Origin of the sequence: Prevotella sp. E13-17 (assembly GCF_022024035.1) — a bacterium.
GTDB lineage: Bacteria > Bacteroidota > Bacteroidia > Bacteroidales > Bacteroidaceae > Prevotella.
On sequence record NZ_CP091787.1, the window covers coordinates 1095761 to 1557133 of the forward strand.

The 461373-nt window shown below is 47.2% G+C and carries 382 protein-coding genes, 8 tRNA genes and 4 pseudogenes (2 of these 394 only partly in view); 210 read left to right on the top strand and 184 right to left on the bottom strand.

Translation table 11 applies throughout. From position 1 onward, the window contains the following. The 3 genes in view from L6472_RS03965 to L6472_RS03975 are tightly spaced (at most 3 nt apart) and all read right to left on the bottom strand, a layout consistent with a single transcriptional unit that may run on beyond the window. A protein-coding gene (locus tag L6472_RS03965) for a restriction endonuclease subunit S (RefSeq protein ID WP_237807318.1) crosses the window boundary here: on the bottom strand, window positions 1-1023 show its 5' portion. 261 nt of this gene lie to the left of the window's left edge; only the first 1023 of its 1284 coding nucleotides appear in the window; the start codon lies at window positions 1021-1023; its stop codon lies beyond the left edge, outside the window. Between the two features lie 3 nt (window positions 1024-1026). Then, a complete protein-coding gene (locus L6472_RS03970) occupies window positions 1027-2112 on the bottom strand; it encodes a YhcG family protein (RefSeq protein WP_237807319.1) in 1086 nt (361 codons plus the stop codon). Between the two features lie 3 nt (window positions 2113-2115). Further along, window positions 2116-3828: a class I SAM-dependent DNA methyltransferase gene (locus L6472_RS03975; protein ID WP_237807320.1), complete on the bottom strand. Its 1713-nt coding sequence runs from the start codon at window positions 3826-3828 to the stop codon at window positions 2116-2118. A gap of 684 nt (window positions 3829-4512) precedes the next feature. Between L6472_RS03975 and sprA the strand changes: the two genes are divergently transcribed. The 4 genes from sprA to L6472_RS03995 all read left to right on the top strand — a co-directional run bounded on the left by sprA (window position 4513) and on the right by L6472_RS03995 (window position 15879). After that, a complete protein-coding gene (sprA, locus tag L6472_RS03980) occupies window positions 4513-12036 on the top strand; it encodes a cell surface protein SprA (protein WP_237807964.1) in 7524 nt (2507 codons plus the stop codon). Continuing rightward, on the top strand, window positions 12033-13049 hold the full coding sequence (gene mutY, locus L6472_RS03985; protein ID WP_237807321.1) for an A/G-specific adenine glycosylase: 1017 nt from the start codon (window positions 12033-12035) through the stop codon (window positions 13047-13049). Before sprA ends, mutY begins: the two co-directional genes overlap by 4 nt. A gap of 476 nt (window positions 13050-13525) precedes the next feature. Further along, window positions 13526-14920 (top strand): ATP-dependent RecD-like DNA helicase, encoded by a 1395-nt coding sequence (locus tag L6472_RS03990; RefSeq protein WP_237807322.1) that lies wholly within the window; start codon window positions 13526-13528, stop codon window positions 14918-14920. Then, entirely contained in the window at window positions 14917-15879 is a 963-nt protein-coding gene (locus L6472_RS03995) for a transporter (RefSeq protein ID WP_237807323.1), read from the top strand. Before L6472_RS03990 ends, L6472_RS03995 begins: the two co-directional genes overlap by 4 nt. Here the strand turns inward: L6472_RS03995 and lpxB are convergent. Both lpxB and surE read right to left on the bottom strand, forming a co-directional pair. Beyond that, entirely contained in the window at window positions 15827-16978 is a 1152-nt protein-coding gene (gene lpxB / locus L6472_RS04000; protein ID WP_237807324.1) for a lipid-A-disaccharide synthase, read from the bottom strand. The two genes, L6472_RS03995 and lpxB, sit on opposite strands and share 53 nt — an antisense overlap. A 13-nt stretch (window positions 16979-16991) precedes the next feature. Continuing rightward, window positions 16992-17759, bottom strand: coding sequence for a 5'/3'-nucleotidase SurE (gene surE, locus L6472_RS04005; protein ID WP_237807326.1), 768 nt, complete (start codon window positions 17757-17759; stop codon window positions 16992-16994). Window positions 17760-17924: 165 nt separating this feature from the next. On the opposite strand from surE, the gene L6472_RS04010 reads away from it, so the two are divergent. Genes L6472_RS04010 through L6472_RS04030 form a run of 5 tightly spaced genes read left to right on the top strand, consistent with a single transcriptional unit; the run spans window position 17925 to window position 24003 of the window. Further along, window positions 17925-18689, top strand: coding sequence for a ParA family protein (locus L6472_RS04010; RefSeq protein ID WP_237807327.1), 765 nt, complete (start codon window positions 17925-17927; stop codon window positions 18687-18689). Window positions 18690-18691: 2 nt separating this feature from the next. After that, entirely contained in the window at window positions 18692-19612 is a 921-nt protein-coding gene (locus L6472_RS04015; protein WP_237807328.1) for a ParB/RepB/Spo0J family partition protein, read from the top strand. 25 nt (window positions 19613-19637) lie between these two features. Beyond that, window positions 19638-20369 (top strand): DUF5683 domain-containing protein, encoded by a 732-nt coding sequence (locus tag L6472_RS04020; RefSeq protein WP_370640882.1) that lies wholly within the window; start codon window positions 19638-19640, stop codon window positions 20367-20369. Between the two features lie 10 nt (window positions 20370-20379). Continuing rightward, window positions 20380-21684 (top strand): lytic transglycosylase domain-containing protein, encoded by a 1305-nt coding sequence (locus tag L6472_RS04025; RefSeq protein WP_237807329.1) that lies wholly within the window; start codon window positions 20380-20382, stop codon window positions 21682-21684. A 45-nt stretch (window positions 21685-21729) separates the two neighbouring features. Next, window positions 21730-24003, top strand: coding sequence for a bifunctional (p)ppGpp synthetase/guanosine-3',5'-bis(diphosphate) 3'-pyrophosphohydrolase (locus L6472_RS04030; RefSeq protein ID WP_237807330.1), 2274 nt, complete (start codon window positions 21730-21732; stop codon window positions 24001-24003). 32 nt (window positions 24004-24035) lie between these two features. Here L6472_RS04030 and L6472_RS04035 read toward each other — a convergent pair whose 3' ends face one another. Next, entirely contained in the window at window positions 24036-24386 is a 351-nt protein-coding gene (locus tag L6472_RS04035; protein WP_237807331.1) for a MerR family transcriptional regulator, read from the bottom strand. Window positions 24387-24497: 111 nt separating this feature from the next. Between L6472_RS04035 and alaS the strand changes: the two genes are divergently transcribed. Next, window positions 24498-27161 carry an alanine--tRNA ligase gene (alaS, locus tag L6472_RS04040; RefSeq protein ID WP_237807332.1) on the top strand — a complete coding sequence of 888 codons (2664 nt, stop codon included), beginning with the start codon at window positions 24498-24500 and terminating at the stop codon, window positions 27159-27161. Window positions 27162-27327: 166 nt separating this feature from the next. After that, a complete protein-coding gene (locus L6472_RS04045) occupies window positions 27328-27810 on the top strand; it encodes a DKNYY domain-containing protein (RefSeq protein WP_052342060.1) in 483 nt (160 codons plus the stop codon). 121 nt (window positions 27811-27931) lie between these two features. On the opposite strand, the gene nadB is transcribed toward L6472_RS04045, so the two are convergent. Further along, entirely contained in the window at window positions 27932-29521 is a 1590-nt protein-coding gene (gene nadB / locus L6472_RS04050) for an L-aspartate oxidase (RefSeq protein ID WP_237807333.1), read from the bottom strand. A 312-nt stretch (window positions 29522-29833) separates the two neighbouring features. Between nadB and L6472_RS04055 the strand changes: the two genes are divergently transcribed. From L6472_RS04055 to L6472_RS04095, 9 genes are all read left to right on the top strand, one after another. Further along, window positions 29834-30760, top strand: a complete 927-nt coding sequence (locus L6472_RS04055; RefSeq protein WP_237807335.1) for a magnesium transporter CorA family protein — start codon at window positions 29834-29836, stop codon at window positions 30758-30760. Window positions 30761-30868: 108 nt separating this feature from the next. After that, a complete protein-coding gene (locus L6472_RS04060) occupies window positions 30869-32656 on the top strand; it encodes a DUF349 domain-containing protein (protein ID WP_237807336.1) in 1788 nt (595 codons plus the stop codon). 427 nt (window positions 32657-33083) lie between these two features. Next, window positions 33084-34325 (top strand): OmpA family protein, encoded by a 1242-nt coding sequence (locus L6472_RS04065; RefSeq protein ID WP_237807337.1) that lies wholly within the window; start codon window positions 33084-33086, stop codon window positions 34323-34325. A 257-nt stretch (window positions 34326-34582) separates the two neighbouring features. After that, a complete protein-coding gene (locus L6472_RS04070; protein ID WP_237807338.1) occupies window positions 34583-35305 on the top strand; it encodes a FimB/Mfa2 family fimbrial subunit in 723 nt (240 codons plus the stop codon). A 33-nt stretch (window positions 35306-35338) separates the two neighbouring features. Further along, entirely contained in the window at window positions 35339-36232 is an 894-nt protein-coding gene (locus L6472_RS04075; protein ID WP_237807339.1) for a fimbrillin family protein, read from the top strand. A 76-nt stretch (window positions 36233-36308) separates the two neighbouring features. Further along, the gene (locus tag L6472_RS04080) at window positions 36309-37331 is read left to right on the top strand and encodes a fimbrillin family protein (RefSeq protein ID WP_237807340.1); all 1023 of its coding nucleotides are present in this window, start codon (window positions 36309-36311) and stop codon (window positions 37329-37331) included. 48 nt (window positions 37332-37379) lie between these two features. After that, complete coding sequence (locus L6472_RS04085; RefSeq protein WP_237807342.1) at window positions 37380-38837, top strand: fimbrillin family protein; 1458 nt, start codon at window positions 37380-37382, stop codon at window positions 38835-38837. A 223-nt stretch (window positions 38838-39060) separates the two neighbouring features. Next, window positions 39061-39303 carry a hypothetical protein gene (locus tag L6472_RS04090; RefSeq protein ID WP_237807343.1) on the top strand — a complete coding sequence of 81 codons (243 nt, stop codon included), beginning with the start codon at window positions 39061-39063 and terminating at the stop codon, window positions 39301-39303. After that, complete coding sequence (locus tag L6472_RS04095; RefSeq protein ID WP_237807344.1) at window positions 39300-39611, top strand: type II toxin-antitoxin system RelE/ParE family toxin; 312 nt, start codon at window positions 39300-39302, stop codon at window positions 39609-39611. Before L6472_RS04090 ends, L6472_RS04095 begins: the two co-directional genes overlap by 4 nt. A 94-nt stretch (window positions 39612-39705) precedes the next feature. Here the strand turns inward: L6472_RS04095 and L6472_RS04100 are convergent, their stop codons facing one another. Both L6472_RS04100 and L6472_RS04105 read right to left on the bottom strand, forming a co-directional pair. Next, window positions 39706-40506: a transposase gene (locus tag L6472_RS04100; protein ID WP_237807345.1), complete on the bottom strand. Its 801-nt coding sequence runs from the start codon at window positions 40504-40506 to the stop codon at window positions 39706-39708. A gap of 486 nt (window positions 40507-40992) precedes the next feature. Next, a tRNA-Gln gene (locus tag L6472_RS04105) sits at window positions 40993-41066 on the bottom strand. Window positions 41067-41250: 184 nt separating this feature from the next. On the opposite strand from L6472_RS04105, the gene rsfS reads away from it, so the two are divergent. From rsfS to L6472_RS04125, 4 genes are all read left to right on the top strand, one after another. Then, entirely contained in the window at window positions 41251-41610 is a 360-nt protein-coding gene (gene rsfS / locus L6472_RS04110) for a ribosome silencing factor (RefSeq protein WP_237807346.1), read from the top strand. Window positions 41611-41616: 6 nt separating this feature from the next. Continuing rightward, window positions 41617-43653 (top strand): ATP-dependent zinc metalloprotease FtsH, encoded by a 2037-nt coding sequence (ftsH, locus tag L6472_RS04115; protein ID WP_237807347.1) that lies wholly within the window; start codon window positions 41617-41619, stop codon window positions 43651-43653. Between the two features lie 12 nt (window positions 43654-43665). Further along, the gene (locus L6472_RS04120) at window positions 43666-44511 is read left to right on the top strand and encodes a phosphatidate cytidylyltransferase (RefSeq protein ID WP_237807348.1); all 846 of its coding nucleotides are present in this window, start codon (window positions 43666-43668) and stop codon (window positions 44509-44511) included. A 91-nt stretch (window positions 44512-44602) separates the two neighbouring features. Then, a complete protein-coding gene (locus L6472_RS04125; protein WP_237807350.1) occupies window positions 44603-45202 on the top strand; it encodes an outer membrane beta-barrel protein in 600 nt (199 codons plus the stop codon). Between the two features lie 85 nt (window positions 45203-45287). Here the strand turns inward: L6472_RS04125 and dacB are convergent, their stop codons facing one another. From dacB to L6472_RS04145, 4 genes are all read right to left on the bottom strand, one after another. Then, window positions 45288-46514, bottom strand: a complete 1227-nt coding sequence (gene dacB / locus L6472_RS04130) for a D-alanyl-D-alanine carboxypeptidase/D-alanyl-D-alanine-endopeptidase (RefSeq protein WP_237807352.1) — start codon at window positions 46512-46514, stop codon at window positions 45288-45290. A gap of 9 nt (window positions 46515-46523) precedes the next feature. Next, window positions 46524-47984, bottom strand: coding sequence for an aminoacyl-histidine dipeptidase (locus tag L6472_RS04135; protein WP_237807353.1), 1461 nt, complete (start codon window positions 47982-47984; stop codon window positions 46524-46526). A 74-nt stretch (window positions 47985-48058) separates the two neighbouring features. Further along, a complete protein-coding gene (locus L6472_RS04140) occupies window positions 48059-48454 on the bottom strand; it encodes a four helix bundle protein (protein WP_044110564.1) in 396 nt (131 codons plus the stop codon). A 27-nt stretch (window positions 48455-48481) separates the two neighbouring features. Next, on the bottom strand, window positions 48482-49516 hold the full coding sequence (locus L6472_RS04145; RefSeq protein ID WP_237807354.1) for a lysylphosphatidylglycerol synthase transmembrane domain-containing protein: 1035 nt from the start codon (window positions 49514-49516) through the stop codon (window positions 48482-48484). 267 nt (window positions 49517-49783) lie between these two features. Between L6472_RS04145 and rsmA the strand changes: the two genes are divergently transcribed. Beyond that, the gene (rsmA, locus tag L6472_RS04150; RefSeq protein WP_237807355.1) at window positions 49784-50581 is read left to right on the top strand and encodes a 16S rRNA (adenine(1518)-N(6)/adenine(1519)-N(6))-dimethyltransferase RsmA; all 798 of its coding nucleotides are present in this window, start codon (window positions 49784-49786) and stop codon (window positions 50579-50581) included. 377 nt (window positions 50582-50958) lie between these two features. Here rsmA and L6472_RS04155 read toward each other — a convergent pair whose 3' ends face one another. Then, window positions 50959-52284, bottom strand: coding sequence for an MATE family efflux transporter (locus tag L6472_RS04155; protein WP_237807966.1), 1326 nt, complete (start codon window positions 52282-52284; stop codon window positions 50959-50961). A 65-nt stretch (window positions 52285-52349) separates the two neighbouring features. Next, the gene (rmuC, locus tag L6472_RS04160; RefSeq protein WP_237807356.1) at window positions 52350-53756 is read right to left on the bottom strand and encodes a DNA recombination protein RmuC; all 1407 of its coding nucleotides are present in this window, start codon (window positions 53754-53756) and stop codon (window positions 52350-52352) included. A 143-nt stretch (window positions 53757-53899) separates the two neighbouring features. Between rmuC and L6472_RS04165 the strand changes: the two genes are divergently transcribed. From L6472_RS04165 to L6472_RS04210, 10 genes and pseudogenes are all read left to right on the top strand, one after another. Then, window positions 53900-56833, top strand: coding sequence for a glycosyl hydrolase 115 family protein (locus L6472_RS04165; protein WP_237807967.1), 2934 nt, complete (start codon window positions 53900-53902; stop codon window positions 56831-56833). A gap of 234 nt (window positions 56834-57067) precedes the next feature. Next, window positions 57068-58375: an NCS2 family permease gene (locus tag L6472_RS04170; RefSeq protein WP_237807357.1), complete on the top strand. Its 1308-nt coding sequence runs from the start codon at window positions 57068-57070 to the stop codon at window positions 58373-58375. A 496-nt stretch (window positions 58376-58871) separates the two neighbouring features. Further along, complete coding sequence (locus L6472_RS04175; protein ID WP_094399623.1) at window positions 58872-59087, top strand: helix-turn-helix transcriptional regulator; 216 nt, start codon at window positions 58872-58874, stop codon at window positions 59085-59087. Between the two features lie 5 nt (window positions 59088-59092). Further along, window positions 59093-59371, top strand: a complete 279-nt coding sequence (locus L6472_RS04180; protein ID WP_237807358.1) for a helix-turn-helix domain-containing protein — start codon at window positions 59093-59095, stop codon at window positions 59369-59371. Window positions 59372-59618: 247 nt separating this feature from the next. Then, on the top strand, window positions 59619-64307 hold the full coding sequence (locus tag L6472_RS04185; RefSeq protein ID WP_237807359.1) for a RecQ family ATP-dependent DNA helicase: 4689 nt from the start codon (window positions 59619-59621) through the stop codon (window positions 64305-64307). A gap of 5 nt (window positions 64308-64312) precedes the next feature. Continuing rightward, entirely contained in the window at window positions 64313-67093 is a 2781-nt protein-coding gene (locus L6472_RS04190) for a DUF3427 domain-containing protein (RefSeq protein WP_237807361.1), read from the top strand. Window positions 67094-67103: 10 nt separating this feature from the next. After that, entirely contained in the window at window positions 67104-67667 is a 564-nt protein-coding gene (locus L6472_RS04195; protein ID WP_237807363.1) for a M48 family metallopeptidase, read from the top strand. A gap of 14 nt (window positions 67668-67681) precedes the next feature. Next, window positions 67682-68071 (top strand): (deoxy)nucleoside triphosphate pyrophosphohydrolase, encoded by a 390-nt coding sequence (locus tag L6472_RS04200; protein ID WP_237807365.1) that lies wholly within the window; start codon window positions 67682-67684, stop codon window positions 68069-68071. Window positions 68072-68095: 24 nt separating this feature from the next. Then, window positions 68096-69898: pseudogene (gene recQ, locus L6472_RS04205) on the top strand (DNA helicase RecQ); the annotation flags it as partial. Between the two features lie 564 nt (window positions 69899-70462). Continuing rightward, window positions 70463-70987 carry a helix-turn-helix domain-containing protein gene (locus L6472_RS04210; protein ID WP_237807969.1) on the top strand — a complete coding sequence of 175 codons (525 nt, stop codon included), beginning with the start codon at window positions 70463-70465 and terminating at the stop codon, window positions 70985-70987. Here the strand turns inward: L6472_RS04210 and L6472_RS04215 are convergent. From L6472_RS04215 to dnaK, 4 genes are all read right to left on the bottom strand, one after another. Then, window positions 70958-71416: a hypothetical protein gene (locus L6472_RS04215; RefSeq protein ID WP_237807367.1), complete on the bottom strand. Its 459-nt coding sequence runs from the start codon at window positions 71414-71416 to the stop codon at window positions 70958-70960. The genes L6472_RS04210 and L6472_RS04215 overlap by 30 nt on opposite strands. A 426-nt stretch (window positions 71417-71842) precedes the next feature. Further along, the gene (locus tag L6472_RS04220; protein ID WP_237807369.1) at window positions 71843-72661 is read right to left on the bottom strand and encodes a transposase; all 819 of its coding nucleotides are present in this window, start codon (window positions 72659-72661) and stop codon (window positions 71843-71845) included. 54 nt (window positions 72662-72715) lie between these two features. Further along, the gene (locus L6472_RS04225) at window positions 72716-72889 is read right to left on the bottom strand and encodes a hypothetical protein (RefSeq protein ID WP_237807370.1); all 174 of its coding nucleotides are present in this window, start codon (window positions 72887-72889) and stop codon (window positions 72716-72718) included. 275 nt (window positions 72890-73164) lie between these two features. Next, window positions 73165-75063 carry a molecular chaperone DnaK gene (gene dnaK, locus L6472_RS04230; protein ID WP_237807371.1) on the bottom strand — a complete coding sequence of 633 codons (1899 nt, stop codon included), beginning with the start codon at window positions 75061-75063 and terminating at the stop codon, window positions 73165-73167. Window positions 75064-75230: 167 nt separating this feature from the next. Here dnaK and L6472_RS04235 point away from each other — a divergent pair, with 167 nt between their 5' ends. Beyond that, window positions 75231-76553, top strand: coding sequence for a hypothetical protein (locus tag L6472_RS04235; protein ID WP_237807372.1), 1323 nt, complete (start codon window positions 75231-75233; stop codon window positions 76551-76553). Window positions 76554-76615: 62 nt separating this feature from the next. Here the strand turns inward: L6472_RS04235 and recA are convergent, their stop codons facing one another. The 3 genes from recA to L6472_RS04250 form a co-directional block, all read right to left on the bottom strand. After that, a complete protein-coding gene (gene recA / locus L6472_RS04240) occupies window positions 76616-77647 on the bottom strand; it encodes a recombinase RecA (RefSeq protein ID WP_305079864.1) in 1032 nt (343 codons plus the stop codon). Between the two features lie 140 nt (window positions 77648-77787). Beyond that, window positions 77788-79026: a saccharopine dehydrogenase family protein gene (locus tag L6472_RS04245; RefSeq protein WP_237807373.1), complete on the bottom strand. Its 1239-nt coding sequence runs from the start codon at window positions 79024-79026 to the stop codon at window positions 77788-77790. A gap of 31 nt (window positions 79027-79057) precedes the next feature. Next, the gene (locus L6472_RS04250; RefSeq protein ID WP_237807374.1) at window positions 79058-79642 is read right to left on the bottom strand and encodes a DUF6621 family protein; all 585 of its coding nucleotides are present in this window, start codon (window positions 79640-79642) and stop codon (window positions 79058-79060) included. Window positions 79643-79812: 170 nt separating this feature from the next. Between L6472_RS04250 and rhaD the strand changes: the two genes are divergently transcribed. Continuing rightward, the gene (gene rhaD / locus L6472_RS04255; protein ID WP_237807375.1) at window positions 79813-80622 is read left to right on the top strand and encodes a rhamnulose-1-phosphate aldolase; all 810 of its coding nucleotides are present in this window, start codon (window positions 79813-79815) and stop codon (window positions 80620-80622) included. A gap of 538 nt (window positions 80623-81160) precedes the next feature. Here the strand turns inward: rhaD and L6472_RS04260 are convergent. Beyond that, complete coding sequence (locus L6472_RS04260) at window positions 81161-82198, bottom strand: L-rhamnose/proton symporter RhaT (protein WP_237807376.1); 1038 nt, start codon at window positions 82196-82198, stop codon at window positions 81161-81163. A gap of 27 nt (window positions 82199-82225) precedes the next feature. Continuing rightward, window positions 82226-82846 (bottom strand): flavodoxin family protein, encoded by a 621-nt coding sequence (locus L6472_RS04265; RefSeq protein WP_237807378.1) that lies wholly within the window; start codon window positions 82844-82846, stop codon window positions 82226-82228. A gap of 145 nt (window positions 82847-82991) precedes the next feature. Here L6472_RS04265 and L6472_RS04270 point away from each other — a divergent pair, with 145 nt between their 5' ends. From L6472_RS04270 to L6472_RS04290, 5 genes are all read left to right on the top strand, one after another. Continuing rightward, window positions 82992-85211: a GH92 family glycosyl hydrolase gene (locus L6472_RS04270; RefSeq protein ID WP_237807379.1), complete on the top strand. Its 2220-nt coding sequence runs from the start codon at window positions 82992-82994 to the stop codon at window positions 85209-85211. 27 nt (window positions 85212-85238) lie between these two features. Continuing rightward, window positions 85239-85766: a hypothetical protein gene (locus tag L6472_RS04275; protein WP_237807380.1), complete on the top strand. Its 528-nt coding sequence runs from the start codon at window positions 85239-85241 to the stop codon at window positions 85764-85766. Between the two features lie 28 nt (window positions 85767-85794). After that, entirely contained in the window at window positions 85795-86181 is a 387-nt protein-coding gene (locus tag L6472_RS04280) for a C-GCAxxG-C-C family protein (protein WP_237807381.1), read from the top strand. Window positions 86182-86253: 72 nt separating this feature from the next. Beyond that, window positions 86254-86958, top strand: coding sequence for a 4Fe-4S binding protein (locus L6472_RS04285; RefSeq protein WP_237807382.1), 705 nt, complete (start codon window positions 86254-86256; stop codon window positions 86956-86958). Next, window positions 86951-87253, top strand: coding sequence for a TIGR04076 family protein (locus tag L6472_RS04290; protein ID WP_237807383.1), 303 nt, complete (start codon window positions 86951-86953; stop codon window positions 87251-87253). The genes L6472_RS04285 and L6472_RS04290 overlap by 8 nt, the downstream gene beginning before the upstream one ends. A gap of 14 nt (window positions 87254-87267) precedes the next feature. Here L6472_RS04290 and dinB read toward each other — a convergent pair whose 3' ends face one another. Then, on the bottom strand, window positions 87268-88440 hold the full coding sequence (dinB, locus tag L6472_RS04295; RefSeq protein ID WP_237807384.1) for a DNA polymerase IV: 1173 nt from the start codon (window positions 88438-88440) through the stop codon (window positions 87268-87270). Between the two features lie 408 nt (window positions 88441-88848). Here dinB and L6472_RS04300 point away from each other — a divergent pair, with 408 nt between their 5' ends. From L6472_RS04300 to L6472_RS04335, 8 genes are read left to right on the top strand one after another with little or no spacing between them, the layout of a single operon-like run. Further along, complete coding sequence (locus tag L6472_RS04300) at window positions 88849-91908, top strand: type I restriction endonuclease subunit R (protein WP_237807385.1); 3060 nt, start codon at window positions 88849-88851, stop codon at window positions 91906-91908. A gap of 26 nt (window positions 91909-91934) precedes the next feature. Continuing rightward, window positions 91935-92588 (top strand): restriction endonuclease subunit S, encoded by a 654-nt coding sequence (locus L6472_RS04305; protein WP_237807386.1) that lies wholly within the window; start codon window positions 91935-91937, stop codon window positions 92586-92588. Continuing rightward, the gene (locus L6472_RS04310; RefSeq protein WP_255777071.1) at window positions 92575-93213 is read left to right on the top strand and encodes a restriction endonuclease subunit S; all 639 of its coding nucleotides are present in this window, start codon (window positions 92575-92577) and stop codon (window positions 93211-93213) included. Before L6472_RS04305 ends, L6472_RS04310 begins: the two co-directional genes overlap by 14 nt. 6 nt (window positions 93214-93219) lie before the next feature. Then, window positions 93220-94389 carry an AAA family ATPase gene (locus L6472_RS04315; RefSeq protein ID WP_237807388.1) on the top strand — a complete coding sequence of 390 codons (1170 nt, stop codon included), beginning with the start codon at window positions 93220-93222 and terminating at the stop codon, window positions 94387-94389. Between the two features lie 3 nt (window positions 94390-94392). Continuing rightward, a complete protein-coding gene (locus tag L6472_RS04320; RefSeq protein ID WP_237807389.1) occupies window positions 94393-96021 on the top strand; it encodes a type I restriction-modification system subunit M in 1629 nt (542 codons plus the stop codon). A 4-nt stretch (window positions 96022-96025) separates the two neighbouring features. Continuing rightward, window positions 96026-96967 carry an AbiH family protein gene (locus tag L6472_RS04325; protein ID WP_237807390.1) on the top strand — a complete coding sequence of 314 codons (942 nt, stop codon included), beginning with the start codon at window positions 96026-96028 and terminating at the stop codon, window positions 96965-96967. Between the two features lie 14 nt (window positions 96968-96981). Further along, entirely contained in the window at window positions 96982-97809 is an 828-nt protein-coding gene (locus L6472_RS04330) for a GIY-YIG nuclease family protein (protein WP_237807391.1), read from the top strand. A gap of 24 nt (window positions 97810-97833) precedes the next feature. Continuing rightward, on the top strand, window positions 97834-99390 hold the full coding sequence (locus tag L6472_RS04335; protein ID WP_237807392.1) for an RNA-binding domain-containing protein: 1557 nt from the start codon (window positions 97834-97836) through the stop codon (window positions 99388-99390). Between the two features lie 263 nt (window positions 99391-99653). Here the strand turns inward: L6472_RS04335 and L6472_RS04340 are convergent. From L6472_RS04340 to rlmN, 7 genes and pseudogenes are all read right to left on the bottom strand, one after another. After that, window positions 99654-99727 (bottom strand) — tRNA-His (locus tag L6472_RS04340). Window positions 99728-99888: 161 nt separating this feature from the next. Beyond that, window positions 99889-100272, bottom strand: a complete 384-nt coding sequence (gene secG / locus L6472_RS04345) for a preprotein translocase subunit SecG (RefSeq protein ID WP_237807394.1) — start codon at window positions 100270-100272, stop codon at window positions 99889-99891. Window positions 100273-100277: 5 nt separating this feature from the next. Beyond that, window positions 100278-101054 (bottom strand): tetratricopeptide repeat protein, encoded by a 777-nt coding sequence (locus L6472_RS04350; RefSeq protein WP_237807396.1) that lies wholly within the window; start codon window positions 101052-101054, stop codon window positions 100278-100280. A 23-nt stretch (window positions 101055-101077) separates the two neighbouring features. Continuing rightward, window positions 101078-101566, bottom strand: a complete 489-nt coding sequence (gene lptE, locus L6472_RS04355; RefSeq protein WP_255777132.1) for an LptE family protein — start codon at window positions 101564-101566, stop codon at window positions 101078-101080. Continuing rightward, window positions 101564-102757, bottom strand: a pseudogene (locus L6472_RS04360) (sigma-54 interaction domain-containing protein); the annotation flags it as partial. The gene lptE and the pseudogene L6472_RS04360, both read right to left, overlap by 3 nt. Window positions 102758-102814: 57 nt before the next feature. Continuing rightward, window positions 102815-103909 carry a 4-hydroxythreonine-4-phosphate dehydrogenase PdxA gene (gene pdxA / locus L6472_RS04365; RefSeq protein WP_237807398.1) on the bottom strand — a complete coding sequence of 365 codons (1095 nt, stop codon included), beginning with the start codon at window positions 103907-103909 and terminating at the stop codon, window positions 102815-102817. A 21-nt stretch (window positions 103910-103930) separates the two neighbouring features. Beyond that, window positions 103931-105013: a 23S rRNA (adenine(2503)-C(2))-methyltransferase RlmN gene (rlmN, locus tag L6472_RS04370; protein WP_237807400.1), complete on the bottom strand. Its 1083-nt coding sequence runs from the start codon at window positions 105011-105013 to the stop codon at window positions 103931-103933. 82 nt (window positions 105014-105095) lie between these two features. On the opposite strand from rlmN, the gene L6472_RS04375 reads away from it, so the two are divergent. From L6472_RS04375 to L6472_RS04390, 4 genes are all read left to right on the top strand, one after another. Next, window positions 105096-108821 (top strand): DUF4922 domain-containing protein, encoded by a 3726-nt coding sequence (locus tag L6472_RS04375; protein ID WP_237807402.1) that lies wholly within the window; start codon window positions 105096-105098, stop codon window positions 108819-108821. Next, window positions 108821-110098, top strand: a complete 1278-nt coding sequence (locus tag L6472_RS04380; RefSeq protein ID WP_237807973.1) for an MFS transporter — start codon at window positions 108821-108823, stop codon at window positions 110096-110098. The genes L6472_RS04375 and L6472_RS04380 overlap by 1 nt, the downstream gene beginning before the upstream one ends. Window positions 110099-110104: 6 nt before the next feature. Then, on the top strand, window positions 110105-111292 hold the full coding sequence (locus L6472_RS04385; RefSeq protein ID WP_237807404.1) for a hypothetical protein: 1188 nt from the start codon (window positions 110105-110107) through the stop codon (window positions 111290-111292). Window positions 111293-111364: 72 nt separating this feature from the next. Further along, window positions 111365-111874 (top strand): hypothetical protein, encoded by a 510-nt coding sequence (locus L6472_RS04390; RefSeq protein ID WP_237807406.1) that lies wholly within the window; start codon window positions 111365-111367, stop codon window positions 111872-111874. A gap of 63 nt (window positions 111875-111937) precedes the next feature. On the opposite strand, the gene epsC is transcribed toward L6472_RS04390, so the two are convergent. The 11 genes from epsC to L6472_RS04445 form a co-directional block, all read right to left on the bottom strand. Further along, window positions 111938-112852 carry a serine O-acetyltransferase EpsC gene (gene epsC, locus L6472_RS04395; RefSeq protein ID WP_237807407.1) on the bottom strand — a complete coding sequence of 305 codons (915 nt, stop codon included), beginning with the start codon at window positions 112850-112852 and terminating at the stop codon, window positions 111938-111940. 166 nt (window positions 112853-113018) lie between these two features. Further along, a complete protein-coding gene (locus tag L6472_RS04400) occupies window positions 113019-115211 on the bottom strand; it encodes a glutamine synthetase III (protein ID WP_237807408.1) in 2193 nt (730 codons plus the stop codon). A 635-nt stretch (window positions 115212-115846) separates the two neighbouring features. After that, on the bottom strand, window positions 115847-116701 hold the full coding sequence (locus L6472_RS04405) for a carbon-nitrogen hydrolase (RefSeq protein ID WP_237807409.1): 855 nt from the start codon (window positions 116699-116701) through the stop codon (window positions 115847-115849). Window positions 116702-116714: 13 nt separating this feature from the next. Then, window positions 116715-117704 carry an agmatine deiminase family protein gene (locus tag L6472_RS04410; protein ID WP_237807410.1) on the bottom strand — a complete coding sequence of 330 codons (990 nt, stop codon included), beginning with the start codon at window positions 117702-117704 and terminating at the stop codon, window positions 116715-116717. A 206-nt stretch (window positions 117705-117910) separates the two neighbouring features. Beyond that, complete coding sequence (locus L6472_RS04415; RefSeq protein WP_155808454.1) at window positions 117911-118012, bottom strand: smalltalk protein; 102 nt, start codon at window positions 118010-118012, stop codon at window positions 117911-117913. A gap of 158 nt (window positions 118013-118170) precedes the next feature. Continuing rightward, window positions 118171-118602, bottom strand: coding sequence for an HU family DNA-binding protein (locus L6472_RS04420; RefSeq protein ID WP_237807411.1), 432 nt, complete (start codon window positions 118600-118602; stop codon window positions 118171-118173). An 803-nt stretch (window positions 118603-119405) separates the two neighbouring features. Further along, window positions 119406-120326 carry a CHC2 zinc finger domain-containing protein gene (locus L6472_RS04425; RefSeq protein WP_237807412.1) on the bottom strand — a complete coding sequence of 307 codons (921 nt, stop codon included), beginning with the start codon at window positions 120324-120326 and terminating at the stop codon, window positions 119406-119408. Window positions 120327-120418: 92 nt separating this feature from the next. Beyond that, window positions 120419-121729: a hypothetical protein gene (locus L6472_RS04430; protein WP_237807414.1), complete on the bottom strand. Its 1311-nt coding sequence runs from the start codon at window positions 121727-121729 to the stop codon at window positions 120419-120421. 198 nt (window positions 121730-121927) lie between these two features. Next, window positions 121928-122275 carry a hypothetical protein gene (locus L6472_RS04435; protein WP_237807416.1) on the bottom strand — a complete coding sequence of 116 codons (348 nt, stop codon included), beginning with the start codon at window positions 122273-122275 and terminating at the stop codon, window positions 121928-121930. Window positions 122276-122497: 222 nt separating this feature from the next. Further along, entirely contained in the window at window positions 122498-123307 is an 810-nt protein-coding gene (locus L6472_RS04440) for a hypothetical protein (protein WP_237807418.1), read from the bottom strand. Next, on the bottom strand, window positions 123264-124280 hold the full coding sequence (locus L6472_RS04445; protein ID WP_237807419.1) for a hypothetical protein: 1017 nt from the start codon (window positions 124278-124280) through the stop codon (window positions 123264-123266). Before L6472_RS04445 ends, L6472_RS04440 begins: the two co-directional genes overlap by 44 nt. 153 nt (window positions 124281-124433) lie before the next feature. On the opposite strand from L6472_RS04445, the gene L6472_RS04450 reads away from it, so the two are divergent. Next, entirely contained in the window at window positions 124434-125186 is a 753-nt protein-coding gene (locus L6472_RS04450) for a hypothetical protein (protein ID WP_237807420.1), read from the top strand. A gap of 9 nt (window positions 125187-125195) precedes the next feature. After that, complete coding sequence (locus L6472_RS04455) at window positions 125196-126335, top strand: HNH endonuclease signature motif containing protein (protein WP_237807421.1); 1140 nt, start codon at window positions 125196-125198, stop codon at window positions 126333-126335. Between the two features lie 330 nt (window positions 126336-126665). Here L6472_RS04455 and L6472_RS04460 read toward each other — a convergent pair whose 3' ends face one another. Continuing rightward, window positions 126666-126839, bottom strand: coding sequence for a hypothetical protein (locus L6472_RS04460; protein WP_237807422.1), 174 nt, complete (start codon window positions 126837-126839; stop codon window positions 126666-126668). Between the two features lie 61 nt (window positions 126840-126900). Next, a complete protein-coding gene (locus L6472_RS04465) occupies window positions 126901-127794 on the bottom strand; it encodes an Abi family protein (protein ID WP_237807423.1) in 894 nt (297 codons plus the stop codon). A gap of 701 nt (window positions 127795-128495) precedes the next feature. Here L6472_RS04465 and L6472_RS04470 point away from each other — a divergent pair. Both L6472_RS04470 and L6472_RS04475 read left to right on the top strand, forming a co-directional pair. Beyond that, window positions 128496-129053 carry an ABC transporter ATP-binding protein gene (locus L6472_RS04470; protein WP_237807424.1) on the top strand — a complete coding sequence of 186 codons (558 nt, stop codon included), beginning with the start codon at window positions 128496-128498 and terminating at the stop codon, window positions 129051-129053. A 31-nt stretch (window positions 129054-129084) separates the two neighbouring features. After that, the gene (locus tag L6472_RS04475; protein ID WP_237807426.1) at window positions 129085-129816 is read left to right on the top strand and encodes an ABC transporter permease; all 732 of its coding nucleotides are present in this window, start codon (window positions 129085-129087) and stop codon (window positions 129814-129816) included. On the opposite strand, the gene thrC is transcribed toward L6472_RS04475, so the two are convergent. Genes thrC through thrA form a run of 4 tightly spaced genes read right to left on the bottom strand, consistent with a single transcriptional unit; the run spans window position 129802 to window position 136048 of the window. Beyond that, the gene (thrC, locus tag L6472_RS04480) at window positions 129802-131133 is read right to left on the bottom strand and encodes a threonine synthase (protein ID WP_237807427.1); all 1332 of its coding nucleotides are present in this window, start codon (window positions 131131-131133) and stop codon (window positions 129802-129804) included. The genes L6472_RS04475 and thrC overlap by 15 nt on opposite strands. Before the next feature lie 11 nt (window positions 131134-131144). Then, entirely contained in the window at window positions 131145-132236 is a 1092-nt protein-coding gene (locus tag L6472_RS04485; protein WP_237807429.1) for an AI-2E family transporter, read from the bottom strand. Between the two features lie 24 nt (window positions 132237-132260). Continuing rightward, on the bottom strand, window positions 132261-133574 hold the full coding sequence (locus tag L6472_RS04490; protein ID WP_237807431.1) for a cofactor-independent phosphoglycerate mutase: 1314 nt from the start codon (window positions 133572-133574) through the stop codon (window positions 132261-132263). A 2-nt stretch (window positions 133575-133576) separates the two neighbouring features. Continuing rightward, complete coding sequence (thrA, locus tag L6472_RS04495) at window positions 133577-136048, bottom strand: bifunctional aspartate kinase/homoserine dehydrogenase I (RefSeq protein ID WP_237807432.1); 2472 nt, start codon at window positions 136046-136048, stop codon at window positions 133577-133579. A gap of 94 nt (window positions 136049-136142) precedes the next feature. Here thrA and L6472_RS04500 point away from each other — a divergent pair, with 94 nt between their 5' ends. The 12 genes from L6472_RS04500 (at window position 136143) to L6472_RS04560 (ending at window position 148114) form a co-directional block, all read left to right on the top strand. Further along, window positions 136143-137702, top strand: a complete 1560-nt coding sequence (locus L6472_RS04500; protein WP_237807433.1) for an NAD(P)/FAD-dependent oxidoreductase — start codon at window positions 136143-136145, stop codon at window positions 137700-137702. A 75-nt stretch (window positions 137703-137777) separates the two neighbouring features. Next, window positions 137778-138407 (top strand): AAA family ATPase, encoded by a 630-nt coding sequence (locus tag L6472_RS04505; protein WP_237807434.1) that lies wholly within the window; start codon window positions 137778-137780, stop codon window positions 138405-138407. 2 nt (window positions 138408-138409) lie between these two features. Further along, on the top strand, window positions 138410-139180 hold the full coding sequence (locus L6472_RS04510; RefSeq protein ID WP_237807435.1) for a DnaJ domain-containing protein: 771 nt from the start codon (window positions 138410-138412) through the stop codon (window positions 139178-139180). 31 nt (window positions 139181-139211) lie between these two features. After that, on the top strand, window positions 139212-140312 hold the full coding sequence (locus tag L6472_RS13615; protein WP_370640885.1) for a 5-formyltetrahydrofolate cyclo-ligase: 1101 nt from the start codon (window positions 139212-139214) through the stop codon (window positions 140310-140312). 73 nt (window positions 140313-140385) lie between these two features. Continuing rightward, window positions 140386-141741, top strand: coding sequence for a signal recognition particle protein (gene ffh, locus L6472_RS04525; RefSeq protein WP_237807436.1), 1356 nt, complete (start codon window positions 140386-140388; stop codon window positions 141739-141741). 59 nt (window positions 141742-141800) lie between these two features. Beyond that, complete coding sequence (gene folD / locus L6472_RS04530) at window positions 141801-142679, top strand: bifunctional methylenetetrahydrofolate dehydrogenase/methenyltetrahydrofolate cyclohydrolase FolD (protein WP_237807437.1); 879 nt, start codon at window positions 141801-141803, stop codon at window positions 142677-142679. A gap of 21 nt (window positions 142680-142700) precedes the next feature. Continuing rightward, window positions 142701-142904: a tetratricopeptide repeat protein gene (locus L6472_RS04535; protein WP_237807439.1), complete on the top strand. Its 204-nt coding sequence runs from the start codon at window positions 142701-142703 to the stop codon at window positions 142902-142904. 45 nt (window positions 142905-142949) lie between these two features. After that, entirely contained in the window at window positions 142950-145316 is a 2367-nt protein-coding gene (locus tag L6472_RS04540; RefSeq protein ID WP_237807441.1) for a C10 family peptidase, read from the top strand. Between the two features lie 132 nt (window positions 145317-145448). Then, window positions 145449-145679 (top strand): ferredoxin family protein, encoded by a 231-nt coding sequence (locus L6472_RS04545; protein WP_237807442.1) that lies wholly within the window; start codon window positions 145449-145451, stop codon window positions 145677-145679. A 2-nt stretch (window positions 145680-145681) separates the two neighbouring features. Then, window positions 145682-146764, top strand: a complete 1083-nt coding sequence (locus L6472_RS04550; RefSeq protein ID WP_237807444.1) for a 3-methyl-2-oxobutanoate dehydrogenase subunit VorB — start codon at window positions 145682-145684, stop codon at window positions 146762-146764. 3 nt (window positions 146765-146767) lie between these two features. Further along, a complete protein-coding gene (locus L6472_RS04555; RefSeq protein ID WP_237807446.1) occupies window positions 146768-147541 on the top strand; it encodes a thiamine pyrophosphate-dependent enzyme in 774 nt (257 codons plus the stop codon). A 27-nt stretch (window positions 147542-147568) separates the two neighbouring features. Further along, window positions 147569-148114, top strand: coding sequence for a 2-oxoacid:acceptor oxidoreductase family protein (locus L6472_RS04560; protein WP_237807448.1), 546 nt, complete (start codon window positions 147569-147571; stop codon window positions 148112-148114). Window positions 148115-148284: 170 nt separating this feature from the next. Here L6472_RS04560 and L6472_RS04565 read toward each other — a convergent pair whose 3' ends face one another. The 4 genes from L6472_RS04565 to L6472_RS04580 all read right to left on the bottom strand — a co-directional run bounded on the left by L6472_RS04565 (window position 148285) and on the right by L6472_RS04580 (window position 152939). Further along, window positions 148285-149571, bottom strand: a complete 1287-nt coding sequence (locus L6472_RS04565; RefSeq protein WP_237807450.1) for an O-acetylhomoserine aminocarboxypropyltransferase/cysteine synthase family protein — start codon at window positions 149569-149571, stop codon at window positions 148285-148287. A 68-nt stretch (window positions 149572-149639) separates the two neighbouring features. After that, a complete protein-coding gene (locus tag L6472_RS04570) occupies window positions 149640-150113 on the bottom strand; it encodes a tetratricopeptide repeat protein (RefSeq protein WP_237807452.1) in 474 nt (157 codons plus the stop codon). A gap of 6 nt (window positions 150114-150119) precedes the next feature. Beyond that, window positions 150120-151634 (bottom strand): alkaline phosphatase family protein, encoded by a 1515-nt coding sequence (locus L6472_RS04575; RefSeq protein WP_237807453.1) that lies wholly within the window; start codon window positions 151632-151634, stop codon window positions 150120-150122. 27 nt (window positions 151635-151661) lie between these two features. Beyond that, the gene (locus L6472_RS04580; RefSeq protein ID WP_237807454.1) at window positions 151662-152939 is read right to left on the bottom strand and encodes a histidine phosphatase family protein; all 1278 of its coding nucleotides are present in this window, start codon (window positions 152937-152939) and stop codon (window positions 151662-151664) included. A 200-nt stretch (window positions 152940-153139) separates the two neighbouring features. Here L6472_RS04580 and L6472_RS04585 point away from each other — a divergent pair, with 200 nt between their 5' ends. The 3 genes from L6472_RS04585 (at window position 153140) to L6472_RS04595 (ending at window position 155441) form a co-directional block, all read left to right on the top strand. Next, the gene (locus L6472_RS04585) at window positions 153140-153532 is read left to right on the top strand and encodes a hypothetical protein (protein ID WP_237807455.1); all 393 of its coding nucleotides are present in this window, start codon (window positions 153140-153142) and stop codon (window positions 153530-153532) included. A 210-nt stretch (window positions 153533-153742) separates the two neighbouring features. After that, entirely contained in the window at window positions 153743-154528 is a 786-nt protein-coding gene (locus L6472_RS04590) for a Nif3-like dinuclear metal center hexameric protein (protein WP_237807456.1), read from the top strand. A gap of 58 nt (window positions 154529-154586) precedes the next feature. Then, a complete protein-coding gene (locus L6472_RS04595; protein WP_237807457.1) occupies window positions 154587-155441 on the top strand; it encodes a zinc ribbon domain-containing protein in 855 nt (284 codons plus the stop codon). Window positions 155442-155460: 19 nt separating this feature from the next. Here the strand turns inward: L6472_RS04595 and L6472_RS04600 are convergent, their stop codons facing one another. Continuing rightward, on the bottom strand, window positions 155461-155913 hold the full coding sequence (locus L6472_RS04600) for a type I restriction enzyme HsdR N-terminal domain-containing protein (protein WP_237807458.1): 453 nt from the start codon (window positions 155911-155913) through the stop codon (window positions 155461-155463). A gap of 46 nt (window positions 155914-155959) precedes the next feature. On the opposite strand from L6472_RS04600, the gene holA reads away from it, so the two are divergent. Further along, the gene (holA, locus tag L6472_RS04605) at window positions 155960-156988 is read left to right on the top strand and encodes a DNA polymerase III subunit delta (protein ID WP_237807459.1); all 1029 of its coding nucleotides are present in this window, start codon (window positions 155960-155962) and stop codon (window positions 156986-156988) included. A 778-nt stretch (window positions 156989-157766) separates the two neighbouring features. After that, window positions 157767-158255 carry a helix-turn-helix domain-containing protein gene (locus tag L6472_RS04610; protein WP_237807460.1) on the top strand — a complete coding sequence of 163 codons (489 nt, stop codon included), beginning with the start codon at window positions 157767-157769 and terminating at the stop codon, window positions 158253-158255. A gap of 522 nt (window positions 158256-158777) precedes the next feature. Here the strand turns inward: L6472_RS04610 and L6472_RS04615 are convergent. Both L6472_RS04615 and L6472_RS04620 read right to left on the bottom strand, forming a co-directional pair. Then, window positions 158778-159248, bottom strand: a complete 471-nt coding sequence (locus L6472_RS04615; RefSeq protein WP_237807462.1) for a hypothetical protein — start codon at window positions 159246-159248, stop codon at window positions 158778-158780. Window positions 159249-159433: 185 nt separating this feature from the next. Beyond that, on the bottom strand, window positions 159434-159532 hold the full coding sequence (locus tag L6472_RS04620; protein ID WP_237807463.1) for a smalltalk protein: 99 nt from the start codon (window positions 159530-159532) through the stop codon (window positions 159434-159436). A 214-nt stretch (window positions 159533-159746) separates the two neighbouring features. Between L6472_RS04620 and L6472_RS04625 the strand changes: the two genes are divergently transcribed. Next, window positions 159747-160712, top strand: coding sequence for an IS110 family transposase (locus tag L6472_RS04625; RefSeq protein ID WP_237807464.1), 966 nt, complete (start codon window positions 159747-159749; stop codon window positions 160710-160712). 624 nt (window positions 160713-161336) lie between these two features. Here L6472_RS04625 and L6472_RS04630 read toward each other — a convergent pair. Then, the gene (locus L6472_RS04630) at window positions 161337-161438 is read right to left on the bottom strand and encodes a smalltalk protein (RefSeq protein WP_155808454.1); all 102 of its coding nucleotides are present in this window, start codon (window positions 161436-161438) and stop codon (window positions 161337-161339) included. Window positions 161439-161601: 163 nt separating this feature from the next. Continuing rightward, window positions 161602-162048: an HU family DNA-binding protein gene (locus tag L6472_RS04635; RefSeq protein WP_237807465.1), complete on the bottom strand. Its 447-nt coding sequence runs from the start codon at window positions 162046-162048 to the stop codon at window positions 161602-161604. Between the two features lie 551 nt (window positions 162049-162599). Here L6472_RS04635 and L6472_RS04640 point away from each other — a divergent pair. From L6472_RS04640 to L6472_RS04660, 5 genes are all read left to right on the top strand, one after another. Next, window positions 162600-163373, top strand: coding sequence for a dihydroorotate dehydrogenase electron transfer subunit (locus L6472_RS04640; RefSeq protein ID WP_237807466.1), 774 nt, complete (start codon window positions 162600-162602; stop codon window positions 163371-163373). Next, the gene (locus tag L6472_RS04645; protein ID WP_237807467.1) at window positions 163361-164269 is read left to right on the top strand and encodes a dihydroorotate dehydrogenase; all 909 of its coding nucleotides are present in this window, start codon (window positions 163361-163363) and stop codon (window positions 164267-164269) included. Before L6472_RS04640 ends, L6472_RS04645 begins: the two co-directional genes overlap by 13 nt. 380 nt (window positions 164270-164649) lie before the next feature. Next, window positions 164650-165162, top strand: coding sequence for a hypothetical protein (locus tag L6472_RS04650; protein ID WP_237807468.1), 513 nt, complete (start codon window positions 164650-164652; stop codon window positions 165160-165162). Beyond that, entirely contained in the window at window positions 165159-166754 is a 1596-nt protein-coding gene (locus L6472_RS04655; protein WP_237807470.1) for a hypothetical protein, read from the top strand. The genes L6472_RS04650 and L6472_RS04655 overlap by 4 nt, the downstream gene beginning before the upstream one ends. Before the next feature lie 29 nt (window positions 166755-166783). Continuing rightward, window positions 166784-168262 carry a hypothetical protein gene (locus L6472_RS04660; protein WP_237807472.1) on the top strand — a complete coding sequence of 493 codons (1479 nt, stop codon included), beginning with the start codon at window positions 166784-166786 and terminating at the stop codon, window positions 168260-168262. 33 nt (window positions 168263-168295) lie between these two features. Here the strand turns inward: L6472_RS04660 and L6472_RS04665 are convergent, their stop codons facing one another. Together L6472_RS04665 and L6472_RS04670 are read right to left on the bottom strand one after the other, a co-directional pair. Beyond that, window positions 168296-168688 (bottom strand): DUF1573 domain-containing protein, encoded by a 393-nt coding sequence (locus L6472_RS04665; protein WP_237807473.1) that lies wholly within the window; start codon window positions 168686-168688, stop codon window positions 168296-168298. Window positions 168689-168765: 77 nt separating this feature from the next. Continuing rightward, window positions 168766-169902, bottom strand: coding sequence for a glycoside hydrolase family 105 protein (locus L6472_RS04670; RefSeq protein WP_237807474.1), 1137 nt, complete (start codon window positions 169900-169902; stop codon window positions 168766-168768). A gap of 116 nt (window positions 169903-170018) precedes the next feature. Between L6472_RS04670 and aspS the strand changes: the two genes are divergently transcribed. From aspS to L6472_RS04685, 3 genes are all read left to right on the top strand, one after another. Beyond that, entirely contained in the window at window positions 170019-171782 is a 1764-nt protein-coding gene (aspS, locus tag L6472_RS04675) for an aspartate--tRNA ligase (RefSeq protein ID WP_237807475.1), read from the top strand. 195 nt (window positions 171783-171977) lie between these two features. Further along, window positions 171978-172283 (top strand): winged helix-turn-helix domain-containing protein, encoded by a 306-nt coding sequence (locus L6472_RS04680; RefSeq protein ID WP_237807476.1) that lies wholly within the window; start codon window positions 171978-171980, stop codon window positions 172281-172283. 75 nt (window positions 172284-172358) lie between these two features. Next, window positions 172359-172706, top strand: coding sequence for a hypothetical protein (locus L6472_RS04685; RefSeq protein ID WP_237807477.1), 348 nt, complete (start codon window positions 172359-172361; stop codon window positions 172704-172706). On the opposite strand, the gene L6472_RS04690 is transcribed toward L6472_RS04685, so the two are convergent. Genes L6472_RS04690 through L6472_RS04700 form a run of 3 tightly spaced genes read right to left on the bottom strand, consistent with a single transcriptional unit; the run spans window position 172673 to window position 175540 of the window. Beyond that, window positions 172673-173809 carry a glycosyltransferase family 1 protein gene (locus tag L6472_RS04690; protein WP_237807478.1) on the bottom strand — a complete coding sequence of 379 codons (1137 nt, stop codon included), beginning with the start codon at window positions 173807-173809 and terminating at the stop codon, window positions 172673-172675. The two genes, L6472_RS04685 and L6472_RS04690, sit on opposite strands and share 34 nt — an antisense overlap. Then, window positions 173806-174396 (bottom strand): DapH/DapD/GlmU-related protein, encoded by a 591-nt coding sequence (locus L6472_RS04695; RefSeq protein WP_237807479.1) that lies wholly within the window; start codon window positions 174394-174396, stop codon window positions 173806-173808. Before L6472_RS04695 ends, L6472_RS04690 begins: the two co-directional genes overlap by 4 nt. Window positions 174397-174400: 4 nt before the next feature. After that, window positions 174401-175540 (bottom strand): glycosyltransferase, encoded by a 1140-nt coding sequence (locus L6472_RS04700; RefSeq protein ID WP_237807480.1) that lies wholly within the window; start codon window positions 175538-175540, stop codon window positions 174401-174403. Window positions 175541-175620: 80 nt separating this feature from the next. Here L6472_RS04700 and L6472_RS04705 point away from each other — a divergent pair, with 80 nt between their 5' ends. After that, window positions 175621-176787: a glycosyltransferase family 4 protein gene (locus L6472_RS04705; protein WP_237807481.1), complete on the top strand. Its 1167-nt coding sequence runs from the start codon at window positions 175621-175623 to the stop codon at window positions 176785-176787. Here L6472_RS04705 and L6472_RS13620 read toward each other — a convergent pair. The 3 genes and pseudogenes from L6472_RS13620 to L6472_RS04720 all read right to left on the bottom strand — a co-directional run bounded on the left by L6472_RS13620 (window position 176750) and on the right by L6472_RS04720 (window position 180092). Further along, window positions 176750-177958 (bottom strand): glycosyltransferase family 4 protein, encoded by a 1209-nt coding sequence (locus L6472_RS13620; protein WP_370640908.1) that lies wholly within the window; start codon window positions 177956-177958, stop codon window positions 176750-176752. The genes L6472_RS04705 and L6472_RS13620 overlap by 38 nt on opposite strands. After that, window positions 177935-179038: pseudogene (locus L6472_RS04715) on the bottom strand (glycosyltransferase family 1 protein); the annotation flags it as partial. The gene L6472_RS13620 and the pseudogene L6472_RS04715, both read right to left, overlap by 24 nt. Before the next feature lies 1 nt (window position 179039). Next, on the bottom strand, window positions 179040-180092 hold the full coding sequence (locus tag L6472_RS04720; protein WP_237807482.1) for a glycosyltransferase family 2 protein: 1053 nt from the start codon (window positions 180090-180092) through the stop codon (window positions 179040-179042). A 172-nt stretch (window positions 180093-180264) separates the two neighbouring features. Between L6472_RS04720 and L6472_RS04725 the strand changes: the two genes are divergently transcribed. Next, entirely contained in the window at window positions 180265-181113 is an 849-nt protein-coding gene (locus L6472_RS04725) for a glycosyltransferase family 2 protein (protein WP_237807483.1), read from the top strand. 188 nt (window positions 181114-181301) lie between these two features. Here L6472_RS04725 and L6472_RS04730 read toward each other — a convergent pair whose 3' ends face one another. Beyond that, a complete protein-coding gene (locus L6472_RS04730) occupies window positions 181302-182525 on the bottom strand; it encodes a sialate O-acetylesterase (protein WP_237807484.1) in 1224 nt (407 codons plus the stop codon). Window positions 182526-182778: 253 nt separating this feature from the next. On the opposite strand from L6472_RS04730, the gene L6472_RS04735 reads away from it, so the two are divergent. Beyond that, window positions 182779-183864, top strand: a complete 1086-nt coding sequence (locus L6472_RS04735; protein ID WP_237807485.1) for a hypothetical protein — start codon at window positions 182779-182781, stop codon at window positions 183862-183864. Here L6472_RS04735 and L6472_RS04740 read toward each other — a convergent pair. Together L6472_RS04740 and L6472_RS04745 are read right to left on the bottom strand one after the other, a co-directional pair. Continuing rightward, a complete protein-coding gene (locus L6472_RS04740) occupies window positions 183832-184812 on the bottom strand; it encodes a glycosyltransferase (protein WP_237807487.1) in 981 nt (326 codons plus the stop codon). The two genes, L6472_RS04735 and L6472_RS04740, sit on opposite strands and share 33 nt — an antisense overlap. Window positions 184813-184822: 10 nt before the next feature. Next, entirely contained in the window at window positions 184823-185611 is a 789-nt protein-coding gene (locus L6472_RS04745; protein ID WP_237807488.1) for a glycosyltransferase family 2 protein, read from the bottom strand. A gap of 85 nt (window positions 185612-185696) precedes the next feature. On the opposite strand from L6472_RS04745, the gene L6472_RS04750 reads away from it, so the two are divergent. Then, a complete protein-coding gene (locus L6472_RS04750) occupies window positions 185697-186767 on the top strand; it encodes an acyltransferase family protein (RefSeq protein WP_237807489.1) in 1071 nt (356 codons plus the stop codon). Here the strand turns inward: L6472_RS04750 and L6472_RS04755 are convergent. From L6472_RS04755 to L6472_RS04815, 13 genes are all read right to left on the bottom strand, one after another. After that, window positions 186760-187551 carry a hypothetical protein gene (locus L6472_RS04755; protein ID WP_237807490.1) on the bottom strand — a complete coding sequence of 264 codons (792 nt, stop codon included), beginning with the start codon at window positions 187549-187551 and terminating at the stop codon, window positions 186760-186762. The genes L6472_RS04750 and L6472_RS04755 overlap by 8 nt on opposite strands. Then, a complete protein-coding gene (locus L6472_RS04760) occupies window positions 187551-188816 on the bottom strand; it encodes an ABC transporter ATP-binding protein (RefSeq protein WP_237807491.1) in 1266 nt (421 codons plus the stop codon). The genes L6472_RS04755 and L6472_RS04760 overlap by 1 nt, the downstream gene beginning before the upstream one ends. 12 nt (window positions 188817-188828) lie before the next feature. After that, window positions 188829-189680, bottom strand: a complete 852-nt coding sequence (locus tag L6472_RS04765) for an ABC transporter permease (protein ID WP_237807492.1) — start codon at window positions 189678-189680, stop codon at window positions 188829-188831. 107 nt (window positions 189681-189787) lie between these two features. Next, the gene (locus L6472_RS04770) at window positions 189788-190969 is read right to left on the bottom strand and encodes a glycosyltransferase family 2 protein (protein ID WP_237807493.1); all 1182 of its coding nucleotides are present in this window, start codon (window positions 190967-190969) and stop codon (window positions 189788-189790) included. Between the two features lie 3 nt (window positions 190970-190972). After that, window positions 190973-192166: a glycosyltransferase gene (locus L6472_RS04775; protein WP_237807494.1), complete on the bottom strand. Its 1194-nt coding sequence runs from the start codon at window positions 192164-192166 to the stop codon at window positions 190973-190975. Window positions 192167-192169: 3 nt separating this feature from the next. Next, complete coding sequence (locus tag L6472_RS04780; protein ID WP_237807495.1) at window positions 192170-193057, bottom strand: glycosyltransferase family 2 protein; 888 nt, start codon at window positions 193055-193057, stop codon at window positions 192170-192172. Beyond that, window positions 193054-194586 (bottom strand): hypothetical protein, encoded by a 1533-nt coding sequence (locus tag L6472_RS04785; RefSeq protein WP_237807496.1) that lies wholly within the window; start codon window positions 194584-194586, stop codon window positions 193054-193056. The genes L6472_RS04780 and L6472_RS04785 overlap by 4 nt, the downstream gene beginning before the upstream one ends. 11 nt (window positions 194587-194597) lie before the next feature. Continuing rightward, window positions 194598-196706 carry a hypothetical protein gene (locus tag L6472_RS04790; RefSeq protein ID WP_237807497.1) on the bottom strand — a complete coding sequence of 703 codons (2109 nt, stop codon included), beginning with the start codon at window positions 196704-196706 and terminating at the stop codon, window positions 194598-194600. Between the two features lie 94 nt (window positions 196707-196800). Then, window positions 196801-197760: a TolC family protein gene (locus L6472_RS04795; protein WP_237807498.1), complete on the bottom strand. Its 960-nt coding sequence runs from the start codon at window positions 197758-197760 to the stop codon at window positions 196801-196803. 26 nt (window positions 197761-197786) lie between these two features. Further along, window positions 197787-198986 carry a sugar transferase gene (locus L6472_RS04800; RefSeq protein WP_237807499.1) on the bottom strand — a complete coding sequence of 400 codons (1200 nt, stop codon included), beginning with the start codon at window positions 198984-198986 and terminating at the stop codon, window positions 197787-197789. Between the two features lie 9 nt (window positions 198987-198995). Further along, entirely contained in the window at window positions 198996-199364 is a 369-nt protein-coding gene (locus L6472_RS04805; RefSeq protein WP_237807501.1) for a response regulator transcription factor, read from the bottom strand. Between the two features lie 150 nt (window positions 199365-199514). After that, on the bottom strand, window positions 199515-200066 hold the full coding sequence (locus tag L6472_RS04810) for an FHA domain-containing protein (protein ID WP_237807503.1): 552 nt from the start codon (window positions 200064-200066) through the stop codon (window positions 199515-199517). 10 nt (window positions 200067-200076) lie between these two features. Further along, the gene (locus L6472_RS04815) at window positions 200077-201060 is read right to left on the bottom strand and encodes an SPOR domain-containing protein (protein ID WP_237807504.1); all 984 of its coding nucleotides are present in this window, start codon (window positions 201058-201060) and stop codon (window positions 200077-200079) included. A gap of 112 nt (window positions 201061-201172) precedes the next feature. On the opposite strand from L6472_RS04815, the gene rfbC reads away from it, so the two are divergent. Together rfbC and L6472_RS04825 are read left to right on the top strand one after the other, a co-directional pair. Next, a complete protein-coding gene (gene rfbC / locus L6472_RS04820) occupies window positions 201173-201721 on the top strand; it encodes a dTDP-4-dehydrorhamnose 3,5-epimerase (protein WP_237807505.1) in 549 nt (182 codons plus the stop codon). A gap of 27 nt (window positions 201722-201748) precedes the next feature. Continuing rightward, the gene (locus L6472_RS04825; protein WP_237807506.1) at window positions 201749-202543 is read left to right on the top strand and encodes a DUF4738 domain-containing protein; all 795 of its coding nucleotides are present in this window, start codon (window positions 201749-201751) and stop codon (window positions 202541-202543) included. On the opposite strand, the gene nudC is transcribed toward L6472_RS04825, so the two are convergent. The 4 genes from nudC to L6472_RS04845 all read right to left on the bottom strand — a co-directional run bounded on the left by nudC (window position 202521) and on the right by L6472_RS04845 (window position 206975). Beyond that, window positions 202521-203303 (bottom strand): NAD(+) diphosphatase, encoded by a 783-nt coding sequence (nudC, locus tag L6472_RS04830; protein ID WP_237807507.1) that lies wholly within the window; start codon window positions 203301-203303, stop codon window positions 202521-202523. The genes L6472_RS04825 and nudC overlap by 23 nt on opposite strands. A gap of 3 nt (window positions 203304-203306) precedes the next feature. After that, window positions 203307-205046, bottom strand: a complete 1740-nt coding sequence (locus L6472_RS04835; protein ID WP_237807508.1) for a bifunctional UDP-sugar hydrolase/5'-nucleotidase — start codon at window positions 205044-205046, stop codon at window positions 203307-203309. Window positions 205047-205290: 244 nt separating this feature from the next. Continuing rightward, the gene (aroC, locus tag L6472_RS04840; RefSeq protein ID WP_237807509.1) at window positions 205291-206364 is read right to left on the bottom strand and encodes a chorismate synthase; all 1074 of its coding nucleotides are present in this window, start codon (window positions 206362-206364) and stop codon (window positions 205291-205293) included. Between the two features lie 32 nt (window positions 206365-206396). After that, entirely contained in the window at window positions 206397-206975 is a 579-nt protein-coding gene (locus tag L6472_RS04845; protein ID WP_237807511.1) for a peptidylprolyl isomerase, read from the bottom strand. A gap of 354 nt (window positions 206976-207329) precedes the next feature. Between L6472_RS04845 and L6472_RS04850 the strand changes: the two genes are divergently transcribed. The 3 genes from L6472_RS04850 (at window position 207330) to L6472_RS04860 (ending at window position 210289) form a co-directional block, all read left to right on the top strand. Beyond that, the gene (locus tag L6472_RS04850) at window positions 207330-207689 is read left to right on the top strand and encodes a hypothetical protein (RefSeq protein WP_237807512.1); all 360 of its coding nucleotides are present in this window, start codon (window positions 207330-207332) and stop codon (window positions 207687-207689) included. Window positions 207690-207827: 138 nt separating this feature from the next. Then, on the top strand, window positions 207828-208697 hold the full coding sequence (locus L6472_RS04855) for a M48 family metallopeptidase (protein WP_237807513.1): 870 nt from the start codon (window positions 207828-207830) through the stop codon (window positions 208695-208697). Window positions 208698-208891: 194 nt separating this feature from the next. Beyond that, complete coding sequence (locus L6472_RS04860) at window positions 208892-210289, top strand: aminopeptidase C (RefSeq protein ID WP_237807514.1); 1398 nt, start codon at window positions 208892-208894, stop codon at window positions 210287-210289. Between the two features lie 124 nt (window positions 210290-210413). Here the strand turns inward: L6472_RS04860 and trpA are convergent, their stop codons facing one another. From trpA to L6472_RS04925, 13 genes are all read right to left on the bottom strand, one after another. Further along, complete coding sequence (trpA, locus tag L6472_RS04865; RefSeq protein ID WP_237807515.1) at window positions 210414-211193, bottom strand: tryptophan synthase subunit alpha; 780 nt, start codon at window positions 211191-211193, stop codon at window positions 210414-210416. Next, complete coding sequence (locus tag L6472_RS04870; RefSeq protein WP_237807516.1) at window positions 211190-211783, bottom strand: phosphoribosylanthranilate isomerase; 594 nt, start codon at window positions 211781-211783, stop codon at window positions 211190-211192. The genes trpA and L6472_RS04870 overlap by 4 nt, the downstream gene beginning before the upstream one ends. After that, entirely contained in the window at window positions 211780-212517 is a 738-nt protein-coding gene (trpC, locus tag L6472_RS04875) for an indole-3-glycerol phosphate synthase TrpC (protein ID WP_237807976.1), read from the bottom strand. Before trpC ends, L6472_RS04870 begins: the two co-directional genes overlap by 4 nt. A gap of 57 nt (window positions 212518-212574) precedes the next feature. Then, complete coding sequence (gene trpD / locus L6472_RS04880) at window positions 212575-213573, bottom strand: anthranilate phosphoribosyltransferase (RefSeq protein ID WP_237807977.1); 999 nt, start codon at window positions 213571-213573, stop codon at window positions 212575-212577. Window positions 213574-213603: 30 nt separating this feature from the next. Further along, window positions 213604-214167 (bottom strand): aminodeoxychorismate/anthranilate synthase component II, encoded by a 564-nt coding sequence (locus L6472_RS04885; RefSeq protein ID WP_027449441.1) that lies wholly within the window; start codon window positions 214165-214167, stop codon window positions 213604-213606. Then, on the bottom strand, window positions 214164-215558 hold the full coding sequence (locus tag L6472_RS04890; RefSeq protein WP_237807517.1) for an anthranilate synthase component I family protein: 1395 nt from the start codon (window positions 215556-215558) through the stop codon (window positions 214164-214166). The genes L6472_RS04885 and L6472_RS04890 overlap by 4 nt, the downstream gene beginning before the upstream one ends. Before the next feature lie 2 nt (window positions 215559-215560). Further along, on the bottom strand, window positions 215561-216751 hold the full coding sequence (gene trpB / locus L6472_RS04895) for a tryptophan synthase subunit beta (protein WP_237807518.1): 1191 nt from the start codon (window positions 216749-216751) through the stop codon (window positions 215561-215563). Window positions 216752-217032: 281 nt separating this feature from the next. Beyond that, window positions 217033-218262 carry a phosphoserine phosphatase SerB gene (gene serB / locus L6472_RS04900; RefSeq protein ID WP_237807520.1) on the bottom strand — a complete coding sequence of 410 codons (1230 nt, stop codon included), beginning with the start codon at window positions 218260-218262 and terminating at the stop codon, window positions 217033-217035. Window positions 218263-218329: 67 nt separating this feature from the next. Then, window positions 218330-219058 (bottom strand): YjjG family noncanonical pyrimidine nucleotidase, encoded by a 729-nt coding sequence (locus L6472_RS04905; RefSeq protein WP_237807522.1) that lies wholly within the window; start codon window positions 219056-219058, stop codon window positions 218330-218332. Next, complete coding sequence (nrdG, locus tag L6472_RS04910) at window positions 219055-219522, bottom strand: anaerobic ribonucleoside-triphosphate reductase activating protein (RefSeq protein WP_237807524.1); 468 nt, start codon at window positions 219520-219522, stop codon at window positions 219055-219057. The genes L6472_RS04905 and nrdG overlap by 4 nt, the downstream gene beginning before the upstream one ends. Before the next feature lie 6 nt (window positions 219523-219528). After that, window positions 219529-221631: an anaerobic ribonucleoside-triphosphate reductase gene (nrdD, locus tag L6472_RS04915; RefSeq protein WP_237807525.1), complete on the bottom strand. Its 2103-nt coding sequence runs from the start codon at window positions 221629-221631 to the stop codon at window positions 219529-219531. A 233-nt stretch (window positions 221632-221864) separates the two neighbouring features. Further along, a complete protein-coding gene (locus tag L6472_RS04920; RefSeq protein ID WP_237807526.1) occupies window positions 221865-223226 on the bottom strand; it encodes an aldo/keto reductase in 1362 nt (453 codons plus the stop codon). A 22-nt stretch (window positions 223227-223248) separates the two neighbouring features. Then, the gene (locus L6472_RS04925) at window positions 223249-224733 is read right to left on the bottom strand and encodes a 4Fe-4S binding protein (RefSeq protein WP_237807527.1); all 1485 of its coding nucleotides are present in this window, start codon (window positions 224731-224733) and stop codon (window positions 223249-223251) included. A gap of 893 nt (window positions 224734-225626) precedes the next feature. Between L6472_RS04925 and L6472_RS04930 the strand changes: the two genes are divergently transcribed. Together L6472_RS04930 and L6472_RS04935 are read left to right on the top strand one after the other, a co-directional pair. After that, window positions 225627-226073 carry an HU family DNA-binding protein gene (locus L6472_RS04930; RefSeq protein WP_237807528.1) on the top strand — a complete coding sequence of 149 codons (447 nt, stop codon included), beginning with the start codon at window positions 225627-225629 and terminating at the stop codon, window positions 226071-226073. 241 nt (window positions 226074-226314) lie between these two features. Then, a complete protein-coding gene (locus L6472_RS04935; RefSeq protein WP_155808313.1) occupies window positions 226315-226413 on the top strand; it encodes a smalltalk protein in 99 nt (32 codons plus the stop codon). Between the two features lie 280 nt (window positions 226414-226693). Here L6472_RS04935 and tatC read toward each other — a convergent pair whose 3' ends face one another. Next, window positions 226694-227455, bottom strand: coding sequence for a twin-arginine translocase subunit TatC (tatC, locus tag L6472_RS04940; protein ID WP_237807529.1), 762 nt, complete (start codon window positions 227453-227455; stop codon window positions 226694-226696). Continuing rightward, window positions 227445-227657, bottom strand: a complete 213-nt coding sequence (locus L6472_RS04945; protein WP_237807530.1) for a twin-arginine translocase TatA/TatE family subunit — start codon at window positions 227655-227657, stop codon at window positions 227445-227447. Before L6472_RS04945 ends, tatC begins: the two co-directional genes overlap by 11 nt. A gap of 90 nt (window positions 227658-227747) precedes the next feature. Between L6472_RS04945 and L6472_RS04950 the strand changes: the two genes are divergently transcribed. From L6472_RS04950 to L6472_RS04985, 8 genes are all read left to right on the top strand, one after another. After that, window positions 227748-228626 carry a lipopolysaccharide assembly protein LapB gene (locus L6472_RS04950; protein ID WP_237807532.1) on the top strand — a complete coding sequence of 293 codons (879 nt, stop codon included), beginning with the start codon at window positions 227748-227750 and terminating at the stop codon, window positions 228624-228626. A gap of 230 nt (window positions 228627-228856) precedes the next feature. Next, window positions 228857-229687 (top strand): prephenate dehydratase, encoded by an 831-nt coding sequence (locus tag L6472_RS04955; RefSeq protein WP_237807533.1) that lies wholly within the window; start codon window positions 228857-228859, stop codon window positions 229685-229687. Window positions 229688-229856: 169 nt separating this feature from the next. Then, window positions 229857-231017, top strand: a complete 1161-nt coding sequence (locus L6472_RS04960; RefSeq protein WP_237807978.1) for a pyridoxal phosphate-dependent aminotransferase — start codon at window positions 229857-229859, stop codon at window positions 231015-231017. Window positions 231018-231038: 21 nt separating this feature from the next. Further along, the gene (locus L6472_RS04965; RefSeq protein WP_237807980.1) at window positions 231039-231404 is read left to right on the top strand and encodes a four helix bundle protein; all 366 of its coding nucleotides are present in this window, start codon (window positions 231039-231041) and stop codon (window positions 231402-231404) included. Window positions 231405-231582: 178 nt separating this feature from the next. Next, window positions 231583-232647 (top strand): bifunctional 3-deoxy-7-phosphoheptulonate synthase/chorismate mutase type II, encoded by a 1065-nt coding sequence (locus L6472_RS04970; protein WP_237807534.1) that lies wholly within the window; start codon window positions 231583-231585, stop codon window positions 232645-232647. 137 nt (window positions 232648-232784) lie between these two features. Next, on the top strand, window positions 232785-233579 hold the full coding sequence (locus tag L6472_RS04975; RefSeq protein WP_237807535.1) for a prephenate dehydrogenase/arogenate dehydrogenase family protein: 795 nt from the start codon (window positions 232785-232787) through the stop codon (window positions 233577-233579). Between the two features lie 235 nt (window positions 233580-233814). Further along, the gene (gene pheT / locus L6472_RS04980; protein WP_237807536.1) at window positions 233815-236262 is read left to right on the top strand and encodes a phenylalanine--tRNA ligase subunit beta; all 2448 of its coding nucleotides are present in this window, start codon (window positions 233815-233817) and stop codon (window positions 236260-236262) included. A 37-nt stretch (window positions 236263-236299) separates the two neighbouring features. Continuing rightward, complete coding sequence (locus L6472_RS04985; RefSeq protein WP_237807537.1) at window positions 236300-237031, top strand: YebC/PmpR family DNA-binding transcriptional regulator; 732 nt, start codon at window positions 236300-236302, stop codon at window positions 237029-237031. 174 nt (window positions 237032-237205) lie between these two features. Here the strand turns inward: L6472_RS04985 and L6472_RS04990 are convergent, their stop codons facing one another. Then, the gene (locus L6472_RS04990; RefSeq protein WP_237807538.1) at window positions 237206-237586 is read right to left on the bottom strand and encodes a hypothetical protein; all 381 of its coding nucleotides are present in this window, start codon (window positions 237584-237586) and stop codon (window positions 237206-237208) included. Between the two features lie 112 nt (window positions 237587-237698). Here L6472_RS04990 and lepA point away from each other — a divergent pair, with 112 nt between their 5' ends. Together lepA and L6472_RS05000 are read left to right on the top strand one after the other, a co-directional pair. Next, window positions 237699-239480 carry a translation elongation factor 4 gene (lepA, locus tag L6472_RS04995; protein WP_237807539.1) on the top strand — a complete coding sequence of 594 codons (1782 nt, stop codon included), beginning with the start codon at window positions 237699-237701 and terminating at the stop codon, window positions 239478-239480. Between the two features lie 46 nt (window positions 239481-239526). Continuing rightward, window positions 239527-240129, top strand: coding sequence for a Crp/Fnr family transcriptional regulator (locus tag L6472_RS05000; RefSeq protein WP_237807540.1), 603 nt, complete (start codon window positions 239527-239529; stop codon window positions 240127-240129). A 149-nt stretch (window positions 240130-240278) separates the two neighbouring features. On the opposite strand, the gene L6472_RS05005 is transcribed toward L6472_RS05000, so the two are convergent. The 4 genes from L6472_RS05005 to L6472_RS05020 all read right to left on the bottom strand — a co-directional run bounded on the left by L6472_RS05005 (window position 240279) and on the right by L6472_RS05020 (window position 246195). Then, window positions 240279-241940, bottom strand: a complete 1662-nt coding sequence (locus tag L6472_RS05005) for an AMP-binding protein (RefSeq protein WP_237807541.1) — start codon at window positions 241938-241940, stop codon at window positions 240279-240281. 9 nt (window positions 241941-241949) lie between these two features. Beyond that, a complete protein-coding gene (locus tag L6472_RS05010) occupies window positions 241950-243605 on the bottom strand; it encodes an AMP-binding protein (protein WP_237807542.1) in 1656 nt (551 codons plus the stop codon). A 144-nt stretch (window positions 243606-243749) separates the two neighbouring features. Next, window positions 243750-245000, bottom strand: a complete 1251-nt coding sequence (locus L6472_RS05015; RefSeq protein WP_237807543.1) for an FtsX-like permease family protein — start codon at window positions 244998-245000, stop codon at window positions 243750-243752. Further along, window positions 244993-246195, bottom strand: a complete 1203-nt coding sequence (locus L6472_RS05020; protein WP_237807544.1) for a pyridoxal phosphate-dependent aminotransferase — start codon at window positions 246193-246195, stop codon at window positions 244993-244995. Before L6472_RS05020 ends, L6472_RS05015 begins: the two co-directional genes overlap by 8 nt. Before the next feature lie 405 nt (window positions 246196-246600). Here L6472_RS05020 and L6472_RS05025 point away from each other — a divergent pair, with 405 nt between their 5' ends. From L6472_RS05025 to L6472_RS05080, 12 genes are all read left to right on the top strand, one after another. Next, window positions 246601-247854 carry a hypothetical protein gene (locus L6472_RS05025; protein ID WP_237807545.1) on the top strand — a complete coding sequence of 418 codons (1254 nt, stop codon included), beginning with the start codon at window positions 246601-246603 and terminating at the stop codon, window positions 247852-247854. Window positions 247855-247886: 32 nt separating this feature from the next. After that, window positions 247887-248369: a DUF4494 domain-containing protein gene (locus L6472_RS05030; protein ID WP_237807546.1), complete on the top strand. Its 483-nt coding sequence runs from the start codon at window positions 247887-247889 to the stop codon at window positions 248367-248369. 10 nt (window positions 248370-248379) lie between these two features. Then, the gene (locus tag L6472_RS05035) at window positions 248380-249051 is read left to right on the top strand and encodes a YggS family pyridoxal phosphate-dependent enzyme (protein WP_237807548.1); all 672 of its coding nucleotides are present in this window, start codon (window positions 248380-248382) and stop codon (window positions 249049-249051) included. A gap of 9 nt (window positions 249052-249060) precedes the next feature. Further along, a complete protein-coding gene (gene nspC, locus L6472_RS05040; protein WP_237807549.1) occupies window positions 249061-250248 on the top strand; it encodes a carboxynorspermidine decarboxylase in 1188 nt (395 codons plus the stop codon). Between the two features lie 114 nt (window positions 250249-250362). Further along, a tRNA-Gly gene (locus L6472_RS05045) sits at window positions 250363-250435 on the top strand. 48 nt (window positions 250436-250483) lie between these two features. After that, window positions 250484-250565 (top strand) — tRNA-Leu (locus L6472_RS05050). A 29-nt stretch (window positions 250566-250594) separates the two neighbouring features. Further along, a tRNA-Leu gene (locus L6472_RS05055) sits at window positions 250595-250681 on the top strand. Between the two features lie 24 nt (window positions 250682-250705). Then, window positions 250706-250778 (top strand) — tRNA-Gly (locus L6472_RS05060). 33 nt (window positions 250779-250811) lie between these two features. Then, window positions 250812-251372: a hypothetical protein gene (locus L6472_RS05065; protein WP_237807550.1), complete on the top strand. Its 561-nt coding sequence runs from the start codon at window positions 250812-250814 to the stop codon at window positions 251370-251372. 22 nt (window positions 251373-251394) lie between these two features. Further along, window positions 251395-251853 carry a single-stranded DNA-binding protein gene (locus tag L6472_RS05070; protein ID WP_237807551.1) on the top strand — a complete coding sequence of 153 codons (459 nt, stop codon included), beginning with the start codon at window positions 251395-251397 and terminating at the stop codon, window positions 251851-251853. 9 nt (window positions 251854-251862) lie between these two features. Beyond that, window positions 251863-253185, top strand: a complete 1323-nt coding sequence (gene gldE, locus L6472_RS05075; RefSeq protein WP_237807552.1) for a gliding motility-associated protein GldE — start codon at window positions 251863-251865, stop codon at window positions 253183-253185. Continuing rightward, a complete protein-coding gene (locus tag L6472_RS05080) occupies window positions 253172-253705 on the top strand; it encodes a 4'-phosphopantetheinyl transferase superfamily protein (RefSeq protein WP_237807553.1) in 534 nt (177 codons plus the stop codon). Before gldE ends, L6472_RS05080 begins: the two co-directional genes overlap by 14 nt. Here L6472_RS05080 and L6472_RS05085 read toward each other — a convergent pair. Then, entirely contained in the window at window positions 253702-254949 is a 1248-nt protein-coding gene (locus L6472_RS05085; RefSeq protein ID WP_237807554.1) for a clostripain-related cysteine peptidase, read from the bottom strand. The two genes, L6472_RS05080 and L6472_RS05085, sit on opposite strands and share 4 nt — an antisense overlap. A 126-nt stretch (window positions 254950-255075) precedes the next feature. Between L6472_RS05085 and L6472_RS05090 the strand changes: the two genes are divergently transcribed. Beyond that, window positions 255076-255840, top strand: coding sequence for a glycoside hydrolase family 25 protein (locus tag L6472_RS05090; protein ID WP_237807555.1), 765 nt, complete (start codon window positions 255076-255078; stop codon window positions 255838-255840). Window positions 255841-255924: 84 nt separating this feature from the next. Here L6472_RS05090 and ilvC read toward each other — a convergent pair whose 3' ends face one another. Beyond that, window positions 255925-256974 carry a ketol-acid reductoisomerase gene (gene ilvC / locus L6472_RS05095; RefSeq protein WP_237807556.1) on the bottom strand — a complete coding sequence of 350 codons (1050 nt, stop codon included), beginning with the start codon at window positions 256972-256974 and terminating at the stop codon, window positions 255925-255927. Window positions 256975-257288: 314 nt separating this feature from the next. Here ilvC and L6472_RS05100 point away from each other — a divergent pair. Both L6472_RS05100 and L6472_RS05105 read left to right on the top strand, forming a co-directional pair. Continuing rightward, window positions 257289-257625 (top strand): annotated as a pseudogene (locus tag L6472_RS05100) (type II toxin-antitoxin system RelE/ParE family toxin). Continuing rightward, a complete protein-coding gene (locus tag L6472_RS05105; RefSeq protein ID WP_237807557.1) occupies window positions 257609-257917 on the top strand; it encodes a helix-turn-helix transcriptional regulator in 309 nt (102 codons plus the stop codon). The pseudogene L6472_RS05100 and the gene L6472_RS05105 overlap by 17 nt, the downstream one beginning before the upstream one ends. Before the next feature lie 188 nt (window positions 257918-258105). Here the strand turns inward: L6472_RS05105 and L6472_RS05110 are convergent, their stop codons facing one another. The 3 genes from L6472_RS05110 to L6472_RS05120 form a co-directional block, all read right to left on the bottom strand. Further along, complete coding sequence (locus L6472_RS05110; protein WP_237807558.1) at window positions 258106-258600, bottom strand: hypothetical protein; 495 nt, start codon at window positions 258598-258600, stop codon at window positions 258106-258108. A 565-nt stretch (window positions 258601-259165) separates the two neighbouring features. After that, the gene (locus L6472_RS05115; RefSeq protein ID WP_237807559.1) at window positions 259166-260116 is read right to left on the bottom strand and encodes a D-2-hydroxyacid dehydrogenase; all 951 of its coding nucleotides are present in this window, start codon (window positions 260114-260116) and stop codon (window positions 259166-259168) included. A gap of 22 nt (window positions 260117-260138) precedes the next feature. Beyond that, window positions 260139-260900, bottom strand: a complete 762-nt coding sequence (locus L6472_RS05120) for a DNA alkylation repair protein (RefSeq protein WP_237807561.1) — start codon at window positions 260898-260900, stop codon at window positions 260139-260141. A 697-nt stretch (window positions 260901-261597) separates the two neighbouring features. Here L6472_RS05120 and L6472_RS05125 point away from each other — a divergent pair. Then, complete coding sequence (locus tag L6472_RS05125) at window positions 261598-262422, top strand: hypothetical protein (protein ID WP_237807562.1); 825 nt, start codon at window positions 261598-261600, stop codon at window positions 262420-262422. A gap of 8 nt (window positions 262423-262430) precedes the next feature. Here the strand turns inward: L6472_RS05125 and L6472_RS05130 are convergent, their stop codons facing one another. The 5 genes from L6472_RS05130 to L6472_RS05150 form a co-directional block, all read right to left on the bottom strand. After that, on the bottom strand, window positions 262431-263597 hold the full coding sequence (locus tag L6472_RS05130) for a transposase (RefSeq protein ID WP_237807563.1): 1167 nt from the start codon (window positions 263595-263597) through the stop codon (window positions 262431-262433). A 477-nt stretch (window positions 263598-264074) separates the two neighbouring features. Next, window positions 264075-264314 (bottom strand): GlsB/YeaQ/YmgE family stress response membrane protein, encoded by a 240-nt coding sequence (locus tag L6472_RS05135; protein ID WP_237807564.1) that lies wholly within the window; start codon window positions 264312-264314, stop codon window positions 264075-264077. Window positions 264315-264552: 238 nt separating this feature from the next. Then, window positions 264553-266571, bottom strand: a complete 2019-nt coding sequence (locus L6472_RS05140; RefSeq protein WP_237807565.1) for a hypothetical protein — start codon at window positions 266569-266571, stop codon at window positions 264553-264555. Window positions 266572-266668: 97 nt separating this feature from the next. After that, the gene (locus tag L6472_RS05145; RefSeq protein ID WP_237807566.1) at window positions 266669-267334 is read right to left on the bottom strand and encodes a helix-turn-helix domain-containing protein; all 666 of its coding nucleotides are present in this window, start codon (window positions 267332-267334) and stop codon (window positions 266669-266671) included. A gap of 278 nt (window positions 267335-267612) precedes the next feature. After that, complete coding sequence (locus L6472_RS05150) at window positions 267613-267900, bottom strand: hypothetical protein (RefSeq protein WP_237807567.1); 288 nt, start codon at window positions 267898-267900, stop codon at window positions 267613-267615. 418 nt (window positions 267901-268318) lie between these two features. Here L6472_RS05150 and L6472_RS05155 point away from each other — a divergent pair, with 418 nt between their 5' ends. Together L6472_RS05155 and L6472_RS05160 are read left to right on the top strand one after the other, a co-directional pair. After that, window positions 268319-270964 (top strand): hypothetical protein, encoded by a 2646-nt coding sequence (locus L6472_RS05155; protein WP_237807568.1) that lies wholly within the window; start codon window positions 268319-268321, stop codon window positions 270962-270964. 38 nt (window positions 270965-271002) lie between these two features. Continuing rightward, entirely contained in the window at window positions 271003-271974 is a 972-nt protein-coding gene (locus L6472_RS05160; RefSeq protein WP_237807570.1) for a hypothetical protein, read from the top strand. 188 nt (window positions 271975-272162) lie between these two features. On the opposite strand, the gene nifJ is transcribed toward L6472_RS05160, so the two are convergent. The 4 genes from nifJ to L6472_RS05180 form a co-directional block, all read right to left on the bottom strand. Next, window positions 272163-275741: a pyruvate:ferredoxin (flavodoxin) oxidoreductase gene (gene nifJ / locus L6472_RS05165; RefSeq protein ID WP_237807571.1), complete on the bottom strand. Its 3579-nt coding sequence runs from the start codon at window positions 275739-275741 to the stop codon at window positions 272163-272165. Window positions 275742-275785: 44 nt separating this feature from the next. Then, the gene (locus tag L6472_RS05170) at window positions 275786-276973 is read right to left on the bottom strand and encodes an ATP-binding protein (RefSeq protein ID WP_237807572.1); all 1188 of its coding nucleotides are present in this window, start codon (window positions 276971-276973) and stop codon (window positions 275786-275788) included. Window positions 276974-277213: 240 nt separating this feature from the next. Next, entirely contained in the window at window positions 277214-277630 is a 417-nt protein-coding gene (locus tag L6472_RS05175) for a hypothetical protein (RefSeq protein WP_237807573.1), read from the bottom strand. 34 nt (window positions 277631-277664) lie between these two features. After that, window positions 277665-279848, bottom strand: coding sequence for a sodium-translocating pyrophosphatase (locus L6472_RS05180; RefSeq protein ID WP_370640886.1), 2184 nt, complete (start codon window positions 279846-279848; stop codon window positions 277665-277667). A gap of 123 nt (window positions 279849-279971) precedes the next feature. Here L6472_RS05180 and L6472_RS05185 point away from each other — a divergent pair, with 123 nt between their 5' ends. The 3 genes from L6472_RS05185 (at window position 279972) to scpA (ending at window position 285196) form a co-directional block, all read left to right on the top strand. Continuing rightward, window positions 279972-281054 carry a hypothetical protein gene (locus L6472_RS05185; protein ID WP_237807574.1) on the top strand — a complete coding sequence of 361 codons (1083 nt, stop codon included), beginning with the start codon at window positions 279972-279974 and terminating at the stop codon, window positions 281052-281054. A 91-nt stretch (window positions 281055-281145) separates the two neighbouring features. After that, window positions 281146-283011: a methylmalonyl-CoA mutase small subunit gene (gene mutA, locus L6472_RS05190; protein WP_237807575.1), complete on the top strand. Its 1866-nt coding sequence runs from the start codon at window positions 281146-281148 to the stop codon at window positions 283009-283011. A gap of 19 nt (window positions 283012-283030) precedes the next feature. Then, entirely contained in the window at window positions 283031-285196 is a 2166-nt protein-coding gene (gene scpA, locus L6472_RS05195) for a methylmalonyl-CoA mutase (protein ID WP_237807576.1), read from the top strand. Window positions 285197-285318: 122 nt separating this feature from the next. Here scpA and L6472_RS05200 read toward each other — a convergent pair whose 3' ends face one another. The 5 genes from L6472_RS05200 to htpG form a co-directional block, all read right to left on the bottom strand. Continuing rightward, the gene (locus L6472_RS05200; RefSeq protein WP_237807577.1) at window positions 285319-286941 is read right to left on the bottom strand and encodes an MFS transporter; all 1623 of its coding nucleotides are present in this window, start codon (window positions 286939-286941) and stop codon (window positions 285319-285321) included. 12 nt (window positions 286942-286953) lie between these two features. Further along, window positions 286954-289191 carry an alpha/beta fold hydrolase gene (locus tag L6472_RS05205; RefSeq protein WP_370640887.1) on the bottom strand — a complete coding sequence of 746 codons (2238 nt, stop codon included), beginning with the start codon at window positions 289189-289191 and terminating at the stop codon, window positions 286954-286956. Between the two features lie 36 nt (window positions 289192-289227). After that, on the bottom strand, window positions 289228-290691 hold the full coding sequence (locus L6472_RS05210; protein ID WP_237807578.1) for a DUF1846 domain-containing protein: 1464 nt from the start codon (window positions 290689-290691) through the stop codon (window positions 289228-289230). 26 nt (window positions 290692-290717) lie between these two features. Next, the gene (gene yidC, locus L6472_RS05215) at window positions 290718-292598 is read right to left on the bottom strand and encodes a membrane protein insertase YidC (protein WP_237807579.1); all 1881 of its coding nucleotides are present in this window, start codon (window positions 292596-292598) and stop codon (window positions 290718-290720) included. A 258-nt stretch (window positions 292599-292856) separates the two neighbouring features. Beyond that, window positions 292857-294911, bottom strand: coding sequence for a molecular chaperone HtpG (gene htpG / locus L6472_RS05220; RefSeq protein WP_237807580.1), 2055 nt, complete (start codon window positions 294909-294911; stop codon window positions 292857-292859). Window positions 294912-295082: 171 nt separating this feature from the next. On the opposite strand from htpG, the gene L6472_RS05225 reads away from it, so the two are divergent. Next, a complete protein-coding gene (locus tag L6472_RS05225; protein WP_237807581.1) occupies window positions 295083-295643 on the top strand; it encodes an NADH peroxidase in 561 nt (186 codons plus the stop codon). 39 nt (window positions 295644-295682) lie between these two features. Beyond that, window positions 295683-297029, top strand: a complete 1347-nt coding sequence (locus tag L6472_RS05230; protein ID WP_237807582.1) for a right-handed parallel beta-helix repeat-containing protein — start codon at window positions 295683-295685, stop codon at window positions 297027-297029. On the opposite strand, the gene L6472_RS05235 is transcribed toward L6472_RS05230, so the two are convergent. Further along, a complete protein-coding gene (locus L6472_RS05235) occupies window positions 297026-297628 on the bottom strand; it encodes a response regulator transcription factor (protein WP_237807584.1) in 603 nt (200 codons plus the stop codon). The genes L6472_RS05230 and L6472_RS05235 overlap by 4 nt on opposite strands. Window positions 297629-298367: 739 nt before the next feature. Further along, window positions 298368-302627, bottom strand: coding sequence for a translocation/assembly module TamB domain-containing protein (locus L6472_RS05240; protein ID WP_237807586.1), 4260 nt, complete (start codon window positions 302625-302627; stop codon window positions 298368-298370). Window positions 302628-302917: 290 nt separating this feature from the next. Between L6472_RS05240 and L6472_RS05245 the strand changes: the two genes are divergently transcribed. The 15 genes from L6472_RS05245 to L6472_RS05315 all read left to right on the top strand — a co-directional run bounded on the left by L6472_RS05245 (window position 302918) and on the right by L6472_RS05315 (window position 315053). Further along, the gene (locus L6472_RS05245; RefSeq protein WP_237807588.1) at window positions 302918-304282 is read left to right on the top strand and encodes a Na(+)-translocating NADH-quinone reductase subunit A; all 1365 of its coding nucleotides are present in this window, start codon (window positions 302918-302920) and stop codon (window positions 304280-304282) included. Between the two features lie 6 nt (window positions 304283-304288). After that, entirely contained in the window at window positions 304289-305431 is a 1143-nt protein-coding gene (locus L6472_RS05250) for an NADH:ubiquinone reductase (Na(+)-transporting) subunit B (protein WP_237807589.1), read from the top strand. Between the two features lie 2 nt (window positions 305432-305433). Further along, window positions 305434-306042 (top strand): FMN-binding protein, encoded by a 609-nt coding sequence (locus L6472_RS05255; RefSeq protein ID WP_237807983.1) that lies wholly within the window; start codon window positions 305434-305436, stop codon window positions 306040-306042. A gap of 4 nt (window positions 306043-306046) precedes the next feature. Further along, window positions 306047-306655 carry an NADH:ubiquinone reductase (Na(+)-transporting) subunit D gene (locus L6472_RS05260; RefSeq protein WP_237807590.1) on the top strand — a complete coding sequence of 203 codons (609 nt, stop codon included), beginning with the start codon at window positions 306047-306049 and terminating at the stop codon, window positions 306653-306655. 3 nt (window positions 306656-306658) lie between these two features. Further along, entirely contained in the window at window positions 306659-307282 is a 624-nt protein-coding gene (gene nqrE, locus L6472_RS05265) for an NADH:ubiquinone reductase (Na(+)-transporting) subunit E (protein ID WP_237807591.1), read from the top strand. 12 nt (window positions 307283-307294) lie between these two features. Further along, window positions 307295-308557, top strand: a complete 1263-nt coding sequence (nqrF, locus tag L6472_RS05270) for an NADH:ubiquinone reductase (Na(+)-transporting) subunit F (RefSeq protein ID WP_237807592.1) — start codon at window positions 307295-307297, stop codon at window positions 308555-308557. Window positions 308558-308706: 149 nt separating this feature from the next. Continuing rightward, window positions 308707-309201, top strand: coding sequence for a Fur family transcriptional regulator (locus L6472_RS05275; protein ID WP_237807593.1), 495 nt, complete (start codon window positions 308707-308709; stop codon window positions 309199-309201). Between the two features lie 19 nt (window positions 309202-309220). Further along, on the top strand, window positions 309221-310498 hold the full coding sequence (locus tag L6472_RS05280; RefSeq protein WP_237807594.1) for an adenylosuccinate synthase: 1278 nt from the start codon (window positions 309221-309223) through the stop codon (window positions 310496-310498). Beyond that, window positions 310488-311852: a histidine--tRNA ligase gene (gene hisS / locus L6472_RS05285; protein ID WP_237807595.1), complete on the top strand. Its 1365-nt coding sequence runs from the start codon at window positions 310488-310490 to the stop codon at window positions 311850-311852. The genes L6472_RS05280 and hisS overlap by 11 nt, the downstream gene beginning before the upstream one ends. A 12-nt stretch (window positions 311853-311864) precedes the next feature. After that, window positions 311865-312722 carry a type I methionyl aminopeptidase gene (gene map / locus L6472_RS05290; protein ID WP_370640888.1) on the top strand — a complete coding sequence of 286 codons (858 nt, stop codon included), beginning with the start codon at window positions 311865-311867 and terminating at the stop codon, window positions 312720-312722. Continuing rightward, on the top strand, window positions 312722-313753 hold the full coding sequence (tsaD, locus tag L6472_RS05295) for a tRNA (adenosine(37)-N6)-threonylcarbamoyltransferase complex transferase subunit TsaD (RefSeq protein ID WP_237807597.1): 1032 nt from the start codon (window positions 312722-312724) through the stop codon (window positions 313751-313753). The genes map and tsaD overlap by 1 nt, the downstream gene beginning before the upstream one ends. 34 nt (window positions 313754-313787) lie before the next feature. Then, complete coding sequence (locus L6472_RS05300; protein WP_237807599.1) at window positions 313788-314303, top strand: CinA family protein; 516 nt, start codon at window positions 313788-313790, stop codon at window positions 314301-314303. A gap of 117 nt (window positions 314304-314420) precedes the next feature. After that, window positions 314421-314684, top strand: coding sequence for a 50S ribosomal protein L28 (rpmB, locus tag L6472_RS05305; RefSeq protein ID WP_027449722.1), 264 nt, complete (start codon window positions 314421-314423; stop codon window positions 314682-314684). A 6-nt stretch (window positions 314685-314690) separates the two neighbouring features. Beyond that, window positions 314691-314882, top strand: coding sequence for a 50S ribosomal protein L33 (gene rpmG / locus L6472_RS05310; protein ID WP_027449723.1), 192 nt, complete (start codon window positions 314691-314693; stop codon window positions 314880-314882). A gap of 12 nt (window positions 314883-314894) precedes the next feature. Next, entirely contained in the window at window positions 314895-315053 is a 159-nt protein-coding gene (locus L6472_RS05315) for a DUF4295 domain-containing protein (RefSeq protein ID WP_237807601.1), read from the top strand. A 105-nt stretch (window positions 315054-315158) separates the two neighbouring features. Here the strand turns inward: L6472_RS05315 and L6472_RS05320 are convergent, their stop codons facing one another. From L6472_RS05320 to L6472_RS05330, 3 genes are read right to left on the bottom strand one after another with little or no spacing between them, the layout of a single operon-like run. Next, complete coding sequence (locus L6472_RS05320; RefSeq protein ID WP_237807602.1) at window positions 315159-316337, bottom strand: glycosyltransferase family 1 protein; 1179 nt, start codon at window positions 316335-316337, stop codon at window positions 315159-315161. A 40-nt stretch (window positions 316338-316377) separates the two neighbouring features. Next, entirely contained in the window at window positions 316378-317367 is a 990-nt protein-coding gene (locus tag L6472_RS05325) for a glycosyltransferase family A protein (protein ID WP_255777075.1), read from the bottom strand. Beyond that, a complete protein-coding gene (locus L6472_RS05330) occupies window positions 317319-318224 on the bottom strand; it encodes a glycosyltransferase family 2 protein (protein WP_237807604.1) in 906 nt (301 codons plus the stop codon). The genes L6472_RS05325 and L6472_RS05330 overlap by 49 nt, the downstream gene beginning before the upstream one ends. 83 nt (window positions 318225-318307) lie before the next feature. Between L6472_RS05330 and L6472_RS05335 the strand changes: the two genes are divergently transcribed. Genes L6472_RS05335 through L6472_RS05350 form a run of 4 tightly spaced genes read left to right on the top strand, consistent with a single transcriptional unit; the run spans window position 318308 to window position 323819 of the window. Next, on the top strand, window positions 318308-319807 hold the full coding sequence (locus L6472_RS05335; RefSeq protein ID WP_237807605.1) for an oligosaccharide flippase family protein: 1500 nt from the start codon (window positions 318308-318310) through the stop codon (window positions 319805-319807). Continuing rightward, the gene (locus tag L6472_RS05340) at window positions 319800-320786 is read left to right on the top strand and encodes a glycosyltransferase family 2 protein (RefSeq protein WP_237807606.1); all 987 of its coding nucleotides are present in this window, start codon (window positions 319800-319802) and stop codon (window positions 320784-320786) included. Before L6472_RS05335 ends, L6472_RS05340 begins: the two co-directional genes overlap by 8 nt. Before the next feature lie 57 nt (window positions 320787-320843). Further along, the gene (locus tag L6472_RS05345; protein WP_237807607.1) at window positions 320844-323207 is read left to right on the top strand and encodes an ATP-dependent helicase; all 2364 of its coding nucleotides are present in this window, start codon (window positions 320844-320846) and stop codon (window positions 323205-323207) included. Window positions 323208-323264: 57 nt separating this feature from the next. Next, complete coding sequence (locus tag L6472_RS05350; protein WP_237807608.1) at window positions 323265-323819, top strand: nitroreductase; 555 nt, start codon at window positions 323265-323267, stop codon at window positions 323817-323819. Window positions 323820-324541: 722 nt separating this feature from the next. Here the strand turns inward: L6472_RS05350 and L6472_RS05355 are convergent. From L6472_RS05355 to L6472_RS05370, 4 genes are all read right to left on the bottom strand, one after another. Further along, a complete protein-coding gene (locus L6472_RS05355) occupies window positions 324542-324640 on the bottom strand; it encodes a smalltalk protein (RefSeq protein WP_155808313.1) in 99 nt (32 codons plus the stop codon). Between the two features lie 404 nt (window positions 324641-325044). Then, complete coding sequence (locus L6472_RS05360; RefSeq protein WP_155808454.1) at window positions 325045-325146, bottom strand: smalltalk protein; 102 nt, start codon at window positions 325144-325146, stop codon at window positions 325045-325047. A gap of 157 nt (window positions 325147-325303) precedes the next feature. Beyond that, on the bottom strand, window positions 325304-325753 hold the full coding sequence (locus L6472_RS05365) for a hypothetical protein (RefSeq protein ID WP_237807609.1): 450 nt from the start codon (window positions 325751-325753) through the stop codon (window positions 325304-325306). 1023 nt (window positions 325754-326776) lie between these two features. After that, window positions 326777-327298: a hypothetical protein gene (locus L6472_RS05370; protein ID WP_237807610.1), complete on the bottom strand. Its 522-nt coding sequence runs from the start codon at window positions 327296-327298 to the stop codon at window positions 326777-326779. A 269-nt stretch (window positions 327299-327567) separates the two neighbouring features. Between L6472_RS05370 and L6472_RS05375 the strand changes: the two genes are divergently transcribed. The 6 genes from L6472_RS05375 to L6472_RS05400 all read left to right on the top strand — a co-directional run bounded on the left by L6472_RS05375 (window position 327568) and on the right by L6472_RS05400 (window position 333306). Next, a complete protein-coding gene (locus L6472_RS05375; RefSeq protein ID WP_237807611.1) occupies window positions 327568-329577 on the top strand; it encodes a DUF262 domain-containing protein in 2010 nt (669 codons plus the stop codon). Window positions 329578-329596: 19 nt separating this feature from the next. Continuing rightward, on the top strand, window positions 329597-330205 hold the full coding sequence (locus L6472_RS05380) for a hypothetical protein (RefSeq protein ID WP_237807612.1): 609 nt from the start codon (window positions 329597-329599) through the stop codon (window positions 330203-330205). A 72-nt stretch (window positions 330206-330277) separates the two neighbouring features. Next, window positions 330278-330838: a hypothetical protein gene (locus L6472_RS05385; protein ID WP_237807613.1), complete on the top strand. Its 561-nt coding sequence runs from the start codon at window positions 330278-330280 to the stop codon at window positions 330836-330838. Window positions 330839-331004: 166 nt separating this feature from the next. Then, window positions 331005-332561, top strand: coding sequence for a competence protein CoiA (locus L6472_RS05390; RefSeq protein ID WP_237807615.1), 1557 nt, complete (start codon window positions 331005-331007; stop codon window positions 332559-332561). 221 nt (window positions 332562-332782) lie between these two features. Continuing rightward, on the top strand, window positions 332783-333037 hold the full coding sequence (locus L6472_RS05395; RefSeq protein WP_237807617.1) for a toxin-antitoxin system protein: 255 nt from the start codon (window positions 332783-332785) through the stop codon (window positions 333035-333037). Further along, window positions 333034-333306, top strand: a complete 273-nt coding sequence (locus L6472_RS05400) for a type II toxin-antitoxin system YafQ family toxin (RefSeq protein ID WP_237807618.1) — start codon at window positions 333034-333036, stop codon at window positions 333304-333306. The genes L6472_RS05395 and L6472_RS05400 overlap by 4 nt, the downstream gene beginning before the upstream one ends. 238 nt (window positions 333307-333544) lie before the next feature. On the opposite strand, the gene L6472_RS05405 is transcribed toward L6472_RS05400, so the two are convergent. Further along, window positions 333545-334795, bottom strand: coding sequence for a leucine-rich repeat domain-containing protein (locus tag L6472_RS05405; protein WP_237807620.1), 1251 nt, complete (start codon window positions 334793-334795; stop codon window positions 333545-333547). A gap of 775 nt (window positions 334796-335570) precedes the next feature. Here L6472_RS05405 and L6472_RS05410 point away from each other — a divergent pair. From L6472_RS05410 to L6472_RS05440, 7 genes are all read left to right on the top strand, one after another. Continuing rightward, on the top strand, window positions 335571-336578 hold the full coding sequence (locus L6472_RS05410; protein ID WP_237807622.1) for a Fic family protein: 1008 nt from the start codon (window positions 335571-335573) through the stop codon (window positions 336576-336578). Window positions 336579-336733: 155 nt separating this feature from the next. Further along, window positions 336734-337582: a LexA family transcriptional regulator gene (locus L6472_RS05415; RefSeq protein ID WP_237807624.1), complete on the top strand. Its 849-nt coding sequence runs from the start codon at window positions 336734-336736 to the stop codon at window positions 337580-337582. 285 nt (window positions 337583-337867) lie between these two features. Next, on the top strand, window positions 337868-338242 hold the full coding sequence (locus L6472_RS05420) for a phage antirepressor KilAC domain-containing protein (RefSeq protein ID WP_237807626.1): 375 nt from the start codon (window positions 337868-337870) through the stop codon (window positions 338240-338242). A gap of 13 nt (window positions 338243-338255) precedes the next feature. Continuing rightward, window positions 338256-338543, top strand: coding sequence for a hypothetical protein (locus L6472_RS05425; RefSeq protein WP_027449630.1), 288 nt, complete (start codon window positions 338256-338258; stop codon window positions 338541-338543). A gap of 259 nt (window positions 338544-338802) precedes the next feature. Then, window positions 338803-339138, top strand: coding sequence for a hypothetical protein (locus L6472_RS05430; RefSeq protein ID WP_237807628.1), 336 nt, complete (start codon window positions 338803-338805; stop codon window positions 339136-339138). Between the two features lie 17 nt (window positions 339139-339155). Then, entirely contained in the window at window positions 339156-341684 is a 2529-nt protein-coding gene (locus tag L6472_RS05435; protein WP_237807630.1) for a BT4734/BF3469 family protein, read from the top strand. A gap of 37 nt (window positions 341685-341721) precedes the next feature. Next, on the top strand, window positions 341722-342141 hold the full coding sequence (locus L6472_RS05440) for a hypothetical protein (RefSeq protein ID WP_237807632.1): 420 nt from the start codon (window positions 341722-341724) through the stop codon (window positions 342139-342141). A 185-nt stretch (window positions 342142-342326) separates the two neighbouring features. On the opposite strand, the gene rpiB is transcribed toward L6472_RS05440, so the two are convergent. From rpiB to L6472_RS05480, 8 genes are all read right to left on the bottom strand, one after another. After that, a complete protein-coding gene (rpiB, locus tag L6472_RS05445) occupies window positions 342327-342767 on the bottom strand; it encodes a ribose 5-phosphate isomerase B (protein ID WP_237807633.1) in 441 nt (146 codons plus the stop codon). 95 nt (window positions 342768-342862) lie between these two features. After that, the gene (locus tag L6472_RS05450) at window positions 342863-344875 is read right to left on the bottom strand and encodes a transketolase (RefSeq protein ID WP_237807634.1); all 2013 of its coding nucleotides are present in this window, start codon (window positions 344873-344875) and stop codon (window positions 342863-342865) included. An 84-nt stretch (window positions 344876-344959) separates the two neighbouring features. Then, window positions 344960-346552, bottom strand: a complete 1593-nt coding sequence (locus tag L6472_RS05455) for a xylulokinase (RefSeq protein ID WP_237807635.1) — start codon at window positions 346550-346552, stop codon at window positions 344960-344962. 106 nt (window positions 346553-346658) lie between these two features. After that, entirely contained in the window at window positions 346659-348200 is a 1542-nt protein-coding gene (gene araA / locus L6472_RS05460) for an L-arabinose isomerase (RefSeq protein ID WP_237807636.1), read from the bottom strand. A 147-nt stretch (window positions 348201-348347) separates the two neighbouring features. Beyond that, a complete protein-coding gene (locus L6472_RS05465; protein WP_027456145.1) occupies window positions 348348-349058 on the bottom strand; it encodes an L-ribulose-5-phosphate 4-epimerase in 711 nt (236 codons plus the stop codon). A 37-nt stretch (window positions 349059-349095) separates the two neighbouring features. Then, window positions 349096-349770, bottom strand: coding sequence for an NUDIX domain-containing protein (locus L6472_RS05470; RefSeq protein ID WP_237807637.1), 675 nt, complete (start codon window positions 349768-349770; stop codon window positions 349096-349098). A 15-nt stretch (window positions 349771-349785) separates the two neighbouring features. After that, window positions 349786-351531: a sodium:solute symporter gene (locus L6472_RS05475; RefSeq protein ID WP_237807638.1), complete on the bottom strand. Its 1746-nt coding sequence runs from the start codon at window positions 351529-351531 to the stop codon at window positions 349786-349788. A 53-nt stretch (window positions 351532-351584) separates the two neighbouring features. Beyond that, a complete protein-coding gene (locus L6472_RS05480; protein ID WP_237807640.1) occupies window positions 351585-352766 on the bottom strand; it encodes an aldose epimerase family protein in 1182 nt (393 codons plus the stop codon). Between the two features lie 287 nt (window positions 352767-353053). Here L6472_RS05480 and L6472_RS05485 point away from each other — a divergent pair, with 287 nt between their 5' ends. From L6472_RS05485 to L6472_RS05505, 5 genes are read left to right on the top strand one after another with little or no spacing between them, the layout of a single operon-like run. Continuing rightward, window positions 353054-353560: a DMP19 family protein gene (locus tag L6472_RS05485; protein WP_237807642.1), complete on the top strand. Its 507-nt coding sequence runs from the start codon at window positions 353054-353056 to the stop codon at window positions 353558-353560. Next, window positions 353557-354039: an SsrA-binding protein SmpB gene (gene smpB, locus L6472_RS05490; protein WP_237807644.1), complete on the top strand. Its 483-nt coding sequence runs from the start codon at window positions 353557-353559 to the stop codon at window positions 354037-354039. The genes L6472_RS05485 and smpB overlap by 4 nt, the downstream gene beginning before the upstream one ends. Further along, window positions 354036-356744, top strand: a complete 2709-nt coding sequence (gene metH / locus L6472_RS05495) for a methionine synthase (RefSeq protein ID WP_237807645.1) — start codon at window positions 354036-354038, stop codon at window positions 356742-356744. The genes smpB and metH overlap by 4 nt, the downstream gene beginning before the upstream one ends. Then, window positions 356741-357361 carry an HAD family phosphatase gene (locus L6472_RS05500; RefSeq protein ID WP_237807646.1) on the top strand — a complete coding sequence of 207 codons (621 nt, stop codon included), beginning with the start codon at window positions 356741-356743 and terminating at the stop codon, window positions 357359-357361. The genes metH and L6472_RS05500 overlap by 4 nt, the downstream gene beginning before the upstream one ends. Further along, the gene (locus L6472_RS05505) at window positions 357358-358839 is read left to right on the top strand and encodes a glycoside hydrolase family 10 protein (protein WP_237807647.1); all 1482 of its coding nucleotides are present in this window, start codon (window positions 357358-357360) and stop codon (window positions 358837-358839) included. The genes L6472_RS05500 and L6472_RS05505 overlap by 4 nt, the downstream gene beginning before the upstream one ends. A gap of 112 nt (window positions 358840-358951) precedes the next feature. On the opposite strand, the gene rpmA is transcribed toward L6472_RS05505, so the two are convergent. From rpmA to prfA, 11 genes are all read right to left on the bottom strand, one after another. Further along, on the bottom strand, window positions 358952-359215 hold the full coding sequence (gene rpmA, locus L6472_RS05510) for a 50S ribosomal protein L27 (RefSeq protein ID WP_237807648.1): 264 nt from the start codon (window positions 359213-359215) through the stop codon (window positions 358952-358954). A 19-nt stretch (window positions 359216-359234) separates the two neighbouring features. Then, on the bottom strand, window positions 359235-359552 hold the full coding sequence (gene rplU, locus L6472_RS05515) for a 50S ribosomal protein L21 (RefSeq protein WP_237807649.1): 318 nt from the start codon (window positions 359550-359552) through the stop codon (window positions 359235-359237). A gap of 384 nt (window positions 359553-359936) precedes the next feature. Continuing rightward, the gene (locus L6472_RS05520; protein ID WP_237807650.1) at window positions 359937-361670 is read right to left on the bottom strand and encodes an ATP-dependent RecD-like DNA helicase; all 1734 of its coding nucleotides are present in this window, start codon (window positions 361668-361670) and stop codon (window positions 359937-359939) included. Window positions 361671-361679: 9 nt separating this feature from the next. Beyond that, window positions 361680-364100 (bottom strand): transglycosylase domain-containing protein, encoded by a 2421-nt coding sequence (locus tag L6472_RS05525; protein WP_237807651.1) that lies wholly within the window; start codon window positions 364098-364100, stop codon window positions 361680-361682. Continuing rightward, entirely contained in the window at window positions 364097-365017 is a 921-nt protein-coding gene (miaA, locus tag L6472_RS05530; RefSeq protein ID WP_237807653.1) for a tRNA (adenosine(37)-N6)-dimethylallyltransferase MiaA, read from the bottom strand. Before miaA ends, L6472_RS05525 begins: the two co-directional genes overlap by 4 nt. 7 nt (window positions 365018-365024) lie before the next feature. Then, window positions 365025-365798, bottom strand: coding sequence for an acyl-ACP--UDP-N-acetylglucosamine O-acyltransferase (gene lpxA, locus L6472_RS05535; protein ID WP_237807655.1), 774 nt, complete (start codon window positions 365796-365798; stop codon window positions 365025-365027). 41 nt (window positions 365799-365839) lie between these two features. After that, complete coding sequence (locus tag L6472_RS05540) at window positions 365840-367222, bottom strand: bifunctional UDP-3-O-[3-hydroxymyristoyl] N-acetylglucosamine deacetylase/3-hydroxyacyl-ACP dehydratase (RefSeq protein ID WP_237807656.1); 1383 nt, start codon at window positions 367220-367222, stop codon at window positions 365840-365842. A 3-nt stretch (window positions 367223-367225) separates the two neighbouring features. Next, entirely contained in the window at window positions 367226-368260 is a 1035-nt protein-coding gene (gene lpxD / locus L6472_RS05545; protein ID WP_237807657.1) for a UDP-3-O-(3-hydroxymyristoyl)glucosamine N-acyltransferase, read from the bottom strand. 44 nt (window positions 368261-368304) lie between these two features. Continuing rightward, a complete protein-coding gene (locus L6472_RS05550; RefSeq protein WP_237807658.1) occupies window positions 368305-369528 on the bottom strand; it encodes an HD domain-containing protein in 1224 nt (407 codons plus the stop codon). Window positions 369529-369539: 11 nt separating this feature from the next. Continuing rightward, entirely contained in the window at window positions 369540-370367 is an 828-nt protein-coding gene (gene pyrF / locus L6472_RS05555) for an orotidine-5'-phosphate decarboxylase (RefSeq protein WP_237807659.1), read from the bottom strand. Window positions 370368-370374: 7 nt separating this feature from the next. Then, entirely contained in the window at window positions 370375-371490 is a 1116-nt protein-coding gene (prfA, locus tag L6472_RS05560) for a peptide chain release factor 1 (protein WP_237807660.1), read from the bottom strand. 674 nt (window positions 371491-372164) lie between these two features. Between prfA and L6472_RS05565 the strand changes: the two genes are divergently transcribed. The 6 genes from L6472_RS05565 (at window position 372165) to L6472_RS05590 (ending at window position 379589) form a co-directional block, all read left to right on the top strand. Beyond that, window positions 372165-373277, top strand: a complete 1113-nt coding sequence (locus L6472_RS05565; protein WP_237807661.1) for a T9SS type A sorting domain-containing protein — start codon at window positions 372165-372167, stop codon at window positions 373275-373277. A 444-nt stretch (window positions 373278-373721) separates the two neighbouring features. Next, window positions 373722-374768: a helix-turn-helix transcriptional regulator gene (locus L6472_RS05570; protein ID WP_237807662.1), complete on the top strand. Its 1047-nt coding sequence runs from the start codon at window positions 373722-373724 to the stop codon at window positions 374766-374768. An 86-nt stretch (window positions 374769-374854) separates the two neighbouring features. Beyond that, window positions 374855-376828, top strand: a complete 1974-nt coding sequence (locus L6472_RS05575) for an McrB family protein (RefSeq protein WP_237807663.1) — start codon at window positions 374855-374857, stop codon at window positions 376826-376828. Then, window positions 376791-378140, top strand: a complete 1350-nt coding sequence (locus L6472_RS05580) for an McrC family protein (protein ID WP_237807664.1) — start codon at window positions 376791-376793, stop codon at window positions 378138-378140. Before L6472_RS05575 ends, L6472_RS05580 begins: the two co-directional genes overlap by 38 nt. A 92-nt stretch (window positions 378141-378232) precedes the next feature. After that, window positions 378233-379294 (top strand): restriction endonuclease, encoded by a 1062-nt coding sequence (locus L6472_RS05585; RefSeq protein WP_237807665.1) that lies wholly within the window; start codon window positions 378233-378235, stop codon window positions 379292-379294. Next, window positions 379275-379589: a hypothetical protein gene (locus L6472_RS05590; RefSeq protein WP_237807667.1), complete on the top strand. Its 315-nt coding sequence runs from the start codon at window positions 379275-379277 to the stop codon at window positions 379587-379589. The genes L6472_RS05585 and L6472_RS05590 overlap by 20 nt, the downstream gene beginning before the upstream one ends. A gap of 394 nt (window positions 379590-379983) precedes the next feature. Here the strand turns inward: L6472_RS05590 and L6472_RS05595 are convergent, their stop codons facing one another. Together L6472_RS05595 and L6472_RS05600 are read right to left on the bottom strand one after the other, a co-directional pair. Further along, a complete protein-coding gene (locus tag L6472_RS05595) occupies window positions 379984-380592 on the bottom strand; it encodes a zeta toxin family protein (protein ID WP_237807669.1) in 609 nt (202 codons plus the stop codon). Beyond that, entirely contained in the window at window positions 380592-380873 is a 282-nt protein-coding gene (locus tag L6472_RS05600) for a xenobiotic reductase B (RefSeq protein WP_237807671.1), read from the bottom strand. The genes L6472_RS05595 and L6472_RS05600 overlap by 1 nt, the downstream gene beginning before the upstream one ends. Before the next feature lie 140 nt (window positions 380874-381013). On the opposite strand from L6472_RS05600, the gene L6472_RS05605 reads away from it, so the two are divergent. Further along, entirely contained in the window at window positions 381014-381202 is a 189-nt protein-coding gene (locus L6472_RS05605; RefSeq protein WP_237807673.1) for a hypothetical protein, read from the top strand. A gap of 685 nt (window positions 381203-381887) precedes the next feature. Here L6472_RS05605 and L6472_RS05610 read toward each other — a convergent pair. The 7 genes from L6472_RS05610 to L6472_RS05640 all read right to left on the bottom strand — a co-directional run bounded on the left by L6472_RS05610 (window position 381888) and on the right by L6472_RS05640 (window position 388422). Beyond that, window positions 381888-383051, bottom strand: coding sequence for an AIR synthase-related protein (locus L6472_RS05610; protein ID WP_237807675.1), 1164 nt, complete (start codon window positions 383049-383051; stop codon window positions 381888-381890). An 18-nt stretch (window positions 383052-383069) separates the two neighbouring features. Further along, on the bottom strand, window positions 383070-383645 hold the full coding sequence (locus L6472_RS05615; RefSeq protein WP_237807677.1) for a LemA family protein: 576 nt from the start codon (window positions 383643-383645) through the stop codon (window positions 383070-383072). A 28-nt stretch (window positions 383646-383673) separates the two neighbouring features. Further along, entirely contained in the window at window positions 383674-384930 is a 1257-nt protein-coding gene (locus L6472_RS05620; protein WP_237807679.1) for a YgcG family protein, read from the bottom strand. Between the two features lie 11 nt (window positions 384931-384941). Next, window positions 384942-385691 carry a shikimate dehydrogenase gene (locus tag L6472_RS05625; RefSeq protein WP_237807681.1) on the bottom strand — a complete coding sequence of 250 codons (750 nt, stop codon included), beginning with the start codon at window positions 385689-385691 and terminating at the stop codon, window positions 384942-384944. Window positions 385692-385706: 15 nt separating this feature from the next. After that, window positions 385707-386438: a bifunctional demethylmenaquinone methyltransferase/2-methoxy-6-polyprenyl-1,4-benzoquinol methylase UbiE gene (ubiE, locus tag L6472_RS05630; RefSeq protein WP_237807683.1), complete on the bottom strand. Its 732-nt coding sequence runs from the start codon at window positions 386436-386438 to the stop codon at window positions 385707-385709. Continuing rightward, entirely contained in the window at window positions 386417-387373 is a 957-nt protein-coding gene (locus tag L6472_RS05635; RefSeq protein WP_237807684.1) for a phosphoribosylaminoimidazolesuccinocarboxamide synthase, read from the bottom strand. Before L6472_RS05635 ends, ubiE begins: the two co-directional genes overlap by 22 nt. Before the next feature lie 107 nt (window positions 387374-387480). Continuing rightward, window positions 387481-388422 carry a PhoH family protein gene (locus L6472_RS05640; protein WP_237807685.1) on the bottom strand — a complete coding sequence of 314 codons (942 nt, stop codon included), beginning with the start codon at window positions 388420-388422 and terminating at the stop codon, window positions 387481-387483. 153 nt (window positions 388423-388575) lie between these two features. Here L6472_RS05640 and L6472_RS05645 point away from each other — a divergent pair, with 153 nt between their 5' ends. From L6472_RS05645 to L6472_RS05690, 10 genes are all read left to right on the top strand, one after another. Then, window positions 388576-389403: a DUF5715 family protein gene (locus L6472_RS05645; protein ID WP_237807686.1), complete on the top strand. Its 828-nt coding sequence runs from the start codon at window positions 388576-388578 to the stop codon at window positions 389401-389403. A 201-nt stretch (window positions 389404-389604) separates the two neighbouring features. Further along, on the top strand, window positions 389605-392115 hold the full coding sequence (gyrA, locus tag L6472_RS05650; protein WP_370640909.1) for a DNA gyrase subunit A: 2511 nt from the start codon (window positions 389605-389607) through the stop codon (window positions 392113-392115). A gap of 28 nt (window positions 392116-392143) precedes the next feature. Continuing rightward, entirely contained in the window at window positions 392144-393382 is a 1239-nt protein-coding gene (locus L6472_RS05655; RefSeq protein WP_237807687.1) for a lipopolysaccharide assembly protein LapB, read from the top strand. Window positions 393383-393457: 75 nt separating this feature from the next. Beyond that, entirely contained in the window at window positions 393458-394576 is a 1119-nt protein-coding gene (locus tag L6472_RS05660; RefSeq protein ID WP_237807688.1) for a hypothetical protein, read from the top strand. A 23-nt stretch (window positions 394577-394599) separates the two neighbouring features. After that, window positions 394600-395658 carry a UDP-N-acetyl glucosamine 2-epimerase gene (locus L6472_RS05665; protein WP_237807690.1) on the top strand — a complete coding sequence of 353 codons (1059 nt, stop codon included), beginning with the start codon at window positions 394600-394602 and terminating at the stop codon, window positions 395656-395658. A gap of 214 nt (window positions 395659-395872) precedes the next feature. Beyond that, window positions 395873-398197 carry a ferrous iron transport protein B gene (gene feoB / locus L6472_RS05670; RefSeq protein WP_237807692.1) on the top strand — a complete coding sequence of 775 codons (2325 nt, stop codon included), beginning with the start codon at window positions 395873-395875 and terminating at the stop codon, window positions 398195-398197. 115 nt (window positions 398198-398312) lie between these two features. Next, complete coding sequence (locus L6472_RS05675) at window positions 398313-399950, top strand: diphosphate--fructose-6-phosphate 1-phosphotransferase (RefSeq protein WP_237807693.1); 1638 nt, start codon at window positions 398313-398315, stop codon at window positions 399948-399950. Next, window positions 399951-400829 (top strand): glycoside hydrolase family 25 protein, encoded by an 879-nt coding sequence (locus L6472_RS05680; protein WP_237807694.1) that lies wholly within the window; start codon window positions 399951-399953, stop codon window positions 400827-400829. A gap of 29 nt (window positions 400830-400858) precedes the next feature. Next, a complete protein-coding gene (locus L6472_RS05685) occupies window positions 400859-401446 on the top strand; it encodes a sigma-70 family RNA polymerase sigma factor (protein ID WP_237807695.1) in 588 nt (195 codons plus the stop codon). Further along, the gene (locus tag L6472_RS05690; RefSeq protein WP_237807696.1) at window positions 401443-402609 is read left to right on the top strand and encodes a DUF3078 domain-containing protein; all 1167 of its coding nucleotides are present in this window, start codon (window positions 401443-401445) and stop codon (window positions 402607-402609) included. The genes L6472_RS05685 and L6472_RS05690 overlap by 4 nt, the downstream gene beginning before the upstream one ends. Window positions 402610-403400: 791 nt before the next feature. On the opposite strand, the gene trmD is transcribed toward L6472_RS05690, so the two are convergent. Both trmD and L6472_RS05700 read right to left on the bottom strand, forming a co-directional pair. After that, entirely contained in the window at window positions 403401-404081 is a 681-nt protein-coding gene (gene trmD / locus L6472_RS05695) for a tRNA (guanosine(37)-N1)-methyltransferase TrmD (RefSeq protein WP_237807697.1), read from the bottom strand. A gap of 2 nt (window positions 404082-404083) precedes the next feature. After that, window positions 404084-404938, bottom strand: coding sequence for a patatin family protein (locus L6472_RS05700; RefSeq protein WP_237807698.1), 855 nt, complete (start codon window positions 404936-404938; stop codon window positions 404084-404086). Between the two features lie 328 nt (window positions 404939-405266). Here L6472_RS05700 and ligA point away from each other — a divergent pair, with 328 nt between their 5' ends. From ligA to L6472_RS05780, 16 genes are all read left to right on the top strand, one after another. Continuing rightward, complete coding sequence (gene ligA, locus L6472_RS05705) at window positions 405267-407264, top strand: NAD-dependent DNA ligase LigA (RefSeq protein ID WP_237807700.1); 1998 nt, start codon at window positions 405267-405269, stop codon at window positions 407262-407264. Continuing rightward, window positions 407261-407926 carry a B3/4 domain-containing protein gene (locus tag L6472_RS05710; protein ID WP_237807702.1) on the top strand — a complete coding sequence of 222 codons (666 nt, stop codon included), beginning with the start codon at window positions 407261-407263 and terminating at the stop codon, window positions 407924-407926. The genes ligA and L6472_RS05710 overlap by 4 nt, the downstream gene beginning before the upstream one ends. Before the next feature lie 16 nt (window positions 407927-407942). Continuing rightward, on the top strand, window positions 407943-410033 hold the full coding sequence (locus L6472_RS05715) for a glycoside hydrolase 43 family protein (protein ID WP_237807703.1): 2091 nt from the start codon (window positions 407943-407945) through the stop codon (window positions 410031-410033). 1 nt (window position 410034) lies between these two features. Next, window positions 410035-411993 (top strand): ABC-F family ATP-binding cassette domain-containing protein, encoded by a 1959-nt coding sequence (locus L6472_RS05720; RefSeq protein ID WP_237807706.1) that lies wholly within the window; start codon window positions 410035-410037, stop codon window positions 411991-411993. 25 nt (window positions 411994-412018) lie between these two features. Beyond that, window positions 412019-414058 (top strand): M13 family metallopeptidase, encoded by a 2040-nt coding sequence (locus L6472_RS05725; RefSeq protein WP_237807708.1) that lies wholly within the window; start codon window positions 412019-412021, stop codon window positions 414056-414058. Window positions 414059-414184: 126 nt separating this feature from the next. Then, window positions 414185-415096: a zinc ribbon domain-containing protein gene (locus L6472_RS05730; RefSeq protein ID WP_237807709.1), complete on the top strand. Its 912-nt coding sequence runs from the start codon at window positions 414185-414187 to the stop codon at window positions 415094-415096. Beyond that, window positions 415093-418209, top strand: coding sequence for a protein kinase family protein (locus tag L6472_RS05735; RefSeq protein WP_237807710.1), 3117 nt, complete (start codon window positions 415093-415095; stop codon window positions 418207-418209). Before L6472_RS05730 ends, L6472_RS05735 begins: the two co-directional genes overlap by 4 nt. Window positions 418210-418242: 33 nt before the next feature. After that, the gene (locus tag L6472_RS05740; protein ID WP_237807711.1) at window positions 418243-421557 is read left to right on the top strand and encodes an AAA family ATPase; all 3315 of its coding nucleotides are present in this window, start codon (window positions 418243-418245) and stop codon (window positions 421555-421557) included. Beyond that, a complete protein-coding gene (locus tag L6472_RS05745) occupies window positions 421554-422156 on the top strand; it encodes an FHA domain-containing protein (RefSeq protein ID WP_237807712.1) in 603 nt (200 codons plus the stop codon). Before L6472_RS05740 ends, L6472_RS05745 begins: the two co-directional genes overlap by 4 nt. Before the next feature lie 16 nt (window positions 422157-422172). Then, on the top strand, window positions 422173-422913 hold the full coding sequence (locus tag L6472_RS05750; RefSeq protein WP_237807713.1) for a PP2C family serine/threonine-protein phosphatase: 741 nt from the start codon (window positions 422173-422175) through the stop codon (window positions 422911-422913). Between the two features lie 15 nt (window positions 422914-422928). After that, window positions 422929-423846 (top strand): homoserine O-succinyltransferase, encoded by a 918-nt coding sequence (gene metA / locus L6472_RS05755; protein ID WP_237807714.1) that lies wholly within the window; start codon window positions 422929-422931, stop codon window positions 423844-423846. Then, complete coding sequence (locus L6472_RS05760; protein WP_237807716.1) at window positions 423846-425705, top strand: U32 family peptidase; 1860 nt, start codon at window positions 423846-423848, stop codon at window positions 425703-425705. The genes metA and L6472_RS05760 overlap by 1 nt, the downstream gene beginning before the upstream one ends. A 31-nt stretch (window positions 425706-425736) precedes the next feature. Beyond that, complete coding sequence (locus L6472_RS05765; RefSeq protein ID WP_237807717.1) at window positions 425737-426681, top strand: zinc ribbon domain-containing protein; 945 nt, start codon at window positions 425737-425739, stop codon at window positions 426679-426681. A 94-nt stretch (window positions 426682-426775) separates the two neighbouring features. Continuing rightward, window positions 426776-429142, top strand: coding sequence for a TonB-dependent receptor (locus L6472_RS05770; RefSeq protein WP_237807718.1), 2367 nt, complete (start codon window positions 426776-426778; stop codon window positions 429140-429142). A 172-nt stretch (window positions 429143-429314) separates the two neighbouring features. Further along, on the top strand, window positions 429315-429680 hold the full coding sequence (locus tag L6472_RS05775; protein ID WP_237807719.1) for a hypothetical protein: 366 nt from the start codon (window positions 429315-429317) through the stop codon (window positions 429678-429680). A 15-nt stretch (window positions 429681-429695) separates the two neighbouring features. Further along, the gene (locus L6472_RS05780; protein WP_237807720.1) at window positions 429696-430604 is read left to right on the top strand and encodes a putative 2-dehydropantoate 2-reductase; all 909 of its coding nucleotides are present in this window, start codon (window positions 429696-429698) and stop codon (window positions 430602-430604) included. Window positions 430605-430685: 81 nt separating this feature from the next. On the opposite strand, the gene L6472_RS05785 is transcribed toward L6472_RS05780, so the two are convergent. Beyond that, complete coding sequence (locus L6472_RS05785; protein ID WP_237807721.1) at window positions 430686-431090, bottom strand: DUF3127 domain-containing protein; 405 nt, start codon at window positions 431088-431090, stop codon at window positions 430686-430688. Window positions 431091-431271: 181 nt separating this feature from the next. Here L6472_RS05785 and dnaN point away from each other — a divergent pair, with 181 nt between their 5' ends. From dnaN to L6472_RS05805, 4 genes are read left to right on the top strand one after another with little or no spacing between them, the layout of a single operon-like run. Continuing rightward, the gene (dnaN, locus tag L6472_RS05790; protein WP_237807722.1) at window positions 431272-432396 is read left to right on the top strand and encodes a DNA polymerase III subunit beta; all 1125 of its coding nucleotides are present in this window, start codon (window positions 431272-431274) and stop codon (window positions 432394-432396) included. Window positions 432397-432410: 14 nt separating this feature from the next. Continuing rightward, complete coding sequence (locus L6472_RS05795; protein WP_237807723.1) at window positions 432411-433271, top strand: 3'-5' exonuclease; 861 nt, start codon at window positions 432411-432413, stop codon at window positions 433269-433271. Window positions 433272-433281: 10 nt separating this feature from the next. After that, complete coding sequence (gene coaBC, locus L6472_RS05800; protein WP_237807725.1) at window positions 433282-434496, top strand: bifunctional phosphopantothenoylcysteine decarboxylase/phosphopantothenate--cysteine ligase CoaBC; 1215 nt, start codon at window positions 433282-433284, stop codon at window positions 434494-434496. Between the two features lie 14 nt (window positions 434497-434510). Further along, window positions 434511-435440 carry a DUF4835 family protein gene (locus L6472_RS05805; RefSeq protein ID WP_237807727.1) on the top strand — a complete coding sequence of 310 codons (930 nt, stop codon included), beginning with the start codon at window positions 434511-434513 and terminating at the stop codon, window positions 435438-435440. Between the two features lie 166 nt (window positions 435441-435606). Here the strand turns inward: L6472_RS05805 and galE are convergent, their stop codons facing one another. The 9 genes from galE to nth all read right to left on the bottom strand — a co-directional run bounded on the left by galE (window position 435607) and on the right by nth (window position 449166). Continuing rightward, window positions 435607-436647, bottom strand: a complete 1041-nt coding sequence (gene galE / locus L6472_RS05810) for a UDP-glucose 4-epimerase GalE (RefSeq protein WP_237807728.1) — start codon at window positions 436645-436647, stop codon at window positions 435607-435609. Between the two features lie 123 nt (window positions 436648-436770). After that, window positions 436771-438702 carry a cache domain-containing protein gene (locus L6472_RS05815; protein ID WP_237807729.1) on the bottom strand — a complete coding sequence of 644 codons (1932 nt, stop codon included), beginning with the start codon at window positions 438700-438702 and terminating at the stop codon, window positions 436771-436773. Next, on the bottom strand, window positions 438695-440047 hold the full coding sequence (locus L6472_RS05820; protein WP_237807730.1) for a HAMP domain-containing protein: 1353 nt from the start codon (window positions 440045-440047) through the stop codon (window positions 438695-438697). The genes L6472_RS05815 and L6472_RS05820 overlap by 8 nt, the downstream gene beginning before the upstream one ends. A gap of 161 nt (window positions 440048-440208) precedes the next feature. Further along, window positions 440209-442122, bottom strand: coding sequence for an ATP-binding protein (locus L6472_RS05825; RefSeq protein WP_237807738.1), 1914 nt, complete (start codon window positions 442120-442122; stop codon window positions 440209-440211). Next, window positions 442115-443608: a cache domain-containing protein gene (locus tag L6472_RS05830; protein WP_237807739.1), complete on the bottom strand. Its 1494-nt coding sequence runs from the start codon at window positions 443606-443608 to the stop codon at window positions 442115-442117. Before L6472_RS05830 ends, L6472_RS05825 begins: the two co-directional genes overlap by 8 nt. 741 nt (window positions 443609-444349) lie before the next feature. After that, window positions 444350-445621: a phosphoglycerate kinase gene (gene pgk / locus L6472_RS05835; protein ID WP_237807740.1), complete on the bottom strand. Its 1272-nt coding sequence runs from the start codon at window positions 445619-445621 to the stop codon at window positions 444350-444352. A 145-nt stretch (window positions 445622-445766) separates the two neighbouring features. Further along, window positions 445767-446390, bottom strand: a complete 624-nt coding sequence (locus tag L6472_RS05840; protein WP_237807741.1) for a YiiX/YebB-like N1pC/P60 family cysteine hydrolase — start codon at window positions 446388-446390, stop codon at window positions 445767-445769. 4 nt (window positions 446391-446394) lie between these two features. Then, a complete protein-coding gene (locus L6472_RS05845; RefSeq protein WP_237807742.1) occupies window positions 446395-448479 on the bottom strand; it encodes a TonB-dependent siderophore receptor in 2085 nt (694 codons plus the stop codon). A 33-nt stretch (window positions 448480-448512) separates the two neighbouring features. Continuing rightward, a complete protein-coding gene (gene nth, locus L6472_RS05850; RefSeq protein WP_237807743.1) occupies window positions 448513-449166 on the bottom strand; it encodes an endonuclease III in 654 nt (217 codons plus the stop codon). A gap of 101 nt (window positions 449167-449267) precedes the next feature. Here nth and L6472_RS05855 point away from each other — a divergent pair, with 101 nt between their 5' ends. Next, window positions 449268-452393 (top strand): glycoside hydrolase family 2 TIM barrel-domain containing protein, encoded by a 3126-nt coding sequence (locus L6472_RS05855; protein ID WP_237807744.1) that lies wholly within the window; start codon window positions 449268-449270, stop codon window positions 452391-452393. Beyond that, the gene (locus L6472_RS05860; protein WP_237807745.1) at window positions 452390-453289 is read left to right on the top strand and encodes an esterase-like activity of phytase family protein; all 900 of its coding nucleotides are present in this window, start codon (window positions 452390-452392) and stop codon (window positions 453287-453289) included. The genes L6472_RS05855 and L6472_RS05860 overlap by 4 nt, the downstream gene beginning before the upstream one ends. A 49-nt stretch (window positions 453290-453338) precedes the next feature. Here L6472_RS05860 and L6472_RS05865 read toward each other — a convergent pair. Then, window positions 453339-453411 (bottom strand) — tRNA-Pro (locus tag L6472_RS05865). Window positions 453412-453466: 55 nt separating this feature from the next. Then, window positions 453467-454654, bottom strand: a complete 1188-nt coding sequence (locus tag L6472_RS05870; protein ID WP_237807746.1) for a pyridoxal phosphate-dependent aminotransferase family protein — start codon at window positions 454652-454654, stop codon at window positions 453467-453469. Window positions 454655-454805: 151 nt separating this feature from the next. Between L6472_RS05870 and L6472_RS05875 the strand changes: the two genes are divergently transcribed. The 6 genes from L6472_RS05875 to L6472_RS05900 all read left to right on the top strand — a co-directional run bounded on the left by L6472_RS05875 (window position 454806) and on the right by L6472_RS05900 (window position 458092). Then, window positions 454806-455765 (top strand): diacylglycerol kinase family protein, encoded by a 960-nt coding sequence (locus L6472_RS05875; RefSeq protein ID WP_237807747.1) that lies wholly within the window; start codon window positions 454806-454808, stop codon window positions 455763-455765. A 63-nt stretch (window positions 455766-455828) separates the two neighbouring features. Continuing rightward, window positions 455829-456026, top strand: a complete 198-nt coding sequence (locus L6472_RS05880; protein WP_237807748.1) for a FeoB-associated Cys-rich membrane protein — start codon at window positions 455829-455831, stop codon at window positions 456024-456026. Between the two features lie 26 nt (window positions 456027-456052). Continuing rightward, window positions 456053-456124, top strand: a tRNA-Cys gene (locus L6472_RS05885). 330 nt (window positions 456125-456454) lie between these two features. Beyond that, window positions 456455-456931, top strand: a complete 477-nt coding sequence (locus L6472_RS05890; protein WP_237807749.1) for a hypothetical protein — start codon at window positions 456455-456457, stop codon at window positions 456929-456931. Further along, the gene (locus tag L6472_RS05895) at window positions 456924-457616 is read left to right on the top strand and encodes an N-acetylmuramoyl-L-alanine amidase (protein ID WP_237807750.1); all 693 of its coding nucleotides are present in this window, start codon (window positions 456924-456926) and stop codon (window positions 457614-457616) included. Before L6472_RS05890 ends, L6472_RS05895 begins: the two co-directional genes overlap by 8 nt. After that, the gene (locus L6472_RS05900) at window positions 457613-458092 is read left to right on the top strand and encodes a DUF6808 domain-containing protein (RefSeq protein WP_237807752.1); all 480 of its coding nucleotides are present in this window, start codon (window positions 457613-457615) and stop codon (window positions 458090-458092) included. Before L6472_RS05895 ends, L6472_RS05900 begins: the two co-directional genes overlap by 4 nt. A gap of 94 nt (window positions 458093-458186) precedes the next feature. Here L6472_RS05900 and L6472_RS05905 read toward each other — a convergent pair whose 3' ends face one another. From L6472_RS05905 to L6472_RS05935, 7 genes are all read right to left on the bottom strand, one after another. Beyond that, complete coding sequence (locus L6472_RS05905; RefSeq protein ID WP_237807754.1) at window positions 458187-458633, bottom strand: hypothetical protein; 447 nt, start codon at window positions 458631-458633, stop codon at window positions 458187-458189. A 26-nt stretch (window positions 458634-458659) separates the two neighbouring features. After that, complete coding sequence (locus tag L6472_RS05910; protein WP_237807756.1) at window positions 458660-459082, bottom strand: DUF4406 domain-containing protein; 423 nt, start codon at window positions 459080-459082, stop codon at window positions 458660-458662. 212 nt (window positions 459083-459294) lie between these two features. Next, a complete protein-coding gene (locus L6472_RS05915; protein ID WP_237807757.1) occupies window positions 459295-459780 on the bottom strand; it encodes a hypothetical protein in 486 nt (161 codons plus the stop codon). Window positions 459781-459795: 15 nt separating this feature from the next. Beyond that, window positions 459796-460284: a hypothetical protein gene (locus L6472_RS05920; protein ID WP_237807758.1), complete on the bottom strand. Its 489-nt coding sequence runs from the start codon at window positions 460282-460284 to the stop codon at window positions 459796-459798. Next, window positions 460281-460571 carry a hypothetical protein gene (locus tag L6472_RS05925; protein WP_237807759.1) on the bottom strand — a complete coding sequence of 97 codons (291 nt, stop codon included), beginning with the start codon at window positions 460569-460571 and terminating at the stop codon, window positions 460281-460283. Before L6472_RS05925 ends, L6472_RS05920 begins: the two co-directional genes overlap by 4 nt. Before the next feature lie 16 nt (window positions 460572-460587). Then, window positions 460588-461037 (bottom strand): hypothetical protein, encoded by a 450-nt coding sequence (locus L6472_RS05930; protein ID WP_237807760.1) that lies wholly within the window; start codon window positions 461035-461037, stop codon window positions 460588-460590. Further along, window positions 461034-461373 carry the 3' portion of a hypothetical protein gene (locus tag L6472_RS05935; protein WP_237807761.1) on the bottom strand. Its footprint extends 56 nt past the window's final position, so 340 of the gene's 396 nt are visible here — the last part of the coding sequence; the start codon falls outside the window, past its right edge; its stop codon occupies window positions 461034-461036. Before L6472_RS05935 ends, L6472_RS05930 begins: the two co-directional genes overlap by 4 nt.

Consider the following 461373-nt stretch of genomic DNA (forward strand, 5'->3'; position numbering starts at 1 on the left):
TAAGCTATAATACACCCCTCTGATAGTTGGGATATTAAGTAGATAAGAATAATACAATGGATTAATATCCTGCCTTACGGGATATATGACATAATAGACAGGACTTACACAGCCCATATAGTTAGAAAGACCTACAGCACCAACGATCATATTCATACAATTAAGCACAATATCGTTGGGATATGCCAACTGATACTGAGTAAAATCATCCTTGAATCTATCAAGATTCGTTGTTTTCTCTGCATAAAGGGTTACACCTTTGTCAATAGACAATGATAACCTCTCTTCCGTTTTGACAGGATTGTTTTTCTCAGAACGCCTACCGAAACAATACTTCAAGGGTTCAAGTTTCCAATGCTCTGGTATCTCTCCAATCCAATCAATACCACTATCGTGCATAGGGACGTTTGGATTAAGGCCTTGAGTGACGGCTTCGGTGATGACGGATTGCTTATAGGCTTTTAGTTCCTCTATCATCGTTTCTTGCAGAGTTACCATTTCGTCCACTTCACCACACACCTTATCCAAATAATCCGCTATCTTTTGCTGCTCAGATAATGATGGAGAAACGATAGAAATATTCTTCATCTCTTGCCATCTTGTAGTCCACAAGTCATCAACAATACCGTGTCCCCATCTATAAAATTCATCAGCAAATAACTCTGTATGAAATAGCCAATTATAATACTGGGGATTCATCGAACCTCTTGGCTTCAAAATCGTATTAATCAGAGAAACGGAACCATTGTATTGAGAAACACCACATGAACCTCTTCTATCAGAGCGACTATTGATAGCAAAGTCTCCTTTACATACCAATTTTCTATCGTCACCATTATTCGTTTTTGCAGCAGTTTCCAGTTGTGGTACAATTCCGTTCATGGTAACAGACAAAGGAGGATAATCCTTATCACTTACCTTTTCATTACGAACCTGATAAAGATTTCCAATCTTATTAACCTCCCACTCCTTCGGAATCTGGCCAATCCATTCTATGCCGCTATCTTTAAATTCTCTTGCCATGGGCTAGTCCTCCTCTGCATAGTTGTTAAAACGGTCTTTGGCAGCCTCCAATGACTTTTGAATCTGCTGCATCAGCACATGGCGTGGAGGCAATTCTGTAAGATACTTCGCTACCTTAATGCCTGCCTTGTCGAGCTGCAGCAGTTCTATTTGTTCATCGCTGCCCTCTGTGCATAGCAATAGGCCCAATGGTGTTTCTTCCCCAGGTTCCATCTCGTGGGCTTCAAGCCAGCGCAGATAGAGCTCCATCTGGCCCTTGTATTGTGCTTTGAAACTACCCAACTTTAGATCAATCGCAATCAATCGATGCAGACGACGGTGGTAGAACAACAAATCAAGATAAAAGTCTTGCCCGTCGATGATCATTCGTTTTTGACGTGCCACAAAACTGAATCCATTGCCCAACTCAATGATGAATTGCTCAAGGTGGGCAATCAAACTGTCTTCAAGGTTCTTTTCGCTGTACATTCCTTTTAATCCTGTAAACTCCAGGAAATAAGGGCTCTTGAAAACCAAGTCAGGCGACATCACATTGTCATCGCGCAGAGTGGATAGTTCTTTCTTGATGAATTCGTCAGGCTTGCCACTGATGGCTGTACGCTCAAAGAGCATGCCGTCGATCTTTGCCTGAAGGGTTCTTTTGCTCCATCTTTCAGATGCGGCCATCGTCAGATAAAACTCACGTTGCAGTTCGTCCTTTAGTGGCATAACTTCCACAAAATGAGACCACCACAATTGTCGCGCCAGTGGTGCGACAATTTGAGAATCAGGAAAGAGTGTGGCAAATTGCATCATTCTACGGATACTTTTCTCATCAAATCCTTTCCTACCAAACTCTTCTTGCAATTGTCGCGCCACTGTCGCGACAATTTGTTTTCCGTACTCAGCACGCTGATTATCAAGTACTTCTCGATTGATGCGCTCACCTATATGCCAATACATCATGGTGAGCTCGTAATTGGCAGTAGCAGCTACACGACCACGTGCCTGCTCTATGATCTGACGCAAGTCTTGTATCAGAGATTGTGACACCGATGGTGACACAATTTGATTGTTCTGCTCTATCTCGTTCATTTCTGCTCCTCCCATTCTTTAACGTCCCATGATTTTAGCCATCAACGCAGTTTCCTGTTTCTCCAGTTCCTGCAGGTGGGCAAAGATTTCGTCGCTCTTGCGAGGAGCCACATACTTGTAGAACTCGCGGGTGAAAGGTATTTCATAACCAATCTTGCTGGCTTTTATATCTACCTTAGCCTCTGGCGCATAAGGATAGACATTCTTCTGCATATAAGCCTCGATATCCTCCTTGAAGGGCACATTCTCTGTATCCTTCTTCTTCTCAGGAAGTTTAATAGCTACCTTGGTAAACTTAAAGTCGTCGCAATCCTTAATCTTGCTCTCAACCACCAGTTCGCCATCCTCATACGTACCATTCTCGAAGGCCATATAAGCCTTGCTTATCAGGTCAATGCAACGATCGGTAAACTCATTGCGCTTGTTGCCCAGCGACTTGCGACGCTTTTCGCAGCACTTGCTGGCGTCAATCAGTTGCACCTTGCCCACTCGCTCTGGTGCTTTGTCTTTTGTAACCACCCAGATATAAGTGGCAATACCTGTATTGTAGAACATATCGTTAGGAATCTGCACAATAGCTTCGAGCCAGTCGTTATCCAGCAGATAGCCTCGGATATTACTCTCGCCACTACCTGCATCGCCCTTAAACAATGGTGAACCATTCTGAATAATGGCCATACGGCCTGTATCTTTCAGCTTGGCAATGCCATTCAGCATAAACAACTGCTGGCTGTCGCCAATGGCTGGCAAACCTGGTGCAAAGCGACCCATATCGCCACGCTTATGTTCTTCCTCTACGGTCTTTTTCTCGTTCTTCCATTCGATACCGAAAGGAGGATTTGAGATGATGTAGTCGAAGGTATAGCCCTCAAACTTATCGTCGCTCAGGGTGTTGCCATGGCGCATATTCTCTGCATCACCACCCTTGATGAGCACGTTGGCCTTGGCAATGGCAAATGTCTGTTCGTTCAGCTCCTGACCAAACTCAGTAATCTGTGCATCAGGGTCAATCGCCAATAGCTTCTCTGAGAGGCAGTCAAGCATCTGGCTTGTTCCCATCGCCATATCATAGACGGTAGCCGTTACGCCTTCTTGTTCCAACTGCTCGCGCTGTGGTGCCACCAAGAGTTCGGCCATCATATAGATGATGTCACGAGCCGTGAAGTGGGCTCCTGCCTGCTCGTCGTAACTCTCAGAGAACTTGCGTACCAACTCTTCGAAGATGTATCCCATATCTACTGCGCTAATCTCGTCGGCACCCATATAGGCTTTCTTGCTGCAGAACTCCTGGATAACATTATAGAGGATGCCATTGTGGTCGAGCTTGGTGATTTCCTTGTCGAAGTCGAACTTCTCGATGATATCCACTACATTCTCTGAAAAGTGGTTCAGATAACTACGGAAGTTGTCTGCAATGTTATCTGCATCAGAAAGCAAGCCCTCGAATGTAAATGGCGACACGTTATAGAAATCATAGCCTGAGGCTGTAGTCAGGAAGCCTTTCCTTACTGCCAAGCCTCGCTGTTCGCAAAGGGCATTAGCATCGAGCACCGCTTGTTTGGTAGGTGCCAGTGTATCAGAGAAGCGCTTAATCACACACATGGGCAGGATGACATTGCCATACTCGTGGGGCTTATAGGTACCCACCAGTTTATCGGCAATGGCCCAAATAAGGTTGGCTTTCTCCTGTATATTGACGGTTGTTCGTTTCTGTAATTCTTCTGTACTCATATATAGTTCTATTTGCTTCCTTAGATAATATGTGTACAAAGTTAGTAAATAAAATCGAGATTATAGAAAATTATTTGAATTGTTTTACAAAAAATCATCCCCAAGCATGACAGTCCATTGTCAGCCGATCTCTTCGTTTTCTTGAAAGTGTTAGGAATCTGGTACATGACATATAGTGACTAATCATATCTGATTCATCTGATTGACAAGAAGGTGTATGAAGTGAACGTAGAATTTCAATATCATTGGAAAAATATTTTTTGCCACGGGCTGTGAGATTCTTGGTGTGCGCAAGTGGCATTGCCAAACTGGTCGCGGAGTGTGGCAAAACTGGTGCTTTGGACTGACAGAATGATAGGTCTGAAGGCGCAAAAGTATAGCTTTTGACTTGCAATAGTTAAGGTTTTGGTGTCATTCTAGGGGCTAGAATTGGGTAATCCAGGGGCTAGAATTGGGTAATCCAAGGGCTAGAATTGAGCTTTCTAGGGGCTGGATTCGAATCAAAAGCGTTACTATTGCATCACAATACTTATGCTATTGCCTTGTAATAGTACGCATTTCACGAGTCAAAACCATTACTTTTTGATGTAAAAAAGCGTTCTATTTATAATAAGTAGGTGTGTTTTACGTTATCATTATTGTAATACGACAACATAGAACACATTGAAACGAATCATATATATGATGTTGCTCGTCTTGATGGTTGGACTGGCTTCGGCACAGGTTCTGCAACAGGACGACAACAAAAAAGACAATAAAACAGCGCCCAAGGCACAACCCAAGGCAAGGGTCGAGGATGAGAGCATTCCCGACTCTTTGTTGCATGCCCGCTGGCGTATCCAGCACACGGCTCCCATAGTAGTAGAGGATCTGGACTCCAGCGCATTGGATCTGAGGATGCCAGATAATATCAAACAGCAGGTGGAGTACGATGATTCGCTGAATGTTTACCGCATTGGTTCTAAGATAGGCGACAGCTACCTGAATGCTCCGGTGGTGATGACACCAGAAGAGTATATGCGATGGAGCGAACGTAAGGCACGTGGACAGTATTTCAGGAAAAAAGATGCTGAGACCGCCAAGGCTGCCGGGAAGGACAAGTTTGACTTCTCAGACATGCATTTCGACCTGGGACCGGCCGAGAAAATCTTTGGTCCTGGTGGCGTTCGCGTGAAGACGCAGGGTACGGCAGAGCTGAAGATTGGTGCCACGCACAAGAACATCGAGAACCCCTCGCTGCCTATACGCAACCGTAAGACCACGGCTTTCGACTTCGACGAGAAGATCAACCTGAACGTGAACGGTAAGGTGGGCGACAAGTTGAACATGAACCTGAACTACAACACCGATGCCACGTTCGACTTCGATACCAAGAACCTGAAGCTGAAGTACGACGGTAAGGAAGACGAAATCATCAAGCTGGTGGAGGCTGGTAATGTGTCGTTCCCTTCAAACAACTCATTGGTGCACGGCGCCTCGTCGCTGTTTGGCATCAGAACAGACATGCAGTTTGGCAAACTGAAACTGCAGACGGTGTTGTCGCAGAAGAAATCAACCTCAAAAAGTGTCAGCTCGAAAGGCGGCACGCAGACGACTCCCTACGAGATAGACGTGGCAGACTATGAGGAAAACCGCCACTTCTTCCTCTCACACTATTTCCAACAGAACTATGACCGCTCGATGCAGTCGTTGCCCAACATGACAACGGGCATCAAGATCAACCGCATTGAGGTGTGGGTGACCAATAAGAGCGGTACTACATCTAACTCGCGCAACATTGTGGCATTCAGCGATTTGGGCGAGAATGCCGTGATCAACAACCCCATGTGGAACGCTACGGGATATCAGGTGCCCAGCAATCTGGCTAACACGGAGTATGCGCAGCTCATCAGCCAGATAGACTCGGAATCGCGCACGATGGACCGTGTGACGGCTATCTTGGAGGGTGACCAGCGCCTTGTGGGTGGTGCAGACTACGAGAAACTGTCAAGTGCCCGCTTGTTGAACGCCAGCGAATATACCGTTAACACAGCGCTGGGCTTCATTTCGCTGAAGACAGGTCTGCAAACCGACCAAGTGCTGGCCGTGGCCTATGAATATACCTATGGTGGACAGACCTACCAAGTGGGCGAATTCTCGACAGATATCACCCAGACCAACCGCTGCCTGTTTGTGAAGGCGCTGAAGAATACCTCAAACAACCCGTCGCAAGGCAACTGGCGACTGATGATGAAGAACGTCTATTATCTGGCCTCGTCGGTAGAGAAGGAGAAGTTCCGCATGGACATCAAGTACCAGAGCGACACCACAGGCACCTACCTGAACTATCTGCCTGAGGAGAGCTTGAAGTCGGTGCCCTTGCTGCGCGTGATGGGGCTGGACCGTCTGGATGCCAACATGAAACCAAACTCCAACGGCCAGTTTGACTTCGTACAGGGCTATACCGTGGTCAACGGCCGTGTGTTCCTGCCTGCTGCCGAGCCTTTTGGCAGCTATCTGCGCAAATACCTGACGCAGAAGGGAATGGGCAACGTGGCAGAAAAATACTGTTTTGACCAACTCTATGATTCGACCAAGACGGTGGCAAAACAGAATGCTGAGAAGGACAAGTTCGTGCTGTCGGGGCAGTATAAGGGCACCAGTGCCAATGTCATCTCGCTGGGCGCAGCCTATGTGCCTCAGGGCTCAGTAGTGGTGACGGCTGGTGGCGTGACCTTGCAGGAGGGCAGCGACTACTCGGTTGACTATTCGGCAGGCGAGGTGACCATCCTGAACCAGAGCATTATCGATGCCGGCACCAATGTCAATGTGTCGTTGGAAGACAATACCAGCTACGGCATGCAGCGCAAGACCATGTTGGGCATGAACTGGGAGTATGACTTCAGTAAGAATTTCTCACTGGGCGGCACGTTGTTGCACCTGAAGGAACAGGCGCTGACCTCGAAGGTGTCGATGGGCGAGGAACCGCTGAACAACACCTTGTGGGGACTGAACGTCAACTGGAAACAAGAGTCGCAGTGGTTGACCAATGTGCTTGACCGTCTGCCCCTGTTGCACTGCACGCAACCATCGCAGATCACCTTCACAGGCGAATTTGCACAACTCATAGCCCATACGCCTACGGGCACACAGGATAACGCTTCGTATCTGGATGACTTCGAGAACACCAAGAACCTGCTCGACGTGAGTGACCCCAAGGCATGGGTGCTGTCGAGTGTGCCCAGCATGTTCCCCGATGCCAACGATAAGACGTCTGTCAAGAGTGGCTACAACCGTGCCTTGCTGGCTTGGTATAACGTCGATCCCATTTTTACGCGGCGTTCGTCGTCGTTGACGCCTGCTCATATCAAGAGCGACCTGGAACAGTTGTCCAACCACTATGTGCGCGAGGTCTATGTGAAGGAACTCTATCCCAACCGCGACCAGTCGTCGTACAACGGTGCTGTCTCTACACTGCCCGTGCTGAATCTGGCCTACTACCCTCAGGAGCGTGGCCCCTACAACCTGACCACTCAACTGAATGCCGACGGCACGCTGAAGAACCCCAGCCGGATGTTTGGCGGTATGATGCGCCGACTGGAAACCACCGACTTCGAACAGGCTAATATAGAATATGTGGAGTTCTGGCTGCTCGATCCCTATATCTACACACGTAAGGAAGGCACGGCAGACAAACATAAAGGTGAACTGTACCTGAACCTGGGCGAGGTGTCTGAGGATGTGCTTCGTGATGGAAAGAAATTCTATGAGAGTGGCATGGCTGTTGACGGCACATCCTCGTACGAAACCACCCAGTGGGGCAAGATACCCATGCAGGCTACACAGACCTATGCCTTTGCAACCACGGCAGGTTCGCGTCGAATGCAGGATGTGGGCTTGAACGGTCTGACCAACGAAGAGGAACAACAGTATGGTGCCTATATGGATTGGTTGAATGCGATTGGTGGTGTGGTGACCAACGATAGTGTGCTGCAGGCTTGGCACAACGACCCGGCTGGCGATGACTACCACTACTATCGTGGTGCTGATCTCGATGCTGCACGCACCAGTATCATGGACCGCTATAAGCATATCAACAACCCACAGGGCAACTCGCCTGCCAACGACAACCAGTCTGAGGGCTACGACACTTCGTATAAGACAGGGCCAGACGTGGAAGACATCAATCAGGACTATACGCTGAATGAGTATGAACGCTACTATCAGTACCGCATAGCCATCAGCGACGAGGAGTTGCAGGCCTACAATCGCGGCATGAAGTCAGACGATAGCTATATTGTGGACCATCGTGACTATAATGCAAAGTTGCGTAACGGCGACTCGCTCACTGTGCGTTGGTATCAGTATCGAATACCTTTGGCCGAATTCGACAGTAAGGTGGGTGCCATCAACGACTTCACCAGCATTCGCTTCATGCGTATGTTCCTCACAGGTTTTGAGGAGCCTGTCGTGCTGCGCTTCGGCTCACTGGACTTGGTGCGTGGAGAATGGCGCCAGTATAAACAGAACCTGCAAACGTCGGCAGGTGCAGAGACGGGCGTGCTGGAGATGAGTGCTGTGAACATTGAGGAGAACACGGACCGCAAACCGGTGGCCTATGTGTTGCCTCCAGGCATCTCGCGTGCAACCGATCCTGCCCAGCCTCAGCTCACCGAGAACAATGAGCAATCGCTCTGTCTGACGGTGAAGAACCTGTCGCAGAATGAGTCGAAGGCGGTCTATAAGAATACCAACCTGGATCTGCGTCAGTATAAACGACTGCAGATGTTCGTGCATGCCAACGCTTTGATTCCTAACAACACACAGTTGGAAGACAATCAGCTGGCTGTGTTCATTCGCTTGGGATCTGACTATAAGAGCAACTACTATGAGTATCTGATTCCGTTGAAGCTCACTCCCGAGGGTATCTACCGCTGGAACGTGCCAAGCGACCGTCCGTTGGTGTGGCCGCAGGACAATATGCTCGACATCAACATGTCTGTCTTCACACAGTTGAAGAAGGCACGCAACAAGGCTCGTGCACAGGGACTGGCATCCTATACGCAGCTGTTTACCGACTATGACCCCGAGAAACCTAACAATAAGATAAGCATTGTGGGTAATCCGTCGTTGGGCGAGGTGAAGACCATGATTATTGGTGTGCGCAACCTGAGCAGCACCATGAAGTCGGGCGAGGTGTGGGTGAACGAGCTTCGTCTGCGCGAAACCAACAATGAGGGCGGTTGGGCAGCATCGGGAGCCATGAATGTCCAGTTGTCTGACTTCGGTACGGTGAACCTCTCAGGACGCTATGTCAGCGATGGCTTCGGTGGTTTGGAGGAGACCGTGATGCAGCGTTCTACAGACACGCAGAAGTCATACGCTGTGACTGCCAACCTGGAATTGGGCAAGCTGTTCCCAGATAAGGCAAAGGTGACGGCTCCGCTCTACTATTCCTATACCAAGGAGATTGTCAGCCCTAAATATAATCCGCTGGATACGGACATGGAACTCGACGATGCCTTGGAGTCGGCTGCCAATCAGCATGAAAGGGATTCTATCGAATCGATAGCCGTGACCAAGAATGTGATGCGCAACTTCTCGTTGTCGAATGCCCGCGTCGGCATCAAGAACAAACGTCACCCGATGCCATACGATCCTGCCAACTTCTCGTTCACATACAGTCACTCACACCGGCGTACGACTGGTGAGACCACCGTCTGGGAAACCGACGATCAGTGGCGTGGTTCACTGAACTATAGCTATACGCCAGTCTATAAGACTTGGGAGCCATTTAAGTCATCGAAGAGCAAGTCGAAATGGATGCAGTTCCCGAAGGCGCTGGGACTGAACTATCTGCCACAGACTATCTCGTTTAACTCTGAGTGGACTCGTAGCTATTACGAACTGCAAGAGCGAGATCTGGAGAATACGGTCAATCCGAACCTGCCTCTGACATTTAGTGAGCAGTTCTTGTGGAACCGTGACTTCCAGCTGCGATGGGATCTGACCAAGAATCTTCACATGAACTTCCAGAGCGCAACGCATGCCGAGATTGAAGAACCATATACGCCCATCAATAAAGATCTCTATGCAGACCGCTATACAGCATGGAAAGACTCCGTATGGCAGAGCCTCAAGCACTGGGGCACACCGCTCGACTATCAGCAGAACTTTACTGCCAGCTACCAGGTGCCACTCGACAAGTTGCCCATCTTCGACTGGCTGAAGACGGATGCCAGCTATTCGGCTACCTATTCTTGGTTGCGTGGTACGGAGTTGGATGACGGCACATCATTGGGTAATACCATCTCTAACAACCGAAATCTGAACGTCAATGGCACCTTCAATATGGAGACGCTCTATAATCACATACCTTTCCTGAAGAAAACCAACGACCGGTTCAAGAAGCAGAGTAGTGCATTGAAGAGCGCTGCAAACAAAGCCAAAAAGTCTTCATTGAGCAGAGTGGCTAAGCGGGCTGGACTTGATGGAAAGAGTGAAGAGAACAACGAGGAGAAAGCGCTGCCAAAGAATAAGAACACTTTCCAAAAAGAACTGGCACTGAGGAGCGATACAACCATTGAGGTGCAGCATGGCAAGAAGTCTAAACGACTGATCGTAAGTGCAAAGAATGCAAAAGGTAAGGCTGTCAATGTGAAATGGAAGACGGTGGACGATAATAAGATAAAGGTGTGGCTGCCGAAGGGCACTGCTGCCGACACGCTGAAGTTGAGCGTGATGGCCAAAGAGCCTCTTGATAAACAATGGTGGTATAACCCCGCCCAGCAGGTATCGCGATTGTTGATGATGGTGCGCACGATCAATCTGAGCTACCGCAACCAGTATTCGATGACGTTGCCGGGATTTATACCTAACGTTGGCGATGCTTTCGGACAGAACACGGGTGGCGTGATGGCTCCTGGACTGGATTTCGCTTTCGGCCTGACGGGTGATAGTTATGTGGATAAAGCAATGGAGCGCGGATGGCTGTTGTGTGCTGACAGTGTGGCTACGCCCTCAACGAGCAGTGCCACTGAAGACCTGCAGCTACGTGCAACACTGGAACCCATACGTGACTTGAAGATCGACCTCACCGCCACGCGTACGGTGAATAAGTCGAAGAGCGTGCAGTTTATGTATGAGGGCAGTCCTACCACTTACAGTGGCTCGTTCACGATGACCACTATCTCATTGCGTAGTGCATTGGAGGGAATGGGCAATGCTAACAATGGTTACCAGTCGGCTTCGTTTGATAGGTTCTGCAAGCGTCTGGGAACTTTCCGCGAACGTGTTCAGGCTCAGTATCCTGCTGGTTCGGTTGGTGGCGGTACCACTACGGTTAATCCTGTTGACCCTTACAGTGCTGACGTGATGATTCCAGCCTTCCTCTCTTCGTACACGATGGGGGCAGGCAACTCGTTGGACATCTTCCCTGCACTGACCAGATTGTTGCCCAACTGGACCATCAAGTATGGCGGACTGTCGAAGTTGCCATGGTTGCGTGACCACCTGAAGAGCGTCAACCTGAACCATTCGTATAAGAGTATCTATAGCGTAGGCTCGTATGCTTCGTATAGCAGTTGGTTGGAATACATGGGCGACCTCGGCTATGTGCAGGCTGCCGATGGTTCTTACACACCGTCTTCTCGCTATAACATCTCGTCGGTGAGCATCAATGAGGCCTTCTCGCCGCTGCTGGGTGTTGATGTGACGTTCCCCAACAACCTGACTTGTAAGGTGGAATACAAAACCTCGCGTGTGCTGAACCTTTCGATGACAAGTGTGCAGATTAATGAGTCGCGCTCAAACGACTGGGTGATTGGCCTTGCATATAAGATATCAAACTTCAAACTCTTTGGCGGTAGTAGCCATCGAAAGGTGAAAGGCTCGAAGAGAAACCAGACGAACGATGACAGCAAGAACAAAAGGCAACAGTCGTCGAACAATAGCAAGGGTGGCGTGAATCATGACCTGAACACACGTTTCGATATCTCGTTCCGCGACCAGGCAGCCATCACGCGTGATATCGCCAGTGGCGTTAGTTCGGCATCGAGCGGTAATTCGGCACTGAAGATTTCTTTTGCAGCTGACTATACGTTGTCGAGGATGCTTACGATTACGGCTTATTACGACCGACAGACCAATAAGCCTCTGTTGTCTTCGAGCAGCTATCCCACTACGACACATGATTTTGGCGTATCACTAAAATTCTCGTTGACACGATGACTTCTTTTGCAAATATCCTACTGAAATGGTTCCGCGATAACGGAAGGGAACTGCCTTGGCGCGAGACCCACGATCCTTATGCCATCTGGCTCTCGGAAATCATCCTGCAGCAGACACAAGTAAAGCAGGGATGGAGCTACTGGGAACGCTTCATGCGTCGGTGGCCTACGGTGGAATCGCTGGCGGCAGCTTCTGAAGATGATGTGCTGCGCGAATGGCAGGGACTGGGATATTACAGCCGTGCTCGCAATCTTCACTTTGCTGCAAAACAGATTGTGGCAATGGGGGAATTCCCACAGACACTCGATGAGATTAAGTCGCTGAAGGGCGTGGGCGACTATACCGCTGCTGCTATAGGAAGCATCGCCTTTGGATTGCCTGCTGCTGTGGTGGATGGTAATGTGTATAGGGTGCTGAGTCGCTATTTTGGTGTGGAGACTCCCATCAACACGACCGAGGGGAAAAAGACATTTACGGCTTTGGCTCAGTCGTTGCTTCCGGTCAAAGAGGCATCGGCATACAATCAGGCACTGATGGATTTTGGGGCTATACAGTGCACGCCACAGTCGCCGCAATGCGTGACTTGTCCGCTTCAGGAATCGTGTGTGGCGCTTCGCGAGAATAGGGTGGGGATGCTGCCGGTGAAGCAGAAAACACTGAAGGTGAAAGAAAGGCATCTCTCTTATGTATATATAAGGTGTAAAGACTATGTGGCCATCCATCGACGTGGGGCTGGAGATATCTGGCAAGGACTCTACGAGCCGTATCTCGTGGGGGAAGACAACAACGGGGTTGACCTGCAACAGTGCTTATTGTTGAAGAAGAACGTGCGCCACGTGTTGACACATCGCATCTTGATAGCCGATTTCTATTTCTTGGAAACAGAGGCTCGTCTGGAGTTGGGCGAAGGCTATATTTGGGTACATGAAAGTGACCTGGAAAGGTATGCCGTACCTCGTTTAGTGGAATTGCTCTATGAGGAAGTTCATGCTGTGCTCGGAAACAGAAAATAATTCTGGAGTTTTCTAAAAAAAAGTTGCAGAATATTTTGGGGGAAACTAAAAAAAGACTATCTTTGCAACATAACGAATAGAGATAACCCCAATCTTATCCTTAAATTAATTGCTAACTAGAAACACATAAGAAGATGTGCCCCCAACTGATTGGTTTGAGTGCGCATCTTCTTTTTATTTTGTTCTTTGCTCACTTATTCGTACCTCTGACTTCGTCTAAGGTACTGTCGTTCGAAAGAAAAAATCAAAAGATGGGATCTTTTATTTTGTTCTTTGCTCACTTATTTCGTACCTCTGACTTCGTCTAAGGTACTGTCGTTCGAAAGAAAAAATCAAAAGATGGGATCTTTTATTTTGTTCTTTGCTCACTTATTCGTACCTCTGACTTCGTCTAAGTTACTGTCGTTCGAAAGAAAAAATCAAAAGATGGGATCTTTTATTTTGTTCTTTGCTCACTTATTCGTACCTTTGCACGGATGTTGAGCGATGAGCTAAAGTTAAAGATAGAACAGCACATGGGGTTCGCACCTACCAGTCAGCAGCGACAGGCAATAAACGTCTTTGCTGATTTTCTTTTTGATAGGGCCTCAGAGTGCGTGATGATTCTGCGTGGAGCTGCTGGCACGGGTAAAACAACGTTGGCAGCAGCCATTGTTCGTGGCCTGTTGGACATGAAGCAGAAGCTGGTGCTGATGGCTCCTACGGGAAGAGCGGCAAAGGTCTTCTCGGCTTATGCTCATCATCCAGCTTTCACTGTTCACAGACGTATCTACCGACAGAAGACTGCTGCCGATTTGTCGGCATTCAGTCTGAATGCTAATCTCAGTAGTGATACACTCTATTTAGTCGATGAGGCCTCGATGATCAGTAATGCCGGTTTGGGCGATACCTTTGGCTCGGGGCATTTGCTTGACGACCTGATGCAGTTTGTCTATAATGGGCGGAACTGCAGACTGATGCTGATTGGCGACAGGGCACAGTTGCCGCCAGTGGGCGAAGAGGAAAGTCCGGCGCTGATGTCTGACGTGCTCCGTGGCTATGGCATGAAGGTCTATGAGATGGAATTGGACGAGGTGCTGCGTCAGAGTCAGGAGTCGGGCATCTTGTTTAACGCTACAGAGATTCGACGAAGTGTGGATGTGTGGGCTCTGCCTAAGCTGCGTGTCATAGGTTTCCCAGACATACAGGTTGTGCCTGGCGACGAATTGATAGAGTCGTTGGCCACAAGCTATAGTCGGGTGGGGCTCGATGAGACCATGGTAGTGACGCGTAGTAACAAGCGCGCAAACATCTATAATCAGGGAATCCGCAACACTGTTCTTGATCGCGAAGAGGAACTGTGCCGGGGTGATCAGCTGATGATTGTGAAGAACCACTATGGAGAGAATGGGTTGTTCTTGGCCAACGGAGACCGATGTGTGGTGCAGCGAGTGAGAAATACACGCGAAGAATATGGCTTCCGCTTTGCCGACGTAACGTTGCAGTTCCCCGACTTCGATCCAGTGTTGGAACTGACCTCAACCGTCGTGCTCGACACGCTGACATCTGACGCACCCGCTTTAACGCGTGAACAGCACGAACAATTATATAATCAGGTGATGGAGGATTATGCAGACATCCCATTAAAGTCGGACAGACTGAAGAAACTGAAGACGGATGTTTACTATAATGCGCTCCAAGTGAAATATGGCTATGCCGTCACCTGCCATAAGGCACAGGGCGGACAGTGGTCACACATATATATAGACCAAGGGTATATGACGGACGATATGCTGACGCCAGACTATGTGCACTGGCTCTATACGGCCTTGACGCGTGCTACGGAAAAGGTATTCTTGGTAAATTGGCCTAAAATACAAATAGAAGAATGAATATCATCAAGTTTCTAAAGGATTGGACACTTCCTGTATCAATGGGAATGGGAACCGTTGTCTATTTGATATTTGCGTTTGTTCCTGCATTAGAAGGTGCTGCAACGGTGATGGAGCCCGTGTTTAATGCCATCCTGCCCCTGTTCATGTTTCTGATTCTCTTTGTGACCTTTTGTAAGGTTGACTTCCATAAGATGCTTCCTGTGGGCTGGCATTTGTGGGTTAGTGTTTTCAATTTGCTGTTTGTGGGCATCGTGATGGCCGTTGTTTTGTTCTTTCATTTCACTGGCGATAAACTGGTTTTGATGGAGGCGTTGCTGATGTGCATCATTGCTCCGACTGCCACTGCAGCTGCTGTGGTGACACAAAAGCTGGGCGGGTCGCTTGAAGAGATGACGACTTATACGTTTCTGTCAAACTTCTTGACGGTTATGCTGGTACCCGTTTGCTTCCCGCTGATAGAGAAATCAGCCGATATCTCATTTATGTCGGCTTTCACAAAAATATTCTATCAGGTGGTGACGCTGCTGGTTGTGCCGATGTTGTTGGCCTATCTGGTGAAACATTACTGGCGCCGTCTGCACAGCAAGGTGGTCTCTGTGCGTGATTTGTCTTTCTATCTGTGGGGCTGTTCGCTCATGATTGTGACGGGAACGACGGTCAAGAACATCGTTCATGCCCAGGCAACATTGCTGCTGCTGGGATCTATAGCTATTCTGGGATTGTTGTTGTGCGTCATACAGTTTGCCGTAGGACGCTTTATCGGTCATTTTTTTGGTCGTGCACAAGAGGCAGGACAGGGCTTGGGACAGAAGAATACGGCCTTTGCCATTTGGATGGCATATACATATCTGACACCTTTGGCCAGTGTAGGTCCAGGCTGTTATATCCTGTGGCAGAACATTATCAATTCTGTCGAGATATGGCAGGAGCGTCGCCGTTTAGCAGCTGAATCATAGTTTTGGCAGCATTGGCGGGCGCATGCTCTTTGCCCAGTCTGCCCCAAACCTCCCGATAGCCTTCCAGCATTTTCTTGCGGGCAGGTCCGTCAAGGATGATCTCCAGTTCGTGTTGTATGTTGTCAAACGTAAATGAGTCGGCTACAAGTTCACGAACGACCTCGCGATCGGCCACCAGGTTGACCAGTGAGATATACTTCACCTTTAAGATCTTCTTTCGGAGCCAGCCGATAAGTTGAGGCATGGGCGTCTCGTAGCACACCACTTGAGGCACGTTGAAAAGGGCGGTCTCGAGCGTAGCAGTTCCGCTGGTCACCAAAGCCGCATGCGATTCCGAGAGCAAAGCATAGGTTTTCTCCTTTAAAAGCGTTACTTTACTCCCCGTAAGGTACTGCTTATAATAGTCTTCCTCGATGCTTGGTGCACCGGCAAGTACGATGTCGTAGTCGTTTTCAAATTTCTTGGTGGCCCGAATCATCATTGGCAGGTTGTCTTTGATTTCTTGTTTTCTAGAGCCAGCCAGCAGGGCGATGATGGGCTTGTTGCCTTTTATCTCGTTGCGAAGTTCGCCTTTTTGTTTTGTTGCCAGAAACTCCTTCACCTCGTCGGCAGTGGGGTTGCCAACATAGTGAATGGGGTAGTGGTGCTTGTTCTCAAAGAAGTCAACCTCAAACGGAAGGATGGAGAACAACTCGTCAACGTCGCGTTTGATGTTCTTGATGCGGTATTCTTTCCATGCCCATATCTTTGGCGATATGTAATAGAAGACTTTGAAGCCCAGACGATGGGCAAACTTGGCGATGTCGAGATTGAAACCAGGATAGTCAACGAGTATCACTACATCGGGATGCCATTGCAGAATGTCTTGTTTGCAGCGCTTCATGTTCTTCAGAATGGTGCGCAGGTGCAGCAAGACGGGAATGAATCCCATGTATGCCAGCTCACGATAGTGTTTCACCATCTCGCCTCCAACCTGCGCCATCAGGTCGCCACCGATGAAGCGGAAAGAAGCATTGACATCGTTTCTCTTCAGTTCTTGCATCAGTCTTGATGCATGCAGGTCGCCGCTGGCTTCTCCAGCAATCAGGTAATACTTCATAATGAGTAGAAAATTATTCTTCCCAATCTTTCTTCTGGTTCATAAACTCATAGGCAGTGACGTCTATCTGGGTGGGGGTGATGGCCACATAGCCATGGTCCAGAGCCCAGCGGTCTGTGTCTTGCATGCTGGGTTCGTCATTCTGATAGTGCCCCACCATCCAGAAATAGTCGTAGCCACGAGGATGATGACAGCGTGTCACCTCCTGACCCCAGGTGCCTTGTGACATGCGGCACACCTTGACACCGTTGAACGTTGCTGCACGTGGGAAGTTGACATTCAGACAGACTCCCTTTGGAAGACCTTTGGTCAGCACTTTCTCTGTCATCGAGACAACATAGGGGCGCAGTGGCTCGAAGTCTGCGTCGTCGCGATTGTCGCACAGTGAGAAAGCAATAGACGGAATGTATTTCATACATCCTTCCAGGGTAACCCCCATCGTACCGCTATAGTGTGTGTTGACAGACGCGTTGTCGCCATGGTTGATGCCGCCAATAACAATATCTGGACGACGTCCAACAATCTGAGAAAGAGCCAGCTTGACGCAGTCAACGGGTGTGCCGTTGCTCGACCATATCTGCAGTCCTTCCTCCTCATGACGCAAGTCGAGACGCAGGGGAGTGGTTGCAGAAAAAGCACATGAGAAACCAGAGCGTGCCGAATCGGGTGCACATACGATGATGTCGCCAAGGTGTCTCAGCATATCGGTCAGACTATTGATGCCCTTGGCTTGATAGCCATCGTCGTTAGAAATAAGGATGAGCGGTTTTTTACTTGTCATTATTTAAAATTAATTTCTTGCAAAGGTAACTATTCTTTTTGAGAAAAGTAAAGTCGGGCGGAGAATAATTCTAAAAATAATTGAAATAATATAAGTGAAACATTCATTGTTTCACAGAAAAGTTGTATCTTTGCAGTTCAAAACTATAAAGGAGAAAAGATTGAAATGGGAAAGATAATCGCATTAGCTAACCAAAAGGGTGGTGTAGGTAAGACCACCACAACAATCAATCTGGCAGCTTCGCTGGCTACCCTTGAGAAGACGGTTCTCGTAGTCGATGCAGACCCACAGGCCAATGCTTCAAGTGGACTGGGCGTGGATATCAAGCAGGTGGACTGCTCTATCTACGAATGTATCATCGATAAGGCCGATGTGCGCGAGGCTATCTATACCACAGATATAGAGGGACTCGACATCATTCCTAGCCATATCGACCTGGTCGGTGCAGAGATTGAAATGCTGAACCTGGACAATCGAGAGAAGGTGATCAAGAAATTGCTGGATCCTATCCGTGCTGAATATGACTATATCCTCATCGACTGCTCGCCTTCATTGGGTCTTATCACTGTGAATTCGCTGACGGCGGCCGACTCGGTAATCATCCCCGTGCAGTGTGAATACTTCGCATTGGAGGGTATCTCGAAACTGCTGAACACCATTAAGATTATTAAGAGCAAACTGAACCCAAAACTTGAGATAGAGGGTTTCTTGCTGACGATGTACGACTCGCGCCTGCGTCTGGCCAACCAAATCTATGACGAAGTGAAACGCCACTTCCAGGAACTGGTGTTCAAAACGGTAATTCAGCGTAACGTAAAACTTTCGGAGAGCCCCTCTCACGGTCTGCCTGTCATCCTCTACGACGCAGATTCTACTGGAAGTAAAAACCATCTGACATTGGCAAAAGAAATTATTAGTAAGAATAAATAGCAATGGCTGTAAGAAAGAAATATGACCGAAGTGTGCTTGGTCGCGGACTTGATGATATAGGTAATGGTCGCGGACTCGATGCACTCATTGATACAAGTGAGGTGAAAACTCAAGGTTCGTCAAACTTGAACGAGATTCCCATCGAACAAATCGAACCAAATCCTGATCAACCTCGACGTGAGTTTGATGAGACGGCTATGCAAGAACTGGCTTCAAGTATTGCAACCATGGGTATCATTGCGCCTATCACGTTGCGTCAGGTAGCCCCCGATCGCTACCAGATCATTGCCGGCGAACGCAGATGGAGGGCTTCGCAGCAGGCTGGACTTACTACGATACCTGCCTATATCCGCACGGCTAATGATGAAAGCGTGATGGAACTGGCACTCGTAGAGAATATACAGCGCGAGGATCTGAATGCCATTGAAATAGCCCTGGCTTATGAACACCTGGCAGAAACCAGCGGAATGACGCAAGAAAGGATTTCTGAGCGCGTGGGCAAGAGCCGTACGGCTGTGACTAACTATATGCGATTGCTGAAGTTGCCTGCCCAGATTCAAATGGCACTGAAGAACCGTGAAATCGACATGGGACATGCACGTGCTCTGTTGTCGCTCGATTCTCCTTCAATGCAGTTGAAGTTGTTTAAGGAAGTGCTGAAGAACCAATACTCGGTGAGAAAGGTAGAGGAGATGGTTCAGATGCTGAAGAATGGCGAAGATGTGCAGGGTGCCAACAGAAAGATTGCTGCCAAGGCTAAGCTGCCGGCAGAATATGATGCTGTGAAGAAACGTCTGACAACCTTCTTCCAGACAAAGATCCAAATGACATGTTCCCCCACGGGCAAAGGAAAGATCTGTATTCCTTTTGACAACGAGCGGGATCTTGAACGAATATTAAAAGTGCTGAATGCTGGACATTGAGCAAATGAGAAAATGGTGTGTTGACATGACACAGAGATTCGGAAAGGCTATAGTGCTGACAGCGCTGTCGCTGTGTCTGCCGTTGACCACAATGAATGCCCAAACAGTGGTGACTGATTCTATCATGCAGGCTATAGACTCGATGTATGCAGCCCTGCCAGTAGATACAGCTGCTGTTATTGATACGGCGGTAGTGCAGACAGTGGCCAGTCAGGCGGTAAAGATGTCAAAACCCAAAAAGGACTGGAGCACTTGGCGGCCTGACCCCCAGCGGGCACTTTGGATGGCAATGGTCATCCCTGGTGGCGGACAAATCTATAACCGCAAATACTGGAAACTGCCCATTGTGTATGGCGGTTTCGTGGGATGTGTCTATGCACTCATGTGGAACAACATGATGTATAAGGACTATCAGCAGGCTTATCTGGACATTATGGACGATGATCCCACGACGGCAAGCTATAATAAGTTTCTGCATCTGGGACGCACCATCACACCAGAGAACGAGGAACGCTATAAGTCGGTGTTTAAAAGTCGCAAGGATCGCTATCGTCGTTGGCGCGATTTAAGTTTCTTCTGTATGGTTGGTGTCTATGTCGTTTCGGTCATCGATGCCTATGTAGATGCAGAATTGTCTGAATTCGACATCTCGAAAGACTTGAGCATGAAGGTGCGCCCAACTGTCATGGGCAACGGCTTGAATAGCAGGTCGCTTTCAGCAGCGTCGATAGGCGTGAACTGTAGCATTAATTTCTAAAGATGATTGTATGAAAAGAAAACTGATAATACTTTCCGCAATGCTTTTGACTTGTGTGGTCTGCACACAGGCGCAAATAGAGGTGGAGGCGGAAGATGAGGAAATTATAGTAACTGATGAGTATGGCGATATGGAGGAAATTGACTTCCCTGAGGCTATGGCCGACAATATGATGGATAGTTTGATGAACCTCTATGAGTCGAAAAGTTATCTGACGGTAGATGACGATTGCAGAACCACTGGCGAGAACCCGCTCTATACTAAAGAGGAATACATTGAACGCCTGATGCGGATGCCTACTGTTATGGAGATGTCGTACAACGAAGTGGTGCGCTCTTGTATCGATCGCTATGCCGGACGCTTGCGTCGTCAGGTGGGATTTATGCTTGGTGCCTCTAACTTCTATATGCCTATCTTTGAGGAAGCACTCGAAGCTTATCAGGTTCCTTTGGAGTTGAAATATCTGCCCATCATTGAATCGGCGCTGAATCCCACTGCAGTCTCTCGTGTAGGAGCAACTGGGCTTTGGCAGTTCATGGTCAGCACGGGTAAGATGTATAACCTTGAAATCAATAGTCTGATTGATGAACGTCGCGATCCGGTGAAGGCCAGTTATGCTGCAGCTCACCTGTTGAGCGACTTATACAAGGTTTATGGTGACTGGAATCTGGTTATTGCTGCCTACAATTGTGGTCCTGGTAATATCAATAAGGCAATAGCTCGCGCTGGTGGCGAACGTGATTATTGGAAGATATATCCTTATCTGCCCAAGGAGACACGCGGCTACGTGCCAGCCTTTATTGCAGCCAACTACGTGATGACCTATTACTGCGAACATGGTATATGCCCAATGAGAACGCAGTTGCCCTCTCAAACGGATACGGTGATGGTAAACCGTGACCTGACATTATCTCAGATTGCCTCTGTGTGCAACCTGGATATTCAGATGTTGCGCGCTCTGAACCCTGTCTATCGTCGCGACATTGTGCCAGGTGCTTCAAAACCAATGCCTATTCGTCTGCCGTTGAACGACGTCAATACGTTTATTGCAATGCAGGACTCTGTTTATGCTTCTTCTGCGCCACTCAAGCGTTCTGAGGTAGAAATCGATAATACATTCGTGCCTTCAAAAACGGCATCGAGCAAGCGGGCAGGACGTAGGAACGCGCGTGGTGGACGTAGGGTGACAGTGAGAAAGGGTGAATCTCTTTCTACCATAGCTCGACGAAACGGCACAACGGTGCAAAAGCTGAAGAGACTGAATGGTATTCGCGGCACTAATATTCGTGCAGGCCAGAAGTTGAGGGTGAAATAATAATCCGATTAAAATATATAAGGTATAAGGTTAAGGAGGAATTTTATGGACGATGAAGAGTTGATGCGACGTGAACAGGCTGATGATCTGATGATAAATGAGGCCTATGACCGCCTGATAAATAATTATTTGAATTCACGCCATCGTAAGAAGGTTGACCTGATTGCAAAAGCATTCAACTTTGCACGTCAGGCTCATAAGGGCGTACGCCGTTTGTCGGGCGAACCCTATATTATGCATCCTATTGCCGTTGCACAGATTGTGTGTTCGGAGATAGGATTGGGTTCTACCAGTATCTGTGCTGCTCTTTTGCACGATGTGGTAGAGGATACAGACTATACCGTAGAGGATATATCCAATATGTTCGGTCCGAAGATAGCCCAGATTGTTGATGGACTGACCAAAATCAGTGGTGGCATCTTTGGCGAGAAGGCATCGGCACAGGCGGAGAACTTTAAGAAGTTGCTGCTCACCATGAGTGAGGATATACGTGTCATCCTCATTAAGATTGCAGACCGTCTTCATAATATGCGAACATTGGATTCGCAGCCAGCCAACAAACAGTACAAGATTGCGGGCGAAACTCTTTATCTCTATGCGCCGTTGGCTCATCGACTGGGACTTTATAAGATTAAGTCGGAACTGGAAAATCTTAGTTTTAAGTTCGAACACCCAGAGGAATATGCCACGATAGAACATAAGTTGGCAGAGACTTATAAGACGCGTCATCAATCGTTCGACCTCTTTACTGCCCCTATCGAGGACATGCTGAAACGCATGGGGCTGCAGTACCAGATTAAGGAGCGTATCAAAAGTCCTTATTCCATCTGGAACAAGATGCAGAAGAAGCATGTCACCTTCGAAGAGGTCTATGATATTCTGGCTGTGCGCATCATCTTTAAAGCCACCAGTAAGGAAGCTGAAGCTCGTGAGTGCTTTAATATTTATGTGGAGCTCGGCAAGATATACGAGAGCCATCCCGATCGTTTGCGCGACTGGGTGAGTCATCCTAAGGCTAATGGATATCAGGCTTTGCATGTTACGTTGATGTCAAAGGAGGGCCATTGGATAGAGGTGCAGATCCGCTCGGAACGAATGGATGAGATTGCCGAACAAGGGTTGGCTGCTCATTGGAAATATAAGGAAGGAGAACAGGCTGACGGTGAATACAGTGAGGATGAAAACGAGTTGAACCAATGGCTACGCACCATCAAGGAGATTCTCGATGATCCTCAGCCCGACGCAATGGACTTCATTGATTCTATCAAGTTGAATCTGTTTGCAAGCGAGATTTTTGTCTTCACTCCTAAAGGTGAAATCAAGACGATGCCAGCGGAATGTACGGTGCTTGACTTTGCCTTCTCTATCCACACATTCTTAGGATCGCATTGTATTGGAGCAAAGGTTAACCATAAGTTGGTGCCGCTAAGCCATCGGTTGAACAGTGGCGATCAGGTTGAGATCCTGACATCTAAGTCTCAGCGTGTACAGCCTTCGTGGATTAATTTCGTGTTTACAGCCAAGGCAAAGGCTAAGATTCAGGCTATCTTGCGCAGGGACAATCGCGAGGTACAGAAAATTGGCGAGGAACTGTTGGACGAATGGTTTAAGAAGAATGGCTTCGAGTCTAATCAGAGTCATATTGATCAACTGATGCATCTGCATGACTTTACGCGTCGTGAACCTTTCTTTTTAGCTATGGGTGAGAAGCGTATCATTCTTGGTGACGAGGATGTTGACGAACTCAATGGTAAACATAAGTCAAAGAGGGAAAGTAATGGCGGATGGCGTAAATTTGTACCATTCGTAAAGGCAAAGAAAGCTGTCAACGATCAGCCGGAACTCTTTGTCGTACCAGAGAAGTTCAATCGGAAGAAGCCGATTTATATTACCGCTCAGAATATCAAACAGTATATCTTCCCCACATGTTGTCATCCCATCCCTGGTGACGATGCATTAGGATATATTGACAATCAAAATTGCATAGAGATTCATAAGCGTGCCTGTCCTGTGGCCAATAAGTTGAAGGCCAGTTATGGCAATCGCATATTGGATGCGAAATGGGATATGCACAAGAATCTGTTCTTCGACGCCACGATTAGGTTGGGCGGCATTGATCGTCGTGGATTGGTAAACGAGGTCACGCAGGTCATTTCCAACCAGTTGAATGTCGATATTCGCAAGCTGACTTTCACTACAGAAGATGGAATTTTCGAAGGATGGATAGACTTGAAGGTTCACGATCGAGATGATGTGAAGTCGATTATTGCGAGTCTTAAGGAAGTTGAGGACTTGAAAGAAATTTCACAGATTATGTAATGAGTCACTCAATAAAAACAATTGGACGGACACTATTGAAGTCCGTCCAATTGTTTTTTTAAGGCCTGCAAATCATCTCTTACATTGACAAGGCGTGCCAAGACATCGGCAGTCTTGTCTGCACCATCACGATTACTGTTGATAATGCTTTTGGCAGCAGATATCTTGAATCCTCGCTCCTTGACCAAGTTGTAGATCAACTTAACCTGTTTAATGTCTTTTTCTGAATATTGGCGAATTTTGTTAGGCCCCATTGTCTTTGGCTTCAAATGGGGAAACTCGGTTTCCCAATAGCGTAGTGTACTCTCATTAAGGTCAAACATTTCTGCCACTTCCCTAATGGAATAGTACAACTTCAGGTTTTTGTTAAGATTCAGTGCCATATTACATATCCATTTGTTTTGCAAAGATACGAAATTATTCTTAATTAGTCATCGTTTATTCGCCATTTTTTTGTAATTTTGCACCCAAATTGTATATAAAGTAAAGAAACAATGATGACCGCTAAAGAGATTCGCGACTCGTTTAAGAAATTTTTTGAGTCGAAACAGCATGCCATTGTGCCTTCTGCACCAATGGTGATTAAGGATGACCCAACATTGATGTTTACCAACGCTGGTATGAACCAGTGGAAAGATATTATTCTGGGTACACGCGACCCAGAGCCTCGCCGCCGAGCGGATACTCAGAAGTGCTTGCGTGTTTCTGGTAAGCACAACGACCTGGAAGAAGTTGGTCATGACACCTATCACCACACTATGTTCGAGATGCTGGGCAACTGGAGCTTTGGAGATTACTTCAAAGAGGGTGCCATCGATATGGCATGGGAATATCTTGTTGACGTTCTGAAGTTAAATCCCGAGGATCTTTATGTCACCGTATTCGAGGGCTCTCCCGAAGAAAACATACCTCGTGACGATGAGGCTGCTAAATATTGGGCTAAGCATGTGCCTGCTGATCACATCATCAATGGCAACAAGCATGACAACTTCTGGGAGATGGGCGATACCGGTCCCTGCGGTCCTTGCTCAGAGATTCATGTTGACTCTCGCACTCCCGAACAGCGTAAGGCAAGTGGGAAGAGCGGTCGTGAGCTTGTGAACCAAGACGACCCTCAGGTCATTGAAATCTGGAACATCGTATTTATGCAGTTCAACCGCAAGGCCGACGGCTCATTGGAGCCTCTGACAATGAACGTTATCGATACTGGTATGGGCTTCGAGCGCTTGGTTCGCATGATGCAGGGCAAGCACTCTAACTACGACACAGATGTGTTCCAGCCCATCATCAAGGCTGAGCAGCAGATTACAGGTTTGAAATATACCACTTTCGAGGAAGAGGTTGAGAGCCCTGTCAGCAAAGAGCAGGACGATATCAACGTAGCGATGCGTGTTTGTGCCGACCACCTGCGTGCAGTCGCTTTCTCTATCGCCGATGGTCAGTTGCCTTCAAATGCCAAGGCCGGCTATGTCATTCGTCGTATCTTGCGTCGTGCCGTACGTTATGCTTACACGTTCCTTGGTCAGAAAGAAGCCTTCCTCTATAAACTTCTGCCTACACTTGTCGAGGAGATGGGAGATGCTTTCCCCGAGCTGAAGGCACAGCAGACTTTGATTGCCAAGGTGATGAAGGAAGAAGAAGATTCTTTCCTGCGCACATTGGAGAAGGGTATTGGTATGCTGAACGATGCTATGGAGCAGTTGAAAGCAGAAGGCAAGAAAGAGCTGGACGGCGTTCAGGCTTTCCGTCTGTTTGACACCTACGGCTTCCCCCTCGACCTCACCGAACTGATCTGTCGCGAGAATGGTTTCTCCGTCAACGAGAAACAGTTCAATGCCGAGATGCAGAAGCAGAAAGATCGCGCTCGCAATGCCGCTGCTGTTGAGAACTCAGACTGGGTAGAGTTGGCTGCCGGCGAACAGCAGTTCGTGGGCTACGACTTTACAGAATATGAGTGTCGCATCCTGCGTTACCGCAAGGTGACACAGAAGAAGAATGAGTTCTATGAGTTGGTACTTGACCATACGCCATTCTATGGCGAGATGGGTGGACAGGTAGGCGACCAGGGTGTACTCGTTTCTGAGAATGAGACCATCGAGATTATCGACACCAAGCGCGAGAACGGTCAGAGTATTCACATTGTGAAGCAGTTGCCTAAGGACACCGCTGCACCGTTCATGGCTTGTGTAGATACCGACAAGCGTGATGCTTCTGCCGCCAATCATACTGCCACTCACTTGCTTGACTATGCGTTGAAGCAGGTCTTGGGTGACCATGTAGAACAGAAAGGCTCTTATGTAAGTCCAGATACCCTGCGTTTCGACTTCTCTCATTTCGAGAAGGTAACCGACGAGCAGATTCGTGAAGTAGAGCGTATGGTAAACGATATGATTCGTCAGGACATTCCTCTCGATGAGCATCGCGATATGCCTTTCGACGAGGCAAAGAAACTTGGTGCTATTGCTCTCTTTGGCGAGAAGTATGGCGACAAGGTGCGTGTGGTTCGTTTCGGACCTTCTTGCGAGTTCTGTGGCGGTGTTCATGCCAGCAGTACCGGTCGTATCGGTTTCTTTAAGATTATCTCCGAGAGTAGTGTTGCTGCCGGTATTCGTCGTATCGAGGCCAAGACGGGTAAGGAGTGCGAGGAACTGTTGTATCAGACAGAGGACATGCTCCGTGCAGTGAAGTCATTCTTCAACAATGCCAAGGACTTACAGGGTGTTATCCGCAAGTATATTGAGGAGCACGATTCTATGAAGAAAGAGATTGAGGCTTTCCAGTCACAGGCTGTAGAACGTACCGCTAAGCAGTTGGTCGAGAAAGCCCGCGAGGTCAATGGTGTGAAGGTTGTTTCTGCCGTGTTGCCCATGGCTCCTGCTGCAGCTAAGGACTTGGCCTTCAAGATTCGTGCCGCAGTCGATGGTTCAGTCCTTTGTGTACTTGGCACCCATGCCGACAATAAGCCTCAGCTTTCAATCATGATGAGCGACGACCTGGTGGCCGACCGCAAGTTGAATGCCGGTCAGATGGTTCGCGAAGCTGCTAAGCTCATCCAGGGTGGTGGCGGTGGTCAGCCTCACTTTGCACAGGCTGGCGGTAAGAGCGTTGACGGACTCAGTGCTGCTGTTGATAAGGTTGTTGAACTGGCAAACCTCTAAAACAGCCTGGTTAAATATTCTAAAGAATAGGGATTTCCTCCAAAGTTATGCGGAAATTCCTATTCTTTTTTTGTTGATATTCCTTATCTTTGCACCATCAACCATTTAAAACTATAAGATTATGACTCAAACATCTGTTTTTCGCAAATCGCTTTTGCTGTTAGTAATGACAGGCTTTTGCTTGTTTGCCAGTGCTCAGCGCTATGAGATAGACCGCGGACACGTCTATTTTGGTCATGCGTTGTTGAAGTATGCCGATGCTCGTACCTTCCGTGATTTGGGTTGTGGCTATGCCAAGGATAAGTACAATGTCTATATGGATGGCCGAGTGTTGGAGAATGTAGATCCTTCTTCGTTCCGATTGAAAGAGCCCAGCAGCTGGCGTAATCAAGGGCGTAACGAAGAACTTCCGCCATCGCATCGCGGCTACTATAAGACAAAGTTCAACGTCTATTATGGCAACAAGAAGTTGGATGCGCATGCACAATCATTTGAAGAGTTGGGTGGAGGCTATGCAAAGGACTCCTTTACAGTGTTCTACTATGGCCAAAAGGTCGATGGAGCCATGGCGTTAACCTTTAAATATACGGGTGATGGCTATGGTGAAGACTCCTATGATGTATTTTACAAGGGTAAAAAGATTGAATAAATAACGTGAAAGAGCGACACACCATGATGGTTGTCGCTCTTTCTTTTATGTTCTATTCCTGATTTCTCAGACTTGTTTTCCTTTTCTTTAGAACCATTTCTGATTCTGCTCGAAACTTTTCTTATTCCTTGTCGTAGGCATGAGCCGGATAGTCGATGGTGTAATGCAGTCCTCGACTCTCTTTGCGTTCCAGGGCAAAGCGGGTGATGAGATATCCTACGTTGATCATGTTTCGCAATTCGCAGATGTCTTTGGTGGCCTTCACACGCTTAAACAAATTCTCGGTCTCTTCATAGAGCGTATCCAGTCGTACCCACGCACGATGCAAACGCAAGTCAGAGCGCACGATACCTACATAGTTCGACATGATTTCTCCGACCTCTTTCACCGATTGTGTGATAAGCACTTTCTCCTCGTTCGTCATTGTGCCCTCGTCGTTCCATTCAGGCACCTTCTCGTTGAAGTCATAGAGATCCACATGCTCCAAAGAGTGTTTGGCAGCAGCATCGGCATAGACCACAGCCTCGATGAGCGAGTTAGATGCCAGACGGTTGCCACCGTGCAGACCTGTGCATGAGCATTCGCCGATGGCATAGAGGCGCTCTATGCTTGAACAACCATTCAAATCCACCTTGATACCGCCGCACATATAGTGGGCTGCGGGCCGCACGGGGATGTAGTCGGTCGTAATGTCAATGCCCATTGACAGACACTTCTGGTAGATGTTGGGGAAGTGTCGGCGGGTTTCGGCTGGGTTCTTGTGTGTGACGTCCAGGCAGACGTGGTCCAGTCCGTGAATCTTCATCTCCTTATCAATGGCGCGAGCCACAATGTCGCGTGGAGCCAGCGACAGACGCTCGTCGTATTTCTCCATGAAGCTCTCGCCATTGGGCAAGCGCAGTATGCCACCATAGCCGCGCATGGCTTCGGTGATGAGGAAAGCAGGGTGGGTCTCTCCTGGTGAATAGAGGGCGGTGGGGTGGAACTGTACGAATTCCATGTCGGCCACCGTACCTTTGGCGCGATAGACCATGGCTTCGCCGTCGCCGGTGGCAATCACCGGGTTGGTGGTCGTTTGATAGACGGCACCACATCCGCCCGTACACATCACCGTGACCTTTGCCAGATAGGTGTCCACTTTCTCTGTCTCAGGATTCAGCACATAAGCGCCATAACAATTAATATAAGGTGTGCGTCGTGTCACCTTGGCACCCAAGTGATGCTGTGTGATAATCTCTACAGCGAAGTGGTTCTCCTTGATCTCAATATTGGGATTGTTGCGCACGGCCTCCATCAGCCCACGCTGAATCTCGGCTCCTGTGTCGTCGGCATGGTGCAGAATACGGAATTCCGAGTGCCCGCCTTCACGGTGCAGGTCGAAGTTTCCGTCTTCCTTTTTGTCAAAGTTCACACCCCAGTTCACTAACTCCTTAATCTGCTCGGGTGCGTTTCTTACCACCTGTTCAACGGCAGTGCGGTCTGAGATGAAGTCGCCAGCTATCATGGTGTCCTCAATGTGCTTGTCAAAGTTGTCCACCAATAGGTTCGTAACCGATGCCACGCCGCCTTGGGCAAACGATGTGTTGGCTTCGTCAAGTGTCGTTTTGCAAATCATGCACACTTTGCCTTTGTTGGCACGTGCCACTTTGAGGGCATAACTCATGCCCGCTACTCCTGAACCAATTATAAGAAAGTCGTATTTATAGACCATGCTCTTCTTTGTTTTTAAAACACTGCAAAGGTACGCATAATAATTGAGAAACAGCTGATTAATAAAAAAAAAGGTAAATAAATTCCGCAAATTGCATGTTTTTTACTTTTTTTCTCGTACCTTTGCAGTCGTTAAACCAATTATCAACAAAATTATGGACGATTACCCGGCGGACAATTACAATTCGTAATGGCGGGGGATGGCGACAAGGCTGCTAATCCCTTTGCCGCTAAATTATTTTCGTAAAACTATCCATGTACATGAGTGCTTGCGTACTTTCGTACTTGTGGTATTATCAAATGGATTAGCAACATGAAGACCTATTGGAACACAACAGAGGGGCTGAGCCAACTGCAGGAGTGGCAGCCTAATTGCTGGATACAGGTGACGTGTCCAACAGATGAAGACCAGCGCGAGTTGGAAGAGCGCTTTGGCATACCCGATTATTTTATTTCAGACATCAGCGATACCGATGAGCGTGCTCGTTATGAGTACGATGACGGATGGATGCTTATTATCTTGCGTATCCCCTATGTAAAAGAGGTGCGTTCGCGCACACCCTATACCACGGTGCCTCTTGGCATTATTCACAAGCGCGACGTCACCATTACGGTGTGCTACTATGAGACCAACATGATGATTGATTTTCTTTCATATCAGCAGAAACGCAATGAAGGCTTCACCGATCATGTGGATATGATCTTCCGTCTGTTCCTTTCCAGTGCTGTGTGGTATCTGAAGCGCCTGAAGCAAATCAATCTGTTGATAGATAAAGCCAAGCGAAACCTCGACAAGGAGGTGAACAACGAAAGCCTGATAGGCCTGAGTCGTCTGCAGGATTCGCTCACTTACTTCCAGACGTCTATCCGTGGCAACGAGACCTTGTTGTCGAAGCTGAAGTTTAAACTGCAGATCGACGAACTTGATGCCGATCTGATCGAGGACGTCAACATTGAGATGACACAGGCCCGCGAAACCACCAACATCTATTCGAACATCCTCGAGTCAACGATGGATACCTATCAGTCGATTATTAATAACAACATGAACACCGTGATGCGTACGCTGACTTCAGTGACCATTATCATGATGTTCCCCACGCTCATAGCCTCTCTTTTCGGCATGAACCTCATCAATGGCATGGAGTCAAGCCATTTCGGTTTCCTTTTTGCATTGGCTATTTCAGTGGGCGTTTCGGCTCTTGCATGGTGGTTTTTTAGATATAAAAGACTTATTTAACCCCCAAAACGAAAAAAAATCACAGAAAATTAGGCTGTTAAAATTATTTTCCGTAATTTTGAGGCCTAATTTTGTGTGTACTAATCGAATCAGTAACTAAAAAGTTAAATGATGGACTCTCAAGAAAACATCCTCGAACAGGGGACACAGGAAGAAGTAATGGCTCACGAAGCCGCAGTCGAAGAGCGCAAGGTCTATACCTCTAAGAAGGAAGTACTCGACAGGGTGAGGGAAATTGCCCATGGCGAAGAGACTCCCCAAAAAGAAGAGGTGGAATATTTAAAGACCGTGTTCTACAAACTTCACATTGCCGAGCGTGATGCTCAGCAGAAAGCATATATTGATGCTGGAGGCGATCCTGCAACCTATCAGGTAACCCCCGATGAAGTCGAAGAGGAGTTCAAGGCTGAGATGGGCGTCATCAAAGAGCGCCGTGCCGAACTGTTCCGTCAGCAGGAAGCTGAGAAAGAGGAGAACCTGAAGAAGAAACTCGAGATTATTGAGAAGATCAAGAACATGGTGACCTCGCCCGAGGAAGCCAACAAATCATACCAAGACTTCAAGGCTCTTCAGGCAGAGTGGAAGGAAATCAAGAGCGTGCCAGCCGATAAGGCCAACGAGTTGTGGCGCAGCTATCAGCTGTATGTCGAACAGTTCTACGACCTGCTGAAGCTGAACAGCGAAGCCCGCGAATACGACTTCAAGAAGAATCTGGAACTGAAGACACACCTCTGCGAGGCTGCCGAGAAACTGGCTGACGAGGAAGACGTGATCAGTGCTTTCCATCAGCTGCAGAAGCTCCATCAGGAATACCGCGAGACGGGTCCCGTAGCCAAAGAGTTGCGCGAGGACATCTGGCAGCGCTTCAAGGCCGCATCTACCGTTATCAACAAGCGCCATCAGCAGCACTTCGAGGACATTCGTGCCCGCGAGGAAGAGAATCTGCAGAAGAAGACCGTACTCTGCGAGAAAGTAGAGGCCATAGCAGCCGAAGAGAAGAAGGGTAGTGCAGATTGGGAACGACTGACACAGGAGATTATTGCCATTCAGCAGGAATGGAAGACCATAGGCTTTGCCCCGCAAAAGATGAACGTGAAAATCTTCGAGCGCTTCCGAGCCGCTTGCGATACCTTCTTTGCAGCAAAGGCCGAACACTTCAAAGCCCTCAAGGACACGTTCAAAGAGAATGCCGATAAGAAGCGTGCACTCATCGAAAAGGCAAAGGCACTGCAGGACAGCACCGAATGGCGCTCTACCAGCGACAAGCTCATTGCCTTGCAGAAAGAGTGGAAGACCATCGGTATGGTGCCTAAGAAGTTGGGCGATCAGCTGTGGGAGGAGTTCCTTGCAGCCTGCAATAAGTTCTTCGAGGCTCGCAATGCCGCTGGTGCCGGTCAGCGCAATGAGGAACATCAAAACCTGGAGAAGAAGCAGGACATCATTGCTCGCCTAAAGGCAGCAGCCGAAGAGGCTGGCGATGATCTGCAGACAAAGGTGCAGAAACTCGTTGAAGAATACAATGCCATCGGCCATGTTCCCTACAAGGAGAAAGACAAACTGTACGAGGAATACCATGCTGTATTGGACAAGTTGTATAAGGACCTCAACGTGTCTGTAGCCAAGAAGCGTCTCAATAAGTTCAAGGACAACCTCAAGCAGGTGGCTGAGCGTGGTGAGGCTGCACTCGACAACGAGCGTGCTCGCTTGATGCGTCAGTACGAAAACCTGAAGCAGGACATTGCAACCTATGAGAACAACCTGGGCTTCCTCAGTGTCAGCTCAAAGAAGGGCAATTCGCTCATCGACGAGATGAACCGTAAGGTGCGGAAACTCAAGGACGATATGCAGCTCGTAAAGGATAAGATCAAGGCTATCGATGCCGAAAACAAGGAATAGGATCGAATCATTGTTCGATGTATTCAAGAATGCCGCTATTCGAACTGGAATAGTGGCATTTTTTGTGTCTTTCCTCCTGAATAGTTTTGTAATCAGGTTAAAAATAGTTAGGTAAATATTTTGCTATGTCTAAAAAAATATATATCTTTGCAGTAAGATAATCTTGACCTAAGTATTTTTATCCGCCTAATGAAGAAATTTCGCAAAGAGTTAAAAACAGTGAAGAGGATAATAATTAACGACCAATTCCTTGGTTGTTTCAATTTTTTTGTTACTCTCTCTCTCTCTCTCTCTCTCTCAGGTACTTAACCGCTGTCTCACCTTTATTAATTTGCGCGCCTGCGTGCGTGAATATATGGCTTTCCCTGTAATCATGCAAGGAAGGCCTTTCTGTTTTTTTGTTTCAACAATTAACCCAATTTATATTATGATGAAAAAACGATCATTTATTATTCTGCTGCTCATGGCATTCATGACCACAGGAATGCAGCCAGCCTCAGCCCAAAGTGTGCCCGACGATTCTGCCGTCGGACATTGGTATGCCGGGCTCAACGGCGGTGCCTCCTTCGGTCAGGCCACCTTCCGCAGCATCACCGAGAGCACGACCAACGTCGGTGTTCAGGCCGGTGTCTTTGGCGGCTATCAGTTCAGCCGCCTGTTTTCCTTGGAAGCCCTCGCCACGATGGGCGGTCAGAAGCAGACGTCGCTCGACTGCGATCCGTTCTGGCTCGCTACCGACGGCGAGTTCACCTTCGCCCCCGTCCTGGGCAAGCAGGGCAACTACTACCGTGACCTCGAAGCCAAGACCCAGTGGATGCGCTTCGGCCTGCAGGCCAACTTCGACGTGCTGTCGCTGCTGACGCAGCCCACCAGCAAGTGGTCCGTCACCCTTTCCCCGCAAGTGTCGGCCGTGACGACACGCACCAAGCATCTCGCTACGGCCTATGAGCATGAGTTCGACCGCCAGTGGCACCTCGGCTTGGGCGGTCAGGCCGCCTTGGGCTACCGTGTGAGCAAGTGCTTAGGCCTGCAGCTCTACGGCGGCATCACCTGCCTGACGGGCGACCGCTTCGACAACATCCCCAAGTACTGCCATAAGAGCAACCTCATCTACGAGGGCGGCCTGAAGGTGGCATTCCACTTCGGGACCCCCCATACTGCCCCCGAGGGGGCTTTTATAGTGGAGCCGCAGCCGGTGGTTGAGGAGAAACCAGTGGTTGAGGAGAAGCCAGTAGCGGAAGAGGCCCCCACTGCCGTGGCAGAGAAGCCGCAGCCCGTGGCAGAACCCGCTCCCGCAACCGAAGAGGTTGCAGAGAATGAGAAAACTGACGTAGCCCCCTCGGGGGCTGAATGGGGGGTCGTGTACTTCGCCCACAACAGCAGCTGCCTCTCTAAAGCCGAGACGGCCAAGCTCGATGCCGTCGCAGAGCTGATGAAGTCCCACCCCGACATGACCCTGTCCATCATTGGCTATGCTTCCAACATGGGCAACAGTCAGTACAACCGCAAGCTCTCGCAGCGCCGCGCCAACAGTGTGAAGCGTCAGCTCGTTGCAAGGGGTATCGACGGCGCTCGCCTGCAGCCGGTCAAGGGCATGGGCATCGACCGCAAGACTTCCAAGTCCTCCAAGGCCCGCCGTGTAGAACTGATTATCAACGATAAAAAATAAGTGAGCGTATGAAAACATCTTTTTTGAATAAGATCATCAGTGCTATTAGAACTCCCCTCCTCGGAGGGGTCGGGGGAGGGTTATTGATCTTCCTCCTCACCGCCTGCTATCACGACCCGCATGAGTTCCAGCCCAACGAGTACGAAGACCAGCCCGTGGGCTATGTCACCCCGCAGCTCTTGTGGGAAGACGATGCCGATGCCGCCGCCATTGGCTCCGTCGATGCCATCTCTTTCCAGGTGCAGGGCAATGGCGGCGTGAGCCGTTCCCGCTCGTTCACTTCGATTGAAGAGAGTGCCGACTGGCTGCAGCAGTTGCCCGCCGGCGAATACGACATCCTCGTCACCGCCGACATGGACGAGCCCTCGGGCTATGTCCTCACGTCCAGCGGTTCTGCCGCAGAGAATCTTCTCACGCCCACCAGCGTCTCGCTGAAGGATGCTGCCTTGTCGCCCCGACAGTCATGGTATGCCGTGACCCACGTCACCGTGCGCGAGGATGAGATCACCGTGGCCGACTTCGAACTTCAGCGCCTTCTGCCCACGCTCACCGTCAACGTGACGGGCGTGCCTGCCGGTACGAAGGTTGCCGTGGCCGTAGAGCGCGTGGCCGAGCGCGTCATGCTCACCGATAAGGATGCCGCCGGTCGCTATGGCATGCCCATGGCCAACCAGACAGCGGCAGACTTCGGCACCCTCGCCACCGTGGCAGATGGTTCCGCCGTCGGGATGGAGGTGCGCCTGATGCCTACCGCCGCCGGCGAGTCGCGCTCCCTGCTGCGCATCACCACCACTGGGGCCGATGGCAACGTGCTCGTATCTACAGCCGACTGTCCCCGCATGGAGTGCGGCAAGGCATACGTCGTGGAGCTCGACTACACGAAGCTGCGCCCCTACATGCGCTTCGAGGCCATGACCATCAACGACTGGACAGAGGGCTGGACCATCAGCGGTGAAATTCTGAACCCCACCAATAAATAATAAACAATGTATCACAATAAAAACAACAACAAGATGAAAAAACTCAGATTCATCCCCCTGGCTGCCCTCGGCCTATTGACCGCAGCGTGCAGCAGCGATGATGCGACTTCTGCCGAGCAGCAAGCCGCCAAGAACATCACCATCGAGGCGAGCATCGGCGACATGACCCGCGCCACCACGACGGGCAACACCACGGTGTTCGACGCCGGCGATGGTGTCAGCATCTACGCTTGGACGGGCTCGGCCACGGCTGTTGCTGCCGACAAGGTGGTAGATGGCATAGTAAATACCCTTGGGGCCGACGGCAAGTGGACACCTGCCACGCCTATGCTCTGGGTCGACATGGTGACACCCCACTATTTCCTCGGTATCTATCCGGCACGTACGGTCACTGACTTCACTGCCGACCCCTACACGGTGGATAACACCGACTATGAGAAGAGCGACCTGCTCGTGGCACGCCAGACAAGCGGACTCACTGCCACGCAGAACCCCGTCTCGCTGACCTTCGACCACGCCATGGCGAAGCTCTACGTCAACATGAACTTCCGCAACCAGTGGGACGCTGCCCCCGAGGTGACTTCCTGCGAGGCCACGGCTGCCAAGAGCTGCACCATCGACTATCTGGCCAAGACCGTCACTGCCGGCACTCAGGCTGCCGTAGCCCTTGTCGCCAAGGATGCTGCCGAGGGCTATGCCCGCAGTTTCAGCGGCCTGATGATTCCGCAGACGGGCTTCCGCACCATCACGCTTACCATCGGTGACCAGGCCTACACCTATACCCACACAGAGGACATCCCTCTGGAGGCAGGCAAATATACCATCGTCAACCTCATCGTGGGCCGCAACAAGATTGAGATGGGCGAGGTGAGCATCAACGACTGGACCGAAGGCACCACCCTCAGCGGCGGACAGGCCCTGCAGTAAGCCCCCGTGCCCGACGGTTTAGCCGTCTGGAAACCAAGAATAAAATCATATAAATAAACATTAAACTTAAAGATTTATGAACTTCAAAAACATTTTCTTCGCAGCCGCAGCAGCCATGGCGCTGACGGCATGCTCCAGCGACGACGCTATCGAGACCGTACAGCAGAAGTCGCAGTTCCCCGAGGACGGCGTGATGCGTTTCACCACCAACCTCGTTGACCCCACTATCGCCACCACCCGCGCCAGCATCACCGGCAGCGACGTGAACCAGAACGGTCAGCAGTTCCAGGTGAAGATTGTCAACCCCACATCAGCCACCTACAGCTACTTCAATACCGTACAGTTTGACGGCACTGAGTGGACACCCATAAACCGTATGCTCTGGCAGAACGACCAGCAGAGCATCACCGTGACTGCCGCCTACAAGCAGGGCAAGACATTCAGCGACTATGACTTCATCGTCGGTGCCAACCTCACCGTGGCTGCCGACCAGAGCACCGAGGCCAAGCTGAAGCAGCAGGACCTGCTGACCATGCCGACTAAGACCATCGCCAACCCCTCTATCGAGGAGACGCTGATGCAGAACGGCAAGCTGGTCATCAACTTCTACCACGCCCTGACCAAGCTCGACGTGACGCTCGACCTGGCCAACGAGTTCTACAAGGTTGACCCGAAGCTGAACAGCGCCTCGGACATCACCGAGTTCACCATCAAGGGCACCAATGCCGGCTACCAGTTCAATGCTATGCAGACTGCCAACGAGAACTACGGCACTGTGACCGTCACCAACGCTACAGCTGCCGACATCCTCGCTTCGCAGTGCGCCTTTACCGCTGCCACCGATGCCGACATGCACAGCCACGCTACCTACGAGGCCATCGTAGTACCGCAGCAGATTGCCGCCGGTGCCCTGACCGTCTCGTTCAAGATTGGCACGCGCTCGTTCTCATGGACCAACACCGAGGCCATCACCCTGGAGCAGGGCAAGCACTACACGCTGCCCCTCACCGTAGGCCATGACACCGTGACCCTCAATGCCCGCGCCTTCAGCGTCCGCTCATGGGAAGACCAACCCGGCGACAACCTCGGAACGGAATGAAGAATGAAGAATGAAGAATGAAGAATTGTCAAATTGAAAATTAACAATATGAAAACAACAAAATATCTTTCCTTGGCAGCCCTCGCCCTCATGGGCGCCTTTGCCAGCTGCCAGAGCGACGACGACTTCACCGTCGCCCGTCCCGACAATGCCGTGAGCGTCAACTTCTCCGTAGGCTCGCTCCAGGGCACCACCCGCAGCAACGCCGTTGCCACCGACGACACGCAGCGCCAGTTCAACCAAGGCGACCAAATCAGCGTCAGCACCAACGACCAGGAGGCCGTCCTCTTCCAGTGCACGTCAACTGAGAACCAGACTTGGACAGAGACCGTGCCCAACAAGTTCCTCCTTTGGACACAGCCCATGCTCACCTTCTCGGCCTACTATCCCGTGACCACCGGCACGTCGATGACCACCTTCACCGTGCCCACTGACCAGAGCAGCGTGGAGAAAATCGCCCTTGCCGACTACATGACGCGCCAGCAGGTGATCTCCCGTCCCGAGGGCGGCAGCGACATCCAGATGCAGTTGGAGCGCAAGATGGCCCGCGTCATCGTACGCATCAGCGACTTCGGCAGCCAGTACCGTGACGACCAGAAGACCGTCGACAACGTCCGCATCTACAGCGAAGCCAGCGGCATTGCCGGCGGCAATCCCACGGGCAGCAGCACCGAAATCCAGCCATACGCACAGGGCAGCAACGATGGGTGGGGCTGGAGTCAGAACTCCACCTTCACCGCCCTCGTAGTGCCTGGCTATGGTGACAGCAGCGCCCGCTTCATCCAGCTGAGCGACGGCGAAGGCAGCACCCTCCTCGTGAAGGGCATCCCCGAACTGGAGGCAGGCAACAGCTACACCTTCAACCTCGTAGTGGGTAAGAACAGAATTGAAGTGGCAAGCGTCACCGTACAGGACTGGACCACCGGCGAGACACTCGCAGGAGGACAGGCTACGGAAAGCAGCGCCCGTACGCTTGCTGAGGCCACTGCCGAGGACTTAGGCAAGATAGTCGGTGCCGACGGCAAAATCTACGACACGAAGGATGCTGCCGAGGCTGTGGCTATAGGAAATGCCGTGGCCATGATTGCCTACGTTGGCACAGCAAGCGACTGCGCCCACGGTCTGGCTATCGCACTGGCCGACGAGAGTGGCTTGAAAAATTATGGGACGGCAGGTACAGTTTGCAGCGGCAAGGCAGCCGTTACAGGTAGCACATGGCGCTTGCCGTCCGAGAAAGATTGGCAGTATATATTCATCGGCTGTGGATCAAGCGAATCATACAGTGCTCCGACAGAAGGTATGAAGAAGAGCTACAGTGGGTTGGCATCTAAGCTCACTACGGCTCAGGGTGATGCCTTGCAGGCTGAATGCTACTACTGGTCGTCTACGGAGAGCAATCCCGGCTCCCACGCCTGGGGCGTGTACATTTATGGCGGCGGCAATGCTGAATTCAACGCCCCCAACGAGAGCAACGCATTCCGAGTTCGTGCCTGCCTCGCTTTTTAACCTATTTGTCGATTTACCAATTTATCTGTTTTAGCCGCGACAGCGGCAGTAGAAATCACAGAGGAGGGCGGCCCCGAAAGCTACGGCGAGCGGGCGACTGCCCTCCTTTTCTTTTTCATCCTCTCACGCTCCGCCGCATTAAAAAATCCACAGAAAACGTAAGAATGTCGGGAAAAAAGTATATCTTTGCACCATCGAAACCAATTAACATAAAGGAAATGTTATGAGTACAGCGGCACTAACAAGTCTTCTTGACTATCTCTATGGCACACTCTCGCCGAAAAATATGCGCTGGGTGGGGGAACATCTCATAGAGTATGCAAAGAAAGAAGAAAACGAGCAGTTGCGCCCCTACACGATGCAGGAGATTGACGAAATGCTTGACGAGGCAGAAGCCGCCTTTGAGGCCGGTGAATACCTGACTAACGACGAAGTGTTCCACCACAAGGAAAAAGTAACCGTATGAAGATTCACTGGCACAAGCGAGCCGCCGCCCAGTTGCATCAAGTAGAGGAATACGTCCTGCGGGATTTTGGCGAGCGCATCCGTCAAGAATTCATGGACGAGGTTGAACAGGCTACGCATGCCTTGGCCGATATGCCCACGATGGGCAAGATAGACCCTCTTTTCGCCCATCGTAAACAAACCTACCGCAGCATCATAGTACGTCGGCTCAACAAAATTGTCTATTATGTCAAAGGCGATGCCCTCTACATTGCCGCTTTCTGGGACACCAGACGTGAGCCAAAGGCACAAGCCAGACAGACAAAGTGAACCACGTGATCATGGGGACATCGTGATCATGGGGACAGGTTTTTGAATGAATTCGTTGAATTCACTTCAAACAACCTGTCCCCATGATCCCTGATCACCTGATTCCTGATTTGATATGCTGAATAATTCCGTAGGATAATCCGGAGACGCGTGACATCTGTCTGGGCCCGGCCTCGAGTTCAAGCATGACTTCGCGTACATATTCTTTTTGCCGTTCTTTGTCGAGTAATCTGAACTCTGCGATGTTCCTCGTACCACTTTTCTGAAGGAGTAAATCGCGTACAAGTTCATCTGCCACCACCTTCCTTTCATCCATATCGATACATCCTACATTCTCTGGCAGCGGATCATCTACCCATGCGGCAAGTTCATCTAGCCCGAAGCGTTTCACTGCCGCCCGGGTGAAACACACCCTCTCTTGTCCCAAACTGAGGTAATCGTTCGGCCAACTACTATATGGATAGTCCTGGGCCAATTTGACCAGTCCTGCCTTGACGGGATTCTGATGGATGTATTGGAAAAGCGTAAAGAAATACTCGGGTGTATTACACGGCTCGCTTCTGAAGCGATCTTGAAACAGATGGCCTATCCGACCGTATTTCTTGTTGTAGTAAAACACGTAGCTTGAAGCTATTGACTTCATGACATCACCCACTTGCCAGTTCTTCTCACAAAGCAGAAGATGTACATGGTTGGGCATTAAGCAGTAGGCATAGATATGGCAAGTCGTAGTCTTCGTTATAAGGTCGTCTTCCAGCCTGTCTTGGACAGCAGCCAGAATCTTAGTGAATGACATGTAATCCTCGGCATCTTCAAAGATATCTTGACGATTGATGCCCCTTAGCATTACATGGTATATTCCAGTTCCGCTCTTTTCTCTACCTTTCCGTGACATAGTCTTTTCTTTAATAACGATAAATAGTTATATTTATTGCCTATAGCACGTCACCTCCTTTGATCATGGGGACAGGTTTTTGAATGAATTCGTTGAATTCACTTCAAACAACCTGTCCCCATGATCACCGAAGAGGGCCGTTTTTTAAGTCTAAAAGCACGTATTCTAAAGTCTAAAAGAGGCGTTTCTAAAGTCTAAGACCGCAGCTATCATTTCTGCTCTAGCCCCTGGATGCTCTACATCCAGCCCTTAGAACGACCGCATCCAGGGGCTAAAACGACGCGTTCCAAGGGCTGGATGCGCCACATCTAGGGGCTGGACGGACATCAAAAGTAAAGCTATTACAATGCAAAATCGAAACTATAACAAGACGAAAGTAGAACTATGACAGTGCGAAACCGTTCCTATCCCGATCAAGAATACACCAATTTTGAGAAAAAAAGAAATCCGCTAAGCCTTAAATGTTATTGACTTAGCGGATTTTTATGGTTGGGGTACCCGGACTCGAACCAGGAAAGGCAGGACCAGAATCTGCAGTGTTACCATTACACCATACCCCAAAATGTTGTTTTCTGTAGAACTCTCTTGTTCTGTTTTGCGGGTGCAAAGGTACTACTTTTTTGTGAACCACCAAAACTTTTCGTCACTTTTTTATAAAAAACATCAAAAATAATGTTTTTATATGCGTTTTACGGATAAAAGCACTACCTTTGCATGGTAATTATACATTATTATAAATTATAAATGGAACAAACATCAAAACTGGTACAGACTATTGTTGAAGGAATACAAGAAAAAAAAGGTAGTGGAATCGTAATTGCCGACTTGAGCGGCATTGACGGCACAATTTGCAAGAACTTTATTATTTGTCAGGGTAACTCGCCTGCGCAGGTAGAGGCGATAGCCGAGTCGGTAGGCGACATGGCGCGCAAGCAACTGGGCGAGAAACCTGCTCATGTGGTGGGCCTTGAGAATGCTCAGTGGGTGGCCATGGACTATACAGACGTGTTGGTGCATGTGTTCTTGCCCGATGTGCGTGCCTACTATGATTTGGAGCATCTGTGGGCAGACGCCCCTCTGACAGCAATACCTGATTTGGATTAATATTATATGGAACAGAATAACAATAATCAGCCGAGAATGCCCAAGTTCAACATGAACTGGATTTACCTGTTGGCAATAGCGGCATTGCTCTTCTTTTATTTCTCTGGCGAGCAGGGCTTGGCTCAACGACAGAGCGGAATTAGCGAAGTATCATACTCTGAGTTCAAGACATTGGTAAACAAGGGCAATGCCTCGCGTATTGTAGTGAACAAGAGCCACAACACACTGAGGATGTATGTGAAGCCCGACAGTATTCGTTCCGTCCTGAACAAGACGGCCGATCAGGTGGGCACAGACCCATACCTGTCTGTTGAGTTTGGAAGCATAGACCGATTGGAGCAGTTTGTGGACAGCGCCCGTGCTCATCAGTCGTTTACTGGTCGCTTGAGCTATGAGCGCGACAGCGATGGCGGCATCCTTGGCAGTCTCATCAGCATGTTGCTTCCCATCATGTTGTTTATCGGTGTCTGGTTGCTCTTCATCCGTTTCATGAACCGCGGTGGCGGTGGCGCTATGGGTGGCGGCATCTTCTCGGTCGGCAAGTCGAAAGCCAAGATGTATGAGAAGGGCGGCGAGCTGGGCATCACGTTTAAGGACGTGGCCGGTCAGGCTGGTGCCAAACAAGAGATACAGGAAATCGTGGAATTCCTGAAGAATCCTCAGAAATATACCGACCTTGGAGGTAAGATTCCTAAGGGCGCACTCCTTGTGGGACCTCCAGGAACAGGTAAGACCTTGCTGGCAAAAGCCGTTGCCGGCGAAGCTGGCGTGCCATTCTTCTCAATGTCGGGTAGCGACTTCGTGGAGATGTTCGTAGGCGTAGGTGCCAGTCGTGTGCGCGACCTGTTCCAGCAGGCAAAGGCAAAGTCGCCTTGCATCATCTTCATCGACGAGATTGACGCCGTGGGACGTGCCCGCAGCAAGAACCCTGCGATGGGTGGTAACGATGAACGTGAGAACACGTTGAACGCCCTGCTCACCGAGATGGACGGCTTTGGCACCAACAGTGGTGTGATCATCTTGGCAGCCACCAACCGTGTGGATATGCTCGACTCGGCCTTGTTGCGTGCCGGTCGCTTTGACCGTCAGATACATGTAGATCTGCCCGACCTCAGCGAACGAAAGGAAATCTTCATGGTTCACCTGAGACCACTGAAGCTCGACAAGACGGTTGACGTTGATTTCCTGGCCCGTCAGACACCGGGATTCTCTGGTGCTGATATTGCCAACGTATGTAATGAGGCAGCCCTGATAGCCGCTCGCCATAATAGTCCAAGCGTAGGAAAGCAGGACTTCTTGGATGCTGTGGATCGCATCATTGGCGGACTGGAGAAGAAGACCAAGGTGATGACGGAAGCAGAGAAACGCTCTATTGCTATCCATGAGGCTGGTCATGCTACGATTTCCTGGTTTACCGAATTTGCAAACCCACTTGTAAAGGTGAGCATCGTACCCCGTGGACAAGCGCTGGGCGCTGCATGGTATCTGCCCGAGGAGCGCGTGCTGCAGACCAAAGAGGCCATGCTCGACGAAATGTGCTCGCTGTTGGGCGGGCGTGCTGCCGAAGAACTCTTCGTGGGACATATCTCTACGGGCGCCATGAACGACCTGGAGCGCACCACCAAACAGGCCTATGGCATGGTGGCCTATGCCGGAATGAGCGAAAAGTTGCCCAATCTCTGTTACTATAATAACGCAGAATACCAGTTCCAGCGCCCCTACAGCGAGACAACCGCTAAGATTATGGACGACGAGGTGCTGAAGATGGTCAACGAACAGTATGAGCGCGCCAAGCAGATTCTGACGGAACATGCCGAAGGACATGCCCGACTGGCACAACTCCTGGTAGAGCGCGAAGTTATCTTTGCCGAGGATGTGGAGAAGATCTTTGGCAAACGCCCCTGGACTTCGCGTGCTGACGAACTTCTGGAGGCACAGATGCGCGAGGAAGCCGAGAAGATGGCTGCCGAGCGTACCAAGCAGCTTGAAGCAAAGCAGAACGCAGAGGACTCAGAGACCTCGGAGGATTCTGAGAACTCTTAAACATAAAAGACTATGAAGAACTTTATTGTTAGAACAATCACAGGCGTCATCTTTGTTGCCGCCATCGTGATTAGCTTTTCGAACCCGCTGGCCATGGTGTTCCTGTTTGCACTGGTAACAGGCATGACCATCTGGGAGTTCTGTGGATTGGTGAACGAGCGCGAGGGTGTGCAGGTGAATCGTTTCATCTCTACGGTGGCTGGCGTCTATCTGTTCTTGGCCATGGCAGGCCATTGCAGTGGCAGGGTAGATAGCGACACGGTCTTCATCCCTTATCTCATCACCATCATCTATCTGATGGTGGCAGAGCTCTATCTGAAGGCCAAAGACCCCATCAACAACTGGGCTTACACCATGTTGCCACAGATGTATATTGCGTTGCCTTTCTCGATGATCAACGTGCTGGCATTCCCGCAGGCCGGGGCCTATTCGTTTGTCTTGCCACTCAGCGTGTTCGTATTCCTGTGGATGAACGACACGGGGGCTTATCTCTGCGGTTCGCTGCTGGGGCGCCACAAACTGTTCCCACGTGTCTCTCCGGGCAAAAGCTGGGAGGGAAGTATTGGCGGTGGCATCCTGGTGGTAGGCATTGCGGTGCTGATATGGTATCTGCTGGAACTCTACTTCCCGGGTGAGTCCAAGATGAGTGCGCTGCACTGGACTGGGCTGGGTGTCACGGTGGCAGTCTTCGGCACATGGGGCGACTTGGTAGAGAGCCTTCTCAAGCGTACACTTGGCATCAAGGATAGCGGCAATGTGCTGCCAGGTCATGGCGGAATGTTGGATCGTTTTGACTCTTCGCTTCTTGCCATTCCTGCAGCTGTGGTCTATCTTTTCACTCTTACGTTGTTGAAATAAAGACACTTTTTGCAAGAAACGCTTGCGTATGATAAAAAAAATGTGTTACTTTGCAGCTAATAACATTAAATATTAACTAATAAAACATAGTATGAAAAAGATTTTTGCAGCTATTGTAGCAGTACTCTTTGCAGCGCCTTCGTTCGCTCAGATGGGTAGTGGTGGTTTCTCTTTGAACGAGAGCACAGTCTATTATGGCATCCGCATGGGTGTGAACTTTTCTACCATTACTGGTGACCTCGTAGATGTGGATTCGAAGGCAGGCATGACCCTGGGTGGAGTTATTGGTCTTCGTGTCAGCGACACTACACCAATCTTTGTTGAGAGTGGTCTGTACTACTCTGCACGTGGTGCCAAGGACTTCAACTTGAACTACCTCGAGATTCCCGTACTGATTAAGTATGGCATTCAGGCTACCGACGATATCGCTATCCTGCCTTATATCGGTCCTTACTTCTCTTATGGTATTGGTGGTAAGTATAAGTTTGCGGGTATTGATGGTAAACACAGCTCATACAACATAGTGAAGCATCCTGATATGGGCTTCAAGCTGGGTTGCGGTGCTGAGTACAACAAGCTCTATGCTGAGCTCGGTTATCAGTTTGGCGTGATGGATATTGCCAAGGATAATGATTTAGATGCCGGTGCTCACACAGGTAACTTCTTTATCAATGTCGGTGTGAACTTCTAAGAAAGTTGATACTTTAGATATTTCAAAAGAGGGGCATTCACTTCCTAAAGCGAATGCCCCTCTTTCGTATTTTGAAAGCAGTCATCTACCTTTTGCGTTTGGTCTTTTTCTTGGCTGCAGGCTTGGGCTGAACCTTCGCTTGGGGCAACTCACCGCTGGTTAGCAGTATGCACACACGGTCTTGGAAGTTGCGGCCAGTGACAGCGCGCATGATGCCCTGATTGATGATGGCGAAACAAAGGCGGTTGCCATTGGGGGCCGTGCAGTAGCCCGCAAGTGACGAGACCCCCGTGACAGTGCCCGTCTTTGCCATCACATTGCCCTCTGCAGGCGTCTCTTTCATGCGGCTCTTCAGTGTGCCGTCTATGCCGGCGATGGGCAGCGAGGGCAGCAGCTGGTCATACAGCGGCTTGTTGTTCCACACGTAGCGCAGCAACTTCACTTCAGCTTCAGCCGACAGATAGTTGTAGAGTGACAGGCCGCTGCCGTCTGCCAAACGGTAGTTGTCGGGGTTCAGCCCCGCTTTCTTCATCACCCTGCGCTGGCAGTCCTTGGCTTCATCGGCATTGGCAGGACGATTGCCGTCGGCCATTGCCAACTGGTAGAACATCGATTCTGCGTAGAGGTTGTCGCTGTCTTTCATCATTTTCTTCATCACGGCATTGATGGAATGTGTGCGTGTGCAGAAAGGAATGGCATCTTCGGGGCACGACCAGTGGCCCACACCCACGTTGACAAACGCAACACCATCGTCGAGCAACGCCTCGACAAGGTGATCGGTGAATGCCTCGTAGCGTTCCACCAATAGTGGTGAGAGCGATGGGTTGTCGTCGTCCCAGCACCAGCCTTCGCCCCATTTTAGGTCGTCTTTGGCCGAGAGGTCGGCAAAGATGTTACCTTCGAAGGTGTCAACCCCCAGCTCTCTTAGGGCTTTGACGACAGCCTCAATGTCTTCATCGCTGAACAGGGGGTCCATGCCTCCCACGCAGTAGATGTCACCTTTCAGTCTGTGGTCCTCAATCTTGCCTGTGTATAGAAAGCGCGTGGTGAACTGATAGTTGGTGCCCAACTGGTCGCAGGCCGCAATGGCCGTCAGCAGTTTCATGGTCGAGGCGGGGCGCATCAGCTGTCGTTCGTTGAAGTGGTAAAGCAAGGAGTCGGCCGTCAAGTCCCAAACCATCAGTCCCACCATCGATGTGTCAAACATCTTGTCCATGAGGAGCGTGTCCATCCGCTCCTTTGATAAAGAGACTGTCTGTGCCGACAGTAGTGCAGGCACAGACAGTAGGAGTGAAAATAGCAGCTTCTTCATTGGTGCAATTTATTTCTCGGGTACGTCCTCAAGGGTTTTCTTCAGGAGTTTCCAGAATGGTTCAACGGTCTCAATCAGCGCACGCTCGGTTGTGGTGTGAGGCGACTTCATCGTGGGGCCAAGGCTGACAACATCCAGCCAGGGGTACTTGCCCAGGATGACAGAGCACTCAAGGCCGGCGTGGTCAACCTGAATGATGCCGTCGGCACCAAACAATTCCTTGTATTCCTTCAGCAACAGGTGCAGAATCTCTGAATCGGGGTTGGGGTCCCAGCCTCCGTAAGAGCCGGCAGTCTCGACCTTCATGCCTGCCATCGAGAAACAGCTCTCCAGTGTCTTCACCACATAGTCTTTCATATCCTCTCGACTGCTGCGTGCCAGAATCTTGATGTCGGCATGCCCGCCACCGATGTTGATGATAGCCAGGTTGCTCGATGTCTCCACCACGTTGGGGTAGGCGGGGATAAAACGAATCACACCGTCATGACAAGCATAGATGGCATCGATGAGATTGTCTTGTATTTCAACGGGAATCTCGGTCTTTGGTGTCTCAACCTCTTCTACCAGCACCTCGATACCCTGTGGTTCGATGAGCTTAAACTCGTCATTGAAGGTCTCTTTCCAGTCGTTAGCCAGGTCTTTAATGGCTTCAAGGTTCTCTTTTGGCAGTGTGAGGATGGTCTCAGCCTTGAATGGAATGGCATTGCGCATGTTGCCACCCTGCCAGCAAGCCAGACGTGCATCCAACGCTTCGACAGCCTCGCGCACCATCTGCACCATCAGTTTGTTGGCATTGCCCCTGCCTTCGTGAATCTCCAGGCCAGAGTGTCCGCCGCGCAGGTTCTTCACCGTCAGGCGTACGGCGGCATCCTCAGGGTCGGTCTCCACCTCTTTATAGTCGAGGGTGGCAGTAATGTCAATACCGCCAGCCGATCCAATCACGAACTTACCCCAGTGCTCAGAGTCGAGGTTCAGCAGGATGTCGCCCTGTAATTCGCCCTCGGGCAGGTCGTTAGCGCCATACATGCCCGTCTCTTCGTCGGCAGTCACCAGGGCGTCGATAGGACCATGTTTCAGGGTCTTGTCTTCCATAATGGCCATGATGGCAGCCACGCCAAGACCATTGTCGGCACCCAGTGTGGTGCCTTTTGCCTTCACCCATTCACCGTCAATCCAGGGCTGGATGGGGTCGGTCTCGAAGTTGTGGGTAGATTCGGGCGTCTTCTGTGGCACCATGTCCATGTGGGCCTGCAGGATGATGCCTTTCTTCTTCTCGTAACCAGCTGTGGCAGGCTTGCGGAAAACAATGTTTCCGGCGGGATCCTTGAAGGTTTCCACACCGGCCTGTTTTCCGAAGTCAAGCAAGAACTGCTGGATTTTTTCCAGGTGTCCGCTTGGACGTGGTACTTGTGTGAGTGCATAGAAGTTCTTCCAGATGCACGTGGGATTCAGGTTCTGAATTTCATTCATAGTGTTTTGATTTTTTATTCGAGGTGCGAGGTACGAGGTGCGAGGTACGAGAATACCTTTTCCCGTTGTAACTCTTACTCTTGGTTATTAATGTTGTCTTGTACTTTTAATTTCTCTGTTAGCGATTTCTTTAATCCCCAGATTGTCATTGATACTCTTGATGCAAGTGTGTCAATCTTGTTAAAATCTGAATCGGATATATAATTATTATCGTGTGCTATCTCCATTTGACAGACTAATTCAGTGAGGGATCCGTAGGCAATGTCCAAGAAATGTATTCTCTCTCTTATTGCAAAACGTCCAAGTCCTTCTGCTATGTTTGAAGGAATAGAAATGGCAGCTCTTCTTATTTGATCGCAAAGGGCATATCTTTCGTATTCTGGAAACTGAAATAATAAACTATATGTTAGTTTGGTTAGTTCCTTGGCCAGTTTGTATGCATCGACATTGCGATAATAAAAATCATTCATATTACGCTTAAATCATTGTAAGTAAAACTATTCTCGTACCTCGTACCTCGCACCTCGTACCTCGTCCCTTTCTAGAGACCCATTCCCGTTTCTCGATACAAACGAGAGTCTAATTGAAGCCCATATGCCAAGAAGGACAACGAGTAGGGTCTGGACGGTGTGCACAATCAGTACAAAGTAGAGGGCTTGTTCGTCGGATACACCATAGAGAATCAGCATGGTCTTTACGGCAAAGTGCCAAGGACCAGCTCCGTTGGGCGTAGGTACGATGACGGCAAAGTTGCCCACCACGAAACATACCAGTGCACAACCGATGCCTAATGCTTTGGTGAAGTCGAAACAAAAGAATGTCAGGTAAAAATGCAAGAAGTACATCACCCAGATGCCGACGGAGAAGAACAAATACAAAGGAAGGTTCTTGATGTCCTTGAGCGATAACACACCTTCCCAGATGCCATGCAGTGTCATTCTCACCTTATTATATATAGAGAGGCGACGCAGCAGCAGATGTAGCAACAGCAATACGGCAATGCCGCAGATAGCCGTCACCAGCCATCCTGTTAGCGAGAAACTGGTCAGTATGTGATCAAACGACGTGCCCGTCTTCTTGAAGAACGTGCCAAAGACGCTCATCTCGAAAAGCAGAATCAGTCCTGAATAAAGCATCACCAGCAGCGTGTCGATGGCACGTTCGGTGACCACCGTGCCCAGCGCTTTTGCAAACGAGACACCCTCCCAGCGTTTCAGCAATCCACAGCGTGTGAACTCGCCAATACGTGGAATCAGCAACGACACGGCATAGCTGATAAAGACAGAGTTGACGACAACCGACTTTCTCGTTTTCTCGCCCATGGGCTCCAGTGTTTGTCGCCAGCGCCAACCGCGAAAAGCCTGTGCCAATATGCCAAAAGGAAAGGAAAGCAGCATCCAGGTCCAGTTCATTTCGTAGAGCACCACTTGCTTAATGCCTTGAAAATCAAAGCCGCGGTACATCCAATATAAAATGGTACCACCCAACAGGAGTGGCAATATGATTTTTGCGATGGCTTGAACGTACTTCATAGATTTCGCAAAGTTACGAATAAATGAGCGAAATGCAAAAAGAAAAGCACTTTTTCTTTTTCATTTCCGAATGCCAGTAACTTCGAGATTTCCTCTCAGAGTTACGAATAAATGAGCGAAATGCAAAAAGAAAAGCACTTTTTCTTTTTCATTTCCGAATGTCAGTAACTTCGAGATTTCTTCTCTCATCCTTTCTTATAAGACAAGAGGCACTTTTTATTTGTTTTCATTTTGTATTTCTCCGACTTATTCGTAACTTTGCACCCAATGAAGCAAGTAAGGCCCAAAAAGAATCTTGGTCAGCACTTCCTGACTGACCTCTCGATAGCTAAGCGCATTGCCGACACGGTAGATGCTTGTCCAAATATTCCTGTTCTGGAGGTCGGTCCGGGTATGGGTGTCATGACGCAATATCTGGTAGAGAAACCACGGCCTTTCAAGGTGGTAGAAATAGACCGCGAATCGGTGGAATACCTGAACGAGCACTTCCCCAAACTGCGTGAGAATATCCTTGGTGAGGACTTTCTGCGTATGGACTTGCAAGAGGTGTTTGGCGGATGCCAGTTTGTGCTGACGGGAAATTATCCCTACGATATCTCATCGCAGATTTTTTTTAAGATGATAGATAATCGCGATCTCATACCGTGTTGCACCGGTATGATACAACGAGAGGTGGCATTGCGAATTGCTTCAGAGCCTGGCAACAAGCAATATGGCATTCTGTCTGTGCTGATTCAGGCTTGGTATGATGTGGAGTATCTCTTCACAGTAGAGCCCGGCGTGTTCAATCCGCCTCCTAAAGTGCAGAGCGCAGTCATCCGAATGACACGTAATAAGGTGCAACAGCTGGGGTGCGATGAGAACTTGTTTAAGCGTGTGGTGAAGACATCGTTCAATCAGCGGCGCAAGATGCTACGCGTTTCTCTGAAGCAGATGTTGACGGACATGTCTATGATCAACGCGTCTCAGTTTGCAACACTACGCCCAGAGCAGTTGACCATTTCACAATTTGTGGAACTGACGAATTTGGTGGAAAAGGTGTTGTGTGCGAACACAAATGCTTGATTTGTGTCAATAAGAAGCCCTTTTTTTCATTTTCTCGCATTATTTTTGATACATCATATTGAAATAATGCCTACCTTTGCATCGTCAAAAGAAAACAAAGAGATCTTCAATAAGGTAATTAGTTAAGGTAAAAAAAGATTGATCAGGGGCCTTGTGAAAGGCGTAGAGAAAGCAAAGAAAAAGATATTTCAGTAGTTTAGTTTGATTAAGGTTAGTAAATAGATTGTTAGTAAGGTTTTCAAGAAGGTATTAGTAAAAGGTAAACAGAAAGGTTGTTAGAAAGGGTAACAAGTTAGAAAAGGTTTTTAGTTATTAATATCTGTGAAGTGCAGCCTCAGGGTAGTGACCCGAAGGCTGCACTTCTCTTTTATGAATGATTAGTGAGTCAGCTTCTTGGTGTTCCATTTTCCGTATCGCATGCGTGCCAGGAAGATGCTACCGCGGAAGGTCAGTTCGATGGCCATGGCAGTCCAGAACCCGCGTAAGCCATAGTCGCGTGCCAGCCACCATGCCAATGTCAGGCGTACACCCCACATGGAACAGAGACTCATGATGGCTGGTTTCAAGGTGTCGCCAGCACCAATAAACACACCATTACATACGATAGATGCTGCAAACATGGGTTCTGCCCAAGCTTCGATGCGCAGTGCGCGTGTTCCTTCGCTGATGATTTCCTCAACAGGAGAGAGAATGCCCATCAGTTCGGGAGAGAAGATCCACATCATGACACCCATCATGGTCATCACCCCGATGCCCAGCATGACAGACAAATTGGCAAATGAGCGGGTCAGCATGCGCTGTCCGGCACCGATGCCTTGTCCCACGAGTGTGGTGGCGGCCTCGGCAATGCCGTAGCCAGGCATGTAGCAAAGGCTCTCTACGGTGATGGCAAGTGAGTTGGCGGCAATTGCAATGGTGCCTAATGGTGCCACGATGATGGTGCTCACAATCTGTGCGCCACCCATCAATAGGTGCTGTAGTCCCATGGGGGCACCTATCTTAAAGGCAGTCCTGATGGTGTCGCTGCTGGGCTTGAATGTGCCAGGGTGGCCTTTCAGACGAAGCAAGTCGCTGCGCACCAACAGGAAGTAGAGCATGAGGATGGCTGTTATCAGCATTGCCATTCCCGTGCCCAGTGCCGCACCCATGACGCCCAGTTGCAGTATATATATAAATAGGTAGTTGAACACCACGTCCATCACACACATGCTGATGTTCAGTATCGAAGGAACCTTCATGTTGCCTGAGCATTTCAGCATAGAACCGGCCAAGCCTTCCATTTGAAAGAAAATGCCAAACACGCCAATCAGCATGAAGTACATGGAGGCATCGTGTGCTATCTCCTCGCTGCCACCCAACCAGTAGGGAAGGTAGCTGTGAATAGCAATGCATACTAAAGAAAGAAATACACTCCATGAGAAAGCGCATACCAGCGATTGACGCAGCACCCGGCGGGCATTCTCGAAGTCGTTGGCACCAATAAAGTGGGCCACCTGAACAGAGAATCCCATTGATACTGCCGACGAAATGCCACCCAACAGCCATGTGGAGGTTTCTACCAGACCGATGGCTGCTGTGGCACGTGCACCGAGATGGCCTACCATGGCAGCGTCGATGATGAACATGACGGTGGCAGAGATTTGTGCCAGAATAGAAGGAATAGACAACTGCACAATGAGTTGCAGCTTCTCTTGTTGCGTCATGGTGCGTCCTTCGCGAATATAAGCTAAAAGGTCTTTGCTTTTCAAAATCGTTCTCCTTTTTTAGTTTATTCGTTGCTATCGATAAATAGTGAGTCGTCCATTTCTGTCAGAGACTTTTTCTTTTTGTTTTCCATAGCTCCCGCCTTCAGCAGGTTTCTGGCTGCAGTAATGATGCTGGGGCCACTGTCGGCAGTGGTAATCTTTAGCTTGTTCATCTTCTTAATGGTGTCGTTCATACTCGACTCCACATCCATGAAGCGTATGCCAAAGTCCTGTACGCGGTCTATCACCGTGTTGGCAGCATCCATCATGGTCTGCTGATTCTTGAGTTGGCGCACTTGTGTCCACATCATCTCCAGCACACGCAGGTTCATATACATGGTTTGGGGTCCCAGTATCATGACGCCCTGGTCGTAGGCCTCGCGCCATAAGGTGGCATCATTCAGCAATGCCAGGTTCAGCGCTCCTTCTATTGGCACATACATGATGGCGAAATTCAAACGGTTGTAGCCGCTGGGCAGATATTTGGTGTATTCCTTCTTAGCCAGTCGTTTCACCTGTGCCCTTACACTTTCAATGTGAGCCTTGAGGTATTGACTCTTTTCTGGTGAGTCGTCATCGGCATTCATGTAGCGTTCGTAGTCGGTGAGTGACATCTTTGAGTCAACCACCACATGACGGTTGTTGGGGAAGTGCAGAATGAAATCGGGAATCAATCCGCGTCCATCTTCACCCTTCGCGCTGCGTCCGTCCTTGTCTTTCAGCGTCTCTTGTGTGTCGAACTGTTCGCCCTCTTTTAGTTCTAAGTCTTCCAGCAGTTGTTTTAGCTTCAGCTCGCCAAAATTGCCCTGCACTTTCACCTCTCCAGTCAAGGCGCGTGTCAGTCGGTCGGCCGTCTCGCCGATGGCCATACTCTTCTGGAGGTTTATCTTGATACTTTCGTCCAATCGGGTCAGAGCTTCAGCTTGTTGCTCCTTGCTGCGGTTCAAAGCCTCTTGCATATCCTTCAGACTTTTCTGCAGAGGGTCGATAATCTTCGATACCTGTTCTTGGTTCTGTACCCCCAACTCTTCCTGTCTGGATTTGAGAACACGCTCAGAGGTGGTCTGCATCTGTTCCTTAATCAGGTCCAATTGCGTCTTCACCTGTTCCTCGTTCATCTGCTTCAGGGTGGCAATCTGTTGCTCGAAGGCTTCCTGTTGTCTTTTCAGGTTCTTCTCATGTTCCTCCTTCAGCGCCCCGATGGCTTTCTCATGCTCCATTTTCAGAGCACTCGTAGCTTTCTCTTGTTCTGTTTTCTGTGACTCAAGGAGGCGCGTTGCGTTCTCGGCATTAGTCTTCTGCACATCACGTTCTGCTGTTAGAGTAGTAATGGTGTGCAGATAAGCCTCTTTGCCGCGATTACCTATGATGTATCCAGCAATGCCCATCAGTCCGCAAAGCACCAGTGCTACGATTATGTATATCTCCATATGATTAATCCCTTATTGCTTTTATTACATGGTGCAAAGTTACGAATAATATTCAAATTATCACTAACTATTTTTGCTTTTTCGATTTCTTAATATTACCTTTGCAGGCTGAAAACCAAACTAAAAGTATTAAAGTATTAGTGATTAAGAAAAGCTTGTTAGTAGTAGCGCTTGGAGGTTTCCTTCTCCAAGCTCCAGCCCAAGTGAGATTGGCTGGGAAGAAGGGAGAGTATTTCCCCTTAGTCAAAGGAAAAGAAAAGGCCGTGATTTGTTATGATAACAATGATGCCTTGGTGGTAGAACGCAGTGCAAGGATGCTGGCAGAGGATGTGGCTTGCGTGACGGGCACATCGCTGAAGGTACAACAGGGGACTGCAGGTGCCGACTATGCTATCATAGCCGGAACATTGGGTCACAGTCGTACCATTGATCAGTTGGTCAAGGCTGGACGGATAGACACCACAGGACTCACAGGCGCCTGGGAGCGCTATCATGTGACTATGCTCAAGTCGCCGGTAAAAGGCGTGAAGAAAGCAGTGGTGGTGGTTGGCAGCGATCGTCGCGGAACGGCCTATGGCGTGCTGTCTATCAGTAGGGCCATAGGTGTCAGTCCTTGGCGTTGGTGGCTAGATGCGCCAACAACAAAGCGTAGCTCATGTATGCTTCAGGTGAAACCTTTCACTTCGCGTACTCCTAGTGTGCGCTATCGTGGCGTGTTTATCAACGATGAGGACTGGGGCTTGTTAAAATGGGCGCGTCATAACTATGAAAAGGATCTTGGCAATATCGGACCCCGCACCTATGCCGCTGTCTGCGAATTGTTGCTTCGCCTGAATGCCAACTACTTGTGTCCGGCTATGCATGAAGCCTCGCTGGCATTTCATCGTTTGCCGGAAAATCGGTTGGTGGCCGACACTTTTGCCATTGTCATGGGGTCAAGTCATTGCGAACCTTTGTTGCTCAACACCGCCAGCGAGTGGGATCGTGGCAAGTTTGGCGCATGGGATTATAATAACAACCGTCGTGGTGTGGATAGTGTGCTGAATGCGCGTGCACAGGTGCTGGCACCATTCGAAAATGTCTATACGCTGGCTTTGCGTGGTTTGCATGATGTAGCCATGACCGGTAGCGATGATATGCTTGAACGTAAGAACACGATGCAAGCAGCTTTGATGGCTCAGCGACAGATGGTGGCACAGGCCACAGGTAGGCCGGCTGAGACAATTCCACAGGCTTTTACGCCCTATAAAGAGGTACTTGATGTTTATGACAAAGGGCTGCAGCTGCCCGATGACGTGACAATTATCTGGCCCGATGATAACTATGGCTACATGAAGCGCTTGTCAAGTCCAGACGAACAGAAACGTTCCGGGCGTAGTGGCGTGTACTATCATGCTTCGTATCTTGGACGTCCACACGACCATCTGTGGATGAATACACAGTCGCCATGTCACATGTACGAAGAACTGAAGAAGGCTTATGACCTGACAGCCGATCGTATTTGGCTGCTGAATGCAGGAGATATCAAGTCGTGTGAGTTTGCTACCGACCTATTTCTGGCTATGGCCTACGACCTGGATGCCTTCGACTATCAGCGTTGTGCTGACTATCGTACCGAGTGGACTTGTCAGCTTTTGGGCGATGACTATAAGGATGCCTATCATGACATATTCCGCACATTCTATCGTCTGGCCTTCCAACGTCGCCCAGAAGGTATGGGGTGGGGACAAGAGTGGGCCAGTGATGATCGTCCGATAGAGCAGACCACCGATACCGAGTTCTCGCTCAGCAATTATGGTGAGGCCGAGCGTCGTCTCTTTGACTATCATCGAATCGCTACTATTGCGGAAGACCTGTTTGCTAAGATGCCTGCCGAGAAACGCAGTTGTTTTTATGAGGCGGTTTATTATCCAGTAAAAGGTTGTGAACTTATGAACCGCATGACCATTGGCGCACAGAAAAACCGATGGTATGCCCAACAACATCGTGCTGCTACAGCCAGTGTAAAGGCCGAAGTGCAGAACTGTTACGACTCTCTGCAAATTATTACTAAGAATTATAATGCGTTGGAGAGTGGCAAGTGGGAACATATCATGAGTATGGTTCAGGGTGTCACAGCTTCGTATTATAATCTGCCTGAGTTGCGTGATGCGGAATTGGCCGACCAGCCCACTCTGGGCATTTTAGCCGAGGGTGAATATGGTACCTGTGGTCCTCGCACTATGCAGTCGCTGCCCGTTTTCTCGAAGTATCACCCTGATTATAAGTATTATATAGATGTATATAATCAGGGAAAGGGTACTCTACAATGGAAAACTACAACAAGTAAGGACTGGATTGTGCTCAGCGAAACGGCAGGTACTACCGACCAGCAACAGCGTATTCGTGTTTCTGTAGATTGGACAAAGGTGCCCCAGAGTGTAGAGGAAACAGGTTTCATCACCTTTGTGGGCAACGATGGTTGCGAGAAGGCTGTCCTTGTAAGTGCTTTCAACCCGTTGTCGCCTTCTGTCGATGAGCTCAAGGGACTTTATATAGAGGATAATGGGGTAGTGGTGATACCCGCTGCGGGCTATGCACGCAAAAAAGAGAATCAGCAGGTGAAGATGATGGAGGTACCGAACTTAGGTTGCGAGGATACTATCATCATCATGGGCGACCCTACACAGCCCCGTCAAAACAGTCGTTCTACTAATGCCCCATATTTGGAGTACGATTTCTATACATGGGAACAAGGTATGGTAGATGTCTATACCTACGTTATGCCTACATTTACAACGAGTGTGGATCGCGGATTTGCAGGGCATGAGCGCACCAACATCGAAACACAGTATGGTGTACGCATAGATGATGGGGTACAGATGCATCCAGCCACCAACTCGTGGGAGTATGCACAGCAATGGTATGAGAGTGTGCAGCGCAACACGCGTATCAACAAATGTACACTATATATCAAAAATCCAGGGCGTCATACCGTTCGTATTGTATGTCAGGATCCTGGCACCATGCTACAGAAAATTGTCATAGACTTTGGTGGGATGAAACGTTCGTATATGGGACCATCTGCCTGTATGTGATATAAACCGTTGCTTATAACCTAATCAGCTATAGTACTTGTGATTATAGCTGATTTTTTTATTATATGATTGTCATGGCAAAGGCCTATTATTTGTAGGGATGCTCACGGATAGAAATAATAAAACCTAAAATAATAATTATTATTTGGAAATGTCAGCTAAAGGTGTTAATTTTGCAAAATCTTTCACAATGGTAAGAAAAAGCTCAACCTTGCAACCATTTAAATAAATATTATGATACAAAAACTTTTTGGGTTTAATCCCGCCACAATGACATTTCGCAAAGAGGTAATTGGTGGCATTACCACATTCCTCACGATGGCCTATATTCTGGCTGTCAATCCTAGTATTCTATCTGCCACTGGCATGGATGCTGGTGCTGTGTTTACCACCACTTGTATCTCGGCAGTTGTAGCCACGTTGGTAATGGCATTCTACGCCAAGTTGCCATTTGCTTTGGCCCCAGGTATGGGCCTTAATGCTTTCTTCGCTTACACTGTAGTGCTTACTATGGGTTATAGTTGGCAGTTCGCGCTTACAGCTGTACTCATTGAGGGTATTATCTTTATTCTACTCACCATTACCGGTTTGCGACAGTACATTGTCAATGCCATTCCGTTGGTTTTGCGCCGTGCCATTAGTCCGGGCATAGGCTTGTTTATTGCCTTTGTGGGTCTAAAAAGTGCTGGTATCGTTACCTCTTCAGAGGCAACCTTCATCACTTTGGGCAATCTTCATGATCCAGCTGTGCTACTGGGAATTTTCGGTATTGTGCTCACGGCAGCTCTGCTCGTCAGAGGTGTCACAGGCTCGCTGCTCATAGGTATTCTCGTTACAACTGCCGTAGGCATTCCTTTGGGCATCACCAATTATGGTGGTATCCTCTCTGCTCCTCCCTCTATTGAGCCCATCTTCTGGCAGTTCGAGTGGCACAACATCCTCTCGGTTGATATGGTTGTTGTTGTGCTGACGTTCCTCTTCATTGATATGTTCGATACGATTGGTACACTTATTGGCGTATCTAACCGTGCTGGTATGGTCGATGAAGATGGCAATGTGAAGAATCTTAATCAAGCTTTTATGGCTGATGCTATTGGTACCACAGTCGGTGCAATGCTCGGTACTTCAACAGTGACAACTTATGTTGAGAGTGCATCGGGTGTCAATGTCGGGGGGCGTAGCGGTCTCACAAGCTTCACTACAGCTCTGTGTTTCGCTATCGCACTGCTCTTTGCACCACTTTTCTTGGCGATCCCTGGTCAAGCCACGGCAGCAGCCTTGGTGTTGGTAGGTGTCATGATGATGCACGACGTGCGTAAGGTTGACTTCTCCGACTATGTAACTGGCATCCCATGTTTCATATGTATCGTACTGATGCCGCTGACATATAGTATCTCTGATGGTATCTTGATGGGTGTAATCTCATATGTTCTCATTCATCTGTTGTCAGGTAACATCAAAGATAAGGATGAACGCAACAACATCAATTGGGCCACTATTCTTTTGGCTGTTCTCTTTGTGTGTCGTTACGCATTCCTTTAACTGGCAGACATTTGCTACATAAACTGAATAGTCCCAGAGCGTTTGTTGTACGCTCTGGGACTATTCAGTTTATGTAGAATCATCTTTCCATCGTAGGTATTGTTCTCTTTATGATATATACCTCCTCTGCTCAGCAGGCAACCAATTCAAGCTGTCCAGCTTAATGAGTTACATGCTATTATATTGCGTTATTTGTCTTTTTAGTCGTGAGGCTTGTCTTGGTCGCATTAAATATCTGCCACTATTGGCACTTTCTTATTCAGAAATACCTGTAAAAGAGCTCTATTATCTCTTTCTTTGGCAAATTACCAGTAAATTAAATTATGCTCGAAGAGGAATGCGATTACGTTGCCAAAATGTCTTGTTTATGACAGCTAAAATAGCAAATACTTGATAAAATCATCAAATTTTCACCACAAACAATAAAAATTAAGTGTATTCTACTGAATTATGAATAGTTATTTGTATCTTTGCCCTCGAACAAGAGAAATCTATCATGGCAAAATTAAATCGGATAAGAATCGTTCTAGCAGAACATGACCTGAACAACAAGTGGTTGGCAGATAAGTTGGGAAAAGACCAGGCAACTATTTCCAAATGGGTCACCAACACCACCCAGCCCAGCCTTGAAGCCCTCATTGCAATAGCCAATGCGCTTGAAGTGCCTGTGCAGGAGTTGGTGAGACAGGAAGAATTCAATCAAGAGAAATAAGTCAAATGATAACAAAAGACGAGATACAAGAGTTGTTGCATAGCACGGAAACCTATCGTGTGGAGCGAACCACGTCAACAGGTGACATGGATAAGTTTCAGAAGGCGATCTGTGCCTTTGCTAACGACCTGCCAAACTCGCGAAAAAATGGCTACCTGATACTGATGGCTTACGATGATGGCGGTAATGTTGGCGGTAAAATGGCGGTGATAATGTCCCCAGTTTGTCCCCAGCTTTGTCACAAGTTGGAAGGAGATCGTCTTAAAGTTAAACATGAATCCTGAACCCTGAGCCCAAAGTAGGCTTATGCCTTCGAAGATGGTTCGGAGTGGGTTCGTAGTCGGTTCGAAGATAGACGAGGGATAGAACGCTGCAAGTAAGCGAGGGCAGAGACAAACGAGTTTGAACTATGCCGAACGAGAGCTGGTTCGATCGAAGGTCAAGATTGTAAGAAGTAAACAAAAGAATAAAAACAAAAATGAAGATATGATTGCATTTATTGATACTGAGGTGAATCCGCGGACGAAGAAAGTGGCGGATTACGGAGCTGTCAGGGAGGATGGTGCAGTGTTGCACTCTAGTTCCAAGGCTGACTTCGATGCCTTTGTGTCAAAATGCGATACGGTGTGTGGACACAATATCATCAATTTCGATTTGAAATTTGTTTCATTGAGAGGCAATCCTACAATTGTTGATACACTGTTTCTATCACCTTTACTTTTCCCCAAACGACCTTATCATCATCTAGTGAAGGATGATAAGTTGCAAGTGGACGAACTGAACAATCCGGTGAATGACTCGATAAAAGCTCGTGACTTGCTGAATGATGAAGTGGTAGCTTGGAATCAGTTATCGGATAATAGAAAGGAAATCTATTTTTACCTGCTGAAAGAAACACAGGAGTTTGGAGGTTTTTTCAAGTATATAGGATATTCGCCAAATGTCAGTTGGATCTCAGCATTATTTTCATCTAAACCAGATTGGAAACAATTAATTCTAAAGGAATATGAGGGGAAAGTATGCAGTCACACAGATTTTGAGACCTTGGTCAAACAGTATCCTATTGAGTTAGCGTATTGTTTGGCTGTAATCGGTGCTGACGATATATTTTCTATCACTCCAGCATGGGTTATACGGAATTACCCACAGGTGGTGAATGTGATGAACACACTGTGCAACACATCTTGTGGTGATTGCGAGTATTGTAATCAGCGGTTAGATGCTCATTACGGGCTGAAAGAGTTCTTTGGCTATGATGAGTTCCGTATCTTCGATGGCGTTCCTATGCAACAGCAGGCAGTGGAATCTGCTATTCGGGGAGAATCCTTGCTGACAATTTTTCCTACAGGTGGTGGCAAGAGCCTCACATTTCAATTGCCAGCTTTGATGGCTGGACGAAATACACATGGGCTGACTGTGGTTATTTCGCCTTTGCAGTCACTAATGAAAGACCAAGTAGACAACTTGGCTGCTCGTGGAATTAGTGATGCGGTGACCATCAATGGACTGTTAGATCCTATCGAACGTGCAACGGCGATAGAACAGGTGGCTGATGGAACTGCCAATTTGCTATACATCGCTCCGGAAATGTTACGCAGTAAGACCATTGAGCGTCTGTTGATGGGGCGCCATGTTGTTCGTTTTGTGATAGATGAGGCACACTGCTTCTCTGCATGGGGCCACGATTTCCGTGTGGACTATTTGTATATCGGTGATTTCATTCGTCAGTTGCAGGAAAAGAAACAATTAGAACAGCCCATCGCCGTTTCTTGTTTCACAGCGACAGCCAAACAAAAGGTAATCAGTGATATTTGCGACTACTTCAGAGCAAAGTTGGGCTTGGAACTGAAGGTGTTTGCCGCCAATGCAGAGCGTAAGAACCTTCGCTACTCCGTGCTACATGCTGATACGGCTGATGAGAAATATAACCTACTTCGCTCATTGATTCTTGGGCATAATTGTCCCTCAATAGTATATGTGTCACGTACCAAACGTACTCGCGAATTAGCACAGCACTTGGTTAACGACGGCATAAGAGCTTTGCCATTCAATGGAAAAATGGAGTCTGCTGAGAAAGTAAAGAACCAGAACGCTTTTATGAGTGGTGAAGCTCAGGTGATTGTAGCCACTTCTGCATTCGGTATGGGCGTTGACAAGAAAGACGTTGGACTGGTAGTTCACTATAATATCAGTGACTCGTTGGAGAACTATGTGCAAGAGGCTGGCCGTGCAGGACGTGATCCACAAATGCAGGCAGAATGCTTTGTACTGTATGCTGACAGTGACCTTGATAAGCACTTTATGCTTCTCAATCAGACGAAACTCAGCATTAGTGAGATTCAGCAAGTATGGAAAGCTATCAAGGATCTTACGGCTAAACGAGATAAGGTAAGCTGTTCGCCATTAGATATAGCACGTCAGGCTGGATGGGGAGATGAAATAGACGACATTGAGACTCGTGTTAAGGCCGCAACAGCAGCACTTGAGGATGCAGGGTACATTCAACGAGGCAGTAACTCGCCTCACGTATTTGCAACAGGTATTGCTGTGAAGAATATGGATGAGGCACGTCGAAAATTGACTATTTCTCCACTATTTGATGAGCAATCACGTGAAGAAGCTGCCCGTATCATCAAATCACTTATCAGTGCACGTGCAACAGTTGAAGGTCGAGGGGCAGAAGCTGAGAGTCGTGTTGACTATTTGGCAGATATCCTTGGAATGAGCAAGGCAACCGTTATCAGGAATATTAACCTGATGCGGCAGGATGGCTTGTTGGCTGACAGTCGTGACATGCAAGCATGGATATCCAAGAGTACTTCTCAACGCAATCTTGACATCATCTTAAAGTTAGAGCAATTCCTTCTGCAACGATTTGGTGGAGAAGCACAAAGAATAAATTATAAAGAACTGAATGAGGAAGCTCAAAAGGCCGGTCTTACATGTTCAAATGTCAAGCGCTTGAGGATGTTGCTTCATTTCCTGTCATTGAAGGGTTATATACACAAACAGGAACATAGTTTCAGCGATAGTGTGAGTGTACGTCTGCAAGCTTCGCAAGAAGTTACGAAGGCCCGATTTGAACGACGTATGGGTATATGCCGCTTTATTTTGGATACGCTCAATGTCAGTCGAGACCCCAATAAAGAAATGACGCTTGTGAACTTCTCTATTGTAGAGTTGCTTCAACAACTTATTTCCAGTCGTCAGGAATCAATGTTTGCTGACCAAGAGAAACCTGTAATTGCTGATATTGAGGAAGCGCTGCTTTATCTTACCAAGACGGAACTGATGAAGATTGAAGGTGGGTTCATCGTTATCTATAACACTATGCAGATCGGGCGTATTGCCGATCGTCGTACCAGATATGGTAAGGAGCAGTATCGCTTATTGGATGAATTCTACAAGCAACGTATACGCCAGATTCATATTGTGGGTGAATATGCAAATTTGATGGTTCGTGACTATGATGCAGCGCTTCGATTCGTGAACGACTACTTCACTATGGACTTCCGCAAGTTTATCAGTCAGTATTTCAAGGAAGAACGGCGTGCACAGATAGATCAAAATATTACACCTGCAAAATACAACAAGCTGTTTGGTGAACTCTCCAACCGCCAATGTGAGATTATCGATGACAAAGAGTCGAAATATATTGTGGTGGCAGCTGGACCCGGAAGCGGTAAGACGCGCGTGTTAGTGCATAAACTGGCTTCATTGTTGTTGCTGGAGGATGTAAAACACGAGCAACTACTGATGCTTACATTCTCAAGAGCTGCGGCAACAGAGTTCAAAAAACGACTCATAGATTTGGTGGGCAATGCAGCCCATTATGTTGACATCAAGACATTCCACTCGTATAGTTTTGACCTTGTTGGTAAACAAGGAAATCTGGATGAGGCAAAAGATGTGGTAAGACGTGCTGCAGAGATGATAGAAAATGGCGAGGTGGAGCAGTCGAAGATAGCTAAGAGTGTACTGGTTATTGACGAGGCTCAAGATATGGGCGAAGATGACTTCCGACTAGTTCAGGCTCTGATGCGGCAGAATGAAGAAATGCGTGTCATTGCAGTGGGTGATGATGACCAAAATATCTATGGTTTCCGTGGTTCTGACTCACGATATATGCAATCGCTAGTGGAGCAAGAAGGTGCAAAGTTGTACGAGATGACAGATAACTATAGGTCTGCGAAAGCTGTAGTTGATTGTGCCAATCGCTTTGTACAGCGCATTCCTGGTCGCTTGAAACGTACAACCATTCAATCTGCTACAAGAGAAAATGGTAAAGTAATGACATTGAAATCACTCCTTGATACAGAAATAAATGTACAAGGAAGTACTGCGATTCTTACCCGCACCAACGAAGAGACAATGCAGGTAGCCTACGAACTGGAGCAACGAGGCTTACATGCTACTGTTGCTCAGTCGATGGGAGGATTCTGCTTTGGTAATCTTGCTGAAGTCCGTTATTTCCTAAAACAACTTGGCAGGAACGAAATATCCATATCAAAAGAAAAGTGGCAGGAAGCAAAACAACGTACGTTCGAAACATACGCATCAAGCACTTGTCTGAACGTCATAAAGCATTTCTTTGCTGACTTTGAGGCAACTCGGCAGGTATATTATCGCAGTGATTTGCGAGAATTTATCTTCGAGTCGAATATCGAAGATTTCATTGCAGCTGATGACCAATCGGTGTTTGTAAGTACAATCCATAAGGCAAAAGGGCGCGAATTCGATACCGTTTATCTCTTGTCACCTGTACCCGACGGTAGGGACATCAATGATATGCGAGCCTATTACGTAGGTCTAACTCGTGCCAAGCGGAACCTTTATCTGGTAACCAATCCTCCCACAGAGTATTCTTCTATATCAATTGCATTAAACATGCATGATGTTATCCTTAATTTCTTCAAGGGAAGAAAGGACATTGTGCTTCGGTTAAGAAGTGGTGATAACCTGCAATACAAAGACGGATATTTGCTGAATGAGCAAAGTATCAACATCATTGCGCTATCTGCGTCAGGAAAAGACAAACTAAAGGCGTGTACTGATAAGGGCTATGAAGTTACGAGTGCAAAAGTGAACTATATTTTGGCTTGGAGACCTCAAGACTCTGAAACAGAATATGCAGTTTGTTTGGCAAATGTAGTCTTGTCTAAAATATCAGAAGATAAGAGAAACAACAACACCTTTAATTCGGATAATAAATACTTGTAAAAGATATGGAATCGCTGTTCTTAACAAACTATTCAGAGCAAACATTCTTGGACAAAATTAAAAATAGTCTGAGAACGTGTCAGTCATTTTGCTTTTCAGTTAGTTTCATAAAAAGAGCAGGTCTCGTTTTACTATCGCAAGATATTAAGGCAGCCATTGAACGCGGTGTGAAAGGAAAGCTGATAACGACAATCTATCAAAACTTTACGGATGTTGAGTCTTTGAAATTCTTTTTGGGTTTGGCTAATCATCCTAACTTTCAGTGTCATCTGGATTATGATTGTTTCTACGATGAAAAAAACTACGAAAAGTATGGTTTCCATTCAAAAGGGTATTTTTTTGATTATGGTGTAGAATCGGAGTTGATTATTGGTTCTTCAAACATCACGAGGTTTGCACTGCTGAAGAATATAGAGTGGGACATGATGCTTAGAGTCTCCAATGACGATGAAACTCTTCTGAAAGCCAAAGAGGAATTTGATATTCTGTGGGAGAAAACCCTGCCGTTGGATATTGCTTTGATTAACAAATATGCCCAACGACTGAATTTCGCTATTGAACGTTGGGATATGGATTATGACTTAGCTTCACACGAGATTAAGCCCAACTTTATGCAAAGAAAGGCCCTGCGTGAACTGAATCGTTATAGAGCAATGGGACAAGACAAAGCACTCGTTGTTGCAGCTACGGGCAGTGGTAAAACATATCTGGCAGCCTTTGATGCGTTGAATTTCTCACCAGAGCATCTTTTGTATATTGTCCATGAAGGTTCAATACTTAAACGTTCTCTCTCTACATTCCAAACTGTATTCGGTGGAGATGTTTTCATGGGCGAATACACCGGCGAGCATAAGGATTTGGACGCATCGTTCCTATTCTCAACGAACGTTTCGATGTGTAGGTCATTGGAATTGTTTGACAAGAAACAGTTCGACTATATCATCATTGACGAATGTCATCATGCCGCCGCTGATTCCTACAAGAAAATCATTGACTACTTTGAACCAGAGTTTTTGCTAGGCTTGACGGCTACGCCTGAACGTATGGACAATCAGGATGTCTATGAATTATTTGGAAATAATGTGCCGTATGAACTGAGATTGCGTGATGCTTTGGTTAATGATCTGATTGTTCCATTTAAATATTATGGCATACGTGACGACCGAGTGGACTTCTCCAAAGAAAACGAGCGTAGGATGATTTCACAGTTTGTAACTGAGGACCATTGTGAGTTTATTGTGGAGCATATCGAGAAGCATCGTGTACCTAACCAAAAACTTAAGGCACTGGCTTTCTGTAAGACGGTATCACATGCAAAGATGATGGCCGAGGCCCTAGAACCATTTTATAAAACTGCATATCTGACGGGCAAGAATGATACAGGAGAACGCGTAAGAGCTTACGAAGATTTACAGAGTGACAGAGAAGGCACTTTTGAGGTGCTTTGCGCTGTTGATATTCTTAATGAGGGTGTTGATATTCCAGGTGTGAATATGGTATTGTTCTTGCGCCCCACAGAATCTTCAACCATCTTTATTCAGCAGTTGGGGCGTGGATTGCGAAAGTATGACAACAAGGACTATATCCCAGTTGTGGACTTTATTGGTAACAACTATAAACGCAGCGCGCAGATTGCACTGGCTTTGGGTGGCTTGGCTCAAAAGTTTGTCATGGAAAAACGACTGTTGGTGGCATTGGTAAGGGATGATTTCAAACCTTTAGGATTAGAGCAATATGGCGTGGAAATCAATATTGACAGTCTATCGAAGGAAGAAATTTTGAACTATGTAGAGAACGAGAATTTCTATAGTCTCAAATACATGAAGCAAGACTACAACAACTTCAAAAAGTACATCAATTCTCCCACATATCCCAAACACATGGACTATCTGAACAGTGACAGCGCTCCAGACCTGCTAAAGTTCATGCAGATTAAGATAGGCAACAAGAAAACGAACTCCTACTATGGTTTTTTGAAAGGCATTGAGGAAGAGAATTTGGTGGAGTTCAACGCTGAGCAAGAAAATGTCATCAACTATTTGTCAGGGCTGTTGCAACTAGTACGTCCCCATGACTATTTGATTTGCAAATTCCTGTTAGAAGGCGATAGCAGTATTAGTTTGATAGAAGAAAAGGTCAAGAATGAAGTCCAAAATTATAATGAGGTAGAATTTTTCCACGCATTGAAATATTTGGCAAAGAGCCATACAGTTATTGCTGATGGCGATACGCTCAGCTTGGGATGTGAACTAAACAATGAGTTTAATAATTATCTGGTAGATCTTCTCGAATATGGCTTAACCAAATATAAAGCTGACTATGCTAATAATACTGGAATGTTTCTTCTTTGGAACGACTACAGGTATGACCAGGTCCAGATAAAAAGGTGTATTAATCCAGGTTATACAGCTGTTGGTACTTATTATGGTGCAGAAGGTGATGTGTATATTTTCGCTTCCATCAAAAAGGATGTTGCAGAAGGAATGGAACATCTGAACTACAAAGATAAGTTCCTCGAACCTTCAGTTTTCCAATGGGAATGTAAGGCCAACATAAGCGATGGCGAGTTGAATAAACTAAAGACGAGCAAATACACCCATTTATTTATTCGTAAAGTAGAAAGTGAAAACGGCATCACCCTACCATTTACATACGTTGGTATTGGCCATTTGGATAATCCAAGGCAATCTCAGAATGAAGAACGTAAACGTGCTTTTATCTTCGATATCCACATGGAAGAAGAGTTACCTGACTATCTACAATACGATTTTGGTTTGACAAATTAAGAAAAAGACTATGATTATACAATTGACATACAGACGGACTGGCAGGTTGTCGATGCGCATCGTTAAGAATGGCGATGTGCACGTGTTTGCTCCTATCGGTATGTCAAAAGAAGAAATAGAAGCTTTTATCAGCCAGCATCAGGAATGGATTGTTGAGGCAAGAAAGAAGACAGCTGAGCGACAGAAGCAGCGAATTGACTTCTTCAATCAACTACCATTGACCACGAAGCCTCAAAAGGTAGAGGCAACGGAAAAAGTAAGAGCGTTGATTGAGCCTCTGATAGAACATTATACGGAGGTTATTGGTGTCATACCGTCCTTTATCCGTTATAAGCCGATGATATCTCGTTGGGGTATGTGCAACGTGAAAGAACGTAGCATCTGCTTTTCTACATATCTGCTGTTGCTTCCAAATAGGTGTGTCGAGCATGTCGTGGTTCACGAACTATGTCACTTGTTAGAACCTAGCCATAATGTCCGTTTCCATGCTTTGATGGACAAATACTATCCAAAGTGGAGGGACGCACGAAAGGAAACTCGCAGGATAGTGAAGGGTGAACATGTCTGTAAATAATCTATTAGAGAAATATGAAACATGTTGAAGTCGTAGCAGCGATAATCCGCAAAGGTGATAAGATATTCGCTACTCAGCGAGGATACGGCGAGTGGAAGGACTGGTGGGAGTTTCCTGGCGGAAAGATGGAGGCTGGGGAGACACCAGAAGAAGCGCTCGTGAGGGAGATTCACGAGGAACTATCTGCAGAGATCAGCGTGGATGAATTCCTCTGCACGGTGGAATATGACTACCCTAAATTCCATTTGACCATGCATTGCTATCTTTGTTCACTGATGACAGATTCTCTACATCTGAATGAACATGAGGCAGCTAGGTGGTTGTCAAGAGACGAGTTGGATAGCGTCAAGTGGCTACCAGCGGATGTGAAAGTGGTGGAATTGCTTAAATCAAGAATACAATAAAAGAGCGAGATGAATATTCATAATATCAAGCAAGTATTAAAAGCTTATTTCGGTTACGACTCCTTCCGCCCTTTGCAGGAAGAGATTATTAATCATGTGCTCCAGCGAAAGGATGCGCTGGTGCTGATGCCTACTGGGGGAGGTAAATCGATATGTTTCCAAATACCAGCCTTGATGATGGAAGGTACGGCTATAGTGGTTTCACCACTTATCTCGCTGATGAAGGACCAGGTGGAGGCATTGCGAGCCAATGGCATTGCAGCAGAAGCTCTGAACAGCGCCAACGATGAGATAGCCAATCGGCAAATTGCAGAACGATGCCTACGGGGTGACATTAAGCTGCTGTATATCTCACCAGAACGGCTGATGACGGAATTGAGGTGGATGCAAACCATGCTGAAAGTATCGCTCTTTGCCATTGACGAAGCACATTGCATTTCTCAATGGGGACACGACTTTAGACCCGAATACATGCAGTTAGGTAATTTGCATGAACTTTTCCCCAATGTGCCTATTATGGCTCTTACAGCAACTGCTGACAAGATAACCAAAGCCGACATTATTACACAGCTACACCTCAAGGAACCGAAAATCTTTATCAGCTCGTTTGACCGCCCGAATCTGAGTTTAGATGTTAGAAGAGGATATGCAGCCAAAGAGAAATTTCGCACGATACTGAGTTTAATTTATCGTCATCGAGGAGAGAGTGGTATCATCTATTGTCTGGCAAAGAAAACCACGGAGAAGGTTGCTGAAAAACTTAAGAAAGAAGGAGTATCGGTGGGCATTTATCATGCGGGACTGCCGACAAATGAACGGAATCGTGTACAAGAGGATTTTATCAATGACCGCATCCAGGTGGTCTGTGCAACAATTGCTTTTGGAATGGGAATTGACAAGAGCAATGTGCGCTTCGTTGTTCACTATAACCTTCCCAAGAGCATTGAGAACTACTATCAGGAGATAGGACGTGGTGGTCGCGATGGACTGCCTTGTGAAACAATCTTGTTTTATAACTTACAGGATATTATCACTCTACGCCGTTTCGCAGAGGAAAGTGGTCAACGGGAAATCAACATGGAAAAACTGCAGCGTATGCAGGATTATGCTGAAGCTCAGGTCTGTCGTCGACGTATTCTGCTGAACTATTTTGGAGAGATAAGCGACAAGGGCTGCGGAAACTGTGATGCCTGCCATACTCCGCCATCTACATTCGATGGAACAGAACTTGTTCAAAAGGCTCTTTCGGCCATACTCAGGACGGGTGAGCAAGTAGGATTCACGTTGACTATCGACATACTGCATGGAAACTTCTCACCAGAAGTCGTATCACGTGGCTATGCACAAATCAAAACATTTGCAGCTGGAAGGGATGTGCCGTTGAGAGACTGGCACGACTATCTGCTTCAAATGTTGCAGATGGGATTCATCGAAATTGCCTACAATGAAGACAACCATCTGCATGTTACTCAACTTGGCCAAGATGTAGTTCATGGGAAAGCTAAAGTACAGCTGGTGGTTATCAGCCGTGAAGACTATAGCGTAATAGCCCGCCGTAGTCGGATGATGGAAGAACAAGTCTCGACAGTTACCAATAGTGGCCAAAGTGAGAACATGGAGTTATTTGAGCGATTGAAGGTGCTGAGAAAAGAAATAGCCGATGATATTAATTGTCCTGCATTTGTTGTGATGTCTGACAAGACGCTCCATGCGCTGGCTACCGATATGCCCACAACACTTCCCTCCTTCGGCAACACCTTTGGTATAGGTGAACACAAGCGAGACACCTACGGTGAGCGATTTATTGCAGTTATTAAGCAATTTGCGCCAGCAAAGGAAGAATTTTCTGCCAAGGATGAAACTATTACAACTGTTTTGACAGAAGATCCCAAAGAAGATAAAGGAGGAGTACGCGATACTACCGAGTGTTCCGTGGTGGGCACCAAGAAAAAGCCAAAGAATCGGATAACGATACAGGGAAAAACGTTTGATGTTGACTTGGAAATTTGGGATTCGATAGAATGGCGTAAGGTTTTGAAGGAGATAACGGAGAAGGCTTATTGGAATTATAAGGGGAACCTTGTCATCCGTCTGAGTGATTATGTGGCTCCAGAGGCGATGCAACGTGAGCGGATTATCGCTACGCTCGGCCATCTTTTGAAAGAAGGATATGGTTTGAATGTTGATGAGCAGGCTTGTGTTGTGAGGATTGCTCAGAAATATGATTACGATAGAGATGGGCAAATAGTTGAGTTCCCATCAGGTTCCTTCTTTGAGATTCTTTCTCGTTTCCGCTTGTTTGTGATTCAAAACAAACGCTTCCCCTTCATGGATGGTGACCATGATGAGATTGCACTAAGGAAGTGGCATAGGGAAATTGGACATGGACTGATGGCGATTACAGATGAAGAAAAGATTCTATTCGATAATCTGAGTACGGAGTTTGCCGACATTCCTAGGAATAGAGGTCAATTAGAAAAGTTAGAAGAAAAAAACTCTGCTATCCTAACGGATGAAGTGTCTGTTGACCAAGAGGAAGAAATCGAAGAAGCAGAGATAGATAAAGATTTAGATGACCGTTCTAACTCAAAGAGTAAAAAGGCTCTCCCGCAAACCGTACAAGACACTTTTGAGCTTGCCAAACAAGGATATACTCTTGAGACAATTGCACGGAAGCGCGAGTTGTCAGCTTATACTATCTCAGAACATCTTTCGATTCTTATTATGCACGGATTAGTAGATGTGTTCGATTTCGTAGACCGCTATACATACACGCTGATTTCTAGCGTTATTCAAGATTTGCCCAAGGGCGCAACGTCGAAAAAAGTAAAGAGTAGGTGCCCTGAAGGGATTAAACGAAACACCATCCGAATGGTGATGGCCGACCTAAAAAGAAAACAACAGGATACAGAATAATAGGAACAGCAACGAAAACGTTATAAGAATATATGACTCAAGATACAAACAGCATCCCAAAACTTTAATCTCCATTTGAGAAACAGAGAGATGTTGCGTGCTTCTGACTATCGGCTCTTTTCCTGTTGCAGCAAGCCTTTCAGCTTTCCATTCTGCAATACGTGCATCAACTTTTTCCTTGATGCAGACCGATTGATCTACTGGAGCAATGACACCTCCCTTGCGTACCTCGAAGTTGAGATGCGCACGACTCTTGTTGTAATTACGTTCAGGGTCATCAAGTTTACATTCCCATCGGGACTCATCCCATTTGCGCTGATGTTCTGCGCTGAGTGCTGGAGTCATCTTCATTTTGCTGACTTCGAGCATTGCTTTTTTACCTGTAGGCATAATGTTTTGCTGATTAATGTAAATACGATAAGTGTTCATTCCTGCCAGAGCTTGCTCTTTCACAAGGCAGACACCCCCCCTCGGAGAGCCTAACAGCCAAGTGTGCTTGGCGTATTAGGCTTTTATCCTATTAGATATTTGTATGTTACTGTAATATAATTACTTGCAATAGGCTTATATAATTACAGGTAGCAAACAAGTAACATTTCAAAGAATGTTTTATGACTGCGTTATATTCTCCACACAACTGATTTATGCATCCGTGTAATGGAGAAGAATGTGGATGCCGTTAATCAAATGTAAGGACTGTGCGTATAGTTTTTCCTTTGAGAAATTCGGCTTTGGATCATTGAGAATTTCGGAAAAATTCATATTGCCGAGCAAAATAAAGCCAAATTACCGAAAAATATTTGGCCAAATTACCGAATATAAATAAAAAAGTGGGTCACTGTATAACCGCGTGGATTAACTGAAAATCTTGACCAGTCTGAAGATGAAGAATTTCTTGTCAATAACACCTCTTAGCTGAGCCCTGAAGTCCTTGATTTTTGCATTGAGCGGTCCTGCCGATGCATTGGTCGACCTGTTGACAAAGTAGTTGAGGATTTCATCCTCTCTGTCGTACATGGCTGCGGCTATGTCATTGAAGGCTTTGTTATCAAACTCGCTCACTTTGGCGTACCACTTCTTGATGCTCTTACGCCCGGCTTCCTTGTCGCACTTCTGGGCAAAGATCATCCTCAGAGAGTGTGTCAGGCTGTACGCCGTCTCTATGTCAGGGTACAGTTCAAAGAGTATCTCCGCACGTTCCCTTTGGTTTGGAGTCCACTTCTCGGGTGACACCATCAGCAGGTACTTACTGCGCATGAGCAGCTCGGCCTTTGTCTCGTTGTTCTTCAGCCTCTCAGGATGGTATGCGGCATTGCTATGGATTGGCTTGCCTTCTGCATCTTCCCAGGTCTTGAAACCACTGATGGGACCCGTCCGCTTGAAGCCGTTCAAGCGTCCACCCTCCTTGTATGAACGCTCGAAATTATCGCCATTGATGTGATAGTCTTTCTCAAACGAACGGGCCGTTATAGGGAGCGTCTCCAAACGCTTCTTTAAAAAATCCGCCAGTTCCTTTGAACAGCGGGTGGATTCCTGTATGAAGTCAAACTCAGACATGACATTGTGGTTTTCTGTGTCAAGCCAGCGACGGCGACGCACATGCAACAGAACCTCCAGCCCACGAATAGGAAAGTCATGGAAGGTCTTGGCAGGAGTAAAGCCGTTAGGACGCAAATCTTCACGATTGTCTGGCGTCAGATTATTGGCTTTCTCCTTCGGACCGCCGAGCTAAACCTTCTCGTCAAGATACAGATGGATAATGTTCACAGGACTCACCTCTGACTGTGTGTCCTGTGTGGCGGCATTCTCCTTGGGCTTCACCTCAACATTGGTCAGCTCAAACCATTCCAACATGTGGGTTGGCAACAAGCATTTGGCAAGTATTTCGTATTGTGGATTCATTGTGATATTTCGTTTCTTGCAAGAACGAAAAACATCACGGTTTTAGTGTACGCTCACACGTGGTTATGCAGGTGACCCATATTTACGGTAAAAATCCGAAAATCGGCAGAAAACTACAAAGTTTAACTAAAAGTAAAATCCCGCATAACTACTTGAGTTATACGGGATTTCTATAATTGCTTGTTGTTTGCTTATCAAACTTACTTGACTTCGTCGAATAAAGGCTGCGCCTCGGCTATGCTCATGCAAGCATGGCATTGCTCTCGGCTTGCACTTTACTTCACCTCCTCAAAGTCGGCATCCTGGATGTCGTCTTGAGAGTTGCCGCCAGCCTGCTGCTGTTGCTGCTGAGCCTGGTCGGCACCGGGCTGAGGACCAGCCTGCTGGTACATCTTCTGAGAAGCTGACTGCATCACCTGATTGAGGTTGTTCATGGCTGTGTCGATGGCTGCTACGTCGCCTGCCTTGTGGGCTTCCTTCAGCTGATTAACAGCAGCCTCGACGTTGGCCTTGTCGGCACCAAGCTTGTCACCATTCTCGTTGAGGAAGGTCTCGGTCTGGAAAATCATGGAGTCAGCCTGGTTCATCTTGTCGATGCGCTCACGCTCCTTCTTATCGTTCTCGGCGTTGGCCTCGGCCTCTGCCTTCATGCGGTTGATCTCGTCCTGTGACAGACCAGATGAAGCCTCGATGCGGATAGCCTGCTCTTTGCCTGTAGCCTTATCCTTGGCTGATACCTTTACGATACCGTTGGCGTCGATGTCGAAGGTTACCTCAATCTGAGGTACACCACGACGGGCGGGGGCGATGCCGGTGAGGTTGAACTGGCCAAGGCTCTTGTTCTGAGCAGCCATAGGACGCTCACCTTGCAGCACGTGGATGGTCACCTCGGTCTGGTTGTCGGCAGCGGTAGAGAACACCTGACTCTGCTTGCAGGGGATAGTGGTGTTGGCCTCAATCAGCTTGGTCATTACGCCACCGAGTGTCTCGATACCCAAGGTCAGAGGAGTAACGTCGAGCAGCACGATGTCCTGACCGGTCTCCTGATTGAGAATTGCACCCTGGATGGCAGCACCTACAGCAACGACCTCGTCGGGGTTAACACCCTTTGATGGCTCTTTGCCGAAATAGTTCTTTACGAGGGCCTGCACAGCGGGGATACGGCTTGAACCACCCACGAGGATGACCTCGTCGATATCGCTGGTAGAGATGCCTGCGTCGCGAACGGCGTTCTGGCAAGGAACCAAACAAGCCTGAATCAGGTTGTGGGCCAGTTGCTCAAACTTAGCACGTGTCAGTGTCTTAACCAAGTGCTTGGGAACACCGCCAACGGGCATGATGTAGGGGAGGTTAATCTCCGTTGAAGTGGTGCTCGATAGCTCGATCTTAGCCTTCTCGGCAGCTTCCTTCAGACGCTGCATTGCCATAGGATCACTCTTCAGGTCAGCACCCTCGTCGTTCTTGAACTCCTGTACCAGCCAGTCGATGATCACCTGGTCGAAGTCGTCACCACCCAGGTGAGTATCACCATTGGTAGAGAGCACCTCGAATACACCGCCACCGAAGTCAAGGATGGAGATATCGAATGTTCCGCCACCGAGGTCGAACACGGCAATCTTCATATCCTTGTTGGTCTTGTCGATACCATAAGCCAAGGCTGCGGCTGTAGGCTCATTCACGATACGGCGTACGTTGAGACCAGCGATCTGACCAGCCTCCTTTGTGGCCTGACGCTGAGAGTCAGAGAAGTAGGCAGGCACGGTGATGACAGCTTCTGTCACCTCCTGTCCGAGATAGTCCTCAGCAGTCTTCTTCATCTTCTGAAGCACCATGGCAGAAATCTCCTGAGGTGTGTACTTACGGCCGTCGATATCTACACGAGGATAGCCACCCTCGTTAACTACAGAGAATGGTACGCGAGCAATTTCCTTCTCGGTCTGCTGCCATGTCTCACCCATGAAACGCTTAATAGAATAAACGGTGTTTTTAGGGTTAGTGATAGCCTGACGCTTGGCAGGGTCGCCAATCTTGCGTTCGCCACCCTCGACGAAACCTACTACAGAAGGTGTCGTGCGCTTGCCCTCGCTATTTGCGATAACGACAGGCTCATTGCCTTCAAATACTGATACACACGAGTTTGTTGTACCTAAGTCAATACCAATAATCTTTCCCATAATATATAATTTTTATTTGTTATTACTTTGAAATGTCACTAAGGATAATGCAAAGGCTATGCCAAAAACATATTTTTTATTGAGAAACATATATTTATTGCGCCATTTTGGCATAAGTATGAAAAGTTTTGTTTAATTTTGCATGCGTAATAAAAAAGTAAGAAACAATGAAAAAATCTTTCTTTCTGGTGCTGATGTCAGCCCTTTTAGGGATGAATGTAGAAGCACAAAACAAGTATATCGTTAAAACAAAGGGTGCCCAGAAGATTGTCAATCAACGGATGGATACCTCTAATGAAGATGAGAACGAGAAACAGGATGTTATTAGTCGTAACTTCAGTTTCAGAGATTTGTGCAGTTGGCAGAAAGGTATGCGTTTCATGGTGATTCCTGAGAAGAAGGATTTGATAATCAAGACCTTTGCCGACTCTCTGACCGGTAATATGGTGAGCAGTAATTTGCTGAAATACAAGATCATGGTTTATAAGGGACATGATAAGGTTGGTGGTCTGAATGAGCATATTAATTTTATGTGTGAAGATGATGGCAAGACTTACTATTATGAAATTCCATCATATTCGTTTGACGATTATTGCTTTAGCAGACAAGGTGTTCCAACATTGGCTTATTTAGATGATGTGGATAAGGCCATAGAACTCTTTAAAGGCAAGAAGCTGCGTACCAAAGCCAGTAGCTATTATGTTGATTCTGAAGTAGATACCAATGGCGTAGAACTGATTACAGACGTGCCTGTCGGTACAGAGGTGACGGTAAAGGCCGTTGGCGTGGGAACCCGCAGCTATCCTGTCAAGATTATCGTGGCAGACAAACGTGGCAGAGAGTTTTTCCAGAATGTTGCAATCAGTCGCACCAACAGTGGCATGCGCGATTCCGAGTTTGGTGCTTCGCAGGTGATTCCTCACACGTTTGATGGCAGTTTTGAACTAATCAACGACAATATGTCAGTTGATAAGGAATATAGCGAATATCGGGGTAAGGTCGTTTATACGCTTCGGCGTACAGATATGACAGATAGTCAGAAACTGCGTGTCAGGGTGGCCCGTCTGTCTGTCTTCACCATTTCTGATGTTCAAAAGATGCCCAACTCAAAATATGTCAGATTGACATTGACGGGCACTGGTTCTGGCAGTAAATACTATAAATTGGTGTCAATGAATGGCGATAGCAATGTCACGTGGGATGCTGACACCGATGCGCCGCAAGAGGATGTCTATTCGAATCTTTTTGCAGAAGGTGACCCATCGAAGTTTCCTGGTATCCGCAAAAAGAACTATATGGACATACAGAAGGGAATCGTGCGTAAGGGCTTCACGGAGCAAGAGGTAAAACTGGCTTTGGGCGAACCCGATGTGAAGGGCAATGCCAAAAATGGAGTCTTCACTTATACGTATAATTCTACCCCCAGTCAGTCGCGTAGTGAGGTCTTTTTCGATGCAGCGACAAAGAAGGTGCTTCGAATCATTAAGTAGTTTTTCTCTTATATGATAAAAAAAACAGATGGCAATTATTTTTGCCATCTGTTTTTGGTTTATCAGTTGTTTTGATCTTTGATTGCTTCCATAATCTTGGCTTCCAGCTCATCGCATAATTCGGGATTGTCTTTCAGCAGTTGCTTTGTTGCATCTCGACCTTGCGCCAGCTTAGCATCTTCGTAGCTGAACCATGAACCGCTCTTCTTGATGATGCCGTAATCAACGCCCAAGTCAACAATCTCTCCAATTTTTGAGATTCCTTCACCAAAGGTGATCTCAAACTCAGCTTTGCGGAATGGGGGAGCAACTTTGTTCTTGACAACCTTTACGCGCACCTGATTACCAATAACCTGATCGCCATCCTTGATGCCAGTCACCTTGCGGATGTCAAGACGCACGGAGGCATAGAATTTCAGAGCATTACCACCTGTCGTGGTCTCTGGATTGCCAAACATGACACCAATTTTTTCGCGCAGCTGGTTGATAAAGATGCAAGTCGTGTTGGTTTTGGCAATGGTCGAAGTGACCTTGCGCAGAGCCTGACTCATCAAGCGGGCATGAAGACCTACTGCCGAGTCGCCCATGTCACCCTCTATTTCTTTTTTAGGTGTCAGGGCTGCTACAGAGTCGATGACGATGATGTCGATAGCCGAAGAACGAATCAGCTGGTCGGCAATTTCAAGTGCCTGTTCTCCATTGTCTGGCTGCGAGATATATAGGTTGTCAATGTCAACACCCAATTTCTGTGCATAGAAGCGATCGAAAGCATGTTCTGCATCGATAAAGGCTGCAATACCTCCAGCTTTCTGAGCTTCTGCAATAGCATGGATGGCAAGCGTTGTCTTACCAGAAGACTCTGGACCATAGATTTCAATGATGCGTCCTTTGGGGTATCCTCCCACACCCAGTGCAGCATTCAGCCCGATCGAACCTGTTGGGATCACCTCTACATTTTCTATCTTTTCTTCACCCATGCGCATGATAGAGCCTTTGCCAAAGTCTTTTTCAATCTTTGACATGGCTGCTTGCAGTGCCTTCAGCTTATCTTGCTGGGTGCTCAGCATTTCTGCGTCTAATTCCTTTTTAGCCATTTAGAACCTCCCCCGACCCCTCCCAAGGAGGGGAGTGCCTGGCGGTTTCAGGGGGATTTGCCAAGCTTTCTATTGGTTATTACTATATTTTTATGATCTATCCGTAGGCCCTCCTCCCCTTGGGGGAGGTTGGGAGAGGTTTAAAGCTCCAGGTCGCCGTCGTGAATCTCGTGCCAAGGCAGTCCCTGCTTGTTGAGCTGTTCCATGAATGGATCTGGGTCGAACTCCTCAACATTGTGAACACCTGGTTTGCTCCACAACCCTTTGCAGAACATCATGGCGCCAATCATGGCCGGTACACCTGTCGTGTAGCTGACTCCCTGCATGCCTGTCTCTTCGTAGGCTGCGCGGTGCGAACAGTTGTTATATACATAATAGGTGTGCTCTTTGCCGTCGTTGCCAATGCCGCGAATACGACAACCTATTGAGGTCTGGCCTTCGTAGTTCTCGCCAAGGTCCTGTGGGTTGGGCAATACAGCCTTGAGGAATTGCAGGGGAACGATCTTCACTTTTGCCGTACCCGTTCCATCTGCTAATGGAGCTTCATATTCAACCTCGTCGATGCGGCTCATGCCAATGTTCTGGATTACTTCAAGATGCTTGAGGTATTGTTGGCCAAAGGTCATCCAGAAACGTGCACGCTTAATGGTGGGGTAGTTGATGACCAGCGACTCTATCTCCTCGTGGTGCAACAGGTAGCTGTCGCGTGGACCAATCTCAGGATAGGTGAGGTCTTTGTGAATCTCCAGAGGCTCAGTCTCTACCCATTGACCATTTTCCCAGTAAAGTCCCTTTTGAGTGATCTCACGGATGTTGATTTCAGGATTAAAGTTGGTTGCGAATGCCTTGTGATGGTCACCGGCGTTACAGTCAACGATGTCCAAATATTGAATTTCCTTGAAGTGATGTTTGGCAGCATAGGCAGTAAAGATCGAGGTGACACCAGGGTCGAATCCGCAACCAAGGATTGCTGTGAGCCCTGCTTTCTCGAAGCGGTCGCGATAGGCCCACTGCCAAGAGTACTCAAAATGAGCCTCGTCTTTGGGCTCATAGTTGGCGGTGTCGAGATAGTTGCAACCACATGCCAGGCAGGCATCCATGATTGTTAGGTCCTGATAGGGTAGTGCCAGGTTGATGACCAGCTCTGGCTTAAAGTCGTTGAAGAGCGCCTTCAGCTGCTCTACGTCATCGGCATCGACCTGAGCTGTCTTGATGTCCAACTTGTAGCCTGCCTTGTGGATGTCATCAACAATCTTGTCGCACTTAGCCTTGCGGCGGCTGGCAATCATGAAATCTGTAAATACGTCAGCATTTTGAGCAATCTTGAATGCTGCCACTGTAGCGACGCCGCCGGCGCCAATCATTAAAACTCTACTCATCTTCTATCGTTTTTTTTGTTTTCTTCGAAAATTAAAGTTTGTCGGGCTTAATCTCCTCGCCCTTGATTCCCATGGCAGCCATCAATGAATAGCCAAGTATCTCTTGGCGAAAGTTGCCACCGGGCATTGGCTGCATAGAGAATACAGTGGTACGCTTGTCTTCATCTATTCTCTTAGCGGTATCACGTACCTTATTATATATGTTGTCATCAGGGATGATCATGATGCGCTTCACCTCTTTCTGATTGGCAAAAAGGAGAATGGTGTCAGCAAAGAGCTGTTCCTTTGTGGTCAGTGGCTCTATCGTGACAGTAGAAAAGATGAACTCTCCAAGATGACTTTTGAAAGCTTGTCCGTTCAATTGCTCAAAGTTGCCGGGCATAAAATTGTTCATTGCTTTAGAGTTGGAATTGTGAATCAGCACCACCTGTACTTCATTTTCGCCTTCACGCAGACCACCATCCAGTGCCAGACACTCCGTCCATCTTGGCAGGTCGGCCTGTGGAATACGGCGCCCGATCATACGCTCAAAGTTAACAATCAGGTCAAATGCTACTTTGTCAACGAAATCCGCATCTACAACAATAATGTTCTCAGAAAAGTTCTTTTCGTTCATAGGTGCAAAGTTACAAATTTTTTAAGAGTAGAGCAAAACAAATCTCTTTTTTTTGTGTAATTGATATAAATCAAGTATAAAATCAAATATTTAGGTAAAAAAATCAAATAATATTGTTGCAGTTTCAAAAAATAAGTGTAAATTTGCACCAAAAATAAAGCATTAAACAAATGAAGAGTATCTTAGACGGAAGAAAAGCTCTGAGTGCGGAGATTGAGAAGATTGCCGAAGTAGCAGGTTACTTGTGGCAAAATGGTTGGGCAGAACGTAACGGTGGAAACATCACTGTCAACGTTACAGAATATGTTGACGACGAGATTCGTCAGATGCCAGCCATTAGCGATGTGAAGCAGATCGGTATCACACTTCCGGCTTTGAAAGGATGCTATTTCTATTGTAAAGGCACTGGTAAGCGCATGCGCGATTTGGCTCGTTGGCCCATGGACAATGGTTCCGTGATTCGCATTCTTGACGATTGCGCTTCATATGTGATTATCGCTGACAATGCCGTAATGCCGACAAGCGAGCTGCCCAGTCATCTGATTGTACATGCTCGACAGATTGAGACAAACTCTGGCTATAAAGCCACAGTACATACGCATCCTATAGAACTGGTGGCCATGAGTCACAATCCAGAGTTTTTGGGAAAAGACGTGCTGACCAAGATTCTTTGGTCTATGATTCCTGAGACGAAGGCATTCTGCCCACTGGGATTAGGCATCGTCCCCTACACTCTGCCGGGTTCTAATGAGTTAGCTCAGGCTACGCTGAAAGAACTGGAGGACTACGATGTGGTGATGTGGGAGAAGCATGGCGTATTTGCCAAGGGCACCGATGTGATGGATGCATTCGACCAGATTGACGTGCTCTCAAAGAGTGCAAAGATTTACATCAACGCCAAGGCCATGGGATTTACTCCTGAAGGTATGAGTGATGAACAGATGAAGGAAATGACACGTGCATTTAATTTGCCACGTTAATAGATATACGAAAAAACGAATAAGAAAAAACAAAACTACTGACAGCATATATATAATCATTATTACTTACTATTTAGTGAAACTAAGAAGGCCCCGTCGCTGTGAAGCGCTGGGGTCTAATTTTTTTTTGTTAGGGGTGTAGGCTTCTGGCAAAAGCAGGCATCGTTTTTGAGTTTACAATGATCCCTTGGCGAGGTTGAGGTGCCACTTTGGGGGCGCAAAAGTTGAGCAGTTGTGCGATAAGACTATCGTTTTGATCTCGCAATAGCTGTGAGACTGAGTCTTGTCCAGGGGCTATAATGATCCATTCTAGGGTCTGGAATGCTCTTTTTCAAGGTCTGAAATGCATCTGTCCAGGGGCTGGAATTCTCCTGCCCAGGGGCTGGAAACGAAGTGAAAGCGTTAGTATTGCAAAAGAATAGTGCCACTTTACTCTCGTTAAAGCATTACAATGACGAGGCAATAGTGGCACTATTCTTTGGGTTTTAAGCAGCTATACCTGATGATGCAGGTCTGCTTTTCTTGTTGTTATGTTTTTCTATCCGATCAGTTGTGGCAGGAAGCATGAGATGACCAGTGTCACGATGCCACACACCAACACGACGATGGTTTTCGCAGAACAGCCTTTCCACTCTTTGAGAATGATTCCCCATACGTTAGAGAAGACAACATTGAGCGCCATCAATATGCAGAACGATAGCACGTCCATGGTGCCGCCTGCCTCGAAGAATGAGCGTCCCAGTGACAGACCGAAGAACTGCGAATACCACAGGGCACCAGCCAACAGGCAGAACAACAGGTTGTTGGCCCATACGTTGCCTTTGGCATAGTCGCCCCAAGTGCGATTCTTCTGATTCTGGTAGAAACAGTAGATGGCATTGGTGATAAATCCACCAAAGGTTACGAGGAAAGTGGCTGGTAGTGTGCGGAACATCGGATTGGTTAACTCGCCGAAATTGATGTCTTTACCAAACTCCAGGCCGACGTTGAAGCAACCACTCATGAAGCCTGCCAACAGGGCGATAGCCAGTCCCTTTGGGAAGTTGAAGTCTTTAACTGCTGCCTTTTTCTCTTCTTCAGACAGTGTGGCCGATTTCATGGAGCCTGCTGCACCAATGATGGCTATGCCAATGAGCGTGACGAGGACGCCTAAAAGAACGGCAGAGGTGAGCGACTTTAAAGCATCGAGCTCAGGGAAGAAGATGTTGAGAAGCACAGGGCCCATGATAGTTCCAAGTCCTGCACAGGTTCCTAAAGCAATGCTTTGTCCTAAAGCGACACCCAGATAGCGCATGGAGAGTCCGAATGTCAGTCCGCCAACGCCCCAAAGAACGCCAAAAAGTATAGTCATCCATAGGTTTGATGATGGTGCAGAGGCAAACAGGTTAAAGAGTGATTCTCCACTGGGAACGGCCAGGATGGCACCTAAAAATGGCAATATCAGCCATGCGAAGACACCTTGGACGATCCAGTACGACTCCCAAGACCAGTCTTTGATTTTGTTGATAGGCACATAGCAACTTGACTGGCAGAAGGCGCCAATTGCAATGATTAATAGTCCGATAATAATTTCCATGTTTTAGTTAATTAGTTGAATATATGATTATCTGATAAAGTTTGTTCTTTGCATGGGCTCTAATTGGGGATGCCCATCCTCCGCAACGTTTAGTTTCTTGATCATCCATGCCATATTGCGCCCCAATGTGCGCATGGTCTGCATGCCTTCTTCGTCCTGTGCTGCCTGCCCAGGTGTTTGCCCGTAAACCATGTTCCAGTATTGCGAGCTGACAATAGGCATATTCAGTATGGTGAAGTATTTGTTGAGTCGGTCGAATGCTGCCGAAGCACCGCCTCTGCGACAAACGACAACGCTGGCGGCGGGCTTGAATTGCAGGTCTTGCCCCAACGAATAGAACACGCGGTCGAGGAGTGCACAGAGAGAACCGTTGGGGCCTCCATAGTAAACGGGCGAGCCAACGACCAGCCCGTCTATCCCGTCTTTGATAGTGCGCATGACGTTATAATAGAGATCGTCGTGGAAAGTGCAGCGATTGTTGTTTCTTCCACACATGCCACAAGCAATGCATCCCTGTACGGCTTTCTTTCCAATGGAAATGATGGTCGTTTCTATACCTTCTTCATTGAGGGTACGAGCCACCTCGCTCAGTGCCAGAAAAGTGTTGCCATTCTCCTTGGGACTTCCATTTATCAATAAGACCTTCATCTGTGTTTCAATATTCTAGTTTGATTACACGATGCAAATTTAGCTATTATTTCTGTGAATAATGTCATAAACCTGATAAAAAAATCTAATAATAAACTGATATGCGTATTATCTTTGTATCTTTGCACAAAATTTCCGAACCAAAATGAAAACTAGATTCGTCCTCCTTCTATGGCTTAGTGGTTTGACGGCAAGTATGCTGGCTACCGACCACACTTCGTATGTAAACCCTTTTATTGGCACTCAGACCGATGAGACAGGCGCCCTTAGTGGATCGACATTCCCTGGGGCAACGATGCCGCAAGGCATGGTGCAGCTGAGTCCTGAAACAGAGCAAATGGTGACTTGGGATCCTTGTTCTGGCTATGACTACAATCGTGATTCTATCTATGGTTTTACCCATACTCATCTCAGCGGAACGGGGTGCACAGACCTGATAGACGTCAGCTTAATGCCTCTGTCCCATGAAGTGAATGCTGCCGAGTTGAGTAGGGGCGTGTTCGGTCAGCGATATAGTCATCAGGCCGAGGCTGCTCGTCCGGGCTATTATATGGTTGAACTCCAGGAGAGTGGCGTCCGCGTAGAGCTCTCAGCTACCGTTCGTACTGGCATTCATCGCTACACGTTCCCCCAAGGTAAGCCCCAAACCATTGTCCTCGATTTGGACAGAGGTACCTATCGCGGCGAGGCATATTACACAGGACGCCGGGCCTATCAGATCATACAAAGCCAGATGCGTGTTGTCGATGACCACACCATAGAGGGTTTCCGTGTCATTACAGGATGGGCCAAGTTGCGCAAAGTCTATTTTCGTGCAGAGTTCTCACGCCCCTTCAGTCAGCGTCTTCTGATGGATGGCAGACGCAATGTTGGCGGGAGCCCTGTGGTCAATGGTCGTTCGCTGCGTGGTGCGCTCAGTTTCGACCCTGCTGACGGTAGGGAGTTGACAGTCAAGGTGGCTATCTCGCCAGTCGATAATCTGGGAGCGCGCAAGAATATGAAGGCTGAGGCGCAAAGCTGGAATTTCAATGATTACACCCAGGCTGCTCACAACGCATGGGAGAAAGCATTGGCATGTATCGATGTTGATGGCACACAAGAGCAAAAGACCATTTTCTACACCGGCCTTTATCATGTGCTGATGCAGCCCAATACCATGAGCGATGTGGATGGACGCTATATGGACACCAACTTTGAAATCAAGCAGATGCCTCGTGGCGAGGCATATCATAGCACCTTCAGCCTTTGGGATACGTTCCGCGCGGCTCATCCACTTTATACGCTCATCGCCCCAGATGTAGCAGCTCAGTTTGTTCGCGACATGGTGCGTCATCACCAGACCTATGGCTATCTGCCCATTTGGGACCTGTGGGGGCAGGATAACTACTGCATGATTGGCAATCATGCCATTCCCGTGCTGGCTGATGCCATATTGGCAGAGCTGCCTGGCATTGATGTTGACGAGGCGTATCAGGCCATGGTGGAGAGCAGCACCCGTAGTCATCTCAACTCGCCATTCGAGGTGTGGGAGAAGTATGGCTATATGCCTCAGACGCTGCAGAACACCAGTGTTAGCATCACCCTCGAACAGGCTTTTGATGATTGGTGCGTGGCAGCTGTCGCAAAGAAATTGGGCCGTAAGGCAGACTACGAGCGATTCATCCGTCGCAGCGAGTTCTATCGCAATCTGTTCGATGCCAAAACGGGCTTCTTCCGTGCCAAGGATGAGAGAGGCAACTGGATAGAACCTTTCGATCCCCTCAGCTATGAGAATCCTTCTTTCATCGAGGGTAATGCTTGGCAGTATATGTGGTTTGTGCCTCAAAATCCGAAAGGACTCATCGAACTGCTGGGCGGTGAGAAGAACTTCTTGAAGAAACTTGATGAGAACTTTTCGCTGACTGCAACCAGTGGTGAGGTGAATGGCAATGCCAGCGGCTTCATCGGACAGTATGCGCATGGCAACGAGCCCAGCCACCACACGGTATATCTCTACAACTTTGCAGGTCGCCCGCAGCGCACCCAGGAGTTGGTGGAGCAGGTGCGCAGTCAGTTCTATAACGCCACCCCCTGTGGCTATGCCGGCAACGACGACTGTGGACAGATGTCGGCATGGTATATCTTCTCTTCATTGGGTTTCTACCCGTTCAATGCTGGTGCTGCCGAGTATGTCATTGGCACACCGCTCTTCAAGCGTGCAACGCTGCATTTGGCAGGTGGACGCGATTTTGTCGTTACGGCTCCCAATAAGACAGCCCAGAAGGTACATGTGAAACGCGTGAAGCTGAATGGAAAAACAATGAAAGAGCTGGTACTCTCGCATCAGCAGATCATGGAGGGTGGTACCCTTCAATTCGATATGTAATGTTTTTGATAATATAATTAAGGTATAATGGAACAATTTGAAGAGACTCTACGCAGTGACCTGCACCAATTCTTGTTAAGTGGTCAAAGGGTGGACGAGCGTTTGCCGGAATGTCCTGATGTAGAAGATAAATGGGAAGACATCGCACGAGCTTATATCCCCGATGGCATTCGTGAGTTTCAGAACTTTCCCTCTGCGAGTTTGGGGTGGATGATGTATATCGGTATGGCTATAGCCCAGATGTGGGATAAGGAGTGGGACATCTATTCCAAGGTGGATGACCTGTATGCCTACCTGCGTGACAAACGCGGCTATGATGCTATGGATGAATATGTACGCGAGGAAATCCTGTTGCTCAAGGGTGAATCCTATTCGCAGATGGAAAAACTGGTGGGCGAATGTGCCTCGCGTGTCTATAATGCGCTGTTGCGTCAGAATATTGAGCCAGGAACAAAGGAGGCGTTTAATGCCTATGTCTCGTGTTTGCATCAGCTCTATTTGATGGGTGCTGCCATCCAATTAAAGCAGATGGGCTACCATATGGCAAAAATGTAGAATCGTCATATATCATATAATGGGAATAATGGAAACAAGAAAGAACATTGCAAAAGAGAAAAAACGTAGTGGAAGTCATAACTGTGCCCAGGCTGTCCTGCACACCTATGCCGATATAGCCGGGGTCGATGAGGACATGGCCATGAATATGGCAAACGCCTTCGGAACGGGCATGGGGTGCATGGAAGGCACCTGTGGTGCACTGGTTGGAGCAGGCATGGTGCTGGGTATGGTCAATAAGGATAAAGTGAAGTCAATGAAGCAGATGCGTGAGATCATGACTAAATTCCAGCAGCGTAATGGTGCCACACAGTGTAAACTGTTGAAAGGTGTCGGCACGAAAGTCGTTCTTCGCGAATGTCCCGATTGTGTTGCAGATGCTGCCGAGTTCCTGGAAGAACAGCTCGGCGCATAGTTGATGCACAATCTTGGTATGGTTTTTGTGGTAAGGTTGATAGATTGTCATTCAGAATAACATTAAAGAATCATGATGGAACAAAAGAAGAAAAACTTTCATAGGCATTTTGCCACATCAGGGCACTCGCTCTATTGGATTATTATCACCTATCTAATCGTAGGTTGGTTCTTCCCTGCCATCGGCCTGATAGCGCTGATTTGCATGATAGGTCCAGTAGTCACCTCCATTTGGCGTGGTCGCTTCTGGTGCGGAAATGTGTGTCCACGAGGAAATTTGTACGACCGTCTGCTCTCAAAATATTCTCCTCACAAGCCGATACCCCGTTTCGTGCGTACGTCGGGATTCCGCCTGTTCATGGTGTTCTTCATCTTCACCATGTTCGGACTGCAATTGAGTCAGGCACGTTGGAGTGAAGGCGGACTGGCCATGTGGAGTGACATCGGTCGTGTGTTCTGGACCATCATCCTCATGACCACCGTTGTGGGTGTTGTACTCTCGTTTATTTATGCGCCTCGCACTTGGTGCAGCTTCTGTCCAATGGGCACCATCTCTCGTTGGGTGGCACCCAAACAGGCTCCTCTCCCCAAGTCTTTCAAAGGCATCCACGTCAGCAGCGCTTGTAAGACTACTTGTAAGATGTGTGCCCGCGTGTGTCCCATGCAGCTCACGCCTTATGAGGCAAGTGGCGAGGCAACGGGCTATCTGCACCCCGACTGCATCAAGTGTCGCAAGTGTACCTTGGCATGTCCCACAAAGGTAGTCAGCTATGAATAAAGTAAGGATCACAGCCATCCGGCAGACTGTCTATTCCGATCTTGTGGCGCAATACGAGAACCCCATAGAGCATGCTTGTGGAGTAAGGGTAGGGCAGCAGTGGATTTCTGTCGATGGCGAGCGTCCGGAAGGGATGTGTCCTTCTGCATGGTCTTCGATGCAAGAGTTTGTTGTGGCCTTGGCCCATGGCGGAGGCAACTTCTACGATGGATGGATGAAGAATCCGAAGAGTGCCATGATAAGTTGTAACGATGGATTCCGCCCCTTCAGTTTCCTGATTGAAGTGATCGAATAGTCGATTACTTCAATCTAATCTTCGGGCCATGGTTTAAAATCTAATTCCAACTCGGTCCAATGATTCTCTTCCTGTGGTGTGGAAGTTCCAGGCTTTGACACCCCTAAGCCTATCAGACGGATGGGGTGAGAGTGATACTCTACACCCTGCATCAGTCGTTTTGCCAGTGGCAGAATATCGCCCTTACTACGTAGAATATGGTCTGCGGTGATGCTGCGAGTAATTTGCTGAAAGTCCATAAACTTGCCATCCTGGCGAGTTTGCTCTCGCTCGGCAGCGTCGAAGTAAACTTCACTCTGCTCTCGTTTATTCGCAAACTTAACCTTCAGTGTCAACGTTCGACCTTCAAAGTGGTTCTTCTCAATGCGTCTGACCAGCTCAAGCACAGTGTGATAGAGGTGAATAGTGATGTCAGCGTTTTTGCTGATGTCCGATTCAAATGTATGCTCGCAACTCACAGACTTGCGCTCCCATTCAGAGATGACGGGCCTGTTGTCAATGCCTCTCGAGAAGTTATAGAACACCTGTCCCATCTTTCCGAACTCTTGAGTCAGTCGGCTTTGCGTCATGTTTCTCAGGTCAAGTCCCGTAAAGATACCCATGCGGTGCATTTTCACAGCGGTTTTCTGGCCTACGCCCCAAATCTTCTCTACTTTCAGATGAGCGATGAAATCCAGTGCTCTGTCTGGATGAATCACTGTCAGTCCGTCGGGTTTGCGCCAGTCAGAGGCAATCTTTGCAAGAAACTTACAGTAGCTGACGCCTGCCGATGCCGTCAGTCCTGTCGTCTCGCGAATACGTTGCTTGATTTCGCGGGCAATAGCTACCCCTAACTCGATTTCTTTTTTGTTCTCCGTCACGTCGAGAAAAGCCTCGTCTAGAGATATCGGTTCAATCAAATCGGTATAGTCGTGAAATATCTCATGTAATTGGGCAGACACCTCCTTATACTTTTGAAAGTGAGGTTCCACGATGATCAGCTGTGGACAAAGACGCTTGGCCACCTGAATAGACTGCGCAGAATGCACACCGAATCGTCGGGCTTCGTAGCTGGCTGTCGAGACCACACCGCGTTCTGCATCATGGCCAACCGCAATAGGTTTGCCTCTCAGTTCGGGATTGTCGCGCTGTTCTACAGCAGCGAAGAACTGATCCATGTCCACATGAATGATCTTATTTGTTACCATGCTTCAGCTTTGAGAGTTGTCACGATGCCCGTGTTCTAAAGTTTTATGCAAAGGTATTAAATATTCTTCAATAATCCTCAATATGCCAGTGCTTTTTCTATGTAGGTAAAGAGCAATCCCTTTCCTTCATCAAGAAACTGCCTATGAACTAAGTTGGATTGGAGGAAACTTTAACCAAACTGTTAGGTGTGCCAATGAATTGGCAATTATCGAGTTGAACCAGTCCTATTTTGATAAAGTCTTTTTCCCTCAGATTAGAGAGATACAGGAATTGATTTGTGATATTAAGGAAGAGCAACATCAGATTGCCCAGACGCTCATCCGGAAACTCAGAAGAATGACAGTTGGGCTATATCTAATCAAGTAGAATAAATATATTGTTGCAAAAAAACAGTAACCCTTTTTTTTATGCAAAAGTTTTTGTATATTTGCAGCAAAATAATCAATCCTATCAATAGAAGCGTGTTAGAAAGCCAAATTGAGAATAGTTTCATAAGGAAACTAACAACAGACTTGAAGTATGTCTATCGTGATGATATTCACGACAGACAGAGCCTTGAGCGTAACTTCAGGGAGAAATTTCAAGCTTTGAACAAGGTGCATTTGACAGATGCTGAGTTTACCCGTTTGATGGAGGAACTTACTAATTCTGATGTCTATGCCTCTTCCAAGAGATTGCGTGAAATTAATACGTTTATGCGTGAGGACGGCACACCTCTTCAATATACATTGGTTAATATCAAGGACTGGTGCAAGAATGACTACGAAGTCGTCAATCAGTTGCGAATGAACACCCGTTATAGTTCGCATCGTTATGATGTGATATTACTGATTAACGGCTTGCCCCTTGTGCAGATAGAGTTAAAGACACTTGATGTCAGCCCTCGTCGTGCCATGCAGCAGATCGTTGACTATAAGAATGATGTTGGCAACGGATATACTAATTCGTTGCTCTGCTTCATGCAGATGTTCATTGTCAGCAACAGGACAAATACCTACTATTTTGCTAACAACAACAGGACTCATTTCAATTTCAATGCTGCCGAGAACTATTTGCCGGTCTATCAATGGGCAGACGAGAAGAACAAGAAGATAACCAACCTTGACGACTTCTCTGATGTCTTTTTAGCAAAGTGTAAGTTGGGTGAGATGATTAGCCGTTACATGGTACTTGTTGCCAGCGAACAGAAGATATTGATGATGCGTCCTTATCAGATTTATGCTGTAAAGGCCATCATAAATTGTATCAATGAAAATCGTGGTAACGGCTATATCTGGCATACAACGGGTAGTGGCAAGACGTTGACATCTTTTAAGGCTGCAACGCTGTTGAAGGACAATCCCGAAATCGACAAATGCCTGTTTGTGGTGGATCGTAAAGACCTTGACAGACAGACACGCGAGGAATTCAATAAGTTCCAAGAGGGTTGTGTGGAAGAGAACACCAATACAGATGCACTGGTGCGCAGAATGTTGTCGGAAGATTACTCTGACAAGATTATTGTGACCACCATTCAGAAATTGGGTATCGCCTTAGATCCGCAGAATCGCGCTAACTATCAGAAACGTCTGCTTCCTGTAAGAGATATGCGTATGGTGTTTATCTTTGACGAATGCCATCGTTCGCAGTTTGGCGAGAACCACAAGGCCATTAAAGAGTTCTTCCCAAACTCTCAGTTGTTTGGCTTTACAGGAACACCCATTTTTGAGCAGAATGCATCCTATACGCAGATAACGGGTGAGGAGGCTCAGTATAAGACAACAGAAGACGTCTTTGAGAAAGAACTGCATGCCTATACTATCACCAACGCTATTGATGATAAAAACGTGCTGCGTTTCCATGTGGACTACTTTAAGCCCGATGAGAACGATAATGTTATTGGCATTGCAAAGAAACAGGCTGTTGTCAAGATGATTCTGCAAAAACATAACAATGCCACTAATGAACGTCGCTTCAATGCGCTCTTTGCAACGGGGTCTATCAATGAAGCCATTGAGTATTACCAGTTATTCAAGAAGATGCAGGCAGAGCAACAGGAAAAGGATGAGGCATTCGAGCCATTAAACATTGCTTGTGTATTCTCTCCACCTGCTGAAGGGAACAGGGACATTATGCAGATTCAGGAGGATTTGCAGCAAGAGCGTATCGACAATGAGAAAGAGCCAGATCAGAAAAAGGCTTCACTCATGGCTATCATAGATGATTATAACAAACAGTATGGTACAAACCATTCTGTAGCTGAGTTTGATGCTTACTATCAGGATGTGCAGAAGCGCATCAAGAGCCAAAAGTACACTAATCAAGACTATGCACATAAAAACAAGATAGATATTACGATTGTGGTGGATATGTTGCTGACAGGCTTTGACTCCAAGTATCTGAATACGCTGTATGTGGATAAGAACTTGAAATATCATGGTCTGGTGCAGGCATTCTCACGTACCAACAGAATCTTAAACGACACGAAACCCTACGGGAACATCCTTGATTTTAGAGGGCAGCAGGATGCTGTTGATGAGGCTATTGCATTGTTCTCGGGCGAAAAGAATGGAGATGTTGCTCGACAAGTATGGCTTGTGGAGCCTGCAGAAGTCATCATACAGAAATACTGCAAGGCTGTGAATGACTTGCGCAATTTCATGCATCTTCAGAATCTGGAGTTTAAACCTGAAGAGGTAGCTAACCTGAAAGGCGATGATGCCAAGGCTGGCTTCATCAACTATTTCAAGGAGGTGCAGCGATACAAGACCCAATTGGATCAATACACAGACCTTGTGAAAGTTGACAATAATGAAAATCCTTGGATGGCAAGTGAACTCATTGCCACAACGACATACGGTTTCAGGGATGATGATGAACTGCGCGCATTCCGTGGTGCTTACCTTGATGTAGCCAAGCAACTGAAGACAAAACGCGAAAGCAACGATATAACAGTCTCTACAGAGATTGAGGACTTGGATTTCGAGTTTGTCCTGTTTGCGTCGGCTCTGATAGACTATGATTATATCATGGAGTTAATTAGCCGCTATGTGGGTGCGCCCTCTATGCAGAAGATGACAAAGGAACAATTGGTAAACCTGATATGTTCCAGTGCCAACCTCATAGATGAGCGTGAGGATATCATCGACTATATTGACGACTTGGATGCCAAAGGTGTGAACGGCAAGACAGAGAAGGAAATAGAACAAGGCTATGAACTTTTCAAAAAAGACAAGTTCACCAAGGCTATCTCTTCCATTGCCGAAAAACATCACTTGGATATCGAAGCCGTTCAGACTTTTGTCAATGAAATCGTAGAGCGAAGAATCTTTGACGGTGAAAAACTTTACGACCTGATTGCCCCTCTGGAATTAGGCTGGAAAGATCGTGCCCGAAAAGAAGAGGAATTGATGAAAGACTTGATTCCTTTACTGAAGCGAATGGCAGGAGGCCAGAAAATTTCTGGACTTTCAGCGTATGAGAATTAATACATCTTTGAAAAGCAAAAAACGAGATGGATAATAACTTAACTTGTTCCCCGCAACATCTTAGATTTCCAGGATTTAAAGAAATTAGTAGTTGGGAAGAAAAAAGATTGGGTGATATCTTTGTGAGGATCACAAAGAAGAATAAAGAAAACAATAAAAACGTCTTGACTATTTCGGCTCAACATGGCTTAGTAAGTCAATATGACTATTTTAACAAAAATGTTGCATCTTTAGATGTATCTAATTATTATCTTATAGAGAAAGGTGATTTTGCTTATAATAAGAGTCGTTCACAAGGCTATCCATATGGTGCAATTAAACCTTTGTCGTTGTATGATGAAGGTGTCGTTTCACCGTTGTATATATGTTTTAGATTAAAGGAAAACGAAGGTAACGCAGATTTCTTTCGACACTATTTTGAGACGGACTTATTCAATAACGAAATCGCTAAAATAGCCCAAGAAGGTGCAAGAAATCACGGATTGTTAAATATTTCATCAGAAGAGTTTTTCGATATTCAACTTCGTGTTCCTTCTATTGAAGAACAAGCTAAAATAGCAAAGGGGTTATCATCAATAGATGAGTTAATTTATGCATGCAATGAAAAATTGGAATTACTCAAAGCTCATAAGAAAGGGTTAATGCAGCAATTGTTAGCTCCCATAAATGGGGGGGGGTAATTCTTGTGTGACGTCTACATTAAGATTTCCTAAGTTTAAGAACACTAAAGGATGGGAGATTAAGAAATTGAAAGATATAGCTTTTCGTATTACAGTTAAAAATAAGAGTAAAAAAGATTTGCCTGTATTCACGAACTCTGCATCTGGTGGAATCGTGAATCAACAGGATTATTTTGATAGAGAAATTGTAACAAAAGACAATCTTATTAATTACTCTATTGTTGAAGTTGATGATTTTATTTACAATCCGCGAATCTCAACAACAGCACCAGTCGGCCCTATTTCAAGAAATCGAATTGGACATGGTGTTATGTCTCCGTTATATACTATTTTTCGGTTTATTGACGGAAACATTGACTTCTTTGAGCATTATTTCAAGACAAATTGTTGGCATCAATATTTGAAAAATAAAGCAAATTTCGGTGCTCGATTTGATCGTATGAATATAACAAATGAAGATTTTATGAATATGCCAATTCCATTCCCTCCAATAGTAGAACAAAAACAAATCGCAGAATGCTTATCATCTATAGACGAAGCTATAACGCTTTATTCTGAGAAAGTTTCTTTGATAGAACAGCATAAAAAAGGGCTTATGCAACAGTTGTTCCCAACTCCAAAATAAAATGTTATGCCTAATCAATTGAAAGATTCATATTCAAATTTGAGCGAACTTGCTCAAGATTTGAGAAATAGCGAAAAGAAGAATATAATTATTTTCGCCCATAATGGCGTTGGTAAAACAAGTCTCTCTGTTGAATTTAAAAACATAGCTAAAAATGCAGGTGCGAGTGATACCTTATATTATAATGCATTTACCGAAGATTTGTTTTATTGGGACAATGATTTGGAAAATGATGAAGTTAGAGTCTTACGATTCAATAGAAGATCTCATTTCTTTGATGGTCTAGATGCCAATGAAATGGATACACGAATCCGTTCTGTTTTAGGTAGGTATTCCGACTTTGATTTTACTATCAGAATGGATGTCGAGGCGGAAAAAGAAAAAAATAAAGGCATAACTACGTATCATTTTCATTCTACAGATTATGTCACGTTCAGAAGAATGGAATACAGTGAAGAGACTGGAACTACAGAATGGAAAGAGAATATAAAAATCTCGCGTGGAGAAGAGAACATCTTCAAATGGTGTTTCTTCCTAGCTATTGTCCAAATGACCGTTGATAAGGCAGAAGCATATAAATGGGTGAAATACATCTATATTGATGACCCAATTTCTTCATTGGATGATAATAACGCCATACTTGTTGCCAGTCATCTCGCTTCATTGATAAAACAAGACACAAACAATCTACATACGATAATTTCTACGCATCATGGCTTGTTCTATAATGTGATGTGTAATGAGTTGGGTAATAATGCTCCTAAATATTATTTATATAAAGAAAACGAAGAAGGAGATGATGTCACTAAACAAACCAAATTTCTATGGAAGATAAAAGACTTAAGAGATACTCCTTTTTTCCAACATGTATCATTAATAAAAGAACTGAATAAGGCTGTAAGTGATGAAGGGCAGCTGTTTACTTATCATTTCAATATGTTGAGAAATGTATTGGAAAAAACTGCGGCATTTCATGGTTTTAACAGATTTAGTGATTGTATTAAAAAATTTGATGACGACCCAGATGAACAATTATATTCACGAATGATTAATATTTTCAGTCATGGTAATTACTCTGTATTTGAGCCTGTTGAAATGAATGATGAGAATAAAAACTATTTCAAAAAGATATATGCCGATTTTAAAAAACAATTCCCTTTTAACGAAGATTTGTAACTTATGACTCAGAATCAGCAACAAGAACTCGGAAAAACTCTTTGGGGAATCGCCAATAACCTACGTGGTGCAATGATGGCTGATGATTTCCGTGATTATATGCTATCTTTTCTTTTTTGGAAGTATCTGTCAGATAGTTATGTTAATGCAGCCAAAAAAGAATTAGGTCCAGATTATCCAGAAACGCCTAAAGATGTTTTGGATACATTAGGAGTTTCAACTCCTCTACAGATATGGTATAATGAGAATCCAAATGATGTGCTGCTGTTTGAACGACAGATGAAGCGTAAAACTCATTATATTATTGAACCTCAATATTTATGGGACAATATTGTGGAATTGGCGAGAACACAAAGTGATGAGTTACTGCTAACATTAGAGGAGGGATTCAAATATATAGAGAATGATTCCTTTGACAGTTCGTTTAAAGGTTTGTTCTCTGAAATCAATTTGAGTTCTGAGAAGTTAGGCAAGAACTATACAGAGCGAAATGACTTATTGACAAAGGTCATCACGACGATTGCGAATGGACTGAAAGAGTTCTCTGCCGACAATGATTCTTTGGGCGATGCTTATGAATATCTGATTGGTCAGTTTGCTGCAGGTTCAGGACAAAAGGCTGGCGAATTCTATACGCCACAGATGATTTCAACAATCCTATCTCGTATTGTTACATTGGATTGTCAAGACCCTGCATCTGGTAAGAAAAACAGAATTAACCGTGTGCTGGACTTTGCTTGTGGTTCAGGATCGTTGTTGCTGAATGTACGCAACCAGATGGGCGAAAGTGGCATTGGCAAAATTTATGGTCAGGAGAAGAATATCACGACCTATAACCTCTGCCGAATGAATATGCTTCTGCATGGGGTAAAAGATTCTGCTTTTGAAATTCATCATGGCGATTCACTTGCTAATGATTGGGAAATATTACAGGAGGAAAATCCTGCTAACAAGATAGATTTCGATGCAGTCGTAGCTAATCCCCCTTTCTCTCTGCGTTGGGATCCAACGGAAGACACCATCAATGACTTCCGTTTCAATCGCTATGGAGTAGCACCACGATCTGCTGCTGACTTTGCTTTCCTTTTGCATGGTTTCCATTTCCTAAGCGAAGACGGTACAATGGCTATCATTCTGCCTCATGGTGTGTTGTTCCGTGGAGGCAAGGAGTTGGCTATCAGAAAGAAACTGCTCGAAGATGACAATATCGATGCTGTTATAGGTTTGCCTGGCAATCTGTTCTATTCAACGGGTATTCCTGTTTGCATCATTGTTTTAAAGAAATGCCGTAAGAATGATAAGATTCTCTTCATCAATGCCAGTTCTGACGAGCACTACGAAAAGGGAAAACGTCAGAACTATCTTCGTGATGAAGATGTCAATAAGATAGTTGATACTTACCAATTCCGTAAAGAAGAATCACGCTATTCCCGTCAAGTCTCTTTACAGGAAATCAAAGAGAATGACTACAACCTCAATATCACACGTTATGTCAGTCTGGCACAGGAAGAAAAGCCTATTGACCTGCAAGAAGTGCATGATAAGTTGGTAGAGATAGAAAAGGAAATTGTGAAGGCTCGCGATAAACATAATGAATTCCTGAAAGAATTAGGCTTGCCCCCATTGGTATAAAAGTATGGCACAACTCGCTCTTATAATAGGCAATGGATTTGATCTGGACTTAGGGCTGCCATCTAAGTATTCTGACTTCATGGATAGCCCAGAATGGAGGAATATTCTTTCAGGTGTAAGGAGTAGTTACCATGATAATGAATTGAATCACTCCCTTATTTGGTATCTGTATAAAGGAGCTCATGATTTGAACTGGTTCGATATCGAAGTAGAAATTCATAATTTCATACAAGAACATCCCGACTGTACAGAAAACGAAGTTCGTCATATACGTAGTGATTTTGATCAACTAAAGAAGGCATTAAAGGACTACTTAAATCGTGTAACAGCGAACTTTAAGGCTGCAGAGAATAAGATAGCATGCCGACTTATTTACCACCTGACCCAATGTCCTCTTAGCATGGTTGAGATTTATTTCAATTATACCAATGCTCACATAATGTTGCAAAGGCAAACCTATTACAATCCTGGTCAATGTACTTTTACTTATGTTCATGGCAGTTTAAGAGAAAATGATATTGTACTTGGATGCGATTTGAGCGATAACGAAGAAGTTAATCGGTCATTGTCCTTTATGTACAAATACAATATGTTAAAAAGGTCCAATCACGTAGCCCGCCATATTTTAGAAGCAAAAGAGGTTATTTTCTTTGGTCACTCTGTAAATGAAATGGATTTCTGCTATTTTAGGGAGTTTTTTAGGGCTGCCAGTGCTTCGCCCAATCCTATTAGGCATTTGACATTTATCACTTACGATGATGAATCTGAACGTAGCATAAAAGACAATATCCGAAATCAAGGTATTTCCGTTTCAGATTTATATAGCAATCTATGGACTTTCACTTTCATCCACTCAAGCAAAATATACAAAGGTGATGGAAATGAACAGCAAAAGTGGAATGAGTTACTTCAAAGAGTGTTAGCAAGGGATAGGCATGGATTATAAAACTAACAGCTAATATGGGCAAAACAGTAACAACATATTTGATAGACGGAGATCCGAAAGGGACTCAGTACGTGTTCATCAGCAATAAGATTTGCCAGATGTATGTGATTCCTCGTTCTAACCTTTCAATTCTGAATGAGCGTCAGGAGTTGCAGACACCAGCATTTTATATCTTGTTGGGTGAAGATGAGGCAACTAAGCCAAAGGCATATATTGGTGAGACAGAGAATTTTCGTGAGCGGGTGAAAGATCACGATAGCAAAAAAGCGTTTTGGCAAAAGGCGTTGCTGTTTATCTCGAAAGATGCTGCTATGACAAAGGCTGATGTGCAATACTTGGAGCATCGAGCCATCACAGAGGCAAAGATTTCAAACACTTTTGTGTTGAACGAGAACAAACAGACACCAAAAGCACCTAATCTTCCTGAATACAGAAAGGATGATATGGAGGGTTTCTTTGAAGATGTGAAGTTCCTGACATCTTTTATTGGCTGCAATATCTTTGATATAGCAAAGCCAAAGGAAGAGCACTTGTTCTATACTAAAGGGCGCGGGTGTGATGCAAAAGGCTTCTATCAGACAAGTGGCTTCACCGTCTTAAAGGGTAGTATTATCGCCAAGTCTTCCGTTCCTTCACTCACGTGGAAAGAGAAGCGTGAGAAGCTGTTGAAAGAATATACCGTCAGCAATGGTGACAAGTTGAAATTAGAGTCTGACAAGACTTTCTCCAGTCCCAGCACTGCAGCTGATTTCTGCATCGGAAGCAGCAACAATGGTTGGCTCGTCTGGAAAGACAAAGATGACCAAACACTGGATGCTGTATATAGGAAGCAATTGGAATAAAATTTGTAACTTTGCAAGCAAGATATGACAATAGACGAGATAAGAGCATTGCTCAATGATTTAGAGAGTGATCGGGTTGAAAGAACAATTTCAACCACGAACACAGATAAGTTTGGACAGGCAATCTGTGCATTCGCCAATGACCTTCCTGACCATCGACAGCCTGGCTATTTGTTCTTGGGTGTGATGGACGATGGCAAAGTGAAAGGGCTGGATGTGACAGATGAACTGCTGAAGAATGTGGCGGCAATACGCACAGATGGAAATATTCAGCCACAGCCATCAATGACTGTTGAAAAGGTGTCAATGGGAGAAGGGAATATAGTGATGGTAAAAGTGGAACCTTCCATTTTTCCTCCTGTCAGGTATAAGGGGCGCATTTGGATTAGAATTGGACCTCGTAAGGGTGTAGCCAACGAGAATGATGAGCATATCCTGATGGAGAAACGTCGGACTAATGTGACTTCATTTGACTCGTCGCCTTGTCTGAATGCGACGATAGACGACTTGGATTTGCAGCAGTTCAAGCACTATTATCTGCCCAACGCAATGACTGATGATGAAATTGAGGAAGACCGCAAGGAAGGACGGGGCATTAAGGTGCAATTGAGTTCGTTTGGATTCTATGATACTCGCTACGATTGTCCGACTAATGCAGGTATGTTGTTCTTCGCGAAGAATCTTCGTAGGTTTATTCCTGGTGCATACATTCAGTACGTTCGGTTTGCAGGGAAAGACCGAACTGGGGATATATTGATGGAACATGAGTTCAAGGCGAATCTGTGTACGACCTTAAAGGAACTGGAGACTTTTGTTGATACTACTATTGCCAATCGTCGCCCTATACCTGTTAGTTCGACACGTGAAGATATATTCGTGGATTATCCTGACTGGGCTACTCGTGAACTTCTGATGAATGCAATCTGCCATCGTGACTATACAAGTAATGGACCGATTCAGTTCTATCAGTATGATGACCGCATTGAGATTATGAATCATGGTGGCTTGTATGGACGTGCCAATGAGGCAAATTTCCCCAAGGTGAATGACTATCGGAACATCGTAGTGGCAGAGGCTATGAAGGTCTTGGGCTTCGTTAATCGCCATAGTCGTGGTGTGCTGAGGGTGCAGAAGGATTTGAAGGCTAATGAGAATGGTGAGGCTGTTTATGACTTCAGTTATCAAACGGCTGTTATGGTGACGGAGAGTAAATCACCTCGCGGAGAGAGGGCCATGAAGGAGGCTATTGCTAATGGTCTTGTAATTGAGGGAGAAGAAAAACGATCACAAAAAAGGTCAGATTTGACCATTCTTGATCAAAAACCGTCAAAAATGACGGAAAATAGTGAAGGAAAAGTTCAAAAACCGTCATTTTTGACGGAAAATGAATTTCCTTCAATGATAGTAAAGAATGTTTATGAAGCCCTTAAATTAAATCGTAAAGCGAAATATTCATGGCTTCAGGATAACTTAGGCGTAAGCGAAAGCACTATTCTTAGGGCTATAAACGATCTTAAGGAACTCGGATATATAAATCCAGAACATTCGAAAATAAAAGGTGAGTGGCAGCTTTTGAAGTAAGTGCTCCTGCTTATGCAAACGACAACGGAGTGGACAAATTGACATCTATATGACAATTTCAACTTGTCAACGTTTAATAATATTCTTTTCCCTTAAGGCTGTTATGGACTTTAAGGGAAAAGAAGTTTTTAAAGGAGAAAATATGGTAGAAATAGCGCAGAAATCGAAGGAGCTGTCTAGCAGTATCAAATCAGTATCAAATTTGAAATGATGAAAAAGAAAAAGCCCTGTAAATCTTTGATCTACAGGACTTATTCTTGAGGGGTGCCCGGTGGGACTCGAACCCACGACATTCAGAACCACAATCTGACGCTCTAACCAACTGAACTACGGGCACCATGTTGTCTTTTGTGTCAGAGCTTTCGTTCGACTGAATAAGCGAACTTATTGTCTATCGTTGCTCTGTCGTTGGTTTTGCGGGTGCAAAGGTACGTCTTTTATTTGATATTGCCAAATAAAATGGCGACTTTTTTCGAAAAAACTTCAAATATATGAAGATTACTCAGCATTCTGCTCTTCGGCCTGTGCAGGGGCAGCTTCCTGAGCGGGTGCTGCAGCCTCTTCCTGCTGTGCGGGACTTGCTCCGAAAGCGGGAACATTGTTAGGATTAGCCTCAGGTGACTCGATGCCATTGAGCAGGGCAGGAGCGTCATTTTGAGCAGTGGGGAGAACATAGGCGCAAGCAATGCTTACAACAACCATAAAGGCAGCAAGGCCCCATGTGGCTTTCTCGATGAAGTCGGTGGTCTTACGAACACCACCAATCTGGTTGTAAGATGCGAAGTTTGATGCCAAACCACCACCTTTTGACTCTTGTATCAGCACAATGCCTACCATGAGCAAAGCTGCGATTACGATGAGGATAATGAATAATGTGTACATCTTTTTTACTTTTTATTTTTATTATTATTTATAATCAATTTCTCTAAGAAACGAATTTGGTCTGCAAAGTAAGCATTTTTTTTCGGATAATCCAAACTTAATCGCTGAATTATTTCTAAAGCTTTGGAATAATTTCCTTGTTTGATATAAATTCGAGCCAAAGTTTCTGTGAAATAGTCTTCGCCCGTAGTTTTTCCTTCTTCTGTGCAATCTTCCTCAAGTTCAGGTCTTAGGGTAGGTGTCTCAGGAAGGATGATTTTTCCTGTGTCATTATTTATGAATGAGTCAATAAGGCTTTGTCCCTTGAGTTTTGGCACGGAGACCTCTTCCTGATAGTCCTCGCATTCAAGGAGATAAGACACGTAGTCAACAGCTGCATCGGCCGGCGTTGGTTTACGTTTTTCCTTCTTTTTGTCAGTTTCGGGTTCGTTCTCCTTGGGAATGGAATCTAAGAAATTGTCAATGAGAGATAGTGTGCGTGTCGATGAGTCTGCAGTCGCATCGTTCTTGGGCGTCTGCGTTGTTGTGCTTGGCTCGCTATTCTTGCGCAGTTGGTAGTGAGCAGCCTCAATCATTTGGAAGAGCACGCGTCTGTCGGTGATGTAAACAGCTGCCCGACGCAGTTCTGTGTCGAACGAAGGGTCGTGAAGCAGATAGAGATTCTGCAGCATGAGCAGTCGTGCTGTTTGGAAATAGGGATAGAGCGCGAGCATGGAGCGTAACTCGTAGAGTGTGTCACGATCCAATCGTTCAGGGTGTTTGATGAGCTCTGCTATTTCCATGATTCCGGCGTTGAATTAAAGACTTACCAGTTAGCTACAGTGGCATTGAAGATCTGGTCACAGATGTCTTTTACCATTTGCGTGACAAGCTCTTCTTGAACGGCGTTGAGTGACTGGGTCGTTTCGTAGGTTGCTGTAGATGTGAACTGACGTTCAAAGTCTTCAGCGTGGTTCTTGTTGTTGGTGAAACGTACGTTGACTGTCATAGAAAGCTCGGTTTGTGCAGAATATCCCTCGCTGCTTACAGACTTGTTGCGCTGGTCATAACGTATAATCTCACCATCAATCTTCAGGTCGCCATTTCGTTTCACCTGCATCAGCTTGGTGTGGTTGGCGAATTGGTCTTTCAGTTGGTTGTTGAAGATGTTGGCCATTGGTCCCCAAACGTAGTTAGAGCGAATGGGGAAATCTGCCAAAGTAATGGTCTTTGTCTTGGTGTAGTCGATACTGGCTCCGTTAAACTTATAGCTGACGGAGCATGATACCAAAATGAGACACGTGAGGATAGCCATGCCGAACTGTTTCAATCGGCGATAGAGCGTACGGTCACTGATGCCCAACTCTTGTGCGGCTTTCTTGCGATTGCCTCCGTTGCGCTCCAATGCCTTTTCCAACATCTGTCGGCCCATCTCACTGAGGTTAAGGTTCTCCTGTTCGGGTTGTGGATCTATGTATTCCTCTGCCTCGGCCTCTTCAAGAATGGGAGTGATGGGATTGATAGTCTGGATGGGGTTGATTGCTTGAGACGGTGCGGTTTTAACGTCTTCCATCTGTTTTTTTAGCTGACTCATCTCCCGTCGCATGTCGTTGACGTTGCCACGCAATTCAAAGAGAATCTTATAAAGGATTTCGCGCTCGTTCTCGAAAGAATGGTCGCTACCTTTGTTTACTACTGCCAGTTGGGTGCTCTCACGATCCTGCGGTATGAACTGCGACAAGATCTCAGGTGTGATGAGGCGGTTGGGGCTGAGGATAGATATCTGTTCAGTGATATTCTTCAGTTGACGCACGTTTCCTGGCCACTTGTATCGTGTCAGCATCTGTTTTGCATCGTCGGTCAACTGAATGCGTTCCATCTTATACTTGTCTGCCATCTGCATGGCAAAGAGGCGAAACAATAGAACGATGTCTTCTCCGCGTTCACGTAAAGGAGGCATCTGTATGGGGATGGAGTTTAGACGATAATAGAGATCTTCGCGGAAGCGTCCTTCGCTGATGGCCTGACGGATGTTCACATTGGTTGCAGCCACGATGCGCACATCAGTCTTGCGAACCTCCGTAGCACCAACGGGGATATATTCGCCGGTTTCCAACACGCGCAGTAGTCGGGCTTGCGTGGCCAAAGGCAGTTCACCAACCTCGTCGAGAAACAGAGTGCCTTTGTTGGCTACGCCGAAATAACCAGGCGAGTCGTTGACGGCACCAGTAAACGAGCCTTTGATATGACCGAAAAGCTCTGAATCAATGGTGCCTTCGGGGATGGAACCACAGTTGATGGCGAAGTATTTTTCGCGTTTTCGCGGCGAGTTGTCGTGAATGACACGTGGGATGATCTCTTTGCCCACACCGCTTTCACCAATGATGAGTACGCTCAAATCTGTTGGCGCCACCTGTAGGGCGACGTCAAGAACATGGTTCAACGCCTCGCAGTTGCCTACGATGTTGTACCTCTGTTTAATGCTTTGTAGTTCTGTACTCTTCATAATTGGCTGACAAAATTACATATTTTTTTTGAGACTACTGCAATATTGGCAGAAAAATTACTGATTTTGCTCTTTCTTTGGCTGCGAACGAAAACGGACTTTCTCGCTCTCATCACGCTTCTCGTGGTATAGTTTGGGTAGTGGATTGGCCAACGGTTCGTCGTAGTTGTGACGATTGCGATAGATGTCGAGTGCAGCATAGATTGCATTGCGCATAGACTGTGCATCCATCTCGTTGCGTCCGGCCAGATTGAAATAGGCTCCGTGGGCAGGTGCTGTGCGCACAATGTCTAGTCCGGTAGTAAAGCGTACACCGTTCTCTGGGGTGAGAGTCTTGAAAGGTGTCTGTCCTTGATCGTGGTACATGGCCAATACACCGTCGAAGTGACTATAGCTACCGTGTCCGAAAAAGTCATCGGCAGCATAGGGACCAAAGGCCTGAATGCTCTTCTCGGCCAGTTCCTCCACTGCGGGTACGATGATTTCTTGTTCTTCATCGCCAAGAGCGCCATCCTCGCCACAACGAGGGTTCAGTGCCAGAATAGCAATACGTGGATTGGCTATTCGCAAATCGCGGCGCAACGACTCATGGAAGAGTATGGTCTTTTCCACGATTTTCTGTTTTGTGATAGACTCTGCCACATCCTTGATGGCAACATGGTTGGTGACCAGTGCAACGCGGAGCCCGTCGTTCATTAGTATAGTGAGCCCTTTTTTACCGTCGTTCATTTGACGCTCAATGTAGCTGGTATGACCATTGAATCCCCCAATGCTGTTTTTGAATACGGGGGCGGTAACCAGTACGTCGAAAGCACCTTTTTTGTAGTCTTCGATAGCGCGGTCGATAGCCACTTTGGCAGCTTCGCCAGCTTCAGGCGTTGGAGTGCCCAGGTCCACTTTGACCTCTCCGTTGATAACTTCCAGCAAGTTCAGGTGTCCGTCCCGTGCCTCATTGACATTTTTGATAACATTGTAGTGAGGCTCGACTTCCAACATTTTGCCATGGTATTCGGCCAGTTTCGACGAGCCATAGATGATAGGTGTGCATAGTTCCAACATTGCGGGGTCTTCGAAGGCTTTGAGAATGACTTCGTAACCTACGCCGTTGGTATCTCCGTGGGTAATAGCTACCCTGATTTTCTTTTCTTCCATATTTAGTTATTGATAGTATTATCAGGATTGTTGTGACTTCTGCGCTGTGCTCAGCAGGCCGCAGGCCGCGAAAATGTCTTGTCCACGACTGGCTCGGATGGTGGTGAATACACCGTGCTGGGTGAGATAGTCGCGTAGTTGCTCCATACGTGCTTCGTTGGCACTCGGCAGGTCAACGTGAGGTATTTCGTGAAAACGAATCAGGTTGACGCGACATTCCAGGCCATCTACCAGTTTGATGATCTCTTTGGCATGTGTCAACGAATCATTGAGTCCGCCAAAACAGATGTATTCGAACGAGCAGCGACGCTGGTGCGTGAAGTCATACTGTTTCAATAGTTCAACAGTCTCAGCGATGGGCATTGCTTTTTCTGCCGGCATCAGGCTGAGGCGCTGTTCGTGCAGAGGCGAGTGCATTGAGATGGCTACGTGGCATTCGCTCTCATCGAGGAATCGCTTCAGTTTACTTTTGATGCCAACCGAACTCACTGTGATGCGTTTGGGGCTCCAAGCATAGCCGTCGGGCGCTGTCAGAAGATTGGTTACCTGAAGAACGCTGTCCAAATTGTCCATGGGCTCACCTTGCCCCATAAAGACAATGTTGGTCAGCAGTTCGCGTTCGGGCAACGAGTATATCTGGTTCAAGATGTCGGCGGCCGTCAGACTGCCTTCAAATCCCTGCTTTCCTGTCTGGCAAAACAAACAGTTCATCTTGCACCCCACCTGACTTGACACGCATAGCGTGCCTCTGTCGCCATCAGGTATGAAGACCGTCTCAACAAATTTCGTGGTGTTGACCTCGCCGCCATTGCTATTGGAGCAGTCTGCGTATTCCGAGCATCTCACGGGAAACAAATATTTCACAGTGCCATCTACCGAACGCTGACTATGCATAGGATCCATTGCTCCCACGCAATAGTTTTCTGCAAGTCGTTCTCGATTTGCTTTCGAGAGGTTAGTCATCTCGTCGATGCTCTTCACGTGCTTGTCGTAGAGCCATTTGGCAATCTGCCCTCCGGTAAAGGCTGGCATGCCTAATTGCTTCACCAACTCTTTCAGCTGTGAAACAGAGAGGCCCATGAGCACTTTTTTTCTATTGTTCATGCTGCAAAGGTACGTATTTTTTTCGATATGTTTCGTCAATTTCGTTGAAAATGATTACTTTTGCACATAAAATTCTAAAACAATGAAAGGGACGATAGATTTTTTCATACCTTGTGGTGATATACAAGATGTGACTCCAGTCATAGAACAGTTGCGTGCCAGTGTGATTGTGCGAAATATATGTTTGCTTGTCAACAAACCTCTTGACGTCATTCCTCAAGAATGTACGACACTGGTGGTTAAAGACACGGCATCAACAGAGACACTGAAGCAGGTGGCACGGTCGTCTTTGTCCGACTATGTCGTTTTACTTACAAAATCAGTACCTCTGTCGTTAGGTGACGGGGCTCTGGAGCGAATGGCTCAGGCTGCCAATGACAGTCAGTCGGCAATGGTCTATGCCGATCATTGGGAGAAAAAAATAGGCGAGGGTGGCGAAGAGACTGTAGAAAAGCATCCAGCCATCGACTATCAGCTGGGGTCTATTCGCGATGATTTTGATTTTGGTTCACTCTGGCTGGTGCGTGGCTCACTGATGCGCCGCTGGGCACAGGAAGAAACTGATACATTATATATATTCGGCGGACTATATCAACTGCGTCTCTATCTGAGCCGACATGGAGAGTTGCTGCATCTCAACGAGCTGCTCTACACCGAGGTGGAATATGATCATCGCGCTTCGGGAGTGAAGCAGTTCGACTATGTGAACCCTGCCAATCGCGATGTGCAGTTGGAGATGGAGCAAGTGGCTACCGACCATCTGAAGGCTATCAATGCTTTGGTTGATGTATCAGAAGTTGTTGATGTCGATTTCGACGAGCAAAACTTTGCAGTAGAAGCCTCGGTAATCATTCCTGTGTTCAATCGAGAGAAGACGATTGTGGATGCCGTGAAGAGTGCCATGAGCCAGGAGACTTCCTTTAAGTATAATGTCATTGTGGTGGACAACCACTCTACCGACAACACAAGTGCCCTTTTAAGGGAAGTAAACCATAGCTTTACGCCTGGTAAACTAATTGTTTTGTCTCCCGAAAGGACTGATTTGGGTATTGGAGGCTGTTGGAACCTGGCAGTGAACGATGCTCATTGTGGACGTTTTGCCGTACAATTGGATTCCGATGACCTCTACAGTTCGCCCAAAACATTGCAGACTATCGTCAATGCCTTTCGTGAACAAAAAGCCGCGATGGTGGTTGGCTCTTATCGCATGTGCGATTTCGAACTGAACACTTTGCCGCCAGGACTTATCGCCCACAAGGAGTGGACCGAGGAAAATGGACCAAACAATGCATTGCGTATTAATGGACTTGGGGCGCCACGAGCCTTCTTTACTCCTCTGCTCCGACAGTTTCAGTTGCCCAATACAAGCTATGGCGAGGACTATGCCATGGGACTGATGTTCTCACGGCGTTATCGTATTGGTCGTATCTATGACGAGCTCTACTTGTGTCGCCGGTGGGGCGGTAACAGCGATGCAGCCCTTAGCATTGATCGCATCAATGCCAACAACTTATATAAGGACCGTCTTCGCACGATGGAAGTGTTGGCACGTCAGCGCATGAATGCCGACCAGCCGACCCATTACGACAATGCCATAGATCGATTCTTTGATCGTCAGATGAAGTTGTGGGCCGATACCCGCCGTCGTTATCGTGAATTGGAACATGTAGAGATTCGAGAATTGGCACCTCAGAATGCCGAACAAGCCACTTTCGACTTGAAGGTGCAGTATAACCCAGCACGCATTGGTTCCACTGCTGCCAACATTTCCAAGAAGGCTTTGGCCGAGCGTCCCTGCTTTCTGTGTGCCAAGAATCGTCCGCAGCAGCAGATGATGAAGACGTTGGATGGGAACTACGAGTTGCTGGTCAACCCCTTCCCCATACTCCCCATGCACTTTACTATTCCCGTGCGCCGCCATCGTCCGCAGCAGATTCGCCCCATGTTTGACGAGATGATGCAGTTGTTGGACAAATATCCCGAGCTGACAGTCTTCTATAACGGACCACGTTGTGGCGCATCGGCTCCCGACCACGCACATCTGCAGGCAGGAAGCACAGGTGTGCTGCCATTACAAAAAGAGTGGCAGCGCTTGTCGCGCAATCTGGTGACAGTGGTAGAGAAAGATGACGAGTCAGGTATCTATGTCATCGAGGATTATCCCTGTCCGGCGTTGGTCATCCGTTCGTCTAAGCGCCGCAGCGCCGAGCGCCTTTTCATGAAACTTCACGATGTGATGCCCATGATAGATGGCGAGACTGAGCCAATGATGAACATTGTGTCGTGGAAACAAGATGAGAACTATATCGTCGTGGTGTTCCCACGCCAGAAGCACCGTCCCGACTGCTACTACAAGACTGAGGACGAGCAGATGATGATTAGCCCTGGTGCCTTGGATATGGCTGGACTGATTATTACTCCGCGCCGTGAGGACTTCGATCGTATTGATACAGATAGAGCCTTAGCCATACTGCGTGAGTGCGCTATTTCTAATGAGGCGCTTCAGACATTGGTAGAACGATTGAAACAACGTGTTATGACACCAAAGTCCGATTCGCCTGCAGCTCAGTGGATAAAGTCTATCGCAGCCGATGGCGAACCTTCAGTCACTGTTGGTATTGTGAGTGGCGAGAAATTGGTATTCCAACTCAACGGATCCTATACGGCAAAAGGCGAAACACTCACAGGACCACAGGAGGTGAGCATCTCTGAAGGAGGACTGTTGTGGCGCGGACAGCAGTATCGTGAACTGCGCTTTCAGCCCCTTGACGATGCTGCTTCGTTCTCGCTCAACGACGTCACCATTGGTGTTGGCTTCCATTGGGAACGCCAAGAGCAGCAGACGTTCCGTGGCACCCTGCGACTAGTCGTTGAAAGTGATAAGGTGTTGGCTATCAACGAGCTGCCTGTTGAACAGTATCTCGAGAGCGTCATCTCGAGTGAGATGAGCGCCACTTCGTCGCCCGAGTTGCTGAAGGCTCATGCCGTCATCTCTCGTTCGTGGCTGTTGTCGCAGAAACAGCGTCGCCAGGACGCTCAGCATGCCACCGGCTTCTTCTCGTTTATCAAGAAAGACGACGAGCTCTTGCGTTGGCACGATCGTGAAGAGCACACCCTTTTTGATGTGTGTGCCGACGACCATTGTCAACGCTATCAAGGCATCACCCGTGCTTCTTCTCCCGCCGTGGCCGAGGCCATCCGACAAACGCGCGGACAGGTGCTGGTCTATGCCGGCGAACTGTGTGACGCACGCTTTTCGAAGTGTTGCGGTGGACGCACCGAGGAGTTCCAGTATTGTTGGGAAGATACGCCCAAACCATACCTTGTATCCGTGGTTGACCCCTTCTGCAATACCAAAGATAAGCGTGTGCTTCAGCAGGTTTTAAACGACTATGATCAGGAAACGCCCGACTTCTATCGCTGGCGTGTTGAGTACACGCGAGAGCAACTCAGCGAGTTGGTAAACCGCAAACTGAAGATGGACCTGGGTGATATCCTCGACCTGGTACCCCTAGACAGAGGCAAGAGTGGACGCATCTGGCGACTGAAGATTGTAGGTTCCAAGCGTACGTTTATCATCGGCAAGGAACTCGAAATTCGTCGTACACTCAGCGAGAGCCATCTGTATAGCTCTGACTTCGATGTAGAGCAGCACGACGACCGCATCGTTCTTAGCGGACGCGGATGGGGACATGGTGTAGGCCTTTGTCAGATAGGTGCTGCCGTGATGGGTGAGAAGGGCTATGGCTATGACGAGATTCTCCTGTATTATTATAGAGGTGCAGAAATTAAGAAAATCTATAAATGATGAAAAAACAACGTTCTCCGTGGGCGTGGATACCTACGCTCTATATGGCTGAAGGACTTCCTAATGTGATTGTGACATCTGTCGCTGTTGTGCTCTATATGCAAATGGGCCTGACCGATGCCGAGATAGGTCTTTACACGGGTTGGTTGGGTTTGCCGTGGATTATCAAACCCTTTTGGAGTCCATTTGTTGATTTGTGTAAGACGAAGCGCTGGTGGGTGTTGGCTATGCAATTGTTGTTGGGCTCATCCCTGGCAGGTATTGCTTTCACACTGAACACGGATTTCTGGTTCCAAGGCACCATGTTCTGTTTCTTTCTGATGGCTTTCTCGAGTGCTACGCATGATATCGCTGCCGATGGCTATTATATGTTGGAGCTCGATGAACATCAGCAGGCCTGGTTCGTTGGTATCCGTAACACTTTCTATCGTTTGGCTGTTATCTTCGGCAATGGTGCCTTGGTACCTCTAGCCGGTTATCTGCAGATCCTTTATCCAAATCAGAATGCGTTCACCTGGAGTCTGGTGTTCTATGGCGTAGCAGCCCTGTTTATCGCCTTCTGGCTGTGGCATTGCTACCTGATGCCAAAGTCGGATGCCGATGTGCGTAATCACGTCACGGCCAAGGAGGTAGCACGTGGCCTTTTGAATATGTTTAAGGTGTTTTTCACCCGTATGCCTTGGCGCGAACTGCTTTGTGCCGTGGTGTTCATCATGTTCTACCGTTTCCCCGAGGCCTTGCTGAATGCAATGAGTAAGACCTTCCTGACACGTTCTCAGGAGGATGGTGGACTGGGACTCTCTTTGGCCGAATATGGTATCAGCTATGGCACCGTGGGACTCATCGGTTTGCTGTTGGGAGGTATTGTTGGAGGCTGGCTGGCCAGTCGCGACGGATTGAAACGTTGGTTGTGGCCTATGGTATGTGCCATCACCTTGCCCGATGTAGTCTATGTCTATATGAGCTATGCCATGCCTGATAATATGGTGCTTGTAAGCTCGTGTATCTTCATCGAACAGTTTGGCTATGGTCTTGGCTTTACGGCGCTCACCCTCTATATGCTCTATTTCAGTATGGGACCGTTTAAGACCTCGTTCTACGCAATCTGTACGGGCTTGTCGTATCTAGGCTTACAGGTTCCGGCTATGTTCTCTGGTTTCCTGAAGGATGCCGTTGGTTATCAGACCTTTTTCCTGATTGTCATGGCACTGTGTGGTGTCACCTTCCTGGTTGCCTGGTTTGTAAAGATAGATCCTGAGTTCGGTAAAAAGAAATAAGTAGCAATGAGCAATCAGAATACACCACTCGTATGGCTATCCACTTTGTACTTTGCAAAAGGGATAGCCTATGTGATGGTGATGTTTCTCTCGCTCATCATGCTCAGTCAGATGGGACTGTCCAGCAATGCCGCTCTCGGCTGTGTGGCGTTGTTCCATGCGCCTTGGGTCACAAAGTTCTGGTGGAAACCTTATGTGGTTCGGCCGCAGCACTTCACCATGTGGATAGGCATTTCAGAGCTTTTCCTGGCCATATCTTTTGCCTTTTTGTCGTTCTTCATGGCATCAGTCTGGTGTACGATTATCATCCTATTGTCGATAGCTTGGCTCACTGCCATACATAATGTGGCAGTAGATGGACTCTACCGACTGGTGACCCACAATGATCACCTGCCTGCTTTCATGCGGGTGAAAGAGTTGGCACGCAAGATGGCCGTCATTGTTGGCCAGGGCGTGCTTGTGATGATGGTAGGCAATCTGCAAGTGCTTTACCGCTACGACCGTTTCTACTCGTGGCAAGCCACGTTCTATATTCTGGCAGGTTTGTTCCTGTTGTTTTGTATGTGGCATCGTCTTGCACTCCCCCGCTGTCTTCATGATGCAGACTACAACATCCATCGCTCGCTGCCCTCGCTGCATGAGGTGGGGGGCATGTTTCTTTTGGCCTATCCTTTTGCGGTTGGTCTCCAAGCCAAGGTTGGCATCCTTTTTCTGCTTGATGCTCCGAGCAGTGGCGGTTTAGGCCTGTCGCCCCAGGAGTTTGGACTGGTGATGGGCACCGTAGGCATTACCGGCCTTACTATTGGTGGTATGCTGGGCTTTAGGGTATTGCGCCGCGATGGCCTCTCACGTTGGTTTTGTCCCATGTCGCTTCTGATGGTGGTGCCTTGCGCCGTCTATGCTTTAATGGCCTATTGGGAGCCCTCTGATCTGTTGATCATCAGTACTGGTGTACTGATAGAGCAAACCTCCTATGGCTTTGGCTTTGCGGCCTATCTATGGGTGCTTCGTCATGTTGCCAATCGCGAGGCTGGCAAGTCGCTGATGGCCCTGTCGCTGATGATCTCCTGTATGTTGTCGGGGGTGCTTCAGGCCACTGTGGGCTATTACTATACATTCCTTATTGCCCTTGTCCTGAGTGGGGTGTCATTGGTGTCCGTTTTGAAAATTAGGAAAAACCCTATACTGAAATAGGCTTTTCTCTATTGTAGGTTTCTGTTATTTGATGTACTTTTGCCATAGACAAACCAAATTACTTCAAAAGTTATGAAAAAGATGTACGCATATACCAAAATGATCATGGCCATGATGGCTGTGATGTTGGCTTTCACCAGTTGTGATGAAGATGCTGCTTTGGCCTACGACCTGGAAGGTGTTTGGCAGGGTACCATCATTGGTGATTATTATTCTTATCGTGGTTATGAGGTTAGCGATGAGTACGACACCGAGATCATGTTTGATCAGGATGGATCGTGGCTGAAAGGAGGTCAGGGTTATGAGATAGACTATAACCTCCGCACCCATCGCTCTACGAAGGTCTATTTCAGATGGAGTGTGAAGCGCGGACGCATTCATCTGCATTATGATGATGGCGCTCATGTAGTGATACGCGACTTTGAGACCTATTGGGTGGGTAGCCGCATGCGCTTCAAGGGCTATTTCGACGATGCCGAGACGGGCAGACCGCTGGCTTCATTCAATCTGATCAAGGTCGATTCGCCCGATGATTACTTCGACAGTCGTCAGGCACCCAGCTTCAACAACGAAGAAGAGTAGGCTCAATAGGGCCTACTCTTCTTCTGTATCTGTATTATATCATTTCCTCATAATCCTTAATGGCTAAATGCCCAGTCCGCCTTGGAACGAGGCATCGATAGCTCGGCTTTGCTGTATGCGAGAGTAGGGAGGCACATTGCTCGTCACCCAGATGTTGCCACCAATCACCGAATTGTGACCAATGGTAATGCGCCCCAGGATAGAAGCGTTTGAATAGACCGTGACATGATCTTCGATGATGGGGTGGCGCGGAATGTTCAGCATGTTGCCATTCTCGTCGTAGCGGAAACTCTTGGCACCCAGCGTCACACCCTGGTACAGCGTGACGTGATTGCCAATGATGGCCGTCTCGCCAATCACCACACCAGTGCCGTGGTCTATGGCAAAGTATTCGCCAATCTCGGCACCTGGATGAATGTCGATACCCGTCTTCGAGTGAGCCTGTTCGGTGATGATGCGCGGTATCACCGGCACCTGCATCTTGTGCAGCACGTGAGCTATGCGATAGTGCGTCATGGTGTTCATCACCGGATAGCAATAGATCACCTCGCCATAGTTGGTGGCGGCGGGGTCGCTCTGGAACATAGCCTCCACGTCGGTGTATAGCAGACGCTTCACCTCGGGCAACTCGTCGATGAACTTCAGTGCCAGATCTTCGGCAGCCCGTAGCACGGCATCTTCCGTGCAGTCGCAATCCTCGCAGAACTGCATGCCGCGAGCTATCTGTCGTTTTAGCAGGGTGTAGAGTTCGTCCATGCTCACACCTATGTGGTATGAGCGCATCTTCTCGTCGCTCTGACGCTTGTGGAAGTAGTCGGTGAAGATGATATCCTTACACAGGCTCACGATGCGTCTTACTTCCTCTACGCTTGGCATGGGTGCCAAACCTGCAGGCATCATATCACGCTCGCGGTCCGACAGTTTCGACAATTTTGCTACGTTTCTCTGTAGCACTTCGTTCAGTCCGTCCTGTTCCATCTATGTCTTTTTTTGTTATTTATTGTTTTTTTTTGTCGGAGGTGCGAGATGCGAGGTGCGAGATGCGAGGTACGAGGTGCGAGGTCAGATTTGCTGGCGGATTTTTCTATTCTCGTACCTCGCACCTCGTACCTCGTACCTCGAATCTATCCTCGTCCCCTCGATATTACCTAATGAACAGCAACTCGCGGTACTTAGGCAGCGTCCACAAACCATCCTCTACGATTAGCTCCAGTTTGTCCACCTCATAACGTATGGCTTCCATTTTGGGGCATACCGTGTCATGGTAGGCAATGGCACGTTGGTGGATGTCCTCAATGCGGTTTGCCACGCGACGGGCCTCGGTAAGATCATCAACCAACTGCTCAATTTTCTCCGTACGCTCGGCAATCTCTTCGATGAGTTTCAAGTTACGGCTTGACAGTCGTTTGGCGCGCTCAACGTCAAAGACCTCTTTCATGCCCTGCACGTTTTTGATCAGTTTCGACTGGTAGTGGGTGGCCACTGGTATAATGTGGTTCATAGCTAAATCACCCAATACGCGAGCCTCTATCTGTACGGTTTTGACGTACATTTCCCATTTTACCTCGTTGCGGGCCTCCAGCTCCTTCTTGTTCATCACCTTGGTGCTCTCAAACATCTTGATGCTCGACTCGTCCAGATAGTGCTCGAAGATCACGGGGCATGACTTCTCTACGTCGAGTCCGCGTTTGGCAGCCTCCTTCACCCATTCCTCGCTGTATCCGTTGCCATCGAAGCGAATGGGCTTACACGTCTTTACATCGTCCTTCAATACCTCAAGCAGCGCCTGAATTTTGTCTTCGCCCTTGGCAATCTTGGCATCCACGCGCTCCTTGAACGAAATCAGGGCCTCGGCCATAGCAGCGTTGAGGGCTATCATGGCGCTGGCACAGTTAACGCTCGAACCAGGTGCACGGAACTCAAAGCGATTGCCTGTGAAGGCAAATGGCGATGTGCGGTTACGGTCGGTATTGTCCACGATGAGGTCGGGAATCTGAGGAATGTCAATGACCATGCCTTGTTTGCCTTTCAGGTTGAACAATTCGTTGGTCTCTGATGTCTCAATGTGGTTCAGCAGTTCCGTGAGCTGCGTGCCCAGGAAGCTCGATATGATGGCAGGAGGCGCCTCGTTGCCACCCAGACGATGGGCATTGGTGGCGCTCATGATAGAAGCCTTCAGCAGGCCATTGTGCTTATATACCGCCATCAGTGTCTCCACGATAAAGGTCACGAAACGCAGGTTCTCTTCAGGTGTTTTGCCCGGTGCATGCAGCAATACGCCATTGTCGGCGCTAAGGCTCCAGTTATTGTGCTTACCACTGCCATTGATGCCATCGAACGGCTTTTCGTGCAGTAGCACGCGGAAGCCATGCTTGCGTGCCACCTTCTTCATCAGCGACATCAGTAGCATGTTGTGGTCAACTGCCAGATTGCACTCCTCAAAGATGGGGGCCAACTCAAATTGGTTGGGAGCCACTTCGTTGTGACGTGTCTTCACGGGGATGGCCAACTCCAGAGACTGTATTTCCAAGTCTTTCATGAATGCCTGTACGCGGTCGGGGATGGTGCCAAAGTAGTGGTCGTCCATCTGCTGGTTCTTGGCGCTCTCGTGGCCCATCAGGGTGCGACCCGTCATCAGCAGGTCAGGGCGGGCAGAGTAGAGGCCCTCGTCCACCAGGAAATACTCTTGTTCCCAGCCCAGGTTCACTTGCACCTTGGTCACGTCGTCATAGAAATATTGGCAAACGTCCTTGGCTGCCTTGCTCACGGCATGGATGGCACGGAGCAGGGGAGCCTTATAGTCAAGGGCTTCACCCGTATAGGCGATGAATATGGTGGGGATACACAGTGTGTCGTCGATAATGAAGACAGGGCTGGTGGGGTCCCATGCTGAGTAGCCGCGTGCCTCAAAGGTGTTGCGGATGCCACCATTAGGGAATGAACTGGCATCAGGTTCCTGCTGAACCAACAACTTACCCGAGAATTTCTCCATCATGCCTCCCTTGCCGTCGTGCTCAACAAAGGCGTCGTGCTTCTCGGCAGTGCCCTCGGTCAGAGGCTGAAACCAGTGGGTGTAGTGGGTGCATCCCATCTCTATGGCCCATTGCTTCATGCCGGCAGCCACGGCGTCGGCTATCGAGCGATCGAGACGAGCCCCATTGTCAATCACATCCACCAGTTTGTCGTAGATGTCTTTCGGCAGGTACTTGTACATTTTCTCGCGGTTGAACACATACTTGCCGAAATACTCTGACGGACGTTCGCTGGGTACTTCCACGTTGACGGCGCTCTTCTTGAACGCCTCTTCCACTACCTGAAATCTTAAATTGTTTGTCATTGCCTTGTCTAATTTTGCCTGCAAAGGTACGAATAAGTGAGCAAAGAACAAAATAAAAGATCCTATCTTTTGATTTTTTCTTTCGAACGACAGTACATTAGACGAAGTCAGAGGTACGAATAAGTGAGCAAAGAACAAAATAAAAAGACTCGCTTTTTATTTTTTCTTTCGAATGCAAGTACCTTGGACGAAGTCAGAGGTACGAATAAACGAGCGAAATGCAAAAAAAAACTCGCTTTTTATTTGTATTTCTCCACGATTGGAGCCGCCTACGGCGGGAAGGTATAGCTCGACGGCCGACAGGGAAAGTCAAATTTTTCAAAATTGAAAACAAAATTGTTCAATTGATTTTTTTCTTATCCGACACAAGCCGAAGGATATAAAAACTGTTTAATTTTGAATCAGATTTTGAAAAATTTCCCTGCGCAGCAGGCTAAAACTTCCACGATTGAGGCCGCCTGTCGGCGGGAAATTCTTCAAAATTGGAAACAAAATTTTTCATTTTTATTTTTTTTGTCTGACACAAGCCGAAGGATATAAAAACTGTTTAATTTTGAATCAAATTTTATATAATTTCCCTGCGAAGCAGGCTACTTTTTCCACGAAGCAGGCTAAACCTCCCACGAAGCAGGCTCCTAATCTCTGAAACGCTTCATGATGTCGCCATAAGCCTCGATTCTGCGATCACGCAAGAAAGGCCACCAGCGACGCACCTGCTCCGAGCGCTTCATGTCCACCTCGACAACAGCCTCCGTCTCCTGGTCGGTGGGCGCCTCGTAGAGCAACTCACCCTGCGGACCAGCCACAAACGAAGTGCCCCAGAAAGGCACACCGTCCTCGTCGCCTACACGGTTCACCGTCACCACAGGCAGACCGTTGGCCACAGCATGTCCGCGCTGCACCGTCTGCCACGCCATGCGCTGGCGCTCCTGCTCCTCACGCGTGTCGTGTGGGTCGTAGCCTATGGCGGTGGGGTAGATGAGCAACTCGGCACCAGCCAATGCCATCAGTCGCGCTGCCTCGGGATACCACTGGTCCCAGCACACCAGCACGCCCAGCTTTCCTACCGAGGTCTGGATGGGTTCAAAGCCCAGGTCACCGGGTGTGAAGTAGAACTTCTCGTAGTAGCCAGGGTCGTCGGGGATGTGCATCTTGCGATACTTGCCGGCAATCGTGCCGTCTTTCTCCATAACCACCGCGGTGTTATGATACAATCCTGCAGAGCGACGCTCGAAGAGCGAGGTCACGATCACCACGCCCAGCTCCTTGGCGAGTGCGCCGTAGAACTCGGTGGAGGGTCCGGGGATAGGCTCTGCTTGGTCGAAGAGGTTCACGTCCTCCACCTGACAGAAGTACAGCCCGTTGTGCAACTCCTGCAGCACCACGAGTTCAGCGCCCTCGCGTGCCACCTTTCTTACCTTCTCGGCCAGTCTCCGCTTGTTATCCTCGCGGTCGGCCGTGTTGTGCTGTTGAATGATTCCTATCTTCATAATTTCTCAACTTTCAATAATATTGCATCGTGCAACAATGCAGCGACCCATGCTGCTTCACGACAGCCCTACAGTCTATCCCCACAATCTCACGGTCGGGGAACGCCTCGCCCACCACGCGCATCGCCTCGGCATCGAGGTCAGGCTGATTGTAGGTAGGCATCAGCACCGCCCCATTCACGATGAGGTAGTTGGCATACGTAGCAGGCAACCTGTCGCCATCATCATAGATGGGGCGGGGCAGGGGCAGCTTCAGCAGGCGGTAGGGCTTGCCATCCGTGGTGCGCAGTCCCCTTAGCTCTTCCTCCATCAGCGCCAAGTCAGGATGCGCCTCGTCTCCACCCGTATATACTATGGTGTCGTTAGGGCAGATGCGTACCAGCGTGTCGATGTGCCCGTCGGTGTCGTCGCCAATCAGACTGCCGTGGTTCAGCCACACGATGCGTTCCGCCCCCAACCATGCTTTCAGTCGCTCCTCTATCTCCAGTTGCGTCAGAGGCTGGTTGCGGTGTGGCGCCATCAGACAGCAGCTGGTCGTAAACACCGTGCCCTGTCCGTCGCTCTCTATCGAGCCACCCTCCAGCACAAAGTCCAGATGCTGCTCATAGTCTCCATTTACCAATCCCTGGTCATACAAGTATCTGTTGATTTGATTGTCCAGCTCAGCCTCGAACTTCTCTCCCCAGCCATTAAACTGAAAATCGAGCAGCACCAGTTGCTGGTCCTCCTCGACGGTGATGAAGCCGTGGTCGCGTGCCCACGTATCGTTAGAAGTGAAAGAAGTGATGCTCGCATTTTCCAGGTTACCAAGCTCGGCGCTTAGCTCTTCAGGTGCGACGATGAGCAATGCCTCGCGCTTACCTATTTCGCGAGCCAAGTTTCTATAGACAGCCGTGATCTCTGGCAGTATCGGTGCCCAGTCCGTGTCCTTGTGAGGCCATGTCAGTTGCACCATGCTTTGTGCCTCCCATTCGGCCAGCATCCGTCTCTTGTTAGTTTTCATGGTGCAAAGGTACTAATAAGTGAGCGAAATACAAAGAAAAGCTCGCTTTTTATTTGTATTTCCGAACGATAGTACCTTTGGCAAATCCCCTCCCATGTAGGGGAGGGGTCGGGGGTGGGGTCAGTATTGTTCTAACTGCAAAGAAGTTACAGACCCCACCCCTGCCCCTCCCCTACATGGGAGGGGAGTTCAGCGGAAGGGAGGGGTCAATTCATACAACTAGCCACGCCGAGGCTAGTGGCGATCGCCGTGAGCACGGCGATGATGGTCTGCACGATAAACTTCCAAGTTTCAATTTTGTTTTTCATGGTAATAAAAAAAAAATAATAGTTGAGAGTTCTTTCTAAGGAAAGCGAGCAAGCTCGAGCGGAGAACTGAGAGGTGTTGCGCCCTATGGCGCAAACTCAACGATGAGAGTAAAAGCGCCCCTCCCTACAGGGAGGGGAACGGGGGTGGGTCTGTTTGTTTAGTCCTCATTCTCCTGCTCCTCCGCCTCGCTGCCATACTTGTCCTGCTCGCGAATGTGGATACCGTTGAGCATGGACTTGATGCGATGGTTGTCCACCACGCGGGTCTCGGGCTGAAAGGCAATGCGGATGCTCTTGATGTTGTTGGCGGTGAACTCCTTCTCGGTGTCGGCTCCCGTGGTGGAGATGGCTATCTTGAAGGCACCAATGCCGTCGAGCACCACACGACCACCCTGAATCAACTTTTGGTTCATCACCTCGCTCAGTTCGCAGAGCACGGCTTTCACGTCAGATTTCTTGACCGAGGCGTTGCGCTGAATCTCGTCGGCGAGCTGGTCGGTGGTCACTACTTCGCTGACAACGGCACGTCCGTACCACTTGCCAAACATTTTTGAGTTTTTTACCTTGTTTTGATACTTTTTGAATCGCATAAATGTTGTGTGTTTTTAATGGTTAAATGACTATTGCTTTACGTTACAAAGGTACGAAATTTATTTCGATTTTGCAAATATTTTCCAAACTTTTTTCGCCCTTGTTCCCAACTTTTTTTCGCGTTGTTTTGCCATGAAATAGTGGCGCTTTTCGCTACGAATAGTGGCACTTTAAGGATGGAAAAGTGTCACTATTCTTCGAGTCGCCTACTTCCACGAATGGGGCCGCCTGTGGCGGGAAGGCTAAAACTTCCACGAATGGGGCCGCCTGCGGCGGGAAGGCTAAAACTTCCACGAATAAGGCCGCCTGTCGGCGGGAAATTTTCCAGAATTGAAAACAAAATTTTTCATTTTTATTTTTTTCTTGTCTGACACAAGCCGAATGGATATAAAACCCTGTTTAATTTTGAATCAGATTTTGAATAATTTGACTTTCCCTGTCGGCACGTATCAGGAGCGCCTACGGCGGAAGGTATAGCATCCGCGAAACTCCCCTCCCCTACATGGGAGGGGAGGGGCTGCGCAAGGTTCAAGCTAAGAAAACAACCGCACAGGTTGAAAAATTTGACTTTCCCTGTCGGCCGTCGAGCTATACCTTCCCTGCGAAGCAGGCTAAAACTTCCACGAATGAGGCCGCCTGTCGGCGGGAAATTCTTCAAAATTGAAAACAAAATTTTTCATTTAATTTTCTTCCTCGCTAGTAGAAAATGATCCTGTTTAATTTTGAATCAAATTTTGAATAATTTCCCTGCGAAGCAGGCCATACCTCCCACGCCTTCGAAGTTTCCCTCCAGTCGGAGGGGCTAGTGGAGGCTCCTATAATACTCCCCGAAGTCCTTGTAGCCAGGGGGAAGCTGGTGGTGCTGCAGATTGGGCAACACCTCCTTCAACTGTAGGAACAGACGCTCGCCAGGCGCATCACGATCGGGAAACATGTGGAAACCCCCTCCCGTCCTCCCCAAGAGGGAGGAGCTAAGACTACGAAGCAGTTCCTTGTCTTTTTGCGTGAGCAGGGTGGCAGAGGGAATGGCGATGGCCTTGTGACCCGCCGAGAGCATGGCCCAGCAGTCAGAGCAGCCCTCGGTGATGAAGAGCTGTTCGCCCGGTCGCAGCATGTTCAACACAGGCAGGTTGTAGATGCCGCATTGCGAGCCCTGCGGGAAGCGGAAGCGGGGCAGGGCGCCACGCACCAGATTCCTGTTCTGCACGCCCACTAGTTTGCCTTCGCGATTATAATAAGGTATTTGCAGCCAGGGCACACCTTGCTTGTCGCGCCACGACGTGAGGCGGCACCAACGAACCACGCGCTCATCCAAACGACGCTCCTCGTAGAGGAACCTGCGTGCCTCGTCGTTCAGAAAGGGATGCTCAAAGAAGCGTTCGTAGCGATGAAGACTCACCCCCAACCCCTCCCTGTGAGGGAGGGGAGTGGTTACCTCTTGCTGCTTCCATTCATCGAGGATGATGTTATGTTCGTCGGCCAGCCAATGGCAGGCGGCTTTGAAGTCCATGTGCAGGTGGCGCATCACCAGGTCGATGGTGCCACCCGAGGCTCCGCACACGAAGCAACGGTACGTGTTCTTGCTCACCTTGAACGAGAGACTAGGGTGGCTGTCGTCGTGAAAGGGGCAGAGGCACTTGTGCCTCACTACCCTCAGTCCGAGTCGCTCGGCGACCCCCTCGATGGGGAGGTCGCGGAGCTTTTGCAATTCATGCTTTTCCATATTTTCAATTCTTCAATTTTTCAATTCTTCAATTTTTCAATTCTTCAATTTTTCAATTTTTCAATTCTTCAATTCTTCAATTTTTCAATTCTTCAATTTTCAATTTTCCCCAAGTACTCTTCCGTCTTAGTGTACAGTCCCGTCTGGGCAGAGTAGGTGATGAACTTACGATGCATCCATTGGTACAGCTGGTTCCTGGTTCCCTCCTTATTCTTGCCAGACTCCAAGCGAAGCGCCTCCAGCTGTGCTTCGTTGAAAGTGTCGGGTAGCGAGTCGAGCATGTTTTTGGGACCTGCTTTGCTTGCCTCTTGGATGCTGGTGTCGCCACCATTCAGCATATCTGAGAATATGCGCAATTTGCTCCAAATGTCGCGATAGAGCAACCATTCCACCATCTCGCCCATGGCCTTTGTCCACGTCTGATTGTTGAGAACCCAGAGTATGCAGCCTGCCTTCCATGCCGACACCAATGCACGCTTCGACATGTCCCAAAGCACGTCGTCGTCGGTCAAGTCCGCCATCGATGCCATATCCTCAGCCAGCTTGTCGGCCAGTTTGTTCAGCGGACGGATGATATAACGCCCTTTGCAAAGGTCGAGTCGTGACAGATATTCGTCCAACTTCTGATAGAATTCGTCGGAGTACTGACCCTGCCGCGGAATGCGTCCGCTACGGCTGGTTCTTGCCTTATAGGAAAAGACCATTCGGCCGAAGGTACCATTGAAAAGCTCGTTCTTATAGAAGCTTCGTGCGGCAATCGGAGTCGATGAGATGGTCATGCAGGCCCGAAGGATGGGGTTGCCAGTCACACCATCGGCCGTTGCTCTCATAGCACCTGCACGAGCCTTGTCATAGATATTTCGGAGCATGTGCGACACCTGCCTACGACCGCCACAAAGTCCGTCAGCCATCTCGACCTCAGGCAGATTGAAGTATTGTGTTCTTCCTCCCAAAGCCTCACAGCCCATGGCGTTGAGCAGGAAGCTTGCACGCGTGGTATCAGTCGGTGGAAAGAGGATGGCCGTATCCGGACGGGCAGGCTTTTCCTTGTTGGCTCCGCGGGTCTTTGTCTGCTTAGCCCATTCCACCAGTTTCTTCAATTCCTCTTCATCGTGCTGACGAAAATCACGGCAAATGGCTTCCACCAAGTTGCCTAATTGTCCCTTGTTATTACCCGAATCGGCTACGAGATGTGCCATTTGGCCACACATTTCCTTCCAACTGAGGTCTGGGTACTGAAATTCCGAACCACTAATGTGTGCGCCAAGTACAGGGAAAAGCATTGGAACAAGGGGTTCGTGCATGTCTTTTGACGTCTGTGAGAGCAGTAATTTAATGCATTCTGTACCTTTTCCGAGGTTAGGCATCTCGGGAGCCTTTGATTTACTGATGTTGTATTTCATTGATTATTAGCTTTTTAGATGAATTATACTTTCTGTGTTCTTACAGTCTTACAGTCTTACAGTTGTTTTTTTGAGGGGTATGCTTTTCTCGGTTCTATATATAACTATCTATATATCAATTAATTATATAATAATATAAGGTGTTGCGTACCTCATTTTTTTAATTGTAAGACTGTAAGATTGTAAGATTCCAGTTCTTCACTTCTCTACCAGGCATTCCAACGCCCACAGTAGTTCATTGTAAACGGCGAGCGCATATCGCTCTGGCGAGAAGCGAGGTCCCATCCTCAGTTTCTTGAAGTTCAGGCGCGGACTGCCATTGTCGCTCATAGTGAGGGAGATATACCTCCCGTTGAACAGCTTCGGGTTGCGCTTCACTCGCTTTTGATTAGCGGTCTCCACGAACGTCATGTACTCGTTGTACTTGAAATCCTCGCACACCACGTGGCGCGTCAGCACGCCCTGATAGCCCTTGCCAGCCTTCATGCGTAGGTCGTTCTTCAAATTTGTTTTTACGTCCACGCACAGTTCAATATTGGTTTTCATTTGAACTTTTCTCTTTCCGGGAAAGCCTCCGTCTCACACGAGGGTCCCTTCCATCCAACCAGGAGAGTGAGACAGCCTTCGGTCTACGCTTGGCATTTCTCCCGTTGTTTGGCGAGTGCAAAGGTAGGGCTTGTATGCTAACGGAACAAAAAATAAGAATAGCGATAAACAGCCGTATATTCATCGCTATTTATCGCTATTCGTTTTGACAGTTCCTGACGATTATTTCTTGCTAAAAAGCGTTTTGTAGGGCTCCAGCTCTTCCTCCGAGAAATAACCTCCAGACCGATAATGAGTAAGGTGAGGCTTGACAGAGGCGGCTTTCACACCAAATTCCCTATCAATACTTGGTGCCGAAACATCGCGGCTGATTTTCCCTGCCTCTATGCCCCCGATGATGACCAAAGCCGACTGCTTCACGTTGTCGGGTTTCAGGTTCTGCTTAATGATACCTACAATCTCGTCGGCTTCTGCTTGATTGATGATGTAGTCGGAAAAGCTGGTAGACCTGGCGCCAGAGGTGCACAAAGGGGTCGGTTCTGCTGTGCACTCTTGTGCCTCGCTGAGGAAAGCGTCGAACCATCCGTCGGGTAGGGGAACGCTGAAAATCTGACGGAGCGTGGCCGACCACCCCTCCCACTTATGACTGGCCACCACCATTGTGAGTCGTTCAGAAAGTCGGTAACGATAAAACCTGTTCCTACTGCTGTTCACGGCCAAAACGGCAAAGCCGAAGACAATGCCCACCGCCTTGCGTATCTCGTCGTCGCATACCTGTCTGTCATGTCGCCTGTATTCATTCACTTTTCTGAGCCAAAGACTCTCGAGTTCAGGCAGGATAGCCTCGCCCTTCTCGGCAATGACGGTCAACAGCTCGAGCGCCTCCGTGATGCATTCCTCAGAGTTTAGTCCGAACTGCGGCAGCTCGTTTTCCAACTGAAGACCAATCGTGCAGATGGCCTTGTAGAGCTCATTCTCGGCATACTGCTCACTTACGCGCCTTATGTCGTCGTGTAGGAACCTCTGATTCATTCAGGTAGTTTTTAGTCTGTTCACCAATCAAGTTAAACCACGCCTCAAGTTCAGTCTTGTCGTCAAAATTGCGACTGCCCAAACTAAAGTTGTTCAACACATCGAAAGACAGCGGATAGTAAGCCCTCACGTAGTCGTTGATGCGATAGGTCTTAAACTCCTTGAAGGTGATGCTGATGTCATAGCCGTTCTCGCTGCACAGACGCACCATCTCAGCCATGTCTTTGTTCTCCTGCGAAATCCTAGCATGCGAGTTCTTGTCGAACTCCATCGTGAAGAAACCTTTCAAAGCATCCGAAATCTCAATCGTCTTAAGCATCGCCTTCAGGTGGGCAGAATTAACCTCCGTACCGTTCGACTTATTGATTTTCTTGGGATTCAGAAACGAGAACGAAACCTTACGAATAAAGTCGCCATGTTCAAACAAACGTTCGTGCACAAACTCCCAGATATCCTTTGGGTTCATCCTCGCCTCTATGCGCATCTCCAGGTCGAACAAGTCGCCAAGCATACGGTTGAAGTTCTCCAGTATCACATCGCGCAGCATGTCGGGTCTGCTTCCCCAAGCCGACGATTTCTCAATAGCCATCAGTCCCACACCAGGCCGATTATCTATCAAAATATAGCAATAAGGGTTCGACTCAATCTCCCCCTTCTCATACCTGTCGAACCCATTCTGGTCCTTTCCCGCACGCTTCCACCAGTCCTTAAACTGACTATTGTTCACGCGCCAAAGAAAGATTCCGTCAGCTTTCGCCAATACATCATTTGGCAGCAAGGTCACAACCTCGCCATTTTTCTTCTTAGCCAGTTTGTCGATGCTGTTTCCATCAAACAGACTTGCAAAGCACGTCTGAGCATGTTTCACATATTTAGCCCCATCGATACCCTCGGCAGCCGCCAGAACTGTAGGCGTTTGTGATTTATGAAAATCGAATTTGTAGATTGCGTAAAGAGATCTTACTTTTTCCATTCAGTTAAGCGTTATGGTGAATACAAATAAATCCGTTCTTATGTTGCCCTTTCAGCAAAGGAAGCGCAAAGTTACAAAATTTTTCACTCATAAAGGAATCAGATTCCATATTTTTACTTATCTTTGCAACAAAACCTATTAGTTATTAGCCTTATGAAAAATTTATTGTACATATTATTATTTTTCCCTGTATGTCTATTTGCTCAGGGAACAACTTCTGAACCTGTAAATGATTTAGGTGGTAGCTTTTTAGATGCTTTCCCGCTAGCTACTCGTCCCATTGCTCTGGAGGTGTTAAAACAGTCAGATTATATGGATAGATCAATGACCTGTAAACTTCCAAATGGGGAAACAATAACGGCTCTTTTAGATGATTCGCTAGCATGTGATTCTTTTTGGCGTCGTGTGTTTGATGCGGTTACGGTTAGAGAAATATGCAATGTGCCCTTTGGCTCTTCCTATGAAAAGACCAAGAATATTCTACAGAATAAATATGGTGATTACGAGAGCCTATTCTCTGACAAGGATAGAATAATATATAGAAATAAGAAATATGCTGGTTTGGATTTTAACAGTATGTATTTCTTGTTCCAGTCTGATGGGGTGAACAGCTATTTTAATTCAGCTATTTTTGTTATCGAATGCGAAACAAAAGCCGATGCTATGAAAGAGAAAGCCTTACTGGATGAAAAGCTTAATAAAAAGTATATAGGTTTCTCTGTGCTGAACGACGTAAACGAACCCTATTCGATAGGAGGTTTAGCTCCAATTTGGTCAGAGGATGGCGTAGATTTTGGCTTGCATGTAGATATAATAAAATATGATACCACCAATAGCCTGACTAAGAAACGCTATGGTCTGCGCTTAGTATATGGTCCATATAATTATGTAAAGGAGGATTTTTGATAGATGAATATGGATTTGTTTTCTTCGCTGGAAATTAGGGAGTGCGACTATAAGGATGAACATTATTCGGCTCGTGAAGATGGGGCAGTCATGCGTCATCGTAGGGTAGGAAAACCTAAGCGGAGACTTGATAATGTTTGGACTCGAGGTACCCCTGGTGCTGGTGGGTATCTTTGTATTGCTGGTGAACGTGTAAATAGAATTGTTGCAACGGCTTTCCATGGGTTACCCCCAGATGAACAGTATGTAGCAGATCATATTGATACGAATTGCCAAAACAACAGGCCAGATAATTTACGATGGGTAACAAAACAAGATAATCTTCTAGAAAATGAGATTACTCGCAAGAAGATTGAACTGGTATGTGGAAGTATTGAAGCTTTTAAAGAAAACCCATCGTTGCTTTATGGGAAAGAAAAGAAGACCAATTCTTGGATGAGAAGTGTTACCCAAGAAGAAGCAAAGAACAGTTTAGAAAATTGGACGCTATGGGCTAGAACGGCATTGCCTAATCCTAATTATAAAGAATGTGAGCATCAGATTGGAGAATGGATTTATGATAAGCCTATTGCCAAATCATCAAGAACGCCATCTTTTTCATTTACGGGGCATGTTAGAAATAAAACAGAAATACCAATAAAAGAAGCATACGAAAGTAATATTATGGATACAGAGGAATGGCTCGCTAAGACCTTTGGAAACAAGGAAAATAAGATAGACGTGCCATCGAATGGAGATTGGGATACAATTGAAGGTTCTGATAGTTTAGAATATACGGAAACTGATTACATATCTGATTCTCTGACCCCGCTTGCAAAACAAAAGAATTGGCGAACGCCTTCAGAGTTCCCTTGTTGTCCTCAGCAATTTTCTGGTAATCCTCTTGAAGTGTACATGAATGGCCTGGAGGAAGGGAAATTATTTTGCACAAGCAAATATGGAGATTCGCATGTTTTGCAATTTGGAATGACTCAGGATAGTTGTTTGTGGGTTATGTGTCGTGTTCATATTGGCCCCAATACACATGCTTTTACCAAAATTACATTTGAGGATGGATTCTTTTGTCATGAGAATGTAGGCGCTTTTGACATAGGTGATGAACCTGAAAAATTATTTAAGTCTATACTAAGTGGAGAAATAGAGATATGATAGTATCGTCAATGACATATTTGGAAGCTCACAATGAGCTTGAGAAAGAGGAAGAGAAAGTGAAAAGATGGGCAGATAAATTGGCGCCTAAAGTTATCAATCGATTAAAAAAATCATTATCCTTCCCCGAGTACCATATTGAAAAGTATAAGAATCCCGTATCAAATAACGAATACCGTATTTTCTATTATAATGATATGCAGAATAGAGCTACGGTTAGTTCTAAGTGCACAACGGCGCTCGAGCTTGCTCGCTTGGCTTGCCAAGAACCGACCCTTTTGTGCACGAAGCAGGCTAAACCTCTCTGCGGGAGGGGCTAGGGAAGGGCTTCTATCCCCCCTCCTCAACCTCGCTGCCATACTTGTCCTGCTCGCGAATGTGGATACCGTTGAGCATGGACTTGATGCGATGGTTGTCCACCATGCGGGTCTCGGACTGGAAGGCAATGCGGATGGTACGGCTCTGAGAGATTACATGAGAATGGAAGGGCACAAAGGTACACACAAAGTATTAGGCTCTAAAAGACGTACTTTCAGAGCCTAATACTATATGAAAAAAGGAATGATTATTGCCAGAGTGGTTCATTCTGCCAATTTCGAGTAAAGCCCATCTGGAGAGGATTTACTGTCGGATATTTAGCAAGCAATGCCTTGAACTCTTTTACAAAAGTATTTGCAGGATTAATACTATTCAACCAATAGGTAATACAGCATAACTGTGGATACAAACGATCGTCAGGGAAAGAAAAATCTGTAATCCATTTTTGTCTCATTCGAGGGGTCATTTTGGGGCGTACAGGGAAGTGAGCATTCCACAGACGAGCATGGTGAGCACAACAGTTGCGCACAACTGTAAGACTTTCAAGCCAACTGCGTAAGTATTCATGTTGTGGCATGTCAAAGTCGCGCGCAACACGTTTCATCACATTAAAGTTATTCATGTTCTTATACAACTTAGACAATGTTCCAAACGAAGCCACTTCAAGAGTCTTCCAAGATGGCGGGAAGTCAGGTGAATCATACTTTCTGAAATGCTCTAAAATAAAGTCATCGTGACTTCTATTCAACTCAGTTCTTAGTGTATCAAGATTCTTTTGGTATAGACCTGGATTGGCAGCTAGTGTTGCGTCAATGAACCAGAAAGCGCCATAGGTAATAGCGAAATGCTGATTGATTTTTGTTCGTGCAGCAATCTCTATGTGTTGGATGGCATTGAAAACAAGAGCGCGAAGCTCCATGTCAAAATTATAGAGTTCGAGTACACTCTCAAATCGGCTACCTTGACGGAATATATGTGGGTGGCTATTAACTTCCATTACCCTCCAATAACTTGCGAGGCGGAAGTAACTGATATAGTTCAAGATGGTTAAAGCCTTTTGTTCGTCTCCAAAAATTAACCCTCGTTGCTTCAGAATATTTATCTGGTCAGCGAGGGATAGTGGTTGTTTGTTATAGTGCATAAACTTATATTCAAAGAAACGTCCCACCCTGGTCCGCTGGCCTTGCGACGAGAAGCGTGGTGGGATTTGTTATTGCAAAGTTAGCAACTTTATTTGAGATTTCCAAGTTTTTTTTAAAAAATCGTCATTTTATGCATCCATTTTCTTAAGTGCACAACAGCGCTCGAGCTTGCTCGCTTGGCTTGCCAAGAACCGACCCTTTTGTGCATATTAGCTTGAACCTTGCGCAGCCCCTCCCCTCCCATGTAGGGGAGGGGTCGGGGGTGGGGTCAGTGTTGTTCTAACTGCCAATGGAGATACAGACCCCACCCCTGCCCCTCCCCCTCCCCTTGAAGGGAGGGGAGCTTATGAGCTTAGCCTGCTTCGATAGTGCGGAAGGTTAGCCTGCTTCGCAGGGAAATTATATAAAATTTGATTCAAAATTAAACAGGATTTTATATCCTTCGGCTTGTGTCAGACAGGGAGAAAATATAAATGAGAAATTTTGAATCAAATTTTGAAGAATTTCCCGCCGTAGGCGGCTCCAATCGTGGAGAAATACAAATAAAAAGCGAGTCTTTTTTATTTTGTTCTTTGCTCACTTATTCGTACCTTTGACTGCGTCTAAGGTACTATCGCTCGAAAGAAAAAAGAAAAAAACGGTTTTTTCTTTTGTTCTTTACTCGTTTCTTCGTACCTTCGCAGTCAGAGAATTCAAGATTATGGTGCTGGAACTGAACGAAACACTGATAGAGGGAGCCGAAAGGACGGTGTCGATGCTCGCCGAAGAGGGACAGATGATTTGTCTCACGGGGGGCAGCGCGCAGATCCGAACGGGACTGTTGCTGGCTATGATGGGCTTGAGGGCGGTGAAGAGTGGCTACGTGTGCATAGATGGCGAACCATTGTCGGCAGAGATGGCCGACGAGTTTAGGGCGCTGATGGCATATGCTCCCGATCGGTTGACGGCCGAGGGTGAGGTGAAGCGCTATGAGCCGCCCACGGTTCAAGAGGTGTTCGAGCTGAAGGCCAACCGCGAGTTGCCTATCTCTAATGGCTTATTGGCTGAAGAAATGAAACGTACGGGTACGGTGGGCGACAAGGCACGCTTGCTGGCTGTGGCGGTGCTGAGGCAAAAGCCTATTCTGCTGGTTGACAATCCCGCTGCGGCATGTGCCGACTACTTGCAGAGACTGGCACAGCAGGGGGGAAAGCTTGTGATAGCGACGAGCACAGAACAGGCGATTGTGGCTGCCTCTGATATGGTGGTGGAACTGTAGGGCGTTTACTTAATAAAAAAACGAAAGAACAATGGAAATACAATCAATGATAGGTGTGGTGTTGCTGCTTTTGCTGCTGGCTGGAGCCGTGGCTGTATTGGCATGGACGGACCATAAGTCGCTGTGGCGCGTGTTGAAGGCTTTTGCCTCGTTGACGCTGCAATTGATGGTGGTGGGCGGCGGCGCCTGGGCGGTGTACCACTACAACACTATGTGGATTAGTGGGCTGTGGCTTGCCACCATGTTGATACTGGCTACGGGCTGGTGTATGATGGAAGGCCGACTGAAGCATCGCAACATGCTGATACCTGTGGCTGGAGCCGTGACGGGAGGTTGTCTGCTGGCGGGTGGCTTGCTGATGTGGTGCTTTGGTAGCAAGACGATGGTTCCAGTGGTAGGTGTGCTGTTATACTACTTGACGGTGTCTGTGGTTCGGATGATGCAGACTTACGCCAATAGCTTGAGGCATACTGTTGCACATCGGGCCTACCTCACAGCCAATGGAGCAACACGCATAGAGACGCTGATGCCCAGCGTGAAACGGGCCCTGAGGGCCTCGGTGATGGCACAGATAAAACAAATGGCACAGCCACTGGTTGTGGCTATGCCAACATTGTTTTGCGGTATGCTGCTGGGCGGTGTGCAACCACTGTTTGCGGTGGTGGCCATGCTGCTGCTGACGGCAGCTGCCTTTGTGGCCTCGGTTGTGGCTACACTACTATTCTTGATATTGGCCGAGCGCTTCTCGTCACTGGGCAAGTAGGAAGGCCTTGAAGTCGGCAAAGTCCTTCGTCATGGGCACACTTTGCTTTTGTCCCTTCATGAAGGCTGCCAGTCGTGCGGGTATCTCAACATCGATGCCCAGTATCTCATCGACTTTCTCTTTAAACTTAGCTGGATGGGCAGTCTCACAGAAAATGCCTATCTCGCCGGGCTTGAGTTGCTCTTCGAGGGCACGATAGCCACAGGCACCGTGCGGGTCGAGGATATAGCCCGTCTCCTTGTAGCACTGGCGCATGGTCTCCTTGATCTGCTCGTCGCTATAGGTGGCACCGCTGATGAGCGAGGTGATGCGCTGGTGGGTCTCCTCGGGCGAGAGTTTGCCATTCTCGCTGTAGAGGTTGATGATGCGGGCGAAGTTTGAGGGGTCGCCTACGTCCATGGCATTTGCCAGTGTCTGCTTAGAGGGCTTGGGGTTATACTGACCCGTCTGCAGGTAGTTGAAGAAGATATCGTTGGCATTGTTGGCAGCGATGAAGCGCTTCACGGGCATGCCCATCTGATGACCGAAGAGGGCAGCACAGATGTTGCCGAAGTTGCCTGAGGGCACGCAGATGGTGATGTCTGATGTCTGATGGCCGAGGGCTGAGAGTTGAGCTACTGCATTGAAGTAGTAGAACGCCTGAGGCAGGAAACGTGCCACGTTGATAGAGTTGGCCGAGGTAAGCTTCATGTGATTGTTGAGTTCAGCATCCATGAAGGCACTCTTGACCAGCCGCTGACAATCGTCGAAGACGCCATCTACCTCGATGGCGGTGATGTTCTGGCCCAGCGTGGTGAACTGACACTCCTGGATGGGGCTTACCTTGCCTTTAGGGTAGAGCACATACACGTGAATGCCTTCTACTCCTAAGAAGCCGTTGGCTACAGCCGAACCTGTGTCGCCACTGGTAGCTACGAGGACATTGACCGTCTCATGTTTTCCTTCTTGTTTGATAAAGTATTGCAGCAGGCGAGCCATGAAGCGTGCACCCACATCTTTGAATGCCAAGGTTGGACCGTGGAAGAGTTCCAGTGAGTAGATGTTTTCTTTCACCTTGACAACGGGGCAGGGGAACTGCAGGGTGTCATAGACCAGGTCTTGCAGGCTGTCGAGGTCCACATCGTCGCCAAAGAAAGCGCTGGCTACGTTGTAGGCGATATCCTGAAACGACATCTTCGACATGTCGTCGAAGAACTGTTTCGGCAACTTGTTGATAAGCTCGGGCATGTAGAGTCCGCGGTCTTCGGCCAAGCCTTTCACCACGGCCTTGTGCAGGTCTGCCACAGGGGCTTTTCCATTGGTGCTATAGTATTTCATCAGCAATGATATTATTTAGTTTCTGTTTTATTGTCTTCCTTGATGACGTAGCGCAGATAGTAGGTCTGAAGCAACGTAGTCATGGGCAGGGCGATGACCATGCCGAGGAGTCCCAGCAAGGCGCCCCATACGGATAGCGAGAGCAGGATGATGGCAGGGTTGAGCCCCGTGACGCGTCCCATAATCTTTGGTGTGAGGATGGTGTCCTGAATGGTTTGTACCACGGCAAACACCACGAGTGCCATGCTGAGCACCATCCAGAAGTTTTGTCCTGTCTCTGCCGACTTCACGATAGCGAGCATGATGGTGGGTATGAAGCCCAGCAACTGCAGATAGGGCACCATGTTCAGCAGGCCGATGAACAGTCCGAGGGCGATGGCCAGCGGAAAGTCGATGATGAGGAAGCCCACGCTGAAGAGCACACCCACGCAGAAGGCCACCATCGCCTGTCCGCGGAAGTATCGGTTCATACCTGTTTCCACATCGCTCACCACCTGTTGTGCTATGTGTCTGTATTTTCGGGGCAGCAGCTTGACCCAGCCTGTGGACATGCGCTCGTAGTCGAGCAGAATGAACAGCGTGTAGAGCAGTATCATGGTGATGGAGAAAAGACCCATGACCATGTTGACCGACTGACTGGCAAAAGCCCAGAGGCGCGGTACGGCAGCCTTCATCTCGGTGATGAATCCCTCGTGGGTTATCACGGATTTCAGTTGCTCGGCACTGAAATGGTCGTGGATGAATGTCTGCAGCGCATCGGGGATGTTGCTTAGCATGGCGTTGCTCTCGGCATAGGCAATGATGAGGTCCTTGATCTTGGCTGCTTCGTCGATGAAAGGCGGTACAATCAGGATGAAGCCACCCCACGCCACCAGTCCCACTGTGATGAAAGCGCAGATGATGCCTGCAATGCGATATTTCAAGCGCAACTTGAACTGGAAGAACTTGACCAGAGGCAGCAGCATGTAGGCTATGAACCACGCAATGAAAAACGGGGTGAGCACGCTGCTTAGACGGTTGAGCAACAGGTAGATGGCCACGCAGATGATGGCTCCCATGATGCCCCTGACAAAAGCGTCGAATGTGATAGTCTTTCGTTCCATACCTCTGGTTGTTTTTGAGTGATACTAAATGCTCATGAAGGTCTGCATAAACTCATTGAGGCGCAGCAGACCATAACTGCCTGCGACGCACGATTCCTCGTCGTAGTGCTCCACATGGTCTGGTTGAATACCTTTATAATATATAAGGAAAGGCACGGGCTCGTTGACATGGATGCGCTGCTCGACAGGTGTGGGATGGTCGGGAAGGATAGCGATGCATACAGGCTCATCCATCTTCTCTGTTGCTTCGAAAATGGGCTTTATAAGACGTTGGTCTAAGTAGTTGATGGCCTTGAGCTTCAGTTCAAGGTCACCATCATGGCCAGCCTCGTCGGTAGCTTCCACATGGACAAACACGAAGTCGTCCTTCTGAATGGCCTCGATGGCAGCCTGCGCCTTACCCTCGTAGTTGGTGTCTGCCAGACCTGTGGCTCCAGGCACCTTGATGATGCGAAGACCCGCATATTTGCCAATGCCCTGAATCAAATCGACAGCAGAGATAACGGAGCCCGACTTAATCTGTGGGTACAGTTGCATCAGCGTCTGCATAGAGGGACGATAGCCTCCACTCCAAGGCCAGATACTGTTGGCCATGCGTTCGCCACGTGCAGCCTTGTCGAGGTTGTATGGGTGCTGGGAGAGTAGTTCTTGAGAGCGCACTATGAGAGTGTTGAGGAGAGCAGCTGTGAGACCCGCCCCCAGCCCCTCCCTGTGAGGGCGGGGAGTGGTTACCTTTTTCGTTTCTTCATTGTCTTGAGAGTAATTACTCCCCTCCCTCTCAGGGAGGGGCTGGGGGGTGAGTCTGCGCCACTCCTCATTCGGATGATCGTGTGGCGGTGCACAAGTGATGTGCTTGTTTCCACCCTTGATGATGAGTAGGTGGCGATACTGGATGCCACAAATGAACTTCACAAGCTCGTAACCCGCCTTGTCGTTGATAGGCTTTGCCAGGTGCTCGTTTAGGTAATCAATAAGCACGCGGGCATCTTCCGTCTGGAGGTTGCCACCATTATGGGTGATAATTTTGCCATCCTCAAGAGTGATGATGTTGCAGCGGAGTGCCAAGTCATCGGGTTGCATCTCATAGCCAATAGATGCTGCTTCCAACGGACCACGTCCTTCGTACACTTGGTTTAGGTCATAGCCCAGAATAGCCGTGTTGGCCACTTCAGAACCAGGCTGAAATCCCTCGGGAATGGTAATCAGTCGCCCTGTGCGACCAGCTTTGGCCAAACGATTCATGTACTCAGGTCGGGCATATTGTAGAAGTGTCTTCCCGCCTAGTCGTGCCACCTTGTGGTCTGCCATGCCATCGCCTAAAATGATGAGATGTTTCATAATCAGATATTTGCTATCGACATAACGTTTGCGAATACACCTGCTGCAGTCACTCCAGCACCGGCGCCATACCCCTGTATAAGCATAGGATACTCCTTATAGCGCTCGGTGGTGAGCAGTACAATATTGTTTGAGCCCTCGAGCCCATAGAATGGATGACGAGGATCTACAGCTTCAAGCGATACAGATGTCTTGAATTCGGGAGACTCAGCATTCGTGGAAGTAGGCATCGTCTCCATCTTAGCAACAAAACGCCAGCGCTTATGCTCCTTGGCAAGTTCCTGGCGCCGAGTTTCGAAGTCGGCATCGAGTGAAGGCAGATTCTTCCAGAATTCATCAAGTGAGCCCTCGAAGAAACTGTCGGGCATAAACAGATGTTTTTCTACATCCTCTTGTTCTACTTTATAGCCTGCCTCACGTGTCAGGATAACCAGTTTGCGGATGACATCTTTGCCACAGAGGTCAATACGAGGATCTGGTTCAGAGTAGCCCTTTTCCTTAGCCAGTCGTACGGTCTCGGAGAAAGGAACCTCTCGTGAGATAGTGTTAAATATAAAGTTCAGGGTACCACTGAGCACAGCTTCAATACGTAGAATCTTATCGCCAGAGTTCAATAGGTCGTTGATGGTGCCGATGATCGGCAATCCAGCACCTACGTTGGTCTCAAAGAGAAATTTTACACCACGTTTTAATGCCGTTTGTTTTAGACGGGCATAGTTGTCGTAAGCCGATGAAGCTGCAATCTTGTTGGCTGTAACCACCGATATGTTATGGTCAAGAAAGTCTTGATAGAGGTTGGCCACCTGTTCGGATGCTGTACAATCGACAAATACCGAGTTGAAAATATTCATGCCAATTACCTCTTGTTTTAGTTTGCTGATATCACTATTTTGAAGTAGTTCACGGTATCTGCTCAGGTCAATGCCATCACGATTGAATACCGCCTTTTTCGATGAGGCAATACCCACCACATTGAGTTTGAGCTGCCGTGTTTCCTTTAGCGTCTCGTATTGTGAACGAATCTGCTCGATGAGGTTGCCGCCAACCGTACCAATACCGCAAATAAAAAGATTGAGGACTTTGTATTCTGATAAGAAGAAAGAATCGTGTAGCACGTTTAGTGACTTGCGAAGATACTGCCCATCGACAACAAACGAGATGTTTGTCTCGGATGCACCCTGAGCACATGCAATGACACTTATACCCGAACGTCCTAGTGTGCCAAACAACTTGCCTGCTATACCTGGCGTGTGCTTCATGTTCTCGCCTACGATAGCAATAGTGGCCAATCCGCTTTCTGCGTGCATGGGGAACATGGCACCTGTCTCAATTTCTTTGGCAAACTCCTGATTCAGCACATCTACAGCCTGTGTAGCCTCCTCGTCGCGAACACCAATAGAGGTAGAGTTTTCTGAAGAGGCCTGTGAAACCATGAAGACCGAGATGCCATTCTCTGCCAATGTGGAGAAGATGCGACGGTTGACACCAATAACGCCCACCATCGAAAGACCCGTCACCGTGATTAGCGTGGTACCACTGATTGACGAGATACCCTTAATAGGCTTCGAGTCGTTCTCAATCTTCTGTTTGATAAGTGTGCCAGGATGACTGGGGTTGAAAGTGTTTTTGACCTTAATAGGTATGTTTTTTACACATACTGGATAGATGGTAGGCGGGTAAACCACCTTGGCACCAAAGTTACATAGCTCCATGGCCTCTACATAGGATAGCTCGTTGATGGTGTAGGCAGTCTTGATGACACGAGGGTCGGCAGTCATGAAACCATCCACGTCGGTCCATATCTCGAGAACTTCGGCATCAAGCGCAGCGGCGATGATGGCAGCTGTGTAGTCGGAACCACCACGTCCCAGATTTGTAGTCTCGTTAGTGTCGCGGTCGCGAGCGATAAAGCCTGGCACTACAGCCACGGTGTTGCTGTCGGCAGCATTGCAAATCGGTGCGAAAGCATCTTTCACTAATAAGTTGGTTAGTTCGGCATCGAGCACGTGTTTACCTTGTTTTTTTACAGTACGGATAAAGTCGCGGCTATTCATGCGGCGGCCACCTTGAATCAGGTTGGCCACGATGTGGCTGCTCAGACGCTCACCGTAGCTTACAATGGTTGCTTCGGTCTTTGGACTGAGGTCGTGAATCAGGTAAACACCATAATATATAGACTTTAACTCTTCGAAAAGTGAATTGATGATATCAGACAATTGCTGATGCTTTTCTTGCTCTTTGAAAAGCGTGTCAATCATATCCAAGTGGCGCATGCGTATGCTGTTGAACTCAGTTTTCCATGAATCATCGCCTGCAAGCGCTATTTTGGATGTGGCAATAAGACGGTCTGTGATGCCGCCAAGGGCGCTGACTACAACAATAACGGGTGTCTTCTCTGCCTCGACGATACGTTTTAAACTGAGGATGCTATCCACGGAACCTACGCTGGTGCCGCCAAACTTCAGTACTTTCATTGATTTAGTTTTTATATTACAAGGTGCAAAGGTAAGTAAAAAATGTGAAATATCGACGATGATAGAATATTTTTTTTGTACCTTTGCACTTGAAATGATAAACGAATACCAATTACGTGTGTTGCCACAGGTGGCAGCCGACGGGGCGGTGCTCCGCAAACATATTGCCGAAGAACAGGGACTGGCCATCAGCACTGTGAAGGCTGTGCGTGTGTTGAAACGCTCGATAGATGCCCGTCAACGTACCATCTTCGTGAACTTGAAGGTGCGTGTGTATGTGAATGAGCTACCTACCGATGACGAATATGAACATGTGGACTATCGCGATGTGAGTGAACGTCCGCAGGTGATTGTTGTCGGAGCAGGTCCTGGTGGTCTGTTTGCTGCCCTGCGTCTCATTGAATTAGGCTATCGTCCTGTCGTGCTGGAACGAGGCAAGGATGTTCATGAACGCAAGAAGGACTTGGCAAATATCTCTCGCACCCAACAGGTGGATGGCGAAAGCAACTACTGTTTTGGTGAAGGCGGTGCTGGGGCTTATTCAGATGGTAAGCTCTATACTCGCTCGAAGAAGCGCGGTAACACGGAGAAGATACTACGCGTGTTCTGTCAGCATGGTGCTTCGACCAATATCTTGGCCGATGCTCATCCGCACATTGGTACGGACCGACTGCCTCAGGTCATCGAGGCGATGCGCAACACAATCATCCGTTGTGGTGGTGAGGTGCATTTCCAAACCAAGATGACGGCGCTGCTGATGGAAAACCAGAAAGTGACGGGCTGTATAGCCGATGAGAAGGAATACCGGGGACCGGTCATTCTGGCTACAGGCCACTCGGCACGTGATGTGTATCGCTATTTGGCAGAAGCCAATATCCAGATTGAGGCCAAAGGTATTGCTGTGGGTGTACGACTGGAACATCCGTCGCAGCTGATAGACCAGATTCAGTATCACCGCAAAGAGGGCAGGGGACAATGGTTGCCTGCTGCAGAATACTCGTTTGTGACACAGGTAGAGGGACGTGGCGTCTATTCGTTCTGCATGTGTCCCGGCGGTTTTGTGATTCCAGCAGCCACAGGTCCAGAACAGATTGTCGTCAATGGTATGAGCCCCGCTAGTCGAGGAACGCAATGGAGCAACTCGGGAATGGTGGTAGAGGTGCGTCCAGAGGATCTTCAAAATGAAGAGATGTCTCCCCTTGCAATGATGCATTTCCAGGAGCAATTGGAGAGAATGTGCTGGCAACAGGGCAATATGAAGCAAACAGCCCCCGCACAACGTATGGCTGATTTCGTAAACGGCCGACTGAGTAGCGATCTGCCTAAGAGCTCGTATGCGCCAGGGTTGATAGCTTCACCACTGCATTTCTGGTTGCCGAAGTCTATATCTTCACGTCTGCAACAGGGCTTCAAGACGTTTGGACGTCAGGCTCATGGCTTCTTGACCAATGAAGCAGTAATGATAGCTGTGGAGACGCGAACCTCGTCGCCAGTACGTATTGTTCGCGATGCCGAGACATTGCAGCATGTACAGATAGAGGGTCTTTTTCCCTGTGGCGAAGGAGCCGGCTATGCTGGGGGCATCGTGTCGGCAGGTGTCGATGGCGAACGATGCGCAGAGATGTGTGCCCTCTATATGGAAAAAATTGTGTAAAGAAGCTTGGTGATTTCATTTTTATTCCGTATCTTTGCTCACAGATAGTAATTAACCCTGTAAATCTAAGCGTATATGAATAAGGAGGAAAAATTTGTGATTACCATCAGTCGCCAGTTTGGCACAGGTGGACACGAGATTGGAGCAGAGTTGGCACGCCGTCTTGACGTGAAATTACTGGATAAACAGATATTGAATGAGGTGGCACGCAAATTCTGCGCAGTAGAAAATGCCGTAGAGAATATCGAAGCCAGAAATCCTTTGTGGCGTGATGATTTCACGCAATTCTACCGCTCGTATATGGCGGGGGCGGAATATAGTGGGCAAGAGCACGATCAGACCTCGCGCCAGCTGTTTGAAGCGCAGGCAGAAGTGATAAGGAAGATTGCTGCACAGGAGTCGTGCGTCATCGTAGGACGATGTGGCTTCCACATCTTCCGTAATCATCCCAACGCCTTGAAGATATTTGTTCATGCCGACGATGAATGTCGCAAGCAGCGCATAGGAAGAAAGTATGATATCTCTGAGAGTGATGCTGCAGCAATGATAGTGGATAATGACTATAGTCGCGAACTCTATACAAAGACCTTCACAGGGAGCGACTGGCAGGATGCACGCAATTATGACATTGCTCTCAATGTGAGGAAGTTTGGCGTTAATGGCGCCGTGGACTTCCTGATGAATGTGATTGATCCCTTAAATTAGATATGGCATTTGGTAAATGGATTGGAGGGTGGCTAGGATGGGCTGCCTATGGTCCCCTGGGGGGGCTGATTGGGTTCGCAATAGGTGCGATGTTCGACACCGCAACGGATAAAGGAGAAGGAGGCACGTCCTCCTTCCGTCTTGACAACCAGCAGTCGCGTGAGGGCGAACGCAACAGCTTCTTTGTGTCGATGTTGGTGCTGGCAGCCTATATCGTAAGGGCCGACGGTAAGATTATGCACTCGGAGATGGAACTGGTGAGGGGCATGCTTCGACAGAACTTTGGACCTCAGGCTGCTGTTCAAGGTGAAGAGTTGATACGTCAGCTTTTCGACGAACAGAAACGCATAGGTGCTGAGGCGTATAAACAAAATATTCGTCAGGCTTGTATGCAGGTGGCATCACATGTGGACTATTCAGGACGTCTGCAGTTGCTCAACTTCCTGGTGATGATAGCCCAAGCAGACGGACGGGTAGATGCTGTCGAAGTGACTGCACTTAAAGAAGTGGCACAATGGATGCAGATGTCTGCTCAGGAGGTCGATTCAATGTTGCATTTGGAGGGCAACTCGTTGGAGGATGCCTACAAGGTGTTGGGCGTCAGTCCTGACGTTAGCGATGCTGAACTGAAAAAGGTGTATCGAAAATTAGCATTGGAACATCATCCCGACCGAGTATCGGCACTGGGAGATGACGTGCGACGTGCAGCCGAAAAGAAATTTCAGGAGATCAATGCGGCAAAGGAACGCATCTGGAAAGCCAGAGGACTTTGAGAACTGAGAACTGAGAATTGAGAACTGAGAGGTGAAACAGCCTGCTATTATTGTTCCTGAAGGGTGTACGGAAGTGCTACTGCATGCTTGTTGTGCACCTTGTTCGTCGGCCATTGTTGAGTGGCTGATGAGTAATGGGGTGCGTCCCACCATTTTCTATTATAATCCTAATATTTGGCCACGCGAGGAATATGAGATTCGAAAACAGGAGAGCAAGCGACATGCGGAGGGCTTGGGATTGAAGTGGATTGATGGCGACTATGATCATGCGGCGTGGCGTTGTGGCGTGCAGGGCTTGGAGAACGAGCCGGAACGCGGTGGGCGCTGCGAACAATGTTTCACGTTGCGATTGACCAGAACGGCTGAAAAGGCACGCGAATTGGGATTTCGTTTTTTCGCCACGACATTGGCTTCTAGCAGGTGGAAGAGTCTGGCACAGATAGAGCAGGCAGGGCAGAAAGCTATGGCAGCAGTGCCAGGCACAGAGTTTTGGGCTCAGAACTGGCGTAAGGGTGGTTTGCAGGAACGTCGTAATCAATTGCTAAAAGAAAAACGATTCTATAATCAGCAGTATTGTGGTTGTGAGTTCTCGGCTCGAAACGGTGCCAACACGAAACCACTGCTGCGTGCACAGATGCGTGAGGCCAAACGTCAACACCAATCACAACTGACAAGGATGTCGGCAGAGGTGGTAGAGCGACTCAAGCCTCTTGTTGCACATAGCTCGCAGATTCTTGCCTACTGGCCTTTGTCTGACGAGGTAGATATACGTCCACTCGTAAACCTATTGATTGCCCAGGGAAAAGCTGTCGTTCTCCCTAAGGTTACAGGCACTATAACCATGGAATTGCGCCGCTATAGTTCTCCTGATGATCTGAGGGAAGGATCTTATCATATCATGGAACCTATGGGCGAGTTGTTCACCGACTACGAAAAAATAGATACAGTCCTTGTTCCTGGCATGGCTTTCGACGCAGCAGGTCATCGTTTAGGACGTGGTAAAGGTTATTATGATCGGTTCCTTCCACGGTTGTCTCATGCCAGAAAGATTGGCGTCTGTTTCCCCTTTCAGCGTGTGCCTGAGGTGCCGACAGATGAACACGATGTGATGGTGGATGATGTAGTGGGATAAAAAACGAGACTCATAATTTGTGGGTCTCGTTTTTTTATAGTACCTTTGCACCACAATAAATATTATATATAATATGTTCGAAAATTTAAGTGAGCGACTGGAACGGTCGTTCAAGATACTGAAAGGTGAGGGTAAAATCACTGAGATTAACGTAGCCGAAACTTTGAAGGATGTGCGTCGCGCGCTGTTGGATGCTGACGTAAACTATAAAGTAGCCAAACACTTTACCGATACGGTGAAGCAAAAAGCTATGGGTATGAACGTACTCACCGCGATCAAGCCAAGCCAGTTGATGGTGAAGATTGTTCATGATGAGCTGACAGAGCTGATGGGAGGTAAGGCTGTAGAGCTGAACCTTGAGGGACGCCCCGCAGTCATCCTGATGTCAGGTCTTCAGGGTTCAGGTAAAACCACCTTTACGGGAAAGTTGGCGAAGATGTTAAAGGAGCGCCAGCACAAGAAACCCTTGCTGGTGGCTTGCGATGTATATCGTCCTGCAGCTATCGATCAGCTGAAAGTGGTGGCCGAATCCGTAGGAGTAGATGTATATACCGAGGACGGAAATAAGAACGTCGTAGAGATTGCTCAAAACGCTATACGTAAGGCGAAGCAGGAAAACTATAATGTAGTCATCGTCGATACTGCCGGTCGATTGGCTGTTGATGAGGAGATGATGACGGAAATATCGAACCTGAAGCAGGCTGTCAATCCCGATGAAACACTCTTTGTGGTTGACTCAATGACTGGTCAGGATGCCGTTAATACCGCTAAGGAGTTCAATGAACGATTGGATTTCGATGGTGTCGTGCTGACTAAGTTGGATGGCGACACACGAGGTGGTGCAGCATTGAGTATCCGCACCGTGGTGAACAAGCCCATCAAGTTTGTGGGTACGGGCGAGAAGATGGAAGCTATCGACGTGTTCCACCCTGCACGAATGGCCGATCGTATCTTGGGTATGGGCGACGTCGTGTCGCTGGTAGAACGTGCTCAGCAGCAATTCAACGAGGAAGAAGCCAAGCGCCTGGAGAAGAAGATAAGAAAGAATAAGTTTGACTTCGACGACTTTATGGGTCAGATTCAGCAAATCAAGAAGATGGGTAACATCAAGGAATTGGCTGGAATGATTCCAGGTATTGGCAAGGCTATTAAAGATGTAGATATCGATGACAACGCTTTCAAAAGCATTGAAGCCATCATTCAGTCGATGACACCCAAGGAGCGCCAGAATCCGGATATCATCAACCAGAGCCGCAAACTGCGCATAGCGAAAGGCTCGGGTACGAAATTAGAGGATGTAAACCGACTGATGAAACAGTTCGATCAAACCCGTAAGATGATGAAAATGGTGACGGGTATGGATCGCTCGAGAATGGCGCAGATGGCAGCAGCAATGAAGAATATGAAAGGCGGCATGCCCAAATTTTGATTAACCCTAGTCTTATAGGCCCTTTCATGGGCCTATAAGACTTTATAGACCAATATGATATGCAACTAATAGACGGAAAAGCAACAGCGGCTGCCATCAAGGCAGAAATCGCAGAAGAGGTGAAAAACATAGTAGCCAATGGAGGTAAGCGACCTCATTTGGCAGCTGTGTTGGTGGGTCACGATGGCGGTTCGGAAACCTATGTGAAGAATAAGGTTCTTGCCTGTGAGGCTTGTGGATTCAAATCGACCCTTATTCGTTATGAAGATAACGTCACAGAGGAAGAACTCTTGGCTTGTGTTGATAAGCTGAACAAGGACGAAGATGTTGATGGATTTATCGTACAGTTGCCCTTGCCAAAGCATATTGATGAACAAAAAATCATCGAAGCAATTGACTACCGTAAGGATGTGGATGGTTTCCATCCTATCAACGTGGGTCGAATGGCAATTGGTCTGCCTTGTTTTATATCGGCTACTCCATTGGGCATCATTACTCTGTTGAAGCGTTATGGCATTGAGACATCGGGCAAGAAGTGTGTTGTTCTGGGTAGAAGTAATATTGTTGGCAAACCAATGGCACAGCTCATGATGCAGAAACAATACGGAGACTCAACTGTGACCGTGTGCCACTCACGCTCAAAAACATTGAAGGAAGAGTGTCGTGCTGCCGATATTATTATTGCAGCTATTGGTAGTCCTGAGTTTGTGACTGCCGACATGGTGAAAGAGGGTGCTGTTATCGTTGATGTAGGCACAACACGTGTGCCCGATGCAACCCGCAAGAGTGGCTTCCGACTGACTGGCGATGTGAAGTTCGATGAGGTCGCCCCTAAGTGTTCGTTCATCACACCCGTTCCTGGTGGCGTAGGTCCTATGACTATTTGTTCGCTGATGAAGAATACACTGGCTGCAGGCAAGAAGGAATATTATCGATAAACGAATGCTGAAAGTTAGACATTGAAAACAGAAAACTTAGAGCTTGATACCGCCCAAGAGTGGTATGAACGTGGCAATGCCTTCCGTAAGGAATCACAATGGCACGAAGCCATCAACTGTTATATCCGAGCCATAGAGCTTGACCCCGACAGTCCAGCTGTCGAGGCCAAGCGTATGCTCGATGATATTATGGCCTATTATTGCAAGGATATGTATAATCCATAGATAATTTGAGTCTGATTCTAAACCAATATTTAACTACAAAAGCCTATGAAAAAGTTACTAGTACTATCTATGATGTTGTTTGCTCTACTTTCTATCATGGGGGCACCAATAACATCTGAGCAAGCAAAACAAAAAGCAGCAAAGTTCTTTAAGGAAAAAGGGAAAACAATTCATCAGACGCCTCCACGTCGGTTAAAAATGATGGCAGACCGCACAGACGTTTCCACGTTCTATGTCTTTAATGCTCAGAACGAGGAAGGCTTTGTCATTATCTCGGGCGATGACTCGACAGATGATGTGTTGGGCTATGCCGTTCGGGGCTCTTTCAATGAGGAATCATTACCCGATAACTTCGTTAGTTGGCTGAAAGAACTGGATGCCCAGATGACAATGATTCGTTCAGGCAAGGCCAAAGCTGCCAATTGGAAAAACATTGAGGCACATGCTGATGTAGCCCAGCTACTGACAACAAAGTGGAATCAAAGTTCTCCATATAATAATATGTGTCCGGAAGATGCTGGACAACGAAGTGTGACGGGCTGTGTGGCTACGGCTCTTGCCCAAGTGATGAACTATCACCAATGGCCTAAGGGCGCTACGGGGAGCTTGGAGGGATATACGACCTCAACCCAAAGTATTGTCGTGCCGGCTCTTCCTTCTACCACATTCGACTGGGACAATATGATTGATGACTACTCGAAAGGATATTCATCGGCTCAAGCCAATGCTGTAGCAATACTGATGCGTTATTGTGGACAGGCTTTGAGGATGGACTATACCAACATAGAATCATCTGCAAGCTATTCAACAGCAATCCCTGTCTTAGTAGAAGATATGGGCTACGATAAGGATATGCGCCACATTTTTGCCAATAGCTTTGAAATGGAAGAGTGGGAAAGAAAAGTCTATCACGAGTTGACGACTACTGGCCCAGTCTTATATGCCGGTAATTCGGGCACAAGCGGTCATGCTTTTGTGGTTGATGGCTATCGCGGAAGCGATAAAATGTATCATGTCAACTGGGGATGGGGCGGCAGTTGCGACGGCTTCTATAGACTGTTTGTCATGAATCCATCTAACTTAGGCATCGGTGGGGGAGATTCAACAACGGGTTATCGTTTGAATCAGGAGATGGTTTGCGGCTTTAAACCAGAGAATGGAATAGACGAATCATCCTTGTTGACGGTGAGAGATTGTCTTTATGCGAATGATGAGAAGCTTGCTGTCACCCAACAAAACGGCAAGCGTGCGCTGACGTTCTATATGACGAATAAGTCCGAGATAACCAAAACCTACGATTTTGCGCTGGTCAGCATTGGTGATGATCAATCCTTAACCGTTCTGAGTCAAGGGGTTAACGACTTTGTGTCGGGAGGCACTTATTGGTATTATTGGACTTTAGATGAATGGCTTCAGCAAGATTTCTTTAGGGGAAAAACATTGAAGCTCTCCTTTGCCAGTAAGTTGCCCGAGAGTGAAAAATGGCTACTCTTTGACGGTGCGGATACGTATGTCGAGACAACGGTGAGTACTACAGGTGAGGTGGAATATCGCGTGAACAAGTCAAAAGAAAGTCCCGTAGATGTGAAGGTCGGCAATATTTCCTGTGTAGGTAGCAAAAAGCAATTTGAACAACAATCGCTGGTATTTACCGTAGGGCAGAATCCTAATGATTTTAAGGGCAATCTTTATCTCTTTGCAGGCAATGAAGTTAGTGAATATACATACTGTGGCGAAACTTTTGTGGCCCTAATGGCTGGCGAAGAACTGCAGGCAAAAATAGATTTTGTACCTTCTCAGACAGGTCTTGTTCAACTTAATATTTCAACAGATAACCAAGGCGCGAATGTTATCGGCACTTATACTGTTATTATTTCAGAAGGTGATCAAGAGCAGGGCTTCTATCTGATAGGTGATATTAACGGCTGGAGCAAGACAGACAAAAACTATCCATTCACATTGGCAGACGATGGACAGACGTGGTATGTCACATTTCCTGGTCCCAGAGAGAATGATCAGTTCCTAAAGGTGGCTCCTGCCTCGGCTTATGAACACCAAGACACTTTCTGGTCGCGATTGTGGTGCGTGCAAAACGATGGGACGACGGAGTCAAAGGGAAAGCTCATCATTGGTGATAAAGGTGCTATAAAGATAGTTGCATCAAGCGTGGAGAAACAATACGTTATGCGTATTGTGCCTAGTCAGATGACCTACGAAATAGAAATCGTAGATCCTATGGGTGTTCAGGTGATGGATACGGATAATGATTCTTCAGTTGCCATATATACCATCAGTGGTCATCAAATAAAAAAGGTAAAGGCTGTTGAATTGAATGCAGCCTTGCAACGGATGCCAACTGGTATATACATCATGAGAAATGATAATAAATGCATAATTATTCGTAATCGATAACTACTATAGAATCATTGAAATAGACTGATGTAAAGTAGTTTTAAGAAAATTAGCCGAAAGTTTGGTGCTTTCGGCTTTTTTGCATATCTTTGCAGACCAAATTCAGGGTTTTAATGCACAAAACTATTTATTATGGCAAAATTAAAAGGTGCTATTGAGGTAAATACTGAAAGGTGTAAGGGATGCTCACTTTGTATCATTGCTTGCCCTCATAAGGTAATTGCCCTAGCAAACAAAGTTAATCTTCACGGTTATCCCTATGTGGAGGCTGTCAACGAGGAAGCCTGTGTGGGCTGTGCGTCGTGTGGCATTGTCTGTCCGGATGGTTGTATTACCGTGTATCGTAAAAAAGTGGAGGAATAAGTATGGCACAAGAGAAAGAGGTTGTATTGATGAAAGGCAACGAAGCAATTGCTCACGCTGCTATTCGTTGCGGATGCGACGGCTATTTTGGCTATCCTATTACTCCGCAGAGTGAAGTGATTGAAACGCTGGCAGAGCTGAAGCCTTGGGAGACCACTGGTATGCAAGTGGTTCAGGCTGAGAGTGAGTTGGCTTCTATTTATATGGTCTATGGCGCTGCCGGAGCTGGAAAGCGTGCAATGACTTCGTCATCATCTCCTGGTATTGCCCTGATGCAGGAGGGAATTACTTATATGGCAGGTGCTGAGGTGCCTGGTGTGTTTATCAACGTACAGCGTGGCGGCCCTGGCCTGGGTACAATTCAGCCCTCACAGGGCGACTACAATCAGGCCACACGTGGTGGTGGTAATGGTGACTATAAGGTCATTGTTTTGGCTCCCTCTTCTGTTCAGGAGATGGCCGATTTCGTTGACCTTGCCTTTGAGTTAGCATTCAAGTATCGCAATCCCGCTATGATTCTTTCTGATGGCGTCATCGGGCAGATGATGGAGAAGGTGGTGTTGCCCCCATTCAAGCCCCGTCGCACGGACGAGGAGGTCATCAAGGAGTGCCCATGGGCTTCTACCGGAAAGCCAAAGAATCGTGAGCGTGTGGTTATAACGTCACTGGAGTTGAAGCCCGAAGCGATGGAAAAGCGCAATCTGGCGCTGCAAGAGAAGTATCGCAAGATACAAGAGAACGAAGTGCGCTTCGAACAGCAGCAGATGGACGATGCAGACTATGCTATCGTAGCCTTTGGTAGTGCTGCTCGTATTGCAGAGAAATCTGTAGAGATTGCACGTGAACAGGGTATCAAGGTCGGTTTGTTCCGTCCCATCACGCTGTTCCCCTTCCCTGAGAAGCAGATTGCAGAACTTTCGAAGAAGGTGAAGGGCATCCTAGTGGCCGAGATCAACGCTGGTCAGATGGTGCAGGATGTTCGCTTGGCCGTGAACGGGGCTATTCCCGTTGAGCAATTTGGACGTTTGGGTGGTATCGTGCCCGATCCAGAGGAAATCGTTAATGCGTTAAAGAAGGTCATGTAAGTTATGGATAGAAATCAAATAGTTCAGCCAGAAAACATCGTCTGCAAGAAGCCGACGCTGATGAACGACAACAATATGCACTACTGCCCAGGTTGTAGTCACGGTGTAGTGCATAAGCTAGTTGCCGAAGTGATTGAAGAAATGGGTATGGCAGACAAGGCAATTGGCGTTTCGCCCGTAGGATGTGCTGTCTTTGCCTACAATTATATTGATATCGACTGGCAGGAAGCTGCCCACGGTCGTGCTCCCGCACTGGCTACAGGTATCAAGCGTTGTTGGCCTGATCGTTTGGTGTTCACCTACCAAGGTGACGGCGATTTGGCTTGTATCGGTACCTGTGAGACCATTCATGCTTTGAACCGTGGCGAGAATATTGTCATTATCTTTGTCAATAATGCTATTTATGGTATGACGGGCGGCCAGATGGCCCCGACCACACTGATAGGTCAGAAGACCTCTACCTGCCCTTATGGTCGTGATCCCGAGATTCACGGCTATCCCTTGAAGATGGCAGATATCGCAGCTCAGCTGGAGGGAACGTGCTATGTCACTCGTCAGAGTGTTGAAAGTGTAGCCTCAATCCTGAAGGCAAAGAAGGCTCTACGCAAGGCTTTCGAGGCTTCTATGGCCGGTAAGGGTTCTTCGTTGGTTGAGTTTGTCTCTACCTGTAACAGCGGTTGGAAGCTGTCTCCTGCTAAGGCCAACGAGTGGTTGAAGGAGAATATGTTTCCTTTCTATCCCAAAGGAGACCTTAAGGACACCACAGGTGAGAAGTAATTAGTGAATAGTGAAAAGTGAATAGTTATGAAAAAAGAGATAATTATTTCAGGTTTCGGAGGTCAGGGCGTGCTCTCAATGGGTAAGATTTTGGCCTATAGCGGTCTGATGGAGGACAAGGAGGTCACGTGGATGCCTGCTTACGGTCCAGAACAGCGTGGAGGTACGGCCAATGTTACTGTGATTGTGAGCGATGAACGAATCTCTTCGCCAATCCTCAGCAAGTATGATATTGCCGTGGTCTTGAACCAGCCTTCGCTCGAAAAGTTTGAACCCAAAATCAAACCCGGTGGCATTCTGATTTATGATGGCTTCGGAATCATCAACAAACCTACACGTAAGGACATCACTATCTACGAGGTGAATGCGATGGATAAGGCCGCAGAGATGAAGAATGGCAAGGTGTTCAACATGATTGTGTTGGGCGGACTGCTGAAGGTGGCTCCTGTTGTTAGCGATAAGGGCGTTGAGAAAGCTCTGTATAAGACTCTGCCAGAGCGTCACCACGGATTGATTCCTCTGAATATGGAGGCTCTGAAAGAGGGCGCCAAGATTATTACAGAGGTTAAATAATTTGGCTTCATATAAAGTAAAGTGCCACTTTCCTCATGGGAAGGTGGCACTTCTTTTATTGTATAGTGGCACTTTAGTTGTGGAATAGTGGCACTATTCTAATAGAAAAGTGGCACTTTACTGGGTGTAAAGTGCCACTATGCTAGGTGTAAAGTACTACTTTACTGTTTTTAGATCTTTTCCATAGCCTGCTTGATGTCAGCCAACAGGTCGTTGACATCCTCAATACCAACGGAGAGGCGAATCAGGTCGGGGGCTACGCCAGCTTCTCGCAACTGCTCGTCGGACAGTTGGCGATGGGTATGACTGGCAGGATGAAGCACACAGGTACGTGCGTCGGCCACGTGTGTCACAATGCAGATGAGCTTCAGCGAGTCCATGAAGCGGATGGCAGTCTCGCGGTCTCCCTTCAGTCCGAAGGCGATAACACCACAAGAACCATTAGGCAAGTACTTCTGTGCCAATTCGTGACACTCGTCACCCTCCAGTCCGCTATAGTGAACCCAAGCCACGCGATCGTCGTTCTTCAGGAACTCAGCAATCTTCTGTGCGTTCTCGCAGTGACGCTGCATGCGCAGATGGAGTGTCTCCAGACCTAAGTTCAGGAGGAATGCGTTGTGGGGTGAGGGGATAGAACCTAAGTCACGCATGAGCTGGGCGGTGAGCTTAGTCATGTAGGCCATCTTACCAAATGCCTTAGTGTAGGTCAGTCCGTGGTACGATTCGTCGGGCTGGCACAGTCCGGGGAACTTATCAGCATGAGCATCCCAGTCGAAGTTGCCACTATCTACCACGCAACCACCTACCTGAGTGGCATGTCCATCCATATACTTTGTGGTAGAGTGGGTTACGATATCGGCACCCCATTCGAAAGGACGGCAGTTGATAGGTGTTGGGAAGGTGTTGTCCACGATGAGGGGAACACCATGCTTATGAGCTATGCGAGCGAACTTCTCGATGTCGAGAACCTTACAGCCTGGGTTTGAGATGGTTTCGCCAAAGAGAGCCTTGGTGTTAGGACGGAAAGCCTTTTCAATCTCCTTCTCGCTGGCTTCAGGCGATACGAAGGTGCATTCGATACCCAATTTCTTCAGCGTAACGCCAAAGAGGTTGTAGGTACCACCATAAATCTCGTTTGAGGTAACGATATGGTCGCCAGCCTCACAGATATTGAATACGGCGTAGAAGTTGGCTGCCTGACCACTAGATGTCAGCATAGCAGCCACACCACCCTCCAGCGCAGCAATCTTCTTGGCTACAGCATCGTTGGTGGGGTTTTGCAGTCGGGTGTAGAAGTAACCTTCCTTCTTCAGGTCGAAGAGATCGGCCATCTCTTCTGTGTTGTCATACTTGAATGTAGTGCTTTGATAGATAGGCAGCACACGTGCCTCACCGTTTTGTGGTTCCCATCCTGCCTGTACGCAGAGTGTACCACGAGTCAAGTCCTTGTAATCCATTTTTGTCTTTTATACCTTAATGTAAATGTAATCCCTTGTATATGTGTGTGTTTTTATCCCAATGATGTTTATTCCTGAGCCATTTTCAGCAACAGCTTTGCTTCCTCATCGCCTTTGGCACAATCTTCCTTCAGGTTTGCCAATACCTTGTCGCCCCCCTTGGGATTCCTAATGGAGCGTTTCAACCACGTTTTCGCTTTCTTCTGGTCGGCAGTAGTCCCCTTGCCTTTCATGTAGCAACGTCCCAGCTGAAACTGCGCTTTTGCATAGCCCTGCTCGGCAGATTTCTGATACCAGGCGAAAGCTTTCTTATTGCTCTCTGTCACGCCGTTGCCCTTGTCGAAGCAGCGACCTATGCGATACTGGGCCTTCTTGTGGCCTTTTTCGGCTGCAGGCATCAGTTTCTGAAATGCCTGTTCGTATTTCTTAGCATCATAGAGGGCCTTGCCTTCCTCATAGAGCTTGTCGGCATTCTGGGCGCTAAGTCCCATGTTGCCAAGGAGAATAAAGACTCCTATAAGTAGTAGTCTGATTGTTTTCATATTCTATTAATCGTCTAATTCTACAGATTCTATACCTTGGATAGCCTCGCCAGAGCAGGCATTAGGTTGTTGGATGCGCAGTATGTGGCAGATGGTGGGTGCAATATCGTTGATGTGTACCTCGCGTGATGTGTAGCCCTTGTTGACGTGCCAGCCGTAAAAGAGTAGGGGAATGTGGGCATCGTCGGGCGTCCAGGTGCCATGTGTGGTGCCTGTGGGCGAAGACCACTTGCCATATTGGTAGTAGTTGGGCTCCAAGATGATAAGGATGTCGCCAGAGCGTCGAGGGTGATAGCCCATCAAGGCCATGTTCATCAGTCGTTCGGGCAGGCTGCTGGTGCGCAGCTGTTGGTAGTCAACAGCCGTGACTACATGAGGTGACGTACGCAGATAGTCAATCAAGACCTCTTTCACGCGTTTCTCATCGAGTCCTTGTTGCTTGATTGACTGATGATTCAAGAAGATGCGATAGTCCAATAAATCGGCAATCACCTTTTGGGTTGCTCCCAGTTGGCTGGCCACTTCTTTTTCTGCATTCGTGATCAGAGCATCCGAATCCCAGCCGCCAGCTGCCAGTTTATGCTCCTGCATGAACTGCCAGTTGTGTGCAGCACCATGATCTGCCGTCAGGAAAACCAGATAGTTGCCTTTGCCCACCTGTTGGTCGAAAGCTTGCAACAGACGTGCGATGTCTTTGTCCAGCTCAATATATGCCTCGTCGGTATGAGCGCCGCGGGTGCCCCATTTGTGTCCGATGAGGTCTGTCTGCGAGAAGCTGATGCAGAGCATGTCAGTGCTCTCGCCCTTTCCCAGTTGCTCACCCTTCAGTGCAGCAATGGCCATATCTGCGGTTAGATGACCGCAAAGCGGATACTCGCCAATCTGTGAGCCGATGTCTTTTAGTTCCTTGTTTTTGGCCAGTTGCTTGTTCAGCTGCTTGACATAGTCAGGCAATTCATTCATATAATATGTACTGCTGACGAAACACAGCGCTTTGGTATCTAACCAATAGGCTGCATTGGCAGCGTGTCCGGCAGGCAGAATGGCAGCTCGGTCTTTGTAGCTGACGCCAACCACTTTCGAACGGAAGTCGGTGTGCAGACGTAGTTGGTCGCCAATAGTGGTAGCGAGCAAGTTGCGAGGCGACATCTGTCCCTTGTCTGTATCAGAACCTACGGTCTGCTCTTTTTCGTCTTTTGTGCAATAGACAGACTTTCCGTCAATATAAAAGTTGTTGCCGCAGATGCCATGAAAGGCAGGAGTGGTGCCCGTATAGACCGAAGTATGTCCAATAGCGGTGATGGTAGGCACATAGTTAATCAGACAGTTGTTGCATGAATAGCCATCGTCCAACAGGCGCTTGATGCCATCATCCTGAAGACGGTCGTAGTATCTATACAGGTAGTCCCAGCGCATTTGGTCCACCACGATACCTACTACCAGTTTGGGCTTGTCTGCCCAGCATGTAGCAGCAAGGCATAATTGCAGGCATGCTGCAAAAAAGAGTCTTTTCTTTATCATAGTTATAGGTCTATTATATTAATCATATTACTTAAAACTATCAAGCTTCTTAATCCAGTACGTTCTGACATCTTCCCAACGATAGTATGGATAGGTGGACGTCTGGACGGGTAGGGTGGCCTCACGCTCGTTGAGCAGCGCCTTAACCAACACGTCGCCACGGCCTCTTTTAGGCTTGTAGAATATCAGTTGAATATTGCAAGCCATAGGAAATATCTTATAGTTCTGCCAGCGATATTCCACGTCTTCGAGGCGTTCTACAACGGCACCGCAGGAGTCAAGTTCCATCAGACAAGCCAGTGGCAGCACGCATACCTCATGACCAAAGCGCAGGGTGGCCTGTGGCTTTCTCAGTGACACGCAGGTGTCGGCTGTCTCTATGATGTTAGTCAGAAGGTTGAACTGTGAGAATGGCATCACACCTTCTGTCAGTGGCGATGGACCGTAGTTCTTGTACCATCCTGCATTCTGAATGCGCCACATGTCATATAGCTCGTCAAGGGTGAAGAGATCCATCATGTTTTCCTTGTTGTCATGACTCTGCATGTTGATGATCACTTCGAAGAGCTGGCGCATCAGTGTTGGCGCATCGATGTTCTTGCTGGTCCATTCTGCATCGTTGAACAGCGCTTTCATGAGACGTTCTGGATGGGTGTGTTGATCTCTGAAAGCGAACAGCAGGCTGTCGCCCTTGTGTCGGCTTTCTTTCACGATTCCTTCCAGAGGCTGATTCAAGTAGTATTGTAGCGACTCGCTTACGTCGTTGTGAATATGGGCTGTGGGATTGGCTGCCATCAGTTCTTCGCATTCGGCCACCATCGACAGAATGCAGCGGTTCACGGTGGTAGAACGAGCGTCAATCTGCACCCCTTTTGATTTTATAAATATTTCGGGAAAATGTTCTGCCATGCGGCGTCCTATGTCATGATGCTGGCGTTCGCCCACAGTCGTGAGGTCGCCAAAGCGCTTGACAGTGGACTTCTCAAAGCACTTCAACTGGTTCAATGTTCTCTCGCCCAGAATGGTCAGTTTGTCCTCCTCATGTGCCTTTAGCAAAGGCTTAATCACGTTCTTGTAGCTATTGGTATCAATGAGCCAGCGCGAACCGTGACGGCCGTAGTGCGACATGTAGAAAGGAACATAGCCGCGTGGCGCCTTTGTGTATTTGAAATTTGGTAGCTGACGGTTGTAGTCAATATAGTTTGACCCCGCCAAATAGGGGTTCTTTCTAATGTCTTCGCGAGCAGATTGGGCCTGAAGCACCATGCTACAAAGGAGAGATAGTAGTAATATGATCGTTCTCATGTCTCATTATATTATAATGGTGCAAAGTTATAAAAAAGAAATGAAAGCCCGTTATGTTTCTCACTTTTTCTGTCTGTTTGCCCCCTATTTAACGGTCGCTGACATTTTTTGCTGTTTTTTATCCACCTTTTTGCAACACCTTTCAGTGGAAAGCCTTATATTTGCAGCCGATATTATATTTCAAATTAAAGATATCTGCAATGATGAAGAAGTCAATAATAACCCTTGTTGCATTGTTTGCTGTCATGACAGCTGGTGCACAGCAGCCAGATACACTGCGATTCATGAACAGCTATAGGCAGTTTGTGAACTGTGTCGCAGCAAAACCAATTCTCACCAAGCATGTGGCAGACTCGCTGATAGCGCGCCAAGATACGCTGCGTCGCCAGTATCGTAAGGTGAAACCTTTGCTCACAAATGCCCAAGTGGAGGAATATAATCGCCTGAAAGGTCGCTACACGAAAAAAATGTTGGAATATCGTGGCAATCGCGTCGGAGATGGACTTAGTGCCACTGGTGACAGTATTGCCAATACAGCAGGTAGAGTGGGGAGCGCTGTGGGCGGATTCTTCAAAGGATTATTTAATAAATAGATATTCGAGAATCACCAAAATCGATAGAGACAATGATGAATTACCTGGAAATAGCAGCTGTTGTTATCCTCGTTGTGATAGGTTTTTTTATCTATCGCAACAAAGCAAATGAGGAACGTTGAATTGTTAAAGTTCGTTTAAAGCAGCACGTAAAACGTACTTTTTGATGAAAAAAGTCGTAACTTTGCAGTTCAAAACAACGTAGAAAGCGTGAAAATACAACAAGTGCTGAGCGCCCTTGAACAGTTCGCGCCCCTGCCGCTGCAGGAAAGCTGGGATAATGCTGGCTTGCAGATTGGATTAACAGAGGCGGAGGTTTCAGGGGCATTATTGTGTCTAGACGTGACCGAACGCATACTCGATGAGGCTATTGCCAAGGGATGCAACCTGGTTGTCAGTCACCATCCATTGCTGTTTCGCGGACTGAAACAGGTGGTGGGTGCGACTGATGTCCAGCGTACTGTCATGAAGGCCATCAAGAACGATATATGTATCGTTTCTATGCACACGAATTTAGATAATGCCCAGGGCGGTGTAAACTTCAAAATCGCTGAGCGGTTGGGACTTGAAAACGTCAAGTTCTTTGCTGAAAAATCTGTCGATGGTCTGACATGCGGAAGCGGTGTTGTCGGACAACTGCCCGAGGCGATGGCTGCAGACGATTTCGTGTTGATGGTAAAACGTCAGTTGGAGGCCGAGAGTGCCATGTGCAACGAGTTGCTGCGCCGACCAGTAAAGCGAGTCGCAATATGCGGTGGTGCTGGTGATTTCCTGCTTGATGAAGCTGTAAAACAGGGTGCAGACGCCTTTCTTACGGGTGAAATGCACTATCATCAGTACTTTGGCTATGAACAGCAGATACAGATTTGTGTGGTCGGTCACTACGAAAGTGAGCACTTCACTTGTCAACTTTTCAGCGAGATACTGGCTCAGGCCTGTCCAGAGGTAAAAACCTTTGTTGCAGAGACAAATACAAATCCAATATTATACATTTAAGGCCCATGCCCCTGTGGTGGCCTCCTCCTGCTAAGGAGGATAAGAGGGGGGCTTCATTATGGCAAAGAAAGATCCTACAGACTTGTCAGTAGAAGAGAAACTGAAAACGCTCTTCCAGTTGCAGACTGCCTTGTCGTCTATCGATGAGAAGAAAGCGCTGCGTGGTGAGTTGCCTCTTGAGGTAGAAGACTTGGAGGCAGAAATCGAAGGCTTGACCACACGTATTGATCGTATCAAGAGCGAAGTTAAAGATTTTGAGCGTGCCATCTCACAGAAAAAAGGCGAAATCGTTGAGGCTCAGAATAGCGTAGAGCGCTATAAGCAGCAACTTGATGAGGTTCGCAACAACCGTGAGTACGACACTCTTTCAAAGGAAATTGAATTCCAGTCGTTGGAGATTGAACTCTGCAACAAGAAGATTAGCGATGCTCAGAAAATGATTGCCGAAAAGAACCATGAGCTGGAAGCCAGTGAACTGGTGCTTGGCGAGAAGCAGGGCGACCTGGATCTGAAGAAGAATGAGCTGGACGAAATCATGGATGAGACACGTGCTGAGGAGGAAAAACTGAAAGAAAAGGCACATGAACTGGAGGCTAAGATTGAGCCGCGTCTGCTCACTTCTTTTAAGCGTATCCGCAAGAATGCTCGCAATGGTCTGGGTATCGTCTATGTACAGCGTGATGCATGTGGTGGTTGTTTTAATAAGATTCCACCTCAGCGTCAGTTGGATATCAAAATGCACAAAAAGGTTATCGTATGCGAGTACTGCGGGCGCATTCTTATTGATCCAGAATTAGCAGGTGTAAAGGCGGATAAACCTGCCACAGAGGAGAAAAAGACACGTCGTCGCTCGTCAACCGTACGTAAGACTTCAAACTCGAAGAAAAGCTCGGATGCCAACGATATGGACTAATATCCGATAGCTTTTTATCTTAAATTAGTTCGGTATAGTGGGGAATGTTCTGTAAAAAAGAATATTCCCCTTTTTCGTAATCCATGTGGCAGCAGAAATGTTGCAGACCGTTGGATACTACTAAGTAGTCAACATGTAACAGGCGGTTATAAACTGTTATTTGGTCGAAAACGCGTTGTGTAATCTCAATCTCTGGGGCTTTATATTCAATAATCATGATGGGTTGCATCTCCTTATTATATAATAAGGTGTCGCAACGCAGCTTTTTCTCACCTACACGTAGTTCAACCTCATTAGCCAGCAGCCCTCGGGGGTAGCTTTTCTGCTCAACCAGAAAATGCGTAAAATGCTGGCGCACCCATTCTTCGGGGGTCAGTGCTACGTATTTTCGGCGTAAAAAGTCGAAAATCTCATATCGCTGGCTGTTCTTGCGCAATTTTATGTCGAACGCAGGTAGGTTTATTCGATTCATTTTTGTAATTTTGCAGCAAAAGTACAAAAATAATTCTGAAACCGCTATGGCCGAGACCAAAAATGTGACCTTCGAGAGCATTATGCGTGAGCTGATGGACGGCAAATTTCGTCCTATCTATTACTTGCATGGCGACGAATCATACTATATAGACAAGATCTGTGACTATATAGCAGAGAATGCTTTGAAGCCTGAAGAACGTGACTTCAATCAAACGATTCTTTTTGGAAGTGATACCAGCGCATCGCAGATTGCTGATGCAGCTCGGCGCTATCCAATGATGGCCGAACGTCAGGTGGTGATCGTGAAAGAGGCTCAGAACCTGAAAAGCACAGATGCACTTGAGAAGTATATCAAGCAGCCACTGGCCAGTACGGTGCTCGTTGTTTGCCATAAAAACGGCAAGATAGATGGTCGAAAACGTGAGTTGGTGAAGGCTATACAGGAGGCGGGTGTGCTCTTTGAAAGCAGCAAACTGCGTGAGCGTGAGTTGCCTCATTTCATCGAGAGCTATCTCAAGCGTCGTGGGGTAGGCATTGATCCTAAGTCGGTCCAGCTCATTGCAGATGCTATTGGAGCCGATTTAAGCCGACTGACCAGCGAACTGGATAAGGTGATGCTCAGCCTGCCGGAAAACGATCGTCGCATCACCCCACAGGTTGTGGAGGACCAGATAGGGGTGAGCAAAGACTTCAATGGTTTCGAACTGAGAGATGCGATAGTTAATCGAAATGTTTTTAAAGCCAATCAGATAATCAACTATTTTTACAAGAATCCGAAGGCTGGAAGCATCTACTCGTTTCTCCCAATGATCTTTAATTACTTCCAAAATCTGATGCTGGCGTTTTATTCGCCCAAAAAAGGTAGCCAGGAGGGCGTGGCAGAGTGGTTGGAATTGAAATCTCCATGGGCTGCCAAAGACTACATGACTGGCATGAGAAATTACTCGGCGATGAAAGTGATGCAGATCATTTCCAAACTACGCGAAATTGATGCCAAAAGTAAGGGTTTGGACAATCCAAATACGCCTCCAGAGGAGCTAATGAAGGAATTAATTTTCTACATTTTGCACTAAAAAAACACATTTTCCACTCTATTTTTATCTAGAACGAGCACTCCTGAGGGGTGCTTTTTTGGGTGCTAACTGTCTTTGTATTCAGGCATTTAGATTCATTTTACCCCCTTCAAAACTCGCGTATTTTTAATCGTTCGAATGCTCGCCCAGAATTTTCAAGCTATGCGATTTTTGCGTGTTTTGGGCACGCTTAAATTTAGTGTTAGCATTTATTAAGATTTCATTTTCTGAACTTTGAGAGTTTAAAATTCAAAACTTTCATGCTAATTTAGCATTCAAATAGCTGAAATTTAAGATTTAAAACACTAAATCAAACATAATAAATTTAAATATGAAAATACAAATATCCGTATTTAAACTTATATATTCATAAATATGCAACTATGTATATATAGTTTTAAATGACTGAAAAACAATCAGTTAAGTATAATTTGCTATAAAAATTATATCCTTTACACCCTTATACTCCCCTTATTCGCCGTATATCCTGTATATAGTACCTTTTAGTATGTAAATACCCTATTAAAAGCCAGTTAGTTAGCTAAAAATCATTCTAATATAGCTTTGTAATGCTTTAATCATTGAAATTTTAATTTATGAATTTAAACGGGCATATTTACATCTATGCTCTTTTATTTTGCAAATGTAAAACAATAAATTCAAAGTTTTATATTTTAAATTTCTCTTTAAATTTGTTGCGCGTATCAAATTTTTGTTTTACCTTTGTAAACCGAAAGAAAACATGCCTTTTTAGGCCTAAACCATACTCATGACTGATATGAAGGACAGAATTAGACAGATTATGGAGTCTCAACACATGACTCAACAGGTGTTCGCCGACTTCATAGGAACCACCCCAGCAACCCTGAGTGGTATCTTCAATGATCGCACCCGCCCCACCATTAACATCGTAGAAGCCATCAAGAAGAAAATTCCTAACATCAATACCGATTGGCTTCTTTTTGGTACTGGCGACATGTATCAGCACTCCTCTACCCCGGATGAGGAGGCACAGTTATCGCCTGAAAATGGTGCTCAAGGGGGGCTTTTTTCATCCGAACAGATGTTGGATTTCTCTGGAAATCCTGCTCCTATGCCTCAAAATGCGGTTCAGACACCCCATTTTTATAATGGTGTAAGAAATACACACTTGGAAAATGTGCGCGAAGAGGTAAGAATAGTTGACAAACAGCCTCGTAAAGTTACGGAGATACGGGTTTATTACGATGATCAGACCTGGGAGAGCTTTGTTCCCTCCAAAAAATGATAAATTAGCTTGATTTTTTCTTTTATAATTGCTTTTAGCCTCCAAATGTTGCATTTGGGGGCTTTTTTCGTCTTATGAGCTTAGCCTGCTTCGGTAGTGCGGAAGGTATAGCTCGACATCCGGCTTGGAAAGTCAAATTTTCAACCTGTGCGGTTGTTTCTTAGTTCGAACCTTGCGCAGCCCCTCCCCTCCCATGTAGGGGAGGGGTCGGGGGTGGGGTCAGTGTTGTTGTTCTAACTGCCAATGGAGATACAGACCCCACCCCCCAGCCCCTCCCCTTGAAGGGAGGGGAGTTCGCGGATGATATATGCAATTTATAGAATATACCCCAAAAAGGAATCTTTCGTACTGCGTGGTTGATAATCCAAGGACTCCGTAGGCGCTCCTGATACGTGCCGACAGGGTGCTGATGAAGAATTCTCCTTGGAAGCTTTACAAGTCCCCTCCAGCTGCCCTTAATGGGCTTCTCGAGCATGCAACAAGAAGTGGCTTCGCTTTCTTCTTAATGATGTTGTTTGGAAATCAAATTCTCAACGGTGAGAATTGGACATAGGTATCCCTGCTCGCAAGGATGTCCTTGTGAGAAAAAATACGCCCATAGGGGCTAAAAATAAGCTGTTGTGGGTGGTCAGGCCCTCTTGTTCCGCCGCCAAACAGGTAGATAGACATCTTTTTAATACCTTTTGTGTTTAGCAGTCGCATGCAGCCACTCTGGGCATCTGACATAAAAATATAGAGGGGAACCTGCGCATTGTTTGTCTCACAGACAACAGAGGTCGGTCGTCCTTTGTTGGCGTTCGTGCGATATGTGGGATCGGTGAGCTTCTGTAAGTCCAGAAGTTCAGCCTTTCCTGGCGTCTGGTCGAAGTCGTAGGCATAGATGCCTTCGCTTTCGCCGTGGGTTGTGGTCTCAATGGTCATTGCCAGTGCCTGCTGTGTTTGTGCGCACAGGATGCAGAGCATTGAGATGATAAATATATATAGATGCCTCATAGGCAGTATAGTCTTTGGAAGTAATATTTTCAAAATATCTCTGCAAAGATAGTGTTTTTTTTCGAAAACACCAAAAGTTCTTGAATTTTTTTCATGCTAAAGCATGAAAGTTGTAAAAACAACCCCCTCTAAATCTCCCCGAGGGGAGACTTAACACCCCTCCCTCGGGAGGGGTTGGGGAGGGGTTAATTCATACAACTTGCCACGCCGAGGCTGGTGGCAATCGCCGTAAGGATGGCGATAATAGTTTGCAATACAAACTTCCAAGTTTCCAGTTTCTTCATTGTATAATCAAATTTAATTTTTATATTTGCACTCGTTAACAACATCAAGGAAGTGGAATAAGGCCGATTCTTCATTCGTCATAAGACAGTATACTATGTTCTGCCCCCACTCCTTAACATCCGAATCCGGACAGTTCACTGGGCTTTGACCCCGCATTTGCAATGATGGCTCCAAGATGTTTTGATGTTGCATATTATTTAAATTGTTATTGTTATGACTTACATTGGTATCGACGTCAGCAAGGACACTTTCGTTGTCGCTTATTCTCCAGACAAGAACAGCAAGACGAAGACATTCAAGAACACCACCAGAGGTATTCATGAGTTCATCAGGACCATCTCCAAGGGTGAGCACCACTGTATCATGGAGGCCACAGGTAATTACAGTGCTCTGCTTGTCTATCTGCTTTCAGAGGCAGGTATTACGACAAGCCTGGAGAATCCTCTTAAAGTGAAGAACTTCGCCCGTGCAATGCTATCCACCGTCAAGACAGATGAGATAGATGCCCGTCTGATTGCTCTCTATGGAGAGAAAATGCAGCCTGCGCCTTACAAGCTCCGCAGCGATGCCATTCTTACACTTAAGCAGAAGCGCACAGTCATTCGCCAGCTCAAGAAACAACTCATTGCCACAAGGAACCTTAAAGGCTCGATGGAGGCACTGCCGTTCTTCGATGCCAAGTGCAGGAAGTCGGTCGAGAAGACCATTGCCTTCCTTGAGAAGCAAGTCAAAGACCTTGAAGAAGATCTTGCATCTCTTGCCAAGTCTGAGTACAAAAAGCAGATGGATTTGCTTACCTCTGTAAAAGGCATAGGCGTCACCCTTGCTGCTGCACTCATCATGGCCACCGGCGGCTTCACTTACTTTGATAATGCCAAGCAACTCACCCGTCATCTGGGATTGTCGCCTACATATCAGCAGTCCGGTACTTCAGTCAATTTCAAAGGTCACATCAACCGCAACGGAGACTCTTCTTTGAGGAGTCAGCTCTACGTGGCAGCATTCTCTTCTATAAGATGTAACACCGAGTGTAGAGCCTGCTATGACCGCTTGCGGTCTAAGGGTAAGCCTGGGAAAGTTGCTGTCATTGCCGTAGCAAATAAACTCATTCGGCAGGCTTTTGCCGTTGTCACTCAGGAGAAACCCTATGTCGATGGTTATGTATCTTCAAAGAAATAACTCCTGCATTCTCCCGAGGTATATCAGGATAGTAAAACTAATACCTAAAAAAACACCGAGGGGGTTGGGGGCGAGAAGCCCCCATAAGAAGCACGATATAGCATTAATTGCTAAATATCGTTAACCATATTCATTTTTCTTATTACAGTTCATAGTGTTATTCGGTTAATTGTTTGTTTTTAAAGGCCTACGGATTATACGGATTTTACAGATTGGATTTTTAACGGAGTAAAAATTTGTAAAATCCGTAACGCTCGGCTTTGCTACTTTTACAAGGGCGGAACGCCGACTAAAAGAATCCGTAGGTAAAATAAAGTTTTCATTGGTTGGAACGCCTATGGCGGAAGGTATAGCTCGACGGCCGACAGGGGGAGTTAAATTTTTCAACCTGTGCGGTTGTTTCCTTAGCTTGAACCTTGCGCAGCCCCTCCCCTCCCATGTAGGGGAGGGGTCGGGGGTGGGGTCAGTGTTGTTCTAACTGCCAATGGAGATACAGACCCCACCCCCAGCCCCTCCCCTTGAAGGGAGGGGAGTGCCTACGGAGTCCTCGGATTTTCAACCAACCCCCTCTAAATCTCCCCGAGGGGAGACTTAACCCCCTCCCTCGGGAGGGTCGGGGAGGGGTTAGTTCATACAACTCGCCACGCCGAGGCTAGTAGCGATTGCCGTAAGCACGGCGATGATGGTCTGCACAATAAATTTCCAAGTTTCAATTTTGTTTTTCATGGTAATAAAAAAAATTAATAGTTGAGAGTTCTTTCTGAGGAAAGCGAGCAAGCTCGAGCGGAGAACTGAGAACTGAGAGGTGTTGCGCCTACTGCGCAAACTCAACGATGAGAGTAAAAGCGCCCCTCCCTACAGGGAGGGGAACGGGGGTGGGTCTGTTTGTTTAGTCCTCATTCTCCCCCTGCTCCTTTTCCTTTTCACTTGCGTCAGGCTCAATCTCGAAGCGAGCGTTCTTCATGAACGTAGGACTAGCGTACTCCGAGAACTTCTTCTTGTCGCCGTTGAACTTCACCTGCAGGTGCTTGATGTTCTGCACTCCGAACTCTTCCGCCGATTCAGCACCCCAGGTACTCATCTTCAGCGAGAACGTGCCCAGACCGTCGAGCTTGATCTTGTAGCCCTCGTGCAGCAGCTCCTCGAAGCAGAGCACGAAGCGCTCGATGACACCCTTCACCACATCGGAGGTGTAGATGGTACCGTGCTTGGAGATGTGGCGGCACAGGTCGTCGGTAGAGAGCGTCTCGTTGTAGTTCACGCGTCCGTACCACTTACCGAACATCTTCGAGTTCTTCACCTGGTTCACATACTTTTTGATTCTAAGTTTTGCCATAATTTTTCGTGTGTTTTTAATGGTTAGAAAGTTAATGATTCATTTGCCCTCAGAAAAGCGCTCATTTGCCCCTAGAAAACTCATGATTTGCTATTTCTTAATGACAATACAAAGGTACAAAAAATATCTGAGATACGCAAATATTTTGGTAATTATTTTGATGTATTTATCTATAAGCACTATTCATGTTCGCTATCTGTTGTCCTTGTTTCGTACCATCGTACCATCGTACCATTTCGAAAATCAAAAGTTTGCGTTAAACCAGCCTATTGATATTTATATATAATATTATATATTATAATATATAATATTATATATAAATATTTAAATACCTTTTCTGCGAAGACTCCCCAACTTTGAAAAAACAAAATGGTACGATGGTACGATGGTACGATGGTACGTTTGTGGCATTGCGCTTAGAATGAAAAATAAACGAAGTAAAAAATTGGGTAGTTTAGTGTTCCAAGCTAATTTGTGTTTTTTATAAATTCATTTATAAAGTCAGAAAACATTTGTGTATCTCAGATATTTTTCGTACCTTTGCAGAAGATATGAAGAAGTATATTCTAGATTTAACAGTTTTGTCGGTTCAGCAGATACATGAGCGCTATGTGCTGGTGAAGCTGACTTCCGACGATGCGCTGCCTGACATGCTGCCTGGACAGTTTGTGGAGGTGCGCGTGGATGGCTCTAATACAACGTTCTTACGCCGTCCTATCTCTATTCATTTTGTAGATTACCAGCAGAACGAACTGTGGCTGCTTGTGGCATGCATTGGCGATGGTACTAAGGCCATAGGAGCCCTGAAATCGGGCGATGTGCTGAACTGTGTGCTGCCTCTGGGGCATGGCTTTACGATTGCTAGCGACAACAGGAAATGTCTGCTCGTAGGCGGTGGTGTGGGTGTAGCACCACTGTTGTATCTAGGTGCCGAACTGAAGCGACAGGGCGTTGAGCCAACCTTCCTGTTGGGTGCACGTACGGGCAAGGATTTGCTGATGCTTGACGAGTTTAGGAAATACGGCCGTGTGATGGTGACCACAGAGGATGGTTCTCGGGGAGAGAAGGGCTTTGTGACCAACCACTCGGTGCTGGAACAAGAGCAGTTCGACTTCATTCAAACTTGTGGCCCCACGCCTATGATGAAGGCAGTGGCACGCTTTGCCCGCCAGAAGGGCGTTGATTGCGAGGCGTCGCTTGAGAATCTGATGGCATGCGGTTTAGGCGCCTGCCTTTGTTGTGTAGAGAAAACCACCGAGGGTAATTTGTGTGTATGCAAGGAAGGCCCGGTGTTTAATATCAAAAGACTGTTATGGCAAGATTAGACGTTAAGATAAAGGACCTGTGCCTGAAGAATCCCGTGATGACGGCTTCTGGCACGTTTGGCTATGGATTGGAGTTTCAAGACTTCGTGCCACTGGACGGCATTGGTGGTATCATTGTGAAGGGCACCACCTTGAAGCCTCGTCAGGGCAATGACTACCCCCGTATGGCCGAGACACCACAGGGCATGCTGAACTGTGTGGGCTTGCAGAATAAAGGCGTTGATTATTTTGCTGAGCACATCTATCCTCAGCTAAAGGACATAGATACGAATTGGATTGTGAACGTCAGTGGTTCTTCGCCCGAAGACTATGCCGAATGTGCGGCTCGTATCGCCCAACTTGAGAAAGTGCCTGCCATCGAGCTGAATATCTCGTGTCCTAACGTGCACGATGGCGGTATGGCCTTTGGCGTGACGTGTGCTGGTGCAGAGAGTGTGGTAAAGGCTGTTCGCGAACGCTATCATAAGACGCTCATTGTCAAGTTGTCGCCCAACGTGACAGACATTACCGAGATTGCCCGTGCTGTAGAGGCTGCTGGTGCCGATTCGGTATCGCTGATCAACACGCTGATGGGTACGGCCATCGACATCGAAAAGCGCCGTCGTGTGCTGAGTATCGGTACGGGTGGCTTGAGTGGTCCTTGCGTTAAGCCCGTAGCATTACGCATGGTTTATCAGGTGGCACGTGCCGTCAAGATTCCCGTCATCGGACTGGGTGGCATATCATCGGCTACCGATGCACTTGAGTTCCTGATGGCGGGTGCTACAGCCATAGAGATTGGTACTGCCAACTTCCTTGATCCTGCCGTGACCATTAAGGTGCGCGATGGCATCAATGAGTGGCTTGATCGTCACGGCGTAGATTCTGTACAGGAGATTATAGGCTGTGTGGAATAAAAAAGAGGCCCTTCCCCCATCCTCCTCCCAATCGTGGGAGAAGTAGCCTGCTTCGCAGGGAAGGTATAGCTCGACGGCCGACAGGGAAAGTCAAATTTTTCAAAATTGAAAACAAAATTTCTCATTTTTATTTTCTTTCTCGCAAGTAGAAAAATAATCCTGTTTAATTTTGAATCAAATTTTGAAGAATTTCCCGCCGACAGGCGGCCTCCAATCGCGGAGGAAGAAAATTTCCCGCCGATAGGCGGCCTCATATCGTGGGAGAAGTAGCCTGCTACGCAGGGAAGGTATAGCCTTCCCACCGTAGGTGGCTCGTGAGAAGGAGTGTTTGAAAGGAAGTATAACTTCCCAAAATATATAAAATTTAACAACTAACCGCTATGAGAAAAACATGTTTATTAGGCCTTCTGTTGTCGTGGCTATCGGCAATGGGAGCATGGGCAGAAGACTATGGCGTATTGTACATCAACCTGAAAAACGGCGAGAAGGTGCAATGCGTGATGGACAAGGAGGAGCCCTTGGTGGAATTCAAAGATGGCTGGCTGAACTTGTTTGCCTGGAGTTATGAAGAACAATTGATGCAGTGGAAGGTGGGATTTACGCGCGCCGAAGTGGAGTCGCTGACCACTGGCACCATCTTCATCGATGCCATTCATCCGCTGAAGACAACTGAAGACCGCATAGGCTTCAACCTGCTGCGCAAGGGCGTTGTGGGTATCAGCGGACTAAAGGAAAAGGACAGGGTGATGGTCTGGCGTATAGACGGCCGACAGGTACAGGTGAACGTCAGCATGCATGACGGCAATGCTGAGATAGACCTGAACAATGAGCCGCGCGGCGTCTATATGGTGAGTGTGAACAAGCGTTTTACCTTTAAACTGATGAAGCCATGAAAAAGTCATTAATACTCCTATTAGCTGCAGCTATGACAGCCTCTTCTGCTGTAGCCCAGCAGTATATCACCATCTTTGGTACATCCCTTTATGATGATAAAGAATTTATATATCCATCGGGTATCCCCATTCCTGCCGACGAGGTGGAGAAGATTACCTATGAGGTTGATAGCCTGTTTGATACCCGTTTGCTATATGGCCGTATAGCAGCGGATCCTTCAAACAGCCTCTTTAGTGAGGCGCTGAAGCTGACGGCACTGGCAGACACGCTCCTGAAGTACGATCGCAGGTTCTTGGACGGAACAGAACGCACATACTTCCGCTATAAGAGTCATGTAAACAGCGAGGTGGGATGGTATGACATGGAGCGCTTCTACGACTACACCGTCTTCGTGGAACCCAACAATGTCTTCGCAGATGCAGGCATCAGAACCATTGACCAGCTGAAGGCTTACGCCAAGGACATCTACGATGCCGTCTATCCGGAAGATGCTCAAGTGAGCGACCCCAAGGACCGCAGAAACTCGCTGAACAGGTTTATGGCCTATCACATCCTGAGATACCCCATGCGTCTTAATCAGTTGACAGCCTACGACGGAAACACCCTGGCTGACAACTTCAATCGCGACATAGCCGATATCTCGGCCTATCACACCACCCTGATGGGAGCCGTATTCAAGGTGTCGGCACCCAAGATAAGTGGTAATGACTTATACCTGAATCGTCGTGGTGTGAAGGATAATGCAGATAAATATGGTAAGAAGGTGCCAGGCATAAAGATTGTGAATGGTAGTAGTGTGGAGGCCATGAATGGCTACTATCACCTGATAGACGGCATCCTGACCTACGATCAGCAGACCATCGACAACGTATTGGCTGATGAGCGCTGGCGTGTGGACATAAAACTGCTCTCGCCAGACTTCATGATTCATGCAGAAGAGTTGCGTGGTAACTATTTGATGGATGAAGACCCGAACAACCCCAACCCCTATTCTCCGTATGGACGCAACATAGCCTACAAATGGGGTACGCTGGAGAACTTTACTGCCAACAATACCGACGATCAATACAACACATATCCTTTGGTGCATCGTCGTGCTCATAAAGTGTTCTGGTGTTACGAGGGCGACGAGATTAACCTTTTCGGACTGAGTGACTTCACCATTCGTCTGCCCCTGCTGCCTGCAGGACAATGGGAAGTGCGACTGGGATATTGTGGAGGCATCCCGAGCCATCCTGATGTGGCACTTTATCTGAACGACGAGCTGACAATAGAAAGGCTTCATATGTCATACTCTTATTCCCAGAACAGGGATAAAGCCCTTACGGATGAGAGTGCGCCAAAGGTGCTTCCTGGTCCCAAGGAATATGCCAGTGGTTACACTTCTAATGCTCTTCTATGGTTTAATGAGAATGATAATTTATGTCGTGCAGTAGTGGGGCGCATCGTTAGCGATGGCAAGAACAATTGCACCTTGCGCGTGAGAGTGCATGGGCCAGAGACGCAAGGAAATCTTTATGAGCTGATGCTCGACTACTTGGAGTTCTGCCCCGTATGGATAGCCGACAACCAAGAGATACCTGAAGACTAATGAATACTCACTAAAACGAAGACAATGTTATGAAACACATCAATAGATTATTGCTGACCTTCGCCCTGACGGGTGCTGCGCTGACAGCGATGGGGCAGGATGTGACGGTGGTTCACTTTAAGAATGGTAATGTGAATAAATACATCAACGGTCCGCGAACGATGACAGCCTTGCGCTACTTCGATTTCCATGAGCAGATAGATGCCAAGGGCAGAACATCGGCCGATTTCGAGAATGGCTTCTCTGCAGCATTCGATGTTGATAATGTGTGGCATGAACCAGGCAAGTATTGTCTGGGAATAGTATGGAAAAATGATATCCCCTCTGATTTTCAAGCCTCTCACGGCGTCTTGGTTGGTTCAACGCCAGGTCTCTCTGTGGATGCGTGCGAGCTACTGGGCTATTTCTCAGACTGCAATGTCACTAGGAATACAGGAACATACGCATTTTCAGGTTCTTTCAGTGGCTATCAGTTTATGACGATAGGAAAGACCTCGAAAAACACGCTAAAGATGAAGATTCCTGGTTACTTTCCTGATTCCGCAGGCGTTTTCACGTTTAACCCCCTTATGAAGAATGCCAACCACATAGACTACGACTTCCAGACAGGAAAGACCTACTATTACCGCACATTCGCTAAATGTAAGATAGCAGAGAAAGGAAAAGTGGTAGAAAAATATTTCTATGGCAGGGAGCGCAGCATTCGCATTCCTGTGGTGATGAGCGATGAAGGCTACTATCCTCTGCCATCGCCCAGTACAGAGGCTTTCAATGACTTCGCAAAGTACTTTACTGATGGTGTAATGGTGCCAGCCTGGGAGTCGCTTGACGGTTTGTGGACGGAGTGGAAGGATACTGATGAGGGTAAGCAGATAAACCTGTCTGACTATGTGGAGTCGAAGACGTTTGAAGACGGTACAGGCTATCGTATTAAAGCTATCCCACAGGCGTTCTATAACTGGCTCTGCAAGCGCGAAGTGACTATCGACGTATTCGATAATCTGGCGGAAATAGAGAAGATGCCTATAAGTGGACAACCTACTGAGTCAATAGAAAAGGCTGTTGCGGAGAAGATAACAGGTGTGGATGCAAAATGGCAGTTGCCTGATAATCAGTATATGCGCTTCTCGCCCAATCCTGAAATTTCAAGCAACTACTCGCTGACTTATCGTAGTTCTGAGGTCATTCCTGGCGTTAACTATAGAGTGGAGGTTATATTTGCCCCAGAGACTACCGTAGAGAAAAACGAGGAAACAGCATCGCTATTCCTGCCCACCAAGACGTTTGTAAGCTATCAGTCGGGTGCTCGTTGGAAGGATGTCTTTGGAGATACGGTTGAGGTACCTTCCGACCAAGCAACGACCATGTCGAACGGAACGTTGAAGGTGGAAACGATAGGTACCGATCTACAGTTCAATACCGATGTGAAATCCAAAGAGATAAAGAACGGGGAGTATAATCGTATTCTGCGCATTGCCAAGATACGACTCATTCCCGTGACAGAGTAATCGTCTGAATGATAAGACAAAAAAAGAGGCTTCCTATTTGGAAGCCTCTTTCATATCGCCTTCAATGTAGAGGCGTGTCATCTCTTTTGCTCCGTTGGTACGTACGGTAATGGATTTCTTAAAGTGTCCGGGGAACTTGCCTGTTCCGTTGTAGGTCACTTTTATTTCACCTTTTTGTCCAGGCTGTATGGGCGTTTTGGTGTATTCAGGCACTGTGCATCCACAGCTTGCTACTGCCTGATTGATAACCAATGGCATCTCGCCGATATTAGTAAACTTAAACACGCATGTTACGATAGGTTCACTCTCAGAGAAAGTGCCGAAGTTGTGTGTCAGCGTGTCAAACTTTATTTCTGCTGGTTTTTGGGCCATCATCGTTGTCATTACTCCGATGAGCATCAAGGTCATGAATATCAGTTTCTTCATAATAATTACAGTTTTTTTCTTCTTTCGACGCAAAAGTACTCATTTAGTTTGGTTGACAACCGGAATGTATGCCAATTTTAATTTTTTTTAATAGATATCCATTTGTAATATTCGGTAGCTCCCAGCAGGAAACAGCCCGTTCCATAGTCCTCAAAGTCTGGCTCGCGATCGAACGAAAGTGGCTGGCCATCAGCGGGCTCCTTGCCCGTGCCCTGCATCCATCCCAGGAATCCGTTCTTGTGAACTACCGAGGCAATTGCCTTCCAAGCATTGTGAGCTATTGCGGCATAGTCCTTTTCCTTTAGGTAGCCTTGTTGCATGCCCCAGCAGATGCCATAGAGAAAGAGGGCAGTGCCACTGGTTTCGGGCATGGCGTAGTTGGAAGAAACGAGACTGGGATTCCAGAAACCATCTTCGCGCTGGCATTTCTTCAGAGCCTTGCTCATGGCCATAAAATCACGTTTCAGTTCCTTGTAAGCTTTGTCGCGAGGTGACAACTCATTCATCGAGCGCACTAAAGCGGCATAAACCCATCCGTTGCCACGGCTCCAATAGCAGTCTTTGCCATCAGGCTCTTTATATGGGGGTACAAAATCGGCATCGCGCCACCACAGTCCGTCGCGCTTGTTATACAGACCACCGCCACATTCATTGCGGCTCCAGCGATACATCTTCATGGCATGGTCTTTATAAGCCTTATTGCCAGTGATATGATACATTTGCATGTAGAGTGGCATAGCCATCTGAATGGCATCTATCCATGTCCACCAACCGTATATACTGCCGTTTTTCTTATTGGCAGTCAGCATTTGGTGATCCAAGTTTTGGCGGGCAGGTAAGAGCATTTGCTCATTCTTTGTGCTGAGATAGCGTATCAGGTAGGTCTGTGCACAACATTGGTCGTCGGCATCACAGGTGTTCACACCGTTGCGTGGCGTCCACTGATGGAATGTTGCCCAGCGGTCTGTGTAGTCCAAATAGCGCTGCTGTGGGTCCACTTCTTGTAGCGCCATCAGTCCCTCATAGTACACGGCACGTGTCCATAAGTGTGATGGACGGAGCTTCCTGACGTTGGTAGGCAGGGTGGGGTCATCGTATTTCTCCATGAAATAGTCGTTGGCAAGGCGTGTCACGTTGAGCACCTCTTGTGCATTCTGTGCGCTCATCATGATGGCCTGTGCTGTCAGCGTAAGTAGTAAAAAGAATCGTTTCATCGTTTTGTAGAATTAATTTCATTGTGCAAAGATAGCAATTATTTTCTAAAAAGGCACGTTGTTTCCAAAAATAATAGTAACTTTGCAGACTGAAAGAAAAAACATAATTATAAAAAATGTATAGAACAAATACTTGTGGTGAGCTTCGTCTCGCCAATGCCGGCCAACAAGTGACACTGGCCGGATGGGTTCAGCGCACACGTAAAATGGGCGGTATGACCTTTGTTGACCTGCGCGACCGTTATGGTATCACTCAGCTGGTCTTCGACGAGTCAAAGGATGCTGACCTATGCGATCGTGCCAACAAGTTGGGTCGTGAATTTTGTATTCAGATTAAGGGACTGGTGAGCGAACGCCAATCAAAGAACCCCAAGATGCCTACAGGTGATGTGGAGATTCTTGTTTCTGAGCTGAACATCCTCAGCGAGAGTCTAACCCCGCCATTCACCATTGAAGACCAGACTGATGGCGGCGATGATATCCGCATGAAGTATCGCTATCTGGACTTGCGCCGTCAGGCCGTGCGCAAGAATCTGGAACTGCGCCATAAGATGACCATCTTGATTCGCAACTTCCTTGATTCGCTTAACTTCATTGAGGTTGAGACACCTATCCTCATTGGTTCAACTCCAGAGGGCGCACGCGACTTCGTGGTGCCCAGCCGCATGAATCCCGGACAGTTCTATGCACTGCCCCAGAGCCCGCAGACATTGAAGCAGCTACTCATGGTCAGTGGCTTTGATCGTTATTTCCAAATTGCCAAGTGTTTCCGTGATGAAGACTTGCGCGCAGACCGTCAGCCCGAGTTCACACAGATTGACTGTGAAATGTCTTTCGTTGATCAGGAAGACGTGCTTGAGGTCTTCGAGAACCTGGCTCGCCATCTGTTCAAGGAGATTCGCGGCATTGAACTGCCACCTCTTCAGCGCATGACGTGGCACGAGGCTATGCGCCGTTTCGGTTCTGATAAGCCAGACCTCCGTTTTGGTATGGAGTTTGTTGAACTGATGGACGTGCTGAAGGGTACAGGCACATTCCCAGTGTTCAACGAGGCTAACTACATTGGAGGTATCTGTGTGCCTGGTGCAGCCGACTATACACGAAAGCAGTTGGATCAGTTGACCGACTTTGTAAAGCGTCCTCAGGTGGGTGCCAAAGGCTTGGTTTACGTGAAGTTTAATGCCGATGGCACAGTGAAGAGCTCAATTGATAAGTTCTATGAGCCAGAGGTATGGCAGAAGTTGAAAGAAGCTATGGGGGCCAAGGATGGTGATCTGGTGCTCATTCTCAGTGGCGACAACGCCAATAAGACCCGTGTTCAGTTGTGCACCTTGCGTTTGGAGATGGGCGACCGTCTTGGACTGCGCGACAAAGACAAGTTCGTATGTCTTTGGATTGTTGACTTCCCACTGTTTGAGTGGAGCGACGAGGAGCAGCGTCTCATGGCCACACACCATCCCTTCACGCTTCCCAATCCTGACGATATACCCTTGCTTGATACCGACCCTGCTAAAGTGCGTGCCGTGGCCTACGACTTTGTGTGCAACGGCGTAGAGGTAGGCGGTGGTTCACTGCGTATCCACGATGGTAAGTTGCAGGAGAAGATGTTCCAGATTCTGGGCTTTACTCCCGAGCGTGCTATGGCGCAGTTCGGCTTCTTGATCAATGCCTTCAAATATGGTGCTCCCCCTCATGCGGGTCTTGCCTTCGGTCTTGATCGCTTTGTCAGCCTAATGGCAGGTCTCGATAGTATTCGCGACTGTATCGCATTCCCCAAGAACAATTCAGGTCGCGATGTTATGCTCGATGCTCCTGGCGAACTTGACCCTAAGCAGTTGGAGGAACTGAACCTGAAAGTTGATATTCAGGAAAAGGAATAAGTAGAAATAGTTTTATTATCAATAAGTTGAAAGGCGCAGATGACAAAAAATCTGCGTCTTTCTTGATATTGGTCAAGAAAGTTTAAATCAATATTAAAATCTGCTAAATATAGTAGAGTGACTTTAAGAAATAATAGTATTTTTGCATCAGAATTGAATAGAATTCAATATCAATAGTATTAATTTTTAAGTATTATGGCAGAAAAGAAAGCTACAACTAAGAAGGCTGCTACTGAGACAAAAGTTGCTGCAGCCAAGAAAGCTACCACGACCAAGAAAACTACGACCAAGAAGGCTACTGTTGCAGTAAATGCAGAGAACATCGGTTTCAAGGCAGGTGATGTCTATCAGGCACTCGCTGCTGCAGAAAAAGCTCTCTCTGTAAGTGAGATTGCAAAGGCTGCAAAAATTTCGGAAGAAGAGACCCTGCTGGGTCTTGGCTGGCTCTTCAAAGAGGGCAAGCTGCAGAATGCAGATGAGAACAAAGTTGTTCTGGCTTAATTCAGACAGAACAATAACTAATAAAGCAATAACCAATAGCCACTATGGATATTGGTTATTGTTTTGTGTGTAGATATGAGTTACGATCAACAGATATTGCATATTCTATCGGAAGTGGGAGAACGGGGTATCAGCGTCTCGTTGCTTGCCAAGCATGTGTATAACATGAGTTCAACGCTCTTCTCCCAGCCTGACTTACAGGAGGTACACCAGTACGTGCAGCAATACTTGTTGAGAAATTCTAAATCGCCCCAGTCGTTGATAGAGAGCACAGGCCGTAGGGGGTATTACAGGTTGAACACGCAGAACAACGCAGATGCTCGTCAGTTGATGCTGGATTTTGCCGAAGAAACACCTGCGATAGAAGAACAAGAAGACGAGAAACCCAGTCAGGATCTCTCGCTTAGCTTGTTTGACTTTTGAAAAACATCCTGATATAGTTGCAGCAATTGTTCTGCCGTCTTTTTCCATGAGAACAGTTGCGCACGTTTCAGTCCAATCTCTTTTTGTTGCTGGTAGTAGGCATCGTCGGTTTCCAGTTTGATGAGCTTGTCGGCAATTTCGTCGGTCTTTTCAGGGTTCACCAGAATGGCATTAGGCCCCCCAATCTCAGGCATCGACGACGTATTGCTGGTGATGACAGGTGTACCGCAAGCCATTGCTTCGAGAAGCGGAATGCCAAAGCTTTCGCGGAGTGAGGTGTAGAGAAAGGCAAAAGCGTTATTATATATAGATGGTAGGTCGGCGTTTGGAATATAGCCCGGCATCATGATTTTCTCACGAATATTCTCAATGTGGTTGCGCGTGATGATACCATCAAGGTAATCTCTATCCAGGTCAGCCATCAGCAAAGGCCGTTTCACATCTGATCGTTCCAGATATTTTGAGTAGGCTACCAGTGTACGCTCCGTGTTCTTCTTGGGGTCGGTGTTGCCGAGAAAAAATAAGAAGCCCTTTTCCAATCCCCCTATTGGTGGCGGGGAACTAAGTGGTTTGAACCATTCGTTGTAGCCGTTGTATATCATTGCCATCCGTTCCTCTTCGATATTGAGTTTACGGATGATGTTGTCTTTCTCAAAGTTCGAGACGGTGATGATACGCTGACATTTGTCAAGGATGTGCGGCACTACCAATCTCCGATACATCCACCCCATGTTCTGGTAGAGCGACTTGTTGCTCTTGTCGCGAGGTTCCAGAAATATGATGTCGTGAAGTGTCAGCACCAAAGGAACATCACATAAAATAGGTGCAGTATTGCTGGTGCAGTGGAGCAAATCAATTTGTGCTTTCTTGGCAGCGCGGGGCAGTGCCACCTGTTCCCAAAGCGGGTAGGAGGGCATGTTGATTTCAACGATGTGAACATTTGTTGAGTCTTCTATGCAACGGTCGGGACCAGGCTTCACGAAAACGAAATACTCGTTCTCGTGATCCATCTGCTGCAGTTGCAGAATCTCCTGCAGCACCACATAGTCCATGCCGTGCTTGTTTTTGCGAAAGATGCGCTGTGCTTCGATGCCTATTCTCATAACGACTTGATGATTTTAGCTGGAACACCACCGACCAGTGACTTTTCTGGCACATCCTGTGTGACCACGGCACCAGCTGCCACCACGGCATGTCTTCCAATGGTAACGCCAGGCAGTATGACAGCATTGGCACCAATCCACACGTCGTCGCCAATGACTATGGGCTTGGTTGTGATGCCCTGTTCGTCGATGCGCTTGGTTGTGTCGGTAAAGTTATGATTCAGTGCGGTCACCGTGATGCCTTGTGCCAAGTTCACATGGTCGCCAATGGTTACTGGGCCTATAATCGTATTGTGAAGCCCAATACGAGTATGCTTGCCAATAATCACGTCGCCTACAGCATTGTTGATGCACGAGAACGACTCGATAACGCTATGATGACCCAGTGAGAAACAACGGTATGGAGGCGTGTCCATACGTACGCTGAGGTAGATCTTGGACCCTCTGCCCCGATGCTGGTAAAACGGTGCCAGCATGCGGATATACCATCGTGGCCGGGCATCACGCTGATTCATAATCAGCCAGTCCAACAGTCGCTTTATCTTGGGATTTCCTTTTAGCTGCGTTCTCAGTGATTCTTTGTCCATAGCGTTATTCATTTATCAAGTTTTGCCATTGTGCAGCAATCGCTTTGATGTCGAATCTGCATGCAATAGCCATTGCCTCTTTTGATTTCTGGCTCCAGTCAATCGCAGTAGCCTGTTGCAGACAGCGTGCCAAATCAGCGACATCACCATTCTTAAAGTAAAGTCCGAAGCCATCCATGATTTCTTTGCTCACATTCAAGTCTGACGATACAATAGGCAGACCATGTGCCATTGCTTCTATCAAAACTAAAGGAAGCCCCTCCCAGCGTGAACTTAGTACATAGACCTGCGCTTCGGAATAATACGTCTGAATATGATCTGTGAATGGATGTATGGTGATTCTGTCTTCTAAATGGTTTTGAGCAATCAGACTTCTGTATGATTGCTCCTCGTCACCTTCGCCCACAATGTCGAGCGTCCACTCGCTGTTTTTCTTTGCAAACAGGGCAAAAGCCTGAATTAACAAGTCGAATCCCTTGTGCAGTGGCGAGAAACGTCCCACGGCTAGGAACTTCTTGGATGTCCCCTTTGAAGGTTCTCCAGGAATGAGCGTCAATGGGTTGTAGATAACCTTCGTGGGGATATGATATGCCTTTGCGTCATGTTGACAGAGCACCACCGTCTCATCAAGCTTGTATAGTTGCCATTCATAATGCTTTCTTAGTTCCGGGCCAAGATAGCGAGAAGCCTCTCCAAATAGCGCCTCATACGAATTGTGTATCCATCCAATCAATTTCGTACCATTCAATTGCTTCCTGCATGCTGCCAAGCGCACGGCCAATGGCGCATGCACCCCTATGATGACATCATAATGTCCCTGCTGCAGCTCCTTTGCCAGAGCTTTCCTCTTCTCTGCAGGAAAAGAACTGTGAGCATAAAGCGCAGAGGTGAATTTGTTTTGTGGCAGGAACTTACGATACAAATAGCTATATGCCTTGCAGAGCGGTAGCTTCCATTGTGGCGTGTCTGGATAAGCAAAATGATGAATGGTCAACATGTCATCCTTCCTGATCAGTGGAGGCTGGTCAAGTGTCACAATGGTCACGTCAAAGTCTTTTGCCAATTCCTCAGCAATTACCCTTGTCACTCGTTGCACGCCGCCAACAGTGAATATCGAGTCTACTAAAAAGCAGATATGTTTCATATTCGTTCGCAAAAATACAAAAAATAATTGATGGTTTCAAATAAAATCCGTATATTTGCACAATAATCGGTAATCATTCGATGAATAATAAAAGAAAGTTAGCATTCCTTTGCAATAATATGAGGTCACTTAACGGAGTGGAACGTGTTCTCTCCCAACGACTAAGCCTTCTGGCAGAAGATGCTAATTATGAGGTTTACTTGATTACGTGCAATCAGTATGGTGCCCCTTTTTCTTTTTCGATTTCCGAAAAAGTACATCATATTGACTTGTCAACAAGATTTCTTCTTCGTTGTTCTTATCGAGGAATATATCAGTACATAGATCGTTTTTTCAGTAAAAGAAAGTATATTAAAGCCATTCGCCAATGTCTGGAATCCCTTTCGCCAGACGTCATTACATGCGTTGATATGCACCTTGCTGACTTGAAAGCGGTGTTATCTATTAACACAAATGCCGTTAAGGTGGTTGAATGTCATGGTGGGCTTTCTGCTTATGTTGCTGATTTGGAGAAAATAAGAAATTCATATAAGCGTAAGAAAGAACGAATTGTAAAAGATAAACTGATCCGTTCTATTCGTAAATTCGACAAGGTCATTGTCATGTCGGAGGCCGAAAGAGCAGAATGGAAGATGGATGATAAGGTGGTATATATTCCGAATATGCTACCTTCTTATCCTGCAGACGAAAAAGATGCTTCTGCAACATATCATCGCGTGATTAGTGTGGGGCGATATGCCTATCAGAAAGGGTATGACATGCTGCTCGAATCGTGGCGTATGGTAGAAAAACAACATCCCGAATGGACCTTGCATATCTACGGAAGCCATGATGGCGATGCAGGTGATTTCGAGCAGTTGCAGTCTATGATAGACAGGTTGCGTATAAAGAATGCCTTCCTTCATCATGCAACTGCAGATGTGTATGCTTGTTATAAGAAGAGTGATTTTTATGTGATGTCATCGCGCTTCGAGTCTTTCGGATTAGTTTTGATAGAGGCGATGTCCTGTGGGTTACCTGTTGTTTCCTTCGATTGCAAGTATGGTCCTAAATCTATTATCAAGGATGGAAAAACGGGAATTCTTGTGCCTCAAGATGATACCGAAAGTTTAGCTGCGGCTATGTGTAAAATGATTGACGAGACAAAGGAACGTAAGCGAATGTCTATCAATGCTCGAGATGAGGCTGCACACTATCTTCCTGATTGCATCATGCCTCTTTGGCATGCCTTCTACCAATCTCTTTGAAAAGCAAATCCCACAGCTCTATGACACTCTCAAGTGAGAAACGTTGACTGCTTGAGGCAGCCTTTTGTCCTAACTCTGCTCTTAGCGCTTCATTTTCGATAAGACGACAAATGCCATTGGCCAATTCCTCGGTGTTTCCATTTTCGCATAAGATACCATCAACTCCAGAGTGAATAAGGTCTTTCGGTCCGCATGGACAAGAGAATGCTACCGAAGGAAGGCCTGTTGCCATTGCTTCCATCAGTACCAGGGGCAGACCTTCAAAACGCGAGCTAAGAACAAAGATTGAACTGTTCAGGTATTTCTCCTGAATCATATTAACTGGGCCGTTGCATTTGACAACAGCTTGAAGTCCCAGTGCATCGGCCTGTTGTTGATACAGCTCTTTGTCTCCTCCGCCGTAAATATCCAATTTCCAGTCTGGATGTTTCTCGTGCACCATCTTCCATGCGGCAATCAGCAGGTCGAATCCTTTCTGATAGGTGTATCTTCCAACAGCAATAGCCGTTTTCTGTGTATAGTCAGGCGTCCCCACACTTTGAATGGTTATGGGATTAGGAATCACCAGAAGGTTGTGGAGTCCTTTCCAATTTGAAGCGTCTTCTTGGGTCAGTACGACGAAACGGTCAAGTCGCTTCACCTTTTTATCCAGTTGTGCCATCCACCTGTTGGTAATCATTCGGTTGGCGAAGGCTGGCAGAAATCCAAAGTTGGCTTCCCTGTACTTATAGCGTCCAAAATGAATCTCGCCCACTTTTGCACTGCCATCCTTTAGGTCGCACAAGAAATTGATTTCTCTGCGCAGCAGTGAGATGGTGATATCCGGTTGCAATCTGTTGAGCACCAACTCCAGTCTGTGCTTGTATTCCTTCATTTTTTTGCGGTAGAGGTATAAGCGTTTCCAAATGGGGTACTGCCACAGATTGTCGATATTGATATCCAACTGAATGATGTTGACTTTCTCCGATAAGGGGAAATAGGGTTTTGTGCCTTTGTCGTCAGTAATAATGATATTAACATCGTAGCCCAGTCGCTCTGCCAATTCATTTGCTTTGGTTGTCAACACCCGTTCCATACCACCAGAGTGGTCAAGTGATGGGATGCAGTATGCTAGACGTAAGTTTTTGGAGTTTCTCTCTTGGTGATAAATAGCATCCACAACTCGTTTCATCTGGTTCTCCCACGACAGATGCTCAATGGAGGTTCTGATGTCTTGTGGCGAGACGGATAGATGGCGGTAGAAATCAATCAGCGCTTCTATGTCGATTGCGCTTTCGTCGGCAGGCATTTTCAGTACGTATGGTCGCTTGTCGAAATCCGTATCTGTTTCTGAATAGACAAACGGAATACCTCGTGCTGCATACTCGCGATTCTTCAGGGTTTTGATGTCGTCGATGCCCACGCGGTGGCGCCCCAGACTACCAATGCCAAAGTCGCACATGTCGAACACCTCGTCCAATTCTGCTCCATGCTTTTTGCCATGAAGGATGACGTAAGGCTCCAAATGGTTGTCCTGAATAAGCTGCGTGATCTCTTCCTTTTCAATTGGTGAAAAGAAATAGCCCACAAGGTGAAAGTAAACCTTAACTTTACGGGGTGTAAAGTAGTAGTTTGCTAACCCTTTGAGCACTCTGTCGAATCCGTGCCAGCGATGTATCTCGGCCACACCAATCATGTGTATCTCATCGTCGGGATGAATGGCTTTATGTTTGAGTCTTACGGATTTAAAATCTATGCCATTGGAAATCTTGACAGTCTGTTGCCCGAAGATGAAGTCCTCTTCAGCAAATGTCACGATGGCATCCAGTTTCTTGGCAAACTGATGTCTGAATAGCTTGTCTTGAATCAGTTGGCGACGCATCGACTTGTTGAAGTATTCCTGGTCGTAGGGGTAGGTAGGAATCTCCATCACGACCCTCATGCCGGCTTTCTTCATGCGCTTCACCATGCGGATGGTAAAAGGGTTGGCATTATGATTAGAACGGATATACACGAACTCAATGCCCTCTTTAACGGCATAGTCCACAATGGAGTCAAACTCAATGCGTTTCAGTATCTTTCCCTTGATGCCATTGCCATAGTCCACGATGACTTGATTGTCCACTATACGGCATTTGTGGTCAGTCTCGTCCATATAGCAGAGGTGTGCCTCGTGCCCATTGGCCCTGAAGGCTTCCAACTGATAGGTGATCTTCTTGCTGATACCGTTGTTGGGGTCAAATCCGTGGAATATGAGGAAAAGAACCTTCATCTTAGATTAGTTTTTTCTTCTTGGCAACAAACTTCAGTGCAGCAACAGAGCATGCAGGTGGCAATGCACCAATCAGCCAGAACCCGAGATTAGCCATTCGGTTAGTCTTAAACTTAAGTATCTCGCAGAGTCCAATAGGATGCCTCATAGCATCACGAATAGCCTTGTCAGTCAGTCGAGGCGTTATCTTGTCTCTATTCTTGAGCGCACCACAGATGATATAGAACATGTAGATCATCACCTTGGCACATCGTGTCTCGTAATAAGGCTTATCTTTGAGCTCTTTCACCTGATTTTTGATGTATGAGTATATTTTAATGTATTGCTCTATCTCTGCCAGTTTAATCTCTTTTCTCAGTTGGAAATTAGACAAGGAACCAGGCCTCAAGACATAGAAGTAAGTCTCGTCGGGCAACAAAACTGCTCTCTCTATCAGGGGTTGCATGTCTGTTTCAAATAGAATGTCGTCGGCAAAACGCGTCTCGTGGAATCTAAGATGGTGCTGTTTGATAAAGTCTGTTCTTAAAAGCACGTTCCAAATAAAATTGTAGAGGGTGGCATGCAGATTCTGATTGGCGTAGCTCGCCAAGAGATCTTTGCCGAGAAGCGTCTTAAAAGGAAGTTTCATGTCGCCCTGACTGAAGTTCGATGAGCGTCCTTCTTCATCTACCGACTCCACAGAACCATAAACAGCCTCAGCTTCATATTTCTCGGCTGCTTCATACATCTTCTCCACAGCATCCTCTGCCAGATAGTCATCGGAGTCAACCAGCAGGAGGTACTTACCCTGAGCTTCGTCCAGAATTCTGTTTCTTGCAGCCCAACAGCCCATGTTTTGTGGTTGTGTAAGAATTCGTATTGTGGATCCTTTGGGATGAGATGCTTGTAGTTCACGGACAATATCCATAGATCTGTCAGGTCCAAGATCGTCAACAACCAATATCTCTGTCTCTCCCTCAAAGCTTTGGTTAAGCACAGAAAGAATGCATTTCCTGATGTATTTCTCTACGCCATAGACAGGCATTCCGATTGTGACTTTGTATTCTTTTTCCATTATTGAAACTTATTTTGGGCGAAATTACAAAAAGTTAGCGACAACTCCAAATTATTATGAATTATTTTATATCTTATCATTAAGTCTGTCTTACGTTTATCAAAATTACACTATTTTTCTTGTCGTTAATACGTTTTTTTTGTATTTTTGCGAAGTAAAAAATGGAATGACTATGGCAAATTGGTACAGTAGATACATGACCATTTATGACAAACCATTCAGTGAGGTGTCCAAAGATGTCGTTGAAGACATTCGTCTGCATCTGCGCTCCTTACAGAGTGATACGCCATTAGTGAGCATTGTTGTTATAGCACATAATGAGGAACGGCGCATACCAGCATGCTTGTGGTCGTTGAGTCATTTGCAGTCTGAATATCCACTGGAGATTATTGGAGTAAATAATAATTCTGAGGATGGAACGGAGGATGTCCTTAAGTCCTTAGGTGTTCCTTATTTTAATGAATCAAAACAAAGTCCTGGTTTTGCTCGCAGGTGTGGATTGGAACATTCTCGAGGAAAATATCATTTCTTTATTGATGCTGATACACTCTATCCGTCATGCTATGTTGATAAGATGATGGAGGTGCTAACGAAACCTGATGTCTCTTGTGTTGGCACTTTTTGGAGCTTTTATCCCGATGAGAATCACTCTGCGTGGAGCTTGTTCTGGTTTGAGTTCATGCGCGATACCTTTCTTTGGTTACAGCACTTCAAGCGCCCAGAGCTATGTATCCGCGGTATGACCTTTGCTTTCCGTGCCGACTATGCGCGCCAAGTGCAGATACGCACAGATATTCGTCGTGGCGAGGATGGCTCATTGGCTTTGTCGCTGAAGCCATTCGGTAGGATTGCTTTCCTTTATAATCGCAAAGTGCGCCCTATGACGGGATATGGTACACTTGGCAAACAGTCAGTCTTTAAGAGCTTTGTAGAGCATGCTCGCTATCAGTTGAAGGGCATTACCCGCATCTTCCACAAGACTGATCACTACGAAGATTCCGAAGATAATTTGGTAAAGTAGCGCCAAACGAACTGTTTGGGGCCTCCAAACGATGTGTTTGAAGCCTCCAAACCTATGGTTTGCTGATACTATAGTTGCTCTTTTCTTTTTGCCGACCTAGGTCGGCAAATGAAAAAGTAACGCTTTTGGGAGAGAAAAGTATAGCTTTTCACTTGTTATAGTAACGCTTTTCAATGAGAAAAGCATCCTTATTCCAATGGCATATCGAACTGATAGCACCAGTTTCCCTTAGCATCGCGCAGGTTTCCGCGAGGTCCATGCTGATTGCCACTCTTCATATAGTCACCATTCACGGCATAACGGACATGACAACCAGCGGGCGATTCCGAGCAATGGATCTTGATGGTGTTACCTTCAAGAATGATGTTTTGGGCAATATCCTGATTCTTCTGATTGATAACGCTGAAACCATAAAGGTTAACCTTGCGAACCTGTGTGGTGTCGAGTGTCAAGGGAGGTGTGGGAACGTTGAGCTCTATCGTGACATTGTTATCCTCAAAAGAGGTCTTTACTGGGATGAGGCCACGGAAGCGCTCGCTACCTTTCATGATGCCTAGTGCCGTTTGTGCGGCAAGCATGCCCATGCTTTGCTGACCCTTGGCATCGATATGTATTTTCTCGTTGACACAACTGTAGGGATAGGTCGGGCCGCTTGCCCAGAAACGAGGATTGTTTTGCAAGAGATTGACGAAAGTTTGTGGCACCTCAGTCTCCCTGCATTCGTATGCTTCGGGCTTGAAGTCAACGGCTCTGCCTAGTGAATTAGCTTGGTAACAGATGAAAGGGATGCTATCTTTCTGGTGAGTAATCTGGAGAATATCGTCATTCATGTCCTTCCATATCTGCGTCAGCATGTCGTGATAGTTGGTGCTGGGATAGTCAACAATGTCTGATTCGCCCTGCATCCAGCAGATGGCAGGAACGACAAAGTCCCATCCTCGCTCCTGCGCCGTCTCATAAGCCGTTTGGACATTCTCGATAAATCGCTGATAGGGCTGTGTGCCTTTACTCAGGTTGGCAATGGCTGTGGCACCTTGTCCGCCAGGGAAGATGCAAACCAGGGTGTCCTCTCCAAACTGATCGGCTAACACTTCTGCCATTTTATAGAGAGAAAGCTCGTAGGCACGCTTTTGATAACCAATAGTTTTTTTGAACCATTGTTTCTTAGGGTCGTTGTCGAAATAGCCGAATTTATGATCAAGATTCTCCGTGACAATTCGTCCATTGGCATAGGCTGCCAAAGAATCGAAATCCGTCATACGTTCTGCCTCTTCGCCTAATGCCAGGCTCTGTCCATAGACGGGAATGCAAACCACCGTCTTATGCTCGAAGTTCTCCTGGCAGGCGGTAAACAGAAGGATTGTAAAAAGCAGTATATACGCAGTCAGTTGTTTCATGTATAAAGATGACATCTTGTTCAGTTTGCAAAGTTACAAAACTTTTTAGAATAAGATTATTGATAGAATAAAAATGTTATAATGTGTATGCGTTTCCCAACGCTTAAAGGTGTTGTTGCACCATTTTTAAGCAAAGAAAGTGTTTTTATAAAAAAAATAGTAACTAATTACATGAAAAGATGTATATTTGCAGAAGAAAAATGTTTCTAAAAGGTATGACGTAACATTGTATATGTGTTTGTAGTTATTAGGAAATGAAATAGTGGCGATGAAGGTATTTATGGTTCATGAGGATCCTTGGAATGCAGGGAATCCGTATATATACACTCTGATAGAAGGAATTCAAAAATCTCATCCGGATTGTAGTATGGGCTGGGGTAGAGATAACTTTTGGAGCGATGAGATCCTTTCGTATGATATCGTTCATTTTCATTGGCCTCAGACATTTATGGGAAAGGATCCTCATACAGAGGCAGATCTTCTGCATCATATTGAGAAAATGAAATCTTCAGGTGTTAAGATTGTGGCTACATGTCATGATTTAGAACCTCATTATGACCAGTTTACCGACAAGGCGGAGTCAATGAAGATTGTTTATTCTAACTGTGACGCAATCTTCCATCTTGGTAACTATAGTAAAACACTTTTTGAGGTGAAGTATCCTAATGCTGCCCATTATCTATTGCCTCATCACCTCTACGATACTGTTTATACCCATTTTCCAACAAGGGAAGAATCTCTCAAAAAGTTAGATTTGCCAGAAGATCGTACTTACATTTTGTGTTTTGGTACTTTTCGAGCCCAGCAAGAGAGAAACTTAATTCTCACTCTTAGTAAACAACTTGCAGATAAGAGAATTGTTATATTAGCCCCAAGTTTTATGAATATTTGGTGGCATTCTTTCCGATTGCTTCATAAACGTTTCTTGAAATGGTATTATAAGTGTCGCTTTCATATCTATTGTACGGGTAGTACGTGGCGTGCTGTTAGTGATGAGAATCTTCCTTACTATTATGGTGTTGCTGATATTGTTTTTATACCGAGGTTGAAGATTCTTAATTCTGGAAATGCCTTAATGCCGATGCTTTTTGGTAAAGTGGTAGTGGGACCTGATTGTGGAAATGTTGGCCCTTTGTTACACCAGTGGCATTATCCAGTGTTCTCTGTTAATGATTTGAAGAATGTCGAAAAGTGCGTAAAGGAGGCATTCTTGCTTTCAAAGACGGGAATGGGAGTTCAAAATAGAAAAGGGCAACTTTGCGAGTATTCAACTCAGGCTATAGCAGGAAAACTATATGATGCATATACTCAAATCGCATCATCAGCCTCTGGTTCTTCTATATCTCAAATATAGATTATTGGGAAGGTAGCTGATAAGAATCTTACCAATCATGCTGAATCCGCAAAGGTTGTAGTGACGATTTAAAACAGATTTGTTCTTCTTGATGAAATTGATAATGTTGTTGATGCGTTTATCAGAATAATATTCAGGAAAGAGTGCAACTTTGCCCAATAGTTCGTTATAATACATGATAACATGTACAGTACTCCAGTGTTTGATGGCATCTGACTCGTTTCTGACAGAATCTTGAGTGACTTTCACTCTTTGAATACGATTATCAATATACTGGCTAATGTTCTTTTTGAAGTAATCACGTGCTAACGAGTTTTCTCGATGGGTATATACATACAAAGGGTCATCAACAATAACCGTTGTTTGGGCTCTGATGAATGCACGTATGTTGAAGATGAAATCCTCATCAGTGTGTAGGCCTGGATCATTTTTGATGTGATGCTCATTCAGCATCTGGCGCTTGTAGAGTTTTGTCCAGCATTGGGAGTAGATCTTGTCTTTCGAGAAGAAGTGGATAAGACCTTCTTCGTGATTAAGAACATATATTTGGTTGGTGCTATTGAGATGAGAGATATTTCCTTGTTCGTCTATCTGCATGTAATTGCAGCAAACGATGTCGGCATCGTGCTCATAACCAGCACTTGTCATTTTCTGAAGCATCAATGGCTCCATCTTGTCGTCACTATCCGTAAGCGCAATATAGTTGCCCTGAGCAAGTTGGAGTCCCTCATTTTTGGCAGTAGCTGGTCCAGAGTTTTTAATGTGGATGGTTGTGATGTTGTCATATTCTTCTGCATATTTGTCACAGATACATGGTGATGAGTCTGTAGAACCATCATCAACAAGTATTATCTCCAAAGAGACACCTGTTTGTGCGAGAACACTGTCGATGCAGGCAGGTAAATACTTCTCGGTATTATATACAGGTATAATAACACTTACATCCATTACTTCCCGATTATTTATTGATTAGTCGTAATAACAGACTCGAAAAACGTTTTACCAATTTTCTGGCTCTTATTGTCTGTGTCAATAGTCGTGCCTGGTCGAGAAGTTCATCATCGACAGGGTATAAGCGTTGATAGTCTGCAAGAATTCGTGATGGGAACATTTCTTTGAGAATAAGTTCTCTTTCTTTTGGAAGTAAGCCATTTGAATTTGTACTGATGCCGTTGGTGTCATAGTCTGCAACTACAATGTCAATATTTCGGAATGTGCAGTTATCGAGAACGATTGTCTCTAGGCAGAATTTCCAATCGGAAAGAATCTTATAACGCTCATCGTAAGGGTGCTTAACCAACAAATCTCTTTTGATAAACATTGCTTGATGGGGAAGGCTGCCTCTCATTAAGTCAACTAGAGTGATAGTTGGCTTGTTATGTCCGCATGGTATGGAAGATCCGCCTTTAAATACTTTTCCACAGATAATGTCTTCTTGATAGTCTTTTAAGAAATCCAATACGTTTGGAGATTGGAAACAATCACCAGAGTTCATGAAGATGCAATAGTCACCATGGGCTTGAGCCACACCCTTGTTCATGGCGTGATATATGCCATGGTCTTTCTCTGAAACCCAGTATGTGATGTGCTTCCCATACTCTTTTATGATATCAACACTTCCATCTGTTGACCCTCCGTCAATAATGATGAATTCCAACTCGTTATATGTCTGGCACACAACGCTATCAATTGTATGCTTTAAGCCTTCTCTATTGTTATAATTAATGGTAATAACAGAGTATCTCATCTACTTATTTTTTGCAAAGATATATATTTTTTTTGTGTAAAGAAGATTGTTCTATGATATTTTTTCGTAATTTTGCATAAAAAGCATGGGAAAGATAGTTCATGAAAACTACATAACAATTGCAAAAGCATTAGGAATTATTCTAATGGTGATAGGGCATTCCGGTTGTCCATTATTGTTATATAAGTTTATATATTTGTTTCACATGCCCCTATTCTTTTTATGTTCTGGCATATTCTATAGGCCTATATTGAATAAGAGCGATGCCTGTTTGTATTTGAAAAAGAAAGTTGCTGGTTTATATGTCCCCTTTGTCAAATGGTCCTTATTATTTCTTGCATTTCACAATACGTTTCTAATGGTTGGTATTTACAACCCAATATATGGTTATGAGGGAGGAACATCAGCTTATACTATCGGGGATATACTGAATCGTCTTGGACTTATTCTTTTGTCAATGCGTGGCTATGAGGAGTTATTGGGCGGTTTCTGGTTTATTCGTTCGCTTTTTGTTTCAACAATACTAATCACATTGGTTTCTTTATTATTGGGGAATAGAGTAAGGTTTAAGCACGAGTCTATGTGCATGTTGTTTCTTCTTTTAACGATATTAATAAGAAGAAGTATGCCAGATATAGAGTTAGGGCGTGAATTAGCAATGGGAACTATGGGGGCTACATTCTTTATGATGGGAAAAATCTTAGTCCCCAACATCCATTGGTTGAAGACAATGCATGGGGCAATTCTGTGTGGATTGGTTCTTTTGCTTTCAATGATTTATTTCAAAGATGTGGTTAAAATGGAATGTGGCTTTAATAAAGTCATTCCTTATTCAATTGCAGCCATTTCAGGATCTCTGTTGACTCTTTATTTATCTGACAAAATTAATAATAATCTATGTGTGGTTAGACGTATTCTATATTATGTAGGTAATCATACTTTAACTATTCTGGCGCTTCACTTTATTTGTTTTAGGTTGGTTAGCTTTGTGATAGTGATGATATATAATCTTGATTCTGCTTACATTGCACAGCATCCTGTTATTCAGAATATGACATTGTGGGGCAGCTCATGCTGGTGGCTAGTATATAGTATAGTCGGTATAAGTGTTCCTTTGTTGTTAAACTTTCTGTTGAAACGGATCGTAACTAAATGAGTTTCGACAGTAAGGTATATTTGAAAACCTTGAGTGACAATGAGATTCTCTCCAAAACGCCTTGTCGTTTATTTTTAGAAAGGACGTAGATACTCTTTGCTTGGGTCCAGGCATAACGTTTAAAAAGATATTTCTTCCTGTCGTCTGTCGATAATGCACAATATTGCTTGCCAGTAGAACCGGAAATCCCTGTGATGAGTGGCTCCTCAATATAGGGTATGAACCGTATTGATGATGCTAATACGGTAGAGGACAGTATATGCTCGAAGAATACATTCTCAGAGTCATTGATGCGCTCTTTATTATTAAGAAATTCGCAAAAGAAGGAAACAGTTGCGCAGAAGATGCGGCTATCGGCAAATGTTAAGTCTGAATGGAATAGGCATGTCACGAAGTCTTGTTTGCAAGTAAGTGACTTTATGATTGGACAGATGTTGTTAACAATGAGTCGCCCTGTGATTTTAATGATGATACAGTCTTCTTGGATAAAAGATGAATGCGAAAGAGCGTATTCTATGATTTCTGCTTCTCCATATCCTTTTCCCCGTTGCTTGTTCTTATTACCAGAGAACGTGAGGATTTCCAATCTGTCTTGTGCATTCTCAATGAACGGCTGAATATCGGTATCGGAATTCTCGCAAAAAACGATTGGGCAATTTGTATTACTCAGGTAGAAATGAATGGCATTTATATACTGCTTTTGCCTTTCACTGACATTGTTCAACTGTGTGAAAGCCATCCCATTGGGATTGATGCATCCTGTGAGTAATATAACTTTCTTCATTATTTGTCGTTGAGGCCCATAAAGCCGTTGTCAATTTGGTTCATTGCAGAACCGAATCCTTGTTGGTAGCCTATCGTTTCAAGAATGCAGCAGTTAGGAGCTTTCAATTGATATTCAACCATGGGATGATGTAGAAATAAATCGACATAGATTGCACCACGTGTGAGAATCTCTGGTAGCAGGATAGTGCGCTCAATGGTAAAATTGCCAGCAGGCTGGTGCTTGATATCGCCCATGTAATGACCTTTGGCATAGGTTGCATAGGGCATGCCGTCTTTGTTGCGAAGAATGAGCATGACATCGTAGTTCATGTCCTCCTGAGAGTGTCCCTCGATCTTTATGGTCAGTTCGCGTTGGTTGCTCTGAATTGTAGATTCGGAGAGAGCAGTGCCGTTGATTTCGATATTGGTGACTTTCAGTGTGCTCTTGGTAAACTTCACATTGTCGATAATCTTTTCCTTTTGGGCACTATCGTCAATCTTTAAATAGTGATCGAGCGTATCAGGAATATTGCCAATAAAATCGACCATGCCATTTTTTAACATAACTCCTCGAGTACAGAGACTACGAACAGCTGCCATGTTATGACTAACAAATAGTACTGTTCGGCCTTCGCCTTTGCTGACATCCTGCATCTTGCCGATAGCTTTCTTTTGGAACTCGGCATCGCCTACAGCCAGAACTTCATCAACAACCAAGATTTCTGGCTCCAAATGGGCTGCGATAGCAAAGCCAAGGCGCACCATCATACCAGATGAGTAGCGTTTGACAGGAGTATCGACATATTTTGCTACGCCTGCAAAATCGACAATTTCGTCAAACTTGCTCTTAATCTCGGCTTTGGTCATACCCATGATAGAGCCATTCATAAAGATATTCTCACGGCCTGTCATTTCTGGATGGAAACCTGTTCCAACTTCAAGCAAGGAGGCTATACGGCCTTTTATCTTGATATCGCCTGTAGTAGGAGAGGTGACGCGAGAGAGAATCTTCAGCAAGGTAGATTTTCCTGCTCCATTCTTGCCGACGATGCCAACCACATCGCCTTGTTCAACCTTAAAGTTGATATCGCGAAGTGCCCAGACAAATCGGCTGTCGCCCTTTTGGGTGCGATCGTTGGTCTCGCCAATCTTCAGGTATGGGTCTTCTTTGCCGCGAATGTTGGCCCACCATCTGTTTAGGTCTTGGCTCAGTGTGCCAGTACCAATGGAGCCCAGTATATATTGTTTACCTACATGATTGAATTCGATGACAGTATTACTCATAATCCGATTGTGTTAGATGACATCCATAAAGTTGCGCTGCACACGGTTGAAAATGACGATACCGAGCAAGAGGATGATGATTGTAAATATAAAGCTATAGCCCAGATAGAGCCAATTGAACTCGCCGACGCCTGTGAATGCGTATTTGAATGTTTCAAGAATGGCTGTCAGCGGGTTGGCTACTAACACCCATATATATTTGGGATATGTCTCCTTCATCACAGACAGAGGGTAAATGACAGGGGTGGCATACATCCAAAGTTGAACACCAAAGGTGATCAAGAATCGCAAATCGCGATACTTTGTGGTCAGGGATGATATGATCATACCAAAGCCTAAGCCTAGGGCTCCTAACATAATGATGAGTAGTGGGATTAGCAAAAGTGCTGCATTGGCTTGAAAATTAATGCCTGAAGTGATATAATAGATGTAAACAACTAAAAACAGTGCGAACTGAATGCCCATCTTAATGAGATTGGAAATGACAATGGAGAGAGGCACAACCAATCTTGGAAAATAGACTTTTCCAAAAATGGCCTGGTTGGCGTTGAATGTGTCAGAGCATTTGCTGAGACAATCCTGGAAATAGTTCCAGCAGACGAGGCCTGCTAAGTAGAATACAGCCTGGGGAATGCCGTCTGTAGATATGCCGGCAATGCCGCCAAACACAAACATAAACATGATGGTGGTGAAGAGGGGCTGGATGATAAACCACAATGGACCAAGGATGGTTTGCTTGTAGAATGTGACGATATCGCGTTTGACATACATGGTCAGGAGGTCACGATACCGCCAAAGCTCGCTCAGGTCAAGGCTGAGCAGGCGACTTTTATTTGTAATGATGATATCCCAATCGTTTGACATATGCTTGTTGTATTATCTAATTCTTGTTTATGACAAAGATAGTTATTATACCTTTAATGATCATACTATAATAATTATTTTATAATAAAGATTAACATACTTGTTGCTTATTGTCCATGTTTGGTATGAATGAAATCTGTATTGTTGCGGTCAATCTTTTGGATGTTTAACACCATTTTCCATACTAATGCTGGAAAAGATAGTAGTTTGGGGAACAAAGATTGTTTGCGCATTTGTTTGGGTATAGCCACAAAGAGTGCCAAGCAGAGACAGAACAGAAGTATCCACCACATGAGTGGCACTGTGTATGATGTGTGCCAAATGAGATATGATGTAGTGGAAATAACGCACAAGATGGGTATGAGAATAAGGAGAATGGAACGTGGGATGAGTGCCTGCTGGACGGTCTTGTCAATGTAGTTGATGTTGCCATCGATGATGGCTTTTGGCAGATAGGGGAGCATTTGGCAAAATGCTTGAACCTGACCGCTCATCCAGCGCTGGCGCTGACGTTGGAAATTGTCACTGTTGCTGACCTTTTCATCCCAGACGTAGATGTCTTCGGCATAGTGGATATAGATGCGTTGTTTCATTAAGAGGGCTTCCAGTTCGCGGTCTTCTACGGCTGATTTTAGTTCGTTGACATAGGTCTTGAACCAATGATAATCAAAGCACATACCAGAACCGATGAGCGCAGAAGACAGACCAATGCGGTTGTGACCTTTGCGGAAGATGGTATTGTTGATTTCTTCGCTGACACCATCAAGAACAGCCACATCGCTATCTGAATTCTTGGCAGTGCGATGACACTGAATGACCATCGATGGTTGGACGATGGCATTTAGGCGTGAGATAAAATCGGAAGCCACGATGTTGTCTGCATCCAGCACAATCACGTAGTCATAGGGACTTTCAATAGTGCTCATGGCGAATTGCAATGCCTTTGCCTTGCTGCTTTTCTGGAATGAAGGTTGAAGAAGGGTGATGGGAAGAGAGGCCAACAGCTGATTGGTGTCTGTGGACATGCTGTCTGAAATTACAGCCACATGAAATAGCTCTTTGGGGTAGTCTTGATGAAGAATAGTCTCTACACTGTGAGCAATGACGGAATCTTCATGATATGCAGGTATGAGAATCAGGAAGGATTGTAGTCGTTTACTGGTGGTAAAGTGGCACTTTACTGGTGGTAAAGCAATGGTTAATGCAAAACCAAGTATATATGCTACATTGGCTGCTATGATGAACCATAGCAGGATGTCGAATGTATGTATGATGGGACAGATGCTCATCGTCTAAGAGATATGGTTCAATTTGTGATGGATGTTGTTGACACTGATCTTCATGCCTTTTCGAAAAGCACGTATGAACTGATGGAGTGAGCCGATAGTAACCAATGGTGCGTTGAGAAAATCTTTATCCCAATCTTTGGTTACGAGATAGTTGGGGGTGGCAATAGAGCATGCCATAAGAGTCAAGGCGGCAAAGAACCACCACTTGATGGCCAGTGTGAAGTAGATAAAAGGCAATATGCAACTCATGATGGTGATGAAAGCCATCATGACGGTGCGTGGCATCATGGTCCATTGCAATAGCTTGTCAATCCAGTCGTATCGGCGATTCATAATAGCTGAAGGGAGATACTTCACGTTTGCAATCTGACAATGCAGTTGGTTGTAGATCCACTTACCACGCTCTCTGTTGAAGACCTGCAGTTCGCTTGCCTTATAATCGAATACAAAGATGTCGTCGGCATAATCAATGAAGACGCCTTCATGCATCAGCATGGCTTCCAGTTCTTTGCTTTCGCCTACCCATGAATGAACTTTCATGATATGTTGCTTGAACCACGCAAAGTTGAACAGATAGCCAGAGCCATCTAATGAAGCCGAGAGACCAATGGAGATGTGACCGCGACGGAATACAGAATTGTTGATCTCTGTGAAGATGGCATCAAGACGGGCAATAGAGGTGTTTAGATTTCGAGCAACACGACGGGCCTGTACGACTTTTGTGCCTGCCGACTCGTAGGCATTATTCATCATCTCAAGAAATTCGGGCATCACGATATTGCCTGCATCCAGCACAATCACTGCATCATAAATCTTGAACTGGGGCAAATTGATGATGGCATACTGAAGAGATTTTGCCTTAGAGCTCTCGGCAAAGTTGGGTGTCAGTAATGTAATGGGAAGTTGTGCCAAGCGCATATTGGTCATCTCGCTTTGATGGTCTGAGACTACAACGACATCGAACATACGCTGGGGATAGGTCTGTCCTAAAATGGTGTTGACGGTGTCGAAGATTCGGTCATCGTCCTTATATGAGGGAATAATGACGATGAAGCGACTTTCTTGCTTGGCTTTGGGAGCTGGCGATTTATGCTTAAACAGTGCAGCTACAGCAAAAAACAGCAGATATGTTGCTGTGATGGCCATTGGGATGAAGAGTGCCCAGTCAATAATATATAATATCCACCAGAAATCCATAACTTATTCAGTTGAGAGTTGAGAGATAAAAGTTTTTAAACCGCGACAGACGGCTTTGATAAGGTCGAATCGACCTTGGAATAAATATTTTATAATGTCGCGGGTGGCGACAATACCGATGAGGTATATATATGACAGGTATTTGTTGATACCTTGATAATTGCGTTTTACAAAGAGCAATCTGTTACGTGTGATGTAGTAGGTGCGAAGTGGACTATTCTGTCCAGTGGTCTGGCTCTCCTTATGATAAATGGTGCAAGCTGGCTCATACCATATTTCATAACCAGCACGTGATATCATCATAGACCAGTCGAGCTCTTCATAGTAAAGGAAGAAGCATTCTGGCATCATGCCTACCTTTTCTATAACACTGCGTTTCACCATCATGGCTGCCCCATGAGCGTATGGGGTGGGATGGGGTGTGTCGTGCTGTCCATAGTCTTCTTCGCCAAAACCAATGGAATGGTTGCGAAGGGTGATGGATGAAAGTGGCGTGTAGCCAGCAAATTGTATGGGATGGTTATCCCAAGCAAAGCGAATCTTTGGACATACTACTCCAATCTGCTCTGAAGAATCCAAACGGTTGATGAGTGCTTGCAGATTCCAATCTTCGGGATGAAGCACTGTGTCGTTGTTGATAAAGAAAAGATAATCGCCTGATGAGGCTTTGATACCTAAATTATTACCTCCGGCAAAACCTAGGTTTTCTGTGCTTTGGATGACTTTAACGTGAGGATAGCGCTCCTTGACGACTGCACCCTCGTCTTTTTTAGAGGCATTATCTACTACAATCACCTCCATTTGTTCATTGAAGGGGATTGAATCAATTAGGGCACAAGTATCTTTCAGACCGTTGTAATTGACAGTAATAATAGATATTCTCTTTTTCAAAAGAAACTTGATTTTACTCGTTTATTCTTTTGAGCTTCCAGTTTGAGACGCTTCTTCTCTTCCTGTAAAGCGATAAGTTTTTCTTCATGTTCTACCCATCCCTTTTCTAAGAAGGGTAATATATAGACGATACTTAATCCTCCGTAAAACACCAGACAGTTGGGGAACTGCATTAAGACTTGGTTTCCATAGCCTCCTAACTGCATAGAGACGAAGGCACAACAAAAACCGGCTCCGATACCCCGTAGGGATGGACTGTTGATACGAAAGAGAACAATCCAACAAGCACCTAACAACATGATAATTGTTATAATGATAAATACGGTGATACCTATTTCGCCTGTGTGAATCCAAATAAAAACATATTCCGAGTCGGGGGGAATAGTTGACATAAATGCGTATTTATTATTCGCAGGAACATTGTCATAGCCAATATGCATTCCGATTCCCCATGGCGCTTCTTTCATATATCTTTTCATGGCAGCCTGGTTGATGGCTCTGACGTTAGCAGAAGCATCATTGGGATCAAATGCTGAACGCATACGGCGTATCTGCTGATTTCCATCACCAATATTAGTGAATGCTAATATAAAGAAAGATATACCAAAGAAGATGGAGAACGGAACTGCAATCTTTACAGATTTAGATAGGAAAATATAGGCCATGAAACCTGCTCCTAAACAAGCTGTTGCCGTACGTGTGCCGGAAGGAAACATTCCCCAAATACAAGCCAAACCGGTAATGAGAAAGAAATATCTGTATTTCTTGATTTTACTTGTAATGCCAAAGATTACAAAGGCAACCGCAGTAGAGGCAATGCCAATACCATAGCTTGCGGCATCACTATAAATCGAAAAATAGCGAATGAGGGTTCCACCTTGCAAAATATGGGTCAAGCGACCTCTAGTTTGTATCCAATGATTTTCTGCATCTGTGAAACCTATGTTCTGTTGTTTCCATACCCAAAAGACTGCCAATAAAGCTAAACTTGCCCAGAGATACAGATATTTAATTAGAATTTGGGGAGTTGATATGTATATGGAAAAAACCAAAAAAGCATACAGTAATTGGAATGCCATCATACGTGCAGAGGTGTACCAACCTCCAATATCAATGCCTAGATTGCAAGTGTTATTTATGATTTCTAAGGTGCAGTAAGAGCACCATACTAATAAACATGCTAGCATGATGTTCAATGTGCGTTCCATCTTTAAATCCTTGATGTCAATTAGTGCTAATGCAAGTAATAGAATCTCTAACATCTCATTTGGAATTGACATCGGAAGAGGAAGGGTGAGATCTTTTAATTGGATCAAGTAGTTGACAATGCAGAGGAGCCAAAAGGTGAACATTCGCTGTTTGAACGAAGTGATAACAAAAAGAACACCTATTGGTAATAAACAGATGATGGCAAAAGCATTGAAGCCCGCAGTGACGAGTTCGTACATGGCCAGTAAGAAGAGGAGAAAGAGCACAACAACTCTTCCTCCACCCAAATTGCCAGATATCGTTCTAAACGAATTCGTCATAGAAAGATATTTTATTTTGCTTGATTATTCTCTGTTGCTGTAAGGCCAAGTTGCGACATGCGATATACGAAGTTGTTGAAACGTGTATATGGGGGCAACTGTCCAACAAATTCCTCTACAGAATAACGGTTGGCTTCTGTGAGGTACATGTAAAGTGAGTTTTTGTTCTCCAAGCGAGCTTCCAACTCATTAAGCGCCTTCTGGTCGATATCCTTCCATGTGCGATTGGCACGGGTAACCATCAAATTGATGGTTCCCATGTTGAGCAGCGATGTGGAAATGATATTATCATTCAAATTGGGATATTCGATAATGGCAATCTCATTAGGCATGATGTCGGGACAAAGGTCCTTGACATCCTTGGCCATGATGTAGCGGCTGTCATCTGCCAAGAAGTCTTCATCGTAGGTCAAACGGCGAACTTGCAAGCCAATGCTTAGCCAATAGTTTTCCAGTTCTTGAGCGATGTAACTCTTACCATTCGAGGCATCTGTTGACAGAAGATTGAGTACATTTTGCTGACCATCACGGAAGTAGGGGAGCAAGGCTTTGCTCAACTGGCGTACTGCCATATCGCTGATGGTCTTATTGAATCGACGATAGCGCAAGGTACTCTCTTTGGGGAAACAACCCATAACAGGAATCTCTGTGATACGCTCAGAACGCATGCGGTCACGCAACGTGCGGTCAAGCATCTCGATGATAAAGAAGTAGAGGGCAGTCAACACAAAGGTTAGCATGAATGCTCCAAGAAGCACCATCATGCGGTTGGTGGGCTGCGCATTCAATGGGAATACGGGGGGATTCAGCACACGTAATGTTGCGGTCGACATTTGGAGGTTGCGCTGACGCAAACGGGCCGCATTCAAAGAGTTAAGCATAGACATGTAGTTACTCTCGATAAAGCCGATGTGACGATCTTTACGGTCGAGTGTAGCACCAATGGGCGAGTAGTATATGAACTGCTCGTCGATACTTTGCTGCATGATATCTTGCGCACCAAACTCAGCTCGAGTTCTTTCTAACAGAATAACTTGTTCAAGCCAACGGTCGATCAATTCGTTTGCCTTGATACCTGTATCTGTATTATAATTGGCTGATTCGAGGGTACGAGACAATGCTTTAACTTTTTTGGTTGTTTCTTCCAATTGATGTTCAGCTTTAGCTAATTCGAGTTGTGCTTCATTGCTGTTGCTGCTCTCGCTACTCATTAGCTTTAGATTGGCTATACGTGACTCTAAACGTGTAATGTCACGAACTAATTGAGAGAATTCTTGATTTGATTCTATAATCTTTGCTCTGTCACCCAATTGCTTTTTGAAATAGGCAATCAAAGCTTCTGTTGTCGCCATATTCATGCGCAGCTCATTCTTTTTGTTTTGCTGCTCCATTTCCAATTGAGTCAATGATTTAGTCTGTTCACCATAGTTTATGATACGGTGCTTGACATTATATTTGATGAGATCGTTCTCTGCACCAGTAAGAACACGATATAGTCGTGCTACCTCACGCTCAAAGAACTTGATGACGTTAAGCGTTTCTCCATAGCGCAGTTGCTGATATTGGCGAGCAAATACTTCGTTCAGAATATCAAGCGTGTTATAGCAAATACCAGGATCATTGGCTGAATAAGCAATATCGATGATATCGCTACCATTAAGTTGGAGCACCTTCAGCCTGCCTGTAATACTATTGATACTAAAGTAAGGGTGGTAATTCAAAAGGCCAAACAGGTAGTTGTCCTGAGCAGGCTTTTCGTATGCTTTGAGATTCTTGTATGTGTCGTTCTCGCTATTATGGTTAATTAATGCCTTGACATCGGCAGGTACTGTGGCCATCAACTGACGGTAATGTTCCGCAGAGATGTAATTATTGTCTTTGTTGGGGTTGCCATACATCATGCAGCGAGCAAACAAACGCAATGCCACTTCATGGATTGTGTTGTCTGTCTGGATAATCAGCATGAGGTTGGTCATGTTAGTTTGTGGATTACCGCCAGCAATACCAGACCCACCTTCGATATTATAACCGGTAATCATACCTGTATAAATAGTGGTGTTCGCATTGTATATTCTCTCCATGTTGCGTGTAGAGAACCATGCAATTACCAATGCTATCATTGGTAAAATGATGAGATACCGATGAATCTTATATAGAAATCTGACAATATATCTAAATATATCCATAATGCAGAGTAAAGATTATAATAACAATTTATTTGTCTGTCTTTGCTTCTTTAGCCATTTTCTCAGCCTCTTTAGCTGCTTTTGCGGATTCTTTTTCTCTCAGCTTTTCAGCTTTTATTTCTTCTTCCACTTCGGCCTTAATGCGTTTTTGCACGACTTTGTTTTCTTTTTCTATCTGTTTCTCCGACTTTTTAACAGCTTCATCAAGTGTTATGTCGGTTGTCGTATTTGTTATAATAGGTGTATGGGTAAGAATTTCAAGGGTGACAATATCCGTCGTGATTTGGGTCAGAAGGGTTTGGTAGGTATCTACGGCTCTTTGACTTTCAATACCATTACTGGTATAGGTTGATATATCCATGTTACCATGGTGGAATTCAAGTTCGTTCAACGCTTCTGAACCTTGTGCGATGGCTGCAGCAGTACCAGCGTTCTTGAGTGTCACAAGATTGTTGGTGATGCGGATATATAGCGTAACAATTTGAAGTTTAAGCTCATCGAAGGCAACATCTTTTTTTAGTTGTGCATTATCTACTAACAATTTCTTTCGTTTGACGGAGTGACCGAGATCAAGTAGGTCCTCTAAAGGTACGCTGACGTTGACTCCCACATTCCAATAAGATTGCTCAGAACCCTGGAACTGGTAAATCATAGGACTTATTTCTGAGGAGTTGTTGCCCCACATATCGGCTTTACCGTAGCTATAGCTGGCGTGACCTTGTACGTAAGAGAATATATGTTTGCGCTGTTTGACAACTTCGGCTTCTGCAATTTCCTGTTCTTTTGCCAATTGCAGAATGGATGGGTTCATTTTGGCATTTTCAAACAATACGGCAAGAGGGGGAAGTTTAAACGTGGAAAAGTTAAACCCTGTTTGCGAATTTGAATCGAAAAAACCTGCATTAATACCAGTTTCGTCTGATGTTTGGCCAAATGAAATGCTGCTAGCAAAAGCTAAAATGGCAGTCAAAAATATATTTCTTGTCATAGTCACTTGCTATTTCAGATTGCTATTTATACGTTTTCTTTCTGGACAAAGGAAAAAATCGTGCGGAAGATAATCTTCATGTCAAGCCAAAAATTATAGGTCTGACCATACAGAATATCTAACTGCTTACGTTCTTCGGCAGACATATTGCCACCTTTGCCACGTTCCTCAACTTGCCAAAGACCGGTTAGACCTGCAGGCGCAACAAAACGGTCGATGGTGGTATCTACAGTCAATTTTTCAGCTTCGTAAAGTGGTAGAGGTCGATTTCCAACTATAGACATGTCGCCTTTCAAGATATTGAAAAGTTGTGGAAGTTCATCTATGCTGTACTTACGGATAAATTTGCCTACTTTCGTGACGCGTGGATCGTTCTCAATCTTGACGAATGCATTGTTGTTTTCCTCCTGACGTTGCTTGCTGAAATCGTTTTCAGAAACTACAAAATCATCGCCAACAAGCATTACTTCCTCATCACTAATCATCATTTCTGACTCAATGCCCATATCGTACATGTTCTGCTCTGCCTCTTCTCCAAGGGGAGAGGTAATGACTTGCTTCTGGGTATTATCGTTTTCTGAATACTGATTCGCTGTCTTGCTGAGTTCTTTGAGACGTTTCTCTGCATCTGTGTACATAGAACGGAACTTAAGGAAATCAAAGACCTTGTAGTTGGTTCCGACTCGTTTTGACTTAAACAATGCAGGACCAGGACTTTCTAGCTTGATAGCTATCGTTGTAATGATCATTATAGGCGAAAGAATAATGATACCTAACAGCGAAAATACAATATCGAAGATACGTTTCCAAAGGGGAATTTTGAAACGCAGAATTTTCTGTTTGGAAACATTTGTATCAAAAAGCATGTCTTCGCGATCATAGATGAACTGAAGTTTCTTACTTAGTTCTGTAACGGGCGCATTAGGAGCCAAAGTATCGTTAATACCACATTTTTGATATATAATTCTTTCTTCTTGTGATAGTGTGTGAGTCAGAAGAATAATATATAGGGAAGGACATGACTGACGTAAATATGTAATAGCAGTTACATCCTCAGCACGAAGATTCTTTTCGTAGATGAGGATATAATGCTCATTATGTGCACGCTTGTTGCACAAGTCAGCTGTTTCAATATAACTTCTTGTAAAAATGACCTTCTTGCCAGGCAGGTATTTCAGGCGTTCTTCTGATTCAGGGTCCTGACCTAAGTAAATAACACCTATCATAACATTCAATTAGTTGGGCAATATCTTTTTGACTCTAATCTTTAATTCCATTGGATTGAAAGGCTTTACAATGTAATCTTCTGCCCCGATCTCCAACAGGCGGATGCGCTCACTTGTAGAGTCTTCGCTGGAAAGCATGATGACAGGAATGTGGCGGAATAACTCATTCTGCTTAATCCACTCCAAAAAGTCATCTCCACGCATGCCTGGCATACGAATGTCAGAAATAATTAGATCTGGAGTGTTGCCGGATTGAAGCCACTTCACACCTTGTAACCCATCAGGTAACCATTGTACATCATAGTCGCTCATTAGGTAGATTGAGAGAACTTTGGCAATAGTCTCTTTGTCGTCTAGTATAAGAATCTTTTTTTTCATATATGAATAAACTTGTTGATAATTCGAAATTTACTTTTCCGTGCAAAGGTAGGAAAAATATTTTAAGCAGCCATAGATTGTATGAAAAAAATGCTTTTTTTATTAAAAAAAAGACTTTTAGTAAAGATTAATAACATTGAAAAAGGCGGATTATTCATCTCCGTTATGTGTTCGAAGTATGATGCTGGTGGCTCCAATTGTAAACAAGGTTCCGTCTTCTATGGTGCGACGTTCACCTTGCCGCAATTCGACATTGTCCACAAACGTTCCAGTATTGCTGTTTGTGTCTCTAAGTGTGTATTTTAGCTGCCCACGCTTGTCAAGGCTGACATTAATGATACAGTGTGTCAGGTCCACACTCGGATCAACGGTCTCAATTGGGGTGTTAATGGGGTTTCCTTTTTGATAGCGACCGATTGTGTTGTCGCCCATTTGAAGTGGCAGAATCTGTTTGTAGTGAAAAACGTTCTCGATGACAATGATGCTGCCGCAGGGGGCTTCGTCTTTGCTTCTCTCGCCGTTGTCGTTAATTAGTTGCTCGTTTTCCTTTTTTAGTGTTTCGCGCAATTTCGCGACACCTAAGCGAATGCCAAACTGTTTACCGCATTCGGGACATTGGAAGACAAGCGACTGACCTGTTGCATACTTCGTTTCGTCGAATGTGATGTATTGGTCACATTTTGGACAACGTACTCGTTTCATCTCGAATGTTTTATGGCTGAACTTTCAAAACCCAAGCATCTTGGAAATGCTCGCTTTGATTTTGTAATGACTGTAGTTGGTTGTATGCTTCAGATTCGCTGACGAAATGTCCATATACAACACGTGTCATGGTGGTGGTCAATATGCGCACATCTTCAAAGCCTTTGGCTTGTAATTGGCTTACGAATATTTCAGCATTTTTTTTGGAAACCTGACTTGCTAGAACTAAACAATATTGAGGTTTTGTCTCCGTTGTTTGTTTTGGTTCTGTTTTAGCAGTGCTTTTAGTCTTTGTCGTATTAACAGTATTGCTGTTTTCTGTTAGAGCCTTTGCAATTGATTCTGCTGTGATATCTCCTGTATGTGTCGTGGTGTGTGTGCTAGGAATGGAAATGAACGCGCTTTGCTGAATGTTCGTGGGTATCTCACTATCTGATATGGGAGTACCAATCATGAAGAAAGCAATGATGGCTGCGACAGCAGCAACCATGTTGCGAATCCATGACATTTTGATGGTTATCGCATTTTCATGGATGCCAATATTATTCGTTTCCGGATTGTGAGCGGTAGTAGAGGCTAAACGTGGTATTTCGAAAGAGCCAAGTCCATAAAGAGCTGGCGTCAAAATACCAGCTTCGCAAGGTGAAAAAGTTAGATGACCTTCATCGTTGAGAGAAAGTATGCCGATATCGTTTAGTTCGTATTCACCTTCTGTTTCCAAATGTAAACGTAGTTCTTGAACTTCTGCTTCAATGCGTCGGAGAGCTTCAGGGTAACTGATGTCGTAAGCCTCTACGTAAGATTGAACAAGTAGTGAGTCGTTGATGGTGAGTTGTGGATTAAAGCCCAAAGAACGGAGTGGGGGGAGAAAAAGGGATTCTTGCTCGTCGTAACGTGCATCCATATAGTGACCCATGAATCCACCAAGCCCAGGCACAATGACACAATCATTGTTTAAGAGTAAAACTTCTATATGTTTTTCCAGTTCAATCATGTGTGCAAAATTACTCCTTTTTTTTGAGATAAGCAAATAAATAACCAAAAATCATTCGACAATTCGGATTATTTTTTTAATTTTGCACTCAAAAATACAATATAATACATTAATGATTTATAAGGAAACTTCAATTGAAGGAGTGTATGTAATTGAGCCACGGGTGTTTAAGGATGCACGTGGATATTTTTTCGAGTCTTGGAAACAAGAGGAATTCGAACAACATGTGGGTGCGGTTCACTTTGTACAGGATAATGAATCGATGTCTTCGCGAGGGGTTTTGCGGGGGCTCCATTTCCAGAAAGGAGAGTATTCGCAGGCGAAGTTGGTAAGAGTCATTCTTGGTCGTGTGCTTGATGTTGCTGTAGATCTACGTAAGAGTTCCTCCACATTCGGAAAATATGTTGCTGTAGAACTGAGTGATGAGAATAAACGTCAGTTCTTTATTCCTCGTGGTTTCGCTCATGGCTTTTTAGTTTTGAGTGAGAAAGCAATATTTACTTATAAGGTAGATAATGTGTATGCTCCGCAGGCAGAGGCAAGTATTCGTTGGGATGATTCGGATCTGAACATTCAATGGCCTACAGAATCGATGAATGTGTTGACGAGCGAAAAGGATTTGAAGGCCTCTATGTTTAGGGATTCCTACTATTTTGACTAAATTATAATAAAAAAGGTGCGATTAGATATGAAAGGAATGTTCTTTATGATGATTTCTTGTAGTGTGATTCTTGTCGCATGCTTTAGTTGTGTTGGTGGTACCTCCAGCACGTTAAATACAGAGAATCTGGAAGCAAAGGCAATGTTGCAGGGGATTTGGGTTGAAGATAACACAGAAGAGGTTGTGTTTAGAGTTGATGGAGATACCGTCTATTATCCCGATGATTCAAGCCAACCATCCTATTTTCGTATAGTCAACGACTCGCTGGAGCTTGGTGGATATCGCTATGCCGTTGTGCAACAGACAGAGCATACCTTTTGTTTTCTAAACCAAGCGGGAGATGATGTGAAGTTGCGAAAAAGTACTTCGTCAGCTGATTCGTTGGCATTCTGCAGGCACCAGCCAGAGATGATTTCCAGTTCGGTTGTTGTGAAACGCGATTCAGTGGTACTTTACAATGGTGAACGTTATCATTGGTATGTTGCTATTAATCCTACAAAATATCAGGTGACAAAGACCTCGTATAACAGTGAGGGCGTTGGTGTAGAGAATGTGTATTATGACAACATCATACATATCAGTTTATATCATGGTGCAAAGCGCTTGTTTTCGCGTGATATGAAAAAGCAGATGTATGAAGGCAAGGTTCCGAATGAGTTCCTCTCGCAGGCTATTCTAGGTGGTATGGCATATGATTATATAGACGCCAAGGGTGTTCATTTCAATGCCACACTTTGTGTTCCAGAAGAAGCCAGCTGTTATATGATAGAGACTCTGGTCGGTTTTGATGGCCAATTGTCTATGAATCTGTTGGAGTATTAATCCAGTCATCTATTAATCTGCGTGCAATCGAAAGCTTTTCAGGCAGATTGGGCAGATTGTCACGGTGAAACCATGCAGCCTTGCTTATTTCTTCTCGTTGTAGATGTAGTTCGCCTCCAGCATAATCGGCATGAAAGCCAACCATGATTCCGCAAGGATATGGCCAAGGTTGTGAACCAAAATAGCGCAGATTTTTGATGGATAGACCAGTTTCCTCCATCACTTCTCTTTGGACAGCTTCTTCCAATGTCTCCCCAGTTTCTACGAAACCAGCAATGAGTCCATAGAAATCTCTTCTGAAACTTCTACCTCTGGCTAATAATACTGTGTCTGCATCGCGATGGATGAGCACGATAACAGCAGGTGAGAGTTGTGGCCATATTTCTTTTCCGCACATCTCGCAACGTTTTGATATGTCTGTGTGGAAGTGCATGTGCCCGCCACATACACCACAGAATTTAGTGTTCTTGTCCCAGTAAATGAGCTCTGCACACTTGCCTGCTTTTAAGTAAAGAGCCTCTGGTAGTTTATAATAGCTCTGACGTAGCGGGCACATTTCGTATTTGTCGTTGTCAAAGACAGGTGTATCTATGGTATATGCCTTGACTTCAGCATTGCCGAGTGCGGAGACATTGAGTAGTGTTGTCCAGGGTTTTAAGGCGATGGGAGGTTCCTCTTGATAGGGAATGGTGTAGGTTCCATCCGCTTTTTTCTCCAGCATGATGTCGTCTTTACAGAATACAAAATAATAGTATCTCATTGTTTATTCTCCAAATAATAGTTGTCTGTCTCGTTGTGCTGCAGGTATTGTCCAGGCTTCGGGCACAAATTTCCAGTTGTTGTTGGGTCTGGGTTTGATGTGTTCCATCTGTTGCATCTCTTCCATCATGTAGTGGCGCAAGTCCAAAGGATATTTATGGATGATACGTTCCTCAATCTTATCTGTCGCGATGCCGGCTCCTTTCGTGATTAGTTCTCCACCGCCATTGCCTCGATAGCTATTCATTGCCACCTTGTAGGTCTTGTTCTCGTAGAAAGGCTCACCATTAGAGAGGCATAATATTCGTATCTTTTGTCCGTCAGGTTTTGTTACATCAACTTCGTAGTCAATGCCAGATGCCGAGTCAAAGTTGAAAGAAAAGTTCTTAAACCTCATGTGTTGCTGTCCATCGGTTTTTGTTTCTTGAAGAAGCAGCAAATGGTCGTTGGCATTTTGCATCGTGTTCACCCATCGTGCATAGCTCTCTTCCAAATAGTCTTTAATCTCTTTGCCTGTCATTTTCAGTACATAGAGTTTGTTTTCATACTTGTAGAGGTTAAACATATCAGCTACGGTAATATCGCCAGCTTTAATACTGCTGTCGAATGATAGTGGGGCGTTGAACGAGATGTCGGCTTTAGATATCTTGAGCATCATATTGTGAATGAAGTCTGTAAATGCTGAGTTGCCAAAATAACTGTCACGCGTGGTGATTGTATAATCGAAACGGCAGATGCGTCTGTCTGCGAATTGCTTGACGCTTTCTATCTGTTTCTGGAAATGATTAATCATGTCTTCGTCAATCTTTTCCTGGCAGATGTTGACCAATTCACCATTGATAGACTTGTGTATAATCTTGCCATCCTTGATTGTCAACTTTATGCTGGCATCTGAAATATGGGTTGATCTATTGGCAGGGTCCAAGATGAGTACCTTTTCTCCTGCAGAGTTGACAATCCATTCTTTGTTTCTGGTATGGTCGTGTCCGTAGAAAATGATATCGAATCCTGGCACTTCACGAGCAATACGAGCTGTAGCATTTTCCTCAATGCCGTTGTCTAACATGATGCCACCGTCCTTTCCGCTGTGAAAAAGACCTAATACAATGTCAGCATGCTCTATGTCTTTGACATATTTTATCCACTTGCGTGCGCTAGACACCATTTCTTGAAATGTCAGACCTTCCCATATTGACTCATGCAACCAGCATGGAATCGCTGGGGTCAGCATGCCGATAATGGCAATTTTTACCCCTTCACGTTCTATGATCGTGTATGGTTCAACATAGGATTTCCCAGTTTCTGTTTGTATAATGTTTGCCCCCAGCATTGGACATCGCACCTCTTTGATCCACTTGTCGTAAACTTGGTGACCAGTTTCAATATCATGATTACCAATAGTTTGTGCGTCATATCTCATGTAGTTTACTACAGATGCAGCTATGTTTTCCTCGTTTGTATTGACAAAATTACTCCAATAGTTCAGTGGTTGTCCTTGCAAGATGTCGCCATTGTCCAGAAGCAATAATCTGTCTCCGTAGTCTTTTCTGAGACGGTTGACATAAGTGTTTACCCTAGCCAACGTGCCCTCCAATGGTTTTCGTTCAATAAAGTCGTATGGAAAGAAGCAGCCATGAACGTCGCTGGTCTCAATAATTCTAAGATTGATGGTCTTTTCAGAGGAGTCGGCCTTGATGACCGAAGCGCATAAAAGTGACATACCTATAATAAGAAACTTCTTCATAACGATTGTCAATAATGAAATATGCCTGCAAAAATACAAAAATAGAAGGAAAGACAGCCATAAAAAGGATAAAAAATTTGAGGGCTGCCAACTAGCAACCCTCAACCAACACAAAAACTAAACTAGACTTAACTAAAGCTTATATAGGATTTTCACAAACCCTTATTAGCGTCTGCAAAGTTACGACTTATTTCCGAAACATCAAAATGTTTTTGGAATAATTTTCACTAAAAATACAAAAATGCTATAATTTTGAAGTATTATTGACCAAATATTGGTCTAAAATGGTCATTGCAGCCATTGCTTCGACAACGGGCACAGCCCTTGGTAAAACGCATGGATCGTGCCTTCCGCGAGCCGTAAAAGTTGTAGAATTTCCTTCTATATCAACGGTTGACTGTTCCCGTAGAAGTGTAGCAACGGGCTTAAAGGCCACTCTGAAATAGATGTCTTGTCCGTTGGAAAGCCCGCCTTGGATTCCACCACTATGATTTGAGGCTGTTCTGATGGTGCCTTCCGTATTGGTAAACACATCGTTTTGCTCGGATCCGCGTTGAGCGACACCGGCAAATCCTTCGCCATATTCAAATCCTTTCACGGCATTGATACTCAACATGGCGCTGCCTAATAGCGCATGTAGCTTGTCGAACTCGGGGCCTCCAAGCCCTATAGGGCAGCCTTTGATGACGCAAGTGATAATACCTCCGATCGTATCGCCATCGGCCTTCACCTGAGCTATCAGTGATTCCATTTGTTCTGCTTTCTGTTGATCGGGGCATCTCACAGCGTTGCACTCTGTCTTTGAGAGGTCATAAAGGCGATAATCGCGTTCAAGTGCGATGTTGCCAACTTGCGAAGTGTATGCCTGAATTGTTATTCCAAGTTGTCGTAAAGCCAACTTTGCCAAGGCTCCGCCTACCACACGGCTGATGGTGATGCGGGCAGAAGAGCGGCCACCACCGCGATGGTCGCGCGTACCATATTTATTATAATAGGTGAAATCGGCATGTGAGGGTCTGAAAATGGTGCGCAGATTCTCATAGTCTTGAGAATGTTGGTTCTGGTTGCGCACAATAAACCCTATAGGTGTACCTGTAGATACACCTTCAAAAACGCCACTTAGCAGTTCGACTTGGTCGGGTTCCTTACGCGACGTTGTGATTGCACTCTGCCCTGGGCGACGACGGTTCAATTCTTGTTGGATGAACTCCATGTCGATTGTGATGCCAGCAGGCATGCCATCGACAACACCTCCTATGGCAGCACCATGGCTTTCGCCAAAGGTAGTCAGTGTAAATATGTGTCCGAATGTGTTCACTTATTTAATGGTATTTGGCTAAACTATTAATATCAATGACAACCATTGCCGCAGTTTCCACCGCAGCCTCCACCGCATTCGCCGCCACAACCGCCACCGCAGTTGCCGCATTCGCCACTCAGATGATTGAGTAGCTTCTGGATTTCTTCGTTGGTAGCCTCGCGATTTTCCAGCACATTGCCTGTAAATTGCAGGGTTTTTCCAGCCAATGGATGATTAGTGTCGAGTGTGACGCCATCGGCTTCAACCTTATCGACGCGCACCATGAAGCGCTTCTCCTCGCTGTCCATCATGGTGATGACGGCACCTGGGAAGATGTTTGTTTCGTCGAACTTACCGTTTACCTCGAAAATTTCGCGTCCTACCTTATGTACACCCTCAGGCTGATATTCACCGAAAGCCTCGGCAGGAGCCAGTGTGAAATCGAATGATGCGCCAGCCTCCAAATCGATAAGGCGGTTCTCGAAGCCATCCAGAGAGAAGCCGAAGCCGCTGATGAAATTGAACGGACGGTCTTTCTGCGTTTCTTCTTCTAGATTCTTGGTGCCCTCTTTGTCGATAGAGTAGAGCTGATAGCTCACAGAGATGTACTTGTTCTGTTTCTTGTCCATTTCTTGTTGATTGTTATATAATTGCCTTGCAAAGGTACGAATTTATTCATAATTATTTGCAAGTAGAACTAATAAATAATCTTAAGTCAGACTCTCAAAAGGGTTTGATTGTTGATTTTCGTCAATAAAAGGGACTGTTATCGCACACAATTGCAAAAAATCCATTGCCACTTCATAAAAACATCATACCTTTGCATCGTCAAAAGGAAACAAATCCTGATGACTAAGGATAACAAAAAGGATAACATTAAAAGAAAGTAAGGACTTGAAAGGGATTTATAAAGTAGAAAAAAAAGAAAAAGGATAACCAACACACCCTGAAGGTTCTGAGTAAAAAAAGAAAGGAAAGAAATTATGAAAAAGATTGTTTTGATGGTTGTAGCAATGTTGAGCATGACAATGACTTATGCAGAGAATGAGAACAACAATGCAACTCTGAATGCTGATGCTTACAATATGAACATCAACATGCGTAAGTTAGCCGTAACATTGGGTCTGAATGGCGATCAGATGGAGGCTGTTGAGGACATTCACAACAACTTCTGCAACGAGATGAAGTTGGCAGCTGCTGCAAACAGCGACGAGCGCGCGGCTTTGGTTGACAATGCAGTACGCAAGGATATCCGTTATATGCACTACGTTCTTGACCGCAAACAGTACAGAACATACTTGATGCTGCTCAACGTAACACTGCAGAATCGTGGTTTGAAATAATAGTTTTAAGTGAATAATATTAACTGAAGGTTACAGGAGGTGCACTCTTCGTGGGGTGCGCCTCTTGTTTTTTTTATTGAATTGCTTGGAATCTTCAATATTAATGACTAATTTTGTTGCCAAAATAATATTGAGCACATGAAAAATATTCGTATCATTCTTTTGGCGCTGGTGTCGTCTGTCTTGTTTGGATGTGGTACCACATCAACAGTGCCCATCACGGGGCGTAAGCAGAATTTGTTGGTTAACGACCAAGAGGTACTGACACTCTCATACCAACAATACCAGCAGTACATGCAAAGTGCAAAACCATCGACCAATGCCAGCAATGTGGCAATGGTGAAGCGAGTGGGGCAGAATCTGGCCAATGCTGTGGTGAAATATCTGAATGCGCATGGTTTAGGCAATGAAGTGTCGCAATATCAGTGGGAATTCAATTTAGTTCAGGAACGTTCGGTTAATGCTTTTTGTATGCCTGGAGGAAAGATTGTGGTGTATGAAGGACTTTTGCCCGTGACGCGCGACGAATCATCTCTGGCTGTTGTACTTGGTCACGAGATTGCACATGCTGTTGCCAAGCACTCGGCTGAACGACTGAGTAACGAGTATAAGAAACAATATGGCGTGTCGTTATTGGGTGTAGGTGCACAGATGGCAGGTGCCAGTGATGGCATGACCCAGTTGTTGGGGTTGGGCGCATCGTTGGGATCCTCATTGTGGACTTCAGGATTCTCGCGCAAGCAGGAGAGCGAGGCCGACCGCATGGGATTGGTCTTTGCTGCAATGGCGGGTTACGATCCACAGACAGCAGTTGCCTTCTGGCAGCGTATGGCTGCTCAGTCATCGGGGTCGGGGGGCTTATTTAGCGATCACCCTTCCGATGAGAAGCGTATTAAAGACATTCAGAAGTGGTTGCCCGAGGCCAAAAAGTATTATAGTTCGAGCACATCTGCGCCTAAAACGACAAAGACACTGCATATCTCCAGTAAAAAGTTGTCTAGGAAATAGTTAATGATCTTGGATGTTAAAGTGCCATTTTGCATCGTGCAAAGTGGCACTTTAATCATAGTAAAGTGGCATTTTGTGTTGAAAGCGTCACTTTGTGTAAGACGGGTTTCTTAAATAATCTTGCAAATCGATGGGTAGTTTCACGATTACGGAAGATTTTAGCTAATTTTGCATCAAGAACAATACAGATGATAATGAAACAGAAACTTTTATTCGTGGCTTTGTGTGTGGCACTTTCAGGCCATGCACAAACAAAAGATGGTGGCATCTCAGACAAGATGCTTAGAGAAATACAGAAAGAAAACAATCTCAGTGGCACTGAGCGTGCCTTGGTGAACGCCATCGCTGCCAATGCTATCGACAATCTGGCATTGAACCATCAGAATGCAAAAGCGTTGAATACACATTTTAGTGTAGAGACGAAGTCGCAATCAATCACTGACCAACAGCAATCTGGTCGTTGCTGGATGTTCAGCGGCATGAACGTGTTGCGCAATGATTTCAATCTGCGTACAGATTCGCTGACGGTGGAGTTCTCGCAGGCGTACCTGTTCTTTTGGGATCAGTTAGAGAAAGCCAACCTGATGTTGCAGGGCATTATAGATACCGCCGACAAACCTATTGACGATCAGCGTGTACAGTTCTTTTTCCACAATCCCATTGGCGACGGCGGCACATTCTGTGGTGTTGCCGACCTGGCAGACAAGTATGGATTGGTGCCTAAAGAGGTAATGCCAGAGTCTTTCTCCAGCGACAATACCTCGAAAGCTCGCCAGTTGGTGTCTTCTAAACTGCGTGAGTATGGTTTGCAGCTGCGTGATATGGTTCAGAAGGGAAAGAAAGGTGCCTCTTTGGATAAGGCAAAAACTCGCATGTTGGCACAAATCTACCGCATGTTGCAGTACACCATTGGTGAGCCTCCACAGACGTTTAGCTATGCTTTCTGCAACGAGAAAGGTATGACTGTAGGCGAAGCAAAGGAATACACGCCAATCTCCTTCTATCAAGAGGTGGTAGGTAAACCACTTAACGGAACCTTTATCATGGTGATGAACGACCCTCGTCGCGAGTATTACAAGACCTATGAGGTGGACTACGATCGCCATACCTACGATGGTCACAACTGGAAATATGTCAACCTGCCGATGGAAGACATCGAGCAGATGGCCATCAGCGCTCTAAAGGCAGGTCACAAGCTCTACAGTTCCTATGATGTGGGCAAGATGTTGGACCGCAAACGTGGCTATGCAGACACCGAGAATTTTGACTATGGCGCACTCTTTGGCACATCGTTCGCAATGAATAAGGCCGAACGCATCTCGACTTTCGATAGCGGTTCTACTCACGCCATGACCCTGACGGCAGTTGATCTTGACAAGAAAGGCAATGCCACCAAATGGAAGGTGGAGAACTCTTGGGGTGCTGCGTGGGGACAAAAGGGGTGTTTGATTATGACCGACCGTTGGTTCCGCGAATATATGTTCCGCCTTGTTGTGCCCAATGAGTTTGTACCTAAGAAGGTGATGCAAGCCTATCAGTCAGCTCCTGTGATGGTGATGCCCGAGGATCCTCTGTTCCAGATGGATGAGTAATCATGGGGCATTAATCCTCAACGAGGCACAATCTATGAGGAATCTCATTTCCCTCGCTTGTTTTCTGGAATCGCACATACGCCATGAGTACAGCGAAACTCATGGCGTATGTTGCTTAATGTGGTCACTTCTCGAGTGCATCAAACAACCGTTCGAGTGCCACATCAGCGTTTCCGTCGGCTTCGTTCAGCAGTGAGACAAACTTAGAGCCGATGATGGCCCCCGCAGCGTTGTCTTGTGCTGCCTTGAGTGTCTGCGCATTACTGATGCCAAAGCCTATCATGCGTGGATTACGTAGGTTCATAGCATTGATGCGACGGAAGTAAGCCTGCTTCTGTTCGTCGAAATTACTTTGTGTGCCGGTGATGGCTGCCGATGATACCATGTAGATAAACCCATCGGTATGTTCGTCAATAAAGCGGATACGTTCTTCGCTGGTCTCGGGTGTGATGAGCATGATGATGCGCAAGTCGTACTTGTCGGCAATCGGTTTGACGGTGTTCATATAGTCATCAAAGGGCAGGTCGGGGATGATTGCTCCGCTGACACCAGCCTCAACGCACGACTGACAGAAAGCCTCTATGCCATAATGCAGAATGGGATTGAGATAGCCCATCAGCACCAGCGGTATCTCTACTTGTCCTTTGATGCTCTTCAGCTGCGAGAAAAGCAATTTCAGACTCATACCATTCTTTAGCGCCTTGGTGGCTGCCCCTTGAATGACAGGACCGTCGGCCAATGGGTCGCTAAACGGAATGCCTACTTCAATCATGGCAATGCCGCGACGCTGCATGCTGAGAATGACTTCGGCAGTGTTATCGAGGGTAGGGCATCCTGCACAGAAATAGAGTGAAAGGAGCTTCTTGTCCTTGTTATTTTCAAAAAGATAGTTAATCTTGTTCATAGCGTTTGAATGAATTGTTTGAGTTGTTTGATATCTTTTAGTCCGGGAGTAGTCTCGAAACGCGAGTTGAGATCTATACCTGCGCATTTTGGATGATAGAAGTTTTTAACTTTTTCTGCATCATCAGGACCTATACCACCGCTGAGCAGAAAAGGCGTATGGCCATTGTAAGCTACCAGCACATCCCAGTCAAATTTCTCACCGTTGCCACCTACAGACTTGCCCTTTGTGTCGAAAAGGAATAACTTGACAAGGCCTTCGTAGTCTTTCGTTTGTGCAAAGTCGTCTGCGGAGGCAATGTTAAAGGCTTTGATGAGTGGCCATTCTCTCAGTTGACAGGCGTATTCAGGCGATTCAGTTCCATGCAGTTGTATGTAATCAAGACTGTATTCGACAGCAATCCTCTTGACCGTTTCAATGTCTTCATCAACAAAAACACCTACACGTTTGACCTTTGTTGGAAGATAGCTGGGTGGGGTGCTAACATACCTCTTTGACTTTGGCCAAAAGATGAAGCCCATCAAATCGATGCCCAAGGCCTCTGCCTGGCGGATATTTTCCGCCTCTCGCATTCCGCAAACCTTAATCATAGCATAGAAATAAATTCGTTGAGAGCCTCACCAGGGTTTGGGGTCTTCATGAAGTTTTCGCCAATCAAGAAGCCACGGAATCCTGCCGAACGAAGAAGCTTGACTGTATTTGTGTCTGAGATGCCACTTTCGCTGACTTTTACAGCGTCTTTTGGTAGTAGTTCAGCCAGTCGAAACGAATTCTCGACATCGGTGATAAACGACCCAAGGTTACGATTGTTGATGCCACAGACGTCGGGTTCCAGTTCGGCATACTCCAGTTCTGCTTCGGAGTGCATCTCCAGTAACACCTCTAAACCTAACGAATGTGCCTTGTCCAGTAGCTGTTTGCATTCTTGTTTCGTCAGACAGGCAGCAATCAGCAGCACGGCTGAGGCTCCGCAAAGGGCAGCAGCGTAGAGTTGAGCCTCGTCGATGACGAAGTTCTTATAGAGAATAGGCAACGTGACACCGCTTTGACGCGCCAGACGAATATACTCGTCCGATCCACCGAAGTAGTGCTCGTCTGTCAGTATTGAGAGCGCAGCAGCACCGTTCTGCTGATAGCTCAGCGGAATGATATCGGCACGTCCCTCTTGCTTTATCCATCCTTTTGAAGGTGACCGGCGTTTGAATTCGGCAATGATGCCCGTCTCGCTCTGAAGCAGCGCCTCTCGCAAAGAAGGCTTCTTTGCGCAAAGGCGTTCCAGCTCCAGATGTTTATGGGCAACGATTTCTTTTAGAATATCTTGCATCATGTTATTTCTTCGTTATTGTGTTGTCGCGATATCAACTGTTGTCTTGAGAATAGTTTAGCTATTCAACTCAACAAACTTCTTGAAGGTCTTCAGTGCATTACCACTGTCAATACTCTCGCGGGCTATCTCAATGCACTCCTCAATGCTCTTCTTGCCTTGTTCCAATACCTGGATACCAAAGGCAGCGTTAGCCAGTACGATAGTCTTCTGAGCTGGCAGTGCACGATTTTCAAGAACAGAGTCGAAGATAGCTGCAGCTTCTTCCTCGGTGGCACCACCTACTAATTCTTCGGGTTTTGCAATGTCGAAGCCCAAATCCTGTGGTTTAAAGATACGTTCGTATTCTTTTGTCGTCACTTTGAAGTCGCCTGTGAGTGATATCTCGTCGTAGCCATCAATAGAGTTGACGATACCATAGTCGATGCCTAACTTCTGATAAACGCTGTTGTAAAGGCGCATCTGATCAAGATTAGCCACGCCAAGCAATTGACACTTGGGTTGAGAGGGGTTGACGATGGGGCCCAACAGATTGAAAATGGTGGGGAATTGTAGAGCTTTACGGATAGGACCGACGAACTTCATTGCCTTTGCAAAGAGCTGCGCATGAAGGTAAACAATTCCGGCTTCGTTCAGCGAGCGGTTCAGTTTGTCGATGTCGTCGGTAAACTTAATGCCATGATGTTGAATCACATTGCTGGCTCCCGAAACCGATGTGGCAGCATAGTTACCGTGCTTGGCCACCTTATAACCGGCGCCTGCTATGACAAAGCAAGAGGTTGTAGAGATGTTGAACGTATTTTTGCGATCGCCGCCAGTTCCTACTACGTCAATATAGCGGTCAGCTTCGAGAATAGCCGGAACACCTGTTTCAAGAATACCATCGCGGAATCCCAACAGTTCATCGACCGTGACACCACGCATTTGCAAGCAGGTCAGCAGGGCAGTGATTTGTTCGTTGGGGTATTCACTCTGTGTAATACCAATCAGAATTGATTTCATCTCCTCACGAGTCAGTTCCTCGTGGTTCAGCAACCTAAAGAGGTAGCTTTTCATTGTCTGTTCCATCTTTTTTGTGTTTGTATGTTATAAGAATAAGAAGTTCTGTATCATTTTCTTTCCGTCGGGTGTCAGCACGCTCTCCGGGTGAAACTGAATGCCGCGGATGTTGAGTGTCTTGTGGCGCAGGGCCATGATCTGTCCTTCATCGCTGACGGCAGTCACTTCAAGACAACTGGGAAGGTCGGTCTTTGATACTACCCATGAATGGTAGCGGCCGATGGTGATGTCGCGCTCGATGCCACTGAAGATGGGGTCTTCAGCTATGATATGGCAGGGGGTCGCCACACCATGAAAGACATCCGAGAGATTCTCCAACTTGGCGCCAAAGACTTCGCCTATGGCTTGGTGACCCAAGCAAACACCCAGTATGGGCTTCTTGTCGGCATAGGTGCGAATGACGTCGAGCAATAGGCCTGCCTCTGAAGGAATGCCAGGTCCTGGCGAGAGCACAATCTTGCTGTATTGCTCCAGGTCTGCGAGTTCAAACTGGTCGTTGCGCAGCACAGTAACTTCTGCACCCAGTTCTTTAATCAGGTGACTCAGGTTGTATGTAAATGAGTCGTAATTATCTATAATGACGATTTTCATAATTCTGTAGCTTTAATGATAGCTCTTCGTAAAGCACCAAGTTTGTTGTTCACTTCTTGTAGTTCATATTCCTCGTCGCTCTTGGCCACAATGCCGCCACCAGCTTGGAACCACAGTTCACCGTTGCGGCTGACAAAGGTGCGGATGGTGATGGCCTGGTTCAGCGAACCGTCTAATCCAATCATTCCAATGCAGCCACCGTAGGCACCGCGATTGTGTGGCTCGTATTCTGAGATGAGTTGCATGGCGCGAACCTTGGGCGCTCCTGAGAGCGTACCAGCTGGGAATGTGTCGATGAAAGCCTTGATGGGGTCGGCATTATCGTCTAACTCACCACTGACGCGCGATACAAGATGGATGACGTGAGAATAATACTGCAGGTCTTTGTAGAAATCAACCTTCACGTTGTGACAGTTTCTCGAAAGGTCATTACGAGCCAAATCTACCAACATCACATGCTCGGCATTCTCTTTGGGGTCGTTGCGCAAATATTCGGCACCTCTGCGATCGGCCTCAGCATCGCCAGTTCGTTTGGTAGTACCGGCAATAGGGTCAATGTATGCCCTTGAGCCCTCTATGCGGCAATGGGTCTCAGGACTTGAACCGAAGATGCGGAAACCGCCAAAGTCGAAATAAAACAAGTAAGGGGAGGGGTTGATGCTGCGTAAAGCCCGATATAGCTTAAAGTCGTCACCCTCATACTTCTGGATAAAACGGCGCGAGAGAACAATCTGAAAGACGTCGCCCCGCAAACAGTGCTGAATGCCGCGACGAATGTTTGCTTTGTGTTCTTCGTCAGTCAGTGTAGAGGTTACGTCTCCAACGGGATGGAAATCATAGGCCTTAACATTGGCTTTGTTCATTGCCTTCAGTATGTTGTCAATGTCTTTCTTCTCACCAAGTGTCACGACCTTCAGCATATTGTTATGGTGGTCGAAGACGATGACGGTCTTAAAGAGTATATACAACAAGTCTGGTGCGTCGTTCTTGGCTTGTGTCTCGTCTTTCACGGGGATGTCTTCAAAGTAACGAACGGCATTGAAACTGGTGTAACCAAAAAGACCGCACAAGCTGCTGTCTTCTCCGTTTACCTTGATGCAGTCTATCAACTCGTGGATTGCTTCTGCCGATTGGTAGCTTTTGTCTATGTTGTGTTGTGTGGTGTTGCCATCGGGGAAGACTATTGATGCAACACGATGGCCGATGGCAACACTGGCGATGGGGTTGATGCCGATAAACGAACGAGAGTTCGCTGCATCGTGATAGTCGGAGCTTTCCATCAGTGCACTCTGAGGATAGAGGTCGCGTAGTCGCATATACACGCCAACGGGTGTGTAAAGGTCGGCCAAAATCGTTTGACTTTTTGTCTGATAATGATAAATCTTTTCCATGATTACAATACCATGTCTTTATTGTTTAGGTAAGTCTCTATATCTTTGTCGCCACGTCCGCTTACGGTGAGTACCACTACATCTTGAGGGTTGAACGACAGTTTTGAAAGAGCCGCAATGGCGTGTGCGCTCTCGATAGCAGGGATGATGCCTTCCAATCGGGTCAGTTCGTAGCCACCCCTGATTGCTTCGTCATCGTTGATGGCGAGAACCTTGGTGCGTCCCTGTTTAGCCATATTGCAATGCATCGGCCCCACACCAGGATAATCGAGGCCTGCAGAAATGGTGAATGCTTCCTGAATCTGTCCGTTGTCGTCTTGCATCACCAGCATTTTGGCCCCATGCAGTATGCCTGTGGTACCCTTGTGGATGGTGGCGGCCGTGTGATCAGTCTGCCATCCGTGTCCGCCTGCTTCTGCCAATACTATTTTCACGCGCTCGTCGTCCATGTAGTGGTAGATGGTACCAGCTGCATTACTGCCACCACCAATACAGGCAATAAGGTAGTCGGGATAGTCACGACCAATCTTTTCCTCTAGCTGCCACTTAATCTCTTCAGAGATAACGCTTTGCATGCGAGCTACCAAATCGGGGTAGGGATGTGGTCCCATGGTTGACCCCACGATATAGAACGTGTCTTGTGGATGGCAGCACCAGTCGCGAATGGCCTCGCTACAAGCATCCGAGAGAGTCATGTTGCCCGTGCGAACGGGGTGCACCTCGGCGCCAAGCATTTTCATTCGTTCCACGTTGGTGTGCTGTCGCTCAACATCTGTGGCTCCCATAAAAACTTCGCACTTCATGTTCATCAGTGCACAGACGGTGGCTGTGGCTACACCATGCTGTCCGGCGCCCGTCTCCGCTATGATGCGCGTCTTTCCCATCTTCTTGGCCAGCAGAATCTGTCCTATGGTGTTGTTGATTTTGTGCGCTCCAGTGTGGTTCAGGTCTTCACGCTTCAGATACAGCTGACAGCCGTATTGCTCGCTCATGCGCTTTGCGTAGTAGAGCGGTGATGGACGTCCTACGTAGTCCTTCAGCAGAGCGTGATACTCTTTCTTGAACTCTTCGCTCTCGATAATGGGCAGATATGCCTCTTGCAGATCGTGAACGCATTTGTAGAGAATCTCGGGCACATAGGCGCCACCAAATTCGCCATAGAATCCTTTTTCGTTGACTTGATAATTGCTCATATATATATTATTGCTTTGTGTTGAATATCGGTAGTAAAATTTGAGAGGCCCATCGTAAGAACGACAGGCCTCTCAATATTTCCTTTAGCAATCTAATAGGTACACGGCTATCTTCTCACGATCTGTTGAATCTTGAGCTATGCCACCACCAATAGTTTGCTATTCTTGTCATTTTCGCTTGTTCTGTTTTTTAATTCGTTGGCAAAAGTAGTGGTTTTCTTTCAAACTGCCAAACTTTTTGCCGATTTTCTTTCTTTTTATTTGCAGATAACAATTATTTTCTACATTTTACCTTGGTCGCCCAGATAAGAGTCTTTGAAACCCAGGAAGTAGAGCACGCCATCAAGTCCGATGGTGTTGATGCTCTGTTTGGCATTGGCCACCACACGTGGTTTAGCGTGGAAGGCTATGCCTAAGCCTGCTTCCGATATCATAGGCAGGTCGTTGGCACCGTCGCCTACGGCAATGGTTTGTGCCAGGTTGACCTTTTCCACCTGTGCGATGAGTTTCAGCAGTTCTGCTTTGCGCTGTCCATCTACGATTTCGCCCACGTAGTTGCCAGTCAGTTTGCCGTTGTCGTCCACTTCCAGTTCGTTGGCATAGACGTAGTCGATGCCATATTTGCGCTGCAGATATTCGCCAAAGTAGGTGAATCCACCGCTTAGGATGGCTATTTTATAGCCGCAACGCTTCAGTATTGTCATCAGTCGGTCGGCCCCCTCCGTGATGGGCAGGTGTTCGGCAATGTCCTGCATCACGCTGACATCGAGTCCTTTCAGTAGCGACACGCGGCGTCTGAAACTCTCTTTAAAGTCTATCTCGCCACGCATAGCGCTCTCGGTGATGGCTTTTACTTGCTCGCCTACACCTGCGCGTTCGGCAAGTTCGTCGATACATTCTGTCTGAATGAGTGTGGAATCCATATCGAAGCAGATGAGGCGACGCATGCGGCGGAACATATCGTCTTTCTGGAACGAGAAGTCTATTTCCATATCGGCTGATAGCTTCATGAACTTAGATTGCATTTCCTGACGGTTGCGTGGTTCGCCGCGTAGTGAGAATTCAATGCATGCACGTACGTGTTTGCTAGGCGTTTTAATACTCTTACGTCCCGTCAGTCGAATGATAGAGTCTATGTTCAGGCCTTGGTCGGTGATGACGCGTGTGGCTGCCTCAATCTGTTTGGCTTCCAACTGTCGGCCCATCACCATGAGGATGTAGCGGTTTTTGCCCTGATGTCCCACCCAGTCTTCATATTCTTCATCGCTGATGGGCGAGAACCCAATGTTTACTCCCAACTCTGTGGCTTTGAATAGTAATTCTTTCATGACAGGCCCAGAGTTCTCTTCGTTCATGCGTATTAGGATGCCCAGCGACAATGTTGCATGTATGTCGGCTTGGCCGATGTCTAAGATTTGTGCATCGTATTTAGCTAAAATGCCCATCACTGCTGCTGTCAGTCCTGGACGGTCTTGACCAGTGATGCGTACCAATATCTGTTCTTCTTTCATAAATGGTATTATTGATGAGTTTTTTGTAGTATATAGTATTGTATTAACGATCGGGTGTTTAAGTCTTCTATAGAATATTAGTGATTTCTGCAAGCGACTTTACTTCGTATGTCACAGGGCCTTCTGCTGGATATTCTGGCCATCGGTTCAGAAAAAGGGTATCCAATCCTGCTTGTCTTGCTCCTAATATATCGGTGCTATAGTTGTCGCCAATCATGATTGTTTCTTGTCGCGAAGCTCCTGTTTGTTGGATGGCGTAATCGAAGAATAGAGGTGACGGTTTGTTGGCGCCGGCATCCTCGCTGAGAATAATGGTGTCGAAGTAGTCTTGCAGTCCGCAAGCTTTCAGCTTCTTGTACTGTACTTCATGGAAGCCGTTGCTACACATATGTAGATGATAACCCTTTTTGCGCAAATGTTGCATCAATTGGTGGGCACCCTCTACTACGCCAGGTTTCGATGAGCAGAAGTCTAAGAAGACGTCGCTGACCTGCAGGCAGAAATCTCGAAATGCGTCAGCATTGTCTTCGCAGTTTGCTTTCAGCTCAGGGCTCACGGTGAGTGGTCGGCGGAAGCGTTCCACGATGAGGTAGTCGCGTGTGATTTCGCCCTTAGCGTAGCGACTCCACAAATCAATGTTGGTGCGCCAGTATTCGTCGTAGAAGACATGAGCATCATGAAAGTAGCGTTCCAACCCGAAGTGGTCGAAAGTTTCATTCAGTGCCAGTACAGCATTGCCGTGCGTGTCGTAGAGTGTGTCATCGAAGTCGATGAAGATGTCTTTGTAGTGTTTCATTTCTTCCAAAAACGTTCTGTGATATCTTCAAAGTTGCCTTCGTCATCCTTTCGATATAGGCGTTGGTTGGTGGTTGTCTTATTGAGTGGTCCTAAGTGTCGGATGAAGGGACCAATCTTGATAAAGTCGAAGTCTTCCTTCTTGATGATGGCAGGAATGCGTATGCGTCCGCTATACCATGCTACTTTGTATTTGGGGTACGACTCGTGGATATACTGTGCGAGCATATTCACTGATACAGGATCTGCATCGCCTCCCATGAAGGCGATGCAGGTGATATCGTTGCCATATTTCGATACAAAGTCGTCGATAGCTTCGGTATTAAGAGGTAGGCCAATGTCTTCCCACAGATATTGGCTGTGGCAGCCAGGACAGTGACAGGGGCAATTGGATATGTTGATGGCCAACGTCACCTCGTCGGGGATCTCTTGAAAGACGATGCCTGTATTTACATATTTCAGCATATTTGATTATAATTTCTCAGCATGTGCATAGTAGCGGCGTGAGGCTTCTTCCTGTCTTGCCTGCGAGAAGTTGCTGACACGTTTCAGGTAGCCGATGATACGTGTCATGTAGTCAACGTTCTTCGAGTGGCACTTAGGACATTCGTGCAGATAGCGCTTGTCGATGTGTCCACAGTCGTTGCACACAGTGTTGGGAATGTTGAATGTGAAGTAGTTGCAACCTTCCTGTGCAGCTACCTTCAGCAGTTGCAGATATTGGTCCTTAGACAGATGTTCTTCGAGGTTCATGTGGAGTGCCGACCCACCGGTGAGGTGTTCAATGTAGGGTGCTCCATGCAGTTTGAACTTGTCGATGATGGATAGAGAGTCGTCCTCTACTACGTAGAAGTAACTGTTGTAGCAGTCACGAGGCACGAAGTAGCCATCTTCACGGTCCCACTTGGCGTGTTTCACGCCGACGTTCTCAGCAGGAATCATCTCGCAGTTGAACATGAGCTCCTTGGTGCGATACTGCTTGTTGTACTTTTCGATGAGGCCTAAGATGCCCTGCACGAACTTCTTGTAGTCGTCGTTAGGCGTAATTTTCAGTCCCATAAACTCGGCAGCCTCTACTAATCCGTTGATACCGATGGTGAGATACTGTCGGGCGATGTTGATGTAGCCGGCGTCGAACAGTGGCAGCATACCGTGATTCTGCAGTTCTTTCAGATTCTCGTTGTAGGCTATCTGTACTTTGTGGCAGAGGTCGATGACACCGCTCAAATACTCCAGGTAGTCAATGTTGTGATTCACGGCATATTGGATGCAGCGATTCAAGTTGATGGTGAGCACCGACTTCGAACCTGTTGAGACGCCACCAGCACCGAGCGTGTACGAGAAGCCGTTGTCGGTGATTTCGTTGCGCAGACGGCAACATGAACTCAGCGAGTCGGCATTGTCGCTCATGTAGGTGAAGAACGAGTGTCCCTCGCTATACATTTCGGCAGTAAACTCTCCCCATTCCTTGTCCTTGCACTCGCCATTTTCGTCAACCAGCAGTGCCATTGTCTCCACGGGGAACGTGAGCAGGGTCTTGGTGCGCTCTTTGTTGAACCACTTCATGAACCGCTTCTGCAACCAAGACAAGCCGTCCCAGTCAGGTTTCGAACCGTCGGGGAAGTAGAACTCGCCAAAGATGCTCTGGAAGTAGTATTTGTCATAGTAGGCGATGTTCCAGAATACAGCCTGATAGTTGCGGGCACCAGTGGGTTGGTTGAGCGTATATACGATCTGCTCAAAGTAGTCGGTGATGATCTTGTCTATGGTGCGCTTTTTCAGACTTAGGTCGCCCTGCTCGTCGGCACGCTTGTAGTAGTCAAGTCCGTACTCTTTGCCCAGGAAGTAGTTCATGTACATCAAGAACTCAGGTGTGGCGCAGGCACCGCTAAGCATTGAGCTGACCATAAACACCATGTTGACAAAACCTCCGGCAAACGACTTCATGTTGGTGGGGGCTGTAGAGTTACCGCCGATAGACATGGTGCCACCGATGAGCCAGGGGTACATCGTGATCGAGGCGCAGTAGTTGGCCAGCGATGTCTCGTCGTTCTTATATATAAAGTGGTGTGTCAGCTTGTCTATGTATTCGTCGGCTAACTCTTTGCCGTACATCTTCTTGATGCGGTCGGTGAGCAGACGACGGTTCAGACGTATGAAGTTCGATTTAGGAAGCTCGCCAATTAACGTGGCAATGTTCTTGTGCTCCACGTTGGCGTTGGCGTCGTATTTCGAACCAGTAGCGGCATTGACGGACTCCATGTATTCAGAAAGGAATAGCATCTTCTCCAGTGTCTCGCGATCCTCGGTGTGCTCCTGACGGTAGAGGATAAATGATTTTGCTACCTTAAAGAATCCTTCACGCATCAGGGCTTCTTCTACCTGATTCTGAATGTCTTCCACCTTAATGTCATCGTGCATGTCCAGATGACTGATAATCTTTGAAATAGTGCTAAGGTCAGCAGGTTGTTCAACACTCTCGAATGCTTTGACGATGGCATTCATAATCTTGTCTAGTGAGAATTGCTCTTTCGAACCATCTCGCTTTGTGATGGTAAAGTTCTTGATTTCCATTTCTTTTCTTTTTTATAAAGTCCGCAATATTTAGGTTGTTTTGATATGTTATCTTTTTGGTTAAGTTTTCCATTTTGGACAACTTTTTTATTTTTCATTTTCGAAAAGTTTTCCAAAACGTTCAACTTGATTCGTTTGCAAAGTTACAAATAATATCTGAAATGGAAATGCTTTTTAATGAAAAAAATGAGGGGCTAACCTCATTTTTTCCATTTTCTTGATAAACGACGAGCTTACGAGTTGTCGCGTCGCAGTTCTTCCAATCGTTGACTGATTTTGTGTAGTTCCACTGGTATGCGTATGTTCTGTGGACAGTGTTTGACGTCGATACAGTGGTTGCACATGATGCAGTGGTCTGGTTGCCGGTCGTGTGGCACGGCTCGATCCAGGCTTATCAGGTAGTTGCGTCGGTTTTTGCGGTATTCCGGGTCTCCAGCATCATTGGGCATCTTCTTGTCGATGATCCACTTGTTGTAGTGCAGGAAATTAGCTGGTATGTCAATGCCGTAGGGGCAGGGCATGCAGTATTTGCAATCGTTGCAAGGGATGGTGTCCATCTCCATCATCTGCTGAGCAATCTCTGTGTCGAGGAAGTGTTGTTCTTCTTCGGTCAGTGGCTGCAGGGGGCAGTAGGTCAGCAGATTGTCTTTCAAGTGTTCCATGTAAGTCATGCCGCTCAGCACGGTCAGCACCCCTTCTGGAGTGCCTGCGTAGCGGAAGGCCCATGATGCCAGCGACTTCTGTGGCTCGCGCTCTTTCAGCTGGCTTACTACGTAGCTGGGCAGCTTCACCAGTCGTCCGCCCAGCAGTGGCTCCATGATGACGGCGGGGATGCCGCGCTTGTGCAGTTCGCCGTAGAGATACGAAGCATCAGTGTTGCGGTCGTTCATCTCGTTGGCGTAGGTCCAATCCAGGTAGTTCAGCTGTATTTGCACGAAGTCCCAGTGGTATTTGTCGTGGTTGGCAAGCAGGTAGTCGAACACCTCGACATCACCGTGGTACGAAAAACCAAGGTTGCGTATGCGTCCGGCGCGTCGTTCCTCCATCAGGAAGTCCAGCATGCCGTTGTCCAGATAGCGCTGGCTGAAGTTCTGCATGCCGCCACCGCCCACGCTGTGCAGCAAGTAGTAGTCGATGTAATCTACCTGCAGCTCCTTCATAGAGTTGTGGTACATCTCGACAGAAGCCTTGTGCGACCACAGCTTAGGGTCGAAGTTCGACAATTTGGTGGCCACGAAGAAGCTCTTGCGTGGATGGCGCTTCAGGGCGATGCCTGTGCAGCGTTCCGACTGTCCCTGACAGTACACGGGTGATGTGTCGAAGTAGTTCAGACCGTGTGCCAGTGCATAGTCCACCTGCTGGTTGATCATATCCTGGTCAAATTCCTCCGAGTCGGGCTTCTGGGGCAGTCGCATCATGCCATAGCCCAGTATCGACACCTTGTCGCCTGTGGTGGGGTTGGTGCGATAGGTCATTTGTCCCGTTGGTGGTTCACCGACGTTGTCGGTCTGCTCAATTCTTTTCTTTCCTGTGCAGGCGGCCAGCGTGGCAGCAGCCCCCATCCCCATATATTTTAGAAAATCTCTTCTGTCCATCTCTTTTCCTTGTTATGATTAGTTAGATCATCTTGTGTACTTCGTGTCCCTCCACGTGGATGGCCGATAGCGGGCGTACGGGGCAGAGGTGCTCGCAGGCTCCGCAGCCGATGCAAATCTCCTCGTTGACGGCAGGTACATAGTTCGACTCCTCGTTGTTGGGGTCCACTGGCACCATCTCAATAGCGCCGGCAGGACAGTGGCGCTCGCAGTTGCCACATTCAGCTTCGCCCAATGCCGAGATGCAGAAGTCGGCAGCCACCACGGCGTGGCCTATCTGTATGCTCGACTTCTCGATGGCGTCCAGAGGCTTGATGGCGCCTGCGGGACATACGTCCGAGCAGCGCGTGCACTCTGGGCGACAGAAGCCGCGTTCGAACGACATCACGGGTTGCATGAGGTGCATCATATCAGTAGAGGGGCGCAGTATGCCGTTGGGACATTCCGATACACACAACTGACAGCCAGTGCAGCGCTGCGCCATATTTTTCAACGACAGAGCGCCAGGGGGCACCAGTGGGGTGGTGCGTGTGGGAGCCTTCTTTTCTACGATGTCGGCTAGTCCGCCATCTACCAGCGCTTCTGTCTCCTCAGCCATTGCGGCAGTAGCCATCAGTGCAGAGGTGAGCAGGAACGAGCGACGCGAGAGACCATTAGCATCTTTATCCTCCTTCTTTTTCTCCGTCTTGTTAAAACCGGTTGTGTATTTCAGTGCGCCAAACTTGCAACTGTCTATGCAGTCGCCACATACCACGCAACGCGAATAATCTACCTGATGATTCTTGAAGTCGATGCAGGCAGCCTTGCAGTTCTTGGTGCACAGTGAGCAGTTGCGGCATTTGCTCTTGTCGAAGCGCACTTTCAGCAGCGAGAAGCGCGACAGTAGTGACAGCGCGGTGCCCACAGGGCAGACGGTGTTGCAGTAGGTACGGCCGTTTCTCCATGCCAGCACTGCCAACACAGCCAGCGTCAGCAGGGCGATGATGAACACAGGCAGCGATCGCATCCATACGTCCACGCTGTAGAAGGTGTAGCTCTCGTAGTGCTCGGCCACGGCAGCCAGAGCGTTGTTGCCCAGCATCCACAGTGGCTGCAGCAGTGTGGTGGCTATGCGGCCAAAGGCCGAGTAGGGCGCCAACAGCTGCACCAGCGTGCCAACGCCTGCGATCAAGGCTGCAATGAAGATGCCAAGCATGCTGTAGCGTAACCACGACAGGGCTTTGGAATAAGTATAGCGGTTCTTCTTAGATTTCTTACCTAACCATCCGAATATGTCTTGCATGATACCCAGAGGGCAAATCACCGAACAGTAGATGCGGCCGAATATCAGTGTGGTTATAGCCAGCAGGACGATGACTGCAACATTGACGGCCAGCACGGCCTCCAGTACCTGCATTTTGGCAATCCATCCTAGATAGAGGTGCAGTGTGCCGGTAAAGTCGAGAAACAGCAGTGTGAGTCCTGCGAGGCAGGTGATTCCAAGTATTTTTCTTGTTTTCTTTAGCATAGAAACGAGGGTCTTTTTATATGGTGCAAAGATATGAAATAAAGTTGAGAATGCCAAACAAAGCTCTTCCTTTTTGTAGGTTTGTATGCGATAAAGAGGACTGCAGGCTGCTGAAATTTCCTGTTTGGCTTCTTTCGCCAGTTAACAGTATCACTTTTAGCTCCTAATTCGGGCCCTCTTGCCGGCTTAAATGGCCGTTTTAGATTCACGATGCAAAGATACAACACTGGTTTTGCGGTTTACGAATACTTTGGCAAGAAATCGAAAAAAATATGGGGAGGGCAACTTTTCTAGGGTAGTACAAAAAGCGCTGCACTGTTGCAGTGTTGCAGTTCTCGAAAGGGTGTGTATATACTCGAAAAATACTTCTATATTTATATATAAATATAGAGTTAAATTTTGATATATACAGTAGTTGTTTTTATAACTGCAACGCTGCAACGCTGCAACACGAGAGCTATCAACTTTTTCTAGGGAAGTACACGCAATGCCACAAACGTGCCATCGTGCCATCGTGCCATTTTGTTTTTTCAAAGTTGGGGAGTCTTCGTAGAAAAGGTGTTTAAATATTTATATATAATATTATATATTATAATATATAATATTATATATAAATATCAATAGACAAGATTAACACAAACTTTTGATTTTCGAAATGGCACGATGGCACGATGGCACGAAACAAGGACAAGACAGGTAGCGAACATGAATAGTGCTTACAGAAAAATATATCAAAATAATTACCAAAATATTTGCGTATCTCAGATATTTTTAGTACCTTTGCTGGTGCATTCAAGAAATAGCAAATCATGAGTTTTCTAGGGGCAAATGAGCGCTTTTCTGAGGGCAAATGAATCATTAACTTTCTAACCATTAAAAACACACGAAAAATTATGGCAAAACTTAGAATCAAAAAGTATGTGAACCAGGTGAAGAACTCGAAGATGTTCGGTAAGTGGTACGGACGCGTGAACTACAACGATACGCTCTCTACCGACGACCTGTGCCGCCACATCTCCAAGCACGGCACCATCTACACCTCCGATGTGGTGAAGGGTGTCATCGAGCGCTTTGTGCTCTGCTTCGAGGAACTGCTGCACGAGGGCTACAAGATCAAGCTCGACGGTCTGGGCACGTTCTCGCTGAAGATGAGTACCTGCGGTGCTGAATCGGCGGAGGAGTTCGGAGTGCAGAACATCAAGCACCTGCAGGTGAAGTTCAATGGCGACAAGAAGAAGTTCTCGGAGTACGCTAGTCCTACGTTCAAGAAGAACGCTCGCTTCGAGATTGAGCCTGATGCGAGTGAAAATGAAAAGGAGCAGGGGGAGAATGAGGACTAACCCCTCAAACCCCTCCCGCAGAGAGGTTTGGCCTGCTTCGCAGGGAAGGTATAGCTCGACGGCCGACAGGGAAAGTCAAATTTTTCAAAATTGAAAACAAAATTTCTCATTTTTATTTTCTTTCTCGCCTGACACAAGCCGAAGGGATATAAATCTCTGTTTAATTTTGAATCAAATTTTGAATAATTTCCCGCCGCAGGCGGCCCCAAATCGTAATTAACCAAATTAACCGAATAATACTATGAAGAAACTAGAAACTTGGAAGTTTGTATTGCAAACTGTTATCGCCATCCTTACGGCTATCGCCACCAGCCTCGGCGTGGCAAGTTGTATGAATTAGGAACCCCTCCCCATCCCTCCCAAGGGGAGGGGGTTGGAAGTAAGAAAGTCTCCCCCTTGGGGAGATTTAGAGGGGGTTGGTTGACTACGTAGGCACTCCCCTCCCTTCAAGGGGAGGGGCAGGGGTGGGGTCTGTATCTCCATTGGCAGTTAGAACAATACTGACCCCACCCCCGACCCCTCCCCTACATGGGAGGGGAGGAAAACAACACAACACAACGACCCCACCCCGACCCTCCCAAGGGGAGGGGGAGGTAAGAAAGTCTCCCCCTTGGGGAGATTTAGAGGGGGTTGTTCTTTTTGGAAATTTTGACAATGAAGATACTGATTTCGTAGAGCAGGGCGATGGGAAGTGATACAAGAAGAAGGGTGAAAACATCGGTGGTGGGGGTGATGATGGCTGCCACTACGAGGATGGCGACGATAGCATGGCGACGATAGCGGGTCATCAGGGTGGGGGAAATGACCCCCAGACGACCAAGGATGGCACAGACCACGGGCAACTCGAAGACGACGCCCATGACCAGACTCATGGATACGAGCGTGTCGGCATAGCTCTGAAGCGTGAGCATGTTGCTGACATTAGGGCTGACCTGGTAGGTGCCCAGAAAACGCACAGTGAGAGGGAATATGAGCATGTAGCACACGAGTGTGCCCAGCATGAACATCAGGTAGCCCGATAGCGTGATCCACAACGCAACACGGCGCTCCTGGCGGTAGAGTCCTGGCGAGATGAAGCGGAACAGCTCAAACAACACGTAAGGCGCAGCACATAGCAAGCCGGCATACATGGACATGCGCATGTGTGTCATGAATTGTTCGGTGAGCCCCGTATTGATCAGATGTAGCGTAAAAGGTTCGGTGTGCAGCCAGCGAAATGTGACAAACTGACTGCTGCTGGGCGCCAGTACCAGTGCAAAGAGCCAGTCCTTCAGACAGAAGACCACCGTGCCCACGGCCACTACCACGCCAAGCGAGCGAAGAATCACCCAGCGCAGGATGTCGAGATGCTGCCAGAAGGTGGCTGCCTCGTTATTTCTCATCCCCTTTCGCTTGGTCTTCGATGTCAGATTTCACGTCGCCAACTTCGTTCATGCCCTCTTTGAAGCTTTTCACGCCTTTGCCCAAACCACGCATCAGTTCGGGAATCTTTGAGCCACCAAAGAGCAGCAATACGATGAGGGCGATGAAGAGCAACTCTGGTGCACCCAGCCCTAAAAGCAGTAATGTTTTTGTTGCTAACATAAAAATAATATGATTTAAATCATCGGGACAAAGGTACGCATTTTAATTCTTTTTTCGTAACTTTGCACACAAAATTTTAAGCATACAATCATGGGATTCTGGAAAATGTTGTTGGGTGGTAGTACTGAAACCCCCGAGGAAGAGAAAAAAAGTGTCGAAGCCAAGCAGTTCGACCTGTTGAAGTATGATGGCGTCAAGGCCATGCGTATGGGGCAGTTTGACTATGCTGTGAAGTGCTTTCGCGAGGCGTTGAAAATACAAGAAGACCTGGAAGTGCGCGACTATCTGTCGCAGGCACTCATACATCAAGGACAGTTGGCAGAGGCTGTGGCTGAGCTAAAGGCACTGCATCAGTTGGCCCCCGACAACGTTGAAGTGCTGTTGCAGGCAGCCCATGTGGCCTATATGCAGGAAGACTATGACGAGATGGACAATCTGTGTCAGCAGGCCTTGGCGATAGATGAAACTCATTCACGCGTACATTATTTAATTGCTCAGGCTTGTGCAGGTCGTGGAGACGTGATTGGTGCCATCGCCAGGTTGACGAAGGCCATTGTGCTGGAACCCGACTTTGCTGATGCACGTCTGTTGCGTGCTCAAGTCCTGACCAAGATGGGAGAGGTGAAGGGAGCCAAGGAAGATGTCGATTGGCTGATGGCCCACAATGCCGATCATGAAGACGTGGTGCTGGCTGCTGCCCGACTGGCCCAAGCTGCTGGGCAAAGCTCTGAGGCGTTGAACTTGTATGACAAGCTGATAGACATGAACCCCTTCCATCTTGAAGCCTATCATGAGCGCGGTCGGCTGCGTTATGATGCAGGCGATAAGAAAGGTGCCGAGGAAGACATGCAGAAGGTGCTCGAATTGAACCCGAATGAGTTGGCCGACGTCAGCGGCGACTATTCTGCCGAAGGCGTAGAACAGCACATGAAACGCGTCTATTCAGCCATAAATCCATTTGGATTGTAAAAAAACTCGGAAAAAGTTTGGCTGTTTGACGAATTTGTTATACTTTTGCACCCGATAATTACAATTAGTAACAAAAATGACGAAATTTAATGCATACTTCTATTTTTATTATTACTTTACAAGCAATTGTGAAGCGGGTAGTCGTATGTAAAATTAAAGAATTGAAGAATTAAAAAATTTAATAAGGCCCCGCTTCACGAAGAGTGAAAGTGGGGCTTCCTTTTTAGAACATGAAAAGAATAGCGATACAAGGCATTACGGGGTCGTTTCACGACATAGCCGCCCATCAGTATTTCGAGGGCGAGCAGTTGCAGTTGATTTGTTGCAACACCTTTGAACAAGTGTTCGAGAGTGTGCGCCAGGATCCCACCGTCATTGGTATGGCAGCCATCGAGAACACCATAGCCGGTTCGCTGCTGCACAACTACGAGTTGCTGCGCGACAGTGGCACCACCGTGGTGGGCGAGCACAAGTTGCACATCACCCACTGCATCTGCTGTCTGCCCGAGGATGACTGGGACACCATCACCGAGGTGCACTCGCATCCCGTAGCTCTGATGCAGACGCGCCACTACCTGGAGCATCACCCCACGTTGCGCATCGTTGAAGGCGATGACACCGCTGGATCTGCCAAGATGATTGCCGAAGGACACCATCGCGGATGGGCTGCTATCTGTCATGCCGAAGCAGCCAAGCTCTATGGATTGAAAGTACTGGAAAACAGCATCGAGGACAACAAGCACAACTTCACCCGCTTCCTGGTGTGCTCCATGCCTCAGAAGGCCGACATGCTGCGCCCACTCGTAGAGAGCAACAAGGCCAGCATCGTCTTCTCGTTGCCCCACGAAGAGGGTTCGCTCTCGGCTGTGCTCGCCATCTTGTCGTTCTATAAGATAAATCTGACAAAAATCCAGTCGCTGCCCATCATCGGTAAGGAGTGGGAGTATCTGTTCTATGTCGATGTGACCTATAGCGATCTGACCCGCTATCGTCAGGCAGTAGATGCCATTATACCCCTGACGCGCGACTTGAAAATTCTTGGAGAGTATAGGGCGATTTGAAGGATTGAAGGATTGAAAAATTGAAAAATTGAAGGATTGAAAAATTGAAAAATTGAAGGATTGAAAAATTGAAGAATTGAAATAGTATATGGAAACAAAAGAAAATACAGGTAGTGAAGAAATTGGAAAGGAGAAGAGAACTTCAACTCTTCAATCTTTCAATTCTTCAATTTTACCAGCCGACAGGCTGAACTTAGTACAGGAGTACTATTTCAGTCGTAAGCTGAAAGAGGTAGCTCAACTGAATGCAGAAGGCAAGGACATCATCTCCCTGGCTATCGGCAGTCCCGATATGCCGCCTTCGAAACAGACCATTGACAAACTTTGTGAGGTGGCCAACGAACCCACCGCCCACGGCTATCAGCCCACGATGGGCACGCCGGAGCTACGCGAGGCAATGGCCCGATTCTATAAGCGTTGGTACGATGTGGATATTGACGGAAAATCCGAGGTGCTGCCACTCATCGGCTCGAAAGAAGGCATTCTGCATGTCACACTGGCTTTCGTGAACCCAGGCGACGAGGTGCTGGTGCCTAATCCCGGCTATCCAACCTACACTTCGCTCTCGAAGATTCTGGGCGCTAAGATTGTGAACTATAATCTGTGCGAAAACAACGAATGGCAGCCCGATTTCGACGAACTGGAGAAAATGGACCTCACGCGTGTAAAGATCATGTGGACCAACTATCCCAATATGCCTACGGGCGGGCGTGCCCAGCGAGCCACCTACGAGCGATTGGTACAGTTTGCCAAGCAGCACAACATCGTGGTGGTGAACGACAATCCCTACAGCTTTATTCTTAGTGAAGAGCGACTCTCGCTGCTGCAAGTGCCAGGCGCCAAGGATTGCTGCATAGAGTTCAACTCCATGTCGAAGAGTCACAACATGCCAGGATGGCGTGTAGGTATGTGTGTGTCTAATGCGCAGTTCATACAGTGGATACTGAAGATCAAAAGCAATGTGGATAGTGGTACCTTCAGAGGTATTCAGCTGGCTGCTGCCGAGGCTCTCAACAACGATGAGTGCTGGCACCGCCAGTACAACATAGAGACCTATGCCTGCCGACGACAGTGGGCAGAGAAGATTATGGATGCACTCGGCTGTACGTATGACAAGAATCAGGTGGGCATGTTCCTCTGGGGACGCATACCCGACAGCATCGAGAACGTTGAAGACCTGACCGAACGCGTGCTCCATGAGGCTCGTGTCTTTATTACACCAGGCTTCATCTTCGGATCTAATGGCGAACGCTACATACGTATTTCGCTGTGTGCCAAAGAGGACAAGATAAAACAAGCGCTTCAAAGAATTGAAAAATTGAAGGATTGAAAAATTGAAGTTTTTCATGTGATGAAAGAAATTGTGATTGCAAACTTGAGCATGGATTTTGCACTGAGAATAGTAAACTTGTACAAGTATCTGTGTGATGACAAGCAGGAATATGTAATGTCAAAGCAGTTATTGCGTAGTGGTACTAGTATCGGAGCAAATATCGCGGAAAGTGAGCATGCGCAAAGTAAAGCAGATTTTCTATCGAAGTTATACATATCATTGAAAGAAGGAAATGAAACGAAGTATTGGTTGACACTGTTATACAAAGCTTCATACCTAACAGAGAATGAACATGAATCGATGATGAAGGATTTGCGTATTATAATAGGAACATTAGTAAATACAATAAAGAAAACAAAAGATAACGTTATGGAGGAGAATTGAAAGATGAAGAAAGATTGAAAAATTGAAAGATGAAGAAAGATTGAAAAATTGAAAGATTGAAAAATTGAAGGATTTCAATTCTTAAACTTTCAATTCTAAAAAAACTTCAATTCTTCAATTCTTCAATTCTTAAATTCTAAAAAAACTTCAATTCTTCAATTCTTAAATTTTAAAGAATATGGAACTAGAATTATCACCATTGAATTTGCCAAGTGACAATGAACGTCCTTTCGTGATTGCAGGCCCCTGTTCTGCTGAGACCGAGGAGCAAGTGATGACTACAGCAAAACAACTGGCCATGAAAGGCTGCCATAACTTCCGTGCTGGTGTGTGGAAGCCTCGTACCAAACCCGGTGGCTTCGAAGGGCATGGTGAACCCGCACTGAAATGGTTGAAGCAGGTAAAGGATGAAACAAAGATGCTGGTTTCTACCGAGGTGGCTACCCCCGAACATGTAGAATTGGCTTTGAAATATGGCATAGATATTCTCTGGATTGGTGCTCGCACATCTGCAAACCCCTTTGCCATGCAGGCACTGGCCGACTCGCTTCAGGGCGTCGATGTGCCAGTGTTTGTCAAGAACCCTGTGAACCCTGACCTTGAGCTTTGGATCGGAGCTCTGGAACGTCTCAACCAGGCTGGCGTAAAGCGTTTGGGAGCTATTCATCGTGGTTTCTCTTCCTACGACAAGAAGATATATCGCAATATGCCTATGTGGCAAATACCTATTGAACTGCATCGCCGCATCTCCGAGCTGCCCATCATCTGTGACCCATCTCACATTGGCGGTCGCCGCGAACTGATTGCACCACTCTGTCAGCAAGCTATGGATTTGGGCTTTGATGGACTTATTGTTGAAAGTCATTGCGATCCCGACAAAGCGTGGAGCGATGCTGCTCAGCAGGTGACTCCTGATGTGCTTGACTACATTCTCTCTCTGTTGGTTGTCCGCGACGAGCACACCACCACGGAAGGAATACAGCAGTTGCGCAAGCAGATTGACGAACTTGACAACCAGTTGATGGACCTCTTGGCCAAGCGTATGCGCGTATGTCGTGAGATTGGCCAGTATAAGAAAGAACATAACATGACTGTGCTGCAGACGTCACGCTATAATGAAATCTTGGCCAAGCGCGGTGCGCAGGGCTCGCTGCTGGGCATGGGTGCCGACTTCGTAGCCAAGGTCTTCGAGGGCATTCACGAAGAGAGTGTACGTCAACAAATTGAAATTATTAATAAGTAAGACCCACCCCCCAGCCCCTCCCTAGAGGGAGGGGAGTGGTTACTTCTGAAATAATAAAAACTTAATCAAGTAGAATACCCCGACAAAACATTCTACTCCCCTCCCTCATAGGGAGGGGGCGGGTGAGAGTCTTTTTTATGAAAATATTAGTTATGGGAGCAGGAAAGATGGGGAGTTTCTTCATCGACCTGCTGAGCTTCGACCATGAGGTGGCTGTTTTCGAACGCGATGCCAAGCGTATGCGTTTCACTTACAACTGCCAACGGTTTACTACCTACGAGGAAATCAAGGCCTTCGAGCCGGAATTGCTAATCAATGCAGTGACACTGAAATACACCATTCCTGTGTTTAAAGAGGTGATACCTTATCTGCCCAAAGAGTGCATCATCAGTGATATCGCCAGTGTGAAGACAGACCTGAAAGAATTCTATGAACAGACGGGCATGCGCTATGTTTCCACGCACCCCATGTTTGGACCAACGTTTGCCAACCTGCAGCAACTCTCCGAGGAGAACGCCATCATCATCCAGGAAGGCGACTGCATGGGGCGTTGTTTCTTTAAAGACCTTTACAACAAACTGGGACTCAATATCTATGAGTACACCTTCGAGCAACACGACAAGACGGTGGCATACTCACTGAGCATACCCTTTGTCTCAACCTTCGTCTTTGCCGCTGTGATGAAGCATCAGGATGCACCAGGCACCACTTTCAAGCGACATATGCGCATTGCCAAAGGTGTGCTGAACGAAGATGACTATCTGTTGCAGGAAATACTGTTCAATCCCTATACACACGATCAGGTGGCGCAAATACGCACAGAACTGAAAGAACTGCTTGAGATTATTGATCAGAAAGATGCTGATGGCATGAGGCGCTATCTCAACAAGATTCGTGATAACGTGCGAAGAGATATCGAGATAAAGCAATAGTTTTTTTACTCAAAATAGAATGAAAGATTCGTCAGGAATATGATGGGTCTTTCATTTTTTTTAGTACCTTTGACTGCGTCGCGCTCAGCGCTTTGCGACGCTTATTCGAGTGGAACGAGTCTTAAGAAGGTACTTGCACTCGAAAGAAAAAATAAAAAGCGAGCTTTTATTTTGTTCTTTGCTCGTTTATTCGTACCTTTGCAGCCGAATTCGAATTTAAACAATTGTTTTAGGAATGAATATTTCTTATAAATGGCTGAAAGAATACGTTGATTTCGACCTTTCGCCGCAGCAGGTATGTGATGCGCTGACCTCTACGGGACTTGAAGTTGACGCTCTTGAAGAAGTGCAATCCATACGTGGTGGATTGAAAGGGCTTTATGTGGGCAAGGTGCTCACTTGCGAAGCGCATCCTAATTCTGATCACTTACATGTAACAACTGTTGACCTGGGCAAGGGCGAACCTTCGCAAATCGTGTGTGGAGCCCCCAATGTGGCTGCTGGTCAGAAAGTGATTGTGGCAGACTTGGGGTGTGTGCTCTATGATGGCGACCAGGAGTTTGTTATCAAGAAATCAAAATTGCGTGGTGTTGAGTCGAACGGCATGATTTGTGCCGAAGATGAAATCGGAATAGGCACCAGTCACGATGGTATCATCGTGTTGCCAGAGAATGCAGAGGTGGGTACGCCCGCAGCAGAATATTACAATCTGGAGAGTGACTGGCTCATCGAAGTGGATATCACAGCCAACCGTGCTGATGCGCTCTCGCATTGGGGCGTGGCCCGCGACCTTTATGCTTGGTTGAAGCAGAATGGTTACGAGACAAGCCTGCATCGTCCTGGCGTTGAAGATTTCAAAGTTGATAATAACGACCTGCCCATTGAGGTGGAAATACAAAACACGGAGGCTTGTAAACGCTATGCCTGCGTGAGCATTTCTGACTGCGAGGTAAAAGAGTCGCCCGACTGGCTGAAAAATAAGTTGACCACTATAGGTCTTCGTCCTATTAATAATATTGTGGACATCACCAACTATGTGATGATGGCCTATGGTCAGCCTCTGCATACCTTTGATGCCGATATGGTAAAGGGACATAAGATCGTGGTGAAGACGATGCCTGAGGGAACTCCATTCATCACTCTCGACGGTGAGGAACACAAACTTTCTGAGCGTGACTTGGCAATTTGCAATGCTGAAGAACCAATGTGTATCGCTGGCGTGTTCGGCGGAAAGGGAAGTGGAACCTATGAGACCACAAAGAATGTCGTGTTGGAGAGCGCCTATTTCCATCCCACGTGGATTCGTAAATCGGCTCGCCGTCATGGGCTTTCTACTGATGCCTCGTTCCGTTTTGAGCGTGGTATTGATCCCAATGGCATTATCTATGCGCTGAAGCAGGCTGCTCTGCTCTGTAAAGAGCTGGCTGGTGGAAAGGTGTCAATGCAGATTTGCGACATTTATCCAGAGAAGATAGATAACGCTGTAGTTGACTTGAAGTATAGCTATGTGCACAATCTGGTAGGTAAGGACATACCCGTAGAGACCATCAAGAATATTTGCGAGACACTGGAGATGAAGGTGCTTGAGGAAACAGTTGAAGGTCTGAAACTGGAGATTCCTGCTTATCGTGTGGACGTGCAGCGCCCCTGCGATGTGGTAGAAGATATCCTCCGCATCTATGGATATAATAACGTGGAGATTCCCACACAGCTGAAGTCAAGCCTCGTCATTAAGGCAGAAGAAGACCGCAAGCACAAACTGCAGAATTTGGTTTCTGAGCAGTTGGTGGGTGCTGGTTTCAATGAGATTCTCAACAACTCACTGACCAAGACTGCTTACTATGCTGAGAATGACACGGTGGTGAAAATTATGAACCCACTGTCAAGTGATCTGGGAGTGATGCGACAGACCTTGCTTTATGGTGGATTGGAGAGCATTGAGCACAACGTGAAGCGTAAGAATGCAAACCTGCGTTTCTTTGAGTTTGGCAACTGCTATTTCTACGACCCCGAGAAGCATGACGAGGACAACCCGATGCAGGCCTACAAGGAGGAGAACTTCATGGGTATCTGGGTGACAGGTAAGCGCGTAGAGGGCTCTTGGGCGCATCCTAACGAGGATAGTACTTACTTTGAACTGGCTGCACACGTGCAGAATATTCTGAGCCGTATAGGCATGAAACAGGGTCTGATGGTGCAGAAGAAGAGTGAGAATCCTAACTTCTCTGCTGGTATCGTCATAGAGAATCGTGGTGGCAAGAAACTCATCGAGATGGGCATCCTGTCAAAGAAACTCTTGAAGCAGTTCGACCTGCAGCAGGCTGTTTACTTTGCTGAGCTCAACTGGACACAGCTCATGAAGGCAACGAAGAAGAATGAGGTGACGTTTACAGAGATTTCTAAGCATCCTGCTGTTAGTCGTGATCTGGCTCTGCTGGTCGATAACGCCGTAGAATTTGCCCAGATTGAGCAGATAGCTCGTCAGACGGAAAAGAAATTACTGAAGAAAGTGGAGCTCTTCGACGTTTATGAAGGCAAAAATCTGCCAAATGGCAAAAAGTCTTATGCAGTAAACTTTATTCTTCAGGACACTGAAAAGACTATGAACGACAAGCAGATTGATGCTGTCATGCAGAAGTTGATTGCTCAGCTGAAGAAACAGTTAAATGCAGAGCTTCGGTAATTATCAATTGTCAATTATAAAATATCAATTATAAAAAATGGGAAGAGCATTTGAATATCGTAAAGCTACAAAGCTGAAGAGATGGGGCCACATGGCCAAGACATTTACTAAGATTGGTAAGCAGATTGCTATCGCTGTAAAGGCTGGTGGTCCTGAGCCCGAGAACAACCCAGCACTGCGTGCTATCATTGCCAACGCTAAGCGTGAGAACATGCCGAAGGACAATATCGAGCGTGCCATCAAGAATGCAATGGGTAAGGACCAGAGTGACTATAAGGAGGTGACATATGAGGGATATGGACCTCATGGAATTGCAATCTTTGTGGAGACACTGACCGACAACACCACTCGTACTGTGGGCGACGTTCGTTCGGTGTTCAACAAGTTCAATGGTAATCTGGGCACTCAAGGATCATTGTCGTTTTTGTTTGACTATAAGAGTGTGTTCACCTTCAAAAAGAAGGATGGATTGGACATGGACGAGATGATTCTCGATTTGATTGACTATGGTGTAGAGGACGAGTATGACGAGGATGAGGAGGAAAACAGCATTACTATCTATGCTGACCCTTCAAGTTTCAGCGCCGTGCAGAAACATCTGGAGGAAAATGGCTTCGAAGTTACAGGTGCCGAGTTTACTCGTATTCCTAACGACTTGAAGGAAGTGACACCAGAGGAGCGCGAAACTATCGATAAGATGATTGAGAAACTTGAGGACTTCGATGACGTTCAGACCGTTTATACCAACATGAAACCTGAGGAGGCATAAGTGTTGTGGTAAGTCCATCAAAAATAGCGGAGCTTCTTTCTTAAAGCTTCGCTATTTTTGATTTGTTTTTAACGTTATTATGTACGTTCTTTTGTTGAAAACAGACTATTTGAAAAAGATTTCGCTGTTATCTTTTGCTATTGCTTGTTTTTGAGGGTTGGCATTGATAATCAGTTATTGATAATCTTTCTTAATGATCGTTGTTTCGAAAAGAATGCTGTCTGGATTGTTCAAATGTCGATAGACGTAGTGGAAACTATAACCCTTTTCACGGTGTACCTTGTATTTGGGTTCTTGTCTTAACTCGTTGACAAGCGCTTGTCGAAGTTGATTAGTGGGAATGGCAAAGTCACTGATGCGGAAATATTGACTCTGTGTATGTGTGGTTTTGTCGAATACAATGCTGTCAAGATACATCGTACTTTCTGTATTCAGCGGCATCGGACACTTGGTCTGAGTAAATTCTTTGTTTTCTCGGGCAATACGTTCTTCTAAAGACTCCTGACAAGATACGAAGATGATGCTTAAAACAGCAAGTGATAGAATATGCTTCATATTTGTAACTGTTTTGATTTTTTTTGATTGCAAAATTACGAAAAAAAAGTAAAAATGCGGTTAGTTTGATGTTTTTTTTGTACTTTTGCAGTTTAAAGAGAAGAACATCATAATGAAGAATATCAGAAATTTCTGTATCATCGCACATATAGACCACGGTAAATCAACCTTGGCCGACAGATTATTGGAGCGCACAAAGACTATTCAGGTAACAGAAGGACAAATGCTCGACGATATGGATCTTGAGCGCGAACGCGGCATAACAATTAAGAGTCATGCCATCCAAATGGAATATGAGCGTGATGGAGAAAAATATATTTTGAATCTGATTGATACTCCGGGACACGTGGATTTCTCGTATGAGGTGTCAAGAAGCATTGCTGCTTGCGAAGGTGCTTTGCTTGTAGTCGATGCTACACAGGGCGTGCAGGCACAAACAATATCAAACCTCTATATGGCTATTGATAATAATCTGGAGATTATTCCTGTTATCAACAAGATTGATATGCCCAGTGCAATGCCTGATGAGGTCGAGGACGAGATTGTAGATTTGATAGGTTGTAATCCTGAAGATATTATTCGAGCCAGTGGAAAGACGGGCGAGGGTGTTGATGATATTCTTAATGCTGTAGTTGATCGTATTCCTCATCCAGAGGGTGATGAGAAAGCACCGCTGCAAGCTCTGATTTTCGACTCAGTGTTTAATTCTTTTAGAGGTATTATTGCATACTTTAAAATAACAAACGGTGTTATTCGTAAAGGCGATAAAGTAAAGTTCTTTAATACCGGAATGGAATACGATGCTGACGAGGTGGGCGTCTTGAAGATGGATATGATACCCCGGAATGAGCTGCGCACTGGCGATGTAGGCTATATCATTAGTGGAATAAAGAATTCGAAGGAAGTGAAGGTGGGTGATACAATCACTCACGTAGAGCGCCCATGTGAGAAAGCTATTGAAGGATTCCAAGAGGTGAAGCCAATGGTGTTTGCCGGCGTTTATCCTATTGATCCTGCTGACTATGAGAATTTGCGTGCTTCGTTAGAGAAGTTACAGTTGAATGATGCCTCGCTGACGTTTCAGCCAGAGTCTTCGGTAGCTTTGGGTTTTGGATTCCGTTGTGGTTTCCTGGGCTTGCTCCACATGGAGATTGTGCAGGAGCGACTGGATCGTGAGTTTGACATGGATGTCATTACCACGGTGCCAAACGTGTCTTATATGTGTTATACAAAGCAGGGGGAGGTGAAGGAAGTCCACAATCCATCAGGATTACCCGACCAGACACTTATAGACCATATAGAGGAGCCGTACATCCGTGCTTCTATTATAACGGCAGCAGACTTTATCGGTCCTATTATGACGCTATGTCTGGATAAGCGTGGCGAACTGCTTGATCAGCAGTATGTCAGTGGAAATCGTGTAGAGTTGCATTTCATGTTGCCTTTGGGCGAAATCGTGATTGACTTCTATGATAAGTTGAAGAGTATCTCTAAAGGATATGCATCTTTCGATTATCATATAGATTCATTCCGTCCATCCAAACTAATCAAACTTGATATCCTTCTCAATGGCGAACCTGTGGATGCACTTTCGACATTAACTCATCAGGATAATGCAGTGACTTTCGGGCGCCGTATGTGTGAGAAACTGAAAGAGCTAATTCCGCGTCAGCAGTTCGATATTGCCATACAGGCAGCTATCGGTGCAAAGATTATTGCACGCGAGACAGTTAAGCAAGTCCGTAAGGATGTGCTGGCCAAGTGTTATGGCGGTGATGTAAGCCGTAAACGTAAGTTGTTGGAAAAGCAGAAACGTGGAAAGAAACGCATGAAGCAAATTGGTAATGTTGAGGTGCCCCAAAAGGCATTCTTGGCAGTTTTGAAACTAGACTAAAGACAATCTACTAGAACTATAATTAAAGAAAGGAGTAAAAGAAACAATGCCAACGAACCTAAGTTTAACAACCAGAGACGTAGCCCGCGAGTTAGCGCGTCGTTACAGTACGATGACCCACGATGAACTTGACATCTTGGAGAGTATCCTTGTGCCCATGAAGTTCTCTAAGGGCGAGAAAATCCTTGATGAAGGGCAAGTGTGCCGCCACATCTTTTGGATCGTAAAAGGTCTTGTGCGTCAGTTCTACTACAAGAATAACAAAGAACTGACCGAGTATATGGCTACAGAGAACACCATTTGTATGAGTATTGAGAGCCTGTTTAAAGAGACTCCATCTATGCAGATTATTCAGGCTTTGGAACCAACAATCATCTTTGCTATCCCGATGCACGAACTGGAGATGGCTGCTATGAAGAGCGTAAACATCCAGATGCTTTATCGAAAGATATTGGAAGAATCGCTTATCATCAGTCAACAGCATGCAGACATGTTGCGTTTTGAGAGTGCACAGGATCGCTACCAGAAATTGGTAAAGACAGCCCCTCAATTGGTATTGCGCGCCCCTTTGGTATATATTGCAAGCTATCTGCAGATGACCCCAGAGACACTGAGTCGAGTAAGAACGGCTACACTGTTGAATGGATAAGTGCCAGCAGACTGAAAGATACGTATAATCAAAGAAAGATAGCAGAGTCCAATCATAAAAGCATAAGCCGCGAAAGTTTACTATGACTATCGCGGCTTATGCTTTTTTATGAGTGAGAAGGCGTCAATTCCACGTGGTTACGCTGTCTCTTATTTGTAAAGGTATCGTTTGATACTCTTTTTAGGCGTCTTTTCAAATTCCTCTTCTCGTATTTCTACTTCTGAAATCTTCTCGTAGGCAGGCAGCTGTTCATTGAGGGTTTGACGATTTTGTTCCATAATTCCCATCAGGTCCTCCTTCGTAAAGTTCATTGCCTTTGCCTCTTCCAAGTCTGGGTGTATCAATGCTACCAACTTAGTATCGCGTTGTACTACAATGCTCTCTACCACCATGGTCATGGAGTTCAACTTGTCTTCAATCTCCTCTGGGTAGATGTTTTGACCGTTAGCACCCAGCAGCATGTTCTTTGAGCGTCCGTTGATAAAGACATTGCCTTCATAATCCATTGTGCCCAGATCACCAGTGTGGTACCAACCATCCTTGTCGATGGTCTCAGCTGTTGCCTCAGGATTCTTATAGTAGCCAAGCATCACATTCAGTCCTCGAGCCAATATCTCGCCAGGGATGTGTTCCGGGTCGGGTGAGTCAATCTTCACTTCCATGTGGAGCACAGCTTTGCCGCATGAACCCGGTTTGAAGTCGTGGAAATCTTCGTAGCAGATGATGGGCGCACATTCTGTAGCACCATATCCTACGGTGTAGGGGAAGTTGATGCGCTTCAAGAACTGCTCTACTTCCTGATTGAAAGCAGCACCTCCAATGATAACCTCATACATTTCACCACCAAAGGCCTTCAACACTTCTTTGCAGATCATGTCACGCACTTTAGTTGAGATGATAGGCATTTGTAGCAGCAAGCGCATGCGGTTGTTCTGAATCTTGGGGAATACCTTCTTACGAATAATCTTCTCGATGACCAATGGTACAGCAATAATAATCTTCGGCTTGACATCAGCAAAGGCCTGTGCGATAATGGCGGGCGAAGGTGTGCGGTTCAGATAGAACACATGACAACCATGCAGAAATTCGAATAAGAATTCAAAAGCCATGCCATACATGTGGGCCATTGGCAGGATAGAGATGATGTTATCGCCCTTTTTTATGGTGTTGCCAAGAACGTTCTCTGCAAAATCGTAGTTAGACCATACGGCGCGATAGGGTATCATTACACCTTTAGAGAAGCCTGTGGTACCGCTGGTATAGTTGATAAGTGCCAACTCGTCTCCATTCTCCTCATGATAATAGTGAACATGTTCTTTACGGAAATACTTTGGAAATTTCTGTCCGTAGAGTGCGTTCAGATTCTCGCGGGCATAGGTCAGCTTTTCAGAGCGCGATACAATGAGCGAGTAGTCGGTGTTTCGAATGATGCCTTCCAATCCGGGCATCTGCTCTGGATCGATAGTTCCAGCCACATGATCACCGGCAAACAGCAGTTTTGCATCCGAGTGATTCACTATGTTATGAATCTGGTCTGGCATGAACTCGTGCAGAATGGGTACTGCTATTGCACCATAGGTTAGTGTGGCAAGGAAAGCCACTGCCCACTGACTGCTGTTGCGGCCGCAGAGCGCAATCTTGTCACCCTTCTTGACACCAGAGTTCTCAAATAGTATATGTACCTTTTCAATTTTACGAGCGACGTCATGATATTGCAGCGTCTGACCCTTATAGTCAGTAAGTGCATCAAGATCCCAATTGTCAAGGATGCTTTTTTCAATGAGTTCGTTAAAACTTGGTATGTGTTCCATAATTGTATTTTATTCTTGGTATAGGTATCTTTTAATGCTCTTTTTAGGAGTCTTCTGGAATTCTTCCTGACGCAATTCGATAGCGCTGATGCGGCTGAATGGTGGTAAGAGTGCATTAAGATTCTCGCGATTCTGCTCCATGACGGCTTCTAATTCATCTTGGCTGAAGTTTACAATCTCGTCTTGGTCGGGATAGACCAATGCTATCAGCTTGTCGCCACGCTGTATGACCAGACATTCGCTAACCATTGGCATCGAACTGAGCTTGTCTTCTATTTCCTCAGGATATACGTTTTGTCCACTTGATCCGAGCAGCATGTTTTTGATTCGTCCACGTATAAAGATGTTACCTTCGGCATCCATCGTACCCAGGTCGCCGGTATGATACCAACCATCCTTGTCAATGGCTTGGTTAGTTGCTTCTTCGTTCTTGTAGTAGCCCAGCATCACGTTTTGTCCGCGGGTGATAATCTCGCCAGGAATGTTAGCGGGATCATCACTCAAAATGCGTACTTCCATGCCGTCAACGGGACGTCCGCATGAACTTGGCATAAACTCTGTCCAATCGCAATAGCTGATAAGTGGTGCGCATTCTGTGGCTCCATATCCTACGGTGACGGGGAAGTTGATGTTTATCAGGAACTCTTCGACTTCTTTTGAAAGTGCCGCTCCGCCCACAATCACTTCGTAGGCACGACCACCAAAAGCAGCATAAACTTGTTCGTAAATGCGGTGTTTTACTTTTTGCGAAACGATAGGCATTGCCATCAACAACTTCATGCGGTTGGTCTGTATGACGGGGAATACCTTCTTGCGAATAATCTTCTCGATGATAAGTGGCACCGAGACGACCAAGGTGGGTCGTATGTCTGTGAATGCCTTTGCAATGAGCGAAGGTGAAGGAAGACGATTGAGGAAGAATAGGTGACAGCCATTGCAGAATCCAAAGATGAATTCTACGGCCATGCCATACATGTGAGCCATTGGAAGGATGGATAGCAGAGGGTCGCCCGGTTTTACTAACTTGCCTAGGCGGTTGATGCAAAACATCAAATTGCCCATGATTGCACGATAGGGCAGCATGACTCCTTTTGAGAAACCTGTCGTTCCGCTGGTGTAGTTGATGAGTGCAAGCTCGTCATCGCTATCCTCATGGTAGTTTATGTCTTCCTTACGGAAAGCTCGTGGATACTTACTGCCAAACATCATGTTGAGATGCTCGCGGGCATAGGTTAGTTTTTCTGAGCGTGATAGCATCAGTGAGAAATCGGGCAGGTTGACGATACCTTCCAGCTGGGGCATCTCGTCGGGATTGATTTCTTTAGCTACAAAGTCACCAACGAACAGCACGCGCGAACCCGAGTGGTTCACGATGTTATGTATCTGTTCTGCGTTGAACTCATGAAGAATTGGAACTGCCACTGCGCCATAAGTCAGTGTGGCAAGGAAAGCTACTGCCCAGTGGGCTGAGTTGCGTCCACAAATGGCTATTTTATCACCTTTCTGTATATTGCAACTTTCAAATGCAATATGCAATTTCTCTATTTTTCGAGCTACGTCATGAAATTGAAGGGTGGCTCCTTGATAGTCTGTTAAGGCGTCTTGATCCCAGTATTTGACAATAGTCTCTTGTACGTATTTGTTAAAACTTGAACAGTTGTCCATTGCACAATTTTCGAAATTTTGTGCAAAGGTACATTATTTTCTGCACATTCCAAAATTTTTTGTGCAGTATTTTGTTTTTATGCAGGTTTTATTTCTGTTAGGTTTGAAATAGAACAAATAATAGGAAATATTGAGTTTGGATTCCTATTCGTACCTCATTGAGCGAGCTGGATGGATTCTTGATACAAGATAGCTGGGAGCAATCAGCACGAGAACACTGATTATCAGTGTAGCTATGTTGAGTGCAATGATGATGGGGATGTTTATTTCCATTGGTGCTTCATTGACATAATAGGTTTGAGGATCCAATGAAACGAAGCCGGTTTCTATTTGCAGGACTACGATGCCAAGACCTATGATGTTGCCCCAGAGCAGTCCTCTTCCGATGATAAAGGCGGCAAACCACAAGAAGGTGTGTCGGATGGTGCTATTGCGTGCACCCAAAGCTTTCAGTATGCCAATCATCTGTGTGCGTTCCAATATGATTATCAGTAGGCCGCTAATCATAGTAAAACCTGCTACAGCTATCATGAGAGCAAGGATTATCCACACGTTGATGTCGAGTAAGCCTAACCATGAGAATACCTGTGGATAGGCCTGCATGATGGTTTGGGCAGCCAGTGTCTGCTCGTCCTTGTCGTGTGTCTGGTTTGCTATCTCGGCTATTTGTGGAAATGTGTTCTCTAATTGTGTGAAGTCGTTGACCAGAAGTTCTGCTCCCGAGCATTGATCCATGCGCCAACCATTCAGTTTGTTGGTGGCATAGATGTCTGTCAGGCAGAATAAATCATCGAAACGCTTCATGTTTGTTTGGTAGATACCCTTGATAGTGAAGCGGCGTGTCTTGATGTCGTCGTTGTTAATGAAATAGGCAAACAGTCGGTCGCCGACATTCAAATGTAGTTTGTCGGCCATCGTTTTTGAAATGACCAGTGGGTATTTCGATGTGGAATCACAGAAAATGGGAAGTTCTCCCTCTATCATGCACGCTTTCAGAAACTGTGTGTCGTATTCTGAACCGAGTCCTTTCAGCATAACTCCCATGAAGTCGTCATCTGTTTTTAGGATGCCTTGTGTGTGGGTATAGCGCTGAATATGGCGTACTTCGCTGACCTGACCGAGTGCGTTTGTCAGGCTGTCGCCAAGACAAATGGGAAAGTTGCCAGCTTGTGTGTAGGCAAATATGTTCTGTATTTGAATATGGCTGCCAAAGCCAGCCACCTTGTCGCGAATGGTATGTTTGAATCCCATCACTACACTAACGGTCACAATCATGACTGCCAATCCTATGGCAACGCCAATGGTGGCAATACGAATCGCTGGACGACTGACCTTCTTTCTGTCGCCCTTCTCGTCGTAAATATGACGCGCAAGAAAAAGTGGGAGATTACTCATTCACTCTGCCAGGATAGGCTTCCAATGCTTTCTGTAGCACAACCAGTGCCTTTGTCAGGTCTTCTTTTTTCAGTACGTAGGCTATGCGTACTTGGTTGATGCCTGCTCCGGGGGTGGTGTAGAATCCGGCTGCGGGTGCCATCATCACCGTGGCGCCTTCGTATTCAAATTCGCTCAGGCACCAACGGCAGAACTTTTCACTGTCGTCCACAGGTAGTTTTGCTACGGTGTAGAATGCTCCCATGGGGATTGGCGAATAGACTCCAGGTATGCGGTTCAGTCCATCTATCAGACATTTACGCCGTTCAACATACTCATCGTAAACATCACGATAGTAGTCTTCAGGGGCATCCAGTGATGCTTCTGCCACAATTTGTCCGATAAGGGGAGGAGAGAGTCGCGCCTGACAAAACTTCATGACGGCTGCGCGGACCTCTTTATTTTTGGTAATAAGGGCGCCAATACGAATTCCGCATTCAGAATAGCGCTTAGATACCGAATCAATCAAGATGACGTTCTGCTCGATGCCTTCCAGATGACAGGCGGAAATATAGGGCGAACCGGTGTAGATATACTCACGATAAACCTCGTCGGAGAAGAGGTACAGGTCGTATTTCTTCACCAAGTCGCGGATTTGGTTCATTTCGCGACGGGTGTAAAGGTAGCCTGTGGGGTTGTTGGGATTGCAAATCATGATGGCGCGCGTACGCTCATTGATTAACTCTTCGAACTTCTCTACCTTGGGTAGCGAGAAGCCCTCCTCAATGGTGGTTGCTATGGTGCGTATCTTTGCGCCAGCCGAAATGGCAAAAGCCATGTAGTTGGCATATGCTGGCTCTGGTACAATGATTTCGTCGCCAGGATTCAGACACGACATGAATGCAAAGAGAACAGCCTCGCTACCGCCACTTGTGATGATGATGTCATCGGCTGTGACGCTGATATTGTATTTGGCATAGTAGTTCACCAGTTTCTCGCGATAGCTCAGATAGCCCTGCGAGGGCGAATATTCCAATATGTTGCGGTCGATAGTTTTCAACGCATCCAATCCCACTTGTGGCGTGGGCAGGTCGGGTTGACCAATGTTTAGATGGTAAACGTGTGTACCTCTTTTCTTTGCGGCAGCAGCCAAAGGGGCCAATTTCCTGATTGGCGATTCAGGCATTTCAAGTCCGCGTACTGATATCTCAGGCATCTTCTAATAGAAATTTTTTTGTTTCAATGTGCAAAGATACTAAAATAGTCCCAAAAAAGTCATGCGTAAACAGATTTTTTGTGTTTTGATGAGTAAGTTTTTGTGAAATCATTCATTTTTGAATGCGATTGGTGTTGTTCTGGTGTGTCGCTGTGCATCTTTTCTATGGCTTTAAGCTTAGACGAGACGAAGCAATGCTTCTCAGCTTTCAAACGATTGGTATGATGGTGCAAAACGATAACTATTGTGTCGTCAAACTGGTAGAATTGCGCCGTGAAACGGCATGAAATATGATTTTAAACAAGAAGAGTTGTGAAGCTAATAAAAGCGTATTGGAAATTATCAGATAAAATTTGCTTATATCGGATTTTATGTGTACTTTTGCGCATTCAAAAACTTAAAGGTATGAACTTCGAAGAAATGCTTAATGCATCAGAAAAATCGGCTGTTGGAAAAGAGCAACTGCCTATTGGCGTGTTGCGTAAACAGCAGGTTGATGGTAAGTATAGAAACATTGTGACTGTCAGACAGGACTTAGCAGATAACAGTTCTTTCTGTGCTTCTCTGCAAGAGGATCAGCACTACAGTTCGCGACTGAACCTGTCGCAACAGATGCATTTTGAGATTCAGTCAATGGCGCATGGTTGCTGCGAGCTGGGGCTTGAGGCAGGAACGTATCAGACCTTGGAGCGAATTTTAAGAGAAGATCCATCGGTGGTGGCGCGAAAAGGGTTTATGGACGATCTTACCAATCAACTGATGGATGCCGCCAAGCGCCTGCATCAAGATGGCGTTTTCTACTGGTGCTTTGCACCCAGCAACATTTTGCTGGCTAAGGGGAGCTCACATCCGATGCTGATGTGTCATGGCTCGTTCTTTAAACCAACAGATTTGGCAGCTCTTTATCAAGGGAGTGAATCTTTCGTAGCACCCGAAGTCTTGCAGACTGGTCATGGGGATGCCCGTAGTGATGTGTATTCACTGGGCATGTTGCTACAGAAAATCTATGAGAATGGAGACATGCCTATGGGGATGAAGACCGTGGTGAAGAAAGCAGTGAGCGAAGATTCTAAGGCTCGTTATGCGTCAGTCGAGGCAATGGCAAACGACTTGAAAAAACGTAATAGCATACACCAGTCGTTGCTCTTGTCGCTGGCTGCAGTTGCTTTGACCTTGGTGTGCGTTTGTTTGTATTTTGATTTCACACCACAAACTGAGAAAATAGATTTCGTAGAGCAGACCTCTCAGCAAGACAATGACGAAGAATGGTTTGGCGATGAGAACTTCGATCCGGAAGCGGAGCTGTCTGGTGACCCCGACTCAGCCAATGTGGATGGCGACACACTGTTTACAAAAGAGGAGAAAAAACGACTCGATGAATACCAGGCTAAGGCTGAAGACATCTTTAAAAAGCAGTTTGAGCGTCAGGCAGACCGCATTCTCTCTAAGGTTTACAGCAACGAGCGTATGGGGGCGGAGGAAAAAGTCTTTGTGGCTGGCAGCAAACAGCTGATGGAAGAACTGATAGAACAGCAGACCAAACTGGGTGGCGAAGCAGGATTGAGTCCCGAACGAACAGGTCAGCTGGCCAACGAAATCATCAATCGTCTGACGAAGGAAAAACAGAAAACCCTTACAAAGAAGGGAATACAAAAATAAAAATTAATTTATTAACTGGAAAACAAATGGCAATGAGAAGTAGAACCGCTACATGGTTTGAGTGCAAAATACGCTACGAGAAAACTATGGAAGACGGCATGCAAAAGAAAGTAACAGAGGCTTATGTGGTAGATGCGCTGAGCTTTAGCGAGGCTGAAGAGCGCATTATCGAGGAAATGTCTTCATATATCAGTGGCGAATTCACCGTGACCGACATCAAAAAGGCACCTTATGGCGAGATATTCTTCAGCGATCAGGAAATGGCCGACAAGTGGTATAAGGCAAAACTGCAGTTTATTACAATCGACGAAAAATCTGAGAAAGAGAAAAAATCGACCGTCAATTATCTGGTACAGGCGGGCTCATTTAATGGTGCTGTGAAGAATCTTGACGAGGTGATGGGCGGCACAATGATTGACTATACCATTTCCAGTGTCGCTGAAACACAGCTGATGGACGTTTACGAACATACGGGTAAGACTCAGAAAGACGATAAGCCTGAATTTGAACAATAGTTTCGTTGCTATGTATCCGGTAAGAGAAAAACTGAACGAGGTGCGCCAGTCGCTGCCAAAAGGTGTGCGACTGGTGGCCATTAGTAAGTTTCACCCTGTCGATTTTATCACCGCAGCCTATGACGAAGGGCAACGTGTATTTGGCGAGAGTCATGAGCAGGAGTTGGCACAGAAAGTGAACACACTGCCCAGCGACATCGAATGGCACTTCATTGGACATCTGCAAACCAACAAGGTGAAATATATTGCCCCCTATATCTCGATGATAGAAACAGTAGATTCTGTGAAATTGCTGCGCGAGATTGAGAAGCAAGCTGCTAAGTCGGAAAGGAAGGTGAAGGTGTTGTTGGAACTGCATATCGCAGCAGAGACCACCAAATATGGTTTTACACTTGAGGATTGTCGGCAGATGTTGGCCGACGGCGAGTGGCGACAGATGACTCATGTGCAGATTTGCGGTCTTATGATGATGGCTTCAAATGTCGATGACGAGGCACAGATTGCACGCGAATTTGACACTGCTGCTCACTTCTTCGACGAGGTGAAAATGCAGTATTTTGCTGATGACGATGCTTTCTGCGAACGTTCGTGGGGCATGAGCGACGATTATCACATTGCCGTAGCACACGGCAGCACGATGGTTCGCATAGGCACAACCATCTTTGGACCCAGAATTTATTGATTGTTTTTAATGGCAGCACCTATTTATATTATTGAGGAGGAGAAACTGAGACGCAATCTGCAGCTCATTGCACATGTGGCAAAAGAGGCTGATGTCGAAATAATATTGGCTTTTAAGGCCTTTGCCCTTTGGAAGACATTCCCCATCTTTCGTGAGTATATCAATAGCACTACAGCCAGCTCGCTTAGCGAAGCCTTACTGGCATACGATGAGTTTGGCGCAAAGGCACACACTTTCTCGCCAGCATATACGGAAGATGAAATAGAGCCTATTGTGCGGTGTTCATCGCATCTCACGTTCAACTCCTTGACACAATACGAACGTTACCATCATCGTGTGGCAGGGAAGGCTAGCATTGGTTTGCGTGTCAACCCAGAATATAGCGAGGTTGGCACATTACTTTATAATCCATGTGCACCAGGCACACGCTTTGGTGTGACAGCCGATAAATTGCCCGAACAGCTCCCTAGTGATATTGAAGGCTTTCATTGCCATTGTCATTGCGAGAGTGGGGCAGATGTACTTGAACGTACATTGGTGCACATCGAAAAGAAATTCAATAGGTGGTTCCCTCAGTTGAAATGGCTCAACTTGGGAGGCGGTCATCTGATGACTCGTAAAGATTATGATGTCCCACACCTTATTAATATATTAAAGGGGTTGCATGAACGCTATCCTTGGCTGAAAATCATCTTGGAACCAGGCAGTGCCTTCGCATGGCAAACAGGTCCTTTGGTGAGCCATGTCGTCGATGTGGTAGAAGATAAGGGTATTCGTACCGCCATCCTTGATGTCAGTTTCACCTGTCACATGCCTGATTGTTTAGAGATGCCCTATTATCCTGACGTACGTGGAGCAGAGCATGTTGACCCCAACGAATACATCGCTAATGTCGATTCTGGTCACTCGGAAACATTCAAATCATCGGAATCAGTTTCTTCGGCAGTATCTGGCTATTACTATCGACTTGGTGGAAATAGTTGCTTGAGTGGAGACTTTATGGGAAATTGGCGCTTCAATCATGAATTAAAAGTGGGTGAAGAGGTGATTTTTGAGGATATGATTCATTACACAACTGTAAAAACATGTATGTTCAATGGTATCAGTCATCCTGCTATCGGAATGCTAAAAATGGACGGGAATCTCGAGATTTTGCGTCAATTTGGCTATGAAGACTATAAAAATCGTATGGATTAGCACTTTTTTCGAAAAAAAAAGCGGAAAAGTTTTGGCAGTTCCAAAAAAAGCAGTACCTTTGCAACCGCAATCGAGAGAGATATGCTAACACACTTAATTTAGTGCGATAAACAGGCGGAAATAGCTCAGTTGGTAGAGCACAACCTTGCCAAGGTTGGGGTCGCGGGTCCGAGTCCCGTTTTCCGCTCAACATATTGAACAAAAAGAGAGATTAAGGAAGGCCTTAATCGTAAATGCCCAGGTGGCGGAATTGGTAGACGCGCACGTTTCAGGTGCGTGTGCCGCGAGGCGTGCAGGTTCGAGTCCTGTTCTGGGCACTCTTTTTATTCAAGATGTCAATCATGTTGGAGAGGTGGCGGAATTGGTAGACGCGCTACTTTGAGGGGGTAGTGTCAATTGCGACGTGGGAGTTCGAGTCTCCTCCTCTTCACCATTTTAAACCCTTCTTTGAAATTATGCGGAAATAGCTCAGTTGGTAGAGCACAACCTTGCCAAGGTTGGGGTCGCGGGTCCGAGTCCCGTTTTCCGCTCCTCTTAATATTACAGGAAAACATCTTCAAATCATGAATTTATACTTAAGATATTTTGATAAAGAGACACTTGTGTATAGTGTTGATGAAGCTATCGACTTTTTGAAAGGTATCGATGAAATTGATATGAATCCAGTTTTGGAAGCTGATATCCGAGATTATGTCAATAGTGATGTCTTGTATCCTAAGCGTTATAAAATTCGTCCACGCGTTTATTTCATCATCATTAAGACAGAAGCGGCGTCTATGGCTGACTTTAAGGAAAAGCGTGCTGTGCGCACACCAGAGCCTCCTGTGGCTGCTCGTCAGCTTTCGCCTGTCATTATGAAGCTTAACGAGGAACTAGAGGGATGGTATGAAGGTGAAATTGACTTTAAGCGTGTTTTGATGGTACCTGGCACAGGCAAGTTCCAGTATCGTGATACTCATTTCGTGGCACAGGTAAAGGCAATGTCTGGCATTGACTGCTATAATCGTATTGTTGACTATTTGCGCGAGCGTGTGGATAATCGCAGTCAGTTTCCGTCTGTTAAGGGAAAGAACTTTCATTTCCGCTTCTTAGGAAAGGCTAAACCTCTAAAAAGCGAAGCTTAAACCATTTAATTTTTAATAAGGTATGAACAAGGTGATGTTGATAGGCAATGTGGGCCGTGATCCTGAGGTACGCTATGTTGATCAGGGACAGGCTGTGGCACGTTTGACATTGGCAACCACCGAACGTGGCTATACGTTGCAGAATGGAACTCAGGTGCCCGAGCGCACAGAGTGGCACAATGTGATTCTTTGGCGCAAGTTGGCTGAGGTTGTAGAGCACTATGTTCATAAAGGTGACAAGCTATATATTGAAGGTCGCATACACTATGCCTCTTACGATGATAAACAGGGCAAACGTCAATACTACACAGAGATATGGGCTGACAATATGGAAATGCTAACGCCTAGGCAGGCTTCTTCAGCCCATGGAGTTGCAGCTGCTTCTGTTACGGGTTCTTCTTTTTCCACTGTGAATGCTAATGCAGGGCAGGGGCAAACTGCGATAGAAACAGAAACGAAGGACGAGCCGTTGCCTTTTTAATTATCTAAAATGGACTATCTCCAAGATATACTTCATGAAGTTCATCTGAATCCAATTGGATTTGGAGCTTTTCTTTCAGCCTTTTTAGCTTGCGTCTTATTAATCTTATCGGGCTTCGCTTCCGGATCTGAAATAGCTTTCTTTTCGCTGTCTCCAACAGACCTCAGCGAGTTGGACGAGGAAAAGAATAAGTTAGATAAGAAAATTGCTTTTCTCCGAGTAGATTCTGAGCGTACACTTGCCACTATACTGATAACCAACAATTTGGTGAATGTTACAATCATCATGCTTTGTAACTTCTTCTTTGCCTCTGTCGTAGATTTTGGCAATGCCGTATGGCTCGAATTTCTGGTTATCACCGTCTTACTGACCTTTCTTCTCTTACTCTTTGGCGAGATTATGCCAAAGGTGTATTGCTCTCAGCATGCTCTTGCTGTCTGTCGTATGTTTGCGCCCTTTATTATGGTGCTTCGCAAGGTGTTCTATCCTTTGTCTAGCATATTGATACGCACTGGAGTGCTGGCCGAAAAGGTGGTGCAGAAGGAGAACCGTATTCTGAGCGTTGATGATTTGGAACAAGCCTTGGAACTCACCGACAAGGAAGACTTGAAGGAAGAGAAGAATATGTTGGAAGGTATCGTGCGCTTTGGCGATGAGACGGCCAAGGAAGTAATGACAAGTCGTCAGGACATTGTGGACTTGAATTTTCGATCTACGTTTCCGGAGGTTATCAAGTGTATTGTAGAGAACAACTATTCGCGTATTCCTGTTTATCAAGATTCTGTTGATAATATACGTGGCATTTTGTATATCAAGGATCTTCTGCCTCATATAGGCAAACCTTCAACGTTTCGTTGGCAGTCACTGATACGTCCTCCGTATTTTGTGCCTGAGACAAAGAAGATAGATGATTTGCTTCGCGATTTTCAAGAGAACAAGGTGCACATAGCTATTGTAGTTGATGAGTTTGGCGGCACCAGTGGTCTTATTACATTAGAAGATGTGCTTGAAGAGATTGTTGGTGAGATCAACGATGAATACGACGACGAAGAGAAAAGTTACGTTCGCGTTAATGCTAACACCTATGTGTTTGAGGGCAAGACACTTCTGACTGATTTCTATCGAATACTTGACCTCGATGACAATGTGTTTGAAGATGTTGAGGGGGATGCCGATACCCTGGCAGGTTTGATGCTTGAGTTGAAGGGTGATATTCCCAGCGAGCATGAACGTTTAGACTATAAGAACTTCAAGTTTGAGATTGTTGAACTTGATGGTCATCGTATATCCAAGATTAAGGTGATTGTTTGCAAAGACAATGTCGCTGATTGAAATCCGTCAACTGTCTGCTCATGTCCGTTTGGGACTTTGGCGCATAGACGAGCCCTTCGAAGGTAGTGCTCGCGAAAGAGAACGTGATGCCGTGCATCGGTTGTTGCATGCCATGACGGGCGATAACTCATTATGTATAGGTCATGAGTGCAGTGGAAAACCTATACTTACAGGGTGGCATGTCAGTGTCAGTCATACGCGTGGTTTTGCTTCCCTCATTCTTTCAGACTGCAGCGAGGTGGCTGTGGATATAGAGTATCTGTCTGATAGAGTGGGGCGTATTGCTAAGAAGTTTATTCGTGATGACGAACCAGTAGCAACTGTTGAGGAGATGTTGTTGCTATGGTCGGCAAAAGAGACACTCTATAAACTTCATTCTTCTGCCCATTTGCAATATTTTGATATGCGATTGCTCGGAATGAGTGAATCTATTATTCAACTTGAAGATATGAAGAATAACGAAATTGTAGAGATACACTTTGAGCGATCTGACGACTTTGTTTTAACTTATTCCTTTTAATCTTCTACAGAATTTAATCCACAGGCATAGTACCACTTATAGTTTTTGATATAGTCAGCACAAACACGATAGAAGTTAGTGCTTGTGCGTTGTTGTGGTATATACATGCTTACCCCACCATAACGCTCGTCTGATAATCTGTCAAAGATGCTGATAGGTAAAGAAACAGTTTGCCATTTACCGTAAACACGATAGACAACCGCATTGTCGAAGGCTTTTTTCCATATGTTGTAGTCTTCGGGTGTAGCCTTATGAAGAAAGAAGTCGTTGATGTCGTAGAAAGTATCAATTAATCTAGTCTCTGGCATATACTCGTACATACCGTAATATAGCAGTCCGTTCAGATTTGGGTTGTTGCTCAGATTGATGTCTTTTATGATCTGTCTGGTTGCACTGGCAAGTGGTTGTAGTTCTGAGGTTTTAACCACAGATAGCGCCACTCGTGCCTCATATGTTTCCGAATTGGAGGCCTTTGTGCTGATGGTTTGATCGAAGTATCTGTCCACGATGTCCTTATAGAATGTTGGTGTTGTGCCAAACATTGCTGGTGTTAATTTGTCGTATGGTGCCCCGACTCCAGGGATTTCTGCAGGCGAGCCAATGATATAGTCGGCCACATCTCTCAACTCGTAGGCACACTCTATACATTGAGCGTAGCAGCAGTCGTTAAGAATGAAGCGCAACTTATGATTCCATTTCTGCAGTACGTTAGCCAGTGTCGGTATATTAATCCATTGTCCGAAGTCCGACATGGCATTGTTTCCGTTGTCTATGCCGTATGCTCGTCTGCTGCTTGTGATAGAGTCTTCTTTAAGCCATCCGCTGCCGTGCCCCCACAACACGAGTCCATACTCGTTGGCTGGATAATAATGTGATACATAGTTCAGCACATTGCTTATCGTGCGAGGATTAGAAGACAGCCAGTCATCGTCAAAGTTGAAGCGGTCTGTCAACTCACCGTTTTTGATCCTTGCCATATAGGGTTTGTTTTTTGTGCTGGCATTGTCAACATACACCACCAGTGCCTGGCTATCGCTGAGCTCCTTGGAGCCCACGCACATCTCTTGCAGTTCGTCGTTGATAAATGTGCTGAGTCTGTTTTCGCCCGAGATATAAACCAATACGGTGCGTTGATACTCTCGCTTGGGGGCAGGCGAGTCATCCTTATCATCATTGTTGTCACAGGCTGTCAATGTGCATAGCGCTATCAAACAGATGAAATATCGAAAAAAATGTTTTCTCATTTCAGTATTTATTCTCTCATTTGCAAAAATACATTATTTTTCGCACATATCTTATGTATTTCGTGAAAAAAGCAGTATTTTTGTATCATGATTAAGTTAAATCAGCGAATTACAATTTGTTTAACGATGTTACTTGCGTTGTTGGTGGTCATGCCAACCGATGCCGCTGTACGCCGCCACCGCAAGAAAGCACGTACTCACCGTGTAGTCAGGAAACGCAGAGTCGTGCGTCGTGTTGTGTCGCCTACGATACACGAAAACCCACTTCTTTGTTGCGAGGATACTTGCAGTCACATTCATGGCATCGACCTGAGTCATTATCAGGGCGAGGTGTTTTGGAATACCATTGGTGAGCATAGCAAGATGGCGTATGTCTATCTGAAAGCTTCCGAGGGGTCGGAGAATGTTGACCCTCTCTATGAGCGCAATATCGAGTTGGCTCATCGTCATGGGCTGAAGGTGGGGTCTTATCACTTTTTCCGTCCAGCCGCTGATATACAGACGCAGCTTGACAATTTCAAGGCCCAGTGTCTTCCTGGCGAACAAGACCTTATACCGATGCTAGATGTAGAAACCGATGGTCGCCTGTCATCTGAGGAGTTTTGCGATTCGCTGCTCAAGATGTTGTCGTTGATGGAAAAGGCTTACCATCAGAAGCCATTGGTTTACACCTATCGCAACTTCTACAACAAGCATCTCCAGGGCAAGATTGACGATTATCAATTGATGGTGGCTATGTATGCCGACGAAGAACCTGTGCTTGAGGATGGGCGCGACTACACTTTGTGGCAGTATTCCTGTCGTGGTCGAATCATGGGCATCACCGGGTTGGTGGATAAGAGCCGCTTCATGGGCAACCACGAGTTGCGCGACATTCGATACCGTCATTAAGCATAAGAGTAATAAGAAAAAATGAGAGAGAGGATACTCGCGTGTCCTCTCTCTTTCTATTGTTATGATCGCTTTTGTGTTGTATTATATATCTTGATTCTCAGGACGCAACTTGCGTACGGTCTCGCCTGCACGCCACATCTCCTGATTGCGCATAGCTTCCAATTCCTTCTCCAGTCCTGCACGATAGTCGGGCTTTGAGTTGGCGTCGATGGTAATCTGTGCTTCGTTGCCAGTCTTTACTGAGTAATACAGCCACTCCATCACGGGCTTTATAGCATCGTGGAAGCGTGGAGCCCAATCCAAAGCACCGCGCTGGGCTGTGGTAGAGCAGTTCGCATACATCCAGTCCATACCTCTTTCGCCAAACAGCGGACCCAGACTCTGTGTCAGCTCCTCAACAGTCTCGTTGAAGGCTTCAGAAGGAGTGTGTCCATTCTCGCGCAATACCTCATATTGTGCCAGCAGCAGTCCCTGGATTGCACCCATCAGCGAACCGCGTTCGCCAGTAAGGTCTGAGGTGGCCTCACGCTGGAATGTCGTTTCAAACAGATAGCCTGCACCGATACCGATACCGAAAGCCAGTGTTTTCTCCTTAGCCTTGCCTGATGCATCCTGATAAACGGCATAAGAGCAGTTCAGTCCGCGACCTTCGCAGAACATGGTGCGCAGCGATGTGCCCGAACCCTTTGGAGCAACCATAATCACGTCAACATCCTTGGGGGGTACTACGCCTGTGCGATCGCTCCAGTTAATGGCGAAGCCGTGGCTGTAGTAAAGTGTCTTGCCGGGCTTCAAATATTGCTTGATGGTGGGCCACTGTTGTATCTGTCCAGCATCGCTCAGGAGCATGCACAGAATGGTGCCTTTCTCGGCAGCCTCTTCGATAGAGAACAGCGTCTTACCAGGCACCCATCCGTCGGCCACGGCCTTGTCGTAGGTCTTTCCCTGACGCTGGCCCACGATGACGTTGAATCCATTGTCACGCAGGTTGCAAGCCTGTCCGGGGCCCTGCACGCCATATCCAATAACGGCGATTACTTCATCCTTCAATACTTCACGTGCTTTCTCAAGAGAGAACTCCTTGCTGGTGACAACAGTTTCGATAACGCCACCAAAATTCATTTCTGCCATAATTTCTAATTATGTTTAATGTGTTATACATGTCCCTTTGCACTATGCCAGCCCTAACCCGAGAGCCGTCGTTTTGTCAGCACAATCGGCATCTTCCCGAGATGCCAACGAGGGGTTAACTTATAAATCGACTGCAAAAGTAGTAAAAAAACTACGAACTCGCAAGTATTTTGTGTGTTAATTTGTGAAATTGTTATTTTTTAAACCACATTCTGCGGCTGACCATCAATGAATGCGCGGACGTTGCTGATACAGATTATATATATTTTTTTTAAAAGTTGCCTGATATGAAAACTTTTTGTATCTTTGCCACCATGAAATCTGAAAGAATTATATCTGCATACAAATCGTATTTCAGAGACTTCATCCTGTCGCATCTCTGATGCAGAAGCCCGCAAGGTGTTCTATGTCATTGATATGCTAAAGACACAGGAGCGAGTTAGTGCCAAGTTCGTAAAGTATCTGCGTGATGAGATCTACGAACTTCGTGCAGAACATGCTGGCAATATATTCCGCGTGTTTTTCATTTTTGACGATGGTAATGTGGTAATACTCTTCAATGGCTTTCAGAAAAAGACACAGAAGACTCCAGAAAAGGAGATTAACAAGGCAATACAATTAAAAAAAGAATATTATGCAGGAAAGAAATGACATAATGAGCGTTGATGCTATGATGGATGAACGCTTCGGAAAGGTAGGAACCCCAGAGCGAGAAGCCTTTCGCAAGGAAGCCTATGCCTATTGTGTTGGTCAGATTATCAGTGATGCACGCAAGCGTGAGAAAGTTACCCAGCAGGAACTCGCTAGGCGTGTAGGCACCAACAAGTCGTATATCTCACGTGTGGAGAATGGCAGCGTTGAACCTGGTGCTGGCATGTTCCTTCGCATTCTTAGTGCCCTTGGCTTGCGCTTTGAAGTGTCTCAGCCGCAGGTTCTAGGGTAAACGTCAAGGGATATCATTTCCAGATAAAAATGAATATATCATCGCAAATAAAGTGCAGATATATTCATTTTAGAAAAGCAGCGCATCTGATTAGAAGCGCTGCTTAGTTTGTTTTGTTTCACTATTCATTATGAATATGAAGCATACTTATTTTGACGTCATACCGCAATGAGATAGTTTGTCTTTTTTTATTCGACAGTTATGATGGTGTTAGCTGCCACATTGGCTTGTATCTCATAGCCTGCAGGAATTTCAGCTTTTGAGCCGCAGATAAAGCAAGCAGGCCATACAACAAACGTAAATAGTAATACTGAAAGCGCAGTACGGTTTTTGCCAGTTACGTAGACATCACCATTGGTCAAAGGTATCATTTCGCCATTAGGACCAAACATCTCTGAGATTTTTATACCAAGACGACCTTTGGTTCCCCACCAAGATGATTTCTTAGCTTCGTAAACCGTTCCGTTGACAGTGGTTCCATAAGGGATTGCTGTCACGCCATTAACGGTGATGTCGCGAGAAACTCTAAATCCCACTTTCTGCCCGACTTTTACGTCTGCTGCTTTAGTGTAATTAATTACTTGCAACGGCACAAGTGTTCCTGCTTTTACCGTTACCTCTTTCTGTGCGAATGTTGATAATGACATTAAGCACAGAATAAAACACATAAAATACTTCTTCATTTTTTTTTGTTGAAAAAGTTGTGCCTGTTGATACCCATAGATGCAGGCTGATTGATTAATAGGATAAATACTACAAAAAGAAAAAGCGGGGTATCTGGCTTCTGCTCGTTCGCCACCTTAGGTCCTAGGAAAACCTGTACAGTAAACGAGACAGAGTGATACCCACGCGTTTGTTATATATACAATACATCCATGAAGCGTGCGCGAGGACATGGTTAGTCCTCAGCACGCCCACGGGGATGGTATATACCAACCCGTAGCACCAACATCTGCTAAGTCTTTGAACTGTACGTTTGAATTTCCTAGGTTCAAGGTAGCCAAAAACAAAGCGTCAGCGACGCATTTTCCAAAATGTAGTGCTTCCTCTTTGTTGCCGCTCCAACGATATCAATTGTTGGCTCGACATGAGTTAGCTGTTGCAAAGATAAATAAAATAATTGTTATTCCTTAGCTTTTGGATGAATATTTTAAAAAAATGAATATATCATCGCAAATAAATTGCTGATATATTCATTTTTTTATGCTTATGGACTGCGGTGATTACTGCAATAATGAAGTCATATTCTTACACCACGTTTTGCGGATGCCCCTCGACGAATGCCCGAACATTGTCGGTGGCTATGTCAAGCAGGCGACGACGCGCCTCGCGGGTAGCCCAGGCGATGTGGGGCGTCAGATAGGCATGGGGCTGACAGAGTAGGGGATTGTCTGCATGTGGGGGCTCGTCGGTGAGCACGTCGGCACAATAGGCGGCAAGGCGTCCAGCTGCGAGAGCCTCGGCTACATCAGCGTCATTGACCAGGGGACCACGCCCCGTGTTGATGACGATAGCCGTTGGCTTCATCAGGGCAAGGGTCTTGGCATTGATGAAGTGACGATTGTTGGCAGTCAGTGGACAATGCAAGGAGAGAACGTCAGATGTGGCGAGCAGTTCGTTGAGATCTGCTTTCAGGATGCCTGCGGGCAGCGTATCAGCGGCTTTGCTGGTGAGCGCTTTCACCTGCATGCCGAAGGCCTGAGCTATCTGTGCTACTCTGCTGCCAATATTGCCCAATCCCACGATGCCAAATGTCTTGCCGGCAAGCTCCATCAGCGGGGCGTCCCAGTAGCAGAAATCTGGATTCTGGCTCCAGCGGCCCTGACGGTTCTGTATGGCATAATGTTCCGTCCGGTTGGTCACCGTCAACAGGTGGGCAAACACCATCTGTGCAACGCTCTCTGTGCTGTAGGCAGGAATGTTGGTCACAACAATGCCGCGTTCGTGGGCAGCCTGTGTGTCAACCACGTTATAGCCTGTTGCCAGCACACCGATATAGCGTAAGTTGGGCAACTGTTCTATCTCTTTGCGGCCAAGTACCACCTTGTTGGTCAGCAGTACCTCTGCATCGCCAGCTCTTTCCACCGTTTCTTCAGGTTTTGTGCGGTCATAGATCGTCACGTCACCCAACTCTCGTAAGCCCTCCCACGACAAATCGCCTGGGTTGGCTGCATATCCGTCAAGAATGATTATCTTCATTTTTCTTTTTCTATTTTTGTGTTTATTGTTGCATCCAATATTTCCGTTCAGTATCGTTCATCTTTTCGATGGCATAGCGCAGCGTGGTGCGTGGCATTTCTTGGGCATGCAGTCGGAGGAAATCGCGCAAGAGATCCATTGACACCCGCTTGCCCATCTCGCGCAGCATCCAACCTACGGCTTTGTGCATCAGGTCGTGCGGGTGGTGCAGGTGTATCTCTGCATAGCGCAGACACCACGAGGCATCGCCCATCTGTGAGGTCTTCCAGGTACAGACAATGCTCATACGCTGTTTCCAAAGATTGGTGCTCGATGCTAATTCGTCGAGCACCTCTTTCTTTTGGTTCTCCTCTTCTTGCGCAAGGGCGGGGTAGGCAATCCATGCTCCCAATATCTTGGGGGCCGACAAATCAACCAAGTCCCAGTTGTTGGCCTGTTCGGCATACCTTAAATAAAGCTCCAGTATCTCCTTGCGTTTTCTGATAGCCACGGTGTCGTTTACGAGTCGTTTGGATGTCAGCCGTTCGAAATGCCAGACGAGAATCAACAATCCACAGAGTCGCACCTCGTGCCACCGGCACATCAGCAATTGGGGAATCTCGCTAAGTGGCGTGTCTTTTGCAGCCATCTTAACCACCTCTCGAGTCTTTGGCACCTTGATACCCAGGAACTCATCACCATAGCCATATTCTCCGGGTGCTGTCTTGAAAAAGCGCATCAGTACCTGTCGCTGCTCCTCGTCGCGCAGCGATTCCATATATAGTATAATCTCTTTTGCAGTCATCTCCTATCGTTTCTTCGGGTGCAAATTTACGAATAAACGAGTGAAGAACAAAGCGAACTCGTTTGTTTTCTTCTTTTAATCTATAGATGACATCTCATAAAGGAACAACCCTCAGGAGACTTTTTAGTATGATGGAAAAAGGTAGTTTTGCGCTGCAAAAGTTGCGCTTTCGTCTTGTAGTAGCTTTAGTTTTGTTCTGTCAAAGCATTACTTTTGATGCCCATCTAGCCCCTAGAATAGTCACGTCTAGCCCCTGGAAAAGGTTGCTCTAGCCCCTAGAAGCGGCTCATCTAGGGGCTAGAAGTGGCCTTTCCAGGGGCTGGAATAGAAACTATTGTTTTGGTTCTAGACTTTAGATGTGGCATTTCTAGACTTTAAAACCAGCAGTTTTAGACTTTAGAATGGCACTTCCTAGACTCTAGAAATGACTTCCTGCGTCGGTCTTTTGTGTATTAGGTATTATAGCAAATATTGTTAGATGGAATATATTGTACGAACTATTGCTACTAGCGCATGCTCTAGATACCTCGAACAGCGGTCTTTTATATAATAAGGTGGGGAAACAAAGAGCATTTTTATTTTTTTGGGGGGGTGGATGGTATATGATTCCCCAAACTTTTGTATATTTGCACCAAGAAATAATCAACATCTTTATGGGCACCCTATGCCCTTTCTATTAACCATAAATGCAAATGCAATGAACAAATCTCAAAAAATGCTGGTGGCAGTAGCATTCATTTCACTGCCAATGGTTGTAAACGCACAGATGGAGAATCCACGCGGTATCTACAAGATGACAACCCTGACGGGTAAGATGGGTGAGGTGAAAGCTCCATTCGAACAGTACAAAATCTGCACAGACAGTGTGACGCTCATGGTATCGGAGCGAGCTGCATTCTTCAGCATCTCCAACAACGACCATCGAGTGTTCAACTATACTGGAGAGCAGCCAACATCGGAAGGTGATAAGAGTCCACTTATCTACGACAGTAACGATAAGCAGTTCAAACTGAAATGGTGGAGCACCTATACCCACCACATCCATTTCCCTAATAACGACTGGTGCATAGAGAAGTACGAATCGGGAAAGTATACAGAGAAGAGCAAGGTGTTTTTCGATGCAATTACCGGCGCATCAGATGTGGATGCAAGCAATCCCCTGACAGGCACATGGCGCTTTATCGGCTATGTGGACGAACTGCGTGATGTGAAGAGAGAACTTCTCAAGTTGCATGAACAATACGATAAGAGTAAGTATTTTAACAGCTTTTTCGTCTTTGCACCCAAGTACCTGACGATGCTAATCCAAAATGGCGGAGTTGTTGATAAAATCTATTACAACGGAAAGAAGTCTTATAAGTGCGGCAATATGACCCGCCAAGTGAAATGGCTTTCTAAAGATCGCATCGCTGTAGAAGAGCATATAGACTATCGCACCGACTGGATGATTCTGGAGCGCGTGACCGATGGCACAACCCCATTGAGCCACATCGCTCATCAGTTCGTATCGAAAACGCGGTGATGCTGTTGTTAACGCATCATAATTTTTGCTTCACCATCGAAAGAGCATATCTCTGCGGCCAACGTATTCATGTTGTGAAAACGGCTGTAGTCGCTGTCTGATGGAACGCCTGCGACATCCCCCATTTGGTCTAGCTCCCATGGAGCCAATATCAGTAGTGCACCTGTGGCACAGGCATCAAAGCGCTGTCGCTCAGGTTTCCAGAAAAAGTCAATAGGCTCTTTCTGTAGGTGTATCAGCGGAAAACCTTTGTCCAAGCATTCGTTCTTCATCAGTCGTTCACCAGCTGAGATGCCAGGCGTCACGATAACCGTACATCCCTCCATTATAGCAGTTTCCCACTGTCGCCGCTCATTGGTGTAGTCGACTGTTTCTTCGTATGGCTGTCCGGTAATGGGATGCTTCCGATGACATTGCACCTGGATTTTCCTAGCCCAGCGCAACAGAAATAGATTTCCGAAAGCGCCATAACTGCGATTGCCTATCCTTACGTGCAGGCAGCGGCGCATATACTCTGGCAATAGTCTTCGCAGAATTGCTCTTCGAGGATTGTCGTTGACATAGGCAATCATAGCCTTGCGGTGCCGTTCATCCAAGCATACAGTATCATCGTAGTTGTCATCGAAAAGTGGCTGTTGGCTCCTCCCAACCAGTGCATAATATTCCTGCCGTTGCTTCTTGGATAGGTTCCTTATCAACGCTCCTTCGTTGGCGTACCGCTGAGCCTTCTCGCGCAGCCATGCTGGCATCCCTTCTTCCTTCAGATCGACCGATATCGACCGATCTACCGATGCCGCCAATCCCTGCTGCCGCTGCCAATGACTGGTGCAGACGGACTTAAACGCTTGAATGATATCACCCAAGCTCCACGCCATCGGTTCCAGTACTTCAATAACTCCATGAAAATGGTCGGGCATACATACGTAGGCATGCACCCTCACCCGATTACCATGTACCGCCTGCGCCTCAGGTGTCCGCAGCCATGTATTTGCCACCACTTCTCCAAGATGGGTGAGCACAAGTGTTTTGCGGTTCGTTAAGTTCTCTCCGTCTTTGTTATCAGAAAAAAAAGATAGGACCCTTTCGCGTCCACTCACCACCAGTGTTATAAGGTAAGTGCCGCGACCATAGTAGTCATGTCCAGGATTTCGTGGACGATAAGCAGATGTCATCATTTCACAGACAAAGGTAACCAAAATTTACCAGAATCTGATCAAATTGAACGGAAAATATGGTTATATTGAGATACAGATTGTGGTAGTTTCGAATCGCCAAAAACAAAGCGTCAGCGACGCATTTCCAAAATGTAGTGCTTACTCTTGATGGCCGCTCCGACATTATTCGTTGTTGGCTCGGCGTGAGTTTGCGGTTGCAAAGTTAAATAAAATAATCGTTATTCTTTAGCTTTTTGGATGATTATTTACAAGAAAATGAATATATTATTGCAAAATGATTCTCGTGAAGTTAGTTGCATGGTCTGCCGCATCAAAAAGAAAGGAGCACCCAAACGGATGCTCCTTTGATTTGTTATAGGCAACCCTCATTTTATAAGAAATTTAGGCTGAGTAGATAGGTCGTTAAGCTGATGTGTGATTTAGCTAAAAAGGTGCTTGCATGGGAATAGTTCTTTCGCAAGCACCATTTGTGAACATTTATTTCTTGATGAGCGAGGCAACCCAGAGGATGGCTACGGCACCAATGATGGCTGTGCCCAGTTGTCCCAGGATGCCACCCCACGTGATGCCGAGTTGCTCGAAGAGCCAACCGCCGACTAGACCTCCAAAGAGGCCTAACACTGAATTCATGATAAATCCAAAACTGCCACCTTTCATCAACTTGCCTGCACAGAAGCCTGCCAGACATCCAATAATGATTGATCCAATGAGTCCCATAACTCTATTATTCTTTATTTTTTTTCTTAATTGATTTCTTTACGCAGACAAAGATAGCGTAAATCTTTTGAAACACCATGTTTTTATTGGATTTTTTTGTTAGAAGACTCCATACTCATTGGTAATCCTTCGCCCGTTTATAACTTCTATAGCTACGCAGCTTTGCTTGCAAAGAACTCGCATAGCGTCTTAATGTCTGCTCGGCTTGGCCACTTGACTCTTCCAAGGAGAATTCTTCTCACTTACTTTGCAGAATTCCTGTTTCTGTATCTCGGTGATTCATGCTACGCTGAATGTTGCGATATTTGCGACCACGGGAAAGATGCCACGTAACATGGAATGTCAGCATATTGCCAAAATCACGACTATGCTGCGTTACTTCCTTGTGGATATACCGGTTAAGCACCTCCGTCTGATTGACAAGCGGACGGGCGCAGAAGGGATGTTGGGCATAGAGGGATAGGGTGATATTTTTCAACTGATAAGAGGCTGTGAGATACCATGCGGGAGCCTGATGTCCCCGATGTTCGCCCTCCATGAAGTTCCAACCGTTATCTGCGTAGGTAGTAAGTGTCCATCGGCCCAGATAGGCTTCGACGCTGGCCCCGCCATTAAATGCCGTATAAGTATGGCGATAGTCGTTCGTGAAATTGAAGAAGCGGTAGATGCCTCCATAGAGGGTGATGGAAAGATGCTCTGGCACAGCCTCCCAACGGTTATAGCTTTGGATGAAGAAAAAGCTACATTCGTTATCGGCATTCGTCTGCGTCTGATAGAAATGTCCGTCTCTGCGGGTGTATTTCTCCATGTTGCAGTTGGCATTCAGTCGCCAGTAGCCTTGTAACTCTGTCATGATTCGGGGTGAGGAGTAGGTCAGACGGAGATCGTGTGAAGTCACATGGTTGGGAGTGATGTTTGGATTTCCAACCAATGTTTCCATTGCATTCTGTTTAACAGAAACGTCACTGACAAGTGCAATCTGTGAGACGTGCTGCGAAACTTCAAAATCATATTTCAACTTCAGGTTTTTGGCCAGTGGATAGGAAACCGTTAGTTTAGGACGAAATAGCAGAAAGCGGTTATTCCATTCTTTTTGTCGATAGTAGCGTGTGCTTATGCCTAGCCCTCCCATATAGCCCATTTTGCCAAGACGACCTTTTAGCTGCCCGAAGAAGTAAAGCATTGACGAACGCATAGAATTGTCGGCAGAGGCATCCCCCGAATACATATTATTGATATACTTCTGCCCATACTGAGCCCCCAGGGACAGCGTGAAGGGCTTCAGACGATTCTCATAGATGGCTTCTGTCCACAGCGAATAGTTTTTTCCCTTTACGTCATAGTCATAGTGGCCTCCCTCGTTATGTTCTGCATGGTTTTCGGTCTTGATATATGTTCCTACGACATTGGCGGTAAGTGACTGATGATGCTTAAAGCCGCTATGGAAATAGAGGTCGAGTGCAGGCGATGAAGTACGGGACGAAGAATGGTCTTCGTAGGTCTCAAACTTAGACCATGACCTATGGGGCTGAATGTCGCGACGGGCTGAGAGTTTCGACTGGAACACGTAGTTAGAATCACTCAGGCTATAGGTGAGTTGGATGTTATGATTGAGACTCTTGTTTTGTCCATCCAATTGCTGGCGCAAAATGCTTCGTTTCTCCCCTGACTCCAGTTCGTATGTAGCCTGCTCTTCATGTCTTGTCCCCTTGAAGTTTTGATAGCCCAGCGAGTAGTTCACTCCGAACTCACTCTTTGCATAGTTGAATTTCCCAAAGACTATTCCATTATCATTCACGGCTGTGAGCGTATTCGTCAGGTCTGCCCCGATGTCGTAGCCGCTGACAGGTTTCTTTATGATGATGTTGACAACATAGGCAATGCCCTCACCATATCTGACTCCTGGATTGTCGATATAGTCGATACGCTGTACGACTTTCATGTCGAGCGCGAGCAAGTCTTCTTTCGAGGCAACGATGTCGTTAATGCGTACTTGCACGCTGCCAAGATTGGAGAGGGCTGTAATGGTATGCATCACGGGGTCAATTCGCAGTTGGGGCATCGTAAGTTTCGACAACAGCGAATAGCCATTCGGGGAACTCTCCAACTGCTGACGTGTGGGATAGATGGTCTGCCCGTCCACTCGTTGTACTACTTTGGCCCCATGAACGGTTACCTCTTGTAATTCTACTTCCTTCTGTGCTGATGTAGCGAGTGAAACCATCAGCAGCATCCCCAAGAAAAAAAATCTCTTCATACTCTTGCTTTTTTTGATTGCAAAGTTATGAAGAGACTGATAATTTGCCCCAAATAATGTCTGACATTTGCCTGACATTTGCCTGATAGAAAGCTATCTATCTGACTTTCAATCCGTATGACTTACCTCTGTCTGATTCGATTTTGAGATTGGAATGTTCTTCTATGACAGGTTTCAGCCGTCGGATGAGTGTGTATAGTGTCTCGCTAGCATCCTCTTTCTTGGGCCAGAGGGTATCGCATATCTCCGACTTCGACAGTTTGTGCGAGGGCGACAGCCACAGCATTTCCATCAGTTGCTGTTGCATGGGGGTAAGCTTTACTTCAATTCCTTTCGCATTGACAAAGCGTCCGTCTTGCAGAGCCAAGCCACCATACAGTCCCAATGCTGACAGTCGCCTGTGTTGATATAGACAGAGCAATCCCCACAGCAAAGCCATCGACCAAATAACTACCGATGGACGCAGGTCGGAGAGTGAGAGTATGGTAGCTGTTGATACCTGCGGACGTGGACGAAATTCTTTTTGGGTATCCACAGCCAAAACAGCATGTCCTCTTAACCCCTCTATTTGCAGATGACTATTGAACATCTGTATTGTGTCTGCACTGATCACGTCCGACTGTTGTTCGTTCAAAGCTTTGGCCAAGGCCTGGCTCAAATCTTCTGCCACCAATTTCTCCGTTGTTTTATAGCAGGTCAGGCTCACCATGCTCGATGCGATTATCAGTGCAAAAAGCACCACTACTGCATATTGTTGTTTCATCGTTGAGAATAATTGTTTGATAGTGGAGTCAAAGTTACAAATTATTCCGTCAACTTGTGGTCAATACATATAAAAAGTAACAAGATTTAACGGTCTTCTATTTCAAACGTTGCAAAAGAACAAAGGTATTCCAAGAGGGCATCCGCTTGCAACTCTGCGGCTAAATTTGCCTCAAATCATTTTCGTCTGAATAAACGCAATGCTTTCACGTTGCATAAGCATAACTTTTCTTCGTGAAAAGTATTACTTTTCGGTGTGTAAAGTGCTACTTTTGATGTTTAATGCGTCACTTTTGCTATAAAACCTTCTTCTCTTTCGCATCGTGAAATAGAGAGAATCGATGAATTTGTTATCAAAAGAAGGGGTTTTCGCATCACTTTTGAGGCTTGAGAGAGCAGGATTTTAATACATTCTGTGCCTTTGCCGAGGTTTGGCATAGCGGGCGCAGTCGCTTTACTAATTTTGTATCTCATTGATAATCTGCTTTTTAGATGAAAATAAATGGTTGTTAATATGACCTCGTGTTCCAGTTCCAGTTGTTCCAGTTTTATTTTTAGCAGTTCCATTATCCCTATTTCTATATATAACTATCTATATATTAATTAGTTATGAATATATAATAAGGGGATTTGTCTCTCAAATTTTAATTGGAACAACTGGAACTGGAACAGAAGTGCTCTTAAATTACCTTCTCTCTACCAGGCATTCCAACGCCCACAGTAGTTCGTTGTAAGTGTAGATTTGTATTAAAGTGAAACAGAAATGGCTAATTTACATTGACGTACTCCGTCTCGGGGTCGTAGGTATAAAAAATAAAAAGAAAATAAACGGAGAAAATATAAGGAATATCACTTTTTTCCTAAAATATTTGGATGCTTTTGGATAAATAGTTATCTTTGCAAAATCTATTAATACAATACAGGGACGTATATTGCTAACCGATAAGGAACAGTAAGAATAAATCTATTAACGAATCTACTCAATATGATGAAGAAAGAACGGAGAGAATGGTGGCGTGGATGGCGATATGCTGTTGTCGCGATGATGACAATGTTGTGGTCGCTCAACATGCTGGGTAGCATCAAACCGACGGTGACAATAGAGCTGTTTGATGTGACAATAACTTATGTTGAGGATGGAAAGGAATACCTTGAATGCAATCCGAAAATTGATTGTGTCTATGGAAAAAATACGCTGATGAATGGTGGCAGCGGATATGTGCTTAACGTGAAGCCACACCCAGAGAATGCGTTTGTTCCTGGTTCGTTCCCTGAGAGAAACATCCCATCTTCGAAGTTGCGCATATGGGTGAACAGCTACGACAGCAATGAAAAACAGATAGGCCTGTTCCATACAAATAATCAGTCGCTCAAATACCTGGAGGTGCCACGTTTGAACGCTAATCCTTTCGAGATATTCATTTCCGACGAGGATATTAAGAACTTGGTGCCTGAGAAGAAAGACGAAGCGACAGGATACATCACTCATCCTTTCTTTCTGGAATTCTATTTTGCTGTAGACGAGAATTCGGTGTGGCCTAAAGGCGTGGCAAGGAAGTCGAGTTGGTTTTGGAACAAAGTGAAACGATACCATTTCAACGTCAGGGAGCAGTTTCTGAACGCTAAAATAGAATGGAGTGGCGATAGCGAGGCCGACCTCTACATGAAGAAACACCCCGAATACAACTACTTCTTCAACGATCCTGAAACAGTGTGGCAATGCTCGGGATGGTATCTGCACATGAGCTATGTGCACAAAATGATACTGGAGAAATATCTGAAAAAAGATCACTTCATCATCTTCAAGCTGTGGAAAGACGAGGAACATACGGAGCCTTTGCTCTTCAACTATATGAAGGGTACGGGCTACATAGGAGGATGGGGCGAACCGCAATTCATGGAAGACCGGTTCAACTATGTGGCCTATCCTCACAACTCGTTGGACTCGCTGAGCCTCTTCGTATCGTGGGAGGCGGTGCACTACTGGTGGCGTGAGAAACGCGAGCCGACGCCTGAAGAGCATACGCAGATAGGCTACTTCACCATTACGCTGAGTAACGACGGAAAGACATCGGCCACACCAAACGAGTATGATTTGTCTGGCTGGATGTCGATAGAGCTGCCTGTGGATAAGAATAAGTCGAAAGGAGGAGGAGGGGGATGTGAGCATGAATACTTCAAGACCTACGAAAAGGATGATCAGTTGCTCAGCGTTCCGATGGAAAATGGCTGTAGGCAGGACTACGACATGTTTTGGGAGTATCGTGAATGTCGGAAGTGCAACAGAAAATTGGGAAACAGAATCTTCTTGATTCTCCGTGATATCAACTACTGTAAGCGACATGATTTGAAAGAGACGTCACGAAAGAGTTTAGGTACCTGTCATATTCTGCAAGGAGACAGTCTGGTAAAGGCTGCATTCTACTCTGTGCTGTCGGAGTGCCAGAACGATTGTTGCAACTATACTGAGCGTAAACGCGTGCATGAGATAATACCTTCTGACAATCCTAGCAACGGTACAGACATCGATAATGACGACACTAAAGACAACACTAAAGACAACACTAAAGACAACAATAAAGATGATAGTAAAGGCGGTAAAGGCGGTAAAGGCGGTAAAGAAGGCAACGATACAGGCAAAGACGGCGGTGATTCTAAATGTCCGCCCCATTCTTGGACATGCTTGCCGGAAGAAAAGGTGAACGAGATGACCCAGATAGAGGTAATCAATGGTGTGGAGTGGCTCTGCTATTACAACGTGATGGAGAGCAAGGAAAGTTGTGCCAAGTGCGGGGTGGAGAATCTGCTTTGTCGCCGCCTGGAGCTTGACCATCGCACAAAGGTCATCTATCCAGTACCGCCCAAGCCTTGCAACCACGACTGGTATTACTATTCGAGGAGCTTCCGCGAAAAGGGACAGTGGCATGCGTTCTCGGTGCCTGTTCTTGATTATAAGGAAGACTCGCTGAACATAGAGATGAAGGGCAGCAAACTGGACATGACGAGGATGAAAGACGGTACTTACCTGAGCACAGAACCTGTCAGCAGACAGCAATGGCTGGCCTTCCATGAGGGCAAGAACTATCTGGGCATTGACTCGAAAGACGGCGCACGACTGACAGATGTTACCTACCAGGAAGTCAGTCAACTGGTGCAACATCTTAACCAGCTGGCAATCGACTCGCTGAATCTGCCCGTGATGTATTCTCTGCCTTCGGTAGAGGTGCTGAAGCGCCTGGCCAAAGAGGGCAAACTGAAATGTGCTGAAGGCGAGCTGCAGCAGATAACGGCATATATGGCAGACACCATCGCCGTCTATGATGGTAAGGGACGACTGGTGCCGGAAGAGAAGTTGGTAACGGCTCCCGAAGGTGCTAGACTGAGGGTGGAGGTAGGCGTGGTAGATCAGAATGGCGAGCTGAAGATGGTGGACCTGCTCTCGATAGACTCACATGTGGGCGTGCTGCTGCAAGCCACCCCGTCGAGCCATTTCGCGAATAGGTTCGGGGCTGAGCCAAGTCGCATCTATCGCATCTACTGGCGTCGTTGCAAGAAGTGTGGAAAGGAAGAACCGATAAGCGAGAATAAGTTATGGAACGGAGCCTACCATCGTACGCTGGTGAATGATTGACAATCGTATATAACATAACAAATAAACCCAAAATGATTATGAAAAAACTATTTTCTATCATGTTTGCAGTTGTCGCCTCGATGACTGCCTCGGCCCAATGCAACTGGCCAATCTACTACAACAATCTGTTTCAAGGCATCGGTTCGCCCGAGGTGACTTCCGACATTCAGTTCGTGTGGGACCAAACGGTCTATCAGGACCTGGCGATGGGACAAGACCTCGTGGCTAAGCCTGGCGTGAAGAAGGTGGTGGCTCGTACTAACGCCGTGGATGTGGGCTCGTTGGAAATTGTGAGCGAGTTCTATGCCAACGGACTCATCAAGAGCATCGACACGGGCAATGGCACGGCGTACACCTATCACTACGACAAGAAGTGGCACCTGCAGTATATCACCAATAAGGAGGGTGATATCAAGGTTAAGTATAGCTATGACAGCAAAGGACAACTGGTGAGCTCATTCATCGACGCTATGGAGTATCTCTACATCTATTACACAAACGGCAAATTGAGCCAGATTAGAAGGAAGAGTGACGGAATGACCTTCGACGTGAAGGACAATATGGTGGTGTGCCAGAAGTGGGTTGACGAGCAGCTCCCTACGCAGAATTACTCCTACGACCAGCAAGGCCGAATCGTGGAGAAATCGTTTGTGGACTGGGGTGGCGACGACATGTGCTTCTTCTATGAGATATCCTATAAATATGGTCCTACCTCGACGATGCCTGTCAGCATAGCTCAAAGGATGTATGACTATGACTGGGATACCGGCAAGAAAATGGGTAAGCCTGATGTGTCTTCATACATGTGTACCTATGAGCGCGACCTCTTTGGCAACTGGACAACGATGAAGGTAAGTGCCGGCACGGGACGTACAAACCTGAAAGTCACTCGCTCGTTTATATACTATACCAACGACGAAGTGAAAAAGGCTGTTGCCGACATGGAGGCTGCCCGCAATCCGAATGCTGGAAAAGCTGAAAAAAAGGAGGAGACGCTCTGGGAATTCTAAAAGGACTCTATAGCTAACAATAAATAAAAGAAGAGCGGCGCATCCGATGTGGGTGCGTCGCTCTTTGTATGGAAGGTAGTCAGCAGGGGAAACTGCTGACCACACTTTTTCTTAGTCTTCCCAGTTATGACTACGTCATGACTGCTCGTACGTTCGGTAATGCTCAAGCAAGCTTGGCATTACGCTCACTAATCCTCCCAGTTCTCCTGTGTCTTGCGGACGTAGCTCTTGTAGCGGAGCTGAGCCATACGCTGTGCCTCGGCGAAGAGCTCTTCGGCCTCGTTAGGATAAGCCTTCTTAACCGACAGGTAGCGAACCTCACCGAGCAGGAAGTCGTGGAAGTTAGCCCAGTTAGGCTCCTTAGAGTCGAGTGAGAATGGGTTCTTGCCTTCATCAGCCAGAGCGGGGTTGTAGCGCCACAGGTGCCAGTAACCACACTCGACAGCCTTCTTCTCCTCGGCCTGGCTCTTACCCATACCGCCCTTGGCCTTCAAGCCGTGGTTGATACATGGAGCGTAAGCGATGATGATAGAAGGTCCGTGCCAAGCCTCAGCCTCGCGGATAGCCTTCAGGGTCTGAGCGTGGTCAGCACCCATAGCAATCTGGGCTACATATACATAACCGTAGGTAGTGGCGATCATACCCAGATCCTTCTTGCGGATGCGCTTACCCTGAGCAGCGAACTGAGCGATAGCACCAAGAGGAGTAGCCTTAGAAGCCTGACCGCCGGTGTTAGAATATACCTCAGTATCGAGCACGAGGATATTTACATCTTCACCAGAAGCGATGACGTGGTCGAGACCGCCGTAGCCGATATCGTAAGAAGCACCGTCACCACCGATGATCCACTGTGAACGCTTCACGAGGTAGTGATCCAGAGTCTTCAGCTCCTTGCAAATCTCGCAACCCTTAGCGGCGCAAGCAGCAATCTCTGCGCGCAACTTTGGAGCAATCTCCTTGGTCTTGTCGGCATCATCCTTGTTGGCAATCCACTCCTCGGCCAGAGCCTTGTACTCAGGAGTTACGTCGCACTTCTCGCAAGCCTCAGCAAGCAGCTTAGCCACGCGCTCCTTCATCTTCTTGTTACCAAGAGCCATACCCAGACCGAACTCGCAGAAGTCCTCGAACAGAGAGTTGTTGAATACAGGACCCTGACCCTTCTCGTTCTTAGTGTAAGGTGTAGAAGGAATAGAAGCTGAGTAGATAGAAGAACATCCAGTAGCGTTGGCAATCATCTGACGGTCACCGAACAGCTGAGAGATCAGCTTCACGTATGGAGTCTCACCGCAACCAGAGCATGCGCCAGAGAACTCGAACAGAGGCTGAGCGAACTGTGAGTTCTTAACGTTACTCTTGATGTCAACGAGGTTCTGCTTGCTCTTAACGTTCTTAACCAGGTACTCCCAGTTCTTAGCCTCCTGAACCATATCGGCTGCATCAGGATTGAATGGAGCCATGGTAAGAGCCTTACCAGTCTTAGGATTGCCTGGGCAGATATCAGCACAGTTACCGCAACCCAGACAGTCGAGTACAGAGGTCTCGATGCGGAAGTGCATGCCCTTCATGGCAGCAGGTGCCTTCATCTCGAGAGTGTCGGCAGCTGCGGCGAAGCCCTTCAGCTCCTCGTCGTCGAGAACGAATGGACGGATAGCAGCGTGAGGACAGATGTAAGCACACTGGTTACACTGGATACAGTTGTCCTTGTTCCATACAGGAACGAAGGCCTCTACACCGCGCTTCTCGTAAGCGGCTGTACCAACCTCCCAAGAACCGTCAACGGTGTTGTGCTTCACGAAGTCAGAAACCTTCAGCAGGTCGCCGGCCTGAGCGTTGATAGGACGAACCAGCTCCTTAACGAATGCGGGAGCGTCGTCGGCCTTAACCTCATCATCAGGCAGGTTAGCCCACTCAGGCTTAACAGTCAGCTGCTGATACTCACCACCACGATCGATAGCGGCATAGTTCTTATCAACAACGTCCTGACCCTTAGCGCCGTAAGACTTCAGGGCAGCAGCCTTCATCTTCTCAACAGCGAGCTCTACGGGAATCACGCCGGTGATACGGAAGAATGCACTCTGCAGGATAGTGTTGGTACGGTTGCCCAGACCAATCTCCTGTGCAATCTTAGTAGCGTTGATGGTATAAACAGTAATGTTGTTCTGTGCGAAGTAGCGCTTTACCTTGTTAGGCATGAACTTCTCGAGCTCGTCGGCGTCGAAGATGGTGTTCAGCAGGAACTGACCGTTCTTCTGCAGACCGCGGGTCACGTCGTACATGTGCAGGTAAGCCTGTACGTGGCAAGCCACGAAGTTAGGTGTGGTTACTAGATAGGTAGAGCGGATAGGTGTGTCACCGAAACGCAGGTGAGAGCAGGTGAAACCTCCCGACTTCTTAGAGTCGTAAGAGAAGTAAGCCTGGCAGTACTTGTCGGTGTTGTCACCAATAATCTTAACTGAGTTCTTGTTAGCACCTACGGTACCATCGGCACCCAGACCGTAGAACTTAGCCTGGAACATGCCCTTTCCACCGAGTGCAATCTCCTCAACCTCGGGCAGAGAAGTGAAGGTAACGTCGTCAACGATACCAACGGTGAAGTGGTTCTTTGGCTCGGGCATAGCGAGGTTGTTGAACACGCTGATGATCTGAGCAGGTGTGGTGTCGCGGCTACCAAGACCGTAGCGGCCACCAACGATAACAGGACGATCCTGAACATCGTAGAAGGCATCCTTCACGTCGAGGTATAGAGGCTCGCCGTTAGCGCCTGGCTCCTTAGTGCGGTCCAGAACGGCAATCTTCTTAACTGTCTTAGGAACAGCAGCCAGCAGGTGCTTAACTGAGAATGGACGATACAGGTGAACAGAGATCATACCAACCTTCTGACCGTTTGCGTTCAGGTAGTCGATAGCCTCGCGGGCAGCATCAGTAGCAGAACCCATCAGGATAATCATGCGGTCGGCATCCTCGGCTCCGTAGTATGAGAACAGGTGATACTCACGGCCGGTGATCTTTGAAATCTCGCCCAGGTACTTCTCTACTACCTCAGGTACTGCATCGTAGTAAGGATTGCTGGCCTCGCGGTGTGTGAAGAAGGTCTCGGGGTTCTCAGCGGTACCACGTGTAACAGGGCGCTCAGGGCTCATGGCACGATCGCGGAAACGCTTAATGAACTCCTCCTTGACGAGTGGACGGATATCCTCCTGGTCCATCATCTCAATCTTGTGATACTCATGAGAAGTGCGGAAACCGTCGAAGAAGTTAACGAAAGGAACGCAGGTCTCAAGTGTTGCCAAGTGAGGAACAGCTGTCAGGTCCATCACCTCCTGTACAGAACCAGAGCAGAACATTGCGAAACCTGTCTGGCGGCAAGCCATCACGTCTTGGTGGTCGCCGAAGATACACAGAGAGTGTGAAGCCAGCGTACGGGCAGATACGTCGAATACGCAAGGAATCAGCTCACCGGCAATCTTGTACATGTTTGGAATCATCAGGAGCAAGCCCTGAGATGCGGTGAATGTAGTGGTGAGAGCACCAGCCTGCAGCGAACCGTGAACGGCACCGGCAGCACCAGCCTCTGACTGCATTTCCTGAACTGAGACGTTCTGGCCCCACAGGTTCTTACGACCACGGGCAGCCCACTCGTCAACATGCTCCGCCATTGGCGAAGACGGGGTGATGGGGTAGATTGCTGCTACCTCCGAGAACATGTAGCTCACGTGAGCTGCAGCCTCGTTACCATCACAGGTGATAAACTTCTTTTCTTTAGCCATTTGTTTAGAATAGAATATAAAATAATGATATACTTTTTTGCTGTCTAGTAGAGGAATCCCAGCAACCATAGCGGGATTTGGTTGTCCTTTCCTATTTCAGTATTGTATCTAGCGTATATTGTGTCGGGGGTATATCTCATCTTGCTGGTTGTCTCGGCGTTGCATACTTTAAACTTCAACTTCTCGTCGATAAGGTAGAAGTTGTCGCGTGTGCTTTGATTCACTTTGTGATCCTTCCAGAGCGAGTTCACAAAGAAGGTCTCCATGGCATCTTGCTTATCTACATGAATGGGGTAGATGGCATAGAGCAGGTTGGAATTGTGAAGCATCACCTTAGAAGGCTTTTTGGGGAAGTCCTCGCCGATGGGGTAAATCATGTTCAGCAGACGTGCGTCGGTGAGATACTTGATGTAGTTCATCACGGTGGCACGACTGGTTTCGATATCCTGAGCCAGCTTCGACACGTTTGGAGCCTTAGGTCCCTCTTCGGCCAGCTGGTAGAACAGTTTTTTGATTTTGGTCAGGTATTTCAGTTCTATCTGCTTGATGAGCAGAATATCTACCTCGGTCATCATGTTCATGGTCTTCAGCAGGTTTTCGGAATAGTTGCGTTGTTCCTGGAAGAAAGGATAAAACCCGTGGTGGATATAGTCGTTGAAATAGCGGTTGGGAGAAACCTTTGGAAGTATCTGTTTGATGATGCGCTCGTGATCACTCAGTATCTCTTCGAGCGTATATGGGCGGAAGTCGTTGCCCGTCAGTAGGTTGATGAATTCGCGAAACGAGAAACCACGCAGGTTATACGACTTCACAATGCCGTTCAGTTCGGGGTTTTCGTCCTTCAGGCGCATTACGCTACTGCCGGTAAACACAATCTTCAGACCGGGATACATGTCATAGCACTTGCGCAGTTCTTGCGACCAGTTGTCTTGTTTGAAGACCTGATCTATCAGCAACACGCGACCACCGTGATAGTAGAAGTCGCCAGCGAAGTCGGCTATGCCTCGTCCTTGAAAGTAGAAATTGTTCATGTTGATGTACAGACATTGGCGGTCTTGCACATCAAAGTGTTCCTTGGCGTATTGGAGCAGGAATGTAGTTTTGCCAATACCACGTGTACCCTTAATGCCAATCATGCGATCGTTCCAGTTAATCTCGTCCATCAGCGTGCGACGAACTGGCGCATTGACATGCTCAACCAAGTACTTATGTGTTCTAAAGAAAGCTTCCATTCCAAACAGTTATTGTTTCAAAACGCGGGCAAAGATACAAATAATTATTTAATTTGCAAAGCCGAGATTACAAAAAAATACCTCGTTAAACAATTTTTGCAGTTAAAAAACAGGTCTCTCGCTGCTATCCCCCCTAAGGAATAGTTACGGGAAACCTGTTGTTTGGTACCGCTAAAGTACCTGTTTGGTACCGCTAAAGTACCTGTTTAGTACCGCCAAAGCGGGGCATTTTTCGAGATTTTAGTTCTCGCTCAAGTCTATATAAGAATAGGTAACGGTGCTGCCTTTAGCATCGGTGAGCGAAAGTGATTTTCCTTCCTCGTATCCGCTAACGGTGAATTGCTCCTGAGAGCTGTCTCCATAGGTCAGGGTAAGCACATTGGCGTTTCCGCTTGTTGTGATAGCATAAGTGAACTTGGTAGTTTCTTCTGTGCTGTAAATGTAGAGTGCGCCAGAACCATCAGCTTCGAAGACCAGAGCGAAAGACTTGTCAGGCGACTGCCAGGCTGTACCAGCCAGATCGTTGGAGTTCTGGAAGAAAATCATATCGACGATGTCGATGATGGTCTTGATGTCATCCTCGTCACAGCTTGTGAACGTGGTTGTGGGTACTGCTGCACAAAGCAGGAACGTGAAAATGCTTAAAATCTTTTTCATTACTTGTTTTGTTGTTTTTATGAATAAATAAAAGTTAAGAGAATACGACTGTAAGTCCTGCCATCACGATGCTGACCATCGACATGAGTTTGATGAGGATGTTGAGCGACGGACCAGAGGTGTCCTTGAAGGGGTCGCCCACGGTATCGCCTACGATGGTAGCCTTGTGAGCAAACGAACCCTTTCCTCCGAAGTTGCCTTCCTCTACCATCTTCTTGGCATTGTCCCAGGCACCACCGGCATTGGCCATAAACACCGCCAGCGTGAAGCCGCCTGCCAGTCCGCCAACCAGTAGTCCCATCACGCCGGCAATGCCAAGCACGATGCCCACTATGATGGGGATGGCGATGGCCAGCAGCGAGGGAATAATCATCTCATGCTGAGCTGCGCGTGTTGAAATCTCCACACACGAACCGTAGTTGGGGGTGCTCGTGCCTTCCAAGATGCCCTTTATGTCGCGGAATTGTCGGCGCACCTCTTCCACCATCTTTTGGGCGGCACGTCCCACGGCTTCCATTGTCAATCCGCAGAATAAGAATGCTGCCATAGCACCAATAAATGCACCTACCAATACACGTGGATTCATGAGGTTCACCTGGAAGAAATTCATGAAGTCGGGTATGGTGGCCTGAATAGCATCAATCTCGTCGCCTGCCAGGTTTATGATATGATCGCCTGAACGATGCATCGCAATCTTCACCTCTTCTATATATGATGCCAGAAGAGCCAAAGCCGTGAGCGCAGCCGAACCAATGGCAAATCCCTTGCCTGTGGCTGCTGTGGTGTTGCCCAGCGCATCGAGCGCATCCGTACGATGACGTACGTCTTCGCCCAACTGACTCATCTCGGCGTTACCACCGGCATTGTCGGCAATTGGACCATAAGCATCTGTGGCCAGCGTGATACCCAGCGTGGAAAGCATGCCTACTGCAGCGATGCCGATACCGTAAAGTCCCTGAGACAGGGCTTCAGCATTCATGTCAATAACAAAACCATTGGCACAAAGATAGCTCAGCATGATGGCAACACCGATGGTGACAACAGGTATGCATGTGGACATCATGCCCGTGCCAATGCCTTTGATGATGACTGTGGCCGAGCCTGTCAATCCCGCCTCTGATATCTTCTGTGTGGGCTTGTAGGAGTGAGAGGTGTAATATTCTGTGGCTTGTCCGATAATGACACCAGCACAAAGTCCGGTGATAACAGAGAATGAAAGTCCAAGCCAGTTGTCAATCTGCAACAGGTATAGAATGCCGAAAGTGGCAATGGCAATCAGTAGGGCTGAAACATTGGTGCCAAGCGACAGGGAGTGAAGCAGGTTTTTCATGGTGGCACCTTCTTTGGTGCGCACCAGATAGATGCCTAAGATGCTGAGGAACACGCCAACGGCAGCAATCAGCATGGGAGCTATCACGGCCTTCAGCTGCATCTCGCCCGAAGCGGCAAAGGCCACTGCACCAAGGGCCGCCGTGGAGAGAATTGAGCCACAATACGACTCGTAGAGGTCAGCTCCCATGCCAGCCACATCGCCCACATTGTCGCCCACGTTGTCGGCAATGGTGGCAGGATTGCGCGGGTCGTCTTCGGGAATGTCGGCTTCCACTTTGCCCACGATGTCGGCCCCCACATCGGCAGCCTTCGTATAGATGCCGCCTCCCACGCGTGCAAACAGCGCCTGTGTAGAGGCTCCCATGCCGAAGGTCAGCATGGTGGTGGTGATGGAGATGAGCCCTTCAGGGTCGAAGGTGTTCAGTATGAGAAACCAGATAGCAATGTCGAGCAGTCCCAATCCTACTACTGTGAGTCCCATCACGGCGCCAGAACGGAAAGCAATCTTCAGGCCGCCGTCCAGGCTTCGGCGGGCTGCATTGGCTGTGCGGGCCGAGGCATAGGTCGCTGTTTTCATACCGAAGAAGCCTGCCAGTCCGCTAAAGAAACCACCAGTCAGGAAAGCAAACGGTACCCATGGATTTTGAACACCAAAACCATAGGCCATCACTGAGAAGATGAGAGCCAGGATGACGAAGACAATTGTGACAACTTTATACTGTTGTTTCAGATAAGCCATAGCTCCGTCGCGAACGTAGGCGGCAATCTCTTTCATACGGGCTGTACCTTCGTCGGCCTTCATCATCGACCGAAAGAAGACGTAGGCCATTCCAAGTGCAGCAACAGATGCAGCAGGCACCAACCAAAAAGCATAAGGAATGTTCATAATATAGATTAATTTAGAGGTAATAAAATATGTTTAGGTATTGCAAATGTAGAGAATATTTCTGAATTAAGCAAACTTATTAGTGATTTTTTAGTATCTTTGTAGGCAAAAAAATAATAAGAGATGACACTACATATATTTAATCCAGAACACGATATTGCCCTTGCTGCCAATCTTGAGAATTTTACTTCGCCCCATGCAGGCAGACAACTGCGCTATGAATTGGGCTATCTGCCCGCATTATGGGCCAGTGCTGATGATGTTGTTTTGGTGGACGATGTGCACGAGGCAGAAAAGAACTTCCAGATGTTTCGCACCTATGTAAAGCGTATGGGCTTGAGAAACAACAATCTGCCCAGTGCGCATTTCGTGACGAAACGTGAGCTGGCCTCATTGACAGAAGTGTGTAGGGCAGAACCCTGGGGGTGGGATTTGGCCGTCAGGACTATGTTGGTAAAGAATGGAATTTCGGGAACAATACTTCCCTCCATCAGTGATGTTGAGAATGTAAGACAATTGTCGCATCGCCGGATCACAGCCCAAATGCTGCCCCTGATGCAAACAGAAGGAACGTTGGGCGAGGCGCATGAGTTTTTTGACAGTGAATCGTTGAGAAGCTGGCAACAATCGCGTGGCACGGTGGTAGTAAAGGCACCATGGAGTAGTAGTGGGAGAGGGGTTAGATTCTTTAAGGACATAGCCTGGAATGTCAATCAGGAAGGATGGCTAAACAATGTGTTGAAGCATCAAGGCAGTGTGATGGCAGAGCCTTATTATAATAAGGTGAAAGATTTTGCCATGGAATTTGAATGCAGAGCAGGTAAGGTCTCCTATTGCGGCCTTTCGCTGTTTGACACATCTAATGGCGCCTATACTGGTAATATCCTTGCCACGGAGAAAGCCAAGGAACAGATGATCTGTCGCTATGTGGCAGAAGCATACTTGCACGAAATCAAGGAAAAGGCCATCATTGCGTTGGAACAGCTTTTGGCAACCGACTATGAGGGACCATTGGGGATTGACATGATGATTGTCAACGATGGTGAGGATGGCTTGAAACTACATCCTTGTGTCGAGGTCAACCTAAGACGTACGATGGGACATGTGGCCCTTTGCCTCAGTGAGTTGTGCAACCCTGATCACGACGATGAATGGGTTCGCGTGATGAGAAATCAGGGAACAGGATTGAAGTTGAGATTATTATGAAATAATTACGAAGTTTTTTTGCGGAGTATAATATTTTAATTATCTTTGCCACCTAAACTTATATAATATTACAAACATTTAAAATAAAACTATGTCTAACGTCAAAGAAAAACTCTTTACCGAGTTTACGGCTCCAACCACGCAAGAATGGTTGGACAAAATAGAAGTGGACCTGAAAGGTGCTGACTTCCAGAAGCGACTCGTGTGGAGGACGAATGAAGGTTTCAGCGTTCAGCCGTTCTACCGTCGAGAAGACTTGAAAGACCTGAAGGCAGTAAACTCTCTACCTGGTGAATTCCCATTTGTCCGTGGAAACAAGAAGGATTCTAACGAGTGGTACGTGCGTCAGAACATTGAGGCTGCAGATCCGAAAGCTGCTAATGCTAAGGCACTCGATGTGTTGAACAAGGGCGTTAACTCGTTGGGATTTCATATTCCTGGCCGTCTTGTGTCGATGGAAACAGTTAAGGCGCTGCTTGAGGGTATCTACTGCGACATCATCGAGGTGAATTTTTCAACCTGTCAGCGCCATTCACTCGAGTTGGCAGAGATTTTGAAAACATATTGGCAGCAGAAAGGCTACGATAAGGATAAAATCGTGGGGTCGATAGAGTGGGACCCTATGAAGAAAATGTTGCTAAAAGGTAAGGATGTATCACCGGTATTGGCTTTTGGTCCGAAGTTGGCTGAGTCGCTCAAAGACTATCCGAATTTCCGAGGTGTTGCAGTTCATAGCGATGCACTCAATAATGCAGGTGCATATATCGTTCAGGAGCTGGGCTATGCACTGGCTTGGGGTAACGAGTATCTGCAGCAACTTACCGATGCAGGGGTGGATGTAGATACTGCCGCTAAGAGCATCAAGTTCAATATGGGCGTCAGCGAGAACTACTTCATGGAGATTGCCAAGTTCCGTGCTGCCCGTCTGCTGTGGGCTCAGATCGTGAAACAGTATGAACCTCAGTGTGACTGTGCTTGCAAGATGATAATAAACGCTACCACTTCTACCTACAATCAGACGTTGTTTGATAGTTATGTGAATTTGTTGCGTTCGCAGACAGAGGCAATGAGTGCTGCGTTGGGTAGCGTCCACTCGATGGTTGTAACCCCCTTTGACGCACCCTACGAGGAGGCAACCGACTTCTCTGAGCGTATAGCTCGTAATCAGCAGTTGCTGATCAAGGAAGAGAGTCATTTTGACCGTATTGTTGACCCCTCTGCTGGTTCTTACTATATCGAGCATCTGACTGATGCACTGGCTCAGGAGGCTTGGAAGATATTCCTGAAGGTAGAAGAGGAGGGAGGCTTCCTTGCTGCTATTAAGGCAGGAACTATTCAGGATGAGATTAATGCTACCAACGTGAAGCGTCATGACGATGCTGCCAAACGCAAGGAGTTCATACTGGGCACCAACCAGTTCCCAAACTTCACAGAGAAGAGCGAGGGTAAGAAGGCCTATAAGCACCATTGTGGCTGTGGTGGCGTGCACCATCATGGTGAAGATACGATTGCTTTCAAGACGATAGAGAGCACCCGCTTGGCTGCAGACTTTGAGAATCTGCGCATCCATACCGAGGAGACCAAGGTGCCTACAGCCTTTATGCTGACCATTGGTAATCTGGCCATGCGTCAGGCCCGTGCACAGTTCTCGTGCAACTTCCTGGCATGCGCAGGCTATAAAGTGATTGATAACCTCGGGTTCAAGACCGTAGAGGAGGGTGTTGATGCTGCACTTGAGGCTAAAGCCGACATCGTAGTGATCTGTTCTTCTGACGATGAGTATGCCGAGTATGCTATTCCTGCTTACAAGTATTTGAATGGTCGCGCTATGTTTGTAGTGGCTGGTGCTCCTGCTTGTATGGAGGACCTGAAGGCCGCAGGCATCGAAAACTACATCCACGTGAAGTGCAATGTGCTTGAGACTTTGAAAGAATATAATCAGAAACTTGGTATTTAGGAGAAAGGAGACTTGAATTATGCGTAAACAGTTTAAAGATATTGATATCTATGCAGGCATCAAGGCTCAAGATGGTGCCAAGTGGATTAAAGATAATGGTATCGAGGCCAATTGGAAGACCCCAGAGCATATAGAGGTACGCCCCGTCTATACCAAAGAGGACCTGGAGGGCATGGAGCACCTCGATTTCACAGCAGGAATTCCACCCTATCTGCGTGGTCCGTATTCGATGATGTACCCCTTCCGTCCGTGGACCATCCGTCAGTATGCCGGATTCTCTACCGCTGAGGAGTCTAACGCTTTCTATCGCCGTAACTTGGCGTCTGGTCAGAAAGGTCTTTCTGTAGCCTTCGACTTGCCGACGCATCGTGGTTATGACCCCGATAACGCCCGTGTGGTGGGCGATGTGGGTAAGGCAGGTGTAAGTATCTGTAACGAAGAGAACATGAAGGTGCTGTTCTCAGGTATCCCCTTGAATAAGATGTCGGTGTCGATGACTATGAACGGTGCAGTGCTGCCCATTCTGGCGTTCTATATAGTGGCAGGTTTGGAGCAAGGCGCTCAACTTGAGGAGATGGCTGGCACCATCCAGAACGATATCCTCAAGGAGTTCATGGTGCGCAACACCTATATCTATCCACCTGCATTCTCGATGAAAATCATTGCAGATATCTTCGAATACACCTCGCAGAAGATGCCTAAGTTCAATTCTATCTCTATCTCAGGCTATCACATGCAGGAGGCTGGTGCTACTGCTGATATTGAGTTGGCTTACACGCTGGCTGATGGTATGGACTACCTACGTACAGGTGTGAATGCTGGTATTGATGTAGATGCCTTTGCGCCTCGTCTCAGTTTCTTCTGGGCTATCGGTATGAATCACTTCATGGAGATTGCCAAGATGCGTGCAGGCCGTCTGTTGTGGGCCAAGATCGTGAAGAGTTTTGGTGCCAAGAATCCTAAGTCGCTGGCACTGCGTACACACTCACAGACTTCAGGCTGGTCGCTCACGGAGCAGGATCCATTCAATAATGTAGGTCGTACCTGTATTGAGGCTATGGCTGCCGTGCTGGGTCACACCCAGTCGCTGCATACCAATGCTCTTGACGAGGCTATCGCTCTGCCTACCGACTTCTCTGCTCGCATTGCTCGTAATACTCAGATTTACATTCAGAACGAGACCAAGGTGTGCAAACAGATTGACCCATGGGCAGGTTCTTACTATGTGGAGACGCTGACCAATGAGTTGGTGCATAAGGCTTGGGAGCACATTCAGGAGATTGAGAAACTGGGCGGTATGGCCAAGGCCATCGAGACAGGTCTGCCTAAGATGCGTATTGAGGAGGCTGCAGCCCGCACTCAGGCTCGCATCGACAGTGGTGTGCAGACCATTGTGGGTACCAATAAGTATCGGTTGGAGCATGAGGATCCTATTGATATCCTTGAGGTGGATAACACCGCTGTGCGCAAGCAGCAGGAAGAGAGTCTGAAGGAGGTTCGCGGAAAGCGCGACGAGGCTGCCTGTCAGGCTGCCCTCAAGGCCATTACGGACTGTGTGCGTGATTTCAACGAAGGTCGCAAGAGTGAGAACAACCTGCTCGACCTGGCTGTTAAGGCTGCCCAGTTGCGTTGCACATTGGGTGAGATTTCAGATGCCTGCGAGGAAATCGTGGGACGTTATAAAGCGGTAATTAGAACAATTTCAGGTGTGTATAGTTCAGAATCGAAGAATGATAGCGACTTCGAGTTGGCTTGTAAGCTGACCGATGAGTTCGCAGAGAAAGAAGGCCGTCGTCCTCGTATCTTTATTGCTAAGATGGGACAGGATGGACACGACCGTGGGGCAAAAGTAGTGGCAACAGGTTATGCCGACTGTGGTTTCGATGTGGATATGGGCCCATTGTTCCAGACACCAGCAGAGGCTGCCCGTGAAGCAGTCGAGAACGACGTACATGTAGTAGGAGCCTCTTCATTGGCTGCCGGTCACAAAACGTTGATACCTCAGCTTATTGAGGAATTAAAGAAGTTGGGACGTGAGGATATCATGGTTATCGCTGGTGGTGTGATTCCTGCTCAAGACTACGACTTCCTCTATAAGGCTGGCGTGGCTGCAATTTTCGGCCCAGGCACTTCTGTAGCTAAGGCTGCTGTTGAGATGATGAAAATCTTGCTTGACAAAGACTGAAAGGGCATTCGCGATTCTTTGTAATTCGCTATGTTATAAACAAAAGAGAGGAGCCATCCGTGAATGGGTGGCTCCTCTCTTTGTTTGTATCAAGAACTGCAGATTCATTGAACGCGGAATAATTACTCTTTGATATTGGGTTCTTCAAGCCCCAGCCCCTTCTTCTTATCAACGACCTTCAAAAGGAATCCTAAGAGCAAGGCTGCTACACCCAGCGAAGCCAGCATGATAAGAGGTGCTGTGTAGTTAAATTGAGTGGGGTCTGTTACACCAGGATTGGTGGCATCAAGTACCTTACCAATCAGCAGGGGGAACAACCACAAACCGATGTTCTGAATCCAGAAAATCATGGCATAGGCCGAACCAATAACTTTTGCATCAACAAGTTTTGGTACACTTGGCCACAATGATGCAGGAACCAAAGAGAATGAAGCACCAAGAACCAGAATGGTTGTATAAGCAATGACGATGCCACCAACTGCTGACGACTTGAACATAGGCAGAACAAAAGCGAATGTTAGGTGGCAGGCGATAAGTAGCATAGAACCTAAAACAAGCATAGAGGCAGCCTTGCCTTTGTGGTCAACATATGATCCAAGAATGGGAGTAATGAGTACAGCCAACAGGGGGAATACTGCAAAGATGCTTTCGGCAGACTGACGCATGAAGCCCATGTAGCAATATGTAATGAGAGCTGCAATAGAAATGCCTAAAAGCAGATACTGCATGGCCTTCTTCTTCTGGAAGTTTGAGGCAAAACCAGCGGCTGCTACTACCAGCATGATAACGTATTGGACAATGGTAACACTTGATGATGCCCAAAAAGAATCGCTTGCAGGCTCGGTCAGTGTAAGGTTGCATTGCAGCATGTTGACAGCATACTTCTGGAAGGGGAAAATGGCGGAATAGTAAAGCACGCAGAGAAGGGCTACTATCCAGAAACCTCCAGAACTCAGAATCTGACCTAAGTCACTGATCTTGAAAGGATCGTCTTTCTCCTCGGCCTCGCCAGTCTGACTGTCAAGCTTGCGATCCATGAAGAAATAAACGATGCACATCATGAGGGCAATGCATAGCAGTACTACACCAAAGGCAACAGAACGGCTTACGCTAACTTCTCCACCCAGTTTAGCAAAGAAGGGCGAGAATATCATACAGGTAGCAACACCAAGACGGGCTAATGCCATCTCGGAACCCATTGCCAAAGCCATCTCACGACCTTTAAACCACTTCACAATACCACGGCTAACAGTGATGCCTGCCATTTCGCAACCACAACCAAAAATCATAAAACCACAAGCTGCAAACTTTGCTGATGCTGGCATCCCCTGATAGAAAGGAGATACGCCCAGTTCGTCGAACAAGGGAATGTAATTTAGATTCTCGGTGAACCACAATTCTAATGAGCTACCCTGAAAGGCATCGCTTACAGCATACCACTTAATGATAGCTCCAACCAGCATAACTGAGGCTGAGAGAACTGCGGTAAAACGTACTCCCATCTTATCGAGGATAATACCTGCGAAGATCAAGAAGAATACAAATACATTGAGGAACACCTCTGAACCCTGCATCGTTCCAAAGGCAGTAGAGTCCCAACCTCGGGTCTCCTGCATCAGGTCCTTGATGGGTGAGAGGATATCCATGAAGATGTAGCTGCAGAACATGGCCATAGCCAGCAACAGCAAAGCGGTCCAGCGCATTGCTGCGCTGTCGCGGAGAGTCTTTTGAATTGTTTGTGTCATATAATTAAGAATTTATTTTTTCAACCATTTGTCCAGCCACTCGAAGTAGGTGCGCTGCCATAGAATGCCATTCTGTGGTTTCAGAACCCAGTGGTTCTCATCGGGGAAAATCAATAGCTCGGCTTCGATACCTCGCATGCGAGCAGCATTGAAGGCACTCATGCCCTGTGTGGCATTGATGCGATAGTCTTTCTCACCATGAATAACCAAAATGGGAGTGTCCCACTTATCGACAAAGCGGTGGGGAGAGTTCTCGTAGGTTTTCTTGGCACGAGCTGTCTGATCCTTATTCCAGTATGCATCATCGTACTCCCAGTTAGAGAACCAGTTTTCTTCGGTTTCAGTGTACATTGCTTCGAGGTTGAAAGCGCCATCATGTGCAATGAAGCACTTGAAGCGCTTGTCGTGATGGCCTGCCAGATAGTAAACAGAGAAACCACCAAACGAAGCTCCAACAGCGCCCAGACGGTCGCGATCTACATATGACAGACTGTCGCAAGCGAAGTCGATGGCTGACAGATAGTCGTTCATACACTGACCTGTCCAATCTCCGCTGATCTCCTCGAGCCATTCCTGTCCGAAGCCCGGCAGTCCGCGACGATTAGGTGCTACGACAACGTATCCTTGAGAAGCCATGATGAAGAAGTTCCAACGATAGCTCCAGAACTGTGAGACAGGACTCTGAGGGCCACCTTCACAGAAGAGCAGGGTGGGGTACTTCTTATTCTTATCGAAATGGGGAGGCAGGATAACCCATGTGAGCATGTCCTTACCATCGGTGGTTTTCACCCAGTATTGTTCTACTGAAGGCTTTCCTAATTGGTCAAGAATCTCCTTGTTGACTTCGGTAATCTGAGCGATCTTTGTGTCGCTGATGCTGTCACCAGGTGTAACAACGTAAAGATCGGCTGGATCTAAGTATGAGTGACGCTCAGCCAGAATCTGCTGATTGTTCAACATTTGCAACGAACCAAAATCGGCCCAATCTTTGCTCAATTGAGAGACTTCGCCTTGAACGTTGGTGCGATAAAGATTCTCGGTGGCGTGCCATACACCTATATAATATATGGTTCGCGAGTCGGGAGCCCAGCAGAAATCGTCAACACTTGAATCGAAAGACTCAGTAACATAGGTCTTGGCGTTGGCGTGAGGGTCTTTGGCTACTATATTGAGGTCGCATACGCAAAGGCGATTGCGATCGCTCTCATAACCATCGCGCTTCATCGAGAGCCAAGCCACATAGCGTCCGTCGGGCGAGAATTTGGGGTTGATGTCGTAACCCACGTTTCTGTCTTTCAAGCTAGCATGCTGGTTGATATACTGATTCTTCAGTGACTTGGTGGGATTGCAGATGCCGTCGGGTGAGTCAACAGTTCCTCCATCGGGTATCACGCCAAACTCACCTCCTTTACAGAGGTTGATGGTCTTTTCGTGATTGCCACTTTCTACATCATAGAGGAAGATGTCGCTATCGGTAGATATGCTGTAGTCGATGCCAGTCTTTGTTCGACAAGTGAAGGCGATGAACTTGGAGTCGGGGCTCCATGCCAACTGCTCCATTCCGCCGAAAGGTTCCATTGGACACTCGTAGGGTTCACCTTCAAGGATATCCTTGCCATCGTTGGTGATTGTAAAGTTGTTGTCCACACTGAAGACAAAAGGATGTTGGATGCTTTCTACGTAGTGATCCCAATGACGATACATCAGGTCAGTCACCACGCGGCCTGTTGTTTTAGGCAGGTCGGCAGGCTTCTCTTTGATGATTTCGTTAAAGGGTATGCTCTGCAGAATGATGACCTTTGAATAGTCGGGCGAGAACATAAATCCCTCTACTTTACCCTCGGTCTCAGACAACTGCTTGCGATTGGAGCCGTCGAGTTTCATCTTCCAGACTTCGCCCCCTTTGATAAATGCGACGGTCTCGTTGTCGAGCCACTGTGCATCGGTTTCATTGTCAGCATCTTCGGTGAGTTGCTTCTGTTCGGAACCATCGGCATTCATCATCCAGAGCACCTGATGACTCTTGTTTTCTTCCACACTATAGTAACCCATTTGGAATACAATATGCTGTCCATCGGGCGAAGCCTGATAGCTGCCAATGCGGCTCATGGCCCAGAGAGCCTCTGGTGTCATTTGGTCATTTTCCAATTGGATTGTCTGCTTTTGAATGTTCACTTGGTCATTGTCTTTCTGTGTGCCACAAGCGGTCATCATCATGATAGCTGCGGCTGTTGTTAGTATATGCTTCATACTATATTAGATTGAGTCGTATGATATTGACTATATTTATTTCTTTCTAACAGGATCGCAGGTAAGGCCACAGCCGAGTTTCTTGAATATCTTTCGGTCAACCTCGCTGAGCATGACAGTGCTGTGAACCTGACAACCGTGTAGCTGTGGCAGTTGCTCAAGTGCCTTGCGACAATTCTCGTCGTCTGGCGACAGGACCGAGAGTGCTACGAGAACCTCGTCTGTGTGCAGACGTGGATTCTTGCCTCCTAAATATTCAATCTTTGTTTTCTGTACGGGTTCGATGAGGCTCTGAGGAATCAGCTTAACTTCGTGCCCAATGCCTGCAAGATGTTTCATGGCATTCAGCAATAGTGCTGCGCTACATCCGAGAAGTGGGCTTGACTTGGCCGTTATGATGGTTCCATCTTCAAGTTCCATTGCTGCTGCAGGCTGTTCGGTCAGTTCCTGCTTGGCTGCGGCAGCCACTGTTACGCGGCGGTATGCAGTGCTAATCTTTGCTTGGTTGAACAACATGAGGATTTTGTTAACCTCGCGTTCGTTGTCGATACCATCTGCCATTTTATTGGTAGCATCGTAGTAACGGCGTATGATTTCGTCTCGACTGGCTTGACAACACACCTCGTCATCGCTGATACAGAAGCCCACCATGTTGACGCCCATGTCGGTCGGCGACTTGTAGGGGTTCTCGCCATAGATACCTTCAAACAAGGCATTCAGCACGGGGAATATCTCGATGTCGCGATTATAGTTGATTGCAATCTTATCATAAGCATCCAGATGGAAGGGGTCTATCATGTTGACATCGTTCAAATCGGCCGTGGCAGCCTCGTAGGCGATATTGACAGGGTGCTTCAGGGGAAGGTTCCACACTGGGAATGTCTCAAACTTTGCATAGCCAGCTTGAATGCCACGCTTGTTTTCGTTGTATAGCTGAGAGAGGCATACTGCCATTTTGCCGCTACCAGGTCCTGGTGCTGTGACGATGACCAGTTCGCGAGAGGTTTCCACATAATCGTTTTTGCCGAAACCATTGTCGCTGGCAATGAGCTCCACATTATGAGGATAGCCATCAATAAGATAGTGTACGTATGATTTGATGCCCATTCGCTCGAGACGATGGCGGAACTGGTCGGCAGCTTTCTGACCATTGTAATGAGTAATAACGACAGAGCCTACCATGAAGTCGCGATTCATAAACTCTTCGCGAAGACGAAGTACATCCTCGTCGTAGGTGATGCCAAGGTCGGCACGCACCTTGTTTTTCTCGATGTCTTCTGCGCTGACCACAATAACGATTTCCAGTTGGTCGCGTAGTTGAGCAAACATGCGCAGTTTTGAGTCGGGCTTGAATCCTGGCAGTACGCGTGATGCATGGTGGTCATCAAACAGTTTTCCACCTAACTCCAAGTATAGCTTTCCGTTAAACTGTGCAATTCGCTCACGAATATGCTCTGATTGTATCTTCAGATACTTCTCGTTGTCAAATCCAATCTTCATTTTAATTTTGTGAATGTGTTTAAGGTTTATTTCTTATATCCGTTTTGACGTTGACGCTGCAATTCTTCGGCCTGTTTCTGCATGGCTTCCAGGCGAGCCGCCAGTCCGCTTTGTTTCTTAGGATTGTTCTTGTTTTCTTTATAGTGTGCTTCAAGGATAGCCAACAGCTTGGCATCGTCAGTTGTCTTGCGCAGAGTCCACATGATGGCTGCTGAGAAGAACAGAGAGATGAAGTAGTAGAAGTTAAGACCAGCAGAGTAGTCGTTGAACATGAAGAAGAACATGAGTGGCATGAGATACATCATCCATTGCATCATCTTCATCTGTTCAGCCTGTTGGCCTACCATTTGGTCACGCTGTTGGCGCATAGTCATATAGCTATAGAGAATGTTGGACACGCAGAAAAGGATACATGTCAGCGAGAGATGGTCGCCAATGCCCCAGATGTGGGTCCCCCATTCAACGATGGGGTCGTAGGTTGACAGGTCGTTGATCCAGAGGAAAGACTCGCGGCGCAGCTGGATGGCATTAGGCACGAAGTTGAACATTGCAATCCAGATAGGCATCTGGATGAGCATGGGCAGACAGCCACCAAGAGGTGAAACGCCATATTGTGCATATAGTTGCATCATGGCCTGTTGCTTTTGCATTTGGTCTTCAGGCTTGTCAAATTGCTTAGTGGCTTCATCAAGTTTTGGTTTCAGCACGCGCATCTTGGCACTTGACATATAACTCTTCTTGACCATCGGGAAGGTGATGGCCTTCAGCAGAAGGGTAATGAGAATAAGTACAATACCCATGTTAAATCCAAACTGGGTGAGGAAGTCGAATACATAGAGCGTAAACCAGCGGTTGATGATTCGGAAAAGGGGCCATCCCAGATATACAAGCTGCTCGAGGTCAAGGTCTTTGTCGAATTTGCTTTGCTCTTCAACACTCTGTATCAGGCGGAAATCATTGGGACCGATATACATCTCAAATTCTGAGGCTTCCTTGCCTGTTGGGTCGAACTTGGTCTTCAGCTCTGCCTGGTAATACTTCAAGAATCCAGAACCTTTCTCTTGGGGTGTGCTGGCTAGATGGGCACCTTTTTGGAAATCGTCCTTGGCAATGAGGACAGCAGAGAAGAACTGGTTCTTGAAAGCGACCCAGTCGAGTGCTTTCTCGGTCGTTTCCTCGTCTTCAGAGGTCTCGCTCAGATAGTCTGTGTCGCCTTCTGCCTCCTTGAAGGTTAGGGTTGAATAGCGATTCTCAAACATAAAGCCGGCCTCTTGCTGGCGGCAAGAGTCTTGCCATTGGATGGTCATGTCTTTCAATGTCGAGCTAAAGTGCTTGCTCATGTTCAGCGCCTGTAGCGACATGTGGAGCATGTAGTCAGGTCCCAGCTCGTAGTTGATCTGCAATTGTCCGCCATCGTTGGTCTCTGCTGTCATCACCAGCTTGTGGTCACCTTCTTGATGTGCGGTGAAATACAGGTTTTTCGTGATGATGTTGTCTTCCTTACCGTCGATGATGAAGTTCATCTGCTGTCCTTCGTTGGTAAAGAGCGTCACGTCGGGGTTGTTGTCGCGATCTTCAAAGTTCAAGATCTTAGCACTTGCCAGAGCACCTCCCTTGGTGTTGAAGCTCAGCACCACCTTGTCATTGCTGAGTGTGACTACTTCGTTCTTGCCATTCAGGGCATTATAGAACAGGGCTGCGCTATCGATAGCGGTCTCTGCTGCTTCCGTTTGGGCAGTTCTAAGTGCTTCTTCTTTCTGTCGTTCTGCATTTGCCTCTATTTGTGCAATGCTGTCTTGCTGTCTCTGATAGGCATCTATCTCTTCTTGAGTGGGTTGCGACCACCAGTTAAACAAGACTAATAAAACCGCAATAAGGGCAAATCCCGTAAGAGTGTTTTTGTTCATTTTTATTTAATGTAATGTGATTATCTATTATAAAACAAGGTGCAAATTTACAACTTTTTTTTGATATCTATCATCTAATCAATTACTTTTTTGGAGATTATAACATATAAAATGCGGAGCATGTTATGGGCTATAACATCTCCGCATTGATGCTGTTCAACAGCAAAGTGCCACTTTGGTCATAGGAAAGTGGCTGTTTTCCTATGCTAAAGTGGCACTTTGTCATGCAAAAGCCATGTTATTACAAGTTGATAGCAATTATTTAATCAGCTCATAGCTGCGCTTCAGGAACTTGTCGAGCGACTCGCCTTTCAGCATGCCGTTCTGCAACAGGGCCAAATCGATAAGCTGGTGTACAATCGTGTTCTTCTGAGCATAGTTGCTGATAAGCTGTTCTTTCTGCTTTTTCAGTTCATCGATTGTGTCTTGAGTCTTGGTCTTGTCGTCTTTTTCTTCCTGAGTGATTTCCTCAGGTTTCTTCTTCTCAGTCTTTTGGTTGAGTGCAGCCAGACGAGCTTCCTGTCCTTTCAACTCACTTTCGATGGGGTTGAGTTCGCCAGAGAGTGCTGATTGTGCCTCGTTGAGCACTTCTTTGATGAGACGATGGTCGCAGTTCAGTACGAGATTGAATGAGTCGGGCATCTGACCGTAGAAACTCATGCCGCTCTGATAACGGCTCATTTCCTTCATGCGTCGCATCCACTCGTTTTGAGTGATAATGACGGGGCGTTGATCTTCGCCCAAGCTGTTGACCTCTACGAGAAACTCTGCCTTTTCTAGTTTTGGCATCTGCGACTGGAATACGGCTGTCAAATTGTCACGTTCGTTGTCTGCAAGTGTGCATTTTGACGTGTCGTCTTTCTGTATCAGGTGGTCAACGGTGTCAGCATCAACACGTGTGAAGCGGCTCTTCTCGAACTTCTGTTCCAAAGTTTGTATGCAGGGCACGTCAAGTTGACCGTCGAGCAGGAGGACAGAATAGCCCTTGTCCTGTGCAGCCTTGATGTATGAATACTGCTCGTTGAGGTTGGTGGCATACAGATAAATCAGGTTGCCGTCTTTGTCTTTCTGTGATGTCTCAATCAGCGTTTTGTACTCGTCGAAGGTGTAATACTTACCTTCTGTATCTTTCAACAAAGAGAAATCCTTGGCACGGTCGTAGAAGTTCTCTTCGGTAAGAATGCCATAGTTGATGAATATCTTAAGGTTATCCCATTTCTCCTCAAAGGCCTTGCGGTCTTCGTTGAAGATAGCTTTCAGTCTGTCAGAAACCTTTTTGGTGATATAGGTGGAGATCTTCTTCACCTCGCGGTCGCTCTGAAGATAAGAACGGCTCACGTTAAGGGGAATGTCTGGCGAGTCAATAACACCGTGAAGCAAGGTGAGGAACTCGGGAACGATACCATCGACTTGGTCTGTCACAAACACTTGGTTGCAGTAGAGCTGAATCTTGTTCTTCTGAAGTTCCAGACTGTTCTTAATCTTGGGGAAGTAAAGGATACCTGTCAGGTTGAATGGATAGTCAACATTCAGATGAATCCAGAACAAGGGCTCGTCATGCATGGGATAGAGTGTACGATAGAATGATTTGTAATCCTCGTCCTTCAGTGTGGATGGAGTCTTCGTCCACAGGGGCTCAACGCTATTGATGATGTTGTCCTCGTCTGTTTCAACCTGTTTGCCGTCTTTCCATTCGCTCTTCTTTCCAAAGGCAATAGGTATGGGCAGGAATTTGCAGTATTTGTTTAACAATCCTTCCAGCTTGTTCTTCTCCAGGAAATCCTTGTTGTCGTCGTCAATATAGAGAATGATGTCGGAACCATGTTCACTGCGATCGGCATCGTCTATCTCGTAGGCGGGGCTACCATCGCAGCTCCATTTTACAGCTTTAGAGCCTTCTTTCCATGATTTTGTGATAATTTCTACTTTCTTAGACACCATGAATGAAGAGTAGAAGCCTAGTCCAAAGTGACCAATAATATTGTTGGCATTATCCTTATACTTCTCAAGGAACTCGGTGACGCCAGAGAAAGCAATCTGATTGATGTACTTATCAATCTCCTCTTCTGTCATTCCTATACCATGATCGCTGATGGTGATGGTTCCTTTCTCGGTGTCAAGGTTCACACGTACTGTCAGATCGCCAAGTTCTTCTTTGTATTCGCCCTTCTCTGCCAGAGTTTTTAGCTTCTGGGTAGCATCGACGGCATTGCTGACCATCTCGCGAAGAAAGATTTCCTGATCGCTGTAGAGAAACTTTTTGATGACGGGGAAAATGTTCTCTGTTGTAACCCCGATATTACCTTTTTGCATGATATAATTAAATTAACGTTTACTTAAACCGTTGCAAATACCGTGCCAAAAAAACGAATATGGACTAAATAAAAAAAAGAAAGAAAAAACAGTATTTTGTTTTGCGATTTTGATTATAATGTTTATCTTTGCAACAGAGATTTAAGTACTAACAAACTAATTTTATACTTTATGAAGAAAAAATTTATATGTGCTGTCTGCGGATATATCTATGAAGGCGAGTCAGCACCCGAGAAGTGTCCTATTTGTAAGGCGCCAGCATCAAAGTTCTCTGAGTTAAAAGAGCAGGCTGGGGAAGTTACTTATGCCACAGTTCATCGTTTGGGAGATGGAAAGATTGAGGGCGTGCCCGAAGAAATGATCAATGAGTTGCGCAATAACTATAACGGCGAATGCGGAGAGGTCGGTATGTATCTGGCCATGGCTCGCCAAGCCGACCGAGAGGGCTATCCCGAAATAGCAGAAGCCTTTAAGCGTTATGCCTTTGAAGAGGCAGATCATGCAAGTCGTTTTGCAGAACTGTTGGGCGAAGTAGTATTTGATACCAAGACAAACCTAGAGAAACGTGCAGCTGCTGAAGAAGGTGCTTGCGCCGATAAGTTTGAGCTTGCTAAGCAGGCCAAGGCGATGGGCTTCGATGCTATTCACGACACCGTGCATGAGATGGCAAAGGATGAAGCTCGACATGGTGCAGGCTTCTCCGGTTTGCTAAAGCGCTACTTTAGCAAGTAGATATATAATAAAATAAGGAATAATCCGTTTTGTCTATATATGATGAAACGGATTATTTTATTTTTTATCATACTATCGGCAGTCGTAGCCTGCTCAGAGGATGACTTGTTTACTACGAGTCAAACAGCATTGCTGAACTTTTCAACAGATAGCGTAAAGGTAGATACGGTGTTTACATCCGTGGGTTCAAGAATGTATGACTTTTGGGTCTATAACACCAATCAAAAGGGCATACGCCTGAAGAGCGTCAGGCTGCGAAATGGCAATCAGTCTGGCTTTCGCGTGAATGTTGATGGTAGCTATCTGGATAATTCTCTGGGGTCTGTGGTGACCGATTTAGAAGTGCGTAGGGGAGATAGCATTCGCGTGTTTGTAGAGTTAACGGCCCCTGAAAATAAATCAAATACCCCTCAATTGTTGGAAGATGATATTCTTTTCACGTTGGAAAGCGATGTGATTCAAAAGGTCAACCTACGAGCTGTTTCGTGGGATGCTGATATTAAAAAAGACTTAATCATCAAGTCTGATACGTTGATAGAAAGCAGTAAGCCAATCGTTATTTATGGGCGCTTGTTGGTTGATAGTGCTGCCGTCTTGACAATTAAAAATACAACTCTTTATTTTCATGATGGCGCAGGGGTGGAGGTCTATGGGACTATGCTCGCTGATCATGTCGTGTTCCGCGGTGATCGTTTGGATCATATGTTCGACTATCTTCCGTATGATAGAGTCAGCGGACTGTGGAATGGAATACGATTGCATGCCTCGTCAAAAGATAACGTAATCGTTAACTCGCAGATTCGTAATTCTATCAATGGTTTGGTGTGCGACTCTGCAGCATATAGTGAATATAATCGCAGGCTCTTTATGGAACGAACGATCGTTCATAATAGTAAAGGACATGGGGTAGAACTTTTTAATGCTTATGCCGAGTTCTTGAAATGCCAGTTCACAAATGCCCAGGGAGATTGCTTCTCTGTTCATGGTGGATTGGTTTTGATGGACTCTTGTACGGTGGGACAATTCTATCCTTTTGTCGGTGGCAGGGGTGCAGCTCTCCGTTTTTCCAATTATTATAGGGATTATAGTTATCCACTTGTCGGTTTGCAAATGAGAAATTCAATCGTTACGGGCTATGACGAGGATGTGGTAATGGGCGAATCAAAGGACTCGACAGTGGCATACAGCTTCTACTTCGAGAACTCTCTACTTCGCACACCAGAGGTAAAAGACACCTTGCAACAAACCTTTGTGAATATAAAATGGGAGAGTCCAAAGGATTCTATTCAAGGGAAACAACACTTTGTATTGATTGACGAAGAAAACCTAAACTATGATTTTCACTTAGATTCTCTTTCTACAGCGCACGGAATGGGATGCTATTAGATTTTGTTGATGTCCACATAGCCATGCATGACGGCATAGATGGTTAGGGCGGAAACACTTTTTAGTCCAAGCTTGTCCATGATGTTTTTTCTGTGGGTGACAACAGTAGCTAGTCCAATGTGTAGTTTTTCGGCTATTTCCTTGTTGATATAACCTTGCACAATCAGGGAAATAACTTCTATCTCTCGTGTGGAAAGAATGTTTTTTCTAAGAACCTCAGGCATTTCTGGCAGGTTTCTTCCATGATCATGACCGTGTTGTTCGAGCATAAGCAGGGAGCGTACCAATTCTGGTTCAGGCACATTAATACACATAGAGTGAAATTCCTTAAGCTGATTGCTGTCTTCTCTTGACATCGTTAATACAATCGTTTTTTTCTTATATTCCCTAAAAAAGTCAAGATGCTCAAGTACAATATTCATCGATACAAAGTAGTGCGCATATCTTTCATGGTTGTTAGCTGTCAGTTCTGACATTGAATTGTAGGTGTCAATTGCCAGAATTGGCAAAACATTCTGTAGAAGCTGTTTCAGACCTAAAACAGCTAACGTGTTCGAATCTACGATTGCAATATGAGGACGTTCTTTGCGTGATTCCATAATTCGTTTGCAAAGGTACTACATTTTTTTATTTATAGCAAGAATGTGGTCTTGAAATAATATAAAAATGTGACATAAATATTAAATAATATTAAATAAGCTATTAGCCAGGTGCTAAAAAGTTGGAGGCTATTATAAAAATGTATATATTTGCAACGTGTTTTTCATGGTATTAGATTATTAAGGTTAATTTTGAAGATTGTGAGTCGTGAGACAGGCAATCTTCTTCCAAAACCATTTGCATCGATTCTTAGTATGCAAAGGTAACAAAAGAGGAAACCTGTGAAGGTTTCCTCTTATTTCTTTTAGTGATCCCTCCCTCTGGAGGGTCGTGGTGGGGTTGTTCTTGGTCGGGATAGGAACGGTTTCGCGCTGTCATAGTTCTGCTTTCGTCTTGTTATAGTTTCGCTTTTGCGTTGTCATAGCTTTACTTTTGATGTCCGTCCAGCCCCTAGATGTGGCGCATCCAGCCCCTGGAACGAGTCGTTTTAGCCCCTGGATGCGGTTGTTCTAAGGGCTGGATGTAGAGCATCCAGGGGCTAGGCCAGAAATGATAGCTTCGGTTTTAGACTTCAGAAATGCCTCTTCAAGACTTTAGAATACGTGCTTTTAGACTTCAAAACGGCCCTCTCCAGACTCTGGAAATATTAGATTTGCGCTGCATGATTGATATGCCACCTTTCATCAGCCTGTCTGCACAGAAGCCTGCCAGACATCCAATAATGATTGATCCTTCTTCTTATTTCTTTGACTTGTTAAAACGAAATAAGTCGCGAATGCCATTGAAGTCTTTCTTCATGATAAGGCCGATGCCCTGGGTGTTCAGAGATGAACGGGTGAAGTATCTGTCGTTTGTTTGGTTGTAAACCTTGAGCGCTAAGTTGCCGTTGGGATACAATAAATAGCGCAAACTGAAGTCGCCAATAAATGAGGGCGTCGTTTGTTTGGCATTGTCTCGATAGCCAAACTGTCCATTAATGAGTAGGCGGTTGTTGAGCATTTTACCACTTATCAGTCCTTCATATTCTGCATTGTTCCAACCTTCGTTACCTGTTGAGATATTGGCTCCAAAGTTCCAGTCGTTTGAGTTTATAACTTGAGATAAAAGTTGGTTTATCTGTGTCGATACTGTGCCAGACAGGAAGCTTTGCATAGCAAGCTGTGTTTGTCCATACTGCTGTTGCTCTGCATTATTGGCTCCTTGTGTATAGAAACGGCCTATACCTAAGAGATAAAGTACCTGCTGATTCATTTCCTGTTCACTGGTAATCACCGAACGAATCATTTGCTTCTCCTCGCTATTGACATTGGGCATATCTAAGTCGAAATCTATGCGAGGAGTCCCTGCGGTTCCTGTAATATTCATAAGACAGTTCACTTTCACTGTGTTTGAAAATGAATTGCCGATGTTTAAGTCTGATAATGAAACACCATTCACAGTGTAGAGTGCCTGCAGGTTAAGACTTGCATCGAATGGGTCTCCTCTGAAACTAATGGTTCCGTTTGGTTGGAAATTAAATGTCTTCTTGATGATGTTCTGTATGGTAATACCATAGGTGCCTTCTTCAACACCGTAGGTTCCAAACATAGTGAAAGCACCTTTGTTGTAGAATTGTGCCCTTAGAATACCATTACCTCTTAATGAAATGTTGTCTCCCGTGTTCTGATCCATGAGGAGTTTGAGGGTTGCATCGGGAGTCGCATTGATGAGGAAGTTGATGTAGATGTTCGATTGGCTATTTGGGTTTGCAGGGCCTTGTTGTATTTCAACAAAATCGTCTGTCAGGTCTTTGTTTCTTGAAGACCATGTTATGAAGTTCTGTTGATTGATGGCATCGGGGTTTGCTGCATTATAACTGAAGATTGAACCTCGGGTGGGGGTGACATTACAATTAATGATGATGTCATTATTTTGTCCGTGTAGATCAATTTTTCCATCTGCATAGACGGTTCCGCACATCGTACTACCATCTTCGTATGTCGGGAAGTCATATGCCAATAGATTGTCTGCTTCGATGTCAAAATCAAACGTGAAGTTTGAGATGTGGTCATGATGAACGCCACCTGTTAATCTTCCTGCATGGTGATTTCTGTCGTAGATTCTAAAATCTTTGAATAATATGTCGTTTTCAACCAAATGAACGGTGTCGCCTTCTATGCTATAGGTCGTTCCTAAAGCAGCTACAGACACTTTTCCGTCAACAGCAACATCTCCTAACAGGTTCATGTCTCCAAAGGGGCCTACCACTTCTACAAATCCGTGTCCTTGTCCAGATATATCTTTCAAGAAGCTGGACGTGAATGATTTGCAAAAATCAAGGTTGGTGCCTTCTGCATTTATTTTAAGGTCAATGTTGTTGTGTACAGGCGACACATGACCGTTGATTCTTGTTCTGGATAGTGGATTCTCTATGCTTAAAGCATCGATGTCTATTTGTTGCTTCAGCTTGTTCCATTTTGCATTTGCAAAGAGCGTTCCCATACGTCCGCCTTGGAACGTGAAGTTTTCTACTTCTAAGTTCGCCTTTGCTCCGAAGTCACCAAAAATGTTATTCGCGCAAATCTTTCCGGAGGCTTTGCCAGCGAAATCAACTGAATGGAAATTAACCAAGTCAAGAATGTATTCAACATCCATCTTGTTTAAGTCCAGGGTGATTGTATCTGTGGGATTATTTGATGCAACACCGTCAATGTTGAGATGCTGTTCTCCGTGTGATATATTAAAGTGGTCAATAATTAGATGACTATCTGAATATAAAATATCGCATGGTTCAAGATTCCAGTCGGTCCCTCTTAGGTGCATCAAGGATGGAAGAATGCGTACTTGAGCTTCGGCTTTTCCTGCTTCGTTAGTGTATAGTTGGGTGATGGTGTTGATAGTACCATACATTGCTTGTGTGTGGTCGTTGCTCCAACTCGTGCTATTGTCCCAAGTTAGTGAATTTGTCAGGTAATTATCCGATGCTTTTGTGGAAAGAGATAAACGTGTGCGGCGTCCTTTGTCCATTATTTTGGTGAGCTCTAAATCGCAGAATGCAGTGTCTTGCTCTGTCGTGATATGGATATAACCATCTTGGTATGGTGCGTTGTTATAGGTGAAAGAGGGAAATTGACCGTAGATGTCTAATTCTTTGGAAAGATCGTTCAGCTTAGCTTGTAGGTGTGTAGGCTTGTCTATCGTTATATTTATGCCAAGAAGCTTTTCCAGCCACTCGGTTTCCACTAAGTCAATTTCAAGTTCGAAGTCGTTGTTGACTTGCTCGTTAGACTGGGGAAGACCAGGCAGCGTGGGAATTTTTGATGCTATGAAATTAATGACGCTTTGCGGTAATGTTTGCCAATCAAAGTGTCCTTTTAATAATACTTCACCCATGTCTCCCTTTAAATTGAGATAATGGGTCCTGTCTTCTTCGTATCCAGATTTAATATTCAGGTTGTCAATGCTATATATTCTTTTTGCTAAAGAATCATTTGTAGCCATTTTGAAGCTTGTGAAGTCAATAGCTCCTTCTGCGTTGTTAGGATTACTTGCCCAAAAGTTGGCATCAATGGATGAGGAAAAAGAAACGTCTCCCCATTGATTGGATATGTTTAGCGCTTTGGGCGAGAACTTAGCGATGACTCCATTTAGTTTATAGTTGGATTTTGCAGTTCTGTTCCAAGTGCCATTGAGGTTTAATTGTAAGTTCTGGTCATTGATAAGGATGTCTCCTGTTATTTGTGACTTGCTGTATGTACCATTGATGTCAATGTTGTGGTATCTATAATCGTTGTAGTCGAATCTTGACACCTCTGCCTTAATTTTAGCCAGTGTGGTGGTGCCAGCAATGTTGATGTTTGAAGACGTAAGTCCTAAACGTTTGTTGTTTAAAAGTTTTCCGAGATCTAAACTGTCTGTTTGTATGGTAGATGTAATGTTTTTGTTTGGTGTAATCGTGGCTTTGACGGTAGCTTGTCCGATGCCTGTTCTGATGATGGCGTTTGATTCGAAAAGTCCATTTGGGGATTGTCTTGCCTCGCCCGATGCATCAATGTTATTCAGACGTACCAGCAATTCTGGTACTTGTTTGAAGTTATCGTGTAGTTTTTTGACGAGTGAGTTGGCAACGTGTAGGTCGGTGATTCGTGTCTGCCATGCAAGTTGCTTGTTCTGCCAGTCAATATTTCCACTTCCTTCTAAATTCATTTTTTCAGGTATGAAGATTTTTGTATTTAGAAAGGAAATGTGGTGTGCATCCCCCTTTATGGAGGTTTCAATGTCTATTCTTTCGTTAAATGATTTGAGCTTTTCGTTGATACAAGCTAAGTCAGACGGTGTGATATACGAATGGCTGAACAATCCTTGCAGATTCTTCAGGCCTTTGCCATCATAGTTAATGGTCCATGATGGTGCCAGAATGCATGTGTTGGGCAGTTCCATACGAAAATTACGGATGGTGGCATGATGGTTGTTGGCCTCGTAGATTGCAGAAATCCTGTTTGCCATAAGTCCAGAATACTCGTTAAATGCCAAACGCTTCAGGTTGACGTTAATAGAGTCTTTAGAGAAACTCTTCACCATAATATGCGCGCTTACATCATTGATATATAAATGATTTGGATTTAGGAGTCCTGGGGTATCAACTTTGTCTAGGCGGTTGTATTTTAGACTCGATCTTCTAACTATCAGTGACTTGATGATTAGGTCGAGTTTAGATTGAGAACTGTCGTCTTTTGAAGAAAGAGAGTCGATGACGAATTGATAGTTGGGGGCTGTCAAAGAGTCTTTCTGATAAAAGTCGGCATTGACATTGAATAGTTGAGCGGAAGATATAAGAATCGTTCCTTTTAGTAAAGAGATAGGGCTCAGTTTGACAGACAGGCGCCCTGCTTTAATCATCTCCTTTCCTTGTTGGTCTTTAATCACGACGTCATCAATGATGATGCGTGTGAGATAGCCTAAATCAATGCGGCCAATAGAAACTTCTGAACCTATTTTGTTCTCAATAAAAGTAGTCATTCTCCTTCCAATACCTTTCTGAATAGTGGGTATTTGAATGAGAACCATAAGAGAAATATAGAGCACCACAATGCTCCATATTGTCCAGTTCGTTATATGTTTAAGTCGCTTCAAACTGATATACCGAGATAGCAAAAGTTTCGCTTTCTTCTTTTTTCAGTTGCAAAATTACGATAAAAAGTTTTCATTCCCATATTTTTCGGTGATTATTTGTTTTCCATATTACTAAATTTTATTAATTTTGCACACGCTAAAAAGAATAGACTTTAATTAATTCTCATTGATTATATATGGCAAATGTTATTAAGCTACGCAAAGGCTTAGACATTCATCTTCAAGGGAAAGCGAAGGAAACGAAATTAGACCTCAAGTCGAACGGAAAGTATGCTTTGGTACCCGACGATTTTGAGGGCGTTACGCCCAAAGTGATTGTCCGTGAAGGAGATGTTGTCAAGGCCGGGGATGCTTTGTTTGTAAACAAGCTCTATCCCGAAGTCCGTTTTGCCTCGCCTGTCAGTGGTAAAGTTACTGCTGTGGAACGTGGTGAACGTCGCAAGGTGCTCTGTGTGAAAGTAGAGGCCGATGCTCAACAACAGTATGTGGATTTTGGCAAGAAAGACGTGTCGAAGATGGATGGCAAATCCGTCGTTGACGCTCTACTCGAGGCTGGTATCTTTGGATACATAAACCAGCTTCCTTATGCAATTTCCACTAACCCCTCAGTAATGCCGAAGGCCATCTTTGTTTCTGCACTTCGCGACAAGCCTTTAGCAGGCCGCTTTGATTTTGAGGTGAAAGGTCAGGAACAGGACTTCGCAACAGGTTTGCAGGCCTTGTCTAAAATCGCCAAGACCTATTTAGGTATTGGTATCCAGCCCGATTTTCATGCAAAGTTGCAGGAGTTGCATGTAGAAAAAGATGTCGAAGTAACGGTGTTTGACGGAAAGTGTCCTGCCGGAAATGTCGGTGTTCAGGTTAATCACCTTAACCCAGTAAACAAGGGAGAGGTGGTTTGGACCATTGGCGATCCTACCGTCGTGCTCTTTATTGGCCGTCTTTTTAATACTGGCAAGGTTGATTTTACTCGTACTGTTGCTCTTTGCGGCAGCGAAGTTACCAATCCCTGTTATGTTGATATGAAGGTAGGAGAGGAGTTGTCAACATTGCTCAGCAATAGTTACGACAATAGTCATTCTGTACGTATAATCAATGGTAATGTTCTGACAGGACGTCAGACGTCTAAAGATGGATACCTTGGTGCTCATACTTCAGAGATTACTGTTATTCCCGAGGGTGATGACAACGATGAAATGCTGGGATGGATTATGCCCCGTTTCAGCCAGTTCTCAGTAAACCACAGCTATTTCTCTTGGTTGTTTGGTAAGAAGGAATACGCTCTGGATGCCCGAGTTAAGGGTGGCGAGCGACACATGATCATGAGTGGCGAGTATGACAAGGTGCTGCCTATGGATATCTATGGCGAATACCTCATCAAGGCTATCATTGCCGGCGACATTGACAAGATGGAGCAGTTGGGTATCTACGAGGTTGCCCCTGAGGACTTTGCACTTGCAGAGTTTGTTGACTCATCGAAGCTTGAACTTCAGCGCATCGTTCGCGAAGGATTGAATAATTTACGAAAAGAAAACGCATAATAGACGATGAAAGCAATAAGAAATTACTTGAATAAGATTAAGCCGAACTTCGAAGAGGGCGGCAAGCTGCACGCTTTCCGTAGTCTGTTCGATGGTTTCGAGACCTTTCTCTATGTGCCCAATACCACATCGACGAAGGGCGTTCACATCCATGATGCCATCGACTCGAAGCGTATTATGAGTATGGTAGTTATCGCCCTGATGCCTGCTATGCTGTTCGGTATGTATAATGTAGGTTATCAGAATGCCATAGCTTCAGGATTGGATGCTTCCTTCATGGATATGTTCATTTTTGGCTTCTTGGCTGTTCTTCCTAAAATCCTTGTATCTTATATTGTAGGTCTGGGCATCGAGTTTGCTTGGGCACAGTGGAAGGGTGAGGAAATTCAGGAAGGTTTTTTAGTGAGTGGTATTTTGATTCCACTGATTGTACCTGTCAACCTGCCACTCTGGATGCTGGCCATTGCCGTTGCCTTTGCCGTTGTTATCGGTAAGGAAATCTTTGGCGGAACAGGTATGAATATCTTCAACCCAGCCTTGATGGCACGTGCCTTCCTGTTCTTTGCCTATCCTCAGAAGATGACTGGTGATCAGGCATGGATTGCAAATAGCCCAATTTTGGGTTTTGGTGGTCAGGTGCCTGACGGCTTCTCTGGAGCCACACCTCTTTCACATCTGGATAGCTATGCTTTCAATATGGATGCAGTAACGGGCCTGATTCCAGGCTCAATAGGTGAGACCAGCGTTATTGCTATTGCCATTGGTGCGGTTATCTTACTTTTCACAGGCATCGCTTCTTGGAAGACCATGCTCAGTGTATTTGCAGGTGGTATCCTTACTGGCTTGCTGTTTGAGAATCTTGAGATGACTCCTATTCATTGGTATGAGCATATCGCACTGGGTGGTTTCTGCTTCGGTGCCGTATTCATGGCTACCGATCCTGTTACTTCATGCCGAACGGAGTGTGGTAAGTGGATCTATGGTTTCCTAATTGGTGTCGTAGCCATTGTGGTGCGTGTCATGAATCCAGGCTTCCCCGAGGGCATGATGTTGGCTATCCTGCTGATGAACATGTTTGCTCCTACGATTGACTACTTCGTAGTTGACCGCAATATTACGAAACGTTTGAAGAGAGGAGGTAATAAATGAAACTGAATACAAATTCCAATACGTACATTATTATATATAGTACGGTACTTGTTCTAATCGTAGCATTCCTCTTGGCATTCGTGTCACAGAGCCTGAAACCCCAACAGGATAAGAATGTAGCCCTCGACCAGGAGAAGCAGATCCTGAATTCATTAAATCTGCGTGGCCTATCTGATGAAGAAGCGCATGCTACTTATGAGAAGATTGTTACCTTCGATGAGGCGCAGAATGTATATGTCTGCACACTTGAGAATGGTGATGTGAAGTATGTCCTTCCTTTGAAAGGACAAGGAATGTGGGGCGGTATTAGCGCATTCTTGTCTGTTGATAGCGATAAGAATACTATCTATGGAGCCTACTTCAACCACGAGAGTGAGACAGCTGGCCTTGGTGCAGAAATCAAGGATAACCCTGATTGGCAGGCTAAGTTCCAAGGTAAGAAGATCTTTGCAGATGAGAGCAAAGAGAAACTTGCTTTGTCTGTTGAGAAAAACGTAAACAACGAGACAACGGTTGATGCTGTTACAGGTGCTACCGTGACCTCTACTGCTGTTAGCAAGATGCTGCAGGAGCAGTTGACGAAGAAGTACATGGACTTTTTAAAGAACTAAGACTATGGCACTATTAAGTAAGCAAAACAAAGAGGCATTCACCAATCCGCTGAACCTCGATCATCCAATATTGGTGCAGGTACTGGGTATCTGTTCTGCACTTGCTGTAACCAGCCAGCTGAAGCCCGCCATTGTGATGGGTCTCGCAGTTACTGTCATTACAGCCTTCTCTAATGTGATTATCTCAATTATTCGTAACACCATTCCTACCCGTATCCGTATTGTGGTACAGTTGGTTGTTGTAGCAGCGCTGGTAACCATCGTTTCTCAGGTGCTCAAAGCATACGTCTATGACGTGAGTGTTCAGTTGTCAGTTTATGTTGGTCTGATTATCACCAACTGTATTCTGATGGGACGCCTTGAAGCTTTCGCTATGCAAAACAAACCTTGGCCTTCGTTTCTTGATGGCGTAGGCAATGGTCTTGGTTATGCCATGATTCTGGTAATCGTTGGTGCTTTCCGCGAGTTTTTCGGACGTGGCTCATTGCTGGGCTTTCAGATTATAGACTGCAAGGACTTTAACAACGGTATGATGACCATGCCAGCTATGGCTTTGATTCTGGTGGGATGCGTCATATGGATACATCGTGCATATTTTTATAAGGAGAAGTAATTTATGGAACACGCAATATCATTATTCTTTAGGTCGATATTTGTCGACAATATGATTTTCGCATTCTTCTTGGGTATGTGCTCATTCCTTGCCGTTTCGAAGAATGTAAAGACATCACTCGGACTTGGTATGGCAGTTACTTTTGTGCTGTTGGTGACCGTCCCTGTTGACTATCTGCTCCAGACCAAGGTGCTTAGTGAAGATGGTATCTTTGGCATGGACCTCTCTTATCTGTCGTTCATCCTCTTTATCGCTGTCATTGCAGGTATCGTGCAGTTGGTAGAGATGGTGGTTGAGAAGTATTCACCATCGCTATATGCTGCTCTGGGCATCTTTCTGCCTCTGATTGCTGTGAACTGTGCCATCATGGGCGCATCGCTTTTCATGCAGCAGCGCATCCTGCTCGATCCTTCTGAGACAAAGGCTATCACCAGCGTTGTAGATGCTTTGGTCTATGCTTTTGGTTCGGGTATTGGTTGGACAATAGCTATTGTGGCTATGGGTGCTATCCGCGAAAAGATGCAATACAGCGATGTCCCCAAGCCTTTGCAGGGACTCGGAATTACGTTTATCACCGTTGGATTGATGGCTATGGCTATGATGTGCTTCAGCGGACTTAAAATTTAAGAGGAGGACTGTATGTTTATTTTAAATAGCATTATCGTGTTTCTGGTGACGATCATTGCCATCGTCATCATCCTGCTCGTTGCGAAGAAATATCTGTCTCCCTCGGGCAATGTGAATATTGAGATTAATGGCGAGCGCACCATCAATGTGGCTCAAGGCAACAACCTGATGGCTACACTCAATGAGAATGGCATCTTCCTGCCTTCTGCCTGTGGTGGTAAGGCATCGTGTGGTCAGTGTAAGGTTCAGGTTCTTGAGGGTGGTGGCGAGATTCTCGACTCAGAAAAGCCTCACTTCACGCGTAAAGAAATCAAGGACCACTGGCGTCTTGGATGTCAGTGTAAGGTGAAGGGTGACCTGAAGATACATGTCGATGAGAGTATCCTGGGTGTAAAGGAGTATGAGTGTACCGTTATTTCTAACAAGAATGTGGCCACTTTTATCAAAGAGTTCAAGGTACAGCTGCCAGCTGGCGCGCACATGGACTTCCTGCCAGGTTCTTATGCGCAGATCAAGATTCCTGCATTCGACTGCATTGACTATGACAAGGACATCGACAAGAGTTTGATTGGCGATGAGTATCTGCCCGCATGGGAGAAGTTCGGATTGTTCCCACTGAAGTGTAAAAACCCCGAACCCACCATCCGTGCATACTCAATGGCTAACTATCCTGCCGAGGGCGATGTGTTCATGTTGACCGTTCGTATTGCCACACCTCCTTTCAAGGCCGATCGTTCTGGCTTTATGGAGGTCAATCCTGGTATCGCTTCAAGCTACATCTTCTCGCTGAAACCTGGCGACAAGGTGATTATGAGCGGTCCTTTCGGCGACTTCCATCCACATTTCGACTCGAAGAAAGAAATGATTTGGGTAGGTGGTGGTGCAGGTATGGCTCCTCTGCGCGCTCAGATTATGCACATGACCAAGACACTTCACACTACCGATCGCGAGATGCACTACTTCTATGGCGCACGAGCACTGAACGAGGTGTTCTATCTCGACGACTTCCTGAGTCTGGAGAAGGAGTATCCCAACTTCCACTTCCATTTGGCACTGGACCGTCCAGACCCCGCAGCCGATGCAGCTGGCGTGAAGTACACCCCAGGTTTCGTTCACAATGTGATGTTCGAAACCTACCTGAAAAACCACGAGGCACCCGAGGATATCGAGTACTACATGTGCGGCCCTGGCCCCATGTCGAAGGCTGTTGTAGGCATGCTCGACTCACTGGGCGTAGATCCCGAGAGCATCATGTATGACAACTTCGGTGGTTAATGCCAAGAAAAGTATAACTTTACTATTATTAAAGGGCAACTTTACGACTTGTAAAGTTGCCCTTTTCTGTTCGAGTTCAGTAATTTTTGTTTTTTTCAACTTTTAGATTTCTCTATTCACTCCTTTTTTATTACCTTTGCAAACGGTTTATGAAAGCAACAGAAAAGAAGGACAGTGTGCGATTGGCTGTAGAGCGCATACTGACTAATTATTTGGAGATGAATAATCATCGCAAGACGCCCGAACGCTTTGCGATATTGGAGGCAGTCTATAGTTTCAAAGGGCACTTCACACTCGATGAACTAGGCCAAAAGTTAAACGATGTTTATAGGTTTCCCGTTAGCCGTGCCACCCTCTACAACACCATCAATCTCTTTTTGGAATTGCGACTCGTGGTGCGTCACAGTTTTCAGGGCGCTACAAAGTATGAAGCATGTTATGCGGATGATAGCCATTGCCATCAGGTATGTACCGTTTGTGGAAAGGTGACCGAGGTTCGCGCTCCAGAGATATCAATGGCCATTGATCAGTTGAAATTAAAGCGATTCCATAAAGATGGTTATACGCTATATATATATGGCATCTGCTCTACTTGTCAGGCTGCTCTGACCAGAAAACGTAAAAGCATGAATGTTAAACATTAAAATTAAACGATAGATTTCGATGAACACAGGTAAGGTAGATGTCCTGCTGGGTTTGCAGTGGGGCGACGAAGGTAAAGGAAAGGTAGTTGATGTGCTCACTCCCAAGTATGATGTGGTAGCCCGTTTTCAGGGTGGCCCCAATGCTGGTCATACCCTCGAATTTAATGGTGAAAAGTATGTTCTGCGCTCTATTCCTTCAGGTATTTTCCAGGGTGGCAAGGTGAATATTATTGGTAATGGTGTCGTTTTGGCTCCAGATCTCTTTATGGACGAGGCTAAAGCTCTCGAAGCAAGTGGTCATCCACTTCGTCAGCGTCTTCATATCTCGAAGAAGGCCCATCTGATTATGCCAACCCATCGTGTTCTTGATGCTGCCTATGAGGCACAAAAAGGAAAAAACAAGGTTGGAACAACGGGCAAGGGTATTGGTCCGACCTATACAGATAAAGTCAGCCGTACGGGGCTTCGTGTAGGCGATATTCTGGAGAATTTCGAGGAGAAGTATGCAGTAGCAAAGGCTCGCCATGAAGCAATTCTGAAGTCGCTTAACTTTGAGTATGACATAACCGAGGTGGAAAAGAAGTGGATGGAGGGTGTTGAGTACCTGCGTCAGTTCCCCATCGTAGATTCAGAACATGAGCTCAACAAGTTGTTGGCAGATGGCAAGAGCGTGCTTTGTGAAGGCGCTCAGGGTACGATGCTTGATGTGGACTTTGGTTCTTATCCTTTCGTCACCTCTTCGAATACCATTTGTGCAGGTGCATGTACAGGTCTTGGCATTGGCCCCAACAAGATTGGTGAGGTGTTTGGCATCATGAAGGCCTACTGCACACGTGTTGGCGCAGGTCCTTTCCCCACAGAACTCTTCGACGAGACCGGAAAGAAAATTCGCGATTTGGGCCATGAGTATGGAGCCGTGACAGGTCGTGAGCGCCGTTGTGGATGGATTGATTTGGTGGCTCTGCGCTATTCTATCATGGTCAATGGCGTCACTCAGCTTATCATGATGAAGAGCGACGTGCTCGATGGCTTCGATACCATCAAAGCCTGTACCGCCTATAAGGTGAACGGACAGTTGACACGCGATTTCCCCTATAATATAGAAGAAGGCATTGAGCCCGTTTATCAGGAGATGCCAGGATGGAAGACCGATATGACTCGTTTTACTGATGAAAGTCAGTTCCCCAAGGAATTCAACGACTATATCGATTTCCTCGAGAAGCAGCTGGAAACACCAATAACCATCATTAGTATTGGTCCAGATCGTGAACAAACAATCATAAGAAATGGCAAATAAACCAAGTATTCCCAAAGGAACACGCGACTTCGGCCCTGTAGAAATGGCCAAGCGTAATTATATATTTAATACAATCCGTAGTGTCTATGAACTCTACGGATTTCAACAGATCGAGACCCCTGCTCAAGAAACCCTTCAGACGTTGATGGGCAAATATGGCGAAGAGGGAGATAAACTGCTGTTCAAGATACTGAATAGTGGCGATTATCTGGTAAAGATTGATGATGCCGAACTGCAAGAACGTAATACGTTGCGTTTGGCTTCAAAGATTTGTGAGAAAGGACTGCGCTATGACTTGACAGTACCTTTCGCTCGTTATGTCGTGATGCATCGCGAAGAGCTGCAGTTGCCCTTCAAGCGCTATCAGATGCAACCCGTATGGCGTGCCGACCGTCCTCAGAAAGGACGCTATCGTGAATTCTATCAGTTTGATGGCGATGTGGTTGGTTCTGATTCGCTGCTTAACGAAGTTGAACTGATGCAGATCGAAGACGAGGTCTTCACACGCTTGGGCGTACGCGTACAAATTAAAATTAATAACCGCAAGATACTGACAGGTATTGCTGAGGTTATCGGTGCAGCCGATAAGATTGTCGATATCACTGTTGCAATCGACAAACTTGACAAGATTGGCGTCGATGGCGTGAATGCCGAACTGCGTCAAGATGGTCTCACAGAAGACCAGATAGCCAAACTTCAGCCCATTATTGCCCTCGAAGGAACTAACGAAGAGAAGCTCGCTGTCATTGCCAACGTACTGAAAGACAGTGAGGTGGGGCAGAAGGGTATCGAGGAAACCAAGTTCATTCTTGGCACTCTGAGCACCCTGGGCACCCTGAGAAACGAGATTCAGCTTGACCTGACCTTGGCTCGTGGCTTGAGCTATTACACTGGAGCCATTTTCGAGGTGAAGGCGCTCGATACACCCATGGGAAGTATCTCTGGTGGTGGTCGTTACGACAACCTAACGGGTATCTTCGGTATGCCTGGCCTCTCGGGCGTAGGTATCTCTTTTGGTGTTGACCGTATTTATGACGTGCTCAATGCCCTCGATCTTTATCCCAAGGACTCGCTTCAAACCTCTCGTCTGCTCTTTATCAACTTCGGAGAGCGCGAGACGGCCTATTGCCTGCCAATCATCTCGAAGGTCCGTGCTCGCGGCATCCGTACCGAGCTGTACCCCGATGCCGCAAAGATGAAAAAACAGATGTCGTATGCTAATGCCAAGCAGATTCCTTTTGTGGCCTTGGCTGGCGAAAGCGAAATCGAACAAGGTAAGGTAACCCTCAAAAATATGGAGACAGGCGAGCAGTTATGTCTTGATGTTGATGAGTTGATAAACAAGGTGTTATAATTTATTATCAGAATGCAAAAGAAGCGCAGATGGCATTGTCTGTCGGGACAAGAACCTACAGAACTCGATAAGCAGGTCATGTATTGGGAGAACAAAGGCAAACTCGTTCCTACACGTGATTTGATTAAAACGCCAGAACAAATAGAAGGTATCAGAAAGGCGGGTGTTGTGAATACGGGTGTGCTCGATGCCGTAGCAGCCCAAATTCATGCTGGTATGAGCACGCTGGAGATAGACCAGATTTGTCGTAAGTATTGCGAGGAGCATGGCGGCATTCCTGCTTGCCTTAACTATGAAGGCTTCCCAATGAGTGTCTGCACCAGCATCAACGAAGTGGTGTGTCATGGTATTCCTAAAGAAGAGGATATCCTTGAAGAGGGTGATATCATCAATGTTGACTTTACCACCATTCTTGATGGTTATTATGCTGACGCATCACGTATGTTTATCATCGGTAAGACAACACCGGAGAAAGAACAGTTGGTGCGCGTTGCTAAAGAGTGTTTGGAAATAGGCATGGAGGCAGCTAAGCCATATAGTTTTGTTGGCGACATAGGTCATGCCATTGAGAAGCATTGCAAAAAATATGGTTATGGAATTGTCCGTGATTTGGCTGGCCATGGTGTGGGACTCCAGTTTCATGAAGAGCCCGATATCAATCACTATGGACATCGTGGTACGGGCATGCTGCTTGTTCCTGGTATGGTGTTCACGATCGAACCCATGATCAACATGGGCACTTGGCGTGTGTTTATCGATGCCGACGATCCATACGGATGGGAAGTTATTACAGAAGACGAGAAACCTTCTGCCCAGTGGGAACATACACTTGTCATGACAGAACATGGAGTAGAAATACTAACTTACTAATGGAAGAAAAAGATATTTATATATTAGGAATAGAAAGTTCCTGCGACGACACTTCAGCCGCAGTTCTGAAGAATGGCATCTTGCTGTCTAATGTGACTGCCTCGCAGGCTGTTCATGAAGCCTATGGTGGCGTGGTGCCTGAATTGGCTTCAAGAGCACATCAGCAAAATGTCGTGCCAGTTGTAGATCAGGCCATCAAGCGGGCTGGTATTACCAAAGAACAACTCACAGCTGTCGCTTTTACACGCGGTCCCGGTTTGATGGGCTCGTTGCTGGTCGGTGTCAGCTTTGCCAAGGGATTTGCACGTTCGCTGGGCATTCCTCTTATAGATGTCAATCATCTTCAAGGGCATGTGATGGCGCATTTCATCCGCGAAGCAGATGATGATCATGCACAGCCTCCACTTCCGTTCCTTTGTTTGCTTGTTAGTGGTGGTAACTCTCAGATAGTGAAGGTGAATGCCTACAATGATATGGAAGTCTTGGGACAAACCATCGATGACGCTGCAGGCGAAGCTATTGACAAATGTTCGAAGGTGATGGGACTGGGCTATCCGGGTGGACCAATCATCGACCGCTTGGCGCGTCAAGGCAATCCCAAAGCCTACCAGTTCTCCGAACCACATATCCCCGGTTTGGATTATAGCTTCTCGGGTCTAAAGACCTCTTTCCTTTACAATCTCCGTAAATGGGTAGAGGACGATCCTGATTTTGTGGAACATCATAAGGAAGACTTGGCTGCTTCTCTTGAGTGGACTATTGTGGATATCCTCATGAAGAAGCTACGCATGGCAGTGAAACAGACTGGTATTAAGCATGTTGCAGTTGCAGGTGGCGTAAGCGCAAATAATGGATTGCGCAATGCTTTCTACGATCATGCCAAGCGTTTTGGCTGGACAGTCTATATCCCCAAGTTCAGCTATACCACCGATAATGCTGCCATGATAGGCATCGTTGGACATTATAAATATCTGGACGGAGAGTTCTGCTCTATTGATGCGCCAACCTTTAGCAAAGTTACTTTTAAGTGAATCAACTAATCATCAAATCATAGATTACAGTAATATGGATTTTGAAGGAAAGATTATCAGTCGCGACGTTAGTCAGTTGCTGTGGGAAATGGAGAAAACCGTAGGTACAGCCGAGAGCTGCACAGGCGGACGTATCGCTGAAACTATCATGGGCGTTCCTGGCGCTTCCAAATATTTCAAAGGTGGCATCATCTGCTATGTTAACGAGGTCAAGGAGAATCTTCTTGGCGTCTCTCATGAACTCATGGAAGAGAAAACTGCCGTTTGCGAAGAGGTGGCTGTTGAGATGGTAAAAGGCGCTTGTCAGACGTTGAATGTTGACTATGCTGTGGCTGCAACAGGACTGGCAGGTCCTGGCGGAGGGTCTAAGGAAATCCCCGTTGGAACAATTTGGCTCGCAGTGGGAAATGCAGAAAGAACCATCACGACCAAAATATTGGAAGACCACGGACGCGACATCAATATTGCCATCGCCACTAACACCGCCATGCAGATGCTTCGTGATTTCCTGATTGAGGAAAATAAAGAGGTTGAAGCAGCTGAGAGTTAAAAAATATTAAGGATTGGGCGATTGTTTTGCATTAATTCTCATTTTACAATAAAAATTCGTACCTTTGCACCCTGTTTGGAGTAAGTATCAAAAGTACACATTTTAAAGTAGATAGAGATGTCTAAGATTTGTCAAATCACAGGAAAGAAGGCACAGATCGGTAATAACGTGTCTCACTCAAAGCATCGCACTAAGAGAAGCTTTGATGTAAACCTGTTCAGCAAGAAGTTCTACTACGTAGAGGAGAATTGCTGGATTCAGTTGAAGATCAGCGCTGCTGGCCTTCGTATGATTAATAAAGTAGGTCTTGACGCCGCTTTGAAGCAGGCTGTTGCCAATGGCTTCGTGGATTGGAAAGACATTAAAGTAATAGGAGACTAATAGACCATGGCAAGCAAGAAAGCAAAGGGCAACCGCGTCCAGGTAGTTCTGGAGTGCACCGAGATGAAAAGCAGCGGTCTTCCTGGCACCAGCCGTTACATTACGACCAAGAATCGTAAGAATACGCCTGAGCGCATGGAGCTGATGAAGTATAACCCCATCCTGAAGAAGATGACTCTTCATAAGGAGATTAAGTAATAGTAAGACAGAATGGCAAAGAAAACCGTCGCTACCCTCCACGAAGGCTCAAAGGATGGTCGCGCTTACTCAAAGGTTATCAAGATGGTTCGCAGCCCAAAGACGGGTGCGTACATCTTCGATGAGCAGATGGTTCCCAACGAAGACGTTAAGGACTTCTTCAAGAACTAATCTTATTTGAACGATTGTTATAACAAATATAAAAGAGAGATGCGTTGTGAAGATGCATCTCTCTTTTTTTTCTTGAACTTGTTTCTTTCAGTTTTTTTGTTCCTACTATTGGCGATAGATTTGTTCGTATTGTTTCGCCACCTTTAGGTAGTCGTGGTGCCGCTTCACGTATTCTATGCTTTGTCTTTTCAGCATAGGGATGCGCGAGGGGTTGAGTATCAGTTGTTCTAACTCGTTATAGACGCTCTCGTAGGTCGGCTGTACGTTAATGATGGGGTGCAACTCGTGCTCGTTGATAATCTCGTAGTTTTCGGGTTCGCCACCACCAATGCAGATGATACCTTTTGACATGGCCAGTAGCGGGTTCATGGATGGCGTGTAGCTGTAAAGCTGATCCAAGATAGCATCGCTGCCATCCATCATGTGCTGGTATTCTGCAAAGGGAACACCTTCTGCCTTTCTCAATTCCATTTTGTCGGGGTGTTTGCGCAGCAAGTCCTCTGCAGCTTTCAGCATGATGTCCGTTCCCTTATAGGCGCTACGCCCTTTGCTGATGCCAATGAAAACTTTAAGTTTCGTGTGATATTCTGGGTTGCCAGACAAGGAAACACGTTCTTGTTCTGGGGCATTGTCAGATGCAGGCACTGTCTGTTGACCATAAGCCTTGTCAGATGAAAGCCTCGACTGTTCGTTCGATGGCATTTTGATAGGCAGCGGAATGTAAGTCAGTTTATGGCTGAAATACGGCTGGTAGCAGATGTGATCGTCGTAGAGCCCCGACACGATGTTGTCGCAATCCTCGGCAATCAACTTGTTGAGTTGCTCCTTAGCTGTGCCCAACCAGTCTTGCTGGTCCTTTATCACGTGAGGTTCGGTGCGTACCTGGTCACCGATGTTGAAGTCACTGTAGCGCATCGGTTTGTTGTACGTGCTCTCATGCACCCAATAGTAGTCCATGCCCATAGCACACAGCACCATTTTCTTGTTGTGCCTACGCAGGTAACGGTATATGGGGAAGATACGTTCTGCCTTCAGTTCCACGAACATCGGGTTGATGAGTTGCACCACGTCATAATTGCGCCATGTTGGCAGTAGTGCGTAGATCTTAGCCATTAGGGCTAAGCCACCCAACTTTCCTTCCTTTCTTGCCAGGTCGATGTCGCGTGGGTAGTTCTTCCAGAAGTCACCATTCGAAGCCACCGTGACCTGGTGTCCCAATGTCCTCAGCCCCTCAGCCAGTGTGGCATGCACATTACTATATTCTCCAAGCAGAAGTATTCTCATAGTATCCAGCACTTATCGTGTTTTCTATACGAAAGAACGTTCATCGCTCCCGACTCATCAAGGGTAGTGTGTGCAACAAGACCGTCAGTCCTATCTCCGAGTTCGTCATTCTGCGGAACCACTTATATTTATTGGTATAGTCGCGCTCGGGTAGGGGGAAGAGCTGCTTTTGCTTCAGTGCTTCCAGGCGCGTGTCGAGCTCCGTCCTGCTCTTCGTCTCTATGATGATCTGATAGATATAGTCCATTGTCAGCTGTGCCACGCGCCTGCTCAGTGCCACCCGTTCGTCGGTAGGCGACTGTAGAGCCAGTTTGCGCAGTCCCTCGATGACGTACAGCTTGTTGTCCAGCCGTTTGGCAATGGCCTCGGGTGTTCGCTTGTTGGTTGTCGAGTCTGTCCTCGTGTTATACAAGTATGCCTTAGCGTCTGTTACAACCACCCTTTTAGCCTTCAGTAGCAGTCTGGGTGTAAAGTTCTCGTCTTCGTGTATGATACCCTCTACGAATCTCACCCCACCGATGATGTCGCGACTGAAGATGTAGTCACACACCGTGCCATGGATGTTACAGTTCGTCATGTAGTCTATGCCAGTCCGTTCGTCATGGTCTTTGAACAACACCTGTTGCTTCTCCTTGTTGGTATAGTCGAACACCACCATCTCTGGCTGTTTGAATCTTATCAGGTCCAGACAATGTTCATATACCGGTGTTATCAGTCTGTCGTCGCTATCTACAAACTGCACATACTTTCCCGTAGCCATTTTTAGTCCCATGTTTCTAGCGGCACTCTGACCCTGGTTTCTCTGTCTGATGTAGATGATATCCTCCTTCGCATCGTCCAGTTCGTCAATCACACACTTTTGCGAGCCATCGTCCACCAGGATGATTTCTCGTTCTGCGGGTCTTAGCGATAAAGATAAGATGCTGTGCAAGCAATCTTTTATCATATATGTCGGCACGTTGTATGTCGGTATGATAAAACTTACAAGTGGCGATATATGTTGCGGTGTATGGCTTTGTTCAGAATGCATATTCCTTTGATTCCTAAAATGTCTTGCATGAGGGCTTTTATTTTCTGCATGGGTGTCAGGCTTCTGTCGAAAGGAGAAATATATCTGAATCTCAGCATGGGCTCCTTTCCTGTTTGTTCATAGACATCCATTTGTGTGTTCAGAATCCTCATGTAGTATGCGGGCGTGTACCAATGTCTTAATGCGGCCAAATGCGCATCTAGCAGCATCTCCAGTTCCGGTCCTTTGGCCGTAGCTGTGATACCTTTCGCGTTCATGCAGTAGTGGTACAACCCCTTCGATGTGGTCCTGACGCAGCGAGCTTTCAGCAGCAGTCGGCGCAGCGTGTAAATATCCTCAAACACGCGTCCTACGGGGAACTTAACATTCTCGAATAGTTCCCTGCGGTACAGCTTGTTCCAGGCGTAACAGTGTTCAAAGACCTCTTCGTCTATCCAGTAGTCCTGCATGTTGTCATACGTGCGGTCTTGCAAGCTTAGTATGTCGATCTTTTCGCCGTTCACACTTTTCTCCACGGGAAATTCCAGTATGTCGCAGTCCTCCACCAGCGGCAGCAGCTGAAGGTAGGTGTTTGGTTCCAGATAGTCGTCCGAATCCACAAACGCCAGATAGTCGCCCGTAGCCCTTTTGATGCCAGCATTACGTGCGTCGCTCAGTCCGCCGTTTCTTTTGTGTATCACGCAGACACGGTTGTCTCGCTCCTGCCATTGGTTGCACAACACGGGGCACGCATCGTCCGAGCCATCGTCCACGAGTATGACCTCCATGTTGGCGATGTTTTGGTTTAACACGCTCTCCACGCATCTATCCAGCGTGGCTTCTACGCGATATACGGGTATAATGACACTTAGTTTCATAACTTATTCGGTTGACAAAAGTACAATAAAATATCGGATAATCAAAATAAAAGTTGTAATTTTGCATTTTAATAATATAATTCATGAAAGTCGAACGCGAAGATAGCTACGCTCACGTGCTGAAATACACGGGTATTTTTGGTGGAGTGCAGGGATTGAATATACTCATCAATCTTGTACGCACCAAGCTTGTCGCCATGTTTCTTGGCCCCTCGGGCATTGGTTTGGCTTCGCTGTTTGGTTCTGTGGTCACCTTTGTTTCTCAGGCCACCAACCTCGGCATCTCGTTCAGTGCCGTGCGCCATGTGTCCGAACTCTTTGACCAAGGTGATGAAGCCCAGATACAGCATTTTGTCAAGGTGGTGCGTGCCTGGAGCCTGCTCACTGGACTTGTCGGAATGCTCGTATGCGTGGCAGCAGGTCCGTTGCTCAGTCGCTACACCTTCTCTTGGGGCGACCACACCCTTCACTTTGTCCTCCTTTCTTTTGCCGTGGGACTGCTGGCAGTCACTGGTGGCGAGTCGGCCATTCTCAAGGGCGCACGACGGCTGAAGGCGCTAGCTCTCATCCAGTTTGTCAATGTCTTGATGGCGCTGCTGATTGCCGTCCCCATCTACTATTTCTTTGGCGAGAGTGGCATTGTGCCAGTCATTGTGCTCACCGCCTTCTCGGCCATGCTCACCACTTTATATATGTCCTACCGTCTTTATCCCCTGCACCTGCGGGGTTGCAAGGGTATCCTTGGCGAAGGCATGGGCATGGTGCGCCTGGGCGTAGCCTATGTGCTGGCTGGCATTTTAGGCAGTGGTGCCGAGATGCTGATCCGTGCCCATCTTAATGTGGCGGGCGAGCTCGACGTGGTGGGTTTCTATAATGCAGGTTTCATCCTTACCGTCACCTATGCCGGCATGGTTTTCTCGGCTATGGAGAGCGACTATTTTCCTCGTCTGTCGGCTGTGACGCACGATGGTGCTGAGCAGATATCCAATGTAGTCAACAAGCAGATAGAGGTGTCATTCCTGTTGGTGTCGCCCATGTTGGCCGTGTTCATCCTGCTGTTGCCAGTGCTGTTGCCCCTGCTGACGCGTGCAGACTTCATGCCCGCTGTTCCCATGGCTCAGGTGGCATCGTTCTCCATGTATCTCCGAGCGTTGTCGCTACCCATGTCGTTCATGGTGTTGGCCAAGGGTGACTCGCTTGCCTACCTGTTTATTGAGGGGTTCGACTCCGTTCTGATGTTCTTCCTGGTGGTGTTGGGCTTCCGCTATTATGGGTTGGTAGGCACAGGTTTGGCGCTTGATGCCTCTTACCTGATTGACTTGATTATTATCTATATATACACCAATCGTCGCTACGGCTATCGTTTCTCATTGCCACTGGTACAGATGGTGCTAGTCCAGTTGCCTTTAGGCTTGTGTGTCTATCTGCTGTCCTTCCTTGACCATTCTTGGTTGGGTGTGGCGCTGGGCTATATGCTGGCCTTTGTCAGCATCATCTTCTCACTCATCATTCTTCATCAGAAGACCTCGCTGTGGCAGTCGCTGAAGCAACGTCTGCGATCCAAATTCCGTCATCATGAGTAGCACGAAGGTATCCGTATTAGTGGCCGTCTATAATGCTGAGAAGTGGTTGTCGCGCTGCCTCGACTCGTTGTTGGCGCAGACCCATCACGATTTGCAGATACTTTGCATCGACGATGCCTCTACCGATGGTTCCTTAGCTCTGCTCCGCCGCTATCAGCAGCAGGATGAGCGCGTGCAAGTCATCGCTCTCAGCGAGAATCATGGTCAGGCCTATGCCCGCAATCAGGGTTTAAAGCAGGCCAATGGCGACTATGTGTGTTTTCTTGATGCCGACGACTGGTATTCGCCCGATGCCCTCGAACAGGCCGTCAGCGTGTTTCAGCAATACGACGATACCGACTGTGTCCTCTTCGATGTTGACTATGTCTATCCTCATCGTTCCGAGCTCTATGCCATGCCCTCCTTCACCTCGCTCACAGGTCAGGAGGCCTTCCGTCTCAGTCTCGATTGGACCATCCACGGCGTCTATATGGTGCGCCGTCAGTTGCACCAGCGTTATCCCTATGACGACACGTGCCGCTCGTATAGTGACGATAATACCACCCGTCTGCACTATCTGGCCTCGCGCAGCGTGCGCCGCTGTCAGGGTGTTTACCACTATCTGCAGCATTCAGCTTCGGTGACCCATGCCTGCGATGTGCGCCGGTTTGACTTCTTGCGTGCGGGCGAGAGTATGAAGCGCCAGTTGCAAGCGCTCCACATGGATGCCGATGTGATGCGTCTGTGGGAGACTCAGCGCATGCTCACCTTGGTAGATCTGTATATGTTCTACCATTGTCACGCCCACGAACTGCCACCAGGCGATGCCGCCTATGGACTGCAAGAGCTGAAGCGTGTCTGGGCAACCATCGAACCACGGTTGCTCATTGATGGCCGCACCCGCAAGTTTGGTTATCGCCTCATGCCTACGTGGACATTGTTCCGTCTGCAAGAGTGGCTTTATTTCACCTTGCGTGGCTGGATGGGGAAGAACCGTTGATGCCTTTGTTTTTCATTTATTAATCAGAAATAGACTATACATTATCACATGTTATATATGGAAGACCTTCTTTCACAACTTAACGCCGGGCAGCGTGCTGCCGTGGAGTATAACGATGGTGCCTCGCTCGTCATTGCGGGTGCCGGCTCGGGCAAGACGCGTGTGCTCACCTATAAGATTGCTTATCTGTTGCAACAAGGAATGAAACCTTGGAACATCTTGGCACTGACCTTCACCAACAAGGCCGCTCGCGAGATGAAGGAGCGTATAGGTCGGTTGGTTGGTTTGGAGCAAGCCCGCCATCTGCAGATGGGCACCTTCCACTCGGTCTTTGCCCGCATCCTGCGTGCCGAGGCCGACAAGTTGGGCTTTCAGTCTAATTTCACTATCTATGACCAGAGCGATGCTCGTTCGCTGGTGAAGAGCATTGTAAAGGAGATGCAGCTCGATGATAAGGCCTACAAGCCCAATAGTGTGAGCGATCAGATCTCGATGGCTAAAAACCATTTGGTGATGCCCGATGCCTTCCCCCAGTGCTCACTCTACGACAGCAAAAAACCTGCTGTGGCAGAGGTTTTCCGTCGCTATGTGGAGCGCTGTCGGCAGGCCAACGCAATGGACTTCGACGACCTGTTGGTGCAGACCTATCTGCTGTTTCTCAATCATGAAGATGTCAGAAGAAAATATGTTGAAAAATTCCAATTTGTCTTGGTTGATGAGTATCAGGATACCAACTTTGCTCAGCAGCAGATTGTGCTGCAGCTCACCCGTGAGCGTCAGCGCGTCTGTGTGGTAGGCGATGATGCTCAGAGTATTTATAGCTTTCGTGGAGCAAATATTGATAATATTCTGGATTTTAGACAGTCGTATGACGATGCTAGACTGTTTAAACTTGAGCAGAACTACCGTTCCACTCAGCTTATCGTTCAGGCAGCCAATAGTTTGATACGAAAGAACGAACGCCAGATACCCAAGGAGGTATTTAGTGAGAATGAACATGGAGAAAAGCTGACACTTAAACCAGCCTATAGCGACAAGGAAGAAGCCTTGATCGTGTGCAATGACATACAACGCATCAAGCGTCAGGAACATTGCGAATATAGTGATTTTGCCATTCTCTATCGCACCAATTCGCAGAGCCGCTCGTTCGAGGAATATCTGCGTAAGATGAACATTCCTTATCGCATCTATGGTGGACTGAGTTTCTACCAGCGCAAGGAGATAAAGGATGTGATTGCCTACTTCCGTGTGGTGGTGAACCCCAACGACGAGGAAGCGCTGAAGCGTATCATCAACTATCCCACGCGTGGCATCGGTGACACCACGCTCTCAAAGATTGTCGATACTGCCACGCAGGACGGTGTGTCGCTCTGGGACGTGATGACCAAACCGGCCCATCTCAACGTGAGCAAGGCAACACTTACCAAGATTGGCAACTTCTGTCAGATGATTGATGGCTGGCGCATGCGTCTGGACGGTGAAGATGCCTATCAGCTGGGGCATTCCATCATCATGGAGAGTGGCATCTCGCGCGACATCTACAGTGGTCGCAACCCCGAGGACGTGTCGCGACAGGAGAACCTCGAGGAGTTCCTGGGCGGTATGCAGGACTTCGTGGAGAGTAGGCGAGAAGAGGGATTGGGCGATGCTGTCTCACTGAATGACTTCTTGCAGGAGGTGGCACTGCTCACCGATCTCGATAGTGACTCTGACGAGGAACAGGCCAAAGTGTCGCTTATGACCATCCATGCTGCCAAGGGACTGGAGTTCCCCACGGTCTTTGTGGTGGGACTTGAGGAAAATATCTTCCCTTCGCCCATGTGTACCGACTCAATGCGCGCACTCGAAGAGGAGCGCCGCCTGCTCTATGTGGCCATCACGCGTGCCGAGAAACATTGCATCCTGACCTGTGCGCAAAATCGTTTCCGCTTTGGGCGCATGGAGTACGACACGCCTTCGCGCTTTATCCGCGACATCGACCCCACGCTGTTGCGTGTCGATTCGGCCAAAGAAATGCCCGATCAGGACTACGGCACTAAGCGTCTGCCGTGGACGCAGAATCCCCGTCCGGTAGCATCGCAGTTCAAGGCCGATCCCATGCCACGCCAAGTGGCATCCCGTCGCGCCGAGACTCCTGTGGATCCTTTCTCCGACAACTTCAAGAGAAAGCTTGTCGGCGAGAGTGGTGGACGTTTCAAACCCGTGCGTGCGCAAGCCCCGGCTATGTCCTCAGCCCCAGTCCCTGCCTCTTCGTCTGCCGCCCTTCGCGAAGGCAACGTCATCGAGCATCAGCGTTTCGGCATAGGTACCGTCGTCAAGGTAGAGGGAAGTGGTGAGAACGAGAAGGCCACCGTACAGTTCCGCAATCTTGGCACCAAGCAGCTCCTCCTTAAGTTTGCCAAGTTCAAGATTATCTCGTAAAATTGGCAATTCATTTGGAAAATGGCTAAATCAATAACTGCAAAAACTATAACGATTATGAAGAGAATGTTTTTCTGTCTTATGGCTATGATGGGCGTGCTGACCCTTTCGGCACAAAGTGTGTGTGAGAACGAAGTGATGAATAATATCATGGCGCGCCGCTCCGTTCGCAAGTATCTCGATAAACCTGTGGAGCACGAGAAGTTGGAGGCTGTAGCCCTTGCTGGCATCAACGCTCCGAGTGCGATGAACTGGCAGAAATGGGCTGTGCGCATTATTGAAGACCAGAAGCTGATGGCAGACGTAAAAGGACAAACCCGCAACGCCCCGAACCTCATCTGTGTCTGTGCTCCTGCTGACGGCAGGTTTGACCTCGATGCCGGTCTCATGGGCGAAAATATGATGCTGGCAGCTCAGTCCTTGGGCCTCGGTACTTGTATTCAGACGGGTCCCGTACGCTTCCTCACTACCGACGAGAAAGCCAAGGCCTTCCGCGATAGCCTCGATATGCCCGAAGGCTACAAGCTGCTTTATGTCATCTCCATCGGCTATCCCGACGAGCAGCCCGACGCCAAGCCTCGCGATGCCACGAAGGTGAAATTCATCAAGTAAACAAACACTCCAAGAATAGATAATAGCTATAATTCGTGCGATTATAGCTATTTTTTATTGAATTATAGCTATAATTTGATTTTGAATTCTGGCCATTATTTTCTAAATTCCGGCCAGAATTAATTAAATTTTGGCCAAAATTCTTTTCAGCCCTCAAACGCTTGCTTTGTCATCTGCCAGGTTCTGGACGGCAATTTGGGAAGTATAACGGCACGCTACCGCGTGGAAATTGATCAAAATTGGGCTCAGAAATTCTCGGTTCATGGCAAAAAGTAAGTCGGGAACTTGTGGCAAAGGTTAATTTCATTACAGCGACAAAGGTAAAAGACCCTGCAGAGTTTACTTTGCCTAAGTATCAGAAAATATAAAAGCTGGCCAAACGTGACCAACTCTATATCCTAGTGAAAGAAACCAAGCGGCAAGGTCGAATTGCTCATCATCTCTGTGTTTCCACCTTAATATATATTATAATCATACACGTTCTGCAAGAAAAACGTGCAGAATGAACGTAAAGTCAGAAGAAATCATTAATTTTCCGTTGGGACGCTTCTGAGGTGTCTCTCCTTCAGGAGAAAGTATTCCGTATGCAGGGCTTGTTGACGGCCATCACGCCAGAGAGGTTGTGAGACATGCAGATCGACTATTTCGGATAAAACAAACCCCCTCTAAATCTCCCCGAGGGGAGACTTAACCCCCTCCCTCGGGAGGGGTTGGGGGAGGGGTTAATTCATACAACTTGCCACGCCGAGGCTAGTGGCGATCGCCGTAAGGATGGCGATAACAGTTTGCAATACAAACTTCCAAGTTTCTAGTTTCTTCATTGTATTATTCGGTTAATTGTTTGTTTTTAAAGGCCTACGGATTATACGGATTTTACGAATTTTTTTTTCAGCCTACGAAGTCAACGTATTCATATCGATTTTTAATTCGTATAATCCGTAAAATCCGTAGGTAAAATAAAGCTTTCATTGGTTGGGCCGCCTGCGGCGGGAAATTCTTCAAAATTCAATTCAAAATTAAACAGTATTTTATATCCATTCGGCTCGTGAGGACAAAAAATAAATGAGAAATTTTGTTTTCAATTTTGAAAAATTTGACTTTCCCTGTCGGCCGTCGAGCTATACCTTCCCTGCGAAGCAGGCCAAACCTCCTTCGGGAGGGTCGGGGAGGGTCGCTTTTTCCTCCCCTCCCCTTGAAGGGAGGGGAGTTCAGCGGAAGGGAGGGGTTAGTTCATACAACTAGCCACGCCGAGGCTAGTAGCGATTGCCGTAAGCACGGCGATGATGGTCTGCACAATAAATTTCCAAGTTTCAATTTTGTTTTTCATGGTAATAAAATAATTAATAGTTGAGAGTTCTTTCTGAGGAAAGCGAGCAAGCTCGAGCGGAAAACTGAGAACTGAGAGGTGTTGCGCCTACGGCGCAAACTCAACGATGAGAGTAAAAGCGCCCCTCCCTACAGGGAGGGGAACGGGGGTGGGTCTGTTAGTCCTTATTCTCCTCCTGACTCGCGGTCTCAATTCCCGCCAACTCCTTCACGTTAAGGAGCGAGGCACGCTTCTTCAGCGACTTCGACGTCAGGTCGTTCAAGTCCATGCGACTGGGCTGGAAACGCAGGTATATTCCGCGTATGTTGGACGCCAGGTTGAACTCCTCCTCAGAGTCGGCACCCGTGGTGTGCGTAGAGAGATAGAACGTACCCAGGTCGCCAAACTGCACCTTCTTACCCTCCATCAGCTGCTCCAGGATACAGGACTGCAACTTGTTGGCAACGCCCAGGCAGACATCGGTGCCATACACCGAGTTGTGTTCCGCCATGTGCTTGCACAGCTCAGGGTAAGTCATGGTCTTCAGCGATACGATGCGGGCATAGACCTTGCCGAACATCTTTGAGTTTCTCATCTGGTTGACATAAGTTTTGTAAAGTACAGGCATAGTGTTAAGGTATTAAATGGTTAAAGTTAATTGTGATTTTGCCGAGGATTTCGTTTGGTGGCCCCATTCGTCCCGTTTGCCGGCATTAAACGCTCCGTTTGGCGCCTCCATCCTCCGTTCCTCAAATGTATTGCAAAGGTACTAAATAAATGCGAGGTGTGCAAATATACAGGCAACAAACCACCATTTTTCGAGGGTATTTTTTAGGGGTAAAATACAGAAAAATATATATCGGGTATTCTGTATGGAAAAAGACATTTTGTCTCAGATGAAAAGGTCAACGCTTCCAGTATGAAGTCCACAAACCCGGGAAAAGGGACAACAAAATCAGGAAAGCAGTCAACTGGATCAGAGAGATAAGTCAACTAAATCAGTACAAGAAACAGTAATTAACAAAACAGTATCAAATCAAGGCTCAAAGGGAGTCAACACTATACAGGGAAAGACAATTTGATGCAAAAACTTACTTTCTTACTTCTTACTTTCTTATTTTTTGGTGTTTTCAAAATGTACTTGTAATTTATATATTATATATAATATTATAATATTATATATAATATATAAATTTATAATAACTTGTTGTTTTCTTTGCTCTCTTGTTGCGGAAAGAAAATTATAGCAAAAAGTAAGAAAGTAAGAAATAAGAAAGTAAGAAACTACACGTTCGTCTCAGAATTAAACGGTGTAATTTTTGGTAGTGTAGTTTTTTAAATTTGGTTTCAGGTTTCAAGTTTCAGGTTCTTGGACAAGCCAAGCAGCGAAGCCGAGCGCCAAGTTCCAGGTGACAGTCCCTTGTCATACGTTTGTGGTATATAAAAAAGGTAGTGGCTCACACGTCTAAGGTGTAAGCCACATTTAATCCTTTTAGAGTGTTAATGGTGCGACAAAGGCATCCACTAGCACTTTTGACGCTGCAAAGTTAGCGATTTTATCCTAATCCACCAAATTTAATACAACTTTTCTAGTGCACAGCGGAACCGACCCTACTGTGCACTCAGTTCTAACAGGGACATTCCCTTGTTGTCACAGTTCTTCATTGCTGATGACTTCTATCTGCTTCACGTTGATAAACCAGTCGGTGTCTGGGTTGTCAGCGTTCCATTCGTCTGCTGCTTCACATAATGCTTGCCACGTAGCGGCAACGGGTTTGCCAACGTAGGCAGATAGGTGGTTGCTGGCCTCTTCAATCGTGTCGAAGTATTCTATGTCGGGTTCACAGTCTACGACATATCGATTGGAATAGTACTTGCCTTCCGCATCATTTGTCAGATACGCATCCCATTCATCGCCCTCGGCTTCAAAATAGTATCTCAATGATGGATAGACATTCTGAATCAGTTTGAGCAGAGCGAATGGTGGTTGCCACGCTGTTTCAGTGCAGAAATACAGGTGGTTCTTCTTCAGTTCCAAGTCGCTCCAGGTGCCTCGGCAAAACACGTCGTGCCAGTCGGCCCCAAGCCTCGTGACCAGATTGCCCAGCCATCGCGTCGGGTAATAGTAGCCGTTCTGCACCAAAGGTATCTCCCTTTCTTGCAGTCTCTTCATTTCACCATATAGAGCCCTTAGCTCTCGCCGCTTCCCCTCGAAGCAGACAGACATAAATGCAGGGTTCGACATCTCTCTTTTTGTTGCAAAGGTCGGAGATCCCGCTAAGAAGTCCAAAGAAATTATAGATATTTAGATCGAATTTGGATAGTTTAGATCTGTTCTTGCCGATAATTTTATCAAATTAAACTCATTTTTCTTATTTGATAAGGTAGATTTTTTACAAAGATTTTGTAATTTTGCCTTCGGAAGAATAAACTATAGATATTATGAGTTATAACATTGAGACACGTTCTATTTCAGAGTTTGTAACTGACAGTAAGATTAAACTGCCACGTTTTCAACGTAAGTCAACATGGACTGCCAAACAGAATTTTGAGCTGGCTATTAGCATATTCCAAGAATATCCTGTTGGTGTTGTTATCATAAACGACGAAGGTCATACCTCATGGTTACTTGACGGCAGACAAAGACGAACTGCTTTGAGAGAACTCCGCGCTAATCCTGACTTGGTGTATGAATGGGCTCGTAAATATATTAAGTTTAAGAATACTCAAGATGAGAAAGAAGTTAAGGATATGTATTGGGAAAAGATTGATGCATATCTACAACAAGAAGAACAGGAGGATGAAGAAATAATTGGTGTTGCAGAGCCTGCTTTTGAAGAGACAGAGATTGACGAGGATATAAATAAGTTTCGCCAACGTAAAGGATTGCGGACGCTCCTTGATATCATTCTAATGGTACACCAAAAAACTGCCAATGGCGGAAGATGGGAACGAATTTTTTCAGACCTAAATAAATCTTTGTCACGTCCTCCATATGCACCAAAGCGTGATGGATTTAAGATTAATCCTGAGGATTTGCGTCAATTCCTTCTTGATTATAAAAATAAGGTTGGCACGCCATCAAAGGAAAACTTCATTCAATATATGGATGATTTTGGAGGAGCCATAAAAGATGGAAAAGAAAAAGATTTCCGAAATCAAGTTGAGCAGAAGTGGGACGATATTAATGAGATTATTAATGTTATTGCTAATTCAGAACAAATCATAACAGAAGCTCGCATTGGTGTTATTCTTCTTAAGAATGTAACTCCGCTTGATGCACAAAATATTTTTTCTCGTATTAATAGTGGTGGAACACAACTGAAAGCAGAAGAATTGTTATCGGCAAAGCCTTTCTGGAATGAGAAAGTGGTGATGGCCGATGAGAAAATGCAGCAACTAGTAAGCGAACTTTATTCACGTCTTGGTGTAGAATTACCACAAGATGGTAATGTTGTTCGATGGGACTATGGTGCAACATTGATTTCACGAATTAACGATCAGCACCTGATATTTGAGGATTATCTTGAAAAAACCAACTCACAGGAGATTGACTTAACTCAAATTACCCTAGGTTTTAAGTTAATGAGTGCATATTTCAATAAGGGAATATCTGCTGTTGTCGTGAATGAACTTGAGCGAAACAAGAGTATTAAATGGGGTATGAGTATAGATGATTTAGTCGATGATATTAACACCATTTGTGAGATTCTACTTAAAAATGAATTTTTCAAATATTTGCGTAGTTGGCATAAACCGCTATACAAACTTTTAGGAGCAGCCCCAACGCTCGAATATATGACAATCTTACTTCTTGATTGGCAAGAAAAGGGTTCGCCTCGTGTGTCTTCTACAGAATATAATACATTCATTCGTGATGCCAAAGCACTCTTTGATAGACTCATCTTTGAATATTCAATAGGTTCTTGGAGAGGGTCGGGTGACTCTAAAATGGCTAATCATGTTAAAAACTGGCATGATAGGATTGTACCACTTGATGAAACCTCTTGGAAAAATCTGATTGAAAGTTCATGCAACGGAAACTATAATGGACAACCACTTGATATAAAGCATCTAACACCTATTTTGTGTTATCAGTATGCATTGCAAAAGAAAGCTCCCAACACGTCTTTAGAAGAAACTTCCGAGGTTGACCACATAATCCCCAAAGCAAAACTGGATAATAACTCAATGATTCCTATTGGATATCGTGATGCTTTATTCAACCTAGAGCTACTTCCAAAGGCTGATAATATACAAAAGAAAGATAAAACTCTACAGGAAGTAACCGACACCTTCTTACAGAAAAATATTTCGGGCTATACAGATATTTGTATCGCAGATTTTTCTAAATATTCAGATGTCTCTCATATTGAGGAATTAAAAGAGGAAAGACAAGCTTTGCTTGTAAAAGTCTTTGGAGATATAAGAAAGACAGAGTTGGCGAATTAACTTGAATAGTTAAGTGATTATGGACTATGAAAAGAGTATGACTATGAAAAAGATGATGCTATCACTAGTGCTAACACTTTTGTCGTTGACATTGTATGCACAAACTGAATCTCCTCACTTGAGCTTCAAGGGCGTACCCATAGACGGAACTTTGAGTGAATATGTTCAAAAGATGAAGCAGAAAGGCTTCGACGATATGGGGACAGAGGATGGTATTGCTATTCTGACAGGTGATTTTGCTGCTTATAAGGGATGTACTATTGGTGTATCCACATTAAAGCAGAAGGATTTAGTTAGCAAGATAATTGTGTTTTTTCCTGATTGTGATACATGGGCGCCACTTTCCCGTAATTACTTCTTGCTTAAGGAGATGCTGACTGAGAAATATGGTGAGCCTGCAAATGTAATTGAGGAATTCCAAGGTTATTCCGAGCCGAAAGATGATGCTTCTAGGATGACTAAAGTCCAAATAGATCAATGTAAATATATTACAACTTTTAAAACACCAAAAGGCGAAATCCAACTCAGTATTAGTCATAAAGGCGTAATGAAATGTTTTGTGGTGCTTACATATAAAGATGGTATCAATAGTGATATAATCAGAGCCAAAGCTATGGAAGATTTGTAAATTTTCAATTAGAACTTGCAAGGTTCTGAGCTCGAAACAGAATTTGCATATAAAACAAATGAGATATAGATTATGAAAAAGTATTTACTTGTTGTTCTTTGTTGCTTATTTTCGATACTTACACAAGCTCAAACTGAGCATATGAAATTTATGGGTATACCCTTAAATGGTAGTATTACAGCTTTTCAGACAAAGTTACAAGCAAAAGGAATTAGATATGATGCAGAAACGAGCCGACAATTAAGTGCTGGTTGTCGATGTTTTAAAGGTTCTTTTTCTGGTGAGAAGGCCAACTTCTTTGTTTATTATAACGAGAAGACAAAAATAGTATATCGCGCAAAAGCTGTTATTACTTGTCTTAACAAGGATTCGGGTGAAGAAAAATTCTACACATTCCGTTCGATGTTAAAGTCTAAGTATTCTACGGGTCTTGTCACAGATAGTGAACAGGAAGGACATCCTGCACTTTCAATTTTTGTATATAATAGCAAACAAGATAAAGGTATGGGTTATGTTAATATGTACATAGCCAATTCTCTTTATTCATTTATGGACGAGGTGACTTTACACATTGATTATGAGGATATAGCCAATAGTGATGTTAATCATGTGAATAATATGGATGATTTATAAGCCCATTGTATGGTAAGTATACGCAAAAGGGATGGCTCCTTTTGTGTACTATAGTAATTCCAAAGCGCATAACACGCATGGAATTGGAAAAATATAACTACTAAGAAATGATATAATTTCACATTTGTCTCGTACCACGTTCCAGGTACAAAGAACAATTACGAGTATGGTTGAGAATAAGAAAGAACCCAAATTGACCTATGCATTAAATGCATTTGGGAAAATGATCTACATTAATGATGTGGAAAGGGGACTTTCATGTAATTGTCGTTGTCCAAAGTGTAAAGAACCATTGGTTGCAAGACTTGGTCATGAAGGTGGTAGACAAGCTCATTTTGCACATAAAAAAGACTCCGACTGTCATGGTTCATACATGACGGCTCTACACAAATTGGCTGAACAAATTATCGAAGAGGAAAAAGCCGTGATGGCTCCGAAGTATAAAGAAGTTGCCAAGCAAAAATTGTCATTTACAAAAGTAGAAGTGGAGTTACGAGTTGAACGAAAGGACTTACAACCAGATGTAGTGGGAGTCACAGAAGATGGTTTACGCTGGTTTGTTGAAATTCGAAATACTCACGAAGTTGACGAAACAAAAAAGGAGAAACTAAAAGAATCAAATATCACATGTTTAGAGATTGATGTAAGAGAGCAAAAGTTAGAAAACTTAAAATCATTTATACTTGAATCTGCTGATAATAGACAATGGATAAACAATCCCAATTATGATGCTCAAATTATTGAATTAAAGCGCAAGAGAGTGTCATTGTTGGAAGAATATTTGTTATGTTGTACAGAACTTACAATTCCTGCGTTTGATGATTACGATAGCAGAATCATTTCAATTAAGGAATCATCTGTTCTGTCCAGATCGGATGATATGCTTTTCTCGCAAATAAAAGTTATATCGTCTGATGGTATACCTTATATATTTAACATTTGTAGCCAAGATAAATTAGCAACCATTAAACACGGGAAAGATGAAGGTGGTTGTAACGAATTGATTATAAATATAGATTGTTTTTCTATTGAAGATGATATCAATTCAAATTCACTAAATCTATCATGGTTGCATAATTATTTTAAAGAGAAGGAAATAGAAGAAAAAGTAAGAGAATACAAAAACAATCCTAACTATGAATTAAAACCATTTTCTGATTGCCTCCGTGTATGTAAGTATAGACCTTTTAAAGGTGAATGTATATACAAAAAGGACACAGTCTCCATTCGTGGTATTTATTATGTTGTATGTAACAAAGAGAAACGTCAAAAAGATGAAAATGAATTTCAACCATATTTTGAATCTCGTGAGAACTCTTATGCAAGCCCCAATAATGTAAAGTCTCAGAGGCAGTTAAATGGAACGTCTTCGAGTGATAATCTTCCCTTTGAAAGATATTGGACTCCTGAAGAGTTTAACAGCATAATATCTTCAGGTTACTACGAAGATGAGACTGGTAATAGGGCAGAAATAATAAAACATGAGATAATAGCAGGGAGTTTTCTTATTCTTTATAAAGACTCAAAAAAAGTAAAGTCATATTGTCCTTACCACATAGTCAAAATATCATTTGATAGAGGAAACAAATTAAAAGATGAAATTGCAGTTTTTGACGATATGGGAAAAGCATTATATTCTTTTTCTATTCGTTCAAAAACCATGAAAGAATACAAATCTTTGGATTATATGCAGGGGGATGATAATGCTGGTTTGCCGTTTTGAATTGTTTTTATTCCCAGCCACGCAAGGTAATATGACGAACAATAGGAGAGCTTACCTCTTTATTGGGGGGTAGGCTCTCTCTTTCAATTCGTACAACTTGCTACATCGAGGCTAGTGGCGATAATCGTACCATCGGGTGCAATTATTTATATAAACTCTTGGAGGTTTTAAACAAAAGTCTTATCTTTGCATTCAGATGTATTACAATTGAGTTACAGAGTATGGCTACAACGATTATTAGAAAGCCCGCTTCGTTCAGACTTAGGGCTGACCTCATAGAGGAATTAAAACGAAATGCTGCACGAGAGAACAGGACACTCAACAACTATGTTGAAAGTGTACTGCTAGGTATTGTATTTGATGAACCTAACGAGGTGACTAAAGCTGCTATCAAAGAGGCTAAGTCAGGAAAGAACCCCAATAAGGTTTATGATAGTGTTGATGAACTCTTTAAGGATCTAGATTCGGATAAATGAAAAAGCTACAACCTACTACCCAGTATAAGAAGGACTACAAGAAATATAGAAATAATCCTAGGAAGGTTGAAGCGCTTAAAGAGGTATTGAAAATGCTGATGAATGAGCAACCTATTCCCATAGAGTATAAAGCACATATGCTCCTTGGTGAATATAAAGGCTGCATGGAATGTCACATAGAAGGGGACTTCCTGTTGATATGGATTGACGAAGAGACCGACACTATAGAACTTGTGAGACTTGGCTCCCATTCAGAGCTATTCAAATGAAACTGGATTTCATATAGTTATTTATTTAAATCTGAAGGCGTGGGGTATTTGTCAATATCTGTTATGTCGGTGGACTGTCCTCTGGCATAACTGGATATCAGATAACAAAGCATCCCTGCTCGAAATAGAAACGGGCAGGGATGCTTCTGATAGATCATAAAAACTATTTCATCACGACCTTGAGCTTTGCTCGAGCTCGCTCACGTTCGATAAAGCATGAGCAAGCTCTGCTTTATTCTCACTTAATCGCGACCTTGACTGACTTTGGGCCAATCTTTACGATGGCGATAGAGCCAGGTTGTAGGTTCGTATTAATTGTAGCTGCACCACTCTGACTGATAGCCGAACCAGCCTGAGTGCCATTGATGCCATACACATTGACATTCTCATAGCTGATGGTAGGCGTAGCACATTTCTGCGTTTCTGGCGTATCGCCACCGCCCGTTCCTTCTTCAATAAACAGGAAGTCTTTCCAACCATCAGTTGCCTTGTACTTATCTATAGTACCCTTCGGAACATACAGCGTTGCATTATTGAATGTGTTTTGAGAGAAAGTTCCATCATAATCCGATGTCTTTCCTGTTATCTCAAACGGATTCTCTATCAAAGAAACGACAGTTGGAATATCCGCTCCATCGAACGCTTCAGCTCCAATGCTCGTCACACCACTGCCTATGGTGACAGAGGTGAGGCCAGAGCAACCATAGAACGCATTATTTCCGATGCTCGTCACGCTATTGGGGATGGTGACTGAGGTAAGGCCAGAGCAACCATCGAACGCACCCTCTCCAATGCTCGTCACACTATTGGGAATGGTGACGGAGGTAAGGCCAGAGCAACCAAAGAACGCATAATTTCCAATGCTCGTCACGCTATTGGGGATGGTGACAGAGGTAAGGCCAGAGCATCCCTCGAACGCATGATCTCCAATGCTCGTCACACTGTTGGGGATGGTGACGGAGGTAAGGCGAGAGCAATAATAGAACGCACCATTTCCAATGCTCGTCACACTATTGGGGATGGTGACGGAGGTGAGGCCAGAGCATTGAAAGAACGCACCCTCTCCAATGCTCGTCACACTGTTGGGGATGGTGACGGAGGTAAGGCCAGAGCAACCAGAGAACACACCACCTCCAATGCTCGTCACACTATTGGGGATGGTGACAGAGGTGAGGCCAGAGCAATACATGAACGCACCATATCCAATGTTCGTTACGCTGTTGGGGATGGTGATGGAGGTAAGGCCATCGCATTTATAGAACGCATAATCTCCAATGTTCGTCACCTTGCGTGTCCTGTTCATGTAGGTTACTTCCTCAGGTATAGCGACATTGCCTTGATATTCGTCCGAATAAGAATAAGAACTATCACCACGGAAAGTAACCCCCAATTCCGTGTCATTATTAATGTAGTTGTAATAAATGGTAACACCATCGGCATTCTTAACTTCAATGTCGTGGGCACTAGCTACCAATGGTAGTAAAATCATAGCGAATAATAGTAATTGTATTTTCATGTTACTATTTGTTTTAAAATTAGTATTCAATAAAGGTCTCGCCGTCCCACTCATCGTCGATGGTGAGGTAGGAAGAAGGGTGTTTCCGTGTATTTCCGTGCGTCATAAGCGTGGGTTTTATAGTAATATGTGGCAAAGATATATTAATTTCTCTACATCTACAAGAAATCACCCTTTTTTAGCGTTTTAGTGCACAACGGCGCTCGAGCTTGCTCGCTTGGCTTGCCAAGAACCGACCCTTTTGTATGACATCAGGGACAGGTACCAATGACACTTATCATAGATATTTAAAGCGGAATGGGTTGTAAGTGTATCATTCTCGATTTTTTTGAATCACCGGGACAGGTACTTGAATCACCGGGACAGGTACTTGATTCCCCAAATGAATTAGGACCTATACCAACTATTCAAGATAGTGTTTTCATACATTTGCGAATTATATTAGTCTATATTTATAGAAATGCGATGTGAATCGCTAATTCATTTGAGATAAATTTGGGAGTGTAAGGGATTTTTTGTAATTTCGCACTCTGAAAGATTTAGGAAAAAGAGCCAGAGTTCTTCGGATTCTCATCGAACTGCAACACGAAAAAGAATTCTCTCAAGACGAAGGCTACCAGCTCACACCGAATCGTCGTGAGCATTGGTAGAAAGAATCTGGAACCTGTCCCGCCGATTCTGCCGCCGATTCTTCGACAAGTTTTTGAATAGACAATTTGAATAAATCATTCGAAGACCTATAGGAAATATGTATACGCCACCATATAAAATAACGTCTGAGATTATACGTCTGATAGGCGAGATATCAGAACAGGTAGGAAGTATTATGACCCGTCTTGGAGATAATATTCCTTCTCCACAACTACGCAAGAAAAACCAGATAAAGACCATCCATTCGTCGCTGGCAATAGAGCATAACAGCTTGTCGATTAAACAGATGACAGATATTATTGATGGCAAGCGAGTGCTAGGTGCTCCTGACGAGATTCAGGAAGTGAAAAATGCTGTCGAGGCATATCGCCTGATGTCAGAGTTGGATGCCTTCAAAGAGAAGGACCTGTTGCGGGCTCATGAGCTGATGATGAAAGACTTGGTGCGCAATTCTGGACATTACAGACAAGAAGGGGTGGGCGTGTTTGATGGAAAAGGTAACTGTCTGCATATGGCTCCTCCTGCTGAGCGCGTGCCACAGTTGATGGGCGACCTCTTTGAATGGGTAAAAAAGACAGATGTTCATCCGCTGGTTTGTTCGTGCGTATTCCATTATGAGTTTGAGTTCATTCATCCCTTTGTTGATGGTAACGGACGTATGGGACGCTATTGGCAAACCATGTTGTTGTCTCGTTGGAAAGGGCTCTTTGCATGGCTCCCCGTAGAGACAATAGTCAAAGAACATCAGCAAGAGTATTACAGCGTGATTCAAAAAAGCGATCAGGTAGGCGAAAGTACACTGTTTGTAGAGTTTATGCTGCGCTGTCTGCTTAATGCGATGGATAGTTACGAGGTTGAAGAGGAGTCGGAAGTACAGGATAAAATGCAGGATAAAATACAGGATAAATTTCCTGAGGTTTCAAAGCCTACGTGGGATGTGTTTGACATTATCCACCAGAATCCAAAAGCAACGGTCAACGCTCTCTGCGAACAGTTAGGATTAAAGGAGAGACAGATATATAAGCATATCTCCGTACTGAAATCCTTGGGGCTGATAGTTCGTGTAGGCAGTAACAAAACGGGTTATTGGAAAGTTAATATTTGAAATGAATCATGCAGACAATCGCACTTATCGTGTTATTGTTTACCCTCAAAAAGTCAAGTTCCGCACCCTCTGCGAAGATCGTGCGGATTATATATAAATGAAAAGGTAAAAAGAGAAAAGGTATAACTAAATTGATTGAAAACATAAACTAGAAAATGACAACAGAAGAACTTAGGGCCTTGTTCCGCGATATGCAGGACAAGGGGTTGAGACCTATGCTGTGCGACACGGAGGTGCCTCTCTATGACGCGGAGGTGCCTTGTGGCGAACCTGCGCAATGCACAGGGGACTTTATGGAGTCGGTGCTGCTGCCGAAAGAACTGCTGTCCATCAAGCCGGAATTTATGGTGACGGTGAAGGGCGAGTCGATGAAAGATGCGGGCATTGCCACGGGCGACGTGGTGAAGGTGGTAGGTATAGACAAGCCTTTCGATGGTGACATCGTGCTGGCATGCATAGAGGGGGAGTACACGCTGAAGACTTACTTCGAGGACGAGGAGGGAAGGACGTGGCTGGTGCCTCAGAACGAGGACTTCAAGCCTGTGCTGCTGGATGGTAGCAGGCGGGTGAAGCTGTGTGGTAGGGTGAAGGAGATAGTGAAGAAGGCACCAAGGGTGCCAAGCAGACTTTGTGCCAGGGCGGTGAGAAGGGCGATGAAGGCAAAAGACGTAAGGCCTAAGATCAGCGAGATGAAGGTGAGTTATGTTTTCCAGGAAATAGCACCAATGATTAAGGCAGCCAGACTATGGTATGCAGTATATAGGATGATGGCGGACTATAGAGTGATTGAGGTTGAGGACTTCGATACCTTTTTATATATGTTGCAAAAGGAGGTGCCACATCATGAACATGTGCCTCTAAAGGTTGAGCTGCAAAGGTTGGCAGTACAGAGTTTTGCTAAGCCTGTGAAGTTATGGACTCCAAGTAATGCTCCCGTGAGGGGACAGCGATACAAGAGTTATGTGGAGATTGCGAATAAGACTGAGGAATTGCTAATCTCCTAAAAAAACTCTCAAAAACTCTCAAAAAACTCTCAAAACTCTCAAAAAATTAGCTCTTTTTTGGCGAAAACTCTCAAATAAAGGCAAAACTGCGCAAGAAACTCTCACAAACTAGTCGGCGATGGAAGATTACTTCCGTCGCCGTTTTTTTGTGCCTATCTTTGCATCGTCGAAAGGACAAAATCCTAATGACAATGCGGTCTTTGACATGTTTACATTTACAACGCATACGCAGGTACATACGCACACCTACACACACGTACATTCTAATAAAAATATAAAGGAAAAATGACGCAGGAAGAAAAGATGATGATGCGGCAGGCGCAGGAATATATACGCGAGCTGCAGCAGAAACGTAATGCGGGCACTGAGAACTGTATGCTCTCTAGCGACTTGGCTAGGGAGATGGGTATCTCTGCCCTGGATCTACACCACTTCTTAATTGATGTGGGATTCCTCTTTCGTGAGCGAACAACTTACGAACTGAAGCTCGGCAAACGTTATGCGGGGCTTGGATATGCTAAGACTCGGAGTCACTTCCGGTACAACAAGCGGGGCGATCTCGTTGAGACGCGCTTCCCTGTCTGGACTGAGAAGGGGCAGGAGTACATCAGAATTTTAATCATAGGAAAAGGCAGAAATGCCAAGAAGTTCAACAACTAAAAAACAACAAAAAATGGAAAAACTTGTATTGATTCAAGCGGTGGGCGCATACGCTGAGCGCCAGTACACACGACAGGACGGCACACCGGAGTATTATCGTAGTCGTGGCGTGGTGATGAAACATGGTGGTGACACTTTCTACGGGGAGATGACGGGCGACCTGGCATCGAAGAACCGTGACACGGAGTATTTTCAGAATCAGCCTTACGTGGTGAAGGGGTACTGGAAGCATCGCACATGGGGTGAGAACCAGGAGCGCCACGAAAACATGTTTTATATCACTGACCTGCAAGCACTTTAGTAATTTAAGGCCTACGGATGGAGAAAAAACTCCTACGGATTATACGGATTATACGGATTAAACAATCGAAATGATTAATTACAATCCGTAGCCAGAAGAAATTCGTAAAATCCGTAAAATCCGTAGGCAAAAAAGACCAGCGGAGAGAGAAAAACTCCGTAGGAAAACAACAACCTTTGAGTTGAAGTGAGGAGGATATTCTCGAGTAAATGGCCAAGGAATCCGAAACTTCTTCTCGCTTAAAATCAACTCAAAAGAAATGGAAGTAATCATTAAAATCAAACTGAACGATAGTGTTATTGCCCGCATGAAAAAGGGCGAGTATGTGCAGGGTTCGCTGCACTTTGACGAAAAGACCGGCGAAAAGGCTTTCACCGCCTACGCAAGGAAGTCGAGGACAACGGGCTATGTGCCGAGCTACAAGACCATTGCGGAGCTGGAAAACGGATGGCTGAAGGAGACCAAGACGCTCATCATACGTCGCGAGGCGTTCCAGAAGCGAGTGGGCACGGCACGCATCATGGCACAGATGGATAGAGGAAATCAGCAGGCTAAGGATGTGCTGATAGATAGGGAAATCATCGAATTTTGTTAATGTAGAAAAGAATCATTATGTTTTGCATACAAGATAATCAATATGTTTCCCCAGCGGTGCCAGGCACTTTGGAAAAGCTCAACGAGGTGCTAGACTCGCCAAGGGTGAAGTGGAAGATAAGGACGATACGCAGCGTCAGACAGCCAGGAGCCATCGAGCAATGGGCAAACGACTCTGATTTTCAGAAGTTCTGCCTGAAAGAGGCTGGGAAGAAGAGAACTGGAGAGGCTTTCATGGCGCTGACTGGAGAGGAGAAGCTGGCACGATGGGCTACGGCGTTGAAGGAGAGCTTGCCACCCCTGATATTCGGGGCTCGCGACTTCGACGAGACCCCGCTGAAGAAAGACCCCACGCGCAGCATGAAGCGCAGGGTGCTGGCTGGCATTCACCTGAGCGGACTGTTTATGTTTGACGTGGACCATGTGGACAACCCGCATGAGATCTTTGAACGTACACAGGTGGAAGGCTTCCCGTGGGAGGTGGTGATGGCACATAAGACCTCGTCGGGAAAGGGACTCAGACTGGTGTGTAAGGCTAGGGTGGAGGTAGGCAACATTGCCGACAACCAGATAGAGCTGGCACAGGCGCTGGGCGTGAAGGCAGATGCCAGTTGTATAGATGCATCGAGAATCTCTTATGCTCCCATGCGAGAGGATGTATATTACCTTAATGAGCAGGAACTCCTGAACTATTATGGTGAGTCCTTCGCACAGAAGTACGAAGAGGACTACCGACAGGGACACACGGAGCCCACAGATAAAAACCACAAGTTTGAAGAACTAAAAGAAATAACAAATGGAACACACAAAGAATCAGACAACCGCCTTCAATCGGAAGGAGAAGGAGGAAACCTCTATCATGGCGTTGAATACGCCAAAATATGTGAAGCGTGGCAGGCCGCGCAAGGTGGAGCCCCAGCCTCAGGAGATCGCCACCGAACCATGTTGCAGTTGGCTCTCGACCTTAGGTATATCTGCGACAACCAGCCTGAAATGGTCGACAGGGTGCTTAGACTGTGTGGATTTGTGCAGGACGTCATCCGCGAACGAGGCGACAAGGAAGTCACCGACATTGCTCATACGGCTTGTGAGCGAAAACTATACAAGGACATCCCCAAGAGGATGCAGGGGGTGCTTGAAAGTGTGGGTATTCATGCAGGCAAGTCCGATGCAGCTGCAAAGCCTGTGGGAGCAGTTGAAGTGCCTTACGAACAGTTCGCTGCGAGGCTGGAACCTCTCCTTTGCGCCCCTTATGCGGAAGCCTGTAAGGGAGTGAGCAGACACAACTGGCTGGGGGCGGTGATGGCCTCGGGTGCTATGTACTGTACGCTGATGACACGTTGCTGGTATAAGCACTTCAACGGGGCTCGCCAAAGGATGAACCCTCAGGTATTGATTATTGGCGACCCTGCCAGCGGAAAGAGTTTTGCCAAGGACCTGGACGACCAGATTATGAGTGCGATGAGGGCGCAGGACGAGGAGGTGCGTGCGCAGGAGACGCGCTACAAGCAGGAACAGAAGAAGCGTGGCACCAGCTCGAAGGCGCAGAAGCAGGACGCACTGGTGGAGCCCGAGGGTATGATACGCTATCTGCCCACGAAGACTTCTAACAACATCTTCTTCCGACGCCTGAAGAGGGCCAAGGAGGTGGTGGATGGCGAGGTGCTGCCCATGCATCTTTATATGTTTGACTCGGAGCTCGACTCTTCCATCTCGGCACAGAGTGGGGGGGCATGGATAGGTAAGCACGACCTGGAATTGAAGGCTTTCCATAATGAGCTCTCGGGTGTGGACTATGCCAATGGTGACTCGATCAACGACATCTTGCCTGTGTATTGGAACAGCGTCACCACGGGCACCCAGATATCGCTCTACAAGAAGTTCACCATGCGTAACATCAACGATGGTCTTTGCTCGCGTGTGGCAATTTTCCAGATGGAGGTGGCGCACTATCAGATGGTGAAGAAAAAGATGGTGGACTGGCAGGCTAACGAGGCGCTGAAGCAATGGGGCTTCCGCTTCGAACAGCTACATGGCGAACTGCCTCTGGAACGACTCACCGACCATGTGTATGAGCTCTGCGAGCTATCGGCACAGGAGGCAGAGGCTGCCGATGACCACGTGCTGGACTATCTGAGAAAGCGTGCCGTGTTCTATGCCACCTGGTTCACCGTGCCTCGCATCATGGCTAGACAGTATGAGCAGTATAAGAAGACGGGACAGCTAGACATCAGCGATGACGACCTGAAGTTCTCCACGCTTATCTATGATGCCGTGATCTATTTCCAAGACCACTTCTTCGGACAGATGCTGCAGGACTCTTGGGACAACGCTGCCCGCGAGTTTGTGCCACGCAGAAAGAATTCGAGGAATGCCGATGCCTACAGGGATTTGCCCGAGACGTTTTGTATAAACGACGTGATGGCTATTCTCGATATTGAGAAAAATTCCGCTAATCAGCAATGTAATAGGTGGCTCAAGCATGGCTTTGTGGAGCGCGTGAAGCAGGGCAAATACAAGAAGGTCATCAAGGAAATCATGAGTTAGGTAACTAATAAACAATAACCAATAAACATTAAACAAAATGAGTTTACCAAGAGGAATCAGAAACAACAACCCACTGAACATCCGTCGGTCTAAAGATAAATGGCAGGGGCTCAGAGCCCAGCAGACAGACGCTGCGTTCTGTCAGTTTGAAACAATGGCGTATGGCTGGCGCGCAGCCTTCGTGCTGCTCACACGCACGTACTACCACACATATCGGCTGTTTACCATCCGAAACATCATCAGGCGGTGGGCACCGCCAGGCGAGAACAATACGGAGGCGTATATCGCCAACGTGAGCCGACTGACGGGCATCGACCCCAACGAGCCGCTGGGCATTCCCAGCGACCAGCCCGCCCGCTGGATGGCACTGGCTGTGGCGATGGCGATTCATGAGAATGGGACGGACTCTCTGGACTACTTCGCCATGCTGCAGGGGTGGGAGATGAGGATGGAGTGACGAGCCCACTTAATTTCTACTGAGCCGAGCAAAGTCATCATCGCTTGAGCCCTACTGAATGCATGATAAAAAAGAAAGCGGGGCTCGATGGCCTCGCTTCCGGTTCTTTCTCACTTAATCGCAACCTTGATTTTTTCAAAATCTAAATTGCTCACGCTCGAAAATAAATGCAAGCTTTATTGCGCTCACTTAATCGCAATTTTGTCAACGCGCTTTTGATGACGGCCGCCTTCGAAGCTGGCGGTGAAAAACTCGTCCATGATCTTGCGTGCCATGTTGTTGTCGATGAAGCGTCCGGGCATCACAAGCACGTTGGCATCGTTGTGCTGACGAATGAGATGGGCAATCTCTGGTATCCAGCACAAACCGGCACGCACTTTCTGGTGCTTGTTGAGCGTCATGGAGATGCCCTCGCCGCTGCCACAGATGGCTATGCCGGGATATACCTCGCCCTTCTCGATGCCTTCGCCCAAGGCATGGCCAAAGTCGGGATAATCTACGCTGGCATCGCTATAGGTGCCGTAGTCCTTGTAGGGATAGCCCTTCTCCTCGAGATATTCGAGTACGAACTTTTTAAGTGCAAAACCTGCGTGGTCGCAGGCTACGCCAACAGTCTTTACTTCCATAAGCTATAGGTATTAAATTATAAAAAACAAAGAGACACAGACGTACAGAGATTTTTTATACTCTGTGCCTCTGTATCTCTATGTGGATTAAACTATTATGCCAGCAGTTTCTTTACCTGCTCATAAACATTCTGACCTGTGTAGCCCAGCTTCTCATCAAGCACTTTGTAGGGTGCAGAGAAACCGAAGCTCTCAAGACCCCATACGCATCCGTCGGCACCAACCAGACCTTCGAGGGTGACGGGCAGACCTGCGGTGAGGCCGAACTTCTTCTTGCCGGCAGGCAGCACGCTCTGCTGATACTCCTTGCTCTGTGAGCGGAAGAGACCTTCAGAGGGTACGCTGACGATGCGAACCTTCACACCATCCTTGCGCAGCAGGTCGGCACCAGCCTCGAGGGTGGCTACCTCTGAACCTGAAGCCAGCAGGATGACATCGTAGTTCTCGTCTGAGCCAGCAACTACATAGGCACCCTTGGTGGCCTGTGTGTAGTCGTTGCCAGCGGGCAGCATGTCAATGTTCTGACGAGAGAAGATGAGGGCTGTTGGGGTAGAGGTGTTCTCCATTGCCATGCGCCAGCATACGGTGGTCTCCTCGGCATCGGCAGGACGTACCACGAGCATAGAGTTCTTGCCGTGGTGGTTCTTCAGTTTCTCCATCAGTCGGATCTGTGCCTCCTGCTCTACAGGCTCATGGGTAGGTCCGTCTTCACCAACACGGAAGGCATCGTGGGTCCAGATGAACTTCACGGGAAGCTCCATCAGGGCTGCCATACGCACGGCAGGCTTCATGTAGTCTGAGAATACGAAGAAGGTGCCGCAAGCAGGGATGACACCTCCGTGCAGAGCCATACCGATGCAGCAGCAAGCCATGGTGAGTTCGGCTACGCCTGCCTCGAAGAAGGCACCGCTGAAGTCGCCGCGAACCAGGTCGTGGGTCTTCTTGAGGAAACCATCGGTCTTATCTGAGTTAGAGAGGTCGGCAGAAGCACAAATCATGTTGGGCACCTGCTCGGCAAGCAGGCCCAGAACGGTAGCTGAGGCTGCACGGGTAGCGGCACCGGCCTTCTGCTCAATCTTGCTCCAGTCAATCTTTGGAGCCTTGCCGCTGAACCACTCTTCGAGTTGTGCGGCCTTCTCGGGATTGGCCTTTGCCCAAGCAGCCTTTTCGGCATAGCGCTCGGCCACAATCTTCTTCAGTTCCTCACGACGCTTAGCATACATCTCTTTAACCTCGGGGAAGATCTGGAAGGGATTTTCGGGATCGGCCCCCAGGTTCTTCATCGTGTTGATATAGGCATCGCCACCAAGAGGTGCACCGTGGGTAGCGCAGTTGCTCTCGTATGATGTGTTGTCGGCCTTGCGGGCTCCCTTACCCATCACGCAGTGGCCAATGATAAGGCTGGGGCGCTCTTTTTCTGCCTGTGCCTTCTTGATGGCCTCGCGAATCTGGTCAACATCGTTACCATTGATGGTCTGTACGTACCAGCCCCAAGACTCATACTTCTTGGCTGTATCCTCGCAAGTCACAACCTCGGTCTTTGTAGAGAGTTGGATGTCGTTGGCATCATAGAACATGATGAGGTTGTCCAAACCCAGATTTCCGGCAATACGACCAGCGCCCTGAGAAATCTCCTCCTGTACGCCACCATCGCTGATGTAAGCGTAGATGGTCTGATTCATGACATTGCCCAGACGAGCCTTCAGGAACTTGGCTGCAATGGCAGCACCCACGGCAAAGGTGTGGCCCTGGCCCAGAGGACCGGAGGTGTTCTCAATGCCGCGCTCAATCTCGCGCTCGGGGTGACCAGGGGTTACGGAGCCCCACTGGCGCAGGTTCTTCAGGTCATCGATGCTGAACTTACCAATGAGTGCCAACTGAGAGTAGAGCATTGGTGCCATGTGACCGGGATCAAGGAAGAAGCGGTCGCGACCTTCCCATGCGGGGTTCTCAGGGTCGTACACCAGGAACTCGCTGTAGAGGGTGTTGATGAAGTCGGCACCACCCATGGCACCACCAGGGTGACCACTCTTGGCTTTCTCGACCATAGATGCAGCAAGGATGCGGATGTTGTCCGCTGCAAGGTTCATAATCTTGTTGTCGTTCATAATACTATAATGAATAAATGTCTAATTTGTCTGCAAAGTTACGCAAAATAGTTGAATAGACAAAGAAATGGGCGCGATAATGCTTTATTTCTTGTTGTCAACGGCGCTTTGCTCAATGGGCAGGCAACGCTTGTAGTTCTCGATATAGCGCTCAAAACCAGCCACATCTTCGGCGGTGGGAGCAATGCTGACGCCCTTGTTGCCGGCAAAGACCACGGTCTCGAGGTAGTCGGCAAGGCTGAGTTTGTTGGTGTTGTTCACCATGAAGCCAGCCAGCAGTGCAATGCCCCAGGCACCCCCTTCGCCAGCGGTCTCCATGACGGAGATGGGGCTGTTGAGGGCGGCAGCCAGCATGCGCTGACCCACACCGGCGGTCTTGAAGTAGCCGCCATGACCTGTGATGCGATCTACCTTGATGTTCTCTTGCTTGAAAAGAATGTCGTTGCCGATCTTCAGCACACCGATGGCACCGTAGAGGTGGGCACGCATGAAGTTGGCAAGATTGAACTTGTCGTTGGCAGAACGGATAAACATGGGACGTCCCTCAGCAAGTCCTGTCACGGGTTCGCCAGAGACATAGTTGAAGGCCATCAGTCCGCCGCAGTCGGCGTCGCCCTCGAGGGCACGGTTGAACAGTTTGCCGTAGAGTTCGTTCATATCTACGGGGATGCCCAGCAGCTGCTGGTACTCCTTGAACAGACCTACCCATGCGTTGATGTCGCTGGTGCAGTTGTTGCAATGCACCATGGCCACGAGAGAGCCATCGGGGGTTGTCACCATATCGATCATCTCGTAGGGCTTAGACAGTTCCTTCTCAAGTACAATCATTGAGAACGAAGATGTGCCGGCAGAGACGTTTCCAGTGCGCTGTTTGACGGCATTGGTGGCTACCATGCCAGTACCTGCGTCGCCCTCGGGAGGACAAACAGGGATGCCTGCTTTGAGGTGGCCAGACACGTCGAGTTTCTTGGCGCCCTCGGGAGTGAGGAAACCGGCATTCTCGCCTGCATTCAGTGATTTAGGCAGTATGTCGAGCAACTTCCATGAGAAGCCTTTTGGAGCAATCAGCTCGTCGAATTTCTTGACCATCACGGCATCGTAGGTCTTGGTCTTGGGATCTACGGGAATCATTCCAGAAGCGTCGCCTACACCCAGAACAAACTGACCTGTCACCTGCCAATGCACATAGCCGGCGAGGGTGGTCAGATACTTGATGTCGCCTACGTGCTCCTCGTTGTCGAGGATGGCCTCATAGAGGTGGCTGATGCTCCAGCGCAGAGGGATGTTGTAGTTGAAAAGTTCGGAGAGTTTAGCGGCAGCCTTGCCAGTGTTGGTATTGCGCCAGGTGCGGAAGGGTACCAAGATGTCTTGTTTCTCGTTGAAGGCCATATAGCCGTGCATCATGGCAGAGAAACCGATGGCAGCGAGACTCTCAATCTCGCAGTCGTATTGCTTCTGCACGTCCTTGCGCAGCTCGGCATAGCAGTCTTGCAGGCCATACCAGATGGCTTCGGTAGAGTAGGTCCAAAGACCGTCCACCAACTGGTTTTCCCATTCGTGTGAGCCTTGTGCTATAGGCTTATTGTTCTCGTCGATGAGAACAGCCTTGATGCGGGTAGAGCCAAACTCGATACCGAGAATTGCTTTGCCTGCTTCTATTGTCTGTTTTGGTGTCATAGTGATTCTTGTCGTTAATAGAAAACAAAGGCACGAAGGAACGAAGGTTGGTGGCTGCCTCGGTCGAAGCCCCATCGTATCTTCGTTTCTTCGTGCTTAGATACAATTATTTCAATGCTTTGTTAAGCATGAAGTAAACCTCGTTGTTGCGGAGTGTCTGCTTGAAATCAGCAATATTGGTCTGCTTGTTGATCTTGACATACTCGATGCCCAGTATCTCGGCAAAGTCTTCCCAATACTCCTCGTTGATGTCATAAGAGAAGGCGCTGTGGTGAGTACCGCCAGCTAGGATCCATGCTGCTGCACCAATCTCGAAGCTGGGCTGAGGAATCCACAGAGCAGATGCTACGGGGAGCTTAGGCATAGGTTTGGGCTCAATGCACTCTACCTCCTGAGTAATCAAGCGGAAACGGTTGCCCAGGTCAACAACGGTAGCCTTGATACCAGCACCAGTCTTTGAGGTGAATACCAGGCGGGCGGTCTGCTGCTTGCGGATGCCGATGCCGAGGAAGTGAACCTCAAGTTTGGGCTTGTCGGTAGCAATGAGTGGACAAACCTCGAGCATGTGGCTCTGCAGGCAAGAACTCTTGTCGCCGGCAAAGTTGAGCGTGTAGTCCTCGAGGAATGAGCAACCGGTAGGCATGCCCTGCTGGATGACCCATAGTGTGCGATAGAGGCAAGCCGTCTTCCAGTCACCCTCGGCACCGAAGCCGTAGCCTTCCTGCATCAAACGTTGTGATGCCAAGCCAGGAATCTGGTCGAAGCCACAGAAGTTGGGATCGTCGATGTTGGCATCGCCTAAGTCGTCGAAGTTTGTTGTGAAGGCTGTTGCACCCTCGTCTTTCAGCACGCGGCGCAGAGCAATCTCGGCCTTGGCTGCGTTCTTCACCTTCTCCCAGTAAACCTGCTCGCCACTCTCGTCAATCTTGATGGTGTATGCCTTCTTATACTCCTCAACCAAAGCATCGGCCTCGGCATCGGTCACCTTTTTGAAGTACTCCATCAGAGAGCTGACGGGATAGTAGTCAACATGGTAGCCCAGACGCTGCTCGAACTCAACACGGTCGCCATCGGTAACGGCTACATTGTTCATGTTCATACCGAACATCAGACAGCGCACGTTGTGAGCATCGGCAACACCAGCTGCCACGCGAGCCCAAACGGCAATTTGCTTCTGTGCTTTCTCGTCCTTCCAGTAGCCGCAAACCACCTTGCGGGCAACACGCATGCGAGTGCAGATATGGCCGAACTCAATGTCGCCGTGAGCACTCTGGTTCAGGTTCATGAAGTCCATGTCGATGTCGCTCCAGGGAATCTCGGCGTTATACTGTGTGTGGAAGTGGAGAAGAGGCTTCTGCAGCTGCTGCAGACCCTTGATCCACATCTTGGCGGGCGAGAAGGTGTGCATCCATGTGATGATACCTACACACTTCTCATCGTTGTTGGCAGCCAGCATGATCTGCTCTACTTCCTTAGAACTGTTGGCAGTGCCCTTATATACAATCTTGACGGGGATGTTGCCGCTTTTGTTCAGACCGTCAACCATCTCCTTAGAGTGTCCATCAACTGCAACTACAGCGTCGCCTCCATACAGGAGCTGAGCGCCAGTTACCCACCAAATCTCGAAATTGTCAAATGCTTTAATCATAATATTGTTAGTGTTTAATTAATAATTAGTAGCTTGATTTGATTAATCAATATGTAGCTTTTTGAATTAACAAAGTTGTTCCTTTACTTGAATAAAGTAGCTTGTAGAATATCAAAGTAGCTGTCTTGTCTCTTCTTTTTAAGCATCTTAATGCTTCTGGCCCTTCTGACCATAGTAGGCATTGGGTCCGTGTTTGCGCATGTAATGCTTCTCCACCAGTAGCGGGTTCATGGTGAGATTGGGATTCACCGAGAATGCAATGAAGGCCATCTTGGCACATTGCTCCATCACCTTGGCGTTGTAAACGGCATTGTCGGGCGAGGTGCCCCATGAGAAAGGACCGTGATTCTTTACCAGCACAGCAGGTGTGTGGTCGGGATTGATTTTGCGGATGTTTAGTATCTCATCGACGATGACATTACCCGTCTCCAACTCATATTGTCCCTTAACCTCGGCTTCGGTCATATCGCGTGTGCAGGGGATGTCCTGATAGAAATAGTCGGCATGGGTGGTGCCAATGTTGGGGATGTCGCGTCCAGCCTGTGCGAATGCAGTGGCATAGGTGGAGTGGGTGTGAACCACGCCCTGGATATTGGGGAATGCCTTATATAATATAAGGTGTGTGGGCGTGTCGCTCGATGGATTGAGTTCGCCTTCTACAACCTTGCCGGTTTCGAGGTCAACGACTACCATATCTTCTGCCTTCATCTCGTCGTAGCTCACACCACTGGGCTTGATGACGACAAGACCCTTTTCGCGGTCTATACCTGACACATTACCCCATGTAAAGATAACAAGTCCTTGCTTCACAAGGTCAAGATTGGCCTTGAATACTTTTTGTTTTAGTGATTCTAACATGATTGTTATTCGTTTAAATGAGAAAAACCTCTGTTTGTTATAGTTTGAAGTTCGGGTCTTCCGAGTATGCTTTTTTGTTGAACCGATAAAGGGCCGCTCCGCGTTTGGAAGTCACTTTATCGATGAGTTCGGTCTTCTCTATGAAATCCATTTCCTTGACTCGTTTTCGGAAGTTGCGCTTGTCAATCTCTTCGCCCAGCACGGCCTCATAGAGCTTTTGCAACTGTGTGAGCGTGAAGAGTGGGGGAAGCAGACGGAAACTGATGGGCTCTGTCTTAATCTTCTGCCGCATCATGCGGAGGGCCTTATCCACCATCTCGTTGTGGTCGGAATACAAATGTGGCAACTCGTTGATGTCAACCCATTCAACGCCATGTTCCAAACGGAGTTTCTCGTCGTAGTCCTTGACGTTGATAAGTGCGTAGTAGGCAATCGATATGACGCGCTCACCGGGATCGCGGTCAACAGCACCAAAGGCGCCCACCTGCCGCATATATAGTTTGTTGAGTCCTGTCAGCTCGTACAGCGTGTTGGTTGCACTTTCATCGATACTCTCGTCGGGGCCGACGAAGCCTCCGTAGAGGCTCCATTCGCCACGACCTGGGTCCATCTTACGACGACCGATGAGTATTTTCAGTTTGCCATTCTCGAAACCAAAGATGATGCAGTCAACTGACACCCATGCTTTAGCATGTTCTTGATAGAATGTCATTATAATCTTCTTTTATTACCAGAAATATACGTAGAAACAAGCGCAGAGGCCGATAACAACCAGTGTGCCGATGATATCCCATGCCCCCCAACTCTCTTTGATAGACTTCTTGAAGTCTGACGAGAATGTGATGGCATCAACCTGTGCCTTAGAGGGAGCAGGTGTGAAGCAGCTGACTACCACCATCAACAGGATGATGAATACCAGCAGCCAACACTCGAAGATAAGCCAGTTGGTCTGCCAGAACCAAGCTGTGTTCTCCCACAAAGCTCCATCCATCACGGCCTTACCAGAATCAGTGATGACGTTGGTGACAAGGCGCAGCATACCGATGAGGAAGCCGCCAATCAAACCCCACTCACCTGCCTTAGGTGTGATCTTCTTAGAGAAGATACCCAGCGTGAACACGGCCACCATAGCTGGTGCAATCAGCGACTGGATGTCCTGCAGATAAGAATAAAGGTTACCCATGTTCATCATGATAGGCATCCATGCCAGACCCAGCAGCACGACAACAACTGTAGCCATACGACCAACGAATACGTAATGAGCCTCGCTCATACCTTTCTTCATAGGCTTATAGAAGTCCTCGGTGAAGAGGGTGGCACAGCTGTTGAAGAAGGCTGCCAGTGATGCAACAAGGGCGCATACGAAACCGATGGTTACGATACCTTTTACACCTGCGGGCAAGATGTTCTTCACCATCATGGCAAATGCTCCGTCGGTTGACTCGTGGTTGGTGATGTCCATCACGATACCGCTATCGGGATTCTGCGAGAGTGCATAGGCAATCATACCAGGGATGAGGAACATGAAGCAAGGTAGGATTTTGAAGAAACCTGCTGCGATAGTTCCACGACGGGCACGCTTGATAACCTCTGCATTGTCCTCGCCAGGCACCTGACCCAATACACGCTGTACGATGTGCTGGTCGGTACACCAGTACCAGAAACCAATGATAGAGGCACCAAGGAAGACTACGTAACCAGGGAACTGCGGATACATGGGGTCGCCTGGATCTGTGTGGAACATGTGTGTGGTTCCGAAACCATCGTGAGCGGCATTACATGCAGCCATCATGTTTTCCCAACCGGTAACGATGCTGCCATCGCCCAGTGCTGACAATCCGAGGAAGAGCACCAGGAATGAACCAATGATAAGAATGGGGGTCTGGATGGTTGAGAGGGTCATCACACCCTTCATGCCACCAAACACGGTGAACACAGCTGTGATGACAATCAAACCAATGGCACCATACCAGAAAGGAATGCCTAACAAGAATTTGAAGAAGATACCACCAGTGAAGGCTGTGACTGAAACCTTTGTCAGTACGTAGGCCACAAGGGTGATAATGCTGAGCCATGAACCTGTGCGCTGGGTGTAGCGGAACTTCAGGAAGTCGGGCATGGTGATAATCTTACCCATCTTGTTGATTAGCAACTGGTAGAAGGGAACGAACAGCCATCCGAGAATCAGGATCATCCACCCCTGCATTTCCCAGTGGGCCATACCTACACCATCTTTTGCGCCAGTACCAGCCAGGCCTACAAGGTGCTCAGAACCGATGTTGGCAGCAAAGATTGCCATACCGATTACGTACCAAGGTTCGCCCTTACCAAAAAGGTAGGCAGATGAGTCTTCACCCTGCTGCGCTTTCTTATCTTTCCAGATGGCATACCATACGGCTGCCACTACTCCTAAAAGGCCGACGGCAAGAATGGTCCAGTCGAGCCATATAAATTCATGAGAACTCCAATTCATAGTTGTATTAGTAATTATTGTAGTTAGTTTGTTTGTAGTTTTTCGAGACTCCCTTATTTCACAGAGAACTTGAATACCAAGTGACTGTAGTACTTCTCACCAGGATTCAGGAATGGACTTGGCCACTCGGGATGGTTGGGTGAGTTGGGGTACTTCTGGCTCTCAAGACATACTGAAGGACGCTGGGGGTACTTCAGTCCGCCCTTGCGAACCTTGTCCTGCTCGCCATTGATACCCTGGAAGTTACCAGTGTAAACCTGCATACCGGGCTCGTTGGTGAATGCCTCGAGCAGAATGCCTGTCTTGGGAGAGTAGAGCGAAGCAGCTACCTGAGTGTCGTCGCCCTTACCATCTTTATAGGTATTCAGAATCCAGTTGTGGTCGAAACCATTACCAAACTTCACTTGCTCGAAGTCCATGCGCAGAGAGTCCTGAATGGCATGAGCTGTGCGGAAGTCCATAGGTGTGCCGGCTACCTCACAAATCTCGCCTGTGGGCATGAATGTAGAGTCAGCGGGTGTGAACTTGTCGGCATTGATGTAGAGTTCCATGTCCATAGCGGGCTTGGTGGGGTCGCCGTTCAAGTTGAAATATGAGTGGTTGGTCATGTTGACGATGGTGGGCTGGTCGGTTTCTGCCTCCATCTTGATGTCAATAGCATTATCGCTGGTCAGCGTATAGGTAACGGTGGCTTTAACCTCTCCGGGGAAATTGTTGTCGCCATCGGGGCTGACGAGCGTGAGTTTCAATGTCGTAGAGTCAATCTGCTCGGCATCAAAAATCTGATACTGCCATCCGGTGGGACCACCGTGCAAGCAATGTCCGAAATTGTTCTGGGGTAACTGAATGGTTGAGTCGCCAATGCAGAACTGACCATTCTTAATACGGTTGGCGTAGCGGCCAATAGATGCACCGAAGTCGCTGCCGAAGTTTTTGGCATCGGCATACTGGGCAATGTTGTCGTAGCCCAAGACTACGTCGGTGAGCTTGCCGTCACGATCGGGAACCATCAGCGAAACGATGCGAGCACCAAAATTGGTGATGCATGCCTCTACGCCATTCTCGTTGACGAGGGTGTAGAGCTTCACGGGTTTCTCATTGATAACGGTGTCGAACTTTTCGGGGTTGAGGCCCGAAACGGTCAGATTTGCAGCTTCTTGGCTGCCACTACATGCACAAAACACGAGCGCCATTGATGCGCCGAGTCCGAACAAACTAGCTTTTAATGCTTTCATTGGTTTTGGGTTTTAATTATATTAAATCTGTTGTAGGTTTCTCAATTTGGGTGTAAAATTACAACATTCTTTTAAATTAGCCAAATATATTCCTGTGTTTTTTGCGACTTATTGTTTATTTTAACAATATCGGTTCGCTGCCGTACTTGTGTTAAATATAGGGATGTGTATTCTTCTTTCCACGTTTCATTCTGTTAGGCTGTTCCTTTTGATACTCAACGCTTCTCTTTGCTTTTAGCCTTTTGAAAAAATTTGGTGGTTCCGAAAATATATATTACCTTTGCACTATGAAACAGATTATCGTAAAAGATGCCGATTTGAGCAATGCTGCTCTTGAGGGAATGGATGCTTTTTTGCAGGTCTTCATTGATGCATTACGTGAAGCCGTTGGTGGTGAGCCAAGTGCCGAAGCTATTCAGGAATTGAATGCCGACCAAATGACTCTGCTGTGTTGGGACACTTTGCATCAGGAAGTGATGGATGGCGGCTTTGTGCAGTTAATACATAACGGCTATGGTCCTTTCATCTTTAAGAATCCTTTTGCCAAGGCGCTTAATAAAATGTGGCACATGCGTGACTTGTCGAAGATGCTTTACGAGGTACACACCTTGTGGCTCGAAAATCGTGAGGCATTAGAAGCAGACTGTACCGACGAGGAATTTATGGCACTGTTCGAGCAGTATCCGCAGTTCGACGACTACGATGATATGTTTGTTGAAAACGAAGAGATGTGGACAGAGCAGATTGCCCACTATGTAGATGAGAACATTGAGAAATTCGCAACGGTAGAATGAATAAGCAAGAACAGGAGCTCCGCAAAAAGAGTCCCGTACAAATTAAAAATAAAAAAGCGGCTTTCGAATACTTCTTTATTGAGGAGTTTACGGCTGGCATTGTGCTGACAGGCACAGAGATTAAGTCGATAAGAGCAGGAAAGGCCAGTCTGGTGGACACCTATTGTACGATTATTCACGGTGAAATGTGGGTGAAAGGAATGTCTGTCAGTCCTTACTTTTATGGCTCGTATAATAACCACGAACAGAAGCGCGATCGGAAGTTGTTGCTGACACGTCGTGAGATTAGCCGACTGGAGAGTGCTACCAAACAGACCGGCTACACGATAGTGCCTACGTTGGTGTTTATCGACGAGAATGGGCGCGCCAAGATGGATCTGGCTTTGTGTAAGGGTAAGAAAGCCTATGACAAACGTCAAACGCTAAAGGAAAAAGAAGACAGACGCGAAATGGATCGCGCAATGAAGGTTTATAAATGATACACAACGAAATTACTAAACGAATACTCGTGCTCGACGGTGCTATGGGAACCGTTGTCCAGGAGTATGGACTTGACGAGAAAGACTATAGAGGTGAGCGTTTTCAGAATATTGAGGGACAGCTGAAAGGCAACAATGATGTACTTTGCCTGACACGTCCTGACGTGATAGCCGATATTCATCGGAGATACCTTGAGGCGGGGGCTGATATTATCACCACCAACACGTTTAATGCGCAACGTATCTCGCAAAGCGACTATCATCTGCAATCATATGCAAAAGAGATAAATATGGCTGGTGCCCGACTGGCTCGTCAGTGTGCCGATGCATTCTCTACGCCAGAGAGGCCACGCTTCGTAGCTGGTTCTGTAGGTCCCACCAACAAGACTTGTTCTATGTCGCCAGACGTGTCGGATCCCGCACGTCGTGAATTAACGTACGATGAACTGTTCGACGCTTATACTGAACAGATAGAAGGACTGATAGAGGGTGGGGTGGATCTGTTGCTTATTGAGACCATCTTCGACTCGCTGAATGCAAAGGTCGCCATTGATGCTGCAGTTCAGGTACGTGGCAATCGTGATATCCCCATTATGCTCTCTGTGACAGTTAGCGATGCAGCTGGTCGCACATTGAGCGGACAAACATTGGATGCCTTTATGGCTTCGGTGTCTTCTTATCCTATCTTCAGCATCGGACTGAACTGCTCGTTTGGTGCCCGCCAGATGAAGCCATATCTTAAGGAACTGGCACGCAGGGCTCCCTATTATGTGAGTGCTTATCCTAATGCGGGACTGCCAAACTCTTTAGGACTCTACGACGAGACGCCTGCGTCGATGGCTCCTCAGATTGCCGAGTTTATCAACGAGCAGCTGGTGAACATCGTGGGTGGCTGTTGTGGTACGACACCTGATTTTATACGTGAATATGTACCCTTGACGAAGGGAAAGACACCTCGCCGGCCAGCCCAGAAGTCAGCTCAAATACAGCTTTCTGGACTCGACTTGCTTGAGCCTATGGCCTTTACTAATGTGGGCGAGCGCTGTAATGTGGCTGGCTCGCGTAAGTTTCTGCGGTTGATTAAAGAAAAGAACTATGAGGAAGCGCTGCAGATAGCGCGTAAGCAGGTGGATGATGGTGCTATGGTACTGGACATCAATATGGATGATGCCCTGTTGGATGCAAAGGCTGAGATGGTGATGTTTCTCAATCTGATAGCCTCAGAACCAGAGATTGCTCGAGTGCCGGTGATGATCGACTCCAGTAAATGGGAAGTCATCATGGCTGGTTTGAAATGTGTGCAGGGCAAAAGTATCGTGAACAGTATATCGCTGAAAGAAGGCGAGGAGGTGTTCTTGCGTCATGCTGCCGATGTAAAGCGCATGGGTGCTGCTGTCGTTGTGATGTGTTTCGATGAGAAGGGGCAGGCCACAACCTATGAACGTCGAATTGAGATTGCCGAGAGAGCCTATCGACTGATGACAGAGAAGTTGGCTTTTGCTCCACAAGATATTATCTTCGATCCTAATGTGTTGGCTGTTGCCACCGGTATAGAGGAACATAATGCTTATGCGCTCGACTTTATTCGTGCGGCAGAATGGATTAAGAAGAACTTGCCTGGTGCCCATGTTAGTGGTGGCGTGAGCAATCTTTCGTTCTCGTTTCGTGGTAATAACTATATCCGTGAGGCCATGCATGCGGTGTTCCTCTATCATGGTGTTCATGTGGGTATGGACTTCGGTATTGTAAATCCTTCTACAAAAGTAACTTATAATGATATTCCAAAAGAGCTGCTTGAGCTTTTGGAGGATGTGGTTCTGAACCGACGTCAGGATGCTGCAGAGCGCTTGTTGAACTCGGAATATGTAGTCAATAAAGACGTTGTACAAGGCAACGAAAAGATGCAGGCAACCGTCTTGGAACAGCGTAGTGTGGAGGAACGATTGCAAGACGCATTGATTCGTGGTACCAACGAGACCTTAGCAGCCGACTTGCAAGAGGCTGTCGGAAAGTATCCTCGTGCTGTGGACATCATCGAGGGTCCTTTGATGGCGGGCATGAACGAGGTGGGGCGCCGCTTTGGTGAGGGTAAGATGTTCTTGCCTCAGGTTGTCAAGACGGCAAGAACCATGAAGCAGGCGGTGGAAATACTGCAACCATTTATTGATTCTGGAAAGCAAGGCAATTCGACAAAAACAGGAAAGGTGCTTTTGGCCACAGTAAAGGGCGACGTACACGATATAGGCAAGAATATTGTGAGTGTTATCATGGCCTGCAATGGCTATGAAGTGATAGACCTGGGAGTGATGGTGCCTGCCGACCAGATTGTACAAAAGGCGATAGATGAACAGGTGGATATGATTGGTCTCTCTGGTCTCATAACCCCAAGTCTTGAAGAAATGGTGAATGTTGCCAAAGAACTGCGTGAGGCAGGGCTTGACATACCCATCATGATTGGTGGTGCGACTACGAGTGAACTGCATGTGGCACTAAAGATAGCACCGGTCTATGGCGGCCCTGTGGTATGGTTGAAGGATGCCTCTCAAAATCCTATTGTTGCGCAACGACTGATGAAAGAGACTGAGACTTATTCAACAGAGTTGAACGAAGAGTATGAACACATGCGCGAACAGTATAATAACGAGCGACAGCAGCTGCTATCTTTAGAGGAGGCACGTCGTCATAAACCCAATTTGTTTGAATGATACGAAACATTATTTTTGATCTCGGAGGTGTCATTATCACCTTGGATCAATCGCAGTCTGTAAGGCGATTTGAGGCGTTGGGACTGAAAGATGCAGAACAGCGACTGAATGCTTATACACAGGAAGGAATCTTTGGAGATCTGGAAGGTGGAAAGATAGATGCTGAGATGTTCAGAAAAGAATTTTCTAAACTGGTGGGGCATGAGGTGACTCATGAGCAATGTGCTTATGCTTGGCAGGGGTATGCCAAGGAATTGCCTGTTCGTAATCTAGAGACTTTGACTCGTCTGCGTCAGGAGGGCTATCGTCTGCTGCTCTTGTCCAATACCAATCCATATATGATGGAGTGGGTGGGGTCGGACAAGTTTGACGGACGCGGCCATAGCGTGGATTACTATTTCGACAATATGTATCTCAGTTACCGTATGAAACTGATGAAGCCTAACCCCGAAATATTCACTCGGTTGTTGATGGCTGAGCATATATCACCAGAAGAATGCTTGTTTCTTGATGATGGTCCTCGCAATGTGGCAGCAGCCAGTCAGATAGGCATTAATACGTTCTGTCCTGAGAATGGGGCAGACTGGACACAGGATATTTATCAATTTTTAAAATGAGAAACATACTATTACTACTTGCTTTGCTGCTGACATCTGCGGCAAATGCACAACAGAAAAGGGAATTCCGTGGTGCGTGGATACAATGTGTCAACGGACAGTTTCAAGGTATGGGCACTAAGAAGATGCAAGAGACCTTGAGGTATCAGTTAGATGAGTTGCAGAAAGATGGTGTGAATGCAATCATCTTCCAGGTACGTCCAGAGTGTGATGCACTCTATCCCAGTAAGTTAGAGCCTTGGAGCCGATTCCTCACCGGACAGCAGGGCAAGGCCCCAAGTCCTTATTGGGACCCTCTGCAGTGGATGATCGACCAGTGTCACGCACGTGGCATGGAACTGCACGCATGGATCAATCCCTATCGTGCAAAGACTAAGGGTACTATGGCGTTGGCTTCGAGCCATGTGGCTGTTCAGCATCCTGAGCGCTGTTTTGACTATGATGGATTGAAAATCTTGAATCCTGGCATCCCTGAGAACCGTGACTTCATCTGTCTGGTCGCTAAGGATATCGTTTCGCGCTATGACATCGATGGTATTCATATGGACGACTATTTCTATCCTTATCCTGCTCCTGGTCAGGTAATCCCTGATGAAGCCCAGCATCGTCTGTATTCTAATGGTATTGCGGATAGAGGAGATTGGCGCAGATATAACGTGAACCTGTTTATCAAACAGTTCTATGAGACCGTTCACGAAACGAAGCCTTGGGTGAAGGTCGGTATTTCGCCATTCGGTATCTATCGTAATAAGAAGAATGCCGCTATCGGTAGTAATACAAATGGTCTGCAAAACTATGATGACCTTTATGCCGATGTGTTGCTGTGGATTAATAATGGTTGGCTGGATTATTGTGTTCCTCAGATATATTGGGAAATAGGAAACCGCGCTGCTGACTATGACACTTTGATTCGTTGGTGGAATCAGTATGCTGCTGGACGTCCCTTGTTTATTGGCGAGGATATAGAAAGAACCGTCAAACATGCCGATCCCAGTCATCCTCAGCAGAATCAACAGCCAGCCAAGCAACGTCTGCATCAGCAGATGCGCAACGTGAAGGGAACGGTGTTGTGGTATGCAAAAGCTGCAGTAGATAATACAGGCAACTATGCTACACAGTTGCGCCAGAATTATTGGCGTTATCCTGCACTGCAGCCCGAGATGCCTTTCTTGGATAAGAAGGCTCCAGGCAAACCTCGTAAGGTGAAGCCCGTGTGGACTCAGGATGGCTATGTGCTGTTTTGGACTGCTCCAAAGGGCAAACAGTGGGGGGATGTGGCCACAAAGTATGTGGTGTATTGTTTTGCTAAGGGAGAGAAGTTGAATATCAACGATCCTTCAAAGATTGTGACGATTACGTCGAATACATTCTATAAGCTGCCTTACAAACAGGGCCATCAGGCATATACCTATGTGGTGACAGCTCTTGACCGCATGCAAAATGAGAGTAAGGTTGCAAAGAAGAAGGTGAAACTATAGAGTGTGCTTTGCAACTGAGCCCCAAAACTCTAAAGCTTATATAAAGTAGAAGCCCTGCCGAAAGGCAGGGCTCTATTGTTTGTTTGGAATAAGTGTTTTGTTTGTAAGTTGGTTAAGCTTCAGCTGTTGGAATTACTGAAACAACGCTCTTGTCGCGCTTGCCCTTGTGGAAGTTTACTGTTCCATCAATGAGAGCGTACAGAGTATCGTCTTTACCAATACCAACACCGTTACCGGGATTGTGCTTTGTACCGCGCTGGCGAACGATAATGTTGCCTGCTTCTACTTTCTGGCCACCCCAGATCTTAACGCCAAGTCGCTGAGCAGCACTCTCGCGACCGTTCTTAGAACTACCTACACCTTTTTTATGTGCCATTTTCTGTTCCTCCTACGTTTTAAGCGACTACCTGCTTGATTACTACTTCTGTGAACTGTTCGCGGTGACCGTTCTTCTTACGGAAGTCCTTGCGGCGCTTCATCTTGAAAACGATGACTTTGTCGCCCTTTACGAGCGGGTTCACTACTTCTACTACTACCTTTGCACCTTCTACGGTGGGTGCGCCAACCTTGACAGCGCCGTCGGCATCTACGAGCAGCACTTTGTCAAATTCAACAGTCTTGCCTGCCTCTACATCCTTGATGTGATGTACGAAGAGCTTTTTGCCCTCCTCAGCCTTGAACTGCTGACCCTGAATTTCTACAATTGCGTACATGATGTTTTATTTGTAAATAGGGGTTTTTCCGCAAGGCGGTGTACGTTCGTACACACTTCACCCAGCCTCCACGGACTCTTTCGGGGTGCAAAGGTACTGCTTTTATTCCATTATTCAAGGTGTGTGATTGATATTTTTTATTAGTATTAGTATTATTTAACTTAAAATCCTTATATAAAGCGAAAGCGATGGGCTTCACAGCCAATCGCTTTATCTTCAATAGGTATTAGCTCTTTTAAGGTAAAAAGATTGTTTTCAGGATAACGTTGACAAAGGTATGTTTTTTTTTTGAACCTTCCAAACTTTTCTTTAATTATTTTTTAATTTTTTTATTGTGTGGGAACACAATCTCTTGATTTATGTTTATAAGTCGTAAATAATAGCTTATTTCTTGTTTTTATTTAACTTTTTGAGTCTGCGTTTGGCATCTCCGCACTCTGGATAGAGTTCTAAAGCTTTCTGGTAATTGCGAATGGCGGCCTCTGTCATGTGCTCCTGCTCGCACTCTTTACCTAATAGCGTATATTCTGCAGCTAAGCGTCTTAAGATGCTTTGTTGGGCATCAAGTTGGGCTTTGAGTGTAGTTATTTCTGCTTTCTGTTTGTTGATGATTTGTAATTTGTGTCGTATGTAGCGCTGTGCAGTAGGCTTCTCAATGTCGTAGCGGCAGTGGATAGCTTTGAAGAAGTTTTCCAGAAATCGCTTGAAATCGCCATGATCGAATGCTTGGATGGCATCGCGGTATTCTCGGTCGGCCTTGCCTGCTTGCAGAGCTTGATTGATGAGTGCCTGATTGTTGTACTGTCGGGCAAACTGTACGACTTCGGCTCTTACGAAGATGTCTTGTTGACGAATAGGTGCCACCAGTGAGATGCCTTGTAGTGAGGTGCATCGCGACAGGGCTACATAGGTCTGCCCTCCAGCGAAGGCTCCGCCGGTGAAGTCAATAGACACTTTGTTGAAGGTGAGTCCCTGACTCTTATGGACGGTGATGGCCCATGCCAGTCGGATAGGAAACTGTTCGTAGGTGCCCAGCAGTTGTTCTTCAATCTTCTGCTCCTTCTCATTGAAAGTATAGCGCATGTTCTCCCATACTTCGCGCTCTACGTCGAACTCATGGCCTTCTTCGTCGGCAATGCTGATGATCCCCGTCTCCTCGTCGATACCTGTGATGATGCCAAGTGTGCCGTTGACCCAACGTTTCTCTTTGTCGTTTTTGATAAAGATGATTTGTGCGCCCAGCTTGACTTGCAGTTCCATGGGGGTTGGGAGTGATGATTCAGGGAAGTCTCCTTTGATGTTGCCATAGAACACGCTTGGCAGGCCTTCAAGTTTGTTGAGGTGTTGTTCGTTGATATAGTCAACAGTGTCTCTGCGTGTGGCCAGTGTGATGGACAGGCTGTGGTCTTGGTCTGCAGCTTCGCCTTCGGTATATCTGACTCTGGCGTTAAGCGCAGTCAGGTCTTGCCTCGTGGTCTGATTTTGCCTTATGCGGTCGAGCATGGCAATGAAGTGACTGTCTTTCTGCCTATAGACCTTGATAAGTTCGATGCTTACGAGTTGAATGTTCTGCCATACCTTAGCATTGAAGAAGTATGCAGAAGGATAGAAAGGATACATCAGTTGGCGTTCTTCCTCCTTGAGTACGGGTTCCAGCTGATAGATGTCGCCTACGAGCAGAAGTTGCTTACCGCCAAATGGCTCGTTGTTCCGGGTGTAGATACGCAGCACTTTGTCGATGAAGTCAATAATGTCTGCACGTACCATTGATATCTCATCGATGATGATAAGTTCTACCTCACGAATCAGTTTTCTTTGTTCACTCGTGTATTTCAGAGTTTCTTTGATGTGCCGCCGGTCATATCTGGTATCGTTGGGGAGTAGTGGATGAAACGGCAGCTTGAAGAAACTGTGCAATGTAGAGCCACCGGCATTGATAGCCGCAATGCCCGTAGGTGCCAAGATGACATTCTTTTTCTTTGTATGCTTGGCTACGTAACGCAGAAATGTAGATTTACCGGTGCCCGCTTTTCCCGTGAGAAAAAGTGAGCACCGGGTATAGTTGATGATTTGAAGGGCATCTTGCCACTCCTTATTGTCTAAGTCAAGTTCTTCCATGTAGCGGTGTTATTCCGTTGTTGATGGGATGTTTTCTTCCGTTGCAGGTGCTTCGGCAGCATCAATAGCCTCATGTGCTTGTTCGTCGGTGGCCGTTGAGTCTTCCTGAAGACTGTCGGGCACTTCATAGTAGTATCCTCCCTCGTACATACTCGGGGTAATAGTGTTATCGTGACATGGATTGAACTTGGCACGATAATCTTTAAAGGCAGGATCGCTTAGCACTGCTTTATAGAATCTGCCGCAAATGGGCAATGCGGTGACGCCGCCTTGGCCAAGTGCACCGGTGCGGAAGTGGATGGCTCGGTATTCGCCACCGACCCATGCACCGCAAACAAGTTTTGGACTGACGCCAACAAACCAAGCGTCAGAGTGGTTGTTGGATGTGCCGGTCTTGCCGCCAAAATCGGTGTCGGCAAACTGATTGACATATTGATTCAGTGCCCAGCTGGTGCCGTGTAGGCCTCCCATCAACATCTGTTGCATAAAGAAGGCACTGCGATAGCTTACAGCCTCCTGTGTTTTCTCTTTGACCTTGTAGATTTCGTTGCCATCGCGATCCAGGATGCGGGTCACAAAAACAGGCTCGTGCATTTGTCCATCGTTGGCGATGGTGGCATAAGAGTTTACCAGTTCCAGCAGGTTTACGTCGCTTGCACCGAGTGCCAAGGCTGGCACAGCCTGAAGCTTGCTCTTTATACCCATGCGGTGAGCTGTTTTTGCTACGTTGTCAATGCCTACTTCTTGTCCCAGTCTGGCAGCGATAGTGTTGACACTCTTTGCAAATGCAGCTTTCAGTGACATGTTGGCTCCAGAGGTGATGCCATCGGCATTGTGGGGCATCCAGTTAACCTCTTGGTTTTTCTCTTTGTCCCAAACTTTGATGCTGAGATAGGTGTCTGCGCGTGTATCGACAGGAGTGAGACCTTGGTTCATTGCTTCTGTATAGACAAAGAGCTTAAAGGTTGAACCAGGTTGACGCATGGCGGTCACCTTGTCGTATTTCCATGATTTGAAATCCAAGTCGCCAACCCATGCTTTGATGTGTCCGGTGTGCGGCTCCATGGCCACAAAGCCACAGTGCATGAAGTGCACCATATAGCGAATGCTGTCCATGGTGCTCATCTCGCGCTCAATCTCTCCATCGTAGCTAAACAACTTTACGGGGTGGGGCTGGTTCATATAGTATTCGATAGAGTCGGGATCGTTAGGGAATTTGTTTTTAAGAGACTTGTATTGTGATGTTCTCTTTGCAATATTCTCAATGAAATTGGGTATCTCCCGATATTGCTCATCGCGCCAGGGATTGGTGTTGCCCCAGTGATTGTTAAAGTTGGTCTGCACATGCTTCATTTGCTCCAAAGCAGCATTCTCGGCATATTTCTGCATACGAGTGTCAATGGTAGTATAGATTTTCAATCCATCGGTGTATATATCGTATCCATTCTCGTTGCACCAGTCTTTCATGTGGTTGGCCAGTGCCTCACGGAAATAGTTGGCCTGTCCGTCGTAGGCATTCTCTACAGAATAGTCCAAATCGATTGGTTTAGCGATGAGCGTGTCAAACTGTTCGCTGGTCAGGTGTCCGTGCTGGAGCATGTTGTCAAGTACTACGTTTCTGCGGTTCAGACTATTCTGTGGGTTCAATCTGGGATTGTAGTATGTCGTGGCTTTCAGCATGCCAACCAAGATAGCTGCTTGTTCGGGCTTTAGATTTCTAGGCGCAATGCCAAAGTAGGTCTTGCAGGCCGTTTTAATTCCATAGGCATTAGAACCGAAATCTACTGTGTTGGCATACATGGTCAGTATCTCGTCCTTGTCGAAGTTGGCTTCGAGCTTGACGGCTGTGATCCACTCCTTCGTTTTCATTATCAGCATCTTAACACCAGGAATGTTCCCAAGCAGTCCCGTAGAATATTCGGTGCGAACGCGGAACAGATTCTTGGCCAGCTGCTGTGTGATTGTTGAAGCACCGCGCGCCTCACCGTGGATGATATAGTCCTTTAAAGCGGCGCCAAACGCAGGGAAATCAATGCCAAAATGATGATAATAGCGCTCGTCTTCAGTGTCAATCAGGGCTTGCCAGAATACGGGGTTGACATCTTCAAAGGTGACGGGCGTCCTGTTCTCGCTGAAAAACTTTCCGATCAACACACCATCGGCACTGTATATCTCGGATGCTTGTGCCGGACGCGTGTTGATGATTGTTGACATGCTGGGCGATTTGCCAAACAGCCAAAACAAATTGATATCCACAGCTCCCATGTATAACAGCATCAAAACGATAAAAGAGGCTATTCCAGAAACTGTTTTGATGTACCAAGGTCGTCCCTTGAATATGCTAATGTACCAAGAAACGAATTTTTTGAAGTATGACTTCCCCTTTCCGATGAGTTGTTTCGTTTTATTTACGACTTCTGTTTTATTCATGACTGCTGAATGATATAATTATATATGTCGTTTTCTGCGTTCTGGATTTGCTTGCTGTTGTCGAGCGTGAACCACTTTATCTCAGGATCTTTCTTGTACCAGGTGAGTTGTTTGCGGGCGTATCTTCGAGTGTTGCCTTTAATTCGTTCGATGGCTTCATCGAGCGACCATGTCCCGTCTAAGTAGGTGAATAGTTCTTTATAGCCAACCGTATTCAATGCGTTAAGCTCTCTCTTGGAGTATAGATGTTGGGCTTCCTCAAGAAAACCTGCTTGCATCATTTCATCTACACGTTGGTTGATGCGGCGGTATAGTTCTTCGCGTTCTCGTGTTAGACCGATTTTTATGATGCCGAAGGGACGTTCTCGCTTCAGATTGGTTCGGAACGAGGAGTAGGTGCGGCCTGTCATGTGGCATATCTCCAGGGCATGTACCACACGGCGTGGGTTCTGTTTGTCCACAATAGCATAGTGCTCGGGGTCCAAACGTTTCAGTTCGTTGCAGAGATTCTCTAAACCTTCTTCTGCCAGTCGCTGTTTCATCAGTGTGCGGGTCTCGTTGTCAACCGTAGGGATGTCGTCAATACCGTTGCACACGGCGTCTATATACATCATACTGCCACCAGTGAGAAGCGCATAATCGGATGTCTTGAAGAGTTCTTGAAGTAGTGTCATGACTTCCTCTTCATACATGGATGCGCTGTAATAATCCTGCAGGTCCAGTTGGCCGACAAAATAATGTCGCACCTGCTGAAGTTGTGCTTCAGTAGGTGCGGCAGTGCCAATAGGTAGATCTCGGAATATCTGTCTGGAGTCAGCATTGATGATTGGAATGCCAAATCTCTTGGCAATATCAATGCACAACTCTGTCTTTCCGACTGCTGTTGGGCCAGTGATGACTATCAGCTTTTTTGCCAAAGTCTTCTTATCTTATTACGCCTCGTTTTGAATTTTCAAAGAATGAGCAGATATATTCCACTTCTTTTGAGTCGGGATATTTTGCTCGTGCCTCAGCAATGCCTTCTTTCAGGATGCCCTGAGAGTAGATAATGCGATAGGTGTCATGAATCATATCGATGGTCTCGTTGGAGAAACCGCGACGACGCAGACCTATAAGATTCAGGCCTGCGTAGCGGATGGGCTCCTTGCCTGCAATGATGTAGGGAGGTATGTCCTGGCTTGTGCGGCTTCCGCCTTGTATCATGACGTAGCCGCCAATACGACAGAACTGATGAAACAGTACTTCTGCAGAAATGATAGCGCAGTCATCGACTTCAACCTCACCTGCAAACTTTGTAGAGTTGCCGATGATGCAACCGTTGCCGATAATACAATCGTGGGCGATGTGCATATTCTCCATCAACAGATTGTTTGAGCCAACGACGGTCTTTCCACGACTTGCTGTTCCGCGACTAATAGTCACGTTCTCGCGGATAGAGTTGTTATCGCCAACTTCGCATGTCGTTTCCTCACCTTTGAACTTCAGGTCCTGTGGCTTTGTGGAAATGGATGCGCCAGGGAATATCTCGTTGCCGTTGCCAATGCGTGCTCCGGTGTGTATGGTGACGTTGTTCAATAGATGATTATTATCGCCAATCACCACGTTCTTGTCAATCACGCAGAAGGGGCCAATAATATTATTGTCGCCCAACTTTGCCTCGGGATCGACGACGGCTAAGGGATGTATTTGATTTGCCATTATTTCTATTGTTCTATATATAATATGATAACTTCAATTTATCACTTGTTCTTTACAATTTGAGCAGTGAACGTTGCTTCAGACACAATCTTGTCGCCAACAAAAGCATAGCCATGCATGGTGGAAATACCATGACGGAGCGGGGCCATCAAATCGACTTTGAAGATTAGCGTGTCGCCTGGCACTACCTTCTGACGGAACTTCACACCGTCAATCTTCATAAAGTAGGTTGACCAGCGTTCTGGCTCCTCCACACTGTTGAGCACCAACAGACCACCGCACTGTGCCATGGCTTCAATCTGCAGAACGCCAGGCATAACGGGCTCCTGAGGGAAGTGACCAGTGAAGAATGGCTCGTTAGATGTGATGTTCTTGACACCGACAATGCTGGTTGGTCCAATCTCAATCACTTTGTCAACCAGCTGCATGGGGTAGCGGTGTGGCAACAGTTCGCGGATGCGGTTGACATCCATGACGGGTTCTTCGTTGGGATCGTAGGCTGGAGCCTGAATCTCGTGCTTGCGAATCTCCTTGCGCATTTCGCGTGCGAACTTATTATTAATGGTGTGGCCAGGACGTGTAGCAACAATGCGTCCTTTCACGGGTTTGCCAATCAGGGCCATGTCGCCAATAACGTCGAGTAGCTTATGACGTGTGCACTCGTTGTCCCATACCAATGGCTTGTGCTGAATGTAGCCTAACTCTGTGGCGTCGCGATGCTCCACGTGCAGCATGTCTGCCAATGTGTCCAGGCGCTCTTGAGTTGTCTGACGCTCATAGATGACGATTGCGTTGTCAAGGTCACCGCCTTTAATCAGGTTGGCCTGAAGCAGAGGTTCTATATCACGTACGAATACGAATGTGCGCGCTGCTGCAATATCTTCAGGGTACTTCTTGATATCGTCGAGTGTGGCAAACTGGCTGTGAATGAACTTCGACTCGAACGAGCACATGGCTGTCAGTGTGAATTCATCATCGGGAAGGATGGTGATGCACGAGCCGGTGGTCTCGTCTTTTACTTCAATCTTTTTGCGAATGATATAGTAGTCTTTGGGAGCATTTTGCTCCTCAATGCCTATCTCGTTAATCTTCTCAACATATTTAATGGCAGAACCGTCAAGTATAGGGAACTCAGGACCGTTTACCTGAATCAGACAGTTGTCAACGCCCAGAGCGTAAAGAGCAGAAAGGGCATGCTCAATGGTTGAAACTCTGATATCGCCCTTGCCCAATACCGTGCCACGTTGTGTGTCAACAACATTTTCTGCAATGGCATCGATGATTGGCATACCGTCAAGGTCGATTCGCTGTATCTTATAGCCGTGGTTCTCTGGTGCGGGATTGAATGTTACTGTCAGGCTTAAACCTGTGTGAAGTCCTTTTCCGCAAAGCGAGAAACTGCCTTTTATAGTTTTCTGTTTCATACTTTATTTATTTGCTTTTAGTTCTGCTAATTCTTTTTTTAGTTGATTCAGTTCTCGATACATGTCAGGAAGCTTTTTCATGACGGCCGAAGCTCTGAAGAATACTTTGGGATCCATGGCTGGCGAACCGATAAGCTGCTCGTTGCCCTTGGTATTGCTGATGACGCCACACTGGGCCCCGACGAATGTCTTGTCTGCCACGTGGATGTGTCCGGCAAAGCCAGCCTGACCACCAACCATACACCAAGAACCAATCTTGGTGCTGCCTGCCATGCCGACCTGTGCCGACATAACGGTGTTTTCGCCAATCTCGCAGTTGTGGGCCACCTGAATCAGGTTGTCCAACTTCACACCTTTATGTACCACAGTGGCACCCATCGTAGAACGGTCAACACATGTGTTGGCTCCAATCTCTACGTTGTCCTCAATAATGACGATACCAATCTGCGGAATCTTGTCGTAGCCTTCGGTGCTTGGAGCAAAGCCAAAGCCGTCGGCACCAATCACGCTACCTGCGTGGATGGTGACGTTGTTGCCGATACGACAGCCCTGATATATTGTGACGTTGGGATAGAAGAGACATTTCTCTCCAACCTTTACGCCATCGCCAATGACTACATGGGGATAAATCTGTGCACCGTCGCCAATCACGGCACCATCGCCGATGCAGGCAAAGGCACCGATATATACATCTTTGCCGATGGTGGCCTTAGGCGAAACGAATGCCAGTGTGTCAATGCCAGTCTTCTTGGGCTTGATAGACTCGTAGATCTGCAGCAGCTTTGCCACGGCCTCGTAAGCGTTCTTCACGCGGATGAGTGTGGCAGAAACTTCCTGTTCCAGCTCTAAGTCTTCGTTGACCAATACGATGGTTGACTTGGTTTCGTAAAGATAATGTGTGTATTTTGGATTTGATAGGAATGAAATAGCTCCTTCCTGTCCTTCTTCAATCTTTGCAAAGGTATGGACGGCTGCGGCCTCGTTGCCTTCTACTCGTCCGCCAATCAGATCAGCTATTTGTTTAGCAGTAAACTCCATAATATCTACTAGTTTTTCAAATTAGACTGCAAATATAAACATTTTTATTGAATTCGCTGATAACAGAGATAATATTTTCGTATTTTTTTAGAAAGAAGTGCTACATTTAGTATCTCTGAGGCTTCTGCGATGTCTTTTATACTGCCGTCTTTGTATAAAATATCTATTGAATCATCATCAACCGAATACATGTCTTTTTGTATTTCGCTGACGTTGATCATGTAGTGTGTGTCTTCTTTTGCGATTCCCATCTGTTGGGCAATGCTCATGCGAAGTTCTTCTAGTCTTTCTTCAGATATTGGTGTCTCATGAACTTCAACCTTGAAGACGCATCTGTCAAGCATGTCTTTTGCCAGTGTGGACAGTATCTTGTCCTCGTGATACTTCCATGCTTTCATGGCGCTCCAAATGTCGGAGTCGTCCAAGTCTTCATACATCTGCAATGCCTCGCTGTGAGTTTCAAACCACTGTCGGTCAACATTGTTGTTCAGGAAGTAGGCGAGGGCCGGTGAGGCAAACACCTCTTTGCCCTGTCGCACCAAATCCTTGGCTCTTGTTAGCATGCTCACCAGCACTTTCTCATAGGCTACAGTGGTCTTGTGCAGGTAAACTTGCCAATACATCAGTCTTCTTGTGGTGAGGTAGTTCTCAAGTGAGTAGATGCCTTTTTGCTCAATGACCAAACGGTCATCGACCACGTTCAGCATTTTGATGATTCTGGCTGAACCGATATTTCCCTCTGTGACGCCAGTGTAGAACGAGTCGCGACGCAGATAGTCCAGTCGATCCATGTCCAGTTGACTGGAAATCAACTGGTGAAGAAATTTCTTCGGATATTCGTTCTTGAAGACGGAAATGGCCAAGTTTAGCTGACCGCCCATGTCTCGATTGATTTGTTCCATCATCATCAGTGAGATATCTTCATGCGATATGCCAGAGATGAGCGTGTTTTCCAATACGTGCGAAAAGGGGGCATGCCCGATGTCGTGCATCAGGATTGCCGCTTTGACAGCTTCGGCTTCGGAATCAAAGATGAAATGACCTTTTTGCTGGAGCGACAGTATGGCTTCACTCATGAGGTGGAAGGCACCGAGTGAATGCAGAAATCGTGTGTGGCGGGCACCGGGATATACGACCGATGTCAGTCCTAATTGGTTAATTCTGTTTAGACGTTGAAACAGAGGATGCTTTACTATGCCGTAAAGCAATCCTCTTGGTATCTGGATAAACCCGAAGACGGGGTCATTGATAATCTTTGTTTCGTTCATCCATTTGTTCTTTACATGCCAATCTTAGCAAGTTCTGAAGCCATCTCTTGCTGAAGTTCTTTGGCTTTCTGGCCAGCCACTTCTGCAAAGTTCTCTTCCTGAGAAGCATAGATAATGCCGCGAGAAGAGTTGACCAGCAGACCACAGTCCTTGTTCATACCGTATTTGCATACTTCTTGCAGACTGCCACCTTGTGCGCCAACGCCAGGCACTAACAGGAAGTGACTGGGAGCCACCTTGCGGATGTCTTCGAACATCTGTCCCTGAGTGGCACCAACCACGTACATCATGTTCTCGTCGTTGCCCCATTTCTGTGAAGTCTTCAACACTTTCTCAAAGAGACGCTCGCCCTGTTCGTCGGCCGTCAGCTGGAAGTCGTGGGAACCCTTATTGCTGGTCAGTGCAAGCAGAATAACCCATTTGCCGTCATAGCCCAAGAACGGTGTGACAGAGTCTTCGCCCATATAGGGAGCAACAGTTAGAGAATCTACGTCATACTCCTCAAAGAAAGTGCGTGCGTACATGGCTGATGTGTTGCCGATATCACCACGCTTAGCGTCTGCCACGATGAAATGATGAGGATATTCCTTCTTGAGGAAAGCAATGGTCTTCTCGAACGAAATCATCCCTTTCACGCCAAAAGCCTCATAGAATGCCAGATTAGGCTTGTATGCAACGCAGTAGGGGGCAGTGGCTTCGATGATGGCCTTATTGAAGGCGAAGATGGGGTCCTCTTCTTTTAACAGGTGCTGAGGTATCTTCTTCAGGTCTGTGTCAAGACCGACACACAGAAAAGAGTGTTTCTCTTTTATTTGCTGGATAAGTTCCTGTCTAGTCATATGCTTTTTATAATTCGTTTTCTTTCATGCGTTCTGCGTTCTCTGCTACGGTCAAGGCGTCAATCATGGCTTGAATGTCGCCCCCCAGAAATCCTTGTAAATCGTGAGTAGTATAACCGATACGGTGGTCGGTGACACGGCCTTGTGGGAAGTTGTAGGTGCGGATCTTCGCCGAGCGGTCGCCAGTGCTGACCAATGTCTTGCGGCGACTTGCTATGTCGTCCATGTATTTCTGGTGTTCTTTGTCGTAGATGAAGGTGTAGAGACGGGAAAGTGCGCGTTCCTTATTCTTGGGTTGGTCGCGTGTCTCCGTACATTCAATCAGGATTTCCTCTGTCTCACCTGTATTGGGATTCTTCCACATATAGCGCAGGCGAACACCCGATTCTACCTTGTTGACGTTCTGACCGCCAGCACCGCTCGAGCGGAAGGTGTCCCATTTGATTTCGCCTTCATTGATATGAACCTCGAATTTGTCGGCTTCTGGCAATACGGCAACTGTTGCAGCACTAGTCTGCATGCGTCCGTTAGACTCGGTGACGGGCACTCGCTGCACGCGGTGAACGCCCGATTCGTATTTCAGCGTGCCATATACGTCGGTACCACTTACGGCGAAGTCAATTTCCTTATACCCCCCCACAGCACCTTCGTTGAAGTCGGTGACGCTGAGTTGCCAACCTTTGGCCTCACAGTAGTTCTTGTACATCTTAAACAGATCCCCGGCAAATAGACAGGCTTCGTCGCCGCCAGTTCCTGCGCGAATCTCCATCTGCACGTTCTTTGCATCCTCGGGGTCTTTAGGTATCAGGGCAATCTTGATTTCCTCTTCGAGTTGTGGCTGTAGCGCCTCGTTGGTTGACAGCTCTTCACGGGCCATCTCTTTCATTTCGGGGTCGTCTTCGTTGGCCAGTATATCCTTTGCCTCCTTGATGCTGTTTAGGCAGTTGATATAACGCTTGCGTGCGTCCATGATGTCGCCCAGGTCTTTGTACTCTTTCGTCAGTTTCACGAATCGCTGTTGGTCTGCAATCACTGCAGGGTCAGTAATCAGAGTTGATACCTCTTCGAAGCGACTTTCCAGTCCGTCCAGCTTTTGCAAAATGCTGTTTGTTGTTTCTGCCATTTTTATCTATACTTCTTTTAATTTGGGTGCAAAGTTACGAAAAAAGGTTGTAACAAAAGACGGAATTTGGAGAATTAACGCAGAATGACCGTAAATAAAAGGTAATCAAGGGAAAAACGGGGAAGTTCAGTTTTAGGCTGAATGCAAATCAGTAGTCAGCCAATCGAAAATAGCTGATAGCATCAAGAGCCTGTTCTGCCTTATTGGTATCAGCAATCATCAGACCTCAGCCTTGCAGTGTCTGAATCTGCTGTGCTAGCGTCATTGCTTGTTAGGTATATCTATATACAAAAAATGTCCCGCTGGTACGCTGTTCTTATGGGAAGCGGGCGGGATTTGTCGGTGAAAAGATAGTGCATTTTCTTGAATCTACAAACAATTCTGAAGATTTATTGTTGAAATACGAGTAAAAAGTATTTGAAATCGAAAACTTTTCGTAATTTTGCAGTGTGTTTTCGAAAGAGGCACAAGACATATTGCTCTATAGCTTCACAATCACCACCGCGAACGAAAGAGCAACAACTATTATAGGAGCTGCCCCCAATATGGGCGCAGATTTCCCATATATAGTTGTGGTTTGTGGTGAACCGTGAAGCGTATGGCGAAAGTCTGCGCCTCTTTTGATGGAAATTGCAAAGTATGGTTACTCAAAAACTAAGATTAAATACAGAACTATGAAGAAGTTTGTATTATTACTGGCATTTGCCATTTGTAGCTCCTATGGTTTTGCACAGGAGCCAGTGCTCTCCTTCAATGGAGATTTGTATTTCATCCCAGGCTCCATGACTAAAGAAGGAGAGGCTTTCCTTGTGTCGGTGAACACTTTCGACAGGAAAGGTTTTACCATTTATGACGGCGACTTTAACACGGTCAGGGATTTCACAGACCCTGCCATGGGGCAGCCTTATCAGGAGCGCGTCGTCACACTGACACGCGTTTGCGACCTCGGCAACAGTGGCGGATCGATTACAAGAGCAGCTGCAAGCGATGAATGGACGGTTGTGGACGACCAGACCAACGAATATACAACGAGTTCGACAATCAATAGCTTTGAGTTGTATTCCGACAACAACAGCTATCATTCTCGTCACCTCTATGTAAGCCAGACATTGTTCGACGATGACGATGATTTCGAATATGTGCGGTCAAGACAAACCATTGTGCCCGTCAGCATGAAATATGCAGACTACGTCAAGGAGCATTCGACTGGCAATGACGGCAATATTCTCTCACCATCTTACGGCGACGAGAAGCTTGACTCCATCATGAGGGAAAGCGGAGCCGACAACTATGAGTGGTTTTGGGATGATGAAAGTGGCAAACGACTGCTCAGGCTTTACAAACATGAGCATTATGGTGGAATCTATACCGAAGGAGTGGAGATTGCGACATTAGATGGAACGGTCAAGGCATTCCTGCCGGGCATATCCTACATCTCTTCAGCCTATTATTTCAGAGGGAAATGCTATGTCCAGGGATATGGCAGCGACAACAGCCGCGTATTATATCTTTTAGGAAACGATGCAACAGGGATTAGGGAAGTAAGCCGTTCCAAGGCTGATTTCTCAATAAGAAGAGTGGGTAGTAATATAGTCTTTGACAATGAAACCGGCGGACAGTTGACGCTTGTAGTTTCTGCTATGGACGGCAAGGTGGTAAGGTCGCTGAATGCAAAACGAGGCAGTAATCAGCTCTCTGTCAGCGGGCTAATGAGTGGTGTTTATAACGTCACGCTCTATCAGCAGTCCAGCCCTGTAAAGTCTTCAAAAATCATCATAAAGAACTAGTGGCGTCCGATAAAAACACTTCAAGAGGCCGCTTGGGCGTACACGAACAATGGGTATATTCCAGAAACAGATACGTGTACTTTGAGAATGGGAAACTATCAGTCATTCGGGACTGAAGTGACTTACTATAAATAAGAAAAGGTATAGGAGCATAGAATGCACCAACATTAGAAAAAAGGCAAGACTGCTAGCAATGGTATCGCCTTGGATTATGCGCATGTAAGCTCTTCACTCATATGTTGGTAAACCATCTCCTACGCTTTATAAATCTAATCTAAGGTGTGGGAGATTTCTAATAACATTAGTATTGGTTTGTATCATAATTATTGCATTTTACTCTCATAATTAATGTTTGTGGGTTATTAAATAAATATTTTTGCGAAAATATTTGTTCGATTGAAAACTGTTGCTTATCTTTGCACCCATAATCGAAACAGCAAAAATATGATGCAACTTAACGAGAAACTATTGAAAGAGCTTCCACGTATATTGAATATGACGAATGGGGCTATATCGGAGAAGTCTAACATTGCTATATCAACATGGTATAGAATAGTCCAGACTCCATCCAAAATATCAGTACATCAACTAATTGATCTGGCCAATGGCCTGCATATTCCAGTAAGTCGATTCTTTTCATCTGAATACTTTGATGAGATAGGTAAGCGTGAGGATTATATCGTATGTGACAGTTTTAAAGAATGCTATTATAATGGAGAAGCGATTCAAAAAGTTGTCAGATCAGGCGTTGTCTCTTCATATAAAGATGCTGCTACTTCCGTGGGGGTTCATCCTAACCGTGTTAAAGAATCACTTCTTGCGGTACATCGTCTTCCTGTTACTCGCCTACTTAATTTCTGCAACGCATTCACTCTGAATTTTTTTGAATTTGTAGTTGACCCTAATCTCCAAACAGATTCAGGCGTACTTGATAGTCGTTTGGGTATCCCACTATTGGTAAAGCCATATAAACATAATTTAGCAGAAGAATATCTTTCGGAAATGAAGAAGATGAAGGCTCAGCTCCTAAATGCCCAATTGGAACTTGATGCAGTACGTCGTAATCAAAGTAACAATAATGATATGGGAAAAAATGTAATCAAAGCACCTGTGACTTGGTTCTTTGGTATCCGTTTCTTATATGCATATAAAGACATGAGCGAGCCAGTACGCGCATGGTTTCAAATGCTCGTAAAGAAAGAACGGCCTCATGAAACATTCTTCTTCGCTAAAACCGGTAATGAATACAACACCATATGTTTCTATACAGATGATGGCATTAAGTTTTTCGAAGCCGGATGCCAACCTCCACTATCTGATTGTTTGTTCCGTGAAAGGATAATGGTAGGAAAGATTTGTGCACATACTCTAGATGACAATCCAGAAACTATAGAATTCTCTGCTGACTTGGTTGCCAATCTCAGAGAGGACAGAAAGGACACTGCGGACTTTGCATTGTTCAGGAAAGAAATGATACAAAAGTTTAGTTAAGGCGTAATTGCGAAATGGTGTGATATTCATAGTTATATATGATATAATCTCAGTATAAGAAATCTTAAATAGGCAACATTATAAAGATGAAAGAAAACAATAATGCGGGCGAATTGGTTAATGGAAAATTCCAATTTGTTTCTTTAGGGAAGAATCTGCTTAACCAAAAGGCATGGTTGCTCATTATTAAATTTATGAGAGAGGAACTTGAACACGCATTGGCCTCTCAAGGTGTGGATAGTATTTCCTGCTTAGAGGACACGTCCTCATTCCACATTTGCAAAGAAAACAGTGAGGAAAATAGTAAAGGAGATATAATCTTTCATGTTACTAATTCCGTCATAAAAGATTTGAAATCCCACAACATTAGAGAAATATTTGAAGAACCAGAGATCCCCATTGTAACCATTGGAAATTTAAGAATCAACTTTTGGGTAAATATGACTATTTTCCCCAAAAAAGTAGATTTTGTTGTTATCAAAGAAGTTGCAGAGCATTATTCTAATTGGATATTGGATGTTACCCCCGATTCTTTTACTTGTTCGTATTCAATTCCGTTCTTTCTATTTGTTTCATGTTACATCCAGGACAAACATTATATTGATACAACTTTTCGTGATTTGCGAGACTTTTTTTCTCCTGAGAGATATTCAACATTTTCAGATTTCGAAAAACGAGTTCTAAGACCTGTTAAAGAGGATTATGATAGGGCTTATGAAAAAGGAGAAAGTGAGTTTACATTTACGTATAAGACAAAAGACAAAACCCCTATTGGGAAAAAGGGTTCTGCGTTAATAAACATAGAACTAATCAACGCAGCGCCTAAAAAACGACGTGAACCCCATATTAACTATAGCGCATTACAAGCAATGGAAAAGAACAATAAGTTTAACAAGTACATACAATTGTTAGAGGTAAACAAGAATCTTATCTTGACTGGTGCACCAGGAACAGGAAAAACATTCTTGGCAAGAGAAATAGCAAAGGCCATGGGGTGTATGGAGGAACAAATTGGTTTTATACAGTTCCACCCAAACTATGACTATACTGATTTTATTGAAGGGTTGAGGCCTATCTCTGATAAAAATGGAAATATCGGCTTCAAGAGGCAAAATGGGGCATTCAAAGAATTCTGCAAACTAGCTATTAGCCAATGCGTTCAACCAACAAAAACAGAGTCGGAGGCAGTGCTGCAGAAATTCAAAATAATGCTTAGAAAGAAAGGGAGAATAGAAATAAGAGGTATCTATTTTATGATAGATGAAGGGGAAACAATACACTTCATCTATCATCGTACCAGTTATGTTCTACGGGACAAAGACCTTTTAGAATATATTAGTGACAAAGATAACTGCCTCTATAACGCTTTTACTAAGTTAGTGGGAGATTATGCTGTTGCCAATTATTTTGTTCCAACTAATCTAAAGAATGAAGACATAAAGAAATTCGTATTTGTCATCGATGAAATTAACCGTGGTGAAATAAACAAGATATTTGGGGAGGCATTTTCCTCTATAGATTCCGGCTACCGTGGCGAGAAAGGTAAGGTGCAAACTCAATACCAGAATATGATTGATAATGACGATGTGTTTAAGGATGGCTTCTACGTCCCAGAAAATGTCTATATCATTGGTACGATGAATGACATTGACCGCAGTGTGGAGAGTATGGACTTTGCAATGCGCCGTCGTTTTGCATTTGTAGAAGTAACAACAGAAGAGAGTTATCAGAATATGATTGCAGAAAGTAATGATTATGATAAAAACGAAAAGGTGGAAATCAAGAAGAGAATGTCAGCCTTGAACAAATCCATTCTCATGCCAGAACTCAAGCTGGGCGAAGCTTACCAAATTGGTGCAGCATATTTCCGCAAATACCTTAACTATAAACATCTGGGAATGGAGCAGGCCTTCAAAATGTTGTGGAACTATCATTTGAAAGGACTCCTCTTTGAATACCTACGAGGTAATCAGAATGCAAAAGCCTATTTGGATGAATTGGAAAAGGCTTATAACAAAAAGCATGAAACGAATGATGAAACTGATAAAGACAACGGATAACAACGGAAGGGGTGAACCTTTCGACGCTGCTTTGCACTTGGGGAACTTGAAAAAGTTGTCTGCAAAACCTCTGTGCGAGCTTGATCTTGCTGAACATCCCAACTTGCTGATATTCCCTTCAGATTTCAAAGTCAATGGTGATGACATCGGCAATCAGCACATCTTTACAATAGACGAGAATCGTCTTTTGACAGGAAATATCATGGGATTCATCGGTTATAACAACACACAGGTTAGCATTCGTTCACGTTTCGCCACGAATGATACTAATGACTACTTTCTGCACTACATGCTCCAGCGTGTTTTCGCTATCAATCTATTTGATCTCAAGTTTGGAACTAACAATGAGGGGGTATTCAATTTCCTCATCTATCTCTTCCCGGAATTTTTAAAGCGTGCTATACGTCAAGGTGTCTATAAAGAATACCAAACGAGAAATTACAATGATGCTAACGTGAAAGGAAGGATAGATATTGCTAGGCATATCCGTCAAAACATTTCTTTTACTGGGAAAATAGCATACACAACAAGAGAATATTCAACTGACAACCATGTTACCCAACTTGTTCGGCATACTATTGAATATCTAGCCGTCCATCCTTTGGGTAGCAATGTCCTCTATAACGATGAGGAAACTCGTAATGCAGTAAGCGGAATATGTCAAGCAACGCCAACATATAATCGTAAAGAACTTCGGAGTGTCATCAATTGCAACCTCCGGCCTTTAAGCCACCCATTTTTCATAGAATACCGTAACTTGCAACTTCTCTGCTTGCAAATACTTCAACATGAAGAAATAAGGTATGGTAACGATAATAATAATCAAATATATGGCATCCTTTATGACGGTGCATGGTTGTGGGAAGAGTATTTAAATACCGTGTTAAGGGATATTGGGTTTCTGCATCCTAAAAACAAAATAGGTGAAGGTGGAATACATATATTCACAGACAAAGTTGGCCGTGAGAAAGCGATGCCTGATTATCATAGGTCAGACATAGTGCTTGATGCAAAATACAAGCGATATTCAGACTGGAGTGCAGTGTCACGCGATGACAGGAACCAATTAATAGCCTATATGCATTTGTATAATACAGTAAATAGCGGCTTTATAGTGCCACTGGAAAATTCTGACATTAAAATGACAAGGTCTCTTAGTGGTCGTGGAGGGACAATGTCAATTATTGGAATGAATGTTTCTACAATCTGCGACAATTTTAAAGATTTCTGTTCGCATATGGCAAAGGAAGAAAAGTTGCTTAAAGAGAAAATCGCTCAGATTTGTGATTGTAGCCGTATAGAACACACGTAAAGAAATAGAGGCAACTAAAAATAGTAGGAACTGAAAACCATTTATTGTATAAAATGGTGACAAAAGAGATTATTAACAAAAAATGAATGATTATGAATAATCCAACACGCACAACAAACAGACTTCACTTTGAAGATTTTCCTTGGCAACGTTTCGAAGAGCTGGTTTTTGAAATAGTTTACAGAAAATATAAATGGGGTGAACTTTCTCCAATAGGTCAAAAGGGGAAAGATGGCGGAGTAGACATTTGGGGTGTTGACACGGAAGAAACTACTTGGTACATTCAATGTAAGAATCATCAGTCTTTCACAAAGGCAGACGCACAGGCTGCAATTGACAAGATTGTTGGCAATTACGAAATTGCCAAGAGCTGTATGCTGCTCATTGCTCTTGCTTGCAACATTACTACTGATACACTCCAATTCATAAAATCATATAGTGAGGAAAGAGGATTCAACGGAAGTGATGTGTGGGTTGGGACGAAACTTGAAACGATGCTTTATAGTGACTATAAAGATTTGCTATATAAGTTTTTTGGTATAGAGACAGAGCACAATAGGAACATTAAAAAAGTTGTTAACGGAAACAAGGTGAGGCAGGAAGTCGAAAAGATATTGCTGCAGAAAGTCAATTGGACACCAGAGATAAGAATGGAAATAGCCAGAGATCCTTCAAAACAATTCAGATTTGAAAAGGTTGTTATACGTTCTGTTGATGATGTTGATGATTCCTATGGTGAGAATGCCAGCTATTGTGAGATCTGTCCTTATCAATTAACTGACGTTGGTATTGAGTTCCTGGATTTATATTGGGACAATTACAGAATAGCAATTGACATAGATACTAAATGTTGGAGAAGAATAAAGGACGATGACAATTTGCAGGAAAACGAATTTGACATACGTGCTGAGCATGTGGCTCTCCTTCCATATTATTGTATTATAAGCATTATGGAGAAAGGAGATGATTATTCTGACTATCCTGTTCTAATCTGTGGATTTGAGTTTAATAACACTCCGTTTTTACGCTACTATTATAAACACAAGGCATCAAAAGTCGATTTAGTTGAGGGGAAACCATTAAGTATTTCAGATTTATCCATGCTAATAGATGAGATTGAAAAGGAATATGTTGATGATATCAGTAATACCTGAAAACTATTTTTCAGAATCAACACTCAGCCATCTGAAGCCACAGCAAGGCTTGTTAGAGCGTTACCAATGTCGTGCGATTGATGTGACGCTGGCTGCCAAGTTGACGCTAACGTATGGCAAGTATCATCTTGCGTTGCTTCACAGGCTGCTAGCTATGAGCGAGGAGCAGACAACGTATCAGCAGGCAGAGCAACAGTCGGGCAATGATGCGCTCGACCTTAGTCGCTTCGCTTGCGAAGAATCAGATGACCATTTTCCATTCGTCGCCAGCGGACTTCTTGCGTCCCTATGGTAGCAAGCGACCTGAGGTCGAGCGTATGCACACACAAGAGGAAAGTACAGATGAATCTATCGCCACATATAGGGAGTTCAAACGGCTCTTAGAGGAATATGCCGACGAATACTTTGTGCCAAGCGTGGTGGAGGAGTTCTGCAAGAGGGTGTATGCTCTTAGGATTATGTTTGCCCCTTGGCTTACGCCGTACCCCCGATTAACGGGGGGGCTCAAAGGTACCAGCAAGGCAGGATAGATTACGACACCTTTTGCCAGGAATTCCAAGAACTTAGTTCTTAAGACTCGCTACGTTCATATAAGCGGCAAAGCCGAGCGGGACGAACGGTAAGCGCACACCCCTCAACGGCAGACGGCTCAGAATGTATATCGCCTCGATGCGCGAGGTGGTGGATTTCTACAAGTCTTTAGGATTTAAATCGTTGAATGACTGTTCAAATTGTTGCTTGAACCACAATGGTGGGTTGTCTTCAATTTTGTGAATACGGCTCTTCGCGATGTGCAGGGCGACAATATGGCCATAGTCTGAGTTCCCATCAACAAAAGTCAGATTCTCGAATATGTGCAGATGCTGCTTGGCCTTTGCAAGACCCTCTGTGAAGTTGAAACGTATCACTTCGTCTGTTACATCATGCCCGCCAGTTTGCGCTCTTAACTTTACTCTGCTAACGCTTTCATCTTCTGAAAGCAGTCCAAAATAGCATAAGGAAATTTTGAACTGTGCCGCCTTGAACTCATTTACCATGTTGACTACCATATCGCTGGAAAAATTGGTCTCGAAAGCGAAATCTGTTCTATCCTCTAATGCTTTCGCCTTCTGTTTTTCCAATTCTGAAGCTACAGTGCCGCTAACCCAGCGGTCAGGCCAGTCAGGGTGTTCTCTGCGTAGATTCAGCATGAGTTTGTCGCCGTCGAAGGAATGTGTGCTTACGTAGAGTGGACACAAGCGGCTTTTCCCTGCTCCATTTGGACCGGCAATGATGGTGAGTTCAGGGCGACGTTCCATTATCGTGCAATAAGATAGGAATAACGTCCCTGGCCAGGTTGCGCTGTGCGATGAAGCACGTGATATGTACGTGTCTTGCGGTCAAGGCTCACGCGATCCTCGCTGCCGTCAGGGTTTGCAAGGTAAATATTTCCCTCTTTATCGAAAAAAGGTACAGAAACACCTTGCTGCCATGCCTCTAAGTAGATTTTCTCCACTTCTTGACGCACAGCCTCGTTCACCTCCTTGACGGTCTTTCCGTTGGGCAGTTCAATATTTTCCAGTTCCTTATATGTGCACATAAAAACACTTTCGTTGTTGTTTGGTCACAAAATTACTAATTTTTCTTGAGAACAGAGGAATATTCGGCGGAAATTACCAAAATTTAATAAAAAAATACTTCTCTGAAACAACGCTCAATCACTTTAAACCCCAACAGGGATTGACAGAGCGTTATCAACGACGTGCCATTGATGTGACGCTGGCTGCCAAGTTGACGCTGACGTATGGCAAGTATCATCTGGCTATGCTTCACAGACAGTTGGCCATGAGCGAGGAACAGACAACGTATCAGCAGGGCAGGATAAACTATGCGATGTTCTGCCTCGAATATCTGGAACTCAATTCTTAAGACTCGCTACGTTCATATAAGCGGCAAAGCCGAGCGGTACCTTTACGCATGATAATGGACTACAAAAGCGGCTGGGTTGTTCATCATCGGGTGTTCTGTTCTTGGTCGGGATAGGAACGGTTTCGCACTGTCATAGTGCTGCTTTCGTCTTGTTATAGTTTCGCTTTTGCGTTGTCATAGCTTTACTTTTGATGTCCGTCCAGCCCCTAGAAGTGGCGCATCCAGCCCCTGGAACGGGTCGTTTTAGCCCCTGGATACGGTCCTTCTAAGGGCTGGGTGTAGAGCATCCAGGGGCTAGACCAGAAATGATAGCTTCGGTTTTAGACTTTAGAAACGCCTCTTCTAGACTTTAGAATACGTGCATTTAGACTTAAAAACGACCTTCTCTGAATTCTAATCCCTTACTCCACAGTCTATTTTTACTTGGCAGTAGGCGTTTTTCTTGGTTTTTCGATGATGTCGTTGTAGCCATAGGCTGTTTGTTGGTTGTACTTCAGAAAAAAGGCAAACTAGTTTCCCTTTTTCTGAAGCACGATTGACAGACAGATGAGCTTGTAGCTCATCAACAACAATATCAGCGGCTTTTATGAGGTTTTTGTTATTCAACAAGGTGTTCTATAAAAACAAAAAAAGCAGACTCTCCAAATGGTAGCCTGCTTTCTTTAATTGAGGGGAGATTCCTCATTTAGTAATTAAATTCTCCAAATTCGCTCTTGATGGTGAGACTCTTCTTGCCTTCTTCGATGTGACCCACAATCTGTGCATCGATGTTGAAAGATTTAGAGAGTTCGATAACTTTTTGGGCAACCTCTGGGCGAACATAGATTTCCATGCGATGACCCATGTTGAATACTTGATACATCTCCTTCCAATCGGTGCCGGAACATTCGTGAATGGCACGGAAAAGTGGTGGCACGGGGAACATGTTGTCCTTGATGACGCGACAGTTTTCGCTGACAAAATGTAGTACCTTGGTCTGAGCACCACCAGTGCAGTGCACCATGCCGTGGATTTCGGGACGCAGCTCGTCGAGCAGCTTCTTGATGACGGGAGCATAGGTGCGGGTGGGCGAGAGCACCAACTGACCAGCATTGACAGGAGAACCGTCAACGCTGTCTGTGAGCTTATATTTTCCGCTGTAAACCAACTCGTCGGGCACTGCGTGGTCAAAACTTTCGGGGTAGTTCTCTGCCAGATATTTGGCAAATACGTCATGACGTGCCGAGGTGAGTCCGTTGCTGCCCATACCGCCATTGTAGCGTTTCTCATAGGTTGCCTGACCTGTTGACGAGAGACCAACGATGACGTCGCCAGGACGGATGTTGGCATTGTCAATGACATCGTTGCGCTTCATGCGGCAGGTCACGGTAGAGTCCACAATGATGGTGCGTACCAAGTCGCCCACATCGGCTGTCTCGCCACCAGTGGGGTAGATGCCAATGCCCATCTCGCGCAGCTCGGACAGCAATTCGTCCGTACCATTTATGATGGCCGAGATGACTTCACCCGGCACCAACATCTTGTTGCGTCCGATGGTAGAAGAAACGAGAATGTTATCGACGGCACCTACGCAAAGAAGGTCGTCGGTGTTCATCACGATGGCATCCTGCGCAATACCTTTCCATACCGACAGGTCGCCCGTTTCTTTCCAGTACATGTATGCCAGTGAAGACTTAGTGCCAGCACCGTCGGCATGCATGATGTTACAATACTCGGGGTCACCACCCAGAATGTCTGGGATAATCTTACAGAAGGCTTGAGGAAAAATACCCTTGTCAATGTTCTTGATGGCGTTGTGTACGTCCTCTTTTGCGGCACTTACTCCGCGTTGCATGTAACGATTGTTCATTGAAACTATTGATGATTTTTAGAATTTAACTTCTGGTGCTTTTTCTGCTCCTGCGGCAGCTTCAAACTTGTCCATCTTCTCGAAGCCGAACATACCGGCAAGGATGTTGTTGGGGAAACGGCGGATGTTGATGTTGTATGCCTGCACAGACTCGTTATACTTGTTGCGAGCCTCGTTGATGCGGTTCTCTGTGCCTTCCAGTTGTACCTGTAAATCGCGGAAGTTCTCGTTGGCCTTCAGGTCTGGATAAGCCTCGTGGACAGCCAGCAGACGGCTCAGTGCGCTTGACAGTTCGCCCTGCGCCTGTTGATATGCTTTGATGTTATCTGCATCAAGTGTGATACTTGTTGCCTTCGAGCGGGCGCTGACCACACCCTCCAGCGTTTCTTTTTCGTGGGCGGCATAGCCTTTGACAACCTCTACAAGGTTTGGAATCAGATCAGCTCTGCGCTGATAGGCAGATTGTATGTAGGCCAACTGTGTCGTGGTCTCTTCTTCTGCAGATACCATGCCGTTATATGTTCCTTTTACCCATATTACCAACAGCATGGTAACCACGGCAACAATGATGAGAATAACATAACTTTTTTTCATAACTGTTATTGTTTAATGATTATTTTATTTACCAACTTGAGGTGGCACCGCCGCCACCAGAACTTCCACCGCTGAAACCTCCGCCAAAGCTGCCACCGCCAAAGTTGCCACCGCCAAAGCTGCCACCGCCACCAAAGCCTCCGCTGCCAGGGATAATGACGACGGAGGGCGTCTGTCTGGTGAATGGGTTGGCTAACACATGGTGGTATGCATAGGTCTTTAGGTTCCATCCATGACGGGCACTAATGAAGAAATATAACACAGTCCATCCTATGAATAAAAGGAAGTAAAGGGTGAATATTACTGACGGCGCATCAGATTCAATGCTCTTGGCAGGTCTTTCTAATTGTTTCAGATAGGGCAGGTCCTTCTTTTGCAGAAGGTTATAGATGGCAACCGACCAATACAGCATGGCACTGTCGGGCTGCTCAACCTTCATGCAGGGTTTGATATAATCCTCTTGTAGTCTGAAGCATTCTACGTCTGTCAAGTCGGCTTCCAGAGAGCGGCCGGTATGTGTGCGTATCAGATGATCTTTGTAGGCTAAAACGAAGACCAGTCCGCGGTCGTCTTTTCCAACCTTATATGTATCAAAGATGTCCTGCGCAAAGCGGAAGATGTCTTGGTCTTTTACATGGTTGACAATGATGACGGCAGACTCTATCCCCAGTTCGTCATCCAGTCTTTTCATTTGCCTGTTGAGCAGTTCTTCTGTCTGGGGCGATATAATGTTGTCGGGGTTTGACACATAGCGACTGCCATCTGTCAGATGTGGCATCGGTATGCTTTGTGCTGTCCATTCCTTGTCTGTGGGCAGATTGGCTTCGTGGTTGATTTCTGATTGGATGATACTGTAGCTACATGCCGTCAGCTGGGCGATGAGCCCCACGACCATCACAACCTTCCATAGTCTAGAGATGGTGCGTTCGGAACCTTTTGTGTCGTCCCATTCCTTCAACACCTCTTTTATTTGGAGTGAGAGGGCTGCTCTATTTTTCAGGTATAGCGTTTCGTAGTTTTGCCTGATGCTCTCCTTCGAAGGGCTTGTCAGCCTGGTAAAAATGGTTTGCTGACTGGTGATGGACCTCAGATCCTGCTTGTATGATTGTTCGAGTGTCTTCACCTGATTGTTGAAACGAGAAGCACAAAGAAACAGTTCTTCCTTCTTTCGCTTAATCAGGGCCGTCGCATTTGCGCTCGTTTTCAGGTCTGCCGTCAGGCAACCTAAAATGATAACCGCAAATGTGCTGGCATATATTCCAAAGACACTCCAAACTTCTGCCATTATTCTATTGCTTATTTCTCACGTCCAGTCCAAAACTCCCAGCTGGCAAAGGCCTGTAACAGTAGCATTTCTAGGCCGTTCTTTACGGTGGCACCTCTTTCTGCGCCTTTCTTCATGAAGAGCGTCTCGTCGGGGTTGTAGATAAGATCATAGAGGATATTATGCTCGTCAAGGGCTTCGTAGGGCAGGTCGGGGCATTCGTCTGTCTTTGGATACATGCCCAGCGGCGTACAGTTTACAATCACATTGTACTCCTTGACCACTTCGGGTGTGATGTTTTCGTATTGAATGGTGTCTGGGCGCTGGTATCTGCTCACATATATAGACTCAAGTCCGAGCGACTTCAGTCCGTAGGCAATGGCTTTTGAGGCACCGCCAGTGCCAAGAATAAGTGCTTTCGAGTGATAGCTTTCCAGAAGTGGCTCTATGCTTTGGGTGAAACCTATCACGTCCGAGTTGTAGCCTTTAAGAATGATTTTTTTGCCTTCGTGCAAGACACGTATCACGTTGACTGCACCGATGGCGCGTGCCTCAGGACTGATATAGTCCAGAAACTCCATGACTTTTTCTTTGTAGGGGATGGTCACGTTGAGGCCTTTGAGGTCGGGATTGGAATTTAGAACTTCTGCCAAGTCGTCGATGGTTGGTATCTCGAAGTTGAAATACTTGGCGTTGATACCTTCGTCAGCAAACCGCTGGTTGTGGTAACTGATTGAGAACGAGTGTCCCAAGGGGTAACCTATAAGTCCGTACTTATCCATGATCGTTGTCTTGTTTTACTTAGTTGCTGTGTATAGTGTGCAAATGCCGAATGTGAGTCGTCTGAAAGAGGTTTGGGAAAATCCTGCTTGTCGCAGAATGTCCATCATGCGTTCGCCTTGAGGGAATGCCTCGATGGTCTTTGTCAAGTAAGAGTAGGCATTGCCATCCTTGGAGATTAAACGCCCGTATAGGGGGAGGATGGAGTGCGAATAGAGGCGGAATAGTGGCCTCATAGGGAAGCTAACGGGTGTGGTCAGCTCTACGATGCTGAGATGCCCGCCAGGTTTCAGCACGCGACACATCTCTTTGAGCCCTTTGTCCAAATCGGCAAAGTTGCGGATGCCGAAGGCCGCAGTTACGGCATCAAACGAATTGTCTTCGTAGCTGAGGTGCAGACAGTCTTCTTTCTCAAACGAGATGGTCTGCTCGAGTCCCAACCGCTCTACCTTTTCCTTGCCAATCTTCATCATGCCCTCGCTGATGTCTGTGCCTATCAGTTTGACGGGCTTCAGCATCTGTGCCGATAGAATGGCAAAGTCGCCAGTGCCAGTGGCAATGTCGAGGATGATTTGGGGGTGGTGGGGAGCCAGTGTCTTGATGGCCCTCTTCCTCCAGCTTCGGTCTATATCCCACGACAGACGGTGGTTGAGCGTATCATAGGTAGGGGCGATGTTGTCGAACATCGCCTCTACCTGTTTGGCTTTTTCTCCCTCGTGATAGGGTTTTATCGTTTCTTGTTGGTACATAACCATTCTGTTACGTTCTTCTCGATGCGCTGAGCAATGTCGCCAGTCTCGGCAGCACGGTCGAACTTCTCGCCTACGATGTGCTCGAAGAGCTCGATGTAGCGCTCCGAAACGCTTTCGGCATACTCATCGGTAATCTCAGGCATCTGTTGTCCGGGCTCGTTCATAAAGTTGTGCTCAATCAGCCACTGACGCACAAACTCCTTAGAGAGCTGACGCTGAGGCTCTCCCTTCTCCAACTTCTCCTCGTAACCATCGGCATAGAAATAACGGCTTGAGTCAGGAGTGTGGATTTCATCGATGAGATATACTTTGCCATCTCTTTTGCCAAATTCGTATTTGGTATCTACCAAAATCAGACCCTGCTTGGCTGCAATCTGCTGTCCGCGTGCGAAAAGCTTGCGCGTATAGTCCTCCATGATGGCATAGTCCTCTGCCGAAACAATGCCCTGAGCAATGATTTCCTCCTTTGAGATATTCATGTCGTGACCCTCGTCAGCCTTGGTTGTCGGCGTGATGATTGGCTCGGGGAAACGCTCGTTCTCGCGCATGCCGTCGGGCAGTTTAACGCCGCACAGCTCGCGACAGCCATTCTTGTACTCGCGCCACGCTGAGCCTGTGAGGATGGAACGGATAATCATCTCAACACGAAAACCTTCACACTTGAGACCTACGGTCACCATGGGGTCGGGAGTGGCCAACTTCCAGTTTGGACAGATGTCGGTAGTAGCATCCAGGAATTTTGCTGCAATCTGGTTCAGCACCTGACCTTTGAAAGGGATACCTTTGGGAAGCACCACATCGAAAGCCGAGATACGGTCGGTTGCCACCATAATCATGAGGTCGTCGTTGATGTTGTAAACATCGCGAACTTTTCCGTGATAAACACTCTTTTGTCCATCGAAATGGAAGTCAGTACTTGTTAACGCTTTCATTTTTTTACCTAATTTAGTTACCTATTGTCTCAATATATTGTTTGCAAAGTTACAAAAAATATGGATTCCTTCTATATACTATTGTGAAAAATATATGTTATCCGCCTTTAGCCTTCCTTGTCGAAGGCCTCGTAGGCATTCACGATTTTAGTCACCAGCTTATGTCTGACGATGTCTTTCTGGGTAAGATTGACAACCCCGATGCCTTCCACACCGTTCAGAATGTGTAAGGCCTCAACAAGACCGCTCTTCTGAGAGTGGGGCAGGTCTATTTGGGTCATGTCGCCAGTGATGATCATTTTGGTGTTCCATCCCATGCGTGTCAGGAACATGCGAATCTGCGCGGGGGTGGTGTTCTGTGCCTCGTCGAGAATGACAATGGCGTCGTTCAGTGTGCGTCCGCGCATAAAAGCTAAGGGGGCAATCTGGATGACACGCTTTTCCATCATGTCTTGCAATTTTACTTGTGGAATCATGTCTTCCAACGCATCGTAAAGAGGTTGTAGGTATGGGTCAATCTTGTCTTTCATGTCGCCGGGCAGAAAGCCGAGTTTCTCACCTGCTTCGACAGCGGGACGACTGAGGATAATTTTCTTTGCCTCTTTGTCTTTTAAGGCTTTGACAGCCAATGCTATTGATAGATAAGTCTTACCCGTTCCTGCAGGTCCTACGGCAAAGACCATATCGTTCTCGTTATAGGCGTTGATCAGCTTCTGCTGATTCTCGCTTCTTGCCTTGATGGCTCTGCCGGAAAGCGCATAAACTACTACACCTTCTGGTATCTCATCGCGTGTCCTTTTGCCTTTCACGATGTCGATAATGTCTTCTTCTTTCAGTGAGTTGAATCTCAACACGTGAAGCCTGATTTTCTCTGCACTCTCTTCGAATGAAGCCATCTGTTCCTCGTCGCCCATGATGCGCATCACGTTGTCGCGAGCCACGATGCGCAACTTCGGATAGAGCGCCTTAAGCATTTGCAAATGGGCGTTGCCAACGCCGTAAAAGACCACAGGGTCAATATCCTCTAAAACGATATGTTTCTCTGTCAAGATTGTAAGTGTTTAGAATTTGCGTGCAAAGTTAATAACTTTCGTTGACTCTTGCAAAAATTAAGCTAAAAAAATAGGCTTATTATTTTTCCTTATAGTTGTTCTTTTGTTTCGTTATTTTTTATTAATTTTGCGCTCAAAATCTACAGGGCAATGAATAGCAGGAAAAAGATAAACAAGAATAGTAAAAGATATATTCAGTGGTTTGGTATCGTTGTTATTGTATTGGCACTTGTGCGTTGTGTCTTTTTGGGCGAGTCTGTCAGTCCCGAGTTTCAGGATTGTCAAGATGTTGTAGCATCAGATGCTGTTGATAGCCTTGAAGACTCATCGTTTCGGGCGGATGCAAAAGTGCAGACACCTACAGATTCTCCTGTACCCTCGGTTTCGAAAACCATCGATTGGAGTAAGTCTCACCGCATTCGTGGCGTTGCCAGCTTCGATAAAGCCTTTCCTGATAGCAATCATGTGCAATTATTGTCTGCCAAGCAATGGGGTGTTTCGCCTGTAAAAGACCGCGAGGATGCCGAGCGTCGCAAGTGTGAGTTAGTGTATATAGGCTCTTCACCTTATTATATTATTAAGCCACTCACGTCAAGCATTCCTTATCTTGTTCCCCATGCAGCGCTTCTCCTCGAGGATATCGGTCGTAATTTTATGGACAGTCTTCAGGTGAAAGGTCTCCCTTTGCACTATATTGTCGTGACCAGTGTGCTTCGTTCTGAGTATGATGTGAAGCGCTTGCGTCGTCACAATGGTAATGCCACCGAGCAGTCGTGTCATCTTTATGGCACAACTTTCGATGTCAACTACAACCTCTATGCAAAAGTGACCGACCCGACAGAGTGTCCTAAGCCCGACTATGGCGAGGCTCGCTATAAGCAGGTTTTAAGCGAGGTGCTCAACGATTTGCGGCAGCAAGGTCGTTGCTATGTGAAATACGAGCGCAAGCAACCCTGTTTTCATATTACAGTCAGATAGGCTTAAAATTGCTTAAAACTTTTTTGTATTCAAGAAAAAGTTGTACCTTTGTTCGCTGAAAGTTAATAGGCAAAACGCGTCAGCGGGCCTTAAAATGCCCTTCTCGTTGATTTTTGTCTCAAAATAAATTAGTAAAATAAGATAAAAGTGGATCAGACTTTTGACAACGACAGAATTTTAAAGATTAACATTGAAGAGGAGATGAAGTCGTCTTATATCGACTACTCCATGTCGGTAATTGTGGCTCGTGCTCTTCCTGATGTTCGTGACGGATTCAAACCAGTACACCGTCGTATCCTCTATGGTATGATGGGAATTGGAAATACCAGTGACAAACCCCACAAGAAATGTGCACGTGTCGTAGGTGAGGTGCTTGGTAAGTATCACCCCCACGGCGACTCGTCTGTATATGGAGCTCTGGTGCGCATGGGACAGGAATGGAACATGCGTTACACACTGGTTGACGGCCAGGGCAACTTCGGTTCTGTTGACGGTGACTCACCTGCAGCCATGCGTTATACAGAGTGCCGTCTTTCCAAGATGGGTGAACATATCATGGACGACATAGAGAAGGATACCGTGGATATGGACCCCAACTTCGACAATACCCTCGAAGAGCCAAGCGTCATGCCGACCAAGGTGCCCAACCTGCTGGTCAATGGCGGTAATGGTATTGCTGTCGGTATGGCAACCAATATGCCTACTCATAACTTGCGTGAGGTGATTGATGGATGCTGTGCATTTATTGACAATCCCGATATTGACACCGAGGGACTGATGCAATATATCCCTGGTCCCGATTTCCCTACAGGCGCATATATCTATGGACTACAAGGCGTCAAGGATGCCTATGAGACCGGTCGTGGTCGCATCGTGATGCGTGCAAAGGCTGAGATCGAGAGTGGCGAAGCTCACGACAAGATCGTTGTGACCGAGATTCCCTATGGCGTGAACAAGGCCGACCTTGTGGCTTATATTGCCGACCTGGCCAACCAGCACAAGATTGAGGGTATCTCTAATGTCAACGACGAGTCTGGTCGTCAGGGTATGCGTATCGTGGTTGACTGCAAGCGCGATGCCAATGCCAACGTTATCTTGAATAAGTTGTTCAAGATGACCGCCCTGCAGAGCTCATTCTCTGTGAACAACATTGCTCTGGTGCCCATCCCTGGTACCCATGGCAAGATGCGTCCAAAGTTGCTATCGCTGAAAGAGTGCGTACGCTACTTTATCGAGCATCGCCACGAGGTGACTATCCGTCGCACCAAGTTTGACCTGAAGAAAGCGCAAGAGCGTGCGCATATTCTGGAAGGCTTAATCATCGCCGTCAACAATATCGATGAGGTTGTGCATATCATCCGTCAGTCTGCCACTCCTTCAGATGCTCAGCGCAATTTGGAGAAGCGTTTCGACCTGGACGAGCTTCAGTCAAAGGCTATCGTTGATATGCGTCTGAGTCAGCTCACAGGTCTGCGTGTTGATCAGCTGCATCAGGAGTACGACGAACTGATGAAACTCATCGCCGACTTGGAGGAAATCCTGAACAACCCTGAGCGTTGCAAGGAAGTGATGAAGAACGACCTGCTGGAAGTGAAAGAGAAGTATGGCGACGAGCGTAAGACCGAGATTATTCCTTTCGATCATGAGTTCAACGCTGAAGACTTCTATCCTAACGACCCCGTGGTGATTACCATCAGCCACATGGGTTACATCAAGCGCACACCGCTGAGCGAGTTCCATGAGCAGAGCCGTGGTGGTGTAGGTGCCAAGGCAGCTCGCCATCGTGACAATGACTTCACCGAGTATATCTATCCTGCTACCATGCACAACACCTTGCTGTTCTTCACTCAGAAGGGTCGTTGCTACTGGCAGAAGTGCTACGAAATTCCCGAGGGCGACAAGAACTCCAAGGGGCGTGCCATTCAGAATATGCTGAACATTGAGCCCGACGATGCTATCAATGCAGTACTCCGTATCAGCAAGTTCGACGACGAGGAATTCCTGAACAGTCACTATGTGATGTTTGCCACCAAGAATGGTATCGTGAAGAAGACCTGTCTGAACCAGTACAAGAACGTACGTTCTGCCGGTGTGATAGCCATCAATATCAACGAGGGCGACCAGGTAGTCAGTGTTCGTCTGACCAATGGCAACAACGAGATTATCATGGCCAACCGCAATGGTCGTGCTGTTCGATTCAATGAGAATACCGTACGCACTATGGGACGTGTGTCAACGGGTGTTATCGGTATGCGTCTTGACGATGGCGATGATGAGGTTGTAGGCATGGTATGCGTCAACGATCCTCAGACTGAGACCATTATGGTAGTTTCCGAGAATGGTTATGGAAAGCGTTCAGACATCGAGGATTATCGTATCACCAACCGTGGTACCAAGGGTGTTAAGACTCTTGCCATCACCGAGAAGACTGGTCGATTGGTAGCCATTAAGGTTGTGACCGACGAGAACGACCTGATGATTATCAACAAGAGTGGTATCCTGATTCGTCTGAACGTCAGTGAAGTTCGTGTCATGGGGCGTGCCACACAGGGCGTTCGCCTGATCAACCTGACAAAGAAGAACGACACCATCGCCAGTGTCTGCAAGGTGCAGAAGTCTGATGCAGAAGACTTGCCCGAGGAGATCGCAGAAGATGTTGATGCTTCTGAAGTTTCTCAGTCACAGGAAACGCCAGATAATGACAATGAATAAACCGTTTAACTAACAATTTATTATGAAGATGAAAAAGTTAATGACCATGGCCCTGATGGCAGCAGCTGCCACCACAGCCTTTGCTCAGGATGCCGTTGTGAAAGATGCAAAGAAGCTCCTCGCAAGTAAGGATTTCGATGCGGCTATCGCTAAGTTGGCACCAGCTCTCACATCCGAAGAGACTCTCAACAAAGAGGCAGCCTGGAAATTGCAGTCGGATATCTGCTATGATAAGTTTATGGCTATTCAAACCATCGATGCACAGAACCAGCTAACCAAGCAGAACACTCCTTACGATACCCTTGGTATGTATAAGGCGGCTGTAGGCGCATGGGAAGCTGCTCTGAAGTGCGACGAATTGGATCAGTTGCCCGACGCAAAGGGTAAGGTTAAACTTAAGTACCGTGGTGCTGCTCAGGGCCGTTTCAAGAACCACGGCATTGCCCTGGTTCAAGCAGGTCAGTTCTTCTATAACCAGAAGGACCTCAATGAAGCTCTGAAAGACTGGGAACTCTATCTGAATATGCGTAATACCTCAATCTTCAATGGTGTGAAGGACTTCCCTCAAGATCCTTTCTTCTACGACATTGCCTACTATGCAGCATTCCTTTCTTATCAACAGAAAGACTATGTGAAGGCCGAGCGCTATGCCCGTCTGACCGCCATGGATCCTGCCAAGGCCGATGAAGCAAAGGAGATTCTGCTCTTCTCTCAGAAAGAAAACTGCAAGACTGCTGCCGATACGTTGGCATTTATCAATCACTTGAAGGAGATGCACAAGGCAGAACCCGCCGAGCAGCGCTACTTCAACCTGTTGGTTGAGTTCTATGCTAAGGCAAGCAACGACGAGATGCGTGCTTTCGCTGAAGAGGAGATTGCTGCCGATGCCAACAACAAGACCGCTTGGTTCCTGAAGGGTTATGCCGACATGCAGGACGAGAAGTGGGATGCAGCTATTGAGGACTATAAGAAGACCATCGAGATTGATCCCGCCTATATCGAGGGCAACTTCAACCTGGGTGTTTGCTATAACTCAAAGGCACGTGCGCTGCAGGACGAATTGGCCGACAAGCGCACAGGTACAATCACCGTTGCCAACTTCGAGAAGGTGAAGGAGGTACTTGCCGTATCTAAGGGTTATTTGGAAAAGGCACGCGAGCTTGATCCATTGCGCGAAAAGTGCAACTGGGCATATCCTCTCTGGCAGGTTTACTATGCCTTGAAGATGGAGAAAGAGGCTGCCGAGATGGAAGCACTGAACAAGTAAAGCAAAAAAACACACTCAATGACGAAGCAAATCATTTCGACGTTGCTTCTCTTACTATCAATAACACCGTGCCTGATGGCTCAGAAGAAAGAGCTCAGTCAGGCACGGTCTTATATCAAGAGCGGCAACTATGACGGAGCAGATCAGCTGATGATGAATCTGCTCAAAGACACGGCAAATAAAAACAACGAGAAGGTCTATCTGACGTTGTACGACGCAGTGCGCGGAAAATATAATCAGGGTAACGAGAAATTCTATCTGAAGCAGTCATTAGATACGGCTGCCTTTTTCGGAAATGTGAACCGCATGTTTATGATCCTCGAGACGCTCGACAGTGTTGATGCCCGCCCCGACAAGAAGGGACGTGTGGCACCTTCGTATCGCAAGCGTCATGCTTCGCAGATGGATGCACAGCGCTCCAACCTCTTCAACGGTGGTGTGTTCCATGTGCGAAAAGGCAATTGGAAAGATGCCTTCAATTTCTTTCAGACCTACATCGAATGTAGGAATCAACCTCTTTTCACTGGCTATGACTATAATGCCCGCGACAAGAGATTGCCCGAGGCTGCTTATTGGGCCACGTTCAGTGCCTACAAGCAGCACGACCCTGAGTTGACTCTACGCTATCAGCATACGGCTCTACTTGACTCTGCACGTGCTGCATTCACGCTGCAGTATGTGGCCGAGGCCTACCTGTGGCAAAACAATCGCACTCTTTATCTAGCCACCCTCCAGGAGGGCTTCCGTCGTTTCCCACTGTTTGCCTATTTCTTTCCACGTCTGATAGATGAATATACCCGCCTGGGACAGCACGATAGGGCGCTGGCAGCAGCTGATAGCGCCATTGCGGTGAACGATAGCAGTGAGCTGTTCCTCTTTGCTAAATCTTCAGCCCTGTTGCGTCTTGAGCGCAACGAGGCATGTATTGAGGTGTGTCAACGCCTGCTGCAACTGAACGACAGTCTGCCCGAAGTCTATTTCAATGCTGCCACGGCTTATATGAACATGGCCATGACTGCCAGCGACAAAAAGACTGTCCGCCAGCATTATCAGAGTGCGCGCACCAATATGGAGACCTACCGCAAGATGTGTCCCGACGAGAAAAACAAGTGGGCGCCAGCCCTTTATCGTATTTATCTCAATCTGAATATGGGACGACAGTTTGATGAGATTGACGAATTATTGAAACAATAAACAATAAACAACCATTAGCAGTTATGAAGAAACAAATCTGCATTGTTGCCGGTGCACGTCCAAATTTTGTAAAGGTGGCACCGCTTATCCGAGCTATTGAGAAGAGTGGGGCAGCAGACTATCAGTTGATCTACACTGGTCGTGAGGACGACCCTACGCTCGAGCCTACGCTCTTTGAGGATCTGCAGATGCCACGTCCTACCGTCTATTTGAATGTGGACAGCGTCAAACTGAACGAGATTACGAGTCGTGTGATGGCCGAGTTCGATCAGTATCTGGACCGGCATCATCCCGACGTGGTTATTGTGGTCGATGACTTGGCCTCTACGATGGCGGCAGCTATCGTCACCAAGAAGCGAGCCGTTCGTCTGGCCCATTTGGTGGCAGGCACTCGTTCGTTCGACATTAGTATGCCCAAGGAGATTAACCGTCTGGTCATCGATGCCTTGAGTGACTATCTTTTCACGGCTGGTGTGAAGAGCAACAGTGTGGCCACTCGCGAACAGGGTGACATAGGACAGACCTATATGGTTGGCAATATACTGATGGACTCCCTCCGTTTCAATCACGACCGTCTGCACCGTCCGGCACTCGACGTGCAGGAGGGTGCTTATCTGGTGTTTACCCTGAACCGCAAGGCGCTGATGGCCGACCGGGATAACCTGAAAAAGATGCTTGATGCCCTTGTTCAGTCGGCTGGCAATATGCCTGTCATAGCCCCCTTGCGCGGACAAGCTGCCCAGGTGGTGGCGTCGGTGTCAGACCGCATTCAGATTGTCGATTCGTTGAATTATCTGGAGTTTGGCTGGCTCACGGCACATGCGCGCGGCATCATCACCGATAGTGGCAATGTGTCGGAGGAAGCCACATTCAATGGTGTGCCCTGCATCACGCTGAATAGCTATACCGAGCACCAAGAGACCGTCACCGTCGGTTCCAACGTTTTGGTGGGCGAAGATGCTGCCCGCCTGCAGGAGGAGGTCGGTAAGATGGTGGCTGGCAATTGGAAAAAATGTGCATTGCCCGATCGCTGGGATGGACGCACTGCTGAGCGCATCGTCAGAATACTGGTCGAAGCATAGTCTTCGATACAGACAAGTTTTAGAGCCCCCTGACTTTGATAAGGTCGGGGGGCTTGTTTTTGTGTTTCCCCACTGTTTTCTGTTCGGTTTTCTCCCTTTCGGTTTCTCTGTTCTCCTGAGTACCCATTTTTAGGTATCATATGTTGAAACTTAATTATCCGACATCTTTTTTGGGAAATTATTTGTAACTTTGCAGACTGTAAGAAATAGAACTATGAGATTATCAGAACTGAGAACAGGGGATAAAGGCGTCATCGTGAAAGTGCTGGGACACGGTGGTTTCCGCAAGCGCATCATCGAGATGGGATTCGTCAAGGGCAAAACTGTTGAGGTGTTGTTGAACGCACCTTTGCAGGATCCTGTGAAGTATAAGGTGATGGGCTACGAAGTCAGTCTGCGCCGACAAGAAGCTGAACAGATAGAAGTGGTACAGGAACAGGCGGTACCAGTTGTTAGTAATGCGGTGGCGGGAGCCCAGGGAAGTGTCGTCGAGGAGCGACGCGATGCCCATCACGAGGCACTGCGCAAACGCCGCCATCTGAACGTAGCCTTGGTTGGCAATCCCAACTGTGGTAAGACCTCACTGTTCAATTATGCCAGCGGTGCTCATGCCCATGTGGGCAACTATAGTGGTGTCACTGTCGATGCTACCGTGGCCAAGGCCGAGATGTTTGGCTACGAGTTCGACCTCACCGACCTGCCCGGCACCTATTCGCTCTCGTGCTATTCGCCCGAGGAACTTTACGTCAGAAAGCATTTGGCTGAAGCGATGCCCGATGTGGTTATCAATGTGATCGACGCCTCCAATTTGGAGCGCAATCTTTATCTCACCACACAGTTGGTGGATATGAACGTACCCATGGTGGGGGCACTTAACATGTACGATGAGTTTGAGCGTCGCGGTGACACTCTCGACCTCGACACCCTTTCTCATCTGTTTGGCGTACCCATGATTCCCACCTCTTTCAAGACCGGCATGGGCGTCAAAGAACTCTTTAAGGCCGTCATCCAGGTGTATGAGGGCAACCTGGGTCCCTCTCGCCATATTCACATCAACTACGGTCACGAGTTAGAGAATGGCATTAGCGACATTCAGACCTATCTGAAAGCCGACGAGCATATCCGTCAGCGCTATTCTACGCGCTATCTGGCTATCAAACTGCTTGAGCACGACAGTGACGTGCTGCAGTATGTCGGAAACCATCTCGAGGGCGAGAGCAAGAACGAGCAGCGTCGCCTGTTGTTGGCCGCACGTGACAAAGCCGATACACGCATAAAGGAAGAAACTGGAACCGATGCCGAGACCGCCATTATGGATGCCAAGTATGGCTTCATCAATGGTGCCCTCACCGAGTCTAAGTTCCGCACAGGCGAGAAGGAAGACACCTACCGCACCACACACCTCATCGACCGTGTAATGTCCAACCGCTTCTTTGGTTTGCCCATCTTCTTTTTCATTCTTTTCGTGATGTTCCAGACAACCTTTGTCTTAGGACAGTACCCCATGGATTGGATTGAACAAATAGTAGAGTGGATCGGCAGTTGGGTGGGGCAGATCATGAGCGAGGGCCCCTTGCAGTCCATGCTGGTCGATGGCGTTATTGGTGGTGTTGGAGCTGTCATCGTCTTCCTGCCCCAGATACTGATTCTCTATTTCTTCATCTCGCTGATGGAGGATTCAGGCTATATGGCTCGTGCAGCCTTTATCATGGATCGTATGATGCATGTCATGGGACTGCATGGCAAGTCGTTCATCCCCCTCATCATGGGCTTCGGATGCAATGTGCCAGCCGTGATGGCAACCCGCACCATTGAGAGCCGCCGTTCGCGCCTCATCACGATGATGATTATTCCCCTCATGTCGTGCTCGGCACGTCTGCCCATCTATATCATGATCATCGGCACCTTTTTTGCCGTGGAGTATCAGTCGTGGATCATGCTCAGTCTCTATGCCATCGGCATCCTGATGGCGGTGGTTGTGAGCAAGCTGTTCTCGCGCTTCGTCATCAAGGGCGAGGACACCCCCTTTGTGATGGAACTGCCTCCATATCGTTGGCCTACAGCCAAAGCCATATGGCGCCACACGTGGGAGAAAGGTAAAGAGTATCTGAAGAAGATGGGTGGCATCATCCTGGTGGCCTCTGTCATTGTGTGGGCTTTGGGCTATTTCGGTCCTCACGGAGTGGCTGATGACATGTCTCACAGCTTTATTGGTGCATTGGGTCGCCTGATTGCCCCGATATTCAGTCTGCAGGGTTTCAGTTGGCAAATGGACGTATCACTGTTGGCAGGTGTGGGCGCCAAGGAGATTGTGGCATCTACCATCGGCATCTTGGGCGGATTAGACTCTGTCGGTCCTCTTGCAGCCTATAGCTATCTGCTCTTTGTACTCATCTACTTCCCCTGCATTGCGACCATCGTTGCCGTGAAGCACGAAACTGGGTCGTGGCGATGGGCTGGTTTCATGGCTCTCTACACCACGCTGCTGGCCTGGGTCGTTTCTGCGCTGGCTTATCAGATAGGTCTTCTCTTCGTATGAAAAAGAATACAAAAAAATGCACGCGCATGATAGTTTTCTCACTGAAATTGATTACCTTTGCAGTCGAATTGTAATAGAACATTTTATTCATTAAAATATAAGTAAGAAAAAGATTATGGAAAAAAGTGCATTGCAGATTGCAAGAGCTGCTTACCAGCCCAAACTGCCCCTCGGACTTCAGGGCGCAGTAAAGGTGCAGGAGGGTGCCGCCACTCAGAGTGTTGACAATCAGGAAGAGATCAAGGCCCTCTTTCCCAATACCTATGGCATGCCTCTCGTAGAGTTCGTTCCTGGTCAGGAGACAGCCCACGAGAAAATGAATGTTGGTATCATCCTCAGTGGTGGTCAGGCTCCTGGCGGTCACAACGTGATCACCGGTCTCTTTGATGCTGTTAAGAAGTTGAACCCCGAGAACCGTCTGTTCGGTTTTATTTTAGGTCCTGGTGGTCTGGTTGATCACAACTATATGGAGCTGACTGCCGATATCATCGACGAGTATCGCAACACTGGTGGCTTCGATATGATCGGTTCTGGTCGTACCAAGCTTGAGAAAGTTGATCAGTTTGAGAAGGGTCTCGAGATTATCCGTGAGTTGGGCATCAAGGCTATCGTCATCATCGGTGGCGACGACTCTAACACCAACGCTTGCGTATTGGCAGAGTACTATGCTGCAAAGAACTATGGCGTACAGGTGATCGGTTGTCCTAAGACCATCGACGGCGACTTGAAGAACGATCAGATTGAGACTTCTTTCGGCTTCGATACTGCATGTAAGACTTACTCTGAGCTCATTGGTAACATCGAGCGCGACTGTAACTCAGCACGCAAATACTGGCACTTCATCAAGGTGATGGGCCGTTCGGCATCTCACATCGCCTTGGAGTGTGCCCTGCAGACTCAGCCAAACATCTGCCTCGTTTCTGAGGAGGTAGAGGCAAAGCAGATGAGCCTCGACGATGTAGTAAGCTATATCGCAGAGACCGTTGCTGCCCGTGCTAAGGATGGCAACAACTTTGGTACTGTTATCATCCCCGAGGGTCTGATTGAGTTCATCCCCGCCATCAAGAAACTGATAGCTCAGCTCAACGACGTGCTGGCATTGCCCGAGGCAAAGAACATCAGCCGCGACGAGCAGGTTGACTTTGCAAAGAGTCATCTGACAGCCGAGAACCTTGTTGTGTTCAACAGCCTGCCAGAGGGTGTTGCTCGCCAGTTGGCACTCGACCGCGACCCTCACGGCAATGTACAGGTGTCTCTCATCGAGACAGAGAAACTGCTTTCTGAGATGGTAGCTAAGAAGCTCGACGCTATGAAGGCTGAGGGTAAGTATGTCGGCAAGTTCTCTGCTCAACACCACTTCTTCGGTTACGAAGGACGTTGCGCTGCTCCTTCTAACTTCGATGCAGACTACTGCTACGCTCTGGGTACCAGTGCTGCTCAGCTGATTGCTGCCGGCAAGACTGGTTACATGGCTATCGTTAAGAACACCACAGCACCTGCTGCTGAGTGGAAAGCTGGTGGTGTGCCCATCACCATGATGATGAACATGGAGCGTCGTAACGGTGAGATGAAGCCCGTTATCCGCAAGGCTCTCGTAGAACTTGATGGCAAGCCCTTCAAGACCTTCGCAGCCAATCGCGAAAAGTGGGCACGTGAGACAGCATATATCTATCCTGGTCCAATTCAGTACTGGGGTCCCACTGAGGTTTGCGACCAGCCTACACGCACTCTGGCTTTGGAGCAGAGCAAGTAAATGCCTGCAAAGAAGAGATCAAAGTATAACCACAAACGCAGCAAGACGAAGAGACGTCAAGGTTTCTTTGCCTTGCTGCGTCATCGTTTACCAGGATGGACGTGGTTGCTCGGAGGCATTGCCATGATGGGGCTCTATATCTGGGGGTTCTGGTATTTCTTCGTGTCGCCCTACGGCATCCGTTGGAAAGCCATTTATGGCGAGGTTGACTATCCTGCTGGCTACAATATCCACGGCATCGATGTCAGCCATTATCAGGGCACCATCGACTGGGAACTGCTGCGCAATCGCGGCACGATAGACGAGTGTCCCATCCGCTTCGTCATGATCAAGGCTACCGAGGGTACCGACCGTCTGGACCCTAAGTTCAAGCGTAACTTCTCGAAAGCGCATGAATATGGGTTCACGCGTGGCGCCTATCATTTCTACAGCATGCACTCGGATGCGGCAGCACAGGCTCGTTTCTTTATCAAGAACGTTGACCTGAAGAAGGGCGACCTGCCTCCTGTGCTTGACGTGGAGCATAAGCCTCAGAACAAAAGCAAACAGCAGTTCAAGCACGATGTGCTCAGTTGGTTGCGCATCGTAGAGAAACACTATGGCGTCAAGCCAATTCTTTATACATACTATCGTTTCAAACAGGACTACCTGAACGACACCGTCTTTGATCAATATCCCTACTGGATAGCTCATTACTACGTGGACAGTGTCAGCTATAGGGGACCCTGGAAATTCTGGCAGCACACTGACATGGGACAGTTGCCTGGCATCAAGGGCAAAGTTGATCTGAACATCTACAACGGTTCTTACTACGAGTTGCGCCAACTCACCATTGGCAGTCAGGAAACCATCGGTGTCGATGCTTATCAGGACGAGTAAACACCACACACTTATTTAAAAGAACGTATATGGGAAAGACGAATGATATCAATAAGTTGGTTGAGCAGAATCAGGGATTCGTGATTACCACTGCTCGTCAGTATCAAGGTCGTGGTCTTGATATTGACGATCTGATTAGCGAGGGAAATGTCGGACTGATCAAGGCCGCCCAAAAGTTTGACCCTGAGAGGGGTGTGCCTTTCGTCAACTATGCTGTTGTCTTTATTCGCCAGCAGATAGAGAAGGCCCTGAAGCACGAAGGCGAACTGACGCGTGTAGAGAGCAATGGCAAGGGCATGCGCCGTTCGGTAGATGCACCTCTTGGCTCCAAGGCCAACGTCAGTCTGTTGTCTGTGCTTGTGAACCCCAACTCGCCATTGGCCGACGAACGCGTGTATAACGCGAATACGGCCGAGGCCGTAGAATATGCACTCGACAAGCTCGATGAGCGTTCGAGAATGGTGGTCGAATCCTATTTCGGTATCGCCCAAGATCACCTCACCATGTCCGAGATTGCCGATGACATGAACCTCAAGCGTGAGCGCGTCAGGCAGATTCGCGACCATGCCATCCGCCAAATTAAGAAACATTATAAACAATATCTCAGCAACCTATGAAAAATCTCTTGTTAATCGCATTGGCACTCTGCTCGCTGAATGCTCATGCTGCCAAACCTAACGGCAAGTATTACAGGCTTTTCACGCCGCTAACATTCTTTCATGGCGTTTCTGGCAGTCAGCTCTCTATTGCTTCCAGCGACCCCGACGAGGTAAGCCAGGCCATCAATCAGGCGCTGATGAATGTCTATCTGAAGCGTCCCGATCTGGTGAGGATCACTGAGACCGAGCAGCAGCATGCTGGCACGCTTCGCCAGGACATCATCGATCAGGAAATCGTGCAGACGGCCACTGTCGTCGAGCAGGCCGAACCCATGCCGTCGGCTCCCGAGGTTGAGAGCGTACAGGTGGATGTGAGCAAGCCCAACTTCTGGAAGTTCCGTGGCGACAGCTATCTGCAGTTCATGCAGAACTACGTCAGCAACAATTGGTACAAGGGTGGCGAAAGCAACTACTCGGCAGTGGGTAGTCTGACGCTGGAGGCCAACTATGACAACAAGCAGAAGTTCAAGTGGGAGAACAAGTTGGAACTGAAGCTGGGTATGCAGACATCACGAAGCGACAGCCTTCACAAGTTCAAGGCCCACGAGGACCTGATTCGTTATACTGGCAAGGTGGGACTACAGGCTGCCAAGCGCTGGTACTACACCATGCAGTTGCTGGCCTATACGCAGTTCACTCAGGGCTATCGCGCCAACGACCCGAAGACGTACTCCGACTTTATGTCGCCGTTCAACCTCAGTCTTGGTCTTGGTCTTGACTACAAGGTTAGCTGGTTGAAAGGTCGCATCACGGGAACGGTCAACATGTCGCCTCTGGCCATCAACTACCGTTATGTAGATCGCGCCGACCTGGCTGGCAATTTCGGTGTGAAGTTAGACCGCCACACCCATTCACTGACCGACTTCGGTTCGCAGCTCACTGCTTCGCTTGAGTGGCGCATCAATGATGTGGTGACATGGAAGACGCGTCTCTACAGCTTTTCCAGTTTCCATCGCGAGGAGCTTGAGTGGGAAAACACCTTTGCCCTGCGCGTGTCTAAGTACATCTCTGCCAACCTGTTCCTCTTCCCGCGCTTCGATGATAATCGTCAGCGCGACGACGAGTTAGGCTACTGGCAGTTCAAGGAGTATTCTTCATTAGGCTTCTCCTACAATTTCTAACAGTCAAGGTCCGACAACTTTATTCGTAGATATATAGGGCTGACACCTGCGTTGGGTGTCAGCCTTTTTTCTGTCGAAGTCATCGCCGTTGTCCTCTTTTGGGCTCAGTTGCAATTGCTTAGGTTTCGCGATGCTCCCAGAGTCTTGAATTGGCATTTCCAGAGTCTGGAGAGGGTCGTTTTAAGGTCTAAAACCACGTATTCTAAAGTATAGAAGAGGCGTTTCTAAAGTCTAAAACCGAAGCTATCATTTCTGGCCTAGCCCCTGGATGCTCTACATCCAGCCCTTAGAAGGACCGCATCCAAGGGCTAAAACGACGCGTTCCAGGGGCTGGATGCGCCACTTCCAGGGGCTGGATGGACATCAAAAGTAAAGCTATTGCAACGCAAAAACGAAACTATAACAAGACGAAAGCAGCACTATGACAGTGCGAAACCGTTCCTATCCCGACCAAGAACAACCCCACCACGACTCTCCTGAGGGAAGTGGTAATCCTGTTTTTTCTATCTGATTTCTACTTTAATTGATTTCTATCTAAAGAATCTGCTGAGCCTCTACTGAAATAACAAAAAGCGAAAAATAAAGGATTACCCCTATGATTTTTCGCTTGAGCCCTCTTTTGTCATCACGTTGTCCTGTTCTCTAATAGACGTGAATGGTTGTGATTCTCTTTCAAGTCACTGATGATTAAGTCAAGTCAGCCCATCGGAGGCTCTTCTTAATAGGCTAAGGAAAAACAAACCCCCTCTCTTTAGAGAAGGGGGGCTCTTTTCAGAAATAGAATAAGTAGTTTACTGCTCTTTCAGCAGGTCGGGGCGCAAGCGGCGGGTGCGCTCCATGGCTTGTTCCAATTCCCAGTTTCTTATTTTTGCTTCGTTTCCACTTAGTAGGATGTCGGGTACCTTCCAGCCTTTATAGTCGGCAGGACGTGTGTAGATGGGAGCTGCAAGCAGGTCGTCCTGAAAGCAGTCTGACAGAGCACTCTGCTCGTCGCCAATCACGCCGGGCACCACGCGCACGATGGCATCGGCAATCATGGCAGCCACCAGTTCGCCGCCAGTCAGCACAAAGTCGCCAATAGAAATTTCCTTCGTAATCAGGTGATCGCGCACACGTTGGTCTATGCCTTTGTAGTGGCCAGCCAGAATAATCAGGTTGCCTTTCAGCGACAGCTCGTTGGCCATGTGCTGATCGAAACGCTCGCCGTCGGGTGACGTGAAGATCACTTCGTCGTAGTTGCGCTCGGCTTTCAGCGCTGTGATGCAACGGTCTATCGGTTCACACTGCATCACCATGCCTGCGCTGCCACCATAGGGGTAGTCGTCCACACGACGCCACTTGTCCAGCGTATAATCTCTTAAGTTATGTAATTTTATTTCTGCTAGTCCTTTCTTCTCGGCACGCGCTAAGATGGACTCGTGCACGAAGCCTTCAAGCATTTCTGGCAGTACTGAAATGATATCTATTCTCATGTCTATTTCTCTTTGTAAAAAGCTTTTATACTTTCAATGTATTGTTCTCCGGTGCGAGTTCCCATGTCATATACCGCCTTCATTTCCTTCGGGTCGTGGGAAATGTGTCCAATCGGTATTTTCGTTTCTGGACGTATCACCATGCACCTGCCCGCAGCCTCGGCTTGACGAACATAGGCCAGCTGTCTGTTGTACATCTCGTGGCGTGTTTCCATGGCTTTAATCATGTTTGGATATTTCCTAAGTGCAATGCGCATGATGGGCATCAGTCGGTTAGGCTTTTTTACGAAGCCTTCGGGTTGCGTCAGCACCACTACGTTGCGCTGGTAGCCCAGTTTTTCGAAGTACTCCAACGGGATGGAGTCGCTCACACCGCCATCCAGCAGTTTGATGCCTTCCAGTTCGACGACCTTTGACGCAAGCGGCATGGATGCCGATGCGCGTATCCAGTCGTAGGTGTCATCGTTCACCTCGTCCAATCGCTTGTAAATAGGAAATCCAGTCTCAACGTCTGTGCATACGGCAAAGAACGTCATTGGGTTCTCGTTGAAGGTCTTGTCGTCGAACAGGTCATAGCGTGTGGGCACTATGTGGTAGTCAAATTCAGCGTTGAAGTAGTTGCCCGTCTTAAGCCACGATCCGATGCCGCTATAGCGTTTGTCCTTGGCAAAGCGCATGTTATAGCGGATGGCACGTCCAATCTGTCTCGACTTCATGTTACACCCGAAAGCCGCTCCTGCCGACACGCCAATCAAACCGTCCGGCCACACCTCGTGGCGCATCATCACGTCGATGATACCTGCAGTGAAGAGCCCTCTCATAGCCCCGCCTTCCAGTACAAGTCCCGTATTATTCATATTGAAATGCAAAGGTAACTTTTTTTTTTGAGATATGCAAATGATTACAGCTAAAAGATAATCATGTTTTCAGGGACTGATCATCCCCCTTCCTTTTGGATAGGGCAGGGTGGGGGCATGGGTGTTCTTTTATGATACGGAAAAGATGGAATAAGTAGAATCTCTTTACGCTGCGCTTATTGGTTGTGAAGGAAGAAAACGGCAAATTCATGATTAATATGAAAATAGCTTCAAGAAAAGGCAATAAAGGTGGATTAAATATATGATTTAATTTTGAATTTCGCTCATTAATTATTACCTTTGCATCCAAATTCTAAACGGAAATGTTATGGACGACAAGCAGCGTATCATGGATTTGCGACGGCAGTTGCATGAACACAATTATAAATACTATGTACTGAATCAGCCAGAAATCAGCGATCAGGAGTTCGACTTCATGATGCACGAACTACAGGATCTGGAGGCCAAACATCCAGAACTGTTTGATGCCAACTCGCCCACACAGCGCGTGGGCAGTGACCTGCAGTCCGACTTTCGTCAGGTGGTACACAAATACCCCATGTTGTCGTTGGCCAACACCTATAGCGAGCAAGACGTGCGCGAATGGTATGAGAGTGTCCGCAAGGGTCTGGCTGGCGAAGATTTCGAGGTGTGTTGCGAAATGAAGTACGACGGTCTGAGCATCTCGCTGACCTATGTTGATGGCCGGCTGACGCAAGCTGTGACGCGTGGTGACGGCGTGCGGGGCGATGATGTGACCCAGAACGTGAGAACCATCTCCAGTATTCCGTTGATACTGCCCGGTAGCGGCTATCCCCATGAGTTTGAGATTCGTGGCGAGATACTGATGCCTTGGTCATCGTTCGAACGACTCAACCGCGAGCGCGAGGCAGCCGAAGAACCTTTGTTTGCCAATCCACGCAATGCCGCCAGCGGTACGCTGAAGAGTCTGGACTCAAGAGTGGTGGCCAAGCGTGGACTGGACGCCTATCTCTACTATCTGTTGGGCGAGGAAGTGCCTGCCGAAGGACATTTCGAAAACCTGCAGTTGGCGCGTTCGTGGGGATTCAAGATCTCCGAGGGCATGCGCAAGGTGAAGACAGTAGAGGAGATTCTGGATTTCATCAACTATTGGGACACCGAGCGCAAGAACCTGCCCGTGGCCACCGATGGCATCGTGCTGAAGGTGAACGCACTGCGTCAGCAGCGCTCGCTGGGCTATACGGCCAAGAGTCCCCGCTGGGCCATTGCCTATAAGTTCAAGGCCGAGCGTGCCTGCACCCGTCTGCTGGAGGTCACCTATCAGGTGGGGCGCACCGGTGCCGTGACGCCCGTGGCCAATATGGAGCCCGTGCAACTGGCAGGCACCACGGTGAAACGAGCCACGCTGAACAACGAAGACTTCATCAAGAGCTTCGACCTGCATCTGGGCGATGCCGTCTATGTAGAGAAGGGCGGTGAGATCATCCCTAAGATTGTGGGAGTCGATGTCGATCAGCGACCCATCATAGCCATGCCTGTACAGTTCATCAAGCGCTGTCCCGAATGTGGCACCCCCTTGGTGCGCTACGAGGGCGAGGCCGCCTGGTACTGTCCGAACGACACTGGCTGTCCACCACAGATCAAAGGTCGCATAGAGCACTTCATTGCCCGCAAGGCCATGAATATCGACTCACTGGGTCCTGAGACTGTCGATGAATACTATCGTCGTGGGCTGGTGAAGAACGTGGCCGACCTCTATCAGATTGACGTACAGCAGATCAATGGTGATGGCAGTCGCACCAAGTCGGCACAGCGCATCGTCAATGGTATTCAGAAATCCAAGGAAGTACCCTTCGAGCGTGTTGTCTTTGCGCTTGGCATCCGCTTTGTCGGCGAGACATCGGCGCGCCTGTTGGCCCGTCATTTCAAGTCGATGGATGCGCTGATGGCTGCCGGACTGGCAGAGCTCCAAGAAGTAGAAGGCATTGGCGAAGTGATGGCCAAGAGTATCATAGGCTATTTCCATGATGCCGCCAACATAGACATTATCAACCGATTGCGTTCGTACGGGTTGCAGATGGAACTGCAGGCCAGTCAGACGGCATCGGCTAGCGACAAGCTGGCAGGCCAGAGCGTGGTCATCAGTGGCGTGTTTGCCCATCACTCGCGCGATGAGTACAAGCTCATTATCGAGCAGCATGGCGGCAAGAACGTGGGTAGCATCAGCGGCAAGACCTCGTTCATCCTGGCTGGCGAGAACATGGGGCCGTCGAAACTCGAAAAAGCCCAAAAGCTCGGTATAAAGATTATGAATGAAGAAGAGTTTCTGGAATTGTTGAAATGAATATCATCGTATCCGAAGAGATAGTATCCGTTTGCCCCGACTTCGTGGGCGCGGCCGTCGAGGCCCAGGTGAAGAATACACCCTTTTGCGAAGCCTTGTGGGGCGAAATCAGGACGCTGCAGGCAGAGGTGGTCCATACGTTGACTAACGAGCAACTGAAAAACCTGCCCGGCATTGCTGCCACCCGCCGCGTCTATAAGGCCTGTGGCAAGGATCCCTCTCGCTATCGTCCAGCCAGCGAACAGCTGATGCGCCGCTTGTTGCAAGGCAAGGACCTCTATCAGATAGATACCCTGGTGGACTTGGTCAACTTGGCCAGCATGAAGTATGGCTACAGCATTGGCGGCTTTGATGCCGACAAGTTGGACGGACAGACGCTGACCCTGGGCGTGGGACGCGAGGACGAGCCCTACGAGGGTATTGGCCGCGGTGTCTTGAATATTGCCGGACTGCCCGTCTATCGCGACAGGGTAGGAGGGTTTGGCACCCCCACTAGCGACCATGAGCGTACGAAGATGACCTTGTCAACCACCCACTTGCTGGTGCTTATCAATGGCTATGACGGCAACGAACAGCGGGTGGCTGAGAATGCCCGCTACATACAAGAACTACTGAAACACTATGCCGACAGCGATGGAGGTACAGTTTATATTTACAAATAACTAATCAACTATGACAATGAAGAAAACAATAGTTTGTCTCATGATAAGCGCTCTGATGGCGACGCCAGCCGGTGCTCAGTCGTGGACCGCCGACAATGGAAACGGAACGTTTACAAATCCACTGTTCTACGACGAGTTTAGCGATCCCGACATCCTGCGCGTGGGCGATGACTACTATCTGGCAGGCACCACCATGCACACCGTGCCAGGGCTCGTTATCTTGCACTCAAAAGACCTGGTGAACTGGGAGAATATATCTTACTGCTTTGACCGCTTCGACTTCGGCGATGATGCTTTCTCGCTGAAAAACCACAAGGAAATCTATGGTCAGGGCATCTGGGCACCCTGCATCCGCTATGCCAACGGTCAATTCTATGTCTTTTCAAATGTCAACGGCAAAGGGCTGCAGTGCTACACGGCCAAGGATATACGCGGCCCATGGAAGCATCATAATATGAAAGGCGACATCTACGACCTCGGTGTGCTGTTTGACGACGATGGCAAGGTGTATGCCATTCATGGCTATGGCAAGGTGAGATGCACCGAACTGAAGCCCGATATGAGCGGACCTGTAGAGGGCAGCGAGCGTGTCATCATTCCTGAAGGCAACGGTGTAGGCGAGGGACACCACATGTATAAGATTGATGGGATGTATTATCTCATCTCTACCGACTATAAACCCAATGGCCGTACCCTTTGCTCGCGCTCAAAGAGCATATGGGGACCCTATGAGACACGTGTCATCACTGCCGACGAGACCTATGGCTATCATGCCGTCTCGCTGACACAGTTGCCTCGTGGCGAGAAGTATCGCATCGGGCAAGATGGCACAAAGTTCAAGTTGGGACCGGTGGACCAGAGCGCTACCGCCTGCAGCAATGCCCATCAAGGCGGCATCGTGCAGGCTGCCGATGGCTCGTGGTGGGCACTGTTCATGCAAGACTTCCACTCGATTGGTCGCACTGTCTGTCTGATGCCGATGACGTGGAAAGACGGATGGCCCATGGTCGGACTGGAGGGTAACCTGGGACGTGCTCCGCGCACGTGGTTCAAGCCTGCCACCCAGTCAGGAGAGACCTCTGTGGTTGGTGCTCCGTATGACAGAAACGAGAATTTCGATGGCAAGGCCTTAGGACGTGTGTGGCAGTGGAACCACAATCCAGACGACCGCAAATGGCAACTGAAAAACGGGCGCCTGCGCTTGCAGTCGATGCCGGCAGAACAGCTGATGTGGGCACGCAATACGTTGACGCAACGCGTCATTGGTCCGCAGTCGGTGACCACCGTAGAACTCTTTGTCGGTGGAATGAAGGATGGCGACGTCTGTGGTCTGGGCAATATCAACGTGCCCTGTTCGTGGATCGGTGTGGTGAAGACGGGAGAGCAGCTGACCTTGCGTTGTTATGAGCAACTGACTAACGACACCATTGATCGCCCAGTCTCGTTGCCTCATGGCAAGATATGGCTGCGCTGTCATGGCTACTACGATGACGATAGGTCACAGTATGCCTATAGTGAGGACGGACAGCACTTCCAGACCATCGGGCGCAAGATGCCGCTCAGCTATCAGCTAATCTCGTTTCAAGGTTCGCGCCATGCCCTCTTCGCATTCAACAAAGACAGGAAGAACGGTGGCTATGCCGAGTTTGACAATTTCACCGTAGAGGAGCCTTGTGCCGATCGTAGCGAGAACATCCCCTTCGGCAAGACGTTTCGTATCATCAACAAGGCCACAGGCCGTCCCGCCATCTGCTTGCCTCACGGCATCCTCTACGACACACGTGCTGCCGATAAGAGCAAGAACACGCAGTTCCGTCTGGTAGACAAGGGACACGGACAGGTGCTGGTGCAGTGCTTAGACGGCCGATATATCAAGACGTATGGCGAAGGACTGCCTGGCGATGTCCGCTTCACGCTTGATGCCACCGAAGCCGAAGTGTTCCTTTGGCAAGACTACCTGAATCACGACTTCATGCTGCTGTCTGTGCGCACACACCAGTATATAGGCAAGAGTCCTACCACAGGTAGTCCTTATAGTATGGATTATAAAGGTGCAGATCCAGCCCGCAAGAATGGTGCTGTGCTGCACTGGGAAGTAATGGAATAAAATGATTTCTGTAGAAAATTTAAAAGTAGAGTTTGGTGTCAAACCGTTGTTTTCAGATGTAAGCTTTGTGGTCAACGACCGCGACCGCATTGCCCTGGTGGGCAAGAATGGTGCTGGCAAATCGACCATGCTGAAGATGCTGTGCGGGCTGGAGCAGCCCACCGCTGGACAGGTCAGCGTGCCTGCCGACACCACGATTGGCTACCTGCCACAGGTGATGGTACTTCAGGATAATACGACAGTTAGGGAAGAGGCGCAGAAAGCCTTTGCCGACATCCAGAAGATTGCTGCCCGTATAGAGCGCATGGAGAAGCAGCTCAACGAGCGTACAGACTATGAGAGTGAGGAATATATGGCATTGGTAGAGAAATTTACCAGTGAACATGAGCGCTACCAGATGTTGGGCGCCGAGGGCTACGAGGCCGAGATCGAGCGCACGCTGATGGGACTGGGCTTCGACCGCACAGACCTGGACCGTCCGACCCGTGAGTTCTCGGGCGGATGGCGTATGCGTATCGAGTTGGCCAAGATACTGCTTCGCCGACCCGACGTGCTGTTGCTCGACGAACCTACCAACCACCTTGACATCAACTCCATCCAGTGGCTGGAACAGTTTCTTAGTCATTCGCCGAGTGCCGTCGTGCTGGTCAGTCACGACCGCGCGTTCATCAACAACGTGACCAACCGCACGCTGGAAATCGCTTGCGGCAAGGTGGTGGACTATCGGGTGAAGTACAACGAGTATGTCACCCTGCGCCAGGAACGCCGCGAACAGCAGATGCGAGCCTATGAGAACCAGCAGAAGGAAATCAGCGAGATGAAAGCCTTCATCGAGCGCTTCCGCTATCAGGCCACCAAAGCCGTACAGGTGCAACAGAAAGTGAAGCAGCTGGAGAAGATCGTACCCGTCGAGATTGACGAGATCGATAACTCGGCCCTGCACCTGAAGTTTCCGCCCTGTCTGCGCAGTGGCGACTATCCTGTGATTTGTGAAGACGTGAAGAAGACCTACGACCATGTGGTCTTCGACCATGTAAATCTCACGATCAAGCGTGGAGAGAAGGTGGCGTTCGTGGGCAAGAACGGTGAAGGCAAGTCCACGCTCGTGAAATGTATCATGGGCGAGATTCCCTTCGAAGGAAACCTCAAGGTGGGACACAACGTGCAGATAGGCTATTTTGCGCAAAACCAGGCGCAACTGCTCGACGAGTCGCTGACTGTGTTTCAGACCATCGACCATGTGGCAAAGGGCGAAGTGCGCTTGAAGATCAACGACATACTCGGTGCCTTCATGTTTGGTGGCGAAGCCAGCGACAAGCGCGTCAAAGTGCTCAGTGGTGGCGAGCGCAGTCGTCTGGCTATGATTCGACTACTGCTTGAGCCCGTCAACCTGCTGATTCTCGACGAGCCGACAAACCACTTGGACATGCCGTCGAAGGATGTGCTGAAAGAAGCAATCAAGGCATTCGACGGTACGGCTATCATCGTGAGTCACGACCGTGAGTTCCTTGACGGACTGGTGAGCAAGGTCTATGAGTTTGGCGGCGGAAAGGTGCGTGAGCACCTGGGTGGCATCTATGACTTCCTGCAGTCGAAAGAGTCTCAGACACAGGTGAAAGGCGATACGATAGACGCCTATTTCGAAAAAGGAAAGAAGACCAAGGAAGTTCCAAAGGCTGCCGAAGTTTCCACTGCCAAGGGTGGCTCCTATGCTGCCCACAAAGAACTGCAGAAGCAGCTGAAAAAAGCCGAACGTGCCGTAGAAGAGAGTGAGAAGAAAATCAGCAAGTTTGAATTGCGTCTGAAAGAGCTGGACGCACTGCTGTGCGATCCCAAGAATGCAGCCGACATGACCTTGGTCACGGAATACACAGATACAAAGAAGGGAATGGACGAGGAGGTGGAGCGCTGGGAGAAACTCTCCGAGGAACTGGAACAATTACAAACTAATCAAGCATGAAGAGTTATTTTATTGATAAAACAACATGGAATTTAAAAGTTTATTTACTATGATGACATTGACGCTCATGTCGATGACAGGTAGCGCACAGGGCACGTTAAGCTCTGGTATTGATCTTGGGAATATGGACAAAAGTGTGAAGCCGACAGACGATTTCTATCAGTATGCCTGCGGCGGTTGGATGACTAAGAATCCGCTGCCTGCCGCTTACTCGCGATTTGGTTCGTTCGACATGATTGGTGAGGAGAACAACAAACGCGTGAACGGAATTCTGGACGAGCTTCTGAAGGGCTCCTACGAGAAGGGTACGATAGAGCAGAAACTGAGCGACCTCTACAAGTTGGCGATGGATGAAGAACGCCGCAACAAGGACGGTGTGGCTCCTGCAATGGCGCTTATCAAGCAACTTGAAAAAGCAAAGACCGTGGCTCAGCTCTTCCAGGTCCAGTTGTCTATGGCGCCTTATGGTAATTCAGAATTTTTCGATTCTTACGTAGGTGCTGATGAGAAGAATGCATCGCAGAACATTCTGCAAGTTTCGCAGGGTGGTATCTCGTTGGGCGACAAGAGCTACTATTTGGAGAACGATGTTGAGACTGTGAAGATTCGTGAATCTTATAAGGCGCATATAATCAAAATGTTCCAGCTATTTGGCTTTAGTAAGTCTGCTGCTGTTAAGAAGATGAACAACGTGATGCGTGTGGAGACTGCACTCGCCAAGGTGTCGCGCTCAAAGACCGACTTGCGTAATCCTCAGAAGAACTATCATAAAATGTCGTTAAAAGCGTTTGACGAGAAATACCCCAACATCCAGTTGGAAAAGCAGGCAAACGCCAGTGGACTTGACTCAAAATACTGTCAGGAACTAGTGGTGGGTCAGCCCGAGTTCTTTGCAGGCGTTAATACCCTGCTGAGCACCATCAAGGCCGCCGAGTATCGCGACTATATGGAGTGGGGGCATATCCTTTCAGCATCAAGCTACTTGGACGACAAAGTGCAGCAGGAGAACTTCGAGTTCTTCGGCAAAGTGATGTCGGGTCGTCAAGAAGATCACCCCCTGTGGCGCCGTGCCACTCAGCAGTTGCAGAGCCAGATGGGACAAGCACTTGGACGCATCTACGTGCAGAAATATTTTCCCGCATCTTCTAAAGAGCGCATGTTGCGCCTGATCAAGAATTTGCAGATTGCCCTTGGCGAGCGCATTGCCGCACAAGACTGGATGAGCGATGCCACCAAGGTGAATGCCTTGCTGAAGCTGAATACCTTTTATGTGAAGGTGGGCTATCCCGATAAGTGGATTGATATGAGCCGTTTGACCATCGATCCCGAGAAGTCGTACTTCGACAATATCCTCGCTTGCCGTAAGTTCTGGAACAGCTATCAGATAGAGCATACAGCCGGTAAACCAGTGGACCGCGACGACTGGCACATGTTCCCACAGACGGTGAATGCCTACTATAATCCCACCACCAATGAGATCTGCTTCCCCGCAGGTATCCTGCAGGGCTGCTTCTTTGACCCCGATGCCGACGATGCCTTCAACTATGGCGCCATTGGTGTGGTGATCGGTCACGAGATGACTCACGGATTCGACGATCAAGGTCGTCAGTACGACAAAGATGGTAATATGAACGACTGGTGGGCTGAGAAGGATGGCGAACTCTTCAAGGCACGTGCCAATCAGTATGCCGATTTCTTCTCTTCGATTAAGGTGCTGCCCGACTTGAACGCTAACGGTCAGTTCACACTGGGCGAGAACCTGGCCGACCATGGTGGTCTGCAGGTAGCTTATGCCGCATTCAAAAATGCCACCAAGAACGCCCCGTTGCCCGTCATCGACGGTCTGACCCCCGACCAGCGCTTCTTCATTGCCTATGCAGGCGTATGGGCAGGCAATATCACCGAGGCAGAAATCAGAAATCGCACCAAGAACGATCCCCATTCGTTGGGCAGATGGCGCGTGAACGGAGCCTTGAAACACATTGATGCCTGGTATGAGGCTTTTGGCGTGAAGCCCGGCGATGCGATGTATATACCTCGCGAACAGCGCTTGCAATTATGGTAAACACTTAACAGAAATTAATAAAAGTCCTTAAACTTTGAAACATTTTGAAAGTTTAAGGACTTTATTTTTGGTAATATAAAATTTACTAATTATCTTTGCAAAAGATTTTAGCTAAAATAAAAAACCATGATTACAAACGAACAGACGCAAGGCGGTGAAAGGCTGATGCGTGAACAATCTATAAATCAGGAGACGTCTGGAGGTAGGCTGATGCAGCAGAATGCCTTGGCGGGCGTGCCCTGTCCGAAATGCGGAACCATTAACGACCCCGATGCCATGTATTGCGCTTCGTGTGGTGCACTGATGCGCATGGACATCTGTCCAAACTGTGGCACCCAGATTGATCCCGAAGCAGACTATTGCGAGGCTTGTCACCATTATATCCGAACCGATGTGTGCTCGTTCTGCGGTGCACATCTGTCCGATTATGAAGGATATTGCCCAGAGTGTGGTTCACCCAGAGGTGGCATTGTGTGTCCTACCTGTCATACGATGAACGACTTCGCTTTCTGTAAGCAGTGCGGAATGCCGCTCACAGAAGAGGCCCGTCAGTTGGTGGCACAGTTGAAGACCATACCTGAGTATAAGGAACTTTTATCGCTGGCTCGTGAGTATAGCGAACTGGAGATGAGGCTACCCTACAACACCGAGCGCGATGCAATACGCGACAAGGAGTGTCAGGACCTGCGCGACAGGATACTGCGACTGCTGGCACAAGACGATGGCATACAAAACCCAGTGATACCCGAGCCAAAGAACCAACGCGTGAGCAAAGAAGAGCTGAACGCCATGAAGCGCCGCAAACTGGAACAGATCGCCGAGATACTCGACCAGATGGCCATCCCACCACAGTCGTCGCCCGCCAAGGTGCGCAACTTTGCTATGGCTCAGAAACCAACGGGTGTGCGACTGGCCTGGCGCTGCAACTATAAGAATGCGATGCACTCCAGTCCTTGCGGATGCGCAAAGCCCCAGATGGGTGGCAAGTGGATTGTCTTGGGACACAATTCTAAGCAGGAAATCAAAGACGACAAATGATGACAGACAACCAGTGGGACAAAACGACCCGAATGCCCGATAATGCAGCTAGTGCTGGCAATGATGCTGGCAATGCTGATGACCGAACTTTAAAGGCACCGTCTAACGTGATGCAGGCAGCTCAGGTTAATGATGATGCCGACTATGAGAGCACCCGACGCTCGGACATGTCGTTTGCTGCTCAGGAAGGCGAAGAGACACTTGCTGGACATGTGTTCATGCTGAAAGGCGAGGCCTATACTGAGGTCAAGTGTTTGAGCGACAACTCTGGCGAGGCTCAGGTGTTCCTGGTAGAAAAGGATGGCAAAGAGTTTGTGCTGAAGGTCTATTATCCCAATTTCGACGTAAATAAAAAGTTGCTGCAGACCATCCGCTCTTTCCACTTCGAGATGATTGTGCGCCTCTTCGACTATGGCAAGACTTATGTGGAAGGCAAGAACCGTAACTACGAACTGATGGAGTATCTGCGTGGCGGTACGCTGAAAGACTTGCGCGTAGAGGGCAACTTCAACCGCTTCCGCCGCTTGGTGCTGCAGGCAGCAGGTGCACTGGCCTACTGTCATAAGAACAATATCCTGCACAAAGATATTAAACCTACCAACTTCTTCTTCCGTGACGAGTCTCAGCAGGAGCTGGTGCTGGGCGACTTTGGTATCTCGTCGCTGCAGACCAACGGCAGCAATACGTTCCGCACCACACAGGCACGTACGCCCATTTATGCAGCCCCCGAGATGTACACCGACGTGATTGACGGTGAGGTCGAGATTACACCTGCCGCCGACTTCTATTCGTTGGGCATGACACTCTTTGCCACATGGCTCGGCGAGAACCCTATGAGTGCCAACGAGCGCCTGATGATGCGCCAGAAGAACGAAGGACGTCTGCCGCGTATGGACGAACTGCCCGACCAGGTGAAGAAACTGATTCAGGGGCTGACGTCTGTCAACAAGATGACGCGTTGGGGCTACGACGAAGTGGAGCGATGGTTCTTAGGCGAAGATGTGGCAGTCGATATATCTTCTCCCTTCTTGCGCTACAAGAGCTTTATCGTAGATCCCGACCGCAACCTGGTGGCTGAGAACGTGCACGAACTGGTGCCAATGTTGCTCGAGAATGAACAGCTGGGCAAGAACTATCTCTATAACGGACGTATTGTGCAGTGGCTCGAGGCTTGTGGCAACACCAAGCTATCGGCTGTCGTCAACGAGATTGTCACTCAGCGTTATCCCACCGACCAGCGTGCCGGACTCTATGCCTCGGCCTACACGATGGACTCTTCGCAACCTTATCGCGACATCAAGGGCATGGCATGCGAGGATGTGCATGGCCTGGCTCTGTCACTATTGTCACACCGCGAGGAGTATTCGCTGATACTGAAGAATGCCAACGACCCCGTGTTCATCTGGTTGGAGACTCATACTAAGAGTAATGTGGACCGCTTGCGTTCTTATTTCAATGAAGAGTGCGAGCCACGCATCTCCCTGATGCGACTCGTTCTGGAGATAGATCCCGATATCCCATTCCTGACACACAGGTCAACACTGACCATTCAGGATATTGTGGAATACTTTGGAAATGCCGAACCCACCGAAGACGAGTGGCATTCGCTGTGTGACGGTCGCTTGCTGTCGTGGCTCTATGTGCATGAAGACATGGTGAAGTGTGACAACGTCATCAAGTTGACCGAGGGAAAGGAGTTCTCCATCGACTTGGCCTATAAGGTGCTTTACACTGCCGACCGTACTGCGGCCTTCGACCTGCGCGATGCACAGACACCGCAGGCCGTTGGCGATATCCTTGCCAACCAGCTGAAACAGATGGAGCACACGGCTGCCGACGAGCTGGCCCAACAGATGTCTGCCTTTGCCGATGCCGAGAGCGGACGCTTCTATTTCTTTGCAGAGCTTCATGGATGGTTTGACCTGCTCAACGAGGCTAAGCGTTGCTTCGACATGAACTCTGAGGAAAACCGCGAACGCTTGGGAGCCTACGATTTGCGCACAGCGCTCTATCGCTTCTGTCGCTCGTTGGGTGTCATACCTACCTATCTGCTGCCCAACGGCACATTGCTGACCGATGGAAAACAGTTGGATGCCAACCAGGTGCCGCAGATGCGCTCCGAGATACGCAATGGTGCCCTGTCTCAGTGGCTGTCGGTGTTCTATCACGAAGATCCCACGCGCGACTTCCAGGAGGAATATAGCTACGAGCGCGAACTTGAAGCCTGGCTGATGGCCATCGGAAGCATTGACCCCCAGCAGTTCCACTATCGCCGTTTCACCAAAGCTCGCGAAGATACTAAGACTCGCATAGCCGAGGTGCGTCGCGAGTGGCGAGGTGCACTGTCGCGCGAGAAGACCTTCATGGCCATCTATTATGTGGCTTGCTTCCTATGGGTTGTTTTGGTGCTGTTTGTGGGATTCTCGAACAAGGACTATGTGATGGCGCATCCCTATGTGACGATCGGTCTGCCCGTTGGCGGTATGACGGCCATTATCGTGGCCACGCGTTCCTATTTTAATGGATATGGTTCGACGATAGCTGCCCTATGGGGTATCTTGGGCGCCATGACTGTCCTTATACCTATATTCAGTCTCAAGTTTGTTTACACCTCATTCCCTCAGTTCTTCACGGTGGCAGTTTTGCTGCTGACGGCAATTTATATGTTGGTGTGTCATTACACCGACTTCCGCAAGGAGCAACAGACCGATGCTAAGTTTGTGAACGACGTGCTGAAGCATGAAGACCTGAAGTCGGTGCTGATAGACCCCCTATACTATACGTTCAAGACCCGCTCTCATCGTTACAAGGGTTCAAAGTTTGGTTTGTTGGACAATGTGGCTGACCAGGTTCACTCTCTGTCGGGCGAGACCGTGCTGCACTACATCCAGTGGGCCATCATGATACTTCTGCTCGTGGGCGAGTTTGTGTTGTATAGTCCCTCGCTGATGAACATGAAGAATCCCGACCTTGGTAAGGGTTATATCAGTAATTTTGAAAATGTTGTAGGCACGGGCAACTTTGAACAATCGCTGACACCCGAGGGCCAACAGCAGGAAGGGGAGGGCGCTGAGACCAATGAACCAACAGAAAACGAAGGAAACCATCAATAACGAACCATTAAATAGCTAAGGAAACGAATAACTATGAAGTGCGAACATTGTCAGACCGATAATAGAAGCAGCGCCAAGTACTGTAAGCGCTGCGGACAGCCGCTTGTGGTGCAGAATGCGCTCGACAAGCTGGTAGGACTTGACGAGGTGAAAGCTCAGCTGAAGACGATTGTTGACACTTACTCTTTCTTGCGTACGCGCAAAGATATTGCAGGGGTGCGCCTGTCTGTCAATGCTATTATCATCGGCGAAACCGGCACGGGCAAGACCATGCTGGCCAGTACCATTTGTGACTACTTCTGCCAGCATAAGATCATACAGTCACCAAAACTGACAATGGTAGATGCTGTCGATTTCCAGCGTTTTGTGGACCATTGGGATGAGAACATTCAAAAGGCACAGGGTGGTATTCTGTTCTTCGATAACGTGCAGAAATTGTTGCCCGACAAATATTCAAACCAAGTGAACCCGCTCGACAAACTGTTTGTCGAGATGGACCATTGGAACGATGATCCCATTGTGATGATGGCTGGTCTGCCCAAGGGGCTGGACGACTTCTTGGAGAGCAACCCTGCCGTGAAGAACCGCTTCAAATACACGTTCAGACTGCCAACACCAGGCTATCAGGACTTGTGCGAGATTGCCCGTCAGGAGCTGCGCGTGAAGTATGGTATCGGTGTGTTCTCGGTCGAGGCCGAGAAGCAACTCACTCGTTTTTTTAAATATCAGATTAAGATTAAGGATGACACCTTCGGCAATGCGCATGTAGCCATGAAGACGGCCGAAGACATCTTCACATCGTTTATCAGTCGCGGTGCACAGGCTGCCTGCGTTGATCGCGATGATATCAAGGGCTACGTGCCCGAAGACCGTTCGCTGGAAGACATCCTGCACGACATGGATTCGTTTATCGGCATGGACGAGGTGAAACAGACCGTCAGAGAGATAGCCTATTCCGTACAGAACAATATGCAGCGCGTGGAGCGTGGTATAGGACTGCAAGACAAGATGTCGATGCACATCGTGCTGACGGGCAACCCCGGTACGGGAAAGACAACCATCGCCCGCAAGTTGGGCGAGATATTGGCCTCTATCGGCTATCTCGACTCGGGGCATGTGGTCGAGGTGGACCGTTCGAAGATGGTGTCGCAGTATCAGGGCGAGACGCCAAAGGTGGTCAACCAGCTCTGCGACAAAGCCATGGGAGGCATTCTGTTTGTGGACGAGGCCTACACGCTGGCACCAGTGAGTCAGTCGGGCGAGCGCGATAATCAGGGCGCGCAGGCATTAGAGACACTGATGAAGCGCATGGAGGACGACCGCGGCAAGTTTGTGGTCATCGCTGCCGGCTATCGCACGGAGATGGAAAACCTGTTCCGCGTGAACCCCGGTTTGCGCAGCCGCTTCACCTACTTCCTCAACATTGAGGACTATACCCCCGAGGAGCTGTTCAGCATCCTGTCTGTCTTTGCTCACGACAAGCAGTACATCTTTAATACTGAGGCCGAGGAGCTGACTCGCAAGGTCATCACCGACATGTATCAGCAGCGCGACAAGGACTTTGCCAATGGTCGCACGATGCGCTCGCTCTTCGATCAGATATGTAAGCGTCAGGCCAAGCGACTGCAGACGGGCGACATCATCACCATGACAAACGAAGAACTGATCACCATCTGTAAGGAGGATATCCCATACGAGGCACCTAAGGAGGTTGACTACACTGAGTGCCTGAAGAAGTTCGATGGCATGGTAGGTCTTGACGCCGTCAAGCAGGAGATTGCCAACCTGGCCTCCTACTTGAACCTGCAGGTGAAGCGTGGCGAAGCCAACACCTTCCAAGGCAAACACTATGTCTTCACGGGTAATCCTGGCACGGGCAAGACCACGGTGGCTCGCATCATGGCCGATGTGTTCCGTTCGCTGGGCATTCTCACCCGCGGACAGTTGGTTGAGGCCGACCGCTCGAAGTTGGTGGCTGGCTATAGTGGTCAGACGGCCATCAAGACCAATCAGTTAATCGATTCGGCCATCGGCGGTGTGCTGTTCATTGATGAGGCCTATACGCTGAAGTCGTCAGACGGCGACTCATTCGGTTCAGAGGCTATCGACACCCTGCTGAAGCGACTGGAGGACGATCGCGGCAAGTTTATATGTATCGTGGCTGGCTATACCGACCAGATGCACGACTTTATTGATTCCAACCCCGGTCTGAAGAGCCGCTTCACACAGACCATACACTTCGATGACTATAAGCCCGAGGAACTGACACAGATATTTGCACATCTGGCCGCCGAGAAACAGTTCACCATCGATGACGAGACGCAGGGAGCCATTCAGCGCATGTTCGAACAGCTATACTTGCGACGCGACAAGAACTTTGGCAATGCCCGTGAGGCACGCCGCCTGTTCAACGAGGCCGTGGAGAAACAGAGTCAGCGATTGGTGCAGCAGATGAACTTGCCAGGATTCCAAGAGGCAGACATGTTCAAGTTGACCATTGCCGATCTGCCGATGACGCAGAGTCGCGCAGCCCGTCCACTCGACGAGCTGCTCAACGAGTTGGACATGTTTATCGGTATGCGTTCGGTTAAGGACAACATCCGTCGACTGGCCGTGCAGAGCATGTTCGTGAAACAGCGTGCCGCCATGGGGGCTGGTAAGGTGCAGCAGATGGCTATGAACTTCGTGCTGACGGGTAACCCCGGTACGGGTAAGACCTCGATAGCCCGTAAGATGGGTGAGATACTGCAGGCCATGGACATCCTCAGCACCTCGAATGTGGTTGAGGCCAGTCGTGCTACGCTGGTGGGCAAGTACATGGGCGAGACCCCCAAGATTGTCAATGCCATGTGCGACAAGGCCATGGGCGGTATCCTCTTCATCGACGAGGCCTACACGCTGAGCGACCAAAACGATCAGTATGGCAAAGAGGCCATTGACACGCTGATGAAGCGCATGGAGGACGACCGTGGCAAGTTTGTGGTCATCGCCGCTGGTTATAAGAACAAGATGGATGAGTTCCTGATGATGAACGCTGGACTGGCCAGCCGTTTCACGCATCGTCTGCACATCGATGACTATACGAACGACGAGCTGCTTGAAATCTTCAAGAAGATGGCCGAGAAAGACCAGTACATTCTGTCGCCGGCAGCCGAGTTTAAAGCGCTGGACCTCATCAGTCGCATGGTGATGTCGAAAGACGAGACCTTTGGCAATGCACGCGAGATGCGCAATCTGCTCGACGAAACCATCCAACAGTTGTCTATGCGCGTTTCGCAGCTGCCGCCTGAGCAAATCTCAAAGGAAACATATCAGTTAATTTTACCTGAAGATATTAAAGAAAGATGATTATTTGCCCAAATTGCAAAGAAGAAATAGACGACGACTCACACTACTGTGACCAGTGTGGACAGCCTTTAGCTTACTGCGAGCGTTGCGGCAGAGTGGGGATGGGACGCCGTTGTACGGCCTGTGGCGGACTGATGATTTCTGCCGACGAGTATCAGCGCCGTATAGCGAATAACGGTATCTTCACGTCGTCAACCTCTATCAGCTACATGTCGATGTCGATACCGTCTAACAATGGCATTGGAGCACGTCCGTATGCTTCGCCTCCAGCAGGCATGTCGGCACACCCTGTGGCTGGCATACCTCAGATGGTGCTCTTCAATGATTCGCTGAACATACGTATCATTGCAGAGGATGGGGCCATCATAGGTCGTCGAGAGGGGCCCTATTCACAGCTTTTGAAGCAACAAAAGTATGTGTCGGGCATTCATGCACAGTTGCGCTACAAGGCGGGCATGGGATGGTGTGTGGCCGACCGCAACTCTTCTAACGGAACAAAGTTGAACGACCATCAGCTTCAGCCCGATGTCGAAATGTCTTTGAAGAACGATGACATCCTGACCATTGCGAATGTGAACTTACGAGTAAAAATTTATTAATTATAAAAACACGACCATGAGACATTTGTTTATTACAGCTGCCAGTCATACAGGCTGTGTCAGAAACAAGAATGAGGATATGGTTCTTGTTGGCGATTGGTGTTCGCGCAATGCCAAAGTGAGAAAAGTAATCAGCCTCGACACGACAGATCGTTACCTATGTTCTGTCGCCGACGGAATGGGTGGTTATAGTGGTGGCGATATCGCAAGCAATGAGGTTCTGAAGAACCTGCAGTTCTTTTTTAGCGATATTCCTACGGGACTTAATGATGACGAGTTGCGTAAGCTCTTCGACAATTGGTTGAGCAGTGTCTCCATCGTTGTCAGTTCGATGGGCCTTTCCAACAAGGAGTGTGCCGACATGGGCACCACGCTGGTGGCTTTTGCCTACTATCAAGGTCAGTATTATTGGATCAACTGTGGCGACAGCCGTCTCTATCTGCTCCACGATGGACATCTGAAGCAGCTGACCACAGACCACACGCTCGACTCTGCTCAGCACTCGGGCTATGTGACCAACTGCATTGGTGGCGGCAATAAGCACAGCTACATCGACATGGCCAACTTTACAGAGCTTTTTCACGATGGTGACACCCTGCTGCTTTGCAGCGATGGACTCTCTGAGATGGTCAACGAAGAGAGCATTACCCAGTTGCTCATGGACGGCTTCGATGCCGATGCACTTTGCATGGCAGCCGAAGATGCCGGCGGTATAGACAATGTCTCGGCCGTTGTCATCAGAACACAAGATTTATAATAGTAAGTATAAACTATGCCTCTTAAATTACCAGATAGACTTCCTGCTATAGACCTACTTAAGCAGGAGAATATTTTTGTGATGGATAATTCGAGGGCACATGCACAGGACATCCGTCCGTTGCGCATTGTCATACTGAACTTGATGCCCTTGAAAATAACGACAGAGACCGACTTGATTCGTTTGCTGTCAAACACTCCCTTGCAGATTGAAGTCAACTTTATGAAGCTGCGCAGTCATACGCCTAAGAACACCCCCATTGAACACATGATGATGTTCTATCGCGACTTCGAACTGCTGCGCCACGAGAAGTTTGATGGCATGATCATCACCGGTGCGCCGGTAGAGGGCATGCCCTTCGAGGAAGTGGGCTACTGGGACGAAATCACCGACATCTTCAATTGGGCGCGCACGCACGTGACGAGTACCTTATATATCTGTTGGGCAGCTCAGGCAGGTCTTTACCACTACTATGGCGTGCCAAAGTATTCGTTGCCCAAAAAGATGTTTGGCATCTTCGAACAGCACATCCTGGCACCTTATCTGCCCATCTTCCGCGGTTTCGACGATGTGTTCATGATGCCTCACAGTCGCCACACCGAAGTTCTTCAGTCTGACATTCAGCAACACCAGGAACTGCAAGTGGTGGCCACGTCGGAAGACAGTGGCGTCAGCATTGTCATGGCGCGTAATGGCCGCGAGTTCTTCATCACAGGTCACATGGAATATGCACCCGAAACGCTCGACAACGAGTACAAGCGTGATCTGGGTGTGCGAGATGATGTGGATATGCCTCGCAACTATTATCGCCACAACGATCCCTCACAGGCTCCTTTGGTGACTTGGCGCGCACATGCCAATCTGTTTTATAACAACTGGATCAATTACTACGTCTATCAGGAGACGCCCTACGATATCAATCAGATTAAATAATGAGAGCGCTCGAACTATTGGCTCCAGCCAAGAATCTGGAATACGGAAAAGCCGCCATCGACCATGGCGCCGATGCCGTGTATATCGGAGCTAACCGTTTTGGTGCGCGTGTGGCTGCCGGCAATAGTGTGGAAGACATTGCCGAGCTTTGTCGTTATGCCCACTTGTTTGGTGCCAAGGTCTATGTCACGGTCAACACTATCGTTTACGACCAGGAGCTCGACGACACCCGCCGTTTGCTCCATGAGCTTGAACATGCTCGCGTCGATGCCATCCTGGTGCAGGATATGGCAGTGCTTCAGATGATGCACGACGATGCTGTCAGGGTGGCGGTGCATGCCTCTACCCAGACCGACAACCGGACGGTGGAGAAAGTGCGCTGGCTCAGCAACCTGGGTTTCAGGCGTGTAGTGCTGGCACGCGAGTCATCGCTGCGCGACATTGAGAACATCCATCAGGCTCTGCCCGACACCGAACTGGAGGTATTCGTCCATGGTGCCCTGTGCGTCAGCTTCTCGGGGTTGTGCTATGCATCGCAATACTGCTTTGACCGCAGTGCCAATCGTGGTGCTTGTGCACAGTTCTGCCGCATGAAGTTCGACTTGATCGATGCCAATGGGGTGGAGTGGGAGCACCAGCGCCACCTGCTGTCGTTGAAAGACATGAACCAGCTGACCAACCTCGAGGCGCTGGCCGATGCCGGTGCCACGTCGTTCAAGATCGAAGGCCGGCTGAAAGATCTGTCATATGTTAAGAATGTGACGGCGGCTTATAGCGAGGCGCTCAACCAACTGGTGGCGCACCATCCCGACCGTTATCAGCGCGCCTCAAAGGGACGTTGCTCCTATACCTTCCGTCCCGACTTGAACCGCACGTTCAATCGTGGCTACACCACCTATTTTCTCGGCGACAAACGTCAGCCAGTGTGGTCGCCCAATACACCTAAAGCACTGGGTGAATATGTGGGAAAGGTGAAGGAACTGCGCGGCGGCTCGTTCAATGTGGCCAGCGTTGCTGCCTTTGCCAATGGCGACGGTCTCTGTTTTCTCAATGACCAACGCGAACTCGAAGGCTTTCGCGTGAACCGTGCTGAGGGCAACCGCCTGTTTCCGCTCAAGATGCCGCGTGGTTTGAAACCCGGTGTCGGGCTCTATCGCAGCAACGACCAGCAGATGGAACGCCTGTTGGCTAAGCCCAGTGCTGAGCGTAAGATTCCTGTGGTCATGCAGCTACAGGCTGTTGATGGTGGCTTCTCACTGACGGTTGCCGAAGTGGTGACAGGCAAGGAGGGTGACTTCTCATGGACTGCCGACAAAGTGACGGCTACAATCAAAGCCGAACATCAAGAGGCACAAAAGCCACAGCGTGATAACATCGTCCGACAATTGGAGAAGTTGGGAGGCACACCCTACGAGTGTGTCGAAGTGATGCTGGCAGACGACTTCAACTATTTCATTCCCAGCAGCCTGTTGGCCGACCTGCGTCGTCAGTCGGTAGCACTGCTCCAGCAGCAGAGTGAGCGCACAGGAAGCGCTGCCCCGCTGGCTCCGCTGCCCGTACAGACACCACCGTCCTACGAGCGCAGCTACTGCTATAATGTGTCCAACACCATGGCGCGATCGTTCTACGAGCAGCGTGGCGTCAAGCCTGAGCCCGCCTTCGAGGTCCGTCAGCCTGCCGATGCCCAGTTGATGCAGTGTCGTCATTGCATCCGTTTCTCGATGGGCTACTGCGTCAAGCATGGCGGTGTGCGTCCTGAGTGGCGCGAGCCCCTCAGACTTCGCTTGGCCGATGGTCGCAAGTTCCGGTTGGAGTTCGATTGTAAACAGTGTCAAATGAATGTGTATGCCGATGCGTAAAGTTGTTTTTTTTCTGCTTGCTCTATCACTGATGGTCGCTAGTTGCTATCGTCAGGAGGTAGAAACCCCCGATGCCTGGGAGCTGACTGACGATCAGTTGGATTCCATATCCTTCTACACCACGCATCACTACACGCGCAACTACAACTTCTTTGTGAAGGCCGACTCCGTACTGCTCATCAATCAGCAACCATCTGAATATCTGAGTGGTATGCTGGTAGATACCTTTGCCGTGATGAGAGGCGACCGCCTGGTGGTGGCCGACATCATGACCATGCCTTCCGACACGATCGACTCGGTCTGGGTGCAGGTAGCACGCGACCAGCTGACCATGGGGTGGACCCATGAGAGCGAGTTGCTGAAGGGCGTTGAGCCCGACAACCCCATCTCGCAGTTCATCGACTCTTTCTCTGACACTCACCTGCTTATCTTCATGGCATTTCTCTCTTTGGTGACTGCCATGTTCATCATCCGCCACCTCTATCGCAAGCGGGCCCGTCTGGTGCACTTCAACGACATTGGCTCGTTCTATCCCACAGCCCTGGCATTGATGGTGGCCTCGTCGGCCGTGTTCTATAGCACCATACAGCTGGTTGACCCCGACTCGTGGCGTCACTACTACTATCATCCCACGCTCAACCCCTTTGCCGTGCCTCTTCACCTGGGACTTTTCCTGGCATCGGTGTGGGCAATGCTGCTTGTTGGGTTGGCTGCACTCGACGACATCCGCAGGCATCTGTCCACCTCTGAGGCCTTCTTCTACTGTCTCGGCCTGGCTGGTGTCTGTGCCATCGATTATGTGTTGTTCAGTATCTCCACCTTATATTATGTGGGTTATCCGCTGCTGGTGGCCTACTACATCTATGCCATCAGGGGCTACGTCCACACCAGCAGGGCCAAGTATTTCTGCGGCCGATGTGGTGCCGGACTGCAGGAGAAAGGCTTCTGTCCGCATTGTGGCGCACTGAACACTTGATAAAATCCATATAAATGAGGATTTCTGAATTGAAAAAATAGTAATACCTTTGCAGCCGTAAAATATTACCTATTCTTTTTTGTTATACATAAACATGATTAGATTGTTTTTATCAGGACTTGCCCTCGTGACTGTCGCAAATGTCATGGGCAACAATGTGATAACCACACCCGAGGAGATGAACGACACATCGCGTGTCGTTGATCTTGACGAGGTGGTTGTCGTGTCACAACCGAAAGATGTGTTCCGTCTGCGCCAGCAACCCACTCATAGCACGCTCTTCAGCGAGACAGAACTGAAGCACATCAACGCCACCGACCTGGCCAATCTCTCGGCCTACGTACCCTCGTTCACCATGCCTGTCTATGGCTCGCGCCTCACCTCGTCGGTCTATATGCGTGGCACGGGCTCACGCATGAACACGGCAGCACCTTCGGTACCCATCTACTATGATAACATCCCCTTGGTGTCCAAGTCGGCATTCAATACCCATTTCTATATGCTCGACCGCATTGATGTGCTCCATGGTCCTCAGGCCACACTCTATGGCATGAACTCTGAAGGCGGACTGGTGCGCATCTTCTCTAAGAACCCTATGAACTACCAGGGCACCGATGTCAATCTAGGACTGGCCTCTGGGCTGCAGCGCCGGGCAGAGGTGGCTCACTTTCAGCGTCCGTCAGAGTGTTTTGCCTACTCGGTGGCCATGTTCTACAGTGGTCAGGATGGCTTCTTTTATAACGATGCCCTGCACGAGCAAAACGATAAGATGAGCGAAGCCGGTGGGCGCTTGCGTCTGCTGTGGCATGCCACCAACCGCCTCAATTTCGACTTCACAGCTGACTATCAATTCTCTGATCAGAATGGCTTCCCCTATGGCAAGTATGACGATGGCGAGGTGCTGAACCCTGCCACTACGACGATGAACACCTATCGTCGCAATATGTTGAACACTGGTCTCACAGTGAACTACCATGCCAACAAGTTTCTGTTCACTGCTACCACCAGCTATCAGCACCTCTACGACAAGATGAACATGGACAACGACTACACACCAGCCGACCGCATCAGCATGTATCAGCATCAGCGTCAGAATGCATTCACCGAGGAACTCAGCCTGCACAGCAAGACCGACAGTCGATGGCAGTGGACACTGGGCGCCTTTGGCAGTTATCAGAACTTGCATACAGATGCGCCTGTGTTCTTTGGCTCTGACATGAAAAACTCGCTGGCGGCCATGTTGCAGAACATGCTTCAGGGCATCATGCCACCAACGGTGCCGCATTCGTTCACACGTATGGATATTCCTCACTTCTATGTGGCTGGCTATTTCAAGACGCCAAAGTATAATGTGGGCGTCTTCCACGAGTCCAATATCAAGCTCACCGACCGCCTCACAGCCACTTTGGGCCTGCGCTATGAGTATAGTAGGGTGAAACTCGACTACCAGGCTGCCGGACGACTGAACCTCGACTACGACCTCACCGTCTTCGGACGTTCCAATAACTACAGCCAGTGGCTCAATGACACCCTGAAGAGTACATCCGCCACCACCTCCAGTCAGCTGTTGCCCAAGGTGGGACTGACCTATGCCATCGATGCCAAAGGCAGCAATGTCTATGCCTTGTTCAGCAAGGGTTATCGCGATGGCGGCTACAACATACAGGGCTTCTCGTCGATTATCCAGCCCGAGATGATGCAGAACGGGCGCAACATTCGTCAGGGCGACTTCAATGTGCCTCACACCGATGCCGAGTATGACCTGATCAACAAGGCCGTGGCCTACGAGCCAGAGACGTCGTGGAACTACGAGGCAGGTGCTCACCTAAACCTCTTCGATGGTAAGTTGCATGCCGACATCACGGGCTACTTCATGCAGGTCAAGAATCTGCAGCTCACCAAGATGGAGGGCGCCTATGGCTTCGGTCGCATGGTGGTCAATGCAGGTAAAAGTCAGAACATCGGTGCCGAGCTGTCGCTGCGCGGCAGTGCTGTCGATGACCACCTTGCATGGGCGGCTTCCTACAGTTTTACACATGCCACATTCAGTGACTACACCGACCAGGTCACAGCTGCTGATGGCACTGTCAGCCTGCTCGACTACAAAGACAACAAGGTGCCCTATATCCCCGTGCACATGTTTGCAGCCATGGCCGACTATCGCTTCGACATTCTCAACGACGAAGTGCTGAGGTCTGTCACACTCGGTGTCAATGTGGCTGGTCAGGGCAAGACCTATTGGGACGATGCCAACACCACAGCACAGAAGTTGTATGCCACCCTGGGCGCTCATGTGGCTCTCGATATGGGCTGCGTCAACGTGAACTTTTGGGGGCGCAACATCACTGATACGCGCTACCTCACCTTCGTGAGTGACATCAGTCAGGACAATTCAGGCAATTTCTACGGACAGCGCGGCCTGCCGTTTCAGTTGGGCATAGATGTCAGCTTGAGGTTCTAGGACAAGAAAAAAGAGACTTATTAATTTGCATATTCAGATGTAAATGCGTATTTTTGCACTCAGAAATACGCATTTACTTTTTTGTAGAGCGTATGCCCGTGCAAAGGCCAAATGAGCATTGCTGAGCAAAAGAGAGTATTATTATCATAACTATTAACATTATAATTAAATTATGAAAAAGCTATTGATGTCTGTTCTGATGGCTGTGGCATGTACCGCAGTCCAAGCTCAAAACGTGGTTACTGTGAAAGATGCTTCAAATATGACTGCTAAAGAACTGAAGCAAGCAGCCAAGGAGCAAAAGAAGAAGGAAAATGCTATCAAGGCCGAAGCTAAGGCAAAGGTTGCCGTGCAGAAGGCGCAGAAGAAGTATGAGTCTGCACAGAAAGCCGCAGCGAAAGCTGCCAAGAAGGCTGAGCAGGCACAGAAGGCTGCCGAGAAGGCTAAAAACAAGGCCGAGAGTGCTCGCAAAGCCTACGAGAAGGCACAGGGTAAACATGCTGATGCTACCAAGGAGTTGGTAACACCTGAGGCATAGCTCTTATAGTATAATATGAAATATGCAATCATAGGAACTGGGGCCATTGGTGGTTACTATGGTGCCAAGTTGGCACATAGCGGACAAGACACCCACTTCCTGCTACATAGCGACTACCAGTTCGTTTGCCAGCATGGCTTGCAGGTTCATTCCTGCGATGGCTCGTTCCATCTGCCACGGGTGAATGTGTATCAGTGCACGGCAGACATGCCTCAGGTCGATGTGGTCATCGTGGGACTCAAGACCACCAATAACCACATGCTCGCTGAGCTGTTGCCACCGTTGCTCCACGAAAAGACGGTCGTCGTGCTCATCCAGAACGGTGTCGGCGTGGAACAAGATGTCGAACAAGCCCTTCCCGGCATTCAACTCGTGGCAGGCTTGGCGTTTATCTGTTCTGCCAAGACCGAACCGGGGGTGGTCAACCACCAGTGCTATGGGCAAATCAATTTCGGCAACTATTCTTGTCGCGACACCCAACTGTTCAATGCCTTGGTCGAAGATTTTCGTGCGGCAGGCATCACCGCAGGAGTGGTGGACTATGCCGAGGCCCGATGGCGCAAGGCTGTATGGAACATGCCGTTCAATGGTATGACGGTGGCACTCAACACGCAGACAGACTGTCTGTTGAAGAACGCCTCCACACGTGCCCTTATCCGTGACCTGATGATGGAGGTCATCAGTGTGCCCAAGGCGCTGGGCATCCATACCATTGGCGAAGATTTCGTCGAGAAAATGATTAGAATGACCGACGAAATGACGCCCTATTCGCCATCAATGAAGCTTGATTTCGACTTCCATCGCCCCATGGAAATCCAGTATCTCTACACGCGCCCCATCCAGATTGCCCACGAGGCGGGTGTCCGACTGCCAAAGTTGGAAATGCTCGAGGCAGAACTGCGTTTCATCGACTCAATACGATAGAACTCGATTCATCATACAATAAAAGGAAGAACCACTGCGGTTCTTCCTTTTATTGATTTTCAATATCAACGTTGCTCTCCATCAGAAGGGCAGATCGTCTGCTGTACCTTCGCCTGTAGGCTCTTGTGCAGGAGGGAATGGAGCTGTGGCTGCCGAGTTGGCTGCAGGCGCAGCCTGAGGAGCAAATGGGGTGGCAGCAGGTATCTGACCGCCGACACCGCGCATCACGTTGTATGCACGTATCTCGTTAAACCATCGGCCGTTATACTCATGTGCATCAATATCAAACTGCACGGTAATCTCCTCGCCGGCCTGAATGTTAAACTGCTTGATGCGATCCTCGCCAAACACGCGGAACATCATCTTGCGTGGGTACTGTCCGGGAACTTCAATGACGTACTCCTGACTCATCCATGAGTTACCTGTGCGAGCAGAAACGCCACTATTTGCCTGAAGGATGGCGATCACTTTTCCTGTTAAATCCATTTTCTATTGTTGATTATTTTAATTGATTATAATTTTATTTGCTTATTTTGCCAAATCGCATGCGAAATTACTAAAAAAGATTGAAAACACGCAATTAATTCCCAATTATTTTGCTACTGACTAACTTTTTTTGTATTTTTGTAGTCCAAAACTGTAAACATCAAACATTATTATTTATAGTATGAGATTTACCATATCAAGTACAGCATTGAGCAGCCGACTGGTGGCTCTTTCAAGAGTAATCAATAGTAAAAACTCATTGCCTATCCTAGGCGATTTCCTCTTCGAGATTGTCGAGGGAAAACTGAACCTCACAGCATCAGATAGCGAGGTGATGATGAAGACCAGTCTCGACCTGGTTGAGACCGATGGTGACGGTCGCTTCTGCGTGGGCAACCACGACCTGCTTGAGGCCGTCAAGGGTATCTCTGAGCAACCCATCACTTTCGATGTTAACCAAACCGAGAAGCTGGCTAAGATAAGCTATCAGAACGGCATATTCTCACTGCCCGTCGAGGATGCCGACGAGTTCCCACAGGCACAAGAGGTAGGCGACAGCGCCACCACCATCACTATACCCACATCTCTGTTGGCCGAAAATATCAACCGCTCAATCTTCGCTACAGCCCAGGACGAGCTGCGCCCCGTGATGAACGGCATCTACTTCGACCTCACACCCGACTGTTTGGCAGTGGTTGCCAGCGATGGCCACAAGTTGGTACGCAACAAAATTCTGACTATCAGCAGCGACCAGCCCGCGTCTTTCATACTGCCAAAGAAGCCCGCTTCGCTCTTGAAGAACGTGCTGGGCAAGCAGGGTGGCGACGTGGTCATCCGCTTCGACGAGCGCAATGCAGAGATTAACTTTGAAGAGGGCGTTATCCTGTGCCGTCTCATTGAGGGTCGTTATCCCAACTACAATTCTGTCATCCCTCAGAGCAACCCCAACCAGCTCACCATCGACCGTCTGGGATTGCTGGCTGCTCTGCGCCGCGTGCAGCCCTTCTCTAACGAGTCAAGCAATCTCATCCGCTTCCATGTGGAGAATGGTGTGCTGCAGCTCGATGCCGAGGACTACGACTTCTCTAAGACTGCCACAGAGAAGATGTCGTGCGACTACAATGGCATGGCCATGAGCATCGGCTTCAAGGGCTCTTCGTTCATCGAGATTCTGAACAACTTCGACTGCGAACAGGTCATCATTCAGTTGGCTGACCCCAGCCGCGCTGGTTTGGTCATTCCTTCTGAACAGCCCGAGAATCAGGATGTACTGATGCTCATGATGCCCATGCTGATTAACGATTGATACAGAATTCTTTTATGAAACTGAACTTAAATAAACCACTGGTCGTCTTCGATTTGGAGACGACCGGTCTTGATTTAGTCAAGGACCGCATCATCCAAATCTCTTTTATCAAGGTGATGCCCAATGGCGAAGAGGAACGTGGCGACTATCTGATCAACCCCGAGTGCCACATTCTGCCTGTCATTACCGAACTGACTGGCATCTCCGACGATGACGTGAAAGACAAACCCACCTTCAAGCAGGTGGCCAAGACACTGAGCGACAAGTTCGTGGGATGCGACTTTGCTGGTTTCAATTCTAATCATTTCGATATTCCTCTGTTGGCTGAGGAGTTTCTGCGTGCTGGCATTGACTTCGACTTCTCTAAGTGTCGTCTCATCGATGCTTGCAACATCTTCAAGAAGTTGGAGCGCCGCAACCTCGCCTCTGCCTATAAGTTCTATTGCGGTCACCGCATGGAAGACGACTTTGAGGCGCATCGTGCCGACCAAGACACCGAGGCCACCTATCGCGTGTTGATGGGACAGCTCGACTACTATACCGAAGAGAAGCAGCGTCAGTTGGGCGAAGACCCTGAGGGACGCGTGCTTACCAACGATATGGACTGTCTGGCAGCATTCTCAAAGACAAACAATAATGTCGATTTCGCTGGTCGTATCGTCTGGGCCGAGGCTAAGGATAGTCATGGCAATACGATCTATGACAAGGACGGCAACCCTGTGCTTGTGGAGTGCTTCAACTTCGGTAAGTACAAAGGACGCACCGTTGTTGATGTGCTGCAACACGATCCCGGCTACTACTCTTGGATCATGGGCGGCGACTTCACCTATAACACCAAACAGGTACTCACGCGCATACGTATGCGTGAAATTTAATTCATCGTACATGTTACAAGGAAAGAAAATCGTATTGGGCATCACGGGCTCTATTGCAGCCTATAAGTCGTGTCTCATCATCCGCGAACTGGTGAAGCGGGGTGCTGAGGTTCAGGTGGTTATCACACCTGCCGGCAAGGAGTTCATCACGCCCATCACACTGTCGGCACTGACCCAGAAACCTGTGGTCAGCGAGTTCTTCTCTCAGCGCGACGGCACGTGGAACTCGCATGTCAAACTGGGACTGTGGGCCGACGCCATGCTCATTGCACCCTGCACCGCTTCTACGCTGGGCAAGATGGCTCACGGTGTGGCCGACAATATGCTGATCACGACCTATCTGTCCATGAAGGCGCCTGTGTTCGTAGCACCGGCCATGGACCTCGACATGTATGCCCATCCCACCACACAGCAGAACATGCAAATGCTCAAGGGCTTCGGCAATCACATCATTGAGCCCCAGAGTGGTTTCCTGGCTTCCGGACTTGAAGGTAAGGGGCGCATGGAGGAGCCAGAAAAGATCGTGGCCTACTTGGAGCGCTACTTTGCGGGAGCATCCGCAACTGCTGACGCTGCCGACCTGACAGGTCAGAAGATACTCATCACGGCGGGTCCTACCTACGAGAAGATTGACCCAGTGCGTTTCATCGGCAACTACTCCAGTGGCAAGATGGGCTATGCCCTGGCCGAAGAGTGTGCCCGTCGTGGTGCCAAGGTGACCCTCGTGTCGGGCCCCGTGTCTATCAAGGCATCCCATCCCCGCATTCAGGTGGTGTCGGTAGAGAGTTGTGTTGAGATGTTCGAGGCTGCCACAGCAGTCTTCCCTTCGTGTCAGGCAGCCATCCTTTGTGCTGCCGTTGCCGACTTCCGTCCGGCTGAGGTGGCTGCGCAGAAAATCAAGCGGGTGGGGCAGACCATGGACATTCATCTGGTGCCCAACCCCGACATCGCTGCCCATCTGGGGCAGATGAAGCAGCCAGGTCAGGTGCTTGTGGGCTTTGCTCTCGAGACTAACGACGAGCAGCAGAATGCCCATCATAAGCTGGAGAAGAAGAACCTGGACTTCATTGTTCTCAACTCGCTGCGCAACGCTGGCACCTGTTTTCAGAGCGACGACAACCAGATCAGCATCATCTCTCGCACGGGTCAGCACGACTACGAGCGCAAACCCAAACAGGCCGTTGCTCACGATATCATCGATGAGCTCAGCCGACGCATTCACTAATCCCTATTTGGTCTATGAAGTGCTCACTCATACAGTCCTTACGGCGCCTTTCTGCCGTAGCCATCACCTCGCTGTTGCTCATCGTGCCGTCTTCGGCACAGGAGTTGCAGGTGCGTATCAATATCAACTCGCAGCAGGTGCAGGGCACCGATAAGTCGGTGTTCGACAACTTGAAGCAGACGATGGAGCAGTTTATGAATGAGCATCAGTGGACCGACCTGCAGTTTCAGGAGAACGAGCGCATCGACTGTACGTTCAATATCACCGTCACCAAGTATGATGCCGCCGACAACCGCTTCACGTGTACGGCTATGATACAGGCCAACCGACCGGTGTATAACTCCGCCTACACCACCACGCTCTATAACAACCGCGACAAGAATTTCGACTTCGACTTTGCACAGTTCGACCAGTTGAACTTCAACGAGGAGGTCATCGACAACCAGCTGGTGGCGCTCATGGGCTATTATGCCTTCCTGATCATCGGCATCGACCTCGACAGTTTCTCGCCCATGGGTGGCACCGATGTGCTGCAGCGCTGTATGAATCTGGTCAACAATGCCCAGAATCTGGGCTTTGCCGGCTGGAAGTCGTTCGAAGACTCGCGCAATCGTTTTGCCATCGTCAACGACTATCTGGACGAGGCGCTCAAGCCTTTCCGCCAACTGCAGTACGACTACTACCGCACGGGCCTCGACGAGATGGCATCCAATGTGGAGCGTGGCCGTGGCAATGTCACCACGGCACTTGAGCGTGGACTGAAGAAGGCTCACGACAATAAGCCCCTCAGTCTGTTGCCTCAGATATGGACCGACTACAAGAAAGACGAGTTGGCCAATATCTATAAAGGCAAGGGCACTCAGAAGGAGAAAGAGACTGTCTATGATATCCTTTTCGGTATCAACGCCTCGCAGAATAATTCTTGGGAGAAAATCAAGCAGTAATTCAATTATCCTCCATTATCTTTGTTTTTCTCTGACGGCGACCATCATCGGTGCGCCCTCATCATGTGATTTCATCAGACTCATGAAAAATGGGTCTCGATTCTCATCGGGACCCATCACAACACAAACACAAAATCAGTGTCTTTTATATAGACGACTGTTTCTTTTATTGAATGCCGTCTTCGCGCAGCTTCTTCTGCCAGCGCCAAGCGGTCTTCAGAACCTCTTCTGTTGGGGTGTCGGCTTTCCAGCCCAGCACCTTGTTGGCCTTATCCACATTGCCCCACACTTTCTCGATATCGCCTTCGCGACGTGGTGCGTAGGTCCAGTTCAGCTTCACGCCAGTGGCTTTCTCGAAGCCCTGCACCACCTCCAGTGTAGAGAGGCCCTTGCCGGTACCGATGTTGAACACCTCTACGGCGTCGGTCTCGGGCTTGTCCAGCACGCGCTCCATGGCCTTCACGTGAGCCTTTGCCAAGTCAACCACGTAGATGTAGTCGCGGATGCAGGTGCCGTCGGGGGTGTTGTAGTCGTTGCCGAAGATTTTCAGTTGCTCGCGGATGCCGATGGCAGTCTGCGTGACAAAGGGAATCAGGTTCATGGGCACGCCGTTGGGCAGTTCGCCGATCAAGGCCGATGGGTGGGCACCGATGGGGTTGAAGTAGCGCAGGATGATGCTCTTGATGGGTGCGCCACTGTGGATGTAGTCTTGTATGATCTCCTCGTTGATCTGCTTGGTGTTCCCATAGGGTGACAGCGCCTTCTGGATGGGGGCGTTCTCTGTCACGGGCAGGTTGTCTTCCGATGGTTGTCCGTAAACGGTGCAAGATGATGAGAAGATGATGCCCTTCACGTTGTATTTTGGCATCAGCTCCAGCAGGTTAATCAGACTGGTCAGGTTGTTACGATAGTAGAGCAATGGCTTCTCTACGCTCTCGCCCACAGCTTTTGAGGCTGCAAAGTGAATGATTCCCTCGATGTTGGGGTATTTCTTGAACACGCCTTCCAGCGCCTCCATATCACAGCAGTCCACCTTTTCGAAGGCAGGGCGTTTGCCAGTGATTTTCTCAATGCCGTCAACGACATTGGCATTTGAATTAGACAGGTTGTCGATGATTACTACTTCGTAGCCTGCTTCCTGCAGTTCTACGGTGGTGTGGCTACCGATGAATCCGGTGCCTCCAGTAACGAGGATGGTCTGTTTCATGAATATTTCTAAACTAAGCGTTTTTTATGATGTTTAGTGCAAAGGTACAAAAACTTTTGGTTACCACCAAATTTTTTGATAAGGAATCATGCGTAACCGACGGTACTCTCGATTGGCTTTGGGTCATTCTCCCCCTATTGGCACCTCGATGACGAAACGGCAACCTTCGGTGTAGGTGGTGTCCAGTGTCAGGTCGCCGCCCAGGTTCTGCGCATGCCGCTTGGACAGGGGTAATCCCAGTCCTAAGCCCTCAGACAACACGTCCACCTTGGTGAAGAACTTAAATAGCTGTTCACGAGTCTCCTCGCTGATGCCCTTGCCCGTGTCTTCTACCGTAAATGTCACGGTGGTGTCAGTCTTGTCGATGATTAGCTTGATGTGCTGACCGTCAGAGTATTTGGCTGAGTTGTAGATGATTTCGCGCAAAGTCCGCATCAGGTACAGATGGTTGGTGCGTATGCTCATGTTCTGTGGCACGTTCATCTCTATGTCGATATGCACTTCTGGGAACGAGCGTACGATATACTTGATTGTTTCCTGTGCCAGTGTGTAGCAGTTCACGGTCTCATGATGGGCCGTGGTCATCCGTTCTTGCGTCATGCCCGTGTCCGAACTGTCGTAGAGCATCAGCACCATGCGGTAGAGCATCACAGCGTTGTGGAACATGGTGTCGATGATGCTCTTTGTGTCTTCGTCAGACAAATCGTCGTTCAGGGGACTGTCGGTCGTATTGATGGTTGTGTCGCTCAGCACCTGTATGAAGCCCACGATGATGTTCAGTGGCGTTCTTATCTGGTGTGTCACGTTCTGTATGAATATTGTCTTTTGCCTTTCTGCCTCCAGTGCCTGTTCTATTGCTTTGGTCAGTTCTTCGTTGCGCTGATAAGTTTGCTCAATGGTGTATTGCTCGATGCCCATGTGGATGTTCATTGACTGCACCATAGTCGCAACACTGTTTTGCAGTTGTCCTATCACGTCTGTTGACTGGCTCTTCGACACAAACACCTCCATGTTGCCGTCGGCAATGCTCTGTGTCTTCTCCAGCAGCGCATGCAGCGGTTTCATGGCAGCAGCAGCCGTCTTGTAGCTCAGTATCAGGATGAAGATCAGTCCGATGATGGTCAGCGTCAGCACGATGGCAGTCAACTGATGATAGCCCGCCAGTATGTCGTTGTCGGGGCACACGATAGCCAGGCTCCATGGCGTGCCAGGCACGGGGCGGTAACACACCAGACAGCGTTGACCATCGATGGTCACGTTCATGTTGCCCTCCTTGCCTTGGGTCATGTTGTAGGCCAGTGCGATGATGTCAGCATGTTGCTCTTTGTCGGTATTCTCAAAGATGGTGTGATGGAACAGCAGCGACGTGTTGGGGTGCACGAAGTAGCGTCCGTCTTCGTCGAGCATCATCACATACGAGTTGGGGTAGGGCTTCTCTTTCTGCATCATCATCGACAGACGCAACAGAGACAGGTCGCTCGACAGTATGCCCCACATGGTGCTGTCGTTATCGTAGAGTGGCACACCGTAGGAGGCAATCATGCCATCCAGTGCAAGTCCCAGAGTGTCGGCCTCGTCCGAGTAGGCCACCCAGCAGGGGCCTGTCATTTTGGGCATGTCGTACCACTTCTTCTTGTGGTAGTCGTAGTCCTCTTCATAAATCGACTGCACGGTGTCGTTTTCCCGGATGGTGTAAACCGACATGTATTTACCAAATTCGTTGTATTCAAATGGTTCGGCACTGATCGAGCATCCATCGACGGTGGGGTTCAGCATCACCACGCGGTTGGTGATGGCCAGCAGCGTGTCGGTGTTCATGTGTCTTTTCACCATCCACTCGTAGGCATGTGTGGCAGTCTCGATGGTCATCAGGTGGTGTTCCAGGTTTTGCACCGTTGCCGCCAGAATGCTGTTGGCACGCCCCATGGCCTCATTGCGTATCATGGTGTGCGACTTGGCAAACAGCAGTCCCAGTGCTGTCAGGAAGATGGGCACGCCCAGCAGCAGTAGCGTGATGCAGAGCTTGGCCGAGAACGATTTTCGCAGTTTAGTCATCGCAGGCCTCCTTTCTCAAGTCGTTGTCCGATATGTTTAGCATGTCGTTCAGCAACAGGGTGATGGTGCGGCTGTTGCGCTCTATGTTGTCGGCCATTTCATCAATGTTGATGGTAGTTCTTTTCTGCCTGAAGTCGGCCAGGTCCTTCATGTCGTTGAAGATAGCGTGAGCCGGCGGTATCATCTGGTTGGTCATGTTGTGCATGAAGTCCGTCATGGTCTTGTTGGCATTCTTGGCGCGTTCATAGGCAGCACTTAGTTGTTCGCCGTGCTGTCTATAGTTGTTGGTCAGCTGTTCCACCTCTTCGGCATGCTTGGCCAGTCTTTGCTGCATCTTTTGGAAGTTGGCTTGCAGCTGCCCAATCTCGTCGTGGTGACGGCTGTCGGGGATGGGCTCGTTGTATTGTCCCTTGGCCAGACTCTTGGCTCGCTCTGTCAGCATCCGCAGTGGCTTCAACTGGCGGCGAATGATGGTATAGTAGGAGGCAAACATCAGCAACAGTCCGGCAATGGCGACGACAGATGTCCAAAGTCTCAGCGTGTCGTAGTCGCCGTAGATATCAGTTCTGGGGTACACGATGCCAGCGCTCCAGTTCATGTCGTCGTTGTAGTATTCAGTAGTGTTTCTGCGTTCAAACGGCTTGTAGAACACGAAGTATTTGTTGCCGTCAACGCTGAAGGGCATGTAGCCGCTTTCGCCTGCCACCATCTTCTGTGCCGCCTTGCAGATGTTTTTGTCTTCTGCTTGGTCGTAGAAGTCAAACACCGTCTCGTTGTTCAGTCGGCTCTTGTCGTGGTGCACAATCAGCGACCCGTCGCTGTCCAGCAGCACACAGTACGAGTGTTCCGACGGCTTGGCGGCCAGTACAATCTGCGACAGCATGTTGAGCGAGATATCTACCGTGATCACGCCGTGGCGGTCTGTCATGGGCATGACATAGGTGGTCACGGGTTCCTGCTTTTTGCCCTCTTTCAGACTGCGGTTTTTCCATGTTGGCAGTCCCGACTTCATGACAGTTGCCAGCCAGGCTTGCGACAGGTAGTCTTCGTCGAAGGCGATGGTGCAACCTGTCACGTAGGGGTTGGCATCCATGATTTGCCGCCTGCATTCGCTCACTGTCTCGGGCTTGTTCAAGTAGGGTTGCAGGTTCATATAGATGTTGCCGGTGGTCTGTTCCACGGTCAGCATCATGTTGTCAATATTTGCGATGGTGGCATCCAATGTCTGAAAGGCTTTCTGTACGGTGTCGTGGTTCACCTCTCTCTTGGTGTAATTGAGTATCAATATGAGAGTAGCCATGAGCAGTACGCCCATAGATAACACGCTAATAAGACTTATCTTCAACGATAAGTTTTTTTTCACAAGGTTAGTAATTCTCTGCATATTTCCTTGGCAAATATACGAAGAATTTATTTTCTGACCAAATAAAAATGCGTTTTTTTATCTTCCAAGATGTTGCGGTACCAACATCGGGATGGTGTCAGCATGTCTGCAGCCCGGCGTTGTTACAGTGGCATTTCCAGCACGAAGCGGCAACCCTCGGTGTAGGTGTCGTCCAACCAGACCTTACCCCCCATCTCTTCAGCGTGTTGCTTGATGAGTGGCAGTCCCAGTCCCAGTCCTTCGGTGAAGTCGTCCACTTTGTCGAAGAACTTGAAGATGCGCTGGCGGTCGGCTTTGGCAATGCCTTTGCCCGTGTCTTGCACGATGAACTGCACGTGGTCTTTCACCAGTTTTACGCTCAGGCTGATGTTTGCTCTGTCGGAGTGGCGCTGGGCGTTCAGCAGCATCTCGGCGACGCTATATTTCAGTTTGATAGTGTTGGCTCTGACGTAGAACATGGCGGGCAGCTCGGTTGTGAAGGCGATGGGCACGTCTAAGTAGGTCTCTTTGACGAATGCAATGATTTCGCGGCACATCTTGTTGGGGTTCACCATCTCGTCGTTGGATGACAGTTTCAGTGCCTTCTTACCATTGTCCGAACTGTCAAACAGCATCAGCATCATGCGGTTCAGGTATTTCGAGTTCTTATACATCGTGTCGGCTATCTTCCTAAGCTCCTCGGTGGTGATGGCCGGACTGGTGTGGTTGGCGTCGTTGCTCAGCACCTGTGCAAATCCCATGATGATGTTCAGCGGTGTGCGCACTTGGTGTGTCATATTCTGTATGAACTTTGTCTTCTGTCGGTCGGCCTCTTTCACCTTTTCGGTGGCTTCCTCCAGTTCCTTGTTGCGCTTGGCGGTCTGTTCGGTGGTGTAGCGCACGCTGCCCATGTAGAAATTCAGCGAGCTCAGCATCTTGCCATAGCTGTTCTGTAGTTCGCCGACGATGTCCTTGCGGGTGCTCTTGCCGATGTGCACCTCCATGTTGCCCTTGCTTATCTCGTTGACTTTTTTCAGCATTTTCTTCAGTGGCTGGATGCTGCGTTTTGCCACGCGGTGGCATGCCAGCAGGGTGATGACGAAGCCGATGAACAGCAGTGCCGCCACGATGTGCGACAGTTGTTTGTAGCCCTTCATGATGTCGCGGTCCGGACACACCACGGCCAGTGTCCACGTGGTGCCGGGCACGGGGCGGTAGCACACCAGTGCTGGTTCTCCGTCGATCTCGATGTTCATGCGCCCGCTGACTCCCTTGGTCATCTCATGGCCCAGAGCAATGATGTCTGCATCCTTGTCTGCCGACTTGCCGCTGAAGATGGTCTTGTTCATCAGTCGGGTAGAGTCGGGGTGTATCAAGTAGTGCCCCTCCTCGTCGAGTATCATGAAGTACGAGTGCGGGTAGGGCTTAACTTTGGCAATCTTCTCCGACAGCAGGTTCATCGACAGGTCTGTCGAGATGATGCCGGCAAAGCGTTTGTTCTTGGTGTCATACAGTGGCTTGTGATACGATGCCACCATGCCGTCTAGGGTGTAGGTCAGTGTGTCGGCCTTGTTGTAGTACACCTCCCAGCAGGGCTTTTTCAGGTAGCGTGGTATCTTATATTTGATGGCATCCACCTGTTCGCACTCCTTGCCGATCACGGTTTGCAGCTGCTCGCCGTTGCGACCCGTATATACGGAGTAGGGCTTAGTGGTGGTGTCCATGGCGTCGGGTTCCATCGTGATGGAGCATCCGCTCAGGTAGGGGTTCATCCACACAATGCGCTGCGAGAAGGCCATCAGAGAGTCGTGGTTGAGCGACTCTTCCACCAGCCAGCTGTTAGCGTTGGTGGCAGTCTCGGCAGTTATCAGATAGCGTTTCAGCAGTTGCATGGTGGTGTAGAGCGTGCTGTTGGCGCGTTCCACCGACTGTTGTCTGACGATGCGTCGTGTCTGTATGAATAGCACGCCGACCGAAGCCAGAAACAGCGGCATGGCCAGTATCAGCAAGCTCAGGCTGATTCTTGCCGAGAACGATTTCTTCAGGAAATTATTCAAGGCTCTCCACCTCCTTTCTCATATCTTCTTCCGACAGGTTCAGGATGTGGTTCAGTGTCTTGGTGATGGCATTGCCATTTACCTGTATGTTGTCGGCCAGCATGGCAGCCGTCTGTTTGTCTGTGTTGCCGTCGGTCTGTTTCAGCTGTTCCACGCTTTTGTCGATATCTTGTGCGGGTTTGATCATCTGGTTGGTGATGTTGTGCAGGAAGGCCACCTTCAGTAGTTCGGCCTTACGTGCCTGGTTGTAGGCCCTGTGCAGCACCTTGTTGCGCTCGTGCAGCGTGTTAGTGTGCTGCTGCAGTTCGCCAATGTGCTTGGACAGCGACTGCTGCATGCGCTCCACGGCGTCGTGCAGTCGGCCCACCTCGTCCTGCCGCTTGTTCTTTGGCAGATGGTGGTCGTAGTGCCCCAGGGCGATGCGCTTCGCCTGGTCGCTCAGCATTCTGAGCGGCATCAGCTGTCGGCGTGTGATGATGAGAGTGAAGATGAACAGCAGCAGTAGTCCCAACACACCCAGTGCGACGGCCATCTTGAACACGCTGTTGTAGTGGCTGTAGATGTCATCTTCTGGATAGGCTATGCCGATGCTCCACCCTGATTCGGCATTGAGTCGGTAGGGTGTTTGTGCATGTACGAAGGGTTTGTAGAAAGCGTTGTAGGTGGTGCCGTTGTAGTTCAGCGACTTGTGCGATGCCTTGCCGTTGGTCATCTCTTTCACCACTTCTTTCACCGATTCGCCTTGAAGTTTGTCGGCGGTGTGGGGTATCAGGTGGCTGCCATTGGGATGTACGATGAACGAGCCGTCTTTGTCCAGCATCGCACAAAACGAGTTTGGCGAGGTCTTGGCAGCCGACACGATGTTGGACAGCAGTCCCATTGACACATCCATGCGCACCACGCCAACGATGTGATTCCTGCCGTCAGGAATGGGCATGCAGTACGAGATGATGGGTTCCTCGTTGCTGTCGTCCTCCAGTGGGTTCAGCCACAGTGCGTGTTTTCCTTCACAGACGCTTGTCCACCATTTCTGCTCGTAGTAAGGGCGCGTCTCCAGTCGGTTTTCGAAGATAATGGGCGAGTCCGATCCTGGTTGGTCGCTGGTCTCCAGTCGGTGCATATAGACCATGAAGTAGGGAGCTCTCTTGTAGTAGCCGGGTTGCATGGCAATGGCGCATCCCGTGACGTAGGGGTTCGACTCTATCAGCCTCTGACAGTAGGTGTACATTCTTGCGGGCTGCCCCAAATAGTGCACCATGTTGAACAGCATGTTGCCCGAGGTCTCCTCTACGCTGAGCAGGATGTTGTCGATGTTGCCCTCGGTGCCATGCAGCACGTACTCCGACTCCTTCATGGCGTCTTCGACAATAGCTCTTTTGGTTTGAACCAACATGACAGACAACGATAGTATCAGAAGCGTTGCCATCGACAACACGGCCAGCAAACTTATCCTCAACGACAGATCCCTATTTATCTTTCCTATCACAATATTGTTTCCTATAGAATCTTTTAATGGTTCTCTACGATGCCAATTCTTGATCGCTGTTTTCCGCTTTTCTTTTCGATTTTTCGATTTGCGGAACTATCTCTATATATTATATATATGGTATAGTGAGTGCAAAATTACAAAAACTTTTGGTGCGTTATAGCATTTTTGGAGTTTTTATGATGTTTTTAAGCCTTCTTAACGAATAAAGGTTTGCGCGTGTTGTTTAAATTTATTACCTTTGAAGGAAAATAAAATCACGACAAAAAACTAAACAAAATTAGGTGAAATATACCTGTTTTTGCAGTTTGTATTTTCTTATGTCTTTTAAAAAGAGTATGTTTGTTTGTCTTTAAGTCTGGTATTGTGTCTTTATAGCATAGGTTTTATGATCATTTTTCTAAGCTTTGTTGTTTCAATACTTAAGGTTTTGTTCTTCGTATAGGGTCTAGAATACCCATTTCTAGGGTCTAGACCTTCACCTTGGGTTTCTCACCTTTCAAAATACGTGCGGTGTAGTGCATAGACAAGCCCCGCCGTTTGACGTAGTGACTGTAGGGCAACTGGTAGATATCTTGGCTCATGCGCACAAAAAAGAACAACGGGTGTAGAAAGAATCTACACCCGTTGTCTATAAATGAAATGACTCGCCCCCACAACTTACGTGATTAAAACGCCTCACTCCTTCTTGCGGTAGCAAGCGGCCAAAGGTCGAGCGGAGGAGGTAGGGGAGGGCTGGTCTTATTCGCCCTTGATAGCTGCCACACCAGGCAGAACCTTACCCTCGATGGCCTCGAGCAGAGCACCACCACCAGTAGAGATGTAAGAAACCTGGTCGGCCAGACCGAACTTGTTGACACAAGCTACAGAGTCGCCACCACCAATCAGTGAGAATGCACCGTTCTTGGTAGCCTCGGCAATAGCCTCGCCGATGGCACGTGAACCAGCGGTGAAAGCATCGCACTCGAACACACCGGCAGGACCGTTCCACAGGATAGTCTTGGCACCCTTGATAGCCTCGGCAAATGCCTTCTGGCTCTCAGGACCAGCGTCAACACCCTCGAAACCGGCAGGAACCTTGTTGGCAGGGCAGTTGATGATCTCAGCGCCATCCTTCACAGTCATGGTACCGAAGTCGAGACCGTTGGTAGCTGTGCAGTCAGAACCCAGAACGAGCTCTACGCCATTCTTCTTGGCCAGCTCCTCCACACCCAGAGCTACATCCAGCTTGTCGAGCTCTACGATAGAGTCGCCAATCTCGCCGTTGTGAGCCTTTGCGAAAGTGTAGGTCATGCCACCGCAGAGGATGAGCTTGTCAACCTTGCCGAGCAGGTTCTCGATGATACCGATCTTAGAAGATACCTTAGAACCACCCATGATGGCAACGAAAGGACGCTTGATGTTAGACAGTACGTTGTCAACAGCCTGAACCTCCTTCTCCATCAGCAGACCCAGCATCTTGTTGTCTGCATCAAAGTAGTCAGCGATAACAGCGGTAGAAGCGTGCTTGCGGTGAGCGGTGCCGAAGGCATCCATCACGTAGCAGTCAGCATAAGAAGCCAGTGTCTTGGCAAACTCCTTCTGGCTGGCCTTCATGGCCTTCTTAGCCTCGTCGTATGCAGGGTCAGCCTTGTCGATACCTACGGGCTTGCCCTCTTCCTCGGGATAGAAACGCAGGTTCTCCAGCAGCAGAGCCTCGCCCATCTTCAGAGCCTTGGCAGCGTCGGCAGCCTTAGCGCAGTCGGGAGCGAAAGCCACGGGAACACCCAGAGCCTTCTCTACAGCCTCGCGGATCTGGCCCAGAGACTTCTTCATATCTACCTTACCTTTAGGCTTACCCATGTGGCTCATGATGATGGTGGCACCGCCATCGGCCAGAATCTTCTTCAGGGTGGGCAGAGCACCGCGGATGCGGGTGTCGTCTGTAATCTTACCATTCTCATCGAGGGGTACGTTGAAATCTACACGTACGATTGCCTTCTTACCGGCAAAGTTGAATTCGTTGATTGTCATAATGTTTATATTTAAAATAACGTTATTTTGCTTTGTTGTCAGGCGGTGGGTGCCTATATCGTTAAAACGAGAGCAAAGATACTATAAATAGATGACAAACAGTAAGGTGGGAGGAATTATTTAATACTTTTTTGCTAATCTATTATTAATAATGTAATGCAGAGTTGGCAAAAGTATTCTTTTGTTTTAAGGGTATTCTGCCCACGATGCTGACGCAGGGGCGCTTGGCGAGTTCAGAGGGATGGCTGCCAGGCTGGCCTTCGGGCACCGTCATGCCGCGTGCAGCGTAGAACTGCTGCCAGTGGTCGATGATGCGCCCGGTGGCATCGTGGAACGACATGGGCACGGGCTGAAAGACGAGCTGCCCCTGCGGATCGACAAACGACAGTTGCACCAGTTCGGAACAGTAGATGTCGTCGTTGTCGGGCAGAAACAGGAAGTCGTAGTGACGCCCCAGATAGCTGCGGGCGTTGGTCAGCGAACGCTGTAGGTCGAATGGCGTGTTGATGCGACCGATGAGATAGTAGCCGTCGTGGGGCAGCGAATCGACTGGGGTGACGACCACACCGCAGTGGGTGGCCTCGATGACGCTGTCGGCACAGACTGCGATGGCAACATGCTCGATCAGGTCGGTCCGGACCAGTGTGATGGCGGTGGGGTGGTCTTTGACGTGGAACAGCAGGTCGCCCGCCTGCAACTGCTGAGCGGCAGCACCGATGCTGTAAAGCACCGATGCTGCGGTCAGTAGGATGTGAACAATCTGTCTCATGCGCTTAGATGTTAAAACGATATTTTGCACCGATCGTCAGCCAAAGGCCCGGCTGGCGCACATTGCCGAAATCCACGCAGTGGCTGCCCAGCAGATTGTTGACCTCGGCATAGAGCGTGTAGCGGTCGGCGCTCCATGTCAGTCGGGTGTCAACGACGTCGTAGGTGTGATAGGGCTGCACGATGCCCGCGTTGGTGGTGTAGCTGCCGGCGCGCTTCTGCAGTCGGTATTTCACGTCGAGACTCAGGCGCTCGGCGAGCGGCAGCCGCAGCTGTCCCACCAGTTTGTGGCGCAGGTATTCCAGCGTGGACTGCGACTCTATCTGGCTGTTGCCAACCTTGTCTTCGTCAATATAGCTGTAGGCCAGTTGGAGAATGGCACCCTTCAGTGGCAGCAGCTGGTCGAGCCGCAGTGTGGCCGACGTCTCGAATCCCAATGTGTTGACGCGTGTGTAGTTGACACTGCGCCACACAGGTTCTGCCTCAGTGGGATCCATGATCCAGTCGATCATCTCGCGACAGTGGTTGTGGTAGATGCTTGCTTGAGCAGAGAGTAGCGGGCCGTTGTATTTCAGTCCGCCCTCGACTGCCTTCAGCTCTTCGGGTTTCAGATACTTGTCGGCCTTGTGTCCACCCACACTATAGTAGAGCTCTGTGAACGAAGGCATGCGCAGCGAGGCGTTGTAGGAGGCATAAAGTTTCCACCCTTGGCCCAGGCGTAGGCTGGCGTCGATGCCTGGGTAGATGGTGAACGGCATTTCGTTCCACGTGTTCTTGACGGCCACGAAACCCGCCGATAGCGTGAAGCGCTTCAGCAGGATGTTGTGCTCGAGGTGGAACGACAGATTAGAGCGGTTTAGTCCGAATTTGTAGTCACCGTGGGGCGTATTCAGCGGTTCGCCCAGGTTGCCGCTGACGATGTCCTCGTTGCGAAACTCGCCGCCAAAGGCTGTGCGTCCGGCAGCCCAGTCGAAATAGCAGTTGAGGTTGATGCCAAAGGCGTCGGTGCGGTGATGGTTGAACGGCACCAAGTCTTCCGACCCACGGATCAGTTCGAAGCGGTCGTAGCCACGGTTCCAGTAGATGGCAGGCTTCAGGTGCAGGCGTCCTGACGTCTCGCCCTGAACGGCAGTGAAGAACTTGAGCGTCTGCTCATACTGTTCGTCGAAACGCCCACTGTAGAACGTGTTTGAACCGAAGCCTTTTGCACTGAGTCCGGCATGCCACTGCAGCTGCATGAGATTGTCGGCATAGGCCCCCTGATAGAACACTTTGCTGCCACTGTAGTCGCTGTTCAGATGGTCGGCCTTAGAGCGCTGATAACCATCACTGCGCGTGTAGGAAGCTGACAGGGAAGAACTGAGTGCCTCCACCCCCGACCCCTTGCAAGTGGATGGGAGTGAACAGCGGCCGGCTGCCGACAGATAACCGAAGGAACCGCCTTCCAAACGCAACTGGGCGTTGTAATCCTGCTCGCCTGATGTGTCACGACTCTGGCTCGTGACGATGTTGATGGCACCCACCAGCGACGATGCGCCATAGACACGACCGGCAGGTCCCTCGAGCACCTCGATGCGCAGGATGTCGCTGATGTCGCAGGGCAGGTCGAAAGCATTGTGGCCCGTCTGAGCGTCGCAGATGTTGATGCCATTCAGCAGAATGGCAATCTGTTCGTAGCTACCGCCACGGATGCTGACATCTGTCTGTGCACCGATGGGACCACGCTGTCGGACATCTACGCCCACAGCCATCTTCAGTAAATCGTTAATACTTTGTACTGGCGCCGCCTGAATCTCTTCGCGGCTCAGTACAGTGACCATTCTCGCTGCCTGTCCAAGGGCAAGCGGAGCGCGTGAGCCAGTGACCTCGACATCGTCGAGCGTCGCCTCCTTGTCTATCGCCTCGGTGTTGTCGGCTTTCTCAGGTTTAGTGCTGACCTCGTCAGTAGCGGCTGTTGCCGACTGCAAGGTGGCAGCGCTGAGAACGCCAATGACAACCACGCGTCCCAGACATGCAAAGAGGGAGTAGCCTTTCCGCTGGAATTGGCGGAAAACGATGACCTCGCGCTTGTTGAAATTGGGTTTGTACATGATTGATAATTAAAATGAATAAAAAAAGGGAACTCAATGTTCCAGTTTTGAATCTTCTATTAGTTTTGGACAAAGATCGTTGAGTCCACATTGGTTGCAATGGGGTGAGCGCGACGTGCACACATAGCGTCCGTGGAGCAGCAGCCAGTGGTGAGCTAAGGGAATGTCTTTCAGTGGTATGTGTCGTGTGAGCTTCAGTTCTACTTTATATGGTGAGTTGTCGCTTCTGCTGACCAGTCCCAGTCGGTGGCTCACGCGATAGACATGAGTATCGACAGCCATGGTGGCCTTGCCAAAAGCCACTGCCTGGATCACATTGGCAGTCTTGCGCCCAACGCCTGGCAGGTCGAGCAGTTGGTTCATGTCCATCGGCACCTCGCCATTGTGTTTTTCTACGAGCGTGCGTGCCATGGCTGCCAGATGGCGTGCCTTGGCGTTGGGATAGCTGACGCTGCTGATGAATGTGTAGATATCGTCTTCGGTGGCTTGTGCCATCGACTTGGCATCGGGATAATGACGGAACAATTCGGGCGTTACCTGGTTGATGCGCTTGTCGGTGCATTGTGCGCTGAGGACAACGGCTACCAGCAACTGAAAGATGCTACCAAACTCCAATTCAGTATTCACCTGTGGCATCTCTTTCCGAAAATATTCAAGCACCAGTTTGTAACGCTCTTCAAGTTTCATGGTGGCAAAGGTACTAAAAAAAGGTTGAAAAGTTCTAATTAATACTGACTTTCTGTTTATTTTTCGTATATTTGCAATCTAAAACCTAATTATTAAATATAATGCTGAAACAAATTTTATTTTCAATGGTCTGCATGATGGCAGTGGGCGCCCATGCAGCGACCGAAAAAAAACCGGTGTGGATGGACCCACAGGTGAACCATGTGAACCGCGAAGCCCGCAGGGCGGCATTCTTCGCCTACGAGAACGCATCGCTGGCCATGCAGGGCGACAAATCGAAGTCGTCACGCTATCTGTCGATGGAGGGCAAGTGGCGTTTTAACTTTGTGAAAGACCATGACCAAGCACCCAAAGATTTCTATTCGCTGAAGTTTGACGACTCGCAATGGGTGGACTTCCCCGTGCCTGGATTGTTTGAACTGGAAGGTTATGGCGACAAGACCTATAAGAACATGGGTTATGCGTGGGCCACAACCTTTGAGAGCAACCCACCATATATCTCTGAGACCAACAACTACACGGGCTCGTATCGTCGCGAGTTTGTGCTGCCACAGGACTGGAACGGACAAGAGGTGTTCTTCCACGTGGGATCGGCCACGAGCAACCTCTCGCTGTGGGTCAACGGCAAGTATGTGGGATATAGCGAAGATGCCAAGGTGGCTGCCGAGTTTAATATCACCAAATATCTGAAAAAGGGCAAGAACTTGATAGCCATGCAGGTGATGCGCTGGTGCGACGGCTCTTATCTGGAGGACCAGGACTTCTGGCGCTTCACGGGCATTGCACGCGAGGTGTATCTCTATGCACGTCCCAAGGTACACGTGAAGAACATCACGGTGAACGGCGACTGGGACTGCGAGAAGCGGTTGGGTGCCATCGACTATACCATCGATGTGGCCAACCCATCGGGTGTTAATCTGGAGGTGGAACTGAAGAAGCCTAACGGCGAAACCATCTTCAAACACGACGGACATCGGTGGCCCTACTACAAGCATGAGAGTTTCATACTGGACTATAATGACGTGGAGCCTTGGACGGCAGAGACACCACGGCTGTATGACTTCTGCGTAACGCTGAAGAAGGGCGGCAAGGTGCTGGAAGTTGTGAAACAGCGCATTGGCTTCCGCCGCGTGGAGATCAAAGGCGGACAACTGCTGGTGAACGGACAGCCCATCCTGATCAAGGGTGCCGACCGTCATGAGCTGGATCCAGACGGTGGCTACATCGTCAGCGTGGACCGCATGATTGAAGACATCAAAATCATGAAGCAACTGAACATCAATGCGGTACGCACGTGTCACTATCCCGATGATCCCCGTTGGTATGACCTCTGTGACGAATATGGTATTTATCTGACGGCAGAGTCGAACCTGGAGAGTCACGGTATGGGCTACGGTGACAAAACGCTGGCTAAGAACCCCGATTTCGCCAAGGCGCACATTGAGCGCCAGGAGGGCAACGTGTGCTCGTTTGTCAATCATCCATCGGTCATCGTATGGTCGCTGGGCAACGAGGCTGGCTATGGACCTAACTTTGAGAAGGCTTACGACTGGGTGAAGGCGCAGGACAAGACTCGTCCTTGCCAGTATGAGCAGGCCCGACAGGATGGCAAGACGGACATCTTCTGTCCGATGTACTACGATTACGACAACTGTGAGAAATATGCCAAGGGCAGCAACCCTCGGCCGCTGATACAGTGTGAGTATGCTCACGCTATGGGCAACTCGATGGGTGGATTCAAGGAGTACTGGGACTTGATTCGCAAGTATGCAAAGTATCAGGGCGGTTATATCTGGGACTTCGTGGATCAGGGCATGCGCGACAAGAGTCCTGTCACCGGTCGTGAGATCTTTACTTATGGCGGCGACTACGGTAAGTATCCAGCCTCGGACTATAACTTCAACTGTAATGGTATCATCGCTCCAGACCGCCGACTGAACCCGCATGCCTACGAGGTGCAGTATTACTATCAGAACGTGTGGTTGAAGGATGTGGACCTGAAGAATGGTAAACTGGAAGTTTATAATGAAAACTTCTTTAAGACGCTCGACGACTTGGAACTGGTCTGCCTGCTGCTGCCTGGCGGCGAGACCAGTAGTGTCTATGTTGTCACGGACTTCAAAGGCTTTTCGGGCATCGCACCACAGAGCCGCAAAGTCATCGAGTCGGCACAACTGAAGGCGGCTATTGCTGAATACACGGAAAAGTTTCCTCTTCGTGAACTGACCGCCAACTTCTACTTCCGCGCAAAGCAGGCTCAGCCACTCATCGAGAAAGGACAGGTGATGGCTAAGCAACAGTTTGTGGTGAACGACTATCAGTATCCTGCGCTTGCAGACAACACCAAGACGGCTGGCGTCGCTAAGGAGGAAACCAACAGCTATGTGAAACTCTCGGCCAACGGCACTGACCTCTATGTGGGCAAGTGGACGGGATGGATAGACTATCTGACGGTAGATGGCAAAGACATGTTGCAGTTCCGCGAGAGTGTGACACCTGAGTTCTGGCGTGCACCAACCGACAACGACTATGGTGCTGGTTTGCAGCGCAACTTCGGCACATGGCGCCACCCCGACATGAAACTGCAGAACGTCAGTGTCGATGCCAACACGGTGGCTGCGGTATTCGAGATGAAAGATCAGCATGCGCAGTTGACGATGACCTATACGCTGACGGCTGAGGGTGAGGTGATCGTACGCGAACAACTCTCTACGGAGAAGGATGCAAAGGTCTCAGAGTTGTTCCGCTACGGTATGCAGCTGCAGATGCCTAAGCAATATAATAAGGTGAAGTACTATGGTCGTGGTCCGGCTGAGAACTATATAGACCGCAACCACTCGGAGTTTATCGGCATTTATGAAAACGATGTGCATGATGAGTACTTCGAGTATGTGCGCCCGCAGGAGAGTGGCAACCACACAGACGTGCGTTGGTTCCAGGTGCTCGATCAAGAGGGCAGGGGACTCTGCTTCTATTCGAATGCTGCCATGGAGGCTTCGGCACTGCCTTACACCACCGGTCAGCTGGACGACGGACAGCAAAAGGAAAAGGCCTGGGGACGCCATAGTGGCGATCTGATACCTTCGGGCATGACCTCTGTGCACATCCAGCAGCGCCAAATGGGTCTGGGATGCGTGAACTCGTGGGGTGCATGGCCTCGCAGCGAGTATCGCTTGCCCTACAAGGATTATGATTTCTCCTTCGCCATTAAGCCTGTCAGGAAATGATGGGAAGAACAATCGTCATAGTGATAGCGGTGCTGTTGGTGCCGCTATCTCTTTTTTCTCAACGCTTTCAGAAGTTTCCGCGACAGATACCTGCCGGCAACTATAGTGGACTGTGTGCCATTGGCAACGATTGCTACGCCGTGGTGAACGACAAGTCGGACGGGGATGGGTTCTATGTGATGCGGATGAAGATGGACACGGTCAGAGGCAGAATCACCGATGCCGAACTGCTGGGCTTCCGTTCGAGCGGACTGGCGAATCGTGATGCCGAGGGTATTTGCTATTGTCCGTCGTCGAACACGTTGTTTATTGCGGGCGAGCGAGACAACGAGGTATATGAATATGACATGGACGGACGGCGCACGGGGCGCCGCTTGGCGATGCCTGAGATGTTTCGGAAGGCTAATGCTAACTATGGGCTAGAGTCTTTGACGTATGACCGTGGGCGCCATCTGTTCTTCACCACGACGGAGCATCCGCTGGATGGCGATTCGCTCTTGCGCATACAGAGCTTCACGGACGATCTGCTGCCTGCACGCCAATACTTCTATCGTCCTGATGCTCGGATGGCGAAGGTGCGTCTGTGGGGCGTCTCTGAGTTGTGTGCCTTGCGTGATGGTCGTTTGCTGGTGGTTGAACGTCAGGTGCGCATTCCTAAGTTGAAGCTTGGTGCTCAGTGCATTGTGCGTATTTATGCTGTGAATCCTGGCGATAGTGCTAATCTTGAAAAGACTTTGGTTCGGGAGATAAAGACTCGTTTGACGTTGACGCGGCGTAAGTTTGCAAATATCGAGGGCCTGACAGAGCCTTTGCCCGGTCTGTTGTTGATGGTGGCAGATTCTCAAGATCAGTATAAAGGTGTTCTTCGCGACTGGTTCCTGCTGATGAAGGAATAAAAAAATAAGCCGCTAACTTTGAAAGTTAACGGCTTTCTTTTTGCTTTTGTCGAGGTGACAGGACTCGAACCTGCGACAGCCTGGTCCCAAACCAGGAACGCTACCAACTGCGCTACACCTCGTTTTTGCGGATGCAAAGGTACACATTTTTTGTGACCCTTGCAAATTTTTCCGCAATTATTTTATGATTCCTTGTTCAACAAAGATCTTTTTCAGTGCAATTACCGACCGTTCGACCTGCTCTTTGGTGTGTGTGGCCATCAGTGCATAGCGAACAAGTGTGTCCTGAGGTGCACAGGCAGGAGGGATGACGGGGTTGATAAACACACCGGCGTTGAAGGCAAGTGCGGTGACAAGGAATGTCTTATCGACGTCGCGTACATAGAGTGGGATGATGGGACTCTCGGTGTCGCCAATCTCGAAACCTTCCTCGCGGAAACGCTTCAGGGCATAGTGAGTGACATCCCACAATTTCTCGATGCGCTCTGGCTCCTGCTGAATGATGTGCAGGGCCTCCATAGCAGCAGCTGTGGCTGCAGGTGTGTTTGAGGCAGAGAAGATATAGGTGCGACAAGTGTGGCGCAACCAGTTGATGGTGTCGGCATCGGCTGTGATGAAACCACCGATAGAAGCCAGTGACTTGGAGAAGGTGCCCATGATGAGGTCAACCTCGTCGGTGAGACCGAAGTGGTCGCAGACACCGCGACCTTGACGGCCGAATACGCCTACACCGTGAGCTTCGTCAACCATGATAGAGCAGTTGTACTTGTGCTTCAGCTTGACAATCTCAGGCAGTTTGCAGAGGTCACCCTCCATAGAGAATACGCCATCGACAACGATGAGCTTGATGGCTTCCTGAGGAAGCTTTTGGAGCACGCGCTCCAAGTCTTCCATGTCGTTGTGCTTGTAGTGCAGTTGCTTGGCAAAGGCCAAACGGCGACCGTCAACAATAGAAGCGTGGTCGCGATCGTCGCAAATCACAAAGTCGTCTTTGCTCAGAAGGGCAGGGATGACACCCTGATTCACGCTGAATCCTGTAGAGAAACACAGACAATCGTCTTTACCAATGAATTTGGCAATCTCTTTCTCCAACTGGATGTGAATGTCAAGTGTGCCATTGAGGAAACGACTTCCTGCGCAACCTGTGCCATATTTATCCAAAGCCTCTTTGGCCTTGTCTATAATGCGCTGATCGCCCGTAAGACCTGTGTAGGCATTAGAGCCAAACATCAGAACTTTGTGGCCTCCCATTTCAACCTCAGTTCCCTGTTTGCCAGTGATAGCACGGAAATAAGGATAGATTCCTTTTGCCATTGCTTCCTGAGGTATGCGATACGATTTGTATCTTTCTTGTAATTGTCCCATATTCTTGTTTATAGGTATTTGCTTTTTTACAGGCTGCAAAGTTACACAAAATTCTGTAAAACGTGCCATTTTTTTTTAATAAAAGTTCTTTTTCGTGAATTTTATTATTAATTCTCCTTCTATTCTCTCTTATTTTTGTAATTTTGCAGACATGCAAGACAAGAAAAGAAAGATCGTATTCATCGTTAATCCTATCTCGGGGACTCATTCGAAAGAGGGGCTCGAGGGGTTGATATCATCGGTCATCGACAACCGCCGATTCGAGTGGACGCTGATTAAGACCGAGCGTGCAGGCCATGCTTCAGAGATAGCCAGCGACTGTGCTGCTCATGGTGTCGATATCTGTGTGGCAGTGGGAGGCGACGGTACGGTGAATGAGGTGGCAAGTGCCTTAACCGGCAAGCACACTGCGCTGGGCATCATTCCCTGTGGTTCTGGCAATGGATTGGCCAGACACATGCGTATTCCGATGAATATGAAGGGGGCATTGGAGATCATCAATCAGGGAAACATCGATGCCTTTGACTATGGGACGGTGGGCGGTCACCCGTTCTTCTGCACCTGTGGAATGGGATTTGATGCCTTCATCTCGCTGAAGTTCGCCGAGGCAGGCAAACGCGGGCTGACAACCTACGTCGAGAATGTGCTGAAAGAGGGGTTGAAGTATCATCCCGATATTTATACGGTGAGCGACGAGACGGGTACGCATAGCTATAAGGCATTTCTGATAGCTTGTGCCAACGCTGCCCAATATGGCAACAATGCGTATATTGCTCCGGGGGCATCGATGCAGGATGGTCTTCTCGATGTCATCATCATGGAGCCATTCAGTGTGCTGGAGGCGCCAGGCATTGCCCTTGATATGTTTGCAAAGACACTGCCCAACAACTCTCGCATCAAGACCTTCCAGGCTCGCCAGATACATATCCATCGCGAGAAAGAGGGGGCGGTGCACTATGATGGCGATCCCACCATGATGGGTACAGATATCGATGTGAAGATCATTCCACGCGGACTCCGTGCTGTGGTGAATCCTGCATGTATCGAAGATGCGTCGCATCCCACAAAGATGATGAATGCCATCAGCACATTCTTCCACAAGATCATATAAGTCCCTTGATAGCCATTCATAGATAATATAAAGGAACGCGAACTATATTTATTATATATCACTATGCAAGAGGTCTTGGTTTTTGTATTGCTGCTCTTGGCTTTGGTCTATGCTTCATGGCGCATCTATCGGGTGTTTGTTGACCACCGCGATCCTTGCTATGGATGCACGGGATGCGACCTAAAAAACAAAATTGAAAGAAAACAAGCCTGTGAGAAGAAAAAAGTGGTGGAAAAATTTGGCAATCCCGAAATAAAGTAGTACCTTTGCACTCGCAAAATAGCAATGGTGCCTTGGATGAGTGGCTTAGTCAACGGTCTGCAAAACCGTCTACGGCGGTTCGAATCCGCCAGGCACCTCAGAGTAAAACTCCGAAACTCCGATAAACAAAGGGTTTCGGAGTTTTTGTTTAACTCAATTTTATAAAATCACCTCAAAATCACCTCAAAATAAAATAGCAGGACCCAAATGAGTCCTGCAACAGTAACTAAACTACAAAAAAATAAGATCTGTCTCACGACACATGGGAATAGCTTTATGAATTTCATATGCAAAGATAATCTTTTCTCTTATTTTTAATTGTTAATTAATCCTAATGACGTAAGTACGTGGGTGCTGATGGAAATAATGTGAATTAATTAAACGGTCGTATAACTACCTTTGTACTTGTTTTAATCATCACATTAACTATGAATAATCTTATCATCGAACTGAAGACCCTGATTTTAACAGCAGTTGGCCTAGTGACAAGCATACTATCACCGATTGGTGATTTCATGTTGGCCATGCTGATGCTACTGACGGTCAATCTCATTTTCGGTATCGCCAATGCCAGGGCAAACGGAGAGCCTTGGTCATGGAAGAAGGCAAGTATGTTCTTCGTTTTCTGCGCCATCTTCCTCGCTATAGTGGCTTTGGAGTTTCTAATCGGGCATCTTATGCATAATGACCCTGAGGCTATCCTTTGCGTGAAATATACTTGCTTTATTGCAGTGTGGGTCTTTGGTACCAACATATTAAAGAATTGGAGAGGCATGCTGAAGGAAGGAACGGCCACGTACAAATTTGTGGACATCCTGCTTTACATCCTACAAGTTCAGTTCGTTGAGAAGTTACCATTCGTGAAGAAATACCAAGAATCAAAAGGACAAAAGGTAAATGGCTAAGAAGATATTCCTGGGCACGGCCCACTTGAATAATAGCGGCAACTCATCGCCTGATGGAAGATTGGTTGAGGCGGTGTATAGTCGTGATATGGTTAAGATGGTACGAGAGCAGTTGGAAGCTCTCGGCTATGAAGTGTTTGTTGACTACGAGCCATTGAAGCCTGCACCAGAGATGCAAGCTACAACATGGAAGGTGCAGCAAAGTCGTGAGCTGGCTTACCGTGTCAAGGTGATTAATGCGCTGGCTGACAAATACGGACCTGATAACTGCTTCTACGTGTCTTTGCATTGTGACGCTGCTGCAGGTGAGAAGGCATGGCATAACGCAGGCGGTATCACCATCTTTACAAGCCGAGGCCAAACAAATAGTGACAAGCTGGCAGAATATCTGTATGACAGTGCAGTCCATCACCTCGTTGACTATAAGGGGCTGATGGAACGAGGTAAGGAGCGTGGCATCTATGGTCGAAATCAGTCATACATACGCACGGACATGACCGATGGCGATCATGATAAAGAGGCCGATTATTATGTCCTGAAGAATACAAAATGCCCTGCTTGTCTCGTTGAGATGGGTTTCCAGGATAACAAATGGGACGTTGACTACATGCTTAGTGAGACAGGTCGTTATTCTATCTCACGTATGCTCGTTGATGGCATCATTAAATACGCAGGCACACTATGAAGTATGTTTATACGATATTAGGCATTTTTGTCCTCTTCTGTGTATTCATGGCGGGTCGTAGTAGTGTCGGTCAGCGTGATGGCATCATCAACGATACCACAATCGTTGATACAGTCAAGTATCGCAAACCTGTACCTGTTGACAGCATTGTGGTACGCTATATCACAAAGACATTACCAATTAAGAAAGACAGTCTCAACGTTGGGGATAGTATCGTCTATGACTCTATCCCTGTAGAGATACCCATCACACAGAAGGAATACTCCGATGACTCTACATATCGTGCATGGGTGTCTGGCTATGAACCTCATCTGGACAGCATACATGTTTATCGCAAGAATATATACGTTTTTGAGAAGCCTAAGCCTAAGCCTCAGCGTGGTTTTTCCTGGGGACTGCAGGGTGGGGCCGGCTATGGCCTCATCCATGGAAAATCAGACATATTCATAGGCTTCGGTGGAAGCTATTCATTCTAGTCATATATAGGTTTAGTTATAAATTAGGTTTTTAGATTTTAGATTATTGTAACTAAGAGTCCCACCGTCTGTGAAGATAGTGGGACTCTTTTTGTTACGCAGGATTGGCCTTATTATCAGAGCGAGTTGGCAGTATCTCTTTTTCTTCGATGGAAATTCTCTCCGTCAAGACATACAAGTATCGCTCCATTATATCCAGCTGCTGTTTTAATAGACTAATCTTTTTGACTGACATGTTATTAGCCGCTTGCGAGAATGAGTAATCACGTCCTTTCAGGTAGCGGTCTTTCAACTCTTTGTGTTCGATGATCATCCTGTCGAGATGACTTTGTGATCGAGCGTATGCCTCTTCAAACACCTTAGCGGGTGACCAACTCTGATACCCGTCAACGTACCTGACAAGATATCCTTCCTCGTCTTCTCGTTCATCACTGTCTTTGTAGACCTTGCGGCCAATAAATTCTTCTGCAGTCTTACGACTCATTGGGCATGCCTTAACGGTCTTAGTGCCTGTGTAATTAATAAAATTAATAAATTCCATTGTTGTTTTTGTTTAAGGGTTAATAATTATTTGAACTTGGTTGGCACATAGCCAACATTTTCTCTAGTGGCTAATTCCATTACTACATCCTCAAAGATTACCCGAAGACCGATTGCTGTTGCGCAGTCAAACTCAGTCTTACAGCCCTTGCTGTGCGTCCATCCTTGCATCATATAGATGATATCGAAAGGGTCTTCTTCTCGGCATAGCGTTGATAGATCTCTGCGCATGTGGTCGGCCGTGCTCGACTCAGGTGGCAGGCCGTTTTCCATTGGGTTGAAAGTCTCGAAGCCAAGAAACTCTAATCGCTCTTGCACTATCTTGAACTTTTCTCTTTGTTCGTCTGGGTTGTGGCCACTGATAGGGCCACTTATATAGACCCGTTGTTTTCTTTCGTTTTCCTCGGTGACCGGAAAACACCGACTTTCAAATACTCCGTTGCTACTCATATTCTTCCGTCTCTTGGTTTTAATTTAATAATATTCATCGCTTTCTTGGCTAATGCCCTGCGTTCTCGTTCTCTCCTGAGCCTCTGGTACTCACGTTGGTAAGCCTTCCGCTCTTCAATGTGGCTTTGGTAATACTTATTCATTGTTCTTTGTTTGTATATAATCGGTTGTTTGTTGGTTTTATCATTCCTTCTCGGTTCTTCCACTACTCGTTAAACCATCGTATTTCGGGATGCTTTTTTAAGTAATCTCAGTCTTAGTATTTCTATCATGTGTTGTGCGACTTTATCCCACTCCTCTTTTGGAATGTATAACGGCTCAGGCCTTACTCGCAGACCCATCGTACATGATATACTTAGGTTTGTGCTCTGCTTGAATAATTGCGACATGTCATCAGTATACTCCACACAAAACATGCTACAGGCTTGCTTGATGGTAAGATCGTTCTTGATGGCCAGCTCTAGAATAAGAAGGATCGATAGAACTTCTTGTTCTTGTGCCATCTCGTTTACAACCTTCTCCATCACAGATTGCCAATCTTTTGATACGTCAAGCTGTGCAAGGAGACCTGGATGCAACCTTCTCTCTTTATCCTTTCGGGAAGCCTCAGTTTGTTCCCAGTCACGCTTAACTCTTTCTAGCGTGCCTTCTTCCATTTGTTTTATTATCTCCTGATATTCCATATTAACGTCTTCCATATTTTCGTTCTTTATTTATTTCTCAATGGTCTTCAGTGCCGACTTTATTTCGTCTGCAAATACCGATTTTTCGTCTGTAATAGAAATTTTCTCTCTCAACATCTGTATTAGTTGCGACCGTTGCTGTTTAGATGCCACATGCATGTCTTCAACGGTGATTCTATCAGAATGGTGACCAATAAACAATTTAAAGTCGTTGCAGTTGATTACTGTATCTTTGCGATCATCCCATATAACCCATATATTATATTTGGGGGCATATAAAACATCGCCCTGCTTGAACTGTATGGGTTCTTTCTTCAAATTTTCAGATCGTTTCAATACTTCCTTGTCGTGCTCGTCGAGAAATTCGTTAAACGCTTCACGCACGGCATCCATCGTGTAGTTAGGCTTGCTGAGCCTTGCACCCGTCACCATGTCGAGCACGGTGCAGTAGTCGCTTTCCAATCTATCGTAGTCCTTGACTTTGTAGATTATTTCCTTAATTTTGCTAAGTATATTCATTTCTTCAAATCCTTAAATCGTTTCAATACTTCTTCTAAAAATGATTGCTGAGTTGGATAAATTTGATAATAATCAACATTCCCATTTACTACTTCTGCAAATACTTCGTGGGATATATCCTGCAATAGTTTCAAGTCTTCCCAAGTAAGTTCGTTGTCTTTCTCAGCTTGGTGGTAGCCTTCAATATATTCTGCGCAAACACCTTTAAGGTGCATTTCTATCCATTCTTTGCTTGCACCTTCATGCACAGGAAATCTTTCTAATGCTCTATCTTCTGCCTTGTCCATTTCTTAAACATTTATATTATATAAATTTAATCCTTACATGATTCAGATTACCCGCAAGATATACCATTGCATCATCGGTAATCTTAACACCCGCCAATTTCATATCCTTTATGACACCAGCCTTGGCAGACTCCTCGTCCTTGTATTCGCCACAGCAAATAAGCCCACGGACAAAAGCCTTTGCAACATCCAAATTAACCTGGTAACAAAATTGATTATACAAAAACATTCCATCATATCCATCATCCTCGTTGATGGTATTAAACCCATGCAGCCCGCCAGCCTTTGTTGTTCCGTCCTCAAACACACCAATAGCGATCAGGCTTGGGATCATGTAATTGCCCACTGCGGTATCACAAGCGATACCACACCCAAAATCCTGGTTTTCATTGTTACCATCTTCCCGCCAGACGCATATCACGTTCTTGGCTTCCATTACTTGTAAGTTAATCAGTTTGGGTTTCATAATTCAATAGTTTTTTCAATTCCGCAAAGTCTTAATGCATGCTGGAGTTCATGAACAAACGCAATTGGCATTTCATTAATTGTCAAACACCCCTTTTCGATGTCAATGTAATCGTATGCACCATTTGTATAGTTGGAGCTTTTAGGGTGAAAAGTTATGACCAAATTTTCGTCATCGTCAAAATACTCACAGTCGTCTTGCCACTGTTTTTCAAAACCGTTCTTTTCAAAAATCTCTGTAGTGAGAGGAATCGGGAAAATATTGAAATCTTCCGTGGTCGCAGCAGGCTTACCCCTAAACATCTGAGAAAATATCATAGGGTATATCTGCATGGGC

What these genes read in the sequence shown, in the direction of transcription:
- ilvC (WP_237807556.1), bottom strand. Translation starts at nt 256,974, where the DNA reads ATGGCAGAAATGAATTTTGGTGGCGTTATCGAAACTGTTGTCACCAGC.
- L6472_RS05890 (WP_237807749.1), top strand. Translation starts at nt 456,455, where the DNA reads ATGAATAATCTTATCATCGAACTGAAGACCCTGATTTTAACAGCAGTT.
- L6472_RS04500 (WP_237807433.1), top strand. Translation starts at nt 136,143, where the DNA reads ATGATAAACGAATACCAATTACGTGTGTTGCCACAGGTGGCAGCCGAC.
- L6472_RS04810 (WP_237807503.1), bottom strand. Translation starts at nt 200,066, where the DNA reads ATGAAACGAGTACGTTGTCCAAAATGTGACCAATACATCACATTCGAC.
- L6472_RS05710 (WP_237807702.1), top strand. Translation starts at nt 407,261, where the DNA reads ATGAATATCATCGTATCCGAAGAGATAGTATCCGTTTGCCCCGACTTC.
- trpD (WP_237807977.1), bottom strand. Translation starts at nt 213,573, where the DNA reads ATGAAAAGCTACCTCTTTAGGTTGCTGAACCACGAGGAACTGACTCGT.
- map (WP_370640888.1), top strand. Translation starts at nt 311,865, where the DNA reads ATGCAAAAGAAGCGCAGATGGCATTGTCTGTCGGGACAAGAACCTACA.
- L6472_RS04190 (WP_237807361.1), top strand. Translation starts at nt 64,313, where the DNA reads ATGGAATCGCTGTTCTTAACAAACTATTCAGAGCAAACATTCTTGGAC.
- L6472_RS05700 (WP_237807698.1), bottom strand. Translation starts at nt 404,938, where the DNA reads ATGAATAATACGGGACTTGTACTGGAAGGCGGGGCTATGAGAGGGCTC.
- L6472_RS03995 (WP_237807323.1), top strand. Translation starts at nt 14,917, where the DNA reads ATGAATATCATCAAGTTTCTAAAGGATTGGACACTTCCTGTATCAATG.
- L6472_RS04505 (WP_237807434.1), top strand. Translation starts at nt 137,778, where the DNA reads ATGAATAAGGAGGAAAAATTTGTGATTACCATCAGTCGCCAGTTTGGC.
- L6472_RS04475 (WP_237807426.1), top strand. Translation starts at nt 129,085, where the DNA reads ATGGAAATACAATCAATGATAGGTGTGGTGTTGCTGCTTTTGCTGCTG.
- L6472_RS04310 (WP_255777071.1), top strand. Translation starts at nt 92,575, where the DNA reads ATGGGGGGGGGTAATTCTTGTGTGACGTCTACATTAAGATTTCCTAAG.
- L6472_RS04320 (WP_237807389.1), top strand. Translation starts at nt 94,393, where the DNA reads ATGACTCAGAATCAGCAACAAGAACTCGGAAAAACTCTTTGGGGAATC.
- L6472_RS05170 (WP_237807572.1), bottom strand. Translation starts at nt 276,973, where the DNA reads ATGGAAGCTTTCTTTAGAACACATAAGTACTTGGTTGAGCATGTCAAT.
- L6472_RS05455 (WP_237807635.1), bottom strand. Translation starts at nt 346,552, where the DNA reads ATGACACCAAAACAGACAATAGAAGCAGGCAAAGCAATTCTCGGTATC.
- L6472_RS05390 (WP_237807615.1), top strand. Translation starts at nt 331,005, where the DNA reads ATGGTTGAGAATAAGAAAGAACCCAAATTGACCTATGCATTAAATGCA.
- L6472_RS05780 (WP_237807720.1), top strand. Translation starts at nt 429,696, where the DNA reads ATGAAATATGCAATCATAGGAACTGGGGCCATTGGTGGTTACTATGGT.
- L6472_RS04010 (WP_237807327.1), top strand. Translation starts at nt 17,925, where the DNA reads ATGGGAAAGATAATCGCATTAGCTAACCAAAAGGGTGGTGTAGGTAAG.
- L6472_RS05130 (WP_237807563.1), bottom strand. Translation starts at nt 263,597, where the DNA reads ATGATGACATCTGCTTATCGTCCACGAAATCCTGGACATGACTACTAT.
- L6472_RS05730 (WP_237807709.1), top strand. Translation starts at nt 414,185, where the DNA reads ATGATTACAAACGAACAGACGCAAGGCGGTGAAAGGCTGATGCGTGAA.
- L6472_RS05245 (WP_237807588.1), top strand. Translation starts at nt 302,918, where the DNA reads ATGGCAAATGTTATTAAGCTACGCAAAGGCTTAGACATTCATCTTCAA.
- L6472_RS04705 (WP_237807481.1), top strand. Translation starts at nt 175,621, where the DNA reads ATGAATAATAAAAGAAAGTTAGCATTCCTTTGCAATAATATGAGGTCA.
- L6472_RS04485 (WP_237807429.1), bottom strand. Translation starts at nt 132,236, where the DNA reads ATGGAACGAAAGACTATCACATTCGACGCTTTTGTCAGGGGCATCATG.
- dnaN (WP_237807722.1), top strand. Translation starts at nt 431,272, where the DNA reads ATGAGATTTACCATATCAAGTACAGCATTGAGCAGCCGACTGGTGGCT.
- L6472_RS05610 (WP_237807675.1), bottom strand. Translation starts at nt 383,051, where the DNA reads ATGAACAATCGTTACATGCAACGCGGAGTAAGTGCCGCAAAAGAGGAC.
- nqrF (WP_237807592.1), top strand. Translation starts at nt 307,295, where the DNA reads ATGTTTATTTTAAATAGCATTATCGTGTTTCTGGTGACGATCATTGCC.
- L6472_RS04805 (WP_237807501.1), bottom strand. Translation starts at nt 199,364, where the DNA reads ATGAAAAAAAAGATTCTTATACTAGACGACAAAGAGACTATTGCCAAA.
- L6472_RS05140 (WP_237807565.1), bottom strand. Translation starts at nt 266,571, where the DNA reads ATGAAGAGATTTTTTTTCTTGGGGATGCTGCTGATGGTTTCACTCGCT.
- L6472_RS04930 (WP_237807528.1), top strand. Translation starts at nt 225,627, where the DNA reads ATGGCAAAACTTAGAATCAAAAAGTATGTGAACCAGGTGAAGAACTCG.
- L6472_RS05480 (WP_237807640.1), bottom strand. Translation starts at nt 352,766, where the DNA reads ATGAAAGCATTAAAAGCTAGTTTGTTCGGACTCGGCGCATCAATGGCG.
- L6472_RS05430 (WP_237807628.1), top strand. Translation starts at nt 338,803, where the DNA reads ATGGAAGTAATCATTAAAATCAAACTGAACGATAGTGTTATTGCCCGC.
- L6472_RS05880 (WP_237807748.1), top strand. Translation starts at nt 455,829, where the DNA reads ATGCAAGAGGTCTTGGTTTTTGTATTGCTGCTCTTGGCTTTGGTCTAT.
- ftsH (WP_237807347.1), top strand. Translation starts at nt 41,617, where the DNA reads ATGGAACAGAATAACAATAATCAGCCGAGAATGCCCAAGTTCAACATG.
- L6472_RS04265 (WP_237807378.1), bottom strand. Translation starts at nt 82,846, where the DNA reads ATGAAGGTCTTATTGATAAATGGAAGTCCCAAGGAGAATGGCAACACT.
- L6472_RS04380 (WP_237807973.1), top strand. Translation starts at nt 108,821, where the DNA reads ATGAAAAAACAACGTTCTCCGTGGGCGTGGATACCTACGCTCTATATG.
- L6472_RS05090 (WP_237807555.1), top strand. Translation starts at nt 255,076, where the DNA reads ATGTTACTTGCGTTGTTGGTGGTCATGCCAACCGATGCCGCTGTACGC.
- L6472_RS03970 (WP_237807319.1), bottom strand. Translation starts at nt 2,112, where the DNA reads ATGGGAGGAGCAGAAATGAACGAGATAGAGCAGAACAATCAAATTGTG.
- L6472_RS04790 (WP_237807497.1), bottom strand. Translation starts at nt 196,706, where the DNA reads ATGATAGCATTGGTAATTGCATGGTTCTCTACACGCAACATGGAGAGA.
- L6472_RS05395 (WP_237807617.1), top strand. Translation starts at nt 332,783, where the DNA reads ATGGCTACAACGATTATTAGAAAGCCCGCTTCGTTCAGACTTAGGGCT.
- nspC (WP_237807549.1), top strand. Translation starts at nt 249,061, where the DNA reads ATGGCAGCACCTATTTATATTATTGAGGAGGAGAAACTGAGACGCAAT.
- rpmG (WP_027449723.1), top strand. Translation starts at nt 314,691, where the DNA reads ATGGCAAGCAAGAAAGCAAAGGGCAACCGCGTCCAGGTAGTTCTGGAG.
- dnaK (WP_237807371.1), bottom strand. Translation starts at nt 75,063, where the DNA reads ATGGGAAAGATTATTGGTATTGACTTAGGTACAACAAACTCGTGTGTA.
- L6472_RS05485 (WP_237807642.1), top strand. Translation starts at nt 353,054, where the DNA reads ATGAAACAGATTATCGTAAAAGATGCCGATTTGAGCAATGCTGCTCTT.
- trpC (WP_237807976.1), bottom strand. Translation starts at nt 212,517, where the DNA reads ATGCAAGATATTCTAAAAGAAATCGTTGCCCATAAACATCTGGAGCTG.
- L6472_RS05725 (WP_237807708.1), top strand. Translation starts at nt 412,019, where the DNA reads ATGGAATTTAAAAGTTTATTTACTATGATGACATTGACGCTCATGTCG.
- L6472_RS05685 (WP_237807695.1), top strand. Translation starts at nt 400,859, where the DNA reads ATGGGAAAGACGAATGATATCAATAAGTTGGTTGAGCAGAATCAGGGA.
- nth (WP_237807743.1), bottom strand. Translation starts at nt 449,166, where the DNA reads ATGAAACTTGAAGAGCGTTACAAACTGGTGCTTGAATATTTTCGGAAA.
- L6472_RS05330 (WP_237807604.1), bottom strand. Translation starts at nt 318,224, where the DNA reads ATGAAACTAAGTGTCATTATACCCGTATATCGCGTAGAAGCCACGCTG.
- L6472_RS05765 (WP_237807717.1), top strand. Translation starts at nt 425,737, where the DNA reads ATGGTCGCTAGTTGCTATCGTCAGGAGGTAGAAACCCCCGATGCCTGG.
- L6472_RS05500 (WP_237807646.1), top strand. Translation starts at nt 356,741, where the DNA reads ATGATACGAAACATTATTTTTGATCTCGGAGGTGTCATTATCACCTTG.
- L6472_RS04945 (WP_237807530.1), bottom strand. Translation starts at nt 227,657, where the DNA reads ATGTTAGCAACAAAAACATTACTGCTTTTAGGGCTGGGTGCACCAGAG.
- dacB (WP_237807352.1), bottom strand. Translation starts at nt 46,514, where the DNA reads ATGAAGAAGCTGCTATTTTCACTCCTACTGTCTGTGCCTGCACTACTG.
- trpB (WP_237807518.1), bottom strand. Translation starts at nt 216,751, where the DNA reads ATGAGCAATTATCAAGTCAACGAAAAAGGATTCTATGGCGAATTTGGT.
- L6472_RS04695 (WP_237807479.1), bottom strand. Translation starts at nt 174,396, where the DNA reads ATGGACAAAGAATCACTGAGAACGCAGCTAAAAGGAAATCCCAAGATA.
- mutA (WP_237807575.1), top strand. Translation starts at nt 281,146, where the DNA reads ATGTCTAACGTCAAAGAAAAACTCTTTACCGAGTTTACGGCTCCAACC.
- L6472_RS04300 (WP_237807385.1), top strand. Translation starts at nt 88,849, where the DNA reads ATGCAAAAGTTTTTGTATATTTGCAGCAAAATAATCAATCCTATCAAT.
- L6472_RS04650 (WP_237807468.1), top strand. Translation starts at nt 164,650, where the DNA reads ATGAGAAAAACATGTTTATTAGGCCTTCTGTTGTCGTGGCTATCGGCA.
- L6472_RS04015 (WP_237807328.1), top strand. Translation starts at nt 18,692, where the DNA reads ATGGCTGTAAGAAAGAAATATGACCGAAGTGTGCTTGGTCGCGGACTT.
- L6472_RS05760 (WP_237807716.1), top strand. Translation starts at nt 423,846, where the DNA reads ATGAGAGCGCTCGAACTATTGGCTCCAGCCAAGAATCTGGAATACGGA.
- L6472_RS04545 (WP_237807442.1), top strand. Translation starts at nt 145,449, where the DNA reads ATGGCAAAATTAAAAGGTGCTATTGAGGTAAATACTGAAAGGTGTAAG.
- L6472_RS05085 (WP_237807554.1), bottom strand. Translation starts at nt 254,949, where the DNA reads ATGAGAAAACATTTTTTTCGATATTTCATCTGTTTGATAGCGCTATGC.
- L6472_RS05860 (WP_237807745.1), top strand. Translation starts at nt 452,390, where the DNA reads ATGATGGGAAGAACAATCGTCATAGTGATAGCGGTGCTGTTGGTGCCG.
- L6472_RS04375 (WP_237807402.1), top strand. Translation starts at nt 105,096, where the DNA reads ATGAAAGGGACGATAGATTTTTTCATACCTTGTGGTGATATACAAGAT.
- L6472_RS05450 (WP_237807634.1), bottom strand. Translation starts at nt 344,875, where the DNA reads ATGAACGACAACAAGATTATGAACCTTGCAGCGGACAACATCCGCATC.
- nrdG (WP_237807524.1), bottom strand. Translation starts at nt 219,522, where the DNA reads ATGCTGAAATATGTAAATACAGGCATCGTCTTTCAAGAGATCCCCGAC.
- L6472_RS04450 (WP_237807420.1), top strand. Translation starts at nt 124,434, where the DNA reads ATGAAAAATTTATTGTACATATTATTATTTTTCCCTGTATGTCTATTT.
- L6472_RS04570 (WP_237807452.1), bottom strand. Translation starts at nt 150,113, where the DNA reads ATGAAAACAATCAGACTACTACTTATAGGAGTCTTTATTCTCCTTGGC.
- lpxA (WP_237807655.1), bottom strand. Translation starts at nt 365,798, where the DNA reads ATGGCAAATCAAATACATCCCTTAGCCGTCGTCGATCCCGAGGCAAAG.
- L6472_RS04420 (WP_237807411.1), bottom strand. Translation starts at nt 118,602, where the DNA reads ATGCGATTCAAAAAGTATCAAAACAAGGTAAAAAACTCAAAAATGTTT.
- gyrA (WP_370640909.1), top strand. Translation starts at nt 389,605, where the DNA reads ATGAAGTCGTCTTATATCGACTACTCCATGTCGGTAATTGTGGCTCGT.
- thrA (WP_237807432.1), bottom strand. Translation starts at nt 136,048, where the DNA reads ATGAAAGTACTGAAGTTTGGCGGCACCAGCGTAGGTTCCGTGGATAGC.
- L6472_RS05280 (WP_237807594.1), top strand. Translation starts at nt 309,221, where the DNA reads ATGAACACAGGTAAGGTAGATGTCCTGCTGGGTTTGCAGTGGGGCGAC.
- L6472_RS05475 (WP_237807638.1), bottom strand. Translation starts at nt 351,531, where the DNA reads ATGAATTGGAGTTCTCATGAATTTATATGGCTCGACTGGACCATTCTT.
- L6472_RS05855 (WP_237807744.1), top strand. Translation starts at nt 449,268, where the DNA reads ATGCTGAAACAAATTTTATTTTCAATGGTCTGCATGATGGCAGTGGGC.
- L6472_RS04235 (WP_237807372.1), top strand. Translation starts at nt 75,231, where the DNA reads ATGAAAAAATCTTTCTTTCTGGTGCTGATGTCAGCCCTTTTAGGGATG.
- L6472_RS05110 (WP_237807558.1), bottom strand. Translation starts at nt 258,600, where the DNA reads ATGAAGAAGTATTTTATGTGTTTTATTCTGTGCTTAATGTCATTATCA.
- L6472_RS04250 (WP_237807374.1), bottom strand. Translation starts at nt 79,642, where the DNA reads ATGAACGAAAAGAACTTTTCTGAGAACATTATTGTTGTAGATGCGGAT.
- L6472_RS05465 (WP_027456145.1), bottom strand. Translation starts at nt 349,058, where the DNA reads ATGTTAGAATCACTAAAACAAAAAGTATTCAAGGCCAATCTTGACCTT.
- L6472_RS05565 (WP_237807661.1), top strand. Translation starts at nt 372,165, where the DNA reads ATGAAGAAGTTTGTATTATTACTGGCATTTGCCATTTGTAGCTCCTAT.
- L6472_RS05590 (WP_237807667.1), top strand. Translation starts at nt 379,275, where the DNA reads ATGATATCAGTAATACCTGAAAACTATTTTTCAGAATCAACACTCAGC.
- trmD (WP_237807697.1), bottom strand. Translation starts at nt 404,081, where the DNA reads ATGAGAATAGATATCATTTCAGTACTGCCAGAAATGCTTGAAGGCTTC.
- L6472_RS05320 (WP_237807602.1), bottom strand. Translation starts at nt 316,337, where the DNA reads ATGAGAATACTTCTGCTTGGAGAATATAGTAATGTGCATGCCACACTG.
- L6472_RS04195 (WP_237807363.1), top strand. Translation starts at nt 67,104, where the DNA reads ATGATTATACAATTGACATACAGACGGACTGGCAGGTTGTCGATGCGC.
- L6472_RS05065 (WP_237807550.1), top strand. Translation starts at nt 250,812, where the DNA reads ATGAATTTATACTTAAGATATTTTGATAAAGAGACACTTGTGTATAGT.
- L6472_RS04665 (WP_237807473.1), bottom strand. Translation starts at nt 168,688, where the DNA reads ATGAAGAAACTGATATTCATGACCTTGATGCTCATCGGAGTAATGACA.
- L6472_RS04560 (WP_237807448.1), top strand. Translation starts at nt 147,569, where the DNA reads ATGAAAAAAGAGATAATTATTTCAGGTTTCGGAGGTCAGGGCGTGCTC.
- surE (WP_237807326.1), bottom strand. Translation starts at nt 17,759, where the DNA reads ATGACAAGTAAAAAACCGCTCATCCTTATTTCTAACGACGATGGCTAT.
- L6472_RS05365 (WP_237807609.1), bottom strand. Translation starts at nt 325,753, where the DNA reads ATGCCTGTACTTTACAAAACTTATGTCAACCAGATGAGAAACTCAAAG.
- L6472_RS04175 (WP_094399623.1), top strand. Translation starts at nt 58,872, where the DNA reads ATGGCAAAATTAAATCGGATAAGAATCGTTCTAGCAGAACATGACCTG.
- nqrE (WP_237807591.1), top strand. Translation starts at nt 306,659, where the DNA reads ATGGAACACGCAATATCATTATTCTTTAGGTCGATATTTGTCGACAAT.
- L6472_RS05540 (WP_237807656.1), bottom strand. Translation starts at nt 367,222, where the DNA reads ATGAAACAGAAAACTATAAAAGGCAGTTTCTCGCTTTGCGGAAAAGGA.
- L6472_RS04955 (WP_237807533.1), top strand. Translation starts at nt 228,857, where the DNA reads ATGAAAAGAATAGCGATACAAGGCATTACGGGGTCGTTTCACGACATA.
- L6472_RS05340 (WP_237807606.1), top strand. Translation starts at nt 319,800, where the DNA reads ATGAGTAGCACGAAGGTATCCGTATTAGTGGCCGTCTATAATGCTGAG.
- L6472_RS05025 (WP_237807545.1), top strand. Translation starts at nt 246,601, where the DNA reads ATGAACTTCGAAGAAATGCTTAATGCATCAGAAAAATCGGCTGTTGGA.
- L6472_RS04660 (WP_237807472.1), top strand. Translation starts at nt 166,784, where the DNA reads ATGAAACACATCAATAGATTATTGCTGACCTTCGCCCTGACGGGTGCT.
- L6472_RS05745 (WP_237807712.1), top strand. Translation starts at nt 421,554, where the DNA reads ATGATTATTTGCCCAAATTGCAAAGAAGAAATAGACGACGACTCACAC.
- L6472_RS05770 (WP_237807718.1), top strand. Translation starts at nt 426,776, where the DNA reads ATGATTAGATTGTTTTTATCAGGACTTGCCCTCGTGACTGTCGCAAAT.
- recA (WP_305079864.1), bottom strand. Translation starts at nt 77,647, where the DNA reads ATGGCTAAAAAGGAATTAGACGCAGAAATGCTGAGCACCCAGCAAGAT.
- L6472_RS05185 (WP_237807574.1), top strand. Translation starts at nt 279,972, where the DNA reads ATGACACTACATATATTTAATCCAGAACACGATATTGCCCTTGCTGCC.
- L6472_RS05240 (WP_237807586.1), bottom strand. Translation starts at nt 302,627, where the DNA reads ATGACTACTTTTATTGAGAACAAAATAGGTTCAGAAGTTTCTATTGGC.
- L6472_RS05435 (WP_237807630.1), top strand. Translation starts at nt 339,156, where the DNA reads ATGTTTTGCATACAAGATAATCAATATGTTTCCCCAGCGGTGCCAGGC.
- L6472_RS04120 (WP_237807348.1), top strand. Translation starts at nt 43,666, where the DNA reads ATGAAGAACTTTATTGTTAGAACAATCACAGGCGTCATCTTTGTTGCC.
- aspS (WP_237807475.1), top strand. Translation starts at nt 170,019, where the DNA reads ATGTATAGAACAAATACTTGTGGTGAGCTTCGTCTCGCCAATGCCGGC.
- yidC (WP_237807579.1), bottom strand. Translation starts at nt 292,598, where the DNA reads ATGAACAAAAACACTCTTACGGGATTTGCCCTTATTGCGGTTTTATTA.
- gldE (WP_237807552.1), top strand. Translation starts at nt 251,863, where the DNA reads ATGGACTATCTCCAAGATATACTTCATGAAGTTCATCTGAATCCAATT.
- L6472_RS05795 (WP_237807723.1), top strand. Translation starts at nt 432,411, where the DNA reads ATGAAACTGAACTTAAATAAACCACTGGTCGTCTTCGATTTGGAGACG.
- L6472_RS13620 (WP_370640908.1), bottom strand. Translation starts at nt 177,958, where the DNA reads ATGAAACGAGTTGTGGATGCTATTTATCACCAAGAGAGAAACTCCAAA.
- L6472_RS04075 (WP_237807339.1), top strand. Translation starts at nt 35,339, where the DNA reads ATGAAAAAACTCAGATTCATCCCCCTGGCTGCCCTCGGCCTATTGACC.
- scpA (WP_237807576.1), top strand. Translation starts at nt 283,031, where the DNA reads ATGCGTAAACAGTTTAAAGATATTGATATCTATGCAGGCATCAAGGCT.
- L6472_RS04390 (WP_237807406.1), top strand. Translation starts at nt 111,365, where the DNA reads ATGAAAAAGATGTACGCATATACCAAAATGATCATGGCCATGATGGCT.
- L6472_RS05035 (WP_237807548.1), top strand. Translation starts at nt 248,380, where the DNA reads ATGTATCCGGTAAGAGAAAAACTGAACGAGGTGCGCCAGTCGCTGCCA.
- L6472_RS04815 (WP_237807504.1), bottom strand. Translation starts at nt 201,060, where the DNA reads ATGATTGAACTGGAAAAACATATAGAAGTTTTACTCTTAAACAATGAT.
- L6472_RS05410 (WP_237807622.1), top strand. Translation starts at nt 335,571, where the DNA reads ATGTATACGCCACCATATAAAATAACGTCTGAGATTATACGTCTGATA.
- L6472_RS05575 (WP_237807663.1), top strand. Translation starts at nt 374,855, where the DNA reads ATGAAAGAAAACAATAATGCGGGCGAATTGGTTAATGGAAAATTCCAA.
- L6472_RS05750 (WP_237807713.1), top strand. Translation starts at nt 422,173, where the DNA reads ATGAGACATTTGTTTATTACAGCTGCCAGTCATACAGGCTGTGTCAGA.
- htpG (WP_237807580.1), bottom strand. Translation starts at nt 294,911, where the DNA reads ATGCAAAAAGGTAATATCGGGGTTACAACAGAGAACATTTTCCCCGTC.
- rpmA (WP_237807648.1), bottom strand. Translation starts at nt 359,215, where the DNA reads ATGGCACATAAAAAAGGTGTAGGTAGTTCTAAGAACGGTCGCGAGAGT.
- L6472_RS04400 (WP_237807408.1), bottom strand. Translation starts at nt 115,211, where the DNA reads ATGACAAACAATTTAAGATTTCAGGTAGTGGAAGAGGCGTTCAAGAAG.
- L6472_RS04970 (WP_237807534.1), top strand. Translation starts at nt 231,583, where the DNA reads ATGGAACTAGAATTATCACCATTGAATTTGCCAAGTGACAATGAACGT.
- L6472_RS04155 (WP_237807966.1), bottom strand. Translation starts at nt 52,284, where the DNA reads ATGACGCAACAAGAGAAGCTGCAACTCATTGTGCAGTTGTCTATTCCT.
- L6472_RS04720 (WP_237807482.1), bottom strand. Translation starts at nt 180,092, where the DNA reads ATGGAAAAAGAATACAAAGTCACAATCGGAATGCCTGTCTATGGCGTA.
- L6472_RS04210 (WP_237807969.1), top strand. Translation starts at nt 70,463, where the DNA reads ATGGCGATTACAGATGAAGAAAAGATTCTATTCGATAATCTGAGTACG.
- L6472_RS05660 (WP_237807688.1), top strand. Translation starts at nt 393,458, where the DNA reads ATGGCTCAGAAGAAAGAGCTCAGTCAGGCACGGTCTTATATCAAGAGC.
- L6472_RS05420 (WP_237807626.1), top strand. Translation starts at nt 337,868, where the DNA reads ATGACGCAGGAAGAAAAGATGATGATGCGGCAGGCGCAGGAATATATA.
- nifJ (WP_237807571.1), bottom strand. Translation starts at nt 275,741, where the DNA reads ATGGCTAAAGAAAAGAAGTTTATCACCTGTGATGGTAACGAGGCTGCA.
- L6472_RS04850 (WP_237807512.1), top strand. Translation starts at nt 207,330, where the DNA reads ATGAAAAAGATTGTTTTGATGGTTGTAGCAATGTTGAGCATGACAATG.
- L6472_RS03990 (WP_237807322.1), top strand. Translation starts at nt 13,526, where the DNA reads ATGTTGAGCGATGAGCTAAAGTTAAAGATAGAACAGCACATGGGGTTC.
- L6472_RS04755 (WP_237807490.1), bottom strand. Translation starts at nt 187,551, where the DNA reads ATGAAGAAAGTTATATTACTCACAGGATGCATCAATCCCAATGGGATG.
- L6472_RS04215 (WP_237807367.1), bottom strand. Translation starts at nt 71,416, where the DNA reads ATGAACACTTATCGTATTTACATTAATCAGCAAAACATTATGCCTACA.
- L6472_RS05120 (WP_237807561.1), bottom strand. Translation starts at nt 260,900, where the DNA reads ATGACTGCAAAAGAGATTATACTATATATGGAATCGCTGCGCGACGAG.
- L6472_RS04655 (WP_237807470.1), top strand. Translation starts at nt 165,159, where the DNA reads ATGAAAAAGTCATTAATACTCCTATTAGCTGCAGCTATGACAGCCTCT.
- L6472_RS04085 (WP_237807342.1), top strand. Translation starts at nt 37,380, where the DNA reads ATGAAAACAACAAAATATCTTTCCTTGGCAGCCCTCGCCCTCATGGGC.
- L6472_RS05840 (WP_237807741.1), bottom strand. Translation starts at nt 446,390, where the DNA reads ATGAGACAGATTGTTCACATCCTACTGACCGCAGCATCGGTGCTTTAC.
- rsfS (WP_237807346.1), top strand. Translation starts at nt 41,251, where the DNA reads ATGGAACAAACATCAAAACTGGTACAGACTATTGTTGAAGGAATACAA.
- L6472_RS05020 (WP_237807544.1), bottom strand. Translation starts at nt 246,195, where the DNA reads ATGCCTGAGATATCAGTACGCGGACTTGAAATGCCTGAATCGCCAATC.
- coaBC (WP_237807725.1), top strand. Translation starts at nt 433,282, where the DNA reads ATGTTACAAGGAAAGAAAATCGTATTGGGCATCACGGGCTCTATTGCA.
- L6472_RS04440 (WP_237807418.1), bottom strand. Translation starts at nt 123,307, where the DNA reads ATGAATCAGAGGTTCCTACACGACGACATAAGGCGCGTAAGTGAGCAG.
- L6472_RS05385 (WP_237807613.1), top strand. Translation starts at nt 330,278, where the DNA reads ATGAAAAAGTATTTACTTGTTGTTCTTTGTTGCTTATTTTCGATACTT.
- L6472_RS04330 (WP_237807391.1), top strand. Translation starts at nt 96,982, where the DNA reads ATGGGCAAAACAGTAACAACATATTTGATAGACGGAGATCCGAAAGGG.
- L6472_RS04280 (WP_237807381.1), top strand. Translation starts at nt 85,795, where the DNA reads ATGGAAACAAGAAAGAACATTGCAAAAGAGAAAAAACGTAGTGGAAGT.
- L6472_RS05345 (WP_237807607.1), top strand. Translation starts at nt 320,844, where the DNA reads ATGGAAGACCTTCTTTCACAACTTAACGCCGGGCAGCGTGCTGCCGTG.
- L6472_RS04020 (WP_370640882.1), top strand. Translation starts at nt 19,638, where the DNA reads ATGACACAGAGATTCGGAAAGGCTATAGTGCTGACAGCGCTGTCGCTG.
- L6472_RS04595 (WP_237807457.1), top strand. Translation starts at nt 154,587, where the DNA reads ATGGCAAAGAAAGATCCTACAGACTTGTCAGTAGAAGAGAAACTGAAA.
- L6472_RS05425 (WP_027449630.1), top strand. Translation starts at nt 338,256, where the DNA reads ATGGAAAAACTTGTATTGATTCAAGCGGTGGGCGCATACGCTGAGCGC.
- L6472_RS05440 (WP_237807632.1), top strand. Translation starts at nt 341,722, where the DNA reads ATGAGTTTACCAAGAGGAATCAGAAACAACAACCCACTGAACATCCGT.
- L6472_RS05175 (WP_237807573.1), bottom strand. Translation starts at nt 277,630, where the DNA reads ATGAAAAAGATTTTAAGCATTTTCACGTTCCTGCTTTGTGCAGCAGTA.
- L6472_RS04860 (WP_237807514.1), top strand. Translation starts at nt 208,892, where the DNA reads ATGAAACAGAAACTTTTATTCGTGGCTTTGTGTGTGGCACTTTCAGGC.
- L6472_RS04935 (WP_155808313.1), top strand. Translation starts at nt 226,315, where the DNA reads ATGAAGAAACTAGAAACTTGGAAGTTTGTATTGCAAACTGTTATCGCC.
- L6472_RS04795 (WP_237807498.1), bottom strand. Translation starts at nt 197,760, where the DNA reads ATGACAAGAAATATATTTTTGACTGCCATTTTAGCTTTTGCTAGCAGC.
- L6472_RS05375 (WP_237807611.1), top strand. Translation starts at nt 327,568, where the DNA reads ATGAGTTATAACATTGAGACACGTTCTATTTCAGAGTTTGTAACTGAC.
- L6472_RS05900 (WP_237807752.1), top strand. Translation starts at nt 457,613, where the DNA reads ATGAAGTATGTTTATACGATATTAGGCATTTTTGTCCTCTTCTGTGTA.
- L6472_RS05005 (WP_237807541.1), bottom strand. Translation starts at nt 241,940, where the DNA reads ATGGAACACATACCAAGTTTTAACGAACTCATTGAAAAAAGCATCCTT.
- L6472_RS04425 (WP_237807412.1), bottom strand. Translation starts at nt 120,326, where the DNA reads ATGGAAAAGCATGAATTGCAAAAGCTCCGCGACCTCCCCATCGAGGGG.
- L6472_RS05845 (WP_237807742.1), bottom strand. Translation starts at nt 448,479, where the DNA reads ATGTACAAACCCAATTTCAACAAGCGCGAGGTCATCGTTTTCCGCCAA.
- nudC (WP_237807507.1), bottom strand. Translation starts at nt 203,303, where the DNA reads ATGAGATACTATTATTTTGTATTCTGTAAAGACGACATCATGCTGGAG.
- L6472_RS05135 (WP_237807564.1), bottom strand. Translation starts at nt 264,314, where the DNA reads ATGGGACTCATTGGATCAATCATTATTGGATGTCTGGCAGGCTTCTGT.
- L6472_RS04030 (WP_237807330.1), top strand. Translation starts at nt 21,730, where the DNA reads ATGGACGATGAAGAGTTGATGCGACGTGAACAGGCTGATGATCTGATG.
- L6472_RS05415 (WP_237807624.1), top strand. Translation starts at nt 336,734, where the DNA reads ATGACAACAGAAGAACTTAGGGCCTTGTTCCGCGATATGCAGGACAAG.
- L6472_RS04335 (WP_237807392.1), top strand. Translation starts at nt 97,834, where the DNA reads ATGACAATAGACGAGATAAGAGCATTGCTCAATGATTTAGAGAGTGAT.
- L6472_RS04470 (WP_237807424.1), top strand. Translation starts at nt 128,496, where the DNA reads ATGGTGCTGGAACTGAACGAAACACTGATAGAGGGAGCCGAAAGGACG.
- L6472_RS05370 (WP_237807610.1), bottom strand. Translation starts at nt 327,298, where the DNA reads ATGAAGAGACTGCAAGAAAGGGAGATACCTTTGGTGCAGAACGGCTAC.
- L6472_RS05690 (WP_237807696.1), top strand. Translation starts at nt 401,443, where the DNA reads ATGAAAAATCTCTTGTTAATCGCATTGGCACTCTGCTCGCTGAATGCT.
- L6472_RS05225 (WP_237807581.1), top strand. Translation starts at nt 295,083, where the DNA reads ATGAAGAAAAAATTTATATGTGCTGTCTGCGGATATATCTATGAAGGC.
- tsaD (WP_237807597.1), top strand. Translation starts at nt 312,722, where the DNA reads ATGGAAGAAAAAGATATTTATATATTAGGAATAGAAAGTTCCTGCGAC.
- L6472_RS05505 (WP_237807647.1), top strand. Translation starts at nt 357,358, where the DNA reads ATGAGAAACATACTATTACTACTTGCTTTGCTGCTGACATCTGCGGCA.
- L6472_RS05015 (WP_237807543.1), bottom strand. Translation starts at nt 245,000, where the DNA reads ATGAGTAATCTCCCACTTTTTCTTGCGCGTCATATTTACGACGAGAAG.
- L6472_RS04870 (WP_237807516.1), bottom strand. Translation starts at nt 211,783, where the DNA reads ATGATTAAGGTTTGCGGAATGCGAGAGGCGGAAAATATCCGCCAGGCA.
- ligA (WP_237807700.1), top strand. Translation starts at nt 405,267, where the DNA reads ATGGACGACAAGCAGCGTATCATGGATTTGCGACGGCAGTTGCATGAA.
- L6472_RS05615 (WP_237807677.1), bottom strand. Translation starts at nt 383,645, where the DNA reads ATGAAAAAAAGTTATGTTATTCTCATCATTGTTGCCGTGGTTACCATG.
- rfbC (WP_237807505.1), top strand. Translation starts at nt 201,173, where the DNA reads ATGATTTATAAGGAAACTTCAATTGAAGGAGTGTATGTAATTGAGCCA.
- feoB (WP_237807692.1), top strand. Translation starts at nt 395,873, where the DNA reads ATGAGATTATCAGAACTGAGAACAGGGGATAAAGGCGTCATCGTGAAA.
- L6472_RS04670 (WP_237807474.1), bottom strand. Translation starts at nt 169,902, where the DNA reads ATGAAACGATTCTTTTTACTACTTACGCTGACAGCACAGGCCATCATG.
- L6472_RS04975 (WP_237807535.1), top strand. Translation starts at nt 232,785, where the DNA reads ATGAAAATATTAGTTATGGGAGCAGGAAAGATGGGGAGTTTCTTCATC.
- L6472_RS04490 (WP_237807431.1), bottom strand. Translation starts at nt 133,574, where the DNA reads ATGAAACATCTCATCATTTTAGGCGATGGCATGGCAGACCACAAGGTG.
- L6472_RS04645 (WP_237807467.1), top strand. Translation starts at nt 163,361, where the DNA reads ATGGCAAGATTAGACGTTAAGATAAAGGACCTGTGCCTGAAGAATCCC.
- L6472_RS04135 (WP_237807353.1), bottom strand. Translation starts at nt 47,984, where the DNA reads ATGAATGAAATTCAGAACCTGAATCCCACGTGCATCTGGAAGAACTTC.
- serB (WP_237807520.1), bottom strand. Translation starts at nt 218,262, where the DNA reads ATGAAAGAAGAACAGATATTGGTACGCATCACTGGTCAAGACCGTCCA.
- L6472_RS05785 (WP_237807721.1), bottom strand. Translation starts at nt 431,090, where the DNA reads ATGGATTTAACAGGAAAAGTGATCGCCATCCTTCAGGCAAATAGTGGC.
- L6472_RS04405 (WP_237807409.1), bottom strand. Translation starts at nt 116,701, where the DNA reads ATGAAGATAGGAATCATTCAACAGCACAACACGGCCGACCGCGAGGAT.
- L6472_RS05675 (WP_237807693.1), top strand. Translation starts at nt 398,313, where the DNA reads ATGGAAAAAAGTGCATTGCAGATTGCAAGAGCTGCTTACCAGCCCAAA.
- L6472_RS05895 (WP_237807750.1), top strand. Translation starts at nt 456,924, where the DNA reads ATGGCTAAGAAGATATTCCTGGGCACGGCCCACTTGAATAATAGCGGC.
- rmuC (WP_237807356.1), bottom strand. Translation starts at nt 53,756, where the DNA reads ATGGAGATATACATAATCGTAGCACTGGTGCTTTGCGGACTGATGGGC.
- L6472_RS05570 (WP_237807662.1), top strand. Translation starts at nt 373,722, where the DNA reads ATGATGCAACTTAACGAGAAACTATTGAAAGAGCTTCCACGTATATTG.
- L6472_RS04170 (WP_237807357.1), top strand. Translation starts at nt 57,068, where the DNA reads ATGATACAAAAACTTTTTGGGTTTAATCCCGCCACAATGACATTTCGC.
- rplU (WP_237807649.1), bottom strand. Translation starts at nt 359,552, where the DNA reads ATGTACGCAATTGTAGAAATTCAGGGTCAGCAGTTCAAGGCTGAGGAG.
- L6472_RS05665 (WP_237807690.1), top strand. Translation starts at nt 394,600, where the DNA reads ATGAAGAAACAAATCTGCATTGTTGCCGGTGCACGTCCAAATTTTGTA.
- L6472_RS04750 (WP_237807489.1), top strand. Translation starts at nt 185,697, where the DNA reads ATGGGAAAGATAGTTCATGAAAACTACATAACAATTGCAAAAGCATTA.
- metA (WP_237807714.1), top strand. Translation starts at nt 422,929, where the DNA reads ATGCCTCTTAAATTACCAGATAGACTTCCTGCTATAGACCTACTTAAG.
- secG (WP_237807394.1), bottom strand. Translation starts at nt 100,272, where the DNA reads ATGTACACATTATTCATTATCCTCATCGTAATCGCAGCTTTGCTCATG.
- L6472_RS05250 (WP_237807589.1), top strand. Translation starts at nt 304,289, where the DNA reads ATGAAAGCAATAAGAAATTACTTGAATAAGATTAAGCCGAACTTCGAA.
- L6472_RS04465 (WP_237807423.1), bottom strand. Translation starts at nt 127,794, where the DNA reads ATGCACTATAACAAACAACCACTATCCCTCGCTGACCAGATAAATATT.
- L6472_RS05520 (WP_237807650.1), bottom strand. Translation starts at nt 361,670, where the DNA reads ATGGAAGAACTTGACTTAGACAATAAGGAGTGGCAAGATGCCCTTCAA.
- L6472_RS05405 (WP_237807620.1), bottom strand. Translation starts at nt 334,795, where the DNA reads ATGATTTTACTACCATTGGTAGCTAGTGCCCACGACATTGAAGTTAAG.
- ffh (WP_237807436.1), top strand. Translation starts at nt 140,386, where the DNA reads ATGTTCGAAAATTTAAGTGAGCGACTGGAACGGTCGTTCAAGATACTG.
- galE (WP_237807728.1), bottom strand. Translation starts at nt 436,647, where the DNA reads ATGAAACAGACCATCCTCGTTACTGGAGGCACCGGATTCATCGGTAGC.
- araA (WP_237807636.1), bottom strand. Translation starts at nt 348,200, where the DNA reads ATGATTAAAGCATTTGACAATTTCGAGATTTGGTGGGTAACTGGCGCT.
- rsmA (WP_237807355.1), top strand. Translation starts at nt 49,784, where the DNA reads ATGAAGCAAGTAAGGCCCAAAAAGAATCTTGGTCAGCACTTCCTGACT.
- L6472_RS05205 (WP_370640887.1), bottom strand. Translation starts at nt 289,191, where the DNA reads ATGAAGCATATACTAACAACAGCCGCAGCTATCATGATGATGACCGCT.
- L6472_RS04180 (WP_237807358.1), top strand. Translation starts at nt 59,093, where the DNA reads ATGATAACAAAAGACGAGATACAAGAGTTGTTGCATAGCACGGAAACC.
- L6472_RS05805 (WP_237807727.1), top strand. Translation starts at nt 434,511, where the DNA reads ATGAAGTGCTCACTCATACAGTCCTTACGGCGCCTTTCTGCCGTAGCC.
- L6472_RS05680 (WP_237807694.1), top strand. Translation starts at nt 399,951, where the DNA reads ATGCCTGCAAAGAAGAGATCAAAGTATAACCACAAACGCAGCAAGACG.
- L6472_RS04610 (WP_237807460.1), top strand. Translation starts at nt 157,767, where the DNA reads ATGAAGGACAGAATTAGACAGATTATGGAGTCTCAACACATGACTCAA.
- L6472_RS04035 (WP_237807331.1), bottom strand. Translation starts at nt 24,386, where the DNA reads ATGGCACTGAATCTTAACAAAAACCTGAAGTTGTACTATTCCATTAGG.
- L6472_RS04985 (WP_237807537.1), top strand. Translation starts at nt 236,300, where the DNA reads ATGGGAAGAGCATTTGAATATCGTAAAGCTACAAAGCTGAAGAGATGG.
- L6472_RS04630 (WP_155808454.1), bottom strand. Translation starts at nt 161,438, where the DNA reads ATGAAAAACAAAATTGAAACTTGGAAATTTATTGTGCAGACCATCATC.
- L6472_RS04855 (WP_237807513.1), top strand. Translation starts at nt 207,828, where the DNA reads ATGAAAAATATTCGTATCATTCTTTTGGCGCTGGTGTCGTCTGTCTTG.
- L6472_RS04585 (WP_237807455.1), top strand. Translation starts at nt 153,140, where the DNA reads ATGATGAAGAAGTCAATAATAACCCTTGTTGCATTGTTTGCTGTCATG.
- L6472_RS05150 (WP_237807567.1), bottom strand. Translation starts at nt 267,900, where the DNA reads ATGGAACTGCTAAAAATAAAACTGGAACAACTGGAACTGGAACACGAG.
- L6472_RS04415 (WP_155808454.1), bottom strand. Translation starts at nt 118,012, where the DNA reads ATGAAAAACAAAATTGAAACTTGGAAGTTTATCGTGCAGACCATCATC.
- L6472_RS04620 (WP_237807463.1), bottom strand. Translation starts at nt 159,532, where the DNA reads ATGAAGAAACTGGAAACTTGGAAGTTTGTATTGCAAACTATTATCGCC.
- L6472_RS03975 (WP_237807320.1), bottom strand. Translation starts at nt 3,828, where the DNA reads ATGAGTACAGAAGAATTACAGAAACGAACAACCGTCAATATACAGGAG.
- L6472_RS04410 (WP_237807410.1), bottom strand. Translation starts at nt 117,704, where the DNA reads ATGAAAACTAACAAGAGACGGATGCTGGCCGAATGGGAGGCACAAAGC.
- L6472_RS04065 (WP_237807337.1), top strand. Translation starts at nt 33,084, where the DNA reads ATGATGAAAAAACGATCATTTATTATTCTGCTGCTCATGGCATTCATG.
- L6472_RS04580 (WP_237807454.1), bottom strand. Translation starts at nt 152,939, where the DNA reads ATGAGAACGATCATATTACTACTATCTCTCCTTTGTAGCATGGTGCTT.
- L6472_RS05335 (WP_237807605.1), top strand. Translation starts at nt 318,308, where the DNA reads ATGAAAGTCGAACGCGAAGATAGCTACGCTCACGTGCTGAAATACACG.
- sprA (WP_237807964.1), top strand. Translation starts at nt 4,513, where the DNA reads ATGTTGCTCGTCTTGATGGTTGGACTGGCTTCGGCACAGGTTCTGCAA.
- L6472_RS04845 (WP_237807511.1), bottom strand. Translation starts at nt 206,975, where the DNA reads ATGGACAAGAAACAGAACAAGTACATCTCTGTGAGCTATCAGCTCTAC.
- prfA (WP_237807660.1), bottom strand. Translation starts at nt 371,490, where the DNA reads ATGGCAGAAACAACAAACAGCATTTTGCAAAAGCTGGACGGACTGGAA.
- L6472_RS04775 (WP_237807494.1), bottom strand. Translation starts at nt 192,166, where the DNA reads ATGGATTTCTGGTGGATATTATATATTATTGACTGGGCACTCTTCATC.
- L6472_RS04740 (WP_237807487.1), bottom strand. Translation starts at nt 184,812, where the DNA reads ATGGATGTAAGTGTTATTATACCTGTATATAATACCGAGAAGTATTTA.
- L6472_RS05380 (WP_237807612.1), top strand. Translation starts at nt 329,597, where the DNA reads ATGGACTATGAAAAGAGTATGACTATGAAAAAGATGATGCTATCACTA.
- L6472_RS04430 (WP_237807414.1), bottom strand. Translation starts at nt 121,729, where the DNA reads ATGAAATACAACATCAGTAAATCAAAGGCTCCCGAGATGCCTAACCTC.
- L6472_RS04100 (WP_237807345.1), bottom strand. Translation starts at nt 40,506, where the DNA reads ATGTCACGGAAAGGTAGAGAAAAGAGCGGAACTGGAATATACCATGTA.
- L6472_RS04140 (WP_044110564.1), bottom strand. Translation starts at nt 48,454, where the DNA reads ATGAATGATTTTTATTATCGCAATGTCGATGCATACAAACTGGCCAAG.
- L6472_RS04635 (WP_237807465.1), bottom strand. Translation starts at nt 162,048, where the DNA reads ATGGCAAAACTTAGAATCAAAAAGTATGTGAACCAGGTGAAGAACTCG.
- L6472_RS04540 (WP_237807441.1), top strand. Translation starts at nt 142,950, where the DNA reads ATGAAAAAGTTACTAGTACTATCTATGATGTTGTTTGCTCTACTTTCT.
- L6472_RS04920 (WP_237807526.1), bottom strand. Translation starts at nt 223,226, where the DNA reads ATGGACAGAAGAGATTTTCTAAAATATATGGGGATGGGGGCTGCTGCC.
- L6472_RS04315 (WP_237807388.1), top strand. Translation starts at nt 93,220, where the DNA reads ATGCCTAATCAATTGAAAGATTCATATTCAAATTTGAGCGAACTTGCT.
- L6472_RS04445 (WP_237807419.1), bottom strand. Translation starts at nt 124,280, where the DNA reads ATGGAAAAAGTAAGATCTCTTTACGCAATCTACAAATTCGATTTTCAT.
- L6472_RS05080 (WP_237807553.1), top strand. Translation starts at nt 253,172, where the DNA reads ATGTCGCTGATTGAAATCCGTCAACTGTCTGCTCATGTCCGTTTGGGA.
- L6472_RS05580 (WP_237807664.1), top strand. Translation starts at nt 376,791, where the DNA reads ATGAAACGAATGATGAAACTGATAAAGACAACGGATAACAACGGAAGG.
- L6472_RS05470 (WP_237807637.1), bottom strand. Translation starts at nt 349,770, where the DNA reads ATGACATTCTATCAAGAACATGCTAAAGCATGGGTGTCAGTTGACTGC.
- L6472_RS04690 (WP_237807478.1), bottom strand. Translation starts at nt 173,809, where the DNA reads ATGAGAATAGGCATCGAAGCACAGCGCATCTTTCGCAAAAACAAGCAC.
- L6472_RS05230 (WP_237807582.1), top strand. Translation starts at nt 295,683, where the DNA reads ATGATGAAACGGATTATTTTATTTTTTATCATACTATCGGCAGTCGTA.
- L6472_RS05870 (WP_237807746.1), bottom strand. Translation starts at nt 454,654, where the DNA reads ATGGGACAATTACAAGAAAGATACAAATCGTATCGCATACCTCAGGAA.
- pyrF (WP_237807659.1), bottom strand. Translation starts at nt 370,367, where the DNA reads ATGACTAGACAGGAACTTATCCAGCAAATAAAAGAGAAACACTCTTTT.
- L6472_RS04685 (WP_237807477.1), top strand. Translation starts at nt 172,359, where the DNA reads ATGAGTTACGATCAACAGATATTGCATATTCTATCGGAAGTGGGAGAA.
- L6472_RS05595 (WP_237807669.1), bottom strand. Translation starts at nt 380,592, where the DNA reads ATGGAACGTCGCCCTGAACTCACCATCATTGCCGGTCCAAATGGAGCA.
- L6472_RS05300 (WP_237807599.1), top strand. Translation starts at nt 313,788, where the DNA reads ATGGATTTTGAAGGAAAGATTATCAGTCGCGACGTTAGTCAGTTGCTG.
- holA (WP_237807459.1), top strand. Translation starts at nt 155,960, where the DNA reads ATGGCCGAGACCAAAAATGTGACCTTCGAGAGCATTATGCGTGAGCTG.
- L6472_RS04555 (WP_237807446.1), top strand. Translation starts at nt 146,768, where the DNA reads ATGGATAGAAATCAAATAGTTCAGCCAGAAAACATCGTCTGCAAGAAG.
- L6472_RS04260 (WP_237807376.1), bottom strand. Translation starts at nt 82,198, where the DNA reads ATGGAAATTATTATCGGACTATTAATCATTGCAATTGGCGCCTTCTGC.
- L6472_RS04765 (WP_237807492.1), bottom strand. Translation starts at nt 189,680, where the DNA reads ATGTCAAACGATTGGGATATCATCATTACAAATAAAAGTCGCCTGCTC.
- pheT (WP_237807536.1), top strand. Translation starts at nt 233,815, where the DNA reads ATGAATATTTCTTATAAATGGCTGAAAGAATACGTTGATTTCGACCTT.
- ubiE (WP_237807683.1), bottom strand. Translation starts at nt 386,438, where the DNA reads ATGTACCAACAAGAAACGATAAAACCCTATCACGAGGGAGAAAAAGCC.
- L6472_RS04055 (WP_237807335.1), top strand. Translation starts at nt 29,834, where the DNA reads ATGAAGACCTATTGGAACACAACAGAGGGGCTGAGCCAACTGCAGGAG.
- L6472_RS05585 (WP_237807665.1), top strand. Translation starts at nt 378,233, where the DNA reads ATGAATAATCCAACACGCACAACAAACAGACTTCACTTTGAAGATTTT.
- L6472_RS05400 (WP_237807618.1), top strand. Translation starts at nt 333,034, where the DNA reads ATGAAAAAGCTACAACCTACTACCCAGTATAAGAAGGACTACAAGAAA.
- L6472_RS05180 (WP_370640886.1), bottom strand. Translation starts at nt 279,848, where the DNA reads ATGAACATTCCTTATGCTTTTTGGTTGGTGCCTGCTGCATCTGTTGCT.
- L6472_RS04825 (WP_237807506.1), top strand. Translation starts at nt 201,749, where the DNA reads ATGAAAGGAATGTTCTTTATGATGATTTCTTGTAGTGTGATTCTTGTC.
- L6472_RS05325 (WP_255777075.1), bottom strand. Translation starts at nt 317,367, where the DNA reads ATGCATTCTGAACAAAGCCATACACCGCAACATATATCGCCACTTGTA.
- L6472_RS05620 (WP_237807679.1), bottom strand. Translation starts at nt 384,930, where the DNA reads ATGGCAGAAGTTTGGAGTGTCTTTGGAATATATGCCAGCACATTTGCG.
- L6472_RS04770 (WP_237807493.1), bottom strand. Translation starts at nt 190,969, where the DNA reads ATGAGCATCTGTCCCATCATACATACATTCGACATCCTGCTATGGTTC.
- L6472_RS05105 (WP_237807557.1), top strand. Translation starts at nt 257,609, where the DNA reads ATGCAGGAAAGAAATGACATAATGAGCGTTGATGCTATGATGGATGAA.
- epsC (WP_237807407.1), bottom strand. Translation starts at nt 112,852, where the DNA reads ATGGAACAGGACGGACTGAACGAAGTGCTACAGAGAAACGTAGCAAAA.
- L6472_RS05920 (WP_237807758.1), bottom strand. Translation starts at nt 460,284, where the DNA reads ATGAATATACTTAGCAAAATTAAGGAAATAATCTACAAAGTCAAGGAC.
- L6472_RS04090 (WP_237807343.1), top strand. Translation starts at nt 39,061, where the DNA reads ATGAGTACAGCGGCACTAACAAGTCTTCTTGACTATCTCTATGGCACA.
- L6472_RS04890 (WP_237807517.1), bottom strand. Translation starts at nt 215,558, where the DNA reads ATGGAAAAGATTTATCATTATCAGACAAAAAGTCAAACGATTTTGGCC.
- L6472_RS05930 (WP_237807760.1), bottom strand. Translation starts at nt 461,037, where the DNA reads ATGAAACCCAAACTGATTAACTTACAAGTAATGGAAGCCAAGAACGTG.
- L6472_RS05775 (WP_237807719.1), top strand. Translation starts at nt 429,315, where the DNA reads ATGAAAAAGCTATTGATGTCTGTTCTGATGGCTGTGGCATGTACCGCA.
- nrdD (WP_237807525.1), bottom strand. Translation starts at nt 221,631, where the DNA reads ATGGAAATCAAGAACTTTACCATCACAAAGCGAGATGGTTCGAAAGAG.
- L6472_RS05715 (WP_237807703.1), top strand. Translation starts at nt 407,943, where the DNA reads ATGAAGAAAACAATAGTTTGTCTCATGATAAGCGCTCTGATGGCGACG.
- L6472_RS04950 (WP_237807532.1), top strand. Translation starts at nt 227,748, where the DNA reads ATGGGATTCTGGAAAATGTTGTTGGGTGGTAGTACTGAAACCCCCGAG.
- L6472_RS05355 (WP_155808313.1), bottom strand. Translation starts at nt 324,640, where the DNA reads ATGAAGAAACTAGAAACTTGGAAGTTTGTATTGCAAACTGTTATCGCC.
- lpxD (WP_237807657.1), bottom strand. Translation starts at nt 368,260, where the DNA reads ATGGAGTTTACTGCTAAACAAATAGCTGATCTGATTGGCGGACGAGTA.
- rpmB (WP_027449722.1), top strand. Translation starts at nt 314,421, where the DNA reads ATGTCTAAGATTTGTCAAATCACAGGAAAGAAGGCACAGATCGGTAAT.
- L6472_RS04905 (WP_237807522.1), bottom strand. Translation starts at nt 219,058, where the DNA reads ATGAAACACTACAAAGACATCTTCATCGACTTCGATGACACACTCTAC.
- tatC (WP_237807529.1), bottom strand. Translation starts at nt 227,455, where the DNA reads ATGAGAAATAACGAGGCAGCCACCTTCTGGCAGCATCTCGACATCCTG.
- L6472_RS04600 (WP_237807458.1), bottom strand. Translation starts at nt 155,913, where the DNA reads ATGAATCGAATAAACCTACCTGCGTTCGACATAAAATTGCGCAAGAAC.
- L6472_RS04200 (WP_237807365.1), top strand. Translation starts at nt 67,682, where the DNA reads ATGAAACATGTTGAAGTCGTAGCAGCGATAATCCGCAAAGGTGATAAG.
- L6472_RS04025 (WP_237807329.1), top strand. Translation starts at nt 20,380, where the DNA reads ATGAAAAGAAAACTGATAATACTTTCCGCAATGCTTTTGACTTGTGTG.
- hisS (WP_237807595.1), top strand. Translation starts at nt 310,488, where the DNA reads ATGGCAAATAAACCAAGTATTCCCAAAGGAACACGCGACTTCGGCCCT.
- L6472_RS04350 (WP_237807396.1), bottom strand. Translation starts at nt 101,054, where the DNA reads ATGGAAATAGCAGAGCTCATCAAACACCCTGAACGATTGGATCGTGAC.
- L6472_RS04965 (WP_237807980.1), top strand. Translation starts at nt 231,039, where the DNA reads ATGAAAGAAATTGTGATTGCAAACTTGAGCATGGATTTTGCACTGAGA.
- L6472_RS05905 (WP_237807754.1), bottom strand. Translation starts at nt 458,633, where the DNA reads ATGGAATTTATTAATTTTATTAATTACACAGGCACTAAGACCGTTAAG.
- L6472_RS05200 (WP_237807577.1), bottom strand. Translation starts at nt 286,941, where the DNA reads ATGACACAAACAATTCAAAAGACTCTCCGCGACAGCGCAGCAATGCGC.
- L6472_RS05350 (WP_237807608.1), top strand. Translation starts at nt 323,265, where the DNA reads ATGAAGAGAATGTTTTTCTGTCTTATGGCTATGATGGGCGTGCTGACC.
- mutY (WP_237807321.1), top strand. Translation starts at nt 12,033, where the DNA reads ATGACTTCTTTTGCAAATATCCTACTGAAATGGTTCCGCGATAACGGA.
- L6472_RS04615 (WP_237807462.1), bottom strand. Translation starts at nt 159,248, where the DNA reads ATGAGGCATCTATATATATTTATCATCTCAATGCTCTGCATCCTGTGC.
- L6472_RS04385 (WP_237807404.1), top strand. Translation starts at nt 110,105, where the DNA reads ATGAGCAATCAGAATACACCACTCGTATGGCTATCCACTTTGTACTTT.
- L6472_RS04275 (WP_237807380.1), top strand. Translation starts at nt 85,239, where the DNA reads ATGGAACAATTTGAAGAGACTCTACGCAGTGACCTGCACCAATTCTTG.
- L6472_RS04290 (WP_237807383.1), top strand. Translation starts at nt 86,951, where the DNA reads ATGAATAAAGTAAGGATCACAGCCATCCGGCAGACTGTCTATTCCGAT.
- L6472_RS05125 (WP_237807562.1), top strand. Translation starts at nt 261,598, where the DNA reads ATGAACAAATCTCAAAAAATGCTGGTGGCAGTAGCATTCATTTCACTG.
- L6472_RS04735 (WP_237807485.1), top strand. Translation starts at nt 182,779, where the DNA reads ATGAAGGTATTTATGGTTCATGAGGATCCTTGGAATGCAGGGAATCCG.
- L6472_RS05740 (WP_237807711.1), top strand. Translation starts at nt 418,243, where the DNA reads ATGAAGTGCGAACATTGTCAGACCGATAATAGAAGCAGCGCCAAGTAC.
- L6472_RS04245 (WP_237807373.1), bottom strand. Translation starts at nt 79,026, where the DNA reads ATGAGTAGAGTTTTAATGATTGGCGCCGGCGGCGTCGCTACAGTGGCA.
- L6472_RS05030 (WP_237807546.1), top strand. Translation starts at nt 247,887, where the DNA reads ATGAGAAGTAGAACCGCTACATGGTTTGAGTGCAAAATACGCTACGAG.
- L6472_RS05525 (WP_237807651.1), bottom strand. Translation starts at nt 364,100, where the DNA reads ATGAATAAAACAGAAGTCGTAAATAAAACGAAACAACTCATCGGAAAG.
- L6472_RS04510 (WP_237807435.1), top strand. Translation starts at nt 138,410, where the DNA reads ATGGCATTTGGTAAATGGATTGGAGGGTGGCTAGGATGGGCTGCCTAT.
- L6472_RS04800 (WP_237807499.1), bottom strand. Translation starts at nt 198,986, where the DNA reads ATGATAGGTGTTATTTACTTAGGTCAGGACCCTGAATCAGAAGAACGC.
- L6472_RS04990 (WP_237807538.1), bottom strand. Translation starts at nt 237,586, where the DNA reads ATGAAGCATATTCTATCACTTGCTGTTTTAAGCATCATCTTCGTATCT.
- L6472_RS04640 (WP_237807466.1), top strand. Translation starts at nt 162,600, where the DNA reads ATGAAGAAGTATATTCTAGATTTAACAGTTTTGTCGGTTCAGCAGATA.
- metH (WP_237807645.1), top strand. Translation starts at nt 354,036, where the DNA reads ATGATACACAACGAAATTACTAAACGAATACTCGTGCTCGACGGTGCT.
- L6472_RS05910 (WP_237807756.1), bottom strand. Translation starts at nt 459,082, where the DNA reads ATGAGTAGCAACGGAGTATTTGAAAGTCGGTGTTTTCCGGTCACCGAG.
- L6472_RS04835 (WP_237807508.1), bottom strand. Translation starts at nt 205,046, where the DNA reads ATGAAGAAGTTTCTTATTATAGGTATGTCACTTTTATGCGCTTCGGTC.
- L6472_RS04060 (WP_237807336.1), top strand. Translation starts at nt 30,869, where the DNA reads ATGATGGACTCTCAAGAAAACATCCTCGAACAGGGGACACAGGAAGAA.
- L6472_RS04565 (WP_237807450.1), bottom strand. Translation starts at nt 149,571, where the DNA reads ATGGATTACAAGGACTTGACTCGTGGTACACTCTGCGTACAGGCAGGA.
- L6472_RS05000 (WP_237807540.1), top strand. Translation starts at nt 239,527, where the DNA reads ATGCCAACGAACCTAAGTTTAACAACCAGAGACGTAGCCCGCGAGTTA.
- L6472_RS05010 (WP_237807542.1), bottom strand. Translation starts at nt 243,605, where the DNA reads ATGGACAACTGTTCAAGTTTTAACAAATACGTACAAGAGACTATTGTC.
- L6472_RS05235 (WP_237807584.1), bottom strand. Translation starts at nt 297,628, where the DNA reads ATGGAATCACGCAAAGAACGTCCTCATATTGCAATCGTAGATTCGAAC.
- L6472_RS05925 (WP_237807759.1), bottom strand. Translation starts at nt 460,571, where the DNA reads ATGGACAAGGCAGAAGATAGAGCATTAGAAAGATTTCCTGTGCATGAA.
- L6472_RS04435 (WP_237807416.1), bottom strand. Translation starts at nt 122,275, where the DNA reads ATGAAAACCAATATTGAACTGTGCGTGGACGTAAAAACAAATTTGAAG.
- L6472_RS05260 (WP_237807590.1), top strand. Translation starts at nt 306,047, where the DNA reads ATGGCACTATTAAGTAAGCAAAACAAAGAGGCATTCACCAATCCGCTG.
- L6472_RS04045 (WP_052342060.1), top strand. Translation starts at nt 27,328, where the DNA reads ATGACAGGCTTTTGCTTGTTTGCCAGTGCTCAGCGCTATGAGATAGAC.
- L6472_RS04095 (WP_237807344.1), top strand. Translation starts at nt 39,300, where the DNA reads ATGAAGATTCACTGGCACAAGCGAGCCGCCGCCCAGTTGCATCAAGTA.
- folD (WP_237807437.1), top strand. Translation starts at nt 141,801, where the DNA reads ATGCAACTAATAGACGGAAAAGCAACAGCGGCTGCCATCAAGGCAGAA.
- L6472_RS04925 (WP_237807527.1), bottom strand. Translation starts at nt 224,733, where the DNA reads ATGCTAAAGAAAACAAGAAAAATACTTGGAATCACCTGCCTCGCAGGA.
- nadB (WP_237807333.1), bottom strand. Translation starts at nt 29,521, where the DNA reads ATGGTCTATAAATACGACTTTCTTATAATTGGTTCAGGAGTAGCGGGC.
- L6472_RS05735 (WP_237807710.1), top strand. Translation starts at nt 415,093, where the DNA reads ATGATGACAGACAACCAGTGGGACAAAACGACCCGAATGCCCGATAAT.
- L6472_RS04785 (WP_237807496.1), bottom strand. Translation starts at nt 194,586, where the DNA reads ATGACGAATTCGTTTAGAACGATATCTGGCAATTTGGGTGGAGGAAGA.
- L6472_RS05720 (WP_237807706.1), top strand. Translation starts at nt 410,035, where the DNA reads ATGATTTCTGTAGAAAATTTAAAAGTAGAGTTTGGTGTCAAACCGTTG.
- L6472_RS05645 (WP_237807686.1), top strand. Translation starts at nt 388,576, where the DNA reads ATGAATAGCAGGAAAAAGATAAACAAGAATAGTAAAAGATATATTCAG.
- L6472_RS05915 (WP_237807757.1), bottom strand. Translation starts at nt 459,780, where the DNA reads ATGGAAGACGTTAATATGGAATATCAGGAGATAATAAAACAAATGGAA.
- L6472_RS05815 (WP_237807729.1), bottom strand. Translation starts at nt 438,702, where the DNA reads ATGACTAAACTGCGAAAATCGTTCTCGGCCAAGCTCTGCATCACGCTA.
- L6472_RS05275 (WP_237807593.1), top strand. Translation starts at nt 308,707, where the DNA reads ATGAAAGCAACAGAAAAGAAGGACAGTGTGCGATTGGCTGTAGAGCGC.
- L6472_RS04145 (WP_237807354.1), bottom strand. Translation starts at nt 49,516, where the DNA reads ATGAAGTACGTTCAAGCCATCGCAAAAATCATATTGCCACTCCTGTTG.
- L6472_RS05655 (WP_237807687.1), top strand. Translation starts at nt 392,144, where the DNA reads ATGAAAAAGTTAATGACCATGGCCCTGATGGCAGCAGCTGCCACCACA.
- L6472_RS04760 (WP_237807491.1), bottom strand. Translation starts at nt 188,816, where the DNA reads ATGAGTAATACTGTCATCGAATTCAATCATGTAGGTAAACAATATATA.
- L6472_RS04270 (WP_237807379.1), top strand. Translation starts at nt 82,992, where the DNA reads ATGAAAACTAGATTCGTCCTCCTTCTATGGCTTAGTGGTTTGACGGCA.
- rlmN (WP_237807400.1), bottom strand. Translation starts at nt 105,013, where the DNA reads ATGAACAATAGAAAAAAAGTGCTCATGGGCCTCTCTGTTTCACAGCTG.
- alaS (WP_237807332.1), top strand. Translation starts at nt 24,498, where the DNA reads ATGATGACCGCTAAAGAGATTCGCGACTCGTTTAAGAAATTTTTTGAG.
- L6472_RS04745 (WP_237807488.1), bottom strand. Translation starts at nt 185,611, where the DNA reads ATGAGATACTCTGTTATTACCATTAATTATAACAATAGAGAAGGCTTA.
- dinB (WP_237807384.1), bottom strand. Translation starts at nt 88,440, where the DNA reads ATGGTAACAAATAAGATCATTCATGTGGACATGGATCAGTTCTTCGCT.
- L6472_RS04080 (WP_237807340.1), top strand. Translation starts at nt 36,309, where the DNA reads ATGAACTTCAAAAACATTTTCTTCGCAGCCGCAGCAGCCATGGCGCTG.
- L6472_RS05550 (WP_237807658.1), bottom strand. Translation starts at nt 369,528, where the DNA reads ATGAACGAAACAAAGATTATCAATGACCCCGTCTTCGGGTTTATCCAG.
- L6472_RS05160 (WP_237807570.1), top strand. Translation starts at nt 271,003, where the DNA reads ATGAAAAAACTATTTTCTATCATGTTTGCAGTTGTCGCCTCGATGACT.
- L6472_RS05210 (WP_237807578.1), bottom strand. Translation starts at nt 290,691, where the DNA reads ATGAAGATTGGATTTGACAACGAGAAGTATCTGAAGATACAATCAGAG.
- L6472_RS04285 (WP_237807382.1), top strand. Translation starts at nt 86,254, where the DNA reads ATGATGGAACAAAAGAAGAAAAACTTTCATAGGCATTTTGCCACATCA.
- L6472_RS04325 (WP_237807390.1), top strand. Translation starts at nt 96,026, where the DNA reads ATGGCACAACTCGCTCTTATAATAGGCAATGGATTTGATCTGGACTTA.
- L6472_RS05625 (WP_237807681.1), bottom strand. Translation starts at nt 385,691, where the DNA reads ATGGATAAGTACGGACTTATAGGTTACCCCTTGGGACACTCGTTCTCA.
- L6472_RS05315 (WP_237807601.1), top strand. Translation starts at nt 314,895, where the DNA reads ATGGCAAAGAAAACCGTCGCTACCCTCCACGAAGGCTCAAAGGATGGT.
- L6472_RS04125 (WP_237807350.1), top strand. Translation starts at nt 44,603, where the DNA reads ATGAAAAAGATTTTTGCAGCTATTGTAGCAGTACTCTTTGCAGCGCCT.
- pgk (WP_237807740.1), bottom strand. Translation starts at nt 445,621, where the DNA reads ATGACAATCAACGAATTCAACTTTGCCGGTAAGAAGGCAATCGTACGT.
- L6472_RS05635 (WP_237807684.1), bottom strand. Translation starts at nt 387,373, where the DNA reads ATGAAAGCGTTAACAAGTACTGACTTCCATTTCGATGGACAAAAGAGT.
- L6472_RS05070 (WP_237807551.1), top strand. Translation starts at nt 251,395, where the DNA reads ATGAACAAGGTGATGTTGATAGGCAATGTGGGCCGTGATCCTGAGGTA.
- L6472_RS04700 (WP_237807480.1), bottom strand. Translation starts at nt 175,540, where the DNA reads ATGAAACATATCTGCTTTTTAGTAGACTCGATATTCACTGTTGGCGGC.
- L6472_RS04305 (WP_237807386.1), top strand. Translation starts at nt 91,935, where the DNA reads ATGGATAATAACTTAACTTGTTCCCCGCAACATCTTAGATTTCCAGGA.
- L6472_RS05360 (WP_155808454.1), bottom strand. Translation starts at nt 325,146, where the DNA reads ATGAAAAACAAAATTGAAACTTGGAAATTTATTGTGCAGACCATCATC.
- L6472_RS05115 (WP_237807559.1), bottom strand. Translation starts at nt 260,116, where the DNA reads ATGAAGATAATCATTCTTGACGGATATGCAGCCAACCCAGGCGATTTG.
- smpB (WP_237807644.1), top strand. Translation starts at nt 353,557, where the DNA reads ATGAATAAGCAAGAACAGGAGCTCCGCAAAAAGAGTCCCGTACAAATT.
- L6472_RS04680 (WP_237807476.1), top strand. Translation starts at nt 171,978, where the DNA reads ATGGCAGAAAAGAAAGCTACAACTAAGAAGGCTGCTACTGAGACAAAA.
- trpA (WP_237807515.1), bottom strand. Translation starts at nt 211,193, where the DNA reads ATGAACAAGATTAACTATCTTTTTGAAAATAACAAGGACAAGAAGCTC.
- lpxB (WP_237807324.1), bottom strand. Translation starts at nt 16,978, where the DNA reads ATGAAGTATTACCTGATTGCTGGAGAAGCCAGCGGCGACCTGCATGCA.
- L6472_RS05155 (WP_237807568.1), top strand. Translation starts at nt 268,319, where the DNA reads ATGATGAAGAAAGAACGGAGAGAATGGTGGCGTGGATGGCGATATGCT.
- L6472_RS05600 (WP_237807671.1), bottom strand. Translation starts at nt 380,873, where the DNA reads ATGTGCACATATAAGGAACTGGAAAATATTGAACTGCCCAACGGAAAG.
- L6472_RS04455 (WP_237807421.1), top strand. Translation starts at nt 125,196, where the DNA reads ATGGATTTGTTTTCTTCGCTGGAAATTAGGGAGTGCGACTATAAGGAT.
- L6472_RS04550 (WP_237807444.1), top strand. Translation starts at nt 145,682, where the DNA reads ATGGCACAAGAGAAAGAGGTTGTATTGATGAAAGGCAACGAAGCAATT.
- L6472_RS04725 (WP_237807483.1), top strand. Translation starts at nt 180,265, where the DNA reads ATGGCAAATTGGTACAGTAGATACATGACCATTTATGACAAACCATTC.
- lepA (WP_237807539.1), top strand. Translation starts at nt 237,699, where the DNA reads ATGAAGAATATCAGAAATTTCTGTATCATCGCACATATAGACCACGGT.
- L6472_RS04575 (WP_237807453.1), bottom strand. Translation starts at nt 151,634, where the DNA reads ATGATAAAGAAAAGACTCTTTTTTGCAGCATGCCTGCAATTATGCCTT.
- lptE (WP_255777132.1), bottom strand. Translation starts at nt 101,566, where the DNA reads ATGGCTATCCTCACGTGTCTCATTTTGGTATCATGCTCCGTCAGCTAT.
- rpiB (WP_237807633.1), bottom strand. Translation starts at nt 342,767, where the DNA reads ATGGAAGTAAAGACTGTTGGCGTAGCCTGCGACCACGCAGGTTTTGCA.
- L6472_RS04625 (WP_237807464.1), top strand. Translation starts at nt 159,747, where the DNA reads ATGACTTACATTGGTATCGACGTCAGCAAGGACACTTTCGTTGTCGCT.
- L6472_RS04225 (WP_237807370.1), bottom strand. Translation starts at nt 72,889, where the DNA reads ATGAATCCACAATACGAAATACTTGCCAAATGCTTGTTGCCAACCCAC.
- thrC (WP_237807427.1), bottom strand. Translation starts at nt 131,133, where the DNA reads ATGAAATACTATAGCACCAATGGAAAAGCCCCTGTGGCAGACCTGCAC.
- L6472_RS04885 (WP_027449441.1), bottom strand. Translation starts at nt 214,167, where the DNA reads ATGAAAATCGTCATTATAGATAATTACGACTCATTTACATACAACCTG.
- pdxA (WP_237807398.1), bottom strand. Translation starts at nt 103,909, where the DNA reads ATGGAAGAAAAGAAAATCAGGGTAGCTATTACCCACGGAGATACCAAC.
- L6472_RS05145 (WP_237807566.1), bottom strand. Translation starts at nt 267,334, where the DNA reads ATGAAACAACAATATGCAGTAGTGGTGCTTTTTGCACTGATAATCGCA.
- rhaD (WP_237807375.1), top strand. Translation starts at nt 79,813, where the DNA reads ATGAAGAGTATCTTAGACGGAAGAAAAGCTCTGAGTGCGGAGATTGAG.
- L6472_RS05875 (WP_237807747.1), top strand. Translation starts at nt 454,806, where the DNA reads ATGCAAGACAAGAAAAGAAAGATCGTATTCATCGTTAATCCTATCTCG.
- L6472_RS04730 (WP_237807484.1), bottom strand. Translation starts at nt 182,525, where the DNA reads ATGTCATCTTTATACATGAAACAACTGACTGCGTATATACTGCTTTTT.